Raw genomic sequence first — 457135 nt, forward strand, 5'->3', positions numbered from 1 at the left:
TCGCCGCATCGGCCCGGCCCAGCAGCTCTTCGAAATGCAGCCCGTCCTCGGGAAAGAGACTGGCGCCGACGCTGACACTCAGCCGCAGGGTCTCGTCCTGGATGGCAAAGGGCAAGGACAGCGCGCCGCGGATTTCCTCGGCCAGGGCATGCACCGCATCGGGGCCGGCAACGTCTTCGGCCACAACGACAAATTCGTCACCACCCAGGCGCGAGATGATGTCGCCCAGGGGCACGATGCCACGCAGGGTCTCGGCCACATGGGTCAGCACCTCGTCGCCGAACTGGTGACCGCGCCGGTCGTTGAGGCTTTTGAAATCGTCGAGATCGAGCAGCAGCAGGCCCAGGTTCTGGCCTGCCCCGCGGCAGCGTTCGATGGCCTGCTCGGCCTCGGCCTCGAGGTAGCGGCGATTGAACAGGCCGGTCAGCGGATCCTGCAGGGCGCTGCGTTCCAGTTCCTTCTTGGTCATGACCAGGTCGGACACATCGAAGGCCGCGAAGGTATATCCCGTCACGGCCCCGGCGGCATCGCGCAGGGCCCGGACCATGATCTGTTCGGGAAACAGGCTGCCGTCGGCGCGCTGGCCCCAGGTCTGCTGGCTCCAGGCCTTGCCCCGGTCGGCGCTGTGCCGGGCGTCTTCCCAGAAATCGTATTCCGCCACGCCCTGCAACGCGCCGATCTCGTCGAATCGGCGGCCGGTCAGCTGGTCTTCGGGCAGGTCGACCAGGGCGCGGAAGGCGGTGTTGCAGCGCAGGATGCGACCCTGGGGATCGAGGATGACAGTGACCTCGGGGCGCTGCTGGAAGAAGCTTTCGACCTCGCTGCGGCGCAGGCCCGCAAGGCCCGGCAATCGCAGCCCCGCCCCGGCCGGTTGGCCCGTGAAGACCCAGCGCAAAAGGATCAGCCCGACCACCAGCACGGCGCCCCATTCCAGCGCCCGGATCCAGGGCGTGGCGGTGGCGGCCGGCCCGGCGATCAGCGACCAGAGCACCGGCAGGATGGCAATCAGGGACAGGCGCAGCAGCGCCGGGCCGGACATCGGTTTGCCTTGCTGCATCACCACGTTCCTCGTCACACCCAACGGGCGCCCCCTGGGCCGCCGACCCGCCGCCGGCGCCCTTGCCAATCGCCCGGGCCGGGGCGTCCCCGGCAACAGCCGGCACGGCCGCCCATGCCGCCAGCCGTCACGGCCAAAGTCGGCGCACAATGTCACCGGCCAAATCAGCGCCCCAACTCGGCGCTCGATGTCTCTGGCCAGGTCAGCGCCAAGGTCGGCGGCCGCATCCCTGCCGCGCGCCCCGACAATCGCCCGAGGCACACCCTGTCCGGACCCGATCCGGAGACCCGGATTTGATCCGATTTCCGCATATCAGGCACCGCAAGTATTAACAAAAGCTTAAGGCAAGTGTCGCGTGCTCATTTGTGACAACACAACCTGACCGTGCACACCCACCCCGAGCCGGTAGCCGGGGATCAGATCTCGTCGATGGCCTCAAGGCTCTCGGGCAGGATCTGGCCGCCGTCGACGACGATCTGCTGGCCGGTGATGTAACCGGCCTCGTCCGAGGCGAAGAACAGCGCGGCATTGCCGATGTCCTCGACCGCGCCCAGCCGTTTGAGCGGGATCGATGCGGCCATCGTGTCGAGATAGTCCTGGCCCAGGTCCTGCAGGCCCTCGGTATAGATGTTGCCCGGCATGACGGCATTGATCGTCGTGCCATAGCGGGCCAGTTCCATCGCCGCGGTCTTGAGAAAGCCGAGCTGGCCGGATTTCGACGCGCCGTAATGGGCCCAGCCGGGATAGCCCGTGACCGGCCCGGTGATCGACGAGGTCAGCACCACCCGGCCCCGGCCGGCAGCCTCGAAGGCCGGGATGCAGGCCTTGACGCAGAGAAAGGTGCTCTTGAGATTGGTGTTCATCACGCCGTCCCAATCCTCGGGCGACATGTCGACCAGCTTGACCTGCGGGAAGATCCCGGCATTGGCGCAGAGGATGTCGACCCCGCCAAAGGCCGCGCGGGTGGCGGCGACCATGGCCTGCACGCTGTCCCAATCGGCCACGTCGGTCTGGTGAAAGGCCGCGGTGCCACCGGCCTCTTCGATGGCGGCCACGGCTGCGGCCCCGGCCTCGGCCCCGCGGGCGGCGATCATGACCCGCGCGCCCTGGGCCGCAAAGACCCGGGCGATGCCCAGGCCGATGCCCTTTGACCCGCCGGTGACGATGGTGGATTTGCCCGCGATGGATGTCAGCATGCCGGTTCCTTCCTGGTCGCTTTCCCTGGTGATTGTGGCTGCTTTTGCGGCAGCGCCCGGCCACTGAACCCGGGGCATGGCCGGCGGGGCAAGGCTCGGGCTTGTCGCGGGCGGCCGGGGATCTTAGCGAGGATGGGGAACGCCGAAAGATGAGGCAGGCAGGCAGATGACCGGACTATACGACGAGGCTTTCGTGGAACGGCTGCGCCAGGGCGCGCTGGGGCTGGCCGGGCAATGGGGGCTGGGCCCCGGCACCGATGTGCAGCTGCTGACCCTGTCGGAAAACGCCACCTTCCTGGCCCGCGATCCGGCCCGCCCGGCGCCCGTCATCCTGCGCGTGCACCGGCCCGATTACCACACCCGGGCCGAGATCGAGAGCGAGCTGGCCTGGATCGGGGCGCTGCGGGCCGAGGGGACGGTTGACACGCCCGAGGTGCTGGAGCTGGCCGGAGGCGGCCAGATCGCGGCGTTTCAGGACGGGGCGCAGACCCGGCACGTGGTGGGGTTTGCCTTCATGGAGGGGGCCGAGCCGGATGCCGATGCGCGGCTGGTGCCCGGGTTCGAGATGCTGGGCGCGATTTCGGCGCGGCTGCATGGCCAGGCCCGGCGCTGGCACCCGCCGGCGGGGTTCACGCGCAAGACCTGGAACTGGGACACGGCCTTTGGCCCGGCACCGCTCTGGGGCGACTGGCGGGCCGCGCTGGGGTTGGACCCTGCAGGCCAGGCGGTGCTGGACCGGCTCTCCGCCACCTTGCGGAGCCGGCTCGCGGCCTACGGGGCCGGGCCGGACCGCTTCGGGCTGGTCCATGCGGATCTGCGGCTGGCCAACCTGCTGGTCTCAGGCGACCGGCTGGGGGTGATCGATTTCGACGATTGCGGGTTTTCCTGGTTCGCCTACGATTTTGCCGCCGCGATTTCCTTCCTGGAAACCGAGGATTACATCCCCGACCTGCAGGCGGCCTGGCTGCGGGGCTATCGCAGCGTGGCGCCTTTCGGGGCCGAGCACGAGGCCATGCTGCCGACCTTCATCCTGTTCCGCCGGCTGCTGCTGACCGCCTGGATCGCCAGCCATGCGGAAACCGAAACCGCGGCCTGGGCCGGGCTGGATGCCTTTACCCAGGGCACGGTGGCGCTGGCCCGGGCCTACCTGGCGGAACAGCCGGCATGACCGGGGGCAAGCGCCAGATCCTCGACATGAACGCCTTTGATCCGGGCGCGGCGGCACAATCGCCGCCCGTCGCCCGGCGGTTGGGCAACTTGGGCGCGGCCTCGGTCCTGTTCTACCGCGAGCCGATCGAGATGGTCGCGGCCGAAGGGGCCTGGATGCAGGCCCGCGATGGCCGGCGTTACCTGGATTTCTACAACAACGTGCCGTCGGTCGGCCATTCGCATCCTGCCGTCGTTGCGGCCGTGACCGACCAGATCGCCCGGCTGAACACCAACACGCGCTACGTCGTGGGCGTGGTCGACGATTACCTCGACGCGCTCAAGGCCCGCCTGCCCGAGACCCTGGCCAATGTGGTGATGACCTGTTCGGGCTCCGAGGCCAACGACCTGGCGATCCGGGTGGCCCGGGCGGTGACCGGCGCGCGGGGCGTGATCGTGACCGAGACGGCCTATCACGGCAACACCGACCTGGTGACCGCGGTGTCGCCCTCGGCGCTGAAACGCGGCGATGTGCCCGATTGGGTGGCCCTGGTGCCTGCGCCCGATATGGGCCCCGGTTATGGCTCCGGTTCCGACACCGGCCCGGCGGACAGGTTCGGCGCCGAGGTGGCCCGGGCGGCGGCCGACCTGGCGGCCCGGGGCCACGGGGTTGCCGCCTTTCTGGCCGACAGCATCTTTTCCTCCGACGGGGTCTATGCCGACCCGCCGGGCCTGCTGGCCCCGGCCGTGGCCGCCGCCCGCGCGGCCGGCGGGTTGTTCATCGCCGACGAGGTCCAGCCCGGCTTTGGCCGCACCGGCGCGTCCTTCTGGGGATTTGAGCGCCACGGGGTCACGCCCGACATCGTGACGATGGGCAAGCCCATGGGCAACGGCTTTCCGATGGCGGCCATGGCCGCGCGGCCCGACCACCTGGCCGCCTTCTGCCGCGACACGGGCTATTTCAACACCTTCGGAGGCAATCCTGTGGCCGCCGCCGCCGGCCATGCCGTGTTGCGGGTGATCTCGGCCGAAGGGTTGCAGGACAACGCCCTGCGCGCGGGTGACCGGCTGAAGGCCGGGCTGGCCCGGCTGGCCGAGGCGCATGAGGTCATCGGCGACAGGCGCGGCGTGGGGCTGTTCCTGGGCGTCGACATCCGCGGCCCTGCGGGGCCGGACGCCGGGGCGACCACGCGCATCATCAACGGGTTGCGCGACGAAGGCGTGCTGATCGGGGCGGCGGGCAAATGGGGGGCCACGCTCAAGATCCGCCCGCCGCTCTGCCTGACGGCGGACGAGGTCGACCTGTTCCTCGATGCCCTGGGCCGGGTTCTGGCCAAGGGCGTCTGAAGGGCAATCCGCGCGCCCGGGCCGGCGCCGTCGCGGGACGGATCAGCCCTCTGCCGTCTCCAGGCGCCCGGCGACCTCGGCCAGCGCATGCCAGAGCGAGCCGGCATAAGACCGCATGCCCATCACGGTCAGCCGGTCCGGCCCGCGGCGGATCACGAAGACCGTCATGTGGTGCAGCAGCGTGCGCGTCGCGCCGCCCGGGGCCAGCGCCCCGGCCGGAAGGTTGACCAGCCGCTCGCGCATCTGCTCGATCGCCGCCGCCGGCCCGTCGATGTCCAGGATCACCCAGCCATCGGTCTGGTCGGTCACGATGGCCCCAGGCACCTCCCCCAGCAGCGCGCCGGCGAAATCGTCATCGCCCCGGCCCGTGCCTTCGATCATCCATTGACCCGGCGCCATCCAGAAATTGCCGACGCCTTCGCCGGCCACCGCCCGGCCCGGCGCGGCCAGCCCCATGCCGAAGGGTTCGGGCGGCGTTCCCGCACAGGCCAGCGAGGCCAGCCCGATATCCATCCGCTCGCTCAGCGTCACCGGGCCAAGGCGCTGCACCCGGGGGGCCGTGCCGCCAAAGGCATTTGTTGCAACCAGGTCAGTCACGCAGGCGCCCTCCCTCGGGGTCGACGAAATGCGGGGCCACGACCGTCAGCCGCGCCTCGCTGCCTTCGAGCGGGTTGGCCGCGACGATGGTCTCGCCCATGCGCCCGGCCCCGTCCCGAAGGAACCCCAGGCCGATATGGCTGTCGAGATGGGGCGAGAAACAGGCCGAGGTGACCCAGCCTTCGTCGGTCTGCGTCGCGCGTTCCGCGCCCTCGGCAAAGAGATGTGCGCCGGGCACGACCCGGTCGTTCGGATCGACAGGCCTCAGCCCGACCAGCAGGCGGCTGTCGGCCTCCATCGCCAGGCGGCGCGACATGACCGCGCCGATGCTGTCCTTCTTGACCGACACCATCCGTCCCAGCCCCAGCATCGCTGCCGTGGTCTGGCCGTTCAACTCGGCCCCGGCGGCATGGCCCTTTTCGACACGCAGCACGCCAAGCGCCTCGGTGCCATAGGGCGTGACGCCCAGGTCGCGGCCCAGCTCCATCAGCCGGGCCATCACCGCCGCGCCATAGCGGGCGGGCACGGCCAGCTCATAGGCCAGTTCGCCGGAAAACGAGATCCGGAAGAGCCGGGCGCGCAGGCCGCCGGCCACGGTCACCGGCGCGCAGGCCATGAAGGGGAAAGCCGCGTTCGCCAGGTCCGCACCGTCGACGATCCGCTCCAGCAACTCCCGCGATTTCGGCCCGGCCACGGCGATTTGCGCCCAGGCATCCGTGGTCGACAGGATCTGCACGTCCATCCCGGCAAACAGGCCCTGCCGGGCAAATTCCATGTTGCGATAGACCGCCCCGGCATTGGCCGTGGTGGTGGTGACGACGTAATGATCCTCGGCCAGCCGGGCGCAGGTACCGTCGTCGAACAGCATGCCATCCTCGCGCAGCATCAGCCCATAGCGCACGCGGCCGACCTTGAGGCTGGCCATGGCGTTGGAATAGATCCGGTCGAGGAAAGCCCCGGCGTCGCGCCCCTGGACGTCGATCTTGCCCAGCGTGGTGACATCGCACAGGCCCACGTCGCGGCGCACGGCCAGGGCCTCGCGGTCGACGCTTTGGCGCCAATGGGTCTCGCCGTCCTGCGGGAAGTACTGGGCGCGCATCCACTGGCCGACCTCGACAAAGACCGCGCCCTGCGTCTCGGCCCAATGGTGGGTCGGCGGCAGGCGTGTGGGCCGGAACCGCGCGCCGGTGTCACCGCCGCCCAGCACGCCCATCGACACCGGGCTGAAGGGCGGGCGATAGGTGGTCGTGCCGGTCTCGGGGATCGTCCGGCCGGTCAGCTCGGCCATGACGGCCAGCGCGGTGACATTGGCCGTCTTGCCCTGATCGGTGGCCATGCCAAGCGTCGTCCAACGCTTGAGATGCTCGACCGAGACCATGTTTTCCTGGTGCGCCAGGCGGATGTCCTTGACGGTCACGTCGTTCTGCTGGTCGACCCAGGCCCGCCCCTTGCCCGGCACATGCCAGAGCGGAGCGATGGCCTGCGGCAGGTCCTCGGCCACCGGAAGATCCACCTTGGGCGTCGCGAACCCGAGCGCAGCGAGGGCCTCCGCCGCCACCTTGTGCCCGTCCGCCAGTGCGGCGGCGCAGCCGCCGCGCCCGGCCGCCGCGCCAGCGGCGGCAAGGCCCGCAGGGCCGCCCTGCCCCGGCACGAAGGCCTGGATCGCGTCATCCCAGACCGGCCGGGCCCGGTGATGCCCGCTCAGGTGCAGCGTCGGGTTCCACCCGCCGGCCACCCCCAGCGCCGTGCATTCCAGCCAGGTGCCCACCCCGTCGGCCCCCGTCACCTCGATCGCCCGCAGCGCCCGCCGGCCCAGCGTGCCCGTCACCTGCGCCCCCGCGATTACCGCATAATCGCCGAACCGCGGCGCCTCGGCCCGCGCGTCAATCACCGCAAACACCGGCACGCCCTTGGCCACCAGGTCGACCGCCGTGCGGTGGCCGTCATCGCCATTGGTAAAGATCGCCACCCGCCCCTCGGGCGCCACGGCCCAGCGGTTGAGATAGGCGCGCATCGCCCCGGCCATCATGATCCCCGGCCGGTCATTGTCGCGAAAGGCGATCGGCCGCTCGATGGCGCCGGCCGCCAGAACCGCCCGTTTCGCCGTGATCCGCCACAGGGTCTGCCGCACGGGACCCGGCGCGGCCAGGTGATCCGACACCCGCTCCACCGCGCCGAAAACCCCGTGATCATAGGCCCCGAAGACGGTCGTGCGCGTCAGGATGCGCACGTTGTCCATCGCGCGCAGCTCGGCCTCGGCCGCCGCGACCCAGCTGGCCGCCGGCTGTCCGTCCAGCGGCTGGCTCTCGGCCAGAAGCCGCCCGCCCAGCCGGAAATCCTCGTCGGCCAGCACCACCTGCGCCCCCGCCCGCCCGGCGGTCAGCGCGGCAGCCAGCCCGGCCGCCCCGCCGCCGATGACCAGCAGGTCAGCATGCAGAAAGCCCCGGTCATAGCCGTCAGGATCGGGGTCCATCGACAGCTTGCCCAGCCCCGCCGCCCGGCGGATCACCGGCTCATAGAGCTTTTCCCAGAAGGCCTTGGGCCACATGAAGGTCTTGTAATAGAAGCCCGCCGTCAGGAATGGCGCCAGCAGGTCGTTGACGGCCAGCGCATCCCAGGCCAGCGAGGGCCAGCGGTTCTGGCTGGTGGCCTCCAGCCCGTCAAAGAGCTCGGCCACCGTGGCCCGGGTGTTGGGCTCGCGCCGGGCGCCGCCGCGCAGTTCGACCAGCGCATTGGGTTCCTCGGACCCGGCGGTCAGCACCCCGCGTGGGCGGTGATACTTGAAGCTGCGGCCCATCAGCTGCACGCCGTTCGCCAGCAGGGCCGAGGCCAGCGTATCGCCCTGGAACCCCTGGTACGCCCGGCCGTCAAAGCGGAACGACAGCTCTTGCCCCCGGTCGATCAGCCCGCCGTCGATGCGCTTCATGACGCGGCTCCCTTCACCAGGTCGGCGCCGAGGATCTCGTGCGTGACGGTATCGCGGGTGACCACCAGCCAGGAGCGGTCGCCATGTTCGTGGTACCACAGCTCGCGGTGCACGCCCGCCGGGTTGTCGCGCAGGTAGACGTAATCGTGAAAGGCCTCCGCCGCGCCCGGGGCCATGCCGTCGGGGCGGTCCAGCAGCCGGGCATCGCCGAGATAGGTGAATTCCTGCGCGTCGCGCGGGCCAAGGATGGGATGCGGGATCAGCATGGACAGGTCTCGGAAAGGGTCGGCATGGTTGTAAAGGGCTGGCCTCGGCCGCGGGTGGGGGCCATGCCCCCACCGTTTCGCCGAAGGCGAACCTTCGGTTCGACAGGGGCGGCCGGGGGCAGCCCGGCGTGCCGCCGGGCGCGGATCCTGATCGAGGCGCCGCATCTCATTGCCTGCCCAGGCAGGCGCGGCCCTCCGTTCTGAATTCGGACGTCCTTCATCGCGGGGCCTCAGTGCAGGTTGGGCTGGGCGCCAACGCCCTTTTCGTCGATGACATGGCCGGTTTCGAACCGGTCCAGCCGCATCGCCTCGGCCGTGGGATGCGGCGTGTCCTTGGCCAGCAGGTGGGCGAAGCAATAACCAGAGGCCGGCGTGGCCTTGAAGCCGCCGTAACACCAGCCGGCATTCAGGTAGAGCCCGTCCACGGGCGTCTTGTCGATGATCGGCGTGCCATCCATCGACATGTCCATGATCCCGCCCCAGGACCGCAGCAGCCGGGCCCGGCCGATCATGGGCATCAGGGCCATGCCGCCTTCGGCCACGTCCTCGACCACCGGCAGGTTGCCCCGCTGGGCATAGGAATTGTAGCTGTCGATGTCGCCGCCGAAGACCAGCCCGCCCTTGTCGGACTGGCTGACATAGAAATGCCCCGCGCCAAAGGTGATCACCCCGTCGATGCAGGGCTTCAGCCCCTCGGTGACAAAGGCCTGCAGGGCAAAGCTTTCGATCGGCAGGCGCATGCCCGCCTTGGCCATAACCCGGCCCGTCGATCCGGCCACGGCCACGCCAACCTTGCCCGCCTTGATAGGGCCCCGCGTGGTTTCGACCCCGTGGCAGACACCGTTTTCTATGAGAAAACCGGTGACCTCGCAGTTCTGGATAATGTCGACACCCTTGCGATCCGCTCCACGGGCATAGCCCCAGGCCACCCCGTCGTGGCGCGCCGTGCCGCCCCGGCGCTGCAGCAGCCCGCCCTTGATCGGGAAGCGCGCATTGTCGAAGTTGAGGAAGGGGTACATCTCGCGCACCTGCCCCTGGTCGAGCAGTTCCGCATCCGCCCCCGACAGGATCATGGCGTTGCCCCGCCGGCGGTAGGCATCGCGCTGCCCATCCGAATGATAGAGGTTCAGCACCCCGCGCTGGGACACCATGGCGTTGAGGTTGAAATCCTGTTCCAGCCCTTCCCACAGCTTCATCGAGAATTCATAGAACGGCTGGTTGCCCGGCAGCAGGTAGTTCGAGCGGATGATCGTCGTGTTCCGCCCGATATTGCCCGAGCCCAGCCAGCCCTTTTCCAGCACCGCCACCCGGGCCTGGCCAAAGACATTGGCCAGGTAATAGGCCGTCGACAGCCCGTGACCCCCGCCGCCGACGATGATGATGTCGTATTCGGGCTGCGGGTCGGGGTCGCGCCACAGGGGCCGCCAGCCGCGATGGCCGCGCAGGGCCTCGGCCAGGATGCGGAAACCGGAATAGGTCATGTGATCAGATGTCGAGCGTGTGCTCGCGCTCCCAGGCTGAGAAATGCGAGACGAAGCTGTCCCACTCCTGGTGCTTCATCTTGATGTAGGAGGCGGCGAATTCTGGTCCCAAAGCGTCCTTGAATGTCGCATCCGCGTCGAAGGCCCGGATGGCATCCAGCAGGTTCAGCGGCAGCTTGGGGGCGTCCTTGACCGTGTGGCCCTCGGCATACATGTCGATGTCGTGGCGCGGGCCCGGATCGGCGTTGGTCTTCAGGCCCGAGAGGCCCGCGGCGATGATGGCGGCCTGCAGCAGGTAGGGGTTGGCCGCGCCATCGGGCAGGCGCAGTTCGAAACGGCCGGGGCCGGGCACGCGGACCATGTGGGTGCGGTTGTTGCCGGTCCAGGTGACCGTGTTGGGCGCCCAGCTGGCCCCCGAGGTCGTGCGCGGCGCGTTGATGCGCTTGTAGCTGTTGACCGTCGGGTTGGTGATGGCGGCCATGGCGGTGGCATGTGTCATGATGCCCCCCAGGAACGCGCGGCCCTGTTCCGACAGGCCCAGCTCCATGGTGTCGTCGGCAAAGGCGTTGGTCGCCTCGTCCGGCGTCCAGACCGAGACATGGGCATGGCAGCCGTTGCCCGTCAGCCCGGCGATGGGCTTGGGCATGAAGGTGGCGCGCAGCCCGTGCTTTTCGGCGACGGACTTGACCATGAACTTGAAGAAGGAATGGCGGTCGGCGGTGACCAGGGCGTCGTCGAATTCCCAGTTCATCTCGAACTGGCCGTTGGCGTCCTCGTGGTCGTTCTGGTAGGGGCCCCAGCCGAGGTCGAGCATGTAATCGCAGATCTCGGCGATCACGTCATAGCGGCGCATGACGGCCTGCTGGTCGTAGCAGGGCTTTTCGGCGGTGTCGGCCTCGTCCGAGATGGCCGTGCCCTCGGGGGTGAGCAGGAAGAACTCGGCCTCGACCCCGGTCTTGACGCGCAGACCCTCGGCGGCGGCCTCGGCGACCAGCTTGCGCAAGACGTTGCGCGGGGCCTGGGCGACTTCGGCGCCTTCCATGACACAATTGGCGGCGACCCAGGCGACCTCGGGCTTCCAGGGCAGCTGGATGACGGTCGAGGGGTCCGGCACGGCAAGCATGTCGGGATGGGCGGGGGTCATGTCGAGCCAGGTGGCAAAGCCGGCAAAGCCCGCGCCCTCTTCGGTCATGTCGGCGATGGCCTGGGCGGGGACGAGTTTCGCCCGCTGGCCGCCGAAGAGATCCGTGAAGGAGATCATGAAATACTTCACGCCCTTGTCCCGGGCGAAGGCGGCGAGGTCGGTCATTGTTTCTTCCTCTTTTTATTCATTGATCTTTCCGATCTCAGTTTGTGTTCCTCCCCAAGCATCCTGCCGAACCAACTAAAGTCCCCGGCCTTAGAGAATTGGCGACCGTAGATATCTGAATAGGTCAACTCATAGCTTACATCGGAAAGAGACTTTCTAAATTTCCACTTGTAGTCTTCGAATTCACGCCAACTTTTGAATCGATCATCTTTTAATTCTAGCACCATCACGGACTCCCCTGCTGGCAGGGAACGACCCTGAATTTTTCCGATGTAGTCATTCCAAGCCACGCCGTCAGGAAGAGCTGGGACGAATTTCCAAATGTCATCTTGATCCATGAGTTTTGAGGCCGATCGAACCTGCAACTCGCCGACTTTAGAGGGTCCCAGCCCCCTGTTTTCCAAGCAAATGTATAAATAGTTTTCGTAATCACCGCATCCAAGACTAACATCCGGCTGCACGCTCAACTGATTGTGCCGCCACTGAAGCAGGTTAGCTCTGCAAGCGACGTATAAGCTGGCAACTGCAACTACGATTGCACACAACGCTATTACAGACTGCGCCAAATCAGTGTTTACTGTCAGCCAGGCAATCAAACTCAGAATCCCTTGCCGGGGATCCAGCTTGTTCCCGCCAGCGGCACCTGCGCCATGGCCGCGGCCTCGATGGTCAGCGCGCAGAGGTCCTCCGGCTCAAGGTTGTGCACGTGGCTCTTGCCGCAGGCCCGCGCCAGCGTCTGGCATTCCAGCGTCAGCACGTTGAGGTAGTTCCTCAGCCGTCGCCCCGCCTCGACCGGATCCAGCCGGGCCATCAGCTCGGGATCCTGCGTGGTGATGCCGGCCGGGTCCTGCCCTTCGTGCCAGTCGTCATAGGCGCCCGTGGTGGACCCCAATGCCTGGTACTCGGCTTCCCATTTCGGATCGTTGTCCCCCAGCGCGATCAACGCCGCCGTGCCGATGCTCACCGCATCCGCACCAAGCGCCAGCGCCTTGGCCACGTCGGCCCCGGTGCGGATCCCGCCCGAGACCACAAGCTGCACTTTCCGGTGCATTCCGAGGTCCTGCAGCGCCTGCACCGCCGGCCGGATGCAGGCCAGCGTCGGCGTGCCCACGTGTTCGATGAACACATCCTGCGTCGCTGCCGTGCCGCCCTGCATGCCGTCCAGCACGATCACATCCGCGCCCGCCTTCACCGACAGCGCCACGTCGTAATAGGGCCGCGCGCCACCGACCTTGATGTAGATCGGCTTTTCCCACTTGGTGATTTCGCGCAGCTCGAGGATCTTGATTTCCAGGTCATCGGGCCCTGTCCAGTCCGGGTGCCGGCAGGCCGAGCGCTGGTCGATGCCCTGCGGCAGGTCGCGCATGCCGGCCACCCGTTCGGTGATCTTCTGCCCCAGCAGCATGCCCCCGCCGCCGGGCTTGGCGCCCTGCCCCACGACCACCTCGATCGCATCGGCCCGGCGCAGGTCGTCCGGGTTCATGCCGTAGCGGCTCGGCAGGTATTGATAGACCAGCTTCTCGGAATGGCCGCGCTCTTCCTCGGTCATGCCGCCGTCGCCGGTGGTGGTCGAGGTCCCGGCCATCGTGGCACCGCGTCCCAGCGCCTCCTTGGCCGGACCGCTCAGAGAGCCGAAGGACATGCCCGCGATGGTGATCGGGATCTTCAGCTCGATCGGCTTCTTGGCAAATCGCGTGCCCAGCGTCACGCCGGTTTCGCATTTCTCGCGATAGCCTTCCAAAGGATACCGCGACATCGAGGCGCCCAGGAACAGCAGATCGTCGAAATGCGGCACCCGCCGCTTGGCGCCGCCGCCTCGGATGTCATAGATGCCCGTCGCCGCCGCACGGCGGATCTCGGAATTGACCTCGTTGGAAAAGGTCCACGACTGGCGCGGGAGGGTCCGGGGGGTCTTGTCCATGGCCTCAGTAATCTCCGGCGTGGTCGATGTTGAAATTGTAAAGCTTGCGGGCCGAGCCGTAGCGTTTGAACTCTTGCGGCTTCGCATCGGCGCCGGCCTTGGCCAGCAGGTCGGCCAGCAGGTCGATGTGCTCCGGCCGCATCTCCTTCTCGACGCAATCGGCGCCCAGCGACTTGACCGATCCGCGCACGAACAGCCGCGCTTCATACAGGCTGTCGCCCAGGGCATCCCCGGCATCGCCCAGCACGACCAGGTTGCCCTTCTGCGCCATGAAGGCCGACATGTGGCCGATGTTCCCGTGCACCACGATGTCGATCCCCTTCATGGAAATCCCGCAGCGCGAAGACGCATTGCCCTTGATCACCAGCAGCCCGCCATGGGCCGTGGCCCCGGCATATTGCGAAGCATCGCCCTCGATGATCACCGTGCCTGACATCATGTTCTCGGCCACGCCGGGCCCGACCGAGCCCTCGACGTGGATCGTCGCCTGCTTGTTCATCCCGGCGCAGTAATAGCCGGTCGAGCCCTTCACGGTCACATGGATCGGCGCATCCAGCCCGACGGCGATGGCATGGGCACCGCGGGTGTTGACCACCTCGAAGGCCATGTTCGACCCGGCCGCCGATTGCAGCGTCTCGTTGATCTCGCGCAGCTCGGTGGCGCTCATGTCCAGGGTCGTGACCCCGCTCTCGGACGGCATCAGCGCAGTCTCCATTCTCAGCGTTCCCAGAAATAGACGGTGGCCGGCTCGGGTTCCCAGACCTTTGCGGTCTCGATCCCCGGCAGGTCGGCGAAGGCGCGATATTCGGACCCGAAGGCCACGTAATCCTCGGTTTCGGCCAGCACCGCCGGCTTGCAGGCGATCGGGTCGCGCACCACGCCGAACCCGTTGCGCGTGCCCATGACAAAGGTGAAGAACCCGTCGAGGTCCTGCAACGTGCCTTCCAGCGCCTCGCCCAGGGTCGCCCCGCCCGCGATGCGCGACGAGATATAGGCCGCGCCCACCTCGGTGTCGTTTTCGGTCTTCACGGCAAAGCCATCGCGGGCCAGCGACCGGCGCAGGCTGTTGTGGTTCGACAGCGAGCCGTTGTGCACCAGGCATTCGTCGGAGGCGGTCGAAAACGGATGCGCGCCCAGCGTCGTCACCGCGCTTTCGGTGGCCATGCGCGTATGGCCGATGCCATGGCTGCCGCCCATCGCCCGCAGGGCGAACCGCTCGGCCACGTCGCGCGGCAGGCCGACCTCCTTGAAGATCTCCATCGAGGCCCCCCGGGCCATGACCCGCAGGCCACGGTCTTCCAGCGCCGCGACCGCTGTATCGGCCGCCGTTTCGGGCAGCGTCAGCACGGCATGGGTGTCGAGGATCTTGATCGTCACCGGGCTGCCGGTCACCTGCGCCAGCGCGGCATCCAGCCCGTCGAAGGCACCCGGGTCATCGGACTGGACGGTGATCTTCACCCCTTCGCCCTCGGCCCCGTAGATCGCGATGCCGGCGCTGTCGGGCCCCCGGTCGGTCATGGTGATCAGCATGTCCGTCAGCATCTCGCCCAGCCTGGGACGCAACGCATCGTTCTTCAGGAAAAGGCCGACAATGCCGCACATGGTTCACCTCTGGTCCGGATCCGGCCGACATGGCCGTGTTGACAGATCCGTAGACCGGCGATGATTTCCCTGCAAGAAAAAAACTTCACCACACAGAAAGTCGAGACCCCCATGCGCACCCTGCCCAAACCATGGGCAAAGGGGTCATTTCTGTTGCGGGTAGGTGATGATGGACAGGTAGCGCGCGGGCAGTTCGACCAGCACTTCGGGGCCGTGGGGGGCATCGGCGTCAAAGACCAGGGAATCGCCGGGTTCCAGCAGGTAGAGCTGGTCGCCATGGCGGTAATCGACGGTGCCTTCGAGCATGTAGAGAAATTCGATGCCCTCGTGCTGGAAGGTCGGAAAGCGGTCGCTCTCGTCGGTCAGATCGATGAGATAGGGCTCAACCACCACGCCGCTGTCATTCGATCCGATATGGCCCAGCAGGCGGTATTGATGCCCCGCGCGGGTGCCGGCACGGGCGATTTCCACGCCCTGCCCGGCCTTGACGTGCATCGCCCCGCGCGGTTCCTCGAAGCCCGAGAACAGCTGGATCAGGGGCACGCGCAGGGTGTTGGCCAGGGTTTGCAGGGTGGCCAGCGACGGCGAGATCACGCCGTTCTCGATCTTGGACAGCATGCCCACCGACAGGCCGGTCTGGGCGGCCAGCTCCGAGCCGGTCAGGCGCTGGCGCTTGCGCAGCTCGCGGACCTGGCGGCCGATGGCGACCTCAAGCTTCTTCTCGCGCACCTCGCGGATGGCATGGGGGTCCTGGGTCAGGTGGGTGTCGGCCACCTTGGTCTTCTTGCTCATGTCATGCCCCTCCCAAGGCGGTGGGCGGGGTTCTGGGCCAAATCGCGGCCCGGTTCAACCGTCGCGGTCGGGTGAATGGGCGTGGGTGCCGGCCGGGGCATGGGCGGGTGGCCTGCGTCGTCGCGGGATGGTGTGGCGCCATCGGTCGGGCGCGCAGCCATGTCGCGGGATGGCGTGGGGCAATCACCCTGGTGCCCTGTCCCGGCGCGGGACGGTGCGGGGGGGCCGACCGGGCGCCCTGGCCTGATGTGGGACGGCGCGGGGCCATTGGCCGGGCGCCCTGCCCCCACGCGGGGCGCGGGGCAAGGCCGGGGCCGGCGGGGCCTCCCGCACCCAAGCCCGTCAGCCCTCGAAACAGGCGGCGATGAGCGGCTTGAGATTGGCCTCGGTCAGGGCCACCGGATTGCCGCCGCAGGACGGATCGGTCAGCGCCAGGCGGGTCAGCTCGTCGATGTCGGGATCGGAGATGCCCAGCCCGCTCAGCGAGGACGGGATGCCCAGACCGGCGATCAGCCCGGTGACATAGGCCACGAACCCGTCGAACCCGCCGTCGATGCCCAGGTAGGCCGCCGCCGCGGCGATGCGCGTTTCGATCTCGGGCCGGTTGAAGGCCAGCACCTGGGTCATGACCGCCGCATTCGTCGTGCCGTGATGGGTGTTGTAGATCGCGCCGACCGGGTGCGAAATGGCATGGATCGCGCCCAGCCCCTTCTGAAAGGCCGTGGCGCCCATCGCCGCGGCGGCCATCATCTGGGCCCGGGCCTCGATGTCGGTGCCATCGGCAAAGGCCCGCGGCAGGTATTCCTTGACCAGCCGCATGCCTTCCAGCGCGATGCCCTGGCTCATCGGGTGGTAATGCGGCGAGCAATAGGCTTCGAGGCAATGGGCAAAGGCATCCATCCCGGTGCCGGCGGTGATGGCCGGGGGCATGCCGACGGTCAGCTCGGGGTCGCAGATGACCTGGGCGGGCAGCATCTTGGGGTGGAAGATGATCTTCTTCATGTGGGTTTCGGAATTGGTCAGCACCGTTGCCCGGCCCACTTCCGACCCGGTGCCCGCCGTGGTCGGCACGGCGATGATCGGGGCGATGGCCGAGGCATCGGCCCGGGTCCACCAATCGCCGATATCCTCGTAATCCCAGACCGGCCGGTCCTGGCCGCACATGAAGGCCACGGTCTTGGCCAGGTCCAGCCCCGAGCCGCCGCCAAAGGCGATCACCCCGTCATGGCCCCCGGCGGTGTAGGCCGCGATGCCCGCGGCCAGGTTGGCTTCGGTCGGGTTTGGATCGACCTCGGCAAAGAGCGCCCGGCCGAGCCCCGCGGCCTGCATCACCGCCAGGGCGGTTTCGGTGACCGGCAGCGCGGCCAGGCCCCGGTCGGTGATCAGCAGCGGCCTGGTCATGCCGGCGGCCGCGCAGGCCGCGCCCAGTTCCTGGATGCGGCCCGCACCGAAGCGGATGGTGGTCGGATAGGACCAGTTGGCCGTGAGCGTCATTTCAATGTCCTCAGGTGGTAGGATTTCGGTCGTGTGAGGGCCTGGTAGCCCAGGACGGAGAGCGATCCGCCCTTGCCGGTCTGCTTGCAGCCCGTCCAGCAGAGCGCCGGGTCGAGGTAATCGGCCCGGTTCAGAAAGACCGTGCCGGTTTCGAGCTGGCGGCCGATGGCCTCGGCGCGGGCCATGTCGGCGGTCCACAGCGAGGCGGTCAGGCCGTAATCGCTGTCGTTCATCAGGGCGATGGCCTCGACGTCGCCGGACACCGGCATGATGCCGACCACCGGGCCGAAGGTTTCCTCGCGCATGACGGCCATGTCATGGGTCACGTCGACCAGGATCTGCGGCGCGACATAGGCCCCGCCGGCGGCCGGAAAGCGGCCCGGGTCGATCAGCGGCGTGGCGCCCCGGTCGATGGCATCGGCCAGCTGGGCGCGCACGGTGTCGGCAAAGCGCACATGGGCCATCGGGCCCAGCGTCGTGGCCGGGTCGAGCGGATCGCCCAGCACGTAGCCTTCGACGATGGCCCGGGCCTTTTCGACGAAACTGTCGAAGAGCGGCGCGGCGACATAGATCCGTTCGATCCCGCAGCAGCACTGGCCCGAGTTGAACATCGCCCCGTCGATCAGCGTGTCGACGGCGGCATCGAGATCGGCATCTTCCATGACATAGCCCGGATCCTTGCCGCCCAGTTCCAGCCCGACGCCCGTGAAGGTGCCGGCGGCCGCCCGTTCGATGGCCCGGCCGCCCCCGACCGAGCCGGTGAAATTGACAAAGCCGAAGCGTTTCTCGGCGATCAGGGTCTCGACGGTGGGATGATCCATGGCCAGGGCCTGGAAGACGCCCGGGGGGATGCCCGCGCCGTGGAAGGCCCGGGCCAGCCGTTCACCGACCAGCAGGGTCTGGGCGGCATGTTTGAGCACCACGGCATTGCCCGCGATCAGGGCCGGGGCCACGGCGTTGATCGCCGTCATGTAGGGATAGTTCCAGGGCGCGATGACCAGGACCAGCCCGTGCGGCTCGCGGGTGATGTAGCGGCGAAAGGCCGGGCTGTCCTCGATGGCGATGGGCGCCAGGGCGGTTTCGGCGATCTCGGCCATGTAGGCCGCCCGCTCGCGGAAGCCGCCGAATTCGCCACCGTAACGCACCGGACGGCCCATCTGGCGGGCGAGTTCCGGCACGATGTCGTCGTTCATCGCGCCGATGGCCTCGACGCCCTTCATCACCAGGGCGATGCGCTCGGCCAGCGGCCGCGCGGCCCAGGCGCGCTGCTCGTCCGCCCCCTGCCGGGCGGCCTCGCGGGCGGCATCGAGCGCCAGGTAGGGCCGCGAGGCCAGAAGCGTCCCGTCGATGGGTGAGATGCAATCGAAGGTCATGCCCGTTCAAAGCCCCGCTTGAGTTCCCAATCCGTCACCGCCCGGTCGAATTCTTCCTGTTCCCATTCGGCCGCGCGCACGTAGTGATCGACGACCGCATCGCCCAGCGCCGCGCGCAGCATGGCCGAGCCGCGCAGCGCCTCGGTCGCATCGCGCAGGGTGGTCGGGATATCCGGCAGATCGGCCGAGGCATAGACATCGCCGGTGACCGGCGGATCCAGCAGCAGGCCTTCCTCGATCCCGGCCAGCCCGGCGGCCAGGAGCCCGGCCAGGGCCAGGTAGGGGTTCAGGTCCGACCCGCCGATCCGGCATTCCACGCGCACGGCCTTGGTGCCATCGCCGCAGAGCCGGAACCCGGCGGTGCGGTTGTCGACCGACCAGGCGATCTTGGTCGGCGCAAAGGTGCCCTTGGCGAACCGCTTGTAGCTGTTGACATAGGGCGCCAGGAACACCGTCAGCTCGGCGGCATATTTCAGCTGGCCGGCCATGTAGGCCGTCATCGTGGCCGACATGCCCAGCGGGTCGTCGGGATCGTGAAAGACGTTCTGCCCGCCCGACCACAGCGACTGGTGCACATGGCTGGACGACCCGACCCTGTCGGCCGCCCATTTCGGCAGGAAGGTCGCCGACACGCCCTGGCCCCAGGCGATTTCCTTGACCGCATGCTTGGCGATCGTGTGGTATTCGGCGGTCTTCAGCGCGGCATCGTAGCGGATGTTCAGCTCTTCCTGCCCGGCCTCGGCCTCGCCCTTGGAATTCTCGACCGGAATGCCCGCGGCGACCAGGTGGTTGCGCACCGGGCGCATCACGCCTTCTTCCTTCGAGGTCTGGAAGATGTGGTAATCCTCGTTGTAATCGCTGATCGGCACCAGCCCGGCATACCCCCGCGCGGCGTTTTCCTTCAGCGTGCCCTCGAACAGGAAGAACTCCAGCTCGGTCGCGCAGACCGGGGCAAAGCCCAGGGCCTCGGCCCGGGCCACCTGGGCCTTGAGGATCGACCGGGGCGATTGCGGGATTTCCTCGTGGGTGTGGTGGTCGAGCAGGTCGCAGATCACCATGGCCGTGCCATCCAGCCAGGGCAGCGGGCGGATCGTGTCGAGATCGGGCTTCATGACGTAATCGCCATAGCCCCGCGACCAGGACGTCGTGGCATACCCTTCGGGCGTGGCCATCTCGAGATCGGTGGCAATGAGATAGTTGCAGCAATGGGTCTCTTGCCAGGCGCTGGCAATGAAATGCGCGCCCGTGAACCGCTTGCCCATCAGGCGGCCCTGCATGTCGACGATGCAGGCCAGGACGGTGTCGATCTCGCCCGCCTCCACCTTGGATCGGAGGGTGTCGAAAGTCATCGGGCCGGACATGGGTGTCTCCTGTTGTGGCGTCTCAGGACTTGAGCCCAAGATTGTCGGGGTCGTAAAGGGGCTTGAGCGTGACCTCGGCCGGGATGCGGGTTCCGGCGACGTCCAGCTCGTAGCGGCCGGTCAAAATCCAGTCGGTCGTGACGCCCGGCGGGTGGCGCAGGTAGCCCATGCCGATGGCCCGGCCGATCGTGTGGCCGAACCCGCCCGAAGCCAGGTAGCCCACCCGCTCGCCGTCGCGATAGATCGTCTCGCGGCCCAGCAGCACGGTATCGGGCCCGGCGGTGAAGGTGGCCAGGCGCTTGGCCGGCGGCCGGCCGCGCAGGGCATCCAGCGCGGCCTTGCCCTTGAAGGGCGTGGTCTTGCGGCAGGCCCAGCCCAGCCCGGCCTCGATCGGCGTGGTGTCGGGCCCGATCTCGCCGGCCCAGGCGCGATAGCCCTTTTCCAGGCGCAGCGTCTCGATGGCCCGATAGCCGGCATCGGCCAGGCCATGGGGCGCGCCGGCGGCCTGCAGGGCGTCATGCACGGCGATGGCATATTCCGACGGGATGTGCAGCTCCCAGCCCAGCTCGCCGGCATAGGACAGGCGCAGGGCCAGCACCGGGGCGCCGGCGACAAAGATCGTCCGGGCGGTGCCAAAAGGAAAACCCGCGTTCGACACGTCGTCGGCGGTGACGGCCGACAGGATGTCGCGGGCGCGCGGGCCCATCAGCGACAGCACCGCGTGGGCCGAGGTCACGTCGACCAGCTCGGCCCTGTGCTCGGGCAGGATGTTGCGCGCGATCCAGTCGAAATCGCGGGTGGCAAAGCCGGTGCCCGTGGTGATGTAAAACGCGGTCTCCGACAGCCGCGCACAGGTCACGTCGGCCTCGATCCCGCCCCGGTCGTTGAGCATCTGGGTATAGGTCAGCCCGCCGACCGGCCCGGCCACGTCGCCGGCGGCGATCCAGCTCAGCGCGGCCTCGGCATCGGCACCGGTGAGCAGGAACTTGGCAAAGGAGCTCTGGTCGAAGAGCGCCGCCGCCTCGCGGCAGGCCCGGTGTTCGCGGGCCACGGCCCCGAACCAGTTGGGCCGGCCATAGGTATAGACATCCCGGGCCGCCTCGCCGGGCCGGGCAAACCAGTTTGGCCGTTCCCAGCCCATCTTCTCGCCAAAGACCGCCCCGCGCGCGGCGATCTGCGCATAGAGCGGCGAGCGCCGGTTGGGCCGGCCCGAGGCATGTTCCTCGGCGGGCCAGGCCATGGTGTAATGCTTGGCATAGGCCTCGGCCGTGCGGGCGCGGACCCAGGCCGTGTCGCGGTGGGGCCGGCCGAACCGGCGGATGTCGACGGGCCAGAGGTCAAAGGGCGGCGCGCCCTTGGCCACCCATTCGGCCAGCGCCATCCCCGCCCCGCCGCCCGAGGCGATGCCAAAGGCGTTGAACCCGGCGCCGACAAAGAACCCGCGCTGTTCCGGCGCCTCGCCCAGGATGAAATTGCCATCGGGCGTAAAGCTTTCCGGGCCGTTGACCATGGTCTTGATGCCCGCCGTTTCCAGCGCGGGCACCCGGCCCAGGGCCTGTTCCATGATCTGTTCGAAATGGTCGATATCGGTGTCGAGCAGCGAGAAATGAAAGCCCTCGGGAATGCCGTTCACGGCCCAGGGCTTGGGGTTGGGTTCATAGCCGCCCATGACCAGCCCGCCGACCTCTTCCTTCCAATAGGTCAGCCGGTCGGGGTCGCGCAGGGTGGGCAGATCGGGGGTGACCCCGGCGATGGGCTCGGTCACCAGGTATTGGTGCTCCATCGACACCAGCGGCACGTTCACGCCGTAGCGCGCGGCAAAGCTTCGGGTCCATTGGCCGCAGCAGACCACGACCTTGGGCGTCTCGATGTAGCCCCGCGCGGTCTCGACGCCCCGGATGACGCCGCCTTCGATGCGCAGGCCGGTGGCCTCGGTCTGCTCGGCGATGACCGCGCCCTTCATCCGCGCGCCCCGGGCCAGCGACTGGGTGATGTCCGACGGGTTGGCCTGGCCGTCGGTCGGCAAGTAGGCCGCGCCGACCACGTCCGACACATCCATCAGGGGCCAGAGATCGCGGGCCTCGGCCGGGGTCAGCAGCTGCATGTCCAGCCCGAAGCTGCGGGCCGTCGTGGCCTGGCGCCGGACCTCGGTCCAGCGTTCGGCATTGCAGGCCAGGCGCAGCCCGCCGTTGCGCTTCCATCCCGTGGCCTGGCCGGTCTCGGCTTCCAGCCGGTCGTAAAGGTCGACGGAATAGCCCAGCAGTTCGGTGATATTGGCCGAGGACCGCAGCTGGCCGACCAGCCCGGCGGCATGGAAGGTCGAGCCCGAGGTCAGCCTGTGGCGTTCGATCAGCACCACGTCGACGCCCAGCCGGGCCAGGTGATAGGCCGTCGAACAGCCGATGATGCCGCCGCCGATGATCACGGCCTGGGCGGTTGCGGGAAGATCGGTCATGACATGTCTTTCCAGGCGGCCAGCGCGGCATCGAAGCGGGCCAGGTTCCCGGCCGTGTAGGCCGCGTAATCGAAATCGAGCTCCGAGGTGATCTCGGACACCATCGACCACATTGTCTCGCGCAGGAGCGATGCGCAGCGCATGGCGCCATAGCTGTGGCGGAAGGGCCTGTCGGGCCGGTGGCCCAGGTACCGCGCCAGCATCTCGTCCTCGGCCTCGGGCGGCAGCCCGGCGTTGGAGGCCAGCCCGCCCAGGTCGAAGAGCGCCGAATTGAACCCGCCGTATTCCCAGTCGACCAGCCACATGGCCTGGCCGTCGCGGATGAAATTGGCCGGCAGCAGGTCGTTGTGGCCCAGCACCGGGCGCACCGGCCCGACCGCCTCTTCCAGCCGCGCGGCCTCGGCCATCAGCCGGTCCAGCGCCGGGCCGTGGGGCGAGCCGTTTTCGCGCAGAAAGGCGGCATAGTCGCGGCAGACATGGAAGACCCAGAAGGTCAGCACCGGTCCGCGCAGGCGCGGAGTGACATCGCGATGCACCCGGGCGACCAGGTCGGTGGCCATGGCCAGGGTCGCCGGGTCGTGCAGGGCCTCTTCGGTCAGGGCCTCGCCGTCGACGAAATCGAAGACCACGGCGCCCGGCTCAGCATGGACCACACCGGGCGACACCCCGGCCGCCGCCGCCGCCCGGGCCACGGCGATCTCGTTCCAGCGCAGGATGCCGTGTTCGGGAATGTCCCGGCCCAGGCGCACGACGTATTTGCGCCCGCCGTCCACGACGGTGGCATTGAGGTTGGTGATCCCGCCGGTCAGCGGCGCGATATCGGTGGGATCGGTCCAGCACGACAGCGCGCGCACCCGGGTTTCCAGTTCAGTCATAATCCCCCTTGGCCCGCGCCTTGGTCGGGTCGAAATGGGGGAACGGCACGACCACGGCCTTGAGCCGTTTCTGGTGGCCGTCCAGCTGGCCGACCTCAAGCGCCGTGCCCGGCGCGGCATGGTCGGCAAAGACCCGGGCCAGGGCAATCGTCCGGCCCAGGATCGGCGAGCGCGTGGCAGAGGTGATCACCCCCACCTGCACCCGGCCCAGCCGCAGGCAATCGCCATGGGCGGGCACTTCGCTGCCCTCCAGCTCCAGCCCGACCAGCTTCTTTTGCGGCGCGGCCTTGCGCCCTTCCAGCGCCGGACGGCCGATGAATTGCACGTCGTTCTTCAGCGGCACGGTAAAGCCGATGCCGGCCTCGAAGGGATCGGTCTGGTCGTCGAATTCATGGCCGGCAAAGGCCAGCCCGCTTTCGATGCGCAGGATGTCCAGCGCGGCCAGGCCCAGCGGCTGCAGGCCCTGCGGGTGGCCCTTCTCCCAGATCGCGTCAAAGACCGTCGTGGCGTCGCCGGGATGGCAGAAGACCTCGTAGCCCAGCTCGCCGGTGTAGCCCGTGCGGCTGATCACCACCGGCGTGCCGTCATAGCCGCCCAGCCGGGCGATGGTGAAGCGGAACCAACCCAGTTCCGCGACCGTCGGCTGGGCCGGCGGGGTCCAGAAGATGTCGGACAGGATCGCGCGCGACAGCCGGCCCTGCACGGCGACATTGCACAGCTGGTCGGTCGAATTGCGCACCTGGGCGTTCAGCCCGTGCTTTTCGGCCATCTCGCGCAGCCACAGCCCGCTGTCGTCGGTGCCCCCGACCCAGCGGAAGTTCTGCGCGCCCAGCCGGAAGATCGTGCCATCGTCGATCATGCCCCCGTGATCGGCGCAGATCGCGGTATAGACCACCTGCCCCACGGCCAGTTTCGCCACGTTCCGGGTCGCGCAAAGCTGCATCAGGGCCTCGGCATCGGGGCCGGTGACCTCGTATTTGCGCAGGGCCGACAGGTCCATGATCGCCGCCTTGTCGCGGCAGGCCCAGTATTCGCCCAGCGTGCCGACACCGGGAAAGCTGTTTGGCATCCAATAGCCGGCATATTCTGTGAAATCGCGGGTGTGGCGCGCGAATGCCGCGTGAAAGCCGGTTTCCTTCGTCTGCTGCACATCGTCCTCCGGGGTCTTGCGCCAGCCGATCGACCGCGGCACGGGCTCGGGCGTCATGTAGGTGCGCAGCTGGATCTCGGTCGGGGTCCAGCCATTGGCCGCGTCGATATCGTCGGGACAGGCCGTCGAGACGCAGACCAGGTCGGTCAGAGCCTTGAGCAGCACGTAATCGCCCGGGCGCGACCAGGGTTCCTGGGTCTCGATGGCATGGGTGGCGTCGAGCTGGGTGTTGAAGAAGAAGTTGATCGCCGGCCAGCCGCCGCGCGGGGCCACGCCATAGGGGTCGAGCCCGGCGTTGATGTTGTCGGTGCAATTGACATGGCCGGGATAGCCCGCGTCTTCGTAGTAGCGCGCGGTGCAGGCCAGGCCGAAGGTGTCGTGGCGGCCGCAGGTGTCCTGGACGATCTCGACCAGCGGTTCGAGATCGGTGTTCCAGTATTTCGCATGCAGCCCGGGCATCGGGTAGACCGAGCCGGTCATGGTGCGCGTGGCCGTCGGGTCGATCTCGCGCGGCTGGCCCCGGTCGATGGAACGCCTGGAAAAGGCCTGGAAATCGGAACATTCCCGGCCCTGCACGTCGAGGATCTGGATATAGGCGCCGGCGGGCACCTCGTAGACATGGGCCTGGCCGGGGCGGATCACCTGGTCGGTCAGCGGTGCGCCCAGCGGATCGGGCGCGTGGAAGACCGGGCGCGCGGCCGGGGCGGGCCGGCGGATGTAGAGAAGCAGCTCGGTCGGCGTATCCTGGGCCTGGGGCTGCATCGGCCCGCCGGGCGCGGCCAGCACGATCAGCGCATCGCCCTGGGCGGTGAAGCTGATGCTGTCGCCGGGGCGGCTCTCCGGTCCGTGAAGCGCAATGGCCCGCGCCTCGTCCAGATCACAGCCCGCCTCTTTCAGCACCCCGGCCACCGCCCGCCCGGACCGGCTCGCCAGCAACGCCGCGCGCAGGCCATCGGCCGGGACCGCCCCGCGCGCGCCAAGCAGCCCGGCATCGGCCCGGCCGTCGCGGCCAAAGGCCAGCAGCTCGCCCGCCTGCCCGCCTTCGCGGTCGATCACGATGATCTCGTCGCCGGCCGAAACCTGGACCGCCCGGGACCCGCCACCGGGGACAAGGTGGCGTTCGGTCCCGGGCGGCAGGTAGGGCAGGCCGGGATGCACAACGCCCGACCTTTCGCCCGGCCGTTCCAGCAGGCCCATTATTCCGCCGCGTCCGCCGCGGTCTGCAGATAACTTTCCAGGCTGTCGTCCAGCGCATCCTTCCAGCGCGTATGGTGCGGCGGCGCCATCGTCCCGGTCATCGGCGAGACATAGCCATGGTCGCGGAACGACATGATCCCCTTCTTCTTGTGCGTCTTCCATTCAAAGAACGCCTGGTTGGCGCCCTCGACATCGAAGGACGGGTAATCGGTCTCGGCGATCAGCTCCTTCACGTAATCGCCCTGGTAGACGATGGCCCCGTGATCGTCGAGCACGGCATCCTCGTCCGCTTGCCGCTTCTTCCAGTCGGCTTCCATGGCGGCGGCATCCGGCAGGGCGATGCGGCCCATGATGACGTCGCGCACCCACCAGGCCTGGGCATCGAACATGTTGAAGGTGAACCACTGGTCCTGCATGCCCAGGTAGAAAAGCGCCGGATTGCCGGTATAGACCACGCCCTTGTAAAGATCCGACGCCGCCAGCCGGTTGGCCGTCTTGAGCCGCAGGTCATCGCCCAGGAACGGGAAATGGTGCTTGTAGCCGGTGCACAGGATGATCGCGTCGACCGTCCTGGACGTGCCGTCCTTGAAGAAGACGATCTTGCCCTCGACCCGCTCCAGCGCCGGCACCTCGGCCCAGTTGTCGGGCCAGTCATAGCCCATCGGCGCGGTGCGATGCGCCACGGTGATCGATTTGGCCCCGTATTTCCAGCATTGCGAGCCGATGTCCTCGGCCGAGTAGGACGTGCCCAGGATCAGGATGTCCTTGCCCTCGAACTCGCGCGCGTCGCGGAAGTCATGGGCATGCAGGATGCGGCCGTTGAAGCCTTCGAACCCCGGGTAATAGGGCACGTTGGGGAAGGAGAAATGGCCCGAGGCGACGATGACATGGTCGAAGGTCTCGCGCGTTTCGGTGTCGGTCTGGCCGTTGCGCGCGGTGACGGTGAACATCTTGCCGTCATAGGTCACGTCGCGCACGACGGTCGAAAAGCGGATCCAGTCGCGCACGCCGGCCCGTTTCACCCGGCCTTCGATGTAATCGAACAACACGGCCCGCGGCGGGTAGGATGCAATCGGCTTTCCGAAATGCTCGTCAAAGGAATAATCGGCGAATTCGAGACCTTCCTTCGGCCCATTCGACCACAGATAGCGGTACATCGAGCCATGGACGGGATTGGAATATTCATCGACGCCGGTGCGCCAATCGTAACGCCACAATCCGCCCCAATCGGCCTGCTTTTCGTAACAGACGATTTCCGGGATTTCCTCGCCCTTTTCCCGCGCGGACTGAAACGCCCTGAGTTGCGCCAGCCCCGACGGGCCCGCTCCGATCACACAAATCCGCATTCCTGGTTTCCCCGTCCTGTCGTCGCGACTTTACCGTTGCCTTGCTGCGTATTTTTTCCTCATGGTGATATGACTTTCCCAGGAAGCAACTTCTTTTTCTGGACGTCACGGGCCGTTGGTGGGATTTCTGGGGCCGACAGGCGGCTTTGCCCAAGGATCGGGCAGCCACCGCAAGCGATGGAGAACCGCCCATGCATTTTCTCGTGCTGCAGCACGATCCCGGCACCCATCCGGCGGCCTTCACCCCGCTGATCGAGGCGGCCGGCCATCACATCACGACGATCCAGCTGGACGCGGGCGCGGCGCTGCCCCCGCTCGACGGGGTGGATGCGCTGTGGGTCATGGGCGGAGCGCAGGATGTGTTCGAGGAAGACCGCTTTCCCTGGCTGGTGGCCGAAAAGGTCTTTATCCGCGAGGCGGTTCTCGACCGGGGCCTGCCCTATTTCGGCATCTGCCTGGGCCACCAGCTGCTGGCTGACGCGCTTGGCGGGCGATGTGACTATGGCGGGGCCGAAACCGGCGTCTGCGAGGTGATGCCCCTGCCCGATGCGGAGCTTTTCGATGGCATGGCCGCGCCCTTCCCCGTGGCCCAGTGGCATGGCGTGCAGGTCACCGACCTGCCCCCGGGCGCCCGGCTGACGGCCCGGTCAGAGGCCTGCCCGGTGCAGGGCATGCGCGTCGGGGCCCGGGCCTTTTCGGTGCAATCCCATCCCGAGGTGCTGCCCGGCACGATCACCCACTGGGCCCAGCTACCCTCGGCCGCGGCGCTGCTCGACCGGGCCTTCGGACCCGGCGGGGCGGCGGTGTTCGAGGCCCAGGTCGGCGCCCATGCCGAGATCTTCGCGGCCAATGTCCGGCGGCTGTTCGACAATTGGTGCCGGGCGGCGGGCATCCCTTCGGCCCCCGCGCGGCCGGCATCAACGGAGCAACCGACATGAGCGCCTATCACACCTGGAATGCCGGGCCTGTCGTGCTGCAATCGGGCCTGACCCTGCCCGATGCCACCCTGGCCTATGTCACCCATGGCACGCTGAACGCGGCGCGCGACAATGTCATCGTCTATCCCACGCGCTATGCCGGCACCCATGACGACCAGCCGCCGCTGATCGGGCCGGGCATGGCGCTGGATCCCGAGCGTTATTTCATCATCGTGCCCAACACCCTGGGCAACGGGCTGTCCTCTTCGCCGTCCAACACCCATCCGCCGCTCTGGGGCCCGGATTTCCCGATGGTCACCCATTACGACAACGTCATGCTCCAAGAGCGCATGCTGCGCGAGCTCTGGGGGATCGAGGAAATCCGGCTGGTCTGCGGCTGGTCGATGGGCGGCCAGCAGAGCTATCACTGGGCGGCGCTCTTTCCCGACCGGGTGCGGGCGATGTCCTGTTTCTGCGGCCAGGCGATCACCGCGCCCCATACCCATGTGTTCCTCGAAGGCATGAAACACGCGCTGACCGCCGATGCGGCCTTTCGGGGGGGATATTACAAGGAACAGCCCTGGCGCGGGTTCACGGCCCAGGGCCGGGCCTGGGCGGGCTGGGCGCTGAGCCAGGAATGGTATCGCCGCGAATGCTGGCGCGAGCTGGGGTTCTCGTCGCTTGAAGATTACCTCAAGCGGGCCTGGGACGGGGCCTATTTCCCGCGCGATGCCAATGACATGCTGTCGCTGATCGCGACCTGGCAGGCCTGTGACATCTCGGCCAACCCGCTCTACAACGGCGATCGCGATGCGGCGCTGGGGGCGATCACGGCGCCGTCGATCATCATGCCGGGGCGGACCGATCTCTATTTCCCGCCCGAGGACAACGCGGCCGAGGTGGCGCGGATGCCCAATGCCGAGCTGCGGGTGATCGACAGCATCTGGGGCCATTATGCCGGCGGCGGGCGTTTTGCCCCCGACACGGCATTCGTCGATGCGGCGCTAAGGGAATTGCTGGCGTGAAGGGCTTCGACGTCATCGTTCTGGGCGCCGGCAGCGCGGGCTGTGCCCTGGCCGAGGGGTTGTCGCGCGATCCGGCCTGCGAGGTTCTCCTGCTCGAGGCCGGCCCGGCGGGCCGCAATCCGCTGCTGACGATGCCCGCCGGCGTGGCCAAGGCCATCGCCGCGCCCTATTGGAACTGGCATTACGACACCGTGCCCCAGGCGCATATGGACGGGCGCCGGCTTTACGTGCCGCGCGGGCGCGTGCTGGGCGGGTCGTCGGGGATCAATGCCATGGTCTGGGTGGTGGGTCACCCGTCGGATTACGATGCCTGGGGCTGCGCGGGCTGGGACTGGGCGGCAATGGCCCCGGTGCTGGACGAGGTCGAGGCGATCATGCAACCGGCGGTGCCGGCCTCGGGCCCGGCCTATGCGGCCTTTGTCGCGGCCGGGGGCGAGATGGGCCATGCCGTGCATCCGGTGATCGACGGCCGGCAGGAGGGCTTCGGGCTCTACCGGCTGAACGTGCGCGACGGCCGGCGCCATTCGGCGGCGGCGGGGTTCCTGGGCCGGTCCCGGGGCCGGCCCAACCTGACCATCCGGACCGGAGCCCAAGTGCTGGGCCTGCTGGGCGGGGCGCGGGTGACAGGCGTGCGCCTGGCCGAGGAAGAGATCCGGGCCGGCCAGGTGGTGCTGGCGGCCGGGGCGATCGGCACGCCGCAGCTGCTGATGCTGTCGGGGCTGGGCCCGGCCGATCACCTGCGGGCCCTGGGCCTGCCGGTGCATGCCGACCTGCCGGGCGTGGGGGCCAACCTGCACGACCACCTTGAGGTCAAGGTCAAGCACCGCATGACCGCGCCGCTGTCGCTGTGGGACCATGCCCGGTTCCCGGCCAACCTGGCCACCGGCGCGCGCTACCTGGCCACAGGGCAAGGGGCGGGCCGGCAACAGGGGCTGGAGGCCGGGGCCTTCCTGAGGCTCGATCCGGCCAGCGCGGCGCCCGACACCCAGCTGCATTTCATCAATGCCCTGGCCTTCGATGGCGCCACGGCCGACGACCGCGGCCACGGTTTCGCCATCGACGTGACCCAGCTGCAGCCCGAGAGCCGGGGCAGCCTGCGGCTGGCCTCGGCCGATCCCCGGGCCAGGCCACTGATCGACCCGGCCTATCTCTCCGCCCCGGCCGACCGGGTCATGCTGCGCCGGGGTCTGACCCTGTTGCGTGAGCTCTGCAAGGCCCCTGCCCTGGCGGCGATCACCGGGCCCGAGCTGCGCCCCGGGGCCGCCATTCAAACCGACGCCGATCTCGATGCGCTGGTCCGGGCCACGGCGGATTCCATCTATCACCCGGTCGGCACGGCGCGCATGGGCACCGATCAGATGTCGGTCGTCGATCCGCTGACAATGGCGGTGCATGGCACCGAAGGGCTGGCCGTGGCGGATGCCTCGATCATGCCGCGCATCACCTCGGGCAACACCAACGCGCCTTCGATGATGATCGGCACGCTGGCCGCCCACAAGATCGCCGCCCGGCTGGCCTGAGCTACAAGGCCCGCGTGGCCCCGCCCCGCCCGGCCTTCCGAAACCTGCGCGGGTTGCGAACGAGGCGTAGGGTATTTCTGCCAAGAAGAAGCCAGGGCCGCGGCGCCCTTGCCCGGGCCACCCTACGCAACGGATGGGGGTAAGCGCCGTCGCCCTGGCTTCTTCTTGGTCCAAGTACCCTACCCGACATCAACGCCGCAGCGACGTTTCAGAAAAGGGCGCGCCCTACCGCGGATCAAACCGGATGGGCAGCGAGATCGGACCAGTGTTGCCGCTGTCCGCCAGCCAACTGGCCACGCCATCCGCGCGGGGCGGGGACATGCGGGCCGACAGGACCCGATAGGCCACGGCCATGTCATTGCGCGCCACCAGGTTGCCCAGGCAATGGTGGATGCCCCCGCCGAACCCGTAGTTGCGCGCGCGCTTCTCGGTGATGTCAAAGGGCGCGCCGGCCATCACTGCCGGATCGGTGCCCGCGCTTTCCGAGTAGAGATGGATCACCGTGCCTTTCGGGATTGTCACGTCACGGTATTCGAAGGTCTCCACCGCCTCGCGCGTGACCCAGGTGATCGTCGGTCGCATCCGCATGACCTCGGTCGCCGCCGCCATGTCGAGTGACGGGTCGTCCGCCAGGGCCTCCCATTGGTCGGGGTGATCCATGAACATGGAAATGCCAAGCCCCAGCTGGTTGCGCGTCGTGTCCACGCCGGCAAAGGCCAGCATCATTGCCAGGTTGTGCAGCTCCTCCGGGGTGAGCCGGTCGCCATCGGCCGTGGCCTGGACCATGATCGACAGGATATCGTCGCCCGGGTTGTCGCGGCGCTCGGCCAGCACCTCGCCAATGTAGTCGCCCAGCTCGATCGTCGCCGCCTCGACCTGGTCGGCCACCTGGGGAAAGGTCACCCCTAGGGCCAGCCCCATCGTCGCCGAGGTGCGCAGGATGAAGGGCGCGCGGTCCTCGGGCAGGCCCAGCAGCAGGCAGAGCACGCGCGCCGCGTAAGGGTCCGCGAATTCCGCCATGAAATCGCACGCCCCCCGCGCGATGAACCCGTCGGCCAGATCATGGGCGATGCGCTCGAAGTCGGGCATCAGAGCCTTGACCACCTTGGGCGAAAACGCCGGGTTCACCAGCCGCCGCAGCCGCCAGTGATCCTCGCCCTCGGTCACCAGGATCGAGCGGTTCCACCAATCGTGGAACACGCCCTCGGTCACCCCGTTCAGCTCGGGCCAGTTCTGCGAGCCCTGGATCAGCGCCTTGTGGGTCAGCAGCTCGCCCATCTCCTTGTGGCGCAACACCGCCAGCCCGTAGGGCGTCCGGGCAAACCAGCTGGCCTCGCGCGCCTTGCGCACCGGCTCGGAGCGCAGCGAGAAGGCCGGGTTGGCCACGTCGAGGAAAGGCGCATCGTCGAGGGCCATCATCACGGCAGGCACTCCATGTAGGTGTCCTTGTCCCAATCGGTCACGGTCGACATGAACCGCGCCCATTCGTCGGACTTGTATTCATGGTACAGCCGGAACATCTCGCCCGGAAGGCCGCGCTGCACGACCTCGTCGTTTTCGAGATGGATCAGCGCCTCGCCGAGGCTCATCGGCAGTTTCTTGACCTTCTTGCCCTCGGCCATGGCCTCGTAGATGTTGCGCTCTTCGGGCGCGCCGGGATCGAGGTTGTTGTCCAGCCCGTCATCCATCGCCGCCAGCAGGGTCGAGCCCATGAGATAGGGGTTCACCATGCTGTCCACGCTGCGGTATTCGAACCGTCCCGGGGCCGAGACGCGCAGGCCCGTCGTGCGGTTCTGAAAGCCCCAGTCGCTGAACACCGGCGCCCAGAAGCCGGTGTCCCAGAGCCGGCGGTAGGAATTGACCGTCGAGGCCCCGATCGCCGTCAGCGCCTGAAGATGCGCCACCACCCCGCCGATGGCCTTGAGCCCGGTGGCCCCGGGCATCTGCGGGTCATCGGTGTCGGGCATGAAGGTGTTATCTCCGCCCGTGACATACATGTAATTGCCCGCCATGCCCGGCAGGTTGTCGGGATCGTTGCCCGTCTTCTTCAGCACGTCCTCGCCGGCGGTCCAGAGCGACATGTTGTGGTGACAACCGCTCGCCGAGACGCCCATGAAGGGCTTGGTCATGAAACAGGCAAAGATGCCATGCTCACGCGCCACCTGGGCGCAGAGCTGGCGGTAGGTCGTCAGGCGGTCGGCGTTGCGCAGCACATCGTCGAAGGTCCAGTTCAGTTCCAGCTGGCCGGGCGCGTCCTCGTGGTCGCCCTGGATCATGTCGAGCCCCATCTTGCGGGCGTAGCGGATCACCTGCATCGACACGGGCCGCAGCGATTCAAACTGGTCGATGTGATAGCAATAGGGCTTGGAATAGCCCGGCCCGGGCTTGCCGTCCTCGTCGTATTTCAGCCACATCATCTCGGGCTCGGTGCCCATGCGCAGCTGCAGCCCGTGTTTCTCGGTGAAAGCCTTGTGCATCCGCCGCAGGTTGCCCCGGCAATCGGCCGTCAGGTAGGCGCCCGGGTCGACCTTTTCCTCGCGGTTGCGGAAGAGCGTGCAGAAGAACCGCCCGATCTCAGGCGCCCAGGGCAGCTGCATGAAGGTGTCCGGTTCCGGGATGCCCACCAGCTCGGCCGCCTCGGGGCCATAGCCCATGTAGTCGCCTGCCCGGTTGGTGAACAGGTTCATCGTCGAGCCATAGACCAGCTGAAAGCCCTTCTTGGCCACGCTTTCCCAATGGTCGGCCGGGATGCCCTTGCCCATGACCTTGCCCGTGACGGACACGAATTGCAGGTAGAGATATTCGATCCCCAGCGCGTCGATCTTGGCGCGCACCTGCCGGATCATCTCGTCCCGGCCGTCCTGCTCGACGAATTCCTCGATATCCATCTGCGGCATTCCCTTTTCCAGTCGTTTCCCTGTCGGTTTTCCGTCACGGGCCGATTTCGCCGCCCGGATCTGCCTTCAGACAGAGCCGACGAATCAGGTCCTGTCCACGGATAGATATTACCGAGGGGAAATTTTTATTCGTCACAGTGGAATTGTCATCGAATGTGGCATTTGCCGTTTACGGCTTGCCCATTCCATGGGCGCTTTCCGCGGCCGGGGGTGGCCATTCGGGCAAAGCCCCGGATTAGCCCCCCGCGCTCCGAGTCGCCATTTTGTCTGTGGGGAAACATTCTTCACTCTGGCGCAAGGGGTGAGCCGCATTGCGGAAACGCCCGTGGAAACGATTGGGATAGAGACAATGGAACAACAAATCGCCGAGTTGACGGAGAAGATCGCCGCGCTCGAAGCCGCGCAGGGCATGTCCGGCACGATCAACTCCGAAATCTTCTACTGGTGGTGTACCGCCCTGATGATCGCCATCCACGCAGGCTTTCTGGCCTACGAGATGGGCGCCAGCCGCGTGAAGAACGTGCTGGCCTCGGGCATCAAGAACATCCTGGCCTTCGCCTTCATGGTGCCGACCTTCTATTTCTTCGGCTGGTACATCTACCTGGCCTTCTACAACGGCTTCATCCCCGCTGCCGACGGCGCGGCCGGCCTGCCCTGGGACCTGTCGATGGGCCCCAACCTGACCGACAATGCCACAGGCATCTTCTGGGCGGCCTTCACGCTCTTTGCCGCGACGACCGCCTCGATCTTCTCGGGCGCGGTGATCGAGCGCATCCAGACCGCGGGCTTCCTGATCCTGGCCATCCTGCTGGGCTCGGTCGTGTGGATCCTGGGCGGCGCCTGGGGCTGGCATCCGGCGGGCTGGCTGACGGTCAAATGGGGCTATCACGACGTGGGCGCGGCCGGTGTCGTGCACATGGTCGCCGGTTTCTTTGCCCTTGGCGTGCTGATCAACCTCGGCCCGCGCGTGGGCAAGTTCAATGCCGATGGCACGGCCAACGCGATCAAGGCCCACAACATCCCCTTCACCATCACCGGCCTGATGCTGATCATCGTGGGCTTCTTCGGTTTCCTGGGCGGGTGCATCATCTACATGCCGGGTGAGCAGTGGATCAACATCTACGGCCAGCCGACGACCCTGTCGGCCTTTGCCTTCAACACCCTGATGGGCATGGCCGGCGGCATCATCGGCGCCTGGGTCAAGACCCGCGATCCGTTCTGGATGATGTCCGGCGCGCTGATCGGCATCTTCTGCGCCGCCTCCGGCCTTGATGTCTATTACCCGCCGCTGGCCTTCCTGCTGGGCGCATTCGGCGGCTTTGTCGTGCCCATGGTGGCCGTGCAGCTGGAGAAGTTCGGCATCGACGATGCCGTGGGCGCCTTTCCGGTGCATGGCATCGGCGGCCTGATCGGCGTCGTGGCCTGCGGGATCTTTGCCTCGGGCTATCCCAACGTGATCGAGGGCGCACCGCCGGTGAACTTCTTCGGCCAGGTCGGCGGGGCCATCGTGATGGGCCTTCTGGGCTTCATCCCGGGCTACGTGGCGTCCTACATCCTCAAGGTCTTCGGCCTGCTGCGCGTGCCGGATCACATCCAGGAAATGGGTCTCGACATCGTCAAGGTCCCGGTCGAGGCCTATCCCGAGAACTTCATTCCCGGACCGGTCAACACCACCGATCCCGTGCCGACCCCGGCCGAGTAAGACAGGAGCGACATCATGAACACCGTACCCTTCGACAGCTGGGATGGCGCCGAGGCCGTCTTTACCTTTGCCGACAAGCCCGGCGTGATGGCCTTTCTGCTGCTGGCCGCCCTGGTGGTGACCTTTGGCACGATCATCATCGCCGCCGTGCATGAAAAGCACGCCTATTCCAACCACAAGTAACGCCCTTCCTCTCGCGTTACGCCGGCGGTCCCCTTCGGGGGGCCGCCTTTTTTGATGGGGCCGTGGTTTGTGGGCGGCTGGCCCTTTCATGACCCGGTCTCCTTGGGGATGCCGGCCGCCCCGCTCGATCCGTCTCTTGCGAGCCGGCCTCGCCAGAGGCCGGAGAGCCGCGCCCCGCCCGACCACGCCACACGGTATCCCCCGAACCGCGCTTCGCCGGTCACGGTCACGTGCGTTCCAGGGGCCAAACGCCCCGTTCCCCGCGCCCCGGCTTGCACCGCCGCGCCGGGGCGGATACCGAAAACCGACCCGCCCGCGCAACCGACACCCGCAATCTCCCAGCTTTCGAGGCCCCGGATGCCACAGCCCCCCGCCGTCAAGCCCTCCGCCTTCAAGTCGGTCCTGATCACCGGCAGCGCCGGTTTCATCGGCTTTCACCTGGCCCGGCGCCTGCTGGCCGACGGGTTCCGCGTGCATGGCTACGACGGCATGACCGATTACTACGATGTCACGCTCAAGCAGCGCCGCCATGCCATGCTGCTGCAGACCCCGGGCTTCACCGCCACCGAGGCCATGCTGGAAGATGCCGCCACCCTCGACCGGGTGGCCGACGAGTTCCGCCCCGATGTCATCGTCCATCTCGCCGCCCAGGCCGGCGTGCGCTACAGCCTGGAAAACCCCCGGGCCTATATCGACGCCAACATCGTCGGCACGTTCAATGTCATGGAAGCCGCCCGCCGGCTCGAGGTCGGCCACCTGCTGATGGCCTCGACCTCGTCGGTCTACGGCGCCAATGCCCGCATGCCCTATGCCGAGACCGACAAGGCCGACACCCAGCTGACGATCTACGCCGCAACCAAGAAGGCCACCGAGGCCATGGGCCATTCCTATGCCCACCTGTGGAACCTGCCCACGACGATGTTCCGCTTCTTCACGGTCTACGGGCCCTGGGGCCGGCCCGACATGGCCCTGTTCAAATTCGTCGACGCCATCCTCGAAGGCCGGCCCATCGACATCTACAACCACGGCGAGATGTTCCGCGATTTCACCTATATCGACGACCTGGTGAACGGCATCCGCCTGCTGATCGACGCCGTGCCCCAACGCCCGGCCTCGCCCGAGGACATCGCGCCCAACGACAGCCTGTCGCCCGTCGCCCCCCACCGCATCGTCAACATCGGCAATTCCGACAAGGTCCGCCTGCTGGATTTCGTCGATGCCATCGAAGACACCCTGGGCATCCCGGCCAAGCGCAACCTGATGGACATGCAGAAAGGCGACGTGCCGGCGACCTGGGCCGATGCCGGGCTGTTGCAGGACCTGACCGGCTATCGCCCGGCGACCGACGTGCGCCAGGGCATCGCCCGGTTCGTCGACTGGTTCCTCGATTATTACGAAAAGCGCTAGGCCCGTGTCCCGCCCTTCCCTGCCCACATCCACCGATGCCGTGCCGCCCATGACGTCCAGTTCGCCCGACCGCCTTCCCCCCATTGCCATCATCGGGCTGGGCTATGTCGGCCTGCCCCTGGCCGTCGAGTTCGGCAAGATCCGCCCGGTGATCGGCTTTGACATCGACCCCGCCCGCATCGCCGCCCTGCAGGCCGGCCAGGATGCCACCCGCGAGGTGCCCGCCCGCGACCTGGCCGCCGCCGGCCAGCTGCGCTTTACCGCCGATCCGCGCGATCTGGACCCGGCCACGGTCTTCATCGTCACCGTGCCCACGCCCATCGATGCCCACAAGCGGCCCGATCTCGGCCCCCTGCTCGGCGCGTCCCGCCTGGTCGGGGCGGCGCTGAAGCCCGGCGACATGGTGATCTATGAAAGCACCGTCTACCCCGGGGCCACCGAAGAAGATTGCGTGCCCGTGCTCGAAGAGGTCTCGGGCCTGACCTTCAACCGCGATTTCACCTGCGGCTACAGCCCCGAACGCATCAATCCGGGCGATCGCGAACACCGGCTGCCGACGATCCTCAAGGTCACCTCCGGTTCGACCCCCGCCGCGGCCGAGGCCGTCGACGCGCTTTATGCCGCGATCATCACCGCCGGCACCTACCGCGCGCCCTCGATCCGCGTGGCCGAGGCCGCCAAGGTCATCGAGAACACCCAGCGCGACCTCAACATCGCCCTGGTCAACGAACTGGCCATCATCTTCGACCGCATGGGGCTGGATACCGGTGACGTGCTGGACACGGCGGGCACCAAGTGGAACTTCCTGCCCTTCCGGCCCGGGCTGGTCGGCGGCCATTGCATCGGCGTCGATCCCTATTACCTGACCCACAAGGCCGAGGCCCTGGGCTATCGCCCCGAGGTCATCCTGGCCGGGCGGCGGATCAACGACGGCATGGGGGCCTTTGTCGCCCAGAAGACCGTCAAGGCCATGCTGCGCCGCAAGATCCGCCTGGTCGGCGCGCGGGTGCTGGTTCTGGGGCTGGCCTTCAAGGAAAACTGTCCCGACCTGCGCAACACCCGGGTCGTCGATGTCATCACCGAGCTGCGCGACTACGGGCTGGAGGTCGATGTGCACGACCCCTGGGTCGATGCGGTCACCGCCCGGGCGGAATACGGGCTGGAGATGGTCGGCGCGCCGGCCGAAGGGCGCTATGACGCGGTGATCCTGGCCGTGGCCCACGATGCCTTCCGCACCATGGGGCCGGACGCCCTGCGTGCCTTCGGCCGGCCGCAGAGCGTGCTGGTCGATCTCAAGTCGGTCTTTCCGGCCCCGGCCTCCGACCTGCGCCTCTAGGCCGCGCGGCGCACCGGGTCCCGGCGCGACAAGCCGGGGCGCCGGGGGCCGGGCGGGAACGGTTTGTACGGGTGAAAAAGGCGTACGCCCATGGCGGGTGAAACGAGTGCGCGCCGCTGGCTGTTGACCACACACGCGACGCCGATCGGTTGAAAGACCGAGCAGATTTGACGGGACGACAGACCCCCGCGCCTCAGGCTGGCCAAGTACCGCGCGCCTCAGGCGGGCCAAACAACAGGCGCCTGCGGCCCACCGAGTAACGCTCGCCTGCGACAATCCAAGCACCTCGCGCCTGCGGCAGGTCAAACAACGCGCGCCTCCGGCAGTTCAAACAACGCGCGCCTCCGGCGATTCAAACAACGCGCGCCTCCGGCGATTCAAACAACGCGCGCCTCCGGCGATTCAAACAACGCGCGCCTCCGGCGATTCAAACAACGCGCGCCTCCGGCGATTCAAACAACGCGCGCCTCCGGCGCGACACCCTCCCCCGCCGCCATCATGTCCTCAGCGCAGCCGCCCGCGGATCAGTGCCGCCTCTTCGGCAAAACCCAGCTGTTCCAGCACCATGGCAAAGACCGGCAACGGCGGGCGGTTGCTGCAATATTCGTCCGGCCCGTCATAAAGACCGCCGCCCGGGCCCCGGTAAAGCCCACCGCCGGGCCCGTCATACAGCCCTCCGCCCGGCCCCTGGTACAGCCCGCCCCCCGGCCCGGCATAAAGCCCCCCGCCGGGGCCCTGGTACAGCCCGCCGCCCGGGCCATCGTACATGCCGCCACCGGGACCGTCGTACATGCCACCGCCCGGCCCGTCGTACATGCCGCCGCCGGGGCCGTCATACATGCCACCCCCCGGCCCGTCGTAAAGCCCACCGCCAGGGCCGTCATAGAGATTGGCCGCCCATGTGCCCTCGGGGCAATCCGCCGCCGCCTGGCCGGCGAGGCCGCCCGCCAGGGCACAGGCCAGCGCCAGCACCGTCACGATCCGCCCGGCCGCGGCACCGGCCGCCGATGTCCCGCCCGAAAATGCCTTTGTCCTCAACACCCTGATCCTCGATGATCTCCCCCGGCACGCGGCGCCGGGCCTGCCCCGTCTTGCCCGCGCCCCAGCGACCGGCACAAGCCCCGACCGGCCCGACCCGCGCAAACCGCCCGCCGGTGTGCCCCTGCATCCGCACCTGCAACACGACCGGTGTGCCCCTGCACCCGCACCTCCAACACGGCAAGAGCGCGCCAGGCCCTTCCGCCCGACGCGCCCCGCCTGTGTCGTCCGGCCCGGCCCGGGGCCGCAGCCTCAGCGCTTCTTGAAGGCCTCGGACAGCGCCGCGCCCAGGGCGCCCTGGCCGGCTCCGTCGGAACCGCCCTTGCCGCCCTTCGGCCCCCAGGACCCGCCGCGCGGCGCGCCGCCCGATCCGCCCGGGCCGCCACGCTTGCCGCCGCCCCGGCCCTCGTTGCGCCCGCCGTTGCGCCCACCTTTGTGCCCGTCGCCCCGGGCCTCGTTGCGGCCCTGTCCGCGCCCGCCGTCCTGGCCCGCGCCGCCATCCTTGCGCATCGACAGACCGATCCGCTTGCGCGGCACGTCCACCTCGGTCACCCGCACCTTGACCACGTCGCCGGCCTTGACCACCTCGTGCGGGTCCTTGACGAACCGGTCGGCCAGCTGGCTGATATGCACCAGCCCGTCCTGGTGCACGCCGATATCTACAAAGGCCCCAAAGGCCGCCACGTTGGTCACCGTGCCCTCCAGCATCATCCCCGGCCTGAGGTCGGTGATCTCTTCGACCCCATCGGTGAAACTGGCCGTCTTGAAGCTGGGCCGCGGGTCGCGCCCGGGTTTCTCCAGCTCGGCCAGGATGTCGCGCACGGTCGGCAGGCCAAAGCTGTCATCGACGAAATCCTCGGCCCGCAGCCCCTTCAGCGCCGCCTGGTCGCCCATGATCTGGCGCAGGTCGCGCCCGCAGGCCTGCACGATGCGCCGCGCCACGCCATAGGCCTCGGGGTGCACCGACGAGGCATCCAGCGGCTCTTCGCCCTCGCGGATGCGCAGGAAGCCCGCGCATTGCTCGAACGCCTTGGGCCCCAGCCCCGTCACCTTCATCAGCGCCTTGCGCGAGGGAAACGCCCCGTGTTCATCGCGGTAGGCCACGATCGAGGCGGCCAGCGTCTGGCTCAGCCCGGCCACATGGGCCAGAAGCGGCGCCGAGGCCATGTTCAGATCGACGCCCACGGCGTTCACGGCATCCTCGACCACGCCTTCCAGCGCCTTGGCCAGCCGGCGCTGGTCGACATCGTGCTGGTACTGGCCCACGCCGATGCTTTGCGGTTCGATCTTGACCAGCTCGGCCAGCGGGTCCTGCAGCCGCCGGGCGATCGACACCGCACCGCGCAGGGACACGTCGAGATCGGGGAATTCCTTCGCCGCCAGTTCCGAGGCCGAATAGACCGAGGCCCCGGCCTCGGAGACCACGACCTTGGTGGGCTTGTTCACCTCGGCGGGCAGCAGTTTCAGCGTGTCGGCCACCAGCTGGTCGGTCTCGCGGCTGGCCGTGCCATTGCCGATGGCCACCAGTTCGACCCCGTGCCGGCGCACCATGCGCAGGATCGCCTCCTGGGCGCCGCGCACGTCGCGCTTGGGCTGGAACGGATAGAGCGTGGCGGTTTCCAGCACCTTGCCCGTGCTGTCGACCACCGCCGCCTTGACCCCGGTGCGGATGCCCGGGTCCAGCCCCAGCGTCGCCCGCGAGCCGGCCGGGGCGGCCAGAAGCAGGTCCTTGAGATTGCGGGCAAAGACGGTGATCGCCTCTTCATGGGCCCGGGCCCGCAGCTCGCCCAGAAGGTCGATGTACATCGACGTTGCCAGCTTGATCCGCCAGGTCCAGCCGGCCGCATCGCGCAGCCACTTGTCGCCGGCCCCGTCACCGGACACGCCGACCTGCGCCGCGACCATGGCCTGGGCCCGTTCGGCCCCGGTCTCGGGCTCGGGCGCGATGTCGACGACCAGCACCTCGTCCTTGGCCGCGCGCAGGATCGCCAGCGCCCGGTGGGCCGGGATGTCCTGCCAGCGCTCGGCATGGTCGAAATAATCCGAGAACTTGGCCCCGGCCTCCTGCTTGCCCTCGACCACCCGGGCCGAGATCACGCCTTCGGCCCGCATGAACTCGCGCAGCCGGCCCAGCAGATCGGCATTTTCGCACAGCTCTTCGGCCAGGATGTCGCGCGCCCCGTTCAGCGCTTCCTTGACCCCCGGCACGGCCTCGCCCAGGTAACCTTCGGCCAGCGCCTGGGGATCGGCCCCGCGGTTCTCGCGGATGGCCACCAGCAACGGTTCCAGCCCGTTTTCGCGGGCGATCATGGCCTTGGTCCGGCGCTTGGGCTTGTAGGGCAGGTAGATGTCTTCGAGCGCGGCCTTGGTTTCGGCCCCGGCAATGGCCCGGGCCAGGTCGTCGGTCAGCTTGCCCTGCCCCTTGATCGTGTCGAGGATCGTCGCCCGCCGGGCTTCCATGTCGCGCAGATAGCCCAGCCGGTCGGCCAGGGTGCGCAGCTGGGTGTCATCCAGCCCGCCGGTCACCTCCTTGCGGTAGCGCGCCACGAAGGGCACCGTGGCGCCTCCGTCCAGCAGGTCGGCCGCGGCCTGGACCTGGGTCGGGTTGGCCCCGATCTCGGTGGCGATGGTCCGGGCGATGCGGGCGGCATTGGCGGTCTTCTGGTCCAAGTTCTGCTCCTCGGTCTGCGTGGCACGGCGGGAAGGCCGGCCGCAATCTTGCACGGCCCGCCCCCGCCTGTCGCGGGCCTCTGGTGATAGCCGCCCGCCGGCCCCGCGCCAAGATCCCATTCGCCGCAATCGCCCCCGCCCGGCCGCCCGCCGGCCCCGATCCGCCGAGATCGACCCGGGTGGCGCGGTTCGCGCGGCCTGGCCCTCGGTGCGCCGGACACCGTCCGCATATGCCCGGCATGGCCCCGTTCGCCCGGCACCGCCCCCGTTCGCCCGGCATATCCCCGGTATGCCGCGCATGTCCCCGGTCCACCCGGCCTATGCCCCGGCCCATCCGCCACGCTCCCCTGTCCGTCCGGTGCCTGACGCTCAACCCAACCGTCCCGCCCCCTCCGGATCACGCCCCGTCGGCCCGGTTCGACCCGCCGGCGACGAAACCCGCTTCCCCCGACCCGCCCGGCTGGGCTAAACCGGTCGGGCCGCGCCCTTCCCTGGCCACACGGATCGAGCCGACCGACATGACCGACAGCGACCGCAATCCCCGTCCCCCCCACGAAGCCGGCTTTCACAAGGCCGACTGGCCGTTCTACTGGATCACCCAGACCTCGGCCCGCTACATGCAGGTCATGGAAGCCCGGCTGAAGGATATCGGCATGGATATCGCCTATTGGCGCGTGCTGATGTCGCTTTACGAGGACCAGACCCTGTCGGTCTCGGAGATCTCGACCTATTGCATCATCAAGCCGAACACGGCGACCAAGATCATCCAGCGCATGACGGCCCAGGGCCTGGTCACCACCGCTCCGGGCACGTCGGACGGCCGGCGCACCGAAGTGTCGCTGACCGAAGACGGCCATGCCATGCGCCGCCGCGCCCGGGCGATTGCCGACGAGATCTTTGGCCAGGCCTTTGCCGAGTTGTCACGCGAGGAGCAGATGGTGCTGAACCTGCTGCTGGAAAAGGTCTTCAACAAGCTGGGCTGACCGGCCCGGGCGACGGGCCATGCCATGTGGCCAATGTTGCCCGTAGCGCGCCCGTTGCCCGCTTGGTGGCCGCAGCCAGCACGACGGCCCTCGCCATATTGGCACCCGCTGCCAGCATTACGCCGCTTCCCAACAAGGCACCGTTGTCCGCTGCCGCCCGGGCCCGGATCGCGCGGCGTGTCACCACGCCCATAGCGCGCCAGTCGCGCCACGGCCTCCCCACAGCAAAACCCCGCCGATCAGCCCAGGTAGATCTGGCCCGCCGGATAACGCACCCGCGGCGCGCTGCGCGTGGCCAGGAAGAACCCGATGGCCAGCGGCCCGACCCGGCCGATGAACATGGTCACGATGATCACCGCCCGGCCCAGCCCGTCCAGCGTGCCCGTCGTGCCCCGCGACAGGCCCACCGTGCCAAAGGCCGAGGTGACCTCGAAGGCCAGGTCGAGGAAATCCCCGTCATGGCTGATCGACATGACGAACAGCCCGGTGAACACCACCAGCCCGGATGTCGTCGTCAGGGCCAGCACCTTGACCACCTCCTCGCCGCCCAGCGACCGGCCGAAGGCGTTCAGCGTCTTGCTGCGCCGGAAGAAGGCCACCGTGGCCAGCAGCAGCACGCAGAGCGTGGTCACCTTGATGCCCCCGGCCGTCGAGGTGCTGCCCCCGCCGACGACCATCAGCATCATGGTCATCAGCGTCGTGCCGTCATGCATGCCCGCCGTGTCGATCGTGTTGAACCCGGCGGTGCGCGGGGTGACACCCTGGAACCAGCTGGCCCAGAGCTTGTCGCCCGTCGACAGGCCGCCCAGCGTGGCCGGGTTTGTCCATTCCAGCAGGCCGAACATCACCGCGCCCCAGACGATCAGCACCCCGGTGCCCACGAGCATCAGCTTGGAATGCAGGGTCAGCCGCCGCCACTGGCGCTTCTGGCGGATGTCGCCGACCACGATGAAGCCCAGCCCGCCCAGGATGAACAGTGCCGGGATGACGATGTTGACCAGCGGGTTGCCCACCCAGCGCGACAGGCTGTCGGGATGCAGGGCAAAGCCCGCGTTGTTGAAGGCCGAGACCGAATGGAACACTGCCTGCCACAGCCCGTTCCAGCCGAATTCGGGCACGAAGACCAGGGCCAGCAACAGCGCCCCGCTGGCCTCGCAGACCAGGGCGATCACCAGGATGATGCGCGACAGGTAGGTCAGGTTGGACAGCGAGGTCTGGTTGAGATCCTCGCGCAGGATCAGCCGCTGGGGCATGCCCACCGGGATGCCCAGGGCGCCCAGCAGCAGCACGGCAAAGGTCATCAGGCCCAGCCCGCCAAGCTGGATCAGCACGGCGATGACGGCCTGCCCGAACCCGGTGAAGACCGTGCCGGTGTCACCCAGCACCAGCCCGGTCACGGTGACGGCCGAGGTCGAGGTAAAGACCGCCTCGGACAGGCCGACCGCCCCGTGATGCGAGACGGGCAGCCACAGAAGCAGCGCGCCCAGCACGATGAAGCCCATGTAGAAGACGACCAGCAGCGCCGGCGGCGGCAGGCTGATCCGGCGGACACGGCCCATCAGCCGGGCAAGGCGCGGGGCCATGGTCAGAGGCTCGCCGCGAAGTTCAGCAGGTCCTTGCGCTGGCCCAGCAGCAACAGCAGGTCGTCGCGTTCCAGGGTGCAGGCGCTGCCGTCCCGGCCGATGAACTCGGTGCCCCGCATGACCCCGATGCAGCGCAGGTTGTAGGTCTCGCCATGGGGCAGCTCGGCCAGGCTGCGGCCTTCGAGGCTTTCGGGGATGCGGAAGTTGACCACGTGATAGCCGTTGCCCAGGCGGACATAGTCGCGCACGAAGGGATTGTGCAGGACCTGGGCCACGTGCTGGCCGACCTCGACCTCGGGATGCACGATGCGGTCGACGCCCAGCTTGCCCAGGATGCGGTGATGGGTGCGCGTCGTGGCCTTGGCCCAGACCGTCGGCACGCCGATCAGCTTGAGGTTCATGGCCGCCAGGATCGACGCCTCGAGATCGGAGCCCATGGCGATGACCGCCGCATCGCAATCGCCCAGCCCGGCCTCGCGCAGGGCGCCATCGTCGCGGGCATCGACGATCAGGGCCTGGAACAGCTTGTCGGCATGGGCGGCCACGCGGGCCTCGGTGATGTCGATGCCGATGACATGGTTGCCGAAGCGCTGCAGCTCGGTGGCCACGGTGCTGCCGAAATTGCCCAGGCCGATGACGCCATAGGTGCGCCGGCCCTTGGTCTTTGCTCTGTCGCCCAATCCGTTTGTCCTGTCCGACCAGATGGATGGGCCCGCCCGTTACCGCGCCGGCCCGCGAGCGGCAGACTTGGCCGGGCGCCGCGCGATGTCAATATGTCGCGCCGCGCGGCCGATTATGTTGCGCCGGACGCCCGTAGGATGGGTGAAATCACCCATCCTACCGGTTCACCCCGGGCGATCCCCGAGGATCGTCGCACAACCGCAAGCCCTTGATGGCAAACGGCCCGCACCCCGCCCGCACCCCGGCGCAACCGGGTCAGGCGAATTCCGGCCGGTCGCGTTTCATCTTGCGCACCATGGCATCGAAGAGCAGCGTGGCGAAGGACGCACTTTCCTTCAGCCGCTGGGCATCGGCCGCGCATTTGGCCTTGACCTCTTCGGCCAGGATCGTGTTCGGCCCCGGAATGGCCGAGGCCGCGCATTGGATCTCGGCCGCGCGCTGGACCGTCCAGAGCAGGAAGAAGGTCAGCGGAATGTCGGCCTCGCAGACGGCAATGCCGTGGTTCTTCAGGACCAGCACGTGTTTCCGGCCCAGCGATTGCAGCATCCGCTCGCGCTCGTCGTCGTAGATCGTGATGCCTTCGAATTCGTGATAGGCCACGCGGCCGTAGAGCTGGGCGCCGTAGAAACTGTCGTGGTCGATCCCGAAGCCCTTCATCGTGATCGCCGAGATCGGCGTGGTATGGGTGTGGGCGATGCAGCCGACATCCTCGCGGAACTGGTGGATCACCCCGTGCAGGGCAAAGCCGGCCGGGTTGGGCTTGTAGGGGCTTTCCCGTTTCAGCTGGCCATCGACACCCACGACCAGCAGGTTCTCGGGCGTGACCTCGTCGTAATGCAGGCCCATCGGGTTGACCAGGTAGGCGTGATCTTCGCCCGGCAGGCGCACAGAGATATGGTTGAAGATCAGCTCGGTCCAGCCGAGATAGCTGACAAGGTGGTAGAAATCGGCCAGCTGCACGCGCAGCTCGGCTTCGGTCGGAGCGGCCTCGATCGGTGTCGCATCGTTCATGCCTGGATCCTTTCGGGATGCGTGAGGGAAATCAGCCCGGCCCGCGCCTCCTGCGCGGCGGGCCCGTCCAGCGGCAGGCGCGGGCTGGCGTCCAGCGCCGCGACCAGGGCGGTCAACAGGGGCATCGCCCCCTCGCCGGCCAGCGCCAGGGGCGCGCGGGCGATGGCATCAAGTTCCAGCCGGCGGCCGGCCCGGGCATCCTGCAGCATCGAGGTCGGAAAATCCCCGGCATCAAGCAGCAGCGCGCCCAGCCAGTCGTTGTCGGGCAGATCGCGGCCCAGCTCATCCGCCGCCCAGGCCCGGACCTCGTCGGCAAGGCCGAAGGCCAGGGCCAGCAGGTCGCCGGTGCGGCCGATCTCGGCCAGGTTGCAGCCCAGCAGGGCCGACAGCGGGTTGGTCGCGATATTGGCCAAAAGCTTGACCAGCACCTTCTGGCGGATGTCGGGCGCCAGGTCGGTGCGCACCCCGGCCCCGTTCAGCACGCCGATCAGCCGGTCGACCGCCGCCAGGTCGGCACCGTCGACCACCGGGGCCAGGCTGAGCGTCGGGGTGTTGGTCGACACCGCCCGGCCCGAGGCCTCGGTCTGAACGGTCATCAGCAGCACGGCGCCCAGCACCTGTTCGGGCCGCAGGTGCCCCGCCAACGCGCCCGAGGGATCGGCCAGGGGCACCGCCCGGCCGGCATCGTAGAAGAACCAGAAGGGCAGCCCGTTGATCATCGGGATGACCAGCGTGTCCGGCCCGATGCCCCGGCCATTGGCCGCCACGGCATCGCCCAGGTCCTGGGCCTTGACACACAGGAACACCGCGTCCTGCACCCCGTCCAGCGCGGTCACCGCCCGGACCGGCCCGGCATGCAGCGTGCCCCGGTCGTCCAGGCAGACCCCGTCGCGCGCCACGGCATCCAGCCGGGCACCCCGGGCGACCAGCGTGACCTCTTCCCCGGCCGATGCGAACAGCGCGGCCATGGCGGTGCCGATATTGCCCGCGCCCACGATTGCGATTTTCATCTGTCCTACCTCACGTCAGCAGCAGCACGAGCCCCGGCACCGCCGTCAGCAGACCGACGCGCACGACGTCCATCGCCACGAAGGGCCCGAGCCCGCGAAAGATCGTGCCCAGCCGGACGTCAGGCACGACAGACCGCAGCACGAAGGCATTCATCCCCACTGGAGGGGTGATGTATGAAATTTCGGTAACCATCACCACGAAGATGCCGAACCAGATCAGGTCGACGCCCTGAGCCGCGACGATGGGATAGAAGACCGGGACCGTCAGCATGATCATCGACAGGCTTTCCAGCACGCAGCCCAGCACCAGGTAGATGCACAGGATCACCAGGATGGTCACCGTCGGCGTGTCTCCGAACAGGGCCAGGAACGCCTGGATGTCGCGGGTCATGCCCGACATGTTGACGTAATTGGTAAAGGTCAGCGCGCCGAACAGGATGAAGAACATCATCGCCGTGGTCTTCATCGTGTCATAAAGCACGGCCACCAGGCCTTCGAAGCTGAACTTGCCCGACAGCACGACCAGCAGCAGCGCTCCGCCCGCGCCCATGCCCGCGCTTTCGGTGGGCGTGAAGACACCAAGGTAGATCCCGCCCATGACAAAGACAAAGAGCACCAGCGCCCCGGCCGTGCCCTTCAGCGCACGGATGCGTGCGCCCAGCGGCAGCTTGGGTTCGACGGGCAGGTCGATACCCTGCAGGGCGATGGAAATCCGCACGGCGATCGAATAGCCGACGATGCCGATGACCCCGGGGATCAGCCCGGCCAGGAACAGCTTGCCGATGTCCTGCTGGGTCATGATGCCGTAGAACACCAGGATGACCGACGGCGGGATCAGGATGCCCAGCGTGCCGCCGGCGGCGATCGAGGCGGTGGACAGCTGGTCGGGATAGCCGAAACGCCGCATCGACGGCAGGGCGATGCGCGTCATCGTGGCGGCCGTGGCCATCGACGACCCGCAGACCGACGAGAACGCCCCGCAGGCAATGACCGTGGCCGTGGCCAGCCCGCCCTTGCGGTGGCGCAGCCAGGCATAGGCCGAATTGTAGAGCTCGGTCGCGATGCCCGACTGGACGACGAAATTGCCCATCATCAGGAACAGCGGCAGGACCGACAGCGAATAGTCCCGGCCATTGTCGAAGAAGGTCGAGCCCAGCAGCGACAGGGCCGGTGTCCAGCCGATGATCGCGGCCACGCCGACCATGCCGACCCCGGCCAGGGCGAAGGAAATCGGCACGCCCAGCAGCAGCAGGACCCCGACGATGGCAATGCCCACGGGCCAGTGTTCCATGACCGTCAGCCTTCCGCGTTCAGGTTGGGCCCGTCCCGGCGCGCGGCCAGGCGGACAAGGGGCACGACCAGGGTCAGCAGCGCTCCGAAAAGCGTGCAGGCCGCGCAGAAATAGCCCACGGGGGCCAGGGGGATGTGCAGGGTCGAGGTCGATCCGCCATAGCTGCCGATCTGGCCGGCATAGACCCAGATCCGCCAGGCCACGACACACAGCACCGCGGCCGAGAACACGCCCGTCAGGGCCTTGCGCCAGGGCTGGATCCAGGCCGGCATGCGATCGGTGACCAGGTCGACCGTCACGTGTTCATCGGCCAGCGACACCGCCGGCAGGCCGAGAAAGATCACCGAGGCCAGCAACAACTCGGTCAGTTCGGCCGCCCCGCGCAGGGGCGCGTTGAACACGTAGCGCCCGACCACGTCGATGACGGTCATCGACATCAGCGTGACCAGCAGCACGCCGGCCAGCAGGGCCAGCAGCGTGCGCAGGCCGAACCGGCGGGCCGACAGCAGCGGGGCTGCCGGCACGTCGGTGTCGTTCATGGAGGTGGCGGGCTTCATTCGCCGCCCGACACCTTGGCGATTTCCGCCTTGAGCATGTCATAGGCCGCCTGGGCATCCACCCCGGTCTCGCCCACTTCGGCCAGCTTGGCATCGACCACCGGCTGCAGCGCCGTGGTCCAGGCCTCGATCTGGGCCTCGGTGGCCGGCACGACATCGACCTGGCCGTCCATCGCGGCCAGCCCTGCGGCATCGGCCTTGTCCCACATCTGGCCGGCCATGCGGGCCAGGGCCTCGCCGGTCACGCTGTCGATCTGCTCTTGCTGCTCGGGCGTCAGGCTGTCCCACTTGGCCTTGTTCATGACGATGTAGAACGAGGTGTTGTACAGCCCGCCGGGCACCGAGATGCCATCGGTCAGCTGGGGGATCAGCTTGAAGAAGCTCACCGATTCATAGGGGAAGAGGATGCCGTCGGCCACGCCCTGGCTCAGCAGTTCATAGGCCTTGGACGACGGGCCTTCGACCGGAACGGCGCCCAGGGTGGTGGCCACCTCGTGCACGATGCCGCCGCCGACCCGCAGTTTCTGGCCCTGCAGCACGTCGGCCGAGGCCACGTCGCCGGATTTCAGAAAGATCTCGCCCGGGCCATGGGTGAAGACGGCCAGCACCTTGACCTGGTCGTATTCGCCGGCGTCCTTCAGCATGGCCTCGAAGACCCGCCAATAGGCCACCGACACGGCCTCGGCACTGTCGCCCAGGAAGGGCAGCTCGGCGATGTTCGTGGTCTTGAACCGGCCGGCATTGTAGCCCTGCACGCCAAAGGTGATGTCGGCCACGCCATTGACGGCGAAATCGAAATGCGCAGGCGGCGGGCCCAGCGGCGCAGGCAGGATGTTGGCCGTGACCGACCCGCCGGTGGCCTCGGCGATCTGTTCGGTCATCGGCACGACAACCTCGGCAACCAGCGGATGCGCCGGGGGCAGCCAGTTGGCAACGGTCAGGACCGTCTGGGCGCTTGCGGCGGCGGCCAGGCACAGGCTGACGGCCGTGGCGGAGAGAAGGTGTTTCATTGGGTCATCCCTGTTGGTGGATCGTCTGGTGTCTGTTCATCGGCCCGGTTGCCCGGCTCGTTTTTCTTGTGGCCCATTTCTTGTGGCCCATCGGTCTTGTGGCCCGTCTTGCTTCATTGTGGCCCGTCTTGATTGTGGCCCGTTTTCGGTGGCCCGTTTCGCATCCCGTCCGTTCGGCCCGCCGTGAGCGCGGCGGGCCGAACGGCTGGCCAAGTCGTCCCCGGCTTCGGGCCGGTCGTCAAGCCCGCGCCGAGGGCAGACAGCGCCGCGCCGCGTGCCCCGCCCGGGCCATGGGCAAAGCGGCGGCAGGTCGGGCGCACGCCGGCCCTGGCACCCTGCCCCGCAGCGCCCCTGCCTATATGCGCACCGGCCCCGCAACACCCTGAGCCCCGCGCCTCGGCACCGGCCCACCGGACGCCCCCGGCACCTGCGCGGCTCAGCGCATGTAGAGCCCGCCGTTGACGTCCCAGCAGGCGCCCGTGACAAAGGCCGCATCGGGCGAACACAGCATGCGCACCATCGAGGCCACGAAATCGGGCGCGCCCAGCTGGCCCACGGGCAGGTTGGCCAGAAAACCCTCCATCCGGTCGCCCACGATGTCATGCACCATCGGCGTGTCCATCGGCCCCGGCGAAATGGCGTTGCAGGTGATCCCGAACGGCGCCAGGTCGCGGGCAAAGACCTTGGTCAGGGTCAGGATCGCGCCCTTGGACGCCGCGTAATGCGCCCCCGTGGCCGTGCCCCCGTTCTGCCCGGCCAGCGAGGCCATGTTGACGATCCGCCCATAGCCCCGGTCCTTGAAATGCCGCCCGAAGGCCTGGCAGCCCGCAAAGGTCGACCCGGCATTGATGGCCATGATTCGGTTGAACTCGTCCGGCGCGATCTCCAGCACCGGCCGGGCCTGGGTCACCGCCGCGTTGTTGACCAGCACCTCGGCCCCGCCCCAGCGCGTCACGACGCGCTCCAGCAGGTCGTCGAAAGCCCCCGGCGCGGCCACGTCCATCGTCACGGCCATCACCGTCGCGCCCGTGCCATCGAGCTCGGCAGCCAGCGCCTCGGCCGCCGGGCCGTCGAGATCGGCGATGACCAGTTGGTATCCCGCCGCGTGCAGGGCCCGGCTGGCCGCCGCGCCAAAACCCTTTGCCCCGCCGGTGATCACCGCTGTCTGTGCTGCTGTCTCGTCCACCCCGGTGCCCCCTGTTCCTCTGTCACCTGTCGGGCCTCGCGGCCCCTGTCGCCCCGGCCGGCCACCCCCGCGGGCCGCCGGCCGCCCGGATCACAGCCGGGGGATTTCCAGCGCCCGGCCCATGCGGGCCTCGACGGTCATGTATTTCCACAGCCGGTCGTTGCCCTCGCCCACCACGATCGTGCGCAGCAGGTTGCAGGCCGCCTGCACGGCCTCGCGGTCGGGGAAATCGGCCAGGATGTACCAGGTGAACGGAAAGCCCACCGAGGCCCCGACCATGGTCTGGTCATCGTCGAACGTGCCGACGATCTCGACCCCGTCCATCTGGTCGATCCCGGCCATCAGCTCCTGGGTGGCCTTCCAGACCGGGCCGATCTGGTCGAAGGGCAGCGAGAAGAAGGCCGCGTGGTTGTTGAAACACAGCAGGGTGCGCAGTTTCGGCGTGTCGCTCATCTGGTTGGATCCTCTTGGAAACTCAGGGGAAGCCCGGGGGCGTCTGCTCCCCGAACATGGCCGCGCCGGCGGCGGTCCAGGTGCCTTCGCCCATGAAGGCATGCTGGGCCACGCAGGCCGCATCGACCATCAGACGGCCCAGCGGGTGGCCGGCCATCATCGCGCTGGCCCCGCCCATCAGAAAGGCCTGGCGCGCGGCCTCGGCCCCGTCATGGGCAGCCATGGTCGAGGCCAGGCGCAGCTGGACATGGGTGTCGCGGCTGACCTCTGGCTGGTGCTGCAGCTCGTCCCAGGCCCGGGCCGTGACATCGTAGAACCGGGCGCGGGCGCCGGCCAGCGTGGCCTCGGCCCGGGCCAGGTGGGCCTGGACATAGGGCCGCTGGCCCGGGCCGGGCGCGCCGGTGATCGACGCCTTCTGCGCCGCGTCGGAGCGGATGTGATCCAGCGCCTCGCGCGCGGCCCCAAGCGCCACGACGGCCAGCACCTGGGCCGCCAGGGCCATGGCCGGATAGCGGAAGATCGTGTCGTCCATCGTCGATTTCGACCCGCGGATAAAGGTCCAGTCCTCGGGCACGACGACCTTGTCGGCCACCAGGTCATGGCTGCCCGTGCCCCGCAGGCCGATCGTGTCCCAGGTCTCGTCGATGGTCACGCTGGCGCGGGGCATGACGGCCGTGCGCGGCAGGGGCGAGCCTTCGCCGTCCAGCTTGATGCCCCCGCCCAGCAGGTCCGCGCCCATCGACCCCGAGCACCAAGACCAGCGGCCCGACACCTCGATGCCCCCGGCCACGCGGCTGGCGGGCTGGGGCGGGAACAGGCCGCCGGCAAAGACCGTGTCGGGATTGCCGCCGTAGATCTCGGCAAAGGTCGCCTCGGGCAGGGCCGCGAGATAGGTCGAGGACACGCCAAAGCTGGCCACCCAGCCCGCCGAGGGATCGGCCGCCGACAGGGTTTCGATCATGGCCAGGAAATCCATCGGCGTCAGGGCATCGCCGCCGAAACGCGCCGGCACGAAGGCCCGGTAGATGCCGATTTCCTTGAACCCCGCGACCACGTCGGCCGGGATGTGGCGCAGCCGGTCGAACTCGGCCCGCCGGGCGCGGATATCGGCACAGAGCTCGGTCATCCGGGCGGTTGCGGCGGTGCCCGGGGGTGCCGGGACGCGGGCCGGAAGGGCCGAGGACCCGGGCTGGGCGCCGGGCTGCAACATGGGCGTGGAAGCTGTGATCGTCATGGCGCCTCGCATGGCTGATTAGGTGAATATTACTGCAAATTTCCCAATCGCCTAGAAATTTTCTGTCGCCAGCCTGCGCAGGAAGGGTCATCGCTGTCGTCCAGGCCTGCCCTTCCCGGTATATTTCAAGCCTAAAACAATGACTTGTATCGCCCGCGCGGAAAATATGAGCAAGGTCTCTTTCCTGCCCGTTCCGCAGGCACCAGACCCTGCTTCCCGACCCCATTCCTCATGCAAATCGGCCCGCGATGCCCCGGGAAACCCCCGCGACCAACGCCTGCGGCCCCGCGATTCGCCGCGCCACGCGCGACGCGAATGGCGCCCACACAAAGACCGGCGCAGGGTCCTCCCATCGCCGGTCATTTTAGGTGAAAAGTATTCCATTCCGCCGAAGCCATCCCCGGCGCGGCTTCAGTCCCCGGCCAGCAACGCGGCAACGTGGTCCGGCCCGACCGGCCGGATGCCCGTCGGATTGAGCGCCTTGATCGAATAGTAACCGGCCACGATGTGATCCATGTTCACCGTGTCCCGCACCCCGGGCAGGGCCAGCATGCGCCGCAGGTAGGCCGACAGGCGCGGATAGGCGGCAATCGCCCGGCGGTTGGTCTTGAACAGCCCGTGATAGGCCGCGTCAAAGCGGATCAGCGTGACAAAGGCCCGGATGTCGCTTTCGGTCAGCCGGTCGCCAAAGAGGAAATCGCCGGTCAGCTGGTCTTCCAGCGCGTCAAGCATCTCGAAGACCCCGGCCACGGCCTCGTCATAGGCGGCCTGGGTCGTGGCAAACCCGGCCTTGTAGACCCCGTTGTTGAGCAGATCGTAGAGCCGCGGGTTCAGCGCGTCGATCCCGGCGGCCAGGTCCTGCGGATAGAGCCGCAGATCCGATGGCACCAGCTCTTCAAAGGCCGTGTCCAGCATGCGCAGGATGTCGGCGCTTTCATTGTTGACCAGCCGGCCCGTGGCCATGTCCCACAGCACCGGCACCGTGGCCCGGCCGGTGAACCGGGGATCGGCCCGGGTGTACAATTCGTGGATATGGCCGGCCCCGAAAAGCGGGTCGTCATCGGCGCCCGGATAGCCGCCGAACCGCCAGCCCTGGTCGGTCAGCACCGGGTTGACCACGGTGACCGGGATGAGAGCCTGCAAGCCCTTCAGCGCCCGGGCCATCAGCGCGCGCGAGGCCCAGGGGCAGATCAGCGCGACATAGAGCCGATAGCGCCCGGCCTCGGCGCGAAACCCGCCCTCGCCGGTCGGGCCGGGCCGGCCATCGGGCGTGATCCAGTGGCGAAAGCTCGACACCTGGCGGACGAACCGCCCCTGGTCGTCGGCCTTTTGCACGGGCTGCCAATCTTCGGTCCATTTGCCATCGACAAGCATGGCGGTGCTCCTTTTCCCGGTCAGGCGTGAAAGACGAAACTGCGCATCGAGACCGACCCCAGGTCGATGCTGTCGGTCATGAAGACCAGATCGTCGCGTGCATCGGCCGCCCCGGCGACGGTCAGCGCCGGCAGGTAATGTTCCAGCGACGGATGGGCGATGCGCAACAGCTCGCCCTGCCCCGCCCGGTCGGCCAGGGCGTCGATGTCGCGGTCGGCCAGGCGTTCGGCGAAATGTCTGTCGAATTCCACCGCCCAGTCATGCGGCCGGCCGCCCATGCGCATGGCCCTGAGGTTGTGCACGACATTGCCCGACCCCAGGATCAGCACCCCCCGGTCGCGCAGCTGCGACAGCAGGCGGCCGGTCTCGACATGCCAGGGCAGATCACGGGTGATGTCGAGCGACAGCTGAAAGACCGGCACATCGGCCTGCGGGTAAAGCCAGCTGAGCACCGACCAGGCGCCATGGTCCAGCCCCCAGCGGTCATCCCCCTCGGCATGGTGGCTGGCCAGCAGGCTGGCCACTTCGCGGGCCAGCTCCGGAGCACCCTGGGCCGGGTAGAGCTGTTCATGCAAGGCCTCGGGGAAGCCGTGGAAATCGTGGATCGTGCGGGGCATGGCCGACACATCGACCAGCGTGCTGCCCCGGGTCATCCAATGGGCCGACACGACCAGGATGGCTGCCGGCCGGGGCAGGATCTCGCCCAGCCCGGCCCAGCTGCGCGAATAGGCATTGTCATCGAGCGCGTTCATCGGGCTGCCATGGCCCAGGAACACAACAGGCATGCGCGCCGACAACGGCAGGCTGTCCCTGAGACGGCGAAGACCTTCGGTGGCGGACATGGGCGGGCTCCTTTCCCCGGGCGGCGTGGTGATACCGGCAATATGCGCCTTGCGTGGCCGGCATGAAATGGAGATGGTATGGAATGACTATCCACATCATGTTCCGAATAACCCATGGACCTTCTTGACGGGCTGAACGCCTTCGTGGCCACCGCACGCAGCGGGTCCTTTACCGGGGCAGCCGAACGGCTGGGCCTGTCGAACCGGCTGACATCGAAATACGTGGCCGAGCTCGAGGCCCGGCTGGGCGTGCGGCTGTTCCAGCGCACGACCCGGCGGGTCGGGCTGACCCCGGCGGGCGAAGAGCTGATGCGCCGGGCGCCGGCCCTGCTCGACGAGTTGTCCGAGATGCTGGCTGCCGTGGGTGACGGCGATGGCGACGGTGCGCAGGGGCTGACCGGCCCGCTGCGGCTGAGCGCGCCGCTGGATTTCGGAGAGGTCTATGTCAAGGATCTGCTGATCCGGTTCACCCGGGCCCACCCCGGGCTCAGCATCGACCTGCGGCTGAGCGACAGCTACACCGACCTGGCCCGCGAGGGGATCGACCTGGCCTTTCGCATCGGCGAGACGGACGTGTCATCGATGAAACTGGCCCGGCTGGGCGAGATCGAGAACCGGCTGGTGGCCAGCCCCGATTACATCGCCCGCCACGGCGCGCCGCAGCGGCCCGAGGACCTCGGCGGGCACGATTGCATCGTCGACACCAACCGCCGCCGGCCGTCGCACTGGGCCTTTCGCCACGCGGGCCGGCCGGTCGAGGTGGCGGTGTCGGGCGGATTCAGCGTCAATTCGGCCCATGTCGCCCGCGACTTGGCCATGGCCGGGCGCGGCGTGGCCTATTGCCCGCGCTTCGTGTTGGGCCGGGCGATCGAGGACGGGCGGCTGGTGCGCCTGCTCGAAGGACAGGAAGGCCCGGCCCATCCGCTGTCGGCGGCCTATCTCGAAGGCCGCACCCTGCCGCGCAAGGTCCGGGCGCTGATCGATTTCGCCCGGGTCGACATCCGCAGCGCCGGGGTGCTTTAGCCCGGTCGCGGCGCCGGCCATGCAATGGCCCAAGCAGCGACACCGGCCGTCGGCCTTGCACTCAGCGCGTTGCAACAGGGCCATCCCCGGACCAAACCCCACCCAGCAACCGGGCCTTGCCATTCGGGCCCACCCTGCACTCTACTTTCGCCCCTCGGACATCCGGCGACCGCCGAATGGCTCCCGCGCCCGCGACCCTCTTGCCGGAAGGACCTCGACCCGACGGCCCTGCCCGGCAGGACACCTCTCTCCAACAAACCGCGCGCTCCGCGACCGCGCCCGCCCAAACGGCCCGACCGCCGGGCCCTTCCGCCATTCGTGATCACAGGTGAGCGCCCGGCCGGCGCTTGCACGCTTGACCGTGCCGGCGCGCTGGCCTTTGTGATCACGACACGAAAGCCAGGAACCAAGGCCATGACGCGCCCTCTTGCCCAACCGCCCGCCGACACCGCCCCGCACCCCGGCGGGCCGGTCATCACCTTTGCCCGCCTGCCGGCCATCGACCCGGACCTGCTGGTCGCCCACATGTCCGATCCGCGGGTCATCGCCCACCTGCCGCTGCTGACAGACCCCTTCGACGCCGCCATGGCCGCCCGCTTTGTCGCGGCCAAGGAAGCCTGCTGGCTGCGCGACGGGCTGGGTCACTGGGCCTTCCTGGCCGATGGGCAATATGTCGGCTGGGGCGGGTTCCAGAAGGAAGACGGCGAATGGGATTTCGGACTGGTGCTGACCGGCGACGCCTTTGGGCTTGGCCGTCGGATCACCGCCCAGGCGCTGGATTTCGCCCGCCGGGACGCGCGCATGCCTTACGTGACCTTCCTGCTGCCCCCGTCGCGCCGCCACCTCGGCGCGCTGCGCCGGCTGGGCGCCCAGCCGATGGGCCGGGTCGTGCATGACGGCCAGGAATTCCTGAAGTTCCGCCTGGACACGGCCTGACCGGCCGACCCGGCGCGCGGCTTCAGCCCGGGGCCATCCCACCGGCCCGGGCCCCGGAACCACCGCCCAGGTCCGCCCCCATCTCCAGCCCGACATCGCGCACCACGTCGGCCACCCGGTCGAGGTGATCGGCCAGCGGCGAGCTGCGGCGCCAGACCATGCCGATGGTCCGCGTCGGCCGGGGCCGCGACAGCCGGGCGACCGAAACCATGGCCGAACGGGTTTCGATCGGCACGGCCATTTCCGGGATCAGCGTGATGCCGATCCCCGCCCCGACCATCTGCACCAGCGTCGACAGCGATGAGCCTTCCATCAGCTCGCGCGTGACCGACGGCGTCAGCTGGCAGAACGACAGCGCCTGGTCGCGGAAGCAATGGCCCTCTTCCAGCAGCAGCAGGCGCATCTCGCGCAGGGTGTCCGGCGCGGGCACCGGCTCGTTGGCCTCCGACAGCGGCCGGACCAGCACGAATTCCTCGTCAAAGAGCGCACGTTCCTCCAGCGCCGGTTCCGAGACCGGCAGCGCCACGATGGCCGCATCCAGCCGGCCCTTGAGCAGATCGTCGATCAGCCGTCCGGTCACCGCCTCGCGCGGGCGCGGATCGAGATCGGGGAAATGGGTGGCAAAGGCCCCGATCAGGCGGGGCAGAAGATAGGGCGCAACGGTGGGAATCACCCCCAGCCGCAGCCGCCCCGACAGCGAACCATGGGCCGTGCGGGCCAGGTCTTCGATCTCGTCGACCTGGCGCAGGATCTCGCGCGCCCGCTCGGCCAGCAGCTCGCCCAGCCCGGTCAGCCGGATGCGCCGGGCGGTGCGGTCGATCAGCGGCGCACCCAGCAGGGCTTCGAGTTCCTTCATCTGGACCGACAACGCCGGCTGCGAGATCGAACAGGCCTCGGCGGCCAGTCCGAAATGGCCGTGACGGGCCAGCGCCTCGAAATATCGCAGGTGTTTCATGGTCAGATTTATCATAGGAAAAACTTATCATGACGATCAGGAAATACAACTTAACTTTATGGTCAGACATGGTATCAGGGGCGCTGAACGGAGACGCTCCGGTGCCTGCTCCGGATGGACGACAGAGGGCGCCGCACCGGGTTCCGTCGGCACGACAGCCAACGACCAGAAGGCCGCGACACCGGCCTTGTCAGCAAAGGAGTACAACATGGACGGCAACGATATCCCCGCCGGCAAATGCCCGGTGATGCACGGTGGCATGACCGCATCGGGCAAGACCGTGACGGACTGGTGGCCGAACGCGCTCAACTTCGACATCCTGCACCAGCAGGACATCAAGACCAAACCGCTGGGCACCGATTTCGATTACCGCAAGGAACTGGAATCGCTCGACGTCGAAGCGCTGAAGGATGACCTGCGCAAGCTGATGACCGACAGCCAGGAATGGTGGCCGGCCGACTGGGGCTCCTACGTCGGCATGTTCGCCCGGGTCGCATGGCACGCGGCCGGCTCGTATCGCCTGGCTGACGGCCGTGGCGGTGGCGGCACCGGCAACCAGCGCTTTGCGCCGCTGAACTCCTGGCCGGACAACGTCAACACCGACAAGGGCCGCCGCCTGCTGTGGCCGATCAAGAAGAAATACGGCAACAAGATCTCCTGGGCCGACCTGATGATCCTGTCGGGCACGATCGCCTATGAAGTGGCCGGCCTGAAGACCTTTGGCTTTGCCTTCGGTCGCGAAGACATCTGGCATCCCGAAAAGGACACCTACTGGGGTGACGAGCGGGAATGGCTGGCGCCGTCCGACAACCGCTACGGCGACCTGACCGATCCGACCTCGCTGGCCAACCCGCTGTCGGCCGTGCAGATGGGCCTGATCTACGTCAACCCCGAGGGCGTGAACGGCAACCCCGACCCGATGCGCACGGCGTCGATGATCCGCGAGACCTTTGCGCGGATGGCGATGAACGACGAGGAAACCGCGGCGCTGACCGCCGGTGGCCACACCATCGGCAAGAGCCACGGCAACGGTGACGCCGAGAACCTGTCGGCCGACCCCGAAGCCGCCGGCCTCGAAGCCCAGGGCATGGGCTGGTTCAACACCAAGGGCCGTGGCGTCGGCCGCGACACCGTGGTGTCGGGCATCGAAGGCGCCTGGACGACCAACCCGACCAAGTTCGACATGGGCTGGTTCGACATGCTGTTCGGCTACGAATGGGAGCTGACCAAGTCGCCCGCCGGGGCCAACCAGTGGAAGCCGATCGACATCAAGGAAGAGGACATGCCCGCCGACGTCGAGGACCCCTCGATCAAGTGCATGCCGATGATGACCGATGCGGACATGGCGATGAAGGTCGACCCGACCTACAACGCGATCTGCCAGAAGTTCATCGCCGATCCCGACTACTTTGCCGATACCTTCGCCCGCGCCTGGTTCAAGCTGACCCACCGCGACATGGGCCCCAAGGTCCGCTACTTCGGTCCCGACGTGCCCAGCGAAGACCTGATCTGGCAGGATCCGGTGCCCGCCGGCTCGACCTCGTATGATGTCGATGCCGTCAAGGCCAAGATCGCCGCGGCCGGCCTGTCGCTGACCGACATGGTCAACACAGCCTGGGACAGCGCCCGCACCTATCGCGGGTCGGACATGCGCGGCGGGGCCAACGGCGCCCGCATCCGCCTGGCCCCCCAGAAGGACTGGGCCGGCAACGAGCCCGAGCGCCTGGCCCGCGTGCTGTCGGTGCTGGAACCCATCGCGGCCGAGACCGGGGCATCGGTGGCAGATGTCATCGTGCTGGCCGGCAATGTCGGTGTCGAACAGGCGGCCAAGGCGGCCGGTTATGACGTCACCGTGCCCTTCACCCCGGGCCGGGGCGATGCCACCGACGAGATGACCGATGCCGAAAGCTTCGATCCGCTCGAACCGCTGGCCGATGGCTTCCGCAACTGGCAGAAGGAAGACTATGTCGTCAGCCCCGAGGAAATGCTCCTGGACCGCGCCCAGCTGATGGGCCTGACCGCCGGCGAGATGACCTGCCTGATGGGCGGCATGCGGGCGATGGGCACCAACCACGGCGGCTCGGCCCATGGTGTCTTCACCGACAAGGTCGGCGCGCTGACCCCGGATTTCTTCACCACCCTGACCGACATGTCCTACAGCTGGGTCCCGGTCGAAGGTGGCACCTACGAGATCCGCGAGCGCACCACGGGCGACGTCAAGTTCACCGCGACGCGCGTCGACCTGGTGTTCGGCTCGAACTCGATCCTGCGGGCCTATGCCGAGGTCTATGCCCAGGACGACAACGCCGAGAAGTTCGTCAACGACTTCGTCACCTGCTGGACCAAGGTGATGGACGCCGACCGCTTCGACGCCTGATCCCGGCCATCCCTGCCCCCTGACCGGGGGCAGAGCACATCCTTGACGCCCCGGCCCGGCTTGCCCCGGCCGGGGCGTCTCAGTATGAGACAGCCTGTCTGCCGCCGCACAGGTTGCCACCTGCGCGCACCGATGCCACAGGGCTATACCCCGGGGAGGGCTCTCATGCCGTTTGACCGTTCCATCAAGATCGCACCGTCCATCCTGTCCGCCGACTTCGCCGATTTCGGGCGCGAGATCCGGGCCATCGAGGCGCAGGGCGCCGATTGGGTCCATGTCGACGTGATGGACGGGCATTTCGTGCCCAACCTGACCTTCGGCCCGCCGGCCGTGAAGGCCTTTCGCCGCCATGTGAAGACGGTGATGGACGTGCACCTGATGATCGCGCCGGTCGATCCCTACATCGATGCCTATGCCGATGCCGGGGCCGACATCCTGACCGCCCATGTCGAGGCCGGCCCGCATATCCACCGCACGTTGCAGGCCATCCGTGCGGCCGGCATGAAGGCCGGCGTGGCGCTGAACCCGGGCACCCCGGCCGAGGCCGTGGCCGAGCTGCTCGACCTGGCCGACCTGGTCTGCGTGATGACGGTGAACCCCGGTTTCGGCGGCCAGAAGTTCCTGGACATGACAGCCAAGGTCCGCCGCCTGCGCGAGATGATCGGCGACCGCGAGATCCATATCGAGATCGACGGCGGGGTCGATCCGACCACCGCGCCGCTGGTCGCCGCCGCCGGGGCCGATGTGCTGGTGGCCGGCTCGGCCGTCTTCCGCGGCGGGTCGGTCGACGATCCCGCGCCCTATGGCGCCAACATCGCAGCCATCCGCGCCGCGGCCCAGGGCGCCTGATCGCGCCCGGTCAGACCTGACCGCGCCCGGTGCCCCCCGAACGGTGGCCGGGCGCAGTCACGGCCGTTCGATGGCCGGTCCGCCCGGTCCCCTCTGTCGGACGGCTGATCCCCCTGATCGCCCCTGTTCGATGGCTGCTCCGCCCGGTCACGCCTGTCGATGACCGGGCCGTGATCGCAGCTGTTTCATGGCCGGTCCACCCCGTCAGTCCCATCAGACGACCGCCCCGCAGTCACCGGCTTTGGACCGTCAATCCACCCGGTCGCGCCTGTTCGACGTGACCGCCGCATCCGGTCGCACCTCTGCGCTGATCGGCCCTCCCTCCACATGACAAGGCCCGGCAGGCTGAACCTGCCGGGCCTTTCACTGTCCCGTTGCGTACCCCTCGCGGGCGCGCCGATCGTAGGTGCCGGCCTGTTTGCGCGCCGCGGTCCCGTCGCGGAGGCTTACGCCCCCTGCGCGGTCTCGTCTGCCACCGGCCGGATGCCGGCATTGGCCTCGCATTCGCGCGTGGCCTGCAGCGCCTCGGCGCTGCCGTCGAGGCTGATCACCGTTTCCAGCTCCTTGCCCCACATCTTGACCGTGCTGGTCACGTAACCCGCGCTGGTGATGAAATCCTGGCTGGGCGATTTCACGAAGGCCCCGGTATAGGCCTGCCCCCCGGCCCGCTGACGCCGGCCCAGCTTGCCCGTCTGGCTCAGGTCGCCGACGGTCAGCGTGGTCTTCTGCCGGCCCTGGCGGAAGGCGTCGGGCAGCTGGGTATAGACGGCCATGAAGGCCTCGGTCTCGTCGCTGGTCTTGCCGAATTGCACGGCGTTCATGTTGGCGTCGAACTTCTCGGCCAGGCAGGTGCCGCTGCTGCTGTTGTGGAAGATGAACCACCCGCCGGACTGGCCGTACATGTGGAAGACATCGCCCGACGCCGGCAGGCCGGCCTTTTCGGCCTCGCCCGATCCGCCCAGGCTGCTGCCCAGTCCGGCAATCGTGTCGACCGAGTTCGACAGGGCATTGGCAAACCGGTTGGCCAGGCGCAGCTCGGCCGAGGCCGAGGTCGCGCCGACAAGGGACGTGGCCGCCAGGGTGGCGGCAAGCGCAAGATGCATTGCTTTCATGGTCGGTCCTTTTTCACTCATTCTTCGTTGACTGCTCGAAGCCTCGGGCGATGTCGTTGCACCGCCGGACGGACATACCATAACACGCAAACCGGCCCCGCCTGAGATACCTTGTCACCAAGCCTGCCGGGAGTGTGCCATTTTTGTGTCGTCTTTTCCGTGGGTTCCGGGGTGTTCTTCAGCCGGACACCAGACTTGCCCCCGGGTAAGGCCCGAGGCACAGATTGTGGTAGGCCCACCCGCGCGTCCCTATCCGGCCCCAAGGCCGCCCCGCACCGCAGATCGCGTCAAATCCGGGCCGAACCGGGCCGCTCCGGGGGCGGAACGCGGCCGGATGGGGGATGCGCGCCGGAAAAGGCTGGCTTTTCCGGCCCAATCGGGCAAGCAGGACAGGCGCAGCACAAGCAGGGAGGCCGGGGCCATGAAGCGAGAACAGCAAGGGACAACGGCCAGGCCGCTGGCCGCGCTGGTGATGGCCGTGGCCTTGCTGGCCGGCTGTGTCGCCGACCATCCCGACCCGCCGCCGGCCTCGCAGATCCGGGCCGATGCGGCCAACGTGGTCGACGCCCGCGAGATCGTCGCGCTGGTGCCCGGCCGGGCCGCTGCCGACCGGCTGGACCGAGGCGCCCGGGGACAGGGCTTTGGCTTTCGCGAACGGGTCGAGCTGGCCGGCATCGGCCTGTGGATGCTGCGCTACGAGATCCCCGCCCCGCTGGACGGGCCCGGGGCGATTGCCGCGCTCGAGGCCATCGAGCCCGCGGCCACCGCCGGGGTCAACCATGCCTATGTGCCCGCCGCCGCGACGCCCGCCCCGCAGACCACCGTCGCCGACCGGTTCGATTATGCCAGCGCGCTGATGCACTGGCCCGCCGGCGGCTGCCCGGCGCGCGGCCCGATCGGCATGCTCGACACCGGCGTCGATCCGGCCCTGGCCGCCCGGACCGGCACCCGCATCGAGACCGGCGATTTCGCCCGGGGCGCGCCCGGCCCCGACAGCCACGGCACCGAGGTCGCCGCCGTCCTGCTCGACCCGCGCCGCCTGCAGGGCACGGCGCTTTACGCCGCCGATGTCATCGGGCGTTCGGCCCGGGGCCGCGAGGAGGCCGGGGTCGACAGCCTGCTCCGCGCGCTCGACTGGCTGGCCGCCCATGATGTGCGGCTGGTCAACATCAGCCTGGCCGGGCCCTACAACAAGCTGCTCGACCGGGGGGTCGACCGGGCCGTGGCCCGGGGCATGATCATCGTGGCGGCAGTGGGCAATGACGGCGCCGGGGCGGCGCCGCGCTATCCCGCCGCCCTGCCCAATGTCGTGGCCGTGACGGCCGTGGACGCCCGGGGCCGGATCTATGACAAGGCCGTGCGCGGGGCCCATGTCGATGCCGCCGCGCCGGGCGTCGACATCTATGTCGACACCGGGGGCGCCGGCCATTTCGTCTCGGGCACCTCGATGGCCGTGCCTTTCGTCACCGCGCGCATTGCCGCCGATCCCGCGCTCTACGGCGCACCGGCCGGGGCGATCCGCCAGCGGCTGGGGGCCAGCACGATCGACCTGGGCCAGCCCGGGCGCGATGCGACCTATGGCGCGGGGCTGGTCGTGGCCGGGCCGGATTGCTGAGGAAAATGTGCCCCGGAGCACGATCCGGCGCTTGAAATTTGAACCGATCGGCCCTGTCATGCGACCCAATGTCAGGGCCGGCCGGGATGGACCGGCGCGGGACAACACGAAGGAGCTCTGGACATGTCCGGACATGGGGACCACGGGGAAGACCGCCCCGGCGAAGAGGCGCTGCTGGACTATATCGCCGGGCGCCTGCCCGGCCCGGACAGGGCGGCGATCGACCGGGCGGCGGCGGCGGATCCCGACCTGGCCGCCGAGCTGGCCGTGATGCAGGGGCTCCGCAATGTCATGCAACAGGACCAGGACGAGCTGGCCCCCGGCGAGCTGGGCTGGAAGCGGCTGGAACGGGCCATGGCCGCGCAGGACGCACAGGATGCACAGACCCGGGGCCTGGCCCCTGCCCCGTCACCGGCCGTTCGCCGGACGCCGACATGGGCGGTGGCGGCCGGTGCGGCGGTGGCCGCGGTGATCGGCTGGCAATTCCTGGCCACGCCCCTGATCGACGGGCCCGGCGCGGGCTATGGCACGGCCAGCGGCCCGACCGCGGCGGCCTTTGTCCTGACCGTGGGTTTTGCGCCCCAGGCCACCGAGGCCGAGCTGCGCGGGCTGCTCGATGCCACCGGCGGGCGCATCGTCGACGGGCCGAGCGCCCTGGGCCTGTGGCAGGTGGCCTATGACGATGACACCGCCCGGGCCGCCGCCCTGCAGACCTTTGCCGACAGCCCGGCCCTCGTGGCCCATGTCCAGGCCGACTGAACCGCGCGCCGGCCCGTCCCCGGGCCGGCCAAGCCCGCCCCCGTCTCCGCGCAGTCCATCCCCGATGGGCTGCGTTTTGCTTTTGGGGTCACTCCTGTCGCCCGACTGTTACCAATCAGGCTTCCCGCCTTTGTCCCGCCGGCCTTCGCCCCGGCTTTCGCCGGCCGCAGTCACACCGTCACGGCCTCGCGCGTCAGGCAGCGCATCAGCAGCTTCTTGGCATGGTGGATGCGCGTCTTGATCGTGCCCACCGGCACGCCCTCGACCTCGGCCGCCTGCGGGTATGACAGGTCCTCGTAGAAGGCCAGCCGCACCGCGCTCTGCTGCACCTCGGGCAGCTTGCCCAGGCAGGCCTTCAGCTTGCGCGCATCCGCCGCCGCTTCCATCACCGCCTGGGCCGAGGGGCTGTCATCGGCCAGCGTGTCGTCGGGCGCGTCGCGCAGGCTGACCCGCTGGGCCTTGCGCACCCGGTCCACGGCCTTGTTGCGCGCGATGCCGTAAAGCCAGGTCTTGACCGACGATTGCCCCCGGAACCGCCCGGCCGCCTTCCAGACCTCGAGAAAGGCCTCCTGCATCACGTCGGCCGCCTCGAAGGCATCGCCCAGCCGCAGCTTGATGAACCGGTAAAGCCCGGCCTGGTGGCGTTCGTAGAAGACCTTCATCGCCGCCCGGTCGCCCTGGCCGATGCGGGTCAGCAGTTCTGCATCCTGCACCGGATCCTCCCCCGCATCGTCTCGCTTGCTGTCACTTGCATCATCCGTATTTCTCTTTCCACGACAAGACGGACCCCGCCGGCTGGGGCCGACGGGGTCCAGGTTTGCCCCGGAGATTGCGAAAGACGGGGCAAACCGTCCCTTTGCGGCCCGTTACAGGCCGAAATCCTGGGCGCTGAACTGGTCCAGCTGCTGATCGGCAAAGGTCAGGCTGTCGGTGCCGATGGTCAGCACGACGTCATCCTCGACCTGTTCCAGGCTGCCGGCCACGTCAAAGCCCAGCGGCAACTCGACGGCCAGCTCGACCAGGTCGACGCCCTGTTCGAAATCGGTGATCACGTCGTCGCCACCCGAGAAGACAAAGACATCCGCCCCGCTGCCGCCGGTCAGCAGGTCGTTGTCCGCCCCGCCGTCGATCCGGTCGTCGGTATTGCCGCCGGTGATCGTGTCGTCGCCCGTCCCGCCGTTCAGCTGCAGCACGGCCGTGGTGGCCAGGTCTTCGGCCGCAATGATCGTGTCATTGCCGCCGCCGCCGTTCAGCTCGATGATCTCGGTGGTCGAAATGTCGATGGTGAACTGGCCGAAATTGGTCCGGGCAAAGTCGAAATCGGCGCCATCGGCATTCAGCTCGAAGACATCGTCGCCGCCGTCCGACCCGTTGACCACGGCCCGGTCCAGCCCCTTGCCGCCGTTCATGACATCCGACCCGTCACCGTTGTTCCAGATCATCGTGTCCTGGCCGGCCCCGCCGTTCATCTCGTCGGCTCCGCGAAAGCCCACCAGCACGTCGTTGCCCGCTCCGCCGTTCAGCAGGTCGTCGCCGTCGCCGCCGGTGATCTGGTCGTTGCCCTCGCCGCCGAAGAGGCGCAGCGAAATCAGGTCGGCCAGGCCTTCGCCCCCGGTGATCACGTCGTCACCGCCACCGCCAAAGACTTCGAGCACCTCGGTCGTGCCGATATCCAGGGTGAATTCCCCCAGGTTGGTGCGCGCGAAATCCACCCGGCCGTCCTCGCCGGCCGCGATCTCGAAGACATCGCCGCTGCCGTTCGAGCCGTTGACCTGGGCGGTGTCCTTGCCGGTGCCGCCTTCCATCACGTCGGAGCCGTCGCCGTTGTTCCAGATCATCCGGTCGGCCCCGGCATTGCCCTGCATGATGTCGTTGCCCTTGGCCCCGACCAGCACGTCATTGCCCTTGCCGCCCGACATGAGGTCGTCGCCGTCGCCGCCGGTGATCTGGTCGTTGCCGGCATTGCCCGACAGTTCCAGCGTGATCAGGTCGGCCAGCCCTTCGCTGCCGGTGATCACGTCGTCACCGCCGCCGCCGTTGACCTCCAGCACCTCGGTCGTACCGATATCCAGGGTGAAATTGCCGAAATTGGTGCGCGCGAAATCGACCCGGCCATCCTCGCCCGCGCCGATCTCGAAGACATCGCCGTTGCTGCCCGAGCCGTTGACCTCGGCGGTGTCGATCCCGACGCCGCCTTCCATCACGTCCGAGCCGTCGCCGTTGTTCCAGATCATCCGGTCGTTGCCGGCATTGCCTTGCATGATGTCATTGCCCCGGGCGCCGACCAGCACGTCGTCGCCCCGGCCGCCCGACAACAGGTCGTCGCCGTCGCCGCCGGTGATCTGGTCGTTGCCGTCATTGCCCGACAGCACCAACTGGATCAGGTCGGCCAGCCCTTCGCCCGCGGTGATCACGTCGTCACCGCCACCGCCGTTGACCTCCAGCACTTCTGTCGTGCCGATATCCAGGGTGAAATTGCCGAAATTGGTGCGCGCGAAATCGACCCGGCCATCCTCGCCGGCCGCGATCTCGAACACGTCGCCGGCATCGGAGGACCCGTTGACCTCGACGGTGTCGAACCCGTCGCCGCCTTCCATCACGTCGGAGCCGTCGCCGTTGTTCCAGATCATCCGGTCGTCGCCGTCGCCGCCGTCCATGATGTCGTTGCCGCGATCGCCGATCAGCGTGTCGTCGCCATCCATGCCCAGAAGGGTGTCATCATCGTCGCCGCCGCGGATGACGTCGTCGCCGCCAAAACCGGCCACGATGTCCTCGCCGGCCAGGGCGTCGATGATATCCGCACCGCTGCTGCCCAGGACCAGGTCATTGGCATCGCTTTCGGTGCCGGGGTTTGCCACGTTCTCAATTGCCATAAGAAAATACTCCTTGAAAGACCGGCAATGCCCTTGCCTGCATTGCTGATCATCAGTCGTGCCGCGCAGGACCTCGGTTCAAAGAATTTTCGCGATGGGCACCCGGACGCCGGCCAGAGGGGAAGAATGGGCCGTCGGCCCAACTGGGCGACAGCCGGAGCGGGCCGCCGCCACGCCGAAAGGCCGCCGCCCCTGCGGGGCGCTAGGCCGCCCGTGCCCGGCCGTACCGCCGGCCCAGCCAGGCCACGACGGGCCGCATCAGGGCAAAGCCTGTCTGGAACACCAGGCCAAAGGCCAGCACGCCGATGCCGAAGACGACCAGCTTGTCGCCCAGGTCGGGCCAGCGGTCGGCCTCGCGCAGGACCACGGCCACGCCTTCGTTGACCCCGATCGCCGCGCCGGTGCTGGACGACATGACCAGCACCAGGAAGGCCCGCACGATGTTGGGCAGGAACAGCAAGGCGCCTTCGGCCGATCCCCGGCGCAGGCTGAGCAGCGCCTCGCTGCCGTTGTCGGCGGCATAGGACGCGGCATAGGGCACCAGCGACAGGGCGACGATCAGCGGCCCGGTGAGCTGCAGGTAGAGCCCCGCGATCACAAGGTCGGACGGGATGACATTGAGCAGGAAGAACATGACCACAAAGGTCGGCGCCGCGCGCATTACGCCCATCAACGGGCCGACCAGCCGTCGCCAGCCGCGCGATCCGGCCAGGGCCAGGGCCAGCGGCAGGCCCAGCACCAGCCCGAAGACCAGCGCCATGCCGGCGATGCGGAAATTCACCACCATCCCCCGGGCCAGGTCGCGCGGGTAATCCGAGGCCAGCAGTTCGCCCAGCAGGCTCATGACCGCCCCTCCGCAACGCCGCCGCCCGCGATGCGCGCACGCAGGCGGTTGCAGCCCCAGACCACCACCGACACGACGGCCATGTAGAACAGCAGGACCAGCGTATAGGTCGTGGCCCGCCCGGCGGCAAAGGACGTGATGTCGGTCAGCGCGGCCAGCAATTCGGGCGCGCCGGTAAAGCTGGCCACCGGCGTGCCCTTGGCCGCGTTGACCAGGAAGGACAGCAGCTGGGTGATCGACCGGGCCACCGCCGCGCGGTAGAGCGGCCAGCTCAGCCCCCGGCCCAGGCCTTCTTCGCGGCGCAGGCTGTCGGCCGCCTCGCCGATGGCCTGGCCCGCGTTGCAGCCGTTCATCAGCCCCAGCGCCACGATGGCCGCGCCCAGGGCCACGGCGGCCGAAAAGGTGAACAGGGCATGGGCGATGGCCGTGACGACAACCAGCGTCAGCAGCACGGGCGAGGATTGCAGCGTGACGACCAGCAGCCAGGCCAGCACCCGCACCCCGCGCCAGCGCACGGCCGACAGCCAGCCCACGACCAGCGCACAGGCCAGCGTGGCCACCAGCGCGCCGGCCACCAGGACCAGCGAATTGACCATGCCCGCCAGGAAAAGGTTCCAGGCCGGCTGGGTCATCAGCATCGGCAGGGTCGGCGCCACGCCCAGGGTCTCCTTGGACCAGGCCAGCGCGGCCTCGACCCGGGGCGCAAAGCGCGTGGGGTTAGGCGTGGCATCCAGCGCGGGGATCAGGCAGCCGGGCGACAGCCGGTCCGGATCGGCGCAGGCCGGGCTGGCCCAGAGCGCCTGCTGGTCTTCCAGGAAGGCCGTGAAGATCTCGTCGGCCCGGGCCAGGGCCAGGAAATCGCCGTCGCGATGCATGACCTGGCTGATCAGCTCCAGCGCCCTGGCCAGGTCGTCGGCACCGCTGCGGGCCACGGCCATGCCCCAGGGCACGGGGTCAAAGCCCAGCTTGGGCGTGAACCGGTCGGCGAAATCGGGATCGGCAAAGTAGGAGGCAAAGAAACTGTCGTCATGCGAGGCCAGCAGGCAGGTGCCGTCGCGCAGGGCGGCGGGCAGCCGCCCGGCCCCGTCGAACAGCATCACCCGCAGGTCGCGGGCGACGATCTGGGCATTGGCGTAATTGCCGATCGTCGTGCAAACCGTCCGGTTGCGCAGGTCGGGCCAGTCGGCCACGTCCAGGTCGCGCGGGCCGACGATGATGGTTTCCGACCGGTAGTAATGCGGGCGGATGAACCGGGCCTGGCCATCGCGGCGGGTGTTGTGGCCCATGGTCGCGATGACCACGTCCGCCCCGCCCTCGGCCAGGGTGGAAATCCGCGTGGCCGGGGTGACGGCCACCCATTCGGGCGTCACGCCCAGCCGGGCGGCCAGGATGCGGGCCACGTCGATGTCATAGCCGAAGCGTTCGGCGCCCAGCCGGGTCGCGAACAGCGGATAGCTGTCGCGCACGCCCACGCGCAATCGGCCCGAGCACAGCACCCGCACCAGGGCGTCTTCGGGCGCGGCGCAGGCCCCGGGCAGGTCGGCCCGGGTGCGGGCCAGCAGATCGGCCAGGGCCTCGTCCGGGGTCAGCGCCCAGCCGGGCACCAGGCAGGCCAGCCACAGCAAGGGCGCCAGCAACAGGGCCAGCCCGTGCCGCCTCACCCGGGGTGATCCGTCGGCGGACGGGCGCGGGAGCCGTCGGCCGGGTCCGGGTGATCGCCGGGCCGGGCGATCCGCAGCACCAGCACCTCGGCAAAGACATGGCCGCCGAACTGATGCAGGGTCGTTCCCATCTCGCGCGTCAGCACCGCCGGGGTCATGTGGGTGAGCTTTTCGCGGGCGATGGACACGGTCATGCCGTCGATCACCCGGGCCTCCAGCCCGTGGTCCCGGGCCAGCGCCCGGGTGGCCGGCAGCCCGACAAAGGCGTTATGGGCCACCAGCGCCATGCCTCCGGGCGCCAGGTGGTCACCCAGCCCGGCGATGACCGGATCGAGCAGCCGCCGCCCGTCATCGCCGCCATCGCTCCAGCTGGGCAGGCGCGTGTCGATGGCGGCGTGATCCATCGGGAAATGCGGCAGGTTGGCCAGCACCATGTCGAACCGCTCGCCCCCAAAGGGGCCAAACAGGCTGCCCGGCCGGATGTCGGCCACCGGGCCACCCGGCGGCGGCTCGGCCAGCAGGCGGGTGGTTTCGGCCAGCGCCGCCGGCTCTATGTCGACACCACAGAGCCCCGCCGCGCCGAGGTCACGCGCCGCGGCCAGCAGGACGCCGCCGCCACAGCCCAGGTCGAGCACCCGCGCCCCCGCCACCCGGTCGCGATGGCGCAGCAACTGGCGGATGACCAGCGCCGAATAGGCGCTGGGGCGAAAGGCCGTGGCATCAGCTGTCGTCACGGGCCACCTCTGCCAGCCGCGCCGGCGTCTCGCCGGTCAGCCGGTCGACATGCACCCGGGCCACCGGGTCTTCGGGCCGCAGGTCGAGCACCGCGCGGTAGCCAGCCAGCGCCCCGGCCCGATCCCCGGCCACCAGCGCATCGAAAGCCGCCCGCGTGGCCCGGGCCAGGGCCAGGTCGGCCGCATCGGGTTCCAGCTCGCCCCCGGCCTCGTAGGCGCCCAGAAGCTCGTAGACCGTGATCCGCGCCCGCCGGCCCTTGACCGACACCTCGTCGACCGGCCGCACGCACAGCCGGTCGCCGGCCTCGCGGAAGGTGTCGTGGCTGATGCAGATCAGCGTGCCGTATTCCTTGTTCAGCGCTTCCAGCCGGGCGGCGATGTTCACGCCATCGCCCAGCACGGTATAGCTCATCCGTTCCTTCGAGCCGACATTGCCCACCAGCACGCTGTCGGAATGGATGCCCACGCGCAGGCGCATCGGCGGGGCCTCGTCGGCCCGCCAGCCGGCATTCATGCGCTCCAGCTGCTGCTGGATGCGCAGCGCCGCGACACAGGCATGCCAGGCGTGATCATCGAGCGACGCCGGTGCGCCCCAGAAGGCCATCACCCCGTCGCCGACGAATTTGTCGATCGTGCCCCGTTCGCGGTGGACCTGCCCCGAGACCAGTTCAAGCATGGTCGAGATCCGTTGCAGCAGCTCGCGCGAGGCGATGCGCTCGGCCAGGGCCGAAAAGCCCTCCATGTCGGAAAAGAAGATCGTCAGGAACTTGCTCTGCCCGCCGATGTCCAGCTTTTGATCCGACATCAGCAGCTGGCGCACCAGGCCCACGGGCACGAAGCGGGCAAAAGCCTGGACGGCGATGTCGAGCGTGTCGATGGCCCGCGACAGCGCGGCGATCTCGCGGACCGAGGAGTGCACGGCCGGCAGGTCGTCCCCCGGTTCCAGCGCCTGGATGCGGGCGACCTTGGCCGACAGCCGGCGCAGGGGCGAGGCCACCAGGCTGGCCACCAGGTAGATGATCAGCAGCTGCACGGCCACGGCGACCAGGCCAAAGATCATCATGTGGCGGTTGTTGCGCGTCAGTTCGGCGGTGAAATCAGCCAGCGGCGTCAGGACCATCAGCCGCCAGGGCTTGCCAAGGTCATCGGCGAAGTCGGACAGGCCGACGATGTATTCCTGCCCCTCGTGGACATAGCTGAAGACCTCGTCGGCGGCCTGTTGCGGGCGGTTGGCATAGGCCAGGGCGACCAGCCGGTCGCCCAGGTCGGTGACATGCGGCAGGCGCAGGGCGCGGTTGTCGTCGCCGTATTGCATCGACCGGTCCGAAGCGGCCAGCACGTTGCCACCATCGTCGAGCAGGTAGCTGACGCTGTTGGGGCTGAGCGGGTTGTCGGCCAGGTAGGCCGAGAAATTGTCGAGCGTGACGTCGATGGCCACGACACCGGCCGGATCGACCGGCCCGCCCGCATCCTCGGCGGGGATGGCGGGCAGATCGGGGATATCGGCAATGACGGGCGCATCGGGTGCAACGCCCCCCGCAGGCGCATCGGGCATATCGGTCGCGGCGGGGGCATCGGGTGCGCCAGCCGGCGCAGGCGCATCGGCCCCGGGCGCATCGGCTGCTGCGGGGACATCCGCCCCGGCCGTCGTACCCGCTCCAGCGGCCCCGGCGGCCACAGCGGCTGCACCGGCCCCGGCGGACGCATCAGCTCCACCCGCCCCACCGGCCCCGGCAGACGCACCAGCTCCACCCGCCCCACCGGCCCCGGCGGGGGCATCAGCCCCATCCGGCCCGGCCCCCGGGGCCTGGCCAAAGGGCGCAGCCACGGTAAAGCCGACCAGCCCGAAGGCCCAGAAGATCTCGGGATCGGTCATCGTGGTCGTGCCGGCCTCGGCGGCCTGGCGATACCAGGGCCGTTCGCGCGGGTCATAATCTGTCCCGACCGCGACCTCGCCCAGCTCGCGGCCCTCGCCGTCGAGAAACACGTACCGGTCCAACAGCGGCCGGTCCGGCTCCGGTTCCAGCAGGCGCCAGGCAAATTCGGCCCCCGGCGGCGGCAGGCTGTCATGGATGGCAATCGAGGGATCGCTGATCCGGCGGGCCTGGCGGAAGGATCCGTCGGCCATGCCGACATAGGCGTTGATCGCGGTCTGGCTGTGCTGGAGGACGCGCAGCAGGTAGCCCAGCGACCGGTTGTTGCCGAAAAAGCCCGGCTCCTGCCCGCCCAGCTCGGCAGCGGTGGCGATCAGGGCGGTGAAGGTTCGGAACTCACCGGCGATGTCCTCGACCGTCTCGGCGCGGAAGGTTTCGACCAGGTCCATCGCATGGTCACGCACCACGCGGTCGGTCGAGCGGTAGTTGATCTGGATGATGGCCAGCAGGACCGGCAGGGTGATGGCCATGACCACCAGCAGGACGGCCGGTTTCAGCGGGATCGACCGGCCCCGTGGTTCGCCTGGCTCGCCGGCCGCCCCATCGGGGGTCTGCGCATGGGCCGGGACATCGGAGGTCCGGCCGGTGACCGGCGGGCCGGCCTTGGGGTCGATGGTTCGGCGCTGCATTCGACGGCATTCCGCTGGCACGGCGGCCGGCAGGCGGGGCCGGCGCTCCCTTGGCTATGGCCCGGGGTCAGCCAGGCCGGTCCGGTCTGCCTGCCGCGCGCCCCGCCCGCAGGGGGGCAAGAGCGCCGGAAACCGGGTAGAGCTGTCCTAACAGAAGGTTTTTCAACTGCATAGCCGGCTTGCCCCACCCCCGGTCGCGGCACGGCAAAGCGATGCGCTTTGCCGTGGACTTGTGCGCTGAACGCAACACCGGGCGGGCGGTGCGGCGGCGCGGGGGGCACCCGGGCCGGCGCGCTACCAGACCACCGGGTGGGTCTGGCCCGTCTGCACCTGCACCAGCCCCTGCGGCGCATGGGCCGAGGGCGCGACGAGGTTCCAGCGCCAGGGCGAACAGGTCAGCGTGGCAAAGGCCAGCCGTTCGGGAAAGCCCGGGCCCCAGCGGGGATGGAAGCTGGGCTCGAACATCCAGTCGACCTTGTCGCCCGCGGCATAGAGCGCGGCCATGTCGGCCTGCAGCGCCTCGGCCGGGCGGGCGGTCATCAGGCCGGCGATCTCGTATGCCACGGTGGCCACGACCTGGCCGTGATGAACCAGCACCCAGCCGCCGCCCATCTCGGCGCAGGTGTTGACGGCCAGGGCCATGGCCGCATCGCAGGAGCCGACGGCCCAGATGTTGTGCTTGTCATGGGCCATCGAACAGCACAGCGCCGTGCCGGGATCGCGCGGGCCGCAGCCCAGCCAGAACATGCGGGACACGCCGGCCTGGCCGGAATAGCGATCGACGATGGCGAACTTGGTGATGTTGCGGCCCGGGTCGCGCTGGACGGTGCCGTCGGCGACCGGCAGCGTGTAGGTCAGGAAATCGTCATCCCAGTGGAACGGGCGCAGCACGGCGGCGGACATGCTCTCCCGGCCTGCATCGGCCGGTATCGCGAAATCGGCGGCATCGAGCGGTCGGCCGATATTGACCGTCTGGCGGGCCCAGTCGGGCCAGTCGATCCGCGGCAGCGGCCCGATGTAGCGCGCGCCCTCGGAGACCTGGCGCCCGTCGGCCCAGACCTCGGCGATGCGGAAGCTGTCGGCATCCGACAGCAGCACCAGGTCGGCAAAGCGCCCCGGCGCGACCGACCCCACCCAGGGCGTCAGGCGCATGTGGCGGGCCGGGTTGATCGTGGCCAGCTGGACGGCGGTTTCCACCGGCAGCCCGGCCTCGATGGCCATGCGCACGTTGCGGTCCGTCGCGCCTCCGTCCAGCACGTCGGCGGCAGGGCGGTCATCGGTGGCCAGCGCCACCTGCGACCAGTCGCGCAGCCCGCGTTCGAGCAGCCCGGCGATGATCTCGGCCCCGGTGTGGATGCGGATCTCGACGAAAAGCCCGGCCTGCAGCTTGTCAAAGGCCTCCTGCGCGGTCCAGGCCTCGTGGTCCGAAGTGATGCCCGACGCCGAGAAGGCATTGATGTTGGGCAGGTCCCGGATGCCCGCCGCATGGCCTTCGACCACGGCCCGGGCCTGCCAGGTGGCCTCGATCATCGACCACAGCCGGGGATGGGCCGGGTTGGCTGCATCGCGCACGGCGGGCCAGTCCATGACCTCGTCCAGCCCGGCCACCATCAGGCTTTCGGCCAGGAAGCGGCTCTGGTCGTCGCCATCGAGATGGGCGCCGTGTTCCCAGGCCGTGGGCGGCACGGCCGAGCCGGGCAGCGGGAAGATCTTCAGCGGCGAGCCGGCGCGGCGGGCGGCCAGCCAGAAATCCAGGGTGCGGGCGGGCACGACGTTGGAAAACTCGTGGCTGGCCTCGCAGGTCCAGGTGTTGCCCCGGGGCAGGACCAGCGCGGCCTCGTATTCGGGGGTGACATGGCTGCTTTCGATATGCTTGTGCACCTCGCCCAGCCCGGGCACGGCCGACAGGCCGGGGCGGTCGATGGTCTGGCCGGCGGTGCCGGGATAGCTGCCGCGCGACCCGACAAAGGCCACCCGGCCGCGCCAGATGGCCAGCTCGACATCCGGGCGCCACAGGCCGCTGTGGGTGTCGAGCAGCCGGCCGAGGCGCAGCAGCGTGTCGGCCGGCGTCCGGCCCAGCGAGACGTCGATCAACTCGCGGCGCAGGGCGGCCTCGCCCGCGGCGGTGATTTCGCGGGTCGCGGGATCGGGGGCGGTTGCGGAGGTCGCGGCGTTTGCGGCGGCCGTCGAAGCAAAGCCGGAGGTCGGGGCGCGGTCGGTCACGGGGCCACCCACCCTGCCCCGGCGCGCGCCAGGATCGGCGTGCGGAAGGCCGCGCAGACGGGCATGTCGCCGACCTTGCCGGCCCAGCTCTCGCCCTGCAGCATCGCCGCGCCCAGGGCCACGGGCACAACCCCGGCCAGGGCCAGCACGTCCAGCACGGCGGCGATCGAGCTGCCCGTCGACAGCACGTCGTCGACCACGGCCACCCGGCGGCCGTCCAGCAGGGGCAGCATGCGCGGATCGAGATAGAGCCGCTTGCCCCCGCCCGGCGTGGTGATCGAGGACATCGGCACCGACAGGGCATCGTCGTACCAGAACTTGCGCGAATTCCCCAGCGGCACCATGCGCGGGTGGCCCAGCCGCCGGGCCACGGCCTCGGCCAGGGGCAGGCCCAGCGTCGGCACGGCCACGATGATTTCGGGCGCATGGGCGCGCAGGCCCTCGGCCACGGTCGCGGCCAGGGCGTCCAGCACGTCAAAGCTGGCCTGGTTGAGGATCAGCGAGGCCACGCCCCGGTCGCTGTCGGGCAGCGCCCGGATCGGCAGCAGGACCTGGCGCGGGCCGAGCGCCACGGCAAAGGTCTCCTGGTCGGGCTGGACGCCCGGATGCAGGTCGTCATGCAGGCTCTGCCAGACATCGAGGCGCATGGCGGTCATGCCGACAGGCCGTCCAGCAGGGCATCGCGCAGGGCGTCGGCCTGCAGGCCCATGGCCACGCGGATGCGGCAATCGCCGGGCACCAGCGCGCCGGTGTCCAGGTCGACGTCCAGCGCCCTTGGCTCGACGTGGAACAGCGCTTCGTGGCAGGCCAGCAGCGGCACGCAGGGATCGTGCAGCGGGCGGCTTTCGGCGCCCTTGGCCTGGTGGGCGGTCTGCACGAAATAGGCGTCGATCAGGTCGGCCGTGGCCCGGGCCGGGGCGTTGTCCGCCGCGCGCAGGCGGTCGAGATATGCCGCATCGGCGCGCAGCTGGCGGGTGGCGTCCAGCGGGATCAGCGTCAGGTCGAGCCCGGCGGCCAGCACGCGGGCGGCGGCCTCGGGATCATGGGCGATGTTGAACTCGGCCTTTGGGCCGACATTGCCCGGCTCGTCCACGGCCCCGCCCATGGCAATGACCCGGCGGATGCGCCGGGCGGCCTCGGGGGCATCGGCCAGCAGCAGGGCGACATTGGTCAGCGGGCCGAGGCAATGCAGGTCGACCGTGCCGACCGGCGCGGCCATCAGGATGCGGGCCATGGCCGCCACGGCGCCTTCGTCCGACGGCGGGGCCAGCGGATCGGGAAAGGCCACCCCGCCCAGCCCGTCATTGCCATGGATCGCGGTTTCCGAGCGCGGCTCGCGGCCCAGCGGCACATCGGCCCCGGGATGCACGGGCACATCCACCCCGGCCAGCGCCGCGATGCGCCCGGCATTGGGCGTGGTCACGCCCAGGCCGACATTGCCGCCCAGGGTGGTCAGGGCCAGCACGTCGAGGCCGGGATGGCGCAGGGCGTAGAGAATGGCGATGGCATCGTCGATGCCCGGGTCGGTGTCGATGATCACTTGCATGTGGCCAGCCTTTCGATGATCCGCACCCAGCTGCGCATGCCGCCGCGAAAGCTGGACAGGTCGTATTTCTCGTTCGGCGAATGGATGCGGTTGTCGAACCGGCCAAAGCCGACCAGCAGGGCATCCACGCCCAGGGCGTCCTTGAGCGCCCCGATGATCGGGATCGACCCGCCGGTGCCGCAGGTCGTCGACCGGCCCCATTCGGCGGCCAGCGCATCGAGCGTAGGCGCCAGGAAGCGGTTGGACGGGTCCATCGCCCAGGCCGGGGCCAGGCCGTGGTCTTCGAAGGTGACCGTGCAATCCTCGGGCAACCGGCTTCGTACGTGCGCCAGAAAATTCGTACGAATTTTCTCGGGCTCCTGCCCGGCGACAAGGCGAAACGAGACCTTGGCATGAGCTTCACAGGGGATCACCGTCTTGAAGCCCGGATCCGTGTAGCCGCCCCAGATCCCGTGGATCTCACACGAAGGCCGCGCCCAGACCTGCTGCAGCACCGGCCGCCCGGCCTCTCCGGCCGGCACCTTCAGCCCCACGCCGGTCAGAAAGCCTTCCTCGTCGAACGGCAGCGCCGCCCATTCGGCGGCAGTCTCCGGCGCCAGCTCCTCGACCCCGTCATAGAAGCCCTCAATCGCCACGCCTCCGTCCGGCGTCCGCAGGCTGGCCAGCACATCGGCCATCACCGCCAGCGCATTGGCCGCGGCATTGCCGAACATGCCCGAATGCAGGTCGCGGTCGCCGGCGCGGATGGTCAGCTCCTGCCCCACCAGCCCGCGGAACATGGTGGTCACCGCCGGCGTCTCGCGGTCCCACATGTCGGTGTCGCAGACCAGGATGATGTCGCATTCCAGCTCACTGGCCGATTGTTCCAGGAACCCCGGCAGCGACCGCGAGCCGCTTTCCTCTTCGCCCTCGAACAGGAAGCTGACCCGGATCGGCAGGGCGCCGACGGTCTCGACATAGGCCCGGCAGGCCTCGACAAAGGTCATCAGCGCGCCCTTGTCGTCCGAGGCCCCGCGCCCGACGATATGGGTATCGCCGTCGACCGGTTTCAGCACCGGTTCGAACGGGTCGGTGTCCCACAGGTCCAGCGGATCGGCGGGCTGGACATCGTAATGGCCGTAGAACAGCACATGCGGCGCATCGGCCGGACCCGGCAGATGGCCCACGACCATCGGATGGCCGATGGTCGGGCAGACCTTTGCCTCGGCGCCCATCTCGCGCAGGGTGGCGGCCAGCCAGTCGGCGGCCCGGGCCACGTCGGGGGCAAAGGCCGGATCGGTCGACACCGAGGGGATGCGGATCAGCTCGAACAGCCGGTCCAGCCGGGCCTGCATCGTGTCATCGATATGGGAAAGGATCTGGTCGGTCATGTCTTGGTCCTGTCAATCTCGGCGATGCGCGCCTTGAAGCTTGTCGCCACCTGCAGCGCATCGGCCAGCGCCTTGTCGGCGTCCAGCCCGGTCAGCCGGCGGTCCTGCATCAGCCACCTGCCGGCGACCATCGTGGCGCGCACATCCGTCGGCAGGGCGGCAAAGACCAGGGCCGAGGCCAGGTCGTAGATCGGGTGCAGCCGGGGGTCATCCAGCGAGATGCGGACCAGGTCGGCCTGCTTGCCCGGCTCGATCGAGCCGATGCGGTCGTCCATGCCCAGCACCCGGGCGCCCTCGATCGTGGCCATGCGCAGAACGTCGATGCAGGGCAAGGGCTTGCGCGATCCGCCGGCGATCTTCTGGAACATCGACGCCGGGGCCATCTGGGCAAAGAGATCCAGCGTGTTGCCCGACATCGGCCCGTCGGTGGCGAGGCCGACGGGAACGTCGGACGCGCGCAGCGCGGTCACCGGGGCGATGCCCCGCCCGGCCTTGCCGTTCGACCGGGCGTTATGGGCCACGCCCACGCCCCGTTCGGCCAGCAGGGCAATGTCGCCTTCGGTCGGGTACATCACATGCGCGGCCACCAGGGCCGGGCCCAGCAGCCCGGCGCGGTCGGTCACCTCGACCGTCGTGCAGCCGTGGGTCCTCTGGGCCCAGTCAAGCTCGGCATGGGTTTCGGCCAGGTGCATCTGGACCGGCAGGCCGGGATGATCGGCCGCCCATTGCGCCACCCGGCTCATCACCGCCAGGTCCGTCGAGTAGGGCGCATGGGGCGCGGCCGAGGCCGTGATCCGGGGATGGTCGCGATACAGATCGGCCAGCGCGTCGAGCCGCGCAAAGCCCTCGTCCATCGTGTCATGGTCGGGCGCGTCGAAATCGGCCAGGGTCTGGCCGACCACCCCGCGCAGCCCGGCGGCGTCCAGCACGGCGCCGACCCGGTCCTCGAAATAATACATGTCGGCCACGGTGGTCACCCCGGCCCGGATCGTCTCGACCGCGGCCAGCCGGGTGCCGGCCTCGACCACCTCGGCCGTCACCAGCGCCCGTTCCAGCGGCAGGATGTAGCGGAAGAGCCGGTCGTCGACATCCTCGCCCAGGCCCCGGAACAGCGTCATGGCCAGGTGGGCATGGGGGTTGACCATGCCCGGCATCAGCAGGTCGCCGGCCATGTCTTCGGCCGGCAGCCCGGCCAGGGCGGCGGGCGCATCGCCCTGCCCCAGCGCCGCGATCCGGTCGCCGGACAGGGCGACCCAGCCGCGCCCGATCTCGCGGGCCTGCGCATCCATGGTCAGGATGCGCGCATCGACCAGCAGGCGATCGGCCACGAGACCCGACGCATCGCTGCCCGGGCGCGGGTCGGCCGGGCTCATTCTTCGACCGGCAGCAGGCAGCACTGGTCGGGCTGGGGCACCAGCACCGCGCCCATGCCGCTGTCATAGGGCGCCGACAGCGGGCCGTTGGCCATGACCGACACGCCGCCGACGGTCTCGCACTGGTACTGGTAGGCCCGGCCCAGGTAGGTGCGCAGGCCCAGCCGCGCCGGAATGCCCGACCCGGCGCCCTCGGGCGTGACCAGCAGCCCGTCGGGCCGCGCGGCCAGGATGAAATCCTTGCCCGGCACGGTGAATTGCCCGCGCGGCAGGTCCAGCGTGCCGCCGCCCTCCATCTCGGCCCGCACGGCATCGCCGGCCTCGGCCACGACACGCAGGCGGATCATGTTCTCGAAGCCCACGAAATCGGCGACAAAGGCATTGGCCGGTTTCGAATAGAGCACCTCGGGCGTGTCCAGCTGCATGATGCGCCCGGCATTCATGATCGCCACCCGGTCCGAGATCGAAAACGCCTCTTCCTGGTCATGGGTCACGTAGACGGCCGTCGTGCCGTTGGCCTGTTGCAGCCGGCGGATCTCGACGCGCATGTCGACGCGCAGCTTGGCGTCGAGGTTCGACAGCGGCTCGTCGAACATCAGCAGCGGCGGTTCGATGACCAGCGCCCGGGCCAGGGCCACGCGCTGGCGCTGGCCGCCCGACAGGTTGGCCGGATGGCGGTCGGCCAGGGCGTCAAGCCCGACACGGCCGATCATCTCGTCGGCCCGGGCATTGCGCTCGGTCTTGCCGACGCCGCGCTGTTTCAGGCCAAAGGCCACGTTGTCGCGCACGGTCAGGTGGGGGAACAGCGCATAGGTCTGGAACACCAGCCCGATGTTGCGGGCATGGGCCGGCAGGCGGGTCAGGTCGCGGTCGCCCAGCCGGATCGTGCCGGCCGTCGGTTGCAGGAAGCCGGCCACCAGCCGCAGCGTGGTGGTCTTGCCGCAGCCCGAGGAGCCCAGCAGCGAGACAAGCTCGCCCTCGCCCACGTGAAGGGAAAGATCCTCCAGCACCTTGGTGGAGCCGTAATGGGCGGAGACGTTGTCGAGGGTCAGGGATACGGTCATTTGGTCAGGAAGGTCAGGCCGAGGGTGCGTTCCACGATGGCCATGACGGCCACGGTGACGAACATGAGCAGGACCGAGACCGACGCGATGGTCGGATCAAAGAACTGTTCCATGTGAGCGAGAAGCTGGATCGGCAGGGTGGAGACGCCGGGCCCGGTCAGGAAGATCGACACCGAGACGTCATTGAGAGAGGTGATGAAGGCCAGGATGAACCCGGCGATGATGCCGGCCTGGATATTGGGCAGGACGGCGACGAAGAAGGCCTTTGTCCGGGTGCAGCCCAGCGACACGGCGGCCTCTTCGATGGAAAAATCGAAATTGTTCAGCGAGGCGCCCACGACACGGACGCAATAGGGCAGCACCAGCAGGGCATGGCCCACCAGCAGCGACAGGGTGATCGGCAGGCCCAGCCCGGTGGCCAGCGATTTCATCAGCGAAAAGCCCAGCACGATTTCCGGGATCAGGATCGGCAGGACAAAGACATTGCCCAGGAACCGCGGCACCTCGACCCGGTAGCGGGCCAGGGCATAAGCCGCCGGAATGCCGATCAGCATCGACAGGGCGGTGCCGCCCACGGCCAGCATGAACGAGGTCATCATCGTGCGCCGGAAGGCCGAGATCTCGAAGATGTTTTCGAACCAGTGCAGGGTCAGCCCCTGCGGCGGGAAGGTCAGGTAGCTGGTCTCGGACAGGGCCGAGCCGATGATGATGACCAGCGGGCCCAGCAGGAAGAAGAAGACCAGGACCGCGAAGGCGATCAGAAGGGGATGGGTACGTGTCTGCATCAGCCGGCCACCGGGTTCAGTCTGCGCGCCAGGTTCGACATGATCATGACGGTGGCCAGCGTGACCACGACCATGACGGCCGCGATGGTCGAGGCTCCGACCCAGTCGAATGTCACCATGGCCCGTTGGTAAAGGAAGGTGCCCATCATCATCTGGCGCTCGCCGCCCAGCAGCTGGGGCGTGGCATAGGATGTGAAAGACCCGGTGAAGACCAGCACCGATCCCACGATAAGCCCGGGCACGGCCATCGGCAGGATGACCTGTCGGAACGTCGCCGCGGGCGTGGCGCCCAGCGAGGCCGCGGCATCGGTCAGGTCCTGCGGGATGCCTTCGAGCACGCCGACCAGCGTCAGGATCATCAGCGGCACGAAGAGATAGATCATCGCCACGATGACCGACCCTTGGGTATAAAGCATCGACAGCGGCTCGGTGATCAGCCCGGTCCAGATCAGGAAATTGTTCAGGATGCCGTTCTTGCCCAGGATGACCAGCCAGGCAAAGGACCGCACGACCACGCCGGTCAGCAGCGGGAAGACCGCCGCGATGATCAGCAATGACCGCGCCCGGCCCGGCGCCTTGGCCACGACCCAGGCCGTGGCAAAGCCCACGGCCACGGACACGACCGTGGTGATGACGGCCACTTCCATGGTCCGCCACAGGACGGTCATGCGGAAGCGCGAATTGAAGAAGGTGGCATAGGGCGCAAGGACCCCGTTGGGATCGCCGAATGTGGTGGCGAGCGTCGAAAGCACGGGCAGGACCAGGAACAGCACGACCAGCAGGGTCGCGGGGGTCACGAGCAGCCAGGCGCGCAGGCGGGCGGGCATGATGGTACCTCGGTGGTCGGTGGGTGCGGATCCTGGCCGCACCCGGCAGGGCGGAAAGCAAACGGGCGGTCACTCTGGCCGCCCGTCGCAAGGTCGAAGGCGAATTGGCGCCTTACATGCCGAAAATCTCGTTCCAGCGGTCGATCCAGTCGGTCTTGGCCGCGTTCATCTTGGCATAATCCATGCGGTTGAGCGAGGCGATCGCCTCGGGGCCATAGGTCCAGATGGAGGCCTGTTCCGGGGTCAGTTCGACCTCGGTGTTGACCGGCGCATCGACGCCCTGTTCCCCGTTCACCTGCTGGACCTCGGTCGACAGGATGAAGTTGATGAAGTCATAGGCCAGGTCGACATTGGCCGCGCCGGTGGGGATGTTCACCGTGTTGAGCGTGGCGATGTCGCCGTCGTCCAGGTCGGCCCAGACCATCGAGGGCACGGCCGCCTGCATCGAGGCCAGGGTGAAATCCTGGGCGATGGCCACCGAGGCCTCGCCGGTCGAGATCAGGTTCACCATTTCCGACCCGGTGTTGTAGTTCTTCACCGTGTTGGGCTTGAGTTCTTCGATCGCCGCGAAGGCCGCGTCGGTGTCGTCGTAGGCGTCGACGCCGGCATGCTTGCCGGCCATGACAACGACCATCGGGCCGGCGGTCGTGGTGATCCCGGGCAGGGTCACGGCGCTGGCCAGGTCTTCGCGCCACAGGTCGCCCCAGGACGTGATCGGCTCGACTTTCTCGGCATCATAGACGATGCCCGCGCGGCCGACGGCATAGGCCGGGCCGTAATTGCCCTGCGGGGCCTGGGCGATGTCATAGAGCTTTTCGACATTCGGCAGGCGCGAGCGGTCCAGTTCCTGGAAGATGCCGCTTTCGATGCCCAGCTGGGAATAGCTGTCGGTCAGGTAGATGACGTCGACGCCCTTGCCGCCGCGGGCGGTCAGCTTGCCCAGCCGGTCGGCGTTGTTGCCGGTTTCAAAGACCACGTCGCAGCCGCATTTCTCCTTGAACGGCTCGATGATGTTGGCGTTCAGCTTGTCGCCGTTATAGCCCCACCAGGAAATGGTGAGGGTTTCGGCCCGGGCCATGCCGGCCATCGCGGCCGATGCGGCCAGCGCGATCGCCGAGATCTGCAAAGTGGTTTTCATGAAAGGTCCCCGCAGGAAGTTGGTCGTGATCATTCGCATGTTCTTTTTTCGGATCGGACCGGCCTGGCAAGCCCGGCCCGGAATCATTGTGACACGAACGATGCAACATCGACCTGTCTGCCCAAAAACCGGGCAGCGCGCAACCTCCTCGGGCCCTGCGGGCCGAATCGCCGTGTCGTCCTGCCCCGGCGTGTGCGCCAGCCGCGCCCTGCCCGGCCCCCCGGCCCTCTGGCCCGGCGCGGTGCCGCCCGCCCCATAATGGGCCGGGCGGCGATATGCTCAGCCCCCGGCCGGCGGCGTGGGCAGGCCCAGCGACAGCATCAGCCGGTTGGCCCAGTTGAAGAAGGCAATGGCATAGATCGCATCGGCAATGCCCTGGTCGTCGATCCCCGCCGCGCGCAGCGCCGCGACATGGTCGGGACCGAACCGCGAGGGCGTGGCCGACAGCGCGGCGGCGGCGTCGATGATGGCATCCCAGCGCGGATCGATCCGCGCGCCCACCCCGTCGTCCAGCAGGCGCTGCACGTCCTCGGGCCGCTTGGAATGATGGGCGGCGAAACGGGCATGGACCGAGGCGCAGAAGATGCAGCCGTTGAACCGCGAGGCGGCAGCGGCGGCCAGTTCGCGATCGGCCCGCGGCAATCCGGCCTCGGGATTGTAGAAGATGTCCATGTCGGTGCGCGTGCGGTATTCCAGGATGTCCGGGTCGCGGGCCAGCAACATGAAATAGGGCATCTTGGACCGAGATTTCTGAACCAGCGCCTCCCATTGGCGTTCGGTCAGATCGGGCTCTTCCAGCGGCGCCAGCCAGGGCAGCCAGCCCAGCTCGTCGCGGGTAAAGGCATCGGGCTCGGCATGGTCATGGGTCAGGATGTCGGTCATCGGGCTTTCCTTCGCAGAGGCACTCACAGCGTTGCGGCCAGGGTCTTCAGACCGGCAGCGGCGCGGATCTGGAAACACAGGAACGACACCAGCTGCGACAGGGTGACGATATCGGTGGCCGACCAGCCGGCCGCGGCCAGCCGTTCCATGTCGGCCCGGGCGGCATCGCGCGGATGAAACACCAGCATGTGGACATAGTCGAAGGCCACGGCCAGCCGCGCGCCAAGCGCCCCGGCATCGGCGGCAAAGACCGGCCCGGGCTGGTCCTCGGCGCTGAGCGGGCCGGGCGGATAGGCGCCATAGGGCCCTTCGGCCAGCCCGCTCAGCGTGGCCTCGGCCACGGCCGGGGCCAGCTCGGCGGCCTCCGACCCCTCGAGCAGGGCGGTGTAATGGCCGGTCGCCGGCCCGTCGCGGTGCAGCCCGGCCACAAAGGCCGCCACGGCCAGCCGCTCGGACAGGGGCATCATGCCCGCCGCCGGGGCGCCCATCAGCGCGTAATGGCTCTTTTGCGCATTCTCGCGGGCCACCGGCCGCGCCGCGCGCATGTGCGCGTCGGGCGCCAGCCCGGCAAGAAGGTCGATCACGTCAATCATCTGGTCTTCCCTTGTGATATCCGGCCGGAAGCGCCCGCGCCGGTCTGTCTCCGTCCCGGGCTGGCCGGCGCCGCGCGACTATTCCGCCGCATCCAGCGGGCGGAACCGCGCGGTGGCCATGTCCGAGGCATAATGGCAGGCCAGCTCGGGCGCCTGGCGGGCCAGGCTGGCCACACCGTCGATGATGCGCCCGGCCTGGTCGTCGCTGAGCAGGTAACCCAGGTTGAGCCGCACCCAGCCCGGCCGGTCAAGCTCTTGCCCCGCGCCCAGCCGGTCGAAGATGCGCAGCGATTCCGCCCGGTCGAGATCGAGCAGCCGATGGGCATAGGGCCCCGCGCAGGCACAGCCGCCCCGGGCCTGTATCCCCCTGAAATCGCTGAGCATGCGCGTGAAGAGCTGGTGATGCACATGGCCCCCGCCCGGCGCCCGCACCCGGAACGAAAAGACCGGCAGGGCATTGGCCGCCCGGGGATTGCCCAGCAATTCGATCTGCGGCACCGCGCGCCAGGCGTCCAGCGCGCGCTGGCGCAGGGCCGCATCGCGGGCGGCGATGACATCGGTGCCCACGGCCTCCTTGACCATCAGCGCCAGCGCCGCGCGGATGTCGGCGATGATGTTGGGCGTGCCGGCCTCTTCGCGCGCCTCGATGCTGGCGCTGTAGGCGTGATCCCAGGGCGAGACAAAGCGCACCGATCCGCCGCCCGGGGCCGTCGGCCGGGCCCGGCGCGGCAGAGTGTCGCGCAGCAGCAGCACACCGCTCGATCCCGGCCCGCCGGCGAACTTGTGGGGTGAAAAGACAATGGCATCCTTGGCCGTCTCGCCCTGCCCCATGTCGATGGGCACATAGGGCGCGCAGGCCGCGTAATCCCAGACCGCCAACGCCCCGGCAGCCTTGATCTGGCGGGTCAGTTCCTCTGTATCCGCAAGGATTCCGGTGACATTCGACGCCGCCGACAGGGCCACGACAACCAGGTCGGCCCCCGCCGCCGCCGACAGCGCCGCGGCCAGCGCCGCCCGGTCCGGCCCGCCGTCCTCGGCCTCGGCCAGCTCGACCACATGCGCCCCGGTCTCGCGCCACGGAAGGATATTGGAATGGTGCTCGTATGGGCCTATAACGATCTCCGCACGGCCCCCGTCCGCCACCAGAGCGGCAACGTCCAGCAGACCGACGATGCGGTTTATCCCGCCCGTCGCGCCCGAGCCGGCAAATATCACGTGGCAATCCGGCCCGCAGCCGGTCATCCGGGCAATCTCGGCCCGGGCGGCCTCGCGCATCCGGGTCATTGCCGCGCCGCAATAGGACGCTTCGGTATGGCTGTTGGCATAATAGGGCAGGACATGGTCCGCCACGAAATCCTCGACCTGGCGCAGGGCGCGCCCGGACGCGGTGTAATCGGCATAAAGCAGGGCCTGCCGGCCAAAGGGCGTGTCGATGGCGATTTCATCGCCGATCAGCCCGGCGCGCAGCGCCGCAACAGGATCGGGCCTTCGCAGGGCGTCGCGGAAGGGGGCGAATGGCATGGAATGTTCCGGGTCTCGAGAGAAGGGTTGGTGGCACGGAATTGCGGTCTGGGGACGGCCCGCACCGATTGCGTCGAGATTATAGAAGGACATGCGACAGGATTTTGCGTAGATCCTGGTTCTGCGCGATTCGTTTGCGTGCGGGGCCGGCGCAACGCCCCCGCCGGTCAAACCACGCGCAGAGGGGCGCCGAACCATCCGCAGGGGCGACTCGCGCCGATCCGCCCGGTCCCTGCCCCGCGCCGCGGTGGCGCCCGGCGCCCCGGGCCTGCGCAATTTCTGTGCAGATCCGGCGCCACGGCCGGTCCGAACTTGCGCATCCTGCGACCAAAGCGCGGCTGGACGGCATTTACACTGGCCCTCGCCCCGGGGTTTCGTAGCGTCACCTCCCAAGGGGGGAGGCCCGACCAGAAAACGAGGCTGCGCCCGATGATCGACGACCGAGACCGTAAGCTGTTGGCATTGCTGCAGGAAGATGCCGAATTGCCGGTCAATGACATGGCCGAACGCGTGGCCCTGTCCGTATCCGCCTGCTGGCGCCGCATCCGTCGGCTGACCTCGGATGGCTATATCATGCGCCGCGTGGCGATCCTGGACCGGCGCAAGATGCAGGTGCCCACGACGGTCTACGTGCTGATCCGCACCTCCGACCATTCGACCAGCTGGCTGGAGAACTTTCGCAGCGCCGTGGCCGACATTCCCGAGATCGTCGAGGCACAGCGCCTGACCGGCAACATCGATTACCTGCTCAAGGTCGTGCTGCCCGATGTCGAACATTGGGACATCATCTACAAGCGCCTGGTGGCGCGGGTGAATTTCTTTGACGTGTCGTCCTACATCTCGATGGAAGAGGTGAAGAGCACAGGGCAGATCCCGACCCATTATGTCTGATCCCTGCCCCGTGGTCCGCCCCTTGGACCACGCCGATGCCCTCCTCCGCCGCGCCCTGCGGCCCTGTTCGCCCGCCTCTGCCTGCCCGGCTTCCGCCCGGCTGCAGCGCAGCGAATCCCCTGCCCGGCCCGCGCGACGGTTCCGCCAGGGCCCTGCGTGGCGCGTCAGGTTTGATGAAAGCCCGCGCCACGCGCAAATTCACGTCGCCGTGAGCGGGGATCGTCGAATTCTGCAGGTGCGAAATGCCCGCGCCCCTGCCGAGGACGCGTCAAAATTGCGGGGCGGCGGGGCTAGGCTGGATGAAACGGCGGCATCGGCGCGCCAGGGACAAAAACCGGCACAAGATCCCGCAGGACGCCGGACGCCGGTGCCCGGTCGCCCCTCCGACCGGACCGATACGACCAAGACCACGCAGGAAGCGAGACCGACATGACTGCTTTTGCCGCGCCCGGCGATCTGAACGCGCCGGGCCTTTCGCCGGCCCCGGCCAATGACACCGGGCTGACCGCCCTCGAGGCCGGGCTGGCCGTCGATCTCGACCGGCTGGGCCTGCCGCGCAAGACCTGGACCGCCCCGCGACCCGGCCCCGACGGCAAGCCCCTGCGCGACGTGCTGGTGATCGGCGCCGGCCAGTTCGGCATCGGCGTGGGCGTGGCGCTGAAATTCGCGGGCATCGCCGATTTCGAGCTGCTCGACCGCGCGCCCGAGGGCCGCGAAGGCCCCTGGGTGACCTATGCGCGCATGCCCACCCTGCGCTCGCCCAAGCAGCTGCCGGGCATCTGCGCCGGCATTCCCCGGCTGACCTTCCAGAGCTGGTATCGCGCCACCCATGGCGATGCGGCCTGGGACGCGCTGTACAAGATCCCCAACCAGGACTGGCAGGATTATGTCCTGTGGGTGCGCCGGGTGCTGGCCCTGCCGGTGCGCAACGGGGCCGAGGCCGTCGACCTGCGCCCGGCGGCCGACCACGTGGCCGTTGCCCTGGCCGATGGCACGACGCTTTATGCCAAGCATGTCATCGTGGCCACCGGCCGGGCCGGCACCGGCGGCTGGGCCAGCGTGCCCGGGGTGTCGGCCGAGCTGGGCCCCGACCGCATGGCCCACACTATGCACGACATCGATTTCGACCGGCTGAAGGGCAAGCGCATCGCCGTCCTAGGCGTTGGCGCCTCGGCCTTCGACAACGTGGCCACGGCGCTGGAACGGGGGGCGGCCTCGGTCGACGTGCTGTCGCGCCGCCCGGCCCTGCCGCAGCTCAACAAGGGGCGGCCGTCCAGCGCCATGGGCTTCCTGGAAGGCTGGCAGGCCCTGCCCGATGCCGATCGCTGGCGGCTGGCCGTCTATCTCGACCTGATGACCGGCGTGCCGCCCCATGAAACCATGCTGCGCTGCCTGGCGCAGCCCGGCATGCGCCTGCATTTCGGCACCCGGTTCCGCAGCGCCACGCCCAGCGAAACCGGCGTGCGCATCGAGGTCGAAAACGGCCCCTCGGGTGATTACGATTTCCTGCTGCTGGGCACCGGCTTTCGCGTCGACCTGTCGGCCGAGCCGCTCTTTGCCTCGATCAACGGCGCGATCCGCCTGTGGCGCGATGCCTATGCCCCGCCGCCCGGGATGGAACGGCCGCACCTGGGCCTGCATCCCTATCTCGGCGACGGGTTCGAGCTGCAATCGCGCGACGAGACGCCGCTGGACCGCATCCACCTGTTCAACGCCGCCTCGCACATGAGCGCCGGGTTCATGGCGCTGGACGTGCCGGCGCTGGATGTCGCGCCCGAACGGCTGGTCACGGCCATCACCCGGCGCCTCTTCACCGAGGATTTCGACCCGATCTTCGCCGGGCTCCAGGCCTGGGAAGAGGAACACGAGCTGGAACCGACGCCGTTCTATGCCCCCGAACATGTCAACAAGACCGCACGCTGAGACGATCATGGACGCCATAGCCACCCCCGCCCGCCGCCGCCTGGGCCAGTCGGACCTTTACGTCGCCCCCATCGCCTTTGGCGGCTCGGTCTTTGGCTGGACGGCCGATCCGGCCATGTCGCACCGGCTGCTCGATGCCTTCACCGACCGCGGCTTCAACATGATCGACACGGCCGATGTCTATTCGTTCTGGCTGCCCGGCAATTCGGGCGGTGAATCCGAAACGATCATCGGCGACTGGCTGGCCGCCACGGGCAAGCGCGACCGTGTCGTGCTGGCGACCAAATGCGGCTCGCCCCGCACGCCGGGCGGCGCGGATCTCAGCGCGGATTACATCCTGAAATCGGTCGAAGGCAGCCTGAAGCGCCTGCGTGTCGATTGCATCGACCTCTACCAGGCCCATCGCGACGACCTGCTGACCCAGCCCGACGAGATGCTGGGCGCCTATGACCGGCTGATCCGCGACGGCAAGGTGCGGGCCATCGGCGCGTCGAACTTCCTCTATCCCCGGCTGAAGCAATCGCTGGATCACGCCGAGGCCCACGGCCTGCCACGCTTTCAGACGTTGCAGCCGCCCTACAACCTCTATGACCGCGACACCTATGAATGGGCCTTCGAAGGCTCGCTGGCCGCGCTCTGCGCCGAGCGTCAGGTGTCGGCCATCCCGTATTTCTCGCTGGCCAGCGGTTTCCTGACCGGCAAGTACCGCGTGCCCGAGGACACCGCCCGCAACCGGGCGCGGGGCGGCGATGTCGAGCGCTATCTCAATCCCAAGGGCCACCGCGTGCTGGCCGCGCTGGACCGGGCGGCCGAGACCCTGGGCGCCACGCCGGCCCAGGTGGCGCTGGCCTGGCTGATGGCGCAGCCCACCGTGGCCGCGCCGATCACCTCGGCCACGAGCCTCGACCAGCTGCACGACCTGCTCGGCGCGGCCGAGATCCGGCTGGACACGGACACGCTGGCCGACCTGACGGCCGCCGGTTCCAATGCTTCGGCCAGTTGATGAAGAACGACTTTCAAACCATTCCAAACACTTAAGAAACAGGGACCTGACATGACAAAGACCTCTTCCTTCCGCATCACCCGGCGCGGCCTTGGCGGGCTGGCCATGGGGCTGGCCATGGCCGGCGCGGCCGCCGCCCAGGACACGATCACCATCGGCGTGACCGGCCCCAAGACCGGCCCGGCGGCGCAATATGGCCAGGCCTGGGTCGAAGGGTTCGACCTGGCGCTCGACGCGATCAACGCCGATGGCGGCATCAATGGCACGCCGCTGGAATATGTCTTTGAAGACAGCCAGAACGATCCGCGCCAGACCGTGGCCATCGCCCAGAAGTTCATCAACGACCCGAAGATCGTCGTGGAAGTCGGTGATTTCTCGTCCACTTCCTCGATGGCCGCCTCGCCGCTCTACCAGCGCGCGGGCCTGGTTCAGTTCGGGTTCACCAACTCGCATCCCGATTTCACCAAGGCCGGCGATTACATCTGGTCGTCGTCGATCCCGCAGAGCCAGGAACAGCCCCTGCTGGCCGAATTCGCCTATGAAGGGCTGGGCATGCGCAAGATCGCCGTGCTGCACCTGAACACCGATTGGGGCACCACGGCCAAGAACCTCTTTGTCGAGGCCTTCGAAGCCCTCGGCGGCGAGATCGTCGCGGCCGAAGGTTACCTGCCCGACGAGAAGGATTTCCGCGCCACGCTGACGCGCATCAAGTCGGCCGCGCCCGACGGGATCATGATGGAAAGCTACTACCCCGACGGCGCGCTGATCGCCCGCCAGGTCAAGGACGCGGGGATCGAGGTGCCCGTGCTGGGTGTCGGTTCGATCTTCTCGCCCGATTTCATCGAACTGGCCGGCGATGCCTCGGAAGGTGTCTATACCACGGCCTATTTCTCGCCCAGCTTCCCCCGGGCCGAGATCCAGGACTTCGTGAAATCCTTCGAGGAAACCTATGGCCACGAGCCCAACAGCTTCAACGCCATGGCCTATGACGCGATCAACATCCTGGCCGCGGTGATGCGCGAATACGGCACCACCCGCGAAGAGATCAAGGACGGGCTGGGCCAGATCTCGGGCCTGCCGGCGGTGATGTTCCCCGAGGTGGCCTTTGATGCCGAGACCCGCCGGGTGTCCGGCCCGGTGATCACGCCGCTGATCGTCAAGGACGGTGCCTTCGAGATCTACGAAGACTGATCCGCCCCCACACAAGCCTCTCCCGGACGGCGCCCCTGTCGCGCGCCGTCCTGCCCCCACCCCAATGCCCGCGGACGGGCGTCATTGCCCGACCGTCCCGTGCGGAGCCCTTTAGACAATGCTAGAATTCATCCAGACCGCCTGGCTCGATTTCACGATCGCCGGCGTCGTCATCGGGTCGATCTATGCGCTGATGGCCGTCGGCCTGGCGCTGATCTTCGGCGTGGCGAACCTGATCAACTTTGCCCATGGCGCCGTCTTCACGGTGGGCGCCTATATCGGCTGGACCTGCCTGATGGGCCTTGGCCTGCCGCTGTGGCTGACCGTGATCGTCGTGGCGCTTGGCGGCGGCGTGATCGGCGCGCTGATCGAATGGCTGGCCATCCGGCCGCTCAACCGCCAGTCGCGCATCGCCCCGCTGCTGGCCACGATCGGCGTCGGGCTGATCCTGGACCAGCTGGTGCACATCCTGTTCTCGCCCACGCCCCGGGCGCTGTCGGCCAACCTGCCCGACTGGCGCATCCCGCTGGGCACCGGCACGATCGGCACCCTGGACATCGTGATCTTCGTGACCGGCGTGCTGTCGGCCGCGCTGCTCTACGGGTTCCTGTTCTACACCAAGATCGGCATGGCCGTGCGGGCCACGGCCCAGGACGATGACGCGGCCAAGCAGATGGGCGTCAACATCAACGGCGTCAACATGACGGTCTTTGGCGTGGCCGGAGCACTGGGGGCCATCGCCGGGCTGCTCGTCGGGCTCTATTACAACAACATCGATCCCAACACCTCGTTCCAGATCATGCTCAAGGGCATGGTGGCCATCGTCATCGGCGGCATGGCCAACGTGCCGGGTGCCATCGGAGGCGGGCTGATCCTGGGCCTGATCGAAAGCTATGGCATCGCCTTCTTCGGGGCCAGCTACCGCGATCTCTTTGCCTTTGCCGTGCTGCTCCTGATGCTGCTGTTCAAGCCCAACGGGCTGTTCGCCAAGGCCCGGGAACGCCAGGCCGAGCCGATGACCGGCACCTTCGTCACCCGCAACAAGCCGGTGCAGATCCCGAAATGGCTGATGGCCGTGCTGATTGCCCTGGCCGTGGCCGTGCCCCTGGCCGGCCAGCCCTACATCACCCAGGTCATGACCAATGCCTTCCTCTACGCGCTGGCCGGCATCTCGCTGACCCTGATCGCGGGCACGGTGGGCATGATCTCGATCGGCCATGCCGCGCTGCTGGCCATCGGGGCCTATGCCTCGGCCCTGCTGACGATGAAGGGCCTGCCCGTCGCGCTTGGCCTGGTGGCCGCAGGCTTTGTCACGGCCATCGTGGGCACCGCCCTGGCCTATCCGGCCTTCCGCCTGCGCGGTCACTACGTGTCGATCGGCACCCTGGCCCTGGGCCAGATCGTGGCCCTGGTGATCCTCAACTGGACCTCGGTGACCAACGGGTCGATGGGTCTTTACGGCATCCCGCCACTGGATCTCTTCGGCATCCCGCTGTTTTCGAACCGGGCGATGTACTGGTTTGTCCTGGCCCTGGTCATCATCGCCGGCCTGCTGCAATCGCGGCTGCTCAGCTCGCACCTGGGCCGGACATGGCGGGCCATCCGCGAGGATACCGTGGCCGCCGAGACCTATGGCGTGGCGTCGAACTACTACAAGGGGCTGGCCTTCGGCTTTGCCGGTTTCATCGCCGGCATCTCGGGGGCGGTCACCGCGCACCAGTTCAGCTATATCAACTACGACACCTTCAACCTTCTGATTTCCGTCCTGATCCTGACCATCGCGATCCTCGGCGGCCTTGGGAACATCACCGGTGCGGTGCTTGGCGCGATCCTCGTCGCGGCCCTGCCCGAGATGTTCCGCGCGCTGGCCGAGTATCGCATGATGTTCTACGGCGTGGCCCTGATCCTTCTGATCCGGTTCCGGCCTCAGGGCCTTCTGGGGAGCGGCTGACCATGACCGAACCACTTCTCACCGCGACGGGCATCACCCGGCGCTTCGGCGGCATCACGGCCGTCGACCATGTCGACCTGCACGTGGCCGAGGGCGAATTCCTCTCGGTCATCGGGCCGAACGGGGCCGGCAAGACCACGCTGTTCAACCTGATCTCGGGCCAGGACCGCATGGACGAGGGCCAGGTCATGCTGGACGGCACCGACATCACCCGGTTCTCGCCCCACCAGATGGCCGAGATCGGCATGGCCCGGACCTTTCAGCACGGCCGTGTCTTCGGCAACCTGACGGTCATGGACAACGTGCTGATCGGCTGCCACACCCGGCTGCGGGCGGCGCGCTCGCGCACGCCGGTCGTGGCGCCGCTGGTCGAGATCCTCAAGGCGCTGGTGCGGCCGAAATCGGTGCGCGACGAGGAAGGGGCCATGCGCGCCGAGGTGCGCGAGATCGTGGCCACCTTCGGCGAGCGGCTGACACCGCGGATCGATCAGCCGACCTATTCGCTGTCCTATGCCAACCGGCGCCGGGTCGAGATCGCCCGGGCGCTGGCCCTGCATCCGCGCATCCTGATCCTGGATGAGCCGACTGCGGGCATGAACGAAAGCGAAACGGCCGAGATGCAGGCGATCATCGGCGATCTGAAGGCCCAGGGCCGGACGATCCTGCTGATCGAGCACAAGCTCAACATGGTCATGCAGCTGTCGGACCGGGTGATGGCGATGGACAACGGCAAGGTGATTTCCCAGGGCACGCCGGCCGAGGTGCGCAACGATCCCAAGGTGATCGAGGCCTACCTGGGCCATTCGACGATCGGCGGCGACACCCCGGCCGAGGCCGAGCTGATGCCCGCAATCGGAGGCGCGTCATGAAGAAGCCGCTGCTGGAACTGAAGAACTGCAATTCCTTCTACGGGCCGGTCCAGGTGCATTTCGATGTCTCGCTGAGCGTGCCCGAGCAATCCATCGTCTGCCTGCTGGGCGGCAATGCCTCGGGCAAGTCGACCACGATGAAGACAATCCTGGGCCTGCAGGTCCCCAAGACCGGGTCGGTCACGATGGAAGGCAAGGACATCACCGGCGCGCCGACCTCGGAGATCGTGCGCGCGGGCATTTCGACCGTGCCCGAGGCGCGGCGATTGTTCGGCGACATGAGCGTGCGGGAAAACCTGCTGATGGGGGCCTATGTCCGCGAGGACCAGGCCGGCATCCAGGAGGATTACGAGCGCGTGCTCGACCTGTTCCCCCGGCTGAAGGAGCGCATCCGCCAGAAGGCGGGCACCATGTCGGGCGGTGAACAGCAGATGGTGGCCATGGCCCGGGCGCTGATGGGCCGGCCCAAGCTGATCATCATGGACGAGCCGACGATGGGCCTGTCGCCCAAGTATGTCGACCGGGTGCTCGAACTGATCGCCACGGTCAACAAGACCGGCGTGTCGATCTTCATGGTCGAACAGAACGCGTCCATGGCCCTGCGCATCGCCGATTACGGCTATGTGCTGCAGACCGGGCGCATCGTGCTCGAAGGCCCGGCCGGCGACCTGCTGGCCGATCCGCGCATCCGCAGCGCCTACCTGGGCGAGGACGTGGCCTGAGCCCTCAGGCCCGGCGGCAATTGCACCGCCGGGCCGCTTCGGGTTACCAAGCGTCGCAGGCAGAACGACAGGGAAGGACAGCCGCATGATCCCGGATACGGCAGAGATCGGCTTTGACATTCCCGCCCGCCCCGGCGACGCGCTGAGCGACGTGATGACCCCGGCGCTGGTCATCGACCTGGACGCCTTTGACCGCAACATCGCCCGGATGCGCGCGTTCGTGACCGGCCACGGGCTGCGCCTGCGCGCCCATGCCAAGACCCACAAATCGGCCGACATCGCCCGCATCCAGATGCAGCGCGGCGGAGCCTGCGGGATCTGCTGCCAAAAGGTGTCCGAAGCCGAGGCGCTGGTCCGGGCGGGCATCACCGACGTGCTGGTGTCCAACGAGATCCACGGCCCGCGCCGCGCCGCGCGGCTGGCGGCCCTGGCCGGACGGGCCCGGGTGCAGGTCTGTGTCGACGATGCCGGCCAGGTGGCCACCCTGTCCCATGCGGCCGAGGCCGCGGGCACCCGGATCGGCGTGCTGGTGGAAATCGACGTGGGCGCCGGGCGTTGCGGCCTGCCCCCCGGGCCGGCCGCCGTCGAACTGGCCCGCCGGATCGACGAAGCCCCGGGGCTGTCCTTCAACGGGTTGCAGGCCTACCAGGGCGCGTTGCAGCACATCCGCGATCCGCAGGCCCGGGCCGAGGCCGCCCATGCGGCCGCCCGTGCGACGGCCCTGACCCGCACGGCGCTGACCGAGGCCGGATTTGCCTGCGAGACCATCGGTGGGGCGGGCACCGGGTCCTTCACGCTGGATGCCGGGCTGGGCGAGATCAACGAGCTGCAATGCGGGTCCTATGTCTTCATGGATGCCGATTACGACCGCGTCACCGGGGCCGATGGCAGCCGGCCCGGCGGCATGGAAAACGCCCTGTTCGTGATGGCCGAGGTCATGAGCCGTCCCGGCCCCGACCGGGCGATCTGCGACGCCGGGCTCAAGGCCCTGTCGGTCGACAGCGGGTTGCCGCGCATCGACCGCGACGGGCTGCGCTATACCGGGGCGTCGGACGAACATGGCACGATCAGCGATCCCCGGGGCCTGTTGACGCCGGGCGACCGGGTCATGCTGGTGCCCGGCCATTGCGACCCGACCTGCAACCTTTACGATTGGTATGTCGGCCTGCGCGGCGGTGTCGTCGAAACGCTCTGGCCGGTGACCGCCCGGGGCAAGCTTTACTGACCAACCGCCCCGACCCGGCCGCCCCGACCGGCCCCCGTTGAGCGGACCGGGCGCCCCCGTCACTGGCCGAACCGGCGACGGGACGTGGGTGTCGATCCAGCGCGTGACGGGGTGTGTCACAGCCCGCTTGCGGAGCGCGGGCAGGCCATCCGCAACTGACACCGACGGTCGGTCGGCCCTTCCATCGCTCCGGCCACCCTCTCTGGTCCGCTCGCCGCTCTCTGTCTGGTCGCAGGCGTCTGGCCGGTCGCCACCCTCTGTCGTCTGACCACCCGGTCGCCACCCTCTGTCGTCTGACCACCCTGTACTGCCGGTCCGGCCCTCACCCTTTCCCGCCCACCGGGCCGCCCCCCTCTCCGATCCGGCCAACCCGCTCCAACTGCCCGTTTCCACGGCACCGGGGTGAAAAACAACGCCGTCCCACGCCGGTTACAACGCTGGCGCCAACGGTGATGCTCCAGACCTCTGCCCGTAGCTGTCGCAACGACGCCCGCCCCGCTCCGGGGTGCCGGCCGTCGCCTTTTCCCGTTGCCGATCCACCGCGAGGTCCCGGATGTCCGCCATTGCCCGCCCGATTGCCCCGCCCGCCCCCGGCCTGCCCGCCGCCGCCGCAGATGACGATGCCGCCCTGCTCACCCGCATCGCCCGGGGCGACAGCGCCGCAATGCGCGCATTCTACGAACGCCACAACGATGCCCTGCGGGCCTTCCTGCGCAGCCGTTGCCAGGACGAGGCCCTGTCCGAAGACATCGTGCACGACACCATGTTGCTGATCTGGAACCAGCCGCCCCGCCACGGCGGGCGCTCCAGCGTGCGCACCTGGCTCTTTGCCATCGCGCGCAACAAGCTGGTCGACCGGATGCGCCGTTCGGCCCCTCTGTCCTTCGTCGACATCCTGCCCGACCGGGTCAGCGAGGCGCCCGATGCCCAGACCGTGGTCGAAGCCGCCCAGGATGCCCACCGCCTGCGCGACGCCATGGCCCGGCTGAAACCGGCGCAAAGGGTGGTGCTGCGGCTGGCCTATTTCGAAGACATGACCTGCGAGGACATCGCCCGGATCGAAGGCATTCCACTGGGTACGGTCAAGACCCGCATCCACCACGCCAAGCGCGCGCTGATGCACGGGCTGGCCCGGCGCGGCTAGGCGCCGCGTGGGTGGCTCCGCCATGGCCCCGGCCAGGGCGCCGCGCGGTCAGGCGGCGCTGCGCGAGACCATGGCCAGGATCGCATCCAGCGTCTCGAAATTCTCCTCGACGACCTCTTCCAGGGGCAGTTCGCGGCCGGTCTCCTGTTCGATGGCCGTGATCATTTCCATCAGCTTGAGCGAATCCAGCATGCCCGCCGCCAGCAACGGCGTATCCCGCGCCAGGGTCGCGGCATCGGCCCCGGTATTGGCGGCAATCCAGTTTTTCAGAAAATCTTCCATGGTTACTCTCTGATTGTCATTTCGGTGATCATGAACGTCCCGCCAGAGCGGCGGGGGGAAATAGCTGATCGGCCAGGGCGCGTCGGTCGATCTTGCCGCTGCTCGTGCGTGGCATCGCATCGACCGGCACCACCTGCGCGGGCCGCGATTGCGGCGGCAGGCGCTCGGCCAGGGCGGCGGTCACGGCGGTTGTCAGGTCGACGGCCGGCCCGTTCGTCATCGGCACCGCTCCGTCCGTCGGGGGCGCCGGCACTTCCGTTGCGGGCGCCGGCCCGTCCTTCGCTGGCGCCACCCCGTCCGTCTCGGGCACCGCCCCGTCCGCCTCGGACCCTGCCCCGACACCCGCCGGCAGGACGGCCAGGATGATCCGCGTGGTGCCATCGCGGGAAACCTGCGGCAGGGCAACGGCCAGGGCCACGCCGGGGATGTCCTGCGCGGCGGCCTCGATCTCGCCGGTTTCGACGCGAAAGCCCCGCACCTTGACCTGGGCATCGCGGCGGCCGAGGAAGACCACCCCGCCGTCCGGCCCGATCCGCCCGTAATCACCGGTGCGATAGCTGTCGGGCGCCCCGTCCAGCCGCGCGGCCTGGGTCAATTCGGGGCGTTGCCAATAGCCGGCCATGACCGACGGCCCCACCACGCAGATCTCGCCCTCTTCGCCCGGCGGCAGCGGCCGGCCGTCCGTATCGCGAATGGTGATCGCGGCATGCGCACAGGGCTGGCCGATGGGCACGTCGACCCAGCCCGGGTCGATGCCCTCGACCACGTGGCAGCAGATCACGTTGGTTTCGGTCGGCCCGTAAAGATTGGCAAACCGCGTGTCCGGCAGGGCGGTGACCAGCTGGCGCAGGGTGGCCGCCGGCAGGACCTCGCCGGCGGACAGCAGCCAGCGCAGCCCCTCGGGCCGGGCCCGTTCAAAGGCCCGCAGCCCGGTCAGCAGGCGCAGCTGGGTCGGCACGGTATACAGCACCGACACCCGGTGATCGCGGATCGCGCCCATGACCTCCTGGGCAAAGCCGGCCCGGGCATCGGGCAGCAGGTGGACCCGCGCGCCCAGCCGGAGGGCGGCGTGGATATCCAGGACCGACAGGTCGAAATGCATTGGCGCCAGGCTGAGGAAACGGTCGGCGCCGGTCAGGGCAAACGTGGCCACGGCCCAGTCGATGAAGGTGGCCAGGTTGCCATGGCTCAGCACCACACCCTTGGGTCGCCCGGTCGAACCCGAGGTCATCAGGATCATGGCCGGTTGGTCATCGGCCGGGGCCACCAGCGCGATGGGCGCGGCCATGGGCAGAGTGTCGGGCGCATCGGGCGCGGTCTCGATCCGGGTGCCCGGCCCGTCGCCCAGCGTGGCGGCGATGGGCCCGGCGGCAAAGACCAGCCCCGGCGCCAGGTCGTCCAGCATGGCCCGCAGCCGCGTCGGCGGGGCGGCGGGATCGAGCGGCACGGCCACGGCCCCGGCGGCAAAGGCGGCCAGCATGATCATCACGGCCGACGGGCCCTTTGGCAGGCAGATCGCCACCCGGTCGCCCGGGGCCACCTGCCCGGCGATCCAGCCGGCCAGCCCGGCGGTGCGCCGGATCAGGTCCGGGCCGACAAGCGCGCCGCCTTTGGCCATGGCGGCGTCATTGCCAACGTCGCGCCCCTTGACGGTGCCGCTGCCATTGCCTGCGACGGGGCCTGTGAGCGCGTCGCCCCCCTTGCCCACGTGATCCGCGTCATTCCCACTGCCCGCGCGTCCCGCGTCGCCACCTTTGCCCGCCCGGCTCGCGCCCGGCCAGCTCAGCCCGGCGCCCGGGGCGATCAGCGCAACGCTCATCGTTCCAGCCCCGAGGCGATGGCATTGAGCTGGATATGCGACGTGCCCGAGGCCGACAGCGTGCCCATCACGTCAGTCAGCGCCGTGGCCAGGCCCATCTCGTCAAGCCAGCCGGCCCCGGCCATCAGCTCTTGCAGGCCCCGGGCCGAGGACACCAGCGCCCGGCTGATGGCCAGCTTGGCCATGGCCGGGTAGATCACCGCGCCCTCGTCGGCCTCCAGCGCCCCGGCCCCGCGATAGAGCAGCAGCCGGGCCATTTCCTGTTCGACGCGCAATTCGGCCAGGGCATGGGCCACGGCCTGCTGGGCGATCAGCCGGCCGCGCGAATTCTGCCGCCCGCTCAGCGCCCGGGTCACGGCGACAAGGTCACGCTCGGCCGCGCCCAGGAACCCGGCCAGGATGCAGCTGCGCTCCCAGCGCATGACCGACAGCAGGATGCCCAGGCCCTGCCCCGGCCGGCCCAGCACGTGGTCGCGGTCCAGCCGGACATTGTCGAAATGGATCTCGGCCATGGGCGCCTCGCGCAGGCCGATATGGCTGGTCAATGGCGTGACGCGCAGGCCCGGCAGGTCGGTCGGCACGGCCAGAACACTGCTCTGCAGGGCCGATGTCGCGCCCTGGCGGGTGGCATTGACCACCAGAAGATCGGCCAGCGGGCCGTTGGACACCAGCGTCTTGGTGCCCGTCAGGGTCAGCCCCGGCCCGTCGGCATCGAACGCCGCCAGCACCCGGCCATTGCCCGTGTCCGACCCGCCCTGGGGTTCGGTCAGGGCCAGCGCGCCGATGGCCGCGCCGCTGGCCAGGCGGGGCAGCCAGGCCGCCCGCAGCGCCGGCCCGGCGTGGTTCTGAAGCGCCATGGCACAGCCGAAGAGATGCGCGCCCATGGAAAAGAGCGCCGCCCGCGACAGCCCGCCCCGGCCAAGCGCCTCGGCCACCAGCACGGTGTCGACGGCCCCCAGCCCCTGGCCGCCATGGTCCCGGTCCAGGCAGAGGCCCAGCCAGCCCTCGGCCCCGGCCGCCGGCCAAAAGCCCCGCCCGGCCGGTGTAAGCGCCGGGTCAAAGGCTTCGGCCGCCTGGCGCGCGCGGTCGATCAATGCGGCCTGGGTCTTGGTTGTCGAAAAGTCCATCAGCTGTTCTTTGTCCTGAAATCCGTCTTGCCCTGTTCCCGGGCCGCCCGGCCGGCGCCCGGCTCATGCCCGTGCGCCGGACCTGTCCTGTTTCATTCCCGTTTTCATCCCCATGCCCCGTCCCTGTCCTGGTAGAAGGACGGTGCCCCGGCCGGCCGGTCCTCGCCCGGGTCCAGCAGGGCCATGCGCAGCCCGGCCTGGCGGCAGGACACGACCATGGTGCGTTCCACCGCATGGGCCAGCGTGCCGTCCAACTGGCCGTCCTCGGGTTCGAAATCCTCGGCGCTCAGCCCCAGCCGCATCAATGGCCCCAGCGCCGCGAACCGGCCAAAGATCATCGACCCGGCGATGAACCGGCATTGTTCGGCACATTCGGCCGGCCGGGCCTGCATCCGCCGGATCAGGTCCAGCACATGGGCCTCGTTCTCCATCAGGTAGCTGCGCAGCAACAGCGCGTGATCGCGCGGGCCGGCCAGGCCGACACCCGGATCATCGGCCATCAGCCGCAGCGTCGCGGCGATGGTCGCCGGATTGCAGAGCTGGTCCAGCAGGTCGTCGCTCCAGTCGGCGCCATCCTGGCGATGGGGCGATTTCTTGGTGTGCAGCTTGAGGAAACAGGCATGCCCGGCGGCCTGGACCTCGGGGAGGATGGTCAGGAAGGGCAGGATATCGCGGCCCCGGTTGGGGGTTTCGAAGACACGCGCCTGCAGGCCGGCGGCTTCGAGCAGGGCGGCGAGGTCAGCGGCGATCCCGGGCCGGCAGGTGACGTAGAGCCGGAAGGGCGTGTCGATCCGGGCCAGCCGGTCGAGGATCTCGGCGGCGACATCGGTGTAATAGACATGCAGGATCACGGCCAGCGCCGGCACGCCTGGCTGGGCTTCGGGCAGCGGCGGGACGGCGGCCCGGGCGCGGGCCAGGCGCAGGGCGCGCAGGCGGGCATCGCCCAGCCGGCCGTCGGGTTCCAGCACGGCGCCCTGGTGCCAGTCGTTCCAGGCATCGAGCAGCACGAAGGCATCAGACCCCGCACCCGACAGGCCCCGCAGGGCGGTTTCCAGGGCAATGCCCAGCGGCTCGGGCCCGCTGTCCTGCAGGATCAGCGGCGCATCGGGGGCGACCGGCGTGGTATCGGCCCCGACCGGCAGCCAGAGCGGCCCGCCGGCGGCCAGGCCCCGGCGCAGGCAATCGAGCGCCACGGTTTCATAGGGCAGCACCCGGCCGGCCAGGCCCGGCGGCAGATCGGGCGCCGTGTCATCGGCGGGCACATCCAGCCGGGCCAGCTCGGCCGGGCCGGGCAGGACAGCGCCGCGCAGGTCGTCCGACCAGGGCGCCGGCCCGCCCCGCTCGCCATCCACACCGGCCAGCAGGATCCAGGGCGCGGGCATGCCCTGGGCGGTGCAGGCCCCGGCGATCAGGCTGCACAGGCCGGCGACATCCTCGATCCCGTCCAGCTGGCGCAGGACCAGCAGCGGCCGGTCATCGACCAGCACCGCCCGGCCGGCCTGCCACAGCCGCGCGATATCACCGGCCAGCCGGTCGGCCGCGGCCGGACCGGGCAGGTCCCCGGCGGGGGCACGGGCCGCGCGGGCGGCATCGCGCAGGGGCCAGCCAAGGGCCACGGGCAGCGGCGCCTCTGCCATGCCGGCAAACGCCGCGTAGCCGGCCGGAAAGGCACAGCCATCGTCCCAGAGGTAATGGTCGAGCACAAAGCCCGACAGGCCGTGATCGGCCGCCAGGCGCATCTGTTCGGCCAGGGTGCCGGCCACGCGCGGATCGTAATAGCCCAGCCGCCCGGGCGCGGCCGGTTGGGCATGATCGGCATAAAGCGGACGGGCGGCGGTGATCCCCGCCCAGGGCACAGGCTGGCCGGTCAGGGCCTCAAGCGCCGGGCCGGGCTCGAACAGGGGGCTATAGCGGGCCAGCACCGGGACCGGCGGGCGCGCATCCCCTTCCGCCGGTGCGGGGCACAGCCGCTCGGCCGCGGCGCGGAACCGGGCCAGGCGGTCCTTGCCCCGGTCCTGATCCCTGTCCCCATCCGCGACCGGAGCATCATCCGGTTCGGGCCGTGGCAGGGGCAGGCAGCCATCGAACCGACCGGCCGACAGGTAGTGGTACAACGGCCGGGCAATCGCCCGGCCCGGTCCGGCATAGGCGGCCACATAGGCCCTGGGATCGAACCGCACCGAAGGCCGGCGCAGCGCGGCATCGCCATGGGCCAGGAAATGGCGCAGGGCGGCCCAGGCACCGGGCGGCACATCGGCGTGATGGCGGCGATAGAACGCCTCGTCGAACCAGCCACAGAGCGGGACCAGCGTTTCGGGCCGGCGCAGCAGGTCGAGCTGTTCGGCCACCGGCGCGCCCAGCGGCAGCACCGGGCCCAGCGTGATGCCACATTCGCCCATCACCGCCATCAACCCCCGCGCCCGGGTCAGCACATCCTGCAGGTCGGGCCGCAGGTAAAGCGTGAACCCCAGATCGACCAGCGGGTGCGGCCGGCTGCGGGCCAGCGGCCCGGCGGCCAGGAAATCGGCCAGCAGGTTGGCGCCGGGGGCCGTGCCATAGAGCTGACGGTAATGGCCGGGATCGATCAGCGGGAACAGGGCGCGCTGTGCCGCCGGCGGGGCCAGGCCATAGAGGTCGACCAGCTCTTCGCCATAGAGCACATCCGCCCCCGTCGCCGCATGCGCGCTCGCGGCGGGCAGGTAACCGCCATCCAGATAGGCCTGGGCGGCCAGGGCACCGGCGCTGCGCAGGGTCATCGCGGATCCACCTGGCGGATCAGGTCGCGCCAGCGGGCCACGCGGGCCAGGCTGCGGGCATTGGGCGCGCGCCATTCGTCCCGGCCGCGATGCATGTAATGGCTCAGCGCATCAGGAAAGGCGCCCTGGGCGATCAGCAGGCGCACGTCGGGATAGAAATCCATGTACCAGGCGGCATCGAACATCACCGGCGGCGGATCGGCGCCCTCGAAATAGCCCTGCCGGCGAAAGAACTCGGCCCCGTCGCGCAGGCGCTGCCAATCCAGCAGCGTGCCGGCCGCGTCGGCCAGGGCCGGATCGGCGCCGTCGATGTCATAGGGCTCCAGCGCCAGTTCGACGAGAAAGCGCAACAGGCGGGGATCGACGGCCACGGTGGGCGCGTCATCCACATCAGCCGCCGGGGCGGCGGCCTCGCCATCGTCCGCCGGGGTGGCCTCGTCGGCGGGCGCAAGCCCCAGCAGGGGCAGCAGCCGGTCGGCGGGTGCGAAGAAATCGGTCATGGCGCCGTGCCCCCGCTGTTGTCGCCGGTCGGGGCAACGTCCGACGCGGCACTGACCTGCCAGTCGCGCAGGACCACGCCCAGCGTGCGGTTGTCGCCCTTGCCCGGGCGCGTGGGATGTGCGGCGCGCAGCGAAAGGTCCAGCCAGGTCATGTCTTCGGCGCCGGGCAGGTCGATGCCGTCGCATTCGGTCCAGAAACGCCCGTCGGAGGGGCGCAGCGTGGCGATCACCCGGGCGCCCAGGCGCAGCACGACCGCTGCGCCGCCCGGCGCGTCGGTGGCCGGCAGGTGAACGGCCAGGTGCAGGCGCGCCGGCCCGCCCAGGGCCGGAAAGCGGCCACGCAGGTAGGGCGTTGTCCAGCCGTCGGGAAACCAGGTGCCGGCGAGGATCTCGGGCCGCTCGGGGCTGGCCGGGGTCTTGGGCTGCGCGGCGCCGGATCGGGTCGCGTCGCTGCCGGCCGGGGCCGGGCCGGAGCGGTTGGGGGCCTGTTCGGACATCGGGTTACTCGGCCGCCCGCGGGACGGGCATGGCGGCCTGGTCGGTCACCGCGCGCAGCAGGCTGTCGAGCCGGTCGGTAAAGGCCGCGACCGAATGCAGCTGGCGCAGCTGGGCGGCCCGGTCGTGCCGCGCGGCATCGGCAGGGGCACAGAGACCCGCCAGGGCGTCGGCATCGCCCCCTTCCGCCCCCTCGCCCGTATCGGCCAGACGCAGCCCCGCGGGCGCCGCAACCGGCAGGCCCAGCCACATCGCGCGGGTCAAGGGCCAGGCCTGGGCCGGCTCGTCGTCGCAGCTCAGCACGCCGTCGCAGGCCGCCACCAGGCGGCACAGGCTGTCCGGCCCCCACATACCGGCCCCGTCGGCCAGGTCCGGCACCGGGTCCAGCGCCTCATGGGCCGCGATGATCCCGGGCAGCGGCCGGGACGGATCATCCACCGCCACGCACAGGCCGCGCGTGCCGGTCTCGCGCCAGGAGGCATCCAGCCGCGCCAGCACCCCGACCAGCCGGTCGCGCGACGGCCCGGAGCGGCCGGCCAGCACCAGGATGCGGCGGCGGGCGTCGGGCAAGGCCGGCAGCGGCGCATAGCCCGGCGCGCTGTCCTGCAGGTCAAAGCCCAGGAACCCGGCGTCCAGACCGGCGCCGGCCAGCACCTCGGCCTGGCGGCGGGTCATCGTCCAGGTCATGTCAAAACCGGCCAGCGCCTCGGCGCCGGGCGCCCGGGTCACCGGCAGCGCCACCTGCAGCCCGCCCTGCCCGTCAGGCGCCCCGGCCGCCGGGTCCACATGGATGACAAGATCGGCCCCGGCGCCCAGGCTCTCATGTTCGCGCAGATCGGCATGCAGCGCGCCTGCCGGCCCTGTCGCCGTGTCGACCACCCGCACCGGCAGGCCCAGCCGCATCAGCCCGCGAAAGACCATCCGCGTGATCGCGGACGGCACGCCGCACCCCCGGCAATCGCCGGTGACAAGGATGCGGGGGCCGGTTTGGTGAGCCGTGTGGTGAGCCGTGACAGGAGGGGCGGTCTTCTGGTCACATGCATGGATGTTTCGCATGTCGGATATTCTGCCTTCGTCGTCTTCAGTTCCCCGGCGCGCGAACGGCCGATCCCGTGCCCCGGCAGTCGCCGCGGCCCGATACGTCACATGTCCCTACCCGCCGCCGCCCGTGCATCGGCATTCCCGAAGCCACGGGGGTTGGCAAATCTGCACCCGTCCAGCCGCGTGACCGGCCCCGGGCGCGTTTCGGGCAAACCTGCCCCCCGGCAAATGCCGGACCTCACATTGTCATCGCATTACCGGTCGGCCCTGCCGATCCGGCGTATCGATCCCCACGATCGGCAAAATGTCGCCAAGGGATTGCAGCCGTCAAGGCAGTTTGCGGTCTCATGGCCGAAAAATGGCCATTCGAACACATTTCGGCCCGATGCCCTCGATCTGTCACGCCCGCCGAAACAAACCGCCGGGGTTCAGGACGGCGGTTGCAGGTAATCCAGCAGCTGGTCACGCAGGTCGGCTAGGTTGCGCGCGTAGTTCAGGTCGTTGCGCGCAGGGCCACCAAAGAACACCCCGTCGATGGCCATCGAGGTCAACCTGGCCGTGCGTTCGGCATCAACCCGGCGGAACCGGCCCTCGGCCATGCCCGCCTCGATCGACTGGCGCAGGGTCTCGCGCTCGCGGGCATAGAATTCGTCGATCATTTCCATGGCCCGGGCATCGCGGCTGTCCTGGGCCGAGAAATCCGACATCAGCTTGACCATGCGCGTCAGGCGCGGGGCGGCCTCGGCCGTGGCGCGAAACCAGACATCGGCCGCGCCCAGCGGGGCGCCGGTGTCCTTGGGCAGGTCGTCGAAAGCCACGAGGAAATCGTCGATCGCATGGCGCAGGGCGGCATGGACCAGCCCCTCCTTGCTGTCGAAGTAATGGTAGAGCAGCGCCATGTTCACGTCGCAGGCCGCGGCCAGCTGGCGCATCGAGATCGAGGCGAAATGGCGATTCGCACAGAGCCGCAGCATTTCATCGAGGATCTGCACCCGCCGAACCGCCGGATCCAGCCGCCGTCGCGTCGCGGTCTTGGTCAAGGGCGCTCTCCTGTTCTCATCCAGCCCGCCAAGCGAACTCATCACCCGATTAATAGCACATAATTTACACAGTAAAAAAACTTGATTTCGAGTATTAATCATTCGTTTAGTTAAGGTGTCAATCAACCTCCCCCTCTCCCGGAGACTCTCTCATGCGCCTGCCCCGTTCGCTTGTCCTGCTTGCCTCTGCCGCCTCGATCGCCCTGACCGCCCCTGCCCTGCAGGCCCAGGAAAAGGACACGTTCCGCGTGGGTTACGTGGTCTATGTCGGGTTCATGCCGCTGGCCTGGATGCGCGCCGAGGGCATCATGGACAGCTGGGGCGAGAAATACGGGATCGATGTCGAGCTGATCCAGATCAACGATTACGTCGGTTCCATCAACCAGTTCATCGCCGGTGACCTGGATGCCGTGGCCGTGGCCGGGATGGACGCGCTGACCATGCCCGCCGCCGGCGGGGTCGATACCTCGATCTTCCTGATCACCGATTATTCCGACGGCAACGACATGCTGATCTCGCGCGGGGCCGACAGTGTCGAGGACCTGCTCGACCAGGAGGTCTGGCTGCTGCAATACTCGGTGTCGCATTACCTGCTGAACCGGGCGCTGGATGCCGCCGGCATCACCGAGCCCTGGCGGGTGAAAAGCGTCAACATCTCGGATGCCGAGATCGGCGCGGCCTATGTCACCCAGCCCGACATGGCCCATGTCGCCACCTGGAACCCGATCGCGACCGAGATGCTCAACGCCGTGCCCGACAGCAAGGTGCTGTTCGACAGCTCGCAGATCCCCGGCGAGATCATGGATGTCTTCATCGCCAAGACCGACACGCTGGCCGATTACCCCGATTTCCCCAAGGCCGTGACCGGCGCCTGGTACGAGGCGATGGCCACCATGGCCGAGGGCAGCGACGAGATGATGGACGTCATGGCCTCGGCCATGGGCACCGACGTGCCGGGGCTGCAGGTGCAGGTCGACCAGACCCATTTCTTCTACACCCCGGGCGATGCGGCGGCCTTCCTGGCATCCGAAGACACCGTGGCCACGATGGACAACGTGCGCACCTTCAGCTTTGAGCAGGGCCTCTTTGGCCAGGGCGCATCCAGCGTCGACGACATCGGCATCGAGGTCGGCGGCACCACCCTGGGCAGCCCCGACAACGTGAAACTGCGCTTTGATGCCAGCTTTGCGGAAATGGGCGCCGCCGGCGCGCTCTGAGCCAGAGGCACCCATGGGTCGAGCCGTCAACCGGCTGCCGTCACGCAGGGCAAAGATCCTGCTGGGGGCGCTGCCGTTCATCGCCGTGATCGCGGCCTATGCCATCGCGTCGGACGCCCGCCATGCGGTCGACGCGGGCGACAAGCTGATGCCCGGGCTGGAGGCGTTCCGCGCCGCCATGTCCCGGCTGATCTTCGACATCGACCGGATGACCGGCCAGCGCCTGTTCTGGGCCGATACCGCCGCCTCGCTGTCGCGGCTGGCCATCGGGCTGGGCATCTCGGCAGTGGTCGGGCTGGTCGTGGGCATCTTCGTGGGGTTCATCCCCTACCTGCGCGCGACGTTCGAACCGTTCTTCGCCGCCCTGTCGCTGGTGCCGCCGCTGGCGGTGCTGCCGATCCTGTTCATCATCTTCGGGCTGGGCGAGCTGTCCAAGGCCGTGCTGATCGTCTTTGGCATCGCGCCCTTCATCATCCGCGACGTGATGCTGCGCGTGGCCGAGATCCCGCGCGAGCAGATCGTCAAGGCCCAGACCCTGGGCGCCTCGACCTGGCAGATGATCCTGGGCGTGGTCCTGCCCCAGGTGCTGCCGCGCCTGGTCTCTTCGGTACGCCTGTCGCTGGGCGCGGCCTGGCTCTTTGTCATCGCGGCCGAGGCGATCACGGCCGAGGCCGGCCTGGGCTATCGCATCTTCCTGGTGCGCCGTTACCTGGCGATGGATGTCATCCTGCCCTACGTGGTCTGGATCACCTTCCTGGCCTTTGCCATGGATTACGCCCTGCGCCTGATCCACGACGCGATCCCCTGGACGCGCTTCCGGGAGGGCAGCTGATGGCCGTGATCCGTTTCGACAAGGTCTCCAAGTCCTACGGCCAGACCGTGGTGCTGGAAAACATCGACCTGACCATCGACGACAACGAGTTCCTGGCCGTCGTCGGGCCGTCGGGCGCGGGCAAGACCACCCTGCTGCGCATGTTGCTCAGCCAGGAAAAGCCCAGCCGCGGGCGCATCCTGATCGACGACGTGCCCATCGCCGACGAGCCGATGCCCGACCGGGGGATCGTCTTCCAGCGCTATTCGGTCTTTCCCCATCGCACGGTGCTGCGCAACGTGATGATGGGCCCGGAATGGCTGGCCGCGCCCCTGACCGGCCGGCTCTTCGGGATGCAGCGGGCCGAGCTGCGCGACCGGGCCCAGGCCATGCTCGACCGGGTCGGGCTGGGCGGCCATGCCGGGCTGTATCCGGCCCAGCTGTCGGGCGGCCAGCAGCAGCGGCTGGCCATTGCCCAGGCCCTGATGACCCGGCCCAAGGTGCTGTTGCTCGACGAACCCTTCGGCGCGCTCGATCCCGGCACCCGCCGGGCGATGCATACGCTGGTGCTGGAACTTTGGCGCGAACACCGGATGACCGTTGTCATGGTCACCCACGACCTGTCCGAGGCCTTTCACCTGGGCACCCGCGTGATCGCCGTCGACAAGTCGCGCCACGATCCCCATGCGCCGCATCGCTTCGGCTCGGTCGTGACCTCGGATTTCGAGGCCAAGCTGCGGCTGGTGCGCCGATTGCACGACGAGGCCCAGGCCGCCGGCTGACCCGCCGGCGCGCCCTGGTACCCCGCGAATTCATCCCTTCCCCGTCCCCCCAAGTACCCAAGGACCCGACACATGACGGACACGCGTTTTCACCTGGCATGGTTCATGAATTTCACCCCCGACGAATGGCGCGCGCCCTTCGGGCAGGGCGGGTATCCGTGGGACGGCCAGTTCTACATCGAAATGGCCCAGACGCTGGAACGGGCCTGCTTCGACTACATCATGATCGAGGACAAGCTGATGGTCCCCGAGACCTTCGGCAGCGACCGCAAGTATTCGCTGGCCAACGGCATGATGGCGCCCAAGCACGATCCGGCCCCCCTGGCCGTGGCCATGGGCATGGCCACGCGCAACCTGGGCGTGGTGGCCACCATGTCGACCATGGCCTATCCGCCCTTCATGCTGGCCCGGCTGTCCTCGACCATCGACAGCCTGACCCGCGGCCGTTTCGGCTGGAACGTCGTGACCTCGGCCGAGGACCTGGCCGCGCAGAACTTCGGCATGGATGTCCTGCCCCCGCGCGAAGAGCGCTACGAGATGGCCGATGAATACATGGATGTCGTCCGCCAGCTCTTTGACAGCTGGGATGCCGATGCCGTGGTGCTCGACCGCGAGAACGGGGTCTATGCCGACAGCGCCAAGGTGCGCAGCATCGATTTCGAGGGCAAGTATTTCAAGGTGCGCGGCCCGCTCAACACCGTGCCCTCGCCGCAGAAACACCCGGTCTACGTCCAGGCCGGCGCCTCGCCCCGGGGCCGCGATTTTGCCGCCCAGCACGCGGATTCGATCATTTCGGTGGCCAATGGCGCCGAGGGCATGAAGGCCTTTCGCGACGACATCCGGGCCCGGGCCGAGACATTCGGGCGCAATCCCGACGACATCAAGGTGCTGTTCTGCATCACGCCGACCCTGGCCGAAACCGAAGAGGCCGCGCGGATCAAGTACGAGCGCGAGACGACGTCGGACCATTTCGTCAACGACATCCTGGCCTCGATCTCGGCGATCACCGAAATCGATTTCTCGGGCTATGCGCTGGACGAACCGCTGCCTGAAAAGCTGGTGACCAACGGCGAGAGCGGCACGCTGGACAAGTTCCAGCAATGGGGCAGCGGCAAGACCCTGCGCGAGCTGGCCGCGGCCCAGGGCGGCGGGCTGGTGTCGTCTCTGGAACTGATCGGCACGCCGGCCGAGGTGGCCGACAAGATGGGCGAGGCCATGGCCGAAGTGGGCGGCGACGGCTTCCTGCTGACCACGCCGGTCCTGCGGGTCAGCCGCAAGTACCTGGTGGAAATCGCCGACGGCCTGGTGCCCGAATTGCAGAAACGTGGCCTGGTGCGCACCGAGTACAGGCATCAGCTGCTGCGCGACAACCTGCGCGAATTCTGACCGACCATCCCCGCCCGCGGCCGGTGTCGCGGGCGGGGTCATCCTTCGCGCGGCCTTTTGCAGGTTGGGTCATCCTGCACATGCCCTTGACGCGTTCGCCCGATCCCCCGGCGCGCAACGCCCACCGCATTCGGCCCCGCCCGACTGGCCCCGGCCCTGCCCGGCAACGCGCTTGGCATGGCGCTGTCACTCCTGCCCCCCATACCAGCGAGTTCGGCACTCTCCTCCTTGGCCTCGCACCACCCACGTCTTCCCACCTGCGTCAGCCCCAACCGGCGCCCCCGCATTTGGCCCGGCGCCGTCCTTGCCCCATGGCCGCCCCTGCCCACCGACCACCCTCGGCTGTCGGAAAATCCATCCGTCCAGCTTCGAAACCGCCCCGAAACACCCATGCCGTAGGCGGTTGGCTGCCATTCGGAAGGGGCGGTTCTCGGCCTGCGGGGTTTTACTTGATAAAAATACTAGGCTAATGACCCGCTGATGAGTCGGGGCCATTCGGGTGATCCGGCTAAAGACCAATGGAGGCCGAAGGTGGCAGACGAACAGCAAGTGCAGGCGCCCGCGCCGATGACGGATGCCCCGCAGCTTCCCACGATGGACAGCCCCGCCACCGGCGAGCAAAGCCCGGTGATCGGCGGCCCGGCCGACAGCCCCGTCCCCGACGCCACACCGGCCACGGGCACCGATGCCCCCGCCGTCGCGCCCGGCGAAACGCCCCCCGCCGACACGACCGCCGACACCGCCCCCGACGCGCCAGCCGGCACCACGCCCACCGGCGATACCGCCCCCCTGCCCATCGACGGCACCGCGCCCGTCCCGGGCACCGACGTGGCCGCCGCCCCGGCCGATGCCCCCGCGCCGGACGCCCCCTTGCCCGACCTGCCCGACAGTTTCATCGACGCCGTGCAGAACCCCGATGCCGTGCTGGATTACACCATGGCCATGTCGGAACCGGCCATAGGCTTCATCCGCGACGGCGGGCCGATGATCTGGGCCATTGCCGCCCTGTCGGTCATCACCCTGGCCCTGATCCTGTGGAAGATCTGGCGCCTGTTCCTCATCGGTGCCTGGTCGCGGGGCAAGGCCCGCGACGCCGTTGCCGCCTTTGAGGCCGGGCGCATCGATGCCGCCAAGGACATCGTGCGGGGCCGCCGGTCGCTGCGCTCGAAATGCATCAACGCCGCGCTGATCGCCCGCGAGACCTATGACGAAGAGGCCGCCCGCGAGGATGCCGCCCGCGTGGCCAAGCGCGAGATCACCCGGGCCATGGCCGGCCTTCGCCCGCTGGAACTGATCGCCACCATCGCCCCGCTGCTGGGCCTGCTGGGCACCGTTCTGGGCATGATCACCGCCTTCCAGGCCCTGCAGGAAGCCGGCTCGCGCGCCGATCCGGCGATGCTGGCCGGGGGCATCTGGGAAGCCCTGCTGACCACCGCCGCCGGCATGGCCGTGGCGATCCCGGCCTCGGCCGCGCTGGCCTGGTTCGAAGGCATCGTCGACAGCATGGCCGCCGATGTCGAGGACGGCGTGACCCGCATTTTCGTCGCGCCCCGTCACAGCCAGGCGGAGCCCGCGGCGCTGGCGGCCGAGTAAGCCGCCCATGGACAGCCTCCGCCCCGTCCGCAAACGCCGCAAGCCGTCGCTCACGCCGATGATCGACGTGGTGTTCCTGTTGCTGGTCTTCTTCATGCTGGCCTCGCGCTTCGGGCTCGACCAGGCCATTCCGCTGCCCCTGGCCGGGGCCGGCGAGGGCTATTCCGGCCCGCCCCGCCTGGTCGAGATCCTGCCCGCCGGCCTGCGCCTGAACGGCGTCGACACCGCGCCCGAAGAGCTGGGCGCCCGGCTGAGCGAGATGACCGAGGCACCGACCGACACGATCATCCTGCAGGGGCGCGACGGAGCCACCCTGCAAAGGGTGGTCGACGTGTCCCACCTGCTGGGCACCGCCGGTTTTGCCACGCTGGTGCTGGTCGAATGAACTTCCGCAACGCCCATCACCGCCGCCGCAGCGGCCGCACCGATCGCAGCGAGGCCGGGCTGACGCCCATGATCGACGTGGTCTTCATGCTGCTGATCTTCTTCATGATGATCTCGCAGGTCACCCCGCCCGAGCCCTTTGACGTCACCCTGCCGACGGTGCCAGAGGCCGGCGAACCCCAGGCCGACGGCCGGCTCTATGTCGACCGGGCCGGGCTGACCGGCTATGACGGGGTCACCGGCCAGGCCGCGCTGGACCGGCTGCAGGAGCTGCATTCCAGGGACGAACCACTGCAGATCCGGGCCGATGCCGGGGTCGAGGCCACCACCCTGGCCCGGCTGCTGGGCGAGATCTCGGCCCGGGGGGTCACCCGCGTCGAAGTGATGGTCGGCCAATGATCCTGCGCCGTCTCGAACCGCTGGTCTTCGTCGTGCTGGCCGTGGCGCTGCACCTGATCTTCTTCGTGCAGATGCCCGAGAAGGGCAGCCAGGCCTCGGGCGTGGGCGGCGACGAATTTGTCACCCTGATCGGGGCGACCGAACAGATCGAAACCATGGTCGCCGACTGGCAACGCCCGCCCGAAGTGGTGGCCGAGACCACGCAACAGACCCCGGCGCCGGTGGAATTCGAACCGCCCCCCGCGCCGGCCATCGACCTTGTCGCCCTGCCCGAGCTCACGCGCCCCGAGGACCTGACCCCGCCCGAGCCCTACACGGCCATGGTCGCGCCCGAGGCGCCGCCGCCCCCGCCGCCGCAACAGCCCGACCTGCCCGACACCCGGCCCGAACCGCGCCCCGCGCCGCAGAAACCGGCCCAGCCGGCCGAAACCGCCCAGCAATCCTCGCGCGGGCAGGTCGAACAGAAGGCCGCCGGCGCCGGTGGCGGCGCCCAGGCCGGGGCGGGCAGCAAATCGGTGTCGACCGGCGTGTCGAAACAGCAGGAAGCCTCGATGCTGCAGGTCTGGGGCGCCAAGATCCGCAGCCGCATCGAACGGGCCAAGCGCTATCCGGCGGGCCGGGCCCGGGGCGGCCAGGTCGGCGTGTCCCTGCGGGTCAGCCGCGACGGCCAGTTGATGGGCGTCTCGGTCTATCGCAGCTCGGGCAACCCCGCCTTCGACCAGGCCGCGATCCAGTCGGTGCAACGGGCCCGGCGCTTTCCCAAGGCCCCGCAGGGCCTGACCGATGCCTCCTACCAGTTCTCGGTGATGATAACCTTCCAGTGATGCCGCGCTTTTGCACCAACCGCCCGGGCAGGCCACCCTGCCCGGGCCATCCCACCGGCCGCGCGCTTGACGTGGCGGGGCCGTCTGGTAAGCCATTGGCGACCGGACGCCAGAGTTTCCGACGACCCGACGACAGCCCCGTGGCGGCCCGGCCCGCCGGCGCGGCACGGGCCGGATGGGCCAGCCTTCCCCGACCTGCGAGTTTAGACGGGAACTGCCCATGAGCTATGTCGTCTCGATGACCGCCTATACCCATGGCATCCGCCCCACCGCGCCCGCGCGCTGGCGGTCCTTCGATGGCATGTGCGGGGTCTATTGGCATGCCGAGGCCGGATCCGGGGCCAAGGGCTATTACAGCTCGCCCGACCCGCGCATCGTGCTGTTCTTCAACGATGTCTCGCGCCATGTGCGCATCTCGGACCGCTCCGAGGAAGGCTCGCTGCGCGGCCGGCCGATGCTGCGGGCGTCCTATGTGCCCAGCGGCCAGCCGCTCTGGACCCATTTCTCGCAGACCCATGCCTTTTCCCATCTCGACCTGCACCTGCAGCGCGACTGGCTGCTCGACCGGCTGGCCCCGTCGCTGGGCGCGTCGATGGCCCGGGCCGTCATCGCCCGGCCGGTCGAGCTGCAGGACCTCGGCGATCTGGCCAGCATCGCCCGGCTGCTGGTCCGCGAGATTTCCGACCCGTCGCGCAATCCGCTCTTTGCCGAGAGCCTGGCCATGAGCCTGGTGACCGGCCTGCTCGACCTGCCCCGCGACGAGCCCGACGACACGCCGCTGCAACTGGGCGGGCTGACCCCGGCCAACATGCGCCGGCTGCGCGAGCTGGTCGACACCAGCGCCGGCGCGCGGCTGAGCAACGCGGCGATGGCCGATGCGGTGGGCCTGTCGGAAAGCTGGTTCAGCCATGCCTTCAAGAAGACCACCGGCACCACGCCCCAGCAATGGCAGCAGGAACGGCGGGTGCGGCTGATCAAGTCGGAACTGGCCGGCCAGGACGACAGCATCGCCGAGATCGCCGCCCGGTTCGGCTTTTCCGACCAGGCCCACCTGACCCGCGTCTTCCGCCAATACGAAGGCACCACGCCCTCGGCCTGGCGCCGGGCCCAGCGGCTGGGCTGACCGTCCGACCGGTGTGGCGGGCGGCGTCGGGCCAACAGGCCGCCCGCATCCCCGCTTCCTCCTTTGACCAGCCATGAAAAAACCCGCCCGCCGAAACCGGCGGACGGGCGCGTTCATCCCTGAATGTGCTCCGCTCAGAAAGCGTGGCGCAGGGTCAGGCTGACATAGCGGCCGGCGTTGTAGTAATCCGTCGTGAACCCGCCCTGGGCCACGTGCTTTTCGTCCAGCAGGTTCTGCACGTTCAGCGCCAGCTGGGTCTGATCGGTCAGGTTGTAGCTGATCGCCGCATCAAAGATCACCGCCGCATCGGTCTTGGACGCATTGTCGTCGGCGCGGAAGTATTCGCCGGTGTAGCGCGCGCCCAGGCCCAGGTTCAGATCGCCGAATGCACCCTGCCCCGGCACCAGGTAATCGACCCAGACCGACCCGGAATTGCGCGGCACCGACCCCAGCTGGTTGCCGTCGTAGATGCCGTTGTCGGATTGCAGGATCTCGCTGTCGAGATAGGAATACCCCGCCGTGACCGACAGCCGGTCGGTCAGCTCGGCCTTGGCCTCCAGGTCGAAGCCCTTGACGTTGGCCTCGCCGATGGTCTCTTCCAGCAGCGTGTTGGGGTTGGTCACGGTCATGTTGAACTTGGTCAGGTCATAGACCGAAGCCGTGAACAGCGCGCGCATGCCCGCCGGGCGATACTTGACGCCGATCTCGTATTGCTTGCCCCGCTCCGGCTCGATCCCGACCGAGGCCGGCACCACGGATTCCGCGTAGGAGCCATAGACCGACAGCCCGTCGGTGATGCGGTAGGTCAGCCCGACCCGGCCCGTGGTTTCCGAGTAATCGCCCGAGGCCTGGGTGCCATAGAGGTAATCGGTCTGCTCGATCTGGATCCAGTCGTGGCGCAGGCCGAGATTGGCGATGAACCGGTCGTAGGTCAGCTCTTCCTGCAGATAGACCGACTGGGTCTGGGTGTCGGTCAGCGTGTGCTGGTAGGGCGTCGTGTTGTTCAGGTCGAGCCCGCCGGTATAGACCGGGTTGGTCCAGTCGATATCGGCCGCCGCCGTGTACCACAGCTTGCTCTCATCCGAGGTATCGCGGAACTCGATCCCGCCCAGGGTGCGGCTTTCGAAGGCGCCAAAGGCGGTTTCGTACATCAGGTGGGCATCGGCCACGAAATCGCGGGTCGAGCCTTCGTCCGCGAAATAGTAGCGGCTGACCGTGGTGTCGGCCAGCGAGGTGATCGAACCCAGGAAGACATAGCCAAAGCCGCTCTTGGTGTCCGAGTAGCGCGCCGTCGAACCGAAGGTCAGGCCGTTGCCGAAATCATGGTCGAACTTGGCGGTGACCGTCTTGCGGTCGGTGTCGAGATAGTTGAAATCCGGCTCGCCCAGGAAGAGGTCGCGCTCGAAATCCAGCCCGGCGGGATAGCCCGAGCTGTTGGGATAACCGTCGCGGTAGAGGTAATCGGCCACGATGGTCAGGCTGGTGGCCGCGCTCGGGCGCCAGGCCAGACCGCCCATGAAGAACGTCTCGTCGTCGTTGGAATAGTCGGTCTCGGCCTCGGCATCCTGCATCTTGCCGGTGAACCGCCACGACAGCGTGCCCGCCTCGTCGATGCGGTCGCCCATGTCGAAACCGATTTCCTTGTGGTTGAACGAGCCGTAGGTCAGGTAGCCGTTGCGCAGCCGCTCGCCGGTCGGGGTCTTGGTGACAAAGTTCACCGCGCCGCCCGGGTCGGACACGCCGAAGGCCGTGGAATTGGCACCCTTGAGCACTTCGACCCGTTCAAAGGCATAGGGCTCTTCGCGCACGCCGCCGAAATTCTCGCCGACCAGCAGGCCGTCGCGGTAGAGATAGGCGTCGAAGCCGCGGATCTTGAAATAGTCGAACCGGTCGTCGCGGCCGTAGTAATCGGTGGAGATGCCCGGGGTGTATTGCAGCACCTGTTCGACGGTCGTGGCGTCGCGGCGCTCGATTTCCTTCTCGGTGATGATCGAGACCGACGAGGCCGTGTTCAGGATGTCGGTCGGCATGCCCGAGCCGGCCGCCGTGGTCGTGGCCACGATGGTCGTGGCATCGCTGACCGCCTCGGCCTGTTCGACCGAGATCGGATCGAGCTCGACGACCTCATCGTACGCCTGCGCCAGGGCGGCGACGGGCGCCATCAGGCAGACCAGGGCGCAGCCGGATTTGAGATGCCCGATCCGGCGTTTGCGTCTGGCGGGGGAATGAGGTCGTGCTGTCACGTCTTTCGTGCTCCAAGGTCGGTGTCGTGTCTGTTATTGGCTGTCTGCCTGGCTCGGGCATCGGGCTGGAACCGGTGGCGACATCGGCCCCGGCGGGGCCTGCGTCATACTGCGCGAACGGGGTCTTGAACGGGGCGTCCGGCCGCGGGGCGCTGATGGCCTGGCCGCGGTCTTCGGCCCGCGGCTCTCTAGCAAGGCGGCGAAAGCGGCGTATTGGACGATCCTGTCGGATTTGTCACCGCCTGTCGCAAAGCGCGCCCGGCCCTTGATCCGGGCGCCTTGCATACGGGCTGATCGCTTGACCCCGCTTCGATCCTGCCGATACCCCTGCCCCACCCCGCCCGTCCAGCCCAAACGGAGACCTGACATGCCGGCTTTCCCGTTCCTCTCCCGCCGCGCCCTGCTGGCGCTTGGCCTGGCCTCGCTGGCCGCCGGCCCGGCCCTGGCCGACGATCCCGCGCCCGCCACGGCCGCCGCGCCCGCCCAGGTCTACCCGATCGAGATTTCCCATGCCTTCGGCACGACGGTGCTGACCGAAAAGCCGCAGCGGGTGGTGACGGTGAACTGGGCCAACCACGAGGTGCCGCTGGCGCTGGGGGTGGTGCCCGTGGGCTTTGCGGCGGCCAATTTCGGCGATGACGACGGCGACGGGCTGATGCCCTGGGTCAAGGCCCGGCTGGACGAGCTGGGCGCCGAGGTGCCGCCACTGTTCGACGAGGGCGACGGCATCGATTTCGAGGCTGTCGCCGCCACCCGGCCCGACGTGATCCTGGCCGCACATTCCGGGCTCAGCCAGTCGGATTACGACATCCTCAGCAAGATCGCCCCGGTCGTGGCCTATCCCGGCCAGCCCTGGACAACCGAATGGCGCGAGATGATCCGCATGAACAGCGCGGGCATGGGCATGGTGGCCGAAGGCGAGGCGCTGATCGCCGATCTGGACGCCCGGATTGCCGCGGCCGCCGCGGCCCATCCGGTGCTGCAGGGCAAGACGGCGCTGTTTGTTACCCATCTCGATCCGCGCGATCTCAGCCGGATCAGCTTTTACACCGACAATGACACCCGGGTGCGGTTCTTCCACGACCTGGGCCTCCAATCGCCCGGGGCGGTGATCGAGGCCTCGGCCACGGGGCGCTTTGCCGGCGAGATCAGTGCCGAGCGCATCGACGATCTCAACGATGTCGACATCGTGGTGACCTATGGCACCCAGACCCTGATCGACCGGCTGTCGACCCACCTGCTGACCCGGCGGATGGGCGCGATCTCGCGCCAGTCGATCGTGCTGTTGCAGAACGACCCGCAGGGCACGGCCGCCCATCCCACGCCGCTGGGCATACCCTGGGTGCTGGACGATTACGTCGCCGCCCTGGCCGCCGCGGCCGAGGCCGGCGCGGATTGAGCGGACCCGGCGGCCGGCCCCGGGCGATGACCGGCGGCCCCGGCGCCCGGCCCGGGCAGGACAGCGGACCAACCCGATGACAGGACATGCGACACAGGCCCCAAAGGGCCCTGCGGCGGCCCCCGCCGCGCTGCGCCGCCAGGGGCTGCGCCGCCGGCTGGGCTGGGCGCTGGCCCTGGTCGGGCTGATGGGGCTGGCCGTGCTGCTGTCGCTGACCTTCGGCGCCCGCGACGTGACCCGGAGCGACATCCTGGCCGCCCTGTCCGGGCAGGTCGACACCATGGCCCAGGCCGCCGTGGCCAGCCGCATCCCGCGCACGATCCTGGCCGCCCTGGCCGGGGGCGCCCTTGGCCTGGCCGGGGCGGTGATGCAGGGGCTGACACGCAATCCGCTGGCCGATCCGGGCATCCTGGGCGTCAATGCCGGGGCGGCGCTGGCCGTTGTCATCGGGCTGGCCTGGTTCGGCATCGACAGCGCCGGGCTGTATATCTGGACGGCCATCGCCGGGGCCGGGCTGACGGCCTGCGGGGTCTACCTGATCGCCTCGCTCGGCCCGGGCGGGGCGACGCCGCTCAAGCTGGCCTTGTCGGGCGCGGCCACCACCGCCGCGCTCAGTTCGCTGACCACGGCCGTCGTGCTGCCCCGGGGCGACATTGCCGGGCTGGTGCAATCCTGGCTGGTCGGCGGGGTCGGCGGTGCAACCACCGACCAGATCCTGCCGGTCCTGCCCTTCCTGGCCGCCGGGCTGGTCCTGTCGCTGGCCGCCGCGCGCCGGCTCAACCTGCTGGCCCTGGGCGAAGAGGCCGCCGCCGGGCTGGGCGAAAACGTCATGGCCGCCCGGCTGATGGCCGCCCTCGGCGCCGTGCTGCTGTGCGGAGCGGCCACCGCCGCCTGCGGGCCGATCGGCTTTGTCGGGCTGGTCGTGCCCCACCTGGCCCGGCTGGTCCTGGGCGTGGATTACCGCTGGATCCTGCCGGCCTCGGCGCTTGGCGGCGCCGTGCTGCTGACCCTGGCCGACGTGCTGGGCCGGCTGATCGCCCGCCCGGCCGAGCTGGACGTGGGCATCGTCACGGCCTTTGTCGGCGCGCCGGTCTTCATCTGGATCGTCCGCCGGAAGAAAGTGAGCGCCCTGTGATGCCCTCCGGCCCTGCCATGTCTCCCGCATCTGCCCAGCCTGCCCCCACCGCCCGCCGCGTGGCCGCCCTGCGCCGCGACCGGCGCGCCCGGCGGCTGCGCCTGCTGGCCATCCTGGCCGGGCTGATCGCCGCGGCCGTGGCCCTGGCGCTGATCCTTGGGCAAAGCCTGACCCCGCCGGGCACCGTGCTGCGCGTGCTGGCCGGCGAGGACGTGGCCGGAGCGGCCTTCACCGTGCGCGAGCTGCGCCTGCCCCGGGCCGTGCTGGCCCTGCTGGCCGGGCTGTGCTTCGGGCTGGGCGGGGTGTCGTTCCAGACCATGCTGGGCAATCCGCTGGCCAGCCCCGACATCATCGGCATCAGCTCGGGCGCCAGCGCGGCGGCGGTCTTTGCCATCGTCATCCTGGGCCAGGGCGGGCCGGCCGTCTCGGTCATTGCCGTGGCCGCCGGGCTGGGCGTGGCCCTGCTGATCTACCTGCTGTCCTGGAGCCAGGGCGTCGCCGGCGCCCGGCTGATCCTGGTGGGCATCGGCATTTCGGCCATGTTGCAAAGCCTGACGGCCTATATCCTGACCCAGGCGCCCAGCTGGTCGCTGCAAGAGGCGCTGCGCTGGATGACCGGCAGCGTCAATGGCGCGACGCTCGACCAGGCCCTGCCGCTGGCCCTGGCGCTGCTGGTCTGCGGCGGGCTGCTGCTGGCCCGGGCGCGCGACCTGGATGCGCTGCGGCTGGGCGATGATGCCGCCGCCGGGCTGGGCGTGGCCGTGGGCCGGACGCGCGTCGTGACGATCTGTGCGGCCGTCGGGCTGGTGGCCTTTGCCACCGCCGCGACCGGGCCGATCGCCTTCGTGGCCTTCCTGTCCGGACCCATCGCCGCCCGCCTGACCGGCGGCGGCCGGGCGCCGCTGATCCCCGCCGCGCTGATCGGCGCGCTGCTGGTCCTGCTGGCCGATTACGCCGGCCAGTTCCTCCTGCCCGCCCGCTATCCGGTGGGAGTTGTCACCGGCGTGCTGGGCGCGCCCTACCTTGTCTATCTCGTCATCCGCGACAGCCGGACCGGAGGCCATTGATGACCCAAGCCCACCCCTCTGCATCCGATGCCCGGACCGTGTCCCGGGACGCCGGTCAGACCACTGGCCAGGACGTTCCCGAAGCCACCGGCCAGACCCCGCCCCAAGCCGCGCCGCGCGACGCCGGCCAGGCCCACCTGGAGGCCCGCGACCTGGCCGCCGGCTACCGCGACAGCCGCATCCTCGACGGGCTGAGCCTGGACATTCCGCCGGGCCGGATCACGGCCATCGTCGGGGCCAATGCCTGTGGCAAGTCCACCCTGCTGCGCGCCCTGTCGCGCCTGCTGGTGCCGGCCTCGGGCACTGTGCTGCTGGACGGGCGGTCGGTCCATGCCATGCCCGCCCGCCAACTGGCCCGCCGGCTGGGCCTGCTGCCGCAATCGCCCACCGCACCCGAGGGCATCACCGTGCTCGACCTGGTCGGGCGCGGCCGCCATCCCCACCAGGGCCTGCTGGGTCGCTGGACGGCCGAGGACGATGCCGCCGTGGCCCAGGCCCTGGATGCCACCGGCACGGCCGACCTGGCCGAGCGGGCCGTCGACGAGCTGTCGGGCGGCCAGCGCCAGAGGGTCTGGATCGCCATGGCCCTGGCCCAGAAGACCGGCGTGCTGCTGCTGGACGAACCGACGACCTACCTGGACATCAACCACCAGGTCGAGGTGCTGGACCTGCTGGTCGATCTCAACCTCGACCGGGGCACGACGATTGTCATGGTCCTGCACGACCTGAACCTGGCCGCGCGCTATGCCGATCACCTGGTGGCCATGGCGGGCGGGCGCATCCACGGCGCCGGCACGCCCGGCGAGATCCTCACCGCCGACATGGTGCAGGAGGTCTTTGGCCTGCAGGCCCGCATGATGCCCGACCCGGTGTCGGGCCGGCCGATGATGATCCCCGTCGGCCGCCACCGCCGCGCCGAGGGCTGACGGCCGCCCAACCGGGGATCGGGAACAGCCCTTCGGGTGCAATCCCAACGTGCGGTTCGGTTGCTCCGGCTCGCACGGCCCGTACGCCCCGCCTCGCCCAGCTCATGCGATCCGCCGGGATCGGCCCTTCGGCGCCCGGTCGACCGCGTTCGGTCCGGCTCCCATGGCCCCCCGATCCCTCATGGCGGGTCCAGCCCATCCGGCCGGCTCTGCAGGACCCATCGGCGACTGGTCCATCCCGTCCCCCGCATCGGCACCCGGCCTGCCAAGGCCCGCCCCCAAAACCCCCGGCCGACTCGGCCCCGGCGCATCATGGGACCGCCCGCACCGGCCCCCATCCCCGCAATCGGCACCCTCACACCCCGAAACCGCGTTTCCACAGCGCCCAATCCATAGGCGCCCGCGCAGCCGCGCGCCCATGCTTTACCCAGCCCTCTGCCCCGGCCCGCCCTGCCCGTCACTTCCCTTTTCGCGCCCGGCAAAAATTTGACTAACTGGTCAAAACCCCAGCAAGGAAAGTCAGACACATGGAAATCGGAGTATTCATCCCCATCGGCAACAACGGCTGGCTGATCTCGGAGACCTCGCCCCAGTACATGCCCACGTTCGAGCTGAACAAGACCGTGGCCCAGACGGCCGAGAAATACGGGCTCGACTTCGTGCTTTCGATGATCAAGCTGCGGGGCTTCGGCGGCAAGACCGAGTTCTGGGATCACAACCTGGAAAGCTTTACCCTGATGGCCGGGCTGGCCGCGGCCACGACCAAGATCAAGCTCTATGCCACCGCCGCCTCGCTGGTCATGCCCCCGGCGATCGTGGCGCGGATGGCCTCGACCATCGACAGCATTTCCGGCGGCCGGTTCGGCGTCAACCTGGTGACCGGCTGGCAGAAACCCGAATACGAACAGATGGGCATGTGGCCGGGCGACGAGTTCTTCGGCACGCGCTACCAGTACCTGTCGGAATACGCCACCGTGCTGCGCGAGCTCTGGGAGACCGGCCAGAGCGATTTCAAGGGTGAGCATTTCACCATGAACGATTGCCGGCTCAGCCCGCGCCCGCAGGCCGACATGAAGGTCATCTGCGCCGGGTCGTCGGATGCCGGCATGGCATTCTCGGCCGAGTTCGCCGATTACAATTTCTGCTTCGGCATGGGGGTCAACACGCCCACGGCCTTCCGCGGCAACACCGAGCGGCTGATGAAGGCCACCGAGAAGACCGGGCGCGAGGTGTCGTCCTTCGTGCTGTTCATGGTCATCGCCGACGAGACCGACGAGGCGGCCTTTGCCAAGTGGGAAAAATACAAGGCCGGGGCCGACCAGGAGGCGCTGGACTGGATGGGCCTGCAGGGTGCGGCCGACAAGACCTCGGGCGACGACACCAACGTGCGGCACATGACCAACCCGGTCTCGGCGGTCAATTTCAACATGGGCACGCTGGTCGGTTCCTATGCAAATGTCGCGCGGATGCTGGACGAGGTGGCAGAGGTGCCCGGAACCGGTGGCGTGCTGCTGACCTTCGACGAATTCATTGAAGGCACCGAGACCTTCGGGGCCAAGGTGCAGCCGTTGATGAAGACGCGCCAGCACATCCCCATGGAGGTTTCCGCATGACGACGGCCATCGCCGCGCCCGAGAATTTCGATTTCGACCCCAGCGACACCGCCCTGATCGTGGTGGACATGCAGAATGCCTATGCCACCCCGGGCGGCTATCTCGACCTGGCCGGGTTCGACCTGACCGGGGCCGAGGGCTGCATCGGCAACATCTCGACGGCCATCGCCGCCTGCCGCGAGGCCGGTGTGCTGGTGACCTTCCTGCAAAACGGCTGGGACGCGGGCTATGTCGAGGCCGGCGGGCCGCTGTCGCCCAACCTGGCAAAGTCCAACGCCATGAAGACCATGCGCCGCAAGCCCGAGCTGATGGGCACGCTGCTGGCAAAGGGCGGCTGGGATTACGACATCGTCGATGCGCTGACCCCGCAGGACGGCGACCTGGTCATCCCCAAGCCGCGCTATTCGGGCTTTTTCAACTCGATGCTCGACAGCGCCCTGCGTTCGCGCGGGATCCGCCGGCTGGTCTTTACCGGGATCGCCACCAATGTCTGTGTCGAAAGCACCCTGCGCGATGCCTTCCACCTGGAATACCATTGCCTGATGCTCGACGACGCCACCCACCATGCCGGGCCGCAATTCGTCCGCGACGCCGCCGTCTACAACGTGGCCACCTTCTTCGGATGGGTCGGCAGCACGGCGGATTTCTGCACTGCTCTCACCACCACCCAGAAGGACAGCATCGATGCCTAAGACCCCCGTCATCCCCGAAGGATCGGGCAAACCCCTGGCCCCCTACCTGCCCGGCGTGCTGGCCGACGGCGTGGTCTATGTCTCGGGCACCCTGCCTTTCGACAAGGAAAACAACGTTGTCCACGTGGGCGATGCCAGCGCCCAGACCCGCCACGTACTGGAAACCATCAAGTCGGTCGTCGAGACCGCCGGGGGCACGATGGACGACGTGGTGATGAACCACATCTTCGTCACCGACTGGGCCAATTACGGCGCGGTCAACGAGGTCTATGCCGAGTATTTCCCGGGCGACAAGCCGGCGCGCTACTGCATCCAATGCGGGCTGGTCAAGCCCGATGCCCTGGTCGAAATCGCCACGGTTGCGGTCATCAAGTGATGAAATACGACCTTCTCAGGTGCGGGCGCCCGGGCGCCCGCACCGTCGTTCTGGTCTCCGGCCTGGGCGGGGCGGCGGGCTATTGGGCCCCCCATGTCGCAAGCCTGTCCGCCGAGGTCGACCTTGTGCTCTATGACCAGGCCGGCACCGGGGCCAATGCCCGCGACCTGGGCGGGACGACCAGCATCGCGGCCATGGCCGATGACGTGCTGGCCATCTGCGATGACGCCGGGATCGACCGGTTCGACCTGGTGGGCCATGCCCTGGGCGGGCTGGTGGGCCTTGACCTGGCCTGCCGGCCGGACAACCGCCTTGACCGGCTGGTGGCCATCAATGCCTGGCCCGAGATCGACGCCCACACCGCGCGCTGTTTCGACATCAGGCTGAACACCCTGGCCGGCCAGGGGCTGGAGGCCTTTGTCGCGCTGCAGCAGAATTTCCTCTACCCGCCGTTCTGGATCGCCGCCCATCCCGAGAAGATCGCCGCCGAAGAAGCCCATGCCGCGGCCCATTTCCAGGGCGCGGCCAACCTGGCCGCCCGGATCGGCGCGTTGCGCGATTTCCGGCTGGGCGACTGGCCGTCCGGTGACGGCGACGGGGCCACGCAGGTGCTGCTGCTCTGCTCGACCGACGATGCCCTTGTCGACGTGGCCCAGTCGCACCGGCTGAAGGCCTCCATCCACGGCGCCCGGCTGATCGAATATCCCCAGGGCGGCCATGCGCTGAACCTGACCTGCCAGGCCCGGTTCGACGCCGATCTGCGCGATTTCCTCATCGCGTCCTGATCCCCGCCCGTTCAGCGCGTGATCGCCGCGCCGGCCGGTCCCGCAGGGCCGACCGGCAAGGGCGCGCCCGCCGGGTGCGGCGCCTTGTCCGGGCCTCTTGAAATTTCCGACAGAAAGAGTCAGATACAGGTCACCCAGTGGCCCCGACCGGTCAGCCAGGTCTTCACCCATTCCCGCGCGGGCCCGCCCGCGTTGCCAACAAGGGGACGAGATGACCGAACCGGACCACAGGATCACCCGCGATCCCTACCGCCACATGCTGCGCGCCCCGGCCGACCGCCGCGCCGGCAGCTCCGACCAACCGCGCCGCGCCCTGCCCCGCCCGGCCGGCCCGCTGGATTGCGGGCGCCGGCCCTCGGGCCGCGATCGGGCGCTGGCCGGGCTGGATTTCGACGCGGCCGAAGTCACCCTCCTGACCGCCGCCCGCCACCTGTTCCAGAGCTTCGCCGAACCGCAGGACGTCCCCCTGAGCGCCGCCATGGACCGGGCCACCGCGCTCTACGGCCCGGCCGGCCACCGCTGCGACGCGGCCTGCGATGGCCCGCTGATCGTCGGCCGCCTGCTCGGCGCGCTGGACACGATCCGCTCGGCCCGGCAATCGGTCTTTGCCTTCAGCACCGCCGATTGCGCCAGCTGCGCGGCCATTGTCACCGAAGAGGAATGCCGGCTGGTCCGCGCCGTGGCCGCTCTGCGCCGGGGCGATACCGGCCGGGCGCTGGTCGATGTGCTGATCCTGTGCGAAGGCCACAAGACCGAGGCCGTGCTCTCGGCGCTGGACCTGCTGGCCATTGCCCTGCCCGCCCGTCCGGCGGCCTCCGCCGGTGACGGGGCCGTGACATGAGCCGCCTGCTGGCCGATCTGCTGGCCGCCGACAGTCGCGCCCGGGGCCTGGGCTGCGGCGGGCTGCATCCCCGCCTGCGCGCGGCGATCACCGACGAGCTGCGCTTTCCCGCCCGCTCCTCCGGCCCCGATCCCCGCCTTGATCCAGATGCGCCCCGCCCCGAAGGGCTGGTCGATTTCCCCCGGACCGACGGCAAGGGCCCGGCAAGACGCTCAAGCGACGGCTAGCCCAGTTCCATCGTCCCGATGGCCTGCAGGTCCGGCCCGGTCTGCGGCACCCGCCCGCGAAACATGCGCGCGGTGGCAAAGGGCACCTGGAACCCGGCGCGTTCCAGTTCGCCGCGCAGGGCGGTGTTGGCCTCGGGCAGGTCGATGATCAGCGGGCCGTCGGGCCGCTGCGCCGCGATCTCGCCGATCAGCGCCAGCGCCGCGCCGGTGTCGGGCGCGATGACCGGCCCGATCTTGGTGCCCGCCCGGCAGGCCCGCCAGGTGGCAAAGCCGGCAATCTCTCCGTCACGCTCCATCACGATCGTCTCGCGCAGGCCCTCGCGCGGGGCCACCCATTCGCCCAGGAAGGCCGGCCGGGCATAGCCGTTGGCCGCACCATCCAGCGCCACCAGCGCGGCGACATCCGCCGCCCCGGCCCGGCGCAGCCCGGCGGTCTGGCGGCCTTCGACCCGGCCTTCGTGGCGCAGGCTGGCGCCCACGCGGACAAAGCCCGACCGTTCGTAATTGGCTTCCTGCGCCGGCACCCCGTCCAGCCCGACCGACCGGTCGCCGGCATGCTGCAGCGCCTCGCGCCACAGCCGCAGGCCGATGCCCTGGCCGCGCAGGTCGGGATGGCAGATGTAGAGCCCCAGGAAGGCATCGCCCGGCCCGTGGTTCACCACCGAGATCGCCGCCACCGGCCGGCCTCCGACCCGGGCCGTGAAGAACCCGTGGGGATCGGCCGCCAGAAAGGCCCGCCCGTCGTCCAGCCCCGGGTTCCAGCCCTCGGCCGCCGCCCAGTCCAGCGCCAGGGCCAGATCCTCCGGCCCCATCCGCGCAATCGTCACCGCTTCGCCCACGTCCGGCCTTCCCCTGCTGATCCATCGTGCTCCTGTGTCGCCCGCCCGGCCGCCGCGATCAAGCCCGGCCGGGCCGACCCGTCACGACAGCGTGCCGCAGGTGTCGGTCACCGGGTTGGCCTGCAGGTAATCGGCCAGCGACCCATGGCGGTTGCCGTCGATCACCCGGTAGCGCCGGCTGTCGCTGACCGCGGCGAAGCGGTCGGCGTAATAATAGCTCTCGGCATGGTTCACCACGTAGACGGTTACCGCGTTCAGCCCGTGCGGCCCGGTCAGGGCGGTGATGGCCTGGCGAAAGGCATGGGCATCGTCGGGATATTCGTCGGTGACGAAGACAACATGGGAACAGCGGTACCCCGCGTCGCGGATGCTGAGAAAGGCCGAGCCCAGGTAGGACCCGCTGTCGCCCTGCGGCGCGGCCATGACCTCGCCGGCCAGCTTGGCCCCGTCGCCGTAATCCTCGCGCTGCTTGCCGGTGTTCCACATGATCAGTTCAGCCCCCGGATAGCGCCCGGTGGCCAGGGTGCCCAGCAGGGCCGATTTCGCCAGGTCGATGCGCTTGGCCCCGGCCACGGGGAATTCCATGCTGCCCGAGACATCCATCAGGAAGATCGTGTGAGGCTCGGCCAAGGCCGGCCGGGCCGAAAGGACAAGACCCGACACAAGGCCCGTGACGAGGGCCAGCAGAAGTTGTTTCACCGGAACGTTCCTTGCACCAAGGTTGGTTCCTCCCTTGGCCTCCTGTGTCGACCGCATGGCTCGCCCGCGAAAGCCCGCCCGCCGCGTTGGGCCGCCCCCATACGGGATACCGCCCACAAATTAGGCATATTTGCGCCAGTGTGACGCCCAACAAGGCGGCTATTGATCATCTGCCGGGCATCTGCCCGCAAAGCGGGCCATGGACCTCAGGCCCCGCTGTCGGGCACTTCGAAGGCGATCAGGTCGGCCCGGGCCACCGCCTGGGACAATTCCAGCTTGCGATCCTGGCCGGCGGCAACGTTCAGGGCCGTGGTCACCAGGACAGGCTGCGACGGTGGCACGTCCAGGGTCAGCGCCTCGTGGCGGGTCGGCAGGCGGGCTTCGATCAGGGTGGTCGTGCGGCGGAACTCGGCATGGCCCACATCCGCCAGCGCCCGGCCGATGCTGCCCTGGCAATGGTCCAGCACGGCCAGGATGTCGCCGCCCAGGTCGGGGGCGAAACTGTGCCGGGCCAGCACCGCCGGCCGGTCGTCGAGATAGCCCAGAAGCACCGCGTAAGGCAGCCGGGTGCCCGGCGCCACGCCCAGCATGCGGGCCACCCGGCCCTGGGCCTTGCGCTCGCCCCGGTCCAGCAGGTCGGCCCGGCTGGTCCGCCCCTCGCGGCTGGCATTGGCGCTGAACCGGGTCAGCGGCGAGATGCGGTAATGGATCGGGCGCTCGGCCACATAGCTGCCCCGGCCGTGCCAGCTCTGGGCCAGCCCTTCCTCGCGCATGGTGTCGATCAGCTTGCGGGCACCGAACCGGGTCAGCCCGTAATCCGCCTGCAACTCGGCCAGCGAGGGCAGACGGCTGCCCGGCAGGATGCGGCCTTCGCGAATCTCGTGGCGGAAATGGCCAAGCCAGTCGCGCCAGCCGGCGCGGCCTTCGTCTGATCGCTTGCCCCCATCGCTTTGCACGTCGCACCCCGGCCCCGTCACAGCGCCGCACTCTTACCGGCTGTGCGTAAAGGTTTCATAAAACCCGGCCCTTCCTCCGCGGCCCGTCACCGAAATGTCATGGCCCGGGGTGCTTGTCGGCGCCATGCCCGGGCCACCCGGCCACGCCCGCCGCCCATCCGGCCCGCCCCTGTTGCCACAACGGAGACCCCGATGACCCGCCTTCTGCTTCCCAACCGCCGTGCCGTGCTGGCCGGCGGTGGCGCCCTTGCCGCCGGCGCCGCCCTTGGCCTGCCCGCCCTGGCCCAGTCCGACCGCCCCGACGTGACCATCGCCGTGCAGGCGCTGGTCGACAATTTCGAGCCGATCCAGGCGATTTCGAATGTCGGCATGCGCGTGGTCAACGCCATGTTCGACACGCTGTTCTACCGCGACTACCTCGGCAATCCCGAGGGCAGCGGCAACCGCATCCAGCCGGCCATCGCCACCGGCATCGAACGGCTGGACCCGCAGCGTGTGCGCGTGACGATCCGCGACGACGTGCTGTTCCACAACGGCGAACGGGTCACCGCGCAGGACGTGGCGTTTTCCTTCGGCGAGGACCGCATGTTCGGGGCCGAGCCGATGACCCCGCGCGCTGCCTATTTCCGGCCCGACCTCGTCGAGGTCACGGCGCTGGATGACCGGACCGTCGAATTTGTCACCGCCGGGCCCGATTACGCCATGGAAAAGCGGCTGGCATCCTGGATCGGCTGGGTCGTGCCCGAGGGGCCGTTCCGCGACATGGGGCTGGACGGGTTCGGCCAGGCGCCCATCGGCACCGGGCCCTACAAGATGCGCGAGTTCATCCGGGGCGACCGGATCGTGCTGGAAGCCAACGACGATTACTATCGCGGCCGCCCGACGGCGCGCACCATCACCTTTGTCGTCGTGCCCGAAACCGCCACCCGCGTGGCTGGCCTGATCTCGGGCGAATACGATTTCGCCTGTGCGCTGTCGCCGGACGACCTGGACCTGCTGGCCCGCTACGACGATGTCGATGCCCGGGGCGCGACGATCGAGAACACCCACCTGATCGTGCACAACCAGGTCGACAACATCCTGTCGGACAAGCGCATCCGCAAGGCCATGTCGCTCTGCGTCGACCGCGACACGCTGAACACGGCGCTGTGGAAGGGCAAGGCCGGCGTGACCAACGGTTTCCAGATGCCCTCGCAGGGTGCGGCCTATGATGCCGCCCGCCCGGCCTATGCCCAGCAGATCGACACGGCGAAACAGCTGCTGTCCGAAGCGGGATACAGCGGCGAGACGATCACCTTCCGCACGCTCAACGACTATTACGTCAATTCGGTCGCCGCGGCCCAGGTCATGCAGCAATGGTGGCAGGAGGCCGGGCTGAACGTCGAGCTGGTGATCATGGAGAACTGGGGCCAGGTTACCGGCGAAGGCCTGATGACGCGCAACTGGTCCAACGGATTTCCCCTGCCCGATCCGGTCGCACCGCTGACCACCGACTGGGGGCCGACCTCGAACGTGCAGGCCAATTACGGCTGGAAGGCGCCCGACGAGTTCAACAGCCTGCTGGACACGATCAAGACCTCGCCCGACAGCCCCGAGCGCACGGCGGCCTTCCAGCGCGCGCTGGACATCTTCGACGACGAGGCGCCGGGCTTTCCGCTCTACCGGCCCTACGAGCTGTACGGCGTGAGGGCGAACATCAACTGGCGCCCGGTGACGTTCGAATGGATGGAACTGCGGCCCAACAACCTGACCTTCGGATGAATGTGGCGATGACACCGGAAGAGGCGGCCACCGCCTCTTCCCTGCTCGATGTCTCGGGTCTTTGCATCGCGCCGAAGGCCGGGCCGCAGGCGGGGTCACCGCTGGTGGCCGACGTGTCGCTGCGGCTGGACGCCGGCCAGACGCTGGGCATCGTCGGCGAAAGCGGATCGGGCAAGAGCCTGACCTGCCTGGCCATCCTCGACCTGCTGCCGCCGGGCCTGGCGCAGACCGCCGGCACGGTGCGGCTGGGCGGGCGCACCGGGACCATGGCCGGGGCGCGGGGGCGCCGGGTGGCCATGGTGTTCCAGGATCCCTTTGCCGCGCTCAACCCGATGCGCCGGATCGGGCGGTTCCTGACCGGGCTCTTGCGCCTGCACCGGGGCCTGACCGGCACGACGGCCGAGACCGAGGCGATCCGCCTGCTGGACGCCGTGGGCATCCCCGGCGCGGCCCGGCGGATGCGCAGCTATCCCCACGAGCTGTCGGGTGGGCAGAACCAGCGCGTGCTGATCGCCGGCGCGCTGGCCGGACAGCCCGACCTGCTGATCGCCGACGAGCCGACCACGGCGCTGGACGTGACGACCCAGCTGGAAATCCTCGACCTGCTGCAGGATCTCTGCCGGGACCAGGGCATGGCCCTGCTGATCGTCAGCCATGATTTCGGGGTCATTGCCCGGATGGCCGAACAGGTTGCCGTGATGTACGCCGGGCAGATCGTCGAACGCGCGCCGGTGGGCCGGCTTTTTGCCGCCCCGGCCCATCCCTATACCCGCGCGCTGCTGGGCTCGATCCCGCCCGAACACGGCCGCGCGCCGCTGACGCCGCTGCCCGGCCAGCCTCCGGCCGGCGGCGCCGGCGGGCAGACCGGCTGTGCCCTGGCCCCGCGCTGCGGGCTGGCGGCCCCGGCCTGTCGCACCACCCGGCCCTTCATGCATCAGCAGGGGCCGCACGAGACGCTGTGCCACCTGGGGTTCGGGGCGGGATCAACGGCGGCCGGCACCCTGGCGGGCCCGGCATGAGCATCGCCCTGCCCCCGCCTCCGCCACTGGTCGATGTCACGGCGCTGCGCTTTGCCGCGCCGGGCACGGGGCGGCTGATCCGCCGGCCGGGGCCGCAGATCCTGAACGGCATGTCCTTCCGCGTGGCCCGGGGCGAAATGCTGGGCGTGGTCGGGGAATCGGGATGCGGCAAGTCCACCCTCGGCCGGTTGCTGGCCGGGCTCGACCGGCCCACGGCCGGGCATGTCACCGTGGGGGGCGACGATCCCGCGCCCCGGGGCCGCCGGGCCTATCGCCAGTCGCGGGCGCGGCTGCAATATGTCTTTCAGGACCCGATGTCGGCGCTGAACCCGCGGCTGACGATCGGCTACCAGATCGCCGAGGGCCTGCGCGCCCATGGCCTGGCCGCCGATCCCGGGCGCGCGGCGCTCCACTGGCTGGAACGGGTCGGCCTGTCAGCCGCCCATGCCGCGCGCTATCCCCACCAGCTGTCCGGCGGCCAGCGCCAGCGCGTTGTCATCGCCCGGGCGCTGTCGGTCGATCCGCTCTTCACCGTGTTCGACGAGCCGGTTTCGGCGCTGGATGTCTCGGTCCAGGCCCAGGTGCTGAACCTGCTGGCCGAGCTGCGCCGGGAGCTGGGGCTGACCGGGGTGTTCATCTCGCATGACCTGCGCGTGGTGCGGTATGTCAGTGATCGGATCGCGGTGATCTACCTGGGCGAGATCGTCGAGATCGGCCCGGCCGACGCGGTCTTTCACCACCCGCTGCATCCCTATTCCCGGGCCCTGATCGGCGCGCTGTTGAGCCCGGCGCCGGGCACGGCCCGCCGCAGCCGGCTGACCGGCACTCCGCCCGACATCTCGGCCCCGCCGCCGGGCTGCCGGTTTCATCCGCGCTGCCCGTGGGCCATGGACCGGTGCCGGGTTGAAGCGCCGGCACCGCGCCCGGCGGGAGACGGGCGGCAGGTGTCGTGCCACCTGGACCGGCCGCCGGCAACCGACGCGGCGCGCGATCGGGCGCCGCAGCACCGCGAGGTGACGGCCTGATGGGCGAGATCCTGATGACCCGCCTGCTGCGCACCGTGATCACGGCCTGGATCGTGGTGACGGTGACCTTCTTCGTGCTGCGCGTGACCGGCGACCCGGTGCTGTCGCAATTCTCGCCCGAGACCACGCCGCCCGAGATCATCGCCTATTACCGGCGCCTGTGGGGGCTGGACCAGCCGTTGCTGTCGCAATACGCCAGCTACCTCTCCGGCCTCTTTCAAGGCCGTCTCGGCACGTCCTTCTCGGATGGCCGGCCGGTCGCGGGCATCATTGCCGAGCGGTTGCCCAACACGCTGCTGCTGATGGGCCTGTCCTTTGCCGTGATGCTGGTCATCGGCCTGCCCGCCGGCATCCTGGCCGCCTTCCGCCAGGGGCGCTGGCCCGACCGGCTGGTGATGTCGCTGGCCGTGGCCAGCTATGCCATGCCGTCCTACGTGCTGGGCGTGGCGCTGATCTGGCTTCTTGCCGTCGAGTTCCGCCTGCTGCCCTCGTCGGGTCATGGCACGGCCGGCCATCTTGTCCTGCCCCTGCTGACGCTGGCCACGGCCAATGCGGCGATCATCGCGCGTTATGCCCGGGCCGCGACGCTGGAGGTCATCACCCTGCCGCATGTGCTGGCCGCCCGGGCCCAGGGCTGGCCGATGGGCGCCGTCATCCGGCGCGACATCCTGCCCAACGCGGCGATCCCGCTGGTCACCGTCATGGGATTCATCGCCGGCGGGCTGGTCGGCGGGTCGATCATCGTCGAGTGGATCTTTGCCTGGCCGGGCATCGGCCGGTTGCTGATCGATGCCATCACCGCCCGCGACCTGGCCGTCGTCCAGGCGCTGGTCCTGCTGTTTTCCGGCGCGATGATCATCGCGAATTTCCTCGTGGATATGGCCTATGTCCTTCTCAATCCCCAGCTCCGCCTCTCGCGCCGCTAGGCGCCCCCTGGCCCTGACCCTGGCGGTCGGCTGGCTGGTGGCCATGGGGGCTCTTGCCCTGCTGGCCCCGCTGGTCGCGCCCCATGGGTATGCCGAACAGGACCTGCTGGCCCGGCTGTCGCCCCCGGTCTTCCTGGGGGGCACGGCCGATCACCTGCTGGGCGCAGATCACCTTGGCCGGGACGTGCTGTCGCGGATGATCTACGCCATCCGCATCTCGGCCATCGTGGCCCTGGCCGGCACCGTCATCGGCGCCGTGCTGGGCACGGCCCTGGGCGTGCTGGCCGCGCAATGGCGGGGCTGGTTCGAAGAAACCGTCATGGCCCTGGTCGATGCCCAGTCGGCCCTGCCCTTCCTGATCTTTGCCCTGCTGATCATCGCGTTCTTCGGCAACAACCTGACGCTCTTTGTCCTGCTGCTGGGGTTCCAGGGCTGGGAGCGCTATGCCCGGCTGGCCCGGGGGCTGGTGCTGGATGCCAATACCCGCGGCTATGCCCGCGCCGCCCGGGCGATGGGCCTGCGCGACTGGCGGGTCAACCTCGTGCACCTGGCGCCCAACATCGCCGGGGCCATTGCCGTGCAATTCACCATCAACCTGCCCGAAACCATCCTGCTGGAAGCCGGGCTGAGCTTTGTCGGCCTGGGGATCCAGCCGCCGATGACCTCGCTGGGCCTGATGCTGAACGAAAGCCGCGGGCACATGGTGCTGCACTGGTGGCTGGCCGCGCTGCCGGCGACCGTCATCTTCCTGACCGCGCTGGCCATCAGCCTGCTGGGCGACCGCCTGCGCGACCGGCTCGATCATACTCTCTGACCCAAAGGACCAACGCAGATGCTTTGCGCCACCTACAACATCCAGTATTGCAAGGGAAAAGACGGGCGATACGACATCGACCGCATCGTCGCCGAACTGGGCGACGCCGACCTGATCGCCCTGCAAGAGGTCGAAACCCATGTTGCCCGCAGCGGTGACGTTAACCAGGCCACCGAGATCGCCGCCCGCCTGCCGCACTTGTTCTGGGCCTTTGGGCCGGGGATCGATGCCGATGCCTCCGAGATGGTCGACGGCCGGGTGATCAACAAGCGGCGCCAGTTCGGCAACATGATCCTGTCGCGCTGGCCGCTGCTGTCGGTGACGAACCACCCGCTGCCCAAGACCGCGCTGGCCGGCCTCGTGCATTCGCGCCGGGCGCTGATCGAGGCGGTGATCGACACGCCGCTGGGCCCGATCCGCTTTGCCTCGGTGCATTTCGACCATATCGGCCCGTCGACGCGCCTGCCGCAGGTGGCCTTTGCCCGAGAGCTGCTGCTGAACGGACCGCGCCACGGGGCCAGCTGGGGCGGGCCGTTCGACGACGGCTGGTTCGACCGGCCGGCGCCGCCGATGCCCGAACCGGTGATCCTGATGGGCGATTTCAACTTTACCCCCGACAGCGCCGAATACGACCTGATGCTGGGGGCCAAATCGCAGCACCACGGCCGGGTCCATGATGCCCACGGGCTGGCCGATGCCTGGGTTGCGGCCGGCCATGCCGAGGACGAGGGCGTGACCATCGTGCATGCGGGCGGTGCCGAACGGATCGATCATTGCTTTGCCAGCCATGAACTGGCCGCGCGGGTCGGCGAGGCCTGGGTCGACATGGTTGCCCAGGGGTCGGATCACCAGCCGGTGTTCTTCCGCTTCACCGCCTGACGCCCCCCTGTCGCCGCTGGCCTGGCGGCATCCCTGCCGCCGAGCCTTGGTCCGTCGCCCGGCAGCAACCTTGCCGTGGCGCTTGTACCCGTGGCCCGGCGGCACCGTCGCCGCGCCCCTTGCACCGCCGGCCCGATGGCACGCGCTTCGCCGTCCGCACTCCGGCCCCGGCGAGACCCTGCCCCCCCGGCCCGACAGCACGCTTGCCTCGGGCCAGGGGCCCCATGGCTCAGGCCTTGGAGAGCTCCAGCAGGGTCATCATGCCCATCGGCGGCAGGCGGCGGGTCTGTTCGACCGACAGCCGGTCTTCCTGCAGCACCCGGTCCATGGCAAAATCGGAATGCCAGCCCAGCAGGCTGGACAGCGGCGCGGCCAGCCGTTCGACGCGCGACAGGAAACCGGTGTCGCGCTGGAAATGGTTGGTGATGACCACCCGCCCGCCGGGTTTGCAGACCCGGGCGATCTCGGCCATGACGCGCTCGGGCTCGGGGGCCACCGACAGCACGTGCATCACCGCCACCGCATCGAAATGGTCATCGGGGAAATCGAGCACCCGCGCATCCATCTGGCGCAGTTCCTGCACGTGGTTCAGCCCCTTATCAGCCACCCGCGCGCGGGCCTTTTCCAGCATCTCCTCGCTGAAATCGATCCCCGTCACCCGCAGGTGCGGCGCATAGAAATCCAGCGCCAGCCCGGTGCCCACGCCGACTTCGAGCACATGGCCCGTGCCGCGGTTGATCTCGTTGATCAGCGACACCGCCGATCGCCGGCCGGTCTGGGTCACCGCGCCGAAGGTCTGATCGTAAAATAGCGCCCATCGGGCATAGGAATTGCCCACCGTTTCGATGTCCACGGGCTCAGGTCTCCTGTGTGGTGCCACGCCTGTTCTGTATCGCGACGATGATAACCACGGCCGCGTAGCCAAGGCAAAGCACCACCAGCGACACCCAGGTAAAGATGAGCAAGGCGGCGCCGAGAAGGGCGAAACCGACAAAGAAAAAGCGCACCCGCGCGCGCGGGATCTTCTGGGCCTTGAAGGACCAGGTGCGGAAATTCGAGATCATCAGCTTGCCGATCAGCACCATGTGCAGGCAGATCACCCAGCCCGGCAGGATGCGTTCGTCGGCCACGGCGAAGGACAGGTAGAGCGGCAGCATGACCAGCAGCGCGCCCGCCGGCGACGGCACGCCGGTGAAATAGCGGTTGTCGGCCGGGGCGGCGTCGCGGGTATTGGCCACGTTGAACCGGGCCAGGCGCACGACGCAGCAGATGGCATAGAACAGCACGGCCAGCCAGCCGATGTTCGGCATCGACTGGTGCAGGCCCCAGAAATACAGGACCAGCGGCGGGGCAACGCCGAAATTGACGAAATCAGCCAGCGAATCCAGCTCGGCCCCGACAAGGCTCTGGCTGTCGAGCGCCCGGGCCAGCCGCCCGTCCAGCCCGTCGAGCACGGCGGCAGCCAGGATCAGCTGGACGGCCAGGACGTAATTGCCCTGCACGCCGAAGCGGATGGCCGAGACCCCGGCGCAGATGGCCGAGATGGTCAGCATGTTGGGCAGAAGCTGGTTGATCGACAGTTCCGACGAGGGTGTTCCGGGCATGGTCAATCGGCCTTCAGGTCTGGGGTTGCGGGGCGGAGAGCTCGGCCAGCACGGTCTCGCCCGAGATCATGGTCTGGCCGACGGTGACCAGCGGCTCGGTGCCCTCGGGCAGGTAGACATCCAGCCGCGAGCCGAAGCGGATCAGGCCGAAGCGTTCGCCGGTCTCCAGCCGGGCGCCGGGCTCGATGAAACAGACGATGCGCCGGGCGACCAGGCCGGCGATCTGCACGACGGCCAGTTCGCGGCCGTCGGCGACGCGGATGCGCAGGCTGTTGCGTTCGTTCAGGTCGCTGGCCTTGTCGAGCGAGGCATTGAGGAACTGGCCGGGGTGATAGGCGATGCCGGTGACCTCGCCGGCGATGGGCAGGCGGTTCACGTGGCAGTCGAAGACACTCATGAAGACGCTGACGCGGGTCAGCGGCTCGGCGGGCATGCCCAGCTCGGCCGGGGGGATGGCCGGTTCGATGATCGAGACGATGCCGTCGGCCGGGCTGACGATGAGGTTGTCGCGCCGGGGGGTGACCCGCTCGGGGTCGCGGAAGAAGTAATAGCACCAGACGGTCAGGCCCAGGCCGACCAGGCCCAGGAATTCGGACAGCAGCCAGAGGCCCAGGGTGACCACCGCGAAGATGGCCACGAAGCGCCGGCCTTCGGGATGCATCGGCTTGATGAAGGTGGAGGTCATCCGAATGCTCATGGGGCGTTGTCCTGTCAGGTCTGTGGTGGTCATGCCCTGTAGCGTAAAGCGCGGGCCGGTCCTATGAAAATCGGCACCGGCCAACGGGCCGGTTTTCGCCGGCCTGGCAGGTGGATGGGCGCGGGTCGGGCCTCTCACAGGCGGCGGGCCGGCCTTGGCGAGGGGCGCGAAAGCGGGAGCGGGAGCGGGAGTGGGAGCGGCCTATTGGGGGCATCGGGCTGAACAGGGCAAGGGCATCGGGCCGACCACGGCGCGGGTGATGGACCAGCCGGGCGAGGATGCCCCCCTTTGGGACAATCACCGCCCCAAGCGGCGCCGCGGACCGGCCGCGGGCGGCCGGGCCTTGTCGCGGCTCACCGCCTCCGTGGCCGGGTCAGCCGCGCAGGGCCTCGGTATCGGGCGTGGCCAGCGCGGCGGCCAGTGCGGCGATGAACCGGTCGCAGAGGTCGAGCTGGTCGGCGGCGACATATTCGTCGGGCTTGTGACCCTGGGCCATGTGCCCCGGCCCGCAGACCAGGACCGGCACGTCCAGCGACTGGCGGAACAGCCCGCCCTCGGTGCCGAAGGCCACCTTGATCGGATCGTCGTCGCGGCCCAGCAGCCGTTGCAGCAGGCGCACCGCCGGGGCGTCGACCGGGGTGTCGAGCCCGGGATAGCCCGAGACCTGCTCGATCTCGATCCGCGCCTCGGGGAAGCGGTTGCGATGGGGGGCGGCCACGGCCTCGGCGTCGCGGGCGATGCCGTCCAGGATCAGCTGCGGATCGTCGGCCGCCACGTTGCGGATCTCGAAATCCAGGTCGCAGCGGTTGGGCACGATATTGAGCGCCGTGCCCCCCTGCATCATGCCCACGTGGACCGTGGAATAGGGAATGTCATAGGCCGCATCGCGGGCGCCGCCGGCCTCGAGGTCGGCCTGGCGCTGCTGCAGCCGGGCGACAAAGGCCGCGCCCAGGTGCAGGGCGTTCAGCGCGTCGGGGGCCAGGGCCGAATGGCCTTCCTGGCCGTGGCAACAGGCGCGCAGGGCGGTCTTGCCCTTGTGGCCGGTGGCAATCTGCATGCCCGTCGGCTCGCCGATGATGCACAGCGCCGGCCGGTCGGCCCGATCGGCCAGGATGTCGAGCATGCCGCGCACGCCCAGGCAGCCGATTTCCTCGTCGTAGGACACCGCCAGGTGCATCGGCAGGGCCAGCCCCGCGCCGCCATCATCGCCGGCGGCGCGCAGCATGGCGTGGATGGCCACGGCCAGGAAGCCCTTCATGTCGGCCGTGCCCCGGCCGTAATAGCGCCCGTCCTCGGCATGCAGGGTGAAGGGATCGCGCGACCAGGCCTGGCCTTCGACCGGCACGACATCGCAATGGCCCGACAGCAGCACCCCGCCCGAGCCCTCCGGGCCGATGCTGGCCAGCAGGTTGGCCCGGGTGCCGTCGTCGGACACGAACCGTTCCAGCCGGGCGCCGGCCGGGGCCAGCAGGCCCTCGACATAGTCGAGCAGGTCCAGGTTGGACTGGCGCGACAGGGTGGGAAAGCCGATCAGCCGGCCAAGGATGTCGGGGATGCCGGGAAGGTCACGGGTCATGGGCGGAGGGGGTCTTTCGTCAGGTGGTCACGCCGGGCAGCTTGTTGGCGTCGCCGGCTTCGTGGCAATGGTCGATGAAGGCCTGGATCGTGCGCGACACATGGGCCGCGCGCGACATGGCGATGCCCAGCTGCAGCGGCGGCACGGGCGTGTTGAGCGGGATGAATTTCAGCGGCTTGCCGTCCATCGAATATTCGGTGGCCGTGCGCATGTTGGAAATGCCGAAGCCAAAGCCGTTGGCCACCAGGCTGCGCTGGATGGCAATGTCGGCGGTGCGCTCGGCGATGCGCGGGCGGCGGCCCAGGGCGCGGAAGAGCGACAGGAAGTAATCCGAGCTGTGCGGCATGTCGAGCAGGACCATCTCGTGTTCGACCAGGTCCTCGGCCGTCAGTTCGCTGCGCGTGGCCAGGGGATGTTCGAGATCGACCATGACATAGGGCGGCAGGGTGCGCAGGGGCTGGAAGTCGATGTCGCTGGGCAGGGCCAGGTCATAGGTCAGGGCCACGTCGATCCGCGCCGCGCCCAGGGCATCGAAGATCTGGGCCTGGTCCAGCTCGACCTGGCTGAAATCGACGCTTTCGTACTTGTCCTCGAAGCTGCGGCGCAACTGGGGCACCATCAGCTGGACAAAGGTCTTGAGGCAGCCCACCCGCAGCGAGCCGCGCACGCTGCCGGTATAGATGTTGGCCATGTCGTTGAGCTTGCCCGCCGCTTCCAGCACCAGCCGGGCCTGCTGGAAGAAATGCTCGCCCGTGGGCGTCAGCACCGAGCCCTGGGCATGGCGGCGGGTGAACAGCTGGACACCGAAACCGGCCTCCAGCTGGGCAATGGCCGAGGACATCGACGGGGCCGTCACGTTCACCTTGTCGGCGGCCAGGGCAATGCTGCCCGCCTCGCCCACGGCGATGAAATACTCCAGTTGGCGCAGGGTGAACCTGAGTGGCATGGCGAGACCTCGGCTATCTTGGGGCCCGGGTCACATCCGGGCATGGGGCAAAATAGTCACTCGTCTCCGGGGACACCATAGGACGGCGCCTCGCGCGGATCGAGCGCCCGCGTGACGTAATCGTTCATCTGCGGCTCATAGACGGCCCAGGCCGCTTCCAGCGCGGCGATCGGGCAGTCTTCGGTCCAGTCGATGCGCAGCTCGGCCAGCGGCCAGCTCTGGGTGTCGACCAGCAGCAGCCCGGCCGAATGCACAGGCCCGGCCTCGCCCCCGGCATCCAGCCCGGCACGCAGGGCGCCGATCAGCCGGTCGCCCAGGTGGCCCGTCGAGGTGGCGAAATGCTGGACCATGACTTCGGGCACGCCGGCATCGGCCAGCAGGTTGCCCGCGGCGGCACAATCGCGGCCCTCGGCCTCGGACCACATGCCCAGGACCTGGGTGCCCGAATAGATCGCGCTGGCCCCGGTCCGGTCGACGGCCAGGACCTGGCGATAGGCCATGTGTGCCCCGGCCCGTTCGACGATGGCCAGCGCCTCGGACGGGCTGGCGCCGCGTTCCATCAGGTCCAGCGTATGGGGCCCGAGGCGCGGGTCGGTGACATTCTGGCTGGCCACGGCGCCGACCCCGGCCCGGGCATGGGCGCAGCGCGCGGCGACGGCCGGCGACGAGGACGAGATGGCCACGCCGAACATGCCGGTCTGCTGGCAATGGCCGATGATCGAAAACGTCATGAAGTCTCCCTGGGGGCACGAGCGCCCCGGATTGGTGCATGAAACGGATGATGCATGCTGGTTGGGCGCGGACAAGAGGCAGGCCACCGGAGAGGCCGTGGGGCGGACCACAGCGCGCCCCACCGGGCGCGCCATGAGACCATCCACGGGGGCAACCATGCCCCCCAGCCGCAGAACTGTGCCGGCCCCTGCCCCGCGCGCAGCGCGACGGCGACGGGCCGGCGGGCGATCAGTCGGGGATGACAGCCGTGGCGTCGATCTCGACCAGCCATTCCGGCCGGGCCAGGGCCACGACGACCAGCCCGGTGCAGACCGGGTGCACGCCCTTGATGTAATCGCCCATGGTCCGGTAGACCGCCTCGCGGTGGCGCACGTCGGTCAGGTAGACGACCAGCTTGGTCACGTGTTCCATCTTGCCGCCGCATTCCTCGACCAGCTGGCGGATGTTGCTCATGACCTTGTGGGTCTGTTCCACCGGGTCGTTGCTCTTGATGTTCTCGGCGGTGTCCAGGTCCTGCGGGCACTGGCCGCGCAGGAAGATCGTCTTGCCCGGCTCGGCAACGACGGCCTGGGCCAGGTCGTTGTCGAGGTTCTGCTCGGGATAGGTGTCCTTGGTGTTGAACTTGCGGTGACGGTAATGCGCCATGGCGGTGTGTCCTCGTCGGGCTTGTGCCCCTTGCGGGGGCGTTTGTCTGGCCGGGCGGCCGGGGATCGGACCGCCCGGTGATGTCGGTATGGCCGGTCAGGCCGTGGGTCGGGTGGCGATCATGGCCGGGCGGGTGTCGAACCCGGCCTGCCATTCGGCCAGCGCCGGGCGGCCCTGGCGCCAGTCGAGATCCCCAAAGCGGAAATCCAGCCAGCCGAGCGCGCAGCCATAGGCGATGGCCCCGATGTCGTGGCATTCCGGCCCGGGCAGGTCGGCGGCCATGGCATCGAGCGCATCGGCCACCTTGTCCAGCTGGCGTTCCGTCCAGAGCGGCCATTGGTAATCGCCCGGCCGGGCCAGCGCCTCGTAGCGCACCAGCAGCGCGGCATCGAGCAGCCCGTCGGCCAGGGCCTGGCGGCGCAGGGCCGTCCAGCGCGCCGGGCCGGCGGGCGGAAACACCCGGCCCTGCCCGTCGCCGGCCAGGTCATCGAGATATTCGCAGATCACCCGGCTGTCATAGAGCACGGTGCCATCCCCGGCTCGCGCCGCCGGCACCTTGGCCAGCGGGTTGAAGGCCTGGATGCGCTTGTCGCGCTCCACCGGATGGGCGGCGCTGTCGAGGATCTCGATCTGGTCGGCCAGGCCGCGTTCGTGGGCCACGGCCATGACCTTGCGCACGAAGGGCGAGGCAGAGCCCCAATACAGCTGGATCGTCATTGCGCCGCCTCCGTCGCACCGGCCGCGTCGGCATCATCTGCCGGCAGGCCGGGCGCCAGGGCGATCTTGCCGAAATTGGCCCCGCCTTCGAGCAGCGCATGGGCCCGGGCCGCCTCGGCCAGGGGCAGCACGGCCGACAGCACCGGGCGCACCTTGCCCGGGCCGACCAGCGGCAGCAGCGCCGCGCGCAACCCCGCGGCAATGGAGGCCTTTTCCGCATCGCTCTTGGGCCGCAGGGTGGACGAGCTGAGCCACAGGCCCTTGCGCATGACCAGGCCCAGGTCGACCGGCGCAACCATGCCCGTCATGAAGGACAGGCCGATGTGCCGCCCGCCTGGGGCCATGCAGGCCAGGTGGGCATTGACGGCATCGCCGCCCAGGATGTCGATCACCACGTCCACGCCCTGCCCGTCGGTCAGGCGCAGGACCTCGGCGGCCAGGTCGGCCAGGTCGGCGCTGCGGTAATCGATGGCACGGGCGCCCATCTCTTCGAGCCGGGCGCATTTCTCTGGGCCGCCGGCGGTCACGATGACCTCGGCGCCCCAGGCCAGGGCCAGTTGCAGGGCCAGCGTGCCGATGCCGCTGGCGCCGCCCTGGATCAGCACCCGTTCCCCGGGTTTCAGCGCGCCGCGTTCAAAGAGGTTGTGCCAGATCGTGAACAGCCCCTCGGGCAGCACGGCGGCTTCCTGCAGGCTCAGCCCCTCGGGCACCGGCAGGCATTGATCGGCCCGCGCCACGACCTGTTCGGCATAGCCCCCCGCCTTGACCAGCGCCATCACCCGGTCGCCGGGCTGCCAGCCGGTCACCTCCGCGCCGGTGGCCAGCACCTCGCCGGCCACTTCCAGGCCCAGGATGTCCGACACGTCGGGCGGGGCCGGCAGCGCGCCGGACCGTTGCATGACGTCGGGCCGGTTGACCCCGGCCGCGGCCACGGCGATCAGCACCTCGCCCGGGCCGGGCCGGGGCACGGGACGGGACACGGTGGTCAGAACCTCGGGGCCACCGGGTGTGCGGGCGATGACGGCCTGCATCTCGCTCACCCCGCTCATGCCCCGGCCTCGCGTGCATAGACCGCCGGGCCGCGATCGGGCAGCGCGATGCCCACGGGCGTGCCCGCGGCCAGCGCCTCGCCGGCGGGCACGCGCAGCATGACCCGGCCGCCTTCGGCCGAGGGGCAATCGAGATGCAGCTCGGCATGGCTGCCCTGGTAGACCGACAGCGCCACGCTGGCCGGGATCGCTCCCGGCGCGCCGGCCTCGGTCAGGCGGCATTGCTCGGGCCGCACGAACAGCGTGACCGGCCCGGCCTCGGGCAGCGCCTCCTGGAAGGTCGAGACATGCAGCCCGGTGCCTTCGATATCCAGCGTCACGCCATCGTCGCCGCTGTCGACCAGGCGGGCGGCAAAGAGGTTGGCATCGCCCACGAAGGTCGAGACGAACTGGTTCTGCGGCGTGTCATAGATCTCGGACGGCGAGCCGATCTGGCGGATGCGCCCGCGCGACATCACGGCGATGCGGTCGGACATCGACAGCGCCTCGCCCTGGTCATGGGTCACGAAGACCGTGGTCAGGCCCAGCCGCGACTGGATTTCCTTCAGCTCGACCTGCATGGCCGTGCGCAGGTTGCGGTCCAGCGCCGAGAACGGCTCGTCGAGCAGCAGCACGCGGGGCCGGATCACCAGCGCCCGGGCCAGGGCCACGCGCTGTTGCTGGCCGCCGGACAGCTGCTTGGGCTTGCGGTCGGCGAAATCCTCGAGCTTGACCAGCGCCAGCGCCTCGCGGACGCGCTCTTCGGTCTCGGCCTTGGACACCTTGCGGGTGCGCAGGCCATAGGCCACGTTCTGCGCCACGCTCATGTGCGGGAACAGCGCGTAGTTCTGGAACACGATGCCGATCTCGCGCTTGTGCGGGGGCACCTGGGTGACCAGGTCGCGGTTGATGAACAGCTCGCCCTCGTCGGCTTCGAGGAAGCCGGCGATCAGGTTCAGAAGCGTGGTCTTGCCGCAGCCCGACGGCCCCAGCAGGGTCAGGAACTCGCCCCGGCGGATCTTGAGCCAGACCGGTTCGAGGGCAACGGTGCCGGAGAAGGACTTGCTGACACCGTCGATCTGGACGGCAGGGTATTCCCTGCTCTCGGACGGCGTGTTGGAGAGGGGCTCACTCGACATTTAGGACCTTTTCGAGGCGGTAGAGTTTGTGGACGATCAGCAGCGCGATGGCCACGACCAGGACATAGAGGACGGACACGGCGGCCAGCGTCGGATCGGCATATTCGCGGACGTAATTGTACATCGCGACCGGCAGGGTCTGGGTGCTCTGGTTGACCACGAAGAGCGATGCGGTGAACTCGTTGAACGACAGGATCGCGGCAAAGAGCCCGCCCGAGACCAGCCCCGGCAGCAGCAGCGGCAGGGTGATGGTCAGCAGGACGTGCAGCGGCGAGGCGCCCAGGGATTCCGCGGCCTGTTCGTAGCGCCGTTCGAAATTCTTCAGCGAGACATAGACCGACCGGGCCACGAAGGGCAGCACGATGATGACATGGACCGCAACGACCAGCCAGATCGACCGGGGCAGCGCGGCGGCGGCCGACAGGATCAGCAGGCCGAGACCGATGGTGAAGTTGGGGATGATCAGCGGCGACATCAGCACGCCGTTCAGCAGCCCTTTCAGCCGGAAATCGTAACGGTCGAGCACATAGGCAAAGCCCGATCCGGCGACCAGGGCAATGGTTGCCCCGATGGCCGCGATCTTGAGCGAATTGACCAGGCCGGCGCCGAAATCACCGTATTCGAAGGCGTTGACATACCAGCGGAAGGACCAGGCCTTGGGCGGGAAGGACAGGAAAGCGCCATCGTTGAACGAGGCAATGGCCACGACGACGAAGGGCAGCAGGACAAAGCCCACGATCAGCACCAGCAGGATCCGGCCGGACCAGTCGAGCAGGTGGTCGAGAAGGGATTTCTTCATGGTCAATGCGCTCCGATCCGTTCCAGCCGGCGGATTCCGGTGTTGAAGATGGCCAGCACGGCAATGGTGAACAGCAGCCCGACCAGCGACAGCGACGCGGCCAGCGGGAAATTGAACGAGGCAAAGCCGACCTGGTAGACCAGCGTGGAAATGGTCTGGACCTGGCCGCCGCCGATCATCTGGGGCGTGGCAAAGGCCGAGAAGGTCCAGGCAAAGGCCGTCGAGGTCGCGGCAACGATGCCCGGGATCGACAGCGGCAGGGTGACCGTCAGGAACACCCGCACCCGCCCGGCGCCCAGCGACGTGGCGGCGCGTTCGAGGTTGCGGTCGATATGCGACAGCGCGGCGGCCAGCATGACCACGACGATCGGCAGGGTGAAATGCACCAGCGCGATGACCACGCCGGTCATGGTGAACATGAAGTCGATCGGCGTGTCGATCAGGCCCCAGTTCCGCAGCATCGAATTGACGAAGCCGCGATTGCCCAGGACGATCATCCAGGAATAGGTCCGCACGATCTCGCCCAGGAACATCGGGGTCAGCGAGGTCAGCAGCAGCGCGCTGCGCAGGGCGGAGGATTTCGCGCGCACCATGGCATAGGCCAGCGGATAGCCGACCAGCAGGGTGAACAGCGCGGTCCAGAAACACAGCAGGACGGTGTTCAGGAAGGCCTGGCCATAGACCGCCTTCCACAGGGTGGTGAAGTTATCGAGCGTAAAGCCGCCGGGATCGAGCGATCCGGGCACATGGGCGCGCAGGCTGTATTGCACGATGGCCAGGAACGAAGCCGCGATGCCGAAAGCGATCAGGATCGACGGCGAGGCAAACCAGCCAAGGAAAGGGCGCTTCGACATGGGAGAGAGATGCAGTCCTTATGGGGGTGTCCCGGCGGCGCGGCCGCCGGGACGTTCGGGGCTCAGTTGCCGGCGATCATGTTTTCCGAGAACCACTGACGCCATTCGGCGGTCTTCTCGGCACGCAGCTCGTGCGGGATGATCAGGGTCTGGGTTTCCCATTGCTCCGGCGTGGTGAAGATGCCCGGCAGCGAGGCCAGCTCTTCGGGCAGTTCGACATTCGACACCACCGGGCTGCCCTTCTTGATCTGGGCGATCTGGGCCTGGACCTCGGGGTCGAGCGCGGCGTTGATGAACTGGTAGGCCAGGTCGATCTTGTCGGTGCCCGCGGTGATGCCCATGGTATCGACACCCAGCACGCCGCCTTCGGCGGGGATGGCCAGCTGCACGTCCAGCCCTTCGGACTGCATGTGGTAGGCGTTCATCGACAGCATGACCTGCACGGCGGTTTCACCGGTGGCCAGCAGCTGCTGGGAATTGGCGTCGTTGGTGTAGAACGCCTTGAAGTTCGGCTTGAGCGCCAGCAGCTTGTCGGTCGCGTCCTGCCAGTTCTCGATGTCCACGCCTTCCAGCTTGGACGCCACGGCGATCGTGTGCGACGGGTCGAAATCGGGGGCGGCGATCATGCCTTCCAGTTCCGGCGACCACAGGTCTTCCCAGCTGTCGAAGGTGATGCCTTCGGGCAGCAGCTCGGGCATGTAGCCGATGGTGTAGACATAGGCCCAGGCACCGATGTGCGAGGGGCTGATCTTGGCCTGCTCGACCAGGTTCTCGGCATTGGGGATGCGGGACATGTCGAGTTCCTCGAACAGCCCGTCGTTGTTGTAGAGCCAGCCGATATGCGAGGTGGTGAAGGTCACGTCGCTTTCGGGGTTGTCCTTGCTCAGCTTGGCCTGGTTCAGCCGGTCGATCGTGCCGCCGGTGATGAATTCGACCTCGACACCGGTTTCCTCGGTGAATTTCTTGGCGATGGTGTCGGCGATCAGGTCGCGGAAGCTGCCACCCCAGCTGCTGACGACAAGGGTCTCGGCGAAGGCGGCCGGCGCAAGCAGGCCAAGCGCCGTGGCGGTCAGAAGCAGTTTTTTCATGCAGGTTGTCCTATTGGTTGCAAGTTTCTCTTGTCGGGTGAATCCGACATGACGCGACGGGCGGCCCGTCAGGCTCGGCCGGTGTCCTGGCCGCGGGGCATGGCCCCGCATCCCGACCCGGCTCAGGGTCCGCTGGGCGGTGATCGTCTGCCGCCTGGCCCGCATCGCATCACTGTCGTCTCCAATCCTTTGGCCCGTGCAGGGCGTGTCCGGAAGTTGCCCGTCCGGGACTTCGGGGAGTAATTGCAAAAATCAACTCGCTACTTAGGCATTTCCGTTCCAGATCATAACACACTGAAAACAAATGCCTTTTCACGGCACCCTGGAATCGCCTTCCGGGGCGCCGCGAAAGCTGCGGTGCAAGTGCCTAATAACCGCGCACCCGCGACACCTGGTTGACCACGTCACCCCCCGTCTGCACGGCCCGGATGTTGGCCGCAATCTGCGGCGCGGCGCTCTTGGGCAGGGCGACCGAGGCCAGGTGCGGGGTGATCAGCACGCCGGGCAAGGACCACAGCGGGTGATCGGGGGCAAGCGGTTCGGCGGCAAAGACATCCAGTGTCGCGCCCGACAGGTGACCCGATTGCAGCGCGGCGACCAGCGCCGCTTCGTCGACAACCTCGCCGCGCGAGACATTGACGAAAGCCGCCCCCGGTTTCATCGCCGCGAAGACCTCTGCATCCAGCCGCTCCCGGGTGCCGGGGGTCAGCGGCAGCATGCAGACCACGACATCGGCCTCGGCCAGCACGCCGGGCAGCGCGTCATCGCCGCAATGCACCGTCACCCCGTCCAGCTCGCGCGGGCGGGTGGCCCAGCCATGGGTGCGGAAGCCCTGCCGGGCGATCTCGGTCGCGGCCAGCGCGCCCAGCTCGCCCAGGCCCAGAACGGCGACGGTGATGTCGGTGGCCGCGCGGGGATGACGATAGGCCCATTCGCGCCGGGCCTGGGCCGCTTCGAAATGCGGGATCTCGCGGGCATGGCGCAGCACGGCAAAGAGCACGAAGCTGGCCATCATGCGGCCCATCTCGGGGTCCGACAGCCGGGTGATCGGCACGTCGGGCAGATCGCCCCGCGCCACCAGCCGGTCGACGCCGGCGCCGAGGTTGATCACCAGTTCAAGGTTGGGAAACCGGTCGAAGAACCCTTCGGGCGGCATCCAGACCAGGGCAAAGCGCACGGTGTCGGGATCGCTGACCGCATCGGCATTCTCGATGCGCACATGCCCGTCCAGGTGCGGGGCCAGGGCATCGCGCCAGGCGTCGAACGGGTCCGGCCCGCTGTAGAAGACCAGCGTGTCGGTCATGCCCCTGCCCCGGTGTCAGCCTCGGCGATCAGGTCGTTCATGGCGGCCAGGCCCAGCAGGTAGCCCCGCACGCCCAGCCCGGCGATCACGCCGGTCGCGGCCTTGGAGATATAGGAATGGTGGCGGAAGGGCTCGCGCTTCCAGATGTTGCTCATGTGGCATTCCAGGATCGGCCCCGGGAAGGCCAGCAGCGCATCGAGGATGGCCACCGAGGTATAGGTCAGCCCCGCCGCGTTGATCAGCAGACCGTCGCAGCTTTGCCGGGCTTCCTGGATCCAGTCGATCAGCACGCCTTCGTGGTTCGACTGGCGGAATTCCAGCTTGAAGCCCAGCTCGGCCGCGCGGGCCATGCAGGCGGCTTCGATCTGGGGGAAGCTGTCGGTGCCGTAGGTGCCCGAGGGGTCGAGCCCGTAGAGATTGGCATTCGGGCCGTTGAGGAACATGACGGTCTTCATGGGGCGGTCCTTTCTGGGGGCGGGTCGCGGCGCCGGAGAGTTGCGGGACGGCTTGGTGAGATGCGCCCCCGGGCGGCGCGTCCCTGCGCCCGGGGTCCTGGTCGGGCCTTCCGGCCCGCTGTGGTTGTCAGGCCGGGTGGCCTGCTGTGGGGGTCGGGCCATGGGCCCGCGGTCTTGGGCGAGCCATCGGCCCACTGTGTTGGTCGGCCTCGTTGGCCCGGGGTCTTGGTCGGACGTGCCGGCCCGTGGCGGTGTCAGGCCAATCGGCCTGCACCCGATGCCGGCCACCTGACCCCTCACCCGATGCCGGCCATCAGGCCCGCATTGGATCACGAACCCGCCGCCCCTGCCGCCGGGCCAGTCGGCCCGGGCGGCAAAAGGCGCCTCAGTCCTTTTCGTAGGCCACGTAGTTGCGCTGCACGCCGATATGCGTGGCGATGTACTTGGCATCATACCAGGTGCCGTAGATGAACGACGACGCCCGGTTGGTCAGCTCGGGCAGGCCGAGGAAATAGATCCCCTGCTCGGCCGAAATGCCGCGCTTGTGGAAGGGCATGCCGTCCTCGTGGAAAGCATCCACCTGCAGCCAGCTGAAATCGAACTTGAACCCGGTGGCCCAGATGATCGTCTTGACCCCGGCCTTTTCCAGGTCGAGTTCCAGGATCGGGTTGCTGATGCATTCCGGATCGGCCTCGATCTCCCAGGCTTCGGGCTCGGCCGGCAGGTCGATGCCGTTGCGCTCGACATATTCGTCGGCTTCCTTCAGCACTTCCAGGTAGGCCCGGTCGCCTTCCAGGATGTTGGCCTTCAGGTCGTCGGCCAGGCGCAGCACGCCGTTGTCATAGCCTTCGGTCAGGCCCATGACCGTCACGCCCAGGTGGCCCAGCCGGCGGAAATCGACCGTGCGGCCCCCGTCATAGCCGCTGACGGCAAAGGCCACGTGTTTCTTCTTGGGCTTGGTCTTGATCTCGTCCCACTTGCCCAGCACGCCCAGCCACCAGACATAGTCGCGGTTGCGATAGGAGCGCGGAGGGCGGTAATGCTCGCCGATCGACAGGTAGACCTCGCGGCCCGACAGGCGCAGCTCTTCGGCGATCTGGCAGCCCGAGGCCCCGCCGCCGACAACCAGCACGGCGCCATCGGCCATCTGGCCGGGGTTCTTGTAATGCAGCGAATGGATCTGCTTGATGCCCGCATCCTCGGGCACGATCTGCGGGAAGGACGGCACCTGGAACGGCCCCGTGGCCGCAACCACACGCAGCGCCTCGATCTGGCCTTCCGAGGTGGTCACGATGAAGCCCGGCCGGCCTTCGCAACGGCGCACGCTCTTGACCTCGACCCCGGTGCGCACCGGCGCCTTGATCATGGTGGCATAATCTTCGAAGTAGCGCGCCATCCGGTCCTTGGGCGGAAAGACATCGGGGTCGACATCTTCGAATTCCAGGTTCGGGAAGCGGTCGTGCCAGGCCGGCCCGTTGGCCACCAGCGAATCCCAGCGCTGGGTCCGCCAGGCTTCGGCCACGCGGTTGCGTTCGAGAACGATATGGGGGACGCCCATGTCGCTCAGATGCTCGCTCATCGCGATCCCCGACTGACCTGCGCCCACGACAAGCGTGTCGGTTTTTTCGACTGTCATTTTCACTTCCTCGGTTTCGATCACACCGTCCGGCAGGTCCGAATTCCGCCTGGCGCAGGGCTGCGCCCAGGCTGCGGGCCGGCTGATCCGACGTTCAATTGCCCGTCACACCTGCGGGCCGGCGGGACGAGGGGAAAGTAGAAAAAACCATGGTAGAGCTGAGGAAAAGGGCGATGAACGGGGATCGGCGGGCGGGAAAAGAGGGGAATTAAACGCATAAATTCAGATGGTTGAGGAGACTTTGGCGGATCTTCGGCCAACCCGCTGAAACACCGCTTGGCCCGCCTCCGCCCCGACGCGACCGGGGGCCGGGACAAGGTTTGAGACTTTTTTCATCACTTGGAGGGATCGTTTTCCGGGCGGGCGGCGCTCTCCGACCTGCGCGCCGCTGCGCTAACCTCGCCCCCGCCCCGCCGCCCAGTCATCGAGCAGCACGCGCAGGTGCTGCATCAGGGTGTCGCCCGCGATCGACGCCCCGGTCTCGGCGCGGAAGATGGCCGAGACGTCGAACCGCAGTTCGGGTTCCAGCGGCAACTGGCGCAGGCCCGTGACCGGATGGTTGTGGGCGGTGAATTCGTCGATGATCACCGCCCGGTCCAGCGCCGCGCCGAGAAACGGCGCGGGAAAGAGGGAATGGCCCAGGATCTGGCGGTCGAAGGACAGGCCGCGTTCGGCCAGGGCGTCCGACAGCACCCGCCCGATCGGCCCCCGCGCCGTCAGCCGGATCGTCGGCAGGTCGCGCAGATCGGCCAGCTCGACATGATCTTGCCGCGCCAGTGGCCAGTCCTCGGGGATCAGCGCCACCATCCGGCCGTGGCCCAGCCGTTCGACCTGGATGTCGTCGGCCGCCACGCGACCGGCCACCACCCCGATATCGGCCTGGCCGTTGCGAAGCAGCGCCAGCTGCTGGGCAAAGGTGCCCGAATTGACCGAAACCTCCAGCGCCGGCATGACCTGCAACAGCTGCGCGATGGCCCGGGGCACGAAATGCGGAGCCAGCAGCGTCACGCTCATGATCGCCAGCCGCATGCCCGATCCCTGCCGGATCGCCGCCACCCGGTTCTGCAGCCGGGTGATGCCCTCGTCGAGGAACCGGCTGTTGTCATAGATCGCATCCGCCGCCTCGGTCGGAATCAGCCGGCCCTTGTCGCGCAGGAACAGGGTCAGCTTGAGAGCTGCCTCGAAATCGAGCAAATGGCGGCTGACCGTGGGCTGCGACAGCATCATCCGCCGCGCGGCGGCCGAGATCGAGCTGGTTTCATAAACGGCGCAAAACACCTGCAATCGTTGAAGAGTTACGCCTTTCACACAGCCTCCGCCCGGACCAACCTATAGATTTATACTATGGGATTATAAAAAACTTTCTATTTTCTTCGAAGTCAAATCTTCTCAGCCTTGCCGGACATCTTCGACTGTCTGGACCCAAGCGTGCCTGCCTCTTTCATCCTGATCTTCACTGCCGTCGCCCTGGTCGCCGGCTCCGCCATCGCCTACCTGATCGGCTCGGCCGCGATCCTGACCTTCGTTTCCGTCGACAAGGCCCAGTTCATCGCCGTGCTGCCGCAACGGCTGTTCAGCCAGCTCGACAGCTTTGCCTTCCTGGCCATGCCGCTGTTCATCCTGGCCGGCGACCTGATGAACCGGGGTGGCGTGGCCGCCGCGCTGATCGATTTCTGCATGTCGGTCTTTGGCCGGCTCAAGGGCGGGCTGGGCCATGTCAACGTGGCCACCTCTGTCTTCTTTGCCGGCGTGTCGGGCTCGGCCACGGCGGATGCCGCGGCGTTGGGCAATTCGCTGGTGCCGGAAATGGAAAAGCGCGGCTATTCCCGCGACTACGCCGCGGCGATCACCGGGGCCTCGTCGATCATCGGGCCGATCATCCCGCCCTCGTCGATCATGATCTTCTACGGCGCGCTGATGGAAACCAATGTCACCGCGCTTTTTGCCGCCGGCATTCTGCCCGGCCTGCTGCTGGCCGCCGTGCTGATGGGCATGAACGCCTATTACGCCCATCGCGACGATCATCCGGGCGGCAAGGACATGGACCTGCCGAAATTCTGGCCCTCGCTGGTGCGTGCCGTGCCGGCGATGATGCTGCCGGTGATCATCCTGGGCGGCACGCTGTTCGGCTTCATGACCCCGGCCGAGGCCGCCGCCGTGGCCGTGCTGGCCGCACTGCTGATCGGGCTGGCCTATGGCCGGATCGGCCTGGCCGACCTGCGCGAAAGCCTGATCCGCACGGGGGTCATGCTGGGCGGCATCTTCATCCTGCTCTGCGCGATCTCGACCTTTTCCTACATCGCCGCCCTGCTGCAATGGCCCCAGGCGATCCAGGCCGTGGTCGAAAGCTGGGGCCTGGGCCCGACCGGCTACCTGATGCTGATCAACGTGATCTTCCTGTGCGCCGGCATGGCCATGGACGTAAAGGCCGCGGTGGCCCTGTTCGCCCCGATCTTCGTGCCCGCCGCCCTGCTGATGGGCATCGACCCGGTGCACCTGGCCATCGTGATCTGCTTCAACATCACCGCAGGCCTGCTGTCGCCGCCGCTGGGTGCGGTGCTGCTGATCCTCTCGACGGTGGTCGACATGGATTACTGGAAGCTGATCCGCGCCACCCTGCCGTTTTTCTTCGTCGAGGTCGGCATCCTGATCGTGCTGACCTTCGTGCCCGAAATCTCCCTCGCGATCCCGACTGCCCTGGGATTGCGCTGAACCGATAACCAACAGTGAGGTACACCATGAAATTCTTCGGACCCATCACGGCCTTCGGCCTGGCGGCGCTTGTGGCCGGGGCGGCCCAGGCGGCGGAAATCAAGATCGCCATGAACTCGGCCGACGATCCCGCCATCAGCGGCGAGGCCAGCTTTGCCCATGGCTTTGCCGATGCCCTCGAAGGCACCGATTTCACCGTCGCGATCTATCCGTCGGAAACGCTGGGCAAGGAAAAGGAGCGCATGGACCAGGTGGCCCAGGGCCTGCTCGAGGTCAACCTCGCCGCGGCGTCCACCGCCTATGCCATGTCGCCGCTGCTCAAGGGTGTGACGCTGCCCTTCTACTTTTCCAACGACAAGGAAATGGATGCCGCCATCGAGGCCGGCAACCTGATGCCCGCCTTCAACGAACCGCTGCTGGAAAACGGCATCCGGCTGGTCGGGCTGAACTACATCGGCGTGCCGATGGGCTTCCACAATGCCAAGATGCCGATCTCGACCATGGACGACGTGACCAAGCTGCGTTTCCGTGCGCTGAACCCCGAGCAGCTTGAACTGATCGAGGCGATGGGGTCGAACGGCACGATCATCGCCTGGGCCGAGGTCGCCAACGCGATCCAGACCGGCGTGGCCGACGGCTATTTCAACCCGCCCAACTCGGCCATCCGCAACGGCCATACCTCGTTCCTGAAATACTTCACCCCGGCCGACCTGTTCCCCTCGTCGCGGGCCATCGTGATCTCGGACGATTGGTATCAATCGCTGTCGGATGAGGAAAAGGCCCAGATCGACACGGCCATCGAAGCCGGGATCGAAGCCAACCGCGCCTGGCTGGCCGAATGGTCCGTCAACGTCAGCGCCAAGCAGGAAGAGCTGGGCGTGACCATCACCCCGCTGGCCGAGGGCGAGCGCGAGAAGATCGCCGCCGTGGCCGAGCCGCTCTGGGGCGAGACCCTGACGCCCGAGCAGTTCCAGCTGTGGGAAGACGCCAAGGCCGCGTCCAAGTAAGGAGACAGCGCCATGACCGGCAAGTTGAAATCCGTGGTTCTGCGCATCAGCGGCGGGGTTGACCTGGTGGCCAGCGTGGTCACCTCGATCGCGATCATCGTGCTCGTGGCCACCGTTCTGCTGCAGGTCGTGGCGCGCTACGTCTTCCAGCAGCCCCCGCCCTTTACCGAAGAGCTGGCCCGCTATTCGATGATCTGGGCGGGGCTGATCGGGGCAAGCATGGCGTTCAAGCGCCGCTTTGACCCCGCCCTGATGAACGGGGTCAAGAACGGCCCCGAATGGCTGCAGGTGCTGGCCGAGATCGTCCGGTCGGCCGTGGTGCTGATCTACCTGGTGCCGATCTTCGTCTATTGTTTCTTCGGCCCCGGGCTGAACCCGGCGCGCGGCTTTCTGCTGCGCCATTCCAAAACCATGGCCGAGGCGCTGCCCTTCTCGACGGTCTGGGTGGCCGTGGCCGTGCCGCTGATGATCGCGGTGATCTTCGTGCACCTGCTGGCCCGCTGGTGCGGCGACGGCTGGGTCAATCGCCGGGCGATGCCCGACTGAGCCGTCTCCCGCACCGTATCGCACCGCAGCACAAGGACCTGGGCCATGCAGGCTGACCTGATCATTCACGGGGCCGCGCTGATCGACGGCACCGGCGCGCCGCGCTTTGACGCTGACCTGGCGGTGACCGGCGACCGCATCACGGCCATCGGCCCGCTGTCGCATTGGCAGGCGGCCGAGCGCATCGACGGCCGCGGGCTGGTGCTGGCCCCGGGTTTCATCGATCCGCATGTGCATCACGATGCCGCCGTGCTGACCGAGCCCGACATGCCCTTCATGGTCAGCCAGGGCGTGACCACGGTGATCAACGGCAATTGCGGCTTTTCCATCGCCCCGGTCACGACCGAGGGCGCGCTGCCCTTGCAGCTGGGCATGATCATCGGGGACGCCCTGCCCCGGTTTCCCAGCTACGGCGCCTATCACGACCGGCTGGCCGCCCGACCGCCGGCGGTCAATGCGGCCTGCCTGGTCGGCCATTCCACCCTGCGGGCCAATGCCATGGCCGATCTCGACCGGCCGGCTACGGCCGGCGAGCTCGACGCCATGTGCCGCCAGCTGGACAGCGCCCTGCGCGAGGGTGCCATCGGCCTGTCGACCGGCCCGTTCTATGCCCCGTCGCGCGCCGCGCCGACCGCCGAGCTGGCCGCCCTGGCCGAGGTCGCCGCAAGCCACGGGTCGATCTACGTGACCCATATGCGCGACGAGGGCGACCGGGTGATCGCGGCGCTCGACGAGACCTTTGCCGTCGGGCGCGATGCCTGTTGCGACGTGCACGTGTCGCACCACAAATGCGCGGGCCTGGCCAATCACGGGCTGTCGGTCACCACGCTGGCCATGATCGAGGAATTCGCCCGCGACCATCCGGTCGGGCTGGACACCACGCCCTGGGTCGCCTCGTCGACCGTCCTGAACTCGGGCCGGCACCGCCAGGCCACGCGGGTCATCGTTGCCGAATCCGCGCCCTTCCCCGACATGGCCGGCCGCGACCTGGCTGATATCGCCGCCGAGTGGGGCTGTGACCTGGATGCCGCCGTCGACCGGCTGATGCCGGCCACGGGGATCTTCTTCATCATGGATGAAACGGATGTTCAGCGCATCCTGGCCTATCGCCAGACGATGATCTGTTCCGACGGCATTGCCGGCGGCAGCCATCCCCATCCCCGGGTCTGGGGCACCTTTCCCCGAGTGCTGGGCCGCTATGCCCGCGACCTGGGCCTGTTCACGCTGGAAGAGGCCGTGCAGCGCATGACCTCGATGCCCGCCGACCGTTTCGGGCTGGGCGGGCGCGGGCGGCTGGCCGTGGGCGGCTTTGCCGACCTGGTGCTGTTCGACCCGGCCGAGATCCGCGAAGGCGCGACCTTCGACACCCCCATCCGCCCGGCGCGCGGCATCGCCCGGGTCTATGTCAACGGCCGCCCGGTCTGGTCCGACGGCCAGCCGACCGGCCAGCGCCCCGGGCGCCCGCTGACCCGCACGGCCCCGGGCCGCGTGGTGTCGGTCTGAACCAGAAGGAAACCCCATGAGTTACGATCTGATCCTGCGCGGCGGCCATGTCGTCGACCCGGTCAATGGCCTGGACGGTGTCCATGACGTGGCCTTCGACGGCGGCCGCATCGCCGAGGTCGCCCCGCAGATCACCGCCCCCGCCGCCGCCGAAGAGGATGTCACCGGCCTTCACGTCCTGCCCGGGCTGATCGATTCCCATGTCCATGTCTCGGGCTGGATGGGCGGCGCGGCGGGCCACAACATGCTGGCCCTGGCCGGCGTGACCACGGCGCTCGACATGGCCGGGCCGATCGACAGCGTGATGGACATTGCCGCCACCACCGGCACCGGGCTGACCCTGGCCTGCATCGACTATGTCCGCCCCGGCCATACCGTCGACACCACCGATCCGCAGATGGACGAATTGCAGGATGCCCTGGTCACCGCCCGCCGGGCCGGGGCCGTCGGGCTCAAGGTGCTGGGCGGGCATTTCCCCCTGACCCCGGCCGGCTCCGCCCGGGTGATCGAACTCTGTGCCGGCGAAGGCGCCCACGTGGCCTTTCACGCCGGCACGCTGGACACGCCGCAGAACATGAAGGGCCTGGCCCAGGCCTGCGAACTGGCCGCCGGGCATCCGCTGCAGATGCCCCATGTCAATTCCTATTCCCGCGGCTTCGAAGGCCCGGCGATCCAGGAGGCCTATGCCGCGGCCGAGCTGCTGAACGGCTATCCCAACATCTGGTCCGAAAGCTACCTGGCCCCGATCAACGGCAATTCGGCCAAGTGTTCCAACGGCATCCCCGAAAGCGTGGCCACCCAGCGCAACCTCAAGGCCGGCGGGTTCCACGCCACCCGCGCGGGCATGGCCGAGGCGATCCTGGCCGGCTGGGCCTATATCCATGTCTATCGCGACGGGGTGACCTTCCTGGCCACCGGCGCCGAGGCGCTGGCCGCCTGGGAAGCGGCCGAGACCAACATCGGCATGAGCTTCTTCGTCAACCCGGCCGAGACCAGCGCCAACCTGGCCATGCTCAAGCGGCCCGACGGGAGCTTTGCCATCGACGCCCTGGCCACCGATGGCGGCGGGCTGCCGCGCAACGACCTGTGTGAACGCGGGCTGGCGCTGGTGCATCTCAATGCCCTGACCCTGGCCGAATTCGTGCAAAAGACCGCCCTGGCCCCGGCCCAGATGATGGGCCTGGCCGGGCGCAAGGGCCATTTCACGCCCGGGGCCGATGCCGATGTCACGGTGATCGACCTGGCCGCACGCCAGCCGGTGATGAGCTTTGGCGGCGGTCGGGCGATCCTGAAGGGCGGACAGGTTGTCGGCACGGGGACGACGATGATCGTGCCGCCCGAAGGCGTCGAGGCCGCGACCACGCGGGGGATGCAGGTGCTGCTGGCCGAACACGGCAGCTTCCGCCCCGTGCGCCATGACCCGCTCTTTGCCATGGCCTGAGCCATGCGGGATGCGCCGGCCCCGGCGCATCCCCGTCGTTTCGACCGATGCCCTGCCCGGCCGATGCCGGACAGGCCACCGCAAGGCCCGGCGTCAGAACGTCGCCGTCAGCCCCAGCCACAGCCGCCGGCCTTCGGCCACCGTGTTGTAATCAGCGCTTTCGATCCGCACGTCGGCCAGGTTGTAGATGGCCCCGTTCAGCGTCAGGCTGTCGGTGATCGCATAGGACGCGCCGATGTCGAGCATCGTGTAGGCGTCATACTTGTAGGCCAGCACATTGCCATCGGCATCGACCTTGTAGGGCGTGCCGTTCTCGCCGATCCGCGCGCCGGCGTTGATCTCTTCGCCGTGATAGACCAGCCGCGCCCAGGCCTCGAGCCCGGGAACGGGCGTGTACCAATCGGCCCGCAGGCTGGCCATATGCGCGGGCGTGCGGGTCAGCGGCAGGCCGGCATAGGTGCCGGTCTTCTGTTCGCTGTCGGTGTAGGTATAGGTCGCGCGCATCGCCACGGCCTCTGACACATCCCAGTTGGCCGCCAGTTCAAAGCCCTGGACCTGGGCGTCCTGCACGTTCTGCCATTCCCAGCGGTTCAGCGTCTCACCATCGACAACCACCGACTCGCCGGTGTTGAAGCTTTCGATCTTGTCCTTGAAATCGGTGTGATAGGCCGTGGCCGAGACTTCCCAGGTCGCCTCGCTCCAGATCGCGCTGACCTCGTAGCTGGTCGAGGTTTCCGGTTCCAGATCGGGATTGGCGACGATGGCCCCCGCCCCGCCCTGGGTCGCGTAGTAATAACCTTCCGAGGTCGAGCGCAGATCGGGCGCCTTGTAGCCCGTCGACACCCCGCCCTTGACGGTCAGCCGGCCGGTGGCGTTCCAGACCGCATAAAGCCGCGGGCTGATGTTGGTGCCGTAATTCTCGTGGTTGTTCACCCGCGCCCCGCCGGTCAGGGCGAAATCGGGGGTGATGCGCCATTCGTCCTCGGCAAAGACCGACCATTGGTAGGCCGAGAAGGTCTGGTACGCCTCGCTCTGGGTGGCCGAGTTCTGGTCATGCAGCGAGGAATTCAGGTACTGGCCGCCAAAGACGAACATGTGCTCGCCGGCCATGGTGACGGGCAGCGTGAACTTGGCGTCGGCCACCGAATTGGTGATCTCGGGCTCGCGGCTGGATTTCGTCAGGTCCTCGCCGACATCACCCGACCAGGTCTGGCGCTTGCCGATCTCCTGCTGGAAGGACAGGTCGGCATCGACCAGGCCCCAGGTGCCGGTATAGGCCATCAGGTAATGTTCGCGCGTGTGCTCGACCTCGCTGTTGGACGCGCGCGCATAATCGGGATCGACCGAATTGCCGATCAGGTTGGTGTTCTGCACCCGCGACCGGCCGGCCTCGACCTGGATCTCGTGGTTCGGGTTGAAGGCATAGGTCAGCCGGGCGGTCAGGTCGACGTCATCGGATTCGCCGGGCCCGTAATAGACCTTGCTTTCCTGCTGGTAATAGCGCCGCCCCCACAGCTGCAGGCCCAGGCGTTCGGTGACCGGTCCGGTCAGGTAGAACGAGCCCTGCATCGAGGTGCCGTCGCGCGAATGCTGGGGCAAGGTGGTTTCGATCGTCGTCGAGCCCGACCAGACATCGGCCACCGGCTTGGTGATGATGTTGATCACCCCGCCCATGGCGTCCGAGCCGTAAAGCGAGGATTGCGGGCCGCGCACGATCTCGATGCGTTCGATGGCGGCGACCGGGGGCATCCAGCTCTGTTCCACCCCGGCGCTGCCGTTGGGCCGCGATTCGCGGGTGCCCTGGCGGCGGCCGTCGACGAGGATCAGCGTGTATTGCCCGGGCAGGCCGCGGATGCTGATGTCCTGGTCGTCGGCCGCGCCGGTGACCACCACGCCCTGCACCCCGGCCAGAACGTCGGTCAGGTCGGTGACGTTCGACTTTTCGAGTTCCTCGCCGGTGATGACGGTCGTGCTGCCCGGCGCATCGGCGATGGTCTGGTCAAAGCCCGACGGGGTCAGGACGATCGTGCCAAGGAAGGTTTCGTCTTCCTGTGCCGTGGCGGCCAGGGGCATGGCCCCGGCAAGCGCGACAATCGCGGTGGTTTGGGCAAGACGCCGACGGCACGGCCGGGGGGCGGCCGTGGGCGCAAGAGGGCGAACAGACATCGCGGTCTCCTGTTGAGTGCTGAATCATGCACCTGGGTAGACGCGAAGCCGGTCTTCCTATCGTGCGCGGCCCGATTAAGTTGACCAAAATAGTTGGTCAAACCGCTTTCCGCCAGCTGTGGCCGCAGTGACGCACCCCCGGCAGTGCCCGGGACAAACAGGCTGCAGTGCCGGCGACGGTGCCTCGGTCTGGACAGGCGCAGCGGCCGATACCGGGGTTCCGGCCGGCCGGGCCGAAGGGCTGGCGGCAGTCCCGCCGACAAGACAAGCAAAGGCGCTGGCACAGGCGCCCCGGCCGAATGGGCCAAGGGATCGGCGGCGATGCCCCATACCGGACTGGCAAAAGCCACGGCGGCAGTGCCCCTGACCGGACAGCCCAAGGGGCTGGCACTGGCACCCCGACCGGTTGGGCCAAGAGGCGGTGCACCTTACCGGGCTGGCCAAGGTCACGGCGGCTGCCCTGCCCCGCACCATCTTGCGCCCCACCCTGTCGTGGCTCGCGCCTGCCCCGCGGCCGGTGCGAGCCTATGCCCGGCGGCGGCCGGGCGGTGCGCCGGAGGTCGCCGACCCGGCGCCGCGACCGGGGCCCGCCGTCAGCAGGGCCGCGCCGTGGCAGGGCCCGCATTCCATCAGGTTGGTCAGCGCCGCCACGGCCTTGGCCCGCGAATCCACGCCCAGCTTGGCCAGCAGGTTGTGCATGTGGTTCTTGGTCGTCGCGATTTCGATCCGCAGGGCGCGGGCGATTTCCTTGTTGGACAGGCCCAGTTGCAGGCAGCGGGCCACTTCGCGTTCGCGTGGCGTCAGCCGGTCGATGCCCGGCTCCTGCACCGGCTGCGCGCCACGGGCCAGGCCGCGCATCAGGATATTGCCGATGGGCGACGGGCAATGCACCTCGTTGCGCCGGACCATGTCGATGGCCCGAATGACATCCGACAGATCGCTGGTGCGCGGCAGGATCGACGCCGCTCCGGCCCGGGCGAATTCCAGAACGGCCTGGCTGGTTTCGTCGATGCCGAACACAAGGGCCCGCAGCTGGGCATGGCCGGCCAGCACATCGTGCATCCGTCGCGCATCCCTGTTGGTTCCGGCATCCAGCAGCAGCACATCCGCCCCGGCGCAACTGGCCGCAAGGTCACGCAGATCCTCGGCCGCGGCGACAATGCGCGCCGTGCCCGATTGCTCCAGCCGGTCGGCCAGAAGGTCGCGCAACAAGGCATTGTCGGAACACAAGATGATCCTGAGGGTCATGGCGGCACGGGCCCCGGCTTGGCTGAAGGTGTCAGTTGGACGAGGCGAACCGCGGCGCATCGCTGTCGGACCCGATGCACCAGCGCAACAATGTCCCGCTGTCCTGGCCCACGTGGTCCTGCACCCGCAGTTCCCATGCACCGCTGCCCGCGGCACCGGCAAAACCGGCGAGGCTGTCAACGGGGGTAAGGGCGCCGCTGATGGCCGCTTCACCCGTCGCGGCGCAGGCTTCCTCGGCCGGGGCCAGGCCATCGTCGCTCAGCCGGACCAGCACATCATCCGCGCCGCAGCCAAAGCCCGAGGCCCCGCGGCCCGGCCGGTCCAGCAGCAGGGCGCTGGTGCCGTCGGGGGCGATGATGCGCAGTTCCAGGTCGCCGACCCAGGTATGGGCGATCTCCAGGTCGACCTGCAGGTCGGTCACCATCGTCGCCAGGCCCGGGTCGAACCGACTGGTCACGGCTGCGCCCGCGTCCGGTATGGCCAGGTCTGCCACGTGGCAGGCCACAGTCACCCCGTCGGCGGCGGTCGTTTCATAGCCGATCGCGTCGAACAAGGCGATGTCGCTCATGGTGATCTGACCGTCTTCGCCCGGTGCGGCCGTCGGGTCCATCAGGCCGATGCCCAGGTTGTCCTTCCAATGGCTGGCCTGCTGGCCGTCGCCCTGGTTGCGCCCCAGGGAAAACAGCGCGCCATCGGTCGGCGCGGCAGGGCCCGACGCAAAGCTCTTGGCCCGGGTGTCGGCCGTCCAGTCGATCGCCCCTGCCGCCCGGCTGTCGCCGGAATAGCGAAACAGGTCGGCCGGGCTGACGAAGGCGAACTGGTCCGATGCGAAGGTCCCCCCGCCCGGCGGGCTGTTCAGGTCCAGGATATCGACCCCGCTGACAAATCCCAGGGCATGGCCGATTTCATGCGCGGCCACGGCGATATAGCTGAAATGATTGGGCGAAATCCCGTCCTGCGGATCGAAATCCCAGTTGAAATCGCTGTTGAACGAAATGCTTGCGTCGATGCCCGTGTCGAAGGGCCCGACCAGGTCCAGCGCCTTGGCCGTGGCCCGGGTCAGCTGCACCGTCCGGTTGTTGGTGCTGCCATCGTCATCGACAAACGGCACGGCCGATCCCGACCCGTTCGGGCTGTCGCTCGTCCGGTTGATCAGGATGGCCACGTCCGAGGCCCCGCCGAAGGTCGCCACCGTTTCCGTATCGAGATCCGACTGGGCATTGGCCTCAAGCGCCGCGGCATAATCCGCCAGCGACACAGACACGCGTTCCGAGCCGGTCGAGCCCAGAACCCCGGTCTGCAGCGGCTCGAACCCGATCGACACGTTCACGACCATGTCGTCATGCAGCCGCTCCGACCACAGCCGCCCGGCGGCCGCAAACCCTTCGATGGCCTCGGTCGATGTGCCCGGCTGGGGAATGAAATTGAACTCCAGGGCCCCGACCGCCGACGCGGACACCCCGATGCAGGCCGCGGCAAGCGGCAAATCCAGAAACCTCATGTCTCCGCCCTCATCTCACTGAACTCGTTCCAGGGTCTTCAGACGCAACAACCCTTCGATCTCAAGCACGCCACTGGCGACATTGCGCAATGCCGAGGGCTGTGCCCGGGCCGCGACCTCCAGCGCCGAGGTCGGCACCGCGAGGCTGCGCAGATCCGGCGCCAGCATGCCGCCGGCCGCCGTCTCTCCGGCTAGGCGGAATTCGATCTCGACGCGGGCATCGTGGGTGTCGTCCAGCACCAGCCCTGGCCCCCGGGCCGCAACTTCGGCCCGCACGCTGTCCAGTAGTTCTTCCTGCTGCACTGCCAGGACATTTTCATCCCCGAACGAGCGCAGCAGCCGGTTGAATTCGGCTTCGGTCAATTCGGTGCGAAAGGTGCCCGCATCCTTCATGTAGGCCGGGCGATAGAGTTCGAGCACGTATCGTCGCGCATCGGCGTTGCCCTCGACGAAGACCCGTGTGCGGATACGGTCCTCGCTGTCGATGAAGCCGCCGACATAGGTCAGGGCAATGACCGGCGTTTCGGTGCCCACCGGCACGCTGACACGCTGATCGGCGCCCGCCATGACAAATTCATCCGACGAGGTTTCAGAGGATTGGGTTCCAGAGGATTGCGCCAGGGTCATTTGCGGCAAAACGGCAATCAACCCAATGGCACAGACAGGCAGAAAGGATTTCAGCAACATTGGCGCTCCAGTTCATTTTCGGCAATTGACGCCAATTGGCGTCAAGCACAAAGAACAAGGCGTTTCCAATACGTTGGATGCAAGAAACAATTGCAAGGAACGCAAGATACGCAAACAAAAACTAATTCACACCATAGGCAAAACCACCCGATTCGGCAACAGGAGCACAATTGAAGGCCGGAAATCCGCCTATCCGCGGACGGCATTATTCCGATTAAAATCCTGCACTATTGAATAAATCCATTGCGACGCAACAACATCGACAATTCCGGTGGTTTCCATCGCCCAGAAACGCCCGGCCATCCCCGACATGGCGGCGTTCAGCGCCGCCAGCGCCCCGGCCCAGGCCACCCGGTCGGCGGTCTGTCCGCCGGCCCCCGCGACGGGCGCCAGGGACCAGCCGCCGGGCATGTCGGGATCGGGCTGCGGGGCGTAATCGGTCAACGGCCAGCCAAAGAGCGGCAGGGTGATTTCGACCATGGCGTCACCGGCCCGGCAATCCAGCGTCAGGCTGGCCAGCCCCATGCACACGGGGGCCTCAGGCCGGGACGGCCAGGCCAGCGCGCCCATCCAGCCCGGAGCCTGCGCATCGCCGAACGGCCGGGCAAACAGCGCGGCGTCACAGGAAAACGGCGGATCCCGGGGCGCCTGTGCGGCCGGTTCGGCCACCGGGACAAGCGCCGGCCGGTCTGTTGGCGACACCCCCGGCCCGGCCCCGTTCAGCGGCCGGATCACCGGCGCCAGGGCCGACAGGGCCATGCGGGCAAAGGCCCCGGCCCCCATGTCTGCCGGGTCGGCCGTCACGCGCAGGATGACATGTTCGAAACTCATGGCGCCCCTCCCGCGACCTCGACCACACCGGCCCCCCCGCGGGCCGGGTTGCTCCACAGCACGCGCAGGTTGCCCGAGATGTCGTAGAACCGGACCCGGTCGACAAAGTTGAACAATGCGTCCTGACCAAAGCGCTGCATCTCGCCTAACATGTCTTCGACCGCCGGGACATCCAGCAATTGGCTGGCGTCGCGCCGGATCACCTGGACCTCCAGCTCCTGGGCCGCGACGGGCAGGCCTTCGGCCGAGGCCCGGTTGGCCACGCCGTTGGTCGGCACGCCCTGGGCCTTGCCATGGACCGAGGCCCGCAGCGAGCGCAGGAAATGCGCCCGCGTCGCGGCCGGGTCCAGCCCCGGGGGAAAGTCGGGCGACACGGTCACCACCTCGCGCCCGGCCAGGCCCACCGGACGGCCGGAGGCATCGAGGAACGCGACCGACAGGTCCGGGCGCAGCCCGCCACGCGCCGCCGGGGCAAATTCGACCCGCACCGTGCCCGGCGGCCGGGCGATTTCGGTCAGGTTGGGCGTGGCGATATCCAGGATCGTGCGCAGGGTCCGGGGATCGACATTGTCGCCGACCAGGCGCGCGGCCAGTTCCACGGCATCGACGGTGCCACTCCCCGACCGGCCGCCGGCGGTGAAGACATCGGTGCCCAGGCGCAGCCGCCCGGCCAGGGCGTTCAGCGCCTCCAGCGTCTCTTCGGTGGCCAGAGGACGCAGCACCCCGGCACGCAGCTGGGCATCGGACCGCGGCAGGTTGCCGGCGCTGATGATGTTGGGGCTGATCCGGTTCAGCCGGGTGCCCGGGTGCGACCGCAGCAGCCGTTCAAGGGCGTCGATCACCCGGGCCGGGTCCGGCGCCGGCCCGCCCGGACGGGCGTCGAGCAACGGGAAGAAATGATCGCGGCGCACCCTGGCTCCGCGGATATTGGCCACGACCCCGCTGCTGCGGGCCAGCGGCTCCAGGGCCCCGCGCCGGGCGGCCTCGGCCAGGTCGGCGCGCAGGACATTCGGCAGGCTCAGCAAGCCGGTCAGCGGCTCGGCTCCCACAGCGGCCTGCCGGGCGATCATCTGTTCGATGGCGGCGGGGGTGAACCCCTCGGACACCAGGTCGAAGAGGCTGCCCAGGGCCCCGGCATGGCCGGGCGAGACATCGCCCAGCCGTTCGGCGACGATCATCAGCCCTTCGTTCGAGTACGACCCGTTGTCGGCCAGCGCGCTCAGCAGGTTGCGCAGGGCATCGTCGCTCAGCCCCGCCGCGGCCGCGCGGTCGGCGAAATCCACCATCGGGGCCACGCTGCCCGCGAAGCGGTCATCGAGGATGCGGGCCGCCCGGGTCCAGCCGGCGGTATCCAACATGCGCGTGGCCCCGGCCGACCGCGACACGGCCAGGGCCATGCCCCGATCGATCATGGCGGTCATGTCCTGCGGACCTAGCCCCCGCGCCAGGGCCAGCAGCCGCGGCAGGCTGTCCCCCGTGCTGCGTGCGACCAGCGCGACAAGTTCGGCCTGCGGGACGGTGCTGCGGAACAGGCTGGCCAGGCCCAGCACGGCATCGGGGTTCAACGCGCCCAGCCGTTCCACCGCGCCCAGCACGGCGCCCATGGGCAGATCGGGCGCGTCCAGCAGCACGTCGATGATGCGCCGGCGCAGCACCGGGTCGACGGTCAGGTCTTCGAGTTCGGCCAGGAAGCTGTCCAGCTGGTCGACACGGAACCGGAACCGCGCGTTCAGCAAGCGGCCGAACAGGTCGCTGGCATCCAGCGCATAGGCCAGGGCGCGTTCCGATTGCAGCAGCTCGGCAAAGCCACCCGCTTCGGTCAGCCCGCGCAGGGCCGCATCGTCGATCAGCCCCAGGGCGGTGAAGAACCCGTGCGACCGCGCGGCCCCGGCCGCACGCAGCTGGCGCACCAGGGCCAGCGCGGCGCTCCCGTCCAGCTCCTGGCCTCCGATCAGGATCAGCCGTTCCAGCCCGGCCAGCCCTTCGGCGCCCAGCTGCAGGTCGATCAGTTCCAGCCCCTGCACCAGCCGGCGGGTCTGCAAAGCGGCCGGGTAATGGGCCCGGATCTGGTCCAGGACCTGCCGGAACCGGGCCACCAACTGCCCCGCGATCGCCTCGTCCAGCATGGTTCCCAGCCGGCCGCCCAGGATATCGACGATGGTCAGGCTTTCGGCCGCGAACCGGGCAAAGCTGACCCCTTCGGCCCCCAGCCGCTCGGCCACTTCGGCCAGCTGGATCGCGGTGACCGACCCGGCCCGGACCGAGGCGGCAAACCCCGCCAGGACACGGGTGATTGCCGCGTTCACGGCCAGTTCGCCGGCCACGCCCAGCACCGTGCCGAACCCCACGTGCAGGGCGTAATCGCCCAGCGATGACAGTCCGTTGCGCTGGCCGGTGCCGATGTCGTAGATGTCATGGGCAAAGCGCACGAGAAAGCCGGTCGATCCGCCGCCCACGGCCCCGCGCACCGCCAGCTGGGCCAGCCGGGCCCGGCCCAGCGTCGACAGGATGCCCGTCGACAGGATCCGCCCGCTCAGCCCAGATGCCACGACCCCGCCAAAGCGGAAGCCCAGGGCAAAGAGATAGCCGTCGAGCGCGGCCAGCGCGACGCCTTCCCAGCTGAACTCGACGTCGGTGAAGATGACCGTGGCGAAGTAGATCAGCTCGGATATGGCGATCGAGGCCAGCACGACCTTGAGCCCGCCGGCCACGGCGATCAGTTCGGGCAGGAAGACCACGCCGACGATGGCCACCGTGCCGATGCCGACGACCAGCGCCAGCGTGCGCAGCCCTTCGAACCCGCGCATGATGCGCCACAGCGCCAGGGTCTCGTGGAAATAGCCGGCCAGTTCGCGCCGCCGGCTGCCTTCGACCTCGCGCCATCCCCGCTCGCCCCGGTTGCGGGTAACCAGCGACCAGGTGACATAGGTCCGCTCGATGCCGCCTTCGATGACCCGCTCGACACCATGGAACCGCGCGCTGGTCTGCTTGACGACCTCGTGAAAGGCATCCTCACCAAGATCCAGCGCCTCGGCCGCGCGCACGATGGCCGTGCGCACGAAGGTTTCGCTGGTGTAGTCGCCGGTGTCGCGCCCCGACAGGATGTCGGCGGCCAGGCGATCGGCCTCGACCTGGGCGCGATCCTTCAGGCGGACCAGCGCGGCGGGCCGCAGCTCGACGCCCTCGACCTCGTGGACATACCGGTCGGACAGGTCGCCGACCACGCCATCGGCGGCCACGATGCGGCGGGGATGGCCGTCGAGCAACATGACATTGCGCGCGATGTCATAATCGTGGGCCGCGATCTCGCGGGCCCGGCGATTGAGCAGCTCACGCGTGGCCACGGCCAGCGGATGATCGGCGTAACGCCCGGCCGTGGTGTAGCGCACCAGCGCGGCATGCACCGAGTAATAGCGCGCCCGCTCCACGACCGAGAACAGGCCTTCGAGCAAGCCGCGACGGTCCAGCTCGTCAAGCGTGAGATCGAACAGCGCGACCTGCCCGCGCGAGGCCGAACTGCCGAAGCTTTCGAAGAACGCGTTGACCAGTGCCACCAGCCATTCGATGTCATGCGGATCGGCATTGCGGATCAGCCCGGCAAGGCGGTCCGCCGCGGCTGCGGCCGCCGGCCGATAGAGCGCCCGCTCGCGCTGGTCGTCGCTCAGGCGGAAGGTGGCATGGAGATAGGCGCCACGCCATCCGAAACGATAGGTGCCGAACTGGTCCGCGTCGGTGACCGCCCGGCTCTGGGCATTGGTCAGCGCGCCCAGTCGGGCCCGCGCGGCCGACGGCAGGCTGTCGAGCATCCGGGTGCCAAGGATGCGCGTGGCCCCGAAAAAGGCCGTATCCTGCGACAGCCCGGCCGCGACACGGGCCTGCATCAGGTGGTTCACCGCATCATGATGGGTCTGGGCGCGGATCTCGAAGGGCAGCGCCAAAAGCTCGGCCGGATCGTCGCCGAATTCGCGGACGTAATCGGCCCAGGGCACGCCCAGCAGGCGTTCGAAACTGTCGTGATCGGCCAGGAAATCCAGCTCGCGCACGGGCATTTCGATGGCCAGCGGCGTGTCGCTCAGCAGGTCCAGCACGGTTTCCAGCTCGATCCGGGGCAGCGCCGCCGAGGCAAAGAAGACCTGGGCGCCCGGCAGGACGACGGCGGTGCCGTCCGGCAGGGTCCGGGTGCTGGACAGCGGATGGGTCAAGGCCGAGAAATCGCCCTGGCTGTCGCGGCCCATGTCGGCCATGCGCGCCGGGGCATCGTTGCGCGACGTGTAGACCCAGAAGGCCACCATGCCTTCGGGCGTGTCCCTCAGCGCCATCTGCGCCAGCCATTCGCCCACGGCATCCAGGTAGAGCGGCTGGTTGATCTGCGCGACACGGGTCGTGACCGTGATCTCGTCTTCGGCCCGGTCACCGTAAAGCGCGCGCAGGATGTCCAGCGTGTCGGTGCTCTGGGTGCCGTATGTAGCGAAGAACTCGGTGAATTGCGCGACGGTCATGACCAGGCTGGCCCGACGGGCGATCCGGGCCGGCGGGCCCGGCCGGGCCCGGGCCGGGGCACGCGGCGCCCCGCCCCGCATCCGCACCGACCTGGGACGCATGGCAATGCCGCTTTCGGCGATTGCCGCGTTGACCGCGGCGGTCAGGGCCCGGGTCAGCGCCTCGCGGTCCGGGCCGGACAGGTCCCCGTCGACGGCAATGCGCGGGGCCAGCACGTCGCGCGAGACATCCGTGATGCCCCGCCGGCCCAGTTCGCGGCGCAGCTCGGCCAGCTGGTCGAGCACCGCGGCCGTCACCGCGCCCTGCATGTCGGTCACCGCGCGGGCGTCGGGCCGGCCGTTCAACGTGACGTCGACGGGCACCGCGGCGCTGAGGATATCGGGGCCGCCGGTCACGGCCCGCCTTCGATCGCCGCCTGCAGCTCGGCCAGCACGGCTTCGGTCACCCTGTCGATATCGGCCTGGCGCAGGCTGCCCACGACGACCACGCGCACGGGAAACTCGATGCGCACCAGCTCCGGCGGCGCGGCTTCGGGCGGGTCATCGCCTTCTGCCTGCGCCGCACCGGGATCGGGCGGTGACGGGCTGGCCGCATCGGGCAGAAGGATGTCGTCCTCGTCCTCCATCTCATCGCCGCGTCATCACTGGCCCAGAATCTTCAGCGCCCGGTCGAACAGCTGCTGCAACTGGCGCTGCTGGGCCGGATCGCGCCCAAGGCGGACGGCATCGCGCAGGATCGTTTCGATCTCGGCCCGTGTCCGGCCCTGGCCCTGCGCCTCGGGCAGATGCGCCTTGACCGATTGTTCGGACATCAGCCACAGCGTGTCGATCAGCGCGCGGCACAGGCGGGCAAAGGTGTCGGCCTGGTCCTTGTCCGGAGCGCCCTGACCGTCCTCGTCGCGGGCGGTGCCGTCGCCCAGTTCCTTGAAGCTCACCGCGAAGGCCGGGGTGTCAAAGACCCCGACCCCCACCTTGACCGGCGGGCCGGACAGCGCGGGGCCGCCCCCGGGCAGCGCGGGCAGGTGCAGGTGCACCTCGTAGCTGCCATCGAGCCGGTCGACGATATCCTCGACCAGGCCGCGATCCGGCTCCACCCTCAGGGCGCCTTCGCCATAGCCCAGTCCCAGCATGGCGCCGAACCGGTCCAGGAGGCGGATCTGCAGGACGACATCGGCGCTGCCGTCCGCCGCCTCGTCCACGCTGAAGACCGACAGCTTGCTGGCCGACGGATCGGGCACCGGGACCGTGCGCGTGGTCATGCTGCGCACCCGGCGCAGGCGGTCGCCGTTGCGGTCCAGGGCCGTGACCTCGATATCCATGGCATAATTGCCCTCGGCCATCGTGTCGAAGTAATACCCGCTGTAGATGCCGTCGCCGGCCACGGCATCGCCGCTGGACATGTCGCCATCATCCACCAGCTTGATGACGTCCTCGCTGACCCCGCGCAGGATCTTGCCCAGTTCGGGATCGGCCAGAACCGCCGTCAGCTTGCCCTGCCAGGCCCGGAACGGCTCGCCCCCGGTCAGGTCGTTCGGCCCGATATCGGCCGAAGCCACGAAATCGCCGATCCCGACATCGGGCCGGCGCACCCGGGCCAGGGCTTCGGCCTCGGTCACCGGGTCGTCGCCTTCCTTCAGGTCCACCTGGATGTGGATCGGCGTGCCGGTCGGGCGGATCGCCGCGTCCAGCCGGTATTCCGACCAGATCATCGTGCTGTCCAGCATGACCATGGCGTGGTAGGTCACGTCGCGGTCGATCGCGTCAAAGACCAGCTGCCAGTCGCCGGGATTGCGCACGAACCCCTCGGGCGTCAACGCCGGCAGCGGCACCTTGGCCGACACATGGTTGCCCACCCGCCGCAGGAAGCGCCGCAGGTCGATCTGGCGGCCATCGGGGGCGATCAGCGTCACCTGCCCGCGCAGGGGACTGCCCGGCTCCTCGGCATCGGTGGCCGAGAAGAAAAAGCTCAGCGCCACGTCGTCTTCGGTCACCGGCACGGCCAGTTCGAGGGCGTCGCCCGCGGCCAGCTTGCCGCTGTCGTCGATCACCATCTCGACCTTGTCACCGATCAGCTCGTCGGCAAGGTTCTGGACGAAATAGGTCTCGAAATTGGCGGCCGGGATCGTGTCGGCCATGTCCTCGACATGCAGGGGCAAGGCCCCGCCGGCCGCCGCCGCGATATCGGCCTGAAGGGTGTAGCCCGGCGCCAGCATGCGCCCGGCGGTGATCGGATAGATCACCGTGTCGGGATCATAGGCCAGGCCGTCGACCTGCAGGCTGCCCCCGGGGACCGCCACCATGGGCGGGGTGTTCTGTTCGCCGTCCGACATCAGCACGACAACCTTGTTGTTGGGCAGTGCCGGCGCCGGGGTGATCGTGTCGAAACCGTCGATCTGGGCCGCCAGGAGGCCCGCGCCGATGCTGGTCCCGCCGCCGGTCGGGGCGCCGTAGGTCGCCAGGATGTCGTCGCGCATGCCATCGGCCGCACCGGCCAGGACACCCAGCGTGTTGTCGCCGCCGCCCGGAGCAAAGGGCACGGCCGCCGTGTCGAAATAGACCGTGCCGATGCGGTCGCCGGCCTGGCCGTATTGGCCCAGCAGCATGAACAGCGGCACGATCCCGTCCCGCATGGCCTCGCGGCGCAACGGGGCGCCCGCCGGGGCGCCGGGCACCGCCGGCCGGTTCATGCTGCCCGACACGTCCAGCACCAGTTCGACAAGCAGCGGATCGCGGATGATCGGGGTGGTGCGTGTCGTGAAGCTCCAGGTGTTCAGCGTGAAGGGCGGATCGCCCGGCAGGCTGGAGGTGATGCCCCCCAGGGTCAGGCTGACGGTCGTGTTCAGGGGCACAAGGTCTCCCAGCGCGATCTGCAGACTGTCCTGCACGCCGTTGGGAAAGGGCCCGTCCGACGCCGCAAAGCCGCATTGTCCGGCCGCCGGCGACAGATCGTTCAGGGCGCAGGCCATGGCTGGCGCCCCGCCGATCGACACGTTGACGCTGGCCCCGCCCAGTTGCAGCGGCAAGGCCGGGTCGCCGGGCGGGAACAGGCCGCCACCGGAGGACACGAAGGTGATGAAGATCCCCTTCTGCCCGATCGACCGCACCACGTTGGTCGACCCGTCGCCGGGAAACAGCGATCCGAACGGGTCGATGGCCAGTTCCTGGCCCAGGGCAGGACCGGCAAACAAGAGGGCTATGGCAAGGCTTCGCATGGGGGATCTCCGGGTTCAGGACAGGACAAAGATCTGGGCGATGACGGCCGTGGCCTGGTTCCTCTCGTTGCGGAACCAGATCTCGACCTCGGTCTGCGTGGCGCCCTGGCGATAGGTGAAATGATGGCTGACCTGGGCATGGGGGGCCGTCAGCGTCGGGCTGATGCGCACCGAGTAGAGCTTGGGCACGTCGCTGGGGAAATCGGCATTGTCGTAGGTATCGATCACCGCCGGCGCGGTGACATCGCTGCCCGGGATGTTGACCGATTGCGTGGTCAGGAACTGCTGGCGCCCGGCCAGCGGCAGGCCGCCGCTGATCGTGTCGACCTCGGCCGCGATGTCGCCGATGGTCGACGCAACATCGTCGAACTCGCTTTCCAGGTCCTGGAAACGTCGGTTGAACCCATTGTCGCCCTCGGCGTCCACGACGTCTTCGTGGTTGCGCCACGGCACGTGGGCAAAGCTTCGGGTATACGAGAAACTGGCCATGGTACTCACTCCGGTGGTGTTCAGCGGTCCTTGAAATCGGGGAAGGTGTAGCGGGGCAGTTGCGACAGGGTCTGGCCGGTCAGCTCGGCGACATGGGCCCGCAGGCCGGTGGTGTCGATGGCAATGCCGATGGGCGAGAAATGGGTCAGGACGTTCATCACGAAGTCATAGACATCCTTGGGAATATTGGCCCCGGCGGCCTCCAGCGCGGGGTTCAGCCGCACGGCATAGGTGAACGGCTGGGTGCCCTCCGGCCCGCGCAGCGAGGCCACGGCGCGCAGGCCGGTCCGCCCGGCCGCGCCGGGGCTCAGCGTGATTTCGGGGCGCGTGCGGGCATCCGCCGAAACGATCCCCTCGCCGCCCAGGTGCCAGAACACGTCGCGCCCGCCCGGGTCGGGCGGCAGCGACAATGCAAAACCCGCCGGCGTGCCCAGAAGGATCTCGCCCGGCGCCGGCTGGCCCGTCAGGCCCTCGGCCTCGATCCCCATGAGCGGGCTGGCCGGGGCGACCAGCGTCACCGCGCCGGCGTCATGGCGGACAAGCGCCGCACCCACGTTATGGGCCATCGCGCCCAGCTCTGCCGGCGGCAGGGTGTCATGGCTCAGAACGACGGCATGTCCCTGGGCCAGGGCCCTGTCGGTGGCGGTCGGATCGAACCCGCCCTGCACGACCAGCCCGGCAATGGCGGCCCCCTGGTCCTGCAGCTGGCGCAAGAGCCGGTCGAGTATCTCGCGCAGCGAAAAGAGCATGCGCCGATGGCCGGCATCGGCGATCTGCGGCGCGTCGCCGAACATCGCCGCCGGATCCCAATCGTGCAACAGCCGCTCGTCGAACCGGGCCGGCGGCGCGGGCAATGGCAGGCTGCCCAGGGCGGCCACCTGCCCTTCGGCGTCGATTTCCATGCCGTCGGGCAGGCTGTCCAGGCCGATGCGCAGTGACCGGATGGCGCTGAGCGTGATGCCCGCCCGGGTCAGATCGCCGCGCAGGGCCACGGTGCCGGGGGCCAGCCCCGCAAGCCCGACCCGGCCCCGCGTCGCGGCCTCGGCATCGCTGATCGCCCCGTCGCCCGGATGCGCCCGGATCGCCGCCCGGCCGGTCGCGCCGGGGATCACCGACCAGGCAAACCGCGCGCCGCCGACAACCGGATCCAGCCGCACCGGAACGCCCTGCCCGACGATCAGGTCGGTGTAGCGCGCAGCGCCGGCTTCCTGCACCAGGTTGACCCGTGGCCCGGATACGTGACTGGCCACGATATCGGTGGACCGAGCCGCAACATGGTCGAACCCCGCGCGATGGGCCAGCCCCGCCAGCACGGGCGGCGGCAGGACGGAATGGCGCAGCCGGACCTGCCGGCCCTGGGCGGCCAGGCCTCCGGCCGCCGCGTCAAAGGCTGCCTCGACCGTCAGTTGCCCGGCCAGGCTCTGTCCGGCCAGGGTTTCCACCCGGTTGGCCAGGTCGCGCATCATCCGCCCCGCATCGCCGCCGGCGGTGACCAGGTTGGGCGCCACCGGACGGGTCAGCATCCAGGGCTGGAACGGCACCCCGTCGTCCGGCGCCAAGGGTTCCGGCGCACCGGTCAAGCCATCCGCCGCAATCGTCGTGCCCGCCGCGACCTCCGGTGGCACGACCCGCAGTTCGGCCCGCGCGATGGCCGTAGGCTGGTCGCTCTCGTCGATGATGAACGGCGCCGGATCGCCGTCGATGGGCCCGGCGCGGTTGAGCGCCTCGGCGATGCCCGCAGCGCTGGGAACCCGCCAGCTGCGGAACACGGCCAGACGCCGGGCATAGCTGTCGTCATCCTCGCCCAATGCCGGGCCAAAGCCGGTCCGGGCCACGCGGGACAGGCGGATGCCGTCGACCACGGCCCGGATCCCGAGCCGGGGCGTGCCGGCCAGCGAGGCGGCGCCGATCTCGACCGGGCGCCCATTTGCCAGCCCGCCGATCTGCGAGACATCCGCCAGGGCCGTTTCCACCCCGTCGACATAAAGCCGCGCCTGCCCGCCGGCCCGGTCGACACTGCCCGCCACATGGTGCCAGACATCCAGTGCCAGCGGCACATCGGCAAAGAGATCCACCCGGGTCGAGGCATCGCGAACGGAAAACCGCAGGTTGCCGTCGATGCCCCGGAACGGCCCGGCGGCCAGGGCCCAGCCCCGTGCGGACAGCACGCCGGACGGGGCCAGGACACCTTTTGCCGCCAGGATCGCCGTCGATCCGGGCCGCTCGGCCAGCCGGACGAACAGTTCGATGGTCATGTCGTCGCCGGGCCCGGTATCCAGGGCGGGCGCGTCGGGGATCATCACGCCACCGGGATCGCCCACCGCCACCCCGCCGCCGAACCGGCCGTTGGGCACCAGCCCGGCCCCGACCAGCTGGGCCGGATGCCCCGGCGGGCGCAGCAGGGCCACGGTGTCCGCCAGCTGTCCCGCCCCGTCCAGCTCGTCGAGATCAAGCAGCACGACGGTGTCGTCGTCGACACCATGCGGCCGGGGCGGAAAGCGCGGCACGGCCAGGTCACGCCCGATCAGGTCCAGCGTCGCGCCCCTGGCCATGCCCACCGAACGCGACCGGCGGATATCACCGAAGGTGCGGCGCAGCGCGTCCTTCTCGCGGCCCAGGGCCCAGGCCAGCCGGGCGATGTTGCCCAGCAGGACCAGCGCGTCCCAGCCGCCCGCCCCGTCCGGCCGGGCCGGCGACACGCGAAAGCGCAGCAACCGCGCACCGGCCGGCACGGCGGCCGCGGGCACCACGATGGCGCTGCCCGCCGCCAGGTTCGGGGGCACCGCGATGTCGACCGGCGGGCCGACCGGCGCGCGCCGGCGCAACACGGTGCCCACCGGATGCGGCCGGGCGGGATCACCACCGGGCTGCCCGCGCTGCACCGTTGCGACCGGGCCGGCGATGGCCGTGAGCGCGACGATCTCGGTGCCCAGCTGCAACATCTCGGGAGGCGCCAGGCCCGGGAAATCCGCGTTCAGCGTGATCTGGACATCCGCCCGGCCCACCGCCCCGGCCAGGGTGCGGGTCGCCGCCGCGTCATCGAATTGCACCTGCAGCCGCGCCGGCAGCGGCCCGGTGCCATCCCGCGAGGTCAGCAGGTAGAGCGGCGCTTCGGGGTCGTGCCCCCAGCGCCCCCGGTAATCGGCAAAATCATAGGCCCGCACGTCAAAGCCCTCGGCTTCGGTGGCGATCCGGCCAAGCTGCAGGACCTGGTGTTCACCGCCCTTGCGATAGGGGGCCGGCAGGGCGCCGACCATGGCCGATATGGCGAGATCATTGGCCATCACACGGCCTCCAGCCGGACATCGAGCAGATCCGAGGCAATGGCGAATTCGGCGATCTCGTCGGGCTCCAGCGCGATGTTCGCCCCGATGGCCACCTCGACATCGTCGCCGGCGAGCTCGCGGCGGGCGCCGAACTGGACCCGCCCGAACTGCCCCGGCCGCTTGCGCAGGCGCAGGTTCTGGACATCGACCACGCCGGGCACCGATCGCATGTCGACCATGACATCGGCAAAGCGCACCGTCCGCCCCAGACCCAGGGCATTGATCCGCAGGGCCAGGCGATCCTCGATGGCGGCCAGGATCTGGCGCGGGTCGGCCCCGGAGCGCACCAGGATGTCGGCCCGCGCGCCGATACGCACATGCGAGGCCCGTTCGATATTGGGATAGATCGACACCGGGCGGATTGGGTCGATCGCCTGCCGAACCCGGCTGCGGATGCCCTCGACGCTGCCGACATCGTCGAAATCCAGCCCCGGTTCGATCGCCACGAGCACGTCGAAGAAATAGGGGCTGCCCAGCGGCCGGGGCTCGGCGAAGGGCCGGGTGGCGAATTCGAAATCGCCGAAATAGCCCAGCGTCAGGTCGATGCCCCCGTTGGTGTCGGTCAGCCGCACATCGCGCACGCCGTCGACATCGCGCGCCGCCGCCTGCACGGCGTCCAGGGTCCAGACCGTGCGCGGCAGGCCGATCAGCCGGGCCCGGTAGACACTGTCGTCCTCGCGCAGCTCGCCGCCGGTCACCGGCGCGTCATTGGCCACCGTCACGCTGGCGGCCCCGAAGGACAGCCGCGGCAGGTAGTCGGGATGGACGGCCGTCACCTCGCCCGCCGCCAGGTTCCGCTCGGGCCCGCGTTCCAGGCAGACCACCGGCACCGTGGCGCTGTCGCTGTCTTCGCTCAAGGTCACGCCCTGCAGGGTGCGCAGCACCACCGGCCCCTGGGCATTGGCGCCGCTCAGCAACAGCCCCAGGGGCAGGCGATAGCTGCGCGCCGGTTCGGCGCCCTGCAGGGTGAAGGCCACCGCGCCGGTGGCCTGGAGGTAACGGCGGCTGCGCCCGACCTCTTCGCCGATCAGGTCCAGCGCATCGGCCGAACCGGTGGACATGAACCCGGCGTAATACTGGAACTCGGCCGCCTTCCACAGGTCCTGATCCTCGTAGGCCGCGGCCTCGGCCAGCTTGCGCAGCGGCGAGGCCGGACCGACATCGACCCCGTCGCCGAACATCTCGCGCAAGAGATCGAGGCGCGCGTCCATGATCTCGACAAAGGATTTCAGGACGAACCCGTCCGGTGTGACGCCGAACTCGCTCATGTTCCCAACCTTTCTCCTTCGGTCAGCAGGGCGACCGTGTCGTCGATCCCCACATCCACGACGACAACCGCCCGCCATCTGCGCCGGGCGACGGCATCGCCCCGCGCGGGCGGCGTTGCGACCGGGTCACCGGCCTGCGCCAGTTCGAGGAAACGGGGGCTGTCGTCGAAGGCCACTTCGCGCACCTCGCGCACCCGCGGATCGCGGCTGAGCGCCTCGACGATCTTCAGGTGTATTTCCGCCTTGGTGATGGTCAGCGTGTTGACCGGCCGGTCGGCCCGGTGCCAGACGCTGGTCAGGTCCAGACCGTAGCGGGGATTGAACAGGTCGGTGGCAAAGGGCGTGGCCAGGTGCAGCGTCAGGGATTGCGCCAGGTTGTCGAGCCCGTCCGACAGGCGCAGGGCATCGCCGTCCATCACGATGTCGCCGTCGCGCAGGGCAATGGAAAAGCCGAACGGATTGCCTTCGGTTCCGGTCATGACGAGGTCACCACGGTCTGCCCGGCGTCCAGCACGCTCCAGCTGGCCCCCGGATCGTTGGGATTGGTGGCCTGGCCACGGGCATCGGCCAGCAGAACGGCCTGCCCCCCGATCCGGGTGGCCTGCGCCATCCCCGCGCTGGCTGCCAGCGTCGCGGCGCAGGGCGACGGCGCGCTCGACGGGCTGAGGAAAGGGCACGGCACCAGCACCCCCGGCGCGCCGGGCGCAAAGCTCAGCCCGATTTCCATCGTGGCGGTCACCACGTCCATGCCCCCGGCCGTCATCCGCGCATCGCCCGATTGCAGCCGCAGGGTGCCGCCGTGGCTGCATTGCAGCATGCCGCCTGCCACCAGAACCGCCTGCCCCATCATCCGACCTCCAGGTTGCCGCCGACACTGAGATTGCCGCCGACGCTGACATCCCCCGTGATCTCGGTTTCGGTGGCGTCGATGGTCACCTTGCCATTGGCGTCGATGGTGATCGTCGTGCCGCCGGAATGTTCGATCACGCAGGTGTCGGCAGCGCCGGGCGCCGGGCGGATGCCGATATTGGCCAGGGCCCCGTCCCCGATGCGTATCGTCAGGCTGCGCGCCTCTATGACACGGTCGCCGGACCGGGCCGTCAGGTCGTTGGTGGCCTTTGTCTGGTCCGACGGCGGGCCCAGCCCGTCCAGCCCCGATGGCTGGGGATCGACCGGCAGGCACAGCCACCAATCGCCCTCTTCGGCCGCCGGCGTGGCATGGGCCGGGGTTTCGGACCAGGTCGATCCCAGGGACAGCGCATCGCCGGCAATGCCCAGGTTATGCCCGAGCAGCAGCTTCATCCCCGGGTAGACCGGGGTGACAAGACCGCATTTGTGCCAGGCAAAGGGCGACAGGATCGGCACGTTGCTGACCACGCGCTGCGGATCGCGGTCGACATCGGCGGTCAGGCTGGGCTGGCGGTTCGATCCTTCGAAACGCTGGTGATAGAAGACCTCGGCCCGTTGCGGCTGATCGGTCGTCACCTGGCGCACCAGCCCGGTTTCGATATGCGGGCGCGTGGCGGCATCTTCGCGCAGGCGTTCGGTCAGCCCGGCCACGATCTGACGTCCGCTGGGCGTGGCCGAGGCCGTGGCGGCATCTTCGGGTTCCTGGTCAAAGGCCCCCTGCACGGCCCGGCCGACACAGGTATAGCCGTCCTTGCCATAGCGGTGGGACACCGAATGGATGCGAAAGATGCCGTTGGCCTCGTAGCCCTGCACCAGGGGCAGGACAACCTGGGCGGGGCGCACCATCGGGTCACCGACGATCGTGAAGTTGAACCCGTTGACGTCGCCGGCCGGCAGCGGCGACAGGCGGTTGGTGCCTTCCGGGCTGGAGACCTTGCGCCGGAACGGTTCGAACTTGACCAGGTTCAGCCCGGGATCCAGGGGCACCGGCGCGCCGATGGCGTTGAGCGGGCGCCCCACGACAAGCTGGCCGTCGTAGACATAGAAATGCGCCCGTCCGTCGCCGCCGCCCGATGCATGGCGGACCAGGTCGTCGATGACCTCCAGCAGGTTCTCGCCCCGGTAGGCCGGGTTCTGCACCCGCAGCCCCAGGGCCAGGGTCGGCGGCAGGAACAGGGGCTGGCTGCCCGCCGCCCCGCCAAGGGCATTGATGCCCAGCAACCCGCCCAGAACCTCGGCCAGGGTCGCATCGGTCTGGCCGCGCAGGTCGTGGCCGATCTGATCCTGCTTGACCTCGCGCAGGGCGTGGGTGGTCTTTTCGAAACCTTCGACCTTGGTCACCAGCTTGCCTTCGGACACGGTCGAGGTGATCTTTGTCACGATCCCTTCCATCACCGTCGGCGGCGCGATGCGGAACGCATCGAAATAGCCCAGCGCGATCCGCACGCGCAGCCCGCTGTCCTGATGGTCGGCCAGCTCCCGCGCCGAGGACAGCGGCAGGTCGTCGAAGACGATCTCGAAATCGCTGCCGAACCCGTCGCGCAGGATGTTGGCCTTGACCGTCGCATCCAGCAGATGCGTGCCCAGGACCAGGTCGTTGGACACGGTGATCGCCGCTTCGGGAAAGTCGATCTGGTGTTTCAGAATGACACTCATCGCGGTGCGATCCCCCCGATGATCCGGGTGCCATGGGCGCCGGTGCCATTGAGATTGCGCTTGGCGATCTGCAGGTTGCCAACGGCGATCGGCGGGCCGGGAAAGGCCACGAAGACCGGGCCGCAGTCGATTTCCTGGCCCAGCGCCACCTTGCGGATGCGCAGGGTCCGGCGGTCGCCGCCCGGCGGATCGAGCGCCAGGCGCATGACCAGGTGATCGCGCGCACCGTCCAGCGCGATGATGTCCGGCGCCGCGGCAAAGCCCGCCGCATCGATATTGGGGTAGAGCAGCATGACATAGCTCACGCCGGCGCTCGACAGCGACACCCGGGCCGGAAAGGCGGCGTCGGCGGCCAGGGGCAAGGGCTGGTAGGTGCGGCCGCTGGGCAGGAGAAAGGGATCCATGGCGCCGCCTCCTAGAACGCAAAAGCCGACAGCAGCGGCGAAGCCACGCCGGCCACGACATCGGCACCGAGCTGGAACCCGGCCGCCTCGACCCGGCGCGGCGCATGTTTCAGCTCTATCGTCACGGTGGTCACGTCGCGCTTTTCGGATGTTTCCTCGAAATTGAGCGACGTGATCTGCATGTCGGTATGTACCGAGGTCGAGGTGACGACCGGCAGGCCGGCGATGGCTTCGACCGGGCCGAGCACGCTGCCCAGCCCCCGGAACGTCAGGGCCAGCGCCTCCAGCGCCGGACGCAGGGCACGCCACGGGCCAAGCAGTTCGGCCGCGATGGTGATGGTCTTGGCCGTTGGCTGGGTCAGCTGCAGAAAGGCCCCCGGACCGGCCGAGGGCGCCAGGGCCGCGGTTTCATAGCCTTCGTTCACGGTGAACTTGGTCACTGCCAGCAACGGCGCCGGCCCGACCATGACCGGGAATTGCAGGACCGGAAGCTGATCGCTCTTTGCCATGGCGCGGGCCCGTCCGGATCAGGTCTCGATGTCGGCGTCTTCGCCGAAGGCCAGGATGATGCCGTTGAAGGTGGCCGCCGGCGCGCCCTGGATCATCACGTTGCTGGGGTTGGCCGACGTGATGATGCAGTCGCGAAAGAGCAGCTTGGCAAAGCTCCAGTCATCGCCGTCGGCCTCGGCCACGGTGATTTCGAACCGGGTGCGGTCCAGCGCCATGCGCGTCAGTTCGGCCACCGCCGTGCCGATGGCCGGCAGGGCCATGGTGAACGTGGCCGTCCTGGGGCCAAAGGACACCCCCACGTTGTCGGCTTCGACCGAATGGATGGGCGTCGCGGGCGTCGTGATCGTCGGTTGAAAACTGTCGATCGGGCAGATCGGCGTGCTTCCGACCTGAACCTGAAGGCGGGTGTTCCAATCCATGATCTGGTCTCCTAGACAAAGTTCAGGGTCAGGTTCAGCCGATGGATCGCACCGGCGTAGACCACTGAGATGAGGGAATTGACGGCCCTGGCATTGCGGGCGTCGGTCAGTTGCTGGGCCTCGACGGCGCTGCGTTCCTCGGGGGCCTTGTCCAGGATGGTGAGAAGCGGCGTGAAGACATCAAAGCGCACGATGACCTCGTTCTGGACCAGCGGTTGCAGCACGCCCGAAATCCGCGATTCCATGACGCGCAGGCCCGGGCGCGAGATGCGCAGGTTGCCGATCGACCGGATCAGCATGGCCTTCAGCCGGAACGAAATGTCATCGATCACCCGGACGATGTCGACATAGGGCTTGTCGGCGCCCAGCGTGTAGGACTCGCCCATCATCAGCGACTTGCCCGGGATCAGCAGCGGATCGGTGATCCAGTTGACGCGCGCATCGTCGAAGGCGCTGATCTGGCTGTCGGTGAATTGCTGATCCATGCTCAGAACGACCGGTTTCAGCAACAGCGAGATATGCGGCGGATAGCCGGCGATGCAGCCGGCATAGGCCGCGGCGGCATCTTCGTCAGAATGGTGGGCAACCAGTGTCATGCGGTCGATGGACATCGCCCCGGTGACAAGCGCCGTGTCGGTCGTGCCCGCTCCCAGCATGGCCACACCGATGCGTTCCTTGCCGTCCCCGCCCGAATTGGACACGGTGTTAACATGGCCGGCCAGGGCCTCGATCTCGGTTGTGCCATCGGTGTCGGTCAGCGGGGTATTGGCCAGCACCACGATCTGGACATCCAGCGTCGAAATGGCGGTGAAGGCATCGGTCAGCTGGGTGCCGTCGGTGGGATCGGCGCGCAGGGCGACGACCTTGCTGGGCCCCGGGCTTTGCTGGAAGGCCACGCGGACGGCCGCGCCCAGGCTGCCTTCGAACCATTCCTGTGAATCGACCGGGCCGACGATGGGGTCGCCGCTGCCGTCAACATGGCTGGGCGATTGCACCTCGCCGGGGTTGGTGATTTCCACCGGCACGCCGGCCGGGCCATTGCCGGTCGCATCGCCGATGATCGCCAGGTTCCCGAACGCGCGGGTTGCGGGCTTGAAGAAATTGGTCACCGGCGTGACCGTTATGTAGCGCACTAATGCCAATTTGGCCTCCGTGTTTGACGGGCACGGGATGCGCCCGGGTGAAATGCCTGGTCCGACGGGCCGGTCAGGGGTCGGGTTCGAAATGAACGAGGTATCCGGCCGACCAGAACAGGGCCGCCAGGGCGGTACGGCTGGCGGCCACGTCGTGGCCGGGCAGCGGGCTTGCGACCAGAATGCTGTCGGGCAGAACGGCTAGGTGCGCGGCGACAACGTCGCGCCGGCGCCCCGAGACGGTGGGGTCCAGGGCGGCTTCGCGGCGCATGACGGCCCGGGTGCGCGCCGCGGTCCTGAGGTGCTCGCACCAGGTATCGCCCTCGAAGACCGAGACCAGCAGATCGACCGGCACGATCTCGGCCGTGGTTGTTGCGGCCAGCGGCCCGGCCGAGATATCGGCAATCCGGTGGCGCCCGCTGCGGTAATCGCCGATGGATGCGATCCCCAGCCGATCCAGAACCGCCGCGGCCTGGTCGGGCGGCACAAGGGCGCCCAAGGCGGTTTCCAGCGCGGCCAGGTCGGCCTGGTCTCCGAGCCGGTCAAAGAGCGATTGCTCGCCCACCGACACGACCGGCCCGGCCAGCGCGGCCATCTGGGCGGTCAGGCGCAGGCGGCTGATGGCGTCCAGCCAGGTGACACCGCCCATGCGATGCCGCCGGGCGCGGCTTTCCCGGCGGCTGTCCGGGCCGGATCCGGTCGACACCTCGTCGACCAGACCCGTTTCAAAGACCGGAACGGCAAAATCCGTGCCATCGACCGCCACCGCGTCAACCGCAGTATAGCTCTTCTCGTCGCTGTCGGCCCCGGCATTGGCCAGGATCGCCAACCCGCCGACGCCACCGACAAGGGTGGTTTCCACGAAGGTCGCCTGGGTCATGCTGGCAAGGATGAAATCTGAAAACATCGAACCGTCTACCGTGGCCGGCCGCCGCGACCCGGGCGCACCCGGGGCGCGGTGGCCGGCCCGCGCAAAATGCCAATCCCACGAGACAAAATGGTAAGACGCGGTCTTGCCCGGCAGGTTGCCGAACCGTGGCGGCCCGTCTGTCGCGCCCGCCACCTGTCAATGCGTCCGTCTCTGGCTCCAGCTTCGCCGCCAACGGCCGCGCGGTAAATGAGGCGGAGGATCCGGTGGGCACGGATCGAAGGAACCGGATATTAGGGTTCATGTCAGGGGACATACGATCAGGCCCCTGCCCGGCCCGCGCCCCAGTCGGGCCGCCGGCCATCCGGCGGCGCCCCCGTGCGAACAGGCGGAAGGGCGGCATGAGCCCACGGCCGGACAGGCGAATGCCCCCTCGCCGCCCGCGACCGGTCAGGCCGAAGGGCCGGCGTTGGTCCGCCGGCACAGGGGAACCCGGGACGGTTTCCATTACGGCCAGGGCGGCCTGGTCTCCCTGCCGGTCAAAGTGCGATTGCTCGCCCACAGACACGACCGGCCCGTGCGGCGCGCCCTGCCGGGCAGGCAAAGGGGCCGGCGGCTGCCCTGCCCCCGGCCCTTTCGATTGCGCCCCGATGCGGCGTCAGATCAGCCAGTCCTCGCTGAGCACGGTGTCGGCCGACAGGTTCTTGATATAGGCCAGATCGACAATCCCGGCGCCGGTGTCGAAGGTCAGCATCGAATTCTTGCCGTCGGCCACCAGGGCGAACAGCTCGTCGGCCAGCGCATCCGCCACGCTGCCCCCGCCCAGCAGGCCCGAGACCGAGATCCTGTCGTCGTCGGTCAGCTTGAAATCGGAGAGGTAGTCGCCGCCCTCGTCCAGCGCGGTGAAGACAAAGACATCCGCCCCGCTGCCCCCCTTGATCTCGTCGGCCCCGGCGCCGCCGGTAATCACGTCGTTGCCGCCGCCGCCGTTGATGATGTCGGCGCCTGCGCCGCCAAGGATGGTGTCGTCGCCATTGTCGCCGAAGATCGTGTCGATCCCGTCGCCGCCTTCGACATGGTCGGCGTCGTTGCCGGCCTTGAGGTAATCGTCACCATCGCCGCCGAACAGCTGGTCCAGCCCGCCATCGCCGTAGATCGTGTCGTTGCCCGTGCCGCCTTCGGCGTAATCGTCATCGTTGCCCAGCTTGATGTAATCGTCGCCATCGCCGCCAAACACCGTGTCGTCGCCGTTGTCGCCATAGATCTTGTCGATCCCCGCGCCGCCGGTGACGTAATCGGCGTCGTTGCCGGCCTTGATGTAATCGTCGCCGTCGCCGCCGTGCAGCTCGTCAAAGCCGTTGTCGCCGTAGATCTTGTCGTTGCCCGCACCGCCGTCGGCGTAATCGTCTCCCTTGTCGCCCTTGATGTAATCCAGCCCGTCGCCGCCATACATCGTGTCGTGGTCGTACTTGCCATAGATCTTGTCGTCGCCGGCGCCGCCGTGGATCACGTCATCGCCATTGTCGCCATAGAGCATGTCGTTGCCGTCGCCCGCGTCGAGATAATCGTCGCCATCGCCGCCATAGAGCTTGTCGACCCCCTCGCCGCCGTCCAGCCGGTCGTCGCCGTCCTCGCCCTTGAGGTAATCCTTGCCGTCGCCGGCAGTCATCACGTCGTTGCCCGCCCCGCCGTAGAGCTTGTCGGCATCGGCCCCGCCGCTCATCGTGTCGTCGCCGTCATGGCCATAGAGCGTGTCATTGCCCGCTCCGCCGGCCAGCTCGTCGTCGCCTTCGTGGCCGTAGAGCTTGTCGGTCCCGTCCCCGGCGTCGATCACGTCATTGCCCAGCCCGCCGTAGATCGTGTCGTTGCCGGCCCCGCCATCCATCGTGTCGCTGCCGTCATCGCCATATATCCGGTCATTGCCGTCGCCACCGGTCAGGGCGTCGTCGCCGTCGTGGCCATAGAGGTAATCGTTGCCGCCCCCGCCGGTGATCACGTCATCGCCGGCATCGCCATAGACTTTGTCATTGCCCTCGCCGCCGTCCAGGTCGTCATCGCCGTCGCCGCCGTAGAGGTAATCGCTGCCGTCATCGCCGCGCAGCAGGTCGTCGCCCTCGTCGCCGTAGAGCCGGTCGTTGCCCTCGCCGGCGGTCAGGTCGTCGCCGCCATCGCCACCATAGAGGTAATCGTTGCCAGCGCCCGAGCGGATGACATCGTCGTCGCCCTCGCCATAGATCCGGTCGTTGCCATCGCCGCCGGACAGGTCGTCGCCGCCATCGCCGCCATAGAGGTAATCGTTGCCGGTATCGCCGGTGATCACGTCGTCGCCGGCATCGCCGTACAGCTTGTCATTGCCCAGCCCGCCGATCAGCAGGTCGTCGCCCGCCCGGCCATAGAGGTAATCATTGCCCTTGCCGCCATCGATCTCGTTGTTCAGGTCGCTGCCATAGCCGTAATCCGACCCCGAGCCGAGCAGCAGGTTCTCGATGTCGGACCCCGCCTCGATCGTCAGCGCCTTGCTGCCGACCTTGCCCGGCGTGCCGTCCAGGTAGATCCGGCTGCCATAGGTCACCGCGCTGAGGTCCAGCGTGTCGTTGCCGCCGTTGGTGTCGCGGATGATGCTGGCCTCTTCGGTCCAGTTCTGGACAAAGGCGTTGGTCAGGGTGATCACCGTGTCATAGGCATCGGGATCGGGGCCGACCGGCACGCTGTCGACATCGATGATGTCGGCCACGCTGGCGGTGGACGCGATGCCGGTCAGAAAGGCCATGGCCAGGGCGCCCAGCCCGCCGCCGTTGACCATCAGCCAGGACCCGCCGGTTGCGGCGGCCAGCCAGACCATGCCATCGCCCACCGGATCGCCGCCGTCATAGCCCAGGGCGGCAAACAGGCCCGACAGGTCGATGCGGTCGCCCTGCGACAGGCTGAAATCGGTGATCGTGTCGCCGGCCTCGTTGGCCGCGCCATAGACAAAGACATCCCCCCCGGTGCCACCGGTCAGCGTGTCGGCCCCGGCCCCGCCGACCAGGATGTCGTTGCCGCCCTGGCCCAGGATCGTGTCATCGCCGGCCCCGCTTTCCAGGGTGTTGTCGGCCGTGTTGCCGGTGATGTGGTCGACCCCCGAACCGGTGCGCAGGTTCTCGATCAGCGCGCCCCGGGCAATGGCCAGGTTGCCGGTCTTGCCGTTCATGTCCGAGAAGGCCTCGGCCTGCAGGTCGATGCGCTGGTTCTGCCAGCGGCTGCCCAGGTCGATCATGTCGATGCCGCCGCTGTCGAAGATCGTCACCGCCTTGCCGGTGTCCAGCCCCATGCCGTACTGGGTCAGGTTGGTGTTGTCGCCATAGATGCTGTTGCCCGTCTCGATGTCGGTCGGCGTGCCGTAAAGGCTCTGGATCGCCACGATATCGGCCATCTGGGCCGTGGCCAGGTAGGCAAAGCTGGCCGAGACATTGGGATTCTCGTTGTTCGAGAAATAGGACATCACCGACATCTGCCAGCTGTCATTGGCGTAATGCGCCTGGCTGTTGTAATCGGCCGACCCGTTGTAGAGCCCGCCATGACCCAGCCCCAGGGCATGGCCGATCTCGTGGATGTAGGTCTGCAGGTAATAATCGCCGTAACCCTGCCACGAGGTATGCACGTTGACATTCGACGCGATGATCGTCGTGCCCGAGGTCGACGAGGAATTGTAGGCCCCGGCCTGGTTGTCGTCGAAGGTGATCATGGCGCTCGACGACTGGGTGAAGGTCAGCCCGGTCACCGCCGTCCAGGCCTCCAGCGCCTGCAGGGCCGTGGCCTTGCCCAGGGCGTCCAGCCCGTTGATATTGACGGTGATCGTGCCCCCGGCCTGCACGTTGAACGACCGGGCCTGCATGCCGTTGTCGGCCCAGAACCCGTCGGCCAGGTAATCGGCGATCTGGTCGACCGAATAGACCGGTTTGGACGCGGCGGTCGCTCCGACGGGCATGGTCGCCCCGCCCGCTGCGACACCGGTCATGGCCTCTGGCCCGGCGATCCCGGCATCGGGCTGCCAGGCGATGGTGTAGCCTCCGGTTTCGGTCTCGTCGAAGGTGATCATCGCCTCGGGCGCTTCGACAAAGCTCAGCCCGGTCTCGGCCGCCCAGTCGTCCAGCGCCTCGAGCACGGCGGCCCGGTCGGCGGCGTCCAGCCCGTCGAGATTGACCGTGACCACGCCATCCGCCGGCACGTCGAAGGTCCAGGCCTGCTGGTCCTCTCCGGCCACGAAATCGTCGGTCAGGTAGCCGGCGATCTCGTCCATGGAATAACTCAGGGTCGCCGGGACGGTCCCTTCGACACCGCCATCGGTCAGCGGGTCGACATGGGGATCATAGACGGTCAGGCTCGGATCGAGCGCTTGGCACATGGTGCACATGGGGATTTTCCTTGAAGCCGGGGGATCGCTCAGAGTGGGAGCTTGGTGAAGCGCAGCAGGTCGTCGGCGAAGCGGCCGAGGATCGCGTCATTCAAACCGGCGTCCGACACCGACAGGGTCAGCGTCGGGCCCGTCCCGGCCACGCCATCGGCGCGGCGCCAGGCCAGATGGCCGGACAGATGCCCGACCAGGGGCCCGGACTGAGGCCCAGACTTGATCCCCGACTGGGGCTCGGACTGGGTGCCATGGGCCCGCGCCTCGGTCACGAAGTGCACCGAGAACACGCCATTCCCCGGGCTGTCCGAGACGATGACCGCCCCGTACCGGGCCCGCAACGCCGCCGCGAGCGGCTGGCAGAAGAAGGCCTCGGGACCGCCGGGACAGACCAGGCGGATCTGCGGCGCGGCCCGGGCGGGCGTGGTGGCGGACAACAGGGACAAGGCGGCAGCGGCCATGATGAATGTCACGACGGGAGACAAGCTGGCTCCGATTGCGGTTTTTCTGGTGGATACCGGGACATTCTGACCCTGCGGCCAAGACACACCGGAAACCGGGCGCTGCGCGGGGCCTAATTGTGAAAATTTCGTGGCGTTCGGATTGGGGGCCGCTTGCCCGTCGCACGCCGGCACCCGTTTGCGCCATCAAACCGGGCGCGGGGATGGTCTCTGCACACCCGTTTGCCCACAAAAAAGGCCCCGCGAGGGGCCTGTTTTCGGTGTGCAGGGGCTGCGTGGCGGGGAGACAGGGATTCGAACCCTGGGGACGCTCTCACGCCCAACGGTTTTCAAGACCGCCGCATTCGACCACTCTGCCACCTCCCCGGTCCCTGCCGTTTATCGCCGAAGCCCGTCGCAGGCAAGGCATCGCGCGCCGTTCCTGCACCCCGTCCCCTTCCCCGCAAAACGCCCCGAACCGGCAGGGCCGCCACAGGCCGGTCGGCAAAAACGCCACCCCGATTCGCTGAAGCCTTTTCAGACCGGCCCATCACATGTATCCTTGACCGCAAACATCCGACCCGGGCGATACGATCCGGGCGGAAGGGCAGAGCGCATCCGCGCCGACACGGGCAAGGGCAGACATGATGACATTCACCACCAAAACCGCGGGCGTGGTTCGCGTTCTCGTTCTGGGCGCGGCCGGTCTGGGCCTCGCCGGTTGCTCGGAATTCCCGAGCCTCAACCGCCTCACCGACCCGGCCAAGGCCGGCGCGGGCGAGGACACCGTATCGGAAACCAAGCTGGTCGAACGCGATGTCGAGGCCCCCGAGGTCTTTGACGTCACCGAGGCCGGGCTCTGGGACGGGCGGCCGTCGCTGGGCGGGGTCTGGGTCGCGCATCCGGATGTCGAGGAACCGGAACGGGTGATCATCCGCAACACGGCCAACGGCAAGTTCGTCATCGGTGCGCTGTTCCGCCGCGAACGCGACATCCCCGGCCCGCGCCTGCAGGCCTCGTCGGATGCAGCCGCCGCCCTGGGCATGCTGGCCGGCGCGCCGGTCGACCTGAACGTCACCGCCCTGCGCCGCGAAGAGGGGCCGGCCGATCCCGCCACGCCCGCCGAGCCCGAGCTGAACGCCGCCGCCGATGTCGAGGAAACCGCCCTGGCCCCGGTGGCCGGAGCCCAGGCCGCAATCGACGCGAGCGAAGACACGCCCACGATCGCGCCCCAGTCGCAAACCCCCGAAACCGTGATCAAGACCGCGGCTGCTGCCCCAGCGACCACAACATCTTCCGCTTCGAAGCTGGCCAAACCCTATATCCAGATCGGCATCTTCTCTGTTGAGGCCAATGCCAATCGTGCCGCCGACATGATGCGCACCGATGGCATGGTGCCCACGGTTTACAAACAGGAAGCGAACGGCAAAACCTTCTGGCGAGTCGTGATCGGCCCGTCCAACACCCGGTCCGAGCAAACGGCGCTGCTGAAGCAGATCAAGAACACCGGGTTCACGGATGCCTATGCCGTGACCAAGTAACGAAAGGACCTCGCCTTGCGTCTTCTCACGGTTCTGGCTTTCTGCCTGTCCTGTCTGGCCGCCCTGCCCGCCCTGGCCTTCGACACATCCGCCCGCGCGGCCTATGTGCTGGACCAGACCACCGGGACCGTGCTCTTGTCCAAGAACGCCAGCGAACCGCTGCCGCCGGCGTCGATGTCCAAGCTGATGACGCTTTACGTGGCCTTCGAAGCCATCCGTGACGGTCGCCTGTCGCTCGACGAACGCCTGCCCGTTTCCTCGCATGCCATGAGCTACAAGGGCTCGACCATGTTCCTGGACACCACCGACCGGGTGCGTGTCGAGGACCTGCTTCGCGGGATCATCGTGCTGTCGGGCAACGATGCCTGCGTCGTGCTGGCCGAGGCGCTCAGCCCCGATGGGACCGAGGCAGGCTTTGCCCGGTTCATGACCACCCGGGCGCGCCAGCTGGGCATGGAAAGCTCGACCTTCATGAATTCCAACGGCTGGCCCCAGGCCGGCCACATGATGTCGGTCAAGGACCTGGCGATCCTGGCCCAGCACATCATCGAGGATTTCCCCGAATTCTACCCGATGTTCGCCGAAACCGAATTTGCCTTTGACGGCCGCGCGCCGCAGAACGTGCGCAACCGAAACCCGCTGCTGTCGCTGCAGATCGGCGCCGACGGGCTCAAGACCGGCCACACCCAGGAAGCGGGCTACGGGCTGGTCGGCTCGGCCCGCCAGGGCGATCGCCGGGTGATCTTCGTGATCACCGGGCTGGATACCGAACGCGCCCGCGCCGAAGAGGCCGAGGCCATCGTCAACTGGTCCTTCCGCCACTTTGCCGAAAAGACCATCGCCAAAGAGGGCGTGCCCGTGGCCCGGGCCGAGGTCTGGATGGGCCGCGAACCGTCGGTCGGGCTGGTGCCCGAGGCCGATTGGGACGTGCTGCTGCCGATCCTACAATCGGGCGAGCTGGACGGCGAAGTTGTCTATGTCGGCCCCGTCGACGCCCCCGTCCGCAAGGGCCAGCCGCTGGGCGAGCTGGTCGTCCGGCCCGAGGGCCTTCCCGAAATGACCCTGCCGCTGGTGGCCGATGGTGACGTGCCGGCCGGCGGGTTCCTCGTGCGTGTCACCGCGGCCGCAAATGCGTTGATCAAGAAATGGCTCAGCCCGGACGCCGCGACCTGAACCGTCGCGGATTATTCGTCACATTCGAAGGCATCGACGGCTCGGGCAAATCGACCCAGGCCCGGCGCCTGGCCGCTGATCTGCGCGACCAGGGCCGCGAGGTCGTGCTGACCCGCGAACCCGGCGGCTCGCCCGGGGCCGAGGAAATCCGGTCGCTCGTGCTCGAAGGTGACCCCGACCGCTGGTCGGCCGAGACCGAGATCCTGCTGTTCACCGCCGCCCGGCGCGACCACATGGAACGCACGATCTGGCCGGCGCTGCGGGCGGGCAAGGTCGTGATCTGCGACCGCTTCGCCGACAGCACGCGGATGTACCAGGGCCTGTCGCGCGGCCAGCTGCGGCCCGTCGTAGACGACCTGCACAAGCTGATGATCGCCGACGAGCCCGACCTGACCCTGCTGATCGACATGGACCCGACAACCGGGCTGGCCCGGGCCAAGGGCCGGCAGGGCCACGAGGAACGGTTCGAGGATTTCGGGCTGGACCTGCAGGCCCGGATGCGCGAAGGCTTCCTGGACCTCGCCGCCGAATTTCCCGCCCGTTTCCGCGTGATCGACGGCAACCGGGCGGAAGACGAGGTCGCCGCCGACATTCGCCACCTGATCGCACCGGAGCTGGCCTCGGACCTGACATGAGCGACGACGACCTGCCCGCGCCCGACCAGGCCCCGGGCGCGCCCCACCCGCGCGAAACCGCGCAATTGTTCGGCCAGGAGCGGGCCGAACAGGATTTCCTGTCGGCCTTCAACACCGGGCGGATGCATCACGGCTGGCTGCTGACCGGGCCCGAGGGTGTCGGCAAGGCCACCCTGGCCTGGCGGATCGCGCGCTTCCTGCTGGCCACGCCGCCGGTCCAGGATGACGGGCTGTTCGGCGCGCCGCCGCCGCCGGCAAGCCTCGACATCGATGCCGATCATCCCGTTGCGCGGCGGATGCTGGCCGGGGCCGATCCCGGGCTGGCCTGTGTCACGCGCAGCGCAAATGACCAGGGGCGCCTGCGCGACCAGATCGTCGTCGACGACATCCGCAAGCTGACACGGTTCTTCGGCCTGTCCGCTGCCGATGGCGGGCGGCGCGTGGTCATTGTCGATGCGGCCGACGAAATGAACGTCTCGGCGGCCAATGCGCTGCTGAAGATGCTCGAAGAGCCGCCCGCGCGCACCACGATCCTGCTGATCGCCCATCAGCCCACCCGGCTTTTGCCCACGATCCGCTCGCGCTGCCGCACCCTGCGCCTGACCCCGCTGTCGCCGCCGCAGATGACACAGGCGCTGGAACAGGCGGGCGCCGAACTGCCCGAGGATACAGCCGCGCTTTCTGCCCTGGCCGCCGGGTCGGTCGGGGCCGCCCTGCGCCTGCTCGCGCTCGACGGGCTGGGTCAATATGGCCGGCTGGTCGCCTTGCTGGGCACCCTGCCCCGACTTGACCGCCAGGCCGCGCTGGCCCTGGCCGAAAGCGCCTCGGGGCGCGGCGCGGCCGACAGTTTCGACCAGTTGCTGACCCTCATCGACATCCTGCTGACCCGGCTGGCCCGAACCGGGGCGACCGGGCAGCCCCCCGCGCCCGAAGCGGCGCGCGGCGAGGCGCAGGTGCTGGGCCGCCTTGCGCCCGATCCGCACAAAGCGCGCGCCTGGGCGGCATTGGCCGCAACCGTCAGCGCCCGCAGCCGGCACGGACAGGCGGTCAACCTTGACCCCGCCGCGCTGGTGCTGGATACCGTCTTCAAGATTCAAGACACTGCCGCGGGCTGAGCCCGCCCCACGAGCTTTCCCATGACCGACGCGCCTGTGATCACCGACAGCCATTGCCATCTCGATTTTCCGGATTTCGATGAAGACCTGCCGCAGATCCTGTCCCGCGCGCGCGAGGCGGGCGTGCATCGCATGGTCACGATCTGCACGCGGCTGAAGAACGAACCGAAGGTGCGCGCCCTGGCCGAGGCCCACGCGCCCGTCTTCTACGCCGCCGGCACCCACCCGATGTCCGCCGCCGAAGAGCCGCTGGCCCGTGTCGACGAGTTGATCGCCCTGGCCCGTCACCCCAAGTTCGTGGGCATCGGGGAAACCGGGCTGGATTACCATTACACCGCCGAAAGCGCCGAGGTGCAGCAGCAATCCCTGCGCATCCATATCGCGGCCGCCCGCGAGACCGGCCTGCCGCTGATCATCCATTCGCGCGCCGCCGATGATGACATGGCCCGCATCCTGGCCGAGGAATATCGCGCCGGCGCCTATACCTGCGTGATGCATTGCTTTTCCTCGGGTGCCGATCTGGCCCGGGCCGCGCTCGACCTGGGTTTCTACCTGTCGATGTCCGGCATCGCGGCCTTCCCCAAGAGCCAGGAACTGCGCGACATCTTTGCCGCCGCCCCGGTCGATCGCATCCTTGTCGAGACCGACGCGCCCTATCTCGCCCCGCCCCCGCATCGCGGCAAACGCAATGAACCGGCCTATTCGGCCCTGACCGCACGAAAGGGCGCCGAGGTATTCGGCATGGATTACCACGACTTCGCCGCCCAGCTCGAAGCCAATTTCGAGCGCCTCTTTGCCAAGGCCGCAGATTTCAGGGCGGCCGCCTGATGGATCAATTCCGCTTCACGATCCTTGGCTGCGGCTCTTCGGGCGGCGTGCCCCGCCTGGGCGGGATCTGGGGCGAATGTGATCCGGGCAACCCGCGCAACGCGCGGCGCCGCTGTTCGCTGCTGGTCGAACGCGATGGGCCGGGCGGCACGACCAGCGTGCTCGTCGATACTTCGCCCGACCTGCGCAGCCAGTTGCTGGACACCGGGACCGGCCGGCTGGATGCAGTGGTCTATACCCATGCCCATGCCGACCATGTGCATGGCATCGACGATCTGCGCATGATCGTCTTCAACATGCGCGCGCGCCTGCCCGTCTGGGCCGATGGCGCCACCCAGAACGACCTCTTGTCGCGCTTCGGCTATGCCTTTGCCCAACCCGCGGGCTCGCCCTATCCGCCGATCCTCGACCTCAACACGATCAACGGGCCTTTCGACATCGACGGTCCCGGCGGGCCGATCCCGTTCCAGCCGTTCCGTGTCGGCCATGGCTCGATCGAAGCGCTGGGGTTCCGTATCGGTGGCCTGGCCTACCTGCCTGACGTGGTCGAGATCTACGATGCGGCCTGGCCCTTCCTCGACGACCTGGATGTCTGGATCGTCGACGCCCTGCGCCGCGATCCCCATCCGACACATGCCCACCTGGCGATGACGCTCGGCTGGATCGAACGTGCCGCCCCGGCGCGGGCCATCCTGACCAACCTCCACGTGGACATGGATTACGCCGCCGTCGAAGCCGAGACGCCGGAGCATGTCACCCCGGCCCATGACGGCCTTGTTCTCAGCCTGCCCGTCCATGGCTGACGGCCAACCAGAATTCGAGCATCCATGCTCCAGACATTGATAGAAGTCATCCTGCCGGTCTTCCTCGTGATCGGCTCGGGCTACCTGCTGACGCGCGTCGGGTACATGAACCAGACGCATATCGACGGCGTGCTGCGGTTCACCCAGGGCTTCGCGGTGCCTTGCCTTCTGTTCAATGCCATCGCTCATATCGATCTCGCCGCCAGCTTTGACCCCCGCCTTCTGGGCAGTTTCTACACCGCCGCCGCCTTGTGTTTCCTCGTCGGCCTCACCGGAGCCCGGTTCATCTTCAAACGCGAATGGGAAGACGCTGTTGCCATCGGGTTCTGCTGCCTCTTTTCAAACTCGGTTCTTCTTGGCCTGCCGATTACGGAAAGGGCCTATGGCCCCGACGCCCTGACCGGCAATTACGCCATCATCGCCTTCCACGCGCCCTTCTGCTATGCGATCGGCATCACGGCGATGGAGGTCATCCGCAACAGCGGCAAGCCGGGCCCCGCTTTCGCCCGATCGATCCTGACGGCAATGTTCAAGAACGCCTTGATCGTTGCGATCCTCCTTGGCTTCCTTGTGAACTTTTCCGGCATCAAATTGCCCGTAGTGGCCGAAGACGCTCTTGGCCTGATCATCCGTGCGGCCCTGCCCGGGGCGCTCTTTGCCTTGGGCGGCGTTCTTGTCCAGTACAAGCCCGAGGGCGATCTGCGTACCATTGCCTTTGTCTGCTCTGTTTCCCTCCTCTTGCATCCCGCTCTTGTCTGGATCTTCGGCTCGATCACCTCGCTCAAGGAAGACCTGTTCCGCTCGGCCGTCCTGAATGCCGCCATGGCGCCCGGGTTCAACGCGTACATCTTCGCGAACATCTACGGCCGGGCAAAACGGGTGGCTGCGTCTTCGGTTCTGCTGGCCACGGGCACCTCGCTGTTCACCGTCTGGATGTGGCTTCTCCTACTCGGGTGATGCAAACGGCGAATTGGATTGGCCTCGCCGTTCTGTCAGATGACGAAGGAAGTTCAGACAAGCTGACCAAGTACTACGAAGGCGTTGCACAGCGTTGAATTTGAACTGACGGTCCTTCGCGAGCCCGGCGTGTCCGTCACAGTAGGTCCGCTCCGCAGCCGCGTGCCACACTGCTGAGACAGATCTATCGCACCAATCCCTGCCCTTGGCTTGATACGCTCATTGATGTTCATCCTGCCTTGTAGAAGGTCAGGCAGGCATCACGAAGATCACGAAGATAAACCCCTTCGCCAACATGTGCTGGCAAGACGCCTGTAGACACATCCTGCTGATCAGCCAGGTTTCCCATCAGAACAACGAGGCAATCCAGAGATTGGCGCAACAAATCCACGTCCTGCAGCGCGGCCTGATGTTCCGTGTCTCCATCGCCGATCTTGACGATCACATCGCCCATAGCCTCATCAACGTTCGCGGCAATCGCCGACAAACGTGCCAATTCGTTGGAAATGTTGCGCAAGGCGACGTCCAGCGGGATCTTGGTCATGTTCGTTTCTCCTGGGCTGGTCTCAAAGCCGTCCAACGACGCGTTCGATGCAGGCTTTCAGCGCTTCCGGTGAAAAAGGCTTCTTGATGTAGTTGTTCATGCCCAGCTTGTTGCCACGCTCCATCAACCCGGAATCCGTCGATCCGGTGATCAGGATGAAGCCGATCCTTTGGGTCGTACGCCCCTTTCGCAGACCTTCAAGCAGGCCAAGACCATCCATCCCGGGCATGTTGTAGTCGGAGATGACCAGGTGCACCGGGCGCGCAGCCAGCTTGCGCAATGCCGATTCACCGTCGACGCAGTAGTCGACATGTTGAATGCCCATCCAGTCCAACGCCTGGAGAATGAGGCCGCGGCTGACCGACATGTCGTCGACGACCATGACGTGAAGTTTGTCTTTGATGCCCATGGGGTCCTCGGTTCACTCTCTCTGATTTCTGATCAGATCTTTTTGTATTGCGTGGTGCCGACCAATTTCAGCTGCGATGCGGCGGGTCCTGAGACGCGTTCGGAATGGCCCACGAACAAAGTGCCATCCGGCGCCAATAGCTTGGCAAACCGGGACCACAACCTGGCTTGAGTATCAGCGTCGAAATAGATCACGACGTTTCTGCAGAAGATGACATCAAACGGCCCTTTCATCGGCCAATCGCCAATCAGGTTGAGCTCCGCGAAGGTGATCAGGTCCCGAAGATGGTCGCGGGCTTGCCAGTTGCCGGTACCATCCGCATCCTTGTTGAAATAGGAGCGCCTCTGAGCTTCCGTGACCTGAGCTTTCTCCAAGTCTCGATAGATCCCGCTCTTGCCCGTGCTGATCATCCGGCTGTCGATATCGGTCGCCAGGATGCGCAGATCGAGGCACCCAGCATCCGGCAATGCATCCAGAACGGTCATCGCGATAGAATATGGCTCCTGACCGCTTGAACACCCAGCCGACCACATCCGAACCCGTTCGCCCTTGCGAGCCCTATCCAGCAACGTCGGAAGTACATCCTCGCTCAATCTTTGGAAGTGATGCGCCTCACGGAAGAAATTGGTGACGTTGGTTGTCAGCAAGCAGACCATTTCCTTCCGTTCAGCCTCGCCCGACCTGCTTTCAAGCAAGTCGCAGTACTGGGTGAAGTCCGAAGCCCCGACCTGCCGCAAACGCTTTGAAAGACGCGAAACAGCAAGACTTTTCTTGCTGTCGGACAGCACGATCCCACATTCCGAATGCAGGATGGCAGCCAGCCGTGCGAAAGCGACGTCATCAATTCCGGCATCCATCGCGGAAAGCCCCGAGGTCATATGGCGACCAATGGACATCAGATCTCGACCGATGCAGCCGGAAGCACGCGCGACAGGTCGAGCTTGCGGATCATTTCGCCGTTGACAATGACAACGCCGGATATGAAAGACTTCACTGTGTCCGCCACGATGTCGGGCACCGGCTGGATGTCTTCCTCCTGCACAGTGATGATGTCCGAAACAACCTCGGCCAAGATGCCGATGGTTTGCGACTGAACGACGGTAATGATGATCACGTGGCGTGGTCCCGGGTCGGTCACACCCAGACCAAGCCGCGCGGACAGATCCACGACAGGCACAACCGAACCGCGCAGATTGATCACGCCTTTCACGTAGGATTGCGCGTGCGGAAGAACCGTTGTCGCCGTCCAGCCACGAATTTCACGGACCGACATGATGTCGAAACAGAAGTCCTGTTCAGCGACCCGAAAGGCCACCACTTCCTGTTCCTGGCGCGTCTTGGGTTCAGCAAGATCAGACATGGTCACCTCAATTGTTGAAAGGAAGGATCGGCCGGGATCGAGGCGTCCCGAACGATGCTGTCAGGGTCGATGATCAGCGCGATCCGGCCATCGCCAAGGATTGTGGCCGCCGCCACGCCGTCGATCCGTCGGTAGTTCGTCTCGAGGCTCTTGATCACGACCTGGCGCTGGTCCTGGATGTTGTCGACAATAAGGGCGCAGCGCCTGTCATTCTCTGTCTCGATAAGCAGTAGCACGTGGTCGGACAGGTCTTCCGGCTCATCGCGGAACTCGAAACACGCTCCGAGATCGACGATTGGAACAAGGGAATCCCGGTTCTTCAAAACACGCCCCTGCGCTCCGATCCGATGGATGGCGACGGTACGAGGTTGCAAGGTTTCCTGAATTGCGGTGATCGGGACCACCATCGTCTGGCCTGCGACGTCGATGACCATGCCTTCCATCACAGCAAGGGTCAGCGGCAGGGAAATTGCAAATGTCGTCCCTTCTCCGGTCGCCGATTGGATTGCAACGCGCCCCCCCAACGCCTGGATCTCAGAGCGTGCGACATCCAGGCCGACACCCCGCCCGGACAATTCCGACACCTCTTGCTTGGACGAGAAGCCAGGCATGAAGAGCAGGTTATCGATTTCATTGGGCGGCAGGTCTGCGTCCTCGGGGACCAACCCTTTCTCCTGTGCGATTTCAAGCACACGAGGCCGATTGATCCCGCCCCCATCATCTGAAACATCAATGACAACACGCCCTGAACGATGGGCGGCAGACAAGATGACCGTTCCTTCGGCCGGTTTTCCCGCGGCAACACGTTTGTCGGTGTCTTCGAGCCCGTGATCCACAGCATTGCGGATCATGTGCGTCAATGGATCGACAAGCCTTTCAATGACTGTCTTGTCGACTTCTGTGTATTCGCCGCGCGTCACGAAGTGCACCCGCTTGCCGGTGGCCGAAGCAGCTTCGCGAACGATCCGCGCCATGCGTTGGAACATCGGCTTCACCGGCTGGGCCCGGATAGCCATTACACCTTCCTGGATTTCCCCCGCCAGCTGCTTGAGGCTTTCCAGTCCAGTTGAGACTTCGTTCTCAGAAGGCAGCTCCAAGCAAGCAATCGATTGCGACAGCATGGCCTCCTTGATCACGAGCTCTCCGACGAGATTGATGAGCTTGTCGACCCTTTCAAGATCGACGCGGATGGTCGCAGCACCGCCCCGGGACTTCTCCTTTGGGGGCTTGGCTGGCTTTGGAATATCCTTGAGGTCTTTCTCTGGCGGCGGCTGGGTGTCCGCGCTTGAATTGTCCGCCCCCGACAGCTCGTCTGAAGGTTCAGAATCTTCAGACGGTGCGGTCGGGGGCGGAGGAAAAGGCGCGGCGTCCTCTTCTTCGAGAGCCGGCAGGCTGTACGGTTCGGCCCCTTCTTCCGCCTCGATCGGGTGAATGGAGATATCGCAACAATCCTCGACGAACTCGAAGACCTCTTCGAGGCTCACTTCATCTGTGTCGGTTTCGATCCGCAGGACCCAGCTCAGGACGCAACCCGTCGGATCAAGGCTCTCCAGAGCCGGCAGCTCGGCAAGGTCACAGGTGACGTCAAGCGCCCCCAACTTCTCGAGCGAACGAAACAGCAGCAAGGGCTCATTGCCCGACGCGAACAGTGCAGAATGAGGCTTGAAATGTACCTCAAACCCGGCCGGCAATGGAGGCGCGCTGAGGTCGAGCATGCCCAGGTCCAAGGTCTGCGGTTCGAACTCGGGCAGTTCTTCCTCTTCCGAAGGGTCGTGCCCAATGACTTCGTTCAGCTTCTCGCCCAGCGCATCGCTGGTTTCCTTGGAGACTTCGTCATCATCCCTTGCGGCACTGACCAGGTCCGACAGATGGTCACCACAATGCTTGAACAGCTCAAGCACCTGATAATCGGCCTCGATCTCGCCGGACCGAACCTTCTCCAGAGCTGTTTCAAAATGGTGGGCAAAGGCCACCAAGTCATCCAGGCCGAAGGCTCCGGCGCCCCCCTTAATCGAATGGACCGCACGAAACACCGCGTGGATGGTCTCGGAATCATGTGTTTCGTTGGCAATCTGGTCAAAGCCATCATGCATGGCTTCGAGAAGCTCTTCGCATTCCTCGAAAAATGAATCGCGAAAATCGTCTGCGCTTCCGCCTTTCATCCGTTGCCTCCAGAGATAGCCACGCGTTCGATCGCCCAGATGAGCTTTTCCTCGTCGAACGGTTTCACAATCCACCCTGTTGCCCCGGCGGCACGGGCCCGTGCCTTCAACTCAGGCGCGCTTTCAGTGGTCAGAACAAGAATGGGGACCAGGCGGTCGACATGCAGACGGCGCAGTGCTTCGATGAACCCGAGCCCGTCCAACCGCGGCATGTTGACGTCGGTGATCACGACATCTGGTCCGAAACTCTCGTAGTGACGCAGGCCGTCTTCCCCATCCTCGGCCAAATCGACCTGGAAACCGGCCCGGGTCAGGGCGGCGTCGAGGAGGTTCCGCATGGTGCGGGAATCGTCGACCGCTAGGACGCGCAAACTCATGTGGGCTCTCCCATATCCTCAGAGGTGATGCCGATCTGATCCGGTGTAACGCCAAGCAAACGGCAGGCCTCCAACATCTCGGCACTCGGTGCAGCCACAGCAAAGTCCTGGCCGTCCTGCTGCCATTGCTGGCGGGCTGCCAACAGCGTCTGCATCACAAGGGTCCCACAGAAAGTCACGCCACTTGCATCCAACGTCATGGGCGATCCCATGGCGGCAATCAGATCCGTTGTCAGGCTACTGGCCGCGGTGCTGTCGAGGCGTTGCCCGAGCGTCAAAGTCCCGCTCATTTCCCCTGTCCCCTTGTCCTGTGAACTCGGCAGGCCGGCAGTGCCGCACCCTCGATAGACGGGATCAGAACCTTGCCTGTGTCTTGCACGGCCGGCCAACGGTTCCGCCAGCGGCAAGGCCCGCATGCCGTTCCGCCTTGCGCGCAATCCCTCAGCCTCAAGCTGTACGATGTCATGAAAGCTCCTGCGTCCGGTCCCGTGGATGGGCTCGACCTCGATCGTCAGATCACTCTCGAATCCCGTGATGCCCCTATCGCTACCCGGAAGCGCTGAAGCGAAGGTTAATCCCCAAGAGAAGCCGCGCGCCAAACCCCAAAAAGTTTAAGCGCCCTGCAAGCGGGAACCTGGAAGAAACTGAGGCTTCCTTAACCTTTGCCGCTTATCGAACGGGAACGGCAGCGATTTGCCGGGCCGAACGGAGAGGAGACAAGACATGAGTCTGGCTGCGCCAATGACCGCGACCCTCCTGCTCATCGATCCGTCCGCCATCCGGTCACGCCGCCTGATCAAGGCCGTGGCACGTGATCCTCGCTTCACCCTGATGGCACATTGCAAGACCTTCGCGGACGCCTACAATCTCACTGAGAGCCGTAAACCGGCAGTCGTCGCAATTGCGGCGGAGCTGGTCTCCAACCGCGGTTTCCCGATGTACAATGCTCTCCTCGATGCGTTGGACAGCACAAGTGTCATCATGTGCACGACCAATGCGGACACGGCGCGTTTTAGAACACTTGGCCAGACATTCGAACTCCCCGATTCCTCGCGCATCGAAGCGATGCTCGACGATCTCGCCGCAAGATCGGCGCGCTTTGGATTTCAACAGGTTGGAAAGCGCAACACAGCCAATTCACGGCTGGCCGTGATCGGCGCGTCCACCGGCGGGGTCGAAGCTCTGACAGCCGTGTTGTCCCACTTTCCTGCGGATTGCCCGCCAACACTCGTAGTTCAGCATATCGGCCACGACTTCGTAAGTGGATTTGCCCGAAGGCTCGACCGGCTGTGCGCCGCGAAGGTCGTCGAAGCAAGCGACGGAGCCCGGATCGAGCCCGGACATGTCTATGTTGCTCCCGGGTTGCCGGCACATCTCACCTTGTCAACGACCGGGTTGAGCTGTCAGCTCGACCCTGCGCCATCACAATCGGGCCATCGACCGTCCGTGGACGCATTGTTCAATTCGGTTGAAAGACTCGGGGACAGGGTTGTTGCTGCTCTCTTGACCGGTATGGGTCAAGACGGCGCAAAAGGCCTGCTTCGTATTCGCAATGCAGGTGGCCACACCATCGCGCAGGATCGCGACACATGTGTCGTTTACGGCATGCCGCGTGTGGCCCAGGACATCGGCGCAGTGATCCAACAACTCCCACTCAACCGCATCGGCCCAGCGCTTATCGAAGCAGCCGGTCTGCCGGAGAAAGGACGTGTCACATGACCATCCCGCCACGTGAAGAACTCGTCCATGTGATCCAAGGCCAATTCAGACTTGCGGAAAAGCCCAACCAGGTCCTTTCGACTCTACTGGGCTCTTGTGTCGCGGCCTGCATGCGGGACCCGGTTCTGGGCATCGGCGGGATGAATCATTTCCTTCTGCCCGGCAATGATCCGAACTCGACCAACAACGTGAAATACGGCGCGCATTCCATGGAACAATTGGTCAATGCTCTGCTTCGCCGGGGCGCGGTGCGAGACCGGTTGGAAGCACAGCTCTTCGGTGGCGCGAATATCGTACAAGGGTTGACCAAGATCGGCGACTCGAACTGTGCATTCGCCCGCCAGTTCATACGTGACGAGGGTTTTCGGTTGGTGGGCGAAGATCTTGGCGGCATTCGCGGCCGAAAAGTCCGCTACAAGCCTGCGACCGGGCAGGTCGTGATCGAACCCATCGACGCCCTGGCTGCTGATACGGCAACCCGGAGCCCAACGCGCAAGGCTCCGGCCGTCAAGTCTGGAGAGGTCGATCTGTTCTGAATTGGCCCGTCATTCATCCAACTCGCATCCGGCATCGCGACATCAAAGCGCGTTCCGTTGTTTCGTGTCGAGAACCGCGACGTCCGCAATCGACGCATTTCCTATGAGGAGACCGCCATGTTTCGCTCCTTGACGATCCGAACAAGACTACTCGCTTTTGTTCTGTGCACGAGCACCCTGTCCCTATTCGCCTTGGCCGCTGTTCTCACCGTCAACATGGCCATCGCTCTGAAGGACCAGCGGACCGCCAATCAAATGTTGCTATCGAACTTGGTCGGCGCGCGGCTTGGTGCCGGAATTGCCGGAGTGCCCGTCGAGCGGCGTTTCGATGCTCAGGGACATCTTGCGTCACTTGTTTGGGATGAAGCATCACCTGCACCTCAAGCGTCGCTTGTCGAAGGCTTCCCCAGTCAGAATTCCGGCCACATTTCCCTCATCCTACCGGACGCCGAAACTTCGCAGTTCCTGCGATACACTGCATTTGATCGAGATCAGCAGACGGTCATCACATCCTCTCCTTTTGACCTTGCCGAACGTGCCGCTCTGCTTGAGGCAGACGGCACAGCGATCCACTCCCAGGCGAAGACCGACAACGAAATCTACAACACCCTGCTGATTCCAATTCTATCGACCTCCGGCGACGTAATCGGCGCCATCGAAACCGCCTTGCCCATGTCGGCCTCACGCCAAGGCATCGCGTACAAGATCGCTCTCGGTGTCGCGGCCGCCCTGCTTCTGACGGCGGGCGTGGCAATCATACTCTTCACCTCACTGCCTGCCCTCCTGCGTCCAATCGAAGACGTGAATGACGCCATTCAACGGATCGCCAATGACAATTTTGGCACCGATGTCCCGCACACCCAAATGCCGGATGCCTTGGGCGCCATTGCGCGCAATGTCGCTTCCTTCAGTGACGCTCTCCAAAAGCACGAAGCCACACATGATCACCGGATGAAAGAACAGGAAGCAACGGCTGGACTGGCGCGAAAACAAGCCGACGTACAGGCAAGGGTAGTGACGGATCTGGGCGACGGCCTGAAGCGCATGGCGTCCGGCGATTTGAGTCGGGCTATCGAGAGCCCCAGCCACGATCCCTTCCCCGCTGAATACGATGATCTGCGGACAAGCTACAACGAGGCACTATTGCATCTTGGTGGGGCTATGAACGACGTTTTGGATGCGGCCGGGAACGTACGCAGCGGCGCCAGTGAGATTGACCAGGCGGCCGGTGACCTTGCCTCACGGGCTGAAACTCAGGCGGCGACTTTGGAAGAATCTGCAGCTGCACTGAACCAATTGTCGGAAAGCGTGCGGCGCACATCAGACCGGGCGGAACAAGCGGAGAGCTCTGGACGAAACACGCGCCAACAGGCCGAGAGCGGTGCCCAGGTCATGCGCGATGCGATCGGTGCAATGCGCCAAATCGAACAGTCCAGCGAAAGCGTCAGCCGGATCATTGGCGTCATCGACGACATCGCGTTTCAGACCAACCTTCTGGCCCTGAATGCGGGCGTGGAAGCCGCCCGTGCAGGAGAAGCCGGCAAAGGCTTTGCCGTTGTTGCTTCCGAGGTCCGCGCATTGGCGCAGCGCGCATCGGAATCTGCACGCGAGATCAAGTCTCTCATCGCCGAGAGCAGCTCTCAGGTTGAGGAGGGCAGCCGGCTCGTGGTCATGACAGGCGAACGGCTCGACGACATCCTGTCGCGCACTCAGGAAATGCAGGACCTGATGTCCGACATCGCCGACGCTGCCCGAGAGCAGGCATCGGGTCTGAACGAGATTTCGGGTGGCGTGAACCAATTGGACGCAGTGACGCAACAGAACGCAGCCATGGCCGAACAAACGAATGCTGCAGCCAGTTCCCTGTCCACCACGTCGGAACAGTTGGTGGCCATCTTGCGAAAGTTCAGAATGCGTGACGGAATTGAGGGATCCGAATCCGCGGTGCCTCAACAAGACTTGCTAGTCCATTCGCCACCGACGCCGGACCCCATCATTGCCCTAGACGATGCGTCGCTCCCTGCCTCCACGGGCAATTGGGCCGCGGATGCTATGCGCGGGTTCGAAGCGGAGCTCGACAGTCCAACCGCAATGGAAGATACCGCATTCGAGGATCGTGAGCACAAGACATCGAGGCAAGCGGCATCAGGCTTCGAGGGGTTTTAAGGCGTGCATGTTGCCTGATGGCATAGCCGCACCTTGCCCATTCGGGAAAACGAAACGCGCCTGTTCATGGTACGGCGGGAGGGATTCGAACCCCCGACCCACTCGGTGTAAACGAGATGCTCTACCACTGAGCTACCGCCGTCCATTTACTCCACACGGCCGCGAAAACGCAAGCAAACCAGAGTGCGACGCTCCTAACATTTTGAAACGACCGAGTGCAAGACACGGCGCGGTCAGACCAACCTTTGGTCCGGAGCCCACACTTCTTCGCGCCTAAGGCTATTGGTTTCTCCAGAGACCTCGGAGTCGCTTGAGATACCGCCACTGTCTCCAAAACGCATCACTACAACATAGGGCGGCATTCACAGGTATTTATGGGGCATCCAGGTACCCGACCAACGAACTCTGCGCTGCTCCGAGACGTGCGAAAGGCGCCCCCCCCAGATGGCGACAAGGTGTTGAGCGGGGTAAATCTCGCTTCCGGTTTTTGCCTTGGTCGCTCGGCGCGAATTAATCAGAGCTGACTGAAGTTTTCGACTCTGTCATCACCCCAGAGGAAACCGTCTTCGCCGCCAGCCCAACGTCATTGGCCGCAAAATGTGACGACAGAAGAAAGCACGGCCGAGACAATTTCAGAGAATGAGTGGTGGGTGATAAGAGATTTGAACTCCTGACATCTTCGATGTGAACGAAGCGCTCTACCACTGAGCTAATCACCCGTGAGGCCGGCTTCTAGCCTGTCTCGCCGGGCTCTGCAAGGGGGTCGTTGCCACCCTCCGTCGCGTCACCTTGTTGGCGCACCTTGCAGACAACCGTTCGGCCTTTTGCCTTGTCCTGGATGCGGTTGATCCGCAGTTTGCCCATGGGCTCCAGGTTCATCCCCCTGCCCTCGGCCAGGGTCTCTCCCAGCACGGCGAGCAGGGCGTTGACCACCGGTTTCACATCGCGGCGCTTGGTCCCGCTGCGCTCGGCAACCCGGTCATACAATTCGTTTCGCTTCAGTTCCGGTGCGGTGACGTCGGGCTGAGTGCTGTGCAGGACAACCGGGTCAGGCGTACCTTCGGTTGCGTCGGCGCCGGGGTTATCATCGGCAAAGCCCGGAACAACCACGCCGTCGGGCGCAACCGCTTCTTCCGCATTGTCAGGCTCAACCGCTTCGCGCGCGCCTTCGGCCCCGCCGACCGGACCTTCGTTCGCGTCCGTGTCCACAGCGTCATCGGGCGCGGGGTCGGTCCGATCGCCCGAGGGATCATGCGTACGGTGGTCGTCGGAAAAGTGGCCCGGCAGGGTGGAAGACATGAAAAACTCCGCTTGGTTGCTTCGTTGCTCAGGGAAAACCTAGCATTCACCCCCCGGGCTGACCAGTTCAGCACGGAAAAAGCCCGCTTTTCCGGGCACCCTTCGTGTCCCGTGCCCAGAAAAAAAGGCGCCCCAAAGGGCGCCTTTTACGCTGCGGAAAGAGATCCGGCTTAATGTGCAGTGGCCGATGACGACGCATCACCACCGGCCTTTGAGGCAGCGGCAGCAGCCGCGGCTTCCTCGGCCGCTTCGTCCCATTCTACCGGCTCGGGCTTGCGCACCAGCGCATGTTCCAGAACCTCGGACACGTGGCTGACCGGAATGATATCCAGCCCCTGTTTCACGTTGTCCGGGATCTCGGGCAGGTCCTTCTCGTTCTCCTGCGGGATCAGCACCGTCTTGATGCCCCCACGCAGGGCCGCGAGCAGTTTCTCCTTGAGCCCGCCAATCGCCAGCGCATTGCCCCGCAGGGTCACCTCGCCGGTCATGGCGATGTCTTTGCGCACGGGGATCTGCGTCAGCACCGACACGATCGAGGTCACCATGGCCAGACCCGCCGACGGACCGTCCTTGGGCGTGGCGCCCTCGGGGACGTGAACGTGGATGTCCCAGCGTTCGAATTGCGGCGGCTTGATGCCCAGCTGCGGCGAAATCGACCGGACATAGCTCGACGCCGCGTCGATCGATTCCTTCATCACGTCGCCAAGCTTGCCCGTCGTCTTCATCCGGCCCTTGCCCGGCAGGCGCAGCGCCTCGATGGACAACAGCTCGCCGCCGACCGACGTATAGGCCAGCCCGGTGACCACACCGACCTGGTCTTCCTTCTCGGCCAGGCCGAACCGGAACTTGGGCACGCCCAGGAAGTCATCGAGATTTTCATCCGTGACCTTCACGGCCTCGGCTTCCTTCTTGATGATCTTGGTCAGCGACTTCCGCGCCACCTTGGCGATTTCGCGTTCCAGGTTCCGCACACCCGCCTCGCGGGTATAGGTGCGGATGATCCCCGTCAGCGCGTCATCCGTCATCTCGAATTCCTTGGCCTTCAGGCCATGGTTCTTGATTTGCTTGGGCGTCAGATGGGTCTTGGCGATCTCGCGCTTCTCGTCCTCGGTGTAGCCAGCCAGCGGAATGATCTCCATCCGGTCCAGCAGCGGTCCGGGCATGTTGTAGGAGTTCGCCGTGGTCAGGAACATCACGTCGCTGAGGTCATATTCGACCTCGAGGTAATGGTCGACGAAGGTGCCGTTCTGTTCGGGATCGAGCACCTCGAGCATGGCCGAGGCCGGGTCGCCCCGGAAATCCTGGCCCATCTTGTCGATTTCGTCGAGCAGGATCAGCGGGTTGGTCGTCTTGGCCTTTTTCAGCGCCTGGATGATCTTGCCGGGCATCGAGCCGATATAGGTCCGCCGGTGACCGCGGATCTCGGATTCGTCACGCACCCCGCCCAGCGAGATACGGATGAATTCGCGCCCGGTGGCCTTGGCGACCGACTTGCCCAGCGAGGTCTTGCCCACGCCCGGAGGGCCGACAAGGCACAGGATCGGCCCCTTCAGCTTCTTCGAGCGTTGCTGCACGGCCAGGTATTCGACAATGCGTTCCTTGACCTTTTCCAGCCCGTAATGATCGGTGTCCAGGATCGCCTCGGCCCGGCCAAGGTCCTTCTTGACCCGGCTCTTGGTGCCCCAGGGGATCGACAGCATCCAGTCGAGATAGTTGCGCACGACCGTCGCCTCGGCCGACATGGGCGACATGTTCTTGAGCTTCTTCAGCTCGGCATCGGCCTTTTCGCGCGCCTCTTTCGACAGCTTGGTTTCGGCGATTTTCGCTTCCAGTTCAGCGACTTCATTCGAACCGTCCTCGCCGTCGCCCAGCTCTTTCTGAATGGCCTTCATCTGCTCATTCAGGTAATATTCGCGCTGGGTCTTCTCCATCTGCGACTTGACGCGGGTCTTGATCTTTTTCTCGACCTGCAGGACCGACAATTCGCCCTGCATCAGGCCATAGACCTTTTCCAGCCGCTCCGAGACGGACAGCGTTTCCAGCAGGTCCTGCTTCTGGTCGACCTCGATGCCCAGGTGTCCGGCCACCAGGTCGGCCAGGCGGGCGGGTTCGGTCGTGTCACCGACGGCGGCCAGCGCCTCTTCGGGGATGTTCTTGCGCACCTTGGCATAACGTTCGAACTCGTCACCCACGGTGCGCAGCAGCGCGGCCGTGGCGGCGGGATCGCCCGGCATCTCGGTCAGGTACTCGGCCTTGGCCTCGAAGTAATCGTCATTTTCGAGGAAATCGGTGATGCGCACCCGCGCCTGCCCTTCGACCAGCACCTTGACGGTGCCATCGGGCAGTTTCAGCAGTTGCAGCACGTTGGCCAGCACACCGGCCCGGTAGATGCCATCATGCGTCGGCTCGTCGATGGACGGGTCGATCTGGCTGGACAGCAGGATCTGCTTGTCATCGGCCATCACCTCTTCGAGGGCACGCACGGATTTCTCGCGGCCGACAAAGAGCGGCACGATCATGTGGGGAAAGACCACGATGTCGCGCAGCGGAAGGACCGGATAGGAAGCGTTGATGGGCTCTTTCATGCTCTGTCCTTATCATTGGCAAGACGGCACTGGTCCCGTTGAGGCAACCCTCGGCCATCTCCTGTCATGGATGCTGAAGGTGGGGCTTTGCCGGCCCGCTTTCAACTGGAAAAGGCCTTTGCAGGCCAGTTTGCCCATACGGAAGCACGAGGGCAAGGGCGCAATATCTCGATGGTTTCCACCCCGTGACGCAAAATGTGACACAAATTGCGTCAAATCCGCCGGCATGGCGGATCACTCTGGCCGATGGGGGGAATCGCCCCGTTCACGGGCGATTGATCGGCAGACGGGCGGCGCCCCCTGCCCCACGGGCGATCCGGGCCGGCGCCGGCGAGAGGCCCGATGATGGACAATCGCCGGAACCAAAGCCGGCCGTGGCGGGAACGGAAACGCGATGGGCGGTAAAATGCTGTCTTTTGCCGGTCCGCCCCATCCATGCTTTGCCCTGCGCCGTCCTGGCCCTAGCTTTGCCGCAGGGATGCAGAGTGGCAGAGGAGGCAAGCGTATGCTTTTGTCGATCTTTCTAACCGCCCTGTTGCTGGCCGGATGGTCCTACCGCCTGGTCCGGATCGCGCTCGATGCCCATTGGCCGCCCCTGATGGTGGCCCAGAGCGTCGGCGCCTTCCTCAGGTCCGCCCCCGGGCGGACCCTGTAACACCGTGAAACCGGCCGGCGCTCATCCCAGGCGCCGGCCGGATTTCCTTTGCAACATGCTTCGTGAGTGATGTGCCGGGGTAAGTGCCTTACCGCCCGGCGCGGCATGGCCGTCGTGCCCGTTGACCCGGGTCACGGTCGTTCAATGGTTGGCAAGCCCCGTCCCGGGGTCAGACGATCGCCCGTCCCTGCAGGTAATCGGCCCCGCAATCGCAGCCGACGTGACATCGGTGCCGGTCGAGCGGGATGATATCGGCCCCGCCGCCCTGCGCGGCGGGGACCGGGACCGGCCCTTCGGCGGGCAGTGTCCGCAAGGTATCGGCCAGTCCCCGGTAGGCCCCTTCGGATACTTTCCGCAGATTGCGGGCCAGCCGCATGTCGTGGTCGTGCAGCACGTCGAACTGGATCAGGTCTCCGGTGTCCAGCAACGTGCCGCGGTCATCGACCGACTCGTTGCAGAAGGCCAGGTCACCGTGATCCTCGCACCAGATCACCGCCTTGCTGTCCTTCTGGTCGCTCCAAAGTACTACGCCAAACATCCTGAGCGCCCCATTTAACTGGACTTTATCATGCAAGAGTTTCCGAATTTCATGAACCGCCATCTCTGGCTAATGCGATTGCATTTTGTGTCGCCTTTGGTAATTTCATGACGCGCAACAGCACCAGTACCGACGCGACTTCGCGTCTTCTTTTGTGAGTTCAGCCACAGCAGCGGTCAAAAGACCGCCTGCGAAGCAGGGATCGCAACCGGGTGGGAGAGAAGATGCCATCAGACACGCCGACGCCGTCGGAGCTGCGGAACATGTTCGGCGCAAATCTGCGCTTGCTGTCACAGGATTATCCATCGATTGCGGAACTCTCCCGCAGGTTGGGTATTAACCGGACCCAATTCAACCGGTACTTGTCCGGAGAGAGCTTTCCGCGGCCCGACATCCTGGCGCGGATCTGCGCCTTCTTCGACCTGGATGCGCGGATTCTGCTGGAACCGGTCGATGCCCTGCGCCAGCCCAACGACATCCTGACCGGCCACGAGCTGGGCAGTTTCGTCGGCGCCGGGGCGCTGGACGTGCCCGAAGACGAATTCCCCAGCGGGTTCTATCGCTTCACCCGGCGGTCATTCGTCAATGACGCGCAGTTTGTTATCGGGCTGGTCTATGTCTACCGGCAGGACCGGGCGACCTATGTGCGCGGCTACGAGGCCAAGGACGCGCTGCGCCACCAGGGCATTCCCGTCGACCAGCGCAGCCGCGAGTTCCGGGGGTTCGTCACCCGGCAGGAAGACGGCATCGCCTCGGTCATGTCACGGCGCCATGCGATGACCTGTTCGTTCAACTACCTGTCGCGGATCGCGTCCTTCGAGAACAATTTCTGGGTGGGTTACGTGACGCGGACGGTGCGCGAAAGCGTCACCGGGCGGCGGGCCGTGCGCATGGTCTATGAACATATCGAGGCGAATACCGGGGCGGTTCTGGCGGCGGCCCGGGCCACGGGCTATATCGACCAGGACAAGGTCCTGCCCTTCCACCTGCGCCTGTTGCAGCCCGACGCCGAGTTCCGTTGAACCGGCCCGGGCCGCGCTCTCCGGTCCCTTGCGAGACCGGCTCGCCAGAGACGGAAGAGCCGGCCCGCCCTACTCCGCCAGCAGATCATAGAGATGCCACGAGGCATGGCCCAGCAGCGGCAGGACCACCAGAAGCCCCAGGAACCAGGGCAGCAGGGCCAGGAAGGTCAGCCCGGCGATCACCCCGCCCCAGCCCAGCATGACCAGCGGATGGGCGGCGACATAGCCGATGCTGGCCAGCATGGCGGTGATGAAATCGACCTCGCGGTCCAGCATCATCGGCAGCGACAGCACCGACATGGCAAAGAGCAGCACGGCAAACCCCGCCCCGACCAGCGTGCCAAAGCCCAGCATCTGCAGGCCCTGCGGCGTCAGGAAGACCTCATAGGACGAGGACACGTTGGTCATCGGCGCCAGGCCCAGGAACAGGGCAAAGATCATGTGGCCGAGGAAGAACCAGAACAGGAAGACCACGACGATCAGAGCGCAGAGCCAGGGCAATTGCCGCCCCGCCTCGCCCCGGATCACGCCCAGAACCGGCGGCCAGCACAGCGGCTCGCCGGCCTCGATCCGGCGCGAGACCTCGTAAAGCCCGATCGCCGCGAACGGGCCGACAAGGGGGAATCCGATGGCCGCGAGGATCAACCAATAGCTGGTGCCCGTGGCCGTTGTGACCCAAGCCATGGCCCAGCCGATGGCGATGTAGAGCGCCGCGAAGACCAGGCCAAACACCGGTGCCCGGCGCAGATCCTGCCAGCCCAGGCGCAGGGCCTGGGCCAGGATGGCCGGGCTGACCGTCCGGAACTCCGGTGCGCCGGCTGCCCGGTTCTCCGCCATCATCTCCTCCCCCATCCGGTCCTCCCTAGCCCAGGGCGGGGCGCCGGCCGGGCCAGTCGGTCATCTCGTGCCAGGCGGCGCCCAGGGCCAGGATATCCGCATCCGCCCCGCGCCGTCCAATGATCTGCATGCCCATCGGCAGGCCCTCGGCGCCAAAGCCCACGGGCACCGACAGGGCGGGCAGGCCCAGCAGGCTGGCCGGCACGACAACCTCCATCCAGCGGTGATAGGTGTCCATCTCGCGGTCGTTGATCCGCGCCTTGAAGGGCTCGTCGACGGGGAACGGCCAGACCTGGGCCGATGGCAGGATCACCGCGTCATAGCTGTCGAACAGTGCCGCCGCCCGGGTGAACCAATCAGAGCGGATGACGCTGGCCCGATGCACCTCCATCGCGCTCAGGGCCAGGCCGCGGTCCAGCTCCCAGATCGCGCTGTCCTTGAGATCGGCGCGCCGCCCGGCCAGCGGCGCCAGCCCCCCGGCCACCGACCACGACCGCAGGGTGATCCAGCTGTCCCAGATGCGGTCCAGGGCAAAGGGCGGGGCCAGGTCCTCGACGATGGCCCCGGCATCGGCCATCTGGTCCAGCGCCCGGCGGCAAAGATCCAGGATGCCCGGTTCATAGTCCAGCGCCCCGCCCCAATCGCCCAGCCAGCCGATGCGCCGGCCCTTGAGCGCGGCGGCATCCAGCGGGGCGGTGGGAGACACGGCCATACCATGGGGCTGGCGCGGATCGGGGCCCGAGATGGCATCGAGCAACAGCGCCACGTCGCCCGGGCTGCGGGCCATCGGGCCCAGGGTCGACAGCTGGTGCAGGAAGTTGTCGCCGATCGCTTCGGAAGGCACCCGGCCCCAGGACGGGCGGAAGCCATAGACATTGTTCCAGGCCGCCGGGTTGCGCAGGCTGCCCATCATGTCGGACCCGTCGGCGATGGCCAGCATGCCCGTGGCCAGGGCCACCGCCGCCCCGCCCGAGGACCCGCCACAGGAGCGCGCGGGATCATAGGGGTTGCGCGTCGCCCCGTGCACCGGGTTGAACGTATGGCTGCCCAGGCCGAATTCCGGCACGTTTGTCTTGCCGATGACAATCGCCCCGGCCTGGCGGATGCGGGCGGTCATGATGTCGTCCTTCGCCGCGATCTGGCCGGCGAAGACCGGCGAGCCCTGCGAGGTCTCGAAGCCGGCGGCATTGGCCAGATCCTTGATCGCAATGGGCAATCCGGCCAGCGGGCCGGTCAGCCCCGCGCGATCGGCGGCACGGGCCTGGTCGATCAGATCCTGGCGGCCGGCCATCGAGACGATGGCGTTGACCTGGCCGTTGACCGCGTCGATGCGGTCGAGCGTGGCCTCCATCAGGGCCTCGGCCGTGAGGCTGCCGGCACGCATGTCGCGGACCAGGTCGGTGGCGGAGCGGAAGGTCGTCTGCATCTGGGGGCCTTTCGAAACTTTGCCCCTCAGGTCTAGCGGATGTGGCGCAACAGTCCATGGCCAAGCGCCCTTCCCCCCGGCCGCGCGCTGGCGGCAAGGGCGTGTGGGGATACTTTTGAAGAGAAAGAAGCAGCAGGGCGGCGCGGGGCCGGCCCCCGCGCGATCACTCGGCCTTGGCTTCGGCGCGGCTCTTGCCGGCGACATCCATGGCCAGGGTGGCGGCCATGAAGGCATCGAGGTCGCCGTCCAGCACACCCTTGGTGTCCGAGGTTTCATGCTCGGTCCGCAGATCCTTCACCATCTGGTAAGGCTGCAGCACGTAGGATCGGATCTGGTTGCCCCAACCGGCCGAGCCCTTGTTTTCATGGGCCTCGTTGATGGCCGCGTTGCGGCGGTCCAGCTCAAGCTGGTAGAGCCGCGATTTCAGGGCCTTCATGGCAATGTCGCGGTTCTGGTGCTGGGATTTCTCGGAGCTGGTCACGACGATGCCCGTCGGATGGTGGGTGATCCGCACGGCCGAGTCGGTGGTGTTGACGTGCTGGCCGCCGGCGCCGGATGACCGGAAGGTATCGATGCGGATGTCGGCCGGGTTGACCTCGATCTCGATATTGTCGTCGACCACCGGGTAGACCCAGACCGAGGCAAAGGAAGTTTCGCGCGTGCCCTTGCCAAAGGGCGAGATCCGCACCAGCCGGTGCACGCCGCTTTCCGATTTCAGCCAGCCATAGGCGTTGTGGCCGGAAATCTTGTAGGCACAGGACTTGATCCCCGCCTCGGCGCCGGCTTCCTCGGATTGCAATTCCACCTTGTAGCCGCGCTTTTCGGCCCAGCGGACATACATCCGCTGCAGCATCTGGGCCCAGTCGCAAGCCTCGGTGCCGCCGGCGCCGGCGTTGATCTCGAGGAACGTGTCATTGGCATCGGCCTCGCCGTCCAGCAGCGCTTCCAGCTCTTTCTGGGCGGCCTTTTCGGCAAGCGCCTTCAGCGCGTCCTCGGCCTCGGCAACGACCTCGGCATCGTCTTCCATCTCGCCCAGTTCGATCAACTCGACATTGTCGGTCAGCTCGCTGCGGATGCCGTCATGCACGCCCATCGCATCCACCAGCATCTGGCGGTCGCGCATCAGCTTCTGCGCCTTTTCGGGGTCGTTCCACAGATCCGGGTCCTCGACCCGGGCGTTGAACTCCTCCAGCCGGTGCGGCGCGGTCTCGTAGTCCATCCGCTGGGCCAGCAGGTCCAGAGATTTCTCGATCTCGGCTACGATATTCTGGGTCTCGGCGCGCATCGCTTCAGGTCCTCATGCTCAGACATGCCTGATATCTCATGACCCGCGACCGGGCAAGCGGGTGCGGCAGGCGGGCCCATACCGGCGGTCGGGATCTTTTCGCGGGCACCCGGTCAGGGGCAAGCCGTTGATCCGGCTGGGGAACCCGGGTTTGTCCGCGGGTGGGACCAGAAAATTCGAAAAAATTTTCTGCGGCGAGGGAACTTTTGGCGCCCGCCTGTCGTGAACCTCATGATACAAAGGAAATCCAGGGGAACAGGAAGGTTGAAGACCGGCATGGCCGTCACCGACACCGCCTCCAGACAGAGCCTCGCGCCCGGGGCCGCGCTTGCCAACCATGGTTGGGTCACGGCAGCGGCGGCCCGACGGGTCGGGGTGGCGGTGGGCCCGGGCGCCCTCTCACTCGGGGCACCATGGGCCGAGATCGGAACACGGCATGGTCAACCTGCTCGCCGGGCCAGCAGGGCGCGCGCCACATCGGCGCGGCGCCACGACGGGACAGGCGCTTTCTCCCGAGCGCAGCCCGCCGGACGGTCCGGCACCCCCAAGGTCCGCCCCGGTCGCCGGTTCTTCCGGTGCGGACAATTCATTCCGGCCTCGGGGCTCTTGCCCCCCGGCTGACACCGGTTTGGTCTCAGGGTTGTGTTTCCAACCCGAGATCATCCCCCGGGCCGCTGCAGCGGTCCTGGTCCCTGCACGCCAAATCCCTGCATCCCTGCGCCGGCGTGCAGGGGCTCCCCTCGGGGGCCCCTGACCGACCGACAATATCAGATGACATCCGGGACAATCGCCGAGCGCCAAAGGCCAGCGCCCGATGTAGGCATGTCGGCCCGAAGAGTCCGGCTCAGCACCGTTCACCCGGAAATTGGCCGGTTATCCGCTTGCGGCGGGCGGCTTGCTCAACCGCCCCCTCGCCTTTCAGCAAGCGGATTTCTTTACCCTTCGGTTACGCTGGGCGGTCGCGTCAGCTGCTACCCTCCCAGGAATGGCCTGATCGTCAGTTTGCGCCAGGCGGCCGGTTCAGCCGCCCTCGCCCAGCACAAGGCGGATGGCCTGTTCGTCCGGTTGCGCCGGGCGGCCGGGGCCGATCAGAAGCACAGTGCCCGCAACCAGCTGCCGTGCATCGCTGGACGTGATCCAATCGCCTTCGCGGCCAAGATACACCAGCCCCTGCCCCGCGCCCTGATCAACCCAGAGGTGCAACTCGGCCGGGCTGTCATGGCGCAGGCGCACGCGGTCCTGGCCCTGGTGCCAGTCCAGCACCGCCGGACCAAAGGGCGTGGCCAGTTGCACATGACTGGTCCACCAGGCGTTCCAGCCCAGCACACCGGCCACAACCATGGCCTTGGCGGCCAGGATGCTGCCCAGGATCCGCCCCCAGGGCAGGACAAAGCCCGCCGGCGCGGATTGATCGGCGACACCGAAGAGCCGGGCGCGGACCCGGTCCAGAACCTCGGGCGGGGCGCGGTGATCTTCGAGGCTGGCAAAGGCGGCCACAAGGTCGTCTTCCCAATCGGCCACCATGCGGGCAAAGGCCGAATCCCCGGCCAGGCGTTCTTCGGCCCGGGCCGCGTCGGGGCCGTCCAGCAGACCCATGGCCAGTTCGGCCGACAGGATGATGTCGCCCTGTGTCATGCCGTGCCCCCGATCCCGGCGCACACCGGGCGGGTCGGAGCAACAGATGTCGCGTCTGCGGCCCGGGCCGGCGTCATGGGCGCCGTCAGGCTCGGCGCGAAACCATCTGCCATGCCCGGCGTCATGAGATACCGACCATCATGCGATGCCCACCAACAGGCGATGCCCCGTGTCATGCCATTGCCTCTTCGTCCTGGCCGGGGGCGCGCCATCCGCGCCGACCGACCGCAAAACTGTTCCATGCCGGGCGCCATGGTCGCACCCGTGCTGCTGTCATCCTGGCGCCGGCATCCTGCGGCGCGACTTTTCCGGTATTCAGCGCATAATTTAGCGCATGTCATGAAAAAGTCATTAACCCGACGACGCCAGACGCCCGAAAGTTCCCTCTCACCCTGCGACAAATGCGTGTAATCGCCGTGAGCGCCCGATCCACCACTGCTTTGGCCCCGCCCGATGGGCCAACCAAACACTGCGCCCACCGCAGGATCACCCTCTGTCAGCCCCAGCCGGGACGCCTCAGCCCTCATCGCCCTGCGCCCCCATTTCATCGGCTGCATCATCCTCATCGCGGTCCAGGCACTGGCGCAGCAGCCGCAACCCGCGGTGCAGCCGGGTGCGTATCGTGTTTTCGGGCACGCCCGCGCGGTCGGCCATCTCGCGATAGCTATAGCCCAGCTGGTAGACGCACAGGATCGCATCGGCCTGGGCCTTGGACAGCTTGCGCAGGCATTCCAGGATCTTCTGGCGCACGATGTAACGGGTTTCGGTCAGGGCCACCGGATCGGCCGGCTCGTCGACCAGTTCCACCCCCTCGCCCCGCCGCCGCCGGGCGCGCAACAGGTCGACCGCCTCGTTGCGCGCGATCGTCAGCAGCCAGGCCAAGCCACTGCGCTCCCTGCGGAATTTCGGCGCCCCACGCCAGGCCTTCACATAGACATTCTGCAGCGCATCCTCGGCATCGCTGCGGTCGCGCAGGATGCGCATGAGCGCGCTGAACACCCGCGAGGACGTGCCCTTGTAGAGCCGGTCCAGCGCTGCGCGGTCCCCCGCCGCCATGGAGACAATCAGCCCGGCAACTTGTTCGTCCGAGAGCTTGGTGTCATACATGGGGTGGAAGTTTCTCTTGCATGGGCAGGGTTTGGATGTCGGATAGTCTACAGGATCGCAAACGTGTCGTGACCAAGGTCATGGTCGCCACTTTCGTCGGCCTTCACGTGCCGCTGACCTGCCTGTTCCTCTATGCTCTCCTGACCGGCTTTACCGGCATGGGGCCGGTGCTGTGGCTGGCGCTTGGCGCGACGCTGCTGGCCACGGGCGTGACCCTGTTCTACATCCACTCCCGGTTGTGGCCGGTCAAGGACGGCCTGACCGCCTGAGCCCACACTGGCAGATTTTCGCGGGAAAAGTCTCGGCCTGTGTCGCCCGGGACGCGACGTGCACCGGCGCGGGTCCCTGCCCGCCCGTGATCGTGCCCGTGATGCAACCTGCGATCGACATCGTGACATGCACCGCGGCGGGCCGCGCCTGACAGACAACGCGCACCATCACACCACAAACGTTGCAACGTTCCCCCGACGGCCAATCCGGCCGCCGGGCACGCGCCCTGCTCAGTACAGGCCGCCCGAACTCACCGTGCCGAAATTGGCCTTGGGCCCGACATAGGCCGTGCCCCCGGTCGAGGTGGTCACGGTCCGGCCGGTCTCGCGGCTGACTTCCTCGACCAGCGGCAGGTTGGAACCCATGGCAAAGCCACCGTCATAGGCCACGCCAAAGATCGGCTCTTCGCCATCGCGGAAATACTCGGCCACGACGTAATCGCCGGTGGCATCGTCGGGCAGCCGCGCGCCGGTCAGGCGGTGGATCTTGATGAAATGGCCGCCCGGCGGCACGTCGAAGGGCCCGCCGCCGTACTTGGCCACGGCCTTTTCCATGAACCGCTGGAACACCGGGCCACACATCGACCCGCCATAGGCCCCCCGGCCCATCGGGCGCGGGTTGTCATAACCGATGTAGCAGCCCGCCGCGATGTTCGACGTGAAGCCCACGAACCAGACATCCCGGGCATCGTTGGTCGTGCCGGTCTTGCCGGCAGTCGGCACCGGCAGGTTGACCACGCCGGCGGCCGTGCCCCGTTCGACCACGCCGCGCATCATCGAGGTCAGCTGGTAGGCCGTGATCGCGTTCATCACCCGGCTGCGGTTCGACACGATCTGCGGCGCCTGGCCGGGGTTGAGATAGGGCGCGGTGCAATCAACGCAATCGCGCTGGTCATGGCGATAGACCGTGCGGCCATAGCGGTCCTGGATCCGGTCGACCAGCGTCGGTTCGACCCGCTCGCCCCCATTGGCGAACATCGCATAGGCCGACACCATCTTGTAAAGCGTGGTCTCCTCGGATCCCAGGGCATTGGCCAGGTAACGGCCCATGTCGTCATAGACCCCGAAGCGCTCGGCGTAATCGGCCACCACGCCCATGCCCACTTCCTGGGCCAGGCGGATGGTCATCAGGTTCCGCGACCGTTCGATCCCCGTGCGCAGGGGCGTCGGGCCGTAATACTGGTTGGACGCGTTTTTGGGCCGCCACAGGCCCTGGGGCGTGTTGATCTCGATCGGGGCGTCGACCACGATCGTCGCCGGGCTGTACCCGCTGTCCAGCGCCGCGGCATAGACAAACGGCTTGAAGCTCGACCCCGGCTGGCGCATCGCCTGGGTCGCCCGGTTGAAAACCGAGGATTGATAGGAAAACCCGCCCTGCATGGCGATCACGCGTCCGGTGTTGACGTCCATCGCCACGAAACCGCCCTGCACGCGCGGCACCTGGCGCAGGGTCCAGCGGATGAAGGACCCGTCGTCGTCGCTGGTCATGCGGCGCACATGCACCACGTCGCCGACCTCGACCAGGTCGCCCGCGCCCTGGGCCCGCGAGGACAGCGTGCCGTCCGCCCGCCGCTTGCGCGCCCATTGGGCATCCTTGGCCGGCACCCAATGGCCGCCTTCGACCTCGTCGACCCCTTCGATGCCGATCCGCGCGTCGCCGCCGCGGATCTCAAGCACCACAGCCGGATACCATTGGTTTTCAAGGGTGATGTCGCGCCCGATCCGCACCGCCGCCAGCGCCGCGCGCCAATCGGCCTCGGTCGTCAGCTGGTCGGCCGCGATGGTCTCGCCGGTGCCGTTCCAGATGCCCAGCGACCGGTCGTACTGCTCCAGCGCGATGCGCAGCGATTCCGCCGCCTCGACCTGCATTTCCTCGTCGATCGTCGCGCGCACCGTGTAGCCGCCGGTAAAGAATTCCTCTTCGTCGCGCGAACCGATGTAATCCTCCGACAGGCTCAGCTGGCGCCGGATCTCGTCGGTGAAGTAATCCCGCGGCGGCAGCGCCGTGCGGAAGCTTTCGAAATCGCCGTTCTGCACCGATTGCAGCGGCGCGTTGACTTCCTTGGTATAGATTTCGGCCGTCAGGTAGCCGTTTTCGAACATTTCCTTCAGCACGAAATCGCGCCGTGCCAGCAGCCGGTCCTTCTGGCGCACCGGGTGGTAATCCGACGGCGCCTTGGGCAGCGAGGCCAGGAAGGCCGCCTCGTGCGGGGCCAGCTCGGCCAGGGTCTTGTTGAAATAGGTCTGCGCGGCGGCGGCCACGCCATAGGAATTCTGGCCCAGGTAGATCTCGTTGAGATAGAGTTCCAGGATGTCTTCCTTGGACAGCGCCCGTTCCACCCGCGAAGCCAGGATGATTTCCTTGATCTTGCGCTCGGCCTGGCGGTCGCCCGACAGCAGGAAGTTCTTCATCACCTGCTGGGTGATCGTCGACGCCCCGCGCACGTTCTGGCCGCGCGACTGGATCGCCTCGACGCCCGCGGCGGCGATGCCGCGCATGTCATAGCCCTGGTGGATGTAGAAATTCTTGTCCTCGGCCGAGATGAACGCCTGTTTCACCAGGTCGGGGATGTCCTCGGCCGGGGTGAACAGGCGCCGCTCGCGGGCGAATTCGTCGATCAGCTGGCCTTCGCCGGAATAGATCCGGCTGATGGTCGGCGGCTGGTATTGCGCCAGCGATTCATAGCTCGGCAGGTCGCGCCCGTACATGTAGAGCACGCCGCCGACGGTCAGCGCGGCCATGGCGACGCCCAGCGTGACAAAGCTGAAGATCGCGCCGAAGAAAGAGAAGATGAACCGGATCACGCGCCTGCCTCAAAGGTTTCAAGTCGCACATTATAAGGATCGGCCGAAGCAGGGTCAAAGCACGACGCTGCGAGACGCGGAGCGCCGCCTGCCCCGCCCCCGTCGGCCCGTGGGCGGCCCAGGGGGACGTTACTGGCGGACAAGGGATTTCTGCGCCGCATCCGACACCGCCCAGCTTTGCAGGGCCGCGCGGATCGCCTCGGCCATGCCGGCGCGCCACTTCGGGTTTTGCAGGTTGTCCAGGTCGCGCGGGCTCGACAGGAACCCGATCTCGACCAGGACCGAGGGGATATCGGCCGCCTTGAGCACGGAAAACCCGGCCAGCCGCAGCGGCCGGCGGTTCATCGGCCCGCCGGTCTGGGTCATTTCGGTCACGATGGTCCGGGCCAGCGCCCGCGTGCGCGGCCGGGTTTCCTGGCGCGCCAGGTCCAGCAGGATGTCGGTCACCTCGTCGTCGGTCCCGCTGAGGTCGACGCCCGACAGGATCTCGTCGCGCTCGTGCCGCTGGGCCAGCAGTTCGGACGCCTTGTCCGACGAATCCTCGCTGAGCACGTAGACCGTGGCGCCATGGGCATGACCCTCGGCCAGGGAATCGGCATGCAGCGAGATGAAGACATCGGCCTGCGCCTCGTGGGCCATGGCCACCCGCCGTTCGAGCGACACGAAATGATCGGCGTCGCGGGTCAGGACCACCTCGAATCCCCCCGCCCGCAGCAGGGTTTCGCGGATCTCGCGGGCAAAGGTCAGCATCAGGTCCTTCTCGGCCAGGTCGCCCTGTTCGGCGCCCGGGTCGATGCCGCCATGGCCCGGGTCGAGCACCACGCGCATCGGCGCATCCGGCCCGCGTTCGCGCGGAGGCGTCAGCACGGCGGCCGGCGGCAGGTCCCACCGCGGGTCATGCGGCGCGCCGGCGGCGGCGTTGAAGATCTCGGCGCTGGTCGGCAGCAACAGCATGGTCAGCTCACCCCGGCCGCTGCTTTCCGACACCGCCAGCCCGGCCTGGCGCACCTCCATCGGCTCGGCCAGGCCCAGCACCAGGCGGGTCAGTCCCGGCCGGTAGGTGCCCGCCCGGGCCGAGGTCACCTTGGCCGATTGCACCAGCGCGTCGAGGTCCAGCCCGGTCCAGTCGACCTCGCGGAAGTCGATGACCAGCCGGCGCGGGTTATCAAGGGTGAACAGCCGCCAGGGCACGCCCTGGCTCAGCCCAAGGCGGATGTCGACCCGGCCCTTGGGCAAGTCGGCGATCCGGCTGGTCCCGGCATCGACCCGCGCCAGGCCCGAGAAATCCTGTGCCCGCGCCGGGATGTTTTGTGCCTGCGCCCCGGCCGGGACATCCTGTGCCGGAGCTTCCGCCGGGGCGACAAGCACGGCAAGCCACGCGGCCATCGCGAGGGCGGCGATCCTGACCATCTGTCCTGTTTCCATTCCTGCTCGGTCCCGGGACCGCCCGCCTGTCCGGCGGGTCGGTCGGGCGGTTGGGACATGGACGCTGACGCCCCTGCCCGGTTGCCGCCCTTCTACCTCAGGATCGCGCCGTCATGAAGTCCTTCAGGCGTCGCAGCCCCTCTACCATGTCCTCGGTCGACCCGGCATAGGAAAACCGCAGGGTGCCCGCGCCCCGGACCGGGTCGAAATCCAGCCCCGGCGTCACCGCCACCCCCGCCTCGGTCAGGATCTCGCGGGCAAAGGCCCGGCTGTTGTCGGTCAGCCCGGAAACATCGGCATAGACATAGAACGCCCCGTCGGGCGGCGCGATCCGGTCGAACCCCGCCCCCGGCAGGCCCTCCATCAGCAGCTGGCGGTTGCGCGTGTAGACATCGACGTTGCGCTGCAGTTCCTCGTCGCACTCCATCGAGGCCAGCGCGGCCAGCTGCGAGACATGCGGCGGGCAGATGTACATGTTCTGGGCCAGCCGCTCGACGATGCGCACCTGGTCCTCGGGCACGACCATCCAGCCGATCCGCCAGCCGGTCATCGAGAAATACTTGGAAAAGGAATTTATGACATAGACATCGTCGGTCACTTCCAGCGCGGTCACGGCCTTCTGTTCGTATTCCAGCCCGTGGTAGATCTCGTCGCTGATGAAAGACATGCCCTGGTCCTGCGTGGCGCCGATCAGCGCGGCCAGCGCCGGCTTGTCCAGCATCGTGCCCGTCGGGTTGCCCGGGCTGGCCACCAGCAGGCCGGCCAGGTCCCGGCCCGCGAAATCCTCGACCACCGGCTGATAGCGGTTTTCCGGCCGGGTGATCAGGTCGACGGGCTCCAGCCCGAGGCCGGTCAGGATCTGGCGATAGGACGGATAGCCCGGCGCGCCGATGCCCACCCGGTCGCCGCTGTCGAAGAGCGCGTTGAACGCCAGGATGAACCCTCCGGTCGAGCCGTTGGTCACCACGACGCGCTCGGGGTCGAGATCGATGTCGTACCAGCGCCCGTAAAGCGCCGCGATCCGCGTGCGCAGCTCGGGCAGGCCGAGGGCCACGGTATAGCCCATCGGGTCGTCCGACCCCAGCGCCTCGCGCACCGCCCGGACGGCGCCCACCGGCGCCCCGGTCGATGGCTGGCCGACCTCCATGTGGATGATGTGGCGTCCGTCCTCTTCCAGCTGGCGGGCAGCTTCCATGACATCCATCACAATGAAGGGATCGACATTGGACCGGCTTGAGTTTCGCATAAGGCTCTCCCATGGTGCGGCCATGGGTTTTCACCGCGTTGTTCGGGCCGCGTCAATCCCGGCCGCCTGTCTTGCCTGGGTCCTGACGTGCTGCCTGGCCATGCCTGCCGCAGCGATAGGCTTATTGCGCGATCCCGACATCGAAATGTCGCTGACGAGGTTGTCGGCCCCGATTCTCCAGGCCGCGGGGCTGAATCCCAAGCGCGTGCGGGTGCTGGTCGTCAATGACGGGGCGCTCAATGCATTTGTCGTCGACAACCAGACGATCTTCCTGAACTACGGTCTGATCAACCGGGTCGAAAGCGCCCGGGCCGTGCAGGCCGTCATCGCCCACGAGGCCGCCCACATCGCCAATGGCCACATCGCCCGGCGCATGGCCAACCTGAAATCGGCGCGCACCGTGGCCGGGCTGGGCCTGGCGCTGGCCGTGGCCGCCGCGGCCGCCGGCGCGGGCGGTGATGCGGCCACCGGGCTGGCCTTTGGCACGTCATCCTCGGCGCTGCGGTCCTTCCTGGCCCATACCCGGGCCGAAGAGGCCTCGGCCGATCAATCCGCCGGGCGCTACCTGCGCTCCGCCGGGATCAATCCCGAGGGGCTGGTCGAGCTGCACGAGATCTTCCGCGGCCAGGAAGTGCTGAGCCAGGGTCGCCAGGATCCCTACATGCGCAGCCACCCTCTGACCTCCGACCGCATCCGCGCGGCCCGGGCCTATGTGGCGGCCAATGGCAACGATGCCCCGCCTTCGGCCAGCGACAGCTATTGGTATGCCCGGATGCGCGGCAAGCTCACGGCCTTTACCCGCTCGCCATCCTGGACCCTGCGCCAGGCCCGGTCCGAGCCCTATGCCGATGTGCGCCACATGCGCGAGGCCGTGGCCCACCACCTGAATTCCAACATGCCGGCGGCGGTCCAGGCGATCGACGCGGCCATCGCCCAGCGGCCCGACGATGCCTATTACTGGGACCTCAAGGGCCAGATCCTCCTGGAAAGCCGCCAGACCTCGGCCGCCGTCGCGGCCTATGCCCGCGCGGCCCGGGGTGCGCCTTCCGAGCCGCTGATCCTCGGGGCCTATGGCCGCGCGCTGCTGGCAGATGGCCAACCCAAGGCGGCGCTGAAACAGCTTGAAGCGGCCCGGGCCCGGGATTTCCGCGATGCCCGGGTGCTGCGGGACCTGGGCCAGGCCTATGCGGAAACAGGCCAGCCGGGCATGGCCTCGCTTGCCGTGGCCGAACGATATGCCCTACAGGGGCGGCTGAAGGATGCCGGCTATCACGCGCAACGGGCCGTCGGGCTTCTGCCCCGGGGCTCTCCTGCATGGCAACGCGCCGATGACGTGCTCGTCGCGGCCGAACAATTCGAGAAACGGAGATGACAATGATCCGCCAAATGGTCACCCGCGCGACGCAATCGTCGCGCGCCCCGAATGCCACGCTGGCACCGCTCGGCCTCGCGGCCGCGCTGGTCGCCTCGCCGGTGCTGGCGTTCGACATCAACGCCATGAGCGACACCGAAAAGGCCGCCTTCGGCGAGGCCGTGCGCGAATACCTGATTGACAACCCCGAGACGATCGTCGATGCGATCAACGTGCTCGAAGGGCGCCAGGCCCAGGCCCAGGCCCAGGCCGATTTCGATCTGGTGTCGCAATATGCCGATGCGATCTTCGACGACGGGTTCTCCTGGGTCGGGGGCAACCCCGACGGTGACATCACCCTGGTCGAATTCCTGGATTACCGCTGTGGTTATTGCCGGCGGGCGCATCCCGAGGTGGCCGAGTTGCTGGCCGAAGATGGCAACATCCGCGTGATCATCAAGGAATTCCCCATCCTGGGCGAGGCTTCGCTCATCTCGTCGCGGTTTGCCATCGCGGTCAAGCACGTGGCCGGGGATGATGCCTATGCTCAGGTCCATGACGTGCTGATGGAATTCTCGGGCGACCCGACAGATGTGGCCCTGCGGCGGATTGCCGAGGGCCTGGGGTTGGAGGCCGATCCGATCCTGGAGGCCATGGACAGCGATGCCGTGACGCAGGAAATCGCGACGACGCGCTCGTTGGCCCAGGCGCTGCAGATCAATGGCACGCCGACCTTTGTGCTGGAGGACGAGCTCCTGCGCGGCTTCGTGCCCGCCGATCAGATGGCCATCATGGTCGCCGACAAACGCGGCTGAACCCGCGCGCCGTAGGATGGGTGCCAGCACCCATCCTACCCAGACCATGACCCACCGCAGGACCATTGCACTGCCCTGCCCTCCGAAGGATCGGACAGCCAACACCTTGGCGCAGGATCGCGGCATCCTACGCGGGATCATTCGCCGAAACACATCTCGGCCGGCACGTTCTCCGGCACCTTCGCCCTGCCGCACAAATCGGCCGGCACGCGCCCGCTGCGCATGTCCCGATGCAGCGACGAATAGGGCCAATCCTCGGCCCGCGAGACCAGCCCGTGCCGCACCGGGTTCATCCAGCAATAGCGCAGGTGCAGGTTCATGTCCTCTTCATCGCGGATCACGTGCTCCCAGAACCGCCGCTGCCAGACCCCGCATTCCTGCTTGCATTCCTGCGATTGCCCCCGCGGCGCCTTGCGCCCCAGGCTGCGCGTGAACCGCGTCTTGATCAGCCGCCAGCGGGTCGAGAAATCACAATCCCCCGGCGGCAGCGTCCAGATCGCGTGCAAATGGTCCGGCAGGACCACCGCCGCCTCGGTGACAAAAGGCCGCTCGCGGCAGGTCACCCCGTAGGCCGCGCGCAGTCGGTCGATCTGGTCCACCAGCTCTGCACTGCCTGGCCGCGCCAGGCGCAGGGAAAAGAAATAGGTTCCGCCGGGCACCCGGCGTCGTCGATAAGCGGTCATGAAACGGGGATAAGCCCGAACCGGTTAAAGCCCGGTTTACGCCGCTCTCACCGATCGAGGATTTTCGCGACCGGCCGCCCCTTCGCCAATTCGTCGACCAGCTTGTCCAGCCTTCGGATGTCCTGCATCAGCGGCTCGTCGATCTCCTCGATCCGTACGCCGCAGATGCGCCCGGTGACCTTCTCCCGCTGAGGGTTCATCGCCGGCGCCTCGCCAAAAACCCGGGCCACATCCGCGTCGCCGGCAACCAACTGCTCCAGCACGTCCGGCCCATAGCCCGTCAGCCAGCAGAAGACCGCGTCCACCTCGGCTTTCGTCCGCCCCTTGCGCCCTGCCTTGGCCACGTAGAGCGGGTAGAGATCGCCAAAACGCATCCCGTAGATCCGATGCCCGGCCATACCGCCCCCACTTTAGCTTCGCCTCGCAAGCCTCTGCCAGGGAGATGAAACCTACTCCGCCGCCTCCGGTGCCGCGTCCAGTTCAGCAGCCTTCTTCTCGACCTCTTCCACGATGTGGTCGATCATCTGCTCGTTGCTCATCTTGTGGCTCGCCTTGCCGGCCAGGTACACCATCCCCGACCCGGCCCCGCCGCCAGTGAAGCCCACATCGGTCATCAGCGCCTCACCCGGGCCGTTCACCACGCAACCGATGATCGACAGACTCATCGGTGTCTTGATGTGCTCCAGCCGCTTTTCCAGCTTTTCCACGGTCTTGATCACGTCGAACCCCTGCCGCGCGCAGGACGGGCAGGAGATGATGTTGACCCCCCGGTGCCGCAGCCCCAGGCTCTTGAGGATTTCGTACCCGACCTTGACCTCTTCCACCGGATCGGCGCTCAGCGACACCCGCAGCGTGTCGCCGATCCCCATCCATAGCAGGTTGCCCAGGCCGATCGCCGACTTGATCGTGCCCGAAGTCAGCCCCCCGGCCTCTGTGATGCCCAGGTGGATCGGCTTGTCGGTCGCGTCGGCCAGGGCCTGGTAGGCCGCAGCGGAGAGGAAGACATCCGAGGCTTTGACGGAGATCTTAAACTCGTGGAAATCATTGTCTTCGAGGATGCGGATATGATCCAGACCCGATTCCACCATCGCCTCAGGGCACGGCTCGCCGTATTTCTCGAGCAGGTGCTTTTCCAGCGAGCCTGCGTTGACCCCGATCCGCATCGAACAACCGTGGTCGCGCGCCGCGGCGATGACCTCCTTGACCCGTCTCTCGTCACCGATGTTGCCCGGGTTGATCCGCAGGCAGGCCGCCCCGGCCTCTGCGCTCTCGATCCCCCGGCGGTAATGGAAATGGATGTCGGCCACGATCGGCACCGGGCTTTCCCGAACGATGTCCTTCAGCGCCCGCGACGATGCCTCGTCGGGCACCGAAACCCGGACGATATCCGCCCCCGCCTCGGCCGCGGCCTGAACCTGGGCCACCGTCGCGGCCACGTCGGTCGTCGGCGTGTTGGTCATCGTCTGAACCGAGATCGGGGCATCGCCGCCGACAGGCACGTTGCCCACCATGATCTGACGCGACTTGCGGCGGTAGATGTTGCGCCACGGGCGGACGTGGTTGAGCGACATGAAAGCCTCCTGGAAATGGCTATTCGCTAGATAGGCCCCATGGACGGAAACGGCAATGCGCCCTCTGGTCTCTGGCGGCGCACCAGGCACCGCCGGGCCGCTTACTGGGCGGGGAGGATGCCCTGCGCCTCGGCCACAACGCGGGCCAGGTCGCGATCGGCCTCAAGGTTGGCCACGGCAAAGCGTTCGGACACTTCACCGATCGACAGCGGCACGTTCGACGTCACCGTGCCGGCCGGGCCGACGGGGCCGTAATGCTGACCGTTCATCGAGAAATAGACCGCCCCGGATTCACCGGCCCGCAGGGTCGGCGGCTCTTCGGTCGCGGGCACTTCCCAGGTCGCGCCGGGCTCCATAATGCCTTCGAAGATCACCGAGCCGTCGGCGCTGCGCACACGCACCCAGGACGGGCGCACCGTGACCATGACCAGCGCCGGAGCGGCATCCTCGACCACCTGCGGGGTCAGTGGCCCCTGCTCTTCGCCGGGCAGCACCGCGGGCGCGGCCTCGGCCAGATCGACATCGGGCAGCGCGCTTGGGCGCAGCGTGCCAACCTGGTCGGGATCCAGAGTCGAAATCGGCGCGTCACGGGCCACCAGCACCGGCAGATCCAGGGCGGCCGGGCGATAGAGCCGGTCCAGCGCCTCGGTCGAGGGCGGTGCGATGGCCGGATCCTCAGCCTCGCCCCGGGCGGTCGCCGCTTCGAGCGGATCGAGATCGGACAGCACCACCGGCGTCTGCTCCACCGGCGACAATTGCACCTGCTGCACCTGCTTCAGCACCATCCAGCCGCCATAGCCGATACCGCCGATCAGCATCAGCAGAACCAGCGTCGAGCCGATGGCGCGGGGTTCGAAATCGGCCCAGAAGCTGGTACCCGACGGGGCGAAGGGCAGCTTGGGCGACAGGAAGGGATCATTCACGTCAGCCGACTTGCGGCTCACCCGCAGCGGCACGGCCGGCTTGCGCACGCTCGACGCCTCGGCCGACATGCCATGCGCCACCGAGAACCCGCTTTCCGCGCAGAAGGCGGCAAAGCATTCCTCGGGATCCATGTTCAGGTAACGGGCATAGGACCGCACGTAGCCGGCGATGAAACCGGGGGTGTCGAAGGCAGAGGGATCCGAATTCTCGATGGCCGCGATATAGGTCGCCTTGATCCGCAGCTCGCGCTGGACGTCCAGCAGCGACTTGCCCATCGTGGCCCGCTCACCGCGCATGACATCGCCGAGCTTGAGTTCGAAATCATCGAAGCTTTTGATCCGGTCGGCCAGATCGCCGTTCGGATGTTCGGTATTCCTGCGTGGATCACGCCGCCCGATCATTGCCTGTGTGCCCCATGTCCCTAGACGTTACGAATCACATCCCGATTCGATACCGCCTTATTTTAAAGGGACGTTAACACAGGCCATTCTTCCTGCGAAGATCGCGTGGCGTCAGCCCGCCAATTCGGCGCGATTGAGCGCACAATGGGACCACAGCGCGTCCAGCGCATGCACCAGCTTGTCCATCTCGTCCGGGCCGTGAACCGGCGACGGCGTAAAGCGCAGACGCTCGGTGCCGCGGGGCACGGTCGGGAAGTTGATCGGCTGCACGTAGATCCCGAAATCATAAAGCAGCATGTCAGACAAGGTCTTGGTATGCTTGGGATTCCCGACGATCACCGGCACGATATGGCTGCCGTGGTCGATGAAGGGCAGGCCCATGCCACGCAGCCGGGTCTTAAGAATCCGGGCCTGGGTCTGGTGCTGTTCGCGCAGCTCGGGCGCGCGTTTCAGAAAGGCCACCGACGCCGCCGCGCCGGCCGCAACGGCGGGGGGCAACGAGGTGGTGAAAATGAATCCCGGCGCGTAGGACCGGATCGCGTCACACATCTTGTGAGAGGCCGCGACATATCCGCCCATCACCCCGTAGGCCTTGGCCAGGGTGCCGTTGATCATGTCGATCCGGTGCATCAGCCGGTCGCGCTCGGCGATTCCCGCGCCGCGCGGGCCGTACATGCCCACGGCATGGACCTCGTCGATATAGGTCAGCGCGCCGAACTCGTCGGCCAGGTCGCAGATCGCCTCGATCGGACCGAAATCGCCATCCATCGAGTAGACCGATTCAAAGGCTATCAGCTTGGGCGCCTTGGGGTCATCGGCTTCGAGCAGGGCGCGCAGGTGATCCAGGTCGTTGTGACGGAAGATGCGCTTGGCCCCGCCGTTGCGGCGGATGCCCTCGATCATCGAGGCATGGTTGAGCGCGTCGGAATAGATGATCAGCCCGGGAAAGAGCTTGGGCAGGGTCGACAGCGTGGCGTCGTTGGCAATGTAGGCCGAGGTGAAGAGCAGCGCGGCTTCCTTGCCGTGGAGATCCGCCAGCTCGGCTTCGAGCCGCTTGTGATAGACCGTGGTGCCCGAGATGTTGCGCGTGCCGCCCGAACCGGCGCCGGAGGCCTCGATGGCCTCGTGCATGGCGTCGAGCACGACGGGATGCTGGCCCATGCCCAGGTAATCGTTGCCGCACCAGACGGTGACGTCCTGGACGGTGCCGTCGGGACGGGTCCAGGTGGCATGGGGAAAGCTGCCGCGATGGCGTTCGATGTCGATGAAGGTGCGATAGCGGCCCTCTTCGTGCAGGCGGTCGATAGCGCTATCCAGCTGGGCGGCGTAGTTCACCTTCGTGTCTCCTTCTGCGGGCCGTGAGGCCCCGTCCCCGGTTCGCGAATGCCCGGGCTCACCTCGCATCGAATTTCTGGAATGATTAAAGATCCAGATTGGCGATATCAAGTCAGTAGAACCTGCACCTATGTCGCATCCTTGACCTGGATCAACCGCCCCGCCGCGCGGCCGGGAAACCTTGCGCGCCGATCGGAAACAGGCGGGCGATCCGCGGGACGCCGGGCCGGGCGCGGGCCCACTGGACGCCGCCTGCCGGGCTGATAGGCTCGGCGCAATTTCCACTGACAAGGTTTCCTCCTCATGTCCCTCGACGCTGTGCTGTCCCGTATCGACACCGATCTCGACGCCGCCCTCGACCGGCTGATGACGCTGCTGCGCATCCCCTCGATCTCGACCGATCCGGCCTACAAGGCCCAGTGCGAGGCCGCCGCCGACTGGCTGGTGGCCGACCTGGAATCGCTGGGCGTGACGGCCACGAAGCGGGCCACCCCGGGCCATCCGATGGTGGTCGGCCATGTCGAGGGCGACGGGCCGCACCTGCTGTTCTACGGCCATTATGATGTACAACCCGTTGACCCGCTCAACCTGTGGGACCGTGACCCGTTCGACCCGCAGGTCCAGGACACCGCGAAGGGCCGGGTGATCCGCGGGCGTGGCTCGGCCGACGACAAGGGCCAGCTGATGACCTTTGTCGAAGCCTGCCGGGCCTGGAAGGCGGTGCATGGCACCCTGCCCTGCCGGATCACCTTTTTCTTCGAGGGCGAGGAGGAAAGCGGCTCGCCGTCGCTGGTGCCCTTCATGAAGGAGAATGCCGAGGAATTGACGGCCGATTTCGCGCTGATCTGCGACACCGGCCTGTTCGACAGCCGGGTGCCGGCGATCACGACCATGCTGCGCGGGCTGCTGGGCGAGGAGCTGACGATCCGCGCGGCCGACAAGGACCTGCATTCGGGCATGTACGGCGGGGCGGCGATCAACCCGATCCGCGTGCTGTCGCGCATCATCGCCGCGCTGCATGACGACCAGGGCCGTGTCACCGTGCCGCAGTTCTACGACGGCGTGCCCGAGCTGCCCGAGACGCTGAAGGCGCAATGGGCCGAGCTGGGATTCGATGCCCAGCGGTTCCTGGGCGGGGTCGACCTGAGCGAGCCGGCGGGGGAGCGGGACTATTCGGCGCTGGAGCAGATCTGGTCGCGGCCGACCTGCGACGTCAACGGGATCTGGGGCGGTTATGCCGGTGACGGGTTCAAGACGGTGCTGCCGGCCGAGGCTTCGGCCAAGATCTCGTTCCGGCTGGTGGGCGACCAGGATCCGCTGGTCATCCGCGAGAATTTCCGGGCCATGGTGCGGGGCATGCTGCCGCCTGATTGCACCGTCGAGTTCAAGGGCCACGGGGCGTCGAAGGCCGGGGCGTTCGACACGTCGGACCCGGCGTTCGAGGCGGCGCGGCTGGCGCTGTCGGACGAATGGCCGGACAATGCGGCCTTTATCGGCTGCGGCGGGTCGATCCCGATCGCCGGGCATTTCGCGCGGCTCCTGGGGGTGACGCCGATGCTGATCGGGTTCGGCAAGGACGACGACCAGATCCATTCGCCGAACGAGAAATACGACGTCGAGAGCTTTCACAAGGGCATGCGGTCCTGGGCAAGGGTGCTGGCGGCGCTGGCCGGCTGAAGCCCCTGGCGGCCGGGCGCATTGTCCGGCCGTAGCGCCCGTGGTCGGCGGGCCGAAGGGTATTTGGACCAAGAAGAAGACAGGGGCGCGCGCCCGGCCCGGAGCGGGGCGCGTGCGGAGAGGGAGGACGGAATGGGACGGGACGCTATCCCCGGGTTCGAAAAGGGGCGGGCCGAGGTCAACGGCCAGGGCATTGCCTATTCGCGGGCCGGCCGGGGCGCGCCGGTTCTGTTGCTGCACGGGTTTCCCCAGACGCGGGCGATGTGGCGGGCATTGGCGCCCGAGCTGGCGCGCGATTACACGGTGATCGCGGCCGATCTGCGGGGGTATGGCGACAGCACGCTGCCCCGGGGTACCGAGGCCATGCGGTTTCGCGACATGGCCGCCGACCAGGCGGCGCTGATGACGGCCCTGGACTTTGAGCGGTTTCACCTGGTTGGCCATGACCGGGGCGCGCGGACGGGGCACCGGCTGGCGCTGGACCATGGCGAGCGGCTGCTGAGCCTGACCCTGATGGATATCGTGCCCACCCGCCACCTGCTGACGCATCTGACCCACGAGGTGGCCGCGGCCTATTACCATTGGTTCTTCCTCGCCCAGCCATCGCCCTTCCCCGAGACCATGATCGCCGCCGACCCCGACGCCTATTTCGAACGTTGCCTGCTGGGTTTCGGCAAGGCCAGCCTGTCGGATTTCGCGCCCGAGGCGCTGGAGAGTTATCGCGCCAGCTGGCGGCGGCCCGAATGCATCGCGGCCATGTGCGCCGATTACCGGGCGGCGCTGAGCCTCGACCTGGCCGATGATACGGATGATGCGCAGGCCAAGGTGCATTGCCCGGCGCTGGTGCTCTACGGGGCCGAGGGCGCCATGGCGCGGCACTACGATGTGCCGGCCACCTGGCGCGACCGGCTGGCACGGATGCAGGCCCGGGCCATTCCCGGCGGCCATTTCTTCATCGAGCAATCGCCCGACGCCACGCTGGCCGCCCTGCGCGATTTCCTGGACGGTATCGACGCGGCCGGCTGAACGCGGTCAGATCAGACCGGAGAACCGTTCGGGCAGCAGGTATTGCGTGTCGTAATCGGGCCGGTCGAAATTGTAATAGCCGGTGTCGCCGCGCGGGCGGAAGCTGCGGTGCATCTTCTTGCGCAGCGGGCCCATGTTGAAATCGCCCTGCAATTGCAGCTTGGCAAAGGACTCGAACACTGCGCGATCCTCGCCCCGGGCTTCGGCAAACCAATGGCGGCCAATGGCCACGTCCTTGACCGTGCCCCCGGTTTCGGCCGTGGTCGCGTTGCGCCGGTTCATCACCTCGCAATAGGCGTCGAAATCGCAGAATTTCAGGTGGAACAGGTAGAGATGTTCCGGCGCGTGCAGCTTGTCATACTGGGTGAAATGGCCGCCGCGGGCGATCTTGGTCGGCACCGAGATGACGCAGGGCTTGGAATAATGCGGCGCCGGGCGCACGTGGCGGCGGGGGCCCAGGATCGGCCCGTCGATCGGCTCGGGTTCGATGTCGATGCGGTGGATGACCTCGAGGCCGAGCGGCGTGAGCACGCGCTTTTCCGGCACGGTGTCCAGCCAGCTGGCCAGGTCGGTGCCGGCGGCCGGATCGAGCACGACAAGTTCGTCGACATCACCGACGATGACATGGCGGTAGTAATTGCGCAGGCCCTGGACGATGCCATTCAGCAGGCGCCAGCGCTTGATGTCGAAATTCTTGTGCGGGTCGCCGGGGATGCCGATGATGTTGCAGCCCTGGGCCAACTCGGCCACGGCCGCGCCGCGCCCATGGTTGACGACATAACAATTCTCGCGCCCCAACAGGGTGCCGTAATGGTTCAGCCAGGCCTTCAGGAAGAAGGCGTCGTCGCGCACCATGGTCAACGCTGCGGCGGTCTGCATGTCGCAAGGCTCCTGCTCTGCCTCTTGTTTGCCATGTTCTAGCGTAGCATGTCAGGGATTGAGAAATGCTAATTGAGGGGAGCCGGGCAGATGATGCGCCCATGGGTGCCGGAAAGCTTCGCCGCGCAGGGGCTGCACGTGCAATGCGCCGAACAGCCGCCACAGCGGTTCCAGGTGGTCGGCGAACGGTCCTCGGGGACCAATTTCGTCAAGCGCCTGCTGGGGCGCAACACCGGGCTGACGCCTTGCGAAGCGCTGGGGTGGAAACATGGCGGGCCGCAGGTGCTGGCCGTGCCGCGAGACCTGCTGGTGGTGATCTGCGTGCGCGGGGCGGCGGATTGGGCGCTGTCGATGCACCGCAAGCCCTGGCATGCGGTGCCGGCGCTGCAGGCGCTGACCTTCGGAGAGTTCCTGCGCGCGCCCTGGCAAAGCGTGATCGACCGGCCGCGCTATTTCGACATGGACAACGCCCGGGCGCTGGTGGGCCAGCCGCTGATGGCCGACCGCGACCCGGCGACCGGCCTGCCCTATGCCAACCTGGCCGCCTTGCGGCGGGGCAAGCTGGCGCGTCACCTGGCCTATCTGTCGATGCATGACAACGTGATGCTGGTGCGCATGGAAGAGGCCACGCGGGCGCCGGATGTCTTCCTTGACCGGGCGCGGGCCGGGCTGGGCCTGCCGGCGCGTGTGGGGGATGTGAAGCCGGTGGTCAAGCGGCTGGGCTCCAAGTTCAAGCCCGCCGGGGTCGAACGGCCCGAAACGCCGGACGACATGGCCCCGCAGGACCGGGCCTGGCTGGCCGATCACCTGGACGGAGATCTGGAAGCGGCGCTGGGATATGCCCTGCCCTGACCGGGCCGGGAAAGCCACGTTCGCCCGCCTTGGCCTGCCGGTTCGGCAGAACATCACGACCGAAATCAGTGAAAGGGGGGAAAGTGGCGCGGTTGACGGGGCTCGAACCCGCGACCCCCGGCGTGACAGGCCGGTACTCTAACCAACTGAGCTACAACCGCGCGTAGGAGGTGGAAATAGGCAAAGGCGCCGGGGGCGTCAAGCAGGTTTTGGCGAAATCGGCGGGGAATTTTCGGGGCCGTCCGACCGGCGTTGCGGCGGGTCGATGCGAGGGTGGCAGCCAGCCCCGACGCCCGGGCCAGCCGTGGTGACACAGGCGCCCGCGCCGGGCACCAAGCGGCAGAAAGCCCTTGCACGAAACGTACAAGTTGCTTTCGGACCGATACTTGGAACGGAGAAAGTGGCGCGGTTGACGGGGCTCGAACCCGCGACCCCCGGCGTGACAGGCCGGTACTCTAACCAACTGAGCTACAACCGCGCTGGCCACCCGCGTTCGCCGGTGGTGAGGGGCGGGATAAGCCCGCGTGGCGGCCCCGTCAAGCGGTTTCGACGCGCCAACGGGGCATTTCTTGCCCTCCCCCCACGTCAAGGCAGCGGAATGAATTCCTTGTCGTCCGTCGGCGGCAGCCGGAACCGCCCATGCGCCCAGTCACCGGCCCTCCAGGCCTCCTTTGCCGCGTCGATCCGCTCTCGCGAAGAGGCCACGAAGTTCCACCAGATGTGGCGCGGGCCGTCCAGCGTGGCACCGCCCAGCAGCAAGACCCGCGCGCCCCGGGGCCCGGCGCGAAGCGACATGCGGTCGCCCGGGCGAAAGACCATCATCTGCCCCTGTTCATAAGTGATTCCAGATCCTTCCAGTGTGCCATCGACGATATAGGCGCCCCGGTCCTCGTGATCGTCGGGCAGCGGGATCGCCGCGCCCGGTTGCAGGCTGGCGTCGGCATAGAACATCTCGGACGGGGTCGTGGCCGGCGCGCGTTCGCCCCAGGCATGGCCCAGGATTAACCGCACTTCCTTGCCCTCGCCTTCGAGAAACGGCAGATCGGCCTTGGGCACATGGACAAAATCGGCCGGGGCGTCCTCCTGGTCTTTCGGCAGGGCGATCCAGGTCTGGATGCCGAACAGGTCATAGGGTTTCTTCAGCATGTCGCCGTCGACCCGTTCGGAATGGGTGACCCCATGGCCGGCGGTCATCAGGTTCACCGCGCCCGGCTCGATCCATTGATCCGTGCCCAGGGAATCGCGGTGGTGGAACTTGCCCTTGTAGAGATAGGTCACCGTGGCCAGGCCGATATGCGGATGCGGCCGGATGTCGATCCCCTGCCCCGTGACGAATTCGGCCGGGCCCATCTGGTCGAAGAAGATGAACGGGCCGACCATCTGGCGCTTGGGGGCCGGCAGCGCGCGGCGCACCTCGAAATCGCCCAGGTCGCGGGCGCGCGGGATGATCAGGGTTTCGATGGCGTCGACGGCATCCCCGGTGGGGCATGTCGGGTCGAGTGCGGGGCTCCAGCTCATGGCGTCCTCCTGTCAGTGGCTGACCTCAAGGTAAGGTGCGGCCGATGGCCCGCCTATCCCGATCTGGGCAGAGGAACAGTGCCCTGGCGCACACCAATACGGCAAGAACGTACTATACGTGCTTGAAGGCACAGATTCTCCGGGTCGTTCAAATCCGCCGCAAGGCCCCCGTGCGGCTTAACGGCAAGTTAGGGCGAATCTCCCAAGGTCCGGCTCGGCGATACCCGGCACCGGAGGATTCCATGACGCAAGACGCACGCAGGCTGTTGCCGGGCATTCCCATGCCCGGACGGAGCATGATTGCCGCATGAAACGCCTGACCCGCTCTGCCCGCAAATCCGCGTCCGCCCCCCGCGACAGCGACAAGACTGCCGATATGCCCCAGGAACTTGCCCCGCCTGCGCCCTCGCCCCTGCTGGCGCTGGTCGAAAGCCTGGGCGACCAGATCAACACCTTCCTGGTCGAGGAGCAGGACAAGCCCGTGCGGCTCGAAGAGGCCGACGGGGCCATGGCCGACCTGGCCGAGATCGTCGAACGCCTGCGTGCCACTCATTTCAAGCTGATCCGCCAGAACGAGACGCAGACCATCGGCGAAGGCCAGCTTGAGCTGAAGCGCCGGCACGAGATGCGCGATGTGGGCAAGCGTTTCGACACCACCGTGGGCACCGTCATCCGCTCTCTGATCGCCTGCGGCGACGATGGCAAGCAGGCCACGGAAAACGCGGTCGAGACCTTTGCGACGGTGGTGACGGCGGCCGACGACATCCGCAAGACCATTGCGGAGGTGACCCAGCGCGTCACGGCGTCGGAGGAAAGCGTCAAGCGGGCGTCCGATCGGGCGGATGAGGCGCTGAAGATCACCAAGGACGTGGCCGGCGCGGCGCAGGAAATCGTCAAGCTGGTCGACCTGATCGAGGAAATTGCCTTCAAGACCAACATGCTGGCGATCAACGCCAGTATCGAGGCCGCCCGTGCCGGCCCGGCCGGGCGCGGCTTTGCCGTGGTCGCCCAGGAGGTCAAGAGCCTGTCCAAGAACACCTCCGAGGCGGCCTTTCGCGTCAAGCAGACCGCGCTGGAGATGAGCCGCGCGGCCGACAACATGACCGTGGCCGTCGAGACCAACAAGGCTGCCAATGCCGAGGTGTCGAAACTGGCCTCGGACGTGGTCGAGGCCATCGATGCCCAGGTCCATTCCACCGAGCGGATCAACGAATGCGCCCAGGCGACCAATGCCGAGATGAGCAAGGTCCAGACCGGCATCCTGTCGATCCAGGAACAGGCCCGGCGGCTGACCGAGGAAACCTCGGATTTCGTGCGCCATATTTCGGCCGAGCCCGGCGTTACGGCTGACACGGTGACCTTTGGCCAGTCGGCGGATTTCTCCGGCCCGCTGGGGGTTTACGGCACCAACCTGCGCAAGGGGATCGAGCTGGCCTTTGCCCAGGTCACGGCCGCCGGCGGCATCCACGGGCGTCGCCCGGTGTTGCGGGCGATGGACGACGGCTATGACCCGGATCGCGCGCTGGAAAACGTCCGCAACCTGGTGCGCGGGGGCGAGGTCTTTGCCCTGGTCGGCGCCGTGGGCACGCCCACGTCCAAGCTGAGCGAACGGATCGCGCGGGGCGGCCAGGTGCCTTTCATCGGGCCGGCCACCGGCACGGGTTTCCTGCGTGGGGCCGAGCGGACCCATGTGCTGAACATCCGCGCGTCTTATGCCGACGAGGCGGCCGCGCTGGTCGATCATTTCGCGGCCAGGGGCAAGCTGAAGGATTGCGCCATGTTCCTGCAGGCGGATGCCTATGGCATGTCGATGCGCGAGGCCCTGACCGCCGCGCTGAGCCGCCACAACGCCTCGATCGAGGTCTTTGCGCCCTATGAACGGACGACGGGCGACGTGTCGGAGGCGATCCGCATCATTGCCGAGGCCCGGCCCGAAATGGTGTTCATGGCCGGCACGCCCAAGCCCACGGCCGCGTTCATGCAGGGGCTGCGCAAGCAGGACGTCGAGGCCGAGTTCGGCACGATTTCCTTCGTGAACGGCAGCGAATTCGTGCGCCATGCCGGGCGCGACGGGGCCGGTACGGTGATCAGCCAGGTCGTGCCCATCCCGACCGACCAGCGGTCGGACCTTGTACGCGGCTATAGGACGGCGCTTGACCGGCATGACCCCGACACCAAGCCCGATTTCTCGCATCTGGAGGGCTATGTGATCGGCATGACGGCCTGCAAGGTGCTGTCCGGCGCCGGCCCCACACCCACGCGGCAAGGCTTCCTGTCGACCGTCTTCGGGCAGCCGACGACGGTGCATATCGGTGAGCTGGGGCTGAAGTACGGGCCGGGGAACAACATCGGGACCCAGAACGTCTTCATGTCGCAATTGGGCGACGACGGGCTGTTCCACCCGTTGAGCGGGGCTATCCGCAAGGTGGCGTGATGCGGGGGATCATGGCGGCCAGACAATGGCCCCCGACCGCGCGGGTTTCGCAATGTGACACGGCCGGACGGAAGACGGCGCTTGCACCGCGTCCTGCCTGAACTCGTCGCTGTAGTTGCCTGTCCCCATGTCGGCCTCATTGCCTCAACGTTAAGGCGCAATGCGGCTGCAATTCCAGGGGCACCTCATTCATCGGGATCCGGCGTAAAATTAGACCCGGGCCCATTAGGGGCCGGCCCCAAAAGTGACAGCCCCAAAAGGGATATGCCGCAAACGGGCCAGGCCGCAAAAGACACCGCCCCAATAGAAAAAGGAGGCCGAAGCCCCCTTTTCCCTTTGTCTGTCGGCCACGGGCCGCTGGTGCTTGTCCGTCAGCCACGGGCCGGTGTCGCGAACCGTACTGGCCCGCGCGAACCAAGATCACCCGCCGAAATCGTCCAGCATGATGTCTTCGCGGTCGACGCCCAGCTCGAGCAGCATGTTGATCACCGAGCTGTTCATGATCGGCGGACCGCACATGTAGAACTCGCAATCTTCGGGCGCCGGGTGGTTCTTAAGGTATTCCTCGTAGAGCACGTTGTGGATGAAGCCGGTGTAGCCCTTCCAATCGTCCTCGGGCAGCGCATCCGACAGGGCCACGTGCCATTCGAAGTTCGGGAACTCGGCCGCCAGCTGGTCGAAATCCTCGACGAAGAACATCTCGCGCTTGGACCGCGCGCCGTACCAGAAGGAAATCTTGCGGTTGCGGTTTTCCAGCCGCTTGAGCTGGTCGAAGATGTGCGACCGCATCGGCGCCATGCCGGCGCCCCCGCCGATGAAGACCATTTCCTTCTCGGTGTCGCGGGCGAAGAACTCGCCGAACGGCCCTGAGATGGTCACCTTGTCACCCGGCTTGAGGTTGAAGATGTAGGACGACATCTGGCCCGGGGGGATGCCCGCAGACCCCGGCGGCGGCGAGGCCACCCGGACGTTGAGCATGATCATGCCCTTCTCGTCCGGGTAGTTGGCCATCGAATAGGCCCGCTCGATCGGCTCGTCGACGATCGATTCGTATTGCCACAGGTTGAAGCGGTCCCAGTCCTCGCGATACTCGTCCTCGACGTCGAACTCGGTGTACTTCAGCTTGTGCGCGGGCGCCTCGATCTGGATGTAGCCGCCGGCACGGAAGTTCACGTCCTCGCCCTCGGGCAGGTCCAGCACCAGCGCCTTGATGAAGGTCGCCACGTTCTCGTTCGAACGCACGGTGCATTCCCATTTCTTGACGCCGAAGACCTCTTCGGGAACCTCGATTTCCATGTCCTGCTTGACCGCGACCTGGCAGGACAGCCGGTCGCCGCAGGACGCCTCGCGCTTGGTGATGTGGGATTCCTCGGTCGGCAGGATCGACCCGCCGCCCGAATGGATCTTGACCCGGCATTGCGCGCAGGTGCCACCGCCGCCACAGGCGGAGGGCACGAACATCTTTTCCGCCGCCAGGGTCTGCAGCAGCTTGCCGCCGGCCGGCACCGAAATGGTCTTTTCGCCGTTGATGGTGATGTTCACGTTGCCGGAACTCACCAGCTTGGAGCGGGCCGCCAGGATGATCGACACCAGCGCGATGACGATCAGCGTGAACAGGACGACGCCCAGTGAGAAAGTTGCCATGTCCGCCCCCTTAGAGTTTCACGCCGCTGAAGGACATGAAGGCCATGGCCATCAGACCCGCGGTGATGAAGGTGATGCCAAGCCCCTGCAGCCCGTCGGGAATGTCGGAATACTTGAGCTTTTCGCGCACGCCGGCCATGGCGGTGATCGCCAGCGCCCAGCCGAAGCCCGAAGAGATCCCGTAGGTCGTGGCCTCGGCAAAGTTGTAGCTGCGTTCGACCATGAAGAGCGACCCGCCCAGGATGGCGCAGTTCACGGTGATCAGCGGCAGGTAGACCCCGAGCGCGTTGTAGAGCGGCGGGAAGTACTTATCGAGGATCATCTCCAGGATCTGCACCAGCGCGGCGATGACCCCGATATAGGAGATCAGGCCGAGGAAGGTCAGGTCGACATCCGGGAAGCCGGCCCAGGCCAGGGCGCCGGGGGCCAGCAGGTAATTCAGGATGAGGTTGTTGGCCGGCACGGTGATAGCCTGCACGACCATGACCGAGATGCCCAGGCCGATGGCCGTGGCGACCTTCTTGGACACGGCGAGAAAGGTGCACATGCCCAGGAAGAAGGACAGGGCCAGGTTCTCGACGAAGATGGCCTTGACGGCAAGCGAGAGAAGACCTTCCATCAGTGCGCCTCCACGGTCTGGATACGGTATTCGCGTTCCTCGACCTGGCCGGGTTTCCAGGTCCGCACGGCCCAGATGATCAGGCCGATGACGAAGAAGGCCGAGGGCGGCAGCAGCAGCAGGCCGTTGGGCACGTACCAGCCGCCGTTGTTGACGGTCGGCAGGATGGTGATGCCGAACAGCGAGCCCGAGCCGAAGAGCTCGCGGACGACGCCGACGATCATCAGCAGCAGCCCGTAGCCCAGGCCGTTGCCGACACCGTCGATGAAGGACGCGACCGGCGGGTTCTTCATGGCAAAGGCCTCGGCCCGGCCCATGACGATGCAGTTGGTGATGATCAGGCCGACAAAGACCGACAGGGTCTTGGAGATCTCGTAGGCATAGGCCTTGAGCACCTGGTCGACGAGGATCACCAGCGAAGCGATGACGACCATCTGCACGATGATGCGGATCGAGCTGGGGATCTGGTTGCGCAGCATCGAGATGAACATCGACGAGAAGCCGGTCACCAGGGTCACGGCCAGGGCCATGACAAAGGCGACCTGCAGCGACGAGGTCACGGCGAGGGCCGAACAGATGCCCAGCACCTGCAGGGTGATCGGGTTGTTGTCGACCAGCGGATCGACAAGTTGAGAACGGTAAGTCTGTGCCATCAGCCGACCTCTCCTGCTGTCAGGCGGTCCAGGAAGGTGCCATAGCCGGCCTCTCCCATCCAGAACCGCACCAGGTTGTCCACGCCGCGCGACGTGAGCGTCGCGCCGGCCAGTGCATCCACGTGATATTCCGCGCCCGCCGGGTTGGGCGACTTGGCGACCGAAATCGCCAGCGTGCCGTCATCGGTGAACAGTTTCTTGCCGTTCCACAGGGCCTTCCAGCGCGGGTTGTCGACCTCGGCGCCCAGGCCGGGGGTTTCGCCGTGCTGATAGAACTGCAGGCCGTAGATGTCGTTGCCATTCGCTTCCAGGGCGATGAAACCATAAAGCGTCGACCACAGGCCATAGCCTTCGATCGGCAGGATGACCTTGTCGATCGCCCCGGCATCGTCGCGCAGCAGGTAGATCATGCGATAGGCCTGCATCTGGCCGCCCAGCCCGGCCGGATCCTCGTCCAGCGCGCGGACGATGGCCGGATCGCCGGAGGCGGCGAGCTGGTCAAAGCTGTCGATGTCGAACTGGTCGGTGAAGGTCCCGGTGTCCAGGTCCAGCACATGGGGTTCGAAGCTGGCGAAAGCCTCGTTGACGGGCACGTCGGGATCATAGACCCCGGCGACCTGCAGGATGTTGACGCGCTTGTCGCGCAGCTGGTTTTCCTGCTGCACCGGGCGCAGGGCCACGGCCGCGGCCGAGACGACCATCGAGGCCACGAGGCAGAGCGCCACGGCGACAAAGACGGTCTTGCCGACGGAATCGGCCGGCGCGTCGAGGAAACGGCGGATCAGGCCCTTTTGCTCATTTGCTTCAGGCATGGCGCTTTGCCCTCCGTTTGATGTTGGCCTGAACGACGAAGTAGTCGATCAGCGGAGCGAAGACATTGCCGAAGAGGATGGCCAGCATCATGCCTTCGGGGAAGGCCGGGTTGATGACCCGGATCATGACGACCATGAACCCGATCAGCGCCCCGTAGATGAACCGCCCGGTGTTGGTATGCGAGGCCGAGACCGGCTCGGTGACCATGAAGGCCAGGCCGAAGGCATAACCGCCGACGACAAGGTGCCAGTACCAGGGCATGGCGAACATCGGGTTGCTGTCGGAACCGATCCAGTTCAGCAGCGACGAAAAGGCGATCATGCCGGCCAGGCAGCCGACGACAAGCCGCCAGTTGGCGATGCGCGTGGCCAGCAGGAAACACAGGCCCAGAAGGCAGGCGATGGTCGATGTCTCGCCCATCGAACCCTGGATCGTGCCGACAAAGGCGTCCATCCAGGTGATGCCGTGCTGCGGCAGGGCCGCCACGCCGTCCGCGGCGCCGATGGCCAGGGCGGTGGCGCCCGAAAAGCCGTCGACCGGGGTCCAGACCGTGTCACCCGACATGTAGGCGGGATAGGCGAAATACAGGAACGCCCGCCCGACCAGTGCCGGGTTGAGGAAGTTCTTGCCGGTGCCGCCAAAGACTTCCTTGCCGATGACCACGCCGAAGATGATGCCCAGGGCCACCTGCCACAGGGGCGTCGAGGCCGGCACGATCAGGGTGTAGAGCATCGACGAGACCAGGAAGCCTTCGTTGACCTCGTGCTTGCGGACCACGGCGAAGATGACTTCGAAGATGCCCCCGGCCACCAGAGTGACCACGTAGATCGGCAGGAAGTACAGCAGCCCGTGCAGCATATTGGCCAGCGGGTTGGCGGCGTTGAAGCCGATGCCCAGGCCTTCGATGATCGCGGCACGCCAGCCCGATGCGCCGTATTCGGCGATCGCCATGTTGGTCTGCAGGCCCGTGTTGTAGAGCGAGAAGAGAATGCAGGGGATCGTGGCGATGACCACGTAGGTCATGATCCGCTTCATGTCGATGTAGGACCGGGCATGCGGTGCCACGGTCGTGACCGTCTTGGGCGTGTAGATGAAGCTTTCGATCATCTCGTAGATGGGAAAGTACTTCTCGTACTTGCCGCCCTTGACGAATGACGGCTCAATCCTGTCGAAGAATGCGCGAAGACCCATGCGCCTTACCCCTCCTTCTCGATCTTGGTGAGGCTGTCGCGCAGGGCGATGCCATATTCATACTTGGCGGGGCAGGCAAAGCCGCAGAGCGCCACGTCTTCCTCGTCCAGCTCCAGGGCGCCAAGCGCCTGGGCGGTGTCGGTGTCCATGACAAGCAGCGCGCGCAGCAGCTGGGTGGGCAGGAAATCCTGCGGCATCAGCTGTTCGAAGGTGCCGATCGGCACCATGGCCCGGCGGCCGCCATTGAGGTTCGATGTCAACGCGTAAAGCTTGTCGCTCAGCGCCGAGCCCAGCACGGGCTGGAAGGCATATTTGGACGCCATGGGGCGAATCCAGCCCATCGGGATCTGCTTGTGGTCTTCCTCGATCAGGGTGACCTGGCGGGCGTACCGGCCGAGATAGGCCGTGGCCCCCTCGCCCGCGCGGCCGCTCAGGATCGAGCCCGAGATCATGCGCACCGGCACGTCGGTCGCGGCCAGGTCCTCGGCACACAGATCGGTGATCGAAGCGCCGGACACCGTGCGCACCAGGCGCGGGCGCGGGCTCAGCGGGCCGGTCAGGGCGACGATTCGCCGGCTGTCGAGCCGGCCGGTCTGCATCAGCCGGCCGATGGCGATGACGTCATGATAGCCGATGGTCCAGACCGTGCGGCTGGACGTGGGCGGTTCGAGGAAATGCATGTGGGTGCCGGCCAGGCCGGCCGGATGCGGCCCGGAGAAGGCGGCGGCGGTGATGCCGGGCTGATCGCCCCCGGGCACCTGGGCGCCGGTCTCGTGGCACAGGTAGGTTGCCCCGTCGCTCAGCGCGGCGACGGCGGCCAGGCCGCGGACAAAGGCCGGGGCGTCGTCGTTGATGATGATCGCCGCATCGGCCGACAGCGGTTCGCTGTCCATCGCGGTGACATAGATCGCGGCCGGGCGGGTGTCGGGCGCGGGAACCTTGGAATACGGCCGGGTGCGGAACGCCGTCCACAGCCCCGAGGCACAGAGCCGCTCGGCGATGCCCTCGCCCGTGGTGTCGTCACCGATTCCCGAGAAATCCAGGGGCTCGGCCGCGGCGGGATCGACCTCGATCTCGATGCTGACCAGCGCGCGCCGGGCACCGCGGTTGATCGCCTTGACCCGGCCCGAGACCGGCGCGGTCACCTGGACCTGCGGCGTGTCCTTGTGGGCCAGGACGGGCGCACCGGCGGCGATCACATCACCTTCCTGAACGGCGAGGCGGGGCTTCAGCCCGATGTAATCCTGTCCGAGAATGGCCACGGTCCGGACCGTCGCTGCGTCCTCGATCGCATCACCGGGTGCCCCCAGCACCGGAACGTCGAGACCTTTTTTCAACGAATGTTGCTGCACGTCTTGTGTCCTGTCCATTTTCCGGCTGCCTTATGCGACACCGGCGTCCGGTTTGAAAGCCGTTTAGCCCCTCTGCGACGAATTCCGTTGAATCAGCGACCGCCTGCCCAAAGTGCGATCTGCGACGATATGCAACCTAGACTTCGGTCGCAGGCCGCGATTTCCATCCCCGGCCCGCCCCTGCCCTGTCTCCCGTCCGCCCCGGCCGGGGAATTTCAGTGTTGAACCTCGGGGCGATCTGGCTCAGAAGCGGTTGAAACGTGCGCCCGATCGTCAACGCAATTCAGCGGAGTAGACCCCTTGTCGAATCCCCTTCTTCTTTCCCGCCGTAGCTTCATGGTCATGCCGCTCGCTCTTGCGGCCTGCAAGAAGGGGTGGTCGCTGCTCGAACTGACCGGGCTGACCATGGGCACCGGTTATTCCATCGCGGCCATCGACCATTCGCGTGCCGTCGACAAGGCAGAGCTTCAGGCCGCCGTCGACAAGGCGCTGGTCCAGGTCAACACGCAGATGTCGAACTGGGATGCCGGGTCGGAGATTTCGCGGTTCAACGCCGCGGCCACCGGCACCACCCTGCCCGTCTCGGCCGAGCTGGCCCATGTGATGCAGGCCGCCGCCGAGGTGCATGATGCGTCCGAAGGCCGTTTCGACGTGACCGTCGGCCCGCTGATCGACCTCTGGGGCTTTGGCGCCGGTCACACCCGCCAGGACATGCCCACCGATGCCGACATCGCCCGGGCGATGGATTGCTGCGGCCAGGCGCGGTCGGTCGAGATCCGCGACGGCGCGCTGACCAAGACGACCGAGGGGGCCGAGGTCTACCTGTCGTCGATCGGCAAGGGCTTTGGCGTCGACCACGTGGCGCGGGCCATCGAGAGCTTTGGCATCACCGATTACATGGTCGAGATCGGCGGCGATCTCTACACCGCCGGGCGCAACCCCGACGGCCAGCCCTGGCAGATCGGCATCGAATCGCCCAGCCCGGTCGACCGCAACGTGCTGAAAGTTGTCGGCCTGTCGGACATGGGCATGGCCACCTCGGGCGATTACCGCAACTTCTTTGACCACGACGGCCAGCGCTATTCGCACATCATCGATGCCACGACCGGCCGGCCCGTCACCCATGACACCGCGTCGGTGACCGTGCTGACCGAAAACGCCATGCTGGCCGATGCCTGGGCCACCGCCCTGCTGGTGCTGGGCCGCGAGCGCGGGCTTGAGATCGCAAATGATCGTGACATGGCGGTGCTCTTCGTTGACCGTGCCGCCGACGCGGCCAATAAGGGCTTCGAGGTCACGGCGTCCAACCGGTTCCAGGCGCTGAGCGCCTGAACCCACCTCAGCGGACCGGCAAGAAGGGTCGTTAGATGTCGACATTCATCCTGACCTTCGGATTGTTCCTTCTGGTGATCGTCGGCATGGCCGTCGGCGTGATGTTTTCCGGGCGGACGATCAAGGGCAGCTGCGGCGGGCTCAACGCCGTGGCCGGAGCGGATCATTGCCTGGTCTGCAAGAAGGAAATCGATCCCGACAGCCCACTGCGCGACCGGCTGGAATGCCCCCGTGCGCGCAAGATGGTCGAGGGGCTCGACGCCGAACGCCAGGCCGCCGGGTAAATTACGGGCCGGCAGATCAGACGGATGACAGGGGGCCTCGGCCCCCTTTTTCGTGTCCTGCGCCCTTTTGCGCGGTCGCCCGTCCGTGTTCCTGCCATCCGTGGGATTCGCTAAGGGCCGCCAGCCCAAGAACCGCCCGTCCGTCACTCCGACCGTGTTCCTACCAACCACCCGCACACAGCCGCCCCCACGCGTTCCTGCCGCCTGCCGAGCCGCATTCCCCGCTCTGCCCCCGGCCCCGCCGGCCTATCCGCCGCGCATGGGCACGAATCCCAGGGTCAGCAGCGCCAGGGCGGCGATCACGCCATAAAGCCACAGCCGGCTGCGCGGGCCTTCGGTCTTCCACACGCGGCGATAGCTGTATCCGGCGATACAGGCGATCACGAAAAGCCCGGTGGCGGTCAGCGGTGTCAGCGCAAAATCGGTCAAGTGCAGCCCATCCTGTCGGAATCCGTTTACTCGTGCGCGATTTGCAATACCCTTGACCATGTTCAAGGGAGAAAACGCCATGCCAGCTTCATATACCCCCAAGACGCGCGATTCCGAAGCGCAGGAACATACAAGCAGCCAGTCGTTGCAGACCAACCTGTCGGCCGCCGAGGCCACGGTGCGCGACGTGTTGACGGGCAAGGGCGGCGCGCTGTTTTCGCTGGCGCCCGACGATACGATCGCCCAGGCCGTGGCCATGCTGAAGGACAAGGGCGTCGGTGCCCTGCTGGTCCGCGATGGCCAGGGCGCGCTGGTCGGCATCCTGTCGGAGCGCGACATCGTGCGCCAGATGGCCGAAACCCCGGGCGAGACCCTGCCCCGCCTGGTGCGCGACCTGATGTCGGCCGAGGTCGAGACCAGCAGCCCCGATGAGACCCTGGTGCGGGTCCTGCGCCGGATGACCGACGGGCGGTTCCGCCACATGCCGGTCATCGAGGACGGCGCGCTGATCGGCCTGGTGTCGATCGGCGACGTGGTCAATTTCCGCCTGACGGCCCTGGAGTACGAGGCCCTGCAGCTGAAACAGCTGATCGTGGGATGACATGCCCACTGCGGCCGCCCCTTGCGAGGGGCGCCGCCCGCGTTCGAGGCCATACGGCTGCCTCCATCGAACCGGTCAGGCCTGCGCCGAGCCTATACCATGGTCCGTGCCCGCGGACACCGAACTGAAATCCTGATGACTGGGATAGGTTTTGCGGCCGAGACACCCAAGACGCTAGCCAAACAACGTGCTCCTTCGGGCAGCCTCTTGCAGCAGCACATCTGTTCTTGCGCGGCCTCAGCGCAAAGGCGCATCGAGATGGGCTGTGCATCTTCTTCCGACAGAGCAAGCCGGCGCTGTATGAGGACGACCAAATCACGGCCGATCACATGCGTGACCAGACGGTGGACCAGCTCCTGTCGCAGAATATCCCGGGCCAATGGCTGCGCCTGTTGGATCGCGGCAAGGCCATGTCGATTCGCCTGCGCGACGCGATGCCGACGACGGTTTTGACCAACCGTTGCCAGATTCGACGCTTCCATGAAGTTGAAGGCGACGTCTGGGCCCTGCCGGCGGACCGGAGAAATGGAGCGATGCGCCGGCTCCGCGACTGCCAAGCGCCCCTGCCGTCCGCCGCGTTGGAGATTATGGCGCCGCAAACGACGAGGCAGAGCGCATTGGCATCCTTCATCCCGACTGCCTCGGACAAGATCCCATTCGGCCAGCGCCATGACAGCGTTGAAGGTCCGGGTTCCAGCGGGTCGCGGATGATCACATCCGCCGCTTGGCGGGCGAGGAGCGCGAAGGGCTTATCCACCTTGGGCGAAATCGCGCAGTGGCCCTGCCCTACGGGAAAGCCCCCCGGAACCTGCCGAAATCAAAACTGCGGATCATCCCTTCGGCACATGTGTCGACCCCGCAACCGGCCTGACGTTAGCAATTCGTCAGTTGCCTTTTCACCCGGAAGCCCGCGCCCTTGGACCAATGTCGCAGGCTCTTGCATGTCAGAGGTCCGGCTCTGTCATCCAGACACAGCCGTCGCGCAGGGTGATGGAAACGGGCGACAGGCGCTGACCCAGGCAAGGGCCGATCACGCATGCGCCGTCCTCGATTTGGAACAGGGCGCCGTGGGCCGCACACATGATATGGCTGCGGTCGCCGTTGAGGAATTCGTTCTTCTTCCACGCCATCCGCGCCCGGTCGTAATGCGGGCAGGCGTTGCGATAGGCGTACACCCGCCCCCCCCGGCGCACGATGAACATCGTGTCGCGCCCGGTCTTCCCGGGGTCGAACCCCCGGGAATGGCCGTCGGGGATATCCTCGATACGGCAGAGCAACAGCCCCGCCGCCCCTGGCGTCACGGCTTGCCCTTGCCCGGAGGCGGGCCGCCGGGCGCCCATTTCTCGACATTCTCGAACAGGAACATCTGCGAGGCATCCTTGGTCATCTCGGTCTCGCGATGGATCCAGTCGCCGTCGTGCTTGTCCATGTCGGCATCGTATTCGACATGGGTGCCCAGCGGCGAATTGAAGTACCAGAACCAGTTCGATCCGAACTTGTGCCGCCCCGGGCCCCAGAAGCTTTCGTAACCCTTCTTCACCATGCGCGAGCCGGCCAGCATCAGCTCGGTCGGGCCCTGCATGTGAAAGGCCAGGTGCTCCAGCCCCTGCATGTATTCCGGCGTCTGGATCATGAACAACACATGATGATCGTCATTCGCCTGCGGCCGCAGGAACGGCCCGGTGTTCGAGAACTTGTCGGTGATCACGAAATTCAGCCGGTCGATGTAGAACCGGGCCATCTTTTCCATGTCGGGCGTGAAATAGACGATATGGCTCAGCGTGCGCGGCTTGGCTGGGGCATCCTCGTTGGCGCCGATCACGTTGGGCGCGCGGCCGGGCGTGGCGCCGGGCGAGTTGATCATCTCGGCCGGCAGGTCCAGCTTGCGCCGGGTGGTGATGCGGAAGGCGATCTCGAAATTGCAATCGTCGCGGGTTTCCAGCGTGCCGTCGTTCCGGCGGGTGACCTCGCGATCCTTGCGCAGCTCGGCCTCGATCGCGTCCAGCGCCGCCTGGTCGGTCACGCCCCAGATCGTCTGGCGCAGCATGTTGTTGGTGCGCAGCGGCGGCGGCAACGAGGCGTCGTCGCGGTGGCGCAGGGTGATGGCGGTGCCGTCGAGCGCCTCGTAACTGCCGCCCTCGGGGCCGTCCTGCGTGGCCGTCAGCCCGTAATCCGCAAGAAAGGTCTTGCAGGCGTCCATGTTGTCGACGCCGAAGATCAGCTCGTCCGGTCCGATGATGTTCATGTCTGGTATCCTCGATCGCTCGCGGCGCGATGGGAAAGCCGGACCCGACACGGCCGTCCTCCCCTCTGCCCCCATCTGCGGCGTCACCCTAGTGATCGGCCTGGCATTTCAAAAATTGTATCTCTGGATGGGGGTCATTGACGCGGTGAATGGAATGGCGCCGCCGGACCCGGCGCGCAAGAGGACTTGCGCCGGGCCGGAAAGTGGTGCCAGTTTTGGTATTCAGGCGATCCAACTTGTCCATGGCAGGCATTGAGGTCGTGAATGATCCGACGGTGGAGGATGCCGACGGGCCAGCCTTGGGAGGGGCAAGCATGCGGTTCAAGAGGCTCGATCTCAACCTTCTGGTGGCGCTGGATCACCTGCTGGAGCTGCAATCGGTCAGCGCCGCCGCCGACCGGATGCACATGAGCCAGTCGGCCATGAGCAATGCGCTGACCCGGCTGCGCACCTATTTCGACGACCCCCTGCTGGTGCAGGTCGGTCGCCGGATGATGCTGACGCCGCGCGCCGAAGGCATGCGCGAGGCGATCCGCGACATCCTCGTGCGGGTCGAGGCCACGATCGAGACCGACCCCGTGTTCCGCCCGGAGAATTCGGACCGCCAGTTCTCGATCCTGCTGTCGGATTACTCGATGCAGGTCCTGCTGCCGCATCTGCTGGCGCTGACCCATGCGCAAGGGTCGCGCGTGCGGTTTCGCCTGCTGCCGCAGACCGAACAGCCCTTCGTCATGCTGGAACGCGGCGAGGCCGACCTGCTGATCTCGCCCCAGCAATTCTGCTCGCCCGATCACCCCTCCGAAGAGCTGTATCGCGACCGCTACGTCTGCCTGGCCTGGGCCGAGGGTGCGCATGCGCAGGGCCCGTTGACGGCGGAGGGCTTCCAGGCCGCCGGCCATGTGGTCATGGTTCCGCCCAACAATGCGCATTCGGTCGAATCCGACATGCTGGCCCGGCTCGGTGTGACCCGGCGGGACGAGGTCACGACCTATGCCTTCTCGGCGCTGCCCGAACTGGTCGTCGGCACCGACCGCATCGCCACCGTGCACGAACACATCGCGCGCAAGGCGCTGAAGGCCTTTCCGCTGGTGATGCATGACGTGCCGTTCCGCTTCGATCCCTTGTCGCAACATATGCAATGGCACGAATACCGCGCCCATGATCCCGGGATCATCTGGCTGCGCGATGCGCTCACGCAGGCCGTGCAGCGGATGCAAACCCATTGACACGGTGAATGCATCCGATTGCACCTTTCAATTTTTCACATGCCCGAGCCCTGACTAAGGTCCCCCACGACGAGTTGAAGGGGGAGGACCGTCATGAAGCTCAATTCCATTCTGATCGTGGGTGGCGGCATCGGCGGGCTGACTGCCGCCATCGCGCTGAGGCGCAAGGGGTTTCCTGTCGAGATCGTCGAGCGGGATGCTGAATGGACCGTCTACGGGGTCGGCATCATCCAGCAATTCAACGTGCTGCGCGCGATGGCCTCGCTCGACCTGCTCGACGCCTACATGTCCAGGGCCTACGGGTTTGACCGCACCCGCATCTTCAGCCCCGCCGGCAAGGTCGCCGATTTCGACGCGCCGCGGCTGGCGGGTGAACAATATCCCTCGAACGCCGGGATCCGCCGGCCTGCGCTGCAAAAGGTGCTGGCCACCCGGGCAGAAGAGCTGGGCGTCGGCATCCGGCTGGGCGTGACCGTAGAGGCCATGTCCGATGACGGTGACGGCGTCGACGTGGTGTTTTCCGACGACACTGTCGGGCGTTACGATATCGTCATCGGAGCCGATGGGGTGTTTTCCCGCACCCGGACCCAGATCATGGCCGACGCGCCGCAGCCGCGCTACACCGGCCAGTGGGTCTGGCGCTACAACCTGCCGCAGATGCCCGACCTTGCCGGCATCGACCTGTTCGTCGGCCCCTGCAACGCCGGCCTCGTGCCGATTGGCGACGATACGATGTACATGTTCCTGCTCTCGCAGGAGGAACCGGGGTTCAAGCTCGACACCAACGGTGCCGCCGCCGCCATGCGCGCACGCGCGGGTGTCGCGCCGCCGATCATCGCCGGGCTGGTCGAGGACGTGACCCGCGACGATGGCGTTGTCGGACGCCCGCTCGAGGTGATCTTTCTCGATGGCGCCTGGCACAGCGGGCGGGTCGTGCTGCTGGGCGATGCCGTCCATGCCTCGACCCCGCATCTGGCGCAGGGCGCGGGCATGGCGATCGAGGATGCCATCGTTTTGGCCGAGGAATTGTCGGAACAGGACACGCCCGAGGCCGCCTTTACCGCCTATCGCGACCGCCGTTTCGAGCGCGCGCGCTTTGTCGCCGAAACCTCGATCCGCATCGGCGACATGCAGATGGGCAAGGTCCCGCCCTTCGACGTCAACGAATTGCAGGGCCGCGCCATCGCCATGATGGCCGAGCCGATCTGAGCCGACCTGCCCCAACTCAATCCGACGACCCAGGAGCGCCGCATGGCCCTTTTTGAATATTTCCCGAATTATGTCTGGAACCTGTCGATGTCCATCGCGGTCGCCAGCGGCGCCGAGCTGGGCGAGATCATGGACATGTGCAAGCCGCTGCTGGAAAAGGCCGAAGCCGGAGAGGACGCGGGCACCGGCGCCTTCATGGAGCAGTGGGTTGCCCAGGCCGACAAGCTGTCCGAGCTCGCCGCCGAGGACGAGGCCGCGGGGCGGCTCCTGTCCGCCTCCGACAAGCTCTATCGTGCCGCGCTTTACTACATCACCGCCGAGCGGATGCAGGGACAGGGCCATCCCGGCCGGGAAGAAACCTATGCAAAGGGGCTCCAGGCCTTCTCGCGTTACATCTACTTCGGGGGAATCAACGCGCAGCGGGTCGAAATCCCCTATGGCGACAAGGTGCTTGCAGGCTATTTCACCCGCGCGGCCGGAGTTCAGGGGCCCGCGCCCGCCGTTCTGTTCCTCAACGGGCTCGACAGCTGCAAGGAGCTGCTCTGGGGCTCGCGCCTGCCCGAGGCGCTGGCCCGGCGTGGCATTTCCTGCCTGTCGCTCGACCAGCCCGGCACCGGCGAGGCGCTGCGGCTGCAGGATCTGCCGGCCTTCCCGGAATCGGAACGCTGGGGCACGCCGGTCTATGAATGGCTGGCCGCCCGCGACGATGTGGACGGCGCGAAGGTTGGCGTGACCGGCATTTCACTCGGCGGCTATTACGCGCCGCGCGTCTGCGCCAACGAGCCGCGCTTTGCCAGCGGCGCGGTCTGGGGCGCCAATCACAACTGGATCGAGGTGCAGCACCGCCGGCTGAAACGCGAGGGCGAGAACCCGGTGCCGCATTATTGGGCCCATGTGCAATGGGTCTTCGGCGCCAGCGACCGCGACGATTTCTTCGCCCGGGCCGGGGCCATGCATCTGAACGGGCAGATGGAGAAGATCCGCGTGCCCTTCCTGGTCACTCACGGCGCGAAGGATCGCCAGATCAGCCTCGATTACGCCCACCAGAGCTATGACCAGCTGGTCAATTCCCCCCGGCGCGAGCTGAAGATCTTCACCGACCGCGAAGGCGGGGTGGAACATGTGGGGGCCGACAACATGAGCTTTGGCCGCAGCTACATCGCCGACTGGTTCGCCGAGACGCTCGGCGGTCGGGTGGCCTGAGATGACTGAATTCACCCTGCACGCCGCGCCGGGCACCTGCGCCCGGGTTCCCCTGATCGCGCTCGAAGAGGCCGGGGCCGATTTCGACGTGGCGCTGGTGCGCTTCATGAAAGGCGAACACCGCGCTCCGGCCTATCTGGCGCTGAACCCCAAGGGCAAGGTGCCGCTGCTGGTCGCCGATGGCGTGCCGATCTCGGAGAACGTGGCAATCGCGCGGTTCCTGGCTGCGCGGTTCCCGAAGGCCGGGCTGTTGCCGGTGACCGAGGATCCGCTGGCCGAAGCGCAGGTGACAGGTGACCTGGCATTCTGCGCCGCCACGCTGCACCCGCTGGTCACCCGGATCCGGATGCCCGGCTTCATGGTCGATGGCGACGAGGCCGCCGCCTCGGTCCGGGCCCGGGCAATCGAGGCGATGCGGCCGATGGCCGACGTGGTCTCGGCCCGGCTGAATGGACAGGACTGGTGGTACGACAGCGGCTGGTCGATTTTGGACGCCTATGTCTACTGGGTCTGGTTCCGCATCACCGGAGCCGGCTTTCCGGCCGAAGACTACCCCACATGGGCCGCCCATGCCGCCCGGATGGAGACCCGCCCCGCCGTCGCCCGCGCACTGGCCCGCGAGGCCGACATGACCGCGCAGCTGGAGCGCGAAGGCCTGGCCTTCCGGCCCGCCTGAGACCGCCCGCAACAGGGAGAGACCCCATGAGACTGGCCACCCTGCCGGATGGCACACCCGACGGACGCCTGCACCTTGTCAGCCGCGACAACCGCCGGTGCGCACCCAGCCAGACAGCCCGGACGCTGCAGGCTGCGCTGGATGACTGGGCGAGACTGGAACCCGGCCTGCGCGCGGAACAGGAGGCGCTCGACACCGGCGGAGGTCAACCGTTCGACCCGTCCCGCGCCCTCGCCCCATTGCCGCGCGCCTGGCAATGGCTGGACGCATCGGCCTTCGACACCCATGGCGAGCTGATGGCCCGCGCCTTCGGCATGGATCCCGCGCCGCGCGACCGGCCGCTGATGTACCAGGGCCTGTCCGACCGTTTCCTGTCGGGCACCGAGGATGTCGCCCTGCCCTCCGAGGACGACGGGATCGATTTCGAAGGCGAATTCGGCGTGATCTGCGATGCCGTGCCCATGGGCGCCACGCCCGCGCAGGCAGCGGCCCATATCCGCCTGCTGGTCCAGATCAACGACTGGTCCCTGCGCACCATCGCCCCCGTCGAGATGAAAACCGGCTTCGGCTGGGTCCAGGCCAAGCCCGCCTGTTCGGTTGCCCCCGTTGCCGTGACGCCGGATGAACTCGGCCCGGCCTGGCATGACGCGCGGGTTCACCTGCCGCTGGTGATCGACTGGAACGGCCGCCCTTTCGGGGCCGCCAGCGGGGGCGAGATGGCCTTTGGCTTCGACGACCTCGTCGCCCATGCCGCGCGTACGCGGCAGCTGGTTGCCGGCACGATCATCGGGTCCGGCACGGTGTCGAACGCCAATCATGCCACGGTCGGGTCGTCCTGCATTTCCGAGGTGCGGGCCATCGAAATGGCCGGAACCGGCCAGATCGCCACGCCTTTCATGGCCTTCGGCGACCGGGTGCGGATGGAGGCGAAGACCGCCGACGGCCAACCGCTCTTCGGGCCCATCGACCAGAGGATCGTCCGGGCCTGACCGCCGGATAACAGGAGGAGAGACCATGACACGCAGGATCATCGACCTGTCCGTAACCCTGACCGACCGGGTGAAATCCGACCCACCGGGACTTGGGCCGAAGATCACCCATGTGGGCCACGATGCGGGGGCCGCGGAATTCGAGGCGATGTTCGGCATTCCCGTTGACCATCAGCTCGACGGCAAGGGCGCGGCGGTCGAACGGGTCGAGATGACGACGCACAACGGCACACATCTCGACGCTCCGTGGCACTACCATCCCACGATGAACGGCGGCGAGCGGTCGATGACCATCGACGAGGTGCCGCTGGACTGGTGCATCGGACCGGGCGTAAAGCTGGACTTCCGCGACCGGCCCGACGGCCACGTGATCTCGGCGCGGGAAGTCGAGGACGAGCTGGCGCGCATCGGCCATGACCTGCAACCGGGCGATATCGTGCTGGTCAACACCCGCGCGGGCGCGCGCTATGGCCAGGACGATTACGTCGCCAGCGGCTGCGGCATGGGCCGCGAGGCAACGCTGTACCTGACCGCGCGCGGCATGCGGGTCTGCGGCACCGACGCCTGGAGCTGGGACGCGCCGCTGATGTCGCAGATGGCCCGGATCCGCGAGACCGGCGAGTGGTCGCTGTTCTGGGAAGGCCACAAGGCCGGGGCCGAAGCCGCCTATTGCCACATGGAAAAGCTCGCCAACCTCGACCAGTTGCCGGCCTACGGGTTCGAGGTGATGTGCTTTCCGGTCAAGGTCGAACGCGGCTCCGCCGGCTGGTGCCGAGCGGTGGCCCGGCTGGACGGCGATGACTGAGGCGGCGGCCGCGGCCCTGCCCCGGGCGCCCGCCATTCTTGACCGCTCCGGCGCGGCGCTGTCGGCGCTGGCCGTGCTGGGCATGTTGCTGGGCGCGCTGGTGATCGTGACGGATGTGCTGCTGCGCTGGCTGATGGGATCGGCCGTCGTGGCGCTGAACGAGGTCATGAGCCATGTCTTCGCCGTGGCCGTCGCGGCGACCCTGCCTGCGGGTGCGGTGCGGCGGGTCAACCTCAGGGTCGACCTGCTGGGCCGACAGATCGGAGAGCGGCTGTCCGAATGGCTGACGCTGTGCGGATCGCTGCTGCTGGCGCTGTTCTTCGGGTTGCTGGCCTGGCACATCTGGGGCCAGGCGGTGAAATTCCAGGCCCAGGGCCGGGCGACGCTGCTGCTGAACTGGCCGCTTGCCCCCACCAGCTATGCGGTCGCTGCCGCGCTCTGGATGGCGGTGGCGGTGCAGCTCTGGAATGCCGCCAGGGATCTGCGGGCCTGCCTGCGGACCGGGGGGCGCGGACCGAGCCTGTCGGGTGCTCTGGTGACCGGGCTGCTGGCCTTGTCGGTTGCCGGCCTGATCGGCTGGGCCATCGCCGATTTCGACGGGCTCGCCGGGCTTGCCATGCAGAAGCCGGGCCTGGCCGTGGCTGTGGCGTTTGCGCTGCTCTGGCTCGGGGTCCTGTCGCAGCTGCCGCTGGCGGCGGTGTCGGGGCTGCTGGGGCTGGGCGGCACGGCGCTGTTCATCGGCGCGGCCTCGGCCGGAAAGGTGCTGGCCACGGATGCGACCGAATTCCTGACCAACGCCCAGATCGCCACCCTGCCGCTGTTCCTGATGATGGGCAGCTTTGCCGTGGCGGCGGGCATTTCCGACGACATCTACCGGCTGGCCAACGCGCTTCTCGGCCGGGTGCGCGGTGGCCTGGCTTATGCCACCGTCGCCGGCTGCGCCGGGTTCGGCGCGGTCAGCGGGTCGTCGGTCGCCACCGCGGCCACCTTCGGGCGCATCGCCCTGCCACAGATGCAGGCGCGCCACTATGGCCCCGGCTTTTCCGCCGGCGTGGTCGCCGCGGGGGGCACGCTTGGCGCATTAGTGCCGCCCTCGGGCGCGATCATCCTCTTTGCCCTGCTGACCGAGCAATCCATCGCCGTGCTCTTCGTCGCCGCCATGGTCCCTGCCCTGCTGGCCCTGCTGCTCTACTTTGCCACCATCTGGATCGTCGTCCGCACCGATCCCGAAGCCGCACCCGACACCGTCGCCGCACCCGACCCGCTGGGCCCGGCGCTGAAAGGCGCGCTGCCGGTGGCGCTGTTGTTCGGCACCGTGATCGGCGGGCTCTACGGAGGCGTCTTCACCGCGACCGAAAGCGCCGCCGTGGGTGCGGTGGGCGCCTTCCTCATGGCGCTTCTGCGGGGCAAGCTGAACCGCAGGCGGTTCCTGTCGGTCATGTCGGAAACCACGGCCACCACCGCGCTGATCTACGGGCTGATCTTCGGCGCGCTGATCTTTTCGTTCTTCGTCAACCTCGGCCAGGTGCCCGAGCTTCTGGCACAATGGATCGCGGGGTTTGACATGCGCCCGGTGCTGGTTCTGGCGGCGCTGCTGGTCTTCTACCTGGTGCTGGGCGCGGTGATGGACAGCTTCGCGGTCATGGTCATCACCGTCCCGGTGGTCACGCCGATCGTCCTTGGCCTTGGGTACGACATCTATTTCTGGGGCGTTCTGATGCTGGTGGTTGTCGAGATCGGCCTGATCACGCCACCCTTCGGGCTGAACCTCTTCGTGCTCAACAGCCTGCAGCCGGACGTCCCGATCTCGCGTGTCATGAAGGGAGTCCTGCCCTTCATCCTCGCCGATATCGTCAAGATTGTCCTGCTGGTGGCCTTTCCCGCCCTCGCGCTCTGGCTGCCCTCTACCATGTGACCCAAAGCAAAAGGGCCGGACGAACGTCCGGCCCTTCCCTGCCCTTTGCGCGCCTCACTCGGCTGCGGCCAGCTCCTGCCTGAATGTCTCGATCAGCTCGGCGCCGCCCGGCACCCGCTCGGCGAAACCGGCCTCGATCCCCGGCCCCAGCTTTTCCATCATCGCCTGCACGTCGGCCTCTGACGCATGGGTCAGCGTATGGCCCTCCTGTGCGGCGACCATCTCCATCGCGCCCTGTTCCCATTGGTCGATGAACTGGCCGAAACCGCGCGAGGCCTCGCAACCGGAATGGGCTTCCAGCACCGCCTTGGCATCGTCCGACAGACCGTCCCAGGTGGAGCGCGCCATGAACACCATGCCCATCGCGCCGCCCAGCGGGGCGACGAGGTGGTCCGTCGTCACCTCGTCCAGCCGGAAGGCCGGGAAGGCGGTGAAGTTCAGGATCGTGCCATCCGCCGCGCCGCGCTGCAGCGCCTCGTATTGCTCGGTGATGTTGAACGACAGCGGTGCACCGCCATTCGCCCCCACGATGGCCGCCGCCGCCGGACTTGAGGTGATCACCTTCTTGCCCGCGATCCCAGCGAAACTGTCGGTCTGAGACTTGTTCAGATGCAGCGAGGATTGCGGGAATTCCGCGAAGAGCAGCGGCACGATATCGGTGAATTCCTCATCGAAAGCGCCGCTTTCGTACATCCGGCACAGCGCGACCGAGCCCTGTTCGGAACTCTCGACCATGAACGGCAGGGTCGACACCAGCGTTCGCGGGAACCGGCCCGGGTTGAACACGGTCATGCCCCAGGCGATCTGCACGACATCATCGGCAACGCGGTCGTAGAAATTGGTGTGATTGGCCAGCATCGGCCCGTGCCGGATGTCGATTTCCAGCGCACCGCCGGCCTCGGCATTGATCTTCTCGGCCCAGGGGATCAGGAACCCCTGGTTGAGCGGCACCTGTTCCGGGTTGGTGGTGGCAAAGATCAGCTCTTGCTGGGCCGTGGCCAGCGCGGGCAGCAGCGCCGCCGCCGTGGCAAGCAGCGCGGTTCGGATACATGTGGTCAAGTTGTCCTCCCATCTTCGCCGGCACGACACCGGCCGGCGATTGCGGCGCGAGGATAGGTCGCCCAGAGGTGGTTCAAAAACTCAATCCGGGAATGGATGACATTGATCCGGTGAATGGCGGCCCAGGTATCAACCCGGTGATTGCCAGCCCTCATCCAAACAGATCCGGATCGTCCGCGATGATGCATGCCATTAAAACTAATGATTTTTTGAAGGCCATTCCGGCCGCTAACCTCGTGTCCTGACCCCGGGCGCCCTCGGGGAGATCCGCATGGCCCACCCCTGCGGAGGTGACGTGGCGCCCGTGCGAAGGGTCGGAACGAGGGAGAGAAATCCATGACATTCACCAAACGCGCGCTGGCCGCGTGCCTGATCCTTATTGCCTCGCACGCAGCCGCCCAGAGCGGCCCGCCGGCGGGCCGGCCACCGCTGCCGCCGGGCGCGATGGCGCAGATCAATCTCGGCAAGGCCGGGCTGCTGGAATCCTTTTATTCCAGCGACCAGTTCGGCACGGTCCAGGCCCGGATCGGCCAGTCGCGCTCGACCATCGGGGCCGCGACCGTGCCCGGCGCCCCGCCCCTGACCTACCGCGACGAGACCTCGGCGCTGATCACGCCGCTGAACGTCCTGGTGCCGCTGGCCGACGGCAAATCCTATATCCGTTTCGGCGTGACCGGCACCTTCGGCAATGGCCGGCCCAACCCGGTGGAGCTGGACACGACCGTGGGCCGCGCCGATATCGAATACCTGCGGTTCCCGGATGCCAACACGATGATCGGCCTGGGCCTGCTGCTGGAAAGCTCGGGCACCGATATCGTCGGGTCGGGCACCGTCGATCGCCAGGGCCACGGGCTGCGCTTCGATGTCATCCGCAAGTTCAACGATCAATGGGGTGTCGCGGGCCGCGCCGAATATTCCTGGGGCGAAACCGATCTGCGGGTGGCCGCCGGGCCGGGCGTGACGCTGCAACATGTGCAGGGCGACGACCGGCTTTACACGCAGGCGGAATTCATCGGCCAGTACCGGCGCGAGGATATCGGCTGGATCCCCGGAGGATGGGTCATGCGGCCGACCCTCGGCATCCAGTTCCAGCGCAATTTCGTCGAAGCCACGGCCGACAGTTTCGGCGTGGTGTCCTCCGGCGTGGTCGGGCCGATCGAGAATTACGGGACCACATGGGCCTATCTGAAAATGGAAAAGGAAGTGCCTCCGGGCGGCTGGGCACCGAAGTTCGGTCTGGGGATCGAGTATGAATACATCAACAACCTCGATCTCTATACCGACGAGCCGGTCTTTGCCGTGGGCTCGCTGGGCGTCTCGAAGATGCTGCGCAACGGCACGCGGTTCGACTTTGTCTTCACCCGCCACCAGGGACTGAACGGCACCCGCTGGAACCAGAGCCTGGTGACAGCGCTGACCGTGCCGTTCTGAGGTCAGTGTATAACAGTCCCTTGGACAGGCCGCCCCTGCTGATCTCACCAAGCCCCTGACCCCGCCGGATCGGCGACGGTCAGGGGCGCGGGCATCATCCAAGTGTCGGTCAGAAACTGTAGAGAAGACCGAACTGTGCGCCGACCGCGGCATTCTGGTCGATGATCGGGCTGTCGCTCACGCTGTCCGGCAGGAACTCGGCGCGAAGGTTGGCGATGAAGCGCAGGTTCTGCGTCAGAGGATAGACCGCACCCATTGAGACGAAGGGAACGGTGGTGGCGCCGGGCTCGTACCGCGGCCGGTCGTCGCGCGCCTCCCACGGGTAGACGCCATAGAGTTCGGCCGACAGATCCCCGCTCCGCCATGTCGCGCCCGCGGCGACGTTCAACGCCATGCGCCTCACCGGGACGTTGTGCCGCAAGGACAGGGTCACCTCCTGACCGTCGTGTTCGCCAGACACGTCCACCAGCCCGCGCGCGACAAGTTCGGTCCTGTCCGTCAGGGAAAAGCGGGCCTGAAGCCCGGCATCTATGGTAATGTCCCGGTCGATCCCGCGCAGCTCGGTCGCGTTGACATCGACGAGCGAGAACAGGCGTGGCGCCACGACGGCGCTGAGCACCATGTTCTCGCGCGAGAGCAGGCTGACCCGAAGGCCATCGGGCAGACCGAAGGAGAAGGCCTCGCTTTCGTACCTGAGCACCGGGAGCACGAACTGATCGCTGTCGCCGCCGAGGTAGATATCGTTGCCGAAGCCGCCGATCACACCGATCGTGAAGCCGTTCGGCCGTTCCTGTGCCGTGATGCTTGAGGGGAGTGAGGCCAATGCCACCCCGATCCCCGCGGCCCGCGCCAGTGCGGCCACGCCGCTGAAAGGTCTTCCCATGCTCACCCCTGATGATTGCCTGCCTGTTCGGGGTGGTTCTAGCGGCGTGGCCGTAAACCGCGGTCAAGACTGTGTAAAGCTGGGTAAATTTCCGGGCCCGGCACGAGGTCAGCGGAGCGGCTGCAGGCGATCCGGTTCGCGCGGTTGCATCGGGATCTCCATGGCCACGATCAGCCCGCCGCGTCGCGATGCCATCGCCCGGATCCGGCCGCCATGGCGTTCGATGGCATGCCGGGCGATGGCAAGCCCCAGCCCAAAGCCGCCGGGCCGCGCCAGATCGCCACCGCGGGAGAACGGCTGGAAGATCCGGTCGAGCTCCTTGCGGTCGACCCCGGGACCGCTGTCCTCGATCTCGACCTCAAGATGCGCATCGGTCACCGCGCAACGGACTTCCACCGCCGTGCCCTGCGCGGTGAATTTCGTGGCATTCCGGATGACGTTCTCCAGCGCCCGATAGATCAGCTCTCCGTCCACGTCGGCAAGGAAGGATCCCGGGTGGTCGGTCGTGACAGCCACGTTGCGCGACTGTGCCTCGAAGGTCGCGTCGAGCAGGATGTCGTTCAGGATCTCGATGACATCCAGCCTCTGGGTCTGCAGGGCCGTCCCGGAGCGGTTCGACAGCCGCGCGAGCGTCAGGATCTCGCCGACCAGCCCGTCCAGCCGTTCGATCTCGCGGTCCATCCGGTCGAGCATGGCGTCGAGTTTTGCCGGGCTTTTCCGCAGGATACCCGTCACCGCCTGAAGCCGTGACAGGGGCGAGCGCAATTCATGGGACACGTCGTGAAACAACCGCTGCTGGGCATCCCGATGCTCTTGCAGGCGCTCTGCCGTCCGGTCGAAATCGCAGGACAGCTGGGCGATCTCGTCGCGGCGCGCGGCCAGGACACCGGCGATGCGGACATCGAACTGCCCCTGCGCCAGCGCGCTGAGACCATCGCGCAGCAGGACCACCGGGCTGACCAGGTTGCGGGCCAGAAGCCCTGCGGCGATCATGCTGGCCGTCAGCACCGCAAGGCCCAGCATGACCGGCGCCAGCCTGTAGGGCAGCAGCTTGTCGGGCGGCTCCACCGTCACCAGATGGCAGCGGCCGTCCCACAGCACGCCGCGGCTTTCCTCGGTATCCGGCCGGGCGCAGGCGCCGGGATCGGGCGTTATGGCAAGGCCAAGCGGCAGCTGTGCTTCGCTGGTGGCGGCAAATCGCGCGGCAGCCTCGGGGCCTTCGTCGGTGAGGATCGCGCGGGCCAGGTCGAGGACGATCTCGCGCTTCTGGATCTCCAGTTTCGTCGCGGCGGGAGAGGCCCGCAGCGCGTTCAGGATCAGGATCATCGCCAGGATCGAGCCCAGCATCGAGACCCCGATCACGACGAGGTATTTCAGGAACAACGCGCGCATGTCAGTCGATCAGCAGCTGATAGCCCTGCCCCCGGACCGACTGGATATGCGATTGCCCGTCGTCGCGGCGCCCGAGCTTCTGGCGCATGGAGCTGATGTGCACGTCGATGCGGCGGTCGAACGGGGTGACCGGCTTGCCGAAGACGCGCTTTGATATCTCGTGTTTCGAGACCAGCTGCCCGGCCTGCCGCGCGAGCACTTCGAGCAGGCTGAACTCTGTTCCGGTCAGGACCAGCGGATGGCCTTGCCATTCCGCCGTCCGGCTGCCGGGGAACAGCACCAGTTGACCCGCGCGCAGGGGAAGGATGCTGCCGTTTCCGCGTTGTCCGGCGCGGCGCAGGATCGCCCGGATACGCGCCTCGAGCTCTCCCGGGGAGCAGGGCTTGGGCACATAATCGTCGGCCCCCAGGTTCAGCCCGGTGATCCGGTCTATGTCATCGCCGCGGGCCGTCAGCATCAGGACGGGGATCTGACTGCGCGCCCGGATCCTCTGGAGGATCTCGATCCCGCTCATGCGGGGCATCATGATGTCGAGCACAATCAGGTCAACCCCGTTGCCGCAGGCGGCGGCCACTGCCGCGCGTCCGTCCGAGGTCGTGGACACGTCATAGCCTTCCTCCGACAGGTATTCCTGCAACAAGGTCGTCAACTCTTCGTCGTCATCGACCAGCAGGACTTTTGTCACCGTCGCCATCTCTTCCCCCGTTTCAGCCCTCATACAACAGGAGCTTGGCTGCACGGGGGGATTTTACCGAACTTAACATTGCCTTGACCGCACTTGACCTTCGACCCGCTACATCTGGCCCCGAGACGTCGCCATTCGCCGAGGCCCAACATTGTCCAGCACCCGACGTTCGTCCTTTCGGCTTTGGCTGATCCTTCCCGCCGCCGCGATCCTGATCCGGCTGGCCATGGCGCCGGCCATGATGCTCGCGCTCTGGGGGACCGTCTTTCAGGACGTCCCGGTGCCCGATCTGCACCATCTTCTTCGTCAACATGTTTCGCTGCTGCTCGGCAGTCTCGGAAAGGAATGATCCATGAGCCTGGACGGTTCGTCGAACAATCGGAAAGTCGTCGTCATGACCGGCGCGACCAGTGGCTTCGGAGCCCGGACGCTGCGGCGTCTTGCGGCCGAGCCCGGCACGACCGTCATCGTGGGGGCGCGTGGCCTTGACCGCAACGTCCCGCCCGGCGTCGAGGTCCTGCCGCTGGATCTGTCCTCCCTGGCGAGCGTTCGGGCCTTCGTCGATATGCTCGAACACCGTCTTCAGGAGATCTCCATAGATGTGCTCATTCTCAACGCCGGCCTGCACGGGTCCGAAGCCGACCAACTGAGCGAGGACGGCTATGGGCTGACCTTCGCGGTCAATCACCTGGCACATTACCTGATGGCGCGTCTCTTGCTGCCGCGCATGGCAGATCGCGGCCGGATGGTGATCACATCCAGCAACATGCACAATCCCCCGTTCAAGCGGCTTGCGCCGAAGGGCCTTGACCTTGACGAATGGGCACATCCGACGCCGAAAGGACCCGGCACCGGCGTGCGATCCTATTGCGCATCCAAGCTGTGCAACCTGATGACAGCGCAGACTTTCGCACGGCTCCCCGAGGTCCGGGCGCGCGGTATCGACATCTTTGCCTTCAATCCCGGGCTGACCGGAGGTGCCGGCGGCGGAGACGCGTCGGCGCTGCAGAGGGTCGCCGTGCGCGTCCTGATGCACACGGTCTTTCCGCTCATCGGGCTCTTTGTCCCCGAATTCAACATGAACTCCCCCGAGCATTCGGGCCAGATGCTCGCGGATGTCGCGAATGGCTGGTTCGACGTTCCGGATGATGGTGTCTACGTGTCTCTTGTCAGGGGAATTCCGACATTCCCCGCGCCATCCGAACTGGCCCGGGATCGCGATGCCCAGGAGCGTTTGTGGCGGGACAGCGCTGCGATGGTCGGTCTCGAAGAGGAGCAGGACGCCAAGTGGCTGCGACTGCAGCAAGTGCAATGAGCAAGAACGCACAAGCCCCCGCCCCGCTGGATTTCCGTGACGAGCCTGGGTCGTCGCGGTCGAAGTGGGTGGCGGGTTTGCTGGCGGTTGCGCTGGTCGGCTGGATGGGCAGCGGGATCATCCTGCCGGCGCCCGACGATGCCGCCGAGGCGCCGGTCGATGCCGCCGCGGCCGTGGCCGTGTCGGTTCGCGACAGCCGGGCCGAACGCGTGACCAAGACCTTTTCCGCGCAGGGCCAGGCCCAGCCGGACCGGCGCGCCATCCTGCGGCCCCAGACCACCGGCGAGGTCATCGACCTGCCCGCGCGCAAGGGCCAGACGCTGGCCGCCGGCGACGAGATCGCCCGGCTCAGCACCCGCGAGCTGGAAGCCCGGGTGCAGCAGGCCCGGCAGGAACTGGTGCGCGCCGAGGAGGACAATACCAGCACACAATCCCTGGTCGACCGGGGCATCGCCACCGCCGCCCGCCTGCGCGAGACCCGCGCGGCGCTGGCCGCCGCCCAGGCCCAGCTGACCCAGGCCGAGGAAGGCCTGGATGCCGCGGTGATCCGGGCGCCCTTTGACGGCCGGCTCGACAGCCTCGACCTGGAGATCGGCGCATTTGCCACGGCCGGCAACGAGGTCGGCATCCTGCTCGACACCGATCCGCTGCGCATCGTCATCCAGGTGCCCCAGCAATCCCTGGCCCTGATCCGCGCGGGCCAGGAGGCCGGCGTGACCTTCATCACCGGCGAGGAACGCACCGGCACCATCGAATATGTCAGCCGCGATGCCGTGGCCGAGACCCGCACCTTCCGCGCCGAGATCACCGTGCCCAACCCCGACGGGGCCATCGCCTCGGGCCTGTCGGTGCAGGTGCGCATCCCGACCGAGGACGTCACCGCCCATTTCGTCTCGCCGGCGATCCTGTCGCTCAGCGAGGACGGGCGGCTGGGCGTCAAGACCGTCGACGCGGCCGACAAGGTGGTGTTCCACGAGGTGGTCGTCGAACGGGCGCAGCGCGATGGTGTCTGGATCAGCGGCCTGCCCGAAGAGGCCCGGATCATCACCATCGGCCAGGGCTTCGTGTCGCAGGGCGAGACGGTCGATCCCACGGCCGATCCCGACACCGTGGCCGCCGCCGATGTCGCGCTGCCCGGCGGCACCGGCACGGAGATCGAGTGATGAACGCGCTGATCGACGCGGCCTTCAGCCGGACGCGGGTGGTCCTGCTGCTGCTTGTCGCCATCCTGACCATCGGGGCCGTGGCCTACCGGACCATCCCCAAGGAAAGCTTTCCCGAGGTCCAGATCCCCACGGTCTATGTCTCGACCTCGCTCGAAGGGATTTCGCCCGAAGATGCCGAACGGCTGCTGGTCAAGCCGCTGGAGACCGAGCTGGCGGCGCTGACCGGGCTCAATTCGATGACCGGCACGGCGGCCGAGGGCCATGCCAGCGTGCAGCTGGAATTCGATCCGGGCTTTGACCCGGATACCGCGCTGGACAAGGTGCGCGAGGCCGTCGACCGGGCGGCCAACGACCTGCCCACCGATGCCACCGACCCGACCGTGACCGAGGTCAACACCGCGCTCTTCCCGATCCTGACGGCGATCCTGTCGGGCCCGGTGCCCGAACGCACGCTGAACGCGCTGGCCAATGACCTGAAGGACCGTCTTGAAGGGCTGTCGGGCGTGCTCGAGGTCGATGTCGCCGGCGAGCGGGTCGAGATGCTGGAAGTGCTGATCGACCCCACCGTCTTCGAGACCTACAACCTGTCCTTCGACGAACTGACCAGCCAGATCAGCCGCAACAACCTGCTGATCGCCGCCGGCGCGATCGAGAACGGCGCCGGGCGGATCGTGCTGAAGGTGCCCGGGCTGATCGAGGATGTCGGCGACGTGATGGAGATGCCGGTCAAGGTCTCGGGCGACACCGTCGTGACCTTTGCCGACGTGGCCACGGTGCGCAACACCTTCGAGGATCCGACCAGCTTTGCCCGGATCAACGGCCAGCCGGCGCTGGCGCTGGAGGTGAAGAAACGCAGCGGTGCCAACATCATCGAGACCGTCGACCTGGTGAAACAGGCCATTGCGGCCGAACAGGCCAACTGGCCCGACAGCGTGCGCATCAACTACATGCAGGACGAGAGCAAGCAGGTGCAGACCATGCTGGCCGACCTGGAATCCAACGTCATCGCGGCGGTGCTGCTGGTGATGATCGTGATCGTCTGGTCGCTGGGCCTGCGCTCGTCGATCCTGGTCGGGCTGGCCATCCCCGGGGCCTTCCTGGCCGGTGTCACGGTGCTGTTCTTCATGGGCTACACGATGAACATGGTGGTGCTCTTCAGCCTGATCCTCGTGGTCGGCATGCTGGTCGACGGCGCCATCGTGACCGTCGAACTGGCCGACCGCCTGCTCAGCGAGGGCCGCGCGCCCAGGGAGGCCTATGCCGCCGCCGCCAAGCGCATGGCCTGGCCGATCATCGCCTCGACGGCCACGACGCTCAGCGTGTTCTTCCCCCTGCTCTTCTGGTCCTCGACGGTGGGCCAGTTCATGAAGTTCCTGCCGATCACCGTGATCTTCACGCTGGCCGCCTCGCTCTTCATGGCGCTGATCTTCATCCCCGTGCTCGGCGGGCTGATCGGCAAGCGCCAGCCGCAGACGGCCGCCCAGCAGATGCAGATCGCCGCCGCCGAACATGGCGACCCCCGGCAGATGACCGGCGCCGGCGGGCTCTACGTGCGTGCGCTGGAATGGGCGATCCTGCGGCCGGGCCGGACCGTGATCTTCGCCGTGCTGGCGCTGGTCGCCTCTTTCATCTGCTACGGCCAGTTCGGCACGGGCATTTCCTTCTTCCCCGAATCCGAGCCCGATTTCGTGCAGGTCGAGGTCCGCGCCCGCGACAATTTCTCGATCTACGAGAAGGACAGCCTGGTGCGCCAGGTCGAGACCCGGCTGCTGGAGTACGGCGAGCTGGCCAGCGTCTATGCGCGCACCGGGTCGGACCGGCAGGCCGACGAAGAGGTCATCGGCACCGTGCAGCTGGAGCTGACCGACTGGGACACCCGCCGCCCGGCCGCCGAGATCATCGAGCAGATCCGCACCGAGATGCGCCGCATCCCGGGCATCGACGTGCAGGTCCAGGTGCAGGAAGGCGGGCCGTCGCAGGGCAAGCCGGTCAACCTCGAGGTCGTCTCGCGCGATGGCGAGGCCCGCGTGGCGACGATCCAGGCCGTGCGCGCGGCGATGGAGCGGATCGGCGGCTTCACCGACATCACCGACACCACGCCGCTGCCCGGCGTCGAATGGGAGATCCACCTCGACCGCTCCGAAGCGGCGCGGTTCGGTGCCGACGTCGCGCTGCTGGGCCAGGCGATCCAGCTGCTGACCCAGGGCATCACCATCGCCGATTACCGCCCCGACACGGCCGAGGACGCGGTCGACATCCGCATCCGGTTCCCCGCCGGCGAACGCTCGCTGGCCGAGCTGGAAAGCCTGCGGGTGCCGACCAATGCCGGGCTGATCCCGATCACCAATTTCGTCAGCTTCACCCCCGCCCCCCGCAGCGGGACCATCAAGCGGATCGACCAGGAGCGGGTGACAACCCTGTCGGCCGATGTCTCGCCCGGCCTGCTGGTCAACGACCAGATCGTCACCCTGCGCGGCGCGATCATGGCGATGGACCTGCCCGACACCGTGTCCTGGTCCTTTGCCGGCGAGGCCGAGGACCAGGCCGATGCGATGATCTTCCTGGTCAGCGCCTTCATCGCGGCGATCGGGCTGATGATGCTGGTGCTGCTGATCCAGTTCAACAGCTTCTACCAGGCCTTCGTCATCATGATCGCCATCGTCTTTTCGATTGCCGGGGTGCTGCTGGGCCTGACGCTGACGGGCCGGCCCTTCGGCGTGGTCATGGGCGGCATCGGGGTCATCGCGCTGGCCGGGATCGTGGTGAACAACAACATCGTGCTGATCGACACCTACAACGACCTTCGCGCTGCGGGCATGTCGCCCTTGGAGGCCGCCCTGCGCACCGGCGCCCAGCGCCTGCGGCCGGTGGTGCTGACCTCGGGCACCACGGCGCTTGGGCTCGCGCCCATGGTCATCGGGGTCAGCGTCGATTTCTTCCGGCGCGAGATCGTCCATGGCGCGCCATCCACCCAGATGTGGATCGAGCTGAGCTCGACCATCGCCGGCGGCCTGATGTTCGCGACGATCCTGACGCTGATCGTGACCCCCGCCATGCTGATGCTGGGCGAGAAACGCGCCAACCGCCGGCTGCGCGGCGCCCCCGCCACAAAGGCCGTCCCCGCGGAATAGGGCCGTTTGGACGTCCGGAGAGGCAATCAACCGGCGCATCGCGGCCTGGGCGGTGGCTGCCCTGCCCAGGCCGGCCAATGGGATGATTGCCCCCAGCCGGAAGCAGGGGCCGGACGCGGCCGGGAATCTGAGAGGCGGGCAAGACGCCATGGCCACAGCAAGGCCACCCTGCCCGCCCCACCCGCCCTGCCCCGTGCCCGGACGCGCAAGTCGGGACCCCCGCCCTGCCACAACGGGACGCGCAAATCCGGCCCCATGCACAGCCGATTGCCAGAGCGACCGCGGAAGCCGACTTTTCCGACCAAACACATCCAAAGGAAGATCTCCCCATGAAAATCGCAGTTATTGGCGCAACCCGCGGTATCGGGCTTGAACTTGTTCGGGCAGCACTTTCCGACGGTCACGACGTAACAGCGCTTGTGCGTGATCCTGCGTCCATGACCGAAGAACATCCCCGCCTCTGTCTCGTAAAAGGCTCGGCCGAGGATGCAGCGGCCGTCGCCGAGGCTGTCAGGGGCCAGGAGGTTGCCTGTGACACGCTCGGGACGCGGAACGTGACAGGAGAGGTTCGCCTGTTCTCGAATGCGGCCGAGAAGATCGCGGCAGCCCTGCAGCCCGACCAGCTTTTGATCACGGTCACGGGGATCGGCACAGGAGACAGCAGGGGCCATGGCGGCTTTCTCTACGACAAGATCTTCATGCCGTTGATCCTGCGCCGGATGTATGCCGACAAGGACCGCCAGGAAGCCGTCATCCGCAACAAGGTGGCGCGCTGGATCATCGTGCGGCCCGGCTTTCTGACCAACGGTCCGTGCACGGGGAAAATACGTGCCGTGACCGACCTGCACGGTGTGAAAGCCAACCGCATTTCTCGCGCCGATGTCGCCCGGTTCATACTGGCACAGGCGAAGGCCCCCGAGTTCATCGGGAAGACGCCGCTGCTCATCGGTTCGACCTCAAAATGATTGTCCACATCGACCGCCCCGCCCGGCGCCTCGTGGGCATCATGCTCATGACGCTGATATTCACCGGCTGCGGGCAGGAAGCCGATGCTCAGCAGACCGGCAACGACGGAGAAGAAATGGTGTTCCAGCCCTCAGATCACTTCGATGGCGAACGGTTTATCAACCCGACGCTGGACGAGCAGGTGAAACCCGGCCTTCGGGATGTGTTCGGCATGATCTCAGAGGGTCGACCGTCCTGGCCGACCGGGATCGCCAACAGAGCCACCCCGCAGCTTGATCACGACCTCGGCGAGGATGGCATGGCCGTGACTTTCGTCAATCATGCGACCTTCCTGATCCAACTGCCAGGCGTCACCATCCTGACCGACCCGGTCTGGTCGGATCGGGTCAGCCCGGTGTCCTGGTTCGGTCCGAAACGGGTGCGCCCGCCAGGTGTCGACTTCGATGCGCTTCCCGAAGTGGACGTGGTGCTGATCAGCCACAACCACTACGATCACCTCGATTTGCCGACACTCAGGCGGTTGAACGCGCGTGACACACCGCTGTTTGTCGTGCCGCTGGGGAACCGGTCCTTGCTGCGAGACGCCGGCATCACGACTGTTGAAGAGCTGGACTGGTGGCAAGAGATCAACGTCCAGTCGGCCACCCGCATCGTCATGACGCCGGCGCAGCATTCCTCGGGACGGGGCCTTCGTGACAGAGATCGGAGCCTCTGGGCCAGCTACTTTATCCAACGCGGGTCGCGCAGTGTCTTCTTCGGCGGAGATTCCGGCTATTCGTCGCAATTCACGGACATCCGAGAGACGCTTGGCGCACCGGAGGTCGCGCTTCTGGGCATGGGCGCCTATGAGCCGCGCTGGTTCATGAAGCCTTTGCACATGAACCCCGCCGAAGCCGTCATGGCCCACCGGGACCTGCGGGCCGGCCATAGCATCGGCATGCATTTCGGCACGTTTCAATTGGCATCCGAGGCGTTTCAGCAGCCAGTCGAAGACCTGGAAAAGGCACTGGCCGAAGACCCGGCGCATGCCGAACGTTTTGCCACGATGCGGGAGGGAGAGGTTCGGTTCTTTCCCCTCGAACGCGGCAACGCAGGGGAATGATCTTCCTGTCGTTGGATCGCGCGCGACCCAACGCATTCGTGCAGGACACGCGTCTGCGGATCTGCGGAGACCGGACCGGCGTGTCGGCGTGAGAGCCGGGAACCTGCACCCAGAAGGGCTTTGCCACGCGATTGCTGTTTTCCGTCTCTCGCGACATAAACGCTTGCGCAGCGTCCTGCTCTCTGGCCTGAACCGTCTTGGCGCTTCGGCAGATGTCCGGGCATGCCCCAAGATTTGCTTGCAGCCGGTCGGGATCGGGTGATTTCGCGTCAGCGCGCATCACCGCCCCCCAAGGAGGACCCTTGCCCGCTATACCCCTGCCCTTCGTCGTTTCCGGCCTTCTGCTCCTTGTTCTCCTGCGGCTGTTCCTGCGCAGAAGCCGAGAGGTATGGTTCCTGATCTTCATTGCAGCCTGCGCCGTCCAGACCCTGCTAGTCGGTCTTCGGTGGAGCCTCGGATTTCATGAGGTCCATCTTGTCCAGCCGCTGCTTGCCTCCGTGCTGCCGCTCATCGCGCTGACGGCCTTCCTGTCGCTGCGGAGCCAGGTGCCGTCGCCTTGGCATCTGCTCTGGCCGCCCGCAGTGGTGCTGTCCGGGTGGCTTTGGCCCGGCGCCGTGGATGTCCTGCTGATCGTGGAATTCATCGCCTATGGCATCGCCATCCTGACCCTGCGGCTACCGGGCGAGGTCCTGACGCAAGTGCGGATCGGGGATGAATGGGCGATCTCGGCCGCGCGGATCGGGGTCGCCGCCCTTCTGCTGTTGAGCGCAATCTCGGATGCGGTCGTGGCGATGGCGTTGAGCGGGGGCAAACACGCTGTTGCCGGTCCGGCGATTGCCGCCGTGATGGGCGTGATGATCCTGGGGCTGGCCGGCGGGCTCCTGGGCTGGAGCAGCGCTGCAACGCCGAATGATACCGCCCCGGAAGTCGCGCCGGGCCCATCCGCAGCCACGCAGCCGGAGACCGAGGAGGATCTGGACGCAGGAAGCGAGGTCCTGTCCGCGGTCGAGGCGGTGCTGGCACGGGGGCTCTACCGCGATCCCGATCTGACGCTGGACCGCCTCGCCCGCCGCTCGGGCATACCGGCGCGAAAGATCTCCCGCGCCGTGAATGGTCTTATGGGGTGCAGCCTCACCGACCTGGTCAACGGCTACCGCGTCCGCGAGGCGATGCGGCTCTTGCGCGACACCGACCTGCCTGTCACCCAGGTCATGTTCGACGCCGGGTTCCAGACCAAGTCCAATTTCAACCGCGCGTTCAAGGCGATTGCAGGGCAGACACCAACTGCCTATCGCTCGACAGGAACGGGATGACCATCCGGGCGATTGCGTCATGCAACTCGGGCCTTGGCACCGTTTCGCCAGCGCAGACAAAGGCCTCATCCTGCAAAAGCGCCGCCGCCCCCGGCTTGCATGCGCTCATGAACGAGAAATGCGTCGCCCCGATGATCTCGGCATATCGGCTGGTTGCGGCCGGCAGCGACGCGGCCTGTGCCCGTCCTTCCCATGCCAGCGGCAGGGCCGGGTCCTCGATGCCGGACACCAGGGCCAGAACCGGCACCGGCAGCCCGGCCAGACTTTCGGGCGTAAAGGCGCGGATGCCTTCCATGTCCAGCAACACGGCCGCCGAGATGCGCGGGTCGCGCGCCGAGACCGGCGCCATGTCCGCTGACAACCCGCCTTCGCGATAGAGGATGCAAAGCAGCTTCCGGGTGTCGTCGCCGCAGGCGTCAATCAGCCGGGATGGATCGAAAACGCCGCCGGCCAGCAGAAGAGCCGTAGAGCCACCAAGCGAATGGCCAATGACCGATATCCGGTCCCGGTCAATCCGCGGTCCCAGGTCCGGGTCGGCCAGCAATGCATCCAGGCTGCGGGACATCTGGGCGGGCCGCGCATCAACATGCCTGGCCCAGGTCGGGTCCATGTCAGCGAAGGTGGTTCCGGGATGGTTGGCCGCAATGGCGATGAACCCGGCACGGGCCAGCCGCTCTGCCAGCCAGGCCTGATTGCGCCACAGCCCGCTATATCCGTGAGAAAGCAGCACCACGGGATGCGCGTCGCCCGCAAGCGGTGCATCCCTGACCACCGGCACGCCGAAGAAGACCTTGTTGTCGGCCACGAGCGACACCGGCGCGGCCTGATCCGTCGGATACCAGGCTACGGCCTCGATGCCGGGAACGGCGAGCGTGCGAAACCCGACGGCGACCGGCTCGGCCGCGGCGCCGGTGAGGCTGGACAGAAAGAGGAGGAGAAAGATGAGATGGCGCATTGGATTTCCAAGTTGGGATAACGCGCTGATCATCCCTGCAGAATGACGCCTTCGAGACCTCGAACACGATCGAGGACCTGAGAATTCCAAGAGGAATTGGCCGACGGGTTCCAGGAAGGCCCGGCCGTTCTTGATGGGATCCGGAACCGCCTTGAAGTCGCTTGTATATCCGCCCCGCTAACCGGGTCCGGCTCGCAGCTTTTGAGACCAGAATACGCGCGGCCTTGCCGTGTTTCCACTGAAGCGCCTCGATCAAGGCAGTCGGCGCCCCGGGCGGATGCCGACGTTCACCATCGCCTCAACCATCGAGCACCACTTGTGGTCGTGCCTGAGTAAACCGCCCAGGACACGCCCGACATGATGTTGGCACCGACATCGCGTATCGAAACGCTGGAGCACGCGCTGACGGTGATCGCGGACTGAGCCGTAAAGGCTGATACCCATCAGGCCGTCCAGGGCCGCCAGTATTCCGCTTTCACCGCCCGCACCGCCATCACGGCAAAGGTTCGACCACGGCCACCTCTCCGTGGGACAAACCCGACGAACCGTGATCACGGCTCTCTCATGATGCGCGTCATCGACGTGGCAATGCCCCTTGGCTACGGCCGTCGGACGGTTTGGAATTGGGCCGGTCGGGACCTTGTCGCAACTGTTTAAGGATGGCGCATCGAGCCGCCTGCGCCGCACCGTCCTCGGAACCCGTATCGACGGCCTGGAGGGCCAGCTGGAGGGTCAATTAGAGGACTGCCATGGTGGGTTGCCGGTGATCAAGCTCTGCTGCTTGAAAGATGGTGCGGTCGAGAAGACTCGAACTTCCACGGGAGTTACCCCACAGCGACCTCAACGCTGCGCGTCTACCAATTCCGCCACGACCGCACTGCCTAGGCTTGGTTCGCGCCGTATAGACGCGCGGTCGGGCGACATCAAGAGGCAAAAACGCCCCCATCCGACGCTTGACGTTTTTTCAGCTGGTCCGCAGGCTTGGCCGCGTAACCGCTTGCGCAAGGGAGCCCCGGCCATGGAACAGGACGACATCGTGCATGTGGTCGACGTGGACATCGTGTCGGACGTGGTCTGCCCCTGGTGCATCATAGGGTTTCTCCAGCTGCGCCGGGCGCTGGCCATGACCGGCCTCGGCGCGCGGGTGCGCTGGCATCCGTTCGAGCTGAACCCCGACATGGGCCCCGAGGGCCAGGACCTGGCCGAACACATGGCCGAGAAATACGGCACCAGCGCCGAGGACAGCCACCGGGCGCGGGACCGGCTGCGCCGGATCGGGGCGCAGCTGGGCTTTGCCTTCAACTACGACGACACCTCGCGCATGGTGAACACCTTCCGCGCGCACCAGCTGCTGGACTGGGCGGCCGAAGAGGGCCTGCAGCATCCGCTGAAGATGGCGCTGTTCGCGGCATATTTTACCGATCAGCAGGATGTTTCGGATATCGAGGTGCTAATACGGGCCGCCCAGGCCGCCGGGCTGGACGGCGAGGCAGCCCGCGAGGTGCTGACGAGCGAGGCGCGGGCCGATCTGGTCCGGCGGAAACAGGCGTTCTGGGTGCAGAACGGCATCAGCGGCGTGCCGACCATGTGCATCGGGGGCAAATTCGTCCTCACCGGCGCGCAGGAGGCCGAGACCTATGCCGATGTCATCCGCCAGGCCGCGCAATTGCCGGCGGCCTGACGGCAAATTTCGATGGGGCACGGCCCGGGCGGGCCAGACACCCCAGTCAGACCAGGCAGGGACGACCAGTCAGACGGGCCGGACTGACCGCGCCAGTCCGACGGGGCCGGATGGGTCCGATCGGGCGGAGCGAGGGAGCCCCGTCCGACAAGACACAAACCGGACGGGTCCGGTCAAAGGCCGACCAAGACCCGGGCGCGGGGCGCCTCAGTTGCCCGTCGAGAAGGTCGGCAGCCCGTCGGCCGGTTGCGAAGCCTTCTGCGGGCGCGGCGGCACGTCATAGGCCTGGTCGACGGCGGTCTGCAGCAGGGTGATCCGCGACGGGTCATCGGCATCGAACACCGCGGCCTGGCCGTTGCGCAGCCCGTCAAAGGCCGCGTCATACCATTCAACCGCCCGGCCCGGGGCGACCGGCGTGCCGAAGCCGCCGGCCAGGTGATGGCCGACCAGTTCGCCATAGGCCCCCTGCCCCAGCGCCACCAGCACCAGCGCCGATCCCAGCGCCACGCCCATGTCGTCGGCCTCATAGCCCACGCCCAGGCAGATCTCGCCGATGTCGATCATCTGGGCCGGATCGGCCCCGGCATCCGACAGGTAGACGGCGGTTTCGCGGATGATGTCCTGGCGCGGCTCGGTGGCCAGCCCGGTGACCATCGGGGCCATGACCGGGCCGAAACCGGCACATTGGGTGGCAATCTCGGCGCTGTCGGCATCGGCCACCTTGGTGGCCATGGCATGCGACGTGCCAATGGCCTCGGTCCGGGCCATGCAGAATTGTTCGTGCAGCACGTCGACCGGGGCCTGCATGGTCTGCACGGTCAGGTAGCCGCCGTTGGCCTGGGTCTTCTGGGCGACCATGGCGCAATGATCGGCCAGCGATTCGGGCGTGGCCGAGACCTGGAAGGTCGGCAGCCCGCCGGACGCGCCCTGGGTCACGGCGCTGTTGCCATCGGTCTGGCCCAGCCCGGCCATGTAGACCTTGAGCATGCCCTGGGCCTCGGACGAGCCCGGGGCAACGCCGGTGCCGGCCGCGCGCTGATGCGATTCGACCAGGAAATCCTGCTCGAACCCGGTCAGCTGGCCGGTGACGGGATAGCCCAGGTAGGATTGGTATTGCGAAATGGCCTCGCGGGTCTGGCGGCCGACCTGGCCGTCGACGCTGCCGGCATCGAAGCCGAAGAAGTTCAGGGCCGATTGCACGTCGCGGCCGGTCTGCGTGGCCGGGATGCCCGGCGCGGTGGACTTGGCCGCCCCGCCCGATCCGGTCGAGGCCGTGGTGCCCTGCGCGCCTGTCGATGGCGACGTGGCCTGGGGAAAGATCGTCTGGTTCTTCTGGTAGCTGCGGGTGGCCAGGTGGCCCAGCAGCCCGCCGATCGCCGCCCCGGCGACGAAACTGCCAGTATCGGCCGTGGCACGGGAGACGGGCGCAAGGGCAAGCGCCCCGGCCAGGGTACAGGTCAGCGCGTGGTTGATCTTCATGGTCGAGCCTCTCGATAAAAGCAGCCGGTCCCCTTCTTATGCGCAGGGGGCATGCATCGGCCAGCCGGCAGGCCCCGCCCCGCAAAGGGCACGCGGCAAGCCGCCTATTGGCCGGATAACGCCGGCGGGGGGCTGCCGGTTCCCCGGACGGCAGGCCCTGGGCTCGACCGAGGGGCCGGATCTTGCCAGCGCCCGGCCGGTCGTGGCATGTGCGCCGTCAGGCTTTGGCGGGAGGCAGGCATGGTCGAATGGATCACCACGGACGGGCTGACGGGCTATGACGAGGCCCTGGCCTTCATGGAGGCCCGGGCGGCGGCCATCGCGGCCGGCACGGCTGCGGAATGCATCTGGCTGGTCGAACATGCGCCGCTCTACACCGCCGGGACCAGCGCGCAGGCGCGCGACTTGGTGACGCCCGACCGCTTTCCCGTGCACCAGACGCGGCGGGGCGGGCAATATACCTATCACGGGCCGGGCCAGAGGGTGGTCTATGTCATGCTGGACGTGGGCCGGCGCGGGCGCGACGTGCGCCGTTTCGTGGCCGACCTGGAGGCCTGGGTGATCGCGGCGCTGGACGAGTTCAACGTGACGGGCCACATCCGCCAAGGGCGCGTCGGGGTCTGGGTCGAACGGCCGGAAAAGCCGCCGATGCCTGACGGGACGCCGCGCGAGGACAAGATCGCGGCAATCGGCATCCGGCTGCGCAAATGGGTCAGCTTTCACGGGCTGGCGATCAACGTCGATCCCGAGCTGGAGCATTTCTCGGGGATCGTGCCCTGCGGCATTGCCGAGCACGGGGTGACCAGCCTGGTCGACCTGGGCCTGCCGGTGACCATGGGCGACCTGGACGTGGCCCTGCGGCGCCAGTTCGAGACGGTGTTCGGCGAGGCGCCCCTGGGCTGAGACGGCGCCTGTGGGGGCGAACGGCCGGATATTTTCAAAGAGAAAGAAGCAGCAGGCCGGGCGAATCTGGTGCAGCTGGGCGCTGGTGGCGAGGTCGGGCTGGACGCAGGGTGCCCGGCGTCGTGCGGGCGGCAAGGTCAGGCTGGACGCAGGGTGCCTGGCGTGGCGCGGGCGGGAAGGTCAGCCCGGGCGCATTTGGCCCGTCGCGGCGCGGCAGGCGAAGTCAGGCCCGGTGCATTTGGCCCGGCGCGGCGCGGGTGGCGAGATCAGGCCGGGCGCGTTTGGCCCGGCGTGGCGCGGGCGGCGAAGTCAGGCCGGGCGCATTTGGCCCGGCGCGGCGCGGGCGGCAAGGTCAGGCCGGGTGGCCGATCAGCTGGGCATCGGCGCAGGCATGGCGGGCGCATTCCAGTTCCAGCGTCGAATGGGTGATGCCGAATTCCTCGGCCAGGCGCTGCTTGAGTGCGGCCTTGATCGCATCGGCCCGGTCCCAGTCGCCGGCCGAGATGACAACATGGGCTTCGAGCGCGGATGCGCTTTCCTGCATCTGCCAGAGATGGACATGGTGCAGGCTGTCGACCCCGGGCGTGGCGTCCAGGGCAGCGATCAGGTCGTGGGTGTCGGGGCTGCGCGGGCTGGCCAGCATCAGCACGCGGATGACCTCGCCGATGTCGGAGCGGACATGCATCAGGATGTAGCCCGAGATCATCAGGGTCACGACGGCATCGATCCAGTACCATTGGAACAGCAACACCAGCGATCCGGCAACGATGACGGCCAGCGAGCCCAGGGCATCGGCGACATTGTGCAGGAAGGCCGCGCGGATGTTCAGCGACTGGCGTGACATGGCATAGGTCAGCAACGCGGTCACCAGGTCGACGACAAGGGCCACGGCGGCGATCCAGACAACGGTCCAGCCGGCGATGGGCTCGGGGGCGAAGAGCCGGGTGATGCCTTCGTAGGCCAGGTAGAGCGACAGCAGGATCAGCGTGGTGTAATTGACCAGGGCGGCGACCATCTCGGCCCGGCCGTAGCCAAAGCTCATCCGGGCATCGGCCGGGCGGCGGGCGATGCGCCGGGCCAGGACGGCGATGATCAGGGCGATCGCATCGGAGAAATTATGCAGGGCATCGGCGATCAGGGCCAGCGAGCCCGACATCAGCCCGCCGATGACCTGGACGAGCGTCAGCCCGACATTGACCAGCACGGCCCAGGCCAGCCGGCGGTCACCGGTCGCACTGTCGACGTGGTGATGATGGTGATGGTGGTGGTGATGATGGCCGTGATCGTGGGGCATGGGCGGGGAACCTCCGGGCGCAGTGTTGCGCGGGGCGCGGGCAACGGCAAGGGGGGCGGCCATGCGCCGCAGAGCGTGGGAGAGCGGCCACGCCGCATGGCCCGGCCCGGTGGCATGGTTGGGCTTGAGGGCGCGGCACGGCGCCGGCAGCACCGACTGCCCCCTGCGGCAAGTCTCGGCGCCCCCCGCCCCCTGCATCTTGGCCACGGCTGCATAGTCCACCCCGGGGCATGATGGGGTCCGGGGCCATGACCCGCGCGACGTGGCCGCGCCGCCACAGGGCAAGGCCGGGCGCAGGCAGCGAATTGACCGGCGCCGGGTGGCATCGTAGCCATCGGGGAACGGCGGGCGAACCGCCGACAGGCATTTCGGAGCAGACACATGAAGACACTGGGCGCCCTCGCGCTTGCCGCGACGACCCTTGCCGTGCCCGCAGGGGCCGTCGAACTGACCGGCGGGTCGGTCGAGCTGGGCTATTCGGCCTTTACCGAGGAAACCGACGTCAATCGCACGATCCTGCGCGGCCAGGCCGAGCTGGGCTTCACGCGCAACTTCGCGGCCCAGGTCGATGCCGGTTACTATGGCTATCACTACCTGGGCGACGGGGTGAACCTGACCGCCCACGGCATCTATCACGGCAGCGAAACCGCGTCTTTCGGGGTCTATGTCGGCTATGACGAGATCGAGAGCGTGTCGGCCACGACCTATGGCCTGGAAGCCGGCATGCTGCTGGCGCCCAGCGTGATCGCCGAGGTCTATGCCGGGGGATTCGATATCGAAGGCGAAGGCGGGCTGATGATGGGCGTGGAAGTGGCCAATGCCTTCGGCAACGGGCTGAGCGCCCGGGCCGGGATCGACCACGTGAATTCCGATTTCGGCGTCGACGTCACCAGCATCGAGCTGGGCCTGGATTACAAGGTCACGCCGCAGACCGGGCTTTATGCCGAGGTCGGTTCGACCAGGCTGTCGGGCTTTGGCGCGTCGGGGAGCGAAACCTATGTCGGCGCGGGCGTGACGATCGATTTCGGCGCCAAGCGCGGGGCCACCTTCGGCTATCGTTCGCTGTTCGACCTGATTCCCGGGCTCTGACCAACGGGGCCAGGTGCCTGAACAGGTGCCCCGGCACGGATGACATGCACGGGCGGTGCGGGGAAACCCGCGCCGCCCGTTGTCGTTTGGGCTGTGCCCAATGGAGTCTTGGGCCTTGCCGCGTGTCGTTTGGGCCGTGCCCTGTGTTACCGTGGCCTCGCCCGGCACCAGGCGCACCCAGCGTCAGACTGGCCCGCCCTCAGACTTGCCCGCCGTCAGACTGGACCCGTTTCAGACTGGCCCGGCGACAGATCGACCCGCCGTCAGGCTCTCGCGGCGTCAGGCCGCGGCGGCTATGGCCGCGCGGATGCGCTCTGCCTCGGCGGCGATGGCCTCCATGTCGCCCTGCTGGCGCGGCGGACGCAGGGCATCCCCGTCGCGCCGGGGCAGGATGTGGAAATGCAGGTGATAGACCTCCTGCCCGCCGGCCGGTTCGTTGAATTGCTGCAGGCTGATCCCATCGGCCCCGTAGGGCGCGCCCAGCAGGGCCAGCGAGACCTTCTGGACGGTCTTCAGGCAGGCCGCCAGCTGGTCGGCCGAGGCATCCAGCATGTTGCGGCAGGGCGTCTTGGGGATGACCAGCATGTGGCCGTCGACCCGGGGCATGATATCCATGAACACCAGCGTCTCGGCGTCTTCGTAGACCCGGAAGGCGGGAATTTCCTCGCGCAGGATCTTCGCGAAGATGTTGTCGTCGGCATAGGGTTCGGGCGCGTAATCCATCGCGTGCATCCTTGCTCAGGGGGGATTCCGCCCGTTTGTGCGGCCGCAGGGGCGCAAGGTCAAGAAAACCGCGCACAGCTCCATTCGGGGCCATGCCGGGCCGAGTCGCCCCGGCCCGGCCCGCGCTTTCGCCCCGCGACCCGGTCGCAACAGGCACGCGGCGGCCAAGGCCCGGCAAGCGGCCCGGGTCAACTTGGAAAAAGGTCCCGGATCGGGCGTGGCAACAGGGCCCGCCGGGCGGGGGCGCGGCAATTTTTCTTGATCTGGGTCAACCTGCGGCATTGATGCACAGGGTCTGGCATTCTAATACCTGAATGAATATCGGGCCGCCTTGGGGGTGGCCCCGTGACGTGACGCAACAGGAGGCACCTAGATGGCAGATGCAGCCATTCACGGTCACGAACATGAAGACGAGCGGGGGTTCTTCACCCGCTGGTTCATGTCGACCAACCACAAGGACATCGGGATTCTCTACCTGATCACCTCGGCGCTCGTCGGGCTGGTCTCGGTCAGCTTCACCGTCTACATGCGGCTCGAGCTGATGGAACCCGGCGTCCAACTGATGTGCCTCGAGGGGGCGCGGCTGTTCCCCGGGTCGGCGGAATGTACGCCGAACGGGCATCTCTGGAACGTCCTGATCACCGGCCACGGCATCCTGATGATGTTCTTCGTGGTCATTCCCGCGCTCTTCGGCGGCTTCGGCAACTACTTCATGCCGCTGCAGATCGGCGCGCCGGACATGGCCTTCCCGCGAATGAACAACCTCAGCTACTGGCTCTATGTCGCCGGGACCACGCTGGCGGTCTGCTCGGTCTTTGCACCGGGCGGCAACGACCAGCTCGGCTCGGGCGTGGGCTGGGTGCTTTATCCGCCGCTGTCGGTCAACGAGGCCGGCATGTCGATGGATTTCGCCATCTTCGCCGTGCACCTGTCGGGGGCGTCGTCCATCCTGGGCGCGATCAACATGATCACGACCTTCCTGAACATGCGCGCGCCGGGCATGACGCTGTTCAAGGTGCCGCTGTTCGCCTGGTCGATCTTCGTCACCTCCTGGCTGATCCTCCTGGCCCTGCCCGTGCTGGCCGGCGCGATCACCATGCTGCTGATGGACCGCAACTTCGGTTTCACCTTCTTCGACCCTGCCGGGGGCGGTGACCCGATCCTCTACCAGCACATCCTGTGGTTCTTCGGCCACCCCGAGGTCTACATCGTGGTCCTGCCGGGCTTCGGCCTGATCAGCCACGTGATCGCGACCTTCTCGAAGAAGCCGGTCTTCGGCTACCTGCCGATGGTCTGGGCCCTGATCGCCATCGGCGCCATCGGCTTCGTCGTCTGGGCGCACCACATGTACACGGTCGGCCTGACCCTGAACCAGCAGGCCTATTTCATGCTGGCAACCATGGTCATCGCCGTGCCCACGGGCATCAAGATCTTCTCGTGGATCGCGACGATGTGGGGCGGCTCGATCGAGTTCAAGACGCCGATGCTCTTTGCCTTCGGCTTCCTGTTCCTGTTCACCGTGGGCGGCGTGACCGGCGTTGTGCTCAGCCAGGCCGGCGTCGACCGCTACTACCACGACACCTACTACGTGGTGGCGCATTTCCACTACACCATGTCGATGGGCGCGGCCTTCACGATCTTCGCGGGCTGCTACTATTACATGCCCAAGATCACCGGCCGCATGTATCCCGAGAAACTGGGCAAGCTGCACTTCTGGCTGTTCTTCGTCGGCGTCAACCTGACCTTCTTCCCCCAGCACTTCCTGGGCCGTCAGGGCATGCCGCGGCGCTACATCGACTATCCCGAGGCATTCGCCCTGTGGAACCACGTGTCGTCCTGGGGTGCGCTGATCAGCTTCTCGTCCTTCCTGCTGTTCTTCGGCATCGTGATCTACACCGTCCGCAAGGGCGCCGTGGAAAACCGCCCGAACTACTGGAACGACTACGCCGATACGCTGGAATTCACCCTGCCCTCGCCGCCGCCCGAACACACGTTCGAGCAGCTGCCGAAACAGGAGGACTGGGACAAGGGCCACGCCCACTGATCCCGGCCTCCGGCCAGACAAAGACGGACAACCCCGGCCCTCGCGCCGGGGTTTTCTTTTGTCCCACGGCCTTTGTCGCCGGCCTATTGCGCCCTGCGCGCTCCCCGCGTCCCCCGGTCCGTCCACGCCCCACGCCGGAGCCCTTCGCCCCCTGGGCGATCCACGCCGCACCGTCTGCACCCGCGCTGGTCGCGTCCGCCGGTCCAACAACGCGCCAAAGCCCGCGCCCCCAGGCCCAAGGGCCATCCACGCGGCAAGGGCCAGTCCCGCGCTCCCAAGCCCGGTCACGTCACAACCTCCGCGAACCTCGCCCACCACCGCGGCAGCCATCGGCGTCAGAACGGCCACGTCGCTCGCCCCCCGGCCCACCGCCCCCCCCAACGCTCGCCCATCCGTGCCGCATCCCCGGCCCATGGCCTCAAATTGCCGATAGCGCCCTGCCTCCGGCTCTCGACAGACGGTCCCGCCGCTATATAACCGGCCCATGCCCTATCGTTGGACCGACGCCCAGGACCTGTCCGACCGCAGCCCGCGGCAGATGCACCTCTGGCCGCACCAATCCATGACGCCCAGGGGATTCGCCCTGTTCATCGGCATCACCTTCGGCCTGCTTCTGCTTCCGCTGATGCCCCTGCTCGGCACCTTCCTGCTCTGGGGCCTGCTGCCCTTCCTGATGCTCGCCCTCTGGGGCATCTGGCGCGCGCTCAACGCCAGCCGCCGCCGCGCCCAGGTCCTGGAAATCCTCACCCTGACCGATGACACCGCCCGGCTGACCCGCCACAATCCGCGTGGCGATATCCAGGAATGGGAAAGCAACCGCCACTGGGCCCGCCCGGCCCTGCATGTGCGCGGCGGCCCGGTGCCCAATTACGTCACCCTGCGCGGCCCGGGCCGCGAGGTCGAGATCGGCGCCTTCCTCTCCGAAGACGAACGCAAGGCCCTCTACGGCGAGCTCGACGCCCTCTTCCGCCACCCCTGACCGCCCAAGCGCCAGACGCCCCAGATCAAGCGTACCGCTCCGTCCCAAGCGCTCCGGCCCCAAAGACCCCAAGCACCCCACCCGAATACAAAGAAAGGCGGCCCCAACCGGCGCCGCCCTCCTGCTTCTTTCTCTTTTCAAGTATTCCCGGGGGAGTCCTCGTTCACGAGGACGGGGGCAGCGCCCCCTCCAACCTTGGTCACCTGCACCGTCCTCGGGACAGGCCGCCGTTGCTCGGCCCGCCACCGCGCATCCGGCGCAAGGCACTGCAAACAAAGGTCAGACTGGGCCCCCATGGCCCTCAATCAACCACCGTCTCTGGCGTCAACAGCCGGCCATCGCCCTGTCATCCGTCACACCGGCAGAGCCACCAACCTATCATGGCCTCGGCGCCCCTGACCTGCCCCGGCCAGACGGGGACCGTCACCGCAACGGCACGCGCGTCAGCCCGCGCCGCTCTTGTCATAGGCCCCCGCGCCGGACCGATCAGCCCGCGCAGAGACGCTTCTTGACCAGCGGCCCGACCTTGCCGAAATCCATCTGGCCGGTGTGGCGCGCCTTCAGCTCGCCCATCACCTTGCCCATGTCCCGGATCGAACAGGCCCCGGTCGCCGCCACGGCATCGGAAATGGCCGCGTCGACCTCTTCCTCGGCCAGCTGCTTGGGCAGGAATTCCTCGATCACCGAGATCTCGGCCGTTTCGCGTTCGGCCAGGTCCAGCCGCCCGCCTTCCTCGTAGACACGCGCGCTCTCGTGGCGCTGCTTGACCATCTTGCCGAGAATCGCCAGCACCTCGGCATCGCCGACCGCAGCCTCCTCGCCGTCGCCGCGCTGCGCGATCTCGCGATCCTTGATCGCGGCATTGATCAGACGCAGCGTCGCCAAACGGTCGGCCGCCTTGTCCTTCATCGCCTGCTTCAGGGCCGCATTGACCCGCGCACGCATATCCATCTGTCTCATCCCATCCCTAGGAGCTGCAAATCCCGGAACTTACACAAAACGCCCCGGCCTCTCAACCATGCGCAGGGCATTCCGTTCCGTGACCCGCCCCCGCGGCCCCGTTGACAGCCAAACGTGCCCGCCTCTTGACCCCTTTCGGGCGCTCCCTTAGATCTGCGCCGATTTCCCCCGCCGATGCCCGATAGGAGCTGCCCCATGTCCCGCACCGCCCCCGCCCGGCCCACCGCCTGTCTTGCGCTCGCGGATGGCACCCTGTTCTACGGACGGGGCTTCGGCGCCACGGGCCGAACCGTGGCCGAGCTCTGCTTCAACACCGCCATGACCGGTTACCAGGAGATCATGACCGATCCGTCCTATGCCGGCCAGGTCGTGACCTTCACCTTCCCCCATATCGGCAATGTCGGCGTCAACGCCCAGGATGACGAGGCCAACACCCCGGCCGCCGCCGGCATGGTCGTCAAATGGGATCCGACCGAGCCGTCCAACTGGCGCAGCACCGAGCGGCTGACCGAATGGCTGGCCCGCAACGGCCGGGTGGCCATCGGTGGCATCGACACCCGGCGCCTGACCCGGGCGATCCGCCAGCAGGGCGCGCCGCATGTGGCGCTGGAATACAATCCCGACGGCAATTTCGACATCGAGGACCTGGTCGCCGCCGCCCGCGGCTTTGCCGGGCTCGAAGGCATGGACCTCGCGGGCGAGGTCACCTGCGCGCAATCCTACCGTTGGGACGAGATGCGGTGGGCCTGGCCCGACGGCTATCCGCGCCAGGAGGCCCCGGTGCACAAGGTCGTGGCGATCGACTATGGCGCCAAGCGCAACATCCTGCGCTGCCTGGCCACCGCCGGCGCCGATGTCACCGTCCTGCCCGCCACCGCCACGGCGGCCGAGGTGCTGGCCCACAACCCCGACGGCGTCTTCCTGTCGAACGGCCCCGGCGACCCGGCGGCGACCGGCCAATATGCCGTGCCGATGATCCGCGAGGTCCTGGACACGACCGATCTGCCGGTCTTCGGCATCTGCCTCGGCCACCAGATGCTGGCCCTGGCCCTGGGCGCCCGGACCGTCAAGATGAACCACGGCCACCACGGCGCCAACCACCCGGTCAAGGACCTGGAGACCGGCAAGGTCGAGATCACCTCGATGAACCACGGCTTTGCCGTCGACGCCCAGACCCTGCCCGACGGCGTGATCGAGACCCACCAATCGCTGTTCGACGGGTCGAACTGCGGTATCCGCATGTCGGACCGCCCGGTCTGGTCGGTCCAGCACCACCCCGAGGCCAGCCCCGGCCCGCAGGACAGCTATTACCTCTTTGAACGCTTTGCCGCCGCCATGGCCGCGCGCAAGGCCGAGGTCGGCTGAGCCTGCCCCCGCCCGGGCGCGTGCGCGAGCGGACCGATATTGCGACAGTTTGAGCCCGCCCGCCGGTTTTCCGGTGGGCGGTTAAGCATTCGTTAAGGGCTTTTGATCATCCTTCCGCCACAGCGGAGGGAGGCCGGGCGCGCATGAGCGAAGCCCATCTGAGACTGGTCAAGACGCCCGAGCCTGCTTGCGAGGATCCTCCGCGCAAGCCGCTTGGCCGTTACCTTGTCGAAGCCGGCAGCCTGACCACCGAACAGCTTGTCCGCGCGCTGGACATCCAGCAATCGGTGCCCGCGCGGCTGGGCGACATCCTGCGGGCCGAAGGCTGGACCCACGACGGCGACCTGGCCCGCGCCCTGTCGGTGCAACAGGGGCTGGCCCGGATCGACCTGGCCGAACATCCGCCCGACCCCACGCTGATCGGCCTGCGCGCGCCGCGTTTCTGGATGAAACACGGCGCCCTGCCCTGGGCCCGGCTGAACGATGCGCTGGTTGTCGTGGCCGGCGATCCCGATGACGCGGCCAATGTGCGCGCCGCGCTGGGGCCATCGGCCGCCGTGCTGACAGTCATTGCCGATGCCGGCCAGGTCCAGGCGCATCTGGCCCGCCTGCTGCGCCCGCGCCTGGCCGCGGCCTCGCTGGCGCGCGTGCCCCCGGAATACAGCTGCCGGTCCTGGCGTGCGGCCCGGACCTGGCAGCGCCTGCCGCTGGCCATGGCCCTGGCCGTGCTGGGTATCTTCCTGATCCTGCCCTACCAGGTCATCGCCGGGCTCAGCCTGCTGGCCATGGCCTCGCTGATGCTGGTCGCCGCGCTCAAGACCGCCGGGCTGGTGTCCTATCTCACCGCCCCCCGCGCCCATCGCCACCGGCTCGAAGACGACACCACCGCCACCGCCCCGACCGGCCCGATCCCTGCCGACGGCCGCCACCGGCCGCGATTCTCGGTGCTGGTGCCGCTTTATCGCGAAGAGGCCGTGGCCGAACGCCTGGTCACCCGGCTGCAGGCGCTGACCTATCCCAAGGCGCTGGTCGAGGTCCTGCTGGTGCTCGAAGAACATGACGCGATCACCCGGGCCGCCCTGGCCCGCAGCACCCTGCCGCCTTGGATCCGCGTTGTCACCGTGCCGGCCTATGGCGGGCTGACGACCAAGCCCCGGGCGATGAACTTTGCCCTGGATTTCTGCGACGGCGACATCATCGGCATCTGGGATGCCGAGGATCTGCCCGCGCCCGACCAGCTGGAACAGGTGGCTCACCGCTTTGCCCGATGCCCGCGCAACGTGGCCTGCCTGCAGGGTATCCTGGATTTCTACAATGCCCGCAGCAACTGGCTGGCCCGCTGTTTCACCGTGGAATACGCCAGCTGGTTCCGGGTCATCCTGCCCGGCATCGCCCGGCTTGGCCTGGTCGTGCCGCTTGGGGGCACAACCCTGTTCATCCGGCGCAGCGTGCTGGAACGGATCGGCGCCTGGGATGCCCATAACGTGACCGAGGATGCCGACCTGGGCGTGCGGCTGGCCCGCTACGGCTATGTCACCGAGATCATGCCGACCGTCACCCGCGAAGAGGCCAATTGCCGGCCCTGGCCCTGGATCAAGCAGCGCTCGCGCTGGCTGAAGGGGTTCATGGTCACCTATCTCGTGCACATGCGCCATCCGCGCCGGCTGTGGCGCGACCTGGGGGCGCTGCGTTTCGTGTCGGTCCAGGCGTTCTTCCTGGGCACGGTATCGCAATTCCTGCTGGCCCCGGTGCTGTGGTCCTTCTGGCTGCTGATGCTGGGCCTGCCGCATCCGGCCCGGGCGGTCCTGCCCGAGAACGGCACCTCCCTGCTGCTGGGCGTGCTGCTTTATGCCGGGGTGATCAACCTGGGCACCGGGGCGCTGGCCACGCGCGGGGCCGACCGCCGCCACCTGCTGGGCTGGGTGCCCAGCCTGGTGTTCTATTTTCCGCTGGGTTCGGCCGCGGCCTACAAGGCCCTGTGGGAACTGGCCACCGCGCCCTATTTCTGGGACAAGACCGAACATGGGCTGGCGTCACCGGTCGATGACCCCGCCCCGCCATCAGACGCTGGACCGCAGGACGCCCCGGCCACCGCCGTGGCCAGCGCGCCGGATGATCCCCTGGCCCTGGGCCTGCCCCCGGACGCCCATGCGCCCGGCATCGCTCCGCCGGGCGATACAAAAGCCCGCCAACACCCGCCCGATCAGCCCCTTTCGCGCTGACCGGCATCCTGTTTCAACCGGGTCATGAAGGCGATCGAGATATGTTCCTTCAGCGCCAGGTCCGCGGCATCCTCGTCGCGCCGTTCGATGGCCGACACGATGCCGTCATGTTCGCTCTGGGCGATCTCGCCCCGACCGGTGGCCGCCAGCGAGGTCGTGGCCATCAGCGCCATGGTCCGGTGCACCAGGTCGAGCTGCTGGACCAGGTAGCGGTTGTGCGAGGCCAGGTGGATCTGCTTGTGGAACCGGCGGTTGGCCCGCGACAGCGCCGCCGGATCGCTGACCAGCGCATCATCGGCCGTGACCATGTCGCGCAGCACGCGGATCTCTTCCTCGGTGGCATGGCGCGCGGCCAGCCGGGCGGCCAGCCCTTCCAGTTCGCGCCGCACGACGTAAAGCTCGGCCATCTGGTTGTGGTCCAGCGAGGCCACGATCAGCGACCGCCCGTCGCGCTCCAGCAGCGATTGCGTTTCCAGCCGCTGCAACGCCTCGCGGATGGGCGTGCGCGACACGCCGAACCGCTCGGCCAGGTCGCTTTCGACCAGCCGGTCGCCGGGCTTGTAAAGCCCCATGTCGATCGCCTCGAGAACGAGGCTATAGGCATCCGTCTGGGTCGTCTTGCTCTGGTTCATCTGGTCCCGGTCCTCCGTCGGCCGACCTTATCGGCTTCCCGCCGGGGCCTTCAAGTGCGCCATTGGTTGCAACGCCGCCCGGCGGGGCCTAACAGGTCGGCATGGTAAAGCAACATTTCGGCCACGTCCGCACCTGGGTCTTCGACCTGGACAACACGCTCTATCCGCCCCAGGCGCGCCTCTTCGACCAGATCGAGACGCGGATGACCGATTACGTCAGCACGTCGCTCGGCGTGTCGCGCGACGAGGCCAACCGCCTGCGCAAGCTCTACTGGGCCGAATATGGCACCACCCTGGCCGGGCTGATGGAAATCCACGGCATCGATCCCGGGCCCTACCTGACCGATGTGCACGACATCTCGTTCCACCCGCTGCAGCCCGATGCCCTGCTGGCCGCCTGCATCGCCGCCCTGCCCGGCCGGCGCATCGTCTATACCAACGGCACCGCGCCCTATGCCGAACGCGTGCTCGAAGCCCGCGGCCTGGCCGGGCTGTTCGATGCGGTCTATGGCGTCGAACATGCCGGATTCCAGCCCAAGCCGCGCCGGGTGGCCTTTGAAACGGTCTTTGCCCTCGACGGGCTGGACACCGCGACCGGGGCCATGTTCGAGGACGATCCGCGCAACCTGGCCGAACCCCATGCCATGGGCATGCGCACGATCCATGTCGCCCCCGAGGCGCTGGCCGCCGATCACATCCACCACCATACCGATGATCTCACGGCCTTCCTGCGACAGCTGACAGAGTGACGCATTCCGGCCCTCGGGCTCTGGCCCGTGGCCGGGGGGCGGGCTAGGTTGTGGCCCGGGCCGGGCGGCCAGGCGCCCGCCGGCGGCCCGGACGAGACGGGGCACGACCGACAGGCGCGCCCGGCACCTGGGGCGCCAAGGAGAGGCCGATCATGGCAGAGACCTGCGATATCCTGATTTCCGGCGGCGGCGTGGCCGGGCTGACCGCCGCGGCGGCCTTTGGGGCCGCGGGCTTCCGGGTGATCTGCGTCGATCCCGCCCCGCCGGTGACCGACCGCCATGCCGAGGGCGCCGACCTGCGCACGACGGCCATCCTGCAACCGGGTCGGGCCCTGATGGACGAGGCCGGGCTGTGGGACCACCTGGCGCCCTTTGCCACGCCGCTGCAGGTCATGCGCATCGTCGATGCCGGCGGGCCCGACGGCACGGCACGGGTGATCCGCGATTTCGATGCGGCCGACATTTCCGACCAGCCCTTCGGGTGGAACCTGCCCAACTGGTTGCTGCGCCGCGAGATGGTCGCCCGTCTGCGCGCGCTGGACACTGTCGATTTCCGGCCCGGCACGGCCACGCGCCGGCTGGTCACGCGCACGACCGAGGCGCTGGTCGGGCTGAGCGATGGCGGCCAGGTGCGGGCCCGGCTGGTCCTGGCGGCCGACGGGCGCAACTCGCCGATGCGCGAGGCCGCGGGGATTGCCACGCGGACCCGGCGCTATGGCCAGACCGCGCTGGTCTTTGCGGTGACCCATCCGATCGCCCACATGAACGTCTCGACCGAGGTGCACCGGTCGGGCGGGCCTTTCACCCTGGTGCCCCTGCCCGACCAGGACGGCCACCCGTCGTCGGCCGTGGTCTGGATGGAAGACGGCCACAAGGCCCGGGCGCTGATGGCGCTCGACGTGCCGGATTTCGAAGCGGCGATGAGCGACCGGTCGGCCGGGCTTCTGGGTCCGCTGCGGCTGGCCAGCCCGCGCCAGGCCTGGCCGATCATCGCCCGCACGGCCGAGCGGATGACGGCCCAGCGGCTGGCGCTGATGGCCGAGGCCGCCCATGTGATCCCACCGATCGGGGCGCAGGGGCTGAACATGTCGCTGGCCGACCTGCAATGCCTGCTCGACCTGGCCCGGGCGGCGCCCGAGCGGCTGGGCGATCCGGAGATGCTGGACAGCTACGGGCGGCGCAGGATGATGGACGTGCAGCTGCGCGTGGCCGGGGTGGACCTGCTGAACCGGTCGTCGATGCTGCCGGCCCAGCCGCTGCGCGACCTGCGCGCCCGGGGCATTGCCGCGCTGCATGACATCTCGCCGATCCGGCGCGGGTTGATGGGCCTGGGCCTTGGCCTGAAGTGAGGCGCCCGGCGCGGGCCGGGAGGTGCGTTCGGGGCGGGTTTGGGCGGCCGGCCTGAGGGGATGTGCGCCGCCGTTTCGGGCCGGTGACGGGCGTTTATGCCGGGCCAAGTTGGGTGCGCCGGTTCCGGGCCCGATGATTTGGGCCCGGCGGAAATTTACTTCCGTTTCGGCCTGGAACTTGCGCCCATCCCGGAGCGGGTGATGTTCTCCAGTTGCGGGCGGCGTTGATCTGCATCCGCTCCGGGCAACGGTGACGCGCACCCATTTCCGTCCAAACTGTTTGCGCCCGTTCGGGGTGAGGGTGTTTGCGCCCTGGCTGGGCGACGTTACTTGCGCCCGTGCCGGGTAACTGTACTGGCGCCCGTTCCGGGTACCTATGTTAGCGCCCGTTCCGGGAGACGGTGGGTGCAAGCACCCACCCTACCCATTCACACACCCCGTAGGGTGGGTGCTTGCACCCACCGCACCGGCGACGTTCAGAGCACCCGGTCGATCACCCGTTTCAGCCGGGCCAGCGTGCCATCGACGTCATAGAGCTTGTCCAGCCCGAACAGCCCCAGCCGGAAGGTCATGAAGCCCTCGGGCTCGTCGCATTGCAACGGCACGCCCGCCGCGATCTGCATGCCCTCGGCCAGGAAGGCCTTGCCCGATTGCACCGCCGGATCGGCCGTATAGCTGACCACGACACCCGGCGCGCCGAACCCGTCGGCCGCCACCGACCCGACACCCTTGTCGCGCAGCATCTCGCGCACGCCGTTCCCCAGCGCCCATTGCCGCTCGCGCAGGCGGTCGAACCCGTAGTCCCGGGTCTCGACCATCGTGTCGCGGAAAGCCCGCAGCGCATCCGTCGGCATCGTCGCGTGATAGGCATGGCCCCCGGCCTCGTAGGCCTGCATGATCGACAGCCATTTCTTCAGGTCGATGGCAAAGCTGTCCGACTCCGTCTCGGCAACCCGCTCCAGCGCCCGCTCCGACAGCATGACCAGCCCGGCCGAGGGCGACGCGCTCCAGCCCTTCTGGGGCGCCGAGATCAGCACGTCGACGCCCGTGGCCTTCATGTCGACCCAGGCACAGCCCGAGGCAATGCAATCCAGCACCATCAGCGCGCCGACCTCGTGGGCCGCCGCCGCCAGGGCGGTGACGTAATCGTCGGGCAGGATTACGCCGGCGCTGGTCTCGACATGCGGCGCAAAGACCACGTCGGGCCGGGTCTCGCGGATGCGGGCCACGACATCCTCGATCGGACAGGGTGCGAAGGGCGCGGGCTGGGTGTTGCCCTGGGGCCGGGCCTTCATGACCTCGGCCGACGCAGTCAGCCCGCCGGCCTCGAAGATCTGGCTCCAGCGGTAGGAAAACCAGCCGTTGCGCACGACCAGCACATTGGCGCCCCGGGCGAATTGCCGGGCCACGGCTTCCATGCCGTAGGTCCCGCCACCGGGCACCAACGCCACGCCATCGGCGCCATAGACCTCGCGCAGCATCGACGAGATGTCCCGCATCACCTGCTGGAACGCCGCCGACATGTGGTTCAGCGAACGATCGGTGAAGACGACCGAGAATTCCTCGAGCCCATCGGGGTCGACCGGGCTTTGAAATGCGGACATGGGATTACCTCCTGGCCAGTTCCTGGCCGCAGACCTATCGCCCCGGGCGGGCAAGGCAAAGCCCGATTTCCGGGCGGTTGCGGGGCCGCGTGGCACCGGACAGGGCCAAACGCGGCCTGCCACGGAATTGTTACGCAGGGTAACGGCCCGCCCCATGCTTTGCCCCTGTTCTTTTCACGGGGTTAACGGTAACGCCGGCGCCGGGGATGTTACGGCGGGCGCAGTGGCCCGCCCATGTGTGCAAGGCGGCTAACCCATGGCGGAATTCGTGGTCTATGGCATCGATGTCATCGACAACCCTTCGGTCAACACCAATTCCACGGCAGGCAATGACGGCCAGGGCACGGCAACCGTGTCCGGCGGCAGCCAGCCCTTCGAAGACGACGACATCATCGTCTTTTCGGCCATCAACACCAATGCCGCGGGCGAAATCACGCCCAGCAGCGCGATCACCGGGCTGACGGTCTACGACAGCCTCGAGGATTACGAGGCCGGCACGGTCAAATATACCTACACCCCGATGAACCCCGGCCAGACCGCCACCGTGCAGGGGGATGTCAGCGGCCTAGGCGACGGGTATGTCAGCTTCAACGCCAACGTCCTGGTCTCGTCCGATGGCGGGCCGTCGATCAACCGGCTGTTCATCGCCCCGGGCACCGACCTGGCCGATGCGTCGCAGCAGCCCGGCGGGCTGACGCTGAACCGCAACCAGGATATCGACCTCAACGGCGACGGTGACACCGACGATCCGGGCGAGGCCGGCGACAATTACTTCTATGCCGGCGATTATACCGCCTCGCCGACCTGTTTCACCCCCGGCGCGCGCATCCTTACGCCCCGGGGCGAGGTGCCCATCGAGGATCTGCAGGTCGGCGACCTGGTTTTGACGGCCGACAACGGCGCCCAGCCGATCCGCTGGATCGGGCGGCGGCGGGTGCCGGCCCTGGGCCACCTTGCCCCCGTGACCATCGCGCCGGGCACCTTCGGCGACCATGGCGCGGTGACCGTGTCGCAGAACCACCGGGTGATGCGCGACGGCGCGGCGATCGAGCTGCTCTTTGGCGATGCCGAGGTGCTGGTGGCGGCCAAGCACCTGGTCGACCGGCGCAATGTCACCCTGCGCCAGGGCGGCACGGTCGACTACATCCACCTGCTTTTCGACGATCACCAGCTGATCTGGGCCAATGGCCTGCTGTCGGAAAGCCTGCTGCCGGGATGCGACGACGAAGACCCGGCCCGCGACGCGGGATCGGCCGAGATCATCGCCCTTTTCCCCGATGCCCCCCGCGGCCGGTCTGCCGCCCGGCGCTGCCTGACCCGCTTTGAGGCCGTGCTGCTTCAGGCCTGACCGGGCCCGCCAGTCCCTGCCCCACCAGCCCCACCTGCCCCGGAGCCGCCGGTTTCGATACCCAGCGGACCGGGCCGGCGTTCCTCGCTCAAGAGCACGTTGGCCTCGACCTCGCCGACACCGGGCAGGGTCATGATACGCCGGCGCAGCACCCGTTCGAAATCGGGCAGGTCGCGGGCCACGACCCGCAGGCGGTAATCGAACAGGCCCAGCACGTGTTCGACCGATTGCACCTCGGGGATGGCACTGACCGCGCGTTCGAAATCTTCGAGGTTCAGCTGGCCCTTGCGCGACAGTTTCACCCCCAGGAAGACCCGCACGGTGAACCCCAGCGCCTCGGCATTCAGCCGCAGGCGCCGGCCCTTGAGCACCCCGGCATCCTGCAACCGGCGGATGCGCCGCCAGGTCGCCGGCTGGGACAGGCCGAACCGGCGGCCGAGGGCCCCGGCGCTCTGGGTGGCGTCCTGGGCCAGGGCGTGCAGCAGCTTGCGGTCGATGGCATCCAGTTCGATCACAGCGGCAGGGCCTCGTTGCTCTTGAGCCTGGCGATATGCATCAGCGTTTCAATGTCGGCGATATGCGGCAGGGTCAGCAGACGGTCGCGATAGAGCGCCTGGTAATGGGCCAGGTCGCGGGCGATGACCGACAGGCGCACGTCGACCCGGCCGAGGAAGGTCTGGATCTCGAGCACCTCGGGCACGGCCTGGGCCGCGGCGAGGAAATCGTCGTAGGCCCGGGCCACGGTCTTGTCGAGCGTCACCCGCAGGCTGACCTCGACGGCATACCCCAGGGCGTGCCAGTCGATCACCGCCTCGACGCCCAGCAGGATGCCCGCCTCGCGCATGCGCTCAAGCCGGCGCCAGACCGTGGCCGATGTCGCCCCGCAGCGTTCGGCCAGCTCGGCCGTGCCGGCCTCGGGGTCGGCCTGGTACTGGCGCAGGATGCGCCGATCCAGGTCGTCAAGAATGATTGTCTCGCCCATATGGCCCTACGCGCATGATTCTTCCTCGCGGACAGAATTACGCTCAATCGCTGCAATCACAATCCGTGTCAGGCTTGGTAGAACCCCCGGTACAACAAGAAAAGACCGGAAGGAGAAAATCATGCGCGTCTATTACGATCGCGATTGCGACATCAACCTGATCAAGGACAAGAAAGTCGCCATCCTGGGTTATGGTTCGCAAGGCCACGCCCACGCGCTGAACCTGCGCGATTCGGGTGCCAAGAACATCGTCGTCGCCCTGCGCGAAGGCTCCGCCTCGGCCGCGAAAGCCGAAGGCGAAGGTCTGCAGGTCATGGGCATCGCCGAAGCGGCGGCCTGGTGCGACCTGATCATGTTCACCATGCCCGATGAACTGCAGGCCGAGACCTACAAGAAATACGTGCACGACAACCTGAAGGAAGGCTCGGCCATTGCCTTCGCCCACGGCCTGAACGTGCATTTCGGCCTGATCGAGCCCAAGCCCGGCGTCGACGTCATCATGATGGCACCCAAGGGCCCCGGCCACACCGTGCGCGGCGAATACGTCAAGGGCGGCGGCGTGCCCTGCCTGGTGGCCGTCGACAACGACGCCTCCGGCAAGGCGCTGGAAATCGGCCTGTCCTATTGCTCGGCCATCGGCGGCGGTCGCTCGGGCATCATCGAGACCAACTTCCGCGAGGAATGCGAAACCGACCTGTTCGGCGAGCAGGCCGTGCTCTGCGGTGGCCTGGTCGAGCTGATCCGCATGGGCTTCGAAACCCTGGTCGAAGCCGGCTATGCGCCTGAAATGGCCTATTTCGAATGCCTGCACGAAGTGAAGCTGATCGTGGACCTGATCTACGAAGGCGGCATCGCCAACATGAACTACTCGATCTCGAACACGGCCGAGTACGGCGAATACGTGTCGGGCCCGCGGATCCTGCCCTACGACGAGACCAAGGCCCGGATGAAAGCCGTCCTGACCGACATCCAGACCGGCAAGTTCGTGCGTGACTTCATGCAGGAAAACACCGTCGGCCAGCCGTTCTTCAAGGCGACCCGCCGCATCCACGACGAGCACCAGATCGAAGCCACCGGCGAAAAGCTCCGTGGCATGATGCCCTGGATCTCGGCCGGCAAGATGGTCGACAAGGCAAAGAACTGAGCCACGCTCACCGCCGGTCAAGGCACCGGTAACCAAGCCAGGCGTGCGGTCCGCCATCGGACCACGCCAGCAACGGACGGCCCCATGGGGTCGTCCGTTTGCGTTTCAGGGTCCAGCCATGCACCCGCCGCAACCCCGTCAATCAGGTCCAGTTCGGACCTTTCCACCGGATCGGCAAAGGCATACCGAACCCGACGCAACACTCATCGCCCTGTCGGGCGCAAACACGAAAGATAATTACGCGGACGAACCCCATGTCTGATGCCTCCCCCACACTTGACCACGCCGCCGCTCCGGCTCGCCCGAAGAACGCCCCCCATCGCGTTCTTCTTGCCAGCCTGATCGGCACCACCATCGAATTCTTCGATTTCTACATCTACGCCACCGCCGCCGTGCTGGTGTTTCCGACGCTGTTCTTCCCCGGCGCCGATGCCATGACGGCCCTGCTGGCCTCCTTTGCGACCTTCTCGATCGCCTTCTTCGCCCGGCCCCTGGGCGCGCTGGTCTTCGGCCATTTCGGTGACCGGATCGGGCGCAAGGCCACGCTGGTTGCCGCCCTCCTGACCATGGGCGTGTCGACCGTGATCATCGGCCTGCTGCCCACCCATGCCCAGATCGGCGTGGCCGCCCCGGCCCTGCTGGCGCTGTGCCGTTTCGGCCAGGGCTTTGGCCTGGGCGGTGAATGGGGCGGCGCGGTGCTGCTGGCCACGGAAAACGCCCCGCCGGGCAAACGGTCCTGGTACGGCATGTTCCCGCAGCTGGGCGCGCCGGTCGGCCTGTTCCTGTCGTCGGGCTTTTTCTGGATCCTGCTGCATTTCATCGACCAGGACGCCCTGCTGAGCTGGGGCTGGCGCCTGCCCTTCCTGGCCTCGATCGCGCTGATCGCCCTGGGCCTCTGGGTGCGGCTGTCGATCTCGGAAACGCCGGAATTCTCGAAAGCCGTGAAGAAGCAGGAACGCGTGCAGGTCCCGGCCGCCGAGATCTTCCGCAACCACAAGCGCAGCCTGGTCATTGGCACCTTTGTAGCGCTCGTGACCTTCGTGCTGTTCTACATCTGCTCGGCCTGGCTGCTGTCCTACAACGTCAAGGTCATCGAGATCCCCTTCCTCGACGCTCTGCGCATCCAGATCTACGGCTCGATCATCTTTGCCCTGGCCATCGTTCTGGCCGGCTGGCTGGCCGACAAGGTCGGGCGCTATGTCTTCCTGCTGGTGGTCACGGTGCTGATCGGCCTGTTTTCCTTCACGCTGGCGCCGCTGCTGACGGCCGGTGTCGGCGGGATCTATGCCTTTGTCACCCTGGGCATGTTCCTGATGGGCCTGACATATGGCGTGATCGGTGCCGCCCTGGCCGCGCCCTTCCCGACCGAGGTGCGCTATACCGGCTCGTCGCTGACCTTCAACTTTGCGGGCATCTTCGGCGCGTCGCTGGCGCCCTACATCGCCACCTGGCTGCAATCGACCTATGGCATGGCCCATGTGGGCTATTACATGCTGGCCGCCGCGGCGATCACGCTGGTCTGCATCCTGGCCATGGGCCGGAACAAGGTCTGATACCCTGGCGGGCGGCCCCCTTGCGGGCCGCCCGTTGGCCCTGCGCCCATTCCGCGGCGCCCCGCCCGGTCAATATTTGCCGATGGCAATGTTCCGGCGCTCTTCCAACAGGTTGCCATCGCCGTCCACGGCCAGGATATCGACGGTATACTTGTGCCGCCGCCCGCCCGAACAGGGCGGCAGGTAACCCGGCGAGGCATAGATCCCGATGGTGCGCGCCGGTTCAACCACAAAAGCCCCCCATTTCGGCAGGCCATTCATCCCCGGCACCGGGTAGAGATAGGTCACCGGCCAGCTGACCGGCCAGGCGATCTGGCCATGGCCGCCGCCGCGCGACAGGGGCTTGAACGAACTGTCGTTGAACTGGGCCACGATCCAAACCGTTTCGGCCGGCATGTTCCAGACCTGCATCGGCGGGGTCGCCCCGTCGCCGCCGAACATCCGGCATTGCTGGCCGGCCGGCACCCGGCGGCCATTCCATGGTTCAAGAAGGCGCACTTCGAGCCCGCGTGCCGCGCCCTGGGCCGGCCAGGCCCCGGCGATCGGCATCACCGCCACCAGCATCAGCAGCAATTTTCTGATCATTCTAAGGATCTCCCTGCCCTGCGCCCGCCAAGGTCCGGCGGACCCCGTTCGGGCGACATTTTAGCAGAGAGGGTCCCTGGCGGGCCCGAAAGCCCGCACCAGGGTTAACGTCAGGCCGGCTCGCGGGCGGCCTCGACTTCGGCCACGATGCCGTCGACCACCTGTTTCAACAGGGCCTCGTCGGTGCATTCGGCCATCACGCGGATCAGCGGCTCGGTGCCCGACTTGCGGATCAGCAGCCGGCCCGAGCCGGTCAGCGCGGCCTCGGCATCGGCGATGGCGGCCTTGACCGCGGCCTTGGCCAGCGGTTCCTGCCCGGCCTCGTAGCGCACGTTCTTCAAGAGCTGGGGCACCCGTTCGAACTGGCGGATCAGCGCGCTGGCCGGCTCGCCCGAGCGGATCATCTCGGCCACGAAGTTCAGCCCGGCCATCAGCCCGTCGCCCGTCGTGGCGTAATCGCTCATGACGATATGGCCCGATTGCTCGCCACCCAGGTTGAACCCGGCCTCGCGCATGCGTTCGACAACATAGCGGTCGCCCACCTTGGTCCGCTCCAGGTGCAGGCCCCGGCCCTGCAGGAAATGTTCCAGCCCCAGGTTCGACATGACCGTCGCCACCAGGGTCTTGCGGGCCAGCCGGTCCTCGGCGGCCCAGCGGCTGGCAAAGAGCGCCATGATCTGGTCGCCATCGGCCACGGTGCCGGTCTCGTCGATCAGGATGATCCGGTCGGCATCGCCGTCAAGGCAGATGCCCAGGTCGGCCTTGTGCGCCACCACGGTTTCCGCCGCCACGCGCGGCTTGGTCGACCCGCAGCCGTCGTTGATGTTCAGCCCGTTGGGCGTGACCCCCACAGGCACGACCTCGGCGCCGAGTTCCCACAGGATCTCGGGCGCGGCGCGATAGGCTGCACCATTGGCGCAATCGACAACCACCTTCAGCCCGTCCAGCCGGATGCCCCGGGGCAGCGAGGCCTTGATCCGCTCGCCATAGCGGAACCGGGCGTCGTCGATCCGCTTGGCCCGGCCGATCCGGTCGGTCGCGGCCAGCGGCACGCCGCTGTCGATCAGCGCCTCGATCTCGCTTTCGACCTGGTCCGACAGCTTGAACCCGTCGGGGCCGAAGAACTTGATGCCATTGTCCTGGGCCGGGTTGTGGCTGGCCGAGATCATCACGCCCAGGTCGGCCCGCATCGAACGGGTCAGCAGGCCCACGGCCGGTGTCGGCACCGGGCCCATGAGCAGCACGCTCATGCCGGTCGAGGTCAGCCCGGCCGTCAGGGCGTTTTCGAACATGTACCCCGACAGGCGGGTGTCCTTGCCGATGACCACGCGGTGCACCCCGCGTTCGGCCCGGCCAAAGTAATGGCCCACCGCCGTGCCGATCTTCAACGCCATCTCGGCCGTCATCGGATGCATGTTGGCCGTGCCCCGCACGCCGTCGGTCCCGAAGAGCTTGCGCATCTGCCGCCCCTGTCCTTTTTGCCTGTCGCCCGTTCTTGTCGTCTTGGCGGCCTCAGCCCGGGGCGTGCACAGCCTGCCAGAGGCGCACGGCCTGGGCCGTTTCGGCCACGTCGTGTACCCTGAGGAATTGCACGCCTTGGCCCAGTGCGGCAAGGCCCACGGCAATGGATCCCGGGGCGCGGGCATCGGCACGCGGTTCCTCGCCAATCCGGCCGATGAAGCCCTTGCGTGACACCCCCAGCAGGATCGGGCACCCCAGCCCGTGGAACACCGCGATATCGCGCAGCAGGGCGACGTTGTGCTCGACCGTCTTGCCAAAGCCGATGCCCGGGTCGGTCACGATGCGCGACCGGGGAATGCCCATGGCCTCAAGCGCCTGCACACGTTCTTCCAATGCATCAAAGACGTCGTGCAAGACATTGTCGTAATTGGGATTGTTCTGCATCGTCTCGGGGTCGCCCTGGCTGTGCATCACACAGACGGGCACCGCGTCGGCGGCACAGAGCGGCCCCAGCTCGAGGTCATAGGTAAAGCCTGAGACATCGTTGATCAGATGCGCCCCTGCGGCCAGCGCCGCCTGCGCCACGCCGGCCTTGCGGGTGTCGACGGAGATCACGGCGCCTGTAACCTGTTGCAACCCTTCGATCACCGGCAGCACCCGGGCGATCTCGTCGGCGACGGGCACGGCCATCGCCCCTGGCCGGGTCGATTCCCCGCCGATGTCGATCAGCGACGCCCCGGCGGCAATCATCGCTCCTGCCACTTTTCTGGCAGTAGCCGGGTCGAAATGGGCCCCTCCATCGGAAAAACTGTCAGGAGTGATGTTCAGGATCCCCATGATCTGGGGCTGCGACATGTCCAGACCGGCCACCGGCGGGCGCGGGGCAGTCAGCCGCGTGCGCAGTTCGTCGGGCAGATCGCTGGCCGAAGCCCGCCAGGGCGCGCCGTGGCGCGGCAGGCAGAGCACTTCGGTAAACCAGCACGGGCCACCGGCCAGGTCGAGCGCACCCTCGGGGCGCGGCAGGCCGGACCGGACAACGGGACGATAGAGCAGATCGGTCATGGGATGGCGTCTTCCTGGACGGGCATGGCGCGCAGGCTGACCCGCGCATCGGATCGGTCGGGCAGCGCGGCGCCGACGACCAGCAGATCCTCGGCCTGGACCAGGCCGGCGAACCAGGCCGCCAGGGCCACGGTGTCATCGGCCCGGACCGAAGGGCTTTCGACCGCGTCGAGCACGATCTTGGACGGCGCCCAGACCGAGATCTGGCCATGGCGCATGGCCCAGTCGAGTTCGGTCCGGGTGGCGACCACGACACAGCGGTCGTCGCGGGCGGCCAGGCACCAGGCGTTCTGTTCGATGGCCAGCAGGTCGACGCGGCGCTGGGTCATGCGGTGGCCGGTATGCGGCACCGGGTTGGTCCCCGCGCCCACGCAGAAGATCACCGGCCGGCCCTGGGCCTGCAACCGGTCGATCCAGCCGGCCAGGTGGTCCGAGACCAGGGCGTCGTTGGACAGGAAGACCAGGCGCGGATGCGGCCGGCTGTCGTCGCGCGGGCCGCCGGGATGCCAGCGCCGGTCGCGCACGATCTCGACCCCAAGCGCCCCCGGCCCCCGGTCGAGCTTTTCGATCCGCACGAAGACCCGCATGGCCCGGGGCGCGGTCAGCACGCGTTCGGCCACCCGCTCGGCCAGGGTCTCCAGCAGGTTCAGCCGTTCCTCGGCGAGGCTTTCGGCAATGGCATCGGTGATGCGGTCATAGGACAGGATACGGTCGACATCGTCGTCGACGGCCACGGTGACCGGCTCGACCTCGACCACCACGTTGAAGCGCACCCGCTGGGTCGCCCCCCGCTCGGCCTGGAACGCCCCGATCTCGACCTCGACCACGTGGTCGCGGACGCTGATCCGGTCGAGGGGCCCCTTGGCCGGAAAGGCTTCGGCGCGATCCGACAGGGATCCGAAAGCGAGATGAAGATCAGAGGTCATGCAGATCCCGTTTTCCGTTCAGGGCCGGTCCAATATGGACCCGCGCCCGCGCGCTGTTAACAGGGACCTTGGCCCGGGTGAAGGTGCGGCCAGCGAAAACCGGCCGGCACCGGGGGCGCGCCGACGTCAGCTGTTGTCGGCGGTCCGGTAATTGTCGCGGTAGAACAGGTGCACCCCGATCTGCGCGGTCTTCTTGTAGATCCGCGACCAGCGCGGATTGACATTGGTCGTGTGGTAATGCGTCGCCCCGTCCGTCAGCGGCTTGGTATCGCCGTCCAGGATCAGCCGCGCGACCTTGGCCACCCGGTCATAGGCCGCGGGTTCGGCGATATGCTCAGCCCGGCCGTCACAGGTATAGGTGAACTGGCACTGGTAGCGCTTGCCCGTGCCCTGGTGGATCACACCGCAGACACTGTTGGGAAAACGCCCGCTGGCCACGCGGTTCAGGATGACCTCGGCCACGGCGAACTGGCCCTTGACCGTTTCTCCGCGGGCTTCGAAATACAGCGCTTCGGACAGGCAGGCCCAGTCCTTGCCCCCCGACGCTTCGGGCAGCGCATCCACCCAGGAGCGCGAGAATTCGATCTTCGGGGCCTTCGGCAGCGTATTGCGGTTGCGGGCCTTGCCCGGAGTCGTGTTGGACACGAGCCCTTCGACATGGCCGGTGGGCAGCGCCATCAGCCGGGTCCGCTCCTGCTTCATCAGGGCTTTCAGTTCGGCATCCGCTGCGACCGACACAGCAGGGCTCAGCCCCAAGATGCATGCGAGCACGCACATGGCTCTCAACATAGGTACCTCGTCTGTCTACGTGAATTCGCCACCCCCCAAGGCGCAAATCCCGGCCGACATAGCCCAAACGACCCGGTGCGTCCAGTTTTGCCCAAATTCACGGCAGATCGAGAAGGTTCACATGTGTCGAAAATGGGGCCGCGTCATGCGCAAACACCCCATATCCTGTTATTCTGCGGCCTTTTCCTGCCCGATCTGGTGAGCGATTGCCAGCTGGGCTGCGGCAAGACGCGCCACCGGAACACGGAAGGGCGAACAGGACACATAGTCGAATCCGGCGTCCCTGCAGAAGGAAATCGATTCGGGGTTGCCGCCGTGCTCACCGCAGATGCCCAAAGTCACGCTCGGACAGGCCTCGCGCCCCCTTTCGGCCCCCAGCTGCAGCAATTCGCCCACACCATCGGTGTCGAGCACGTGGAACGGGTCTTCGGCAAAGACGCCCTTCTGCACGTAGGCCGACATGAACCGCCCGGCATCGTCGCGCGACAGGCCATAGGTCATCTGGGTCAGGTCATTGGTGCCGAAGCTCAGGAAGGACACGTGCTGGGCGATCTCGCCGGCGCGCAGGGCGGCGCGCGGGGTTTCGACCATGACCCCCAGCTTGTAGACAAAGCTGCGCCCGCGCTCGGCTCGCACGGCCGCGGCCACGGCATCGATGCGCGACTTGACCAGCTCGACCTCGCGCTTGGCGCTGACCAGGGGGATCATGATCTCGGGCTCGACCGGCGCGCCGTCGCGGCTGGCCTCGATCGTGGCCTCAAAGATCGCCCGGGCCTGCATGTCGTAGATTTCCGGCACGGTCACGCCCAGCCGGACGCCGCGCAGGCCCAGCATGGGGTTGTATTCGCCCATTTCCTCGGCCCGGCGCACCACGTCCGACAGCGGAATGTCCAGCGCCTCGGCCAGGTCGCGCTGGCCGGCGCGGGTGGTCGGCAGGAATTCGTGCAGCGGCGGATCGAACAGCCGGATACAGACGGGCTGGCCTTCCATGATGCGGAAAAGCTGAATGAAATCGGCCCGTTGCATGGGCAGCAAGCGTTCCAGAACCGCCGCCCGGTCATCGCTGGTCTCGGCAAAGATCATCTCGCGCATGACGATCAGCCGGCCGGGTTCGAAGAACATGTGCTCGGTCCGGCACAGGCCGATGCCCTGGGCATCGAAATTGCGCGCGGTCTGGGCGTCTTCGGGCGTGTCGGCATTGGCCCGGATGCCAATGTCGCGGGCCTCGTCGGCCCAGGACATCAGGGTCTGAAAGGCATCGTCCAACGCCGGTTCCAGCATCTCGGGCTCGCCGGCCAGGATCTGGCCCGATGTGCCGTCGATGGTGATAATGTCGCCGGTGCGAAAGACCCGGCCGTCGGGGGCCACCAGCTGTTCCTGGCTCATGCGAAAGCGCAGGCCCGAGGCGCCGACGATGCACGGCAGGCCCAGCCCGCGCCCGATCACCGCCGCGTGGCTGGTCATGCCGCCCTTCTCGGTCAGCACGGCAATGGCCGCATGCATGCCACGGATGTCCTCGGGCACGGTCTCGCGGCGGATCAAAACGCAGGGTTCACGCCGGGCGGCGCCGGCCTGGGCCTCGGCCGCAGTAAAGACCAGCCGGCCGGTGGCCGCGCCCGGGCTGGCGGCGATGCCCGTGCCGATCACGTCGCGCCGGGCGCGCGGATCGACCTGGCGGTGCAGCAATTCGTTCAGCGCCCTCGGCTCGACCCGCATCACCGCTTCCTGCTGGGTGATGATGCCGTCTTCGGCCAGCCGCACGGCGATCTGCACCGCCGCCCGCGACGAACGCGGCACGCGCACACCGTCGAGGATATGCACCCGGCCGTTCTCGATCACGAATTCCACCTGCATCTCTTCGCGCAGGCGCACGCGCATCCGCGCGGCGTGGTCCTTGAGCGCGGCAAAGGCCGCCGGCGCCAGGTCCTCAAGCGAGGTGCCCCGGGGATCTTTCTGCAGGTACAAGGCCTTGCGCCCCGCACCCAGGGCATCGCGGCCCTGGCTCTGGCTCAGGTAACGCCCGGTCAGCTGGGGCAGGCCGGTGGCCGTGTCGACCAGTTGCAGCACGCCCGAACCGCATTCGTCCTGGCCCAGCCCGGGGATCATCTGTTGCACGATCAGGCCCAGCCCGGCATCCATCGGCGCGCCCTTGGCCTGGCGCAGCAGCCGGGCCGAGGTGCCTTCCCAGGCCCGGGCCATGGATTTCAGGACAGCGGCCAGCTGGCGGCCGGGATCCTGGGGAAAGGGCTCGTCGGCCTCGAAGGCATAGGCGTCCAGGATGCGGTCCAGCGCGCCTTCCTCGGCCACGTCGACATCGTCGAAGACATCCGGGTCCAGCCGGGCGACATTCGACGCATAGGCCTGCACGAAGCGGACATAGAGCGCATCGGCGGCCACCTTGCCCAGGCTTTGACACAGCGCCTCGTGGCGGGCGGCATTCATGCCGATGTTCAGGATCGCGCCCGGCCCGCCCCAATCGGGGTCCTCGGAGGACGGGCGCACGCAGAGCAGCGGGTTGCCGTCGAAGGCCGCGACGATGCGGTCGATGTCGGGCAGATGGCCTTCGGCAATGCGATGCACGGCGGCAAAGGACAGGGCAACGGTGCGCGGCACGGGCATGTCCAGCCGGACAAGCCGTTGCAGGCACTTCGCCCGGCCGCCATGGGTATAGTTCTTGATCGGGGCGTCGGGGGTGACGAGGGTGGTGTCGGGATTATTCTGCACTGCGGAATCCACTTCGGGAGGCAAGATAGCCCTGCCCCGCCGTCACGCAAGTGCCCCCGTCGTCCAGAGCGCGATCACCCTTCGATCCGCGTGAGATCTGCCACGGAGAGGCAGACGCTGCGGATGCGGCTGAGCAGGTTCAGCCGGTTGCGCCGCACGGTCTGGTTGTCGGTGTTGACCTGGACCGCCTCGAAGAAGGCATCGACCGGCGCGCGCAGCCCGGCCATGGCGGCCATGGCGGCGGCGAAATCCTCGCGCCCGAGCGCCGGGGCAATGGCGGACTCGGCCATGTCGAGGGCTTCGAACAGCGCGGTTTCCGACGGGTCCTGGGCAAAGCGCGGATCGGCCCCGAAGGAATATTCGACCCCGTCCTTCTCCTCGGCCTGGGCCAGGATGTTGCTGGCCCGCTTATAGCCCTGCAGAAGGTTCTCGCCATCTTCGGTTTTCAGAACAGCATCAAGGGCTTCGGCACGTTTGACAAGTTTTGTCAGATCGTCGGCGCCGGGCATGTCGAGGCAGGCGTCGATGATGTCGTGGCGGATGCCCCGGTCGCGCAGCAGCACCTTGAGCCGGTCGTGGATGAAGCCCATCAGGTCGGCCAGCACGGCGGCATCCTCGGCATCGGAATGCCCGCCGAGCGCCGCGGCGGCGATCTCACCCAGCGCCATCTGCAGATCGTTCTCCAGCACCAGCCGGATGACCCCCAGCGCCGCGCGGCGCAGGGCGAAGGGATCCTTGGAGCCGGTGGGTTTCTCGTCGATGGCCCAGAAGCCGGCCAGCGTATCCAGCTTGTCGGCCAGGGCCACGGCCACCGAGACCGGCGCCGTGGGCACGCTGTCGGAGGGGCCCAAGGGGGAATAATGCTCTTCCGCCGCGGCCGCGACGGCCTCGCCGATCCCGGCGGCGGTGATGTAATACCGGCCCATCAGCCCCTGCAGCTCGGGGAATTCATAGACCATTTCCGACGACAGGTCGGCCTTGGCCAGCTCGGCCGCCCGGCGAGCTTCGGCTGCATCGGCCCCGGTGACCGGCGCGATGGTTTCGGCCAGCGCGGCAATGCGCCGGATGCGATCGCCCTGGCTGCCCAGCTTGTTGTGGAAGGTCACGTTTTCCAGCGCCCGGGTCCAGGTGGCCATATCGGCGCGGGCCACGCGAAGATCGTTTTCCCAGAAGAACTTGGCATCCGACAGCCGGGCCGACAGCACCTTCTGGTTGCCCGCCAGGATCGTTGCCCCGTCATCGGCCGTGGTCCGGTTGGCCACGGTGACAAAGCGTTCGATCCGGCCGCTGCGCGGGTTGCGCACCGAGAAGAACTTCTGGTGTTCCTTCATCGAGGTCTGCAGCACTTCGGGCGGCAGGTCGAGGAAATCGGCCCCGATCTCGCCCATCAGCACGACGGGGAATTCGACCAGCCCGGCCACTTCGGCCAGCAGGCCGGCATCGTCCATGACCTCGAGCCCGTTGGCAAAGGCCATGTTGGTGGCATCGTGCCAGATCGTCTCGGCCCGCTCGGCGGCATTCAGGATGACCGACCGGCGTTTCAGCTGGGTTTCGTAATCTTCGAAGGAGGTCACGGCAAAGCGGCCCGGGGCCAGGAAGCGGTGGCCTTCGGTCGTGTCGCCGGCTTTGATGCCGTCGATGTCCAGCTCGACCACCCGCGCGCCGGTCTCGTCGGTCAGGATGCACAGGATCGAATGCAGCGGCCGCACCCAGCGCAGGCTGCCCGCGCCCCAGCGCATCGACTTGGGCCAGGGGAAATTGCGCACGGTGGCGTCCAGCACGTCGGCGACGATGTCCTCGGCCTTGCGCCCCGGCTTGGTGATCGTGGCGAAATAGACCGCGCCCTTGGGCGTGTCGCGCTCTTCGAGATCATCGCGGCTCAGCCCGGCGCCGCGCAGGAAGCCTTCGATGGCCTTGTCGGGCGCGCCGACCTTGGGGCCCTTGCGCTCTTCGCGCAGCGTCGGGCTTTCGGCGGTCAGCCCGGTCACGGTCAGCGCCAGCCGGCGGGGCGTGACATAGGCCGCGGCCCCGGCGTAGGTCAGGCCGGCCTCGACAAGGCCGTCGGTCATGCGCTTCTTCAGCTCATCCGCCGCACGCGCCTGCATGCGGGCGGGGATTTCCTCGGAGAAGAGTTCGATCAGCAGGTCGGGCACGGGGCTTCCTTCAGAAGTTCAGAACCATCTGGATGACGATGGCATTGGCAATGTCGACAAAGAAGGCGGATACAAGGGGCAGCACGATGAAGGCAATAGGCGAGGGCCCAAATCTCTTGGTCACGGCCGTCATGTTGGCGATGGCGGTGGGCGTGGCGCCCAGGGCAAAGCCGCCGAAACCGGCGGCCAGCACGGCGGCATCATAGGACCGGCCGAGCAGCGGGAACAGCACCCAGAGCACGAAGGCCACGGTAAAGAGCACCTGCAGCACCATGGTCACGGCAATCGCCGGGCCAAGCGCGGCGATGGTCCACAGCTGCAGGCTCATCAGCGACATGGCCAGGAAGGCGCCCAGGGCAAATTCCGAGATCAGCCCAAGGGCGGCGGTGCGGGCCACGGGCCGGGCCCGGGGAAAGAGCGCGCTGCGCAGGTTGGCGATGACGATGCCCATGATCAGGCAGGGCACGAAGAGCGGCAGCATCAGGCCAAGCCCGCCCAGCACATCATGCAGGACATAGCCGCCGATGATCGCCAGGTTGAGATAGAGCAGCGCGCGCATGACCGACATGTGGTCGATGCGGCTGGCCCGGGCATCGGCATCGTCCTGGATGCCGATGGTCAGGGGCTGGTCCTCGGCCCTGGGCGTCAGCCCGTGTCGAGCCACCAGGTGGCCGGCCACCGGCCCGCCGACCAGCGCGGCCAGCACCAGGCCCAGCGTGGCCACGGCCACGCCCAGCTCGGGCGCATTGACCAGCCCGGTGACGCGCGTGACCTCGGGCGCCCAGGCGATGGCCGTGCCATGGCCGCCGATCAGCGCGGCCGAACCGAACAGCACGCCGGACTTGGCCGGAAAGCCGAAGAGCACCGCGCCAAGGGCGCCGATGACAGTCTGGGCAAGAATTGTCAGAATGGTAAGCCCAAGCAATATCGCAAGGATTCGCCCTCCGGCCACCAGGTCGGCCAGCCGGGCGTTCAGCCCGATCCCGGCGAAGAACAGCACCAATAGGAAATCCCGGGTGGCCAGGTCAAAGGCCACCTCGACCCCGGCAAAGACATACAGCCCCAGCACGATCACCGCCACGGCCAGCCCACCGGTCACCGCCTCGGGGATGTTGAACCGGCGCAGGGCCGCAACCCGCTCGGTCAGCTCCACCCCCAGCAGGAACACCGCCAGTCCGATCGTCAGCGACAGGAAATCGGGGATGGTGACCTGCATGGCCCCGCCCTACTGGCCGGTCGGCCGCGGCGGGCAATCCTCGCCCACCACCGTGCCGTCATAGGCCTTTTCGCCGCAATGGTTCAGATCGTGCCAGACATAGCCCCGGCCGTCCTCGGTGATGGCCACGATCCGGTCGACACCGTATTCGACATTCTTGCCCCCGATGAAGGCCAGCGCCCTGCCCTGTTCCAGCGCGCCGCCGATCTCCTCGGCATCGAAGCAATCGAACCAGCCCGGCGCATTGCGCGGCGTGGCCTCTTCGGCCAGCTCGTAGGTCTCGGTCAGCATGGCCAGGCTGGAGGTCGTGGTGAAACAGGCCCGGTAGCGGATCGGCGACGAGGTCGCGTCGATCGCCTGGAAACTGTCGTAGAGGATCGGCTCGGGCTCGCCCGTAGCCAGCGACACCAGCGTCACATCGGCGTTGCCGGTGGCCTCGACCCGCGAATAATAGCCGTAGACCTGAAGATAATAGAGCGCAGCGCCCGCAACCAGCCCGGAAAGCACGATGAACCCCGCGATGATCTTGCCATTCATGACGAAACCTTTCGCCCTTCCCCGCCGCGTGTTAGCCAACCGGTAGTCACGGACCAGCGAGGGTGCCCATGGATACCGCGTATGCGATCAAGCTCTTCGGGGCGCTTTTCGCCATCATGAACCCGATCAGCAACCTGCCGATCTTTCTTGGCGTGACCGAAGGCGCCTCGGTCGCGACCCAGCGCGCCATTGCCCTCAAGGTCGCGCTTTATGCGCTGGTCATGGGCGCCGTCTTCTCGCTGGCCGGGTCGGCCGTGCTGAAGCTCTTCGGCATCACCATCGCCGATTTCCGCACCGCCGGCGGGCTGGTCCTGCTGCTGATCGCGCTGAACATGCTCAACGGCGATCACAGCTCGTCCCACCACGGGTCCGAAGGGGAACAGGAGAACTTTCCCGACGCCGCCTCGGTGGCCTTCTACCCGCTGACCTTCCCGATCATCATCGGGCCGGGCACCATCGCCACGCTGATCGTCTTTGCCGGCCAGGCCGAGACGGCCGCCGACAAGATCGCCTTTGGCGTGGTCTTTGCCGGGCTGGTCGCCCTGCTGGGGCTGGTGTTCTACTTTGCGGCCGATATCGGCAAGCACCTGAGCGAAACGGCCCGGGCGATCATGAGCCGGCTGATGGGCATGATCCTGGCGGCGATTGCCGTGGGCATGATCACCACCGGGCTCAAGGACCTGCTGCCGGGCCTGGGCTGAGCGCATCAGCCCGCCTCGGCGCCGGCCCCGGGTACGGCCCCGCCGGCCTCGGTCCGGACAAAGGCATCGGCGCACATCTTGGCCAGCGCCCGCACCCGGCCGATATAGGCCTGGCGTTCGGTGACCGAGATCACCCCGCGGGCATCCAGCAGGTTGAAGATATGGCTGGCCTTGATGCATTGGTCATAGGCCGGATGGGCCATGATGATGCGCTTGCCGGTCTTGGGATCGTCATGCGCCTGGTCGAGGATGCGGGCACATTCGGCCTCGGCCTCTTCGAAATGGCGCAGCAGCACCTGGGTGTCGGCCACGTCGAAGTTCCAGCGCGAATATTCCTGCTCGGTCTGGCGGAAGATGTCGCCATAGGTCAGCGGGATCGGCGTCTGCGGATCGTTGAAGGGCATGTCCATGACATGTTCGATGCCCAGCACGTACATCGCCAGCCGTTCCAGCCCGTAGGTCAGCTCGCCCGAGACGGGTTTGCAATCATGCCCGCCAACCTGCTGGAAATAGGTGAATTGCGACACTTCCATCCCGTCGCACCAGACTTCCCAGCCCAGGCCCCAGGCGCCCAGCGTCGGGCTTTCCCAGTCGTCCTCGACAAAGCGGATGTCGTGCAGGGACATGTCGATGCCGATGGCTTCCAGCGACCCCAGGTACAGGTCCTGCAGGTCGGGCGGCGACGGTTTGATCAGCACCTGGTATTGGTAATAATGCTGCAGCCGGTTCGGGTTCTCGCCGTAACGCCCGTCGGTGGGCCGGCGCGAGGGCTGGACATAGGCCGCGGCCCAGGGCGTCGAGCCCAGCGAGCGCAGCGTGGTGGCCGGGTGGAACGTGCCCGCGCCGACCTCCATGTCATAGGGTTGCAGGATCGCGCAGCCCTTCGAGGCCCAATAGGTCTGCAAGCGCAGGATGATCTCCTGGAACGAGCGCGGGGCGGTGGCGGCGTCGAGCATGTCAGTCTTTCCCGGATGGATCGGCGGCCATTCAATAGGCGGCACGCGCGGCCGGGTCAACGGGGCCACATGTCTTGTCTTGCATTGTCATTTCATGCTCAGATCTGCATGTTTCCTGTTAAAGACGGCCGAAACAGGCCATTGACCCGCATAGTCGCGGGAAAGTCGAGGATTGAGCATGAAGAAACGGATTGGATGGGTCGTCGTGGCGGTCCTCGTCATGGTTCGCGCCGCCGTGGCGCAACAGGCAGATCAGACCGTCTGGGTCCAGATCGAGGCCCACCCCAGCCTGACCGTCGCCGAGGAACGCGCCCGCCGCTATGCGGCCGAGATGCCCGACGTCAACGGGTTCTGGCTGGGCGGATCGTGGTATGGCATCGCGCTGGGGCCCTATGCGCCCGAGGATGCCCAGCAGGTGCTGCGGGTCTACCGGTCCGAGGGCAAGATTCCGCGGGACAGCTATATCACCGGGTCCAGCACCTATGACCGGCAGTTCTATCCGCTGGGCACCAACCTGCTCGACAATGCCCCGGCCGCCCTGCCCCTTGATCCCCCGGCGCAGGCCCCCGCGGGCCAGGCTCCGGTGGCCCAGGCGCCGGCTGAACCGGTCGACGAGACCCCGGCCCAGGCGCGGGCGTCGGAACGGCTGCTGTCCGGGCCCGAACGCCAGGACCTGCAACGGGCGCTGCAGGTGGCGGGGTTCTACAATGCCGGGATCGACGGGGCCTTTGGCGCCGGCACGCGGCGGTCGATGGGCGAATGGCAGCGGTTCAACGGCCACGAGGCGACCGGCGTGCTGACCACCCGCCAACGCGCCCAGCTGATGGAGCAATACAACGCCCCCCTGACCAGCGTGGGCATGACCTATCACAGCGATATCCGGGCCGGCATCGCCGCGCAGATGCCGCTGGGGGCCGTGGAATTCGCGCGCTACCAATCGCCGCTGGCCCATTATGACGCCACCACCGACGATGGCATCCGCCTGCTGCTGATCAGCCAGCCGGGCGATGCGGCCAATCTCTACGGGCTCTACGACATCCTGCAGACGCTTGAGATCGTGCCGCTGGACGGGCCGCGCGAACGCGGGCGCGACGGCTTTACCATCGAGGGCCGCAATGCGCGCATCCTGACCCATGCCGAGGCCAGCCTGCAGGACGGCGAGATCAAGGGCTTTGTCCTGGTCTGGCCGGCCGGAGACGACAGCCGCCGGGCGCGCGTGCTGGACGCGATCAAGACCAGCTTTACCCGCCTGCCCGGCACGCTGGATCCGCTGGCCGGGGCCGAACAGGAACAGCGCGTCGACCTGGTGTCGGGGCTGCAGGTGCGGCGGCCGCGGGCCACGGGCTCGGGCTTTTTCGTCGACCGTTCGGGCGCCGTGGTGACCAGCGCGGCCACGGTCGAGGGCTGCACGCGGATCACCCTGGACGACGATTACGAGGCCACCCTGGCCACGTCCGACGCAACCCTGGGCGTGGCCGTTCTGCGCCCGACCGACCGGCTGGCGCCGATGGAAATCGCCCGGCTGTCCGGCCTGTTGCCCCGGCTGCAATCGGAAATCGCCGTGGCCGGCTATTCCTTCGGCGGCGCCCTCGGCGCGCCGACGCTGACCTTCGGCACGCTGTCCGATACCAGCGGGCTAAGCGGCGAGACCGAGCTGACCCGGCTGGCCCTGGTGGCCCAGCCCGGCGATGCCGGCGGGCCGGTCTTTGATGCCGGCGGATCGGTCGTGGGGATGCTGCTGCCCGAACAGGGCGGCGCCCGCCAGCTGCCCGCCGATGTGCGCTTTGCCGCCAAGTCCGAGGCGATCACCGCCCTGCTGTCACAGGCCGGGCTGGGCGCCGCAAGTGGCAGCGCGGGCCAGGCCGTGGCCCCGCAGGACCTGATGCGGCTGGCCGAGGGCATGACCGTCCTGGTCAGCTGCTGGGACTGACGCCCGGCCGACCGGAACCGGATCGAGACCAGATCAGGCCGGGTGCTGTCCCTCGCATGGGACGGCACCCGGCCTTTTCATGTTCCGGGCTGCGGAGGCGGGCCAACTGGCACGGCAATGCCCCCTGCCCCTGTGTCCCGTCACCGGCGCGACCGGACCGGCACCCAAGGGAAACCCCGGCTGCCGGCGTTACAGGGAACCCCTGGCTGCCGGCGTTACAGCGTGTCCTTGAAGATCTCGCCGCCCTTCATGATCAGGTCGAACCGCTCTTCGTATTCGGTCATGACCGACATGTCCTCCAACGGGTTGCCATCGATCAGCAGGATGTCGGCATGGGCCCCTTCCGCGATCACCCCCAGCGCGCCCGGATAGGGATTGCGCGGGCCCGACAGATCCAGCAGCTCGGCCGATTTCGACGTCGCCTGGCGCAGGATCTCGGCATTGTCGAACCAGCGCGTGCGCAAGACGAACTCTTCGTTCGCCCGCTTGATCATCGACGGCGAGGTGATCACATCGGTGCCGAAGACGATGTTCTCGAAACCCAGCTCCTTGGCCAGGGTGAACATCTGGTCGATTCCTTCATAGGCCTCGTCATGCCGGGCCTTCTGCTCGTCGTTGTAGCCCGCGGGATGGAAGGTATAGACGATGACCTGCGGCGACAGCCAGGCATCATGTTCCATCATCAGCTCCATCGCCTCGCGGCTCAGAAGATTGCCGTGCTCGATGCATTTCACCCCGTTTTCCACGGCCCGGATGATGCCGTCGGAATTGTAGACATGGGCCGTGACATAGGTGTTCCAGTCCTCGGCCGCCTCGACCGCCGCGCGGATCTCGTCATCGGTATATTGCATCGTATCAAGGGGATCGGCGAAAGACCCGGTGCCCCCGCCGACCGAAATCTTGATCTGCGAGGCCCGGCGGCGCAGCACCTCGCGCACCGTGCGCAGCACCTCGTCGCGGCCATCGGCCAGGGCCACGTGGAAATACTTCATCGGCGTGCTGGGCTCATCCATCAGCGTCGACGGCGCATCGGCATCGGTGCGGTGGTCGGAATGGCCCGAGCTTTGCGAGATCATCGGCCCCGAGGGATAGACACGCGGGCCGGTCAGGATGCCCTGGTCGATGGCCCGCTTGAGCGAGAAGGAATTGCCCCCCACGTCGCGCACCGTGGTGAAGCCCTGCATCAGGTATTGCTCGGCCACGGTCGAGGCCACGTAGGCCCAGTATTCCCGATCGGCCGTAAAGGCCACGCCGAAGGGCATCTGGAACATCAGGTGGGCATGCATGTCGGCAAAGCCGGGCATCAGGAACCGGCCCTGGGCATCGATCACCCGGGCATCCTCCGGCGCGTCCAGCCCGGCGCCAACGGCAGCGATCAGCCCGTCGCGGATCAGCACGTCCTGCCCGTCGATCAGCGTGTCGCTCACCCCGTCGAAGATACGCGCGCCGGTGATCAGCGTGGCCTGCTGGGCCAGGCCGGGGCCGGCGACGGCCAGGGTGAACAGGGTGGCAAGGGTCCGTAATCCAAAACGCATGACGATACCTTTCGCAGTGCAAACAAACAGGTGGGTCGGATGCCCGGATCATGCCCGAGCCCCGGGCCTCGCCAAAGGAGAAACTCACCCTGAAGTTGCAATGAAAGGTCGCATGCCGCGGGATTACCGCAACCCTGACGGATGCGTCCCCGGGCCGATCAGGCCCGCCAGAACTTGAGCGTCAGCATGACATAGACGGCCATCAGCTCAAGCCGGCCGATCAGCATGGCGGCGATCAGCATCCATTTCGCGGCATCGTTGAGCGGCGCGAAATTGCCCGCCGGGCCGATGATGTCACCCAGCCCCGGGCCGATATTGGCCAGCGCCGTCGCCGCACCGGAAATGGCGGTGATGTTGTCGAGGCCGGTCAGGCTGAGCCCGACCGACAGGATGCCCAGCGAGACGATGAAGAAGACGAAGAAGGACATGACCGAGCTCAGCACCTCTTCCGAGACCGGGCGGCCTTCGTAGCGAGGCACAAAGACACCATGGGGCGAGCGGATCTTCATCAGCTGGGCGCGGACCGAGGCAAAGAGCAGCTGGTAGCGGAAGATCTTGATCGAACAGGCGGTCGAGCCGGCACAACCGCCGATCAGGCCGATGAAGAAGAACAGGCCGATCAGGAACGGACCCCATGACATGTAGTCGACGCTGGCGAAACCGGTGCCCGACAGGATCGAGACGATGTTGAACAGCGCCTCGCGCACGGCCTGTTCCCAGTGATGCGGAAAGACCGACAGCAGCACGACCGAGGTCACGACGACCAGCACGGCGATCAGGCCGAGAAAGGCCCGGACCTGGCTGTCGCGCAGGATGGCCCCGCCGTCGCCGTTGATCAGCTGCACATAGCGGACAAAGGGCAAGGCCGCGAGGATCATGAAGACCGAGGCGGCATATTCCGGCGGCCCCGAGAAGGTGCCGAAGGAGGCATCGTAATTGGCAAACCCGCCGGTCGACACGGTGGTCAGGGCATGAACGATGGCATCGAAGACCGACATGTCGAGGGCGACATATGTGATGATGCAGGCAATGGTGATGGCAATGTAGATCAACGAGATCTGGCGGGCGATCTGGGTTGCCCGAGGCAGGATCTTGCCCATGGTTTCAAAGCCTTCCGAGCGGAAAATCTGCATGCCGCCGACGCGCAGCTCGGGCAGGAAGACCATGGCGACGACAATGATGCCGATGCCGCCCAGCCATTGCAGGATGCCACGCCACAGCAGGATGCCGGCCGGCAGGTGATCGAGGCCGGAAATGACGGTGGATCCGGTGGTGGTAAAGCCCGACATCGATTCGAAAAAGGCATCGGTGACGGTCAGCTCGGTTTCACCGATGACCAGGGGCAGCGCGCCGAACAGGGGCAAGGCCACCCAGACGCCGGTGGTCAGCATGAAGATCTGCTGCAGGCTCATGCGCTCGGGCACGCTGTTGGCGCAGCACAGCGAGATGGTGCCGCCGGCGAGCATGGAGATGACGGCGCTTTCGAAGAAGGCCGGCCAATGGCCGTTGCCGACAACAAGATCGGCCATCATGGGCACGAGCATGGTCGCACCCAGGACAGTGACAAGCAGGCCTATGACATAGGCGACGGGGCGCGGATCCAGCATGGGCCGAAGCGTTGGCGCGCCCCGCCAGCGGTGTCAAGCCGCGGCGTGGATCACTTGTCGTCGCCGGGCATGGTGGGCGGCGTGGACGGCTTGCGCGGGCGCCGGGTTGCCGGCTTGGCGGGCGCCTTGGTCGCGGCGTCGGTCTTGGGGGCCGTCTTGCGCGCCGTGGTGGTGCGGGCGGCGGTCTTGGCCGTGCTGGCCCGGGGCTTGCGCGGGGCCGGTGCCTTGGCAGGCGCTTTGGTGGGGGCCGTCTCGGCTGCTTTTGCAGGCGTTTCCGGGGCCTTGGCCGGGCTGGTGGCCGCGGCGGCCGGGGCGGCGCTGGCGGCCTTGGCCGCCGGTTTCGGAGCGGCGGCGGGCTTGGGGTCTGCGGCCGTGGATGCGGCGGCCGCCGGGGTGGCCGGTGCCGGGGTTTCGGCCGGCTTTGCGGCAGGCGCCGGGGCAGCCTTGGCCGCCGGTTTGGCGGCAGGCTTGGGCGTGGGTTTGGCTGCGGGTTTGGCCGCCGGCTTCGGCGCGGCCTTGGCGGCCGGAGCCTTGGCCGGGGATTTTGCCGGAGCCTTGGCGGGGGCCTTCACCGGCGCCGTGACGGGCGCGGCGGCGGGCGACGGGGTGCCGAAGCCTGCGGCATTGAACGGCACCGAAACAAGGTCGCTCATCATCTTGAAGTTGCGGTAGGGCAGTTCGACCGCCGACAGGCTGATCGCCTGAAGCATCTTGATCTGGTTCGCCATCGCATCACCGGCCATCTGGATCATGGCTGCGGACATCTGCATCTGGGAGGTCATCATGTCGTGTTCCTCGCATTTCGGGTCTTTTCGGGGCCCGGCCGAGCGCCGCCCCGCAGATAGGCCGCCCGGGCGCCGCAACCCTCTTGGCGGTGCCCGGACGACTACCAGTCGCCGACCAGTATAGCGCAAGGCAATTCGCTTGTGCAGAGGAAATTGCTGCAGCGCGGCATGAGACCGCGCCGAGAAATGGCGGGATCGGGGCGGGAACGGCCATCACAGGGCGCCGGGCCGGCAGCTATCCGCCGGCCGGTGTCCGCCGTGCAGCGACGCCGCACAGGCACCCACGGCGATGCTCCGCCCTGCAAGCTACGCGATCTGATCAAACCACGCGGCCTGACGTTGGCCTGTCCGCGACCGGGCAGACGAACGACGTGACCCGCCCCCACGCCCCAAATGGCTGTGATGCAAAGCCTGCCCCCCCGGGAGCAGACGCATGCGACACATCCGTTTCAGCCAAGAGCCAGATCATTGGCGGCGAACACGCCCCGCCCCGCTCACCCCTCGTGGATCAGCGAGGCAAAGAGCCGGGGATCGATGCTGGCGGCCTCGAAGGTCGGGCCATCGGTCAGCACCGACACGGCGTCGTGGCTGTGCAGGCTTTCCTGGTGGCTGGCCATGACCCGGAAATCTCCGATCCGTCCGTCGCGCTGCAAGCTCTCGCAGAACAGTCGCGCGGCATCTTCGACAAAGATCGGATTGGCCGCGTTCAGCTCGGCAAAGGCCTGTTCATCCTCGCGCTTGACCATGACCTGGGTTTCGGTCGGCACCGCCCGGCGGCAGGCCTCGATCAGGTCCTCGAACCACAGGCAGGGCGCATCCTCTTCGACCACCAGCGAAATCCGCGCCACCGAGCGCTGGGAATGCGGCGTGGCCAGCTGGCCGCGCATCGACCGGGCATGTTCCGACAGCTCCAGCGAACAGGGGCAGGTCGAGGAATAGACGTAATCCAGATGCATGATCTTGCGCCGCTCGCCGGCGGTTTCCACCAGCTCCAGCGCGATGTCGTAATATTGATAGCCCTGCAGCCCCGAGCGCAGGCTCTCGACCTTCATCGGGAAGGAAAAGCGCATCATGATCCGCGCGTCAAAGCTTTCCAGGTCGGCCTTGTAATCGTCCAGCGCGGCCTCGATCACCTCGAAGCTGAAGGTCTTTTCCGCATGGGCATAAAAGCTGCGCATGATGCGCGACATGTTGATGCCCTTCTTGTCGGCCTCCAGGCTGACAGTGCCCGTCACGCTGGTCTCCAGCGTCATTTCGCCCCGGTCGCGGGTGCGGAACCGGATCGGCAGGCGGAAGTTCGATATGCCCACGTGCTGGATCTGCTGGCGCGCGCCACGGATCAGGCTGGACGGCCCGTTCTGCAGGTCGGGCAGCGAGGCCCGGTAATTGGCGTCGACGGCAAAATCGGCCGGGTACTGGCGCGACAGGGTCGGATAGCCGGCAGCGCCCGCGCCGGGGATCAGCCCGGCAATCGCCGGATCCAGGCCGGAAATCTCGGCATCGGTGGCCCCCCGCGCCCAGCTGCGCAGGACCGCCAGCGCTTCCTGCGCCTCGTCGGCATCGGGCAGCCGGTCCATGGTCGGTGCGTGAATGGTCATGCGTGAACCTCCGTTACAGGCCAGAAGATAGGTCCTCCGGCCGGAATTTCCATCTACCTGAAAGGATTACGCAACGACGCGCGCAACGGATCAATAAAGGTTAACCCTTATTGATCTCAGGTGAACACTCATCGGGGGATACAGCTGGTCCGCGCACTCCCCGCCCGACGGTTGCGGGCGGGGGTGGCGAGACGGGCTTGTCAGAGCGCGGCGAGCGCGCCGGTGACATCGGCGATCAGGTCGCCGGCATCTTCCAGCCCGACCGACAGGCGCAGCAGCCCGGGCGTGATGCCCAGCTCGGCCTTCTGCGCATCGGGCAGGCGCTGGTGGGTGGTCGTGGCCGGATGGGTCACGATCGACTTGGCATCGCCCAGGTTGTTGGAAATCTTGATGATTTCCAGGGCATTGAGCATCTTGAACGCCGCGTCCTTGCCGCCCTTGACGTCAAAGGACAGCACGGTGCCGCCCTGGCCCATCTGCTCTTGCATCAGCGCATGCTGGGGATGCGCGGCCAGGCCGGGATAGATCACCCGCTCCAGCGCCGCATGGCCTTCCAGTGCCTGGGCCAGCTTCAACGCACCCTCGGCCTGGGCCCGCACCCGCAGGTCCATGGTTTCCAGGCCCTTCAGCATCACCCAGGCCGTAAACGGGCTCATCGCCGCGCCGGTGTGTTTCAGGAAAGGCTCGGCCGTCTTGCGCACGTAGTCCTTCGTGCCCAGGATCACCCCGCCCAGGGTGCGGCCCTGGCCGTCGATATGCTTGGTCGCCGAATAGACCACCACGTCGGCGCCCAGGTCGACCGCCCGCGAAAAGACCGGGGTCGAAAACACGTTGTCGACGATGACCAGCGCGCCATGGGCATGGGCGATCTCGGCCACGCCGGCAATGTCGACCAGTTCCAGCGTCGGATTGGCCACCGATTCGAAGAACACGGCCCGGGTGTCGTCGCGCATCGCCGCGCGCCACTGGTCCAGGTCGGCGCCATCGACAAAGGTCACCTCGACACCATACCGCCCCAGGATTTCCTCGAGCACGTAGAGGCAGGAGCCGAACAGCGCCTTGGCCGAGACCACGTGGTCGCCGGCCTTGAGCAGCGACATCAGCGAGGCGGTAACGGCGGCCATGCCGCTGGCCGTGGCAAAGGCGTCCTCGGTGCCTTCTAGGGCGGCGATGCGCTCTTCGAACATGGCCACGGTCGGGTTGCCGTAGCGGGCATAGATGAATTCATCCTCGCCGGCCTGCAGAAAGCGCGCTTCGGCCTGTTCGGGGCTGTCATAGGCAAAGCCCTGGGTCAGGTAGATCGCTTCGCTGAGCTCGCCGAACTGGCTGCGCTTGGTGCCGCCATGCACGGCCAGGGTGCGTTTGTTCCAGGTGTCGGTCATGTCATGTCCTTCCGGCCCCGCAGATCCATGCTGGCGGAGCTCATCAAAAAAACCCCAGACGCGGCCAAGCGAAAGGGGTCTTTCGTCTGACCTTTTAGCGGGATGTTTAACGTGGCCCGCAATCCGGTAACAAATCGCCACGATCAGATGCTGTTGCGCATACGCCTCATGCGGAAACAGGTCAAGCACCGTCACGGTCCTGTAACCAGAGTTTCATGCCCGCGTCATACGTCTGGCGCATAGACCAGCCACCACATCTTGTGTGAGGCGCTGCCATGCCCATGATCAGGATCAACGCAGAGGGAACCCGGATGGTTCCCGGGAAAGGCGAGGCCCTGCCCTGCCTTCACGAGGCCGCCCGGGGAAACGGGCCGGTCATCGTGATGATCCACGGATACAAGTACCTGCCGGGCCATCCCGACCATTGCCCGCACCGGCGCATCCTGTCGCTGCATCCCAACACCTCAGACACGCGGATGCAGAGCTGGCCGCGCCGGCTGGGCTTTGGCACCGGCCATCGCGACGAGGGGCTGGGCGTGGCCTTTGGCTGGAACGCCCGGGGCGCGCTCTGGGCCGCGCAGGCCAGCGCCCGGGCGGCGGGCAGCGCCCTGGCCGAGATGATCGGCCGGCTGCACCGGGCCAATCCCGACCGGCCGCTGCATGTCATCGCCCATTCCATGGGCACCGAAGTCGCCCTGCAGGCGCTGCAGGACCTGCCCCCGGGCAGCGTCGACCGCATCGTGTCGATGACCGGAGCCTGTTTCCAGGACCGCACGCGTCGGGCCCTGGCCACGCCGGCCGGGCGGCGGGTCGATTTCCTCAATGTCATCAGCCGCGAGAACGATGCCTTCGATTTCCTCTTCGAACGGCTGATTGCGCCCGAGACCCCGGGTGACCGGTCGATCGGCCATGGGCTGGATGCGCCCAATGCCGTGACCATGCAGATCGATTGCCCGCATACGCTGGGCCATCTCGACCGGCTGGGCCATCCCCTGCCCGGGCCCGACCGGCGGGTCTGCCACTGGTCCAGCTACACGCGGCCGGGCATTCTGCGGTTCTACAACGATCTTCTGCGCCAGCCCGAGCGGTTCCCCCTGCACCTGCTGCGCCGGGGCATGCCCCAGGCTCCCGATCCGCGCTGGTCGCGCCTGCTGATCCGGCCCGCCCTGCCCGCGCCGTTGCCCTTCCTGCAAGGCGCCTGAGCGCGGCGTTCACCCATGGCTAACCATGGTCCCGGTTCAGGGGCCGGTGTTTACCGCGCGTTCAGCAGGACCGGGCCATACCCCCCGGGCCTTGTGGAGCCCGGGACATGGGAACGTCTGACAATATCGACCCGCAGAATACCGACAACCTGCAGGACGATAACGCGAACACGATCTCCGACAACATCCAGGCCCTGGCGCTGGTCGAGCTGGCCAACGGCAAGGTCATCCTGATCACGTCGGAACGCGACACCGTGCATGACGGGATCTCGACCTTCGAGATCGACAACGATCCGGCCTCGCCGACTTATGGCCAGATGATCAATGCCGGGGCCAGCGATGCCGATGCCATCCTGGGCACGTTGCAGGCCTCGACCGAAGGCGCGGGATACGACCAGATCACCGCGATCGAAGCGATCACCCTGTCCAACGGCAAGACCTATGTCTACACCGCCGATCCGGTGAACGACACGATCGGCATTTCCGAAATCGCCGCCGACGGCTCGCTGACCGCCCTGCCCGGCCTGACCAGCACCGTCGATCTCGACCAGGTCCGGGGGCTGACCGTGGCCGAGGTGGGCGGCAATGCCTTCGTGATCTCGCTGTCGGCCGATGACATCGTCAGCTATGCCATCGATCCGGCCACCGGCGGGCTGACCGAGGTCACCGAATACAATGCCGACAACAGCGCCCAGGCGCTGGACAACCTGGCCGGCGAGTCCACCGCGCCGGCGATGATGGAATCCTTCACCGACAGCTCGGGCACCGGGTTTGTCGTGGCCAGCGACGGTGGCGGGGCGCTCTATCTCTTCACGTTGGACAGCTCGGGCAACCTAGCCTACCAGAACGGTCGTTTCGACGACCAGGCCGGCGCCGGCGAGACCGACATGTGGGGCAACGACCTGAGCGGCGACCTCATCGCGCCGGCGGAAACCGGGTTGATGGGCGCCGACACGGCCACCTTTGCCGAGATCGACGGACAGACCTATGTCTTCGTCGCCGGCACCGACGACGACGTGACGATCTTCCGCATCGATGCCAATGCCTTTGGCGGGGCCAACCACGGCTTTACGCTGGTCGGCCAGGTCGACAATATCGTCAACGACATCAGCGCCATGCAGGCCATCACCACGGCCCATGGCGATACCGTCCTGGCGATCGGCGGCGAACAGGGCGGGCTGCTGTTCACCCAGGTGACCGTCGATCCCGGCACCGGGATCGTCACGCTGGACGGCATCGACCCGGTGACCGTGGCCGATGATTTCGAACCGGGCGCCGAGCTCTGGGATGTCGAAGACCTGGCCCTGCACGACAAGATCCTCGTCGCGGCCAGCGATCTCGACGACGGGGTGGCGATGATGACGGTCATGGTCTGCTTTGCCACCGGCAGCCAGATGATGACCGATTTCGGCGAATGCCCGGTGCAGGATCTGCGGCCCGGCGACCGGCTGCTGACCCGCGATCACGGGTTTCAGCCGGTGCTGTGGATCGCCTCGCGGCGGGTGTCGGCCGGCGAGATGCGCGACAGCCCCGGCTGGCGGCCGCTGCGCATCGCGCGGGATGCCTTTGGCGCCAACGTGCCCTCGCGGCCCCTGCGCCTGTCGCGCCAGCACCGGGTGCTTGTCTGCGACGCGGCGGCCTGGGGACAGACAGACGGGGGCAAGACGGACGGGGATAAGACGGGCGGGTGCAAGACAGGCGTCCCCCGTGCGCCGGGCGGCGCGCCGATGGGCGGCGGTGGCGAGATGCTGATCCCCGTCAAGGATTGCCTGGCCCTGCCCGGCGTGTCGGAACAGGGCTGCGACGACGGGATGCGCTATTTCCACGTGCTGATGGCCGGGCACGAGATCGTCTTTGCCAATGGCCAGCCCTGTGAAACGCTCTGGCCCGGCGACATGGTGCGCGAGGACCTGCAGGCCACGCCGGGCTTTCCGCCGATCGATGCCGGCACCTACCGCCCCGCCCGCGCCTTTCGCAGCGGCCGCGCCGCGCGCGAGGCCATCGCCCGGCTGATCGCGGCCGGACGGCCACCGGTGCCGCCACGCTACCTGATGCTGGACCGATCGGCGCCTGCCCCGAATGGCAGCGCCCAGATGGCAGCTTCCGGCCAGGTCTTGCCTGCCCAGCCGCCGCAAATGGCCGTGCCCGGCATGGCGCCCTCCAGCATGGAAGACACCAGCATGGCAGCCCCGGGCCAAAGGTCACACCCAATGGCTTCCGGTACGGGAGCTGACACGAAGCTGGCCCCGGGCCTTGCCGATGACGCCACCGGCGACAAGCCCGCGTCCGTCACCGGCCCCATGCGCGGCGGCGATCCGCCCGCCCGGCCCGCCGCGCCGGATCTCAGCTCTCGTCGGCGGGCAGGATGAGGTACGTCTGCAGGGCCACGATCTGCCACCAGAGGAAGGCGAACAGCAAGATCGGAAAGCCGAAGGTCTCGATCTTGACCCAGGCGTCGGTGGACATGGTCCGCCAGACGAATTCGTTGCCGATGCCCAGGGCCAGGAAGACAAAGAACAGCCGCCGGGTCAGGATCATCCAGCCTTCGTCCTTCATCGGCATCATGTCGTTGAGGATATAGGCCAGGTAGGATTTGCCCTGGAGCAGACCGATGCCCAGCAGCGTCGCGAAGACGCCGTAGACGATGGTGGTCTTCATCTTGAAGAACCGTTCGTCGTTGAAATAAGCCGTAAGCCCGCCGAAGAAGATGACGATCACGGCGGTAAAGATCTGCAACCGGCTGAGATGGCCGGTGAGTTTCCACAGGATGCCCATGGCCACCAGCAGGATCGGCACGAAGAGCACCGTGGCCACGATGAAGCCGGAATATTCGTTGCCGCCCCAGGTAAAGCTCTGCTCCTTCAGGCGCAGGTAGATCAGGAAGAAGGCGATGGTGGGCCCCAGTTCCAGAACCTGCTTGAGGATCGGGTTGATCGGGCGTTCCTGCGTGTCTGCCATGCTGTCCTCTGGTCTGTTCATCCGCCAAGTTCCACTATCACGGCGCCCAGCGCGATCAAGCTCATCAGGGCGATCCGGCGCGGTCCGACCGTTTCCTTGAGCACCAGCCAGCCGATCAGGGCGGCAAAGACCGTCGAGGTCTCGCGCAGGACGGCAGCTTCGCCGACCTTGTCCAGCCGGGTGGCGAGCATGACCGAACCAAAGCTGCCGAAGGCCACGAAGGCGCCGAAGAAGCCGCGGGTGAGCAGCGGGCGCAGGTCGGGGCGGACGGGCATCCGGCGCCAGCGGACCCAGGCGATGACCGGGAAATCGACGGCGGTGATCAGGAAGAACCAGGCCAGGAAGGTAAAGGGCGACGGGGTATAGCGGATGCCGTAGGCGTCGTAGGTTGTATAGAGCGCGACCAGCGCGCCGGTGCCGACGGCCAGCCAGAGGGCGGGCACCAGGGTGTCGCGGCCAAGGTCGATATGGACGAGGTTATATAGCGCCAGGCCGAAGATGCCGGCGAGCAGGACGGCCACGCCCAGCCATTGCAGGCCCGAGAAGGTTTCGCCGAAGATGATCCAGGCGCCCAGCACGGTAAAGAGCGGGCCGGTGCCACGGACGACGGGATAGACGACTGTGAAGGCGCCGCGCTCATAGGCCAGGGCCATGCCGAGCTTGTAGAAGAAATGGATGACCAGCGCGCCGCCCAGGATGGCCCAGGCCCAGCCTTCGGGCCGGGGCACGACAAAGAGGCAGACCGGCAGGGCAAGCACGAAGATCCAGCCATCGATGGCGCCACGGCTGAGCCAGGGATCGTGGCGGCCTTTCTGCAGGGCACCGAAGACGGCATGCAGGAAAGCGGCGGCCAGGGCCAGGACAAGGGCCAGGTCATGGCCTGCCGGGGTGCCTTCGAGGTCGAGGAGCCAGGTGGTCAAGGGCAGCGCCCGGCCCCGGCCGCCGGGGGTTTTCCACCCCCGGACCCCCGAGGAATACTTGGAAAGAGAAAGAAGCCCATGGGGGGATCAGCGACCCAGCCCGGTGAGGGCGGCGGCGAACTCCTCGGGATCGAAGGGGGCGAGATCGTCGATCTGCTCGCCGACGCCGATGGCATGGATCGGCAGGCCGAACTTGTCGGCCAGGGCGACCAGCACCCCACCGCGGGCGGTGCCGTCGAGCTTGGTCATGACCAGGCCGGTGACGTCGGCCATCGACTTGAAGGTCTCGACCTGGGACAGGGCGTTCTGGCCGGTGGTGGCATCGAGGACCAGCAGGGTGTTGTGGGGGGCCTCGGGGTCTTTCTTGCGGATGACCCGGACGATCTTGGCCAGCTCTTCCATCAGGTCGGCGCGGTTCTGCAGCCGGCCGGCGGTGTCGATCATCAGCAGGTCGGCGCCATCGGCCTCGGCCTTGGTCATGGCGTCGAAGGCCAGGCTGGCGGGGTCGGAGCCTTCGGGCGCGGTCAGAACCGGCACGCCGGCGCGGTCGCCCCAGACCTGCAGCTGTTCGACGGCTGCGGCGCGGAAGGTGTCGCCGGCGGCGATGACGACCGACTTGCCGGCGGCGCGGAACTGGCTGGCAAGCTTGCCGATCGTCGTGGTCTTGCCCGAGCCGTTGACGCCGACGACCAGAACGACCTGGGGCCGCTTGGGATAGAGCGGCATGGGCCGGGCGACCGGTTCCATGATGCGGGCGATTTCCTCGGCCAGCAGGCGCTTGATCTCGTCGGTCGACACGCGGCGGCCATACCGGCCTTCGGCGATGTTGGCGGTGACGCGCAGGGCGGTGTCGACGCCCATGTCGGCGGTGATCAGCAGCTCTTCGAGCTGTTCGAGCATCTCGTCGTCGAGCACGCGGCGCGGAGCGGCGGCGTCGGAGGATTTGAACAGCCGACCCAGCAGGCCGGGGCCGCCGGCCTCTTCGGCGGCGGGCACCGGGATCGGCGCCGGCGCAGCTTCGGCGGCCGGAGATGTGGCGGGGGGAACCGCAGGCGTGGCGGGCGCAACGGGGGTGGGCGCGACGGGCGGCTCAGCGGCGGCCGGTTCGGCCGGAGGAGCGGCAGGCGCCGGCGCGTCGGAGGCACCGTCCTCGACAATGGCGTCGAGCCCTTCCTCGAGCTTCGACGAGGATTTGAACAGCCGGTCCTTGAGTTTCGTGAAAAATGCCATGGGGGCGGCCTCCGGGGATGGTCCACCCCACCTAATGCGCTTTTGCCGGGGATGGAAGGCCGGGCGGGTCGCCGGGATGAGCCAGAGCTGCACGCATTGCCTGACGGGCGGGAGGTTGGGGGCGGCCGGGCGTGAGACGGACACATTGCGCGGGGCGGATGCCAGACGTGGGACGGACATGTGGGCGGCACGGAAGACAAGCGCGGACCGGCGGATCGGTTGCCCAACATGGGACGGGTGCTGGCGGGGGGGCGGCGCTTCTGTCAGACTCGGGGCCATGACACGCGCCCTGATGATTCTGTGCCTCCTTGCCGCCCCGGCCGCCGCGCAAAGCCCGCTGGGAGCCCAGGCCTTTGACGACTACACCCGGGGCAAGACCCTGTATTACGGGGCCGATGGTTCGGCCTACGGGGTGGAACGCTATCTCGACAACCGGCGGGTGGTCTGGTCGTTCCTGGACGGTAAATGCCAGGACGGGACATGGTACGAGGAAGACGGCCAGATCTGTTTCCTCTACGAGGACCGGGCCGATCCGCAATGCTGGACCTTCTACCAGGGGCCGAACGGGCTGATCGCGCGGTTCGAGAACGACCCAGAGGCGCGGGAATTGTACGAGGCGCAGGACATAGGCGAGGACATGCTGTGCTACGGGCCCGAAATCGGGGTCTGACACGCGGTGCGCGGGGTCATGGGCCTGAACGCGGCCTGCGCGGGCATGGGCGGCCAGTGACCGGCGCCCTGCCCTGACGAGATCAGAACAGCGAGCCCTGGTCGGGCGGGTCATCCGCCGGCGGCTTGCGCGTTGATTTGGCGGCTGGTCTGGCGGGCTTGGCCGACGGTTTGGCCGCACTCGGGGGCGGACTGTCGGGCGCGGCCATCTCCGCCGCTCGAAAGACACCATCGGCAAATTCGATATCGAGCGGCCCGGCACCGGCCGCCGCAATGCGCGAGGTGATCACCTGATCGCCCGCGCGGACCACCGCATAGCCGCGATCCAGCGTCGCGCGATAGCTGAGCGTTTCGCGCAGGCGGTCGGCCGTGTCGATGCGCCGGCGCCAATCGGCCAGCTGGGCCCGGGCCGCGACCCCGAAGCGATCCGACAGCCGGTCGAATTCGCGCCGGGCGCTGGCCTGTTCGCTGGCCAGCCGGCGCGGTTGCAGCCGGTCGGCCCGGTGGGTCAGCTCGGCCCGGCGCAGGCGGATGCAGCGCTCCAGCGCCGGGGCCAGCCGGGCCGACAGCCGGTCGAGCGTGTCGCGCTGGCCGCCGACCAGCCGGCGCAGGGCCGAAGGGCGCAGGCTGCCGGTCAGATCGCTCAGCGCCAGCTGGCGCCGCTGGATGCCCGAACGCAGGGCGCCGGGCAGCTTGTCCCCCAGGATGTCGACCTTCTGGCGCGGGCCGTCCAGCAGGCTTTCGGGGCGCGGCAGGGCACGGGACAGGTCGGCCAGGCGCTGGCGGCGCTGGGTCACGCCATTGCCCAGGGCCCGGGTCAGCCGGGCGCCCTGGTCTTCGGTCCAGGCCATCAATTCCATCCGCACGGGCACGGCCAGCTCGGCCGCGGCGGTGGGCGTGGGCGCCCGGCGGTCCGAGGCGAAGTCGATCAGCGTGGTATCGGTTTCATGGCCCACGGCCGAGATCAGCGGAATGCGCGAGGCCGCCGCCGCACGCACGACGATTTCCTCGTTGAAGCCCCAGAGATCCTCGACCGACCCGCCCCCCCGGGCGACGATCAGCAGGTCCGGCCGGGGAAGCGCCCCGCCGGGCGTCAGCCGGTTGAAACCTTCGATCGCCCGGGCCACCTCGGGCGCGCAGCGCTCGCCCTGGACCGGCACCGGCCAGACCAGCACCTTGCGCGGGAACCGGTCGCGCAGGCGGTGCAGGATGTCGCGGATCACCGCCCCGGTGGGCGATGTGACCACGCCGATGATCTCGGGCAGGTAGGGCAAGGGCTGTTTGCGCGAAGCGTCAAAGAGGCCCTCGGCGGCCAGCGCGGCCTTGCGCTTTTCCAGCATGGCCATCAGCGCGCCCATGCCCGCCGGGCGGATGTCCTCGATGATGATCTGGTACCGCGACTGGCCCGGGAAGGTGGTCAGCCGGCCGGTGGCAATGACCTCCATGCCCTCTTCGGGCCGGGTCGTCAGGCGCGAGGCCACGCCTTTCCACATCACCCCGGCGATGACCGCCCGGTCGTCCTTGAGATCGAGATAGACATGGCCCGAGCCCGGTCGGCTGACCCGGCCGACCTCGCCGCGCACGCGGACATGGCCGAATTCGCCTTCGATGGTGCGCTTGACCGCGCCCGACAGCTCGGAGACGGTGAATTCCGGGGCGTTGCCGCCCTCGTCCGCGGCATCCTTGCCGCCATCTGCGTCATCGAAAAGGTCCATGCCCTGTCCCGCCCCGTCCGGCCCTGTTTGGTCCCGCTCGGCCCCGCCCCGCATGGCGTTCATGCGGATGACGTGGCCGATGTCGTGCTACACGCCCGGCGCGCCGGGCGCCGGTGGGCCGCAGGGTAGACCGCCGGGCCGCCAGAGAAAAGCCGGCAGGATGGATCAGGCGGCCTCGGCCTGCATCTCGCGGGCCTCGGGGCAGCAGAGCGCACAGGCCTGGACGGCGGCAAAGCGCCGTTCGGCCAGGACAACGGCCGGTTCGGCCCGTTCAAAGGCCCCCAGCGGCAGCAGGGCCCCGGCGGGCAGCACCGGGCAGGCATCATGGTGCACGAAATGCATGTCGGCCAGGTCGGGCCGGGCCGTGACCACGTAGGACTTGCTCAGCAGATCGGTCGTCTCGGTCATGGGAATGCTCCGTTGCAGGTGGATCGGTGGTGGGAACGCAGGGCAAGGACGCTTGTTCCCGGGGCATGGGCTGGGCTATGAGCGGGCCGGATCACGACATGGCGATTTCGGCAAAGAAGGGGCGGCCCATGAACATCCTCATCCTCGGCAGCGGCGGGCGCGAACATGCGCTGGCCTGGGCAGTGCTGCAGAACCCCAAGTGCGACAAGCTGATCGTCGCGCCGGGCAATGCGGGGATCGCCCAGATCGCGACCTGCGCCAGCCTCGACATCGAGGACGCCGCGGCGGTGGCCGGTTTTGCCGATGCCCATTCCATCGATTTCGTCATCGTCGGCCCCGAGGCGCCGCTGGCCGCCGGGGTGGCCGACCGGCTGCGCGAGGAAGGTGTTCTGGTCTTCGGGCCCTCGGCCCAGGCCGCGCAGCTCGAGGCGTCCAAGCGCTTCACCAAGGAAGTCTGTGCCGCGGCCGGTGCGCCGACGGCGGGCTATGCGGCCTTTACCGAGGCCGAGCCGGCCCGGGCCTATGTGCGGGAACAGGGCGCGCCGATCGTGATCAAGGCCGACGGCCTGGCCGCGGGCAAGGGCGTGATCGTGGCGATGGACGAGGCCACGGCGATCGCGGCGATCGACGACATGTTCGGCGGGGCCTTCGGAGGCGCCGGGGCCGAGGTGGTCATCGAGGAATTCATGACCGGCGAAGAGGCGTCGTTCTTCGTGCTCTGCGACGGCGAGACGGTGCTGCCGATCGGCACGGCCCAGGACCACAAGCGCGTGGGCGAAGGCGACACCGGGCCGAACACCGGCGGGATGGGCGCCTATTCCCCGGCCCCGGTGATGGACGAGGCGATCACGGCCCAGGCCCTGGACGAGATCATCCGGCCCTGCGTGGCCGAGATGGCCCGGCGGGGCATGCCCTACCAGGGCGTGCTCTATGCCGGGCTGATGATCGAAAACGGCCGGTCGCGGCTGGTGGAATACAACGTGCGCTTCGGCGACCCGGAATGCCAGGCGCTGATGCTGCGGCTGGGCGGCCAGGCACTGGACCTGATGCATGCCGCGGCCGAGGGCCGGCTGGACGAGGCCCGGGTCAACTGGGCCGATGACCATGCGATGACGGTGGTCCTGGCGGCCCGGGGCTATCCCGGGGCCTATGACAAGGGCAGCGTGATCGACGGGCTGGAGGCCCTGCCGGAGACCTCTTTCGAGATGTGCTTTCACGCCGGCACGGTGCGGCAGGACGGGCAATACCTGGCCAATGGCGGCCGGGTGCTGAACGCCACCGCCCGGGGCGCCACCCTGGCCGAGGCCCGCGCGCGGGCCTATGCCCTGGCCGAGTCCATCGACTGGCCCGAGGGGTTCTATCGCAGCGATATCGGCTGGCGGGCGCTCTGACGCGCCCGTTGATGCCCCGGGAAGTGTCCTGTCTTCGCCCCAGCCAACGGGCGGGGCAGGATGGCGAGCCGGGCCATGCGGCCCGGCCGAGCGGCCCCCGGAGCGGGGCCGACACTCAGTCAGTCAGATGATCAGATCTGCTTTTCCGGCATCTGGACAACCAGCCCGTCCAGCGCATCGGTGACCTTGATCTGGCAGGTCAGCCGCGAGCGGGCGGGATCGGGCTCGAAGGCGAAATCGAGCATGTCTTCTTCCATGTCATCCTTGGCGGGCACTTTCTCGACCCAGTCGGGATGGATGTAGACATGGCAGGTCGAGCAGGCGCAGGCCCCGCCGCAATCGGCCTCGATGCCCGGAATGTTGTTGTCACGGGCGCCTTCCATCACGGTCAGCCCGTTGGGCACGTCGACCACATGTTCGGTCCCGTCATGCTCGATATAGGTAATCTTGGCCATGGGTCCTGGTCCGGTCCTTGTCCTTTTCGTCGGTCAGACCTTCTCTAGACAAGCCCCGCGCCCGGGGCCAGAGCCAATTGCCCGCCCGGCACGCCCGGCTTGCCGCGGGGCCGGGCGCGTTCTAATTGTTGGTCACATGTTCGTAACACCCGTCCCCGAAGGGCCCGACTGGCCCCGCCCGCCGGCTGCCCTGCCGGCCGACCGGCTCGACGACCCGCCGCAGGGCGCGCGGGTGACCGTGGCCGGGCTGGTCATCCTGCGCCAGCGGCCGGGCACGGCCAAGGGGGTGATCTTCGTCACGCTCGAAGACGAAACCGGGGTGGTCAATGTCATCGTCTGGCGCAAGATCTACGAACGCTTCCGCCGGGCGGTGATCGCCGGGCGCCTGCTGCGCGTGACCGGGCGCATCCAGCGGGCCCATTCGGTCACCCATGTGCTGGCCGAAGAGATCGAGGATATCTCGGACATGCTCGACATGCTCGTCACCGGCGCGCCCCTGCCCCCGCCCGACACGCCCTGATCCCGGCTGTCGTCGTCCCGGCGGAGGCGCACGATCACCCGCCACCGGCCCCATGCCCATCCCGCCGGTCGCACTTCGATCCCACCGGCCGGCCCTCAACCATCCAGCCGGACCAGCACGATCCCCACACTCCGGCCCGCCCGGGCTGGCCCCGCCCCCGGCTTGCGTCTATCCTGCCGCGAAAAGCCCAGCCGAGGCCCGAGCCGTCCATGCCTTCCTTCCGCCTGACCCCTGCCCTGCTGGGCCTCTGGTCGCTGACCGCCTGCGGCCCGGGACAGGAGGGCGCGTCCGATCCGCCGCCGCCGGCCGAGCTGACCCGCATCGCCCCGCCCGGCGCTCCGCCCGACACCTGCTGGCACCGCATCGTCACCCCGGCCGTGGTCGAAACGGTCACCGCCCATGTGCTGCTGCAGCCGACCGAGGTCATGGCCGATGGCACCGTCACCCGCCCGGCGATCTACAAGACCGAAACCCGCCAGCAGATCGTGCGCGAGCGCGAGGAAACCTGGTTCGAAACCCCCTGCCCCGAGGACATGACGCCCGAGTTCATCGCCTCGCTGCAGCGCGCCCTGCGGGTCCGGGGCTTCTATATCGCGCCGGTCACCGGCCAGATGGACAGCGCCACGCGCAATGCCGTCAGCCGCTACCAGGCCCGCGACGGGCTTGATTCGGGCATCCTGTCGCTGAAATCGGCCCGCGACCTGGGCCTTGTCTCGGTGCTGCCCCAGCAGTGACCGCCGATGCCGCCCGACCCCGGCCGATCTGCGCAGAAGCCGCGCAACCGGCCCGGCAACCGGCCATGCCACCCGCCACCACGGCCGAACCCCCGGCAAATTGCCGCGACAGGGCGGCATCGATGGTCTAAGATCCGCGCGAAACGACGGATCGAATTGTTCACATGCGTACTGCCTACGGTTTCCTGTCCACCGCCTCCGACGCCCTGACCGACATGCTGGAAGGCCTTGCCACCGACATCCGCCTGACCAAGGGCCAGGTCCTGTTCGAGGCCGGTGACCCGGGCGACGCGCTGTTTGCCGTGACCGAAGGCGCGCTTGAGGTCTCCGTCTATTCCGAGGATGGCCGCAAGCTGGCCCTGGACATCATGCGCCCGGGCGCCGTGCTGGGCGAGATCACCCTGTTCGATCCCGGCCCGCGCACGGCCACGGCCGCGGCGCTGGAACCGTCGGTGCTGCGCCGGGTGCGCCACAGCGACGTGCTGTCGGAAATCAGCAAGAGCCCCGACCTGGCCATCGACCTGATCCACCTGGCCGGCCAGCGCATGCGCTACATGAACCGCCAGCTCAACGAACAGGTCTTCCTGCCCGTGCCCCTGCGGCTGGCCCGCAAGATCCTGTACCTGACCCAGGGCGACACGCCCCAGCCGGCCGACGATGCCCGGCTGAAACTGTCGCAGTCCGAGCTGGCCGAATTTGTCGGCGCAACGCGCGAAGCCGTGTCCAAGACCCTGTCGAGCTGGAAGAAGGACGGCGTGGTCGAAGCCTCACGCGGAGGGCTGAAGGTGCTGGACCGCCCGGCACTGGAACTGATCGCCGATCCCGATTTCATCTGATCCCTGATCGTGGCGCGGCGGCGGGCCGGCCGCCCGCCCCGTCCAACGCCCGTTCACTACGGCACTTCACCCAGACCGGCACGTCCCGCTGTCCGGCAGTCCCCCCGTCCGGCACCACACCCCGTCCGCCTCCTCGCCGGATCCGGCACCCCTCCCAGCCAGCTATCTCTTCCGGCCCGGCATGCCGCCCGGTCCAGCCCCCTAATCGATCCGGTACCCTGCCCCGTCCGACATCTTGCCCAATCCGGCATCCCGCCCGGCCAGCCACTCCGACCTGTCCAACGCCGCGCCCTGTCCGAACCTCGCTCCTGCCGCGCCGCGCCACGTCCGACGCCCAGCCCTGTCCGGCACCTTGCTATGTCCATCGCACCACCCGGTCCGGCACGCGGCCCTGTCCGGGACCTGTCCCGTCCGGCCCCCACACCCCAACCGGCGCCCACCTCCCAACCGGCGCCCCCGCCCGGCGGCCTGCTTCCATGCAGCCGGGACCTTCTCCGCCCGGCCTGAACTTTTTTCGGATTTTTTGCGCTCCTGTGAACTCGTTCACAGACCCGTGCGTGCCGTTGGGGCATTCTGGGTTCATCAGATCGGACACGAGTTGGACCGAAACGATTGAACCGAAAGACGATAGTGAAAGGAGAAGACGACGCGACGGACCATATTCAGGCCCCGACCGTCACCAAGTCCCAAGACCCGGCCGCATGGCGCTGATGCCTGTCCTCCCGCGACGCGCTGGCCGACAAGACCTTTGACGACAACAAGGAATTGACCCGAACCCATTTGACCCGCGACACATGCCCACCCCGGAGCGACCTTTCAGTCGATGACCGGACCCGCCTGCAAGACCGGACATTACCGTCCGGCGCTGCAAAGTCCCGGCGGCCCGATTTCTCCGGTGGCGATCTGTCCTTATCCGGGCATGTGTCGCTTCTGCCTCTTTCCCCAAACTCAAAAGCCATGCGCCCTCGGGCACATGGCTTTTTTTCTTTGGACCTCAGGGCCTGCGCCCGGACAGACCCGGGCCGGCGCCCTTCGGCGGGGCACGACGCGGCCCGCGCGGGCCGCGTCGTTTTCCCAATGCGCGCCCGTCAGCCGTCGAGGCTGAGCGCCACGAAGCGCGGATCGCCGCCACGGCGCACCAGCAGCAGCAGCGACTTGCGCCCGGCTTCGGTGGCCTCGGTGATGCGCTCGTCCAGAGCGGCCAGGGTCTCGACCTTCTGCTGGCCGGCCTCGGTGATCAGGTCACCGGCACGCAGGCCCTTTTCGAAGGCTTCCGAGGTCTCGTCGACATCGACGACAACCAGCCCTGTCTGACCTTCGGGAATGCCCAGCTCGCCCCGGACCTCTTCGGTCAGGACCGACAGGGTCAGGCCCAGGATCTCGCGCTCGGCTTCCTCGTCCTGCATCTGCTCCATCGCGGCCGGCACGGTGCGCTCGGCTTCCTCGCGGCGGCCCAGGGTCACCAGGATCGTCTTGGTCGTGCCATCGCGGAAGACCACCACGCGGACCGATTTGCCCACTTCGGTGTTGCCCACCTGGCGGACCAGCGACCGGGTGTCTTCGACCTGGACGCCGTCGAAGGTGGTGATGACGTCACCGGCCAGCAGGCCGGCATCCATCGCCGGGCCTTCGGGCACGTCGGTGATCAGCGCGCCGGAGGCCTGTTCCAGGCCCATGGCCTCGGCGATCTCGTCGGTCACGTCCTGGATGCGCACGCCCAGCCAGCCCCGGCGGGTCTCGCCGTATTCGCGCAGCTGGTCGACCACCTTGGTCACCACGTTCGAGGCCATCGAGAAGCCGATGCCGATCGAGCCGCCGTTGGGCGACAGGATGGCCGTGTTCACGCCGACGACCTGGCCGTCCATGTTGAACAGCGGGCCGCCCGAGTTGCCCCGGTTGATCGCCGCGTCGGTCTGGATGTAATCGTCATAGCTGCCCGACAGCGCGCGGTTGCGGGCCGAGACGATGCCGACCGACAGCGAAAAGCCCTGGCCCAGCGGGTTGCCCATGGCCAGCACCCAATCGCCCACGCGGGCGGTGTCGCTGTCGCCGAAGGTCACGAAGGGCAGCGGCTCTTCGGCTTCGACCTTCAGCAGGGCGATGTCGGTGTTGGGATCGGTGCCCACGACCTTGGCTTCCAGCTCTTCGCCGTTGAAGAACTCGATCATGATCTCGTCGGCGCTTTCGATCACGTGGTTGTTGGTCACCACGTAGCCGTCTTCGGAAATGACGAAACCCGACCCCAGGGCCGAGGACCGGCGGGGCCGGGAATTGTCGCCACCGTTGCGGTCCTGGAACTCGCGGAAGAAGTCTTCGAACGGCGAGCCTTCGGGCACGATGCCCTGCGGGCCGGTGCGGCCTTCGACGACGGTCGAGGTGGTGATGTTGACCACGGCGGGGCTGATCTGGTCGGCCAGCGGAGCCAGGCTGTCGGGCCGTCCCTGGGCCGTGACCGCCTGGGCCAGGATCAGGGCCAGGGCCATCACCCACAGGCCCATCACGTTGAAGGCCCGCGACGGTGCCAAGCGTGTCAGCGTCGATGTCTGAAGCTGCATCCTCTGCATTCTCCTTTGTGGTATGCCGGGCCGGTTCTGCTCCCACGACCCGACGGGATTGGTTGGTCCAAGTATCGCGACTGCAACGCCGTCCGAAAGACCCTCGCCGCGCGCAATTCTTCACTTGCGCGTGACAGTTATGTCACATGGCACCCGACCCGCCAAGCACTTGCGCCCCCATCTGGTGCGCCGCCCACAGCAGGATCAGGCCCGAGACCACGGCCAGCAGGCCCAGCTGCCGGCGCGCGGGCACCGGCAGGCTGCGCAGCATGTCCAGCAGCCGTTCCAAAAGAGAAGGGGCCAGCCACCAGGCCAGCCCCTCGGTCACGAGCACCAATCCCATTGCGAGAAGGGTCGTTGCGATCAATCGTTCACGCCCTCTTCGGCGTCCTCGACCTCGTCGACGCGGAAGTTGTCGACATCGGTGTCAGCCTCTTCCTCGGCCTGGGTCGCGGCCTCGGTTTCCTCCAGCGCCTCTTCGGCGGCCTGCAGGTTGGCGTCCTGCTCGGCCTGCACATCGGCAGCCGGGCGCGGGGCGGTCGGCACGACATCGCGGCCGCCGGTCGGCGAACGCAGGTAGTCGAAGAACTCGCCGTCGGGCGACAGCACCAGCGAGGAATTCTCGCCACGCAGGGCCCGGGTATAGGCCGTCAGCGACCGGTAGAATTCAAAGAATTCCTGGTCGCGGCCGAACGCCTCGGCAAAGACCGCGTTCCGCTGGGCATCGGCCTCGCCTCGGATGATCTCGGCCTCGCGCCGCGCTTCCGAGGTCAGCTCGACAACGGTCCGGTCGGCCTGGGCGCGCACACGCTGGGCGGCCTCGTTACCGCGGGCACGTTCGTCGGTGGCCTCGCGTTCGCGTTCCGCCCGCATCCGTTCGAAGGTCGCTTCGAGGTTCTGCGTCGGCAGGTCGGTGCGCTTGAGCCGCACGTCGACGACCTGCAGGCCCAGGGCCTGGGCCTGGCCGACGGCGCCATCGCGGATGCGCACCATCAGGGCCGCCCGGTCCGAGCTGAGGATGTCGTCCGACGACACCGAGCCCAGCACTTCGCGGGTCTGCGCGCGCAGGATCGAATCGAGCCGGGCCGAAGCCATCCGCACGGCGGTGTCGCCCGAGGCGCCGGTGGCCTCGCGGAACCGGTTCACATCCGCGATGCGGTAGCGCGCGAAGGCATCAACAACCAGCCGGCGGTCATCCAGCGGGGTGACTTCCAGCGGATCGACATCCAGCGACAGGATGCGGTCGTCATAGCGGGCGACTTCCTGGATCAGCGGGATCTTGAAGGCCAGGCCCGGATCTTCCTTGATCGTCACGACACGGCCGAATTGCAGCACCAGCGCCTTTTCCCGTTCGTCGACGATAAAGATCGACGACAGGAAGGCAGCCACCACGACAACGATGACGGGCAGGATATAGGTGGTCTTTTTCATCAGTTGCCCTCCCCGCTGGTCTGGCGGCGGATTTCGTTCAGCGGCAGGTAGGGCACGACGCCCTGGCCCGATCCGCCCTGGTCATCGAGGATGACCTTGTCGACGTCGCCCAGCACCTGTTCCATGGTTTCCAGGTAGAGACGCTTGCGCGTGACCTCGGGTGCCTTGCGGTATTCCTCGAGCACGGCCTCGAAGCGGCTGGCTTCACCTTCGGCCTCGTTCACGACGCGCGCGCGATAGGCTTCGGCTTCTTCCAGCAACTGGGCGGCCTCGCCCCGGGCTTCGGCCAGCACGCGGTTGGCATAGGCATCGGCCACGTTCTGCAGGCGGTCGCGTTCCTGCTCGGCGGCCTGCACGTCGCGGAAGGCGTCGATGACCGGCGCCGGCGGATCGGCCTTGTCGAGGTTGACGCGGATGACGTTCATGCCGCTTTCATAGCTGTCCAGGGTCTGCTGGATCAGCTCGTGCAGACGGTCGGCAATGATGCCCCGGTCGCGGTTCAGGATCGGCGCCAGGTCGGACTGGGCGATGATCTCGCGCATGGCCGATTCGGACACCGCGTCGATCGTCTGGTTGGGATCGCGCAGGTTGAACAGGAATTGCGCCGGATCCGAGATGTTCCAGACGACCTGGAAATCGATGTCGACGATGTTGGCATCGCCGGTCAGCATCAGCCCGGCCTCGTTGCCACGCGTGCCCGCGCCGATGTCCTCGGTGCGTTCGCGGGTCACCGGGATGACCTCGGCGGTGACAAAGGGCCAGGGCGCAAAGTTCAGGCCCGGATCGCCGATCTGGCTGAACCGGCCGAGGAACAGCTCGACCGATTGCTCGTCGGGCCGCACGGTATAAAAGCTGCCCAGGCCCCAGAGCACCACGGCCGCCAGGCCGCCCAGCAGCAACGTGCCGCGGGTGAAGGCCGGGCCGCCACCGCCGCCCGAGCCGCCCGAGCCCGCGCCCCGGCCACCGCCGTTGCCGCGCCCGCCCATGAGCACGCGCAGCTGCTCCTGGCCTTTCTTCATCAGCTCGTCGATCTCGGGGATCGGCGGGTTGCCGTCACCACCGCCGGGCCGCCGGGGGCCACCGCCACCGTTGTTCCCGCCGTTGTTGTTGCCGCCGTTGCCGCTTCCGCGATTGCCGCCTCCCGAAGAGCCGCCCCCGCCCCCCCAGGGGCCGCCGTTGTTACCTGCCATGCGTCGTTTCCCTCTCGCGCCGTCGTTCCGTCCGTCCCTGTTCCATGCAGCATTGCCGGAACATCAGGACGACCGGGTCGGGCTTTTCATCGTCACGATTTCTTCCGACATTGTCGGGTGAACCGCAACCGTCCGGTCAAAATCTTCCTTGGTGGCACCCATCTTTACGGCCACGCCGGCCAGCTGGATCATCTCGCCGGCGTCGGGCGCCACGATGTGGCAGCCCAGCACCTTGCGGCTGGCCTGCGAGACGATCAGCTTCATCATGACGCGGTCCGGCCGCCCCGCAAAGGCGGTTTGCATGGGTTTGAAGCTGGTCGAGTAGACCTCGATCGGCTCCTGTTCGCGGGCGGCCTCTTCCGACAGGCCCACCGTGCCCATCTCGGGCTGGGTGAAGACCGCGCTGGGGATCAGCTCGTGATCCACCGGCGTCGGGTTGCCCTTGAACACCGTTTCGACAAAGGCCATGCCCTCGCGGATGGCCACCGGGGTCAGGTTGACCCGGTCGGTGGCGTCGCCGATGGCATAGATCGAGGGCACGGCCGTCTGGCTGTAGGCGTCGACCTCGACCGCGCCGCCGCGGCCCAGGCTGACGCCGGCCTCTTCCAGGCCCATGTCCCCGGTATTGGGCGCCCGGCCGGTGGCAAAGAACACCAGGTCGAACACTTCTTCCTCGCCCTTGGTCGACCGCACCCAGACCGGGCCCGGCCCGCTGTCGCCGCCGGCCGACGGCTGGACGCGTGCCTCGGGCGGCAGCCCCATGCCGGCGTTCTCGGCGCTGACGTCGCCGGCGATCTCGGCGGCGGTGGCCCGGCGCATCTCGGCGATGTTGGTGCCCAGTTTCAGCCGCACGCCGTCATCGGTCATCTGTTCGGCGATCAGGCCCCGGGCCTCGTCATCGAAGCCGCGCAGGATCTGGGCGCCGCGGTAATATTGCGTGACCTCGACGCCGAGCCCGTTGAGGATGCAGGCGAATTCGCAGGCGATATAGCCGCCGCCGACGATCAGGATGCGGCGGGGCAATTCGTCGAGGTGGAAGATGTCGTCCGACACGATGCCCAGCTCGGCATTGGGCAGGTCGGGCCGCACCGGCCGGCCGCCGGTGGCCACCAGGATATGCTTGGCGGTGAAAGTCTCGCCGGTCGAAAGCTCGACCGTATGGGCATCGCGCACCACCGCCCGGGCGTCGAACTTGGTCACGCCGGAATTGTCGAGCAGCCGGCGATAGACGCCTTCCAGCCGGTCGAGCTCGGTGTCCAGCTTGGCGCGGAAATCGGTCCAGCTGAAGGCGCCGCGTTCCATCTGCCAGCCATAGGCCCGGGCCTCGTCGGCCATCGGCGCATAGGTCGAGGCAAAGACCATCAGCTTCTTGGGCACGCAGCCGCGGATGACGCAGGTGCCGCCGTAGCGGTCCATCTCGGCCAGGGCCACCCGGGCCCCGGTGTCGCCCGCCGCCACCCGCGCGGCGCGCACGCCGCCCGAGCCGCCACCGATGACGAACAGATCGAAATCAAAACTCATGGGATTACCCTTTCAGTCGGCGAGATCCGTGAACAGGTTTTCGGTCTCGACGAAATCCAGACGGTCATGTTCCACAGTGCCCTGGTTGATATCACGCGTTTCCACCCTGCCGTCGCCATAGCCGATGACGACCGTGTCACAGATATCGATGAAGAGCCCGTTTTCAACCACGCCGGGTATCTGGTTGAGCACGAGCGCCAGCTGGCGGGCATTGCCGATGCGCGACAGGTGCAGATCGAGGATGTGGTTGCCCTCGTCGGTGACATAGGGGACGTGTCCGTTCATGCGCAGCGTCGCGGCCCGGCCCAGCACGTCCATGGACACCAGGGTCTCTTCGATCAGGGCCTGGGTGGTCTGCCAGGCAAAGGGCACGACCTCGACCGGCAGGGGGAAGGCGCCCAGGGTTTCGACCTCTTTCGAGATGTCCGAGATGACAACCATGTGATCGGACGCGGTCGCGACGATCTTTTCCTGGAGCAGCGCCCCGCCGCCGCCCTTGATCAGGTTGAGATCGCTGTCGAATTCGTCGGCCCCGTCGATCGTCAGGTCGAGCCAGCGGGCCTCGTCGAGCGAGACGACGTTCAGGCCGACCCGGCGGGCCAGTTCGGCGGTGCGGGTCGAGGTCGGCACGCCACGGAATTTCAGCCCGTCCTCGCGGACCATCTCGCCCAGGCAGCGCACCAGCCAGGCGGCGGTGGAGCCGGTGCCCAGGCCCACGCGCATCCCGTCCTCGACCAGCTCGGCGGCGCGGCGGGCGGCGACGAACTTGGCCTTGTCGATGGGCGAGAGTTCTCCGGTCATGGGATGGCATCCTCCTGGGCGGTTTCGACCCGTTATAGGCAAGTCCGGCCCCGGGGGCGAGAGGCCGTGGCCGCCGGTGCCGCGTCAATTGGCAGCGTGGCGCAGGCGGGCCGGCGGCAGGCCGGGTATTTGGGCCAAGAAGAAGATGCAGGTTGCGAAAACCGGCGATGGCTGGTCGTTTCCGGGCGGGCGGGCCGGTGATCCGCGCGCAAGGAGTGAGCCATGACCTATGTTCTGCATTACGCCCCGGACAATGCCTCGCTGATCCTGCGCCTGGCGCTGGAAGAGCTGGGCCAGCCCTATCGGACCGAGCTGGTGGACCGGGGAGCCAAGGCGCAGCGCAGCGCGGCCTACCTGGCGCTGAACCCGGCCGGGCGCATCCCGACGCTGGAGGCGCCCGACGGGGTGGTGTCGGAAACCGGGGCGGCGCTGGTCTGGCTGGCCGAGCGCCATGGCGGGCTGTTGCCCGGGGCCGGCGATCCGGCCCGGGGCGCGGCGCTGAACTGGCTGTTCTTCATTGCCAACACGCTGCATCCCGAGGTGATCCAGACGTTCTATACCCCGCGCTACGGGCCGGAAGCGGCCTGGCCCGAGATGCGCGCGGCGCTGAAGGGGCGTATCGGGCGCCACCTGGAAGTGCTGGAGACCGAGGCCGTCGGGCGCTGCGGCGGCTGGTTCTGCGGGGCCGAGCCTTCGGCGCTGGATCTCTACGTGGCGGGCATCCTGCGCTGGCTGCAGATCTATGGTGCCGCCGTGCCGGGCTGGCCCGACCTGGCCGCCCTGCCCCGGCTAATGGACATGTGCGCCCGGCTGGAGACCCGGCCGAGCTGTGCCGCCCTGGCCCGGGCCGAGGGCATGGGCGCCCGGCCCTTCACCGCGCCCGAACCGCCGCAACCGCCCGAAGGGAGGGCCCTCTGAGATGTTCCTGTCCGTCTTCGACATGTTCAAGGTGGGCGTCGGCCCGTCCTCGTCCCACACCATGGGCCCGATGGTGGCCGCCGCGCGGTTCCTCGATCTGATGCGCGGCTCGCCCTTCCGCTTCGCCGGGCTGCGGGCCTCGTTGCATGGGTCGCTGGCCTTTACCGGAGTCGGACATGCCACCGACCGGGCGGTGATCCTGGGCCTGGCGGGCTTTGCGCCCGAGACCTTCGATGCCGGGCGGGCCGAGGCCGCGCTGGCACGGATTGCCGAGACCGGACAGGTGACGCCCGAGGGGCTGGGCGCGCTGGCCTTCGCCCCGGCGACCGACCTGGTCTTTGATTTTGACCGGGCGCTGCCGGGCCATGCCAACGGCATGATCCTGATGGCCACCGATGCCCAGGGCGATGTCACCCTGTCGGAGACCTATTATTCCGTTGGCGGCGGCTTTGTGCTGACCGAGGCCGAGCTGGCCGCGGGCAAGGACAGCGCCGAGGGCGCGCCGGTGCCCTTTCCATTCAAGACGGCCGCCGAGATGCTGGACATGTGCCGGGAGAGCGGGCGCAGCGTGGCCGACCTGAAGCGGGCCAATGAACGCTCGCGCCGGCCGGCGGGCGAGATCGACCGGGGCGTGGCACGGATCTGGGAGGTGATGAGCGGGTGCATCGACCGGGGGCTGGCCACCGACGGCACCCTGCCCGGCGGGCTGAACGTGCGGCGCCGGGCGCGCAAGATCCACGAGGCGCTGCTGGCCGAACGGGGCATGAACCTGGCCCCGCCACATACGATCAACGACTGGATGTCGGTCTATGCCATGGCCGTGAACGAAGAGAACGCGGCCGGCGGCCAGGTGGTGACGGCGCCGACCAACGGGGCGGCGGGCGTGGTGCCGGCGGTGATCCGGTACTGGCTGGACCACGTGCCCGGGGCGACGACGACGAAGGTCGACGATTTCCTGCTGACCGCCGCGGCGATCGGCGGGCTGGTCAAGTACAACGCGTCGATCAGCGGGGCCGAGGCGGGATGCCAGGCCGAGGTGGGCAGCGCGGCGGCGATGGCCGCGGCCGGGCTTTGCGCGGTGATGGGCGGCACGCCGGAACAGGTGGAAAACGCCGCCGAGATCGCGCTGGAGCACCACCTGGGCATGACCTGCGACCCGGTGAAGGGGCTGGTGCAGGTGCCCTGCATCGAGCGCAACGGGCTGGGGGCGATCAAGGCCGTGTCGGCGGCCAGCCTGGCCCTGCGCGGCGACGGGGCGCATATGGTGCCGCTGGATGCCTGTATCGAGACCATGCGCCAGACCGGCCACGACATGCACGAGAAGTACAAGGAAACCTCGCTGGGCGGGCTGGCCGTGAACGTGCCGAATTGCTGAGGACCGGGCGCTGGGTTCAAGCGCGGGCGCGGTGCCCCGGGGCGGCAGCCCGGTCGGCGGCGCAGGTCGTGAGGCCACCGGGCGCGTGTGGAAGACCGCAACCGGAGCGCGGGCGCCGGGCCGCGCCGTGAGGCTTGCGCCGGGGGCGGCCGGTTCCTAGGGTCGCGCCATGTCGACCGACCGGCCCGTGCTGGGCATTCTCCTGATGCTGGGATTTTGCGTTGTCGCCCCGCTGGGCGACGCGGTGACCAAGCTGTTGGGCGGCCATATCGGCATCCTCCACCTGCTGCTCGTGCGCTTCGCCCTGCAGGCCCTGCTGCTCTGGCCGCTGGTGCTGGCCACCGGCCGGGCCTGGCGGATGTCGGGCCGGGTGCTGGGCCTGGCCTGGCTGCGCACCCTGCTGCACATGGCCGGCATCGGGGCGATGTTCGCCGCCCTGCAGTACATGCCCCTGGCCGATGCAGTGGCCATTGCCTTTGTCATGCCCTTCATCATGCTGCTGCTCGGGCGTTACGTGCTGGGCGAAGAGGTCGGCCCGCGGCGGATGTGGGCCTGTGCCGTGGGTTTCCTGGGCACCCTGCTGGTCATCCAGCCCAGCTTTGTCGAGGTTGGCTGGTACGCCCTGCTGCCCCTGGGCGTGGCCGTCAACTTTGCCTTTTTCATGCTGGTCACCCGCAGCATTGCCCGCGACACCGACCCGATCGGCCTGCAGGCCGTCAACGGGCTGATGGCCACGGCGCTGATCCTGCCCCTGGCCGTGGTCCTGCATGGCGCCGGCTGGCTGCGCTTTGATCCGGCCACGCTGGCCGGCCCGGTGCCCGCCCTGCTGGTGCTGCTGGGCGTGATGGGCACCTCGGCCCACCTGCTGATGACCTGGTCGCTGCGCTTTGCCCCGGCGGCCACCCTGGCGCCGATGCAATACCTGGAAATCCCCGTGGCCACGGTGACCGGACTGGTCATCTTCGGCGATCTGCCCGATGCCCTGGCCGGCGCGGGCATCGCCCTGACCGTCGGCGCCGGACTTTATGTCGTGCTGCGCGAACAGGCTCTGCAGCGCCGGGCCCGGCGCATGGTCGACCGGGCAGCCGGGCCTATGGGCGATGCAGCGCCCTGATCACCAGGTCCAGGCAATGGCGCGGCAGGATGACCAGCATCCCCGGCCCGTCGACCTCCAGCGTCACCGGCCCTTCGGCCCGGTTCGACGTGCCGACCCGGCCGTCGGGCGCCATGTCGAGCCCGTCGATCGGCCAGCGCAGGCCCGTCGACCGGCCCCGCACCGGGCTCAGCGGAAAGAGCGAGACAACCTCGCCCGCCGCCAGCGGCAGGGCCAGCCCGGACGCCGGCGCGGCCAGGATGACCTCCTCGGCGCCCAGCAGGACGCAGGGCGCCCCCCCGGCCCGGCGGACCAGCACGTTGAGCACCGACAGCTGGTGATCGACCCGCGCGCCCAGAAAGCCCACGGCCAGGACCAGCGGCGCATCGATGCTGCGCAGGGCCTTGTCGAAATCGGTGCTTTCCTGCTCGGTGATGTGGTGCAGCCTTTCGGCCGGCAGCCGCGCCCGGGCGGCGTCGGACAGGCTGTCGAAATCGCCGATCACGGCCTGCGGAACATGACCTTGCGCCAGCGCCACATCGGCGCCACTATCGGCGGCAACCAGGACTGGCGCATGGGCCAGGGCCAGGTCGAGATCCTCGGCCTGGACGTCTCCGCCCCCGATGAGGGTGACGGGGGACCCTGAGGTGACGATTGCTTTGTTCATGGTGCCTTAACGCCGGTTGTTCATGGGGCCTTAATGCCGATTTCGGGGACTGGACACAATCTCGCCACGAAATGATACGCATATCGGCACAGATTCGATCCGCTCCCGCCGCGAGTGTCTTGGTAAACAGGCGTCCATAGAGAGAGGACGAGCACATGGTTCAGACAAACAAGATCCTGACCGTCTCCTACGGCACATTTTCCTGCACGCTCGAGGGATTTGATGATGCCTTCGGGACGATGAAGGCCATCGCGGAATATTTCCGCGACCTTGCCGCCGACGACAGGTACTTCGGTGCGGAACCGCCGCAGCCGGATGCGGACATGCTCGCACGGATCGCCCAGACCGAGATTTCGCGCCGGGTCGATGCCCATACCGACGGCACCGGCATTCTCCTGCGGGCCACGGCCCCGGCCATCGGACAGGATGCGCCCGGGCAAGCGGCAGAGCGCCCTGCCGCCGAAGCCGCCCCGCAACCCGCGACCGTGTCCACCGCGCAACCGGCCCCGGACAAGCCGCAGGTCACCCTGCGATCGTCCGATGCCGATGCGGACGCGGCACAGGAGATCGACGCCGCCGAGCTGGCCGAAGCCGAGGAGCTGGCCGCCGAGCTGGCCCAGGACATGTCGCCTGCCGCTCCGACGATGATGCCCGCGCCCGACAACCTGGCGGCCAAGCTGGCGCGGATTCGCGCCGTGGTCGACCGGGCCGAAGCCGCCGCGGCCGAACGGCCCGAAACGACCCCCGATGTCGGCGCCGGCCTGGCCCAGGACGCGGCCGACCTGGCGCAGGACAGCCAGGACGAGGCGATCTATACCGCTGCGGCCGAGACCATCGACCCCGACGAGGACACGCTGGGCGCCGTCAATGCCGCGCTGGCGACCGAACCGGCGGACATGGCGCAGGAAGATGGCGCGACGGGCATGCCGGCCGATGCGCCGGTGGTGCAGGATGTTCCGGTCGCCCCGATGCAATCCTTCGCGCCCGAAATGGCCCAGGATCAGGCTGTCGATCAGACCGCCGGCATCGATGAGTCCATGGGGCCCGACGCCACCCAGGACGTGACCTTTGAAACGCCGGTCCAGCCGATGGACAGCTTCGTGCCCAACGCGCCGGTCATGGACGCCCCCGCCGCGGACACGTTCGCCTCGCAGGACACGTATGCTTCGCAGGATGGCGCTGCGCAGGATGATTTCGCTGCGCAGGATGTCGCCCAGGACACGTTTGCCCCGCAGGATACGTTCATCCCGCGGCAAGATCCCGCGCCGCAGGATGCCCCTGCCCCGCAGGACGACGCGCTGATGGCCTTCGACACCGGCCTTCCCGCCGCCGATCCGATTCAGGACAGCAATGTCGCGCCCTTCGCCCCGCTGGCCCAGCCGGAAGCGCCCGGCGACATGGACGCCGTGCAGGATGCCTGGGCCCGGGATTGGGCCGACGACCAGGCACAACAGGGTGATGCCACCGGCCAGGCGGATACCGATTGGGACGCCTCCGGTGACATGGCCGACGACACCGCCGCGACGGACATGGACCAGGATGAGACCGTCCTGGACAACCTGGCCGATGAAGACGTCGCCCACGAAGACGAAGCCCATGAAGACACCCCATCGCAAGACGCCTCCGCCCCGCTGATCCTGCAGGGCGCGCCGGTCGCCGACGAGGAGGAAGGCGACGACGACGATATCTCCGCCCTGCTCGACAAGCTGGACCGCGTGGCCGAAACACCTGCCGCTCCGCAGGCCGACGCACCCGCCGCCGCAGCCGAAGACGACACCAACGTCTTCAGCGGCCTCGACTGGGACGCCGAGACCGACGATGGCGACGACGACGCCGATGACGAGGCGATCCGCAACATCCTGGGCGATCTCGGTCCGCGCGATACCGTGGCCCCGGCGGCCCCCGCCGCCCCCGTCACCCGCGTGATCAAGGTCAAGCGGGCCGACCTGGAACAGGCCATCGCCTCGGGCAGCCTCGAAGAGATCCGCCCGGACGCCGAGACCCGGACCGAAGCCGCAGCCGACACCCCGGCCGACGCCCCCCGGTCGCGCTCGTCGCTGTCCGACGAGGACGAGGCCGACCTGCAGGCCGAGCTGGACGCCGTGGCCGCCGAACTGGCCGAGGCCCAGGCCGCGCTGAACCCGCCCGACGAAGACGCCCCCCTGCCCGCGATCCGCCGCGAGCGCAGCACCGCCGTTGTCGACCGCAAGGAACCCGAGGTCTCGCGGCTGATGGCCGAGGCCGATCACCAGATGGACGAGCCCGAAAGCTCGTCGCGCCGCGAGGCCTATTCCCACCTGCGCGCCGCCGTGGCCGCAGCCGAAGCCGAGGATGCGCTGGATGACGGCACGCCCGATACCCGCGCCCCGGCCGATGCCGCCTATCGCGAAGACCTGGCCAATGTCGTGCGTCCGCGCCGGGCCGAGCTGGCCCCGCCGGCCCGCCCGCGCCGGCCGCTGATCGAAGCCCGCCCCGCGCCGCTCAAGCTGGTCGCCGAACAGCGCGTCGATGCCGACACGATCCTGCCCCAGCGCGGGCCGATCCGCCCCCGCCGCATCGCCGCCGAAGACCAGCCCGATGCGGGCGCGGCCCAGGCCGGCGGCTTCGTGGCCTTTGCCCGCGAGGTCGGCGCCCAGGACCTGCACGAGCTGCTCGAAGCGGCCGCCGCCTACCTGTCCTTCGTCGAGGGCCGCGAGCAGTTCTCGCGCCCGCAGCTGATGACCCGCGTCAAGCAGGTGGAAACCGCCGGGTTCAACCGCGAGGACGGGCTGCGCACCTTTGGCCAGCTGCTGCGCGAGGGCAAGATCGAGAAAACCTCGGGCGGGCGGTTCACCGCCTCCGAGCAGATCGGCTTCCGCCCCTCGGGCCCGGTCGCGCACAAGGCCGACAAGGCCGCGGGCTGAGCGCCGCGGCGGTCAGCCGTCGGGCATCACCCGCACGGCATCGACCAGGCGATAAAGGTCGAAACTCTCGGCCGAACGATCCAGTTCCAGCTGCCCGGACAGGATCAGGAACGTGCCCTCCGGCAAGTCCGGCAGGGCACGTTTCATGTCGACGGGCAGCGACGGCCCATAGCCGGCATTGCCGCAGAACGGGCAATCGGCCGGATCGGGCACCAGCAGGAACCGGTCGAGATAGGGCTCCGCCAGCAGCGGAACGAGATAGCCTGAAATGGTGAATTCGGCCGCCGCCGCGGCCTGCAGGGCCGGATCGAACCGCTTGTCGATCCGGTAGGTCACGCCGGTGTCACCAGGCACCGGCGTTTCCGTGATCTCGGCCAGGCCCAGCAGCGCCCATCCCCCGTCGTCCTGCGCGGCCAGCGGACCGGCGAGGACGGCAAGGACAGGCACCGCCCGCCACATCAGGCGCTGCCGCCCGGGGGCTTGCCCCCCGGCGCCGAGCCGTCCCCGGTTCCCGGGGCGGAGAGGTCCTCCGGCGCGTCGGGATCGGCCTTGCCGATGCCCTTGAACACAAAGCGGAACGGCAGGGCCCAGAGAATGCCCAGCCCGACATAGACCGCCAGCTCGACCCAGAACGGCGGACGGCCGAGCCAGTTCATCACGCTGACCGCCACCACCATGTAGACCGGCAGGCCGATCAGCAGGATGACCAGCGACCAGCGCCGGCGGGCCTTGTAGCTGAGGGCGGGCTTGTCACTCATGCTCAGTCCGCGAAGGGATCGGTCACGAGGATCGTGTCATCGCGTTCGGGCGATGTCGACAGCAGCGCGACGTTGCAGCCGATCAGCTCTTCGACCCGGCGCACGTACTTGATGGCATTGGCCGGCAGGTCGGCCCAGCTGCGCGCGCCTTCGGTCGATTCACTCCAACCCGGCATTTCCTCGTAGATCGGGGTCGCCCGCGACTGGTGATCGGCGGCGGTGGGCAGGTAATCGATGCGCTGGCCGTCCAGCTCGTAGCCCACGCAGATCTTCAGGGTCTCGAACCCGTCCAGCACGTCGAGCTTGGTCAGGGCGATGCCGTTGATCCCCGACAGGGCGCAGGTCTGGCGCACGAGAACCGCATCGAACCAGCCGCACCGCCGCTTGCGCCCGGTGGTCGTGCCGAATTCATGGCCCCGCTCGCCCAGCCGCTGGCCAGTGTCGTCCAGCAGTTCGGTCGGGAACGGGCCTTCGCCCACGCGGGTGGTATAGGCCTTGACGATGCCCAGCACGAAATCGATGGCCCCGGGCCCCACGCCGGTGCCCGTCGCGGCCTGGCCGGCGATGACATTGGACGAAGTGACAAAGGGATAGGTCCCGAAATCGATGTCCAGCAGCGAGCCCTGCGCGCCTTCGAACAGGATGCGCTGGCCGGCCCGGCGGCGGTCGTTCATTTCCTTCCAGACCGGCGCGGCAAAGGGCAGGATTTCCGGTGCCAGGGCCTTCAGCCGGGCGACCAGGTCGTCGCGGTCCACCGGTTCCAGCCCCAGCCCGCGACGCAGGGCGTCATGGTGCACCAGCGCCCGGTCGACACGCAGTTCCAGCGTCGATTCATCGGCCAGGTCGGCCACGCGGACCGACCGGCGGCCGACCTTGTCCTCGTAGGCCGGGCCGATGCCGCGGCCGGTGGTGCCGATCTTGGCCACCGAGTTCTGCGCCTCGCGGGCACGGTCCAGCTCGCCGTGGATCGGCAGGATCAGCGGAGTGTTCTCGGCGATCATCAGGGTCTCGGGCGTGATCTCGACACCCTGGGCGCGGATCGCGGCGATTTCCTTGATCAGGTGCCAGGGGTCCAGCACGACGCCGTTGCCGATGACCGACAGCTTGCCCGACCGGACAACCCCGGACGGCAGGGCGTGCAGCTTGTAGACCTCGCCATCGATGACCAGCGTGTGGCCGGCGTTATGGCCCCCCTGGAAACGCGCGATCACATCCGCGCGCTCGCTGAGCCAGTCCACGATCTTGCCTTTACCCTCGTCACCCCACTGGGCGCCGACGACGACGACGTTTGCCATGCGATCTCTCCCGAGACTATTGGAACCCGGCCCCTATAGCCCTCGCGGCAGATCAGTGAAACCGGATTTTCCGTCGCGGTGGCGGCCATGCCGAAAACGACTGGCTGGGTGCGGGCCGGAACAGGGCCGGCCGGGCGGCCTTAGCCCAGGCGCACGGGATCGCCATGGGGCGTCGACAGATAAGCCGTTTCCCAGGCCGCGCGCAGGGTCTCGACCTCGGCGGTCGGCGCGGTGCCGCCCTCGGCCAACAGGGTTTCCAGGGTTTCCAGCCAGGCGGCGAAGTAATCGTCGCCGCCGTCAAGGCCCCCATATTGAGCCCCGTCCTGTGTCCCCTTCTCAGCCTCGACCTCTATACCGTCCCTTGCCCCATCCCGGACACCATCCCGCGCCTCTTCCTGCGCCCGGGCCAGCCCGTGGCGGGCCAGCGTCGCGCCGAAGCGGGCCGTCCAGTCGGGCCAGGAAAACAGCCCGCTCTCGTTGAGATGCACGGTCAGGGCAAAGAGCTGGGCATGCCAGGGCGCGGAAAAGACCGGCTGGGGCACGGCGTCGGGCAGCGGCCGAGTCATGCCGGCTCCAGGTAGCTTTGCCACAGGTCCAAGACCACCTCGTCGCCGGGATGTTCCGGCGCGGCCCAGAGCTCGCCGGCCGGGAAGGCCACGGCATAGAGCGGCTCGGGCGCCTCGCCCAGGCCATGGGCATTGCTGTCGGGAAAGACATGGGTGCCATGCAGCAGGACCACCCGCCCCCGCGCCCCGGCGGCATAATCGGGCAGACGGGTGTGGCCGCCATCGACCAGCCGGTTGGCCGCAGGCCGCAGGCTGCGTACGGCATCCCCCGGGGCAAAGCGTGCCGCGACCCCGCCGGGCCGGTCGGCCGGCCCGCCCCGGGCCAGCACCGCCGGCACGGCATCGGCCCGCAGCGCGATACCCTCTCCCGGCGCCACGGCGTCCGGCTCGACCAGCCCGGCCATTTCCTCGGCGGTGACCAGCCCGGTCTCGACCAGCAGGTCGGACATGCCGGCCAGCCATTTCTCGTAATAGGTGAACCGCGCGTAATCCTTGGGCGCCACGTTCTCGCGGGCGCGGCGCGACATGTCGATGCTCCACTTGCCAAGCGCCCCGGTGGCCAGCGTCAGGGCCAGGGCCTGGCGGTGCCAGTCCTCGGCAAAGAGCGGCTCGTCGGGGGCCGCGGGCACGACCGGCCCGTCGCCGAACCGCCCGCCCATGTCATGCACCCGGCTCATGCCGCCGCCCCCGGCGCGGGGGCCGGGCCCTGCACCACCGCCGTGCCGATCATCGAATCCCGGCTGACCAGCCCGGCCAGCGCCTCCTGGTCCAGCCCTTCGGTGCCGGGCGGGCGCATGGGCAGCACCAGGTACCGCACCTCGGCTGTCGAATCCCAGACCCGCACGGCAGTGCCTTCGGGCAGGGTCACGCCGAATTCGGCCAGCACCTTGCGTGGCTCGCGCACGGCCCGGGCGCGGTAGGCATCGGACTTGTACCAGGCCGGCGGCACGCCCAGCAGCGGCCACGGGTAACAGCTGCACAGGGTGCAGACGACCATGTTGTGCACCTCGGGCGTGTTCTCGACCGCCACGACATGTTCGCCCTGCCGGCCAAAGAACCCCATGTCGGTCACCGCCGCCGTGGCATCGGCCAGCAGCGCCGCGCGAAAGCCCGGATCGCACCAGGCCCGGGCCACGACGGCCGCGCCGTTGCGCGGCCCGATCCGGTTCTCGTAGGTATCGACGATGGCATCCAGCGCGGCCGGGTCGATCAGGCCCTTGCGCGTCAGCAGGGTTTCCAGCGCCCGCACGCGCAGGGCGGGATCGGGCGGCAACAGGGCATGCGGGTGGTCGTGGTCATCATGGGGCATGCCGGCATCCTGCCGCTGCGGCCGGCCCCGGGCAAGGCCCGATTCCTCCCTTGCCCCCCGGAGAGGTTTTGCCTACATGTCGCGCGATCAAATCCGAGCCTGACCGAACAACCCAAACGGGGCCCCATGGAAAACGTCGTTCTCATCATCCACCTCCTCCTGGCCCTGGCCCTCATCGGCGTCGTGCTGATGCAGCGGTCCGAAGGTGGCGGGCTCGGCATGGGATCGGGCGGGCCGTCGACGGCCGGGCGTTCGGCGGCCACGGCCCTGTCCAAGGTCACCTGGGCCCTGGCCGCGGGCTTCATCTGCACCTCGATCGTGCTGACCGTCCTGGCGGCGGAAAACGCGGCGGGCACCTCGGTCATCGACCGGGCGGGCGCACCGCTGACGGGCGATGACGGCGACACCGCCACGACGCCCACACTGCCCTCGGCCGAAGACCTGCTGCCGCCGTCCTCGGACGACACGGCGCCGCTGGTGCCGCGCGCAGACTGATCCCGGACCAAACCGGATCATCGGCCGGGCCCCGCCGAAAGACGGGCCCGGCAATCCACTAGACTTGGCCTCATGCGAAAAAGCCGCAACAGCATCTAGCGGCTTTCTTGCCTTTTCCATGCGAATCCTGATAGGATGGAGTCCCGTGGTGAAGCGGTGTTTGACCACCGTTGAGGCTATCTGAGAGCAGATAATCACGCAGTTAATCACGGGGGCGGCCGAACGATGGCGCGTTTCATTTTCATTACCGGCGGTGTTGTATCTTCCCTTGGCAAGGGGCTGGCATCCGCGGCTTTGGGCGCGCTTTTGCAGGCGCGGGGCTATTCCGTCCGGCTGCGCAAGCTGGACCCTTACCTGAATGTCGATCCCGGCACGATGTCACCGTTCGAACATGGCGAGGTCTTCGTCACCGACGACGGGGCGGAAACCGATCTCGACCTGGGTCATTACGAACGCTTCACGGGCGTGGCCGCGCGCAAGACCGACTCGGTCAGCTCGGGCCGGATCTATTCCGACGTGCTCGAAAAGGAACGCCGCGGCGATTACCTGGGCAAGACGATCCAGGTCATTCCGCACGTCACCGACGAGATCAAGGAATTCATCAAGATCGGCGAGGATGAAGTCGACTTCATGCTCTGCGAGATCGGCGGCACGGTCGGCGACATCGAGGGCCTGCCCTTCTTCGAGGCCATCCGCCAGTTCAGCCAGGACAAGCCGCGCGGGCAATGTGTCTTCATGCATCTCACCCTGCTGCCCTTCATCAAGGCCAGCGGCGAGCTGAAGACCAAGCCGACCCAGCACTCGGTCAAGGAACTGCGCTCGATCGGCCTGGCGCCCGACATCCTGGTCTGCCGGTCGGAAAGCCCGATCCCGGCCAAGGAGCGCGAGAAGCTGGCGCTGTTCTGCAACGTGCGGCCCGACAGCGTGATCGCCGCGCTGGACCTGAAATCGATCTACGAGGCGCCGCTGGTCTATCACCGTGAAGGCCTGGACCAGGCCGTGCTGGACGCGTTCCAGATCCACCCGGCGCCCAAGCCCAAGCTGGATGTCTGGGAAGACGTGGCCGACCGGATCGCGCATCCCGAAGGCGAAGTGCGCGTGGCCATCGTGGGCAAGTACACCCAGCTGGAAGACGCCTACAAATCCATCGCCGAGGCGCTGACCCACGGCGGCATTTCCAACCGGGTCAAGGTCAACGTGGAATGGGTCGATGCCGAGCTGTTCGACCGCGAGGACCCGGCGACCTATCTCGAAGGCTATGACGCGATCCTGGTGCCCGGGGGCTTTGGCGAACGGGGCACCGAGGGCAAGATCCGGGCGGCGCAATTCGCCCGCGAGCACAAGGTGCCCTACCTGGGCATCTGCCTGGGCATGCAGATGGCCGTGATCGAGGCCGCGCGCAACGCCGCGGGCATCGACAAGGCCGGGTCCGAGGAATTCGACCACGAGGCCGGCAAGAAGCGGTTCGAACCGGTGGTCTATCACCTCAAGGAATGGGTGCAGGGCAATCACAAGGTCGAGCGCAAGGTCGATGACGACAAGGGCGGCACCATGCGCCTGGGCGCCTATGACGCCGTGCTGAGCGAAGATTCGCGCGTGGCCGGGATCTATGGCTGCAACCAGATCGAGGAACGCCACCGCCACCGCTACGAGGTCGACCTGGCCTATCGCGAGCGGCTGGAAGAGGTCGGGCTGAAATTCTCGGGCATGTCGCCCGACGGCCGCCTGCCCGAGATCGTGGAATGGAAGGACCACCCCTGGTTCGTGGGCGTGCAATTCCACCCGGAACTGAAATCAAAACCCTTTGCGCCGCATCCATTGTTCGACGATTTCGTCCGTGCAGCGAAGGAAACCTCGCGCCTGGTGTGACCCCCGGCGCGGCGCCCGGCCGAGGGCCGGGCGGGCGAAGACACTGACATCGTTGAAGAAACGGCAAAGGCCGCGCTCCACCCGGGCGCGGCCTTTGCCATCATGGCGGGAATCTGGGGGCTGGACTCGCCCCGCGATCTGTATCAGCCTTTGGAACAAGGTATTTGTTAACCGCGTTGATGGACCAGATGACGACTTTTTATTTCAGTAGACAGGTGACACATGTGGCGTTCCGCTCTGGCCTCTCCCCCCACCCTGATGCCTGCCGGCCTGTTCGGTCATTCCGGCCCGCTGGCCGCGGCGCATGACGAGCGGGGATCCATGTCTGTCCTGACCCAATTGCTGAACACGTTCCGCGCCTCCGAGCCGGCCCCCCTGCCCGATCCGGATGCCCGGCTGGCGACCGGGGCGCTGATGGTGCAGATCGCCATGTCGGACCGGAATTACCAGTTCGAGGAAATCAGCCTGATCGACCGCGTGCTGTCGCAACTCTTCGGGCTGGATGCGGTTGATGCGGCCAAGATGCGGGCGACCTGCGAAAAGCTGCATTCGGTTGCCCCCGACACCGAGACCTTTGCCGCGCTGATCCGTTCGGAACTGGATGTCGAACACCGCTGCGAGGCGCTGACCGCGCTGTGGCAGGTGGTGATGGCCGATGGTGACGTGCGCGACGACGAGACGGCCATCGTCGAGACCGCCCGGCTGGCGCTTGGCCTGTCGGTTGCCGACAATGCCGCCGCCCGCTCGCGGGCCGAGGCCGCGCTGGCCTGAGATGGCGGCCCACGGGCAATAAGCATGTTGGACCCTCGGGAGCCGGCCAGACACGGCGCCCGGGGGCTCGCCTAGCACGCGTGACCTGCCGAGCACGGGCACAAGCGAACCTGTCATGGGCGACAAGCGTAACGGCCCTGGTCAGGTACAGGTCATCGTGGCAAGCACCGGCTCTGGTGCGCCTCCCAGACCGTCACGACGCATGATCGACAAGCGCAAGTGACACGCACAGGCACTGGCGGAAGCATTAAGACCGGCAACAATTAGCGCCGCCGACACGCCCCCCCGGACTGCCCAGCCCAAACGCGCAACAGGCACCGCCCCCGCCTCGCCACCGAGGCCAGGCAGGTGCCCGCCCTCCGCTGACACGTCCCCCCATCCAACATCCCGCCGCGCCATGGCGCCAATTGCCTGCGCCCGGCGGCGGGTCTATATCCAAGCCATGTTCGCTGATCTCATCCGCCGCCTGACAGAGCCGGCCCCGCAGCCCTTTTCCGATCATGATGCGCGTCATGCGCTGGCTGCGCTGATGGTGCGCGTGGCCCGGACCGATGGCTATTACGCGCCCGACGAGGTCGCGCGCATCGATTCCCTGTTGTGCGCCCGCTATGCCCTGTCGCCCGACGAGGCCACCGCCCTGCGCCAGCGCGCCGAAGAGCTGGAAGCCGGCGCGCCTGACACCGTGCGCTTTACCCGGGCGATCAAGGAAGCCGTGCCCTACGAGGACCGGTTGGCCGTGATCGAACAGCTCTGGGAAGTCGCTCTGGTCGACGGCCATCGCGAGGCCGAAGAGGACGCCCTGCTGCGTGTCGTGGCCAGCCTGCTGGGCGTCAACGACCGCGACAGCAACATCGCCCGCCAGAAGGCCGCCCGGGAATGACCCCGACGACCGGGGCCACGGGCTCTGACTCCGGCCCCGACACTGGCTCTGACACTGGGCCGGACCAGCTGGTCTACCTGGGCTTCTACGACATGCCCCCGGTGCAGCCCGCCAATGACGCCTATTGGGCGGCCATCCGGGCGCGGCTGGGCTACGGGCCGGACCGGCTGAGCCGGCCCGACGATCTGTGGCCGGTCTGGCGCGCCCCCAACCTGCTGCTTGGCCAGACCTGTTCGCTGCCCTACCGCGCCCATCTGCATGACCAGGTCCAACTGGTCGGCACCCCCGATTTCGGCCTGCCGGGTTGTCCGCCGGGCCATTACCGCTCGGCCATTGTCGTGCGCCGGGGCGAGCGGCCCCGCGATGGCGCCCGGCTGGGCATCAACGATGCCTTCTCGCAATCGGGCTGGGGCAATCCCCGGGCCTGGCTGGTCGAACAGGGCATCACCCCCGGACCGATCCTGGCCACCGGCGGCCATGCCCGCACCGTTGTCGCCCTGGCCGAAGGCCGGGTCGACATGGCCGGGATCGACCTGCTCAGCTGGACCATGCTGGACGAGCTGGGCCTGCTGCCAGCCGGGCTGGAGATCGTCGGCCATACCGCGCCGTCGCTGGGCACGCCCTATATCACTGCCCCCGGCAACGATGCCGATGCCATCGCCGCGGCGATCACGGCGGCCATCACCGACCTGCCCGACCCGGTGCGCCGCGCGCTGCACCTGCGCGGATTGGTGCGCCACGACCCGGCCGCCTACCTGGCCGAGGCCACGCCGCCCCATCCCGACGCCGGCACTGCCTGAAAAATCGGCGCGCCGTGGCGTCAGCCCGGCCCCCGCGCGCCGCTTTTCACAGGTGACCCGGCGTTTTGCGGATTGCCAAGGTGCCAGGAATTTGCCCAGTATTTGGGCCAACCGCCCATAGCCACGGACCTTGCGTGACAGCCTCTTCGCCAGCCGCCTCACAGACTGACCATCCGGCCGCCGCCATTGCGGGCGACGCGCCCACGGTCATCGAGATCCGCGACCTGCACAAGGCCTACGGGTCGCTCGAAGTGCTCAAGGGCGTGTCCATCTCGGCCCGCCGGGGCGATGTCGTGTCGCTGATCGGCTCGTCGGGATCGGGCAAGTCAACCCTTCTGCGCTGCGCCAACCTGCTCGAAGACAGCCAGCGCGGAGAGGTGCTGTTCAAGGGCGAGCCGGTGGCCTGGCGCGGCGAGATGATGGCCCGCCGGCCGGCCGATGCGAAACAGGTGCTGCGCATCCGGACCAACCTGTCGATGGTCTTTCAGCAGTTCAACCTGTGGTCACACATGACCATCCTGCAAAACGTCATGGAAGCGCCGGTCACCGTCCTGGGCCATGATCGGGCGGCGGTGGAAAGCCGCGCCCGGGCCTACCTGGGCAAGGTCGGCATTGGCGACAAATGCGATGCCTGGCCGGCCCAGCTGTCGGGCGGCCAGCAACAGCGCGCGGCCATCGCGCGGGCGCTGGCCATGGAGCCCGAGGCGCTGCTGTTCGACGAACCGACCAGCGCGCTGGACCCCGAGCTGGAACAGGAAGTGGTCAAGGTCATCAAGGACCTGGCCGCCGAGGGGCGCACGATGATCATCGTGACCCATGACATGAAACTGGCCCATGACGTGAGCGACCATGTCGTCTTTCTGCACCAGGGCCTGATCGAGGAGGAAGGCCCGCCGGACGCGCTGTTCGGCGCGCCCAAATCCGAACGCCTGCGCGGGTTCCTGTCCCACACGGCGTAAAACCAATAACAAACCGGGAGTAACCACAATGAAGACCCTGATCCTGAGCACCGCCGTGCTGGCGCTGTCCGCCGGCCTTGCCATGGCCCAGACCGTGCGCATGGGCACCGAGGGCGCCTATCCTCCGTACAACTTCATCAACGATGCCGGCGAGATCGACGGTTTCGAGCGCGAACTGGGCGACGAGCTGTGCGCCCGGGCCGAGCTGACCTGCGAATGGGTCAAGAACGACTGGGATTCGATCATTCCCAACCTGGTGTCGGGCAATTACGACACGATCATCGCGGGCATGTCGATCACCGACGAGCGTGACGAGGTCATCGACTTCACCCAGGATTACTACCCGCCGACGGCCTCGGCCTATGTCGCGGCCATGGAAGGCGTCGACCTGACTGGCGGCGTGATCGCGGCCCAGACCGGCACGATCCAGGCCAGCCACGTGGCCGAGACCGGCGCGACCCTGGTCGAATTCGCCACGCCCGAGGAAACCGTCGCCGCCGTGCGCAACGGCGAGGCCGATGCGGTGCTGGCCGATTACGACTATCTCGTGCCGATCGTCGAAGCCTCGGGCGGCGAGCTGATGTTTGCCGGCGACAAGGTGCCGCTGGGTGGCGGCGTGGGCATGGGCCTGCGTGAAAGCGACGGCGAGCTGAAGGACAAGTTCGACGCGGCCATCACTTCGATGAAGGACGACGGCACGCTGAACGAGCTGCTGACCAAGTGGTTCAGCGCCGACGTGGCCACCTACTGAGTGACCGGCCCCGGCCCGCGCCCCCCAAGGGTGGCGGGCCGGGGTGATCCGCGATGTTCTCCTTCTGCTCCGATCCCGAACAGCTGGGCAATGCCCGGTGGATGGCCTGCTACCTGACAACGGGCGTCCACCTGCAGTTCTATGCGGCCTTCTTCAAGGTGCTGCTGTTGCTGGCCATCACCGCGCCGGTGGCGCTGGGATTCGGCTTTGTCGGGGCCATGTCGGCCCGGTCGCGGGTGGCCCCGCTGGCCTGGCTGGGCAAGATCTATATCGCCGTGGTGCGCGGCGTGCCGGACATCGCGTTCTTCCTGTTCTTCGTCATCGCCCTGGACCAGGGCTTTGAATATCTGCGCCACCGGGTGCTGTGCCCCGACTGGGACCAGCCCGTGCGCCAGGGATCGGATTTCATCGTCTGCCAGGCGGCCAAGCTGCCGCTGGGCACGGCGCCGGAATGGATGCACGAGACCTACGGGTTCTTCCTGGCCGTGCTGACCTTTTCCATCGTCTTCGGAGCCTTTGCGGCCAACGTGCTTTTCGGGGCCATGCGGGCCGTGCCCCGGGCCCAGCTGGAGACGGCCGAAGCCTATGGCATGACCCACCGCCAGACCTTCTGGCGCATCCTGGTGCCGCAGATGTGGGTCTATGCCCTGCCCGGCCTGTCGAACCTGTGGATGGTGCTGATCAAGGCCACGCCGCTGCTGTTCCTGCTGGGTATCGAGGATATCGTCTACTGGGCCCGCGAGTTGGGCGGGACCAAGACGCCCAAGTTCACGGCCTATCCCCATGGCGACTGGCGGATGTGGTATTTCCTGGCCCTGCTGGTCTTCTACCTGGGCTTCACCCGGGTGTCGGAAATCGTGCTCGGCCGGATCATGGCCCGGCTGACCCATGGCCAGGCCACGGCCGGCGGCGAAGCCCAGAGAAAGGCCGCCGCATGACCGCCCCCCGCAGTGCCTGCCCGTCTGCCCAGCCGACGGCGCCCGGAACCATGCCGCAGGGTGCCGCAGGGTCCATGGCGGCCGGTGACGGCCCAGCGGCCGGCCGGGGCCGTCATGATGCGGGCGGCTTGGCCCGGCATGCCACCCGTCCGGCCTGTTCCGCCCGCAACAGCCTTTGTCCGGGCCATCGTCCCGCCAGCCGGGGCCTTCATGCCACCCGCCCCGCCCATCGTGCCGGCGGCCTGTTCCGTCATGGCACCCGCCCCGCCCATCGTGACGACGACCTGTTCCGTCATGGCACCCGCCCGGCTTGTCGTGCCGCCCGCCCCACCCTGACCGGAGGCCGGACATGAGCTGCTGGGAAACCGTCCAGGCCTATGCCTTCCGCTCTGTCGGCGTAGGCGAGCGGCTGTTGCCGCGCTCCGATTTCACCTTGTGCGAACAGGTTGTTCTGATCGGCTCGGGCATGATCTGGAACATCTACTTCGGGCTCTTCGCCCTGGTCCTGGGTTTTGCGCTGGCCACGGGCCTGGCGGTGGCAAAAAATTCGCAGAATTTTTTCCTGCGCAAGGCGGCGACCTGGTTCATCTTTGTCTTCCGGGGCTCGCCGCTCTTCATCCAGTTCTTCTTTGCCTATTTCCTCTTTCTCAACCTCAAGGGCCTCAACCCGGCCTTCGGCCCGCTGACCGCCGCCTGGCTGGGCGCGCTGATCGTGCTGTTCCTCAACACCGCCGCCTATTCGGGCGAGATCTTTCACGGCGCGCTGCTGTCGATCCCCAAGGGCGACATCGAGGCCGCTGACGCCTATGGCTTTACCGGGATCAAGCGGTTCCGGCGCATCGTCTGGCCGACCATGCTGCGGCTGGCCTGGCCGGCCTATACCAACGAGGCGATCTTTCTCTTCCATGCCACGACGCTGGTCTATTTTTCCGGCTTCCCGGCCTGGCGCCAGGAAGGCGACGCGCTCTATTACGCCAATTACTTCGCCGACAAGACCTTCAACCCCTTCGTGCCCTACCCGATCCTGGCTGGCTATTTCATCCTGCTGACCCTGATCGTCATCGCGCTGTTCGGCCTTGTGAACCGCCGGCTGAACCGCCACCTTCCCGCTGAACGGCGGCCGCGGATGCGCGTGCGGCCGAATCTCTTGCGTTAACCTGGACAATCCAAATGAGCCCCACCGCCTATCCCACGATCCGCATCGCCGCCTGCGACCTCAACGGCCGGATGCGCGGCAAACGCGTGCCCGGGCGGGCCCTGGCGGGGATGGACAAGGGCGTGCGCATGCCGTTCTCGGCGCTCAATGTCGACCTGTGGGGCCATGACATCGAGAATTCGCCGCTGGTCTTCGAGACCGGTGATGCCGATGGCGTGCTGGTGCCCACCGGGCGCGGGCCGGTGCCCATGCCCTGGCTCGACCGGCCCTCGGCCCTGGTGCCCATGACCATGCGCCACGAAAGCGGCCGGCCCTTTGCCGGCGACCCCCGCGCGGCGCTGGAAGCCGTGCTGGCGCGCTACGCCGCGCGCGGCTGGGAGGTCGTGGCCGCGACCGAGATGGAATTCACCCTGGTCGACGACAGCGGCGAGACCATGCTGCCGGTGATCGATCCTCATTCGGGCCGCCGGCTGGCCCATGGCGCGGTGCTGTCGATCCAGGAACTTGATGCCTTCGATGCCTTTTTCTCCGATCTCTACGACGGCTGCGAGGACATGGGCATTCCGGCCGACAACATCATCGCCGAGGCCGGTGTCGGCCAGTTCGAGGTCACGCTGACCCACCAGACCGCCCTGCGCGCGGCCGATGATGCCTGGCTGTTCAAGGCCCTGGTCCAGGGCCTGGCGCGCAAGTACAAGATGGCCGCGACCTTCATGGCCAAGCCCTACATGGACGATGCGGGCAACGGCATGCACGTGCATTTCTCGGTGCTGGATTCCGAGGGGCGCAACATCTTTTCCGACGGCGGGCCCAAGGGCACGGACCTGCTCGCATCAGCCGTGGCCGGCTGCCTCGCGGCCATGCCCGACAGCACGCTGATCTTCGCGCCGTTCGGCAATTCCTATGACCGGCTGGTGCCGGGCGCCCATGCGCCGACCGCCGCCGTCTGGGCCTATGAGAACCGCACGGCGGCCATCCGCATTCCCGGCGGCCCGCCCGTTGCGCGGCGCATCGAACACCGCAGCGCCGGGGGCGACGTGAACCCCTACCTGCTTCTGGCCACCGTGCTGGGCGCCGGCCTCGTCGGCATCGAGGACGAGCTGACCCCGCCCGAGCCGATCTCGGGCAATGCCTATGCGATCGCCGATGCCCCCGCCCTGGCCGCCGACTGGACCGGGGCCATCGACCGGCTGGAACAAAGCGCGCTGATGCGGCGCATCCTGCCGCCCGACCTGATCGATTACCTCGTCATGACCAAGCGCCAGGAATGCGCGGTCTTCGGCGAGATGGATCCCGAGAAGCATTGGGAATCCCTGATCGAGACCGCCTGAGGAGGCTTGAAACCCGTATCGAAGGGGCCTATCCTCGAATTTGATCAAATTCGGTGCTTCATGAAAATCGGTATCCTGCAGACGGGCCATGCGCCCGATGCGCTTCTTGACGAAACCGGCGATTACGACCAGCTCTTCGTGACCCTGCTGGGCGGGCACGGGTTCTCTTTCCGGACATGGGCCGTCGTCGACGGCGCCGCCCTGCCCGACGGGCCCGAGGCCGCCGATGGCTGGCTTATCACCGGCTCGCGCCACGGGGCCTACGAAGACCATCCCTGGATCCCGCCGCTCGAGGATTTCATCCGGCGCATCCAGGCCAGCGGCCGGCCGCTGGTCGGCGTGTGTTTCGGCCACCAGATCATTGCCCAGGCGCTTGGCGGCAAGGTCGAGAAATTCGCCGGCGGCTGGGCCGTCGGCCGCCAGGTCTATGATTGTGACGGGCGGGCCGTGGCGATCAATGCCTGGCACCAGGACCAGGTCACCGAACTGCCCGACGGGGCCCGGGTGCTGGGGGGCAATGCCTTCGCGCCCCATGCCATCCTGGGCTATGGCGACACGATCTGGACCTGCCAGCCCCATCCCGAATTCGACAGCGCCTTTGTCGAGGGGCTGCTGACCCACCGGGCGCCGGGCGTGGTGCCCGCCGACCTGATTTCCGATGCCCGGGCCCGGCTGGACCAGCCGACCGACCGGCTGGACGTGGCCGACGAGATGGCCCGGTTCTTCCTCAAGGAGCGCGCGTGATGAGCGACTGGATGTCCGACCTGCCGCAAGCCGCGGCCGAATACCTGGAAAACCGCCGGCTGGACGAGGTGGAATGCATCATCGCCGACCTGCCGGGCATCGCCCGGGGCAAGGCCGTGCCGGCCAGCAAGTTCGCCCGGCAGAAGATGTTCCACCTGCCCGACAGCATCTTCTACCAGACCATCACCGGCGATTGGTCGGATGCGGCCGGCGAGGCCGGTTTCGTCGAGCGCGACATGATGCTGGTGCCCGACATGACCACGGCCACGGCCGCGCCCTGGACCGGCGACTGGACCCTGCAGGTGATCCATGACGCGCTGGACATCGCCGGCGCGCCGGTGCCCTTTGCCCCACGCAACGTGCTGAAACGGGTGGTGCAGCTTTACCACGACCAGGGCTGGACGCCGGTGGTGGCGCCCGAGATGGAATTCTTCCTGGTGGCGCGCAACATCGACCCGGCCCAGGACATCGCGCCGATGATGGGCCGGTCGGGCCGGCCGGCGGCGGCGCGCCAGGCCTATTCGATGACAGCCGTGGACGAATTCGGGCCGGTGATCGACGACATCTACGATTTCGCCGAGGCCCAGGGCTTCGAGATCGACGGCATCACCCAGGAAGGCGGGGCCGGCCAGCTGGAGATCAACCTGCGCCACGGCGATCCGGTCAAGCTGGCCGACGAGGTGTTCTATTTCAAGCGGCTGATCCGCGAGGCGGCGCTGCGCCACGATTGCTTTGCGACCTTCATGGCCAAGCCGATCGCCGACGAGCCGGGCTCGGCCATGCATATCCACCATTCGGTGCTGGACATGGACACCGGGCGCAACCTGTTCTCGGCCGAGGACGGGTCGTCGACCCCGGCCTTCATGCATTTCATCGGCGGGCTGCAGGCGCATCTGCCCGATGCCATCGCGGTGCTGGCACCCTACGTCAATTCCTACCGGCGCTACGTCAAGGACCATGCCGCGCCGATCAACCTGAGCTGGGGCCACGACAACCGCACGACGGGCATCCGGGTGCCGATCTCGGACCCGGCCGGACGGCGGGTGGAAAACCGGCTGGCGGGGATGGATTGCAACCCCTACCTGGGCATCGCGGCCTCGCTGGCCTGCGGCTATCTCGGCCTGATGCAGAAGCGCGAGCCCTCCGAGCAATATACCGGCGATGCCTATGACAGCGAGGGCGACATCCCCCGGGTGCTGGGCTCGGCGCTGGACCTGTTCGACGAGGCGCGTGACCTGCACGAGGTGCTGGGGCCGGAATTCGCGCGGGTCTACGGCATCGTGAAACGGACGGAATACGAGGAATTCCTGCAGGTGATCTCGCCCTGGGAACGGGAGCACCTTCTTCTGAACGTGTGATCCCGGCCCGGGCGTCCGGCCGGATATTTTTGAAGAGAAAGAAGCAGGAAGCGGCGATGGATCTGCTCTATGCCAATGACCGGCCGGGCCGGTATCCGCAGTCGTGGTACGCGGCCAGCGTGGACCTGCCCGAGCCGAGGGCGGCGCTGGACGGAGAGCTGCGGGCCGATGTCTGCGTGGTGGGCGGGGGCTATACGGGCCTGTCCGCGGCGCTGCACCTGGCCGAGGCCGGTCTGTCGGTGGTGCTGCTGGAGGCGCACCGGGTGGGCTTTGGCGCGTCGGGGCGCAACGGCGGGCAGCTGGGCGGCGGCCAAAGGGTGACCCAGGATGTGCTGGAAGCGCGGCACGGGCCGGACGTGGCCCGCCAGCTGTGGGAGCTGGGGGCCGATGCCAACCGGCTGGTGCGCGCGCTGATCAAGCGCCACAACATCCAATGCGACCTGCGACCCGGGGTGGCCGAGATGGCCTCGACCCGGGGCGGGGTGCGCGAGTTGCATGAATATGCCGAGCACCTGGCCCGGACCTATCGCCATTTCGCGACCGAGGTGCTGGACCGCGAGGCCTGCCAGGCGCTCTGCCCGTCGCCGGTCTACAAGGGCGGGCTGATCGACTGGGATTCGGGCCATCTGCATCCGCTGAAACTGGCGCTGGGGCTGGCCCGGGCGGCCGAGGGCGCCGGGGCACGGATCTTCGAGACGAGCCGGGTGACCGGGATCGAGGACGGCGCGCAGGTGAAGGTGCAGACCGAACGGGGCGTGGTGACGGCCGATCACCTGATCCTGGGCTGCAACGGCTACATGGGCGACCTGGAGCCGCGGGTGGCGGCGCGGGTCATGCCGATCAACAATTTCATCGCCGCGACCGAGCCGCTGGGCGCGCGCACCGCCGAGGTGCTGACCCGTGACGTGGCGGTGGCCGATGACCTCTTTGTCATCAACTACTTCCGGCTGTCGGCCGACGGGCGGCTGCTGTTCGGGGGGGGCGAGAGCTATGGCTATCGGTTCCCCGAGGATATCGCGGCGACGGTGCGCAAGCCGATGGAACGGATCTTTCCGCATCTGAAGGGCGTGAAGATCGACCATGCCTGGGGCGGCACGCTGGCCATCACGATGAAGCGCCTGCCCTGGATGGCCCGGCTGTCGCCGCGCATCCTGACGGCCTCGGGCTATTCCGGCCACGGGGTGGGCACGGCGACCCATGCGGGCATGCTGATGGCCCGGGCCGTGCAGGGCCAGACCGAGGGGTTCGATACCTTTGCCGCCCTGCCGACCCCGGCCTTCCCCGGCGGGCCGGGCCTGCGCAGCCCGCTGCTGGCGCTGGCCATGAGCTGGTACGCCATGCGCGACAAGCTGGGGATCTAGGGCCCCGGCCCGGCGACCCGATCCGACGATCTTGCGGCTGGCAGAGGCCCCGGGCCCACGGGCCTCGGGGCGGCCCTGGTGTGACCCCGGGCCACCGGCGGCCCGCGGGGATGCCCAGGGGCCACAGTCTTAACCGACAATTCACCGACTGCCCGTCTTTGGCCTTGGTTCCGGCGCAATCCTGTTTTAGATTTACGAAAGATCCAGTTAAGGAAAACGAAATGGTCACCGTTCCGAACGTTCACGAGGCAGAGCCGATCCCCGAAGCCGCGCGCGCTGAAATCGAAGCGTTGCTCCAGTCGGGCGATCTTTTCCGCTATACCTCCGAAGGCGCGGCCGTCACGCTGCTGGAGGAAGACTTTGCCGCGATGATGGGCAGCCGCTACGCGCTGGCCGTGTCGTCCTGCTCGGCGGCCCTGTTCCTGTCGCTCAAGGCGCTGGGGCTGACGCCGGGTGCCCGGGTGCTGATCCCCGGGTTCACGTTCGCCGCCGTGCCGTCGTCGGTCGTGCATGCCGATTGCAAGCCGGTGCTGTGCGAAGTGGCCGACAATTACCGCATCGACATGGCCGATTTCGAGGCCAAGCTGGACGATGTCGAGGCCGTGATCATCAGCCACATGCGCGGCCATACCTCGGACATGGATGCCATCATGGCGCTGTGCGACGCGCGCGGCCTGCCCGTCGTCGAGGACGCGGCCCATTCGCTGGGCACGCTGTGGCACGGGCGCAAGATCGGCACGATCGGCAAGATCGGCTGTTTCTCGTTCCAGTCCTACAAGATGGTCAATGCCGGCGAAGGCGGGATCATGATCACCGACGATGCCGACCTGATCGCCCGGGCCGTGATCATGTCGGGCGCCTACGAACACAACTGGAAGAAACACCGGGGCTTCGGCCATGGCAACGGCGAGCTGGAAGCGGCCTTTGCCCGCTGGCAGAACCAGCTGCCGCTCTACAACCTGCGGCTCAACAACATGTCGGCCGTGATCAGCCGGGCCCAGCTGCCCGAGCTGGAACGCCGGGTTACCGATGGCCGGGCCAACCACGATCACGTGGCCGAGCGGCTCAATGCCTCGCCCTTCATCGACGTGCCCGCCCCGCTGGGCCCCGAACTGCGCGCGCCGGATTCGATCCAGTTCAACATGGAGAACATGAGCGCCGACGAGATCCGGGCCTTTGCCGATGAATCGGCGGCCCGGGGCGTCAAGGTGCAGGTCTTCGGCATGTCGACCGACAATGCCCGGGCGTTCTGGAACTGGCAGTTCATCGAGGACCTGCCCGAACTGCCGCAGACCCGCGCGATGCTGATGAAGGCCTGCGACGTGCGCCTGCCGGTGCGCCTGACCCGCGACGAGCTGGACGTGATCACCGACATCCTGCTGGCCTCGGTCGAGGCCGTGATGGGCGACATCCGCGCCTACGGCACCTGAGACACGCGCCCGAAAGGGCCTGCCACGTGACACTGGCGGCCCTTTGCCGGCCTGCCCTGCCCGCGCCCCTTGCCTTCCGGCTTGGGGCGTGTGTATTTCAGGCGGCCCGTCCAGGCACATGCAGGCGCAAACAAGACCCGAGGCAAGATGACCGAAGTCCTTCTTCACATCGGCATGGACAAGACCGGTTCGTCTTCGATCCAGCACAGTTTCGCAGGCTATGACGACGGCAGCCTGGCCTATGCGCAGCTGGCCACGGCCAATCACTCCATGCCCCTGCAGATGCTGTTCCGCGATCCCGATGCTCCGGCCCGGGCGATCCGCGCCCAGGGCTATGACCGCGACCAGATTCTGGCCGAACGCGAGCAGCACCGGGCCGACCTGGTGGCCGCGCTGGACCAGGGCCGCGACCGGGTACTGATCTCGGCCGAGGGCGTGCTGGGGCTGAAACCGGACCAGCTGGAAGAGCTGCGCGACCTGCTGGCCCAACATTGCGACCGCATCCGCCTGCTGGCCTACGTGCGCGAGCCGATGGGCTATGCCTCGTCGGCCTTCCAGCAGGGGCTGAAGGCCGGGGTCGAGACCTTCCAGGTGCCGATGCCCCGCTATGTCGGGCGGCTGGCCGCCATGGACCAGGTCTTTGGCCGCGAGAACGTGACCTACCTGCGCTTCGACCCGCGCAGCTTTCCGGGCCAGTCGGTGGTGCGCGATTTCGCCGGCCATGTCGGGGCCGACATCACCCGGCTCGACGAACGCCGGTCGAACGAAAGCCTGACGCTGGACGCGGCGGCGGCGCTGTTTCTCTACAACCGCGAACGCGGCGCACGCACCGGGTCGCGCGAATTGTTCCGCGCCCGCCTGCTGCTGATCCGCCTGCTCATGCGCGAGGAGGACCGGCGGATGGAACGGGTGGCCAAGCGGGTGAAACGCCGGCTGGGTCTCAAGCTGGGCCGGACGCCCAAGCCCGAGGACACACCTGCCGACAAGGCACCCAAGTTCCGCTTTGCCCAGTCGCTGGTGCGGGCCCGCGTGCCCGAGGACGACGTGGCCTGGATGGAACGGCGCAGCGGCTTCGACCTGATGCCCGGCGCACTGCCCGCGGGCACCGGCGACGAGACCGGCGTGCAATCCGAAGATCACCTGCTGGAGATTGCCGCGGGTGCAAAGGACTACCTGGCGCCCATGGTCCAGCGGCTGCGGCTGAAACCGGCCGGCACCGGCACGCTGGAGCTGATGGACGCGCTCTTCGACCACGCGGTTGCCAAGAGCGGCTGAACCGGCGCGGACGAGGTTTCGCGGGGAATGAGGGGGGCGGGACCGGGGCCATGCCGCGGCACGGCCCGTCGGGTCAGCTGAGCTTGGACAGCTTGTCCTGCAGATCGGCCAGCTGCTTCTTGATCGCGTCCAGGTCGTCCTTGCTTTCGCTCTCGGCCGCGCCTTCTTCGCCCGGGCCCGACCATTGGCCGGACAGACCGCCGGTCATGGCTTTCACAAAGGCTTCCTGCTGGGCCTTCATGGCCTCGAACCCGGGCATCTTGGCGATCGGGTTCATGGCGTTCATGTTGTCCAGCATCTTCGACTGGCTGTCGCGCAGCATGTCAAAGGAGGTTTGCAGGAACTGGGGCATCATCCCCCCGCCCGGCACCATATAGCTGCGCACGAGGTCGTTCAGCACGGTGACCGGCAGGACGTTTTCGCCCCGGCTTTCATGTTCGGCGATGATCTGCAGCAGGTATTGCCGGGTCAGGTCGTCGCCCGATTTCAGGTCGACGATCTTCACTTCACGGCCATCGCGGATAAAGCCCGCGATGTCTTCCAGCGTGACGTAATCGCTGGTTTCGGTGTTGTAGAGACGCCGGCTGGCATAGCGCTTGATCAGAAGCGGTTTCTCTGTTTCGGCCACGGTAGCCTCCCCGGTCATGCAGCGTTGCAGCAAAGCCTATGCGAGCGCAGAACGAAAAGAAAGAGCCCGTTTTTCCAACGTGCTGCCGCATTCCTCACCGGCCCCCGCATGCGGTCATCCGCGGGGCTGCGGCCGGTGCCGCGGGCCGGTCGGCCGGCGCGGTGATGCGGCTGCGGCAAGCGCCCGTCACCCGGCCATGAAAAAGGGGGCAGACCCTGTGGCCTGCCCCCTTCCTGCGATTGCACCTGAGGGGAGGAGATGGTGCAAATTGCCCGTGGGCAACCGAATTACTTCGCTGCGGTGGTCGCCTTCTTGGTGGCGGCGGTCACCTCGTCGGTGGCCTTTTTCATCGCGGCGGTGGCGTCTTCGGTCATGTCCTTGCCAGCGGCCATCATCAGTTCGACGGTGTCCATCTGGACCTTCTTGGCGATTTCCGCGTAGGCGGCCATGTGCTCGGCCGAGATTTCAGCGGTGGCCGAAGCGAAATCCGACAGCGCCTTGGCGTAATCGGCCGGCTCTGCCTTGGCTTTCGACAGGTCGCTGAGCTTTTCGATGGTCTGCTTGGTCCAGGCCGTCGAGATCTCGGCGGTCTTGTCGGCGGCTTCCAGAGCGACGCTCGACAGTTTCTCGTTCAGCGTGGCGCTGGTCTTGAACGCGTCTTCCATGGCCGAGGTATCGACCGGAAATGCGCCCATCATGTCTTTCATCATAGCGGTGAAGTCTTGTGCGTTAGCCATAGTACTCTTCCTGGTTCTCCGTCCGGGCCCACCCCGTCCTTCTTCCTGACATACAGTATATGCTGCGATGCAGCATTTCAAGCATTAGTGCTGCGTCGCAGAAAGAATGTCCTCGGCAGGCATCGATCCGGCAAGGTTCCGCCGACCGCCCGGGACTGGCCAAGGCATTGGCTGGACAGGCGGAAAAATCCGCCGCCCCACCCGGGGGGCGACGGCCGGAAAGACCAGTAAAAAAACGCCGATGGCGGCTCAGGCCGACTCGGCCGGGACCGATCGGACGTATTGGCCGGGCGCCGGGCCCAGCGGCGGATGCGCCTTGTCCCCCGGTTCACGCGCGGGAATCAGCTTGCCCGACCGGCCCTTCAGCCAGGTCTCCCAGCGCGGCCACCACGAGCCTTCGGTAAACTCGGCGCCGTCAAGCCAGGCCTGGGGATCAAGCTTGAGATCCTTGTTGACGTAATGGCCGTATTTCTTCTTGGACGGCGGATTGACGATGCCGGCGATATGGCCCGACTGGGTCATGATGAAGGTCTTCGACCGCGAGCCCATCTGCTGGATGCCCCGGTAGCTGTCACGCCAGGCGGCGATGTGATCGGTCTCGCAGGCAATGGCGCAGAGCGGCACGTCGACATCGCGGATCCTGAGCGTATGGCCCAGCAGGTCGATCCCCTCGCCCGCGAATTCGTTGCGCTGGCAGAGCTGGCGCAGGTATTGCATGGCCATCCTGGCCGGCAGGTTGGTGCCATCGCCGTTCCAGTAGAGCAGGTCGAAGGCCGGCGGGGTCTGGCCCATCATGTAGGACCGGATGGCCGGCGAATAGACCAGGTCGTTGGACCGCAGAAAGGAAAAGGTCCGGGCCATGATGTAGGACGGCAGCATGCCGCGGGCCTTTGTCTCGACCTCGATGCCGTCGACGAAATCATCCTGCAGGAAGGGCGTGAATTCGCCCTGGTCCGAGAAATCGGTCAGCGCGGTGAAGAAGGTCGCCGACTTGACCGACTTGTCGCCGCGCTGCTTGAGCAGCGACAGGGTCAGGGCCAGGGTCGTGCCGGCAATGCAATAGCCCACGACGTTGATCTGTTTCTGCGCGGTGATCGCCTTGACCTCGCGGATGGCCGTCAGGAAGCCGTCCTCGATATATTGCTCCATGCCCACGTCACAGTAGCTGGGATCGGGATTGACCCAGCTGACGACGAACAGCGTGTAGCCCTGGTCGGTCACCCATTTGATCAGGCTGTTCTGGGCCTTGAGATCGAGGATGTAGAACTTGTTGATCCAGGGCGGGAACAGCAGCAGCGGCACCTCGTGGACCTGTTCGGTCGTCGGGCTGTACTGGATGATTTCCATCATGTGGTTGCGATAGACCACCTCGCCCTTCGACGCGCCGATGTTCTCACCCAGTTTGAAGGCGCTTTCATCGGCCAGCCGCACGACCAGCTCGCCGTCGTTGGCCTCCAGGTCGCGGATCAGATTCTCCAGCCCGTCGATCAGCGATTGCCCGTCGGTCTCCAGGGCCTTTTCCAGCGCGTCAGGATTGGTGGCCAGGAAATTGGTCGGGGCCATCATGTCGACGATCTGCTTGGCGAAATAGCTCAGCCGGCGCTTTTCGACCTCGTCCATGTCATCGACGTCCAGCACGGCCTGCTGGATGGCCTCGGCATTGATCAGGTATTGCTGCTTGATGAAGTTGAAATAGGGGTGGCTGTCCCACAGCGGGTTGGAAAACCGCCGGTCGCGCGGGCCGGGATCCTCGGGCGCGGCAATGCGGCCCTTGGCCAGGGCCTGCTGGGCCTCGACGAAATGCAGCACCGATTTTGACCAGTAGCGGATCTGGTGTTCGATGATCTTGGCCGGATCCTGGATGGCCTCGGTCCAGTAGGCGGCGGCGGCCTTGGCGAACAGATCCTGATTCGGCGCATCCAGCGCCGGGTTGTGGATCTTGCGGTGGGCCATGACGTCGATCAGGCGGTGGGACAGGTCTTCGACCCGGCGCATGTTTTCCTTGAGCTTGTCCAGGTGCTCGGCAGATGGCGTAACCAATTCTTGAGTATCAGTTGTCAATTTAATAAATCCCCCATACCTTGCTGCCATGCAGCGTAGTGCCGCTTTGCTGCCGGGACAAAGCGGCGAATGGTCCGTCAACAACCGGACCGAGTCACGGCCAGTCTAGTCGAGCGACCGGCAAAAAGGAGTCCCCCAATGCGGTACATGATGACGTACGACGTCATGGAGACGGTTCGGAACACCAACCAGTGGCTGGGCGCAACGGCCAAGTCCTTTGCCTCCTACCCGGCCATGGCCATGGTGCCAAATCCCCTGCTGGCCTGGTCCGCCGCCTGGGGCGAAGTGACCGAACGGACCTTCTCGCGCATGGTCGTCAAGCCGTCCTGGGGGATCCGGTCGATCACCTGTGCGGATGGCAAGGACCACATCGTCGAAAAGGAAATCGTGGTCGAGAAGGATTTCGGCGACCTGCTGCATTTCCGGGTCTCGGGCCGCGAGGAAAGCGCGCGCAAGGTGTTGCTGGTCGCGCCGATGTCGGGCCATTACGCGACCCTGCTGCGCTCGACGGTCCTGTCGCTGCTGCCCGATTGCGAGGTCTATGTCACCGATTGGCACAATGCCCGTGATATCCCGGTCAGCGCGGGCAAGTTCGATGTCGAAGATTACACCCTCTACCTCGTCGATTTCATGCGCCACCTCGGGCCAGACACCCATGTCATCGCGGTCTGCCAGCCGGCGCCCCTGACCCTGGCGGCCACAGCCTACCTGGCCGAGGAAGAGCCCGAAGCCCAGCCCCGCACCCTGACCCTGATCGGCGGGCCGATCGACCCCGATGCCACGCCCACCGAAGTCACCGATTTCGGCCGGCGGGTGACGATGGGCCAGCTGGAAGAGACGATGATCCAGCGGGTCGGGTTCAAGTACAAGGGCGTCGGCCGGCTGGTCTATCCGGGCCTGCTGCAGCTGGCCTCGTTCATGTCGATGAACGCCGACCGCCATTCCAAGGCCTTCACCGACCAGATCCAGCGGGTGGCCAAGGGCGAGGCCTCGGACCACGATCCGCACAACCGGTTCTACGACGAATACCTGGCGGTCATGGACATGACGGCCGAGTTCTACCTGTCGACGGTGGAACGGATCTTCAAGAACCGCGAGATCGCGCGCAATGTCTTCACCGTGGCCGGCAAGGCCGTGGATATCGGCAAGATCACCACGGTGGCCGTGAAGACCGTCGAAGGCGCCAATGACGACATCTCGGCGCCCGGCCAGTGCATCGCGGCCCTGGCCCTGTGCACCGGCCTGCCCGACGACAAGAAGGCCAGCCATCTCGAGCCCGGCGCCGGCCATTACGGCATCTTCGCCGGCAAGAGCTGGCGCAACAACATCCGGCCGCTGGTGCTGGATTTCATCGACGCCAACAGCCCGAAACCCGCGCCCAAGGCCGCCGCCAACACCAACGCCGCGGCCTGAGCCCCGCAATCCGGGCCGGGCGATGACCTCGGCCCGCCCGCGGGCGGCGATGTTGCCCTGAGGTACTTGGACCAAGAAGAAGACAGGACCGCGCGCCCTGTTCTTCTTCTTGGTCCAAGTACCCTCGGGGGAGTCCTCCAACGGAGGACGGGGGCAGCGCCCCCCTACCGCAGCACCATCGGCGCAGCGAGCCAGGCCCTGAGCGCATCGGTCACCGCATCCGGCGTTTCCAGCATCGGTACATGGCCGGCACCGGGAAGAACGGCCAGAGTGGCGTGATGGATCAGCTCGGCCAGGAATTCATGGCGTTTCACCGGGGTCAGGCTGTCATGTTCGCCGCAGAGCACCAGTGCCGGCACCCGGCATTTGCGCAGGGTCGATTGCTGGTCCCGGCGGCGCTGCAGGGCCCGCGACTGGCGGATGAAGACCTCGGCCCCCAGCTCTTCGGCCATCGTGCGGATCGCCGCCTGGACATCGCGCCGGGCCGGCCCCGGGGCCAGGGTTTCGGCCGGGAAGGACGCGTCGATCACGTCGCCCAGCCGCCCGGCCCGGGCCTTGACGATCAGCATCTCGCGGGCCGCCGCATCCTGCGGCGTTTCGGCCAGCGGCTGGGTATCGAGCAGGGCGATGCGCATCACCCGGTCCGGCGCCCGGCGCAGCAATTCCATCGCCAGGATCCCGCCCAGCCCGTGACCGGCCAGGGCAAAGCGCCGGGGCAGCTGGTCCAATAGGTGCGAAGCCATTTCCTCGACCCGTTCGCCCAGCATCGCCGGGGCCACCATGACCGCCCGTTCGCGCGACAGCACGGTCAGCTGGGCGGCAAAGGCCCGCGCATCGGCCATCAGGCCGGGGATCAGCACCAGGGGTTCGTTCATCAGGGCCTGCTCAACATCGGGGTCTTCGGGGGATCCTGTCCCGCCCCTCGCGCCCGGAGATTAGGGCATTCACCCCGGCCTTCAAGGCCTATCCCGGGTAGGCCACGCCACGGAACGGCGGGAAATCGCGGTACCGCGCCCGGCGTTGCGGCAAGGTTTCGCCCGGCGCCGCCCCGGGCCGCAGCAGGCAGCCGCGCGGGGCGATGTAGCTGTCGATCCGCCGTTGCGGCACGGGCCGCCAGGCAATGTTGAAGGCGCAGAGCTTTGGGAAGAACCAGATCTCGGAATAGTCGAGATGATCGTGCAGCCACCAGGCCAGGTCGCGCCAGTCGCGCCCCTCTGCGTGGCGATCGGCAAACCACGGAATGACGATCGACGCCCCGGCCACCCGCGCAGCGCCCCGGCCCCGGTCCCAGATGTGGCATTCCAGCGGGTAATCGTTGCGCGCGCAGTTCAGCCCCCGCTCGTTGCCAAAGGCGTTCAGCCGGGGCGAGCGATAGCCCGAGCGCACGGCGATCCGGCCGAAGGTCTCTTCCAGCGGGTCCAGCAGGGTCTCACAGAAGGCCCGGCCGCAGGCGATGGCCAGGTCGGGATCGTCGGGAATGTTCTGAATCTCGTGGAAATTGCCGATCTCGGAATAGAGGAAATCGCGCATGTAGAAATGCCGCGACAGGCGCACCCGGCCCAGCGTCTCCAGGCTCCACATGCTGCACGGGCGCCGCATCAGGCCCGCCCCGCGCCCGCAGAGCGGGGTGGGTGGGCGGGCGCTCTGCGGGCGCGGGGCGGGCCGGGCCGGATCATCCGCCGATGCCCAGCGAGGCCAGCCAGCCCAGCATGCCGGCCACCGCCGCCTCGGTCTGGCCCGGCGAGACCAGGTCGCCGGCCACCACGTGGCTGTTGGCATCATCGCCCGACCCCATGGTCACGGTCCGCATCGTCACCGGCCCGCCCCAGGCCCCGGCCACCCGGCGCGTGGCCTGAGGGCGCACGACCTTGTCGCCCTCGCTGAACCAGAACAGCGCCGGCACCCGCGCCGCGCCGTAATCCAGCCGCACGGCCCGGTCCACCAGCGCCGCCATGGGCAGCACCGCAACCGACGGGTAATCGGCCGTCCAGTAGGGCGCGATCTCGGCATTTCCCGACACCTCGCCGCGCCGAGGCCCCAGCACCAGCGGCAGCCACCACCGCGTGCCCGGCCAGGCCAGCAGGAAGGCCCCCGGCTCGTTGGGCCCGAAATTGGGGCTGACCAGGATCAGCGCCGCCACGTCTTCGGCCATGGCCGGATCCAGCGCGGCCATGGCCGCCAGGGTGCCCCCGGTCGAGGTGGCCATGACAACCACCTTCTCGCCCACCGCCCGGCCCGCCGCCAGCGCCTCGGCCGTGTCCTGCATCCAGTCCACCGCCGTCACCGCGCCCAGGGCATCGCCGGGCCGGCCGTGGCCCGCCAGCCGGCCATAGACCAGGTTGGCCCCCAGCGCAGCGGCGACCCGGTCGGGCACCGGGCGGATTTCCTCGGACGTGGCCGTGAAGCCGTGCAGATAGACAACCGACACCGGCGTGCGCCGTTCATAGCCGCCCTCGGCCCAGACCACGCGCTTTTCTACCCCCGGGGTGATGTCGTCAAAGGCGCTTTCGACGCTTTCGAAATAGACCTGCACGCCCTCGCCGAACCGGCGCGGGTCGAAATCGGCGCGCAGGGCGACCGGCTCGCGCGGGCCCAACAGCAGCACCGCGCCCACCAAGACCAACAAGACCACAAGACCCGCCGTCACCGCCTTGCCGATCATGCCCATGCCTGGTCCGCCCTATCCCGTTGCCGCGTCATGCCCCGGCGCGATGTCGCGCCAGCCGTGATCCAGCGCCAGGCCCGGCAGGTGGCAGGCCAGGTAATTGCCACCGCCATTGGCCGGCTGGTCCTGCGCCCGGCTGATCGCCACCCCCATCCTGTCGCTCAGGAACAGGGCGCCCACTGCGCCATGGGCCACGATGGCAATATCACCCTGCGTGGCATCCGCCGCAACGATCTCGTGGACCGCCGCACAGATCCGGGCCTGGGCATCCACCGCCCGTTCCCAGCCGCGCACCGCCTCGGTGGGCCGGGCAAAGAACGCATCGGCCATGGCCTCGAACGCTTCGCGCGGCAGGTAGCCCGTGGCGCTGCGGTCATTCTCGTGCAACGCGGCCATCGTCTGTACCGACAGCCCCAGCGCCTGGCCCAGGATCGCCGCGCCGTCCTGCGCCTTGCGCTCGGCGCTGGCATGGATGGCACTGACCCCGGCCACCGCCTCGCTGGTCGCAAAGGCCGCGTGCCGGGCCCGGCCCCTGTCGTTCAGCCCCCATTCCGTGACCGGCACCACCGGGTCGATGACCACGTCGGCATGGGTGATGAACAACAGCCGGCGGCTCACCCGGTGACCTCGTCGACCGCCGTTTCGATCAGGCCCAGGCAGGTCTCGTCGGAAAACCGGTGATCGGCCTCCTTGACCAGCAGCAGCCGCATGTCGGGGCTGGTCGCATGGTCCAGCAGGGCCACGGCCGTGGCCACCGAAACGGCCGTGTCGGCCGTGCCCTGCAACAGGCGCACCGGGAACGGCAGATCGAGCGGCGCGCGCAGCACCAGGTGGGCCCGCCCGTCCTCGATCATCTTCCGCGTGACGATGTAGGGCTCCATGTAATCCGACGGCAGCTCGACAGGTCGCCCGGCCTCGATCTCGGCCTTCTGGGCATCGGTGAACCCGGCCCAATAGCCGTCTTCGGTGAAATCCGGCGCGGCGGCAATGGTCACCAACCCGGCGAGGCGCGCGGGCCGTGCCCGAGCGAGGAGCAGCGCCTGCCAGCCGCCCATGGACGATCCGACGACCACCAGCGGGCCATCGGTCAGCGCGTCGATGGCCGCCAGCGTGTCCTCGTGCCAATCGGCGATCGAGCCCTCCTCGAAGGTCCCGCTGGACTGGCCGTGCCCGGAATAGTCGAACCGCAGGAAGCCCCGGCCATTGGCCCGCGCCCAGTCTTCGAGATGGATCGCCTTGGTGCCTTCCATGTCGGATTTCAGCCCGCCCAGGAAGACGACCATCGGCCCCGCGCCCTGGGTCCGGTGATAGGCCAGCCGCCGGCCCTGTGGCGTGTCCAGGTATTCAGGTTCGCGCATCATGTCCCTCCGGTCTGCGCCGCGATCATGCACGCGGCAGGCCGGCCGTCCACCCGGTTTTCCCCGCCCTGCCCCGCGCACCTGCCCCCGCACACCTGCCCCCGCCCCATCTCGCGCCGCATCTCACGCCCGGGGCCTGCGCCCGCCGCAGCCCAAATTTGCGCCCGCCCAGGACCCACACAGGACCGGCATTCACGTGACCATCTTGTCACGTGACTAAATAGTAACTTATAAGCGATTCCATGGACGCGATCTTCAAGGCCCTCAACGACCCTGCCCGCCGCGCGCTCCTGGACTCGCTCCGAGCGACGGACGGGCAGACACTGACCGAACTGGAAGAGCAGTTGGACATGAGCCGGTTCGGCGTGATGAAGCATCTCAAGGTGCTCGAGGACGCCCATCTCGTCGTCACGCGCAAGCGGGGGCGGTTCAAATACCACTACCTGAATGCCCTGCCCCTGCAGGAGATGATCACCCGCTGGGTGCATCCCTTCCTGCAACCCCATGCTGCCGCGCTGACGGATCTGAAAGCTCAACTCGAGGAGACCTCCATGAGCAAGCCCGACTTCATCATGTCGACCTTCATCAACTGCACCCAGGATGCCCTGTGGGATGCCCTGACCCGGGGTGACATCGTCGCCCGCTATCATTTCGCCTGCCAGGCCGCGCGTGGGACCATGCAGGCCCCGGGCGACGAGATCGCCTATCTGCGCCCCGACGGCGCGCCGATGCTGTCCAACCGGGTGATTGCCATCGAGCCCAAGACCCGGATCGAGATGGTCTTCCTGCCGGCCTGGGGCGACGACACCACCGAAAGCCGCTGTGTCTACCTGGTCGAACCGACCGCCTCGGGCATGAAACTGACCGTCGAACATTATGACATCCCCGCCGGCCAGCCGGGCATCGGCGATGGCTGGACGCGCTTCCTGTCGGGCATCAAGACCTTTCTCGAAACCGGCGAGGCCCATCGCTTCTTTCCCGAGATGCAGGCATGAGCGCCGCCGGCCCCGGGCTGACGCCCGAGCTGTTCTGGCTGCTGATGACGGCAATCCTGGCCGCCCTGCTCTGGGTGCCTTTCATCGTGCTGTCCTCGCGGCCGGCCGATGCGCCCTTCCAGAGCTTCGCCCGCATGGCCCGCATCAGCGAGATGTCGGATATCACCCAGCGCGCCTACCGTGCCCATCTCAACCTGCTGGAACAATTCCTGCCCTTCGCCGTGGTCGTGCTGATCGCCCACCTGGCCGGCGTGTCCAACGGGCTGACCCTCGCGGCCTGCGCGGCCTTCTTCTGGCTGCGCATCGCCCATGCGGTGGGCTTCATCGCGGGCTTTGCCCGCATGCCCCTGCGCCCGCTGCTGTTTACCGGCGGCTGGGTCTGCATCCTGGCCATCGCCGCGGCCATCCTGCTGGCGTGATCCGCCACCTGACGGCGGGGCGCGCGGTCGCCCTGCCGTCTTGACAACCCGGCCCCTGCCCGTCACTCAGGCCCCGCTACAAACCCGCAACCGGGCGTTCCGTGGGCGCCAGACCGACGAGGAGAGCCGATATGGCCCAGATCTCTCTCACCCTTCCCGATGGCAATTCGCGTTCCTATGACGCCGGCATCACGCCCGCGCAGATCGCTGCCGACATTTCCACCTCGCTGGCCAAGAAGGCCATCTCCGCCACCGTGAACGGCAAGCACTGGGATCTTCAGTGGCCGATCGACACGGATGCCGACATTGCCATCCACACGATGAAGGACGAGGCCCAGGCCAACGAGCTGGTCCGCCACGACCTGGCCCATATCATGGCCCGTGCCGTGCAGGAGATCTGGCCCGACACCAAGGTCACCATCGGCCCCGTCATCGAGAACGGCTGGTATTACGATTTCGACCGGGCCGAGCCCTTCACGCCGGAAGACCTGGGCGAAATCGAAAAGAAGATGAAGGACATCATCAACAAGCGCGAGCCCGTGACCACCGAGGTCTGGGACCGGGCCCGTGCGGTGAAGTTCTACGAGGACTCGGGCGAGCCCTACAAGGTCGAGCTGATCGACGCCATTCCCGGCGACGAGCCGCTGCGCATGTACTGGCACGGCGACTGGCAGGACCTCTGCCGCGGCCCGCACCTGCAGCACACCGGCCAGGTGCCGGCCGATGCCTTCAAGCTGATGTCCATCGCCGGGGCCTATTGGCGCGGCGACAGCAAGCGCCAGATGCTGCAGCGCATCTATGGTGTGGCCTTCACCGGCAAGGAAAAACTCAAGGCCCATCTGCACATGCTGGAAGAGGCCGCCAAGCGCGACCACCGCAAGCTGGGCCGCGAGATGGACCTGTTCCACATGCAGGAAGAGGCGCCCGGCCAGGTGTTCTGGCACCCGAACGGCTGGACGATCTACACCCAGCTGCAGGATTACATGCGCCGCAAGCAGCGCGTCGGCGGCTACCGCGAAATCAACACGCCCCAGGTCGTCGACCGCAAGCTGTGGGAAGCCAGCGGTCACTGGGAGAAATACCAGCACCACATGTTCCTGGTCGAGGTCGATGAGAGCCGCGACGGCGAGAACGACGATGCCAGCGCCAAGAACAAGGATCAGACGCGGATCAACGCGCTGAAGCCGATGAACTGCCCCTGCCACGTGCAGGTGTTCAACCAGGGTCTGAAATCCTACCGTGACCTGCCCCTGCGGCTGGCCGAGTTCGGGTCCTGTGCGCGGTTCGAACCCTCGGGCGCGTTGCACGGCATCATGCGCGTGCGCGGGTTCACCCAGGACGATGCGCATATCTTCTGCACCGAAGACCAGATCCAGGAGGAATGCGCGCGCTTCATCGACTTCCTGGCCAATGTCTACCAGGAACTGGGCTTCGACGATTTCGAGATCCGCTTTGCCACCCGCCCCGAAAAGCGCGTGGGCACCGAGGAAAGCTGGGATTACGTCGAAGGCGCGCTGGAAAACGCCATCAAGGCCGTGGGGCGTGAGTATACGCTGGAACCGGGCGACGGGGCGTTCTACGGGCCCAAGCTCGATTTCTACCTGACCGATGCCATCGGCCGGGTCTGGCAATGCGGCACCTTCCAGGTCGATCCCAACCTGCCCGAACGGCTGGGCGCCAGCTATATCGCCGCCGATGGCGACAAGCACCGGCCGTTCATGCTGCACCGCGCCTGCCTTGGGTCGTTCGAGCGGTTCATCGGCATCCTGATCGAGAACCACGAGGGCAAGCTGCCGTTCTGGCTGGCCCCGCGCCAGGTGGTCGTGGCCTCGATCACGTCCGAGGCCGACGATTACGTGGCCGAAGTGGTGGCCCAGCTGACCGCCGCCGGGGTCCGGGCCGAGGCCGATACGCGCAACGAAAAGATCAACTACAAGGTCCGCGAGCATTCGGTGGGCAAGGTCCCGGTGATCCTGGCCGTGGGGGCGCGCGAGGTCGAAGAGCGCACCGTGTCGGTCCGCCGGCTGGGCGAGAAAAAGACCGAGGTGCAGAGCCTGGAGGCTGTAACAAAGGCCCTGGGAACCGAGGCGACGCCGCCGGATCTTCTGTAACATTGCGTGATGACAAGCGGCCGGCATGTGACAACATGCCGGCCGTTTTGCTTTTGCGGCCTTTGAAATCAATCGCTTGGCAGGGATCGACCCTGACATTGCCTGACAGGGCCGTGACCAACAGGCTCGTGACTTCATGCGCGAGGCGTGGCGGACTACCTTGGGAGCATCATCGAGTGCAACCCAAGGGAGACGATCCATGCCCAACCCCGTCAAGACGATGACCGTCGCCGCATCCATCGCCGCGGCCTTGACCGCCCATGCCACCACCGCCGAGGCCCAGGCCAAGGAAAAATGCTATGGCATCTCGCTGGCCGGCGAGAACGATTGCGCGGCCGGCCCGGGCACGACCTGCGCCGGGACCTCGACCGTCGATTACCAGGGCAACGCCTGGACCCTGGTCGACAGCGGCACCTGCACCGAGATCGAGCTGCCGGCCATGGCCGATGGCACGGCGCGCGAAGGCTCGCTGGACGCGCTCGACCGCGACCTGCCGGCCTGAGCCCCGGGCGATGGGTTCCCCCGGGAACCCATCCTACGCCCCGCCCTTGTAGGGCGGGGTTCACCCCGCCGCACCGTTGCCCCAGCGCCAAGACCCAAGACCGAAGACCGGAGGCCCCATGCCCGACAGCTCACGCGCCCATCTGCCCGCCGCGGCCGGGGTCGGATACAAGCCCCAGCACTACGCCGCGATCATCGACGATCCCGCCCCGGTGGCCTGGCTGGAAATCCATGCCGAGAACTACATGGGAGACGGCGGCCGCCCCCTGGCCCAGCTGCGCGCCCTGTCCGAACGCTTTCCGATCTCGGTCCATGGCGTCGGCCTGTCGATCGGCGGTGCGGCCCCGCTCGACCGCGATCACCTGGCCCGGCTGAAACACCTGGTGTCCTGGCTGAACCCGGCCAGCTTTTCCGAGCACCTGGCCTGGTCGACCCATGACAGCCATTTCCTCAACGACCTGCTGCCCCTGCCCTATACCGATGCCACGCTGGCCCGGATCGTCGACCATGTCGACCAGGTCCAGGACGCGCTCGGCCGGCCGATGCTGCTGGAAAACCCGTCGAGCTACCTGGCCTTTGCCGAAAGCACCTGGGCCGAGCCCGATTTCCTGGCCGAGATCGCCCGGCGCACGGGCTGCGGCCTGCTGCTGGACATCAACAATGTCTTTGTCTCGGCCACCAACCTGGGCTTTTCGCCCCAGGGCTACATCGATGCCTTCGACCTCGAGCGGGTCGGGGAAATCCACCTGGGCGGCCATGACGAAGACCAAGACGACCACGGGGCGCCGCTGCTGATCGACAGCCACGGGCGCGAGATCGCCGATCCGGTCTGGGCCCTGCTCGATTACACGCTCTGGCATGCCGGCGGACAATCGGCCACGCCCCCGCAAACCGGATGCGGGCCGAAACCGGTGCTTGTCGAATGGGATACGGACGTGCCCGACTGGCCCGTCCTGGCCACCGAGGCCACCCGCGCGGCCCGCGCCCTTGCCGGCCCGCTGCCCGCCGTTTCGCCCGTGGCCCTGCCCGCCGGCGCGGCCTGATGCCCGGCCCTGTCCGCCCCGGGCTCGACGTGCCGGTCATCGACCAGGACGGCTGTTACCAGGCCCCGCGCGACACGCTGTCCCCCGGGCCCGACGTGCAGGCCGTCGAGCAGGACAGCTGTCACCAGGCCCCGCACGACCCGCGTTGCCCTGTGCCCAACGTACCGGCCGTCGACCAGGACGGCTTTCACCAGGCCCTTCGCGACCCGCTGTGCCCCGTGCCCGACGGCCTGACCGATGGCCTGGCCCGGCCCGCCGGCCGGCGGTTCGATGTCTATCGCAACAACGTGGCCTCGTCGCTGACCCGCGCCCTGCACACGGCCTTTCCGACCCTGGCCAACCTGCTCGGCCCGGCCAACATGGACGGGCTCGCCGGGCTCTACCTGCGCGCCCATCCGCCCGAAACACCGTTGATGATGCATTACGGCGCGGCCATGCCCGATTTCGTCGCCGCGATGGACCAGCTGGCCCACCTGCCCTACCTGGCCGATATCGCCCGGCTCGACCTGGCCATGCGCCGGTCCTACCACGCCGCCGATGCCGCCCCCATCGATGCCGCCACCCTGGCCTGCCTGTCGCCCGAGGCGCTGATGGGCGCGCGCATGTCCCTGGCCCCGGCCGTCCAGCTGCTGCGCTCGGCCCATCCGGTGCATGACATCTGGGCCTTTGCCATGGCCGGTGGGCCCAAGCCCCGGCCCGGCGCCCAGGACATCATCATCCTGCGCCCCGATTTCGACCCCGCCCCGCACCTGCTGCCCCTGGGCGCCGGCGCCTTGGTCGAGGCGCTGGCCCAGGGCGCCGACCTGGCCAGTGCCCAGGCCCGGGCCGAGACCGACCACCCGGGGTTCGACCCCGGCCCAGCCATCGCCCTGCTGTTGCAGGGCGCCGCCATCACGACCCTGACGCCAAAGGACCCGCAGCCATGAACCGCCTGATTTCCCTGCACAATTCGATCTTCGGATTCATCCAGACCCTGGCCGGCCATGGTCTGCCCGTCCTGGCCCGGTTCACCTTTGCCGCCGTACTGCTGATGTATTTCTGGCGCTCGGCCCTGACCAAGCTGGGCGACGGGTTCTTCGGGTTCCTCAACCCGTCGGTCGGCGCCTACACCCAGATGTTCCCCCGCCAGATGGAAGCCGTGTCCTACGATGTCACCCAGCTGGGCATCCTGCCCTGGCTGGTCGCGCTGGTCGGCACCTGGGCCGAGTTCCTGCTGCCCCTGCTCATCGTCCTGGGCCTGTTCACCCGGCTGGCCGCGCTTGGCATGATCGGCTTTGTCGTCGTCCAGTCGCTGACCGATGTCTATGGCCATGGTGCGACCGATGCCCAGACCCTGGGTGCCTGGTTCGATGGCGCCTCGGGCAGCCTGATCATGGATCAGCGCACGCTCTGGGTCTTTCTTTTGCTCTACCTAGTCGCCCGCGGCGGCGGGTTCCTGTCGCTCGATGCGCTGTGGCGCCGGATGGGCGCGCCCGGGCCAGTCTGACGGGCCAATCTGACGGGCCAATCTGACGGGCCGTTTCACCCCGTCCTGCCCCCGCCAGTCCAATACCTTGCCTAAAAAGGGCCGCCCGCATTCGCCGGCGGCCCTTTTCTGTTACTCACCCGGGCCAGTGTCGCCCCCGGTGGCTCAGACCCCCAGCGACGCTTGCACCGCCGGTGTCCAGCCCAGGTGCAGCGCCTCGCCGGCCTCGATCAGCGGGCGTTTCATCAGCGTCGGATGGTCGGCCAGCAAGTCCAGCGGCGGCCGGGCCCGTTCGGCCTCGTCCAGCCCGCGCCAGGTGGTCGAACGCCGGTTGACCAGCGCCTCGCCAAAGGTCTCCAGCGCCCGCGCCATCACAGCCGCCGGCACCCCGTCGGCGCGCACGTCGACGAATTCCGCCTGCGGCAATGCCCGAATTGCCTTTTTACAGGTATCGCAGCTCTTTAATCCGTATATCCGCATATCTTTTCCTCTTTTAGAAAGGCGAAATAATTGGCACGGCATGGAATTCATAGGTCTTTTTCTTGATTTTTTGCCGCGCCGTGCGACACTCGAAGGGCGTTAACGTCATGCCACTCTCGGTCTCTGCCAACCCGGACCGTCGGTCTGCACGGCGTCCGCATGGAAAGATGTGCCCGTTTGCGGGTGCAGGACCTAAGGTGAAAGGAGACACGGGACATGCCGACTGGCACCGTGAAATGGTTCAATACAACCAAGGGGTATGGTTTCATTGCCCCCGACGAAGGTGGAAAAGACGTTTTCGTGCACATCTCGGCCGTGGAACGGTCGGGTCTGACAGGGCTCGCGGACAACCAGAAGATCGGGTACGAACTCGTCGAAGGCCGCGACGGGCGCACCATGGCCGGAGATCTCAAACCATTGTAAAAACGTAATTTTCGACAGGATCAACAGCTCATTGCGCGAAACCTGTCGGTTTCGGATCATAATCTGAACGTGACGACAGACTTGCTGCGCCCTGGTTCCGCCCGGGCGCATTTTCGCAAACTGCCCCGGGTCTTGCGCCCTGAACACCGCGTGGTGTCATCCGCGGTCCGGCAGGGTGCCCGTGTATCGATGACCTGTGTTTCGATGACCTGAGCAACGGCGGCCTGCGCGGTGCATGACCGGAACCCGCCCCGTCGGCGACTTGCCGCTGACTTCCCCGGGGCCCATGGCCGGCCCTCGGGATTGTCCGCTTGGGATGATTGTCACCCTGCGCCCAATTCCGCCCCATTACCCCGGCGCGCCCTATTGACCGCGCGCCCGGGGCGAATTGGCAGGCGATCAATAACAGCCCTTGGCGCCCACCGCACAGGAATAGGAATTGCCATAGCTGCGCCGATAGGGCGTCTGCTTGGCCTGGGCATAGGTCACCTGCTGGTTCGGTGTGCCGCAGCTGGTGGTGCCGTCGACCGACACGGGCTGCAGGCCCGAGGGGCAGTAATTGACGCTGCTGCCGGTGGCATAGATCCCCACGGGCATTTCCGACGAGGATTGCTGGATCGTCGCCGCGTCGCTGGCCAGGGCTGGCCCGGACAGGGCCGCCATGGCCGCCAGTGTGACGATGGTCAGCGCGGCACGCCGGCCGCGGGTCTGGTGGTTGCGCATCTGGGCCCCCGGTTGCAAGTGAACATCCGGTTTCAATCTGCCGGGCCGCCGGGCGCCAAGTCTAGCCTTTTGTTGGTTCGGAAACGCATTGTTTTGCCCGCCCGCGCGATTCGGACGCGCCGGTCAGGCCGGATCCTGGCCGAGCTGTTGCCAATGCTCGCCCATGGCCACGATGCAGGACCGGCCGGTGGCGTAGGTCACCACCATCGTCCAGTCGCCGCGCCGGTCGGTCCAGAGCTCCATCACCTGTTCCGGCCCGCGCAGGCCGGTGGCCTGCTGGCGGGTGCCGAACTGGCGCTGCAGCTTGTCGCGCATGCGCCCGGTCTCATCGCAGACCACCTCGGCCAGCGGCGACACGGCCAGCGCCGGGGTGGCGCAGGGCATCAGCATGATCAGGGAAAGGGCGGTGCGCAGGGTCATGGCGCAAACGTAACAGTTTCATGACAGCGCGTATATAGCCTTGCTATACATCCACCCCCCGACCCGGCCACTGCCGCATTGACAGCGCCCGCCTTGCTTGGTCTGCATCGCGGCCATGAAAGATGTGCCGCCTTCCCTGCCCGATGGTGACGGACTACGCCTGAGCGGCGCGCCGCTGGACCGGGCGCGCCGTATCCTGGTTGTGGTGCCCGGCGCGCTGACCCGGCTGGAGGTCTTTGCCCCGCTGACCGAGACCCTGCCTTCGGGCACCGCCCTGGTCGAGCTGGCCTTTCCCGGCATGGACGGCCGGCCGCTGGACCGGCCCCTGCGCGTGCGTGCCACCGCCCGGCGCCTGGCCCGGCGCCTGAACGCCAGCCCGGCCACGCGGATCGACCTGGTCGGGATCTCGGCCGGGTCGGCCGTCTGTTTCGAATTGCGCGGGCGGCTGAGCTGTCCCGATGTCACCCTGGCTGCCATCGCGGCCCCGGCGCCCTTTCCCTACGTGGCCTTTGCCTCGATCTGGATGACCACCGACATCTGGCGGGCCTGGCGGGCCCATCGCGGCGCGCCCTGGCCGCTGATCTGGTTCGAGCTGTTCCAGGTCCTGCTGTTCGGCCGGGTCGAGAAGCGCCCGCCCCTGCCGCTGGACGACCATGGCCGCCGGGTCGGGCCGACCGTCACGCCCACGCCCCGCCTGCTGGCCTATCACGGCGCCGGCGTGGCCCTGTGGCGACCGAGCGTCCGCGCCATGCGGGCACAGACGCCCATCCGGTTCTTTCACGGCAGCCACGATACCGTCAGCCCGTCGGGCGCGATGGCCCGCTTTGCCCGGCGGGTGCGCAACGCCGATGTCACCTGGTATCGGGATCGGGGCCATCTGGCCCATGTGCTGAACCCGGATCTTTACGCCGACATCCGCCGGTTCTGGCTGTATCGCGGCCGGCGGCCGGGCTGATCGCCGCCCGGCCGGGGCGCGGGCCTCAGCCCTTCAGGACCGCGTCCAGTTCGCGCCATTCGCGCTTGGTCAGGCCCGAGGTCTCCTGGGTGAGCTCTTCGCCCTTCAGCATGCGCCGAACGCAGTCCAGCGCCGTGGCCGACAGGGTCTGGGCGCCCAGCCGGTATTCCTCGAAGGCGCCGTAGGCAAAGGGCACCCAATCGGCGACCACCTTGCAGATCTCTTCGGCATAGACCCGGATTTCGTATTGCGCATGGGCATCCGCCCGCAGCCGCAGGAAGTGGAACAGGTTGTGCAGATCCACCTTCCAGTACCATTGGGTATAGATGTTGGCCGGCAGGTTCATCCGCGCCAGTTCCCGCGCCAGCCCCTGCTGGCCCTCGGTCGAGATCATGGATTGGTAATTGTCATAGGCCCGCGTGCTGTCGGCCTTGAGCATCTCAAGCACCCGCGCGGCCTCTTCGCCTTCCAGCGTCGCGCCCCGGCCCTGGTTGTTGACCTCGGACTGGGCGGCCACGTGTTCGGGCGCCGGGATATAGAACTCGCGGTCCAGGATCGAATACCGTGCCGAGTATTCGTTGACGTTGGCCGTGCGGTGGCGGATCCACTGACGCGCCACGAAGACCGGCAGCTTGACGTGCAGCTTGATCTCGCACATCTCGAAGGGCGTCGAATGCCAGTGGCGCATCAGGTAGCGGATCAGCCCCTCGTCGTTCTGCACCGACTTGGTGCCCCGGCCATAGGACACCCGCGCCGCCTGGCAGATCGCGGCGTCATCGCCCATGTAGTCGACGACCCGCACGAAGCCATGGTCCAGCACCGGCCGCGCCTCGTAGAGATGAGCCTCGATCCCCGGGGCCGTGGCCCGCAGCGTCGGCCGCGCCTCACTGCGCAGTTCTGCGATTTCGGCAAGCTGGTCAGGCGACAGGCCCATGGCGGTATTCCCTTCGATGCGACTCGGCCCCTACTATATCTGGCCGAAACGCCCGAAGAAACACCATATGCTGCGGTATGGCAATCCTACAATGCCCCGCCACGAATCGGCGCCCGGCGCCCCGTGGCAATTGACTTTCATGCCAATCACGCGAAAAATTGAAGAAAACGTGCAGAAAAAACAATACACCTGAACTAACACCGAGGCAGACAGGCATGAACAGGTTTATCGTCGCGATCGCGGCGGGACTTGCGGTATCGGCATGCAGTGGCGGCAACCCCTTCGAAGAAGACACCGACGACGGGACCGAGACCGAAACCACCATCCCCGAGGCGATTTCCCGCGATGTCGACAGCATCAGCTATGATGCCGACAGCCAGACCCTGATCGTGCGCGGTCAGTCGCTGGACAACACCCCCTACGAGGCCACCTATACCCGTGCCGCGGCGCTCGATCGCAACGGCTACGAGGCCTATACCTCGCAGGAAGGCTCGCTCGGCCGCCATCACACGGCCTATGTGCGCGAGATCGACGGCGCGCGGGCGGCGGTGGTCATGGCCGGCGGCCAGTTCGACCACCTGTTCTCGGGTGCCGATTACGGCCGCACCGGGCCCTATACCGCCCCCGATGTCAGCCAGGAAGGCGGCATCGTGCATTATGCCGGGTCCTATGTCGGGCTGGTGAACGGGCCGGGCGACGGGTCCGACCTGAACCCGGTGGCCGACGGCACGCCCGATGCGGTCCTGCCCAGCCAGGCCGCCGAGGTCACCGGCCAGGTCTTCATCACCGCCGATTTCGCCGACAACGTGGTCGATGGGGTGATCTATGACCGCGACCTGCCGGATTACCCGACCGTCGAGCCCCAGAACCTGAACCTGGGTGTCGGCTCGATTGCCGAGAACGGCACGTTCGACGGCACCGTCTACGTCGGCGCCAACAACAATGTCGGCGAATATGGCGGGATCTTCTCCGGCCAGGATGCCTCGGCCGTGGCGGGGGCGATCTATGCCTCCGAACATATCGAGGGTGTGACCAACGAATACGAGCAGGGCATCTTCGTGCTCGGCCAGTGTGGCACGGCGAATGACGATCCGGTCTGCGATCAGCCGCTGCCGTGACCTTCTGGGCGCGGCAGCACTTGCCGCCGCGCTTGGCCTGGCCCCTGCTCCCGCTGCGCAGGCGCAGGAGCAGATGGCCATCGGCCTGGACCAGGCCCGCGACATGGCGGTGGCCGCGCTGCGCGCCGGCGATCCCGGCCTGGCCATCGCGCTGGCGCGCGGCCTTCTGAAGGCCGACCCGGACGACTTCGTCGCCCTTTATGTCCTGGCCACGGCCGAGGCCGGCCTCGGCCGGCCGACCGCCAGCCGCAAGGCCGCTGCGCGGGCCTTCCGGCTGGGCGATACCGACACCGCCCGCTTCCGCTCGGCCCAGCTGGCCGCGCGGATGGCCTATGAGGAAGACCGCTATTCGCTGTCACAGCTCTGGCTGCGCCGGGCGGCGATCCATGCGCCCGACGACACTGCCGCGGCGGCAGTGGCCAAGGATTACCGGCTGCTGCGCCGGATCAACCCATGGTCGGTGCGCCTGCAGGTCGACATCCGCCCGTCGAGCAACGTGAACAAGGGGGCCGACACCGCGCTGCAAATCATCGACGGCGTGCCGGTCACCGGCTATCTCAGCGGGTCGGCCCAGGCCCTGTCGGGCCTGATCACCGCCGTCGACCTGGCCTCGTCCTACCGGATCGCCGGCAGCGCCCGGCACGACACCCGCCTGATGGGCCGGCTCTACGTGCAGCGCGTGGCCCTGTCGGCCGAAGCCCGCGACCAGGCGCCCGAAGCCTCGGGCAGCGATTTCGGCACCACCTTCGCCGAGGGCGGCCTGCGCCATGTCTGGACCACCGGCGACCGGGGCTCGGCCACGGCCGAGGTCACCCTGGGCGAGGCCTGGGCCGCGGGCGAACGCAGTTTTCGTTTCTCGCGTCTCGATCTCAGCCATGCCTGGCAACTGGGCGGCGGCCACATGCTGTCGCTCAGCGCGCTGGCCGAAACCCGCTACATGGCCCGTTATGCCACCAATGACGCCCATATCCTGGGCCTTGGCGCGCGCTGGCGCAAACGGCTGGGCAATGGCGACACGCTGGATGTCACCCTGGCCTGGCGCGACAGCGCGGCAGCCCATGACAACGGCAGTTATACCTCGGGCTCGCTGCGCACCGAATACGAGCTGGGCCGGCCGGTCGGACCGGTCACCCTGAGCGGCGCGGTGATCCTGGGCCAGACCGATTACCCCGATTTCATCTCGGGCGGCTTCATCCGCGTGCCCGGCGGCCGGCAGGACCAATCGATCTACGGCGAGATCAACATGATGTTTCACGAGGTCGAATTCGCCGGCTTCGCCCCCATGTTGAGGCTGCGCGCCGGCGAGAAGGACTCGAACGACACCCGCTACAGCATGAACGAACTCACGCTTTCGCTGGGCTTTCGGTCGAAATTCTGAAATCGGCGGGCAAAGCGGCGGGAACGCACTGGCGTCCCGGGAATGTCGCACTACGATGATGGGCAAAGAGGAGCACATTATGCCGACCAAATACCTGCACACCATGGTTCGCGTGAAGGACCTGGAAAAGAGCATGGCATTCTACGAATTGCTGGGCCTGAAAGAGACCCGCCGCATCGACAGCGAAGGCGGGCGGTTCAGCCTGATCTTCATGGCGCCTCCGGGCCAGGAGGATTGCCCGGTCGAGCTGACCTACAACTGGGACGGCGATGACGAGCTGCCTTCGGACAGCCGCCATTTCGGCCATCTGGCCTATGCCGTCGACAACATCTACGAGATGTGCCAGCACCTTGCCGACAACGGCGTGACGATCAACCGGCCGCCGCGCGACGGGCGCATGGCCTTCGTGCGCTCTCCCGACAACATCTCGGTCGAGCTGCTGCAGGATGGCGACGCGCTGGAGCCGGCCGAACCCTGGGCCAGCATGGACAACACCGGACACTGGTGAGCCGGCGCGCCGCATCTCCTGCGGCCCTGGCCGCAAAGGGGGCCGCCCGGCGGCCCCTGCCCCGCCGGGCCTGGTCCGGCGCCCTTGCCCCGCTGGTCGGGCTGGCCCTGGCGACCATGCCGCTGGCCCGCCCCCTGTCCGCCGCCGAATGCCGGCTGGCCCTGGTGCTGGCGATGGATGTGTCCTCGTCGGTCGATGCCGCCGAAGACGCCTTGCAGCGCGGCGGGCTGGCCTCGGCCCTGCTGGCGCCCGAGGTCGAGGCCGCGCTCTTTGCCGGTGACCTGCCCGTGGCCCTGGCGGCCTTCGAATGGAGCGGGCGCTACAACCACGAGATCCTGGTCGACTGGACCCTGATCGACAGCCCCGAGACGCTGCAGGGCGTCGCGCGCAGCATCGGCAGTTCGACCCGCAGCCACGACGAGTTTCCCACCGCCATCGGCTATGCCCTGGGCTTTGCTGCCGGGCTGCTCGATCGCGGGCCGGCCTGCCTGCATCAGACCGTCGACCTGGCCGGCGACGGCGAGAACAACGAGGGGTTTGCCCCTTCGCGCGCCTATGCCAATTTCGCCTTTGCCGACGTCGTCGTGAACGGGCTGGCCATCGACGTGGCCGGCACCGAGGCCGAGATCAGCCTGGCCAATTACTACCGCAACGAGGTCATCCGCGGGCCCGGGGCCTTTGTCGAGGTCGCCCGGGGCTTCGAGGATTACGAACGGGCCATGCGCCGCAAGCTGGAGCGTGAATTGCGCCCCCGGGTGATCGGCCGGGCGCCCGAGCCGTCCGGCCCGGGGCATCCCGGGTGAGCGGGCGACCGCGCCGGGCGCTGGCCGCGCTGATGTTTTGCGCCGGGCTGGCAGGCACGGGCAGCGCAGCAGGGGCCGCCGAGTGCCGGCAGGCGCTGGCCCTGGCGCTGGATGTCTCGGGCTCGGTCGACAGCCGCGAATACCGCATGCAGCTGGACGGGCTGGCCGCCGCGCTGAACCATGCCGAGGTACGCGCGGCGCTGCTGGCGCTGCCGGCCGCGCCGGTCGACCTGGCCATCTATGAATGGAGCGCGCCCGAATACCAGCGCCCGCTGGTGCCCTGGACCACGATCAGCGATGCCGCCGCGCTGGACCGGGTCATCGCCGCGCTGGCCGGCACCGACCGCCGGGCCGCCCCGCCCGGCACGGCCATCGGCTCGGCGTTGGTATCGGGAGCCGCATTGCTGCAGGAGCGTGCCCATTGCTGGAAGCGCACGCTGGATGTGTCGGGTGATGGCCAGCACAACATGGGGCCCGATCCCCGTGACCTGCGCCCCGCGCTGGCCGCCACGGGCATCACCGTCAACGCGCTGGTCATCGGGTCCGGCACCGCCGGCCGAGGTGGGGTCGATCAGGGCGGTGCCGATCAGGGCATGGGCGTGCAGTCCGACGCAGGGCAAGGCGCGGGCGGACAGGGCAAGACCGGGCGAGGCCCAGGCCAACACAACGGATTCGGCCCAGGCGCGGGCGGACAGGGTGGCACCAATCAGGGCGCAGGCGGACTGGGTGGTTCCAATCAAAGCGCGGGCGGACAGGGTCGCACCAATCAGGGCGCAGGCGGACAGGGTGGCACCAATCAAGGCACAGGCAAACAGGGTGACCCCGGTCGAGGCATAGTCGGACAAAACGGAGCCGGTCAGGGCATGGGCCAACAGGACGGGTCCGGTCAGCGCCTGGCCGGACCCGGCGGGACCGCAAGCGGCACACCCGGGCAAGGCGGAACCGCAAGCGGCGCGCTCGGGCAAGGCATGGCAAGCGGCGGCAGGATCGGACAGGACAACGCCCGCCTCGACGATACCGCCGGGCTGGCTTCGTATTTCCGCGCTTTCGTGATCCTGGGGCCCGGCGCCTTTGTCGAGACCGCCCTGGGCTTTGCCGATTACGAGGACGCCATGGTGCGCAAGCTGCTGCGCGAACTCGAAGGCGTCTCGGTGGCCTTGGCGACGCCGGTCCGTTCTGGCACCGGCGATTGAGGCCGTTAGTAGATATACCGGATCTGATCGGTCCAATACCGCTCGACCCGCCGTAGCGCGCCGGTGATCTCTTCGATACCACCTGCGTCTATTACGCCTTTTTCCTGCAGCCCTTCAGCGTGCCGGGTAAAAAGCTGATCGACGATGTCGCGAATTTCGCGACCACGTGGCGTCAGGCGGACGCGCACTGAGCGCCGGTCGATCTCGCAGCGTTGATGATGCATATAGCCCATCTCCACCAGCTTCTTCAGGTTGTAGCTCACATTGCTACCCTGGTAATAGCCGCGGCTCTTCAGCTCGCCGGCTGTAACTTCGTTATCCCCTATGTTGAAGAGGAGAAGCGCCTGGACCGCATTGATCTCCAGGACACCGACCCGTTCGAATTCATCCTTGATGACGTCCAGGAGAAGGCGGTGCAGGCGCTCGACCAAGGCCAACGCCTCAAGATACCCGGCCATGAATCCGGCCCGTCCCGAAGGCGCCAGGGGCTTGTCCATACGCATGTGTCACTCCGACTCAAACTGCTCGGACCGAAAGTGGCAACAAAACCCCAAGAATCGGTTAAACTGAAAAAACCGATCTATTTCTGGTAGGTTCCGGCAATGTCCTCGATCAATGCCGCAAGATGACCTTCGGCCGGGCGCTGTCCCGTGACCCAAGCATAGAGGTCCTGATCGTTTTCGCCAAGAAGTTGATCGAAAAGATCAAGCTCGCCTTCACTCATCGCATCGAGATGGCTGTCGGCATAGGCCGTCAGGATCAGGTCCATCTCGCGGATGCCGCGGCGCATCGACCGCATTTTCAGGCGTTTCACGCGAATTTCGCGGGGTTCCGTCATGGTTCAGCTTTCCTGCAACGCGGCGCGCAGCCGCTTTTCCAGCCGCGCCGCCCGGTCGGCGGATTGCCGCAGCTGACCGCGCAACTGGCGCAACTCGCCGAGGATTTCAACCATGTCGCCGTCCAGCGCATCGGGCGCGTCGGGCGCATCGGGGCCGTCTCCCTCGCCGGTCAGCAGCCAGATGATCGACACGTTCAGCAGCCCGCTCATCATCTGCAGCTTGTTGGCCCGCGGGTCCGACCGGTCTTCCTCCCAGGCCAGGATGGTGCCTTTCTTGACCCCCAGCCGGCGGGCCAGCTGGGCCTGGGTCATGCCGGCCTGCTCGCGCGCGCCGGCCATGCGGTCGCCGAAGGTGGCCGCGTCGGGGCCGTACCAATCGTCGTCCAGCGCCTCGTTTTCCGCGATACCCTCGCCGATATCCTCGTCCCGGATCTCGTCGTCCATCCTAGCCCTCCGCCCGGCTTTCGCCGCTTGATCGCCTCTGGTGCGAACCCTATGACAGTTCGGACATACATTCAAACCGAGGCCCCCCGATGTCCTTTCTCTCAGCGACGCTCGACCGTGTGAAACCGTCTCCGACCGTGGCGGTGACGACCATGGCCGCCGAATTGCGCGCCGCCGGGCATGATGTCATCGGCCTGGGCGCGGGCGAGCCGGATTTCGACACGCCGCAGAACATCAAGGACGCGGCGATTGCCGCGATCCACGCCGGGCGCACGAAATACACCGCGCCCGACGGCATCATCGAGCTGAAACAGGCGATCTGCGCCAAGTTCGAGCGCGAGAACGGGCTGAGCTACAAGCCCGCGCAGATCAGCGTGTCGACGGGTGGCAAGCAGGTGCTCTACAACGCGCTGATGGCCACGCTGAACCCCGGCGACGAGGTGGTCATCCCGGCGCCCTACTGGGTCAGCTATCCCGACATGGTGCGCCTGGCCGGGGGCGAGCCGGTGATCGTGGAATGCGGCATCGAGGCCGGCTTTCGCATGACGCCCGAGCAGCTCGAGGCGGCGATCACGCCAAAGACCAAGTGGCTGATCTTCAACTCGCCGTCGAACCCGACGGGCGCGGGATATACGCGCGACCAGCTGCGGGCGCTGACCGATGTGCTGATGCGCCATCCCCATGTCTGGGTGATGAGCGACGACATGTACGAACACCTTGTTTACGACGGGTTCGAATTCGCCAGCCCGGCCCAGCTGGAGCCGGGGCTCTACGAACGCACGCTGACGGTCAACGGCGTGTCCAAGGCCTATGCCATGACCGGCTGGCGGATCGGCTATGCCGGCGGACCGGAAAAGCTGATCGCGGCGATGCGCAAGATCCAGTCGCAATCGACGACCAACCCCTGTTCGATCTCGCAATGGGCGGCGGTCGAGGCGCTGAACGGGCCGCAGGATTTCATCGGGCCGAACAATGACCTGTTCAAGCGCCGGCGCGACCTGGTGGTGGCCCGGCTGAATGCCATCGACGGCATGACCTGCCCGGTGCCCGACGGGGCGTTTTACGTCTATCCCTCGATCGCCGGGCTGATCGGGCGGACAACGGCGGCGGGCACGCGGATCGACGATGACGAGACCTTTGCCAAGGCGCTGCTGGAAGAGGCCAAGGTGGCCGTGGTCTTTGGCGCGGCCTTCGGGTTGTCGCCCAATTTCCGCATCAGCTATGCGACGTCGGACGCGGCGCTGGAAGAGGCCTGCGACCGGATCGCCCGGTTCTGCGCGGACCTGAAGCCATGAGCACAGAGCTGCCCGAGTTCTACTTCCGGGTGCGCGACAACGGGGCCTTTGTCTTTCGCGTGGATACCGAGAACCGCCACCGGCGGATCGAGATGGACCAGATCGCGGTGGTCAATATCCGCAACGGCGAGATCAAGCCTCATGGCGACCGCGGGCTGAGCCCGGACGAGATCGAGACGATCAAGGGCTGGATGGCCGAGCGCACGGCGCTGCTGGCCCGGCGTGACATCGACGACATCCACCGGGCGGTGGATTACCTCAACACGACGACGCACTGGGCGCAGACCAAGGCCAGCGACGCCCAGCTCGAAGAGGTGACCGATGCGCTGCTGCTGGCCATGCACGACCTGCGCAGCGTGCTGGTGCGCAAGAAGTCCGACCGGATCCTGAAGCGCGACGCCTCGGGCGGCTGATCCCGCCCCCCGGACGATCCCGTAGGATGGGTGCGAGCACCCATCCTACCACAACCGCGCGGGCGGTCAGGCCGCGGCCCTTGCCTCCAGCCGGTGCACGGCCCGGCCCCAGAAGCGCCACAGCAGCAGCACCCCGGCCGAGGCCAGCCCCAGCACCAGGCCCAGCCAGATGCCCACCCCGCCCATGCCGGCCTTGAACCCCAGCAGGTAGGACGCCGGCATGCCGACGCACCAATAGCTCAGCCCGGCCATGACCATGGGCACGGTCGTGTCATGCAGCCCGCGCAACAGGCCCAGCGTGACGACCTGGGCCCCGTCCATCAGCTGGAACAGGGCGGCAATGACCAGAAGCCCGACGCCGATGGCCAGGATCTGTGGCCGGTGCGGGTTGTCGGGTTCGAGGAACAGGCTGATCAGCGGCTCGGGCGCGGCCAGGAAGACCACCATCGTGGCCAGCGACACGCCCAGCGACAGGATCAGCGAGGCCGCCGCCCCCCGGCGCAGGCCCAGCGGATCGCCCCGGCCCTGGGCCCGGCCGGCCCGCACCGTGGCCGCATTGGCCAGGCCCAGGTGCAGCATGAACGTGGCCGAGGCCAGCTGGATGGCGATGCCATGGGCGGCCAGGGGCACCGTGCCCAGCCAGCCCATCAGCATGGCCGAACCGGCAAAGAGGCTGACCTCCGACAGGGTGGTGATGCCGATCGGCCCGCCCATCCGCAGCACCTTGCCGAACATCTCCCAATCGGCCCGCCAGAAGCGCACGAAGAGCTGATGCTGGGGCTGGGCGATGACGGCATAAGCCACGGCCCCGACCAGGGCGGTGGAATGGGTCAGGATCGACGAGATCGCCGCGCCCACGGCGCCCAGCTCGGGCAGGCCGGCATGGCCGAAGATCAGCAGGTAGTTGCCCAGCCCGTTCATCGCCGCCGAGGCCACGGTCACCCAGAGCACGACCCGGGTGCGCTCCAGCGCGGCGAGGTAGGATTTCAGGACCATGACCAGCAGGGCCGGCACGATGCCCCAGCCTGCCACACGCAGGTAATCGGCGGCCAGGGCGGCCACGGCCTCGGTCTGGCCGAGCAGCAGCAGGATGTCTTCGGACCACCAGAACATCGGCATCGACAGGGCGGAATAGATCAGCGACAGCCAGAGCCCCATGCGCGTGGCCCGGCGCACGCCGGTTTCGTCATCCTGGGCGGCATAGGTCGCAACCATGGGCATGACGGCCCAGGCAAAGCCCGCGCCGAAGAGGAAGAGCACGACGAAATAGCTGCTGGCCAGGGTCACGGCGGCCAGGGCTTCGATCGAGTACCAGCCCAGCATGACCGTGTCGGTCAGCCCGATGGCAAACTGCGCCAGGTGCCCGCCGATCAGCGGCAGGCCAAGCACGAGCGTGGCGCGCATGTGCTGGAGAAGGGTCATGGGTGCGGTCATGGACCGGCCTTATGGCGCGCATCGGTCCGTGGCAAGGCCCCGGCGCCCTGACCCGGGATCAGCACGGGGGCGGCATGTGTCGGGTATGGATATTTTCAAAGAGAAAGAAGCAGCAGGTCGGCGCCTGGCGAGGACAGCGCGCAGCCCGTGGCAGGTTGACGTTTGGGCACGGGCGCGCTGGCGCCGGGCGGAGGGACGGTGATGCGGGACAGGACGCGGGGTTGATGCAGGGCGGGAAACGGCGAGAATGGGATAAGCGGAGGGAGAGAGGACATGCAGACACGGATGTGCCGGCTGAACGGCGAGGCGTTTCACCTGTGGACCTGGGGCGATCCCGGCCTGCCGCCGCTGCTGATGCTGCATGGCTTTCCCGAATACGGCGGGGCCTGGGCCGACCTGGCAACGCGGCTGGCCGACCGGTTCCATTGCGTGGCACCCGACCAGCGGGGTTATGGCCGCAGCTGGTCGCCCGAGGGCGTGGCCCATTACCGGGGGTCCGAGCTGGTGGCCGACATGGCCGCGCTGGCCGATCAGCTGGGCGCGCCGCTGGCCGTGCTGGGCCATGACTGGGGCGCGGCCGTGGCCTATGGGCTGGCCATGCGCCATCCCGACAAGGTCTCGCGGCTGATCATTGCCAATGGCGTGCACCCGGTGCCCTTCCAGCGCGAACTGGCCCGGGGCGGGGCCCAGTCGGAGGCCTCGCAATATATCGACGCCCTGCGCCGGCCGGGGTCTGAGGATCGCCTGGCGGCCAATGATTACGAGAAGCTGCTTGTGCTGTTCTCGGCCCACATGGACCTGGGCTGGATGGATGACACGCGCCGGGCCGGTTACCTGGCCGCCTGGTCGCAGGGCGGCGGCCGGCTGGGCCGCATGATCGACTGGTACCGGGCCTCGCCCCTCAGGGTCGCCCGGCCGGGTGAACCGCTGGACGACCTGCCCGCCCTGCCCGTCGACCGGATGCGCATCCAGTGCCCGCACCTGCTGATCTGGGGCCTCGGCGACACGGCCCTGTTGCCGGTCTCGACCGAGGGGCTGGAAGAGCTCTGCACCGATCTGACCCGGGTCGAGCTGGCCGAGGCCGATCACTGGCTGTGCCACCAGCAGCCCGGGCAGGTGGCCGGGCTGATCCGCGACTGGATGGCGCAGAAGGCCTGACGGGCAGCGGCGATTCCGGGTTTGTTCATGGTTTTGCGCGAAGCTCGGCCCAATTGATCCGCCGTTCTGCGAAAGCCCTGCCCGTGCCGACATTCCCGCTGCGCCTGCTGCCCATCGACAACCTGCTGTCCGATCCCCTGGCCGACCCGCCCCCGGGAGCTGCGCCCGGGCCGACCCTGTTGCGAATCGCGCCCCAGGCCCGGCTGCACGATATCCGCGTGACCGCCGGGGCCGGGCCGGGTGACTGGACCGCCGGCGTGCTGGCCGGTGACGTGATGCGGGACGAGGCCGTGCGCTGGCGCGCCGGGTCGCTGGTGCGCCGCGATCACTGGCTGGAAATGATCGCCCCCGATGGCGCCTGCAGGCCGGTGCGCCTGCTCAGCATCGGCGGAGCGGTGGCCGGGCTGGCCCTGAACGGCGGGTTGCCCGGGCCGGGCACGCGGTTGCGCCGGTTGCCGGCCGGGCGCCCCCCGGCGCCGGCCCCCGACGCGCCAGACGCGCCGCAACCGGGGCGGCCCGCCATCGGCTGCCTGCCCGAGACCTCCATTGCCACGGCCACCGGCGACCGCCCCGTTGCGGCGCTGGTGCCCGGTGACATGGTGTTGACCCGCGACGCCGGGTTCCAGCCCCTGCGCCACATGCTGCACCAGGTGCTGTCGCCCGAGGACCTGGCCATACTGCCGGGCCTTCTGCCGATCCGCATCGCGCCGGGCGCGCTTGGCACGGTCAGCCCGCGGCGGGTCCTGCGCCTGGCCCCACACCAGCGGGTGATGCTGCGCGCCCGGCCGGCCATCCGGCTGTTTGGCCGGGCCGAGGTCCTTGTCGCCGCGCGCCAGCTCGACGCCCTGCCCGGCGTCACCGTCGAAGACCCGCCCGGGGAACCGCTGTGTTACTTTCAGCCGATCTTTGAGGCGGCCCAGGTCATCTATTGCAACGGCGCCCCGGCCCTGGCCCCGATGGCCGTCGGTGCCGCCCCGCCGGCGCCGGCCCCGGCTAGGGATCCCGCCGACGAACACGTCCCGCGCAGCCGAAGCCGCCCGTCCGGCACCGGCTGATCCGCCCTTTTGCCGCACCCCCGCTGCCCGTTTCCTGGCCCGTCGCGTTTCCGCCGGGGCCGGGTCGGACAATCGCTCTTCCCCCTCCCTGCGGCTCCTGCAATAATCGCCGTCAATCCAAAGAACACGAGCAGCGGCCATGAACGACCTCCTCTCCGGGGCCTCCTCCGAATACGACGCCTCTTCCATCGAAGTCCTCGAAGGGCTCGAACCCGTGCGCAAGCGCCCCGGCATGTATATCGGCGGCACCGACGAACGGGCGCTGCACCACATGGCTGCCGAGATCCTGGACAACTCGATGGACGAGGCCGTCGCCGGCCATGCCAACCGCATCGAGATCGAGCTGATGGCCGATTACGCCCTGTCGGTCCGCGACAACGGCCGTGGCATCCCCATCGATCCGCATCCGAAATTCCCCGGCAAATCCGCGCTTGAGGTCATCCTGTGCACCCTGCATGCCGGCGGCAAGTTCGGCGGCGACGCCTATGAGACATCGGGCGGCCTGCACGGTGTCGGCGCCTCGGTGGTCAATGCGCTGTCCGATTCCATGGTCGTCCAGGTCGCCCGCGACAAGCAGCTGTTCGAACAGCGGTTTTCCCGCGGCAAGCCACTGGGCCCGGTCGAAAAGATCGGCGCCGCGCCCAACCGCCGTGGCACCACGACGATCTTCCACGCCGACGAAGAGATCTTTGGCCACCACCGGTTCAAGCCGGCGCGGCTGTTCAAGTCGATCCGCTCCAAGGCCTATCTCTTTTCAGGCGTCGAGATCCGCTGGAAATCGGCCATCGACGATGGCGAGACCCCGACCGAGGCCACCTTCCATTTCCCCGGCGGCCTGGCCGATTACCTGGGCGAGACCCTGAACGGCGCCACGACCTATTCCGAACGGCCGTTCTCCGGCACCGTGGATTTCCGCGAAAAGTTCAACACGCCGGGCAAGGTCGAATGGGCGATCAACTGGACGCCCTCGCGCGACGGGTTCATCCAATCCTACTGCAACACCGTACCCACGCCCGAAGGCGGCACCCACGAAGCCGGTTTCTGGGCCGCGATCCTCAAGGGCATCCGCGCCTATGGCGAGCTGGCCAACCAGAAGAAGGCCGCCCAGATCACCCGCGACGACCTGGCCACGGGGGGCTGCGCGCTGGTGTCCTGTTTCATCCGCGAGCCGGAATTCGTCGGTCAGACCAAGGATCGCCTGGCCACGGTCGAGGCGCAGCGGCTGGTCGAAAACGCCGTGCGCGACCATTTCGACAACTGGCTGGCCGCCGATACCAAGTCGGCGGGCGCGATCCTCGACTTCCTGATCCTGCGCGCCGAGGAACGGCTGCGCCGCAAGCAGGAAAAGGAAACCGCCCGGAAAAGCGCGACCAAGCGGCTGCGCCTGCCCGGCAAGCTGGTCGATTGTTCGAATTCCGCCCGCGACGGGACCGAGCTCTTCCTTGTCGAGGGCGACAGCGCCGGCGGCTCGGCCAAGATGGCCCGCAACCGCAAGACCCAGGCGCTGCTGCCGCTGCGCGGCAAGATCCTGAACGTACTCGGCGCGGCGTCGTCCAAGCTTAGCTCGAACGCCGAGATTTCCGATCTGTCCCAGGCGCTTGGCGTGTCTCTGGGCACGCGGTTCAACGTCGATGACCTGCGCTATGACAAGGTCATCATCATGACCGACGCCGATGTCGACGGGGCGCATATCGCCTCGCTGCTGATGACCTTCTTCTTCACCCAGATGCGCCCGATGATCGACCATGGCCACCTGTACCTGGCCTGCCCGCCGCTGTTCCGGCTGACCCAGGGCGCCAAGCGGGTCTATTGCATCGACGAGGCCGAGCGCGACGAATGGCTGGCCAAGGGGCTGGGCGGCAAGGGCAAGATCGACGTCTCGCGGTTCAAGGGCCTGGGCGAGATGGATGCCAAGGACCTCAAGGAAACCACGATGGACCCGGCCTCGCGCAAGCTGATCCGGGTGACGATCGACGAGGACGAACCCGGCGAGACGGGCGACCTGGTGGAACGGCTGATGGGCAAGAAGCCCGAGTTGCGGTTCCAGTACATCCAGGAAAACGCGCGTTTCGTTGAAGAGCTGGATGTGTGATTTCCCGTAGGATGGGTGCAAGCACCCATCCTACCCGCGCAAGGGGCTCATCGTGTACCGATGCCGCACGAAAATCATGTTGGACCAGATGTCCAACCCCGCTTCGTGCCGGAAAATGGCGTCCCGCGCTGTCGCCACATCGCCACATCGCCACATCGCCACATCGCCACATCGCCACATCGCCACATCGCCACATCGCCACATCGCCACATCGCCACATCGCCACATCGCCACATCGCCACATCGCCACATCGCCACATCGCCACATCGCCACATCGATGAAACGGCGGCAAACGCGCCCTTGCAAGCCCTTGAAAACACGACATCCGGTTCCGCCCGGAATGTAGAAGATCCGGCCTTGCACCCGGCGTGCCGCAGGGTCACCCTGCCCCGGACCACAATCGTCAAAGGTGCTTCATGATCCGCTTGCCCGCCCTCGTCCTCTGCCTGGCCGTCGCACTGCCCGCCGCAGCCCAGCAAACCACTCCGACCGAGCCCAACGCCGTGCCCGACACCGCAACCGAGACGGCCCCCGATCCCCGCGCCAACCCGATCATCCAGCAGATGCAAATCTTCGTCGACGCCTACAATTCCGCCGACGCCACGGCCATCGCCGCGCTCTACACCCCGGATGCCGCGCTGCTGCCGCCGCAATCCGCGCCACTGGTCGGCCCCGAGGCCATCGCCGCCCATTATGCCGCCGCCTTCGAAAACGGCGCGTCCAACCTGCGGGCCGAAGTCCAGGAAATCCGCCAGCATGGCGACACGGCGGCCGTGGAGATCGGTGAAACCCTTGTCGACCTCGGCGACCGCACCATCCGCGGCCGTTACATCCACGTCTGGCAACTCACGCCCGACACCGGTTGGCAGCTATCGCGCGATTTCTACCATGTCCTGGCCGTCGGCACGCCCGAATAGCCCACCACCAAAAAGGGCGGCGCCCACCGGACCCGCCCCTCTTGCTCAACGATGGTCGCGGCTTACTTGTAGCCGAAGGCCGAATTGGGCACTGCGCCCTTTTGTCCCGACGGGGTCGTCCACTCCATTTCCAGGCAGGAGGTCGACAGCCGCTGGAACCACAGGCCCGTCAGCTGGTACCAGCCCGCCTGCGGTACGGTCACCTTCTTGTTGCCCGTCGAGGAACACGGGGTGCGGTCGGTTTCATAGCCCACACGCTGCCCGCCGATCCGCATGTCGAGCCCGTCATTGGTGTAGAATTTCAGCGAATAGACCCCGGCCTCGTCGAACCGGATATAGCCGTTGATCGCCGCCGCCACGGATGTCTTTTGCTTGGACGTCAGCGCATTGGCCAGCGCACCGCGGTCGGGATAGGTCAGACCGGTCAGCGGCGTGCCCCGTTCCGGCGCCGAGGCCAGCGCGTTCTTGGCCTGGGCCAGCGTCTTGATGTCGACCGGGTAGGCATAGGTCACCCCCAGCCCCTGTTTGAGCCCGGACGGCTGCGGATTGGCCGGGGTCAGCGTGACCTGGGCCATGGCGCTTGTCACCATCACACCAAGCGCCGCGACCGCGCCGAGCAGCGTCTTCTTCATCTTCAATCCCCCTTCGGACAGACGGGCCGCCATTGGCCCGCGATACTCGCGCGAAGCCTATGTGCCCCATCTGCAGGCGGCAAGTCCGCCGTTGACCCGCAACGACCAAACAGCCCCTTCGGAGCGTCCCTGGCCGGTCGACCTGCCCGAAAAGGCTGGTTAATCTGGCGGAAAGTTTCGAGTGTGTCCCAATGAATTTTCCGATCCGTTACTTTCGATCCGTGCTGGCTCCTAACGACAAGCCCTGCGCCCCCGTGCGCAGGCCCAACCACCGTGCGAACCGCGCGCTTCGCGCCCTGCTCGTCGCGCTGCTGTGCCTGGCGGCGGCCTGCGGGCGCCCCATGACCCAGACCGAGATCGCCTTTTCCCAGGGCCTGCATGGCGACACGCTGGACACCGGGCGCGTGCGGCTGGTGCGCGGCGCTTTGGTCGGCAGCGTCACCTTCATGCGCAAGCCCCGCCCCCGGGAGACCTGCCGGGAACGCATCCTTCCCCCGGCCAAGGAAGAAATGGTCACCGTCAGCCCGGCAGCCGTGGCCCTGTTCAACCGGATCTTCTTTACCCATGACTGGTACCTCGACGATTACCTCACCGGCTATCCCGACCAGTTGCACATCGTCGAGGCCATGCTGCTGGCCCACGAGCTGACCCATGCCTGGCAATGGCAGAACAGGGAGGTCACCGGCTATCACCCTCTGCGCGCCGCCGCCGAGCACCAGTCAAGCGATGACCCCTATCTCTTCGACGTCGAAACTAGCGCCGATTTCCTAAGCTATGGTTACGAACAGCAGGGCACGATCGTCGAGGAATATGTCTGCTGTCGCGCGTTGGCGCCCGAGGCGCCGCGGACCGAGCGGCTGCATGGAATGCTGGCCCGCGTGTTCGACATCAGCGATCTGCCGAAGGCCCGCGAAAGCGATGTCTACCTGCCCTGGCCGGGGGCCGAATTGAAGGGCATCTGCGGCTGACGCCAAAACCTGCCGATCAGGCGGAATATCGGAAAATTGGAATCATCCGACGAAAATCCGCCCAATCACCGCAGAAAAATACGCGAAACTGACAAGCTCCTAACACTACCCATCAAGGGAACAGGGTGTCAGGAGAGTGTCAGGAACGGCCGCAGGTCACCCCTCCAGCCGCCCTTGCGACAGGCGCACGGTGCGGTCCATGCGGGCGGCCAGTTCGGGGTTGTGCGTGGCAACCAGCGCGGCCAGCCCGGCCTCTCTCACGAGGGTCATGAGCGCTCCGAAAACCTGTTCCGACGTGTCGGGATCAAGGTTGCCCGTCGGCTCATCGGCCAACAACAGGCCCGGCCCGTTAGCCAGCGCCCGGCAGAAGGCCACCCGCTGCTGTTCGCCTCCCGACAGCGCGGCCGGCCGGTGATCGGCCCGCGGGCCAAGCCCGACGGTTTCCAGCAGATCGATCGCCCGCTTGCGCGCGGCGGCATCGGACACGCCATTGGCCAGCTGCGGCAGCACGATGTTTTCCAGCGCGGTGAACTCGGGCAGTAAGTGGTGGAATTGATAGACAAAACCGATGTCTTGCCGCCGCAGGCCGGTGCGCGCGCGATCGTCCAGACCGGTGGCAGCCCGGCCCGACACCGCAACCTCGCCGGCATCGGGCTGGTCCAGCAGACCGGCGATATGCAGCAGGGTCGACTTGCCCGCGCCCGACGGCGCGACAAGGGCCACGGCCTCGCCCGACCGCACGTTCAGGTCAAGCCCGTCGAGCACGCGGATCTCGCCCGGCTGGCCCTTCTTGTAGATCTTGACCAGGCCGGTCAGCGTCAGGACATCATTCATAGCGCAGGGCCTCCACCGGGTTCAGCCGGGCGGCGCGACGCGCCGGGAAAATCGTCACGACAAAGGACAGGCCCAGCGACAGGATGATCGCCTTGGCCACGTCTTCGGGCCGCAATTCCGCCGGCAAGGCATAGATGCCCCGTATCGCCGGATCCCAGACACCGCCGCCCATCACCATGTTCACGAAGGAGAAAATCGGATCTATGTAGATCGCGAAAAGGCAGCCCAGCACCACGCCGGCCACTGTGCCGATCACCCCGGTCAGCGCACCGCAGATGAAGAACACCCGCAGGATCGAGCCTTCGCTCAGCCCAATGGTGCGCAGGATGCCGATGTCGCGGCTCTTGTTCTTGACCAGCATGATCAGCCCCGACACGATGTTCATCGCGGCAATCAGCACGAGGATCGACAGGATGATGAACATCACGTTGTCCTCGACCTCGAGCGCGCGTAGAAAGCCCCCGGAGGCATCGCGCCATGTCCAGATCAGCGCCCGCTGCCCGGCTGCGTCCAACAGCGCAGGCCCCATCCGATCCACCCCTTCGGGATCTTCGACCATCACTTCAATTTCGTCCGCCAAACCTTCGCGGTTGAAGAAGATTTGCGCCTCGGACAGGGGCATGTAGACGCGCGTCCGGTCGATGTCGTAACGCCCCGCGCTGAAGACATAAACCACCTCGTAGGCATTCGACCGCGGCGAGGTGCCAAGCGGCGTCTTGACTCCGTCGGGCGAGATCAGCCGCACCCGGTCGCCCACGCCCGCGCCAATCTCGCGCGCCACGCCCGACCCGATGGCAATGCCCTGCGACAGCCGCGACGGATCGCCGTTGCCGGTCTCGGGATTGATGATGCCCGGCAGGTCGGCCAGGTCCTCGGGCGTGATGCCAAAGACCTCGACCCCGGCGTTGCGCCCGCGATTGGCAGCCAGCACCTGGGCCTTGACCAGCGGCGCGGCCCGCACGACGCCCGGCACCTCGGCAATGCGCGCGGCCATGGCATCGTAATCGGAAATCGTGCGATCCAGCTGGCCGGTCTCGGTCGTTTCGGCCATCTGGTAGATCGTCACATGGGCATTGGCCCCCAGGATGGTATCGACGAATTCGCTGCGAAAGCCCGACCGCACGGCCAGCGTGGCAATCAGCGCAAAGACCGCCAGGGTGATGCCGATCAGGCTGATCCAGGTCATCACCGCCACGCCCCCTTCGGACCGCCGGGCCTGCAAGTAGCGCCGGGCGATCATCCATTCGAAACGGGAAAACGGCATCGGGGATCTGGCCATCGGCGGCTCCTGCTGAAAGTCGCCGGGACCGTGGGGGCTGGCGCCGGCGGGGTCAAGCCACTTGCTGGGCTGGGGAATTTTCGGCGGAAAACAGGTGGGAACCCGTCGGGGCCGGTTAGAGTTTTATTAAACAAATTTACCAAATGAGAGGTATTTCACAGACATGGCCCGCCCGGCACCGCATCATTTCCTTAATTCGCCCCGACGATCATTTCACGCGACGGGGCTTCGTCGCGCCAGCAAAGGAAAGATGCCATGACCCTTCAAGATGCAATGAACGCCGAGCGTGCAGCGCAGCTGGGCCGGCTGCCTGCCGACCCGGATGCGCCGATGTTGGACAGTGAAACGACAATCCTGATGCGCAGCTGGATCCGTCCGCTTGTCGAACAGGCGACCAACTGGCCCGCCCTGGCCGACTCGCTGTCGCGCCGCGGCTATGCGCTGTCGTTCCGCCGCGGCCGTCTGTGGCTGACCCGGGCCGAAACCGGCGACAAGGTCTGCACCATGCGCCACCTCGGGGCCAGCACCCGCGATCTGGCCGCCCGGCTTGGCCGTCCGGCCGTCCGCCCCCTGCCCGGCAACCCGAACCGGGGCGAACTGCGCGTCTGACCGAAAGGTCGGGCCATGGCCCACAGGCCCGCCCGACCCCGGGCTCAGGGATGCGCGATGTCGGACCGGTGGGGTTCGTAGATCCCGGCCAGTTTCTTGACGGCATCCTCGGCGCTCAGCTCCTCGCTCTCGCCAGAACGGCGAGAGGTGAGCTCGACCACCCCGTTTTTCAGCCCGCGCGGGCCGACCGTGATCCGCCAGGGCAGACCGATCAGGTCCATCGTCGCAAACTTGCCGCCCGCCCGTTCGTTGCGGTCGTCATAAAGCGGCTCCAGCCCGATGGCCGCCAGCGCGGCATAGATCGCCTCGCAGGCCGCGTCGGTGTCGGCATCGCCCTGTTTCAGGTTGATGATCCCGCAATGATAGGGCGTCACGCCTTCGGGCCAGATGATGCCGTTGTCATCATGGTTGGCCTCGATGATCGCCCCGATCAGCCGGCTGACCCCGATCCCGTGCGAGCCCATGTGCACCGGCACCGGCTTGCCGTCCGGCCCCTGCACCGTGGCGCCCATCGCCTCGGAATACTTGGTGCCGAAATAGAAGATCTGGCCGACCTCGATGCCCCGGGCCGTGCGCCGGCGCTCTTCGGGCACCTCGGCAAAGACCGTCTCGTCATGGGTTTCGTCGGTCCGGGCATAGAGCGAGGTGAATTCCTCCATCACCGCCTGGCACTGGTCGACGCTGTCGTAATCGATGTCGCGGGCGCCCAGGCGGATGTCGGTCACCGCGCTGTCATAGAAGACCTCGGATTCGCCGGTCTCGGCCAGCACCAGGAATTCATGGGTGTCGTCGCCGCCGATCGGGCCGCTGTCGGCGCGCATCGGAATCGCCTGAAGGCCCATGCGCTCGTAGGTGCGCAGGTAGCTGACCAGGTGGCGGTTGTAGGCGTGCAGCGCGTCTTCCTTGGTCAGGTCGAAGTTGTAGCCGTCCTTCATGAAGAATTCCCGTCCGCGCATGACGCCGAAGCGCGGGCGCACCTCGTCGCGGAACTTCCACTGGATGTGGTAGAGCGTCAGGGGCAGGTCCTTGTAGGACGACACGTGGCTGCGGAAGATGTCGGTGATCATCTCCTCGTTGGTCGGTCCGTACAGCATGTCGCGGTCGTGGCGATCGCGGATTCGCAGCATTTCCGGCCCGTAGGCATCGTAGCGCCCCGATTCCTTCCACAGTTCGGCGGATTGCAGCGTGGGCATCAGCATCGGGATATGGCCCGCGCGGATCTGTTCCTCGTGGACGATGTTTTCCAGCTTGCGCAACACCTTGAAGCCCAGGGGTAGCCAGGAATAGATGCCGGCGGACGCCTGCTTGATCATGCCGGCCCGCAGCATCAGCCGGTGCGAGGCAATCTGCGCCTCGGCGGGCGTCTCCTTGAGGACAGGCAGGAAATAGCGGGAGAGGCGCATGGAACGGGCCTTTTCATGAAGCGTTGGTCCCGGGTGATCTAGTCCAAAGCCGGCCGTGGCGCAATTGCCGGCAACGGCGGACGGGCGGCACCGCCTAAGGCCTTGCAAGCAGGCCACGGCTGGGCCAAGCAAGGGGCAGCTATTGAAGAGGGTCCGCATGGCTTTGCCGGTCAATGTTCAGCTGAGATACTGGGGCATCGTGGCAGCGGTCTTCCTGCTGTTGCTATGGTTCCTGGGCGACGTGCTCGTGCCGTTTGTCATCGGCGGGGCGGTGGCCTATTTCCTCGATCCCGTGGCCGACCGGCTGGAATCCTGGGGCCTGTCGCGCGGCGCGGCCACCGGGGTGATCACCATCGGGGCCATCGCGATCTTTGTAATCATCACCCTGGCGCTGCTGCCCGCCCTGGTGCGCCAGGCCGTCGACCTGGCCAACCTGGTGCCGCAGCTCTTCAAGGACCTGCAGGAATTCCTGATTTCCAAGTTCCCGCAGGTGCTGAACGAGGAAAGCCAGCTGCGCCAGACGCTGGTCAAGATCGGCGAGGCCGCCCAGAGCCGGGCGCTGGAGCTGGTCAACACGGCGGTCAGCTCGGCCCTGACGGTGATCAACCTGGTCGTGCTGATGGTCATCACCCCCGTGGTGGCCGTCTACCTGCTGCTGGACTGGGACAACATGGTCGCCCGGATCGACGAATTGCTGCCCCGCGACCACGCGCCGACGATCCGCCGGCTGGCCGAGGAGATCGACCGCACCCTGGCCGGGTTCGTGCGCGGCATGGTCACGGTCTGCGGCATCCTGGGCGCCTATTACGCCATTGCCCTGATGATCGTCGGGCTGGATTTCGGCCTGGTCGTGGGGTTCATCGCCGGGGCGCTGACCTTCATCCCCTATCTCGGCGCGCTGATCGGCGGAGCGCTGGCCGTCGGGCTGGCCCTGTTCCAGTTCTGGGGCGAATGGTGGATGATCGTCATCGTGGCCGTGATCTTCCAGATCGGCCAGTTCGTCGAAGGCAATTTCCTGACCCCGAACCTGGTCGGCAATTCGGTCGGCCTGCACCCGGTCTGGCTGCTGCTGGCCCTGTCGGTCTTCGGGGCGATCTTCGGCTTCATCGGCCTGCTGGTCGCCGTGCCCGTGGCCGCGGCCATCGGCGTGCTGGTGCGTTTCGCCGCCAGCCAGTACAAGCACAGCAAACTCTACACCGGCCTCGCCGAAGAAAACGATGACTGACATGCCCCGCCAGCTGAGCTTCGACCTGCCCGTCCGCCCCGCCCTGGGGCGCGAGGATTTCTTCGTGGCGCCGTCGAACGCCCTGGCCATCGACCTGATCGACCGGGCGCCCGACCTGCCCGGGGCCAAGCTGGCCATCACCGGGGCGCGGGCCTCGGGCAAGACCCACCTGGCCCATGTCTGGGCGGCCGAATACGGCGGCCGACTGCTGCCCGCGGCCGGGCTGGACGAAGACCTGGTGCCCGCCCTGGCCCAGGGCCCCGTGGCCGTCGAGGACGTGCCCGACATCGCCGGCAACCGCCAGCGCGAACGGGCGCTCTTTCACCTGCACAACATGCTGGCCCAGGCCGGCCAGCCGCTCTTGCTGACCGGGCGGGATGCGCCCTCGCGCTGGAACATCGTGCTGCCCGACCTGAAAAGCCGCATCGCCGCCGCCGCCCATGCCGAGCTGGAAGCGCCCGACGATGCGCTGCTGGCCGCCGTGCTGGTCAAGCATTTCACCGACCGCCAGCTGATGCCCCGGCCCGATGTCATCCCCTATGTCATCCGCCACATGGAACGCTCCTTTGCCGCCGCCGCCGAGATGGTCGCCCGGCTGGACCGGGCCGCGCTGGACGCCCGGCGCGACGTGACCCGGGCGCTGGCCACCGAAGTACTTGGAAACACCCGCGACGCGGGCTAGGCCCGACGCCCCCAAGGTGGCCGCTTGCCCGCGGCCGCCCCAGACGAATGACGGAAGAGAGCCAGGATGTCCGACGCCGATTTTCTGAATTCCCCCCTGCCCGACCCGGTCGCCCTGCCCGATCTCGACGTCACCGGCCCGGGCCGGTTCTTCAACCGCGAGCTCAGCTGGCTGGGCTTCAACTGGCGCGTCCTGGAAGAGGCCGAGAACACCCGCGTGCCGCTGCTGGAACGGCTGCGCTTCCTGTCGATCTCGGCCAACAACCTCGATGAATTCTACACCGTCCGCGTCGCCGGCCTGCGCGAGCTGGCCCATGCCGGCAATACCTCGCCCGGGCAGGACGGGCTGAGCCCCGCCGAACAGCTGGTGCTGATCGACGAGGACGCCCGCAAGCTGATGCAGCGCCAGCAGATCGTGCTGTCGGACCTCAAGGCCCTGATGGAAGAGGAACGGATCTCGATCCTCGACCGCCACGCGCTGGACGACGGCGACCTGGCCCATCTCGAAGGGGTGTTCCTCAACCAGGTCTTCCCGGTGCTCTCGCCCCTGGCCATCGACCCGGCGCATCCCTTTCCCTTCATTCCCAACACCGGGTTCTCGCTCGCCCTGCAGCTGGAGCGCACCCGGGACAAGCGCGGCCTGCAGGCCCTGCTGCCGATCCCCCACCAGATCGACCGCTTCGTCTCGCTGCCGGCGACACCCGGGGCGCATCGGTTCCTGCCGCTCGAAGAGCTGTTGCTGGTCTTCATCGACCGACTCTTCCCGGGCTATCGCGTCAACGCCCATTTCGCCTTTCGCGTGCTGCGCGACAGCGACCTGGAGGTCGAGGAAGAGGCCGAGGACCTGGTGCGCGAGTTCGAGGTTGCGCTCAAGCGCCGCCGCCGGGGGGAGGTCGTGCGCCTGACCCTGACCGCCGGCGCGCCGTCCGAGCTGAAACAGGTGGTCATGCGCGAATTGCATGTCCAACGCGACGAGGTCATCGAGATCGAGGGCATGATCGGCGTGGCCGACCTGTCCGAACTGGTCATCTCGGCCCGGCCCGACCTGCTGTGGCCGTCCTTCACCCCCCGCGTGCCCGAGCGCGTCCAGGACCATGACGGCGACATGTTCGCCGCGATCCGGCGCAAGGACATGCTGCTGCACCACCCCTACGAGACCTTCGACATGGTCGTCCGCTTCCTGACCCAGGCGGCGGCCGACCCGGACGTGGTGGCCATCAAGCAGACGCTCTACCGCACCTCGCGCGACAGCCCGATCGTCGCCGCCCTGTGCGAGGCGGCCGAGGACGGCAAGTCGGTCACCGCGCTGGTCGAGCTCAAGGCCCGCTTCGACGAGGCCGCCAATATCCGCCAGTCGCGCCGGCTGGAACGGGCCGGCGCCCACGTGGTCTATGGCTTCATCGACCTCAAGACCCATGCCAAGATCTCGACCGTGGTGCGCCGCGAGGGCGACCAGCTGGTGACCTATACCCATTACGGCACGGGCAATTACCACCCGATCACCGCGCGCATCTACACCGACCTCAGCTTCTTTACCTGCGATGCCGAGCTGGGGCGCGACGCGACCAAGGTGTTCAATTACCTGTCGGGCTATGCCTTTCCCGAAAAGCTGGAAAACCTGGCCATCTCGCCCTCGAACCTGAAAAAGACCCTGATCGCCGGCATCGACGCCGAAATCGAGCATGCCAAGGCCGGCCGCCCGGCCCAGATCTGGGCCAAGATGAACTCGCTGATCGACCCCGAGGTCATCGACGCGCTTTATCGCGGCAGCCAGGGCGGCGTGAAGATCGACCTGGTGATCCGTGGCATCTGCGGCATCCGCCCGGGCATCAAGGGCCTGTCCGAGAACATCCGCGTCAAGTCGATCGTCGGCCGGTTCCTCGAACATTCGCGCATCGTCTGCTACGGCAACGGCGGCGGGCTGCCGTCGAAACAGGCCCGGGTCTGGATTTCCTCGGCCGACTGGATGGGCCGCAACCTGAACCGCCGGGTGGAAACCCTGGTGGAAATCCACAACGACACGGTCAAGGCCCAGATCGTCAGCCAGATCATGGCCGCCAACCTGGCCGATGTCGCCCAGAGCTGGATCATGAACCCCGACGGCAGCCACCGCCGCACGGTGGTCGAGGATGGCGCCTTTGCCTTCAATTGCCACCGCTTCTTCATGGAAAACCCGTCGCTCTCGGGGCGGGGATCGGCCGGGGCCAAGGATGTGCCCAGCCTGACCCATGCCGAGGATTAACCCGTCGGCGCATTGACCCGGCACAACAAACCGGTGCAGCCTGCGCCCAGGGACAAACGACGCGCAGGTCTGCCATGAACATGCAGATGGATCCGGACATGCCACATTGGGAACCCTTCGGCCGCCCGCTGTTTGACGACCCGTCGGTCAAATCGCTGTCACGCGTGGGCGTGGTCGACGTGGGCTCGAACTCGGTCCGGCTGGTGATCTTCGACGGCGCCGCCCGGTCACCGGCCTATTTCTTCAACGAAAAGATCATGTGCGGGCTGGGCTCGGGCCTGTCCGATACCGGCCGGCTGAACCCCGAAGGCCGCGAACGCGCCCTGCGCGCGCTGGCCCGGTTCCAGGCCCTGGCCGATCACATGGACATGCCCCCGCTGAGCGCCGCGGCAACGGCCGCCGTGCGCGACGCCGAGGACGGGCCGGATTTCTGCGCCGAGGTCAAGGCGCGCACCGGGCTCGACATCCATGTCATCGACGGCGCCGAAGAGGCCCGGCTGTCGGCCCAGGGCGTGCTGCTGGGCTGGCCCGATGCCAGCGGGCTGGTCTGTGACATCGGCGGATCGTCGATGGAACTGGCCGTGCTGCGCGACGGGGCCGTGGGCGACCGCGAGACATCGGCGCTGGGGCCGCTCAAGCTGCAGACCATCAAGGGCGGGCGCAGCGCCCGGCAGGACCATATCCGCAAGGTTGTCGCCGATCTGCACGCCCGCTTCGGTGCCGAGCGCCAGCGGCTGTTCCTTGTCGGCGGCTCCTGGCGGGCCATTGCCAAGATCGACATGGCCCGGCGCGGCTATCCGCTGAAGGTGCTGCACGAATATACCATGTCGGCCGAGGACATCGCCGAAACCGCCGCGCTGATCGCCCGGACCGAATCCGACGACCTGCGCGCGATGGCCAAGGTCTCGGGCACGCGGATGGAACTGGTGCCCTATGCGATCGACGTGCTGACCTGCCTCGTCGAGACCTTCCAGCCCATCGACATCGCCGTGTCGAGCTATGGCATCCGCGAGGGCATGCTGTATGAACAGATGCCCCAGAAGCTGCGCGAAAGCGATCCGCTGATCGAGGCCTGCCGCTTTGCCGAGGCCAAGGACGCCCGCAGCCCGGGCTATGGCAGCACGCTGTTCCGCTTTGTCCTGCCGCTGTTTCCCCATGCCGACCGGGCGCGCCTGCGCCTGATCAAGGCCGCCTGCCTGCTGCATGACGTCAGCTGGCGGGCGCATCCCGATTACCGGGCCGAAACCTGTTTCGACTATGCCACGCGGGCCAATCTCTGCGGGCTGGACCATGGCGAACGGGTGTTCCTGGCCCTGGCCCTGCTGCATCGCTACACCAAGAAGCGCAGCGGCTCGCGGGTCGAAAGCCTGCTGCCCCTGCTGACCGAGGCCGACGTGGCCGAGGCCGAATTGCTGGGCCGGGCGATGCGCTTCGGAGCGATGCTCTGGCTGCGCGGCGATCAGCCGACGGCCGGGCTGAACTGGGATGCCGAGGCCGGCATCCTGGAGCTGCGCCTTGCGCCCGAGGCACGCGACCTCTTTGGCGAAGTGCCGGAATCGCGGTTCAACGCCCTCGCCTCGGCGCTTGGCGCTGAACCGGCGGTGCGGGTGGATTAAGCCGCCTGCTCGATTGTGCGGGTCGAATAACCCCCCTGCCCGATGGGGCGGGGCAAACAGCCTGACCGATGGTGCGGGCAGAACAGCCCCCTGCCCGATCATGACCAGCCGGGCCCGTGACGCGGGCCCGGGAGCGGCCGCGATCAGATCTCGATCGGGTCTTCCTCGGGCGTGACGCCAGGATCGGTGGGGTCCACCGGCGGGTCTTCGGGTGCGTCGGGGTCGGGCGCATCGGGCTTGCGCCGGATGATGATGTCACCGTTGGGCAGCATCTCGGGCGTTTCGTAGCGCGACCAATCCTTGACCTCGTCCATCATGTTGTTCAGCGCCGGGCCCATTTCCTCGATGAAACTGCGCATCGCCGGGCCCCAGGTCTCGGCCAGCCCCTGAAGATCGCCCAGGGCATCGTCCATGTTGTCGCGCAGCCCGTCCAGCCAGCTGCGCGGCTCGGTCTCGGGGTCGGTGGCCTGCGCCAGGGCCGGCGCGGTTGTCGCCAGCGCCAGGGGCAGCGCCATCAGGATCACAAAGCGTCTCATGCCCCCAATGTAGGGCCCCGCCGCCCGTCGCAAAAGCCCCGTGCGCGCCGATCAGCCCCGCGCGGCGCAGCCGTTGATCTCGTCCCAGGCCCGGTTGATCGCGATCAGGCGCTTTTCCGCCAGCCGGATCGCCTCTTCCGGCAGACCCCGGGCCAGCATCGCGTCGGGATGGGTCTCGCGCACCAGGCGGCGCCAGACATTGCGAATCTCGGTGATCTCCATGTCGGGCGTCACCCCCAGCACCGTGTGCGGATCGGGCGCCGCATCGGGCACATAGCGCGCCCGCATCGCCCGGAACTCGTGGCGCGGCAGGCCGAAGATCTGCGAGACGTCCTCGAGAAAGGCCGCCTCGTCGGGGTGATAGACCCCGTCGGCCAGGGCGATGTGGAACAGCCCTTCCAGCAGGTCCCACAGGGTCGTCGGATCGTGCTGGAACATGTCATGGATGCGCGCGGCATATTCCTGGTAGCCCGCCACGTCGGTGCGCGCCATGTTGAACACCCGCGCGGCGTTGTCCTCGTCTTCGCGGGCGATCTGAAAGACCTCGCGAAAGGCCGTGACCTCGTCGCGCGTGACCACCCCGTCGGCCTTGGCCATCTTGGCCCCCAGCGCGATGACGGCAATGGTAAAGGCCACGCTGCGCTCGGGCGGGGTACGCAGGCGGTCAAAGACCTCGGCCAGGCCTTCGCCCTGGGTCAGGGCGGCAATGGCGGCGGTGATGCGGGACCAGATCGACATGGGCCGGACATTATCCCGCCCGTTCGGCGGTGTCAGCGCGTTCATGGCAATTTTTGCAACTCTGGCAACCGCCTGCCGGCCCCGCCCGGCCATCGCGCCCGGCCCCAGGTGGGTGCGTCGCCGGACAAGGGCGATGGCATGGGGCAAGTCACCGGGGCGAGGTCACTTCGGGCCAGACACAGGACGCTGCGCAGGGCCGGGAACCGACAAGGACCAAGGCATGGCGCTTTGCCATGACTTTGCCATGACGCCGACAACAGCGGTCAGCCAAAAGCCAGCCATCAGACCGGGGGATGGCCCCCCCGGGCAAGGGCACCGGCCAACCCGCGCTGGCCTCAGGCCAGGATGCGCAGCCCGCCGGGCGTTTCGATCTCGGCGCGCATGCCGGCCGGGCCGGTTTCGAACACCACCCGCGGATCGACGAGCCGCGCGGTCAGCAGCGCCTGCAGGTCCCCGGCCTCGGGATGTTGCACGATCAGCCGCCGCAACCGGCAGCCCGACACCGCCAGCCGTTGCGACGGATGGGCATCGCCCTGCCACTGGATCAGCGCCGGGCAGAGATTGTCAAAGGGCAGACGGCCGTGTTCGGGCACCGACATGCGCCAGCTCAGGTCGCCCCGGGTCACGGCCATGGCCTGGCCCACCCCCGGAAACTGGGCGATCCGGTCATCCAGGTTGCGCGTGCGGCAGACCCAGTTGGTCAGCCGCGCCGGCCCCTCGTGGGCATCCAGGTCGAACATCCGCGCCCGGCCGGGCGGCGGGGCCTGGGGGTCGATGGCAATGGTTTCGATATAGACCCCGTCATCGAGGCCCAGCAGGCGGTTGTGCGTGCCAAAGACCTCGTGCCGCCCGCCGGGCCCGAAGGACACGCCAAGCGCGGCCTCGGCCATGTCGGTGGCATCTTCCAGCATCGGGCCGGCAACGACGATATGATCAAGTTCCATGGTTCAGACTAGCTCATGTTTCCCGGACCTACTGCAACCGAAACATCGCGTCGGGGGCAACGGGCCATGGCCCTGCGCCGGGTACATGCCGGCGCAGGGCGTGTTTTTCGGGCACGCCCCGCGGTTTCGTGATCACATCTGGCGATACCCGGGGGTCAGGCCGCCCGGGCGTCGCGGATCAGCTTCAGGATGTCCTGCGCCGCCTCGGGGATGTTGGTACCCGGGCCAAAGATCGCCTTGACCCCGTTGTCGTAGAGGAACTGGTAATCCTGCTGTGGTATCACCCCGCCACAGATCACGATGATGTCCTCGGCCCCGTAGGCTTTCAGCGATTGCACCAGCTGCGGCGCCAGCGTCTTGTGGCCGGCCGCCTGGCTGGAAATGCCGATGACATGCACGTCGTTGTCCACCGCGTCCTGCGCCGCCTCGTCGGGCGTCTGGAACAGCGGGCCGACATCCACGTCGAAGCCGATGTCGGCAAAGGCCGTGGCAATGACCTTGGCCCCCCGGTCGTGGCCGTCCTGGCCCATCTTGACCACCAGCATCCGCGGCCGCCGGCCCTCTTCGGCGGCAAAGCCCTCGACGGCCTTCTGGATGGCCGCAAAGCCCTCGTCGCCCTCGTAGGCCGCGCCGTAGACCCCGGCCAGCGTCTTGACCTCGGCCCGGTGCCGGCCGAATTCCTTTTCCATCGCCATGCTGATCTCTCCCACAGACGCCCGGGCGCGTGCCGCCTCGACCGCCGCTTCCAACAGGTTGCCGCCTTCCTTCGCCCGGCGCGTCATCTCGTCCAGCGCTGCCTGGCAGGCCGCCTCGTCACGCGCCGCGCGCATCTTCTCAAGCCGCGCGATCTGGGCGTCGCGCACCTTGGCGTTGTCGATATCGAGAATGTCGAGCTCGTCTTCCTTCTCCAGCCGGTACTTGTTGACCCCGACGATCACGTCCTCTCCCCGGTCGATCAGCGCCTGCCGGCGGGCCGCGGTCTCTTCGATCCGCAGCTTGGGCATGCCCGAGGCCACGGCCTTGGTCATGCCGCCCATCTCTTCGACCTCTTCCATCAGCGCCCAGGCCTTTTCGGCCAGTTCGGCGGTCAGGCTCTCGACGTAATAGGACCCGGCCAGCGGGTCGACGACCTTGGTCACCCCGGTCTCTTCCTGCAGGATCAGCTGGGTGTTGCGCGCGATCCGGGCCGAGAATTCGGTGGGCAGCGCGATCGCCTCGTCCAGCGCGTTGGTATGCAGCGACTGGGTGCCACCCAGAACGGCCGACATCGCCTCGTAGGCCGTGCGGATGACGTTGTTGTAGGGGTCCTGTTCCTGCAGGCTGACCCCGCTGGTCTGGCAATGGGTGCGCAGCATCTTCGACCGGTCCGACTTGGCCCCGAACTCTGTCATGATGCGGTGCCACAGCAGCCGCGCGGCGCGCAGCTTGGCCGCTTCCATGAAGAAATTCATGCCGATCGCAAAGAAGAACGACAGCCGGCCGGCGAACTTGTCGACATCCATCCCCGCGTTGATCGCCGTGCGCACGTATTCGCGCCCATCGGCCAGGGTATAGGCCAGCTCCTGCACCAGGTTCGCCCCGGCTTCCTGCATGTGGTAGCCCGAGATCGAGATCGAGTTGAACTTCGGCATCTCGTTCGAGGTATATTCGATGATGTCCGCGATGATCCGCATCGAGGGTTCGGGCGGATAGATATAGGTGTTGCGGACCATGAACTCCTTGAGGATGTCGTTCTGGATGGTCCCGGCCAGGACCGACCGGTCGTGGCCCTGTTCCTCGCCGGTGACGATGAAGCTGGCCAGCACGGGGATCACCGCGCCGTTCATCGTCATCGAGACCGACACCTTGTCCAGCGGGATGCCGTCGAACAGGATCTTCATGTCCTCGACACTGTCGATGGCCACGCCGGCCTTGCCGACATCGCCGACAACCCGGGGGTGGTCGCTGTCATAGCCGCGATGGGTGGCCAGGTCGAAGGCCACCGACACGCCCTGCTGCCCGGCCGCCAGGGCCTTGCGGTAGAAGGCATTCGATTCCTCGGCCGTCGAGAACCCGGCATATTGCCGGATGGTCCAGGGCCGGCCGGCGTACATCGTGGCCTTGACCCCGCGCAGAAAGGGCGCCTGGCCGGGGATCGTGCCCAGGTGGTCGACCGTCCCCAGGTCGTCCTCGGTGTAGATCGGCGCAACGTCGATGCCTTCGAGCGTCGACCAGGTCAGATCTTCGACCGTCCGGTTGCGCAGCTCACCTTCGGCGATGCGGCGCCATTCGTCTTTGCTGGCTGTCATTGGAACGTCCTCTTGTCATGTCGGTCACGGGCGGATTTGGCTCCGCCTCGGTCTTGGTGCTTGGGGGTGCCAGCCCGGCGGGGCGGGCCGGATCTGTGGCATGGTCAACGTCACGGGCGCGGGTGTTGCCGGTGGCATGATCGGCGCCCGGCGCAAGGCTATCGCCGGTGCCATGGGCCGCCTGTCGGGCCGGGCCCGGCGCGGCATAGGCCATCGTCTCGGCCAGCCCGTCGGCTCCGGCGGCCAGCCAGAACAGGTCATCCTGGTAGGTCTCGCGCAGCGCCGCGGCCTGGGCCGGGTCAAACGGGTGCCAGCGGCCCTCGCCCTCGGGCAGCAGCGCGCCGCTCTGCGGCCCCTCACCGGCCAACCGGCGCAGGGCCGCCAGGCCGGGCGTGCGGTTCAGCCACAGGTCGGCATCGTCGCGCGGAGCCGGCCGGCCCAGGATCTCGGCCAGCAGGGCATCGGGCCGCCCGCCAAGTGTTTCGAACGGCGCCACGCGGATGCGCGCATCGGGCATGGCACAGGCCACATCGGCAATCACGTCGCGCCAACTGCGCGGCGCGGTGACCAGCCGGTCCAGCCGGTCGGCATCGGGCAACGGCTGGCCCCGGGTCAGGCCATACCCCAGGGCGGAGCTCCAGTAATGGTCGAGGCTGCGGATCGTCAGCACCACCTGGTCGACCTTGCCGCCAAAGGCGATATGCACCCGGGTCAGCCGCTCGCCGATACCGGGATAAAGCCCCCCGGCCCGCAGGTTGTCGCAGACCGAGCCCGACATGTTCTCGTCGCTGACCAGCAGCACCGCGCGCCCGCGGTCCCGGCTGCGCGCGATGTTCAGAGCGATCCGCCCGGTGGCCCGGCGAAACCGCGCGCCCGACCCGGCGCCCTGGCCGTGGATGCCATGGAACAGCCCGTTGCGCGTGCGCCGTGGCCCCCAGAAGGCCAGGCCCTGATCGGCCAGCATGTCGCTCCGCTCGCGCAGGTAGGTCTGGAACGTCGTGGTCCCGGTGCGATGCACGCCGATATGCAGGATGACATCCATGAGGCGGCGGCTCCACTCCGCGACGACCGCCCCCAACGGCCCGAATCCAAGGGTCGCCGCCATCATCGCGCCCCACCTCTGAGCAAGCCCTTAATGTTAAAATTTTCGCGGGCGGCGGCATCGTGACTTGTCGTTTCCGCCCGCGCGCCGTCTATAGTCGGAACCATGACCAGACTGATCGCCATCGCGCTTGCCGCGACGCTTGCCGCCCCTGTCGCCGCCCCTCCTGCCCGGGCTGCCGACGACCCGGAGATCCTGGCGCAGGCGCTGGTGCCCGGAACCATCACCGAGGCCGGCACGCTGGCGCTGGAGTCCTTCCTCTGGCAGGCCCGGCCGGTCGTTGTCTTTGCCGACACCCCGGCCGACCCGCGGTTCCAGCAGCAGCTCGACATGATCACGGCCGAGATCGACCGGCTGGCCGAGCGCGACGTGGTGATCCTGACCGATGTCGATCCCGCCGCCGCCGGCCCGATCCGCGCCAAGCTGCGCCCGCGCGGTTTCCAGGTCGTGCTGATCGGCAAGGACGGTGTTGTCGACCTGCGCAAGCCCTTCCCGTATTCCGTGCGCGAGATCACCCGCATCATCGACAAGACCCCCCTGCGCCAGCAGGAGGTCCGCGACCGGCGTGCCCAGCCCGGGACCGGCGCCGCCGATTGAGCCATCTGGACGGCGTGGCCGGGGGCCACTTGTGACCGGATCACATGGCCCCGCAACGCCCAACCGGCATGATCCGACCGCGGTACCCGGTCTAGACATTCCCCCGCAGGAAGAAGGCCAGCGGCATGTCGGCCTGCAGATGCACCACCGTCACCGCATTGCCCACGGGATCGTAGACCATCAACGCCTCTTCCGAGGTGATCGCCAGGTAAAACGCCCAGCCCGCCCGCTCGGACAGGCAGCGCTGCGCCGGCCCGACGCCGTTCGACAGGATGCCCAGCCCCTGGTCCAGGCTGGCGGCCATGATCTGTTCCGACACCACCGTCGGGCTGGCATCGAACAGCTCCAGCGCCACGGCCCGCCCGGCCCGCAGGTAATGCACCGCCACCTCGACCGAGGTCGCCCGGCTGATCCCCTCGCCGATGGCGGTGTCGTCCAGCAGGAACACCGCGCCCGTGCAGGTCCCGCGCGAGGTGAATTCCAGCGTTGGCCCCAGGTTCAGCCAGGCCGACAATTCCCCGCGCAGGCTGTCCTCGCGATCCAGCCGGCAGCCGGCCAGCACCAGTCCGGCCAGCACCGCGCCCATCGCCCGCCGGAGCACCGCCCAGATCGCAAGCCAACTCACAGACCGGCACACGGGCCAACTCACGGGCCAATTCACAGGCCAGCCCGCCAGCCAATTCGCAGGCCAACGCACCGCCCTGCCGGCCCGCCCAAATCTCCGTCGCCCGCGCTGCATGGCGCGCCCTGCCCTTCATCCGCCTCTTGTCGCCCGCAAGCCTAGGCCACAAGGATGAACAGCCGGTTTCCACGACCGCGTTCCACGGGCCGCCCGTCGCGCAGGCCCTGCGCGGGATATGAGCGGCCCGGTGGATCATTCGAATTCCATGATCACGTCATCCACGGCCAGGCTGTCGCCGGCCGCCGCGTTGATCTTTGAAATCACGCCCTTTTTCTCGGCCCTGAGGATGTTTTCCATCTTCATCGCCTCGACGGTGCACAGCGCCTGGCCGTCCTGCACCTCCTGGCCGACCTCGACATCGATCTTCACGATCAACCCCGGCATCGGGCACAGCAACAGCTTGGACGTGTCGGGCGGCAGCTTCTCGGGCATCAGCGCGGCCAGCTCGGCCTGGCGCGGCGTTCGCACATGCACCTTCGTGTCCGCCCCGCCCGTACGGATGCGGAAGCCCCCGGTGATCGGCTCGACCTTGAGCGTGAGCGGCGCGCCGTCCAGGTCAAGGACGGCAAGCGTCTGCCCCGGCGTCCAGTCGCTGGTCACCCGCAACGCCGCGCCATCGGCAAACTGCACCGTGGCGCCCTTGGGATCAGCCGCGATGCCCACGGCATAGTGCCTGCCCTGCAGCGTCACCACCCAATCGGTGCCCACGGTCCGCTCATGATTGTCCATCCGCCCCGAGACCCGCGTGCGCCGGATCTCGGCCACGCGGTTCATCGCAGCGGCCGCCGCGGCCACCCGCCGCAACACCGGCTCGGCCAGCTCGACCCCGTCGAACCCTTCGGGATATTCCTCGGCGATGAACGCCGTCGTCATGTTGCCCGCCACGAATTTCTCGTGGTCCATCACGGCGCTGAGGAACGGCAGGTTGTGCCCGATCCCCTCGACCTCGAAGGCATCCAGCGCCCCGCGCATCTCTTCGATGGCCGACAGCCGGTCGGGCCCCCAGGTGCAGAGCTTGGCGATCATCGGATCGTAGAACATCGAGATCTCGCCGCCCTCGTAGACCCCGGTGTCATTGCGGATCACCGCCGCCCCGGGCACCACGCCCGGCGCATAGCCCGCGGTTTCAGCCGGCGGCCGATAGCGTGTCAGCCGCCCGATCGACGGCAGGAAATTGCGATAGGGATCTTCGGCATAAAGCCGGCTTTCCATCGCCCAGCCGTTCAGTTTCACATCGTCCTGGGTGATCGTCAGCGGCTCGCCATTGGCCACCTTGATCATCTGTTCCACCAGGTCGACCCCGGTGATCAGCTCGGTCACCGGGTGTTCAACCTGCAACCGCGTGTTCATTTCCAGGAAGTAGAAATTCCGCTCGCCATCAACGATGAATTCCACCGTGCCGGCCGATGCATAGCCCACCGCCTTGGCCAGAGCACAGGATTGCTCGCCCATGGCCTTGCGCGTCGCCTCGTCCAGGAACGGCGAGGGCGCCTCTTCGATGACCTTCTGGTTGCGCCGCTGGATCGAACATTCGCGCTCGCCCAGGTAGATGCAATTGCCGTGCTGGTCGGCCAGCACCTGGATCTCGATATGGCGCGGCTGGGTGACGAATTTCTCGATGAAGATCCGGTCGTCGCCGAAGGAATTGGCCGCCTCGTTCTTCGAACTCTGAAAGCCCTCGCGCGCCTCCTCGTCATTCCAGGCGATGCGCATGCCCTTGCCGCCGCCGCCGGCGCTGGCCTTGATCATCACCGGATAGCCGATCTCGGTCGAGATCTTCACCGCCTCGTCGGCATCCTCGATCAGCCCCATGTAGCCCGGCACCGTCGAAACCCCGGCCTCCTGGGCGATCTTCTTGGACGTGATCTTGTCGCCCATGGCCTCGATCGCGCCCTTGGGCGGGCCGATGAAGGCCACGCCGGCGGCGTCCAGCGCCTCGGCGAACTTCGGGTTTTCCGACAGGAAGCCATAGCCCGGATGCACGGCCTCGGCCCCGCTGTCCTTGATCGCCTGCATGATCTTGTCGATCACGATATAGGACTGGTTGGCCGGCGGCGGGCCGATATGGATCGCCTCGTCGGCCATCTCGACATGCAGCGCGTTCTTGTCGGCATCGGAATAGACCGCCACCGTCGCGATGCCCATCTTGCGGGCCGTCTTGATGACACGGCAGGCGATCTCGCCCCGGTTGGCAATCAGGATCTTCTTGAACATGTCTGGTCCTTCGATTTCGAGGAGATCAAACGCAAGACACCGCCCCGGCCGGATCTGGCCAGGGCGGTGTCACGCATGCTGTCGGGGCGCCCGGTCAGGGGCGCGAAGGCAAGGGCAGGATCAGTTGCACTTGCCCGGGTTGGCTTCGCAATAGATGACGTTTGCGCCCGCACCCACGGCTGCCGTGGCAACCGGGTTGGCGCCCACGACGGCACCGCCGAGCGCGCCGGCACTGCCGCCCAGCAGGGCCTGCTGGCCGGTGGTTTCGCCGCATGCCGCGACGGCGCCACACAGGGCGAGAGTTGCAAGAACCGGTTTGATTGCCATTTTGACGGCCATGGAGATATTCCTTCTGTCTGCTTCGCGTCACCAACGCGTCGCATGACATAGGGTTCCATCGCCCCGCCTGACCATACGCGGGGTTCCGCCGCACGGCGGACATCCGCTCTTGCAAACCCCGCCGGCCGCATCACTCCCAGGCCCCCGCTTCGAAAGCCTCGGGAAAGGACACCCGCGCGACGGTCTCGTCGATGCGCAGCAGCGCGTCATAGCTTTCGGGATCAAAGGGATCCTCTGCCGCCAGCACCTCGCGCCCGAAGAGCCAGCTCAGCCGGCCGGCATCCAGGTTGCCCCGCTCGAACGGCGCATCGCCGAACTGGGCCCAGAGCGCGGCCATGAAGGCCGCATCGGCCCGCTTGTCGGCCGGCTTGCGGTCGCGGAACCGCTCGCGCGCGACCAGCCGGGTCACGCCCTTGGGGTTGGCCCGGCGCAGGGTGAACTGGTAATCGGTGCCCGGCATCCGGCCGGGAAATCCGCGGTGCTTCAGCATGCCGGCCACCATGGGCCGGGACGGCTCCCGGATCGGGCTGCGGATCGGATCGCGGGTCGCATCGCTGCATGGGCGACGGCCCCGCGCGGGGATGCGGTGCGGGCAGGCCCCGTGGCCCGCCCGCCCGCCAGTGCGGTCTTACTTGTACTTGCCGGTATAGACCGGTTCGGTCGAGATCGGCTCGGGCTCGATGACCACGAATTCCTCGGGTTCGTTGCTGGCGCAGGCTGCGACAGCGCCGATGAAGCCGGCCAGGGCCAGCAGCTTGATGGATTTGAACATGCCTTGCTCCTGCTCTTGTTGCTCGACGGCGCGGTCCGCGCCATTCGGGCCGGCCGCGCCATGTCGACTTGGGCCGCCTGGTTGCGGCCTTGGGCCAATCTAGCGCAGAACGCGGCGGAAATATACGCAATCGCCCGCGCGGGGCGCGGCTGTGACGGGAATGCCGCAAAGGCCGTCCCCTCCGCAAAACGTTGCGCAAGATATTGTGGATGCATCAGAATGCCTCCCAGATGCAGGTGCCATCCCGGTAGGTATAGGCTTCGAAATACTGGGTGGCCTCCGGCGCTTTCGTGCCGAATGCCACCGGGCGATCGGACAGCGACACGACGATGCGTGCCGGCTGGATCCGGTGGTGCGACAGGTAAGGCACCGCGACGGCGCTGCAAAGGTGATCCATGGCATCGGCCGCCGCATCGGGGCCGATATCCTGGCCCAGCTCGGGGGCCACGAAGCGAAACCGCGCCCAGAGCGCGCCCGGCGCCTCGTCGAGCAGCACGTCGACCAGCGCCACCTCGTGGCCCGACGGCACGTCGACCGGCACCGGATCGGCCTTTGCGAGGCCGGCCGACAGGGCCGGAAGAGCCAGCCCGGCCAGCACCACCCCCGCCCAGCGGCACCACCGGGCCCGCCGCGCCGGGTCCTCCAGCATCTCGCCGATCCGCGCTTCGGTCACCGCCCGCGGGCAGGCCCCGTCGACCGCCCCCCCGGCCGTCACCTCGACCCCGTCGTCCAGGTCGCGCACCTCGACCACCGGCGAAAACCCCCGCAGGTCCTTCAGCACGCGCCACAGGTCCTGGCGCACCTGCAGGGCCAGCCGTTCCTTGCGCATCTTCGGCAGCACCGTCCGCGCCGCCACGTCAAAGCGCACCGGCAGCCGCCGGGCCAGGACGTGGCGCCCGGGCGCCGTCACCACGTGCCAGCGGTCACGCATCGGGCCGCCTCGCCACGCAATCGACCTCGACCAGCGCGCCCACGGCCAGGGCCGTCACGCCCACCGTCGTCCGCGCCGGCCGCCGGTCGGCCGGGAAATAGCCCTGGTAGATCTCGTTGAACACGTCGTAATCCCGTTCGAATTCGGTCAGGTAGCCCCGGCATTGCACCACGTGCTCCAGCCCCAGCCCGACACCCTGCAGCACGATGCGCAGGTTCTCCATCACCGCCCGCGTCTGCGCCGCGATCCCCTTGGGCAGCGGCGCGTCCGGCGCCTGCGGATCGGTCGGCATCTGGCCGGTCAGGATCACCCAGCCATCCGTTTCCACCGCATGGCTGAACGGCGCCACCGGGCGCGGCCCTCCGGCGATCATGTGAAATTTCGGCTCGGCCATCTGCTGATCCTCCTGCGGGCCCTGCCCCGCCTGCGCCCCGGTTTGCCCCCGGTTCACCCCGGCGTCTGCCCGCGTACCGCCGCTTGCGCCTGGCGACCCTCTCGGGCCTTTCATCACCCCGGCCAGTCCCCCCGGTCGCCCCAGCGCCCCTGACGCTGCAGACCACCCTTGTCATCCTCCCGGGCAGCGGGGCCGGCCGCGCGGCCCGGATTGGCCGGGCCAGCCCCGCTCTTCTCCTCCCCGGAGACCTGTCCCGTCAGAGCGGGATGTTGTCGTGTTTCTTCCAGGGCTTCTCGACGCGCTTGTTGCGCAGCGCCGCAAAGGCCCGGCAGACCCGCCGCCGCGTGCCATGCGGCATGATCACGTCGTCGATAAAGCCCCGCTCGGCCGCGACAAAGGGATTGGCGAAGCGGTCCTCGTAATCCTTCGTGTGCTGGGCGATCTTGTCGGCATCGCCCAGGTCGGCCCGGTGGATGATCTCGGTCGCGCCCTTGGCCCCCATCACGGCAATCTCGGCCGTGGGCCAGGCATAGTTCACGTCGCCCTTCAGGTGCTTGGACGCCATGACGTCATAGGCCCCGCCATAGGCCTTGCGCGTGATCACCGTGACCTTGGGCACGCTGGCCTCGCCATAGGCAAAGAGCAACTTGGCCCCGTGCTTGATCACCCCGCCATATTCCTGGCTGGTGCCCGGCAGGAAGCCCGGCACGTCGACCAGCGTCAGGATCGGGATCTCGAAGCAATCGCAGAACCGCACGAACCGCGCGGCCTTGCGCGAGCTGTCGATGTCGAGACACCCGGCCAGCACCATCGGCTGGTTGGCCACCACGCCCACGGTCTGGCCTTCGAGGCGGATGAACCCGGTGATGATGTTGCCCGCGAAATCCTGCTGGATCTCGTAGAAATCGCCCTCGTCGGCGATCTTCAGGATCAGCTCCTTCATGTCGTAGGGCTGGTTCGGGTTTTCCGGCACCAGCGTGTCCAGCGACCTTTCCTCGCGGTCGGGGCTGTCGAAGAACGGCCGCACGGGCGGCTTTTCCCGGTTCGACGCGGGCAGCATGTCGACCAGCCGGCGGACCTCGGCCAGGGCTTCGACATCGTTTTCGAAGGCCGCATCGGCGACCGAGCTCTTTTTCGTATGGGTCGAGGCCCCGCCCAGCTCTTCAGCGGTGACCTGTTCGTTGGTCACCGTCTTCACCACGTCGGGCCCGGTGACGAACATGTAAGAGCTGTCCTTCACCATGAAGATGAAATCGGTCATGGCCGGCGAATAGACGGCGCCACCGGCGCAGGGGCCCATGATCACGCTGATCTGGGGCACGACACCGCTGGCGTCGATGTTGCGCTGGAAGACCTCGGCATAACCGGCCAGCGAGGCCACGCCTTCCTGGATGCGGGCGCCGCCGCTGTCGTTCAGGCCGATGACCGGCGCGCCATTGCGCATGGCCATATCCATGATCTTGCAGATCTTCTCGGCATGGGTTTCCGACAGCGATCCGCCGAAGACCGTGAAATCCTGGGAAAAGACATAGACGAGCCGGCCGTTGATCGTGCCCCAGCCGGTGATGACACCATCGCCGTAAGGTCGCTGGCCCTGCATGCCGAAATCGGTGCAGCGGTGGGCCTTGAACATGTCGAATTCTTCAAAGCTGCCCTCGTCGACCAACAGGTCGATGCGCTCGCGCGCGGTCAGCTTGCCCCGGCCGTGCTGGGCTTCGATCCGCCGGGCTCCTCCGCCCTGCCGGGCAGCGTCGCGACGGGCTTCGAGCTCCTCAAGAATGTCCTTCATCGGTCACACCTCTTCCCGTTGTTGGCCAGACCATACATGCTGCACCGCCGCATCCAAAGCGGGAAACGGCATATTTGCAAATAATTGCCACAAGCATGATTGCATAATGCAAATCAGCTAATTCACAGCCACGCCCCCGCCCTGCCCCGGCGCACCCACAGACGCACCGACAGACGCCGCGATAGACAAGCCCCGATTACAGGACTATGGCAACTGCATGTCAGATGCATCCATCACCTTCCTCGACCGCCGCTCGCCGCCGCATATCGCGACGCTGATCATCATGTGCGCGCTTTCGGCCCTGTCGATGAACATCTTCCTGCCCAGCCTGCCCAACATGACCGCCCATTTCGAAACGGATTACCGGGTCCTGCAACTATCCGTCTCGCTCTACCTCGGCGTGAATGCCGCCCTGCAGATCTTCATCGGGCCGATTTCCGACAAGCTCGGCCGGCGGCCGGTGGTTCTGGGCGGGTTCGCCCTGTTCTCGCTGGCAACGCTGGGCTGCATCTTCGCGCCCAATGCCACGGTCTTCCTGCTGTTCCGCATGTGCCAGGCGGTGGTCAGCGTCGGGCTGGTGCTCAGCCGGGCGATCATCCGCGACATCCACCCCCAGGACCGGGCGGCCAGCATGATCGGCTATGTCACCATGGGCATGGCCGTGGCGCCGATGGTCAGCCCGGCGGTGGGCGGGGCCCTGGATGCGCTGATGGGCTGGAAGGGCAGCTTCTGGTTGCTCTTCATCCTTGGCCTGCTGGTCGTCTGGCTCTGCTGGGCCGACCAGGGCGAGACGGCCCAGGTCACCGGCCAGACCTTCCGCGAACAGGTCCGCGAATATCCGGAACTTCTGACCTCGCCCCGGTTCTGGGGCTACGCCCTGGCCTGCGCGCTCTGCTCCGGCAGCTTCTTCAGCTATCTCGGCGGCGCCCCCTTCGTCGGCAGCGAGATCTTCGGCCTGTCGCCGCAATGGCTGGGCGTCCATTTCGGCGCCCCGGCGATCGGCTATTTCATCGGCAATTACCTGACGGGGCGTTATGCCCAGCAGGTCGGGATCAACCGCATGATCCTGTGGGGCTGCATGACCTGCGCCGGCGGCATGGCCCTGGCCCTGGGCATCTTCCTGGTCGGGGCCGGCTCGGCGCTGACCTTCTTCAGCTGCATGTCCTTCATCGGCCTTGGCAACGGCCTGGCCATTCCCAATGCCACGGCCGGCATGCTTTCGGTCCGGCCCCACCTGGCGGGCACGGCGTCGGGGCTGGGCGGGTCGCTGATGATCGGCGGCGGGGCGGCGCTGTCAGCCATTGCCGGCACCCTGCTTACCCATGAAACCGGGGCCTATCCGCTGCTGTGGATGATGCTGCTGTCGTCCCTTCTGGGGCTTTGCGCGGTGATCATGGTCATCCGCCGGGAACGCAGGCTCGCCCTGTCAACCTGAAGCCATCTCCCGGCCGTCCTGTCCGGCCGGATATTTGGAAAGAGAAAGAAGCAGCAACGCCCCGCCTGCCCCCGACGTCGCAATGGCGGCTGGCGGTGGGCACGGCTGCGTCATCCCGGCCCGCCCCGCCCGCCACCGGGCCGGACCGATGGCAGGCGGCGCGGACCTTCCTGCTTCTTTCTCTTTCCAAGTATTCCCGGGGGAGTCCTCCAACGGAGGACGGGGGCAGCGCCCCCATCTTGCCTCGCCGCCTTTGCAAACCTAAGGTCAGCCGACCCAACCTTTGCAAAGCCCGCTCATGGCCACACAGAAACTCTATGCCGGCGCCAAGCTGCGCGAGATCCGCACGCGGATGTCCCTCACCCAGAAGGACTTTGCCGCCAAGCTCGGCGTCTCGCTGCCCTATCTCAACCAGATGGAAAACAACAACCGGCCGGTCTCGACCACGGTTGTCCTGGCCCTGGCCCAGGAGTTCGGCATCGACGTCACCGAATTGTCGACCGGCGACAGCGAGCGGCTGGTCTCGGACCTGCGCGAGATCCTGGCCGATCCGGTCTTTGCCGACATCGCCCCGCCCATGGCCGACCTGCGCCTGACCGCCTCGAACGCCCCCGCCCTGGCCCGGGCCTTCATCGAGCTGCACCGGGCCTATCGCCAGACCCATGAACGGCTGGCCTCGCTGGACGAGGCGCTGGGGCGCGAGGATGCCCGGGTCCAGACCTCGCCCTGGGACGAGGTGCGCGATTTCTTCCACTATTGCGACAATTACATCGACGCCGTCGACCGCGCGGCCGAAAGCTTTGCCGGCCAGGCCGAGACCGCCGGGGGCATCGCCGCCCATGCCGAGGGCGTGCTGAACGACATGCGCATCGTCGTCGCCCTGGACGACATCGAGGACCTGCGCCGCTATGATCCCGAGACCGGCCGGCTGACCCTGTCGTCACGCGCCGCGCCGGAAACCCGGCTGTTCCAGCTGCTGCTGCAGCTGGCCCTGCTGCGCCAGGAAAAGCTGTTCGAGGCCACCCTGGATTTCGCCCGGTTCCAGAGCGAGGAAGCCCGGGCCATCGCCAAGATCGGGCTGGCCAATTACTACGCCGGCGCCGCCTTGATGCCCTATCGCACCTTCCAGCAGGCCGCCCAGGACTATCGCCACGACCTGGAACGCCTGTCGCGCCATTTCGGCGCTTCGATCGAACAGATCGCCCACCGGCTGTCGACCCTGCAGCGCCCGGGCGCCAAGGGCATTCCCTTCTTCTTCGTGCGCGTCGACCAGGCCGGCACAATCACCAAGCGCCATTCGGCCACCCGCCTGCAATTCGCCCGCTTCGGCGGGGCCTGCCCGCTGTGGAACGTGCACCGGGCCTTTGAAACCCCCGGCCGTTTCCTGCGCCAGCTGGCCGAAACGCCCGACGGCGTGCGCTATATCTCGATTGCCTGCGACGTGTCCAAGCCCGGCGGGGCCTTTGGCGCGCCGGTCCGGCGCTATGCCATCTCGCTGGGATGCGAAGTGCGCCATGCCGGCTCGCTGGTCTATGCCGACGGGCTCGACATGTCGAATGCCCGGGCCTTTGAGCCGATCGGCATTTCCTGCCGGATCTGCGAACGGCCCACCTGCCACCAGCGCTCGGTGCCGCCGCTGGAACGCCGGCTGACCATCGAATCCGACCGCCGCGGCGTGTTGCCCTACCAGGTGCGCTGACAGGCGACGGGGGCCGCGCGGGCCCCCGTTTTCCTCTTGATGCCGGGACGGTCCGCGCCGCTCAGGCGTGTTCCTTCAGGTAGGCATAGATCTCGTCCTTGAGCGCCGCGCGTTTCTTGCGCATCTCGCCCTCGGCCAGGTCTTCGACCGGCTCGATATTGGTCTCGGCCCGGTGCACCGCCCGGTTCAGCGCATGGTATTCCTCATGCAGCCGGGCGAAATGGGCATCCGAGCCTTTCAGGGCCTGGATCTGTTCGACCATGTCGGGGAATTCGTCGGCGAGTTCATGCGGGGTATGAGACATGTTCCAGTCCTTCCTCTTCAGTTCTGCATCACTCTAGACACCCGACCTATGCATCACCTTGATCCCGATCAACGTTGCGCATGCTGCCAATCCGGGTGGATCCACGCCCGGCGATTGGATTTCGGCAGGGGATCGCGCCCCAGCACGTGATCGGCCATCTTCTCGCCAGTCATGATCGACGGGCCGTTGAGATTGCCGTTGGTGATGCGCGGAAAGACCGAGCTGTCGGCCACGCGCAGCCCGTCGACACCGATGACCCGGCCCTCGGGATCGACCACCGACCGGGGATCGGTCGCAGCGCCCATCCGGCAGGTGCCGCAGGGGTGATAGGCGCTTTCGGCATGGTCGCGGATGAACCCGTCGAGATCGGCATCGCTCTGCAACGCCGCGCCGGGCTGGATCTCGTGCTTGACGTAGGGCTTGAAGGCCTCCTGGGCAAAGATCTCGCGGGTCAGGCGCAGGCAGGCGCGGAAATCGGTCCAGTCGTCGGGATGCGACATGTAGTTGAACCGGATGACCGGCGCGTCCTCGGCATTGCCCGAGCGCAGCCGCACGCGGCCCCGGCTCTTGGCGCGCATCGGCCCGACATGGGCCTGGAAGCCGTGGCCCTCGGCCGCGGCCTGGCCGTCGTAGCGCACGGCGATGGGCAGGAAGTGGTACTGGATGTCGGGATATTTCACCCCGGCCCGCGAGCGGATGAAGGCCGCGCTTTCGAACTGGTTCGACGCCCCCGGCCCCTTGCCCGTCAGCAGCCATTGCGCGCCGACCCGGGCCTTGCCCAAAAGGCTCCAGTACTTGTAGAGCGTGATCGGCTGGCTGGCCGCCATCTGGACATAGACTTCCAGGTGGTCCTGCAGGTTGGCGCCCACGCCCGGGCGGTCGGCGATCAGCGGGATGCCGTGTTCGGCCAGGTGGGCGGCCGGGCCGATGCCCGACAGCATCAGGATCTTGGGCGAATTGATCGACGAGGCCGCCAGGATGACCTCGCGCCGGGCCTTGATCGGCCCGCGCCCGGCCAGTTCGACCCCCGTGGCCCGGCCGTCCTCGATGATCACCCGGGTGACCAGCCCGCGGACCAGGTCGCAATTGTCGCGCTTCAGGGCCGGTTTCAGATAGGCATTGGCCGCCGACCAACGCCGGCCTTTCCAGACCGTCTGCTCCATCGGGCCAAAGCCTTCCTGCTGGCCGCCGTTGTAATCGTCGGTGACCTGGTAGCCCGCCTGCCGGCCGGCATCGACGAAGGCCGCGTGCAGCGGGTTCTCGCGGGTGCCCCGGGTGACATGCAGCGGCCCGTCGGTGCCGCGCCAGGACGGATCACCGCCATGGCCGCCGTCGTGCCAGCTTTCCATGCGCTGGAAATAGGGCAGCACGTCGGCATAGGACCAGCCGCGCGCGCCGCTTTCCGACCAGTGATCGTAATCCATCGCATGGCCGCGCACGTAGACCATGCCGTTGATCGACGACGACCCGCCGATGACCTTGCCCCGCGGGCAGGCCAGTTCGCGGTTGCCCAGGTGGGGTTCGGGCTCGGACCGATAGCCCCAGTCGTAGCGGGCCATGTTCATCGGGTAGCTCAGCGCGGCGGGCATCTGGATGAAGGGCCCGGCATCGGTGCCCCCGTGTTCGATCACCAGCACCGAGGCCCCGGCCTCGGACAGGCGATAGGCCATGGCACATCCGGCGCTGCCGGCCCCTACAATGACGAAATCGGCTTCCATCTCACGCCCTCGCGATCTGATCGGGTGTCTTGGTGTCGTGGCCCGGGTGGCACATCCACGGGCGGGACATCCACGGGCGGCACGTCAATGGCCGGTGCGTGGATGAGCGGCACGGCGACGGGCGGCACATGGAAGAGCCGCACGAGGATGAGCCGCCCAGCACCGGGCGGCACGTCGATGACCGGCACGACGATGACCGGCCCCGCCCCGACACCCGGTCGGGCCATGGCCGGCGAAACAGGGCGGCGCGCGGCCGCCCTGTCACTTGGAACGATGCGCGGCACCGCACATCACGGGCGGGCCCGGCGGTCAAAACGGCGCTTCCGGCTGGCCCATGCGCACGTAGACCGATTTCAGCTGCGAGTAATGCTCGATCGCCGCGCGGGCGTTCTCGCGCCCGACGCCCGACATCTTGACCCCGCCAAAGGGCATTTCGACCGGGGCGTCGTTGTAGGAATTGATGTAACAGGTCCCGGCCTCGAAGGCATCGACAACCCGGTGCGCGCGGGCCAGGTCGCGGGTAAACACCCCGGCGGCCAGGCCGAAGGGCGTGTCGTTGGCCCGGCGCAGGGCCTCGTCCTCGGTGTCGAAACCCAGCACCGACATGACCGGGCCAAAGATCTCTTCGCGGGCGATGGTCATGTCGTCGGTCACGTCGGCAAAGACCGTCGGCGGGAACCAGAAGCCCTCGCCCGCGATCCGCGTGCCCCCGGCGACCAGCCGCGCGCCTTCTTCCAGGCCCTTGGCCACGTAGCCTTCGACGATCTCCAGCTGGCGGGCCGAGGCCATCGGGCCGATATTGGTGGCCGGGTCCTGCGGATCACCGATCACCGCGCCCTTCAGCCGTTCGGCCAGCCGGGCCAGGAAGGGCTCGATCACCGCGTTCTGCACAAAGACCCGCGTGCCGTTGGAACAGACCTGGCCGGTGGAATAGAAATTGCCCAGGATCGCGCCCGAGACGGCGGCATCGATATCGGCATCCTCGAAGACCAGCAGGGGCGACTTGCCGCCCAGTTCCATGGTCACGTGTTTCATGCCGTCGGCGGCCGCGGCATAGACCTTGCGGCCGGTGGGCACCGAGCCGGTCAACGAGACCTTGTCGACGCGCGGATCGGTCACCAGCGCGGCGCCGACGGCGCCCATGCCCTGGACCACGTTGTAGAGCCCGGCCGGCAGCCCGGCCTCGTGCAGGATCTCGGCCACCTTCAGCGCGCAGAGCGGCGTGGTTTCGGAGGGTTTGAAGATCATCGCATTGCCGCAGGCCAGCGCCGGGGCGCCCTTCCAGCAGGCGATCTGGGTGGGATAGTTCCAGGCCCCGATGCCCACGCAGAGCCCCAGCGCCTCGCGCTTGGTATAGGCCCAGTCGCCGCCGGCCAGCGGGATGTGCTCGCCGGTCAGGGTCGCGGCCATGCCACCATAGTATTCCAGCGCATCGGCCCCCGAGGTCGCATCGACGACGCTGGTTTCCTGGTAGGGCTTGCCGGTGTCGAAGGTTTCCAGCACCGACAGGTCGTGGTTGCGCTCGCGCATGATCTCGGAGGCCCGGCGCAGGATGCGCCCGCGCTCGGTGCCCGACAGCGCGGCCCAGGCGGCCTGGGCGGCACGGGCCGAGGTGATGGCCTCTTCGATGATTGCCGGGGTGGCGGCATGGATGCGGGCGATCACGGCGCCGGTGGCCGGGTAGACCACCTCGATCAGGTCGCCGGCGCTGTCCTCGACATAGCGGCCGTTGATGAAATGGCTGGCGGGGGGTTGGGTGTCATAGGGCATGAAAGGGTATTTTTCCCAAGAAGAAGATGTCATTCGCCCCGGGGGAAGCGCTGGCTTTCCTCGAGGATGTTCAGGTCCATGTGGTTGCGCATGTAGCGTTCGGATGCCTGTTGCAGCGGCTGATAATCCCAGGGGTAATAGCCGCCCTGGCGCAGGGCTTCGTAGACCACCCAGCGGCGGGCCTGGCTGGCCCGGACCTCGGCATCATAGGCGGCCAGGTCCCAGCGCGCGTCGGCCATGGCGCGGAACGCGGCCAGCGTGTCGGCATGGGCCGGGTCGGTGGCCAGGTTGACCAGTTCGCGCGGGTCGGCGTCGAGATCGAAGAGCTGGTCGGGATCGAGCGCGCAGCGGATGTATTTCCACCGCCCCTGGCGCAGGCAGACCAGCGGGGCATAAGACCCTTCGGCGGCATATTCGATGGCCACCGGCGCGTCGCGCGCGACACCCCGGGCCAGGGGCACCAGGGTCTGGCCGTCGGTCCAGGGCGCGATCTCGGACATGTCGACCCCGGCCAGGTCACCCAGCGTGGGGGTGACGTCGATGGTGGAGACCGGCGTGTCCACCCGGCCCGGTTCCAGCCCCGGGGCCGAGATCATCAGGGGCACGCGGGCCGAGCCTTCGAAGAAGGACATCTTGAACCACAGGCCGCGCTCGCCCAGCATGTCGCCGTGATCGGAGAGGAACAGGATATGGGCCTCTTGCCGGGTGTCTTCGAGCACCTGCAGGATCTGGCCGATCTTGTCGTCGAGATAGGAGATATTGGCGTAGTAGGCCCGGCGCGAGCGGCGGACATCCTCGGGCGTGATGTCGAACTTGCGCCAGTCGTTGGCATCGAAGAGCCGTTTCGAATGCGGGTCCTGGGCGTCGTATCCCGGGTCGGGCACGACCGGGTCGAGATGGGCGCAGTCTTCGTAGAGGTCCCAGTATTTCCGGCGCGCGACATAGGGATCGTGGGGATGGGTGAAGCTGACGGTCAGGGCCCAAGGCCGGTCGTCCTTGCCGCGGGCCAGGTCGTAGAGCTTGGACGTGGCCATGTAGGCGACCTCGTCGTCATATTCCATCTGGTTGGAAATCTCGGCCACGCCGGCCCCGGTGACCGAACCCATGTTGTGATACCACCAGTCGATGCGCTCGCCCGGCTTGCGGTAATCGGGGGTCCAGCCGAAATCGGCGGGGTAGATGTCGGTGGTCAGGCGGTCTTCGAACCCGTGCAGCTGGTCGGGGCCGACGAAATGCATCTTGCCGCTGAGGCAGGTGTAATAGCCCGCCCGGCGCAGGTGGTGGGCATAGGTCGGGATGTCCGAGCGGAACTCGGCGGCATTGTCATAGACCCCGGTGCGGCGGGGCAGCTGGCCCGACATGAAGCTGGCCCGGCCGGGCGCGCAGAGCGGCGAGCCGGTATAGGCATTGGCAAAGCGCACCGAGCGGGCAGCCAGGCGCTTGAGGTTGGGCGCGTGCAGCCAGTCGGCCGGGCCGTCGGGAAACAGCGTGCCGTTGAGCTGGTCGACCATCAGGATCAGGAGGTTGGGCTGGGTCATGCGGGCTGGTCCTTGAGCATGGCAAGCACGCGCAGGGCGTGGTCGCAGGCGGCGCCGGGCGCCTCGGGATCGTTGAGCGCGGCGCGGATGTAGAGCCCGTCGATCAGCGCGGCCAGGGTATCGGCCGCGGCCTCGGGGGCGGGACAGAGCGGGCGCAGGGCATGGACCAGGTTCGAGCGCAGCCGGCGCTGGTAGATCCGCCAGAGGCGCAGGGCCTGGGGCTCGGTCTGGGCCAGGACATAGAAGGTCATCCAGGCGCCGATGCTTTCGGGCGCGAAGGAAGCCGGGGCAAAGGACGCCCGCACGATGGCCTCGGCCCGCTCACCGGCCGGGGTACCGGCCAGTTCCCGGCGCACCTCGGCGCCGTATTCGGTCAGGATGTGGCGCATCGCGGCCAGGAAGATCTGGGCCTTGCCGCCGAAGTAATGATGCGCCAGCGCCGAGGACATGCCGGCCCGCCGGGCGATCTGGCTGACGGTCACGTCCAACGACCCGGCCTGGCCGATCTCGGCGATCGTGGCCTTGACCAGGGCGTCGCGCCTGACGGGTTCCATCCCCAGCTTGGGCATGCGGTCTTCCTCTGCGCCCCCTGCCGGGGCCTTTTGCGTGACGTCTCCGAGCCCTTGCGCAGGCCCCGCCGGCCCGCCAAGGGGGCCCGGCACGCCCCCCGCAAGGGGCCGCGCGGGGGAGAGGGTAGGAAGCGTTTATTGACTCGTCAATCAATAAAAAATACCCTCCCCCGCAGACAAGAACAGGGAGACGACCAAAATGAAGCTGAAAACGACCCTTTCGGCGCTGGCTCTGTGCGCGGCGACCCCGGCCCTGGCCGATTGCACGGCGGTGACCTTTTCCGACGTGGGCTGGACCGACATCACCGCGACGACGGCGGCCACCACGGTGATCCTGGACGCGCTGGGATATGAAACCGACATCAAGGTGCTGTCGGTGCCGGTGACCTATACCTCGATGGCCGGGGGCGACATCGACGTCTTCCTGGGCAACTGGATGCCGACGATGGAAGGCGACATCGCCCCCTACCGCGAGGCCGGCACCGTCGACACCGTGCGGGCCAACCTGGAAGGCGCGAAATACACCCTGGCCGTGAACAAGGCCGCGGCCGACCTGGGCATCAAGGATTTCGCCGACATCGCGGCCCAGGCCGATGCGCTGGACGGCGAGATCTATGGCATCGAGCCGGGCAATGACGGCAACCGGCTGATCATGGACATGATCGAGGGCGATGCCTTTGGCCTGGCCGGGTTCGAAGTGGTGGAAAGCTCGGAACAGGGCATGCTGGCCCAGGTGGCCCGGGCCGACCGGCGCGGCGAGCCGATCGTCTTCCTGGGCTGGGAGCCGCATCCGATGAACGCCAATTTCGAGATGTCCTACCTGACCGGCGGCGACGATTTCTTCGGGCCCAACCTGGGCGGGGCGACGGTCTATACCAACACCCGGGCCGGCTATGTCGAAGAATGCCCGAACGTGGGCAAGCTGCTGGAAAACCTCGAATTCACGCTGGCCATGGAAAACGAGATCATGGCCGCGATCCTGGATGACGGCCAGGAGCCCTCGGCCGCGGCGACGGCCTGGCTGGCGGCCAATGCCGGCGCGCTGGACGGCTGGCTGGACGGCGTGACGACCGTTGACGGCGGCGACGCCATGGCGGCGGTGACCGCGGCGCTGCAGTAAGGCGCCCCACCCCAGCCAAGGGCGGCGCGGGCCCGATCCGCGCCGCCAGGAAAATCCCCGATTTTCCTGCAAAAATTCTGCGCAGAATTTTTCACCGCAAACGGCGAGGCATGCATGGACTGGTTGACCGAGAACAAGATCCCCGTGGGGAAATGGGCCAGCGCGGTCTTCGACTGGCTGCAGATGCACGGGGGCTGGTTCTTTGACGGGCTGTCCGACGTGATGGACCGGCTGATCGAAGGCATCCTCTGGGCGCTGGAAACCCCGCATCCGCTGGTCATCGTGGCGCTGTTCGCCGGGCTGACCTGGGGGCTGCAACGCAGCTGGAAGCTGGTGGCCTTTGTCGTGCTGGGCTTTCTCTTCATCCTCAACCAGGGCTACTGGGAAGAAACCCTGGAAAGCCTGACCCTGGTGCTGTGCGCCTGCATCGTCTGCATGGGCCTGGGCGTGCCCATCGGCATCGCCGTGGCCCACCGGCCCGGGCTGTACCGCGTGATGCGGCCGATCCTCGACCTGATGCAGACCCTGCCGACCTTCGTCTACCTGATCCCGGCCATCGTCTTTTTCGGCATCGGCATGGTGCCCGGGTTGATTGCCACGGTGATCTTTGTCCTGCCCGCGCCGATCCGGCTGACCCACCTGGGCGTGACCTCGACGCCCCAGGCCCTGCTGGAGGCCGCCCAGGCCTTTGGCGCCACGCCGTCCCAGACGCTGTGGAAGGTCGAGCTGCCCTTTGCCCTGCCGCAGATCATGACCGGGCTGAACCAGACCATCATGCTGTCGCTGTCGATGGTCGTCATCGCCGCGCTGGTCGGGGCCGACGGGCTGGGCGTGCCGGTGGTGCGCGCGCTGAACCAGGTCAATACCGCGCTCGGCTTCGAGAGCGGGTTCATCATCGTGGTCGTGGCCATCATGCTCGACCGCATTCTCAGGATGGAGCGCGACTGATGGGCACGGCTGTTTCCTTCGACAAGGTGTCGATCGTCTTCGGCGACCATCCCGACCGGGCCCTGCCCCTGATGGACCAGATGCAGGACCGCGCCGCGATCCAGGAGACCACCGGCCAGGTGCTGGGCGTGCACGATTGCTCGCTCAGCGTCGAACAGGGCGAGATCCTGGTGCTGATGGGCCTGTCCGGCTCGGGCAAGTCCACCCTGCTGCGGGCGGTCAACGGGCTGAACCCGGTGGTGCGCGGGGCGGTGCACGTGGACAGCGGCGACGGGCTGGTCGATGTCAGCCATGCCGATGCCGCCACGCTGCGCCGGATCCGGCTGTCGCGGGTGGCCATGGTCTTTCAGCAATTCGGCCTGCTGCCCTGGCGCAGCGTGCGCGAGAACGTGGGCCTGGGCCTGGAGCTGGCTGGCATGTCGCGCAAGGCCCGCGCCGAGCAGGTCGACCGCCAGCTCGACCTTGTGGGCCTGGGTGACTGGGGCGACCGCAAGGTCGGCGAGCTGTCGGGCGGCATGCAGCAGCGCGTGGGCCTGGCCCGGGCCTTTGCCACCGAAGCGCCGATCCTCTTGATGGACGAGCCGTTCTCGGCGCTCGACCCGCTGATCCGGGCGCGCCTTCAGGACGAGCTGATCGAGTTGCAGCAAAAGCTGGACAGGACGATCATCTTCGTCAGCCACGACCTGGACGAGGCCTTCAAGCTGGGCGACCGGATTGCCATCATGGAAGGCGGGCGGATCGTGCAGCACGGCACGCCCAAGGACATTTTCTCGCAGCCGGCCACCGATTACGTGGCCGATTTCGTGGCCCACATGAACCCGCTGGGCGTGCTGTCGGCGCGCGACGTGATGGAACCGGCCGAAGGCACGCCGCCGGCCACGGTCCCGCCGGGGGCCACGATCCGCGAGGTGATGGAAGCCGCCCAGGGCCACAGCGCGCCCGTCGGCGTGGTCGAAGACGGCGCCCTTCTGGGCCAGATCACGCGCAACGGCATCCTGGCCAAGCTGCTCGACCCGCGCGGCTAGCGCGGGGGGCAACGGGCCAGAGGCCTCCGGGGTCACAAGGCCTTCGTGGCCGCATGGCAACCGTGGCCGCAGGTCCTTCGTAGCCGCAGGTCCTCCGGGGTCACAGCGCTTTCGTGGCCGCAAGTCCTCCGGAGTCACAGCGCCTTCTTGGCCGCAGGACCTTTGTGGCCGCAGGGCCTCAATGCCCCGTCCGGCCTGCCCTCGGGCAGGTGGCCAAACCAGGCATCCTGACAATCGGCAAGGACATCCCCGAGACGCGCCATTGCACGGGGCCGACCGTTTTGACAAGCGCATGGATGGGCCCATGGCGCGCCCTTCCCCCTGACCCGCCGCGCATGTCGACCATGGCGGCCTTGTCGCCTGCCCCCAGACCCCGCCGGGTCCGTTACGTCGATGATCCCTCGGCCGCCATCCGCGCGGCATAGTCCTGGCGCGCCCGGTCGATCCTGTCGAAGTTCTCCTCGGCCCAGATCCAGACCCCGCAGAACGCCTTGCTCAGGCCCAGGCCAAGCTCGGTCAGCCGGTATTCGACCTTTGGTGGCACGACCGGATAGACCGTGCGGGTCACCAGCCCGTCACGCTCCATCGCGCGCAGGGTCTGGGTCAGCATCTTCTGGCTGATGCCCGTGCAGGCCCGGGACAGCTCGCCGAAGCGGCAGCAGTCGCGTTCGGTCAGGATCTCGATCAGCAGCATGGTCCACTTGTCGGCCACCCGGCCGATGATCTCTTCGACCAGGCGATCCACCGCGGGATCCGTCGGGCCAATGTCTTGCAGCTCGTCGCGCAGGGATTTCTCCGTCATCGGCTCCATACTCTCTTTTGGGTAAGTATAAATCTTTTGGGTGCCTACTTTCTCAACGACAGCAGCAGCGACATGTAAGGGCCATGTTACCAAGAGGACAAGACACCATGGCTCTTACCGATCGCACCATCCTGATCACCGGCGGCAATTCCGGCATCGGCCACGCCCTGGCCCGCGAGCTGCAGGCCCGGGGCAATCGTCTCATCATCACCGGCCGCAAGCAGGCCAGCCTGCAGGCCGTGCTGGACGACAACCCGGGCATGGCGGGTTATGTCCTGGACGTGACGGATGACGCGGCCCTCGCCGCCTTTCCGGCCAGGCTCATCGCCGAACATCCCGGGCTGGACACGGTCATCCTGAACGCCGGCATCATGGAGGCCGAGGATTACACGGCAACGCCGGTCGATCTGGACGTGGCCGAACGCACGATTGCCACGAACCTGACGGCGCCCATCCGGATGGCCGCAGCGTTCCTGCCCCATCTCCGGAGCCGCCCGCATGCGGCGCTGATCACGGTGTCCTCGGGGCTGGCCTTTGTGCCCAAGGCCGCGAACCCGGTCTATTCCGCGACCAAGGCCGCCATCCATTCCTGGACACAATCTCTGCGGCACCAACTGCGCGACACACCCGTCGATGTCCACGAGATCGCGCCGCCGCTGGTGGCGACCGACCTCACCCCGGGCCAGTCGCGCCTGGCCGCGGCGATGCCGCTGCAGGCGTTCACCGACGAGGTCATCGGCCTGCTGTCGCGCGACGACATTCCCGACGAGGTGCTGGTCAACCGCGTCGGCTTCCAGCGCAACGCCGAGGCCGAAGGCCGCTATGACGCCGCCTTTGCGATGATCAACGGCTGACGGGGCCAAGGCCGGTGGGCCGGTGGGCAGCCCCCGCCGGCCCGCGCACAGACCGGGGTCGGGCCGGTCCCCCCGCCCCGCCGGCACCAGGCCTTCAGAACTTGGTCGCCGGCACCGCCGGGGTCACGGCCCGGCGCTTCATCCGGGCTTCGCGCCAGGTGATGTAGCTGACTGCGCCCAGGATCACCGTGCCGCCGACGACCACCCAGATGTCGATCGGCTCGTGAAAGACCAACACGCCCAGCAACGTCGCCCAGATCAGCTGCAGGAAGGTCACCGGCTGGGTCACCGCCACCGGTGCGGCGGCCATGGCCAGGGTCATCGTGTAATGGCCGGCCGTCGCGAACAGCGCCACGCCCAGCAGGATGCCCAGCTCGGCCCAGGTCGGCCAGACCCAGGCCATCAGCGCCGCCGGGGCCAGGCCGATGGTCACCCAGACCGACAGCATGGCCACGACCAGCGCCGCATCGGCCCGGTCGGCCAGCACCTTGGCCAGCAGGTAGGAACAGCCGAAGGCCAGCGCCGTGACCAGCATGGCCATCTGCCCCGGCCCGACCTCGCGAAAGCCCGGGCGCAGGATGATCGCCGTGCCGACCAGCGCCGCACCCACGGCCAGGATGCGCCGCAGGGCCAGCGGCTCGCCCAGGAACAGCGCCGCGCCGATGGTCACGTAAACCGGCGAGAGGTAGTTCATCGCCGTGACCTCGGCCAGCGGGATGCGGGCCATGGCAAAGAACCAGAACCCCGCGCCCACCGCATGCACCAGCCCGCGCGCGGCAAACAGCATGTGCAGGCGGGGGGTGATCTCGCCCAGCTTCAGCCGGCCCAGCAGGGGCAGCAGCAGGATCAACCCGATGACATACCGCAGAAAGACCGATTCCACCGCCGGGATACGCGGGCCCAGCAGCTTGACCAGGGCGGTGACGGCAACGAAGCAGAGACCGGTGAGCAGCATCCAGAGGATACCCACCAGCGGACGTGAGGGGCGCAATTCGGGCATGGCCGTATCAACACCGGATTACATGCCCGGGGCAAGTGGATTACAGGGGCAAGTGCATTACATCAGCACGAGTTTCAGGGCGATGGCCCACATGACCAGGCCGATCAGCGCGTCCAGCACCTGCCAGGCCCGGGGCCGGGCAAACAGCGGGGCCAGCGCCCGGGCGCCGTAGCCCAGGCCGAAGAAGAAGACAAAGCTGCCGGTCGTGGCGCCCAGGGCAAAGCCCGTGGCGCTGGGGTACTGGGCCGAGACCGAGCCCAGCAGGACAACGGTGTCCAGGTAGACATGGGGGTTGAGCCAGGTCAGGGCCAGGATGGTCAGCAGCACCGGGCCCAGCTTGGCGGCCTCGCGCCCGGCAGCCTCCAGGGCTTCGCCCCCGCGCCAGGCGCTGAGCAAGCTGCGCGCACCGTAGACCAGCAGGAAGGCCGCTCCGCCAAAGCGCATGGCCTGGGCGAACCAGGGCCACATCTCGGCCAGGGCGCCAAAGCCCGACACCCCGGCGATGATCAGCAGGGCGTCGGAGACCGCGCAGGTCAGGCAGACCCAGAACACGTGCTCGCGCCGCAGGCCCTGGCGCAGGACAAAGGCGTTCTGCGCACCGATTGCAAGGATGAGGGACAGGCCAAGCGCCATCCCCGCCAGGTAGGACGCCATCATGCCCCGTTCCTCCGTCAGACCGTCCGCAGGTACCAGCGCCGGACCGCTGCGTCCAGATCCTCCGCCCGATCGGTCCCCGCCCGACGCGGCCCGTTGTTGGCCCGCCCGATCGCCCGACACCTTGGGCTGGCAAAGGCCCAACGCCTTACCCGGCAATCGCCCGACATCGGGCCCCGGGGGATTGCTCAACGCCCCGCCCCAGCGATTGCCCGAGCGGCATGCAATGGCCGCGAAAATCACCACTGGCGACCGATCACGCCCCCGATCCCGCAAATGTCGCAGTCGGATTCCGATACGTCGCTTGCATGCCCTCTTGCGCCCGGGCGCTGATTGGCGCATGGCGTTCCTATCGGAAACTTTCAATCGGGATAGGAACGTTGGGCAAGTACAACCGTCATTTCGAGCTGGGTCTGCAGGATCTCGAGCTGATCGAGAACGCATTGCAGCAAGCCAAGAAGGACCTCTCGCTCAAGCGCATGCGCCTGCTGGCACAAGAGATGGATGACACCACCCGTGCCGCCGAGCTGGACGATATCGACTCCGAACTGACCGAGACCTACGAATTGCTCGGCAAGCTGCACAACCAGAAGGTCTTCTGGCGGCCCAAGCCGGGCGCGCCCTATATCGGCGGCTGAACGACAAACGGCTCCCCTGCGGGAGCCGTTTTCTCTTGTCCGGACCTCGGGGCGGTCAGGGTGACGATCATGGGCCCTGCCTGTCCGGCCCGCCCATGAACCCGGTGACAGGTCGGGTCACCCCCCGGCCACCCCGAGAACCGCGCGGCGCGCCTGCAAGGGCGCGACAAGCAGGCTCAGGCCAGCTGTTCCATGACCTCGTCGGAAGCTTCGAAATTGGTCGTCACCCGCTGGACGTCGTCATCGTCCTCCAGCGCGTCGACCAGCTTCATCAGCTTCTGCATGTTGTCCAGGTCCATCTCGGTGGTCGTCGTGGGCTTCCACACCAGCTTGGTGCTTTCACTCTCGCCCAGCCCGGCTTCAAGCGCCGTGGCCACCTCGTTGAGATCGGTGTCGGCGCACCAGATCACGTGGCCCTCGTCCGAGCTTTCCACGTCCTCTGCCCCGGCCTCGATCGCCGCTTCGAACACCGCGTCGGCATCGCCGGCCTCGGCCGAATAGGTCACCTCGCCCTTGCGCTCGAACATGAAGCCCACCGAGCCGGTCTCGCCCAGGTTGCCGCCGTTCTTGGAAAAGGTCGACCGCACGTTCGACGCCGTCCGGTTGCGGTTGTCGGTCATCGCCTCGACGATGATCGCCACGCCGTTCGGGCCATAGCCCTCGTAGCGGATTTCCTCGTATTCCTCGCCGTCCCCGCCGGTGGCCTTCTTGATGGCCCGGTCGATGTTGTCCTTGGGCATCGACTGGCCCTTGGCTTCCTTCACCGCCAGGCGCAGGCGCGGGTTCTTGTCGGGATCGGGGTCGCCCATCTTGGCGGCGACGGTGATTTCCTTGGACAGCTTCGAAAACAGCTTCGACCGGGCCGCGTCCTGGCGGCCTTTCCGATGCTGGATGTTGGCCCATTTTGAATGGCCGGCCATGTGCTACTCTCCTGCGGACGTCTCGGGCTGAAATTCTGACGGTGCATATAGGCCAGCCCACCGGCAAAGAGCAAGGGCGGCACAAGCGCCCCACCCCGTTCCGCGCGTCGAACCGTCCCGCGCCCTGGCAAAGCCGGGTGGCTACAACGGCAGACCATCCGCCTGTTCCTCCGGGCCTCGTCGTGTTTTTGCCAAGCCGCCCGTCGGCCGGATCGGTGCCCCCTCCGTGCCGCGCCGATCGATACCTCCGCCCTCACGGCCGCGCCGAGGTGCTGCACCGGCCCCCTGCTTCCCCTCATGCCCCCGTCTCACAGGCGCCAGGCCGTTGCGCCCACCTGTCCGGCCCATTCGTCCAGCTTCTCTGCAGGCCACCGCCGCCGCCATCTCCGCCGGCCCCTGGCCCATCGCGCCCGCCCCCCTGCTCCGGCCCGGCCCCTGCGGCCTCCCTGATGAAACGCCCCCGCGTCCCAACCAGCACGCCTCCGCCTCCAGCCCGTGCACCCGCGCAGTATACATGTGCATGCCAGCCCTTGCCCCCGGCGCCGAAGGCTGCAATTAACCAGATGTTCCAATTCGTGCCGCGCCGTTTCCGGGGGGAGGCGGAGGCGTCTGGCGGACCGGTTCGGACAAACGAACACGACCTGATCCAGGACGACCAAATGACCTTTACCTCCCCCTCTCTCTCGCGGCCCCTGACCGGGCTGCTCATCCTGCTGGGCCTTGTCCTGGCCCTGATGGGCCTGGGCCTGGCCATCGGCGGCGGCATGCTGATCGCCCGCGGCGGCAGCTGGTACTACCTGGCCATGGGCCTGGCCCTGATCGCCTCGGGCGCCGAGATCGCCCGCGGCTCGCGCCAGGGCGCGGTGATCTACACCCTGGCCTTCGTGGCCACCCTGGCCTGGGCCTGGTGGGAAGCCGGGCCGGATTTCTGGGCCCTGCACGCCCGCATCTTCACCTTCCTCGTGCTCTTCGTCGTGGTCATGGCCCTGCACCCGCTGACCCTGAAACGCGCCGGCCGCGCGCCGGCCACGGGCGCGTTCCTGACCCTGGCGGGCCTGGGCCTGGTGGGCGTCATCGCCATGGGCTGGGGCATGTTCCTGCCCCACGGCCGGCATGACATGACCCTGGCCACCGGCCAGGTTCCCCAGGCCGCCGACGCCCGGACCGACTGGCCCGATTACGGCGCCGATGCCGATGGCACGCGCTTTGCCGCGCTGACCCAGATCACGCCCGATACCGTGCAGGACCTCGAAGTGGCCTGGACGGTCCATACCGGCGACACTCCCGTCAGCCCCGGCGGCGGCGGGGCCGAAGACCAGGGCACACCCCTGATGGTCGGCAACGATCTCTACTTCTGCACGCCCAACAACACCGTGCTGTCGGTCAATGCCACGACCGGCGCCGAGAACTGGCGCCACGATTTCCCGACCGACACCCGGACCTGGGTGCGCTGCCGCGGGCTGGGCTACCTGGACACCACGGCCGCCCTGCCCCAGCCCACCCTGCCCGGTTCCACCCCGATCACACCGCTGGACACGACGATCGGCGCACCTTGCGCCCGGCGTATCTACATGAACACGATCGACGCCGTGCTGGTCGCGCTGGACGCCGAGACCGGCGAGCTGTGCCAGGATTTCGGCACCGCCGGCATGGTCGACCTCAAGGCCGGGCTGGGCGATGCCCAGTCGCCGCTCTATTCGCTGACCTCGGCGCCCACCGTCGCGGGCAGCACCATCGTCGTGGGCGGCCGGGTGGCCGACAATGTCGCGCTGGACATGCCCGGCGGGGTGATCCGCGGCTTTGACGCCATCAGCGGCGAGATGCGGTGGGCCTTTGACCCGGGCAATCCCGACGACCGCGACGCGCCGGCTCCGGGCCAGATCTTTACCCGCTCGACGCCCAACGTCTGGGCGCCGATGACCTGGGATGCCGACAGCAACACGATCTACATGGGCGTGGGCAACGCGGCCATCGACCTGTGGGGCGTCGCGCGCACCCCCGAGGACGAAGCCTATGGCGGCACGCTGCTGGCGCTGGATGCCACGACGGGCGACGAAAAATGGCGCTATCAGACCGTGCGCCACGACCTGTGGGATTACGACGTGCCGATGCAGCCGACGCTGATCGATTTCGACGGCACCCCGGCGCTTGTGGTCGGCACCAAGGTCGGCCAGCTCTTCGTCCTGGACCGGGTGACCGGCCAGCCCCTGACCCGGGTCGACGACATGCCCGTCAAGCCGGCAACGATCCCGAACGAGCGCTATGCCACCACCCAGCCGGTGTCGGTGGGCATGCCCCAGATCGGGGCCGAACACCTGACCGAAGCCGACATGTGGGGCGCCACGCCCTTCGACCAGCTGATGTGCCGGGTGATCTTTCGGGGCTACCGCTATGACGGGCTGTTCACCGCGCCCGACACCGATTACTCGCTGTCCTATCCCGGCTCGCTGGGCGGGCTGAACTGGGGCGGGCTGTCCTATGATCCCACGGCCAACGTGCTCTTTGTCAACGACATGCGCCTGGGCCTGTGGGTCCACATGGAGCCCCAGGACACCGGGGCGCAGGCCTCGGACGGGTCGGAAGCGGTCAACGCGGGCATGGGCGCCGTGCCGCTCAAGGGCACGCCCTATTCGGTGATGAAGAACCGCTTCCTGTCGCCCCTGGGCATTCCCTGCCAGGAACCGCCCTTCGGCACGCTGACGGCCATCGACATGGACAGCCAGCAGGTGGCCTGGGAAGCGCCGCTGGGCACGGTGCAGGACACGGTGCTCTTCGGGGTCAAGATGCGCCTGCCGCTGCCCGTGGGCATGCCGACGATCGGCGGGTCGCTGGCCACCCAGGGCGGGCTGGTGTTCTTCGCGGCGACCCAGGATTACTGGCTGCGCGCCTTCGACAGCGCCACCGGCAAGCAAGTCTGGAAGGCCCGGCTGCCGGTCGGCTCGCAGGGCACGCCGATTTCCTATGTCTCGCCCGAGGATGGCCGGCAATACGTGGTGATCTCGGCCGGCGGCGCCCGGCAATCGCCGGACCGGGGCGATTACCTGATCGCCTTCGCCTTGCCGCAGTAAGCCCCTGTCCGGCCCCCTCACCGAGGGGGCCGGACCCGCATGCGTCGCCCCTCGTTGGGCGACCGGCTTGCCATGCGCCGTCCCCCGTCCCGGGAACCGGCCCCACTAAGCGCCCTTGCGCCCCTTGCGCCCTTGCGCCCTTGCGCCCTTGCGCCCTTGCGCCCTTGCGCCCTTGCGCCCTTGCGCCCTTGCGCCCTTGCGCCCTTGCGCCCTTGCGCCCTTGCGCCCTTGCGCCCTGAAGATCGGCCTACAATCCGCCCCTTGGTCAATGGGCCCGCCCTGCAAATGTCCGTCCCTCGGCCCGGTGTCGGCCCTTCTCCCCCGAATGCTCCGCCCCGGACCCGCAAATCCCAGCGGCCGGAACCCCCGCCCCCGTCGCGGCGTTGATGTCCGACCGGGGTATGCAGCGGCCTGGCGGTTGCCCTTTGGGCGCCCGGCCGCTTTGATGCCCCCGACGCAGGCGAAAAGGGGCAGATGCCGCATGACCACCGACCAGATCATCGTCTTTGCCCTCTTCGCGGCGGTCTTCGCCCTGCTGCTCTGGGGCCGGTTCCGCTATGACCTCGTGGCCTTTGGCGCACTGCTGGCCGGGGTTGTCCTGGGCGTCGTGCCCACCGAAGAGGCCTTTTCCGGCTTTGGCCATCCGGCCACGATCGTCGTGGCGCTGGTGCTGGTCGTGTCGGCCGGGCTGGTGCGTTCGGGCGCGGTGTTCCTGATCACCCGCACGCTGGTCGATTCCAGCCGCGGAGTGTTTCGACACATTGCCATGATGGGCGGCGTGGGCGCGGTGCTCTCGGCCTTCATGAACAACGTGGCCGCCCTGGCCCTGCTGATGCCCGTCGACATCCAGACCGCGCGCAAGGCCGGGCGCAGCCCGGCGACGACCCTGATGCCCCTGAGCTTCGCGACGATCCTGGGCGGGATGGTCACGCTGATCGGCACGCCGCCCAACATCATCATCGCCTCGATCCGCCAGCAGACCCTGGGCCAGAGCTATGGCATGTTCGATTTCGCCCCCGTCGGCGGGCTGGCCGCCCTGGCCGGGCTGGCCTTTGTCGCGCTGGTCGGCTGGCGGCTGATCCCGGCGCGCGACAGCGGCGCGGGGGGCGAGGACATGCTGTCACCCTACGTGGCCGAACTGACCGTGCCCGAGGGCAGCGCCCATATCGGCAAGCGCCTGGCCGAGCTGGAAGACGCGGCGGCCAAGACCGACGTGGCCCTGCTGGGCCTGATCCGCGATGGCAAGCGGCTCTATGGCCGGGCCCGGCGCAGCCTGCTCAAGGCCGGCGACACGCTGGTGCTCGAAGCCCTGCCCGAGGCGCTGGACGAATTCCGCACGGCGCTGGACCTGGCCTTTTCCGACAGCCAGCGCGAGGAACGGCTGAAGGCCGCGGGCGACGGGCTGGAGGTCATCGAGGTCGTGGTGCCCGAAAGTGCGCGGATCAACGGGCGCACGGCCCAGGGGCTGGGGCTGAACTGGCGCCAGAACACCGTGCTGATGGGCATTTCCCGCCAGGGCGCGCGGATCACCCGGTCGGTGCGCCAGACCGAGGTCATGGCCGGCGACATCCTGCTGCTGCTCTGCCCGCGCGAAACCGGGGCGCATGTGACCGAATGGCTGGGCTGCCTGCCACTGGCCACGCGGGGCCTGTCCGTCACCCAGAATGACAAGACCTGGCTGGCCATCGGGCTGTTTGCGGCGGCCGTGCTGGCGGCCAGCGTCGGGCTGGTCGATTTGCCCATCGCCCTGGGGCTGGTCGTCGTGGGCTTCGTGCTGACCCGCATCGTGCCCATCGCCGAACTCTACACCCATATCGAATGGCCGGTCGTCGTGCTGCTGGGCTCGATGATCCCGCTCGGCCTGGCCCTCGAAAGCACCGGCGGCACCGAGCTGATCGCCGGCACGCTGGTGCGCCTGACCGACGGCCTGCCAGCCTGGGCCATCCTGACGGTGCTGATGGTGGTGACGATGACCCTGTCGGACGTGCTGAACAACACGGCCACCACGATCGTCGCGGCACCGGTCGGCATCCAGATGGCGGCCACGCTCGATGTTTCGGCCGACCCGTTCCTGATGGCCGTGGCGGTGGCCGCGTCCTCGGCCTTCCTCACGCCGATCGGCCACAAGAACAACACGTTGATCCTCGGGCCCGGCGGCTATCGCTTCGGGGATTACTGGCGGATGGGCCTGCCGCTGGAGTTGCTGATCATCGCCGTGTCGATCCCGGCCATCCTGCTCTTCTGGCCCTTCTGACGCCCCCGCCCGGCACCTGCGCTGATGGCACCTGCGGACGGTATTTAGGACCAAGAAGAAGACAGGAGCGCGCGCCCATGTCTTCTTCTTGGTCTCAAATACCCGACGCACCGCCCGCGCCTGGCACGCGGCCCGAGAAAAGGGAACTGCCGCCTGTGGCCCGGGGCGCCGCGAGCCCGCCCGGGAAGGGCGGGAGAGCTCGGTCAGGGCAGGTCGAGCGGCCAGATCAGCGGGATCAGGGCCGAGACCAGCATGCCCATGGTCAGGTTCAGCGGGATGCCGACCTTCATGAAATCCGTGAACCGGTATCCGCCCGGACCATAGACCAGCATGTTGGTCTGGTAGCCGATCGGCGTGGCAAAAGACGCCGAGGCCGCGATCATCACCGCCACGACCAGCGGCCGGGGATCAACCCCCAGCGCCTGGGCCAGGCCGATGGCAATCGGCGTGACCACCACGGCCACGGCATTGTTCGACACCAGCTCGGTCAGCACCGAAGTCAGCAGGTACACCGCCCAGACCACCAGCCCGGCAGGCATCATCGACAGGAACGGCGCCACCCAGCCCACGATCATCTCGACCGCGCCCGAACTTTCCAGCGCCGCCCCGATGGCCAACATCGAAAAGATCAGCGCCAGCAGGCGCCCGTCGACGAAGGAAAACGCCTCGTCGGCATCGATGCACTTGGTCACCAGCACCAGGGCCACGGCCAGGATCGACAGCATCAGGATCGGCGCCACACCCAGCGCCGCCAGCACGACGATGCCGACCAGCGCGCCGATGGCAATCGGCGCATGGCTCCGCCGGAACGCCCGGGCCGAGGGCTTCGACACGTCGACCAGGTCCATCTCCGCGGCCAGGCGCTGGATATCTTCCGGCGCGCCTTCCAGCAGCAGCGTGTCGCCCACGCGCACGACCAGGTCGTCCAGTTGGCGGCCGATGTTCTGGTTGCGCCGATGGGCCGCCAGGGCATAGACCCCGAACCGCCGGCGCAGGCGCATCGAGCCCAGCGACCGGCCGACCATGCGGCAGCCCGGAGTGATCAGCACCTCGACCGTCTCGGTGGCCACGGCCGACACCTGGTCGACCCGCTTCAGCTCCTTGTTGCGCTGCAGGCTGAGCAATTCGGTGATCTGCGTGCGCAGCACGACCCGGTCGCCGACCTGCAGCACCACGTCCTCGAGATTGCGCCGCAGCGAGGCATCGCCGCGCACGACGTCGACCAGCCGCACGCCTTCGCGCTTGAACAGCTGCACGCCCAGCACCTCGCGGCCGATCAGGTTGCTGTCGGGCGGGATGACGGCCTCGGTGAAGAACTTCATCCGGCTGCGGTCGCTCAGCAGCGTGGCCATGGAATCGCGGTCGGGCAGCAGGCGCGCGCCGATGAAATAGAGATAGATCATTCCCCAGGCCACGACGACCAGGCCGATGGGCGTGACCTCGAAGATCGTGAAGGGCTCCATGCCCTTGCTGCGCGCCACGCCGTCGACCAACAGGTTGGTCGACGTGCCGATCAGCGTCAGCGTGCCGCCCATGATCGCCGCATAGCTCAGCGGGATCAGCAGCTTGGACGCCGTGATGCCCAGCGAGCGCGAGATCTGGATGACCACCGGGATCATCACCACGACCACCGGCGTGTTCGACACGAAGGCCGAGGCCAGGATGACAAAGGCCCCCAGCAGGGCCACGGCCATGCGCGGATTGCCCGCGGCCTGGCCCTGGGCCAGCGTGGTGAAGGCATCCAGCGCGCCTGTGCGCACCAGCGCGCCCATGATCAGGAACATCGCGGCAATGGTCCATGGCGCGGGGTTGGCCAGCACCGGCAGGGCATCCGCATAGGGCAGCACGCCGGTGATCAGCATCAGCGACACACCGCACAGGGCGACCACCTCGGCCGGAAGCCTTTCGCGCAGGAAGGCCGCGAACATGCCGGCCACGATCAGGAGGGCCAGGAAGGCCTGGCCGGTCTCACTCAATTGAATAAGCTGCATATTAAGTTGTGGTCTGCAATATCCTCGGGCCCTGACGTCTAGGACGCCCGGGCCTCAGTTTCCCCTATTGGACCGTCCTCTGCAAGCGCCTGTTGACGCCGGGGCTGCACCAGGAAGATCCCGCCCAGGACAAGGGCAAAGGCCAGCCAGATGAACGGCGAATACCGTTCCCCCAGGAAGACCAGCGACGCGATGACCCCGAAGGCCGTGACGAGGTAGGACACCTGGACGGCAAAGACCGCCCCGGCCAGGCCCACCAGCCAGACATAGCCCGAATAGGCCATGATCGAGATCAGCGCATAGAACACCAGGGCCGTCTCGGCCGCGCCATAGCTGCGCAGCGGCGAGATGAACTGCCCGCTGACCAGCGCCGCGGGCAGCACCAGCACGGCGCTGACCAGACAGGCGCCCAGCATGGTCTGGAACGGGTCCAGCCCGGCGGTGCCCCAGCGGGCGACGTAATTGCCCTCGACGGCATAACACAGCGGGGCGATCAGCGCGACGGGGATCCAGATCAGCATGGCCGGGTCGGGCAGGCTGGCATCGGGCAGGATCAGGATCAACGTGCCGGCCAGGCCCAGGGCCAGGCCGATGGCCCGCCGCCAGGCAAAGCGTTCCAACCCAAGGGCCATGGCAATGGGAAAGGCCAGCATGGGCACCAGCGAGATGACGATGGCCATGACCCCGGCAGGCAGGTGGGCGATGGCCGCGTAGAAGGCCGCGCTTGGCACCAGCGTGCCGCAGAAGGCCATGACGATCCAGGTCCGCCATTGCGCCCCGCCCCGGGCGATCGGCCGGGCCCGGGCCAGGTTGATTCCCGCCAGCAGCGTGGCCCCGATGACCGATTGCCAGAAGATCAGGCCGAAATGCTCGAACCCGGTGCTGACTGCCGTTTTCGACAGGGGCATGGTCAGCCCCCAGCCCAGCCCGATGAAGAGCATCCCCGCGAAGGCCAGCGCCCGGGTCTTGCCCGGCGCGTGTTCGGCGCCGGGCATGGGTGCCCCATCCGTGGCCTGCCGGTCGGCCGGGCTCACGCGCCGAGCCCCCGGTTTGATTGTGCCGCCGGCGGTGCGTGCGGTGTCTTGGGCCGGGCGGCAAGTGTGCCCGGCATCGTGAGGCGGGTGACCATGGCCGCCGGCGTCATGGGGCGGGCAGCATTGGCGCCCGGGGGCGTAGCGCCGACCGCCATGGCGCGCGGTGTCCTGGCTCGGGCAAGAATGGCGCCCGGTGTCGTGGGGCGGGCAGCAAAGGAATTCATCGGTCGGCCAACCATGGCAGCCGTGTGTCGGGCCAGAAAGGGCATGTGGCGCGAATGGCCCGAATGGTGCGGATCAGGACGGATCGGCATCGGGCGTGGCCTGTTGCAACCGGCCGCCCACGCGGATCATGCGCACCTCTTCCGCCGCTCCGGAGCGGTCATCCGTGCGCACGAATACCCCCGACAGCGTGGCCGGCCCGTCGGCCGGGGTGAACCGGCCCTTGGTCATGCCCGTCACGAACCGGCGCATCGGCTCGGCCGTGTCCATGCCGATCACCGAATGGTAATCGCCGCACATCCCGGCATCGGTCAGATAGGCCGTACCCTTTGGCAGGATCTGGGCATCGCCCGTCGGCACATGGGTATGGGTGCCCACGACAAGGCTGGCCCGGCCGTCGCAATAATGGCCCATGGCCATCTTTTCAGACGTCGCCTCGCAATGCATGTCGACGATCACCGCCTGGGCCAGCCCGCCCCGCGGATGCGCCTTGAGCACCTGGTCGACGGCCGAGAACGGATCGTCGAAGGCCCGTTTCATGAAGACCTGGCCCAGCACCTGGCAGACCAGCACCTTGCGCCCGCCCCTGGCCTCGAACAGCCGATAACCCCGGCCCGGCGCGGTCTTGGCATAGTTGAGCGGGCGGATGATGCGGTTGTCGGCCTCGATGGCCTGCAACATGTCCTTCTGGTCAAAGGCATGGTCGCCCAGGGTCACGCAATCGGCCCCGGCCTCGAAGAGCAGCCGGGCGTGATCACCCGACAGGCCCATGCCGTTGGTGGCGTTCTCGCCGTTGACCACGACGAAATCCAGCCGCCACTCGGCGCGCAGTTTCGGCAGATGCTCGGCGATCGCGCTGCGGCCGGACCGGCCCATGACATCGCCCAGGAACAATAATCTCATGCCCTAGGCTCTAGGCCGAGCCGCGCCCGGGCGCAAGCCGGGCGGCCGGGAAAAGCCGGCCCGGCCGCCCGGGATGGGCGCGAAACGGGCAGCGGAGGCGGTGGTTCAGGGCGGTGCCGGGGATGGGCGGGGCAGAGGTGGGCCAGGCGTGCGGCGCAACGGCGGCCTGTATGGGCGATGTGCAGCATCAGTGGCGGGCTTGTTCGGTGGCAGGCGGTTTCGCCAAAGACAAGCTCGCCGGTAAACCTGCGGCCCATCGCAGGCGCGAGCCGACATCACCTGGCCAAAATGCCCCCGCCCTTGCGGCGCACGCCCAGCCGACATCTCAATCTCCGCGCCTCCATCCCCCGGCACGCGCAGTTCCACCGGCCAACGCCACGCGCATCTCCAGGCGCCCTCCCCCTCCGCCCGGCCAAAGCCGCGTGCACACCTGGGCCGTCCTGCCCATCCGCTTCTCCGGCCTCGCCCAGCTCAGCCACTCATATCCGCCTGTCTGTCCGCCTCCCTGACACTGGCCCGAACCACCACGCAGATCCCGCTGACCGCCCGCCCCGCCGGCCTCGTCCGGACCCGCCAAACACCCCCTGCCCGCCCGTCCCACCGGACCCGACAAGACCTGCCGGCTGACGTGCCCCAGGGGCAGCGGAAGCCCCCAGTTGCAATTGCCTCGCAGTTTCACATGGCATTGATTTCATTGACATATCCGACTCGGCCGACTACCTCCGCCGGACCGGGGAGTAGCAGCCGCCACACCGGGCGGGGGCGTATCAACAGGCTCGCACGAAAACGGTGCGTGGTGCGTCCAGCCGCAAGGCCTTGCAAGACCGACACATCCGCGCTCGGATCGGGCAGCGCGCGGATGCCCTCCTCGCGCCCGGGCGGAGATCAGACCATGACACCCATCGGGATCGGCCTCCTGGCCGTCAGCCTCTCCATCGATGCCCTCGTCGCCAATGTCGGCCATGGCCGCAGCCTGCCTGCGGGCGGCACCGGGCGGCGGTCGATCTGGTGCGTGGCCCTGACCCGCGGCGCGATCTTCGGCCTGGTCGAGGCCCTGACCCCCGTGATCGGCTGGGCGCTCGGCATGGCCAGCCACGAATATCTCGGCCTGGTCGACCATTGGATCGCCTTCGCCCTGCTGGGCGGCGTCGGCCTGCGCATGATGCTGAACGCCCGGCGCGATGCCGACACGCCGGCCCCGGGGCCGCGATCGCTGGGCCTGTTGCTGGCCACGGCCGTCGGCACGTCGGTCGATGCCATGGCCGTCGGGGCCTCGCTGGCCTTTCTCGACATCAATATCCTGGTCGTGGCCCTGGTCATCGGCCTGACGACCACGGCGATGAGCAGTGCGGGCCTGCTGGCCGGGCGCTACCTCGGCGCGCGGCTGGGCCATTGGCTGGAACTGGCCGGCGGGCTGTTCCTGATCGGGCTGGGCAGCCACATCCTGCTGCAACACCTGGTCGGCGTGGCCGGCTGAGCGCCACCCCGCCGCCCGAGATTATTCGACGAATAATCTCGACCCGCCCCCGGCCGGCTGCAACACCCGCGTTTCGGTGACGATCATGTCCAACGGCTGGTCGGTCGCATCGACCGGCAGGCCGTCGCTCTGCTGGGCGTCATAGGCAAAGCCGATGGCCAGCGTCGCCCGGATGCGCCGCAGCCGTTCCAGCGTGCGGTCATAGAACCCCCCGCCATACCCCAGCCGGCTGCCATTGAGATCGAAGGCCACCAGCGGCACGATCAGGATCTCGGGTTCCATCAGGTCCTCGACCGCCGGCACCCGCGCCCCGAACGGACCGTCGCGCAGCGGCGCCTCCGGCTCCCAGCGCGAGAATTGCAACGGCTGGCCCTGGCCGACGATCAGCGGCACGCAGACCGCCCCGTGGGCCGCGGCCTCGGACATCGCGGGCAACGGGTCTATCTCGGTGCGGATCGGCATGTAGCCCGACAGCGGCACCCCCCGGTAACCGGCCAGCACCTCGGACAGGCGCCCGGCCGTGCCCGGCCCGGCCATGTCATGGGCGGCCTGCCGCCGGGCAAAACCGGCATGGCGCGCGGCGACCTTGGCCCCGGCCAGATCCTCGACATCACTCACAGCATCACCAAAGTTGCCAGCCCCAGGAAGGCAAAGAACCCCATCATGTCGGTCATGGTCGTCACGAAGGTCCCCGATGCCAGCGCCGGATCCACGCCCAGCCTCTCAAGGGTAACCGGAATCATCGTCCCCGCAAGGGCCGCGACCATCATGTTGACCATCAACGCCGCGGCAATCACCAGGCCCAGCTGCGGCATCTGGAACCAGATCATGCCCACGATCCCCAGGCAGACCGCAAAGACCACCCCGTTCAGCAGCCCGACCGTAGCCTCGCGCCGCAGCACCCGGAACAGGTTGGCCGGCGTCAGGTCGCGCGTGGCCAGCGCCCGCACCGACACCGTCAGCGTCTGCGTCCCGGCATTGCCCCCCATCGACGCCACGATGGGCAGCAGCACGGCCAGCGCCACGAAGGCCTCGATCGTCGCCTCGAACTGGGCGATCACGACCGACGACAGCACCGCCGTGCACATGTTGACGAACAGCCAGGGCAGCCGGCTCTTCGAGGTCTGCACCACCCCTTCCGACAGCGAGCTTTCGGTCACCCCGGCCAGCAGCAGGATGTCTTCCTCGTGTTCCTCGTCCAGCACGATCATCGCGTCGTCGATCGTGATCATGCCGATCAGCCGGCCGTCCTCGTCGACGACGGGGGCCGAGATCAGGTGGTACTGGTTGAACGCATAGGCCACGTCCTCTTCGTCCTGGGTCACCGGAATCACCCGGAAGGCTTCCTCGGTGATGTCTTCCAGCCGCACGTCCCTGCGCGAGGCCATCAGCCGGCCCAGGGTCACGTTGGCCAGCGGGCGCATCCGCGGATCGACCAGCACAACATGGTAGAACTGGTCGGGCAGATCCTCGGAATTACGCATGTAGTCAATGGCTTCGCCGACGGTCCAGTGCAACGGCGCCCAGACCACCTCGCGCTGCATCAGCCGCCCGGCCGAACCTTCGGGCCAGGCCAGCGCCTGTTCCACGGCCACCCGGTCGGTGTCTTCCAGCGCGCCCAGGATGGCCTCGGCCTCGGCATCGCCCAGATCCTCGATCAGGTCGACGACATCGTCGCTTTCCAGGTTCCGCACCGCCTCGGCCAGCACGTCGGGGTCGAGGAACTGGATGACCTCCTCGCGCAGCGATTCGTCCAGCTCGGACAGGATGTCGCCATGCACGTCGCCGGAATAGAGCCGGATGAACCGGCCCCGGTCATAGGGATTGAACTGCTCCAGAAGGTCGGCGATGTCGGCCGCGTGCATCGGCTGCAACAGGCTTTCCAGCAGGTCCTTGTCGCCCACATCCAGCGCGTACAGGATCGACGCACGGGTCTTGCGGTCCAGCGCCCAGGCCTGTTCCTCGCGCGTGTCTTCTTCGGTCTCGGGCGGGTCTGTCATGTCGGACATGCGCGGCCTCCGTCTGCTCTTTTCGCGACCATAGGTCAGGGCCTGCGGCCTAGACAATGCCGTGCGGCATGGCCAGCCCGTAAATGGCCGAGGCCGATTTACCTTGGCCCGGGGCGGGGCTAGGTTTGCGGCGGTCCGGCTGCAACATAGGGCACAAACGCATGACGACGACACGCATTCTGGCCGGCCAGGTCCTGCATTTCGACAGCACCCCCTTTGCCGGCGATCCGCTGAGTGCCGCCCGGGTCGACAGCGCCGGCGGGCTGCTGATCCGCGATGGCCGCATCCTGGCCACCGGCCCGGCGGCCGAACTGCGCGCGGCCCATCCCGGGGCCGAGCTGATCGATCACGGCCAGGCCCTGCTGGTGCCCGGTTTCGTCGATGCCCATGCCCATTACCCCCAGACCGCGATGATCGCTTCCTGGGGCAAGCGGCTGATCGACTGGCTCAATCTCTATACCTTCCCCGAGGAAATGCGCTTTGCCGATCCCGCCTATGCCGGGGCCATCGCCGCGCGCTATTTCGACCTGACCGCCGCCCATGGCACGACAACGATCTGTTCCTTCTGCACGATCCATCCCGCCAGCGTCGACGCCTTCTTCACCGAGGCCCGGGCCCGGGGCCAGCGCGTGGTGGCCGGCAAGACCTGCATGGACCGCAACGCGCCCGAGGGCCTGCGCGACACGGCGCAATCGGCCTATGACGACAGCAAGGCCCTCCTGCAGCGCTGGCACGGTGTCGACCGGCTGTCCTATGCCATCACCCCGCGTTTCTCGCCGACCTCGACGCCCGATCAGCTGGATGCCATGGGCGCGCTCTGGGCCGAGCATCCCGATTGCCTGATGCAGACCCATCTCAGCGAACAGACCGACGAGATCGCCTGGGTGGCCGATCTGTTCCCCGAGGCGCGCGACTACCTCGACACCTACGAGGCCCATGGCTTGCTGGGCGGGCGCGGGCTCTATGGCCATGCGATCCACCTGGAACCGCGCGAGCGCGACCGCCTGCGCGAGGTGGGGGCCGGGCTGGTGCATTGCCCGACCTCCAATACCTTCATCGGCTCGGGGCTGTTCGACCTGGACGGGCTGATGGCCCAGGGCCAGCGGATCGGGCTGGCCACCGACACCGGGGGCGGATCGTCGTTTTCGATGCTGCGCACCATGGCCGCGGCCTACGAGATCGCCCAGCTGCGCGGGCGGGCGCTGCACCCGGCCGAATTGCTGTGGCTGGCCACGGCCGGCAGCGCCGAGGCCCTGCACATGGGCGACCGGATCGGGCGGCTGGCGCCGGGCTACGAGGCCGATGTGACCGTGCTGAACCTGGCCTCGACCCCGGCCATCGCCCAGCGGGCCGAGCGGGCCGAGGACATCTGGGAAGCGGTGTTCCCGACGATCATGATGGGCGATGACAGGGCGATCGAAGCCGTCTGGATCGGCGGCGCCCGGGCCGTCTGACGGGCGGCCCTTTCCGGCGCTCAGCCACGGCCCCGGTCAACCGCCCTGCCCTTTCCGCCCTGCCCGGCCTCGGGCCGAAGACGCTGAGCCAGCGGCGGCCTGCTCATCCCGGCCCGCCCGCATAGGGGTAGAGCGCAAATCGCCCCGAATCCGTTCGATTTCCCGGCCCCTGTGCCCTACTGCAATCGCGGACCACATTGTCGGCAGCATACCGTCGGCAATCGGCAGCACACACTCAGCAGGGTGTCGCAAAGACGGCCACCCAATAAGACGCCTCGTCCGGCCCCGCCCGGGCCACCGCCCCGACCACGGCTGATGACAGGGTGTTGTCGCGGTGCCCGGGGCTGCCCATCCAGCCGGCCACGACCCCTTCAGCATCGCCGTATCCGTGGGCCACGTTCTCGGCCGCGAGGCACCAGGCCAGCCCGGCCCGGGTCAGCCGGTCGCCCACCGACGCCCCGTCGGACCCCGGATGCCCCATGAAGCCCTGCCCGGCCATGTCGCCGGCATGGGCCAGCGCGGCTTCGCCGGCGCGCGGGTCGAACGCCAGCGCGGCCAGCCCCTGCCCGGCCCGTTCCAGGTTGATCAGCTCCAGCGCCCGGGGTGACAGCCGCGGGCCCGGCCCGCCGGCGGGCAGGCCCACGATGACCGGCGGATCGGCCGGCGCGGCACAGGCTCCGGCCAGCCCGATCGTCATCGCCCCGAGGCTGGCCCGGATCATGCCATCAGGCGGCGCACCAGCCGGCCCTGCTCGGCGATGATCTCGCCCAGGTCGACGCCCTGCAGCACGCCGTCGGCCACGACCCGCCGGCCTTCGACCAAGAGGTCGCGCACCCTGGTCGGCCCGGCCAGCACCAGCGCCGCTGGATCCCAGCTGCCCGCCGCCTCGATGCCGCGGGTGTCCCAGATTGCCACGTCGGCCCGCGCGCCGGGCTCCAGCCGGCCGCATTCGGGCCGGCCCAGCACATCCGCCCCGCCCCGGGTGGCGATCTCGAGCGCCTCGCGGGCGCTCATCCCGTCGCCGCCATGCACCACGCGTTGCAACAGCATCGCCTGGCGGGCCTCGCCCATCAGGTTGCCCATGTCGTTGCTGGCCGATCCGTCGACGCCCAGCCCCACCCGCACCCCGGCATCGCGAAAGGCCCGCACCGGGGCGATGCCCGATCCCAGCCGGCAATTGGAACAGGGGCAATGGGCCACGCCCGTGCGCGATGCGGCAAACAGGTCGATCTCGCGGCCGTCCAGCTTGACGCAATGGGCATGCCAGACATCCGGCCCGGTCCAGCCCAGGTCCTCGGCATATTGCCCCGGCCGGCA

408 protein-coding genes, 6 tRNA genes, 1 pseudogene and 1 riboswitch (2 of these 416 running past the window's edge) are annotated in these 457135 nt (G+C 67.7%); of the genes and pseudogenes, 174 read left to right on the forward strand and 241 right to left on the reverse strand.

Going from position 1 to position 457135, the window contains the following annotated elements; genetic code table 11:
* A protein-coding gene (locus ACK3BB_RS16215; protein WP_428925675.1) for a putative bifunctional diguanylate cyclase/phosphodiesterase crosses the window boundary here: on the reverse strand, positions 1-1057 show its 5' portion. The gene continues 869 nt to the left of window position 1, outside the view; the window shows 1057 of its 1926 coding nt (coding positions 1-1057); it begins with the start codon at positions 1055-1057; its stop codon lies off the left edge, out of view.
* A gap of 416 nt (positions 1058-1473) precedes the next feature.
* The gene (fabG, locus tag ACK3BB_RS16220; RefSeq protein WP_428925676.1) at positions 1474-2253 is read right to left on the reverse strand and encodes a 3-oxoacyl-ACP reductase FabG; all 780 of its coding nucleotides are present in this window, start codon (positions 2251-2253) and stop codon (positions 1474-1476) included.
* A gap of 166 nt (positions 2254-2419) precedes the next feature.
* Between fabG and ACK3BB_RS16225 the strand changes: the two genes are divergently transcribed.
* The gene (locus tag ACK3BB_RS16225; protein WP_428925677.1) at positions 2420-3421 is read left to right on the forward strand and encodes a phosphotransferase enzyme family protein; all 1002 of its coding nucleotides are present in this window, start codon (positions 2420-2422) and stop codon (positions 3419-3421) included.
* Positions 3418-4746: an aspartate aminotransferase family protein gene (locus tag ACK3BB_RS16230; RefSeq protein WP_428925678.1), complete on the forward strand. Its 1329-nt coding sequence runs from the start codon at positions 3418-3420 to the stop codon at positions 4744-4746. The genes ACK3BB_RS16225 and ACK3BB_RS16230 overlap by 4 nt, the downstream gene beginning before the upstream one ends.
* A 42-nt stretch (positions 4747-4788) precedes the next feature.
* On the opposite strand, the gene ACK3BB_RS16235 is transcribed toward ACK3BB_RS16230, so the two are convergent.
* The 17 genes from ACK3BB_RS16235 to ACK3BB_RS16315 all read right to left on the reverse strand — a co-directional run bounded on the left by ACK3BB_RS16235 (position 4789) and on the right by ACK3BB_RS16315 (position 26891).
* On the reverse strand, positions 4789-5343 hold the full coding sequence (locus tag ACK3BB_RS16235; RefSeq protein ID WP_428925679.1) for a sarcosine oxidase subunit gamma: 555 nt from the start codon (positions 5341-5343) through the stop codon (positions 4789-4791).
* On the reverse strand, positions 5336-8269 hold the full coding sequence (locus ACK3BB_RS16240; RefSeq protein WP_428925680.1) for a sarcosine oxidase subunit alpha family protein: 2934 nt from the start codon (positions 8267-8269) through the stop codon (positions 5336-5338). The genes ACK3BB_RS16235 and ACK3BB_RS16240 overlap by 8 nt, the downstream gene beginning before the upstream one ends.
* Positions 8266-8535, reverse strand: a complete 270-nt coding sequence (locus ACK3BB_RS16245) for a sarcosine oxidase subunit delta (protein ID WP_428925681.1) — start codon at positions 8533-8535, stop codon at positions 8266-8268. Before ACK3BB_RS16245 ends, ACK3BB_RS16240 begins: the two co-directional genes overlap by 4 nt.
* Positions 8536-8765: 230 nt before the next feature.
* The gene (locus tag ACK3BB_RS16250) at positions 8766-10016 is read right to left on the reverse strand and encodes a sarcosine oxidase subunit beta family protein (RefSeq protein WP_428925682.1); all 1251 of its coding nucleotides are present in this window, start codon (positions 10014-10016) and stop codon (positions 8766-8768) included.
* A gap of 4 nt (positions 10017-10020) precedes the next feature.
* A complete protein-coding gene (gene glnT / locus ACK3BB_RS16255) occupies positions 10021-11325 on the reverse strand; it encodes a type III glutamate--ammonia ligase (protein ID WP_428925683.1) in 1305 nt (434 codons plus the stop codon).
* Positions 11322-11921: a hypothetical protein gene (locus ACK3BB_RS16260; RefSeq protein WP_428925684.1), complete on the reverse strand. Its 600-nt coding sequence runs from the start codon at positions 11919-11921 to the stop codon at positions 11322-11324. The genes glnT and ACK3BB_RS16260 overlap by 4 nt, the downstream gene beginning before the upstream one ends.
* 2 nt (positions 11922-11923) lie before the next feature.
* On the reverse strand, positions 11924-13246 hold the full coding sequence (locus tag ACK3BB_RS16265; RefSeq protein ID WP_428925685.1) for an FMN-binding glutamate synthase family protein: 1323 nt from the start codon (positions 13244-13246) through the stop codon (positions 11924-11926).
* Between the two features lie 4 nt (positions 13247-13250).
* A complete protein-coding gene (locus ACK3BB_RS16270) occupies positions 13251-13961 on the reverse strand; it encodes a protein GlxC (protein ID WP_428925686.1) in 711 nt (236 codons plus the stop codon).
* A 2-nt stretch (positions 13962-13963) separates the two neighbouring features.
* Positions 13964-14848 carry a class II glutamine amidotransferase gene (locus tag ACK3BB_RS16275; protein ID WP_428925687.1) on the reverse strand — a complete coding sequence of 295 codons (885 nt, stop codon included), beginning with the start codon at positions 14846-14848 and terminating at the stop codon, positions 13964-13966.
* A 144-nt stretch (positions 14849-14992) separates the two neighbouring features.
* Complete coding sequence (locus ACK3BB_RS16280; RefSeq protein ID WP_428925688.1) at positions 14993-15640, reverse strand: helix-turn-helix domain-containing protein; 648 nt, start codon at positions 15638-15640, stop codon at positions 14993-14995.
* Positions 15641-15982: 342 nt separating this feature from the next.
* A complete protein-coding gene (locus ACK3BB_RS16285) occupies positions 15983-17134 on the reverse strand; it encodes an iron-containing alcohol dehydrogenase (RefSeq protein WP_428925689.1) in 1152 nt (383 codons plus the stop codon).
* Complete coding sequence (locus tag ACK3BB_RS16290) at positions 17131-18507, reverse strand: aldehyde dehydrogenase family protein (protein ID WP_428925690.1); 1377 nt, start codon at positions 18505-18507, stop codon at positions 17131-17133. The genes ACK3BB_RS16285 and ACK3BB_RS16290 overlap by 4 nt, the downstream gene beginning before the upstream one ends.
* Positions 18504-19868, reverse strand: coding sequence for a glutamine synthetase family protein (locus ACK3BB_RS16295; protein WP_428925691.1), 1365 nt, complete (start codon positions 19866-19868; stop codon positions 18504-18506). Before ACK3BB_RS16295 ends, ACK3BB_RS16290 begins: the two co-directional genes overlap by 4 nt.
* A 22-nt stretch (positions 19869-19890) precedes the next feature.
* Positions 19891-22323 (reverse strand): GcvT family protein, encoded by a 2433-nt coding sequence (locus tag ACK3BB_RS16300; protein WP_428925692.1) that lies wholly within the window; start codon positions 22321-22323, stop codon positions 19891-19893.
* Entirely contained in the window at positions 22320-23198 is an 879-nt protein-coding gene (locus tag ACK3BB_RS16305; protein WP_428925693.1) for a choline/ethanolamine kinase family protein, read from the reverse strand. Before ACK3BB_RS16305 ends, ACK3BB_RS16300 begins: the two co-directional genes overlap by 4 nt.
* Positions 23191-25545, reverse strand: coding sequence for a DUF1989 domain-containing protein (locus ACK3BB_RS16310; RefSeq protein ID WP_428925694.1), 2355 nt, complete (start codon positions 25543-25545; stop codon positions 23191-23193). Before ACK3BB_RS16310 ends, ACK3BB_RS16305 begins: the two co-directional genes overlap by 8 nt.
* On the reverse strand, positions 25545-26891 hold the full coding sequence (locus ACK3BB_RS16315; RefSeq protein WP_428925695.1) for an NAD(P)-binding domain-containing protein: 1347 nt from the start codon (positions 26889-26891) through the stop codon (positions 25545-25547). Before ACK3BB_RS16315 ends, ACK3BB_RS16310 begins: the two co-directional genes overlap by 1 nt.
* 191 nt (positions 26892-27082) lie before the next feature.
* Here ACK3BB_RS16315 and ACK3BB_RS16320 point away from each other — a divergent pair, with 191 nt between their 5' ends.
* The 3 genes from ACK3BB_RS16320 to ACK3BB_RS16330 are packed head-to-tail and all read left to right on the forward strand — an operon-like array spanning position 27083 to position 30353.
* Positions 27083-27829: a type 1 glutamine amidotransferase gene (locus tag ACK3BB_RS16320; protein ID WP_428925696.1), complete on the forward strand. Its 747-nt coding sequence runs from the start codon at positions 27083-27085 to the stop codon at positions 27827-27829.
* Positions 27826-28833, forward strand: a complete 1008-nt coding sequence (locus ACK3BB_RS16325; protein WP_428925697.1) for an alpha/beta fold hydrolase — start codon at positions 27826-27828, stop codon at positions 28831-28833. Before ACK3BB_RS16320 ends, ACK3BB_RS16325 begins: the two co-directional genes overlap by 4 nt.
* Complete coding sequence (locus tag ACK3BB_RS16330) at positions 28830-30353, forward strand: GMC family oxidoreductase (protein WP_428925698.1); 1524 nt, start codon at positions 28830-28832, stop codon at positions 30351-30353. Before ACK3BB_RS16325 ends, ACK3BB_RS16330 begins: the two co-directional genes overlap by 4 nt.
* 225 nt (positions 30354-30578) lie before the next feature.
* On the opposite strand, the gene ACK3BB_RS16335 is transcribed toward ACK3BB_RS16330, so the two are convergent.
* Positions 30579-31772 carry a cytochrome P450 gene (locus ACK3BB_RS16335; protein ID WP_428925699.1) on the reverse strand — a complete coding sequence of 398 codons (1194 nt, stop codon included), beginning with the start codon at positions 31770-31772 and terminating at the stop codon, positions 30579-30581.
* The gene (locus ACK3BB_RS16340; RefSeq protein WP_428925700.1) at positions 31772-33250 is read right to left on the reverse strand and encodes a glutamine synthetase family protein; all 1479 of its coding nucleotides are present in this window, start codon (positions 33248-33250) and stop codon (positions 31772-31774) included. Before ACK3BB_RS16340 ends, ACK3BB_RS16335 begins: the two co-directional genes overlap by 1 nt.
* Positions 33251-33599: 349 nt before the next feature.
* Here ACK3BB_RS16340 and ACK3BB_RS16345 point away from each other — a divergent pair, with 349 nt between their 5' ends.
* The 4 genes from ACK3BB_RS16345 to ACK3BB_RS16360 all read left to right on the forward strand — a co-directional run bounded on the left by ACK3BB_RS16345 (position 33600) and on the right by ACK3BB_RS16360 (position 37878).
* On the forward strand, positions 33600-34952 hold the full coding sequence (locus ACK3BB_RS16345; protein ID WP_428925701.1) for an ammonium transporter: 1353 nt from the start codon (positions 33600-33602) through the stop codon (positions 34950-34952).
* Positions 34953-34967: 15 nt separating this feature from the next.
* Positions 34968-35135: a hypothetical protein gene (locus ACK3BB_RS16350; RefSeq protein ID WP_428925702.1), complete on the forward strand. Its 168-nt coding sequence runs from the start codon at positions 34968-34970 to the stop codon at positions 35133-35135.
* A 357-nt stretch (positions 35136-35492) separates the two neighbouring features.
* Entirely contained in the window at positions 35493-36542 is a 1050-nt protein-coding gene (locus ACK3BB_RS16355; protein WP_428925703.1) for an SDR family NAD(P)-dependent oxidoreductase, read from the forward strand.
* 49 nt (positions 36543-36591) lie between these two features.
* Positions 36592-37878, forward strand: a complete 1287-nt coding sequence (locus ACK3BB_RS16360; RefSeq protein ID WP_428928758.1) for a nucleotide sugar dehydrogenase — start codon at positions 36592-36594, stop codon at positions 37876-37878.
* A 504-nt stretch (positions 37879-38382) separates the two neighbouring features.
* Here ACK3BB_RS16360 and ACK3BB_RS16365 read toward each other — a convergent pair.
* Both ACK3BB_RS16365 and ACK3BB_RS16370 read right to left on the reverse strand, forming a co-directional pair.
* The gene (locus tag ACK3BB_RS16365; RefSeq protein ID WP_428925704.1) at positions 38383-38916 is read right to left on the reverse strand and encodes a hypothetical protein; all 534 of its coding nucleotides are present in this window, start codon (positions 38914-38916) and stop codon (positions 38383-38385) included.
* Between the two features lie 252 nt (positions 38917-39168).
* Positions 39169-41586, reverse strand: coding sequence for a Tex family protein (locus ACK3BB_RS16370; RefSeq protein ID WP_428925705.1), 2418 nt, complete (start codon positions 41584-41586; stop codon positions 39169-39171).
* A gap of 518 nt (positions 41587-42104) precedes the next feature.
* Between ACK3BB_RS16370 and ACK3BB_RS16375 the strand changes: the two genes are divergently transcribed.
* The gene (locus ACK3BB_RS16375; protein WP_428925706.1) at positions 42105-42569 is read left to right on the forward strand and encodes a MarR family winged helix-turn-helix transcriptional regulator; all 465 of its coding nucleotides are present in this window, start codon (positions 42105-42107) and stop codon (positions 42567-42569) included.
* 239 nt (positions 42570-42808) lie between these two features.
* Here the strand turns inward: ACK3BB_RS16375 and ACK3BB_RS16380 are convergent, their stop codons facing one another.
* The 12 genes from ACK3BB_RS16380 to ygiD form a co-directional block, all read right to left on the reverse strand.
* On the reverse strand, positions 42809-44152 hold the full coding sequence (locus ACK3BB_RS16380; RefSeq protein WP_428925707.1) for a TrkH family potassium uptake protein: 1344 nt from the start codon (positions 44150-44152) through the stop codon (positions 42809-42811).
* Positions 44153-44154: 2 nt separating this feature from the next.
* Positions 44155-44832 carry a potassium channel family protein gene (locus tag ACK3BB_RS16385; RefSeq protein ID WP_428925708.1) on the reverse strand — a complete coding sequence of 226 codons (678 nt, stop codon included), beginning with the start codon at positions 44830-44832 and terminating at the stop codon, positions 44155-44157.
* 256 nt (positions 44833-45088) lie between these two features.
* Positions 45089-45844, reverse strand: a complete 756-nt coding sequence (locus ACK3BB_RS16390) for a class II aldolase/adducin family protein (protein WP_428925709.1) — start codon at positions 45842-45844, stop codon at positions 45089-45091.
* Entirely contained in the window at positions 45841-46854 is a 1014-nt protein-coding gene (locus ACK3BB_RS16395; protein ID WP_428925710.1) for a ketopantoate reductase family protein, read from the reverse strand. The genes ACK3BB_RS16390 and ACK3BB_RS16395 overlap by 4 nt, the downstream gene beginning before the upstream one ends.
* Before the next feature lie 10 nt (positions 46855-46864).
* Entirely contained in the window at positions 46865-48145 is a 1281-nt protein-coding gene (locus ACK3BB_RS16400; RefSeq protein ID WP_428925711.1) for a TRAP transporter large permease, read from the reverse strand.
* 5 nt (positions 48146-48150) lie between these two features.
* A complete protein-coding gene (locus ACK3BB_RS16405; RefSeq protein WP_428925712.1) occupies positions 48151-48684 on the reverse strand; it encodes a TRAP transporter small permease in 534 nt (177 codons plus the stop codon).
* A 14-nt stretch (positions 48685-48698) separates the two neighbouring features.
* The gene (locus ACK3BB_RS16410; RefSeq protein WP_428925713.1) at positions 48699-49712 is read right to left on the reverse strand and encodes a TRAP transporter substrate-binding protein; all 1014 of its coding nucleotides are present in this window, start codon (positions 49710-49712) and stop codon (positions 48699-48701) included.
* 436 nt (positions 49713-50148) lie between these two features.
* Positions 50149-50898 (reverse strand): SDR family NAD(P)-dependent oxidoreductase, encoded by a 750-nt coding sequence (locus tag ACK3BB_RS16415; RefSeq protein WP_428925714.1) that lies wholly within the window; start codon positions 50896-50898, stop codon positions 50149-50151.
* A gap of 90 nt (positions 50899-50988) precedes the next feature.
* The gene (locus ACK3BB_RS16420) at positions 50989-51351 is read right to left on the reverse strand and encodes a hypothetical protein (RefSeq protein ID WP_428925715.1); all 363 of its coding nucleotides are present in this window, start codon (positions 51349-51351) and stop codon (positions 50989-50991) included.
* A gap of 22 nt (positions 51352-51373) precedes the next feature.
* The gene (locus ACK3BB_RS16425; protein WP_428925716.1) at positions 51374-52585 is read right to left on the reverse strand and encodes an acyl-CoA dehydrogenase family protein; all 1212 of its coding nucleotides are present in this window, start codon (positions 52583-52585) and stop codon (positions 51374-51376) included.
* Positions 52586-52996: 411 nt separating this feature from the next.
* Positions 52997-53959 carry a glutathione S-transferase family protein gene (locus tag ACK3BB_RS16430; RefSeq protein WP_428925717.1) on the reverse strand — a complete coding sequence of 321 codons (963 nt, stop codon included), beginning with the start codon at positions 53957-53959 and terminating at the stop codon, positions 52997-52999.
* Between the two features lie 20 nt (positions 53960-53979).
* Positions 53980-54801 carry a 4,5-DOPA dioxygenase extradiol gene (ygiD, locus tag ACK3BB_RS16435; protein ID WP_428925718.1) on the reverse strand — a complete coding sequence of 274 codons (822 nt, stop codon included), beginning with the start codon at positions 54799-54801 and terminating at the stop codon, positions 53980-53982.
* A 114-nt stretch (positions 54802-54915) separates the two neighbouring features.
* Here ygiD and ACK3BB_RS16440 point away from each other — a divergent pair, with 114 nt between their 5' ends.
* Complete coding sequence (locus ACK3BB_RS16440) at positions 54916-55824, forward strand: LysR substrate-binding domain-containing protein (RefSeq protein WP_428925719.1); 909 nt, start codon at positions 54916-54918, stop codon at positions 55822-55824.
* Positions 55825-56238: 414 nt separating this feature from the next.
* A complete protein-coding gene (locus ACK3BB_RS16445; protein ID WP_428925720.1) occupies positions 56239-56760 on the forward strand; it encodes a GNAT family N-acetyltransferase in 522 nt (173 codons plus the stop codon).
* Positions 56761-56782: 22 nt separating this feature from the next.
* Here ACK3BB_RS16445 and ACK3BB_RS16450 read toward each other — a convergent pair whose 3' ends face one another.
* Positions 56783-57730, reverse strand: a complete 948-nt coding sequence (locus tag ACK3BB_RS16450) for a LysR substrate-binding domain-containing protein (protein WP_428925721.1) — start codon at positions 57728-57730, stop codon at positions 56783-56785.
* Between the two features lie 193 nt (positions 57731-57923).
* On the opposite strand from ACK3BB_RS16450, the gene katG reads away from it, so the two are divergent.
* Both katG and rpe read left to right on the forward strand, forming a co-directional pair.
* Entirely contained in the window at positions 57924-60092 is a 2169-nt protein-coding gene (gene katG, locus ACK3BB_RS16455) for a catalase/peroxidase HPI (RefSeq protein ID WP_428925722.1), read from the forward strand.
* A gap of 165 nt (positions 60093-60257) precedes the next feature.
* Positions 60258-60941 carry a ribulose-phosphate 3-epimerase gene (gene rpe, locus ACK3BB_RS16460; RefSeq protein WP_428925723.1) on the forward strand — a complete coding sequence of 228 codons (684 nt, stop codon included), beginning with the start codon at positions 60258-60260 and terminating at the stop codon, positions 60939-60941.
* Between the two features lie 446 nt (positions 60942-61387).
* On the opposite strand, the gene ACK3BB_RS16465 is transcribed toward rpe, so the two are convergent.
* The gene (locus tag ACK3BB_RS16465; protein WP_428925724.1) at positions 61388-62053 is read right to left on the reverse strand and encodes a hypothetical protein; all 666 of its coding nucleotides are present in this window, start codon (positions 62051-62053) and stop codon (positions 61388-61390) included.
* A 421-nt stretch (positions 62054-62474) separates the two neighbouring features.
* Here ACK3BB_RS16465 and ACK3BB_RS16470 point away from each other — a divergent pair, with 421 nt between their 5' ends.
* Both ACK3BB_RS16470 and ACK3BB_RS16475 read left to right on the forward strand, forming a co-directional pair.
* A complete protein-coding gene (locus tag ACK3BB_RS16470; RefSeq protein WP_428925725.1) occupies positions 62475-63668 on the forward strand; it encodes a S8 family serine peptidase in 1194 nt (397 codons plus the stop codon).
* 123 nt (positions 63669-63791) lie between these two features.
* On the forward strand, positions 63792-64427 hold the full coding sequence (locus tag ACK3BB_RS16475) for a hypothetical protein (RefSeq protein WP_428925726.1): 636 nt from the start codon (positions 63792-63794) through the stop codon (positions 64425-64427).
* A gap of 170 nt (positions 64428-64597) precedes the next feature.
* Here the strand turns inward: ACK3BB_RS16475 and ACK3BB_RS16480 are convergent, their stop codons facing one another.
* The 18 genes from ACK3BB_RS16480 to ACK3BB_RS16565 form a co-directional block, all read right to left on the reverse strand.
* Positions 64598-65140: an RNA polymerase sigma factor gene (locus tag ACK3BB_RS16480; protein ID WP_428925727.1), complete on the reverse strand. Its 543-nt coding sequence runs from the start codon at positions 65138-65140 to the stop codon at positions 64598-64600.
* Positions 65141-65293: 153 nt separating this feature from the next.
* Positions 65294-67300, reverse strand: coding sequence for a calcium-binding protein (locus ACK3BB_RS16485; protein ID WP_428925728.1), 2007 nt, complete (start codon positions 67298-67300; stop codon positions 65294-65296).
* 202 nt (positions 67301-67502) lie between these two features.
* Positions 67503-68144, reverse strand: coding sequence for a hypothetical protein (locus ACK3BB_RS16490; RefSeq protein ID WP_428925729.1), 642 nt, complete (start codon positions 68142-68144; stop codon positions 67503-67505).
* Positions 68141-69805 (reverse strand): transporter substrate-binding domain-containing protein, encoded by a 1665-nt coding sequence (locus tag ACK3BB_RS16495; protein ID WP_428925730.1) that lies wholly within the window; start codon positions 69803-69805, stop codon positions 68141-68143. The genes ACK3BB_RS16490 and ACK3BB_RS16495 overlap by 4 nt, the downstream gene beginning before the upstream one ends.
* The gene (locus ACK3BB_RS16500) at positions 69802-70539 is read right to left on the reverse strand and encodes a methyltransferase domain-containing protein (RefSeq protein ID WP_428925731.1); all 738 of its coding nucleotides are present in this window, start codon (positions 70537-70539) and stop codon (positions 69802-69804) included. The genes ACK3BB_RS16495 and ACK3BB_RS16500 overlap by 4 nt, the downstream gene beginning before the upstream one ends.
* Entirely contained in the window at positions 70526-73102 is a 2577-nt protein-coding gene (locus ACK3BB_RS16505; RefSeq protein WP_428925732.1) for an adenylate/guanylate cyclase domain-containing protein, read from the reverse strand. Before ACK3BB_RS16505 ends, ACK3BB_RS16500 begins: the two co-directional genes overlap by 14 nt.
* Before the next feature lie 294 nt (positions 73103-73396).
* A complete protein-coding gene (locus tag ACK3BB_RS16510; protein ID WP_428925733.1) occupies positions 73397-75325 on the reverse strand; it encodes an adenine deaminase in 1929 nt (642 codons plus the stop codon).
* Positions 75322-75981, reverse strand: a complete 660-nt coding sequence (locus tag ACK3BB_RS16515) for a phosphoribosyltransferase (protein WP_428925734.1) — start codon at positions 75979-75981, stop codon at positions 75322-75324. The genes ACK3BB_RS16510 and ACK3BB_RS16515 overlap by 4 nt, the downstream gene beginning before the upstream one ends.
* On the reverse strand, positions 75978-76871 hold the full coding sequence (locus ACK3BB_RS16520) for a nucleoside hydrolase (RefSeq protein ID WP_428925735.1): 894 nt from the start codon (positions 76869-76871) through the stop codon (positions 75978-75980). The genes ACK3BB_RS16515 and ACK3BB_RS16520 overlap by 4 nt, the downstream gene beginning before the upstream one ends.
* Positions 76862-78241 carry a M20/M25/M40 family metallo-hydrolase gene (locus tag ACK3BB_RS16525; protein ID WP_428925736.1) on the reverse strand — a complete coding sequence of 460 codons (1380 nt, stop codon included), beginning with the start codon at positions 78239-78241 and terminating at the stop codon, positions 76862-76864. The genes ACK3BB_RS16520 and ACK3BB_RS16525 overlap by 10 nt, the downstream gene beginning before the upstream one ends.
* On the reverse strand, positions 78238-79614 hold the full coding sequence (locus ACK3BB_RS16530) for an amidohydrolase family protein (RefSeq protein WP_428925737.1): 1377 nt from the start codon (positions 79612-79614) through the stop codon (positions 78238-78240). Before ACK3BB_RS16530 ends, ACK3BB_RS16525 begins: the two co-directional genes overlap by 4 nt.
* On the reverse strand, positions 79611-80678 hold the full coding sequence (locus ACK3BB_RS16535) for an ABC transporter ATP-binding protein (protein ID WP_428925738.1): 1068 nt from the start codon (positions 80676-80678) through the stop codon (positions 79611-79613). Before ACK3BB_RS16535 ends, ACK3BB_RS16530 begins: the two co-directional genes overlap by 4 nt.
* Positions 80675-81463 (reverse strand): ABC transporter permease, encoded by a 789-nt coding sequence (locus tag ACK3BB_RS16540; RefSeq protein ID WP_428925739.1) that lies wholly within the window; start codon positions 81461-81463, stop codon positions 80675-80677. The genes ACK3BB_RS16535 and ACK3BB_RS16540 overlap by 4 nt, the downstream gene beginning before the upstream one ends.
* The gene (locus tag ACK3BB_RS16545; RefSeq protein WP_428925740.1) at positions 81463-82290 is read right to left on the reverse strand and encodes an ABC transporter permease; all 828 of its coding nucleotides are present in this window, start codon (positions 82288-82290) and stop codon (positions 81463-81465) included. The genes ACK3BB_RS16540 and ACK3BB_RS16545 overlap by 1 nt, the downstream gene beginning before the upstream one ends.
* 112 nt (positions 82291-82402) lie before the next feature.
* Positions 82403-83428 (reverse strand): ABC transporter substrate-binding protein, encoded by a 1026-nt coding sequence (locus ACK3BB_RS16550; protein WP_428925741.1) that lies wholly within the window; start codon positions 83426-83428, stop codon positions 82403-82405.
* Between the two features lie 279 nt (positions 83429-83707).
* Positions 83708-84310, reverse strand: coding sequence for an alkylhydroperoxidase domain protein (locus tag ACK3BB_RS16555; protein WP_428925742.1), 603 nt, complete (start codon positions 84308-84310; stop codon positions 83708-83710).
* Positions 84311-84333: 23 nt separating this feature from the next.
* Positions 84334-84903, reverse strand: coding sequence for a CMD domain protein (locus ACK3BB_RS16560; RefSeq protein WP_428925743.1), 570 nt, complete (start codon positions 84901-84903; stop codon positions 84334-84336).
* A gap of 78 nt (positions 84904-84981) precedes the next feature.
* Positions 84982-86424, reverse strand: coding sequence for an aminotransferase class V-fold PLP-dependent enzyme (locus tag ACK3BB_RS16565; RefSeq protein WP_428925744.1), 1443 nt, complete (start codon positions 86422-86424; stop codon positions 84982-84984).
* Positions 86425-86853: 429 nt separating this feature from the next.
* Here ACK3BB_RS16565 and ACK3BB_RS16570 point away from each other — a divergent pair, with 429 nt between their 5' ends.
* From ACK3BB_RS16570 to ACK3BB_RS16610, 9 genes are all read left to right on the forward strand, one after another.
* Positions 86854-87315 carry an Lrp/AsnC family transcriptional regulator gene (locus ACK3BB_RS16570; RefSeq protein WP_428925745.1) on the forward strand — a complete coding sequence of 154 codons (462 nt, stop codon included), beginning with the start codon at positions 86854-86856 and terminating at the stop codon, positions 87313-87315.
* A 429-nt stretch (positions 87316-87744) separates the two neighbouring features.
* Positions 87745-89238 (forward strand): NAD(P)-binding domain-containing protein, encoded by a 1494-nt coding sequence (locus ACK3BB_RS16575; RefSeq protein WP_428925746.1) that lies wholly within the window; start codon positions 87745-87747, stop codon positions 89236-89238.
* A 7-nt stretch (positions 89239-89245) separates the two neighbouring features.
* Positions 89246-90241 carry an aldo/keto reductase gene (locus ACK3BB_RS16580; RefSeq protein ID WP_428925747.1) on the forward strand — a complete coding sequence of 332 codons (996 nt, stop codon included), beginning with the start codon at positions 89246-89248 and terminating at the stop codon, positions 90239-90241.
* 51 nt (positions 90242-90292) lie between these two features.
* A complete protein-coding gene (locus ACK3BB_RS16585; RefSeq protein ID WP_428925748.1) occupies positions 90293-91432 on the forward strand; it encodes an ABC transporter substrate-binding protein in 1140 nt (379 codons plus the stop codon).
* Positions 91433-91550: 118 nt separating this feature from the next.
* Entirely contained in the window at positions 91551-93383 is a 1833-nt protein-coding gene (locus ACK3BB_RS16590; RefSeq protein ID WP_428925749.1) for an ABC transporter permease, read from the forward strand.
* A gap of 2 nt (positions 93384-93385) precedes the next feature.
* Positions 93386-94252, forward strand: coding sequence for an ABC transporter ATP-binding protein (locus ACK3BB_RS16595; RefSeq protein WP_428925750.1), 867 nt, complete (start codon positions 93386-93388; stop codon positions 94250-94252).
* Entirely contained in the window at positions 94249-94974 is a 726-nt protein-coding gene (locus ACK3BB_RS16600; RefSeq protein WP_428925751.1) for an ABC transporter ATP-binding protein, read from the forward strand. Before ACK3BB_RS16595 ends, ACK3BB_RS16600 begins: the two co-directional genes overlap by 4 nt.
* Before the next feature lie 85 nt (positions 94975-95059).
* On the forward strand, positions 95060-96199 hold the full coding sequence (locus ACK3BB_RS16605; RefSeq protein WP_428925752.1) for a DSD1 family PLP-dependent enzyme: 1140 nt from the start codon (positions 95060-95062) through the stop codon (positions 96197-96199).
* Between the two features lie 553 nt (positions 96200-96752).
* On the forward strand, positions 96753-97343 hold the full coding sequence (locus ACK3BB_RS16610) for an RNA polymerase sigma factor (protein ID WP_428925753.1): 591 nt from the start codon (positions 96753-96755) through the stop codon (positions 97341-97343).
* 48 nt (positions 97344-97391) lie between these two features.
* Here the strand turns inward: ACK3BB_RS16610 and ACK3BB_RS16615 are convergent, their stop codons facing one another.
* The 8 genes from ACK3BB_RS16615 to ACK3BB_RS16650 form a co-directional block, all read right to left on the reverse strand.
* Positions 97392-97625, reverse strand: a complete 234-nt coding sequence (locus ACK3BB_RS16615) for an acyl carrier protein (protein ID WP_428925754.1) — start codon at positions 97623-97625, stop codon at positions 97392-97394.
* A gap of 28 nt (positions 97626-97653) precedes the next feature.
* Positions 97654-99444 carry an amino acid adenylation domain-containing protein gene (locus tag ACK3BB_RS16620; RefSeq protein ID WP_428925755.1) on the reverse strand — a complete coding sequence of 597 codons (1791 nt, stop codon included), beginning with the start codon at positions 99442-99444 and terminating at the stop codon, positions 97654-97656.
* A complete protein-coding gene (locus ACK3BB_RS16625; RefSeq protein ID WP_428925756.1) occupies positions 99441-100571 on the reverse strand; it encodes an acyl-CoA dehydrogenase family protein in 1131 nt (376 codons plus the stop codon). The genes ACK3BB_RS16620 and ACK3BB_RS16625 overlap by 4 nt, the downstream gene beginning before the upstream one ends.
* A 104-nt stretch (positions 100572-100675) precedes the next feature.
* Positions 100676-103327, reverse strand: coding sequence for a rhamnan synthesis F family protein (locus tag ACK3BB_RS16630; RefSeq protein ID WP_428925757.1), 2652 nt, complete (start codon positions 103325-103327; stop codon positions 100676-100678).
* Positions 103324-103827: a hypothetical protein gene (locus ACK3BB_RS16635; RefSeq protein WP_428925758.1), complete on the reverse strand. Its 504-nt coding sequence runs from the start codon at positions 103825-103827 to the stop codon at positions 103324-103326. The genes ACK3BB_RS16630 and ACK3BB_RS16635 overlap by 4 nt, the downstream gene beginning before the upstream one ends.
* The gene (locus ACK3BB_RS16640; protein ID WP_428925759.1) at positions 103824-104324 is read right to left on the reverse strand and encodes a hypothetical protein; all 501 of its coding nucleotides are present in this window, start codon (positions 104322-104324) and stop codon (positions 103824-103826) included. The genes ACK3BB_RS16635 and ACK3BB_RS16640 overlap by 4 nt, the downstream gene beginning before the upstream one ends.
* Before the next feature lie 4 nt (positions 104325-104328).
* Positions 104329-105264, reverse strand: coding sequence for a hypothetical protein (locus ACK3BB_RS16645; protein WP_428925760.1), 936 nt, complete (start codon positions 105262-105264; stop codon positions 104329-104331).
* A gap of 527 nt (positions 105265-105791) precedes the next feature.
* A complete protein-coding gene (locus tag ACK3BB_RS16650; RefSeq protein WP_428925761.1) occupies positions 105792-106403 on the reverse strand; it encodes a TetR/AcrR family transcriptional regulator in 612 nt (203 codons plus the stop codon).
* A 152-nt stretch (positions 106404-106555) separates the two neighbouring features.
* On the opposite strand from ACK3BB_RS16650, the gene ACK3BB_RS16655 reads away from it, so the two are divergent.
* From ACK3BB_RS16655 to ACK3BB_RS16695, 9 genes are all read left to right on the forward strand, one after another.
* Positions 106556-107620 carry a putative urea ABC transporter substrate-binding protein gene (locus ACK3BB_RS16655; protein WP_428925762.1) on the forward strand — a complete coding sequence of 355 codons (1065 nt, stop codon included), beginning with the start codon at positions 106556-106558 and terminating at the stop codon, positions 107618-107620.
* 13 nt (positions 107621-107633) lie between these two features.
* Positions 107634-108452 carry an ABC transporter permease gene (locus tag ACK3BB_RS16660; protein WP_428925763.1) on the forward strand — a complete coding sequence of 273 codons (819 nt, stop codon included), beginning with the start codon at positions 107634-107636 and terminating at the stop codon, positions 108450-108452.
* Positions 108452-109213, forward strand: coding sequence for an ABC transporter ATP-binding protein (locus tag ACK3BB_RS16665; RefSeq protein ID WP_428925764.1), 762 nt, complete (start codon positions 108452-108454; stop codon positions 109211-109213). Before ACK3BB_RS16660 ends, ACK3BB_RS16665 begins: the two co-directional genes overlap by 1 nt.
* A 72-nt stretch (positions 109214-109285) precedes the next feature.
* Complete coding sequence (locus ACK3BB_RS16670) at positions 109286-110599, forward strand: NtaA/DmoA family FMN-dependent monooxygenase (RefSeq protein ID WP_428925765.1); 1314 nt, start codon at positions 109286-109288, stop codon at positions 110597-110599.
* Positions 110600-111130: 531 nt separating this feature from the next.
* Positions 111131-112192: a MotA/TolQ/ExbB proton channel family protein gene (locus ACK3BB_RS16675; RefSeq protein WP_428925766.1), complete on the forward strand. Its 1062-nt coding sequence runs from the start codon at positions 111131-111133 to the stop codon at positions 112190-112192.
* A 7-nt stretch (positions 112193-112199) separates the two neighbouring features.
* A complete protein-coding gene (locus ACK3BB_RS16680) occupies positions 112200-112577 on the forward strand; it encodes an ExbD/TolR family protein (protein WP_428925767.1) in 378 nt (125 codons plus the stop codon).
* Positions 112574-112975, forward strand: coding sequence for an ExbD/TolR family protein (locus ACK3BB_RS16685; protein WP_428925768.1), 402 nt, complete (start codon positions 112574-112576; stop codon positions 112973-112975). The genes ACK3BB_RS16680 and ACK3BB_RS16685 overlap by 4 nt, the downstream gene beginning before the upstream one ends.
* Positions 112972-113799, forward strand: coding sequence for an energy transducer TonB (locus ACK3BB_RS16690; protein ID WP_428925769.1), 828 nt, complete (start codon positions 112972-112974; stop codon positions 113797-113799). Before ACK3BB_RS16685 ends, ACK3BB_RS16690 begins: the two co-directional genes overlap by 4 nt.
* Positions 113800-114019: 220 nt before the next feature.
* Positions 114020-114922: a helix-turn-helix domain-containing protein gene (locus ACK3BB_RS16695; RefSeq protein ID WP_428925770.1), complete on the forward strand. Its 903-nt coding sequence runs from the start codon at positions 114020-114022 to the stop codon at positions 114920-114922.
* Positions 114923-115056: 134 nt separating this feature from the next.
* Here ACK3BB_RS16695 and ACK3BB_RS16700 read toward each other — a convergent pair whose 3' ends face one another.
* The gene (locus tag ACK3BB_RS16700; RefSeq protein WP_428925771.1) at positions 115057-117084 is read right to left on the reverse strand and encodes a TonB-dependent siderophore receptor; all 2028 of its coding nucleotides are present in this window, start codon (positions 117082-117084) and stop codon (positions 115057-115059) included.
* A 448-nt stretch (positions 117085-117532) separates the two neighbouring features.
* Between ACK3BB_RS16700 and ACK3BB_RS16705 the strand changes: the two genes are divergently transcribed.
* From ACK3BB_RS16705 to ACK3BB_RS16750, 10 genes are all read left to right on the forward strand, one after another.
* Positions 117533-118564: an ABC transporter substrate-binding protein gene (locus ACK3BB_RS16705; RefSeq protein WP_428925772.1), complete on the forward strand. Its 1032-nt coding sequence runs from the start codon at positions 117533-117535 to the stop codon at positions 118562-118564.
* A 76-nt stretch (positions 118565-118640) separates the two neighbouring features.
* Complete coding sequence (locus ACK3BB_RS16710) at positions 118641-119699, forward strand: FecCD family ABC transporter permease (protein WP_428925773.1); 1059 nt, start codon at positions 118641-118643, stop codon at positions 119697-119699.
* Between the two features lie 17 nt (positions 119700-119716).
* On the forward strand, positions 119717-120766 hold the full coding sequence (locus tag ACK3BB_RS16715; protein ID WP_428925774.1) for a FecCD family ABC transporter permease: 1050 nt from the start codon (positions 119717-119719) through the stop codon (positions 120764-120766).
* Positions 120766-121692 (forward strand): ABC transporter ATP-binding protein, encoded by a 927-nt coding sequence (locus tag ACK3BB_RS16720; RefSeq protein WP_428925775.1) that lies wholly within the window; start codon positions 120766-120768, stop codon positions 121690-121692. The genes ACK3BB_RS16715 and ACK3BB_RS16720 overlap by 1 nt, the downstream gene beginning before the upstream one ends.
* Positions 121693-122219: 527 nt before the next feature.
* Positions 122220-123305 carry a pyrimidine utilization protein A gene (gene rutA / locus ACK3BB_RS16725; RefSeq protein ID WP_428925776.1) on the forward strand — a complete coding sequence of 362 codons (1086 nt, stop codon included), beginning with the start codon at positions 122220-122222 and terminating at the stop codon, positions 123303-123305.
* Positions 123302-123997, forward strand: coding sequence for an isochorismatase family protein (locus ACK3BB_RS16730; RefSeq protein ID WP_428925777.1), 696 nt, complete (start codon positions 123302-123304; stop codon positions 123995-123997). The genes rutA and ACK3BB_RS16730 overlap by 4 nt, the downstream gene beginning before the upstream one ends.
* Positions 123990-124373 (forward strand): pyrimidine utilization protein C, encoded by a 384-nt coding sequence (rutC, locus tag ACK3BB_RS16735; protein WP_428925778.1) that lies wholly within the window; start codon positions 123990-123992, stop codon positions 124371-124373. The genes ACK3BB_RS16730 and rutC overlap by 8 nt, the downstream gene beginning before the upstream one ends.
* Positions 124373-125158, forward strand: coding sequence for a pyrimidine utilization protein D (rutD, locus tag ACK3BB_RS16740; protein WP_428925779.1), 786 nt, complete (start codon positions 124373-124375; stop codon positions 125156-125158). The genes rutC and rutD overlap by 1 nt, the downstream gene beginning before the upstream one ends.
* 211 nt (positions 125159-125369) lie before the next feature.
* Positions 125370-125999 carry a hypothetical protein gene (locus ACK3BB_RS16745; RefSeq protein WP_428925780.1) on the forward strand — a complete coding sequence of 210 codons (630 nt, stop codon included), beginning with the start codon at positions 125370-125372 and terminating at the stop codon, positions 125997-125999.
* Positions 125996-126226 (forward strand): hypothetical protein, encoded by a 231-nt coding sequence (locus tag ACK3BB_RS16750; protein WP_428925781.1) that lies wholly within the window; start codon positions 125996-125998, stop codon positions 126224-126226. The genes ACK3BB_RS16745 and ACK3BB_RS16750 overlap by 4 nt, the downstream gene beginning before the upstream one ends.
* Here the strand turns inward: ACK3BB_RS16750 and ACK3BB_RS16755 are convergent.
* From ACK3BB_RS16755 to ACK3BB_RS16765, 3 genes are all read right to left on the reverse strand, one after another.
* Positions 126223-127065 (reverse strand): GNAT family N-acetyltransferase, encoded by an 843-nt coding sequence (locus ACK3BB_RS16755; protein WP_428925782.1) that lies wholly within the window; start codon positions 127063-127065, stop codon positions 126223-126225. The two genes, ACK3BB_RS16750 and ACK3BB_RS16755, sit on opposite strands and share 4 nt — an antisense overlap.
* Positions 127066-127146: 81 nt before the next feature.
* Entirely contained in the window at positions 127147-127764 is a 618-nt protein-coding gene (locus tag ACK3BB_RS16760) for a vWA domain-containing protein (protein WP_428925783.1), read from the reverse strand.
* Between the two features lie 206 nt (positions 127765-127970).
* Positions 127971-128720, reverse strand: a complete 750-nt coding sequence (locus tag ACK3BB_RS16765) for a GntR family transcriptional regulator (protein ID WP_428925784.1) — start codon at positions 128718-128720, stop codon at positions 127971-127973.
* Positions 128721-128912: 192 nt separating this feature from the next.
* Here ACK3BB_RS16765 and ACK3BB_RS16770 point away from each other — a divergent pair, with 192 nt between their 5' ends.
* The 6 genes from ACK3BB_RS16770 to ACK3BB_RS16795 are packed head-to-tail and all read left to right on the forward strand — an operon-like array spanning position 128913 to position 135144.
* Complete coding sequence (locus tag ACK3BB_RS16770; RefSeq protein ID WP_428925785.1) at positions 128913-130481, forward strand: ABC transporter substrate-binding protein; 1569 nt, start codon at positions 128913-128915, stop codon at positions 130479-130481.
* 8 nt (positions 130482-130489) lie between these two features.
* On the forward strand, positions 130490-131500 hold the full coding sequence (locus ACK3BB_RS16775; protein ID WP_428925786.1) for an ABC transporter ATP-binding protein: 1011 nt from the start codon (positions 130490-130492) through the stop codon (positions 131498-131500).
* The gene (locus ACK3BB_RS16780; RefSeq protein WP_428925787.1) at positions 131497-132525 is read left to right on the forward strand and encodes an ABC transporter ATP-binding protein; all 1029 of its coding nucleotides are present in this window, start codon (positions 131497-131499) and stop codon (positions 132523-132525) included. The genes ACK3BB_RS16775 and ACK3BB_RS16780 overlap by 4 nt, the downstream gene beginning before the upstream one ends.
* Entirely contained in the window at positions 132525-133451 is a 927-nt protein-coding gene (locus tag ACK3BB_RS16785) for an ABC transporter permease (protein WP_428925788.1), read from the forward strand. The genes ACK3BB_RS16780 and ACK3BB_RS16785 overlap by 1 nt, the downstream gene beginning before the upstream one ends.
* Positions 133411-134265: an ABC transporter permease gene (locus tag ACK3BB_RS16790; protein WP_428925789.1), complete on the forward strand. Its 855-nt coding sequence runs from the start codon at positions 133411-133413 to the stop codon at positions 134263-134265. Before ACK3BB_RS16785 ends, ACK3BB_RS16790 begins: the two co-directional genes overlap by 41 nt.
* 18 nt (positions 134266-134283) lie before the next feature.
* Positions 134284-135144, forward strand: a complete 861-nt coding sequence (locus ACK3BB_RS16795; protein WP_428925790.1) for an endonuclease/exonuclease/phosphatase family protein — start codon at positions 134284-134286, stop codon at positions 135142-135144.
* 229 nt (positions 135145-135373) lie between these two features.
* Here the strand turns inward: ACK3BB_RS16795 and ACK3BB_RS16800 are convergent, their stop codons facing one another.
* The 17 genes from ACK3BB_RS16800 to ACK3BB_RS16880 all read right to left on the reverse strand — a co-directional run bounded on the left by ACK3BB_RS16800 (position 135374) and on the right by ACK3BB_RS16880 (position 151671).
* On the reverse strand, positions 135374-135997 hold the full coding sequence (locus tag ACK3BB_RS16800) for a class I SAM-dependent methyltransferase (RefSeq protein ID WP_428925791.1): 624 nt from the start codon (positions 135995-135997) through the stop codon (positions 135374-135376).
* Between the two features lie 4 nt (positions 135998-136001).
* Positions 136002-136748, reverse strand: coding sequence for a CDP-diacylglycerol--serine O-phosphatidyltransferase (gene pssA, locus ACK3BB_RS16805; protein WP_428925792.1), 747 nt, complete (start codon positions 136746-136748; stop codon positions 136002-136004).
* A 13-nt stretch (positions 136749-136761) separates the two neighbouring features.
* On the reverse strand, positions 136762-137439 hold the full coding sequence (locus ACK3BB_RS16810) for a phosphatidylserine decarboxylase (RefSeq protein ID WP_428928759.1): 678 nt from the start codon (positions 137437-137439) through the stop codon (positions 136762-136764).
* Between the two features lie 379 nt (positions 137440-137818).
* Positions 137819-139021 (reverse strand): acetylornithine deacetylase, encoded by a 1203-nt coding sequence (gene argE / locus ACK3BB_RS16815; protein ID WP_428925793.1) that lies wholly within the window; start codon positions 139019-139021, stop codon positions 137819-137821.
* A gap of 19 nt (positions 139022-139040) precedes the next feature.
* Positions 139041-139967 (reverse strand): LysR family transcriptional regulator, encoded by a 927-nt coding sequence (locus tag ACK3BB_RS16820; RefSeq protein WP_428925794.1) that lies wholly within the window; start codon positions 139965-139967, stop codon positions 139041-139043.
* Positions 139968-140023: 56 nt separating this feature from the next.
* Positions 140024-140698 carry a DUF1028 domain-containing protein gene (locus ACK3BB_RS16825; RefSeq protein ID WP_428925795.1) on the reverse strand — a complete coding sequence of 225 codons (675 nt, stop codon included), beginning with the start codon at positions 140696-140698 and terminating at the stop codon, positions 140024-140026.
* Between the two features lie 229 nt (positions 140699-140927).
* Positions 140928-141344, reverse strand: coding sequence for a RidA family protein (locus ACK3BB_RS16830; RefSeq protein ID WP_428925796.1), 417 nt, complete (start codon positions 141342-141344; stop codon positions 140928-140930).
* 96 nt (positions 141345-141440) lie between these two features.
* Positions 141441-142061 carry a glutathione S-transferase family protein gene (locus ACK3BB_RS16835; RefSeq protein WP_428925797.1) on the reverse strand — a complete coding sequence of 207 codons (621 nt, stop codon included), beginning with the start codon at positions 142059-142061 and terminating at the stop codon, positions 141441-141443.
* On the reverse strand, positions 142058-143110 hold the full coding sequence (locus ACK3BB_RS16840; protein ID WP_428925798.1) for an NAD(P)H-quinone oxidoreductase: 1053 nt from the start codon (positions 143108-143110) through the stop codon (positions 142058-142060). Before ACK3BB_RS16840 ends, ACK3BB_RS16835 begins: the two co-directional genes overlap by 4 nt.
* Complete coding sequence (locus ACK3BB_RS16845) at positions 143107-144228, reverse strand: ABC transporter ATP-binding protein (protein WP_428925799.1); 1122 nt, start codon at positions 144226-144228, stop codon at positions 143107-143109. Before ACK3BB_RS16845 ends, ACK3BB_RS16840 begins: the two co-directional genes overlap by 4 nt.
* Positions 144218-145027, reverse strand: coding sequence for an ABC transporter permease (locus tag ACK3BB_RS16850; protein ID WP_428925800.1), 810 nt, complete (start codon positions 145025-145027; stop codon positions 144218-144220). The genes ACK3BB_RS16845 and ACK3BB_RS16850 overlap by 11 nt, the downstream gene beginning before the upstream one ends.
* A 2-nt stretch (positions 145028-145029) precedes the next feature.
* Entirely contained in the window at positions 145030-145881 is an 852-nt protein-coding gene (locus ACK3BB_RS16855) for an ABC transporter permease (protein ID WP_428925801.1), read from the reverse strand.
* Between the two features lie 62 nt (positions 145882-145943).
* Positions 145944-146969: an ABC transporter substrate-binding protein gene (locus tag ACK3BB_RS16860; protein ID WP_428925802.1), complete on the reverse strand. Its 1026-nt coding sequence runs from the start codon at positions 146967-146969 to the stop codon at positions 145944-145946.
* Between the two features lie 367 nt (positions 146970-147336).
* Positions 147337-148272, reverse strand: coding sequence for a 2-hydroxyacid dehydrogenase (locus ACK3BB_RS16865; RefSeq protein WP_428925803.1), 936 nt, complete (start codon positions 148270-148272; stop codon positions 147337-147339).
* Positions 148269-148727 carry a type II 3-dehydroquinate dehydratase gene (locus ACK3BB_RS16870; RefSeq protein WP_428925804.1) on the reverse strand — a complete coding sequence of 153 codons (459 nt, stop codon included), beginning with the start codon at positions 148725-148727 and terminating at the stop codon, positions 148269-148271. Before ACK3BB_RS16870 ends, ACK3BB_RS16865 begins: the two co-directional genes overlap by 4 nt.
* A gap of 385 nt (positions 148728-149112) precedes the next feature.
* The gene (locus ACK3BB_RS16875; RefSeq protein ID WP_428925805.1) at positions 149113-150363 is read right to left on the reverse strand and encodes a flavin-containing monooxygenase; all 1251 of its coding nucleotides are present in this window, start codon (positions 150361-150363) and stop codon (positions 149113-149115) included.
* 393 nt (positions 150364-150756) lie between these two features.
* Entirely contained in the window at positions 150757-151671 is a 915-nt protein-coding gene (locus ACK3BB_RS16880; RefSeq protein ID WP_428925806.1) for a LysR family transcriptional regulator, read from the reverse strand.
* A 120-nt stretch (positions 151672-151791) separates the two neighbouring features.
* On the opposite strand from ACK3BB_RS16880, the gene ACK3BB_RS16885 reads away from it, so the two are divergent.
* The 5 genes from ACK3BB_RS16885 to ACK3BB_RS16905 are packed head-to-tail and all read left to right on the forward strand — an operon-like array spanning position 151792 to position 157572.
* A complete protein-coding gene (locus ACK3BB_RS16885; protein WP_428925807.1) occupies positions 151792-153075 on the forward strand; it encodes a TRAP transporter large permease in 1284 nt (427 codons plus the stop codon).
* 26 nt (positions 153076-153101) lie between these two features.
* On the forward strand, positions 153102-154082 hold the full coding sequence (locus tag ACK3BB_RS16890) for a TRAP transporter substrate-binding protein (RefSeq protein WP_428925808.1): 981 nt from the start codon (positions 153102-153104) through the stop codon (positions 154080-154082).
* Between the two features lie 12 nt (positions 154083-154094).
* The gene (locus tag ACK3BB_RS16895; protein ID WP_428925809.1) at positions 154095-154628 is read left to right on the forward strand and encodes a TRAP transporter small permease; all 534 of its coding nucleotides are present in this window, start codon (positions 154095-154097) and stop codon (positions 154626-154628) included.
* A 45-nt stretch (positions 154629-154673) separates the two neighbouring features.
* Complete coding sequence (locus ACK3BB_RS16900) at positions 154674-156131, forward strand: N-acyl-D-amino-acid deacylase family protein (RefSeq protein WP_428925810.1); 1458 nt, start codon at positions 154674-154676, stop codon at positions 156129-156131.
* 16 nt (positions 156132-156147) lie between these two features.
* A complete protein-coding gene (locus ACK3BB_RS16905; protein WP_428925811.1) occupies positions 156148-157572 on the forward strand; it encodes an amidohydrolase family protein in 1425 nt (474 codons plus the stop codon).
* A 93-nt stretch (positions 157573-157665) separates the two neighbouring features.
* On the opposite strand, the gene ACK3BB_RS16910 is transcribed toward ACK3BB_RS16905, so the two are convergent.
* The 22 genes from ACK3BB_RS16910 to ACK3BB_RS17015 form a co-directional block, all read right to left on the reverse strand.
* On the reverse strand, positions 157666-159738 hold the full coding sequence (locus tag ACK3BB_RS16910; RefSeq protein WP_428925812.1) for a TonB-dependent receptor domain-containing protein: 2073 nt from the start codon (positions 159736-159738) through the stop codon (positions 157666-157668).
* Between the two features lie 525 nt (positions 159739-160263).
* Positions 160264-160986: a LuxR C-terminal-related transcriptional regulator gene (locus tag ACK3BB_RS16915; RefSeq protein ID WP_428925813.1), complete on the reverse strand. Its 723-nt coding sequence runs from the start codon at positions 160984-160986 to the stop codon at positions 160264-160266.
* Between the two features lie 31 nt (positions 160987-161017).
* Positions 161018-162487 carry an NF038122 family metalloprotease gene (locus ACK3BB_RS16920; protein ID WP_428925814.1) on the reverse strand — a complete coding sequence of 490 codons (1470 nt, stop codon included), beginning with the start codon at positions 162485-162487 and terminating at the stop codon, positions 161018-161020.
* Positions 162488-162502: 15 nt separating this feature from the next.
* The gene (locus tag ACK3BB_RS16925) at positions 162503-163054 is read right to left on the reverse strand and encodes a hypothetical protein (protein WP_428925815.1); all 552 of its coding nucleotides are present in this window, start codon (positions 163052-163054) and stop codon (positions 162503-162505) included.
* 309 nt (positions 163055-163363) lie between these two features.
* The gene (locus ACK3BB_RS16930; RefSeq protein ID WP_428925816.1) at positions 163364-164005 is read right to left on the reverse strand and encodes a hypothetical protein; all 642 of its coding nucleotides are present in this window, start codon (positions 164003-164005) and stop codon (positions 163364-163366) included.
* The gene (locus ACK3BB_RS16935) at positions 164002-168900 is read right to left on the reverse strand and encodes a hypothetical protein (RefSeq protein WP_428925817.1); all 4899 of its coding nucleotides are present in this window, start codon (positions 168898-168900) and stop codon (positions 164002-164004) included. Before ACK3BB_RS16935 ends, ACK3BB_RS16930 begins: the two co-directional genes overlap by 4 nt.
* A complete protein-coding gene (locus ACK3BB_RS16940) occupies positions 168897-169130 on the reverse strand; it encodes a hypothetical protein (protein WP_428925818.1) in 234 nt (77 codons plus the stop codon). The genes ACK3BB_RS16935 and ACK3BB_RS16940 overlap by 4 nt, the downstream gene beginning before the upstream one ends.
* Positions 169131-169145: 15 nt before the next feature.
* Complete coding sequence (locus tag ACK3BB_RS16945; protein WP_428925819.1) at positions 169146-171716, reverse strand: hypothetical protein; 2571 nt, start codon at positions 171714-171716, stop codon at positions 169146-169148.
* A 15-nt stretch (positions 171717-171731) separates the two neighbouring features.
* Positions 171732-172205, reverse strand: coding sequence for a hypothetical protein (locus ACK3BB_RS16950; RefSeq protein WP_428925820.1), 474 nt, complete (start codon positions 172203-172205; stop codon positions 171732-171734).
* A 20-nt stretch (positions 172206-172225) separates the two neighbouring features.
* Positions 172226-175489 carry a LamG-like jellyroll fold domain-containing protein gene (locus ACK3BB_RS16955; RefSeq protein ID WP_428925821.1) on the reverse strand — a complete coding sequence of 1088 codons (3264 nt, stop codon included), beginning with the start codon at positions 175487-175489 and terminating at the stop codon, positions 172226-172228.
* The gene (locus ACK3BB_RS16960; RefSeq protein WP_428925822.1) at positions 175489-176799 is read right to left on the reverse strand and encodes a baseplate J/gp47 family protein; all 1311 of its coding nucleotides are present in this window, start codon (positions 176797-176799) and stop codon (positions 175489-175491) included. Before ACK3BB_RS16960 ends, ACK3BB_RS16955 begins: the two co-directional genes overlap by 1 nt.
* On the reverse strand, positions 176796-177278 hold the full coding sequence (locus ACK3BB_RS16965; protein WP_428925823.1) for a hypothetical protein: 483 nt from the start codon (positions 177276-177278) through the stop codon (positions 176796-176798). Before ACK3BB_RS16965 ends, ACK3BB_RS16960 begins: the two co-directional genes overlap by 4 nt.
* A complete protein-coding gene (locus ACK3BB_RS16970) occupies positions 177275-177649 on the reverse strand; it encodes a hypothetical protein (protein WP_428925824.1) in 375 nt (124 codons plus the stop codon). Before ACK3BB_RS16970 ends, ACK3BB_RS16965 begins: the two co-directional genes overlap by 4 nt.
* Entirely contained in the window at positions 177646-179364 is a 1719-nt protein-coding gene (locus ACK3BB_RS16975; RefSeq protein ID WP_428925825.1) for a hypothetical protein, read from the reverse strand. The genes ACK3BB_RS16970 and ACK3BB_RS16975 overlap by 4 nt, the downstream gene beginning before the upstream one ends.
* Entirely contained in the window at positions 179361-179768 is a 408-nt protein-coding gene (locus ACK3BB_RS16980; RefSeq protein WP_428925826.1) for a hypothetical protein, read from the reverse strand. The genes ACK3BB_RS16975 and ACK3BB_RS16980 overlap by 4 nt, the downstream gene beginning before the upstream one ends.
* A gap of 11 nt (positions 179769-179779) precedes the next feature.
* On the reverse strand, positions 179780-180277 hold the full coding sequence (locus ACK3BB_RS16985; RefSeq protein ID WP_428925827.1) for a hypothetical protein: 498 nt from the start codon (positions 180275-180277) through the stop codon (positions 179780-179782).
* An 18-nt stretch (positions 180278-180295) separates the two neighbouring features.
* Positions 180296-180697, reverse strand: a complete 402-nt coding sequence (locus ACK3BB_RS16990) for a hypothetical protein (protein WP_428925828.1) — start codon at positions 180695-180697, stop codon at positions 180296-180298.
* 11 nt (positions 180698-180708) lie between these two features.
* The gene (locus ACK3BB_RS16995; protein WP_428925829.1) at positions 180709-181830 is read right to left on the reverse strand and encodes a hypothetical protein; all 1122 of its coding nucleotides are present in this window, start codon (positions 181828-181830) and stop codon (positions 180709-180711) included.
* 73 nt (positions 181831-181903) lie between these two features.
* Entirely contained in the window at positions 181904-182737 is an 834-nt protein-coding gene (locus ACK3BB_RS17000; RefSeq protein ID WP_428925830.1) for a hypothetical protein, read from the reverse strand.
* Between the two features lie 619 nt (positions 182738-183356).
* Positions 183357-187091 (reverse strand): M10 family metallopeptidase C-terminal domain-containing protein, encoded by a 3735-nt coding sequence (locus tag ACK3BB_RS17005; RefSeq protein ID WP_428925831.1) that lies wholly within the window; start codon positions 187089-187091, stop codon positions 183357-183359.
* A gap of 29 nt (positions 187092-187120) precedes the next feature.
* Positions 187121-187546: a hypothetical protein gene (locus tag ACK3BB_RS17010; protein WP_428925832.1), complete on the reverse strand. Its 426-nt coding sequence runs from the start codon at positions 187544-187546 to the stop codon at positions 187121-187123.
* A 276-nt stretch (positions 187547-187822) separates the two neighbouring features.
* Positions 187823-187912: transfer RNA gene (locus tag ACK3BB_RS17015), tRNA-Ser, on the reverse strand.
* Between the two features lie 257 nt (positions 187913-188169).
* On the opposite strand from ACK3BB_RS17015, the gene ACK3BB_RS17020 reads away from it, so the two are divergent.
* Genes ACK3BB_RS17020 through ACK3BB_RS17050 form a run of 7 tightly spaced genes read left to right on the forward strand, consistent with a single transcriptional unit; the run spans position 188170 to position 194577 of the window.
* Positions 188170-189066 carry an SPOR domain-containing protein gene (locus ACK3BB_RS17020; RefSeq protein WP_428925833.1) on the forward strand — a complete coding sequence of 299 codons (897 nt, stop codon included), beginning with the start codon at positions 188170-188172 and terminating at the stop codon, positions 189064-189066.
* Positions 189067-189081: 15 nt separating this feature from the next.
* Positions 189082-190239, forward strand: a complete 1158-nt coding sequence (locus tag ACK3BB_RS17025) for a D-alanyl-D-alanine carboxypeptidase family protein (protein WP_428925834.1) — start codon at positions 189082-189084, stop codon at positions 190237-190239.
* On the forward strand, positions 190212-190874 hold the full coding sequence (gene tmk, locus ACK3BB_RS17030) for a dTMP kinase (protein ID WP_428925835.1): 663 nt from the start codon (positions 190212-190214) through the stop codon (positions 190872-190874). The genes ACK3BB_RS17025 and tmk overlap by 28 nt, the downstream gene beginning before the upstream one ends.
* Positions 190871-191989, forward strand: coding sequence for a DNA polymerase III subunit delta' (locus tag ACK3BB_RS17035; RefSeq protein ID WP_428925836.1), 1119 nt, complete (start codon positions 190871-190873; stop codon positions 191987-191989). The genes tmk and ACK3BB_RS17035 overlap by 4 nt, the downstream gene beginning before the upstream one ends.
* 21 nt (positions 191990-192010) lie before the next feature.
* Positions 192011-192817, forward strand: coding sequence for a TatD family hydrolase (locus ACK3BB_RS17040; protein ID WP_428925837.1), 807 nt, complete (start codon positions 192011-192013; stop codon positions 192815-192817).
* The gene (locus ACK3BB_RS17045) at positions 192817-193620 is read left to right on the forward strand and encodes an MBL fold metallo-hydrolase (RefSeq protein WP_428925838.1); all 804 of its coding nucleotides are present in this window, start codon (positions 192817-192819) and stop codon (positions 193618-193620) included. The genes ACK3BB_RS17040 and ACK3BB_RS17045 overlap by 1 nt, the downstream gene beginning before the upstream one ends.
* A gap of 24 nt (positions 193621-193644) precedes the next feature.
* On the forward strand, positions 193645-194577 hold the full coding sequence (locus ACK3BB_RS17050; RefSeq protein WP_428925839.1) for an AEC family transporter: 933 nt from the start codon (positions 193645-193647) through the stop codon (positions 194575-194577).
* A gap of 229 nt (positions 194578-194806) precedes the next feature.
* On the opposite strand, the gene ACK3BB_RS17055 is transcribed toward ACK3BB_RS17050, so the two are convergent.
* The 7 genes from ACK3BB_RS17055 to ACK3BB_RS17085 are packed head-to-tail and all read right to left on the reverse strand — an operon-like array spanning position 194807 to position 199719.
* Positions 194807-195121: a hypothetical protein gene (locus ACK3BB_RS17055; RefSeq protein WP_428925840.1), complete on the reverse strand. Its 315-nt coding sequence runs from the start codon at positions 195119-195121 to the stop codon at positions 194807-194809.
* 22 nt (positions 195122-195143) lie between these two features.
* A complete protein-coding gene (locus ACK3BB_RS17060; RefSeq protein WP_428925841.1) occupies positions 195144-195530 on the reverse strand; it encodes a response regulator in 387 nt (128 codons plus the stop codon).
* Between the two features lie 32 nt (positions 195531-195562).
* Positions 195563-196426, reverse strand: coding sequence for a CheR family methyltransferase (locus ACK3BB_RS17065; RefSeq protein ID WP_428925842.1), 864 nt, complete (start codon positions 196424-196426; stop codon positions 195563-195565).
* A complete protein-coding gene (locus ACK3BB_RS17070; protein WP_428925843.1) occupies positions 196426-196890 on the reverse strand; it encodes a chemotaxis protein CheW in 465 nt (154 codons plus the stop codon). Before ACK3BB_RS17070 ends, ACK3BB_RS17065 begins: the two co-directional genes overlap by 1 nt.
* A gap of 2 nt (positions 196891-196892) precedes the next feature.
* Positions 196893-199052: a chemotaxis protein CheA gene (locus ACK3BB_RS17075; RefSeq protein WP_428925844.1), complete on the reverse strand. Its 2160-nt coding sequence runs from the start codon at positions 199050-199052 to the stop codon at positions 196893-196895.
* A complete protein-coding gene (locus ACK3BB_RS17080; RefSeq protein ID WP_428925845.1) occupies positions 199049-199429 on the reverse strand; it encodes a response regulator in 381 nt (126 codons plus the stop codon). The genes ACK3BB_RS17075 and ACK3BB_RS17080 overlap by 4 nt, the downstream gene beginning before the upstream one ends.
* Positions 199426-199719: an STAS domain-containing protein gene (locus tag ACK3BB_RS17085; RefSeq protein WP_428925846.1), complete on the reverse strand. Its 294-nt coding sequence runs from the start codon at positions 199717-199719 to the stop codon at positions 199426-199428. Before ACK3BB_RS17085 ends, ACK3BB_RS17080 begins: the two co-directional genes overlap by 4 nt.
* Before the next feature lie 433 nt (positions 199720-200152).
* Here ACK3BB_RS17085 and ACK3BB_RS17090 point away from each other — a divergent pair, with 433 nt between their 5' ends.
* The 3 genes from ACK3BB_RS17090 (at position 200153) to ACK3BB_RS17100 (ending at position 203850) form a co-directional block, all read left to right on the forward strand.
* On the forward strand, positions 200153-201148 hold the full coding sequence (locus ACK3BB_RS17090; protein ID WP_428925847.1) for a CheB methylesterase domain-containing protein: 996 nt from the start codon (positions 200153-200155) through the stop codon (positions 201146-201148).
* Positions 201145-201684 (forward strand): chemotaxis protein CheD, encoded by a 540-nt coding sequence (locus tag ACK3BB_RS17095; RefSeq protein WP_428925848.1) that lies wholly within the window; start codon positions 201145-201147, stop codon positions 201682-201684. The genes ACK3BB_RS17090 and ACK3BB_RS17095 overlap by 4 nt, the downstream gene beginning before the upstream one ends.
* A 117-nt stretch (positions 201685-201801) precedes the next feature.
* Positions 201802-203850 (forward strand): methyl-accepting chemotaxis protein, encoded by a 2049-nt coding sequence (locus ACK3BB_RS17100; RefSeq protein WP_428925849.1) that lies wholly within the window; start codon positions 201802-201804, stop codon positions 203848-203850.
* Positions 203851-203917: 67 nt separating this feature from the next.
* Here the strand turns inward: ACK3BB_RS17100 and ACK3BB_RS17105 are convergent.
* The 4 genes from ACK3BB_RS17105 to lon all read right to left on the reverse strand — a co-directional run bounded on the left by ACK3BB_RS17105 (position 203918) and on the right by lon (position 207734).
* Positions 203918-203992, reverse strand: a tRNA-Val gene (locus ACK3BB_RS17105).
* Positions 203993-204494: 502 nt separating this feature from the next.
* Positions 204495-204569: transfer RNA gene (locus tag ACK3BB_RS17110), tRNA-Val, on the reverse strand.
* 13 nt (positions 204570-204582) lie between these two features.
* Complete coding sequence (locus tag ACK3BB_RS17115) at positions 204583-205149, reverse strand: HU family DNA-binding protein (protein ID WP_428925850.1); 567 nt, start codon at positions 205147-205149, stop codon at positions 204583-204585.
* 170 nt (positions 205150-205319) lie between these two features.
* The gene (gene lon, locus ACK3BB_RS17120; RefSeq protein WP_428925851.1) at positions 205320-207734 is read right to left on the reverse strand and encodes an endopeptidase La; all 2415 of its coding nucleotides are present in this window, start codon (positions 207732-207734) and stop codon (positions 205320-205322) included.
* 505 nt (positions 207735-208239) lie between these two features.
* Here lon and ACK3BB_RS17125 point away from each other — a divergent pair.
* The gene (locus ACK3BB_RS17125) at positions 208240-208389 is read left to right on the forward strand and encodes a hypothetical protein (protein ID WP_428925852.1); all 150 of its coding nucleotides are present in this window, start codon (positions 208240-208242) and stop codon (positions 208387-208389) included.
* Positions 208390-208558: 169 nt separating this feature from the next.
* Here ACK3BB_RS17125 and ACK3BB_RS17130 read toward each other — a convergent pair whose 3' ends face one another.
* Positions 208559-208927 (reverse strand): hypothetical protein, encoded by a 369-nt coding sequence (locus ACK3BB_RS17130; protein WP_428925853.1) that lies wholly within the window; start codon positions 208925-208927, stop codon positions 208559-208561.
* 263 nt (positions 208928-209190) lie between these two features.
* Between ACK3BB_RS17130 and ACK3BB_RS17135 the strand changes: the two genes are divergently transcribed.
* The gene (locus ACK3BB_RS17135; RefSeq protein ID WP_428925854.1) at positions 209191-209949 is read left to right on the forward strand and encodes a helix-turn-helix domain-containing protein; all 759 of its coding nucleotides are present in this window, start codon (positions 209191-209193) and stop codon (positions 209947-209949) included.
* A 69-nt stretch (positions 209950-210018) separates the two neighbouring features.
* On the opposite strand, the gene ACK3BB_RS17140 is transcribed toward ACK3BB_RS17135, so the two are convergent.
* The 5 genes from ACK3BB_RS17140 to ACK3BB_RS17160 all read right to left on the reverse strand — a co-directional run bounded on the left by ACK3BB_RS17140 (position 210019) and on the right by ACK3BB_RS17160 (position 216239).
* A complete protein-coding gene (locus ACK3BB_RS17140; protein WP_428925855.1) occupies positions 210019-210801 on the reverse strand; it encodes a DUF2189 domain-containing protein in 783 nt (260 codons plus the stop codon).
* Between the two features lie 10 nt (positions 210802-210811).
* The gene (locus ACK3BB_RS17145) at positions 210812-212212 is read right to left on the reverse strand and encodes an amidase (protein ID WP_428925856.1); all 1401 of its coding nucleotides are present in this window, start codon (positions 212210-212212) and stop codon (positions 210812-210814) included.
* A 163-nt stretch (positions 212213-212375) separates the two neighbouring features.
* A complete protein-coding gene (gene prfB / locus ACK3BB_RS17150) occupies positions 212376-213497 on the reverse strand; it encodes a peptide chain release factor 2 (RefSeq protein ID WP_428925857.1) in 1122 nt (373 codons plus the stop codon).
* 1020 nt (positions 213498-214517) lie between these two features.
* Positions 214518-215132: a hypothetical protein gene (locus ACK3BB_RS17155; protein WP_428925858.1), complete on the reverse strand. Its 615-nt coding sequence runs from the start codon at positions 215130-215132 to the stop codon at positions 214518-214520.
* Between the two features lie 516 nt (positions 215133-215648).
* Positions 215649-216239 (reverse strand): sigma-70 family RNA polymerase sigma factor, encoded by a 591-nt coding sequence (locus tag ACK3BB_RS17160; RefSeq protein WP_428925859.1) that lies wholly within the window; start codon positions 216237-216239, stop codon positions 215649-215651.
* A 35-nt stretch (positions 216240-216274) separates the two neighbouring features.
* Between ACK3BB_RS17160 and ACK3BB_RS17165 the strand changes: the two genes are divergently transcribed.
* On the forward strand, positions 216275-216508 hold the full coding sequence (locus tag ACK3BB_RS17165; protein ID WP_428925860.1) for a hypothetical protein: 234 nt from the start codon (positions 216275-216277) through the stop codon (positions 216506-216508).
* Between the two features lie 231 nt (positions 216509-216739).
* Here the strand turns inward: ACK3BB_RS17165 and ACK3BB_RS17170 are convergent, their stop codons facing one another.
* The 3 genes from ACK3BB_RS17170 to ACK3BB_RS17180 form a co-directional block, all read right to left on the reverse strand.
* Entirely contained in the window at positions 216740-219313 is a 2574-nt protein-coding gene (locus ACK3BB_RS17170) for a penicillin-binding protein 1A (protein ID WP_428925861.1), read from the reverse strand.
* A 129-nt stretch (positions 219314-219442) separates the two neighbouring features.
* Entirely contained in the window at positions 219443-220738 is a 1296-nt protein-coding gene (locus tag ACK3BB_RS17175; protein ID WP_428925862.1) for an N-acetylmuramoyl-L-alanine amidase, read from the reverse strand.
* Between the two features lie 97 nt (positions 220739-220835).
* Positions 220836-221984, reverse strand: a complete 1149-nt coding sequence (locus ACK3BB_RS17180) for a pyridoxal phosphate-dependent aminotransferase (RefSeq protein WP_428925863.1) — start codon at positions 221982-221984, stop codon at positions 220836-220838.
* A gap of 22 nt (positions 221985-222006) precedes the next feature.
* Here ACK3BB_RS17180 and ACK3BB_RS17185 point away from each other — a divergent pair, with 22 nt between their 5' ends.
* Together ACK3BB_RS17185 and ACK3BB_RS17190 are read left to right on the forward strand one after the other, a co-directional pair.
* The gene (locus tag ACK3BB_RS17185; RefSeq protein ID WP_428925864.1) at positions 222007-223356 is read left to right on the forward strand and encodes a M48 family metalloprotease; all 1350 of its coding nucleotides are present in this window, start codon (positions 222007-222009) and stop codon (positions 223354-223356) included.
* A gap of 2 nt (positions 223357-223358) precedes the next feature.
* Positions 223359-224150, forward strand: coding sequence for a DsbA family protein (locus ACK3BB_RS17190; RefSeq protein WP_428925865.1), 792 nt, complete (start codon positions 223359-223361; stop codon positions 224148-224150).
* Positions 224151-224287: 137 nt separating this feature from the next.
* On the opposite strand, the gene ACK3BB_RS17195 is transcribed toward ACK3BB_RS17190, so the two are convergent.
* The 5 genes from ACK3BB_RS17195 to hemA all read right to left on the reverse strand — a co-directional run bounded on the left by ACK3BB_RS17195 (position 224288) and on the right by hemA (position 229064).
* Complete coding sequence (locus tag ACK3BB_RS17195) at positions 224288-224833, reverse strand: REP-associated tyrosine transposase (RefSeq protein WP_428925866.1); 546 nt, start codon at positions 224831-224833, stop codon at positions 224288-224290.
* Between the two features lie 47 nt (positions 224834-224880).
* The gene (locus ACK3BB_RS17200; RefSeq protein ID WP_428925867.1) at positions 224881-225207 is read right to left on the reverse strand and encodes a DUF2200 domain-containing protein; all 327 of its coding nucleotides are present in this window, start codon (positions 225205-225207) and stop codon (positions 224881-224883) included.
* Positions 225208-225282: 75 nt separating this feature from the next.
* The gene (ispG, locus tag ACK3BB_RS17205; protein ID WP_428925868.1) at positions 225283-226404 is read right to left on the reverse strand and encodes a flavodoxin-dependent (E)-4-hydroxy-3-methylbut-2-enyl-diphosphate synthase; all 1122 of its coding nucleotides are present in this window, start codon (positions 226402-226404) and stop codon (positions 225283-225285) included.
* Positions 226405-226505: 101 nt separating this feature from the next.
* Complete coding sequence (locus ACK3BB_RS17210; protein ID WP_428925869.1) at positions 226506-227729, reverse strand: helix-turn-helix domain-containing protein; 1224 nt, start codon at positions 227727-227729, stop codon at positions 226506-226508.
* 111 nt (positions 227730-227840) lie between these two features.
* On the reverse strand, positions 227841-229064 hold the full coding sequence (gene hemA / locus ACK3BB_RS17215; RefSeq protein WP_428925870.1) for a 5-aminolevulinate synthase: 1224 nt from the start codon (positions 229062-229064) through the stop codon (positions 227841-227843).
* A 303-nt stretch (positions 229065-229367) separates the two neighbouring features.
* On the opposite strand from hemA, the gene ACK3BB_RS17220 reads away from it, so the two are divergent.
* Positions 229368-230741 (forward strand): M20/M25/M40 family metallo-hydrolase, encoded by a 1374-nt coding sequence (locus tag ACK3BB_RS17220; protein WP_428925871.1) that lies wholly within the window; start codon positions 229368-229370, stop codon positions 230739-230741.
* A gap of 132 nt (positions 230742-230873) precedes the next feature.
* Positions 230874-231767: an alpha/beta fold hydrolase gene (locus tag ACK3BB_RS17225; RefSeq protein ID WP_428925872.1), complete on the forward strand. Its 894-nt coding sequence runs from the start codon at positions 230874-230876 to the stop codon at positions 231765-231767.
* 6 nt (positions 231768-231773) lie between these two features.
* Here the strand turns inward: ACK3BB_RS17225 and ACK3BB_RS17230 are convergent, their stop codons facing one another.
* Positions 231774-232646, reverse strand: a complete 873-nt coding sequence (locus tag ACK3BB_RS17230; RefSeq protein WP_428925873.1) for a glycosyltransferase family 2 protein — start codon at positions 232644-232646, stop codon at positions 231774-231776.
* Positions 232647-232736: 90 nt separating this feature from the next.
* Here ACK3BB_RS17230 and ACK3BB_RS17235 point away from each other — a divergent pair, with 90 nt between their 5' ends.
* Positions 232737-233498 carry a hypothetical protein gene (locus ACK3BB_RS17235; protein WP_428925874.1) on the forward strand — a complete coding sequence of 254 codons (762 nt, stop codon included), beginning with the start codon at positions 232737-232739 and terminating at the stop codon, positions 233496-233498.
* A gap of 84 nt (positions 233499-233582) precedes the next feature.
* On the opposite strand, the gene ACK3BB_RS17240 is transcribed toward ACK3BB_RS17235, so the two are convergent.
* The 3 genes from ACK3BB_RS17240 to ACK3BB_RS17250 all read right to left on the reverse strand — a co-directional run bounded on the left by ACK3BB_RS17240 (position 233583) and on the right by ACK3BB_RS17250 (position 235016).
* Positions 233583-233659, reverse strand: a tRNA-Asp gene (locus tag ACK3BB_RS17240).
* A gap of 240 nt (positions 233660-233899) precedes the next feature.
* Positions 233900-233976, reverse strand: a tRNA-Asp gene (locus ACK3BB_RS17245).
* 107 nt (positions 233977-234083) lie between these two features.
* Complete coding sequence (locus ACK3BB_RS17250) at positions 234084-235016, reverse strand: pirin family protein (protein WP_428925875.1); 933 nt, start codon at positions 235014-235016, stop codon at positions 234084-234086.
* A gap of 307 nt (positions 235017-235323) precedes the next feature.
* On the opposite strand from ACK3BB_RS17250, the gene ACK3BB_RS17255 reads away from it, so the two are divergent.
* Positions 235324-237450, forward strand: coding sequence for an ABC transporter substrate-binding protein (locus ACK3BB_RS17255; RefSeq protein ID WP_428925876.1), 2127 nt, complete (start codon positions 235324-235326; stop codon positions 237448-237450).
* A 420-nt stretch (positions 237451-237870) separates the two neighbouring features.
* On the opposite strand, the gene nqrF is transcribed toward ACK3BB_RS17255, so the two are convergent.
* The 6 genes from nqrF to ACK3BB_RS17285 are packed head-to-tail and all read right to left on the reverse strand — an operon-like array spanning position 237871 to position 243722.
* Positions 237871-239094 (reverse strand): NADH:ubiquinone reductase (Na(+)-transporting) subunit F, encoded by a 1224-nt coding sequence (gene nqrF / locus ACK3BB_RS17260; protein WP_428925877.1) that lies wholly within the window; start codon positions 239092-239094, stop codon positions 237871-237873.
* 10 nt (positions 239095-239104) lie between these two features.
* Positions 239105-239713 carry an NADH:ubiquinone reductase (Na(+)-transporting) subunit E gene (gene nqrE, locus ACK3BB_RS17265; protein WP_428925878.1) on the reverse strand — a complete coding sequence of 203 codons (609 nt, stop codon included), beginning with the start codon at positions 239711-239713 and terminating at the stop codon, positions 239105-239107.
* Positions 239713-240366, reverse strand: a complete 654-nt coding sequence (locus ACK3BB_RS17270) for an NADH:ubiquinone reductase (Na(+)-transporting) subunit D (protein ID WP_428925879.1) — start codon at positions 240364-240366, stop codon at positions 239713-239715. The genes nqrE and ACK3BB_RS17270 overlap by 1 nt, the downstream gene beginning before the upstream one ends.
* Positions 240366-241178, reverse strand: coding sequence for a Na(+)-translocating NADH-quinone reductase subunit C (locus tag ACK3BB_RS17275; protein WP_428925880.1), 813 nt, complete (start codon positions 241176-241178; stop codon positions 240366-240368). The genes ACK3BB_RS17270 and ACK3BB_RS17275 overlap by 1 nt, the downstream gene beginning before the upstream one ends.
* Positions 241171-242370: an NADH:ubiquinone reductase (Na(+)-transporting) subunit B gene (locus ACK3BB_RS17280; RefSeq protein WP_428925881.1), complete on the reverse strand. Its 1200-nt coding sequence runs from the start codon at positions 242368-242370 to the stop codon at positions 241171-241173. Before ACK3BB_RS17280 ends, ACK3BB_RS17275 begins: the two co-directional genes overlap by 8 nt.
* A 5-nt stretch (positions 242371-242375) precedes the next feature.
* Positions 242376-243722 (reverse strand): Na(+)-translocating NADH-quinone reductase subunit A, encoded by a 1347-nt coding sequence (locus tag ACK3BB_RS17285; protein ID WP_428925882.1) that lies wholly within the window; start codon positions 243720-243722, stop codon positions 242376-242378.
* Between the two features lie 342 nt (positions 243723-244064).
* Here ACK3BB_RS17285 and ACK3BB_RS17290 point away from each other — a divergent pair, with 342 nt between their 5' ends.
* Positions 244065-245054, forward strand: a complete 990-nt coding sequence (locus ACK3BB_RS17290) for an FAD:protein FMN transferase (protein ID WP_428925883.1) — start codon at positions 244065-244067, stop codon at positions 245052-245054.
* A gap of 35 nt (positions 245055-245089) precedes the next feature.
* The gene (nqrM, locus tag ACK3BB_RS17295) at positions 245090-245338 is read left to right on the forward strand and encodes a (Na+)-NQR maturation NqrM (protein ID WP_428925884.1); all 249 of its coding nucleotides are present in this window, start codon (positions 245090-245092) and stop codon (positions 245336-245338) included.
* 246 nt (positions 245339-245584) lie between these two features.
* Here the strand turns inward: nqrM and ACK3BB_RS17300 are convergent, their stop codons facing one another.
* Positions 245585-245767, reverse strand: coding sequence for a hypothetical protein (locus tag ACK3BB_RS17300; protein WP_428925885.1), 183 nt, complete (start codon positions 245765-245767; stop codon positions 245585-245587).
* A 79-nt stretch (positions 245768-245846) separates the two neighbouring features.
* On the opposite strand from ACK3BB_RS17300, the gene ACK3BB_RS17305 reads away from it, so the two are divergent.
* Positions 245847-246368, forward strand: coding sequence for a CBS domain-containing protein (locus ACK3BB_RS17305; protein ID WP_428925886.1), 522 nt, complete (start codon positions 245847-245849; stop codon positions 246366-246368).
* Between the two features lie 944 nt (positions 246369-247312).
* Here ACK3BB_RS17305 and ACK3BB_RS17310 read toward each other — a convergent pair.
* Both ACK3BB_RS17310 and ACK3BB_RS17315 read right to left on the reverse strand, forming a co-directional pair.
* Complete coding sequence (locus ACK3BB_RS17310; RefSeq protein ID WP_428925887.1) at positions 247313-247669, reverse strand: Rieske (2Fe-2S) protein; 357 nt, start codon at positions 247667-247669, stop codon at positions 247313-247315.
* Entirely contained in the window at positions 247666-248613 is a 948-nt protein-coding gene (locus ACK3BB_RS17315) for a VOC family protein (RefSeq protein ID WP_428925888.1), read from the reverse strand. Before ACK3BB_RS17315 ends, ACK3BB_RS17310 begins: the two co-directional genes overlap by 4 nt.
* Between ACK3BB_RS17315 and ACK3BB_RS17320 the strand changes: the two genes are divergently transcribed.
* The 8 genes from ACK3BB_RS17320 to ACK3BB_RS17355 all read left to right on the forward strand — a co-directional run bounded on the left by ACK3BB_RS17320 (position 248612) and on the right by ACK3BB_RS17355 (position 256636).
* Complete coding sequence (locus ACK3BB_RS17320) at positions 248612-248869, forward strand: hypothetical protein (protein WP_428925889.1); 258 nt, start codon at positions 248612-248614, stop codon at positions 248867-248869. The genes ACK3BB_RS17315 and ACK3BB_RS17320 overlap by 2 nt on opposite strands.
* A gap of 58 nt (positions 248870-248927) precedes the next feature.
* Positions 248928-249839: a LysR family transcriptional regulator gene (locus tag ACK3BB_RS17325; protein ID WP_428925890.1), complete on the forward strand. Its 912-nt coding sequence runs from the start codon at positions 248928-248930 to the stop codon at positions 249837-249839.
* A 93-nt stretch (positions 249840-249932) separates the two neighbouring features.
* Positions 249933-251048, forward strand: a complete 1116-nt coding sequence (locus ACK3BB_RS17330; RefSeq protein WP_428925891.1) for an FAD-dependent monooxygenase — start codon at positions 249933-249935, stop codon at positions 251046-251048.
* A 42-nt stretch (positions 251049-251090) separates the two neighbouring features.
* Positions 251091-252251: an alpha/beta hydrolase family protein gene (locus ACK3BB_RS17335; RefSeq protein ID WP_428925892.1), complete on the forward strand. Its 1161-nt coding sequence runs from the start codon at positions 251091-251093 to the stop codon at positions 252249-252251.
* A 1-nt stretch (position 252252) separates the two neighbouring features.
* Positions 252253-252927, forward strand: a complete 675-nt coding sequence (locus tag ACK3BB_RS17340; RefSeq protein ID WP_428925893.1) for a glutathione S-transferase family protein — start codon at positions 252253-252255, stop codon at positions 252925-252927.
* Between the two features lie 26 nt (positions 252928-252953).
* Entirely contained in the window at positions 252954-253916 is a 963-nt protein-coding gene (locus tag ACK3BB_RS17345) for a fumarylacetoacetate hydrolase family protein (protein ID WP_428925894.1), read from the forward strand.
* Between the two features lie 25 nt (positions 253917-253941).
* Entirely contained in the window at positions 253942-254721 is a 780-nt protein-coding gene (locus tag ACK3BB_RS17350; protein WP_428925895.1) for a cyclase family protein, read from the forward strand.
* A complete protein-coding gene (locus ACK3BB_RS17355; RefSeq protein ID WP_428925896.1) occupies positions 254714-256636 on the forward strand; it encodes a TRAP transporter large permease subunit in 1923 nt (640 codons plus the stop codon). The genes ACK3BB_RS17350 and ACK3BB_RS17355 overlap by 8 nt, the downstream gene beginning before the upstream one ends.
* A gap of 54 nt (positions 256637-256690) precedes the next feature.
* Here ACK3BB_RS17355 and ACK3BB_RS17360 read toward each other — a convergent pair whose 3' ends face one another.
* Entirely contained in the window at positions 256691-257695 is a 1005-nt protein-coding gene (locus ACK3BB_RS17360; RefSeq protein WP_428925897.1) for a TRAP transporter substrate-binding protein, read from the reverse strand.
* A 92-nt stretch (positions 257696-257787) separates the two neighbouring features.
* On the opposite strand from ACK3BB_RS17360, the gene ACK3BB_RS17365 reads away from it, so the two are divergent.
* Positions 257788-257940, forward strand: coding sequence for a hypothetical protein (locus tag ACK3BB_RS17365; RefSeq protein ID WP_428925898.1), 153 nt, complete (start codon positions 257788-257790; stop codon positions 257938-257940).
* A gap of 91 nt (positions 257941-258031) precedes the next feature.
* Complete coding sequence (locus tag ACK3BB_RS17370) at positions 258032-259126, forward strand: hypothetical protein (protein WP_428925899.1); 1095 nt, start codon at positions 258032-258034, stop codon at positions 259124-259126.
* A 109-nt stretch (positions 259127-259235) separates the two neighbouring features.
* Here the strand turns inward: ACK3BB_RS17370 and ACK3BB_RS17375 are convergent, their stop codons facing one another.
* The 3 genes from ACK3BB_RS17375 to ACK3BB_RS17385 all read right to left on the reverse strand — a co-directional run bounded on the left by ACK3BB_RS17375 (position 259236) and on the right by ACK3BB_RS17385 (position 262095).
* On the reverse strand, positions 259236-260009 hold the full coding sequence (locus ACK3BB_RS17375; RefSeq protein WP_428925900.1) for a MipA/OmpV family protein: 774 nt from the start codon (positions 260007-260009) through the stop codon (positions 259236-259238).
* Between the two features lie 108 nt (positions 260010-260117).
* A complete protein-coding gene (locus ACK3BB_RS17380) occupies positions 260118-261401 on the reverse strand; it encodes a HAMP domain-containing sensor histidine kinase (RefSeq protein ID WP_428925901.1) in 1284 nt (427 codons plus the stop codon).
* Between the two features lies 1 nt (position 261402).
* Positions 261403-262095 (reverse strand): response regulator, encoded by a 693-nt coding sequence (locus ACK3BB_RS17385; RefSeq protein WP_428925902.1) that lies wholly within the window; start codon positions 262093-262095, stop codon positions 261403-261405.
* A 142-nt stretch (positions 262096-262237) separates the two neighbouring features.
* Between ACK3BB_RS17385 and ACK3BB_RS17390 the strand changes: the two genes are divergently transcribed.
* From ACK3BB_RS17390 to ACK3BB_RS17420, 7 genes are all read left to right on the forward strand, one after another.
* Positions 262238-262435 (forward strand): hypothetical protein, encoded by a 198-nt coding sequence (locus ACK3BB_RS17390; RefSeq protein ID WP_428925903.1) that lies wholly within the window; start codon positions 262238-262240, stop codon positions 262433-262435.
* A gap of 3 nt (positions 262436-262438) precedes the next feature.
* Entirely contained in the window at positions 262439-263401 is a 963-nt protein-coding gene (locus ACK3BB_RS17395; protein ID WP_428925904.1) for an SDR family NAD(P)-dependent oxidoreductase, read from the forward strand.
* Positions 263398-264564 (forward strand): efflux RND transporter periplasmic adaptor subunit, encoded by a 1167-nt coding sequence (locus tag ACK3BB_RS17400; RefSeq protein WP_428925905.1) that lies wholly within the window; start codon positions 263398-263400, stop codon positions 264562-264564. Before ACK3BB_RS17395 ends, ACK3BB_RS17400 begins: the two co-directional genes overlap by 4 nt.
* Complete coding sequence (locus ACK3BB_RS17405) at positions 264564-267698, forward strand: efflux RND transporter permease subunit (RefSeq protein WP_428925906.1); 3135 nt, start codon at positions 264564-264566, stop codon at positions 267696-267698. The genes ACK3BB_RS17400 and ACK3BB_RS17405 overlap by 1 nt, the downstream gene beginning before the upstream one ends.
* A 329-nt stretch (positions 267699-268027) precedes the next feature.
* A complete protein-coding gene (locus ACK3BB_RS17410) occupies positions 268028-268663 on the forward strand; it encodes an SDR family oxidoreductase (RefSeq protein WP_428925907.1) in 636 nt (211 codons plus the stop codon).
* Positions 268660-269766 (forward strand): MBL fold metallo-hydrolase, encoded by a 1107-nt coding sequence (locus ACK3BB_RS17415; protein ID WP_428925908.1) that lies wholly within the window; start codon positions 268660-268662, stop codon positions 269764-269766. The genes ACK3BB_RS17410 and ACK3BB_RS17415 overlap by 4 nt, the downstream gene beginning before the upstream one ends.
* Positions 269767-270068: 302 nt before the next feature.
* Positions 270069-271079, forward strand: coding sequence for a helix-turn-helix domain-containing protein (locus tag ACK3BB_RS17420; protein ID WP_428925909.1), 1011 nt, complete (start codon positions 270069-270071; stop codon positions 271077-271079).
* Here ACK3BB_RS17420 and ACK3BB_RS17425 read toward each other — a convergent pair.
* A complete protein-coding gene (locus tag ACK3BB_RS17425; RefSeq protein WP_428925910.1) occupies positions 271024-272034 on the reverse strand; it encodes an alpha/beta hydrolase family protein in 1011 nt (336 codons plus the stop codon). The two genes, ACK3BB_RS17420 and ACK3BB_RS17425, sit on opposite strands and share 56 nt — an antisense overlap.
* A gap of 789 nt (positions 272035-272823) precedes the next feature.
* A tRNA-Leu gene (locus ACK3BB_RS17430) sits at positions 272824-272910 on the reverse strand.
* A gap of 142 nt (positions 272911-273052) precedes the next feature.
* Between ACK3BB_RS17430 and ACK3BB_RS17435 the strand changes: the two genes are divergently transcribed.
* On the forward strand, positions 273053-273715 hold the full coding sequence (locus ACK3BB_RS17435) for a DsbA family oxidoreductase (protein WP_428925911.1): 663 nt from the start codon (positions 273053-273055) through the stop codon (positions 273713-273715).
* A 207-nt stretch (positions 273716-273922) separates the two neighbouring features.
* Here ACK3BB_RS17435 and ACK3BB_RS17440 read toward each other — a convergent pair whose 3' ends face one another.
* Positions 273923-275194: a peptidoglycan-binding domain-containing protein gene (locus ACK3BB_RS17440; protein ID WP_428925912.1), complete on the reverse strand. Its 1272-nt coding sequence runs from the start codon at positions 275192-275194 to the stop codon at positions 273923-273925.
* Positions 275195-275434: 240 nt separating this feature from the next.
* Here ACK3BB_RS17440 and lipB point away from each other — a divergent pair, with 240 nt between their 5' ends.
* Positions 275435-276097: a lipoyl(octanoyl) transferase LipB gene (lipB, locus tag ACK3BB_RS17445; RefSeq protein WP_428925913.1), complete on the forward strand. Its 663-nt coding sequence runs from the start codon at positions 275435-275437 to the stop codon at positions 276095-276097.
* A 352-nt stretch (positions 276098-276449) separates the two neighbouring features.
* Here lipB and ACK3BB_RS17450 read toward each other — a convergent pair whose 3' ends face one another.
* Complete coding sequence (locus ACK3BB_RS17450; RefSeq protein ID WP_428925914.1) at positions 276450-277391, reverse strand: cation diffusion facilitator family transporter; 942 nt, start codon at positions 277389-277391, stop codon at positions 276450-276452.
* Between the two features lie 381 nt (positions 277392-277772).
* Here ACK3BB_RS17450 and ACK3BB_RS17455 point away from each other — a divergent pair, with 381 nt between their 5' ends.
* Positions 277773-278480, forward strand: coding sequence for a hypothetical protein (locus ACK3BB_RS17455; RefSeq protein ID WP_428925915.1), 708 nt, complete (start codon positions 277773-277775; stop codon positions 278478-278480).
* A gap of 279 nt (positions 278481-278759) precedes the next feature.
* On the opposite strand, the gene ACK3BB_RS17460 is transcribed toward ACK3BB_RS17455, so the two are convergent.
* Entirely contained in the window at positions 278760-279203 is a 444-nt protein-coding gene (locus ACK3BB_RS17460) for an HIT family protein (protein ID WP_428925916.1), read from the reverse strand.
* Positions 279204-279576: 373 nt separating this feature from the next.
* Between ACK3BB_RS17460 and ctaD the strand changes: the two genes are divergently transcribed.
* Together ctaD and ACK3BB_RS17470 are read left to right on the forward strand one after the other, a co-directional pair.
* Positions 279577-281247, forward strand: coding sequence for a cytochrome c oxidase subunit I (ctaD, locus tag ACK3BB_RS17465; protein WP_428925917.1), 1671 nt, complete (start codon positions 279577-279579; stop codon positions 281245-281247).
* A gap of 484 nt (positions 281248-281731) precedes the next feature.
* The gene (locus tag ACK3BB_RS17470; RefSeq protein WP_428925918.1) at positions 281732-282226 is read left to right on the forward strand and encodes a DUF2244 domain-containing protein; all 495 of its coding nucleotides are present in this window, start codon (positions 281732-281734) and stop codon (positions 282224-282226) included.
* Positions 282227-282712: 486 nt separating this feature from the next.
* On the opposite strand, the gene ACK3BB_RS17475 is transcribed toward ACK3BB_RS17470, so the two are convergent.
* The gene (locus tag ACK3BB_RS17475) at positions 282713-283177 is read right to left on the reverse strand and encodes a GatB/YqeY domain-containing protein (protein ID WP_428925919.1); all 465 of its coding nucleotides are present in this window, start codon (positions 283175-283177) and stop codon (positions 282713-282715) included.
* Between the two features lie 204 nt (positions 283178-283381).
* Here ACK3BB_RS17475 and carA point away from each other — a divergent pair, with 204 nt between their 5' ends.
* On the forward strand, positions 283382-284551 hold the full coding sequence (gene carA / locus ACK3BB_RS17480) for a glutamine-hydrolyzing carbamoyl-phosphate synthase small subunit (RefSeq protein WP_428925920.1): 1170 nt from the start codon (positions 283382-283384) through the stop codon (positions 284549-284551).
* A gap of 143 nt (positions 284552-284694) precedes the next feature.
* Positions 284695-286773 (forward strand): glycosyltransferase, encoded by a 2079-nt coding sequence (locus ACK3BB_RS17485; protein ID WP_428925921.1) that lies wholly within the window; start codon positions 284695-284697, stop codon positions 286771-286773.
* On the opposite strand, the gene ACK3BB_RS17490 is transcribed toward ACK3BB_RS17485, so the two are convergent.
* Positions 286755-287405, reverse strand: a complete 651-nt coding sequence (locus ACK3BB_RS17490; protein ID WP_428925922.1) for a GntR family transcriptional regulator — start codon at positions 287403-287405, stop codon at positions 286755-286757. The genes ACK3BB_RS17485 and ACK3BB_RS17490 overlap by 19 nt on opposite strands.
* A 101-nt stretch (positions 287406-287506) precedes the next feature.
* Here ACK3BB_RS17490 and ACK3BB_RS17495 point away from each other — a divergent pair, with 101 nt between their 5' ends.
* The gene (locus ACK3BB_RS17495; protein WP_428925923.1) at positions 287507-288154 is read left to right on the forward strand and encodes a pyrimidine 5'-nucleotidase; all 648 of its coding nucleotides are present in this window, start codon (positions 287507-287509) and stop codon (positions 288152-288154) included.
* Between the two features lie 152 nt (positions 288155-288306).
* Complete coding sequence (locus tag ACK3BB_RS17500; protein WP_428925924.1) at positions 288307-289503, forward strand: UbiH/UbiF family hydroxylase; 1197 nt, start codon at positions 288307-288309, stop codon at positions 289501-289503.
* Positions 289504-289979: 476 nt separating this feature from the next.
* Here ACK3BB_RS17500 and ACK3BB_RS17505 read toward each other — a convergent pair whose 3' ends face one another.
* Entirely contained in the window at positions 289980-291107 is a 1128-nt protein-coding gene (locus ACK3BB_RS17505; RefSeq protein WP_428925925.1) for an aminotransferase class V-fold PLP-dependent enzyme, read from the reverse strand.
* A gap of 256 nt (positions 291108-291363) precedes the next feature.
* Here ACK3BB_RS17505 and ACK3BB_RS17510 point away from each other — a divergent pair, with 256 nt between their 5' ends.
* Positions 291364-292455 (forward strand): Hint domain-containing protein, encoded by a 1092-nt coding sequence (locus ACK3BB_RS17510; RefSeq protein WP_428925926.1) that lies wholly within the window; start codon positions 291364-291366, stop codon positions 292453-292455.
* Between the two features lie 59 nt (positions 292456-292514).
* Here ACK3BB_RS17510 and ACK3BB_RS17515 read toward each other — a convergent pair.
* Both ACK3BB_RS17515 and ACK3BB_RS17520 read right to left on the reverse strand, forming a co-directional pair.
* Positions 292515-292970 (reverse strand): annotated as a pseudogene (locus ACK3BB_RS17515) (Lrp/AsnC family transcriptional regulator); the annotation flags it as partial.
* Positions 292967-293437 carry an Lrp/AsnC family transcriptional regulator gene (locus ACK3BB_RS17520; protein WP_428925927.1) on the reverse strand — a complete coding sequence of 157 codons (471 nt, stop codon included), beginning with the start codon at positions 293435-293437 and terminating at the stop codon, positions 292967-292969. The gene ACK3BB_RS17520 and the pseudogene ACK3BB_RS17515, both read right to left, overlap by 4 nt.
* Positions 293438-293558: 121 nt before the next feature.
* On the opposite strand from ACK3BB_RS17520, the gene ilvC reads away from it, so the two are divergent.
* Both ilvC and ACK3BB_RS17530 read left to right on the forward strand, forming a co-directional pair.
* A complete protein-coding gene (ilvC, locus tag ACK3BB_RS17525) occupies positions 293559-294581 on the forward strand; it encodes a ketol-acid reductoisomerase (protein WP_428925928.1) in 1023 nt (340 codons plus the stop codon).
* A gap of 254 nt (positions 294582-294835) precedes the next feature.
* Positions 294836-296134 carry an MFS transporter gene (locus ACK3BB_RS17530; RefSeq protein ID WP_428925929.1) on the forward strand — a complete coding sequence of 433 codons (1299 nt, stop codon included), beginning with the start codon at positions 294836-294838 and terminating at the stop codon, positions 296132-296134.
* A gap of 69 nt (positions 296135-296203) precedes the next feature.
* On the opposite strand, the gene ACK3BB_RS17535 is transcribed toward ACK3BB_RS17530, so the two are convergent.
* The 9 genes from ACK3BB_RS17535 to ACK3BB_RS17575 form a co-directional block, all read right to left on the reverse strand.
* Entirely contained in the window at positions 296204-296719 is a 516-nt protein-coding gene (locus ACK3BB_RS17535) for a hypothetical protein (RefSeq protein WP_428925930.1), read from the reverse strand.
* 110 nt (positions 296720-296829) lie between these two features.
* A complete protein-coding gene (gene glmM / locus ACK3BB_RS17540) occupies positions 296830-298179 on the reverse strand; it encodes a phosphoglucosamine mutase (RefSeq protein ID WP_428925931.1) in 1350 nt (449 codons plus the stop codon).
* Positions 298180-298231: 52 nt separating this feature from the next.
* Positions 298232-299242 carry a dihydropteroate synthase gene (folP, locus tag ACK3BB_RS17545; protein ID WP_428925932.1) on the reverse strand — a complete coding sequence of 337 codons (1011 nt, stop codon included), beginning with the start codon at positions 299240-299242 and terminating at the stop codon, positions 298232-298234.
* Positions 299239-300168, reverse strand: coding sequence for a dihydroneopterin aldolase (locus tag ACK3BB_RS17550; RefSeq protein WP_428925933.1), 930 nt, complete (start codon positions 300166-300168; stop codon positions 299239-299241). Before ACK3BB_RS17550 ends, folP begins: the two co-directional genes overlap by 4 nt.
* 126 nt (positions 300169-300294) lie before the next feature.
* Complete coding sequence (locus ACK3BB_RS17555; RefSeq protein ID WP_428925934.1) at positions 300295-300957, reverse strand: cell wall hydrolase; 663 nt, start codon at positions 300955-300957, stop codon at positions 300295-300297.
* Between the two features lie 168 nt (positions 300958-301125).
* A complete protein-coding gene (locus ACK3BB_RS17560; RefSeq protein WP_428925935.1) occupies positions 301126-303681 on the reverse strand; it encodes a putative PEP-binding protein in 2556 nt (851 codons plus the stop codon).
* 74 nt (positions 303682-303755) lie between these two features.
* On the reverse strand, positions 303756-305834 hold the full coding sequence (gene glyS, locus ACK3BB_RS17565) for a glycine--tRNA ligase subunit beta (protein ID WP_428925936.1): 2079 nt from the start codon (positions 305832-305834) through the stop codon (positions 303756-303758).
* Between the two features lie 10 nt (positions 305835-305844).
* Complete coding sequence (gene gltS / locus ACK3BB_RS17570) at positions 305845-307050, reverse strand: sodium/glutamate symporter (protein ID WP_428925937.1); 1206 nt, start codon at positions 307048-307050, stop codon at positions 305845-305847.
* A 9-nt stretch (positions 307051-307059) separates the two neighbouring features.
* Positions 307060-307587, reverse strand: coding sequence for a DUF6446 family protein (locus ACK3BB_RS17575; RefSeq protein ID WP_428925938.1), 528 nt, complete (start codon positions 307585-307587; stop codon positions 307060-307062).
* Positions 307588-307655: 68 nt separating this feature from the next.
* Here ACK3BB_RS17575 and ACK3BB_RS17580 point away from each other — a divergent pair, with 68 nt between their 5' ends.
* Positions 307656-308288, forward strand: coding sequence for a MarC family protein (locus ACK3BB_RS17580; protein ID WP_428925939.1), 633 nt, complete (start codon positions 307656-307658; stop codon positions 308286-308288).
* Between the two features lie 5 nt (positions 308289-308293).
* Here the strand turns inward: ACK3BB_RS17580 and ACK3BB_RS17585 are convergent, their stop codons facing one another.
* On the reverse strand, positions 308294-309244 hold the full coding sequence (locus ACK3BB_RS17585; protein WP_428925940.1) for a glycine--tRNA ligase subunit alpha: 951 nt from the start codon (positions 309242-309244) through the stop codon (positions 308294-308296).
* 178 nt (positions 309245-309422) lie between these two features.
* Between ACK3BB_RS17585 and ACK3BB_RS17590 the strand changes: the two genes are divergently transcribed.
* Positions 309423-311174 (forward strand): trypsin-like peptidase domain-containing protein, encoded by a 1752-nt coding sequence (locus tag ACK3BB_RS17590; protein ID WP_428925941.1) that lies wholly within the window; start codon positions 309423-309425, stop codon positions 311172-311174.
* A gap of 215 nt (positions 311175-311389) precedes the next feature.
* Here the strand turns inward: ACK3BB_RS17590 and ACK3BB_RS17595 are convergent, their stop codons facing one another.
* The 5 genes from ACK3BB_RS17595 to metZ form a co-directional block, all read right to left on the reverse strand.
* Entirely contained in the window at positions 311390-312709 is a 1320-nt protein-coding gene (locus ACK3BB_RS17595; RefSeq protein ID WP_428925942.1) for an amidohydrolase family protein, read from the reverse strand.
* A gap of 158 nt (positions 312710-312867) precedes the next feature.
* The gene (locus ACK3BB_RS17600; protein ID WP_428925943.1) at positions 312868-314316 is read right to left on the reverse strand and encodes a TrkH family potassium uptake protein; all 1449 of its coding nucleotides are present in this window, start codon (positions 314314-314316) and stop codon (positions 312868-312870) included.
* A gap of 50 nt (positions 314317-314366) precedes the next feature.
* Positions 314367-315098: a hypothetical protein gene (locus ACK3BB_RS17605; protein ID WP_428925944.1), complete on the reverse strand. Its 732-nt coding sequence runs from the start codon at positions 315096-315098 to the stop codon at positions 314367-314369.
* Between the two features lie 497 nt (positions 315099-315595).
* Positions 315596-316699, reverse strand: coding sequence for a GTP cyclohydrolase FolE2 (gene folE2, locus ACK3BB_RS17610; protein WP_428925945.1), 1104 nt, complete (start codon positions 316697-316699; stop codon positions 315596-315598).
* 200 nt (positions 316700-316899) lie between these two features.
* Positions 316900-318081, reverse strand: coding sequence for an O-succinylhomoserine sulfhydrylase (gene metZ / locus ACK3BB_RS17615; RefSeq protein ID WP_428925946.1), 1182 nt, complete (start codon positions 318079-318081; stop codon positions 316900-316902).
* 74 nt (positions 318082-318155) lie between these two features.
* A riboswitch (SAM riboswitch) is annotated at positions 318156-318232 on the reverse strand.
* A gap of 160 nt (positions 318233-318392) precedes the next feature.
* Between metZ and ACK3BB_RS17620 the strand changes: the two genes are divergently transcribed.
* Entirely contained in the window at positions 318393-319283 is an 891-nt protein-coding gene (locus ACK3BB_RS17620; protein WP_428925947.1) for an alpha/beta fold hydrolase, read from the forward strand.
* A gap of 107 nt (positions 319284-319390) precedes the next feature.
* Positions 319391-321652, forward strand: a complete 2262-nt coding sequence (locus ACK3BB_RS17625; protein ID WP_428925948.1) for a Hint domain-containing protein — start codon at positions 319391-319393, stop codon at positions 321650-321652.
* Here the strand turns inward: ACK3BB_RS17625 and ACK3BB_RS17630 are convergent.
* The 3 genes from ACK3BB_RS17630 to ftsY form a co-directional block, all read right to left on the reverse strand.
* Entirely contained in the window at positions 321627-322241 is a 615-nt protein-coding gene (locus ACK3BB_RS17630) for an inner membrane-spanning protein YciB (protein WP_428925949.1), read from the reverse strand. The two genes, ACK3BB_RS17625 and ACK3BB_RS17630, sit on opposite strands and share 26 nt — an antisense overlap.
* Before the next feature lie 17 nt (positions 322242-322258).
* On the reverse strand, positions 322259-323161 hold the full coding sequence (locus ACK3BB_RS17635) for a DMT family transporter (protein ID WP_428925950.1): 903 nt from the start codon (positions 323159-323161) through the stop codon (positions 322259-322261).
* A gap of 87 nt (positions 323162-323248) precedes the next feature.
* Entirely contained in the window at positions 323249-324391 is a 1143-nt protein-coding gene (gene ftsY, locus ACK3BB_RS17640) for a signal recognition particle-docking protein FtsY (RefSeq protein WP_428925951.1), read from the reverse strand.
* A gap of 277 nt (positions 324392-324668) precedes the next feature.
* Between ftsY and ACK3BB_RS17645 the strand changes: the two genes are divergently transcribed.
* Positions 324669-325061 (forward strand): hypothetical protein, encoded by a 393-nt coding sequence (locus ACK3BB_RS17645; RefSeq protein ID WP_428925952.1) that lies wholly within the window; start codon positions 324669-324671, stop codon positions 325059-325061.
* 82 nt (positions 325062-325143) lie between these two features.
* On the opposite strand, the gene xseA is transcribed toward ACK3BB_RS17645, so the two are convergent.
* Both xseA and ACK3BB_RS17655 read right to left on the reverse strand, forming a co-directional pair.
* Positions 325144-326775: an exodeoxyribonuclease VII large subunit gene (gene xseA / locus ACK3BB_RS17650; protein ID WP_428925953.1), complete on the reverse strand. Its 1632-nt coding sequence runs from the start codon at positions 326773-326775 to the stop codon at positions 325144-325146.
* A gap of 165 nt (positions 326776-326940) precedes the next feature.
* Positions 326941-327183, reverse strand: a complete 243-nt coding sequence (locus ACK3BB_RS17655; RefSeq protein ID WP_428925954.1) for a hypothetical protein — start codon at positions 327181-327183, stop codon at positions 326941-326943.
* A 128-nt stretch (positions 327184-327311) separates the two neighbouring features.
* On the opposite strand from ACK3BB_RS17655, the gene purD reads away from it, so the two are divergent.
* Positions 327312-328574, forward strand: coding sequence for a phosphoribosylamine--glycine ligase (gene purD / locus ACK3BB_RS17660; RefSeq protein ID WP_428925955.1), 1263 nt, complete (start codon positions 327312-327314; stop codon positions 328572-328574).
* Between the two features lie 131 nt (positions 328575-328705).
* Here the strand turns inward: purD and ACK3BB_RS17665 are convergent, their stop codons facing one another.
* Entirely contained in the window at positions 328706-329029 is a 324-nt protein-coding gene (locus tag ACK3BB_RS17665; RefSeq protein ID WP_428925956.1) for a 2Fe-2S iron-sulfur cluster-binding protein, read from the reverse strand.
* A 136-nt stretch (positions 329030-329165) separates the two neighbouring features.
* Here ACK3BB_RS17665 and ACK3BB_RS17670 point away from each other — a divergent pair, with 136 nt between their 5' ends.
* The 3 genes from ACK3BB_RS17670 (at position 329166) to ACK3BB_RS17680 (ending at position 331119) form a co-directional block, all read left to right on the forward strand.
* Complete coding sequence (locus ACK3BB_RS17670) at positions 329166-329549, forward strand: OB-fold nucleic acid binding domain-containing protein (RefSeq protein WP_428925957.1); 384 nt, start codon at positions 329166-329168, stop codon at positions 329547-329549.
* Positions 329550-329758: 209 nt separating this feature from the next.
* Complete coding sequence (locus ACK3BB_RS17675) at positions 329759-330283, forward strand: peptidoglycan-binding domain-containing protein (RefSeq protein ID WP_428925958.1); 525 nt, start codon at positions 329759-329761, stop codon at positions 330281-330283.
* A 164-nt stretch (positions 330284-330447) separates the two neighbouring features.
* A complete protein-coding gene (locus ACK3BB_RS17680; RefSeq protein WP_428925959.1) occupies positions 330448-331119 on the forward strand; it encodes a Crp/Fnr family transcriptional regulator in 672 nt (223 codons plus the stop codon).
* 1088 nt (positions 331120-332207) lie between these two features.
* Here the strand turns inward: ACK3BB_RS17680 and ACK3BB_RS17685 are convergent.
* The 6 genes from ACK3BB_RS17685 to rpiA form a co-directional block, all read right to left on the reverse strand.
* On the reverse strand, positions 332208-333617 hold the full coding sequence (locus ACK3BB_RS17685; RefSeq protein ID WP_428928760.1) for a Do family serine endopeptidase: 1410 nt from the start codon (positions 333615-333617) through the stop codon (positions 332208-332210).
* Between the two features lie 199 nt (positions 333618-333816).
* A complete protein-coding gene (locus tag ACK3BB_RS17690) occupies positions 333817-334017 on the reverse strand; it encodes a DUF2065 family protein (protein ID WP_428925960.1) in 201 nt (66 codons plus the stop codon).
* Positions 334018-334037: 20 nt separating this feature from the next.
* Positions 334038-335105 (reverse strand): protease modulator HflC, encoded by a 1068-nt coding sequence (hflC, locus tag ACK3BB_RS17695; RefSeq protein WP_428925961.1) that lies wholly within the window; start codon positions 335103-335105, stop codon positions 334038-334040.
* Positions 335105-336295 carry an FtsH protease activity modulator HflK gene (hflK, locus tag ACK3BB_RS17700; protein ID WP_428925962.1) on the reverse strand — a complete coding sequence of 397 codons (1191 nt, stop codon included), beginning with the start codon at positions 336293-336295 and terminating at the stop codon, positions 335105-335107. The genes hflC and hflK overlap by 1 nt, the downstream gene beginning before the upstream one ends.
* Before the next feature lie 63 nt (positions 336296-336358).
* Positions 336359-337816, reverse strand: coding sequence for an FAD-dependent oxidoreductase (locus ACK3BB_RS17705; RefSeq protein ID WP_428925963.1), 1458 nt, complete (start codon positions 337814-337816; stop codon positions 336359-336361).
* Between the two features lie 12 nt (positions 337817-337828).
* A complete protein-coding gene (gene rpiA / locus ACK3BB_RS17710) occupies positions 337829-338617 on the reverse strand; it encodes a ribose-5-phosphate isomerase RpiA (RefSeq protein WP_428925964.1) in 789 nt (262 codons plus the stop codon).
* A 222-nt stretch (positions 338618-338839) separates the two neighbouring features.
* Here rpiA and ACK3BB_RS17715 point away from each other — a divergent pair, with 222 nt between their 5' ends.
* From ACK3BB_RS17715 to ACK3BB_RS17725, 3 genes are all read left to right on the forward strand, one after another.
* The gene (locus tag ACK3BB_RS17715) at positions 338840-339535 is read left to right on the forward strand and encodes a glutathione S-transferase family protein (protein WP_428925965.1); all 696 of its coding nucleotides are present in this window, start codon (positions 338840-338842) and stop codon (positions 339533-339535) included.
* A gap of 1 nt (position 339536) precedes the next feature.
* The gene (locus tag ACK3BB_RS17720) at positions 339537-340910 is read left to right on the forward strand and encodes an L-serine ammonia-lyase (RefSeq protein ID WP_428925966.1); all 1374 of its coding nucleotides are present in this window, start codon (positions 339537-339539) and stop codon (positions 340908-340910) included.
* A gap of 169 nt (positions 340911-341079) precedes the next feature.
* Entirely contained in the window at positions 341080-342024 is a 945-nt protein-coding gene (locus ACK3BB_RS17725; protein WP_428925967.1) for a DMT family transporter, read from the forward strand.
* On the opposite strand, the gene ACK3BB_RS17730 is transcribed toward ACK3BB_RS17725, so the two are convergent.
* Positions 342002-342670, reverse strand: coding sequence for a thiamine diphosphokinase (locus tag ACK3BB_RS17730; RefSeq protein ID WP_428925968.1), 669 nt, complete (start codon positions 342668-342670; stop codon positions 342002-342004). The two genes, ACK3BB_RS17725 and ACK3BB_RS17730, sit on opposite strands and share 23 nt — an antisense overlap.
* Positions 342671-342825: 155 nt before the next feature.
* Between ACK3BB_RS17730 and ACK3BB_RS17735 the strand changes: the two genes are divergently transcribed.
* On the forward strand, positions 342826-345573 hold the full coding sequence (locus tag ACK3BB_RS17735; protein ID WP_428925969.1) for a hypothetical protein: 2748 nt from the start codon (positions 342826-342828) through the stop codon (positions 345571-345573).
* A gap of 12 nt (positions 345574-345585) precedes the next feature.
* Here ACK3BB_RS17735 and ACK3BB_RS17740 read toward each other — a convergent pair whose 3' ends face one another.
* The 6 genes from ACK3BB_RS17740 to nthA all read right to left on the reverse strand — a co-directional run bounded on the left by ACK3BB_RS17740 (position 345586) and on the right by nthA (position 349501).
* Entirely contained in the window at positions 345586-346020 is a 435-nt protein-coding gene (locus tag ACK3BB_RS17740) for a hypothetical protein (RefSeq protein WP_428925970.1), read from the reverse strand.
* A gap of 11 nt (positions 346021-346031) precedes the next feature.
* A complete protein-coding gene (locus tag ACK3BB_RS17745; RefSeq protein WP_428925971.1) occupies positions 346032-346331 on the reverse strand; it encodes a DUF2842 domain-containing protein in 300 nt (99 codons plus the stop codon).
* A gap of 2 nt (positions 346332-346333) precedes the next feature.
* A complete protein-coding gene (locus tag ACK3BB_RS17750; protein WP_428925972.1) occupies positions 346334-347626 on the reverse strand; it encodes an adenylosuccinate synthase in 1293 nt (430 codons plus the stop codon).
* A 140-nt stretch (positions 347627-347766) separates the two neighbouring features.
* Positions 347767-348192, reverse strand: coding sequence for a nitrile hydratase accessory protein (locus tag ACK3BB_RS17755; RefSeq protein WP_428925973.1), 426 nt, complete (start codon positions 348190-348192; stop codon positions 347767-347769).
* Positions 348189-348869 carry a nitrile hydratase subunit beta gene (nthB, locus tag ACK3BB_RS17760; RefSeq protein WP_428925974.1) on the reverse strand — a complete coding sequence of 227 codons (681 nt, stop codon included), beginning with the start codon at positions 348867-348869 and terminating at the stop codon, positions 348189-348191. The genes ACK3BB_RS17755 and nthB overlap by 4 nt, the downstream gene beginning before the upstream one ends.
* Positions 348866-349501, reverse strand: a complete 636-nt coding sequence (nthA, locus tag ACK3BB_RS17765; RefSeq protein WP_428925975.1) for a nitrile hydratase subunit alpha — start codon at positions 349499-349501, stop codon at positions 348866-348868. The genes nthB and nthA overlap by 4 nt, the downstream gene beginning before the upstream one ends.
* Positions 349502-349627: 126 nt before the next feature.
* Between nthA and secG the strand changes: the two genes are divergently transcribed.
* From secG to ACK3BB_RS17840, 15 genes are all read left to right on the forward strand, one after another.
* A complete protein-coding gene (secG, locus tag ACK3BB_RS17770; RefSeq protein WP_428925976.1) occupies positions 349628-349996 on the forward strand; it encodes a preprotein translocase subunit SecG in 369 nt (122 codons plus the stop codon).
* 225 nt (positions 349997-350221) lie between these two features.
* Positions 350222-351865 carry a CTP synthase gene (locus ACK3BB_RS17775; protein WP_428925977.1) on the forward strand — a complete coding sequence of 548 codons (1644 nt, stop codon included), beginning with the start codon at positions 350222-350224 and terminating at the stop codon, positions 351863-351865.
* A 321-nt stretch (positions 351866-352186) separates the two neighbouring features.
* A complete protein-coding gene (locus ACK3BB_RS17780; protein WP_428925978.1) occupies positions 352187-352636 on the forward strand; it encodes a TerB family tellurite resistance protein in 450 nt (149 codons plus the stop codon).
* Positions 352637-353078: 442 nt separating this feature from the next.
* Entirely contained in the window at positions 353079-353516 is a 438-nt protein-coding gene (locus ACK3BB_RS17785; protein ID WP_428925979.1) for a TerB family tellurite resistance protein, read from the forward strand.
* Complete coding sequence (locus ACK3BB_RS17790) at positions 353513-354316, forward strand: phosphate/phosphite/phosphonate ABC transporter substrate-binding protein (protein WP_428925980.1); 804 nt, start codon at positions 353513-353515, stop codon at positions 354314-354316. The genes ACK3BB_RS17785 and ACK3BB_RS17790 overlap by 4 nt, the downstream gene beginning before the upstream one ends.
* A gap of 185 nt (positions 354317-354501) precedes the next feature.
* Positions 354502-355275, forward strand: coding sequence for an ABC transporter ATP-binding protein (locus ACK3BB_RS17795; RefSeq protein ID WP_428928761.1), 774 nt, complete (start codon positions 354502-354504; stop codon positions 355273-355275).
* 28 nt (positions 355276-355303) lie between these two features.
* Entirely contained in the window at positions 355304-356026 is a 723-nt protein-coding gene (locus ACK3BB_RS17800) for a transporter substrate-binding domain-containing protein (RefSeq protein WP_428925981.1), read from the forward strand.
* 53 nt (positions 356027-356079) lie between these two features.
* The gene (locus tag ACK3BB_RS17805; RefSeq protein ID WP_428925982.1) at positions 356080-356964 is read left to right on the forward strand and encodes an ABC transporter permease; all 885 of its coding nucleotides are present in this window, start codon (positions 356080-356082) and stop codon (positions 356962-356964) included.
* A gap of 349 nt (positions 356965-357313) precedes the next feature.
* Complete coding sequence (locus tag ACK3BB_RS17810; protein ID WP_428925983.1) at positions 357314-358120, forward strand: ABC transporter permease; 807 nt, start codon at positions 357314-357316, stop codon at positions 358118-358120.
* Positions 358121-358134: 14 nt separating this feature from the next.
* The gene (locus ACK3BB_RS17815) at positions 358135-359451 is read left to right on the forward strand and encodes a glutamine synthetase family protein (protein WP_428925984.1); all 1317 of its coding nucleotides are present in this window, start codon (positions 358135-358137) and stop codon (positions 359449-359451) included.
* Between the two features lie 60 nt (positions 359452-359511).
* On the forward strand, positions 359512-360195 hold the full coding sequence (locus ACK3BB_RS17820; protein WP_428925985.1) for a type 1 glutamine amidotransferase: 684 nt from the start codon (positions 359512-359514) through the stop codon (positions 360193-360195).
* The gene (locus ACK3BB_RS17825; protein WP_428925986.1) at positions 360195-361553 is read left to right on the forward strand and encodes a glutamine synthetase family protein; all 1359 of its coding nucleotides are present in this window, start codon (positions 360195-360197) and stop codon (positions 361551-361553) included. Before ACK3BB_RS17820 ends, ACK3BB_RS17825 begins: the two co-directional genes overlap by 1 nt.
* Before the next feature lie 56 nt (positions 361554-361609).
* Positions 361610-362914: an NAD(P)/FAD-dependent oxidoreductase gene (locus ACK3BB_RS17830; protein WP_428925987.1), complete on the forward strand. Its 1305-nt coding sequence runs from the start codon at positions 361610-361612 to the stop codon at positions 362912-362914.
* A gap of 221 nt (positions 362915-363135) precedes the next feature.
* Positions 363136-364344 (forward strand): DegT/DnrJ/EryC1/StrS family aminotransferase, encoded by a 1209-nt coding sequence (locus ACK3BB_RS17835; RefSeq protein ID WP_428925988.1) that lies wholly within the window; start codon positions 363136-363138, stop codon positions 364342-364344.
* A gap of 147 nt (positions 364345-364491) precedes the next feature.
* Positions 364492-365619: a hypothetical protein gene (locus tag ACK3BB_RS17840; protein ID WP_428925989.1), complete on the forward strand. Its 1128-nt coding sequence runs from the start codon at positions 364492-364494 to the stop codon at positions 365617-365619.
* 73 nt (positions 365620-365692) lie between these two features.
* On the opposite strand, the gene phaR is transcribed toward ACK3BB_RS17840, so the two are convergent.
* From phaR to ACK3BB_RS17855, 3 genes are all read right to left on the reverse strand, one after another.
* Entirely contained in the window at positions 365693-366247 is a 555-nt protein-coding gene (phaR, locus tag ACK3BB_RS17845) for a polyhydroxyalkanoate synthesis repressor PhaR (protein ID WP_428925990.1), read from the reverse strand.
* A gap of 287 nt (positions 366248-366534) precedes the next feature.
* Positions 366535-366984 carry a phasin, PhaP gene (locus tag ACK3BB_RS17850; protein WP_428925991.1) on the reverse strand — a complete coding sequence of 150 codons (450 nt, stop codon included), beginning with the start codon at positions 366982-366984 and terminating at the stop codon, positions 366535-366537.
* Between the two features lie 249 nt (positions 366985-367233).
* Positions 367234-368979 (reverse strand): PHA/PHB synthase family protein, encoded by a 1746-nt coding sequence (locus tag ACK3BB_RS17855; protein WP_428928762.1) that lies wholly within the window; start codon positions 368977-368979, stop codon positions 367234-367236.
* Positions 368980-369183: 204 nt separating this feature from the next.
* Between ACK3BB_RS17855 and phaZ the strand changes: the two genes are divergently transcribed.
* The gene (gene phaZ / locus ACK3BB_RS17860; protein ID WP_428925992.1) at positions 369184-370458 is read left to right on the forward strand and encodes a polyhydroxyalkanoate depolymerase; all 1275 of its coding nucleotides are present in this window, start codon (positions 369184-369186) and stop codon (positions 370456-370458) included.
* A 164-nt stretch (positions 370459-370622) separates the two neighbouring features.
* On the opposite strand, the gene ACK3BB_RS17865 is transcribed toward phaZ, so the two are convergent.
* The 5 genes from ACK3BB_RS17865 to ACK3BB_RS17885 all read right to left on the reverse strand — a co-directional run bounded on the left by ACK3BB_RS17865 (position 370623) and on the right by ACK3BB_RS17885 (position 374481).
* Positions 370623-371333: an alpha/beta fold hydrolase gene (locus ACK3BB_RS17865; RefSeq protein ID WP_428925993.1), complete on the reverse strand. Its 711-nt coding sequence runs from the start codon at positions 371331-371333 to the stop codon at positions 370623-370625.
* Positions 371334-371421: 88 nt separating this feature from the next.
* A complete protein-coding gene (locus ACK3BB_RS17870; RefSeq protein ID WP_428925994.1) occupies positions 371422-372039 on the reverse strand; it encodes a hypothetical protein in 618 nt (205 codons plus the stop codon).
* A gap of 91 nt (positions 372040-372130) precedes the next feature.
* Complete coding sequence (locus ACK3BB_RS17875) at positions 372131-373126, reverse strand: alpha/beta hydrolase (protein WP_428925995.1); 996 nt, start codon at positions 373124-373126, stop codon at positions 372131-372133.
* Between the two features lie 12 nt (positions 373127-373138).
* Positions 373139-373741 carry a histidine phosphatase family protein gene (locus ACK3BB_RS17880; RefSeq protein ID WP_428925996.1) on the reverse strand — a complete coding sequence of 201 codons (603 nt, stop codon included), beginning with the start codon at positions 373739-373741 and terminating at the stop codon, positions 373139-373141.
* The gene (locus tag ACK3BB_RS17885) at positions 373738-374481 is read right to left on the reverse strand and encodes an alpha/beta fold hydrolase (protein ID WP_428925997.1); all 744 of its coding nucleotides are present in this window, start codon (positions 374479-374481) and stop codon (positions 373738-373740) included. Before ACK3BB_RS17885 ends, ACK3BB_RS17880 begins: the two co-directional genes overlap by 4 nt.
* A 242-nt stretch (positions 374482-374723) precedes the next feature.
* Between ACK3BB_RS17885 and ACK3BB_RS17890 the strand changes: the two genes are divergently transcribed.
* The 7 genes from ACK3BB_RS17890 (at position 374724) to ACK3BB_RS17920 (ending at position 381036) form a co-directional block, all read left to right on the forward strand.
* Positions 374724-375476, forward strand: a complete 753-nt coding sequence (locus tag ACK3BB_RS17890; protein ID WP_428925998.1) for an ArsR/SmtB family transcription factor — start codon at positions 374724-374726, stop codon at positions 375474-375476.
* Positions 375473-375895 carry an MAPEG family protein gene (locus ACK3BB_RS17895; protein WP_428925999.1) on the forward strand — a complete coding sequence of 141 codons (423 nt, stop codon included), beginning with the start codon at positions 375473-375475 and terminating at the stop codon, positions 375893-375895. The genes ACK3BB_RS17890 and ACK3BB_RS17895 overlap by 4 nt, the downstream gene beginning before the upstream one ends.
* A gap of 131 nt (positions 375896-376026) precedes the next feature.
* On the forward strand, positions 376027-378006 hold the full coding sequence (thrS, locus tag ACK3BB_RS17900; protein WP_428926000.1) for a threonine--tRNA ligase: 1980 nt from the start codon (positions 376027-376029) through the stop codon (positions 378004-378006).
* 199 nt (positions 378007-378205) lie between these two features.
* Positions 378206-378508 carry a DUF2282 domain-containing protein gene (locus ACK3BB_RS17905; protein ID WP_428926001.1) on the forward strand — a complete coding sequence of 101 codons (303 nt, stop codon included), beginning with the start codon at positions 378206-378208 and terminating at the stop codon, positions 378506-378508.
* Between the two features lie 118 nt (positions 378509-378626).
* Complete coding sequence (locus ACK3BB_RS17910; protein ID WP_428926002.1) at positions 378627-379550, forward strand: DUF692 domain-containing protein; 924 nt, start codon at positions 378627-378629, stop codon at positions 379548-379550.
* Positions 379550-380476, forward strand: coding sequence for a putative DNA-binding domain-containing protein (locus tag ACK3BB_RS17915; RefSeq protein WP_428926003.1), 927 nt, complete (start codon positions 379550-379552; stop codon positions 380474-380476). Before ACK3BB_RS17910 ends, ACK3BB_RS17915 begins: the two co-directional genes overlap by 1 nt.
* Positions 380473-381036, forward strand: a complete 564-nt coding sequence (locus ACK3BB_RS17920; RefSeq protein WP_428926004.1) for a DoxX family membrane protein — start codon at positions 380473-380475, stop codon at positions 381034-381036. The genes ACK3BB_RS17915 and ACK3BB_RS17920 overlap by 4 nt, the downstream gene beginning before the upstream one ends.
* Before the next feature lie 144 nt (positions 381037-381180).
* Here the strand turns inward: ACK3BB_RS17920 and ACK3BB_RS17925 are convergent, their stop codons facing one another.
* Positions 381181-381495 (reverse strand): ArsC/Spx/MgsR family protein, encoded by a 315-nt coding sequence (locus ACK3BB_RS17925; protein ID WP_428926005.1) that lies wholly within the window; start codon positions 381493-381495, stop codon positions 381181-381183.
* Between the two features lie 216 nt (positions 381496-381711).
* Here ACK3BB_RS17925 and ACK3BB_RS17930 point away from each other — a divergent pair, with 216 nt between their 5' ends.
* A complete protein-coding gene (locus tag ACK3BB_RS17930; RefSeq protein ID WP_111773948.1) occupies positions 381712-381918 on the forward strand; it encodes a cold-shock protein in 207 nt (68 codons plus the stop codon).
* Between the two features lie 399 nt (positions 381919-382317).
* On the opposite strand, the gene ACK3BB_RS17935 is transcribed toward ACK3BB_RS17930, so the two are convergent.
* Complete coding sequence (locus ACK3BB_RS17935) at positions 382318-382641, reverse strand: hypothetical protein (protein ID WP_428926006.1); 324 nt, start codon at positions 382639-382641, stop codon at positions 382318-382320.
* Positions 382642-382764: 123 nt separating this feature from the next.
* Positions 382765-383061: a hypothetical protein gene (locus ACK3BB_RS17940; RefSeq protein ID WP_428926007.1), complete on the reverse strand. Its 297-nt coding sequence runs from the start codon at positions 383059-383061 to the stop codon at positions 382765-382767.
* A 115-nt stretch (positions 383062-383176) separates the two neighbouring features.
* On the opposite strand from ACK3BB_RS17940, the gene ACK3BB_RS17945 reads away from it, so the two are divergent.
* Positions 383177-384016 carry an alpha/beta fold hydrolase gene (locus ACK3BB_RS17945; protein WP_428926008.1) on the forward strand — a complete coding sequence of 280 codons (840 nt, stop codon included), beginning with the start codon at positions 383177-383179 and terminating at the stop codon, positions 384014-384016.
* Positions 384017-384041: 25 nt separating this feature from the next.
* Here ACK3BB_RS17945 and thyX read toward each other — a convergent pair whose 3' ends face one another.
* Entirely contained in the window at positions 384042-384950 is a 909-nt protein-coding gene (gene thyX, locus ACK3BB_RS17950; RefSeq protein WP_428926009.1) for an FAD-dependent thymidylate synthase, read from the reverse strand.
* Between thyX and ACK3BB_RS17955 the strand changes: the two genes are divergently transcribed.
* The 6 genes from ACK3BB_RS17955 to ACK3BB_RS17980 all read left to right on the forward strand — a co-directional run bounded on the left by ACK3BB_RS17955 (position 384949) and on the right by ACK3BB_RS17980 (position 389950).
* On the forward strand, positions 384949-385143 hold the full coding sequence (locus tag ACK3BB_RS17955; RefSeq protein ID WP_428926010.1) for a hypothetical protein: 195 nt from the start codon (positions 384949-384951) through the stop codon (positions 385141-385143). The two genes, thyX and ACK3BB_RS17955, sit on opposite strands and share 2 nt — an antisense overlap.
* Before the next feature lie 22 nt (positions 385144-385165).
* On the forward strand, positions 385166-386068 hold the full coding sequence (locus ACK3BB_RS17960) for a thymidylate synthase (RefSeq protein ID WP_428926011.1): 903 nt from the start codon (positions 385166-385168) through the stop codon (positions 386066-386068).
* Complete coding sequence (locus ACK3BB_RS17965) at positions 386034-387446, forward strand: tetratricopeptide repeat protein (RefSeq protein WP_428926012.1); 1413 nt, start codon at positions 386034-386036, stop codon at positions 387444-387446. The genes ACK3BB_RS17960 and ACK3BB_RS17965 overlap by 35 nt, the downstream gene beginning before the upstream one ends.
* Positions 387447-387525: 79 nt before the next feature.
* Positions 387526-387954: a VOC family protein gene (locus ACK3BB_RS17970; RefSeq protein ID WP_428926013.1), complete on the forward strand. Its 429-nt coding sequence runs from the start codon at positions 387526-387528 to the stop codon at positions 387952-387954.
* Positions 387955-388070: 116 nt separating this feature from the next.
* Positions 388071-388757 (forward strand): DUF1194 domain-containing protein, encoded by a 687-nt coding sequence (locus ACK3BB_RS17975; RefSeq protein ID WP_428928763.1) that lies wholly within the window; start codon positions 388071-388073, stop codon positions 388755-388757.
* A complete protein-coding gene (locus ACK3BB_RS17980) occupies positions 388754-389950 on the forward strand; it encodes a DUF1194 domain-containing protein (RefSeq protein WP_428926014.1) in 1197 nt (398 codons plus the stop codon). Before ACK3BB_RS17975 ends, ACK3BB_RS17980 begins: the two co-directional genes overlap by 4 nt.
* Positions 389951-389955: 5 nt before the next feature.
* Here the strand turns inward: ACK3BB_RS17980 and ACK3BB_RS17985 are convergent, their stop codons facing one another.
* From ACK3BB_RS17985 to ACK3BB_RS17995, 3 genes are all read right to left on the reverse strand, one after another.
* Positions 389956-390447, reverse strand: coding sequence for a MarR family winged helix-turn-helix transcriptional regulator (locus ACK3BB_RS17985; RefSeq protein ID WP_428928764.1), 492 nt, complete (start codon positions 390445-390447; stop codon positions 389956-389958).
* Between the two features lie 83 nt (positions 390448-390530).
* Entirely contained in the window at positions 390531-390788 is a 258-nt protein-coding gene (locus ACK3BB_RS17990) for a succinate dehydrogenase assembly factor 2 (RefSeq protein ID WP_428926015.1), read from the reverse strand.
* Between the two features lie 3 nt (positions 390789-390791).
* Positions 390792-391232: a helix-turn-helix domain-containing protein gene (locus tag ACK3BB_RS17995; protein WP_428926016.1), complete on the reverse strand. Its 441-nt coding sequence runs from the start codon at positions 391230-391232 to the stop codon at positions 390792-390794.
* Between the two features lie 89 nt (positions 391233-391321).
* Between ACK3BB_RS17995 and ACK3BB_RS18000 the strand changes: the two genes are divergently transcribed.
* Both ACK3BB_RS18000 and ACK3BB_RS18005 read left to right on the forward strand, forming a co-directional pair.
* Positions 391322-392527 (forward strand): pyridoxal phosphate-dependent aminotransferase, encoded by a 1206-nt coding sequence (locus tag ACK3BB_RS18000; RefSeq protein WP_428926017.1) that lies wholly within the window; start codon positions 391322-391324, stop codon positions 392525-392527.
* Entirely contained in the window at positions 392524-392940 is a 417-nt protein-coding gene (locus ACK3BB_RS18005) for a hypothetical protein (RefSeq protein ID WP_428926018.1), read from the forward strand. The genes ACK3BB_RS18000 and ACK3BB_RS18005 overlap by 4 nt, the downstream gene beginning before the upstream one ends.
* 66 nt (positions 392941-393006) lie before the next feature.
* Here ACK3BB_RS18005 and ACK3BB_RS18010 read toward each other — a convergent pair whose 3' ends face one another.
* Complete coding sequence (locus ACK3BB_RS18010; protein ID WP_428926019.1) at positions 393007-394362, reverse strand: MATE family efflux transporter; 1356 nt, start codon at positions 394360-394362, stop codon at positions 393007-393009.
* A 285-nt stretch (positions 394363-394647) separates the two neighbouring features.
* On the opposite strand from ACK3BB_RS18010, the gene ACK3BB_RS18015 reads away from it, so the two are divergent.
* The 4 genes from ACK3BB_RS18015 to ACK3BB_RS18030 all read left to right on the forward strand — a co-directional run bounded on the left by ACK3BB_RS18015 (position 394648) and on the right by ACK3BB_RS18030 (position 399597).
* Positions 394648-395532, forward strand: coding sequence for an alpha/beta fold hydrolase (locus ACK3BB_RS18015; protein WP_428926020.1), 885 nt, complete (start codon positions 394648-394650; stop codon positions 395530-395532).
* Positions 395533-395615: 83 nt separating this feature from the next.
* Positions 395616-396587, forward strand: coding sequence for a Hint domain-containing protein (locus ACK3BB_RS18020; protein ID WP_428926021.1), 972 nt, complete (start codon positions 395616-395618; stop codon positions 396585-396587).
* A gap of 139 nt (positions 396588-396726) precedes the next feature.
* Positions 396727-398679, forward strand: a complete 1953-nt coding sequence (gene parE, locus ACK3BB_RS18025; RefSeq protein WP_428926022.1) for a DNA topoisomerase IV subunit B — start codon at positions 396727-396729, stop codon at positions 398677-398679.
* A gap of 417 nt (positions 398680-399096) precedes the next feature.
* On the forward strand, positions 399097-399597 hold the full coding sequence (locus ACK3BB_RS18030; protein WP_428926023.1) for an SgcJ/EcaC family oxidoreductase: 501 nt from the start codon (positions 399097-399099) through the stop codon (positions 399595-399597).
* A gap of 62 nt (positions 399598-399659) precedes the next feature.
* Here ACK3BB_RS18030 and ACK3BB_RS18035 read toward each other — a convergent pair whose 3' ends face one another.
* The gene (locus tag ACK3BB_RS18035; RefSeq protein WP_428926024.1) at positions 399660-400229 is read right to left on the reverse strand and encodes a PA14 domain-containing protein; all 570 of its coding nucleotides are present in this window, start codon (positions 400227-400229) and stop codon (positions 399660-399662) included.
* A 341-nt stretch (positions 400230-400570) separates the two neighbouring features.
* Here ACK3BB_RS18035 and ACK3BB_RS18040 point away from each other — a divergent pair, with 341 nt between their 5' ends.
* Positions 400571-401197, forward strand: a complete 627-nt coding sequence (locus ACK3BB_RS18040; RefSeq protein WP_428926025.1) for a hypothetical protein — start codon at positions 400571-400573, stop codon at positions 401195-401197.
* A 156-nt stretch (positions 401198-401353) separates the two neighbouring features.
* Here the strand turns inward: ACK3BB_RS18040 and ACK3BB_RS18045 are convergent, their stop codons facing one another.
* Entirely contained in the window at positions 401354-402031 is a 678-nt protein-coding gene (locus ACK3BB_RS18045) for an ABC transporter ATP-binding protein (protein WP_428926026.1), read from the reverse strand.
* Positions 402024-403310 carry a lipoprotein-releasing ABC transporter permease subunit gene (locus tag ACK3BB_RS18050; protein ID WP_428926027.1) on the reverse strand — a complete coding sequence of 429 codons (1287 nt, stop codon included), beginning with the start codon at positions 403308-403310 and terminating at the stop codon, positions 402024-402026. The genes ACK3BB_RS18045 and ACK3BB_RS18050 overlap by 8 nt, the downstream gene beginning before the upstream one ends.
* Positions 403311-403565: 255 nt before the next feature.
* Between ACK3BB_RS18050 and ACK3BB_RS18055 the strand changes: the two genes are divergently transcribed.
* A complete protein-coding gene (locus ACK3BB_RS18055) occupies positions 403566-403919 on the forward strand; it encodes a hypothetical protein (RefSeq protein WP_428926028.1) in 354 nt (117 codons plus the stop codon).
* Positions 403920-403963: 44 nt separating this feature from the next.
* On the opposite strand, the gene proS is transcribed toward ACK3BB_RS18055, so the two are convergent.
* Entirely contained in the window at positions 403964-405322 is a 1359-nt protein-coding gene (gene proS / locus ACK3BB_RS18060; RefSeq protein WP_428926029.1) for a proline--tRNA ligase, read from the reverse strand.
* Between the two features lie 157 nt (positions 405323-405479).
* Between proS and ACK3BB_RS18065 the strand changes: the two genes are divergently transcribed.
* The 4 genes from ACK3BB_RS18065 (at position 405480) to ACK3BB_RS18080 (ending at position 411086) form a co-directional block, all read left to right on the forward strand.
* Entirely contained in the window at positions 405480-406547 is a 1068-nt protein-coding gene (locus ACK3BB_RS18065) for an AI-2E family transporter (RefSeq protein ID WP_428926030.1), read from the forward strand.
* Positions 406540-407229 (forward strand): HdaA/DnaA family protein, encoded by a 690-nt coding sequence (locus tag ACK3BB_RS18070; protein WP_428926031.1) that lies wholly within the window; start codon positions 406540-406542, stop codon positions 407227-407229. The genes ACK3BB_RS18065 and ACK3BB_RS18070 overlap by 8 nt, the downstream gene beginning before the upstream one ends.
* A gap of 66 nt (positions 407230-407295) precedes the next feature.
* A complete protein-coding gene (locus tag ACK3BB_RS18075; RefSeq protein WP_428926032.1) occupies positions 407296-409470 on the forward strand; it encodes an RNA degradosome polyphosphate kinase in 2175 nt (724 codons plus the stop codon).
* A gap of 74 nt (positions 409471-409544) precedes the next feature.
* Positions 409545-411086: a Ppx/GppA family phosphatase gene (locus ACK3BB_RS18080; protein WP_428926033.1), complete on the forward strand. Its 1542-nt coding sequence runs from the start codon at positions 409545-409547 to the stop codon at positions 411084-411086.
* Positions 411087-411229: 143 nt separating this feature from the next.
* On the opposite strand, the gene ACK3BB_RS18085 is transcribed toward ACK3BB_RS18080, so the two are convergent.
* From ACK3BB_RS18085 to ACK3BB_RS18105, 5 genes are all read right to left on the reverse strand, one after another.
* Positions 411230-411622: a hypothetical protein gene (locus tag ACK3BB_RS18085; RefSeq protein ID WP_428926034.1), complete on the reverse strand. Its 393-nt coding sequence runs from the start codon at positions 411620-411622 to the stop codon at positions 411230-411232.
* A 51-nt stretch (positions 411623-411673) separates the two neighbouring features.
* Positions 411674-412360 (reverse strand): TerB family tellurite resistance protein, encoded by a 687-nt coding sequence (locus ACK3BB_RS18090; protein WP_428926035.1) that lies wholly within the window; start codon positions 412358-412360, stop codon positions 411674-411676.
* A 335-nt stretch (positions 412361-412695) separates the two neighbouring features.
* A complete protein-coding gene (locus ACK3BB_RS18095; protein ID WP_428926036.1) occupies positions 412696-413304 on the reverse strand; it encodes a VOC family protein in 609 nt (202 codons plus the stop codon).
* Positions 413305-413459: 155 nt separating this feature from the next.
* Positions 413460-415592, reverse strand: coding sequence for a methylmalonyl-CoA mutase (gene scpA / locus ACK3BB_RS18100; RefSeq protein WP_428926037.1), 2133 nt, complete (start codon positions 415590-415592; stop codon positions 413460-413462).
* On the reverse strand, positions 415549-416634 hold the full coding sequence (locus ACK3BB_RS18105) for a hypothetical protein (protein WP_428926038.1): 1086 nt from the start codon (positions 416632-416634) through the stop codon (positions 415549-415551). Before ACK3BB_RS18105 ends, scpA begins: the two co-directional genes overlap by 44 nt.
* Before the next feature lie 165 nt (positions 416635-416799).
* On the opposite strand from ACK3BB_RS18105, the gene ACK3BB_RS18110 reads away from it, so the two are divergent.
* Positions 416800-417291 (forward strand): DUF4174 domain-containing protein, encoded by a 492-nt coding sequence (locus ACK3BB_RS18110; RefSeq protein ID WP_428926039.1) that lies wholly within the window; start codon positions 416800-416802, stop codon positions 417289-417291.
* A gap of 91 nt (positions 417292-417382) precedes the next feature.
* Here ACK3BB_RS18110 and ACK3BB_RS18115 read toward each other — a convergent pair whose 3' ends face one another.
* The 8 genes from ACK3BB_RS18115 to ACK3BB_RS18150 form a co-directional block, all read right to left on the reverse strand.
* Positions 417383-417916, reverse strand: a complete 534-nt coding sequence (locus ACK3BB_RS18115; RefSeq protein WP_428926040.1) for a hypothetical protein — start codon at positions 417914-417916, stop codon at positions 417383-417385.
* A gap of 249 nt (positions 417917-418165) precedes the next feature.
* Positions 418166-420187 carry an acetyl-CoA carboxylase biotin carboxylase subunit gene (locus tag ACK3BB_RS18120; RefSeq protein ID WP_428926041.1) on the reverse strand — a complete coding sequence of 674 codons (2022 nt, stop codon included), beginning with the start codon at positions 420185-420187 and terminating at the stop codon, positions 418166-418168.
* Between the two features lie 120 nt (positions 420188-420307).
* Positions 420308-420526: a hypothetical protein gene (locus ACK3BB_RS18125; RefSeq protein ID WP_428926042.1), complete on the reverse strand. Its 219-nt coding sequence runs from the start codon at positions 420524-420526 to the stop codon at positions 420308-420310.
* Positions 420527-420656: 130 nt separating this feature from the next.
* The gene (locus ACK3BB_RS18130) at positions 420657-421016 is read right to left on the reverse strand and encodes a hypothetical protein (protein WP_428926043.1); all 360 of its coding nucleotides are present in this window, start codon (positions 421014-421016) and stop codon (positions 420657-420659) included.
* Positions 421017-421154: 138 nt separating this feature from the next.
* A complete protein-coding gene (locus ACK3BB_RS18135; protein ID WP_428926044.1) occupies positions 421155-421298 on the reverse strand; it encodes a hypothetical protein in 144 nt (47 codons plus the stop codon).
* Positions 421299-421512: 214 nt separating this feature from the next.
* On the reverse strand, positions 421513-422229 hold the full coding sequence (locus ACK3BB_RS18140) for a DUF6497 family protein (protein ID WP_428926045.1): 717 nt from the start codon (positions 422227-422229) through the stop codon (positions 421513-421515).
* Positions 422222-422623, reverse strand: a complete 402-nt coding sequence (locus tag ACK3BB_RS18145) for a RidA family protein (RefSeq protein WP_428926046.1) — start codon at positions 422621-422623, stop codon at positions 422222-422224. The genes ACK3BB_RS18140 and ACK3BB_RS18145 overlap by 8 nt, the downstream gene beginning before the upstream one ends.
* Positions 422624-422879: 256 nt before the next feature.
* Positions 422880-424412: an acyl-CoA carboxylase subunit beta gene (locus ACK3BB_RS18150; protein WP_428926047.1), complete on the reverse strand. Its 1533-nt coding sequence runs from the start codon at positions 424410-424412 to the stop codon at positions 422880-422882.
* A 217-nt stretch (positions 424413-424629) separates the two neighbouring features.
* On the opposite strand from ACK3BB_RS18150, the gene ACK3BB_RS18155 reads away from it, so the two are divergent.
* Positions 424630-425847 (forward strand): multidrug effflux MFS transporter, encoded by a 1218-nt coding sequence (locus ACK3BB_RS18155; protein WP_428926048.1) that lies wholly within the window; start codon positions 424630-424632, stop codon positions 425845-425847.
* Between the two features lie 298 nt (positions 425848-426145).
* Positions 426146-427546 (forward strand): helix-turn-helix domain-containing protein, encoded by a 1401-nt coding sequence (locus tag ACK3BB_RS18160; RefSeq protein ID WP_428926049.1) that lies wholly within the window; start codon positions 426146-426148, stop codon positions 427544-427546.
* A 61-nt stretch (positions 427547-427607) separates the two neighbouring features.
* On the opposite strand, the gene ACK3BB_RS18165 is transcribed toward ACK3BB_RS18160, so the two are convergent.
* The 5 genes from ACK3BB_RS18165 to betI all read right to left on the reverse strand — a co-directional run bounded on the left by ACK3BB_RS18165 (position 427608) and on the right by betI (position 433445).
* Entirely contained in the window at positions 427608-427850 is a 243-nt protein-coding gene (locus ACK3BB_RS18165) for a YdcH family protein (RefSeq protein ID WP_428926050.1), read from the reverse strand.
* A 68-nt stretch (positions 427851-427918) separates the two neighbouring features.
* On the reverse strand, positions 427919-429568 hold the full coding sequence (gene betA, locus ACK3BB_RS18170; RefSeq protein ID WP_428926051.1) for a choline dehydrogenase: 1650 nt from the start codon (positions 429566-429568) through the stop codon (positions 427919-427921).
* Positions 429569-429877: 309 nt separating this feature from the next.
* Positions 429878-431338 (reverse strand): betaine-aldehyde dehydrogenase, encoded by a 1461-nt coding sequence (gene betB, locus ACK3BB_RS18175; RefSeq protein WP_428926052.1) that lies wholly within the window; start codon positions 431336-431338, stop codon positions 429878-429880.
* A gap of 29 nt (positions 431339-431367) precedes the next feature.
* The gene (gene betC, locus ACK3BB_RS18180; RefSeq protein WP_428926053.1) at positions 431368-432876 is read right to left on the reverse strand and encodes a choline-sulfatase; all 1509 of its coding nucleotides are present in this window, start codon (positions 432874-432876) and stop codon (positions 431368-431370) included.
* On the reverse strand, positions 432873-433445 hold the full coding sequence (betI, locus tag ACK3BB_RS18185) for a choline-binding transcriptional repressor BetI (protein ID WP_428926054.1): 573 nt from the start codon (positions 433443-433445) through the stop codon (positions 432873-432875). Before betI ends, betC begins: the two co-directional genes overlap by 4 nt.
* 199 nt (positions 433446-433644) lie before the next feature.
* On the opposite strand from betI, the gene choX reads away from it, so the two are divergent.
* From choX to choV, 3 genes are all read left to right on the forward strand, one after another.
* A complete protein-coding gene (choX, locus tag ACK3BB_RS18190) occupies positions 433645-434565 on the forward strand; it encodes a choline ABC transporter substrate-binding protein (protein WP_428926055.1) in 921 nt (306 codons plus the stop codon).
* A gap of 114 nt (positions 434566-434679) precedes the next feature.
* Positions 434680-435513 (forward strand): choline ABC transporter permease subunit, encoded by an 834-nt coding sequence (gene choW / locus ACK3BB_RS18195; protein WP_428926056.1) that lies wholly within the window; start codon positions 434680-434682, stop codon positions 435511-435513.
* Complete coding sequence (gene choV / locus ACK3BB_RS18200) at positions 435513-436538, forward strand: choline ABC transporter ATP-binding protein (RefSeq protein ID WP_428926057.1); 1026 nt, start codon at positions 435513-435515, stop codon at positions 436536-436538. Before choW ends, choV begins: the two co-directional genes overlap by 1 nt.
* Positions 436539-436923: 385 nt before the next feature.
* Here choV and ACK3BB_RS18205 read toward each other — a convergent pair whose 3' ends face one another.
* Entirely contained in the window at positions 436924-437340 is a 417-nt protein-coding gene (locus ACK3BB_RS18205) for a winged helix-turn-helix transcriptional regulator (RefSeq protein ID WP_428926058.1), read from the reverse strand.
* A gap of 107 nt (positions 437341-437447) precedes the next feature.
* Here ACK3BB_RS18205 and ACK3BB_RS18210 point away from each other — a divergent pair, with 107 nt between their 5' ends.
* Complete coding sequence (locus tag ACK3BB_RS18210) at positions 437448-438194, forward strand: SDR family oxidoreductase (protein WP_428926059.1); 747 nt, start codon at positions 437448-437450, stop codon at positions 438192-438194.
* A 94-nt stretch (positions 438195-438288) separates the two neighbouring features.
* Here the strand turns inward: ACK3BB_RS18210 and ACK3BB_RS18215 are convergent, their stop codons facing one another.
* Positions 438289-439194: a DMT family transporter gene (locus ACK3BB_RS18215; RefSeq protein WP_428926060.1), complete on the reverse strand. Its 906-nt coding sequence runs from the start codon at positions 439192-439194 to the stop codon at positions 438289-438291.
* A 57-nt stretch (positions 439195-439251) separates the two neighbouring features.
* A complete protein-coding gene (locus ACK3BB_RS18220; protein ID WP_428926061.1) occupies positions 439252-439851 on the reverse strand; it encodes a LysE/ArgO family amino acid transporter in 600 nt (199 codons plus the stop codon).
* A gap of 377 nt (positions 439852-440228) precedes the next feature.
* On the opposite strand from ACK3BB_RS18220, the gene ACK3BB_RS18225 reads away from it, so the two are divergent.
* Positions 440229-440486: a hypothetical protein gene (locus ACK3BB_RS18225; protein ID WP_428926062.1), complete on the forward strand. Its 258-nt coding sequence runs from the start codon at positions 440229-440231 to the stop codon at positions 440484-440486.
* Positions 440487-440662: 176 nt separating this feature from the next.
* Here the strand turns inward: ACK3BB_RS18225 and ACK3BB_RS18230 are convergent, their stop codons facing one another.
* The gene (locus tag ACK3BB_RS18230; RefSeq protein ID WP_428926063.1) at positions 440663-441406 is read right to left on the reverse strand and encodes a YebC/PmpR family DNA-binding transcriptional regulator; all 744 of its coding nucleotides are present in this window, start codon (positions 441404-441406) and stop codon (positions 440663-440665) included.
* Between the two features lie 659 nt (positions 441407-442065).
* Between ACK3BB_RS18230 and ACK3BB_RS18235 the strand changes: the two genes are divergently transcribed.
* Both ACK3BB_RS18235 and ACK3BB_RS18240 read left to right on the forward strand, forming a co-directional pair.
* On the forward strand, positions 442066-444474 hold the full coding sequence (locus ACK3BB_RS18235; RefSeq protein ID WP_428926064.1) for a membrane-bound PQQ-dependent dehydrogenase, glucose/quinate/shikimate family: 2409 nt from the start codon (positions 442066-442068) through the stop codon (positions 444472-444474).
* Positions 444475-444955: 481 nt separating this feature from the next.
* Entirely contained in the window at positions 444956-446728 is a 1773-nt protein-coding gene (locus ACK3BB_RS18240; RefSeq protein ID WP_428926065.1) for an SLC13 family permease, read from the forward strand.
* 203 nt (positions 446729-446931) lie between these two features.
* Here the strand turns inward: ACK3BB_RS18240 and ACK3BB_RS18245 are convergent, their stop codons facing one another.
* The 3 genes from ACK3BB_RS18245 to ACK3BB_RS18255 form a co-directional block, all read right to left on the reverse strand.
* Positions 446932-448719 (reverse strand): SLC13 family permease, encoded by a 1788-nt coding sequence (locus ACK3BB_RS18245; protein WP_428926066.1) that lies wholly within the window; start codon positions 448717-448719, stop codon positions 446932-446934.
* Between the two features lie 38 nt (positions 448720-448757).
* On the reverse strand, positions 448758-449714 hold the full coding sequence (locus tag ACK3BB_RS18250) for a DMT family transporter (RefSeq protein WP_428926067.1): 957 nt from the start codon (positions 449712-449714) through the stop codon (positions 448758-448760).
* A 336-nt stretch (positions 449715-450050) separates the two neighbouring features.
* The gene (locus ACK3BB_RS18255; protein ID WP_428926068.1) at positions 450051-450878 is read right to left on the reverse strand and encodes a TIGR00282 family metallophosphoesterase; all 828 of its coding nucleotides are present in this window, start codon (positions 450876-450878) and stop codon (positions 450051-450053) included.
* Positions 450879-451770: 892 nt separating this feature from the next.
* Between ACK3BB_RS18255 and ACK3BB_RS18260 the strand changes: the two genes are divergently transcribed.
* Positions 451771-452355, forward strand: coding sequence for a manganese efflux pump MntP family protein (locus ACK3BB_RS18260; RefSeq protein ID WP_428926069.1), 585 nt, complete (start codon positions 451771-451773; stop codon positions 452353-452355).
* Between the two features lie 21 nt (positions 452356-452376).
* On the opposite strand, the gene ACK3BB_RS18265 is transcribed toward ACK3BB_RS18260, so the two are convergent.
* The gene (locus ACK3BB_RS18265) at positions 452377-452973 is read right to left on the reverse strand and encodes a 5-formyltetrahydrofolate cyclo-ligase (protein WP_428926070.1); all 597 of its coding nucleotides are present in this window, start codon (positions 452971-452973) and stop codon (positions 452377-452379) included.
* Entirely contained in the window at positions 452970-454364 is a 1395-nt protein-coding gene (gene mgtE, locus ACK3BB_RS18270) for a magnesium transporter (protein WP_428926071.1), read from the reverse strand. The genes ACK3BB_RS18265 and mgtE overlap by 4 nt, the downstream gene beginning before the upstream one ends.
* A 161-nt stretch (positions 454365-454525) precedes the next feature.
* Between mgtE and guaD the strand changes: the two genes are divergently transcribed.
* Positions 454526-455818, forward strand: a complete 1293-nt coding sequence (gene guaD, locus ACK3BB_RS18275; RefSeq protein WP_428926072.1) for a guanine deaminase — start codon at positions 454526-454528, stop codon at positions 455816-455818.
* Between the two features lie 235 nt (positions 455819-456053).
* Here the strand turns inward: guaD and ACK3BB_RS18280 are convergent, their stop codons facing one another.
* A complete protein-coding gene (locus ACK3BB_RS18280) occupies positions 456054-456539 on the reverse strand; it encodes a CAP domain-containing protein (RefSeq protein WP_428926073.1) in 486 nt (161 codons plus the stop codon).
* A protein-coding gene (locus ACK3BB_RS18285) for an 8-oxoguanine deaminase (RefSeq protein WP_428926074.1) crosses the window boundary here: on the reverse strand, positions 456536-457135 show its end. Its footprint extends 735 nt past the window's final position; the window shows 600 of its 1335 coding nt (coding positions 736-1335); the start codon falls outside the window, past its right edge — the gene reads right to left on this strand; it ends in the stop codon at positions 456536-456538. Before ACK3BB_RS18285 ends, ACK3BB_RS18280 begins: the two co-directional genes overlap by 4 nt.

The sequence above is a fragment of the Marinibacterium sp. SX1 genome (genome assembly GCF_050389775.1).
Taxonomy (GTDB): Bacteria; Pseudomonadota; Alphaproteobacteria; order Rhodobacterales; family Rhodobacteraceae; genus Marinibacterium.

Coding starts and splice junctions, on each gene's coding strand:
- ACK3BB_RS17065 (WP_428925842.1), bottom strand. CDS start 196,426: ATGTCCATTGGTCGCCATATGACCTCGGGGCTTTCCGCGATGGATGCC.
- ACK3BB_RS18110 (WP_428926039.1), top strand. CDS start 416,800: ATGACCAGACTGATCGCCATCGCGCTTGCCGCGACGCTTGCCGCCCCT.
- nthA (WP_428925975.1), bottom strand. CDS start 349,501: ATGCCCCATGATGACCACGACCACCCGCATGCCCTGTTGCCGCCCGAT.
- glmM (WP_428925931.1), bottom strand. CDS start 298,179: ATGCGCAAGCTCTTCGGGACCGACGGCGTGCGGGGCACGGCCAACATG.
- ACK3BB_RS16555 (WP_428925742.1), bottom strand. CDS start 84,310: ATGACCGACATCCTGACCCATGACCATGCCGAGCCCGATGCCTTTACC.
- ACK3BB_RS18135 (WP_428926044.1), bottom strand. CDS start 421,298: ATGTTCAAATCCATCAAGCTGCTGGCCCTGGCCGGCTTCATCGGCGCT.
- ACK3BB_RS17275 (WP_428925880.1), bottom strand. CDS start 241,178: ATGCCTGAAGCAAATGAGCAAAAGGGCCTGATCCGCCGTTTCCTCGAC.
- ACK3BB_RS17050 (WP_428925839.1), top strand. CDS start 193,645: ATGCTCCAGACATTGATAGAAGTCATCCTGCCGGTCTTCCTCGTGATC.
- ACK3BB_RS17930 (WP_111773948.1), top strand. CDS start 381,712: ATGCCGACTGGCACCGTGAAATGGTTCAATACAACCAAGGGGTATGGT.
- ACK3BB_RS16705 (WP_428925772.1), top strand. CDS start 117,533: ATGCCGGCTTTCCCGTTCCTCTCCCGCCGCGCCCTGCTGGCGCTTGGC.
- ACK3BB_RS16845 (WP_428925799.1), bottom strand. CDS start 144,228: ATGTCGAGTGAGCCCCTCTCCAACACGCCGTCCGAGAGCAGGGAATAC.
- ACK3BB_RS18045 (WP_428926026.1), bottom strand. CDS start 402,031: ATGAATGATGTCCTGACGCTGACCGGCCTGGTCAAGATCTACAAGAAG.
- ACK3BB_RS17665 (WP_428925956.1), bottom strand. CDS start 329,029: ATGGCCAAGATTACCTATATCGAGCATGACGGGACCGAACATGTGGTC.
- ACK3BB_RS16545 (WP_428925740.1), bottom strand. CDS start 82,290: ATGCCCGCCCGCCTGCGCGCCTGGCTGCTCGTGACCCCCGCGACCCTG.
- ACK3BB_RS16730 (WP_428925777.1), top strand. CDS start 123,302: ATGACGACGGCCATCGCCGCGCCCGAGAATTTCGATTTCGACCCCAGC.
- ACK3BB_RS16790 (WP_428925789.1), top strand. CDS start 133,411: ATGTCCTTCTCAATCCCCAGCTCCGCCTCTCGCGCCGCTAGGCGCCCC.
- rutA (WP_428925776.1), top strand. CDS start 122,220: ATGGAAATCGGAGTATTCATCCCCATCGGCAACAACGGCTGGCTGATC.
- ACK3BB_RS16335 (WP_428925699.1), bottom strand. CDS start 31,772: ATGATGGCCCTCGACGATGCGCCTTTCCTCGACGTGGCCAACCCGGCC.
- ACK3BB_RS18205 (WP_428926058.1), bottom strand. CDS start 437,340: ATGACGGAGAAATCCCTGCGCGACGAGCTGCAAGACATTGGCCCGACG.
- ACK3BB_RS17425 (WP_428925910.1), bottom strand. CDS start 272,034: ATGCGCCATCTCATCTTTCTCCTCCTCTTTCTGTCCAGCCTCACCGGC.
- ACK3BB_RS16530 (WP_428925737.1), bottom strand. CDS start 79,614: ATGAGCCCGGCCGACCCGCGCCCGGGCAGCGATGCGTCGGGTCTCGTG.
- ACK3BB_RS17340 (WP_428925893.1), top strand. CDS start 252,253: ATGACTGAATTCACCCTGCACGCCGCGCCGGGCACCTGCGCCCGGGTT.
- nqrE (WP_428925878.1), bottom strand. CDS start 239,713: ATGGAAGGTCTTCTCTCGCTTGCCGTCAAGGCCATCTTCGTCGAGAAC.
- ACK3BB_RS17135 (WP_428925854.1), top strand. CDS start 209,191: ATGTTCGGCGCAAATCTGCGCTTGCTGTCACAGGATTATCCATCGATT.
- fabG (WP_428925676.1), bottom strand. CDS start 2,253: ATGCTGACATCCATCGCGGGCAAATCCACCATCGTCACCGGCGGGTCA.
- ACK3BB_RS16290 (WP_428925690.1), bottom strand. CDS start 18,507: ATGACCTTCGATTGCATCTCACCCATCGACGGGACGCTTCTGGCCTCG.
- ACK3BB_RS18075 (WP_428926032.1), top strand. CDS start 407,296: ATGTCCGACGCCGATTTTCTGAATTCCCCCCTGCCCGACCCGGTCGCC.
- ACK3BB_RS17235 (WP_428925874.1), top strand. CDS start 232,737: ATGATGCGCCCATGGGTGCCGGAAAGCTTCGCCGCGCAGGGGCTGCAC.
- ACK3BB_RS16965 (WP_428925823.1), bottom strand. CDS start 177,278: ATGACCGGAACCGAAGGCAATCCGTTCGGCTTTTCCATTGCCCTGCGC.
- ACK3BB_RS17485 (WP_428925921.1), top strand. CDS start 284,695: ATGAGCGAAGCCCATCTGAGACTGGTCAAGACGCCCGAGCCTGCTTGC.
- ACK3BB_RS18030 (WP_428926023.1), top strand. CDS start 399,097: ATGATCCGCTTGCCCGCCCTCGTCCTCTGCCTGGCCGTCGCACTGCCC.
- ACK3BB_RS18055 (WP_428926028.1), top strand. CDS start 403,566: ATGACCCTTCAAGATGCAATGAACGCCGAGCGTGCAGCGCAGCTGGGC.
- ACK3BB_RS17175 (WP_428925862.1), bottom strand. CDS start 220,738: ATGGAAACAGGACAGATGGTCAGGATCGCCGCCCTCGCGATGGCCGCG.
- ACK3BB_RS18240 (WP_428926065.1), top strand. CDS start 444,956: ATGACCACCGACCAGATCATCGTCTTTGCCCTCTTCGCGGCGGTCTTC.
- ACK3BB_RS18080 (WP_428926033.1), top strand. CDS start 409,545: ATGAACATGCAGATGGATCCGGACATGCCACATTGGGAACCCTTCGGC.
- ACK3BB_RS17675 (WP_428925958.1), top strand. CDS start 329,759: ATGCCTTCCTTCCGCCTGACCCCTGCCCTGCTGGGCCTCTGGTCGCTG.
- ACK3BB_RS18145 (WP_428926046.1), bottom strand. CDS start 422,623: ATGGCCGAGCCGAAATTTCACATGATCGCCGGAGGGCCGCGCCCGGTG.
- ACK3BB_RS16360 (WP_428928758.1), top strand. CDS start 36,592: ATGACGTCCAGTTCGCCCGACCGCCTTCCCCCCATTGCCATCATCGGG.
- ACK3BB_RS16670 (WP_428925765.1), top strand. CDS start 109,286: ATGACGGACACGCGTTTTCACCTGGCATGGTTCATGAATTTCACCCCC.
- ctaD (WP_428925917.1), top strand. CDS start 279,577: ATGGCAGATGCAGCCATTCACGGTCACGAACATGAAGACGAGCGGGGG.
- ACK3BB_RS16310 (WP_428925694.1), bottom strand. CDS start 25,545: ATGGGCCTGCTGGAACGGCCGGGCGAAAGGTCGGGCGTTGTGCATCCC.
- ACK3BB_RS16910 (WP_428925812.1), bottom strand. CDS start 159,738: ATGTCTGTTCGCCCTCTTGCGCCCACGGCCGCCCCCCGGCCGTGCCGT.
- ACK3BB_RS17185 (WP_428925864.1), top strand. CDS start 222,007: ATGGGTTTTCACCGCGTTGTTCGGGCCGCGTCAATCCCGGCCGCCTGT.
- ACK3BB_RS16595 (WP_428925750.1), top strand. CDS start 93,386: ATGACCGAACCACTTCTCACCGCGACGGGCATCACCCGGCGCTTCGGC.
- ACK3BB_RS17505 (WP_428925925.1), bottom strand. CDS start 291,107: ATGTCCGCATTTCAAAGCCCGGTCGACCCCGATGGGCTCGAGGAATTC.
- ACK3BB_RS17575 (WP_428925938.1), bottom strand. CDS start 307,587: ATGAATGGCAAGATCATCGCGGGGTTCATCGTGCTTTCCGGGCTGGTT.
- ACK3BB_RS16575 (WP_428925746.1), top strand. CDS start 87,745: ATGACTGCTTTTGCCGCGCCCGGCGATCTGAACGCGCCGGGCCTTTCG.
- ACK3BB_RS17805 (WP_428925982.1), top strand. CDS start 356,080: ATGTTCTCCTTCTGCTCCGATCCCGAACAGCTGGGCAATGCCCGGTGG.
- ACK3BB_RS17055 (WP_428925840.1), bottom strand. CDS start 195,121: ATGACCAAGATCCCGCTGGACGTCGCCTTGCGCAACATTTCCAACGAA.
- ACK3BB_RS18150 (WP_428926047.1), bottom strand. CDS start 424,412: ATGAAGGACATTCTTGAGGAGCTCGAAGCCCGTCGCGACGCTGCCCGG.
- ACK3BB_RS16750 (WP_428925781.1), top strand. CDS start 125,996: ATGAGCCGCCTGCTGGCCGATCTGCTGGCCGCCGACAGTCGCGCCCGG.
- ACK3BB_RS17970 (WP_428926013.1), top strand. CDS start 387,526: ATGCCGACCAAATACCTGCACACCATGGTTCGCGTGAAGGACCTGGAA.
- ACK3BB_RS17375 (WP_428925900.1), bottom strand. CDS start 260,009: ATGGGAAGACCTTTCAGCGGCGTGGCCGCACTGGCGCGGGCCGCGGGG.
- ACK3BB_RS16250 (WP_428925682.1), bottom strand. CDS start 10,016: ATGACCTATTCCGGTTTCCGCATCCTGGCCGAGGCCCTGCGCGGCCAT.
- ACK3BB_RS18250 (WP_428926067.1), bottom strand. CDS start 449,714: ATGCCCGGCGCCGAACACGCGCCGGGCAAGACCCGGGCGCTGGCCTTC.
- ACK3BB_RS16350 (WP_428925702.1), top strand. CDS start 34,968: ATGAACACCGTACCCTTCGACAGCTGGGATGGCGCCGAGGCCGTCTTT.
- ACK3BB_RS16980 (WP_428925826.1), bottom strand. CDS start 179,768: ATGGATCCCTTTCTCCTGCCCAGCGGCCGCACCTACCAGCCCTTGCCC.
- ACK3BB_RS17455 (WP_428925915.1), top strand. CDS start 277,773: ATGAAGACACTGGGCGCCCTCGCGCTTGCCGCGACGACCCTTGCCGTG.
- ilvC (WP_428925928.1), top strand. CDS start 293,559: ATGCGCGTCTATTACGATCGCGATTGCGACATCAACCTGATCAAGGAC.
- ACK3BB_RS17905 (WP_428926001.1), top strand. CDS start 378,206: ATGCCCAACCCCGTCAAGACGATGACCGTCGCCGCATCCATCGCCGCG.
- ACK3BB_RS17380 (WP_428925901.1), bottom strand. CDS start 261,401: ATGCGCGCGTTGTTCCTGAAATACCTCGTCGTGATCGGGGTCTCGATG.
- ACK3BB_RS16915 (WP_428925813.1), bottom strand. CDS start 160,986: ATGACCCTCAGGATCATCTTGTGTTCCGACAATGCCTTGTTGCGCGAC.
- ACK3BB_RS17645 (WP_428925952.1), top strand. CDS start 324,669: ATGACACGCGCCCTGATGATTCTGTGCCTCCTTGCCGCCCCGGCCGCC.
- ACK3BB_RS17400 (WP_428925905.1), top strand. CDS start 263,398: ATGAGCAAGAACGCACAAGCCCCCGCCCCGCTGGATTTCCGTGACGAG.
- thyX (WP_428926009.1), bottom strand. CDS start 384,950: ATGGGCCTGTCGCCTGACCAGCTTGCCGAAATCGCAGAACTGCGCAGT.
- ACK3BB_RS18155 (WP_428926048.1), top strand. CDS start 424,630: ATGTCAGATGCATCCATCACCTTCCTCGACCGCCGCTCGCCGCCGCAT.
- ACK3BB_RS17780 (WP_428925978.1), top strand. CDS start 352,187: ATGTCTGTCCTGACCCAATTGCTGAACACGTTCCGCGCCTCCGAGCCG.
- xseA (WP_428925953.1), bottom strand. CDS start 326,775: ATGGACCTTTTCGATGACGCAGATGGCGGCAAGGATGCCGCGGACGAG.
- ACK3BB_RS17995 (WP_428926016.1), bottom strand. CDS start 391,232: ATGGACGACGAGATCCGGGACGAGGATATCGGCGAGGGTATCGCGGAA.
- ACK3BB_RS16975 (WP_428925825.1), bottom strand. CDS start 179,364: ATGAGTGTCATTCTGAAACACCAGATCGACTTTCCCGAAGCGGCGATC.
- ACK3BB_RS16695 (WP_428925770.1), top strand. CDS start 114,020: ATGAGCTATGTCGTCTCGATGACCGCCTATACCCATGGCATCCGCCCC.
- ACK3BB_RS17655 (WP_428925954.1), bottom strand. CDS start 327,183: ATGACCGAGACGACCGATCTGCTGAGCAAGTCCTACGTGGTCACGGCC.
- choX (WP_428926055.1), top strand. CDS start 433,645: ATGAAGCTGAAAACGACCCTTTCGGCGCTGGCTCTGTGCGCGGCGACC.
- ACK3BB_RS17690 (WP_428925960.1), bottom strand. CDS start 334,017: ATGGGATTGGTGCTCGTGACCGAGGGGCTGGCCTGGTGGCTGGCCCCT.
- ACK3BB_RS17090 (WP_428925847.1), top strand. CDS start 200,153: ATGAGTCTGGCTGCGCCAATGACCGCGACCCTCCTGCTCATCGATCCG.
- ACK3BB_RS16515 (WP_428925734.1), bottom strand. CDS start 75,981: ATGACCGCCATGCGCCTCGATGTCTGGCAGAGCCTGCATGACGACCTG.
- ACK3BB_RS17500 (WP_428925924.1), top strand. CDS start 288,307: ATGGCAGAGACCTGCGATATCCTGATTTCCGGCGGCGGCGTGGCCGGG.
- ACK3BB_RS16825 (WP_428925795.1), bottom strand. CDS start 140,698: ATGACGTTTTCGATCATCGGCCATTGCCAGCAGACCGGCATGTTCGGC.
- ACK3BB_RS17865 (WP_428925993.1), bottom strand. CDS start 371,333: ATGAACGAACCCCTGGTGCTGATCCCCGGCCTGATGGCCGATGCGCGG.
- ACK3BB_RS17040 (WP_428925837.1), top strand. CDS start 192,011: ATGACCGACGCGCCTGTGATCACCGACAGCCATTGCCATCTCGATTTT.
- ACK3BB_RS17720 (WP_428925966.1), top strand. CDS start 339,537: ATGTTCCTGTCCGTCTTCGACATGTTCAAGGTGGGCGTCGGCCCGTCC.
- ACK3BB_RS17750 (WP_428925972.1), bottom strand. CDS start 347,626: ATGGCAAACGTCGTCGTCGTCGGCGCCCAGTGGGGTGACGAGGGTAAA.
- ACK3BB_RS17100 (WP_428925849.1), top strand. CDS start 201,802: ATGTTTCGCTCCTTGACGATCCGAACAAGACTACTCGCTTTTGTTCTG.
- ACK3BB_RS16940 (WP_428925818.1), bottom strand. CDS start 169,130: ATGGAGGACGAGGACGACATCCTTCTGCCCGATGCGGCCAGCCCGTCA.
- ACK3BB_RS17910 (WP_428926002.1), top strand. CDS start 378,627: ATGCCCGACAGCTCACGCGCCCATCTGCCCGCCGCGGCCGGGGTCGGA.
- ACK3BB_RS16520 (WP_428925735.1), bottom strand. CDS start 76,871: ATGCAAGTGATCATCGACACCGACCCGGGCATCGACGATGCCATCGCC.
- ACK3BB_RS17890 (WP_428925998.1), top strand. CDS start 374,724: ATGGACGCGATCTTCAAGGCCCTCAACGACCCTGCCCGCCGCGCGCTC.
- ACK3BB_RS18215 (WP_428926060.1), bottom strand. CDS start 439,194: ATGCCCGAATTGCGCCCCTCACGTCCGCTGGTGGGTATCCTCTGGATG.
- ACK3BB_RS17955 (WP_428926010.1), top strand. CDS start 384,949: ATGGCGGTATTCCCTTCGATGCGACTCGGCCCCTACTATATCTGGCCG.
- ACK3BB_RS16895 (WP_428925809.1), top strand. CDS start 154,095: ATGACCGGCAAGTTGAAATCCGTGGTTCTGCGCATCAGCGGCGGGGTT.
- ACK3BB_RS16900 (WP_428925810.1), top strand. CDS start 154,674: ATGCAGGCTGACCTGATCATTCACGGGGCCGCGCTGATCGACGGCACC.
- ACK3BB_RS17550 (WP_428925933.1), bottom strand. CDS start 300,168: ATGACCTCTGATCTTCATCTCGCTTTCGGATCCCTGTCGGATCGCGCC.
- ACK3BB_RS17315 (WP_428925888.1), bottom strand. CDS start 248,613: ATGAACATCATCGGACCGGACGAGCTGATCTTCGGCGTCGACAACATG.
- ACK3BB_RS16640 (WP_428925759.1), bottom strand. CDS start 104,324: ATGTCCGAACAGGCCCCCAACCGCTCCGGCCCGGCCCCGGCCGGCAGC.
- ACK3BB_RS16420 (WP_428925715.1), bottom strand. CDS start 51,351: ATGAGCGACACGCCGAAACTGCGCACCCTGCTGTGTTTCAACAACCAC.
- scpA (WP_428926037.1), bottom strand. CDS start 415,592: ATGACAGCCAGCAAAGACGAATGGCGCCGCATCGCCGAAGGTGAGCTG.
- ACK3BB_RS17935 (WP_428926006.1), bottom strand. CDS start 382,641: ATGCGCAACCACCAGACCCGCGGCCGGCGTGCCGCGCTGACCATCGTC.
- purD (WP_428925955.1), top strand. CDS start 327,312: ATGAACATCCTCATCCTCGGCAGCGGCGGGCGCGAACATGCGCTGGCC.
- ACK3BB_RS17850 (WP_428925991.1), bottom strand. CDS start 366,984: ATGGCTAACGCACAAGACTTCACCGCTATGATGAAAGACATGATGGGC.
- ACK3BB_RS17005 (WP_428925831.1), bottom strand. CDS start 187,091: ATGTGCACCATGTGCCAAGCGCTCGATCCGAGCCTGACCGTCTATGAT.
- ACK3BB_RS16615 (WP_428925754.1), bottom strand. CDS start 97,625: ATGGAAGATTTTCTGAAAAACTGGATTGCCGCCAATACCGGGGCCGAT.
- ACK3BB_RS16305 (WP_428925693.1), bottom strand. CDS start 23,198: ATGACTGAACTGGAAACCCGGGTGCGCGCGCTGTCGTGCTGGACCGAT.
- ACK3BB_RS17460 (WP_428925916.1), bottom strand. CDS start 279,203: ATGGATTACGCGCCCGAACCCTATGCCGACGACAACATCTTCGCGAAG.
- ACK3BB_RS16655 (WP_428925762.1), top strand. CDS start 106,556: ATGCGCCTGCCCCGTTCGCTTGTCCTGCTTGCCTCTGCCGCCTCGATC.
- ACK3BB_RS16960 (WP_428925822.1), bottom strand. CDS start 176,799: ATGAGCGAGTTCGGCGTCACACCGGACGGGTTCGTCCTGAAATCCTTT.
- ftsY (WP_428925951.1), bottom strand. CDS start 324,391: ATGGCATTTTTCACGAAACTCAAGGACCGGCTGTTCAAATCCTCGTCG.
- ACK3BB_RS17370 (WP_428925899.1), top strand. CDS start 258,032: ATGACATTCACCAAACGCGCGCTGGCCGCGTGCCTGATCCTTATTGCC.
- rpe (WP_428925723.1), top strand. CDS start 60,258: ATGCCGTTTGACCGTTCCATCAAGATCGCACCGTCCATCCTGTCCGCC.
- ACK3BB_RS17815 (WP_428925984.1), top strand. CDS start 358,135: ATGAGCCCCACCGCCTATCCCACGATCCGCATCGCCGCCTGCGACCTC.
- ACK3BB_RS16945 (WP_428925819.1), bottom strand. CDS start 171,716: ATGCGAAGCCTTGCCATAGCCCTCTTGTTTGCCGGTCCTGCCCTGGGC.
- ACK3BB_RS18015 (WP_428926020.1), top strand. CDS start 394,648: ATGCAGACACGGATGTGCCGGCTGAACGGCGAGGCGTTTCACCTGTGG.
- ACK3BB_RS18220 (WP_428926061.1), bottom strand. CDS start 439,851: ATGATGGCGTCCTACCTGGCGGGGATGGCGCTTGGCCTGTCCCTCATC.
- ACK3BB_RS16850 (WP_428925800.1), bottom strand. CDS start 145,027: ATGAAGAAATCCCTTCTCGACCACCTGCTCGACTGGTCCGGCCGGATC.
- lipB (WP_428925913.1), top strand. CDS start 275,435: ATGGTCGAATGGATCACCACGGACGGGCTGACGGGCTATGACGAGGCC.
- ACK3BB_RS17345 (WP_428925894.1), top strand. CDS start 252,954: ATGAGACTGGCCACCCTGCCGGATGGCACACCCGACGGACGCCTGCAC.
- ACK3BB_RS16860 (WP_428925802.1), bottom strand. CDS start 146,969: ATGAAAAAACTGCTTCTGACCGCCACGGCGCTTGGCCTGCTTGCGCCG.
- ACK3BB_RS17280 (WP_428925881.1), bottom strand. CDS start 242,370: ATGGGTCTTCGCGCATTCTTCGACAGGATTGAGCCGTCATTCGTCAAG.
- ACK3BB_RS17145 (WP_428925856.1), bottom strand. CDS start 212,212: ATGCAGACGACCTTCCGCTCCGCCACCGACCTGGTCCGCGACATGCGT.
- rutD (WP_428925779.1), top strand. CDS start 124,373: ATGAAATACGACCTTCTCAGGTGCGGGCGCCCGGGCGCCCGCACCGTC.
- ACK3BB_RS17355 (WP_428925896.1), top strand. CDS start 254,714: ATGACTGAGGCGGCGGCCGCGGCCCTGCCCCGGGCGCCCGCCATTCTT.
- ACK3BB_RS17585 (WP_428925940.1), bottom strand. CDS start 309,244: ATGCTCGACGCCGCCACCGCCCCGCGCTCGTTCCAGGAGATCATCCTG.
- ACK3BB_RS17825 (WP_428925986.1), top strand. CDS start 360,195: ATGAGCGACTGGATGTCCGACCTGCCGCAAGCCGCGGCCGAATACCTG.
- ACK3BB_RS16265 (WP_428925685.1), bottom strand. CDS start 13,246: ATGGACAAGACCCCCCGGACCCTCCCGCGCCAGTCGTGGACCTTTTCC.
- ACK3BB_RS16660 (WP_428925763.1), top strand. CDS start 107,634: ATGGGTCGAGCCGTCAACCGGCTGCCGTCACGCAGGGCAAAGATCCTG.
- ACK3BB_RS17010 (WP_428925832.1), bottom strand. CDS start 187,546: ATGGCCGCTGCCGCCTTGTCCCTGTTGTCCGCCACCACGCCCGCCCGG.
- betA (WP_428926051.1), bottom strand. CDS start 429,568: ATGGAAGCCGATTTCGTCATTGTAGGGGCCGGCAGCGCCGGATGTGCC.
- ACK3BB_RS17775 (WP_428925977.1), top strand. CDS start 350,222: ATGGCGCGTTTCATTTTCATTACCGGCGGTGTTGTATCTTCCCTTGGC.
- katG (WP_428925722.1), top strand. CDS start 57,924: ATGGACGGCAACGATATCCCCGCCGGCAAATGCCCGGTGATGCACGGT.
- tmk (WP_428925835.1), top strand. CDS start 190,212: ATGGCTCAGCCCGGACGCCGCGACCTGAACCGTCGCGGATTATTCGTC.
- ACK3BB_RS16635 (WP_428925758.1), bottom strand. CDS start 103,827: ATGACCGATTTCTTCGCACCCGCCGACCGGCTGCTGCCCCTGCTGGGG.
- rpiA (WP_428925964.1), bottom strand. CDS start 338,617: ATGACCGGAGAACTCTCGCCCATCGACAAGGCCAAGTTCGTCGCCGCC.
- nqrF (WP_428925877.1), bottom strand. CDS start 239,094: ATGGCAACTTTCTCACTGGGCGTCGTCCTGTTCACGCTGATCGTCATC.
- ACK3BB_RS16445 (WP_428925720.1), top strand. CDS start 56,239: ATGACGCGCCCTCTTGCCCAACCGCCCGCCGACACCGCCCCGCACCCC.
- ACK3BB_RS16560 (WP_428925743.1), bottom strand. CDS start 84,903: ATGATTGACGTGATCGACCTTCTTGCCGGGCTGGCGCCCGACGCGCAC.
- ACK3BB_RS16955 (WP_428925821.1), bottom strand. CDS start 175,489: ATGGCCAATGATCTCGCCATATCGGCCATGGTCGGCGCCCTGCCGGCC.
- ACK3BB_RS17855 (WP_428928762.1), bottom strand. CDS start 368,979: ATGCGCCGGGTCGAAGACCTGTCCCACCGCCTGATCGACGTCATGGCC.
- ACK3BB_RS17790 (WP_428925980.1), top strand. CDS start 353,513: ATGACCCCGACGACCGGGGCCACGGGCTCTGACTCCGGCCCCGACACT.
- ACK3BB_RS17155 (WP_428925858.1), bottom strand. CDS start 215,132: ATGACACAGGGCGACATCATCCTGTCGGCCGAACTGGCCATGGGTCTG.
- ACK3BB_RS16375 (WP_428925706.1), top strand. CDS start 42,105: ATGACCGACAGCGACCGCAATCCCCGTCCCCCCCACGAAGCCGGCTTT.
- ACK3BB_RS17070 (WP_428925843.1), bottom strand. CDS start 196,890: ATGTCTGATCTTGCTGAACCCAAGACGCGCCAGGAACAGGAAGTGGTG.
- ACK3BB_RS17965 (WP_428926012.1), top strand. CDS start 386,034: ATGACGATCCGGTCTGCGATCAGCCGCTGCCGTGACCTTCTGGGCGCG.
- ACK3BB_RS17810 (WP_428925983.1), top strand. CDS start 357,314: ATGAGCTGCTGGGAAACCGTCCAGGCCTATGCCTTCCGCTCTGTCGGC.
- ACK3BB_RS17200 (WP_428925867.1), bottom strand. CDS start 225,207: ATGCGTTTTGGCGATCTCTACCCGCTCTACGTGGCCAAGGCAGGGCGC.
- hflK (WP_428925962.1), bottom strand. CDS start 336,295: ATGGCAGGTAACAACGGCGGCCCCTGGGGGGGCGGGGGCGGCTCTTCG.
- ACK3BB_RS17210 (WP_428925869.1), bottom strand. CDS start 227,729: ATGATCGGGCGGCGTGATCCACGCAGGAATACCGAACATCCGAACGGC.
- ACK3BB_RS17075 (WP_428925844.1), bottom strand. CDS start 199,052: ATGAAAGGCGGAAGCGCAGACGATTTTCGCGATTCATTTTTCGAGGAA.
- ACK3BB_RS17180 (WP_428925863.1), bottom strand. CDS start 221,984: ATGCGAAACTCAAGCCGGTCCAATGTCGATCCCTTCATTGTGATGGAT.
- ACK3BB_RS16950 (WP_428925820.1), bottom strand. CDS start 172,205: ATGGCCAGTTTCTCGTATACCCGAAGCTTTGCCCACGTGCCGTGGCGC.
- ACK3BB_RS16550 (WP_428925741.1), bottom strand. CDS start 83,428: ATGAAAACCACTTTGCAGATCTCGGCGATCGCGCTGGCCGCATCGGCC.
- ACK3BB_RS16720 (WP_428925775.1), top strand. CDS start 120,766: ATGACCCAAGCCCACCCCTCTGCATCCGATGCCCGGACCGTGTCCCGG.
- guaD (WP_428926072.1), top strand. CDS start 454,526: ATGACGACGACACGCATTCTGGCCGGCCAGGTCCTGCATTTCGACAGC.
- ACK3BB_RS16470 (WP_428925725.1), top strand. CDS start 62,475: ATGAAGCGAGAACAGCAAGGGACAACGGCCAGGCCGCTGGCCGCGCTG.
- betI (WP_428926054.1), bottom strand. CDS start 433,445: ATGCCCAAGCTGGGGATGGAACCCGTCAGGCGCGACGCCCTGGTCAAG.
- ACK3BB_RS17510 (WP_428925926.1), top strand. CDS start 291,364: ATGGCGGAATTCGTGGTCTATGGCATCGATGTCATCGACAACCCTTCG.
- mgtE (WP_428926071.1), bottom strand. CDS start 454,364: ATGTCCGACATGACAGACCCGCCCGAGACCGAAGAAGACACGCGCGAG.
- ACK3BB_RS17870 (WP_428925994.1), bottom strand. CDS start 372,039: ATGTGGAGCCTGGAGACGCTGGGCCGGGTGCGCCTGTCGCGGCATTTC.
- ACK3BB_RS17625 (WP_428925948.1), top strand. CDS start 319,391: ATGGGAACGTCTGACAATATCGACCCGCAGAATACCGACAACCTGCAG.
- rutC (WP_428925778.1), top strand. CDS start 123,990: ATGCCTAAGACCCCCGTCATCCCCGAAGGATCGGGCAAACCCCTGGCC.
- ACK3BB_RS17000 (WP_428925830.1), bottom strand. CDS start 182,737: ATGTTTTCAGATTTCATCCTTGCCAGCATGACCCAGGCGACCTTCGTG.
- ACK3BB_RS17535 (WP_428925930.1), bottom strand. CDS start 296,719: ATGATCAGAAAATTGCTGCTGATGCTGGTGGCGGTGATGCCGATCGCC.
- ACK3BB_RS17670 (WP_428925957.1), top strand. CDS start 329,166: ATGTTCGTAACACCCGTCCCCGAAGGGCCCGACTGGCCCCGCCCGCCG.
- ACK3BB_RS18245 (WP_428926066.1), bottom strand. CDS start 448,719: ATGCAGCTTATTCAATTGAGTGAGACCGGCCAGGCCTTCCTGGCCCTC.
- ACK3BB_RS18210 (WP_428926059.1), top strand. CDS start 437,448: ATGGCTCTTACCGATCGCACCATCCTGATCACCGGCGGCAATTCCGGC.
- ACK3BB_RS16450 (WP_428925721.1), bottom strand. CDS start 57,730: ATGATAAATCTGACCATGAAACACCTGCGATATTTCGAGGCGCTGGCC.
- ACK3BB_RS18235 (WP_428926064.1), top strand. CDS start 442,066: ATGACCTTTACCTCCCCCTCTCTCTCGCGGCCCCTGACCGGGCTGCTC.
- ACK3BB_RS17305 (WP_428925886.1), top strand. CDS start 245,847: ATGCCAGCTTCATATACCCCCAAGACGCGCGATTCCGAAGCGCAGGAA.
- ACK3BB_RS18095 (WP_428926036.1), bottom strand. CDS start 413,304: ATGGAACTTGATCATATCGTCGTTGCCGGCCCGATGCTGGAAGATGCC.
- ACK3BB_RS16325 (WP_428925697.1), top strand. CDS start 27,826: ATGAGCGCCTATCACACCTGGAATGCCGGGCCTGTCGTGCTGCAATCG.
- ACK3BB_RS16245 (WP_428925681.1), bottom strand. CDS start 8,535: ATGCTGATCCCGCATCCCATCCTTGGCCCGCGCGACGCGCAGGAATTC.
- ACK3BB_RS16745 (WP_428925780.1), top strand. CDS start 125,370: ATGACCGAACCGGACCACAGGATCACCCGCGATCCCTACCGCCACATG.
- ACK3BB_RS17630 (WP_428925949.1), bottom strand. CDS start 322,241: ATGGCAGACACGCAGGAACGCCCGATCAACCCGATCCTCAAGCAGGTT.
- ACK3BB_RS17605 (WP_428925944.1), bottom strand. CDS start 315,098: ATGACCTCCCAGATGCAGATGTCCGCAGCCATGATCCAGATGGCCGGT.
- ACK3BB_RS16225 (WP_428925677.1), top strand. CDS start 2,420: ATGACCGGACTATACGACGAGGCTTTCGTGGAACGGCTGCGCCAGGGC.
- ACK3BB_RS17620 (WP_428925947.1), top strand. CDS start 318,393: ATGGTTCCCGGGAAAGGCGAGGCCCTGCCCTGCCTTCACGAGGCCGCC.
- parE (WP_428926022.1), top strand. CDS start 396,727: ATGAACGACCTCCTCTCCGGGGCCTCCTCCGAATACGACGCCTCTTCC.
- nthB (WP_428925974.1), bottom strand. CDS start 348,869: ATGAGCCGGGTGCATGACATGGGCGGGCGGTTCGGCGACGGGCCGGTC.
- ACK3BB_RS17035 (WP_428925836.1), top strand. CDS start 190,871: ATGAGCGACGACGACCTGCCCGCGCCCGACCAGGCCCCGGGCGCGCCC.
- ACK3BB_RS16820 (WP_428925794.1), bottom strand. CDS start 139,967: ATGCCACTCAGGTTCACCCTGCGCCAACTGGAGTATTTCATCGCCGTG.
- ACK3BB_RS17580 (WP_428925939.1), top strand. CDS start 307,656: ATGGATACCGCGTATGCGATCAAGCTCTTCGGGGCGCTTTTCGCCATC.
- secG (WP_428925976.1), top strand. CDS start 349,628: ATGGAAAACGTCGTTCTCATCATCCACCTCCTCCTGGCCCTGGCCCTC.
- ACK3BB_RS16285 (WP_428925689.1), bottom strand. CDS start 17,134: ATGACGCTCACGGCCAACTGGTCCTATCCGACCACCATCCGCTTCGGT.
- ACK3BB_RS17125 (WP_428925852.1), top strand. CDS start 208,240: ATGCTTTTGTCGATCTTTCTAACCGCCCTGTTGCTGGCCGGATGGTCC.
- ACK3BB_RS16840 (WP_428925798.1), bottom strand. CDS start 143,110: ATGAGCGGGGTGAGCGAGATGCAGGCCGTCATCGCCCGCACACCCGGT.
- metZ (WP_428925946.1), bottom strand. CDS start 318,081: ATGACCGACACCTGGAACAAACGCACCCTGGCCGTGCATGGCGGCACC.
- ACK3BB_RS17230 (WP_428925873.1), bottom strand. CDS start 232,646: ATGCAGACCGCCGCAGCGTTGACCATGGTGCGCGACGACGCCTTCTTC.
- ACK3BB_RS16295 (WP_428925691.1), bottom strand. CDS start 19,868: ATGTCCGGCCCGATGACTTTCGACACCCTCCGATCCAAGGTGGAGGCG.
- ACK3BB_RS18040 (WP_428926025.1), top strand. CDS start 400,571: ATGACCCAGACCGAGATCGCCTTTTCCCAGGGCCTGCATGGCGACACG.
- ACK3BB_RS16270 (WP_428925686.1), bottom strand. CDS start 13,961: ATGGAGACTGCGCTGATGCCGTCCGAGAGCGGGGTCACGACCCTGGAC.
- ACK3BB_RS16700 (WP_428925771.1), bottom strand. CDS start 117,084: ATGGCGCCCGTCGCCGCCCTGGCGCAGGCGTACGATGAGGTCGTCGAG.
- ACK3BB_RS17045 (WP_428925838.1), top strand. CDS start 192,817: ATGGATCAATTCCGCTTCACGATCCTTGGCTGCGGCTCTTCGGGCGGC.
- ACK3BB_RS16240 (WP_428925680.1), bottom strand. CDS start 8,269: ATGAAGCGCATCGACGGCGGGCTGATCGACCGGGGGCAAGAGCTGTCG.
- ACK3BB_RS17920 (WP_428926004.1), top strand. CDS start 380,473: ATGAACCGCCTGATTTCCCTGCACAATTCGATCTTCGGATTCATCCAG.
- ACK3BB_RS17195 (WP_428925866.1), bottom strand. CDS start 224,833: ATGACCGCTTATCGACGACGCCGGGTGCCCGGCGGAACCTATTTCTTT.
- ACK3BB_RS16485 (WP_428925728.1), bottom strand. CDS start 67,300: ATGGCAATTGAGAACGTGGCAAACCCCGGCACCGAAAGCGATGCCAAT.
- ACK3BB_RS16610 (WP_428925753.1), top strand. CDS start 96,753: ATGTCCGCCATTGCCCGCCCGATTGCCCCGCCCGCCCCCGGCCTGCCC.
- ACK3BB_RS17945 (WP_428926008.1), top strand. CDS start 383,177: ATGAAAGATGTGCCGCCTTCCCTGCCCGATGGTGACGGACTACGCCTG.
- ACK3BB_RS18230 (WP_428926063.1), bottom strand. CDS start 441,406: ATGGCCGGCCATTCAAAATGGGCCAACATCCAGCATCGGAAAGGCCGC.
- ACK3BB_RS18070 (WP_428926031.1), top strand. CDS start 406,540: ATGACTGACATGCCCCGCCAGCTGAGCTTCGACCTGCCCGTCCGCCCC.
- ACK3BB_RS18035 (WP_428926024.1), bottom strand. CDS start 400,229: ATGAAGAAGACGCTGCTCGGCGCGGTCGCGGCGCTTGGTGTGATGGTG.
- ACK3BB_RS17440 (WP_428925912.1), bottom strand. CDS start 275,194: ATGAAGATCAACCACGCGCTGACCTGTACCCTGGCCGGGGCGCTTGCC.
- ACK3BB_RS16340 (WP_428925700.1), bottom strand. CDS start 33,250: ATGCCGCAGATGGATATCGAGGAATTCGTCGAGCAGGACGGCCGGGAC.
- ACK3BB_RS16505 (WP_428925732.1), bottom strand. CDS start 73,102: ATGCAGCGCCGAACCATCGACCCCAAGGCCGGCCCGCCGGTCACCGGC.
- ACK3BB_RS16585 (WP_428925748.1), top strand. CDS start 90,293: ATGACAAAGACCTCTTCCTTCCGCATCACCCGGCGCGGCCTTGGCGGG.
- ACK3BB_RS16990 (WP_428925828.1), bottom strand. CDS start 180,697: ATGGATTGGAACACCCGCCTTCAGGTTCAGGTCGGAAGCACGCCGATC.
- ACK3BB_RS16690 (WP_428925769.1), top strand. CDS start 112,972: ATGATCCTGCGCCGTCTCGAACCGCTGGTCTTCGTCGTGCTGGCCGTG.
- ACK3BB_RS17730 (WP_428925968.1), bottom strand. CDS start 342,670: ATGAACAAAGCAATCGTCACCTCAGGGTCCCCCGTCACCCTCATCGGG.
- choW (WP_428926056.1), top strand. CDS start 434,680: ATGGACTGGTTGACCGAGAACAAGATCCCCGTGGGGAAATGGGCCAGC.
- ACK3BB_RS16715 (WP_428925774.1), top strand. CDS start 119,717: ATGTCTCCCGCATCTGCCCAGCCTGCCCCCACCGCCCGCCGCGTGGCC.
- ACK3BB_RS16795 (WP_428925790.1), top strand. CDS start 134,284: ATGCTTTGCGCCACCTACAACATCCAGTATTGCAAGGGAAAAGACGGG.
- ACK3BB_RS18065 (WP_428926030.1), top strand. CDS start 405,480: ATGGCTTTGCCGGTCAATGTTCAGCTGAGATACTGGGGCATCGTGGCA.
- ACK3BB_RS16830 (WP_428925796.1), bottom strand. CDS start 141,344: ATGGCGCATTACCGTCACCGCAAGTTCAACACCAAGGACACCTATCCC.
- ACK3BB_RS18010 (WP_428926019.1), bottom strand. CDS start 394,362: ATGACCCTTCTCCAGCACATGCGCGCCACGCTCGTGCTTGGCCTGCCG.
- ACK3BB_RS16440 (WP_428925719.1), top strand. CDS start 54,916: ATGGACCTTCTTGACGGGCTGAACGCCTTCGTGGCCACCGCACGCAGC.
- proS (WP_428926029.1), bottom strand. CDS start 405,322: ATGCGCCTCTCCCGCTATTTCCTGCCTGTCCTCAAGGAGACGCCCGCC.
- ACK3BB_RS16710 (WP_428925773.1), top strand. CDS start 118,641: ATGACAGGACATGCGACACAGGCCCCAAAGGGCCCTGCGGCGGCCCCC.
- ACK3BB_RS17885 (WP_428925997.1), bottom strand. CDS start 374,481: ATGCGCGAACCTGAATACCTGGACACGCCACAGGGCCGGCGGCTGGCC.
- choV (WP_428926057.1), top strand. CDS start 435,513: ATGGGCACGGCTGTTTCCTTCGACAAGGTGTCGATCGTCTTCGGCGAC.
- ACK3BB_RS16465 (WP_428925724.1), bottom strand. CDS start 62,053: ATGAAAGCAATGCATCTTGCGCTTGCCGCCACCCTGGCGGCCACGTCC.
- ACK3BB_RS17705 (WP_428925963.1), bottom strand. CDS start 337,816: ATGAGTTTTGATTTCGATCTGTTCGTCATCGGTGGCGGCTCGGGCGGC.
- ACK3BB_RS17415 (WP_428925908.1), top strand. CDS start 268,660: ATGATTGTCCACATCGACCGCCCCGCCCGGCGCCTCGTGGGCATCATG.
- ACK3BB_RS17385 (WP_428925902.1), bottom strand. CDS start 262,095: ATGGCGACGGTGACAAAAGTCCTGCTGGTCGATGACGACGAAGAGTTG.
- lon (WP_428925851.1), bottom strand. CDS start 207,734: ATGAAAGAGCCCATCAACGCTTCCTATCCGGTCCTTCCGCTGCGCGAC.
- ACK3BB_RS17490 (WP_428925922.1), bottom strand. CDS start 287,405: ATGAACCAGAGCAAGACGACCCAGACGGATGCCTATAGCCTCGTTCTC.
- ACK3BB_RS16475 (WP_428925726.1), top strand. CDS start 63,792: ATGTCCGGACATGGGGACCACGGGGAAGACCGCCCCGGCGAAGAGGCG.
- ACK3BB_RS17060 (WP_428925841.1), bottom strand. CDS start 195,530: ATGGGCATCAAAGACAAACTTCACGTCATGGTCGTCGACGACATGTCG.
- ACK3BB_RS16525 (WP_428925736.1), bottom strand. CDS start 78,241: ATGACCGACCAGATCCTTTCCCATATCGATGACACGATGCAGGCCCGG.
- hflC (WP_428925961.1), bottom strand. CDS start 335,105: ATGAAAAAGACCACCTATATCCTGCCCGTCATCGTTGTCGTGGTGGCT.
- ACK3BB_RS17925 (WP_428926005.1), bottom strand. CDS start 381,495: ATGCGGATATACGGATTAAAGAGCTGCGATACCTGTAAAAAGGCAATT.
- ACK3BB_RS17080 (WP_428925845.1), bottom strand. CDS start 199,429: ATGAGTTTGCGCGTCCTAGCGGTCGACGATTCCCGCACCATGCGGAAC.
- ACK3BB_RS18125 (WP_428926042.1), bottom strand. CDS start 420,526: ATGGCCGTCAAAATGGCAATCAAACCGGTTCTTGCAACTCTCGCCCTG.
- ACK3BB_RS16875 (WP_428925805.1), bottom strand. CDS start 150,363: ATGACAGTCGAAAAAACCGACACGCTTGTCGTGGGCGCAGGTCAGTCG.
- ACK3BB_RS17785 (WP_428925979.1), top strand. CDS start 353,079: ATGTTCGCTGATCTCATCCGCCGCCTGACAGAGCCGGCCCCGCAGCCC.
- ACK3BB_RS16280 (WP_428925688.1), bottom strand. CDS start 15,640: ATGAGCAAGAAGACCAAGGTGGCCGACACCCACCTGACCCAGGACCCC.
- folP (WP_428925932.1), bottom strand. CDS start 299,242: ATGACCGATCTGCTCTATCGTCCCGTTGTCCGGTCCGGCCTGCCGCGC.
- ACK3BB_RS16870 (WP_428925804.1), bottom strand. CDS start 148,727: ATGAAGACCGTCATGTTCCTCAACGGCCCGAATGCCAATCTCTACGGG.
- ACK3BB_RS16320 (WP_428925696.1), top strand. CDS start 27,083: ATGCATTTTCTCGTGCTGCAGCACGATCCCGGCACCCATCCGGCGGCC.
- glnT (WP_428925683.1), bottom strand. CDS start 11,325: ATGACCGACCTCGCCGCCTTCGCCCGGGACAAGGGCGTGAAGTATTTC.
- ACK3BB_RS17800 (WP_428925981.1), top strand. CDS start 355,304: ATGAAGACCCTGATCCTGAGCACCGCCGTGCTGGCGCTGTCCGCCGGC.
- ACK3BB_RS17320 (WP_428925889.1), top strand. CDS start 248,612: ATGTCTGGTATCCTCGATCGCTCGCGGCGCGATGGGAAAGCCGGACCC.
- ACK3BB_RS16390 (WP_428925709.1), bottom strand. CDS start 45,844: ATGAACGATGCGACACCGATCGAGGCCGCTCCGACCGAAGCCGAGCTG.
- ACK3BB_RS17830 (WP_428925987.1), top strand. CDS start 361,610: ATGGATCTGCTCTATGCCAATGACCGGCCGGGCCGGTATCCGCAGTCG.
- ACK3BB_RS17940 (WP_428926007.1), bottom strand. CDS start 383,061: ATGACCCTGCGCACCGCCCTTTCCCTGATCATGCTGATGCCCTGCGCC.
- ACK3BB_RS17520 (WP_428925927.1), bottom strand. CDS start 293,437: ATGGGCGAGACAATCATTCTTGACGACCTGGATCGGCGCATCCTGCGC.
- ACK3BB_RS16605 (WP_428925752.1), top strand. CDS start 95,060: ATGATCCCGGATACGGCAGAGATCGGCTTTGACATTCCCGCCCGCCCC.
- ACK3BB_RS17600 (WP_428925943.1), bottom strand. CDS start 314,316: ATGCTGGATCCGCGCCCCGTCGCCTATGTCATAGGCCTGCTTGTCACT.
- ACK3BB_RS18255 (WP_428926068.1), bottom strand. CDS start 450,878: ATGAGATTATTGTTCCTGGGCGATGTCATGGGCCGGTCCGGCCGCAGC.
- ACK3BB_RS16855 (WP_428925801.1), bottom strand. CDS start 145,881: ATGTCGAAGCGCCCTTTCCTTGGCTGGTTTGCCTCGCCGTCGATCCTG.
- ACK3BB_RS17085 (WP_428925846.1), bottom strand. CDS start 199,719: ATGAGCGGGACTTTGACGCTCGGGCAACGCCTCGACAGCACCGCGGCC.
- ACK3BB_RS17715 (WP_428925965.1), top strand. CDS start 338,840: ATGACCTATGTTCTGCATTACGCCCCGGACAATGCCTCGCTGATCCTG.
- ACK3BB_RS16490 (WP_428925729.1), bottom strand. CDS start 68,144: ATGAGCCTGCTGGGCGAACTGCTGGCCTCGGATTACCCGCGCGACCTG.
- ACK3BB_RS17330 (WP_428925891.1), top strand. CDS start 249,933: ATGAAGCTCAATTCCATTCTGATCGTGGGTGGCGGCATCGGCGGGCTG.
- ACK3BB_RS17590 (WP_428925941.1), top strand. CDS start 309,423: ATGAAGAAACGGATTGGATGGGTCGTCGTGGCGGTCCTCGTCATGGTT.
- ACK3BB_RS17410 (WP_428925907.1), top strand. CDS start 268,028: ATGAAAATCGCAGTTATTGGCGCAACCCGCGGTATCGGGCTTGAACTT.
- ACK3BB_RS17095 (WP_428925848.1), top strand. CDS start 201,145: ATGACCATCCCGCCACGTGAAGAACTCGTCCATGTGATCCAAGGCCAA.
- ACK3BB_RS17875 (WP_428925995.1), bottom strand. CDS start 373,126: ATGGGCATGATCGGCAAGGCGGTGACGGCGGGTCTTGTGGTCTTGTTG.
- ACK3BB_RS17685 (WP_428928760.1), bottom strand. CDS start 333,617: ATGGGCCTGTGGGTGATGGCCCTGGCCCTGATCCTGGCCCAGGCGGTC.
- ACK3BB_RS16400 (WP_428925711.1), bottom strand. CDS start 48,145: ATGGAACACTGGCCCGTGGGCATTGCCATCGTCGGGGTCCTGCTGCTG.
- folE2 (WP_428925945.1), bottom strand. CDS start 316,699: ATGACCATTCACGCACCGACCATGGACCGGCTGCCCGATGCCGACGAG.
- ACK3BB_RS17475 (WP_428925919.1), bottom strand. CDS start 283,177: ATGGATATGCGTGCGCGGGTCAATGCGGCCCTGAAGCAGGCGATGAAG.
- ACK3BB_RS17835 (WP_428925988.1), top strand. CDS start 363,136: ATGGTCACCGTTCCGAACGTTCACGAGGCAGAGCCGATCCCCGAAGCC.
- thrS (WP_428926000.1), top strand. CDS start 376,027: ATGGCCCAGATCTCTCTCACCCTTCCCGATGGCAATTCGCGTTCCTAT.
- ACK3BB_RS17220 (WP_428925871.1), top strand. CDS start 229,368: ATGTCCCTCGACGCTGTGCTGTCCCGTATCGACACCGATCTCGACGCC.
- ACK3BB_RS17895 (WP_428925999.1), top strand. CDS start 375,473: ATGAGCGCCGCCGGCCCCGGGCTGACGCCCGAGCTGTTCTGGCTGCTG.
- ACK3BB_RS18105 (WP_428926038.1), bottom strand. CDS start 416,634: ATGGATGTCATCCTGCATATCGGCGTGCATCGCACCGGGACCACGACG.
- ACK3BB_RS17165 (WP_428925860.1), top strand. CDS start 216,275: ATGTCGGATAGTCTACAGGATCGCAAACGTGTCGTGACCAAGGTCATG.
- ACK3BB_RS16620 (WP_428925755.1), bottom strand. CDS start 99,444: ATGAGCGTTGCGCTGATCGCCCCGGGCGCCGGGCTGAGCTGGCCGGGC.
- ACK3BB_RS17595 (WP_428925942.1), bottom strand. CDS start 312,709: ATGCGTTTTGGATTACGGACCCTTGCCACCCTGTTCACCCTGGCCGTC.
- ACK3BB_RS17270 (WP_428925879.1), bottom strand. CDS start 240,366: ATGGCACAGACTTACCGTTCTCAACTTGTCGATCCGCTGGTCGACAAC.
- ispG (WP_428925868.1), bottom strand. CDS start 226,404: ATGTCGCTCAACCACGTCCGCCCGTGGCGCAACATCTACCGCCGCAAG.
- ACK3BB_RS17020 (WP_428925833.1), top strand. CDS start 188,170: ATGATGACATTCACCACCAAAACCGCGGGCGTGGTTCGCGTTCTCGTT.
- ACK3BB_RS17745 (WP_428925971.1), bottom strand. CDS start 346,331: ATGAGTGACAAGCCCGCCCTCAGCTACAAGGCCCGCCGGCGCTGGTCG.
- ACK3BB_RS18280 (WP_428926073.1), bottom strand. CDS start 456,539: ATGATCCGGGCCAGCCTCGGGGCGATGACGATCGGGCTGGCCGGAGCC.
- ACK3BB_RS16405 (WP_428925712.1), bottom strand. CDS start 48,684: ATGAACGACACCGACGTGCCGGCAGCCCCGCTGCTGTCGGCCCGCCGG.
- ACK3BB_RS18005 (WP_428926018.1), top strand. CDS start 392,524: ATGAGCACAGAGCTGCCCGAGTTCTACTTCCGGGTGCGCGACAACGGG.
- ACK3BB_RS17190 (WP_428925865.1), top strand. CDS start 223,359: ATGATCCGCCAAATGGTCACCCGCGCGACGCAATCGTCGCGCGCCCCG.
- pssA (WP_428925792.1), bottom strand. CDS start 136,748: ATGCCCGGAACACCCTCGTCGGAACTGTCGATCAACCAGCTTCTGCCC.
- ACK3BB_RS17530 (WP_428925929.1), top strand. CDS start 294,836: ATGTCTGATGCCTCCCCCACACTTGACCACGCCGCCGCTCCGGCTCGC.
- ACK3BB_RS16410 (WP_428925713.1), bottom strand. CDS start 49,712: ATGAAACACCTTCTCTCCGCCACGGCCGTCAGCCTGTGCCTGGCCGCC.
- ACK3BB_RS17960 (WP_428926011.1), top strand. CDS start 385,166: ATGAACAGGTTTATCGTCGCGATCGCGGCGGGACTTGCGGTATCGGCA.
- ACK3BB_RS17350 (WP_428925895.1), top strand. CDS start 253,942: ATGACACGCAGGATCATCGACCTGTCCGTAACCCTGACCGACCGGGTG.
- nqrM (WP_428925884.1), top strand. CDS start 245,090: ATGTCGACATTCATCCTGACCTTCGGATTGTTCCTTCTGGTGATCGTC.
- ACK3BB_RS17115 (WP_428925850.1), bottom strand. CDS start 205,149: ATGTCTTCCACCCTGCCGGGCCACTTTTCCGACGACCACCGTACGCAT.
- ACK3BB_RS16985 (WP_428925827.1), bottom strand. CDS start 180,277: ATGGCAAAGAGCGATCAGCTTCCGGTCCTGCAATTCCCGGTCATGGTC.
- carA (WP_428925920.1), top strand. CDS start 283,382: ATGTCCCGCACCGCCCCCGCCCGGCCCACCGCCTGTCTTGCGCTCGCG.
- ACK3BB_RS17990 (WP_428926015.1), bottom strand. CDS start 390,788: ATGACGGAACCCCGCGAAATTCGCGTGAAACGCCTGAAAATGCGGTCG.
- ACK3BB_RS16925 (WP_428925815.1), bottom strand. CDS start 163,054: ATGGCGGGCGCCGATCAGCGTGTCAGCGTGCCGGTGGGCACCGAAACG.
- ACK3BB_RS17985 (WP_428928764.1), bottom strand. CDS start 390,447: ATGGACAAGCCCCTGGCGCCTTCGGGACGGGCCGGATTCATGGCCGGG.
- ACK3BB_RS17555 (WP_428925934.1), bottom strand. CDS start 300,957: ATGTTGAGAGCCATGTGCGTGCTCGCATGCATCTTGGGGCTGAGCCCT.
- ACK3BB_RS18120 (WP_428926041.1), bottom strand. CDS start 420,187: ATGTTCAAGAAGATCCTGATTGCCAACCGGGGCGAGATCGCCTGCCGT.
- ACK3BB_RS17915 (WP_428926003.1), top strand. CDS start 379,550: ATGCCCGGCCCTGTCCGCCCCGGGCTCGACGTGCCGGTCATCGACCAG.
- ACK3BB_RS16680 (WP_428925767.1), top strand. CDS start 112,200: ATGGACAGCCTCCGCCCCGTCCGCAAACGCCGCAAGCCGTCGCTCACG.
- ACK3BB_RS16570 (WP_428925745.1), top strand. CDS start 86,854: ATGATCGACGACCGAGACCGTAAGCTGTTGGCATTGCTGCAGGAAGAT.
- phaZ (WP_428925992.1), top strand. CDS start 369,184: ATGCGGTACATGATGACGTACGACGTCATGGAGACGGTTCGGAACACC.
- ACK3BB_RS16395 (WP_428925710.1), bottom strand. CDS start 46,854: ATGAAAATCGCAATCGTGGGCGCGGGCAATATCGGCACCGCCATGGCC.
- ACK3BB_RS16890 (WP_428925808.1), top strand. CDS start 153,102: ATGAAATTCTTCGGACCCATCACGGCCTTCGGCCTGGCGGCGCTTGTG.
- ACK3BB_RS16600 (WP_428925751.1), top strand. CDS start 94,249: ATGAAGAAGCCGCTGCTGGAACTGAAGAACTGCAATTCCTTCTACGGG.
- ACK3BB_RS17755 (WP_428925973.1), bottom strand. CDS start 348,192: ATGACTCGGCCGCTGCCCGACGCCGTGCCCCAGCCGGTCTTTTCCGCG.
- ACK3BB_RS17290 (WP_428925883.1), top strand. CDS start 244,065: ATGCCGCTCGCTCTTGCGGCCTGCAAGAAGGGGTGGTCGCTGCTCGAA.
- ACK3BB_RS18085 (WP_428926034.1), bottom strand. CDS start 411,622: ATGAGACGCTTTGTGATCCTGATGGCGCTGCCCCTGGCGCTGGCGACA.
- ACK3BB_RS17365 (WP_428925898.1), top strand. CDS start 257,788: ATGGATGACATTGATCCGGTGAATGGCGGCCCAGGTATCAACCCGGTG.
- ACK3BB_RS17435 (WP_428925911.1), top strand. CDS start 273,053: ATGGAACAGGACGACATCGTGCATGTGGTCGACGTGGACATCGTGTCG.
- ACK3BB_RS16380 (WP_428925707.1), bottom strand. CDS start 44,152: ATGGCCCCGCGCCTTGCCCGGCTGATGGGCCGTGTCCGCCGGATCAGC.
- ACK3BB_RS17405 (WP_428925906.1), top strand. CDS start 264,564: ATGAACGCGCTGATCGACGCGGCCTTCAGCCGGACGCGGGTGGTCCTG.
- ACK3BB_RS17735 (WP_428925969.1), top strand. CDS start 342,826: ATGGTTCAGACAAACAAGATCCTGACCGTCTCCTACGGCACATTTTCC.
- ACK3BB_RS18260 (WP_428926069.1), top strand. CDS start 451,771: ATGACACCCATCGGGATCGGCCTCCTGGCCGTCAGCCTCTCCATCGAT.
- ACK3BB_RS16625 (WP_428925756.1), bottom strand. CDS start 100,571: ATGGACTTTTCGACAACCAAGACCCAGGCCGCATTGATCGACCGCGCG.
- ACK3BB_RS16590 (WP_428925749.1), top strand. CDS start 91,551: ATGCTAGAATTCATCCAGACCGCCTGGCTCGATTTCACGATCGCCGGC.
- ACK3BB_RS16355 (WP_428925703.1), top strand. CDS start 35,493: ATGCCACAGCCCCCCGCCGTCAAGCCCTCCGCCTTCAAGTCGGTCCTG.
- ACK3BB_RS17325 (WP_428925890.1), top strand. CDS start 248,928: ATGCGGTTCAAGAGGCTCGATCTCAACCTTCTGGTGGCGCTGGATCAC.
- ACK3BB_RS17470 (WP_428925918.1), top strand. CDS start 281,732: ATGCCCTATCGTTGGACCGACGCCCAGGACCTGTCCGACCGCAGCCCG.
- ACK3BB_RS17840 (WP_428925989.1), top strand. CDS start 364,492: ATGACCGAAGTCCTTCTTCACATCGGCATGGACAAGACCGGTTCGTCT.
- ACK3BB_RS16835 (WP_428925797.1), bottom strand. CDS start 142,061: ATGACGATCCAGCTGTATTGGGGCTCTGCCTCGCCCTTCGTGCGCAAG.
- ACK3BB_RS16970 (WP_428925824.1), bottom strand. CDS start 177,649: ATGATGGGGCAGGCGGTTCTGGTGGCAGGCGGCATGCTGCAATGCAGC.
- ACK3BB_RS16905 (WP_428925811.1), top strand. CDS start 156,148: ATGAGTTACGATCTGATCCTGCGCGGCGGCCATGTCGTCGACCCGGTC.
- ygiD (WP_428925718.1), bottom strand. CDS start 54,801: ATGTCCGCCACCGAAGGTCTTCGCCGTCTCAGGGACAGCCTGCCGTTG.
- ACK3BB_RS17395 (WP_428925904.1), top strand. CDS start 262,439: ATGAGCCTGGACGGTTCGTCGAACAATCGGAAAGTCGTCGTCATGACC.
- ACK3BB_RS16540 (WP_428925739.1), bottom strand. CDS start 81,463: ATGCAGACACGTACCCATCCCCTTCTGATCGCCTTCGCGGTCCTGGTC.
- ACK3BB_RS16785 (WP_428925788.1), top strand. CDS start 132,525: ATGGGCGAGATCCTGATGACCCGCCTGCTGCGCACCGTGATCACGGCC.
- ACK3BB_RS16425 (WP_428925716.1), bottom strand. CDS start 52,585: ATGACGATCACAGCTTCCACGCCCATGTTGCAGCCCGGCGCCCAGCCC.
- ACK3BB_RS17225 (WP_428925872.1), top strand. CDS start 230,874: ATGGGACGGGACGCTATCCCCGGGTTCGAAAAGGGGCGGGCCGAGGTC.
- ACK3BB_RS16930 (WP_428925816.1), bottom strand. CDS start 164,005: ATGAGTTTCGAACATGTCATCCTGCGCGTGACGGCCGACCCGGCAGAC.
- ACK3BB_RS18090 (WP_428926035.1), bottom strand. CDS start 412,360: ATGTCGATCTGGTCCCGCATCACCGCCGCCATTGCCGCCCTGACCCAG.
- ACK3BB_RS17680 (WP_428925959.1), top strand. CDS start 330,448: ATGCGTACTGCCTACGGTTTCCTGTCCACCGCCTCCGACGCCCTGACC.
- ACK3BB_RS16300 (WP_428925692.1), bottom strand. CDS start 22,323: ATGACCGATCTTCCCGCAACCGCCCAGGCCGTGATCATCGGCGGCGGC.
- ACK3BB_RS17250 (WP_428925875.1), bottom strand. CDS start 235,016: ATGAGCTGGAGCCCCGCACTCGACCCGACATGCCCCACCGGGGATGCC.
- ACK3BB_RS17495 (WP_428925923.1), top strand. CDS start 287,507: ATGGTAAAGCAACATTTCGGCCACGTCCGCACCTGGGTCTTCGACCTG.
- ACK3BB_RS18165 (WP_428926050.1), bottom strand. CDS start 427,850: ATGTCTCATACCCCGCATGAACTCGCCGACGAATTCCCCGACATGGTC.
- ACK3BB_RS16770 (WP_428925785.1), top strand. CDS start 128,913: ATGACCCGCCTTCTGCTTCCCAACCGCCGTGCCGTGCTGGCCGGCGGT.
- ACK3BB_RS17130 (WP_428925853.1), bottom strand. CDS start 208,927: ATGTTTGGCGTAGTACTTTGGAGCGACCAGAAGGACAGCAAGGCGGTG.
- ACK3BB_RS16865 (WP_428925803.1), bottom strand. CDS start 148,272: ATGACCGACACGCTGGTCTTCTACAGCGGGCCGGACCCGTTCGACGCC.
- ACK3BB_RS16920 (WP_428925814.1), bottom strand. CDS start 162,487: ATGAGGTTTCTGGATTTGCCGCTTGCCGCGGCCTGCATCGGGGTGTCC.
- ACK3BB_RS16665 (WP_428925764.1), top strand. CDS start 108,452: ATGGCCGTGATCCGTTTCGACAAGGTCTCCAAGTCCTACGGCCAGACC.
- ACK3BB_RS16780 (WP_428925787.1), top strand. CDS start 131,497: ATGAGCATCGCCCTGCCCCCGCCTCCGCCACTGGTCGATGTCACGGCG.
- ACK3BB_RS17140 (WP_428925855.1), bottom strand. CDS start 210,801: ATGGGGGAGGAGATGATGGCGGAGAACCGGGCAGCCGGCGCACCGGAG.
- ACK3BB_RS18140 (WP_428926045.1), bottom strand. CDS start 422,229: ATGCGTGACCGCTGGCACGTGGTGACGGCGCCCGGGCGCCACGTCCTG.
- ACK3BB_RS18130 (WP_428926043.1), bottom strand. CDS start 421,016: ATGCTGAAGCACCGCGGATTTCCCGGCCGGATGCCGGGCACCGATTAC.
- ACK3BB_RS16565 (WP_428925744.1), bottom strand. CDS start 86,424: ATGCCATTCGCCCCCTTCCGCGACGCCCTGCGAAGGCCCGATCCTGTT.
- ACK3BB_RS16230 (WP_428925678.1), top strand. CDS start 3,418: ATGACCGGGGGCAAGCGCCAGATCCTCGACATGAACGCCTTTGATCCG.
- ACK3BB_RS18050 (WP_428926027.1), bottom strand. CDS start 403,310: ATGGCCAGATCCCCGATGCCGTTTTCCCGTTTCGAATGGATGATCGCC.
- ACK3BB_RS18000 (WP_428926017.1), top strand. CDS start 391,322: ATGTCCTTTCTCTCAGCGACGCTCGACCGTGTGAAACCGTCTCCGACC.
- betC (WP_428926053.1), bottom strand. CDS start 432,876: ATGACCCAGCCCAACCTCCTGATCCTGATGGTCGACCAGCTCAACGGC.
- ACK3BB_RS16345 (WP_428925701.1), top strand. CDS start 33,600: ATGGAACAACAAATCGCCGAGTTGACGGAGAAGATCGCCGCGCTCGAA.
- prfB (WP_428925857.1), bottom strand. CDS start 213,497: ATGCGCGCCGAGACCCAGAATATCGTAGCCGAGATCGAGAAATCTCTG.
- ACK3BB_RS16315 (WP_428925695.1), bottom strand. CDS start 26,891: ATGCGGATTTGTGTGATCGGAGCGGGCCCGTCGGGGCTGGCGCAACTC.
- ACK3BB_RS16535 (WP_428925738.1), bottom strand. CDS start 80,678: ATGACCGTATCCCTGACCCTCGACAACGTCTCCGCCCATTACGGCTCC.
- ACK3BB_RS17725 (WP_428925967.1), top strand. CDS start 341,080: ATGTCGACCGACCGGCCCGTGCTGGGCATTCTCCTGATGCTGGGATTT.
- ACK3BB_RS17255 (WP_428925876.1), top strand. CDS start 235,324: ATGAAACGCCTGACCCGCTCTGCCCGCAAATCCGCGTCCGCCCCCCGC.
- ACK3BB_RS17335 (WP_428925892.1), top strand. CDS start 251,091: ATGGCCCTTTTTGAATATTTCCCGAATTATGTCTGGAACCTGTCGATG.
- argE (WP_428925793.1), bottom strand. CDS start 139,021: ATGACCCGTGACCTTCCCGGCATCCCCGACATCCTTGGCCGGCTGATC.
- ACK3BB_RS16430 (WP_428925717.1), bottom strand. CDS start 53,959: ATGCTTGTCGATGGCAAATGGACCGAAGATTGGCAGCCCGTGCAAAAG.
- ACK3BB_RS18160 (WP_428926049.1), top strand. CDS start 426,146: ATGGCCACACAGAAACTCTATGCCGGCGCCAAGCTGCGCGAGATCCGC.
- ACK3BB_RS16630 (WP_428925757.1), bottom strand. CDS start 103,327: ATGACCCTGCGCAGCGCCGGTGCCCTGGCCGCCCAGGCCTATCTGGAT.
- ACK3BB_RS16685 (WP_428925768.1), top strand. CDS start 112,574: ATGAACTTCCGCAACGCCCATCACCGCCGCCGCAGCGGCCGCACCGAT.
- ACK3BB_RS16275 (WP_428925687.1), bottom strand. CDS start 14,848: ATGTGCGGCATTGTCGGCCTTTTCCTGAAGAACGATGCGTTGCGTCCC.
- ACK3BB_RS16775 (WP_428925786.1), top strand. CDS start 130,490: ATGACACCGGAAGAGGCGGCCACCGCCTCTTCCCTGCTCGATGTCTCG.
- ACK3BB_RS17820 (WP_428925985.1), top strand. CDS start 359,512: ATGAAAATCGGTATCCTGCAGACGGGCCATGCGCCCGATGCGCTTCTT.
- betB (WP_428926052.1), bottom strand. CDS start 431,338: ATGCCCTATGACACCCAACCCCCCGCCAGCCATTTCATCAACGGCCGC.
- ACK3BB_RS17160 (WP_428925859.1), bottom strand. CDS start 216,239: ATGTATGACACCAAGCTCTCGGACGAACAAGTTGCCGGGCTGATTGTC.
- ACK3BB_RS17450 (WP_428925914.1), bottom strand. CDS start 277,391: ATGCCCCACGATCACGGCCATCATCACCACCACCATCACCATCATCAC.
- ACK3BB_RS16580 (WP_428925747.1), top strand. CDS start 89,246: ATGGACGCCATAGCCACCCCCGCCCGCCGCCGCCTGGGCCAGTCGGAC.
- gltS (WP_428925937.1), bottom strand. CDS start 307,050: ATGCAGGTCACCATCCCCGATTTCCTGTCGCTGACGATCGGACTGGCG.
- ACK3BB_RS17975 (WP_428928763.1), top strand. CDS start 388,071: ATGCCGCTGGCCCGCCCCCTGTCCGCCGCCGAATGCCGGCTGGCCCTG.